We start from the raw sequence: 461,373 nt of genomic DNA, 5'->3' as shown, positions 1-461,373 counted from the left end.
AATCAGTACAAAAGCGCATCAAAATGGATATTCGTTATATATGACGACAGGTGTCTCGGAAGAAGAAGTATATGAAGGTGTCGTCTCGATGGTTCAGGGCCGTCGTGTCGATGGTGTCGTCGTGCTGTATTCCCGCACGGATGACAAAGTCGTTCAATTTCTGCAGGATTCGAAGTTTCCGTTCGTCGTCGTCGGAAAACCATTCAGTGATTCATCACATGTCACGTATGTCGATACGGATAATTATCTAGCCGGTCGCGAAGTGACGAAGTACTTGCATCAACTTGGGCATGAGTGTATCGCATTCGTCGGAGGCGCACAGGACTTAGCTGTGACGCAAGAGCGTGTCGGGGGTTACAAGACGGCTCTCATGGAAGAGGGCATCCCGATTCAAGAATCCTACATCGTCAGTGCACCATTCATGACGACAGGAGGCGCCGAGGCAGTCAAACGACTGATGTCGCTTGAACATCCGCCGACGGCTGTCGTCGTCAGTGATGATATGATGGCACTTGGTGTCATGAGTACCCTGAATGAAATGGGGATCGGTGTGCCGGATCAAATGGCCGTCGTCAGTTTCAATAACTTGTTCATCGCAGAATTCTCAAGCCCACCGTTGACTTCTGTTGAAATCAACATTTTTGGACTTGGTTTTGAAGCGACGAATTGTTTGATTGAACAAATCAATGAAGATGCGACACCTTATGGGAAGCGCGTCATCGTCCCGCATTATCTCGTCGTCCGTCAGTCTTGTGGCGGAAAATCTGAAGCATGAAACGACAGTCTATTTTTAAGCCGATTGGTTTGAAAATAGACTTTTTTTGATTCAAATCGACGTCTATTTCTAGTAAAAGGAAGCGGTTGCAGAAAAAGAAATTTATTTTCGTGCAAACGATTGCATTGGTGCTTTTTATGTGTACAATAAAGAATGTATAGTATAGATGAAACGCTTACATGATCAGGGTGACCGACATGCGTAGCATAAAAAGGAGCGACTTGACGATGAAACGACTTTTTGAGGTCAATGAGTGGAAAATTACAGAGCTTGGTTTTCATCCAGAAGATAATCGATTGGCAGAATCGATGACATCGATCGGAAACGGTCATATGGGAATGCGCGGGACGTTTGAAGAGGAATACACAGGGGACACGCATCAAGGCATGTATGTCGCAGGTGTTTACTATCCGGATAAGACACGTGTCGGCTGGTGGAAAAACGGTTATCCGGAGTATTTCGCGAAAGTACTCAATGCTGTCAACATCATGGGCTTGAAAGTATCTGTCAACGGAAAAGCTGTTGATTTGAATACGTGGGAAGTCATCGACTTCAAACGCGAACTTGATATGCAACACGGTGTGTTGACACGGACGATGCTATTGAAGAATGGGGTAGAGGAAACGAAAGTCGAATCCAAGCGTTTCTTCTCGATCGTCGATAAAGAAATCGCTGCCTTGCAATATACGGTGACACCTGTCAATTTTGAAGCAGAAATCGTCATTGAATCGTATCTCGATGCGGATGTTGAGAATGAAGACTCGAATTATGACGAGAAGTTCTGGCTTCCTGTCGAACACGGAATTGAAGAACGGTTCGGTTATGTCACATCAAAAACGAAAAAGCTCGATTGGCATGTAACGGCAGCGATGATCACGGATGTCGAAGGCGCACGGTGCGAAGTCGTCGATGGCAATACGCAGTACGTCGCGAATCGTTTCACGAAACAAGCCGCAGTCGGAGAAGGTGTCACAGTCGAAAAATTCGTCGCGCTCGTAACGAATCGCGATCATGAAATCGATGCGTTACTGGAGCAAGCGATGAAACGTGTTCATGTCGCATTCGAATCAGGCTTTGAATCATTGCTTGCGACACATGAATCAGCTTGGTTGCACCACTGGGAAGAAGCGGACGTGAAGATTGAAGGAGATGTCGAGGCACAGCAAGGGATTCGTTTCAACATCTTCCATATGTTCCAGACCTACACAGGTGAAGATTCACGCCTCAACATCGGACCAAAAGGATTCACGGGCGAGAAGTATGGTGGTGCGACGTATTGGGATACAGAAGCGTACTGCTTGAACTTCTACCTTGCGACGTCGAAACCGGAAGTGGCTTGGAATTTACTCAAGTATCGCCACAATCAATTACCGCAAGCAAAAGAAAATGCGGATAAGAATGTCGGCATGAAGGGTGCACTTTATCCGATGGTAACGATGAACGGAGAAGAGTGTCACAACGAGTGGGAAATCACACATGAAGAAATTCACCGGAATGGTGCAATCGCGCATGCGATTTATAATTACACGAATTACACGGGAGACACATCGTACCTCGGACAATACGGATTTGAAGTATTAGTCGAGATTTCCCGTTACTGGGCAAGCCGTGTCAATTACGTGGCGCATAAGGACGTCTATATGATTCTTGGCGTGACGGGACCGAACGAATATGAGAACAACGTCAACAACAACTGGTATACGAACCTGATTGCGGCTTGGTGTCTAGAATATACGCAGACTGTTCACCGTCATTTAGCACAAGAAGAGCCAGAACGTTTGCAAGAACTCATGCATCAATTAGCGTTGACGGATGAGGAACTGACAATGTGGGCAGATATCGATGCGAAGATGTATTATCCAAAAGATGAGGCAGCCCCTGGAATCTTTATGCAACAGGATGGCTTCATGGATAAGGAACAAATCTTGGTCGCTGACCTCGATCCAAAACATCTTCCGCTAAACCAGAATTGGTCATGGGACCGGATCCTTCGCTCTGTCTTCATTAAACAAGCAGATGTTTTACAAGGTCTTTACTTCTTGACGGATCGCTTCAGTGTAGAAGAGAAAAAAGCGAACTTCGATTTCTATGAACCACGCACGGTTCATGAATCGTCATTATCACCATGTATCTACTCGATCATTGCGGCGGAAGTCGGTTATGAGGAAAAGGCGGTCGAACTGTACCAACGTTCAGCACGACTTGACCTTGATAACTACAACAATGATACGGAAGACGGGTTACACATCACGTCGATGGTTGGATCATGGATGTCGATCGTCCACGGATTCGCTGGATTACGGGTGGCGAACGATACCTTATCCTTCAAGCCGATGTTGCCAAAAGGCTGGACGAGCTATACGTTCCGGATGCAATGGCGCGGTCATCATATCCATGTCCATGTACAGCCAAATGCCGTCGAAATCGCCCAAACAGAAGGCGAAGCATTCAGCTTAAACGTTCATGGAACAACTGTTGAAGTTCCGGCAGGAGGACAGATTACAGTTCCTGCTTCGATGACAGTATAAGAGAGAAAAAAGAACCGATTTTTGAGTCGGTTCTTTTTTTGTGTGTAACAAGAAGCAGGACACCTTTGTCACAAATGAAAACGCCATCATGAAAAAGAACATCAATCTTTGGAAATCTTGACTATCCGACGACATTTGAATGTGCTAAAGTGTTTCAAGATAGTTATGAATGAGAGGAGAACGGCGTGTGACAGCAGTAGTAAAGGAAAGTATGTTAAAAGTGATCGTGGCTTCGATTGGGGGATTCGTCATTGCCGTTGCCATGAACTGGTTTTTGATTCCGAGTGGTGTCTATTCGACTGGATTTACAGGACTTGCCCAAATCCTGACGCAAGTCCTTCAAAATACAGCATTTGCGTTTGGTGAAAACGTCTGGTTCTTGGCGTTGAACATCCCCTTGATCGTGCTCGCATGGATCATGTTAGGTCGGAGTTTTACAATCATTACGTTGGTTTCGGTCTTGGCAACGACGATTTTCATTGGTCTTATTCCTCAATATGCTGTCATACCAGGTGATCAAACACTGAATGCAGTGTTTGGAGGTGTTTTGCTTGCGATCGGTACCGGTATCACGATTAAGTTCGGTGCTTCGACGGGTGGGTTTGATATCGTCGCCCTCATCTTTGCTCGTTTCTCCGATCGCAGTGTCGGCTTGTATCTGTTCGTCTTGAATTTCTTGATCGCATTATTAGCAGGAGCGTTGTTCGGTTGGTCGACTGCTTTATACACGATCGTCTTCATCTACGTGACGTCTAAGGTCGTCGATGAGATTCATACGAGCAATCAGCGTCTAACGATTTTCATCGTCACGAATCATGCGGATGACATCACGACGGCTTTGCATCAGCACATCATTCGAGGCATCACGCAAATTCCTTCGATTGGTACGTATTCTCGAGCTGAAAAAGCGACGTTGATGATGGTCATCGAGCGTCATGAATTACGGGACATTGAACGGATTTGCCGGGAAGCGGACGAGACGGTCTTCATCAACGTCGTCGCAACGGACTCGGTCGTCGGATACTTCCGAAAAGGATAATGAAAAAGGCACTTGCTCTGCGATATGCAGCAAGTGCCTTTTATCTGTTTTCATGCGAGCCCGAGGACGTGTCTCAAGTAATACGCAATCCCGTCATCCTCATTTCGCTTCGTCGTGCCGTTTGCCAGATGTTTCAACGCAGGGATGGCATTCCCCATCGCGACACCGTGTCCAGCATATTCGATCATCTCTAAATCGTTCTCCTCATCACCGAAAGCAATGATTTGTTTAGAGTTAATACCAAGGTGGTCGGCGATATGGGCAAGACCGACCGCTTTGCTTGTACCTTTTCGCATTACTTCGACCATGAATTCAGGCTTCACCCATTGACGATTGAGTACCGTCTCGGCATGGATACCAGATAGTTCGGAGCGGATCTCATCGACGTGTTCTCCTTTGGCATGAATCAAAAGAGATGTTGGTTCATGCATAAGCACCTTTCGTAAATCTCCGGTCGTGACGGATAAGGCATGGTCGGTATAGAATTCGTAAATGCCGACCGGGTCATATTGAAAATAGACATGATCCGTGACTTCGCAGACGATATTTTGTGTTTTCGTCTCAGCGACAGATTCTAAAATATGTTGAACAGTTTTTAATGGAATCGGATGATGCTGAACTTCAAAGTGGATGTCTTGTGGATGATGGACGAGACCACCGTTAAAATTAACGATCGGTGTCGTCAAACCGAGCTGTTCGTAATATTTCCTGGCGTGACGAAATGGTCGTCCGGTTGCAATGACGACTTCGTGACCGTTCGCACGTGCACGCTGGAGTGCAGCGATGTTCGCAGCGCTGATTGTCTTATCATCTTTTAAAAGGGTGCCGTCGAGATCGACAGCGATTAAGTGACGGGTCATGATGAAATCCTCCGCTTTCTTTTCGTTAATTCTACTGTAGCATATGAAGCGATTGTCCTTCGTATGAAACGATTAAGTTTTTCAAGGAAAAGAAAGCGCTTGAAAAAATTAGAGAAAAGCTGTTGCTTGGATTAAAAAATGGTATACTACAAATCGTAGGATAACTCTATAGTACGTTATGGAAACGGAGGGGAAATCATGCGTTTTCTCGTTACATTCTTTTGGTCATTCTTACTCGTGAACACGGCTGTGTTCATCGTATCGGCAGTTGATGCAGTAACGTATAGCTTCGGATTCGCGACAGCTATGTCTGTCGTCACTTCACTTGTCGTCTTCGCACTCGATGCCGTCAATGAAGATTTAGGTCTTGGTCAAGGGACTAAGGCAGAATAAGGAAAAGCGAGATGTCGTCACTTGGGCGATAGGCTCGCTTTTTGTCTTAAGGAGGAATGAACGATGATCGTCATCGAACAGGTTCTGTGGCAAGAGATGCCGCAAAATGTCTACATCGCAGGGAATCAGATCATCGGAATCGGTTCCTACACCATAGATGAAGCACTGATCACGCAACGGATTGATGGTCGCAACAAACGGCTAGTCCCCGGATTCATCGACGGACACTTACATCCGATTGGTGGAGGTGGAGAAGGTGGATTTGCCACGCGAACGGCTCCGTTGACTGTTCGTGACATATTCGAAGGCGGTGTCACGACGGTCGTTGGATTACTCGGAACGGATGGTTGGACACGAACAGGAATTGACCTACTGGCACACATACGGGGATATGCTGCATCTGGTATCCGTCCCTTTCTATTAAGCGGAAGTTATATGGTTCCGCCGGTCTTCCTGACGCAATCGACAGGACATGATATCGTCCTCATCAATGAAGTGATTGGCATCGGAGAGATTGCCATCAACGATCACCGATCGACACAACCGACAGCTCATGAACTCGCGCGATTAGCGTCAGAAGCCCGAATTGCCGGCATGGTCAAAGGCGTGTCGGGAACGATGAACGTCCATATCGGAGACGGGAAACAAGGGCTCGATCTATTACATGAAGTGATCGACACGACCGATCTACCGATTCAACAATTCCTTCCGACACATATCAATCGGAGTGAACGGATTTTTGAGGCAGGACTCGCCTGGGCGAAACGAGGAGGACGGATCGATTTAACGACGTGTACGACGGAAAGCTTCATTGCGGAAGGCGAGATTCCAGCAGGACAGGCTGTCGCCCGTGCTTTAGCAGCGGGAATTCCACTCGAGCAGATCACGATGGCGAGCGACGCTGGCGCAAGTCTTCCGGCATTTGATGAGGCAGGTCGATTAGTGCGAATTGATACAGGAAAACCCTCTTCCTTGATGCAAGCCGTACGCGATGCAGTGGAGCATGGTGTTACTTTTGATCAGGCAATCGCGACGATCACGCGACATGTCGCGGATGCATATGGTATACCGGGCGGGCGAATAGCGGTTGGAGAACGAGCGGATCTGTTACTGATTGATGACGCTTTGCAAATCGATACGATTCTTGCGAATGGTCATGCTATAATGGTTCAGAAAAAATGGCTAATACCAGAATGACGGAGGGATAGACGTGTCAAAGAAGTCGAAACGTAAAAACACGAAAAAACCGCAATCCAAGGCGAATTGGATTACAGCCGGAGTCATCGCCTTGATCGTATTGGTGGGAGGATTACTTCTCGTCTTCACGGATCGAGAAGATTCTGCATCGAAGAACGGCAACCTAACGGCTACACAAGTCGCAGATAAAGTAAAATCCGGTGATGAATTCTATACGTATTTCTATCAAACAGGTTGTTCTCACTGTGAAAAAGTAAAACCATATCTCGTCCCGCTTGGTGAAAAACAGGACATCCCATTCGAACAGATTGATCTTGCTGTCGAACAGTCGGCTTGGGACACGTTTGGCATCGAGGGTACACCGACGGTTGTTCATTTTAAGGATGGTAAGGAAGTCGGACGTGTAGCAGGAGAGCAAACGGAAGACAGCTATAAAGAGTTCTTCGCTGGAAAAGACGTAAAGGACTCAAAAGAAGAATCATCCGGTGATCTCAATGATTAAAAAATGGTTTTACTCTCGCGTGTTCGAATTAAATGGACACCCGCTTGTTGCCAAACAACTGAAACGTTTTGCGATGAGCCGTATCAGTCGTCCATTCATCCGTCCGTTCGTTCAGGCATACGATCTAAATATGACAGAAGCGACTCGGAATTTAGAAGCGTATTCGAGTTTACATGACGTTTTCATTCGTCATGTCAAACCGGAAATGCGACCGATTGATCAATCAGAAGGCGCATTCGTCAGTCCGTGTGACGGTGTGCTATCCGTCGTTGACGACTTGACGGCTGATAGCCGCTTTACTGTCAAAGGACAATCGTATACGGTATCTGAGTTACTTGGTTCCCATCACGAGGCACAGCAATACGTTGGTGGACGTGTGATGATCTTTTACTTAAGTCCGCAAAACTACCATCGTGTTCATGTGCCGATGGATGGAACAGTCCGGACGAGCTATACGCTCGGTCGCGATTCAGCACCAGTGAATGAGATCGGTCTCACACATGCGCTTCGTCCATTGACGCGGAACTACCGTCGTGTGACGCGCATCGTCCAAGGGAAACATGCGCTTGAACATGTCATGGTCGGCGCACTGAACGTTAACTCGATCGTTCGGACGAACGAGTCGAAGGACCTTCGTCGCGGGGATGAGTTTGGATACTTCTCATTCGGTTCGACGGTCGTCCTGATTTGTCCGAAAGACGCATTGACGTTAGACAGTCAGGCGATTGGACCAGTTTTAATGGGGCAGCGCCTCGGACAATGGCATTCATGAAAGCGAGGCGCCCGTTTTGGGCGTCTCCTTACGTTTAGGAGGAATGAATCATGCCGGCACTGGCATTAGCAGAAATCGGAAGTACACAGGTCCAAACGTATATCGCACTCATCATTTTTTTAGTGACCTATGGCTTCATCATCAGTGAAAAAGTAAGTCGGGCGATCGTCGCCTTGCTTGGAGCGCTCGCGATGGTCATCATCGGTATCGTGGATCTCGAGACCGCATTGTTTGAATATATTGAATGGGGAACGATCGTCTTATTGATCGGCATGATGATTCTCGTCACGATTGCCAATCAATCTGGCTTGTTCGAATACATTGCGATTCGTGCGGCGAAGACGACGAAAGGTGATCCAATCAAGGTATTGATTTTACTGTCCGCATTGACGGCACTTGGATCTGCATTCCTTGATAACGTCACGACGGTTCTATTGATCGTTCCGATCACATTTTCGATTACGAAGATACTTAAAATCGCGCCGTTTCCGTTCTTGCTCGCAGAAGTCCTATTTGCGAATATCGGTGGGACGGCGACCTTGATTGGGGATCCACCGAATATCATGATTGGTGCTGCGAATCCACACTTGACGTTCAATGCCTTTTTAGTGAATCTTGCACCAATTATCCTCGTCATCACGGTCGTAACGATCGGCATCCTGTATTTCATCTTCCGGAAGCAGTTGCATGTCGAAGCGGAAGATCGACAAAAACTGATGGAAATCGATGAGAAGAGTTATATCGTCAGTCGAAAATTGGTCACGCGAAGTAGTATCGTTCTCGTCAGTACGATTGCGCTGTTCGTGTTACATCCGGTGCTTGATCGAATCGGACTTCATCTCGAAGCACCAGCGATCGCGATCCTTGGAGCGACCGTTCTGATGCTGCTGACGATTGAAAACGATCATCAGTTAGAGGGAATCTTTGCCCGTATCGAGTGGACGACAATCTTTTTCTTCGCCGGATTGTTCGTGCTCGTCGGTGGGATTCAGGAAGCGGGCATCATCCGTTACCTCGCCGAAAAGACGATTGATCTGACAGGCGGTGATATTCAGACGACAGCAACTGCTGTGCTTTGGTTGTCTGGTATCGCCAGTGCGACGATCGATAACATCCCATTCGTTGCGACGATGATTCCACTCATCAACGATGTGGCTGCTGGAATTGGATTATCACCAGCAGATGCGAAAGTGGACGTGTTATGGTGGTCCCTCGCACTCGGTGCATGTCTCGGTGGTAACGGGACATTGATCGGTGCATCGGCGAACGTCATCGTCGCGGGTCTCGCAACACGACAAGGTGAAAAATTCACCTATATGCGCTTTTTGATTTACGGAGCACCGATCACGATCGTAACGTTGATTCTATCCCAACTCTATTTGTGGATTCGGTATTATTAAGAAAACGGAAGGTCCGCCTTCCGTTTTCTTTTGTGCGTCGCTCTTACTACCTGATTGTGCTATAATCGAACGATAAGAGCATAACTGTTTCTTAAACTTAACTATAGAGCTAGACCATTATCTGGAGGTTTTATTCTTGTTCAAACGACTTTATCCGAAACATTTCGTGGCTTCGATCTACGATATCGACCTTGAAATGCTCAAACGAAACGGTGTCAAAGCGATTTTGACCGATCTTGATAATACGCTCGTCGCATGGAATATCGCAGATGCTCCAGACGAATTGGTTGCTTGGCTGGATATGGTGAATAATCAATATGGTTTCGACGTCATCATCGTATCGAACAATAACGGAGACCGCGTCAAGAAGTTCGCGGATCCACTCGGATTGCATTATATTGCGCCAGCTCGAAAACCGCTTCCTATCGGGTTTAAACGGGCATTGACGGAATTCGGTTATCACGCGAAGGAAGTTGTCTTCTTAGGAGACCAACTCTTCACGGATGTACTCGGTGCAAACTCCGTTGGAATCGAAGTCATCCACGTTCAACCTGTCGTTAAGACGGACGGTGTCGTCACGAAATTCAATCGCCTGATGGAACGTGTCATTTTCCGCCGGATGAAACGCAAAGGAATCTATAAATTGACACAACGCGTCAAGGAAGATCCTTCTGCACTGGAGCATCCGATCGAAACACTTCGTCAGGATAAGCAACAATAACCCTGTCAGATCGGTAGATGAAAGGGAAGGCAGCAGTCGCAACATGTACGGCGAGAGGTCGGAAGTTACGCTCTTGGAGTAGCGAGCAGGGCGCTACGGTGAAAAGAGAAGGGATATCGTTCCCGCATGCGGCTCAACATAATATGATCGAAGAAATCCACTGCGCTGGCTGTGGTGTCGCCATTCAAACGGAAGACACAAAAGCACCAGGATACGCACCTAAATCTGCACTTGATCGTGAAATGGTCATTTGCCAACGTTGCTTTAAATTAAAGCACTACAATCAAATTCAAGATGTATCGTTATCGGACGATGATTTCGTTAAAATCTTAGACGGAATCGGTCAAAAAGATGCACTTGTCGTTAAAATCGTTGATATCTTCGATTTTAATGGAAGCTGGTTACCGGGATTACATCGGTTCGTCGGTAAAAACGACGTCTTACTCGTCGGGAACAAAGCCGATTTATTACCGAAGTCACTCAACCCGAACCGTCTCATGAACTGGATGCGTCAAGCATCGAAAGAACTTGGATTACGTCCAGTCGACGTTCATCTGATCAGTGCGAAAAAAGGGCACGGAGTCGATGAACTCGCTGAAAAAATCGATTATTATCGAAAAGGCCGCGACGTCTATGTCGTTGGTTGTACGAACGTCGGGAAATCGACGCTGATCAACCAAGTCATCAAACGCTTCGGTGAAGAAGATGAAGCCGTCATCACGGTCAGTCACTTCCCAGGAACGACACTAGACTTGATCGACATTCCACTCGACGATAACTGTAACCTGTATGATACACCGGGGATCATCAATCATCATCAGATGGCTCACTATGTTGATGCAAAGGACTTGAAGCTGATCACACCGAAAAAAGAGATCAAGCCACAAGTCTTCCAAATCCACCCGCAACAGACACTCTTCTTCGGAGGTCTTGCACGATTGGACTATATGGAAGGGAACAAGCGTTCATTCGTCATCTACATGTCGAACGAATTGAAAGTTCACCGGACGAAGCTTGAAAAGGCAGACGATTTATACGCGAACCACAACGGTGAGCTGTTGTCTCCGCCAAACGAAAAGACGCGTGAGATGCTACCGCCGCTTGTCCGTCATGAATTCAGCCTCCGCGACAACATGAAGACGGATATCGTCTTCAGTGGACTCGGGTGGGTTGCGGTTCACGGAAAAGGTGGACGTGTCGCTGCTTACGCCCCGAAAGGTGTCGCTGTATCCTTACGTGAGGCGCTCGTCTGATGCGCTTTGCCGTCATCGGTCATCCGATTGCCCATTCACTTTCACCTGAGCTGCATACAGCTTGGCTGGAAGCGGCTGGGCTTTTCGGCTGTTATGACCTCATCGATGTAACGGAGCAGCAATTGCCGCAAATCATTACGAAATTACGCACACATCAGCTAGACGGAATCAATGTGACGATTCCGCATAAAACAGCAATCATTCCGTATCTGGATCGGCTAGAGCCGGCAGCTCAAAAAGCAGGCGCCGTGAATACGGTATATCGGCAGGATGGGCAGTTGATTGGTGCGAATACAGATGGAATCGGATTCGTCCGCGCGTTGACAGAACGTCGTCCGTCATTTCAAAAGACGCTCGTTCTTGGTGCGGGCGGTGCGGCGCGAGGCATCATTGCTGCGTTGCCCGGAGATGTGACGATCACGAATCGTACAGAAGAACGCTCTAAGGCAGTTGCCGATGAATTCGGAGCAACCGTTCTACCATGGCAAGAAACATTTGATTTAACGAGTTACGACGTCATCATCAATACGACTTCTGTCGGGATGGCGCCACATATCGAGGCACGTCCGATCGAATTGACGGAGACGCACGCCTTGATTTGTGATATTATTTATCGACCGACGCCGACCCGTCTATTGCGTGAAGCGACCGAAAAAGGTCTCGACACACTTGACGGCGTCCCGATGTTCGTCTTACAAGCGGCTGAAGCATTTGAACGCTTCACCGGACAAGCACCTGACCTTGCACTTGGCGAGCAGGTGATACGAAAGCAATTGGAGGAATTTTAATCATGTTAACAGGTAAACAAAAACGTTTTTTACGCGCGACAGCTCACGACTTAAACCCGATTTTCCAAGTCGGTAAAAATGGAGTCGGAGAAGCGATGTGCGCTGATTTGATGGATGCGCTCGAAAAACGGGAACTCTTGAAAGTACAAGTATTGCAAAATTGTGCGGACGCACCGAAGGATGTCGCACAAGAACTCGTCGCAGGAACGAATGCTGAACTCGTTCAAGTCATCGGAAAAGTCATCGTTCTCTATAAAGAATCAAAAGAGAACAAGACGCTCGAATTGCCACGATGAAAATCGGACTGATGGGCGGAACGTTCGATCCTCCGCATATCGGTCATCTCCTGATTGCCGAACAAGCGCAGGAACAACTCGAACTCGATGCGGTCTGGTTCGTACCAGCGAATGTGCCACCGCATAAACAACGTACAGTCACAGACGCAACCAAGCGTTTACGCCTTGTAGAAGAAGCAATTGCATTGAATCCTGCTTTTTCCGTCTCGGCAATCGAGTTTGAGCGCGAAGAGCCTTCCTATACGTATGATACGATTCGTGCACTCAAGCACCGGTACCCGGAGCATGAGTTTCTGTTTCTCATTGGAGCAGACTCACTCGTGAGCCTCGATACGTGGTATCAAGCCGAACGGTTATACGAGGAAGTCGTCTTTGGTGCCGTCGCTCGACCGGGCAGTCGGTATCTGATTCCGCGTGGTGCCCGTGTGAAAGCAGTCGATATGCCATTGCTAGAAATTTCTTCGACGGATATCCGGCAACGGGTCGCGCGCGGACGGAGCATTCGCTACCTTGTACCGGAAGCCGTTCGACAACGGATTGAGGAGTGGAATCTATATGCGCCTTGAAGAAGCACGTCAAATCATTGAGCGTACGTTGCCTGAGCGACGCTATGTGCATACATTAGGTGTCGTCGAGACAGCGCGACACTTGGCTCTTAAATATGGTGTTGACGAAGAAGAAGCAACACTTGCTGCTATGCTTCATGATTATGCGAAATATCGCGATACGAATGAGATGCGTTCGATTGCCGTTGAATTGAATCAACGTGTTTTACTCGATTATGATGACGAACTGCTTCATGCGCCAGTAGGTGCGGAGCTTGTCCGTCGAGAACTTGGTCTTGATTCAGATGTGATTTATCAGGCCATCGCAAATCACACGACGGGGGCACCCGGTATGCCGTTGCTCGATCAAATCATCTTCGTCGCGGATGCGATTGAACCAAATCGCAGTTATCCAGGTGTCGAAGCGCTTCGTGAAGTAGCGGAGCAGGATTTGACGGACGCTGTCATTGCAACACTCAGTCAGACGATTCATTTTTTATGTAAAAAACAAGCCATCATCTTTCCGCGTACGATTGAGACTTATAATGCCTTCGTCGCGGCCAAACGAAAGGGGACCGTCCTATGACAGTCGAACAAGAATTACAATTAATCGTAAATGCCATCGACGATAAACGCGCTGAAGATATCGTCGTCCTGAATATGTCGAGCATCTCACCAGTTGCCGACTACTTCGTCATCTGTGAAGGGAATTCAGAAAAACAAGTACAGGCAATCGCACGTGAACTCAAAGAAGTCGCGCACGAACATAACCTGCCGATCAAACGTCTCGAAGGATTCGATGCGGCACGTTGGGTGTTAGCGGATCTTGAAAACGTCGTCGTTCACGTCTTCCACCGTGACGATCGTGATTACTATAATCTCGAAAAACTCTGGGCAGATGCTCCAAAGGTTGAAGTCGAGGTCAACTAATGGCATACGAACAGTTCGCCTACATCTATGATGAATTGATGCAAGACGTCCCGTACGATCAATGGGTCGACTGGGTCAAAGCATACGTTCCGACTGGCAGTACGATTGCTGATATCGGATGTGGAACGGGTACGGCGACGCTTGCATTAGCGGCGCACTATGAGATGCTCGGAATCGATTTATCGGAAGAGATGCTCGAAGTCGCGCAGGAAAAAGCGATGGAAGAGGGATTACGCATTCAATTCTGGGCGCAAGACATGCGCGAAATCGAATTGCCGACACCTGTCGATGCCGTGACGATCCTATGCGACTCCTTGAACTATCTCCGGACGGAAGAGGATGTCAAACAGACGTTTACACATGTAGCAGCAATCCTCAAAGAGGGTGGACTTCTCTTATTTGATACACACTCTCCATACAAGATGGAAACGTTGTTCAATGGAAAGACATATGCGACACATGCGGAGCAAAGTTCGTATATCTGGTTCGCGGATCCTGGTGAAGCACCGCTTTCTGTCGTCCATGAACTGACTTTCTTCATCGAGGAAGAGGACGGTCGCTACGAGCGTGTCGATGAAACGCATCATCAGCGGACGTATCCTCCAGCACAGTACGTGACGTGGTTACGCGACGCCGGATTCCGGGTCCTCGCGGTCACAGGCGATTTTGGACCGGATGCTCCTTCTGAGACAGCCGAGCGGATTTTCTTCGTTGCTGAAAAAATGTAAAAGTGATCTCATCCGTCTTCTTTAAGCGATACACATTCGTGTTGCTTGAAGGAGACGGATTTTTTGTTCGTCAAACAGATGCTAATTCAAAGTAACGGTATGGATGATATGACCTTTATCCGACATAACACACCGTATCATGTTGTAAAAGAGTGGTTAGTGCGTATTCCTTCGTTTCCTGAAGTCCGTAGCGACCTGTTAGAGTCGTGGAAAAAGGAGGGATTCGTCTTGACCGTTCCACGTTTGCAACAAATCGCAGGTCTCGTCGTCGTCCTGCTACTCATCATTTTATTGTTCGTACCATTACCCTCTTGCTCGAATGAAGCGATGGTCGATCAACCGTCCTTAACGGATAAACAACAAGAGGCAAAAGCAGAGCCAGCAGAAAAGGAGACCTCGATTCGTGACAAACTCATCATGGTCGATGTGAAAGGGGCGGTAGAAGCACCTGGACCCTATCAATTTCACCTCGGTGATCGAGTGAAGGATGCAATCGAAAAAGCAAAGACGACTGCGAAAGCTGACATTCGACAAATGAATCTCGCGGCACGTCTCATTGATGGACAGGAAGTCATCGTGCCGGTAAAAAAGACGAAAGATCAGCCGAAACCAACGAAACGCTCAAAAGCAGAGATACCAAAAGGACTGATTGACCTCAATGCGGCAACGGCGGAACAGTTGATGGAGGTTCCGGGGATTGGTCCTGCCAAAGCGGAAGCGATCTTAGCCTATCGTGAGGAGAAGGGAGGATTTGCGACGTACGAATCACTTGGAGATGTGAAAGGGTTCGGGGAAAAGACGTTAGAATCGCTTAAATCCTACCTGATCGTCTACTGATGCCGCTTCATGCGCTGTTCGTTCTCTTACTCATTGTCGCCATTAAAGAATCGATCTGGTGGTTAGTAACGCTGATGCTATTTACTGTCATGAAGTCATGGTCTTTTTCAATCGGTCGTCTTTTCTTTTTGTTCATTCTGAGTTGTCTATTCATCGGAATGGGTCATCTGTCACCTGAACCGCACGACGTCTCGTCTGTTGACATCTTATCAGGTAAGCGTAATGGGGATCGAATTCGCTATGATGCGGAGAGCAACGATCAATCGGTGCTATTGACGGCAACGATTGCAGAAGATGAGACAGGATACGAACGAATCGGTTACTCCTGTCACGTCAATACGGAACCGCTCGATGTCCGCCAACAATCGAATGCGGGAGGTTTTGACGAACTGCAATTCATGCATACGCATCGTTACGCTGGAAAGTGGGAAGTACGTTCGTTTGATTCCTGTCATCCGACACTTGGGTATGCGGCAGAAGGAAGACGGGTACGTGAAGCATGGTTGAAACGGATAGAAGACTTGTTACCACAAAAGCAAGCATTCTACGTCGAAGCACTTGTATTTGGTGAGGATCGATTAATGGATCAAGTGACGCTCGAACGGTTTAAGAAATTCGGCTTATTACATGCGATCGTCATTTCAGGATCACATATTGCTTTTTTAGTATTTAGTCTGCTGTACGTCTTACGAAAAATCAGAATGACAAAAGAAAAACGACTTGATATCGTTCTGATCTTACTGCCGATTTACGGATGGTTGACGGAGTGGAGTCCACCGGTCACACGAGCTGTTCTTGTCGCGATCATTCTGTTGCTCGGTCGTCGTTTCCACAAACCGTTAGATCCGGTCGAGGTCATTGCGGGGGTCGCAGCTTTTCAATTAGCGATTCAACCAACTGTCATTTACGATATCGGATTTCAATTGACGGTCGGATTAACGCTTTTTCTTGTGCTGTCGAGACGACTCATGGGGTCGGTTCGTCGTCCTTGGAACTGGCTGCTTATCAGTGCTTGGGCACAGTTTGGAACACTCCTCTTTTTACAGGGTATTGAACAGACGACGGTTTCAATTTGGTCGCCATTGTTAAACCTATTGATTGGTAGCTGGATTGAGTGGGTGATTCTACCGGGATCTTTCATTCTGGTGACGCTTCCATTTTTACCACTCAGTTCGACGTTTCAGATCGCGCATCAGTACGCGATTCAATGGATGGACCAAGCGTTACGACTGGCGGAGAATCTGCCGTTAGCAATGGTTGCCGTTCCAGCATTTTCTCCGATCGTCTTGACAATCGTCGTTGTCGGAACAGTAATCGCTTGGTATATTGCTGAGCGGAGATGGTGGGGGCATGCTCTCCCATTGGTCCTTTTGCTTACGGCATGGGGTTACACGGAGTGGCGCGCATCTGACCAAATCACGTTTTTAGATGTCGGGCAAGGGGATAGTATCGTACTTGAGAAAGCAGGAGAGACGTTCGTCGTAGACACAGGTGGTGTTTATCAGCAAACGACACATCCACTGCTCCGTCCGTTTGATCCGGGTAGTCATATCGTCGCGCCCTTTTTATTCACACGAGGAGAAGCAGAAATCGACGGTCTCATCGTGACGCATGCTGATCATGATCACGTCGGTGGACTTCTAGGATTACTGCGTCAAGTTCGCGTGAAAACCATTTATTTAGGTGCGTATGACAACACGGATGAGAAGCGAAACGATTTGATTCGTTCGATCGAAGCAACTGGGACGCGTGTCGAGTTCGTTCAAAAGGGGCAAACGATTCGTCCTTGGTTACATGTACTTGCACCGACAGGACGAAAAGAAGAAGAGAATGATCGGTCTATTATATTACTTGCACAGATTGCCAAACAACGTGTTTTACTGACGGGTGACGCTGGCCTAGCAATCGAGGACGAATTAAGCGTTGGACCAATCGATATTCTAAAAGCAGGTCATCATGGTTCGAACACGTCGACCGGTGAAGAACTCTTGCAGAAGACAAATCCGAAGATTGTCATCTTATCAGTCGGACGAAAAAATCGATACGGGCATCCGCATCCGGACGTGCTTGAGCGGATCGGGACAGATCGGATCGTCTTTCGAACGGATGAGGACGGGAGTATAACTTGTTCTTCAGCGGGCTGTGAACCTATGATAAAATAAAAAAACAGCAACCCCCCAAGGTTGCTGTTTTACTGATTATAGACTTAAGAACTTAATTGCGACACCGATGATGAACAAGACTGCGAAGAAGCCGAATGATGCACCAAAACCAACGGCAGAGTCGAGCGCATCGTTGCGTTTTGATTGAATATCGTTCTCGAACGCGTTTTCACTTGGTGGGCGTACTGAATGTGCCATGCTGCATTCCCCCTTAATAGATTCCGCTTCTAGTATAGCGGAATAAAAGAGGATTATCTATGATGAAGTTAAGAACAAACTGTGAAATGTGGTGGGAATGATGAAAACTCCTTGGCTCGTCAATGGAAAATTAGCGAATTTATACTTATTATATGGAACAGAACGACACTTGTTAGAAGAATGGGAACGTGAAATCGTAAAAGCGGCTCTGCCGGACGGAGAACGCTTTGATTATATGAAAATCGATTTGAACGACCAACCGCTTGATGCGGTACTCGATGAAGCGGAGACGGTACCCTTTTTAAGCGACTACCGCGTCGTCGTTGCAAAACCTGCAATGTTCCTGACAGGAGCAAAAGATAAAAAACAACATAACCTCGAACGGTTAGCGGATTATATCTTACAACCGGCAGACTACGCGGTCGTTGTCTTGATCGTCGAAGCAGAAAAGCTCGATGAACGAAAAACCGTCGTCAAACGATTGAAGGAGCGCGCGACGGTACTAGAGGCAAAAAAACCGACGATCGAAGAGTTGTTCCGCTTCGTTCTGGATGCTGTCAACGACAAAGGATACCGGATGGAACGTCCGGCAATCGAGCGACTCATTTTCTTGACTGCTGAGATGTGGGGAACATTAGCCCATGAACTTGAGAAGTTGATGTTGTTTGCAGGGGACCGACCAACAATCGAAATCGAGGATGTCGATTTGCTTGTTCCGCGGACATTAGAGGACAACGTCTTTCAATTAACGGACTACTTGATGAAGCGTCAACTCGAACCAGCGATCCGCTTGATTCGCGACCTTGAAAAACAAGGACAGGAAGTATTGGCTCTCCTTGGACTGATGGCACGCCAATACCGGATGATGTTGCTGTCGAAACGATTAGCAGAACAAGGATACGGAGAACGACAAATCGCATCAAAAGTCGGAGCTCATCCGTATGCGATCAAATTGGCACTCCAGTCTGCCAAACGGTTTACGTTTGCGCAGCTCGAGCAAGCACTCATCGCCATCACGACGACAGATGAAGGTATGAAAACAGGACGCGGTGATAAGAAGATTCTATTCGATGCGTTGATTGTTCGCTTAGCGACGCTATAAGAGGAGGCAAACGATGATGGAAGTCCAGGTCATTACAGCAGAAGAGGTCATCCCATTACGGCATGATGTGTTACGTCCACATCAACCACGTGAAGCATGTGTTTATCCAGACGACGCCTTGCCATCGACGTTTCATCTCGGCGGGATAAAAGCACAACAAATCGTCGCAATCGGTAGTTTCTCGGAACAATCGCATGCACAAGCGCCAGGAGCGACGTATCAGCTTCGTGGTATGGCGTCGAGTGAAGACGTGCGTGGTGAAGGGTATGGTCGGGCGCTGATCGAAGAAGCCCGTCGTCTATTGAAAGAACGACAAGTGACAGCATGGTGGTGTAACGCCCGCGTCACGGCACTTCCTTTTTATGAGCGCCTCGGACTGGAACGTGTTGGAGAACCGTTCCTCATTGAAGGGATCGGTCTTCACTATGTCATGATCGATCGTCTAGACGACAAGTAAGACAAGAAATGGCGGACGAAGGAATCGTTTTACACGAGTCCTTCGTCCGCCATTTTAGATCATATAAAAAATCGCCACTGGAGAACCCTCCTAGTGGCGACCCATCACCGTATTCTTCGGAAAGAATTAAAGTGCGTTTACGAGTTTAGCGAGACGTGATTTGTCACGACCAGCTTTGTTGCTGTGGATGAGACCTTTAGCAGCAGCTTTGTCGATTTTTTTAGAAGCTGTAGCGAAAGCAAGGACCGCTTGGTCTTTGTTACCTTCAGCTGCGAAAGTTTCGACTGCTTTAATCGCTGAACGCATTGCCGATTTACGTTGTACGTTAGCGACGCGGCGTTTTTCAGCTGTTTTAACGCGTTTGATTGCTGATTTAATGTTAGCCATGGATGATTCACCTCCAATAAAACTCATTCGAGATTTATATTCGCATATCTGCAGTTATCGTTCAACAGAACAAACACAATTGTAGCAAACGTTTTTCTTAAAAGCAATACGACGTCTAGGGAATCTTCACATTTTGTTTTTCGGGTAAAACAAAACGAGATAGTACAGTGAAGCGCTTTTTGGTATAATGAACCGTATGTACGTTTGAAAATAAGGTAAGGTGACTCTAAACATGACGAATGAAGACCGTTTAAAGCGGCAGAAGAGTATTCGTAACTTCTCGATCATTGCCCATATCGATCACGGGAAGTCGACACTCGCTGACCGAATTTTAGAAAAAACTGGCGCGTTGACATCGCGCGAAATGAAAGATCAGACACTTGATGCCATGGATCTCGAACGTGAGCGTGGCATCACGATTAAACTCAACGCTGTTCAATTGAAGTATACAGCAAAAGATGGGGAAGATTACATTCTTCACCTCATTGATACACCTGGACACGTCGACTTCACATATGAAGTCTCGCGTTCACTTGCAGCTTGTGAAGGGGCTGTCCTCGTCGTCGATGCGGCGCAAGGAATCGAAGCGCAGACGCTTGCGAACGTTTACTTAGCACTCGACAACGATCTCGAAATCCTTCCGATCATTAACAAAATCGATTTACCTTCTGCGGATGTCGAACGCGTCCGTCAAGAAATCGAAGATGTCATCGGACTCGATGCATCTGAAGCCGTTCCGACTTCTGCGAAGGCAGGGATCGGTATTGAAGAAATTCTCGAACAAATCGTCGAGAAAGTACCAGCGCCGACGGGTGATCCGTCTGCACCACTCGAAGCATTGATCTTTGACTCCTATTATGACGCTTACCGTGGTGTCGTAGCATCGATTCGAATCGTCAACGGAACAGTTAAAGTCGGCGATAAGATTCGGATGATGTCGACAGGTAAGGACTTTGAGGTTCTGGAACTTGCCGTTGCGACACCAAAACCATTACGTCAGCAAGAATTGACGGTCGGTGATGTTGGGACGTTGTCTGCTTCGATCAAAACGGTCGGCGACGTACGTGTCGGGGATACGATTACGCTTGCGAAACAGCCAGCTACTGAAGCACTGCCAGGATACCGTAAGATGAATCCGATGGTATACTGTGGACTCTATCCAATCGATGCTGCGAAATACAACGATTTACGAGAAGCGCTTGAAAAACTACAACTTAGTGACGCGGCGCTTGAGTTCGAACCAGAGACATCACAAGCACTCGGATTCGGATTCCGTTGTGGATTCCTCGGGATGCTCCACATGGAAATCATCCAGGAGCGGATCGAACGTGAATTCAACATCGATATGATCACGACGGCACCATCGGTTATCTATCACGTGACGACGACAGCGGGTGAAGTCTTGCACGTCGATAACCCATCGAAGATGCCGGATCAGCAAAAAGTCGAATTCATCGAAGAGCCCTTCGTTAAGGCTGCTGTCATGACACCAAATGACTACGTCGGTGCGATCATGGAGTTGTGCCAGAAGAAGCGTGGGACATTCGTTGACATGCAATATATCGATACGACACGTGTCAAAATCACGTATGAGTTACCGTTATCTGAGATCGTCTACGACTTCTTCGATCAGTTGAAATCGAGTACGAAAGGGTATGCGTCACTTGATTATGAATTGATCGGCTACCAACAGTCGCGTCTCGTCAAGATGGACATCCTGCTCAACAACGAGAACGTCGATGCGCTCAGCTTCATCGTTCACCGTGACTTCGCGTACGAACGCGGGAAAGTCATCGTTGATAAGTTGAAAGAATTGATTCCGCGGATGCAGTTCGAAGTGCCGATCCAGGCCGCTGTCGGAACGAAGATCGTTGCTCGTTCGACGATTAAGGCATTACGGAAGAACGTTCTCGCGAAATGTTACGGGGGAGATATCTCTCGGAAACGGAAGCTGCTCGAGAAGCAAAAAGAAGGTAAGAAACGCATGAAGATGGTAGGCTCAGTAGAGGTACCGCAAGAAGCCTTCATGTCCGTTCTATCCATGGACGAAGATTAAACAGGTGGGGGCGCTTGCGTCCCCTTTTTGGTTTTTATAGAGAAAGGATGAGGCGAAATGGGAATACGCGCCGCATATGTCCACATCCCTTTTTGTGAACATATTTGTTATTACTGTGATTTCAATAAAGTCTTTTTAAAGAATCAGCCCGTTGATGAATACCTCGATGCGCTCGAACGCGAAATCGAACTGACGTTGAAACAATACCCGACGGATCATCTCGAGACGATCTTCATCGGTGGCGGAACACCAACCGCTTTAAATGAACCACAGATGCAACGGTTGATGGAAATCATCCAGAAACACTTGTTGCCCCTGACAGGCGATGATTTAGAATACACGGTCGAGTCGAATCCAGATGGTGTATCAGAAGAGAAACTCGATATCATGAAGGCGGGCGGTGTCAATCGCGTCAGTTTCGGTGTCCAATCGTTTGACGACGGTTTGCTCGAACGCATCGGTCGGACGCACCGGGAAGCAAAAGTCGCGCAGACGCTCGACGCAGCAGCGAAACGGTTTGATAACATCTCCGTTGACTTGATGTTCGGGTTACCGAATCAGACGCTCGATCAGGTCCGCTACGACGTCACGCGGGCGCTACAATTACCGATCACGCATATTTCCTCCTATTCATTGATTTTAGAACCGCACACGGTTTTTGCGATTCAAGAGCGAAAAGGAAAGTTACCGTTACCGACGCAAGATCTCGAGGCAGAAATGTATCAAGTGATGATCGATACGATCGAAGCAGGTGGATATGCGCAGTATGAGATCTCGAACTTCGCACAAACAGGAAAAGAGAGTCGTCATAATCGCGTCTACTGGGAAAACGATGAGTACTACGGATTCGGTGCAGGATCACACAGCTACATCAATCAGACGCGTCGTGCGAACATCGCACCAATTCCGCACTATATCAAGGCGGAAGGGTTACCGGTTCGAAAAGAGACGCCGTTGACGAACGTCGAGCGGATGGAAGAAGAAATGTTCCTTGGACTTCGAATGAAGGATGGCGTATCACTCGAACGTTTCCGGACGAAATATGGAGTGGCGTTTGAAGATGTGTTTGGTGATGTCATGAAACGCTTATTGCCAAACGGTCTCGTCGAACAGACGGAGGCACATATCCGTTTGACGCCTGCCGGTATTCCGTTAGCGAACGAAGTCTTTGCGGAGTTCATCGGTGAAGCGCAGGTTCAATGAATCTTGAATAAATGAAAAGAAGCGGTGTTCCCTTAAAAAAGAGGAATACCGCTTCTTTTCATTTTTTGGATTTCCTTAAAAAATAGGCAGTCGTTCCGATGACCGCGATGAACAGCCAGACAAAGACTCCTGCCATTGCCAATAATTCAATCATCCGATTCATCCTTTCCGTTCTTTGTTTCACTGTATCGCAGAATGGGAAACTGTTCAAAGGGTCACGCAATTCGGTTGACATCGGACGGACAATTCCTTATAGTAAAAGATGTAATTAGCACTCGTTAAAAGTGAGTGCTAACAAAATAAGGTGGTGAAGAAGGTGCTGACGGATCGTCAATTGTTGATTTTACGTGCAATCGTCGATGATTACATCAAGACTGCTCAACCCGTCGGCTCACGGACGCTCTCCAAGCGAGACGACGTGACGTTCAGTTCCGCGACCATTCGTAACGAGATGGCGGACCTCGAAGAGATGGGTCTGATTGAAAAGCCACACACTTCCGCAGGACGGATTCCTTCCGAACTCGGATATCGTTTTTATGTCGACCATCTGATTCGTCCGGAAAGCATCACACCAAAAGAAGCGCAGGCATTGAAATCACTCTTTGCCCATTCCGTGAATGAGAATGATCGGTTGATTCGGCACACAGCAGACCTGTTGAGCGATTTAACCCATTACACGACGCTTGTACTTGGACCAAAAGAAGAAGGACAACGCTTGCATCATCTGGAATTGATTCCTCTTGCCGAAGGTCGTGTCGTCATCGTTCTCGTCACGGAGACGGGACATGTCGAACACAAGACCTTGCAATTGAGTCAAGCGTTGTCCCAGGAAGCAGCGAGCCGACTGATGGAACGTCTGAATCAGACGTTACGCGGTACGCCGCTCTCAGCCTTGCGCAGTCGTCTGCTCGAGGAAATCCATCGCTTCCGTTCAGAGCATTCTGAACAGACGGTGTTGCTTTCGAAGGCACTTGATCTCGTCTTGACGGATCAAGAGGAGCGACCGTTCATCTATCTGGGCGGGAAAGCCAACATGTTCGATCAGCCTGAATTTCAGGACGTCGCAAAACTACGACCTGTTCTCGAGTTGATCGAACAGCAAGAAGCCGTTCTCGACTTCCTCCGACCGAATCTCGATAATCAAATCCTGATCACGATCGGGAGTGAGAACAATGTGGATGCATTAAAAGATTGTAGCGTCATCCGGGCCCATTATTCGGTCGACGGTGTCTCGATCGGGACACTCGCTTTGATCGGACCGAAACGGATGGATTACAACCGGGGAATCAACTCGATCATCCATCTACTTCAAGCATTCCAAACCGAATTGCATAAGAACAATTTGGATTGAATATAGAAAGGGGCTCGATTCAGAGTGGAAGAAAAAGAACAGAATCAAAACCTCCAACAAGAAGAAAACGTGACAGAGCCGACTGAAACCGTCGAAGTCACAGAGGAAGAAGTCATCCAAGCGGATCTCGTCGAAGACGAGAAACCAGACTTCGAAGCACAACTCGCAGAAGCAAAAGCTTCAGAATTACGCCTCCGTGCGGATTTTGAGAACTTCAAACGCCGCAACCGTGTCGAAGCAGAGAATCGCGCGAAGTATTCTTCACAAGCCATCGTCGAAAAGCTATTGCCACTCGTCGATAACTTGGACCGTGCGCTCCAAATCGAGACGGAAAACGAAGAGACGAAATCCGTCTTGACGGGTGTCGAAATGGTGAAACGTCAACTCGTCGAAACGCTTCAAAACGAAGGTGTCGTCGAGATTCCAGCTGTCGGTGAAGCGTTCGATCCGAACTTACACCAAGCGGTCGTTCAAGAAGCGAGCGAAGAACACGAATCAGGCGTCGTCATCGCTGAATTCCAAAAAGGGTACAAATTGCACGATCGTGTGATTCGTCCGAGTATGGTTAAAGTAGCTGAGTAACCAGCTTGCACTTTATTATTCCAATCATTGAAAGCGAGGAAATAGATCATGGCAAAAATCATCGGTATTGACTTAGGTACAACGAACTCATGTGTTGCAGTAATGGAAGGTGGCGAACCAGTCGTCATCGCTAACGCAGAAGGAAACCGTACGACACCATCTGTCGTCGCATTCAAAAACGGCGAGCGTCAAGTAGGGGAAGTCGCAAAACGTCAAGCGATCACGAACCCGAACACGATCATGTCAATCAAGCGTCATATGGGTACGGACTATAAAGTAGAAGTTGAAGGCAAAGACTACACACCACAAGAAGTCTCTGCGATCATCCTTCAAAAACTAAAAGCGCAAGCAGAAGACTACCTCGGTGAAAAAGTCACAGAAGCTGTCATCACAGTACCTGCTTACTTCAACGATGCAGAACGCCAAGCGACAAAAGACGCTGGTACGATTGCTGGTCTTGATGTAAAACGGATCATCAACGAGCCTACAGCGGCAGCACTCGCATACGGTCTCGAAAAAGGCGAAGATCACACGATCCTCATCTATGACCTTGGTGGCGGTACGTTCGACGTGTCGATCCTTGAACTCGGTGATGGCGTTTTTGAAGTTGTTTCAACTGCTGGTGACAGCCGTCTTGGTGGAGATGATTTCGACCAAAAAATCATCGACCATCTTGTAGCAGAATTCAAAAAAGAAAACGGCATCGATCTTGCTCAAGATAAGATGGCGCTTCAACGTTTGAAAGATGCAGCTGAAAAAGCGAAAAAAGACCTTTCAGGTGTTTCTTCAACACAAATCAGCCTTCCGTTCATCACAGCTGGCGCATCAGGTCCACTTCACTTGGAAATGACACTTTCACGCGCGAAATTCGACGATCTCACAGCAGATCTCGTTGAACGTACGATGGAACCAACACGCCGTGCTATGAACGATGCAGGTCTGACACCAGACAAAATCGACAAAATCATCCTCGTTGGTGGTTCGACTCGTATTCCTGCAGTTCAAAAAGCAATCCAAGACTTCACTGGTAAAGAATCGTTCAAAGGGGTTAACCCGGATGAAGTCGTTGCACTCGGTGCAGCGGTTCAAGGTGGCGTATTGACTGGAGACGTCAAAGACGTCGTTCTTCTCGACGTAACTCCACTCTCACTCGGTATCGAGACAATGGGTGGCGTGATGACGAAATTGATCGATCGCAACACAACGATCCCGACTTCGAAATCACAAGTCTTCTCGACTGCGGCAGACAGCCAACCAGCTGTTGACATCCACGTCCTCCAAGGGGAACGTCCAATGGCAGCAGATAACAAAACACTCGGTCGCTTCCAATTGACGGACATTCCACCAGCACCACGTGGCGTGCCACAAATCGAAGTTAAATTCGACATCGATGCGAACGGTATCGTTAACGTTTCTGCGAAAGATCTCGGAACGAACAAAGAACAGTCGATCACGATCCAATCATCAAGCGGTTTGACTGAAGCGGATATCGAGCAAATGGTCAAAGATGCAGAAGCAAACGCGGACGCAGACAACAAGCGTAAAGAAGAAGTCGAATTACGCAACGAAGCAGACCAACTCGTCTTCGCAACAGATAAAGCAATCAAAGACCTCGGTGAGCAAGTCGCTGACGCTGATAAAGAAAAAGCAGAAGCTGCAAAAGAAAAAGTAACAAAAGCTCTCGAAGGAACAGACATCGAAGCAATCCGTTCTGCAAAAGACGAATTGTCGACAGTCGTCCAAGAGTTGACACAAAAAGTCTACGAGAACATGGCACAGCAACAAGCTGGCGCTGAAGGCGCACAAGCTGGTGGCCAAGACGACAACGTCATGGACGCTGAGTTCGAAGAAGTCGACGAGAAAGACAACAAGTAATTCATCCGACCGATTTTTCGGGCGCTAGAGAGAGCCAAAGCGTATCCGCGCTTTGGCTCTTTCCATGTCGCACGAAGTTCGGTAAAATCAAACAGTATGAAATGAATCGGAATAGAGAGAGGAAGACTGCACGTGGAAAAACGCGATTATTATGAAGTACTAGGCGTCGCGCGCGATGCCTCATCAGCGGAAATCAAACGCGCGTACCGTAAGCTTGCCCGGACGTATCACCCGGACGTCAACAAGGAAGCAGATGCGGATGCGAAATTCAAGGAATTATCGGAAGCATATGAAGTGTTATCCGATGACAATAAACGAGCACGTTACGACCAATTCGGTCACCAAGATCCATCACAAGGTGGCGGTGGATTCAGTGGAGCTGAAGGATTTGGCGATATCTTCGACATGTTCTTCGGTGGCGGACGTCGTCAAGATCCAAACGCACCACGTAAAGGACAGGATTTACAATACGTCGAGGAAATCGACTTCATGGAATCGGTCACAGGCGTCGAGAAGACGATCACGATCCCAGTCGAAGAAGATTGCGGGACATGTCATGGTTCGGGTGCTAAACCAGGAACACAGCCGGAAACATGTAAACGATGCGGTGGTTCGGGTCACATCAACGTCGAACAAAACACGATGTTCGGTCGTGTTGTTAACCAAACGACATGTTCAACGTGTCACGGCCGTGGACAAATCGTCAAGGAGCCATGTGAAACATGTCGTGGAGCTGGTCGCGTTCGTAAAAACAAAGATGTCCGTGTCAAAATTCCAGCAGGAATCGATAATGGGCAACAAATCCGCTTAGCAGGTAAAGGGGAAGCCGGTGTCAACGGTGGACCAGCAGGTGACTTGTATGTCGTCGTTCGTGTCGCAGCACACGAACTGTTCGAACGTGTCGACGATCATATCGTCATGGATATGCCACTTACATTCGCGCAAGCAACACTTGGCGATGAAATCGAAGTGCCGACTGTTCACGGTAAGGTCAGTCTGAAGATTCCAGCCGGAACACAGACAGGATCACGGTTCCGTCTCCGTGGAAAAGGGATGCCGAACGTTCGGTCCGGTCACCATGGCGACCAGTACGTTAATGTCGTCGTCATTACACCGAAGAATCTGACGGAACGTCAAAAAGAACTCTTACGGGAATTCAATGAAATCAGCGATGAAAAAGGTGTCGAAGAGCAACACGAAGGTGTCTTCAGCCGGATCAAGACATTCTTTACAGGGTGATCACTACAGAGGAGCGTGACAAGAAATGAAATGGTCAGAGATCTGTGTCCATACGACACAAGAAGCCATCGAAGCAGTTTCAAACATCTTACATGAAGCGGGAGCAAGCGGAGTCGTCATCGAGGACGTCGAAGATTTCGAGATGATGTCCCACCGCGAAGATAACTTCGGTGAAATTTGGGATGAGACGAAACGAGACGAGTACCCGACTCAAGGTGTACTCGTGAAGGCGTATCTTGCAGAAAGCAGCGATTTGACGGACACGATCAAAGGCATCGAACATGACATTCAGCAGTTGACGAACTTCGGTTTGTCGATTGGCACGGGTGCTGTCACGCTGACTCAAGTAGATGAAGAAGACTGGGCACATTCGTGGAAACAATTCTACAAGCCAGTCAAAATCAGTCGCCATTTGACGGTCGTCCCAATGTGGGAAGACTATACACCACAACCGGATGAAAAAATCATCGAGCTCGATCCAGGTATGGCGTTCGGAACAGGAACACACCCGACGACGGTCCTCTGTATTCAAGCGATTGAGAACTACTTGCAAGAGCAAGACCGTGTCGTCGATGTCGGAACGGGATCCGGTGTCTTAGCGATTGCAGCAGCGAAGCTTGGGGCAAAAGATGTCTTTGCACTCGATTTAGACGAAGTCGCTGTCAAATCAGCGACGGAAAACGTCGCTTTGAACGAAGTCAGTGAGCAGATCACGGTCCGTCAAGGCGACTTGATGAAGGAATTGAGTGAGCCGGTCGAGTTGATCGTCGCAAACATCTTAGCGGAAGTCATCCTTCTCTTCGTCAAGGATGCCTATACGTTGACGTTACCAGGCGGTCATTTCATCGCTTCCGGTATCATCAGTCAGAAGAAGGATATGGTCGTCCAAGCGATGCAAGAAGCAGGATTTACGATCGTCGAGACGACGAAGCTTGAGGACTGGGTCGCGATCATCGCGAAACGGGAGGCGTAAACGCATGCAACGGTATTTCGTCGAGCCCTCGATGCGTCAGGGAGATGTGTTTCATCTCCCGAAAGACGACGCACACCATATGAAAAACGTCATGCGGATGGAAGTCGGCGGAGAGATTCTCGTACTCGACGGGACAGGTCTTTACCGGTGCCGTCTGGAAGCACTCGATAAACAAGCGGCTTCTGCCCGGATCGAAGAGACTCTACCGATCGAGACGGAATTACCGATTCGTGTGACGATCGCCCATGGATTGCCAAAAGGCGATAAGATCGAACTCGTTGCCCAAAAAGCAACGGAACTCGGGATCCATCATCTACGAATTTTCGAAGCCGACCGTTCCGTCTCGAAATGGGATCAGAAGAAGGTTCCGAAAAAGATTGAACGACTCGAAAAAATCGTCAAGGAAGCAGCGGAACAATCGTACCGTGCCCACTTGCCGACAGTCGACTTCGTGGCGTATGATGAAGTCTTACAGGATGCATCGAACTATACGGCTTGTCTGGTTGCCTATGAAGAATCAGCGAAACAAGGGGAGGCCTCCGTCCTCGCTACGACGCTTGCTGGATTGCAAGAGGGTGATTCCCTTCTTGTCGTCATCGGACCTGAAGGTGGGTTCGCTGAAGCAGAAATCGCACGTTTGACGGATGCCGGTTTTAAAAAAGCCGCTCTAGGGCGTCGCATCTTACGGACGGAAACGGCACCATTGTATGTCCTTTCCGCCGTCTCGTATCATTTTGAATTGAAAGGGTGAACGAAATGGCAACTGTTGCCTTTCAAACGCTTGGCTGTAAAGTCAACCATTACGAAACAGAAGCTGTCTGGCAACTGTTCAAGGACGCTGGCTACGCACGCGTTGATTTTGCTGATCATGCGGACGTGTATGTCGTCAATACATGTACGGTCACGAATACCGGAGATAAGAAAAGTCGCCAAGTCATCCGACGGGCGATTCGCCAAAATCCGGATAGTGTCATCTGCGTAACGGGTTGTTATGCTCAAACGTCTCCTGCTGAGATCATGGCGATTCCTGGCGTCGATGTCGTCGTCGGAACACAAGATCGGCATAAAATGATTGGATACATCGAACAATTCCGTGAAGAACGCATGCCAATCAATGCGGTCGGAAACATCATGAAAGCAAAAGTCTATGAAGAACTGGATGTACCGGCCTTTACGGACCGGACACGGGCTTCGCTGAAAATTCAAGAAGGTTGTAACAACTTCTGTACGTTCTGTATCATCCCATGGGCGCGTGGTCTCATGCGGTCTCGTCAACCGGAAGATGTCTTGAAGCAAGCACAACAGCTCGTTGATGCGGGTTACAAAGAAATCGTCTTGACGGGAATCCATACAGGTGGATACGGAGAAGACTTGAAAGACTACAACTTAGCAAAATTACTTAAAGCACTCGAATCCGTCAATGGACTTGAACGCTTGCGCATTTCGTCGATCGAAGCGAGTCAAATCACGGATGAAGTACTTGATGTCCTGAAGGATTCGCCGATCGTCGTTCGTCACTTACACGTTCCGATCCAGTCTGCATCCGATACAGTCCTTCGCCGGATGCGCCGCAAGTATACGATGGCGGAATTCGGAGAACGAATCACACGTCTGAAGGAAGTCCTGCCTGACTGTGCGATCACGTCGGATGTCATCGTTGGTTTCCCAGGTGAGACGGAAGAAGAGTTCATGGAAACGTTCAACTTCATCAATGACCATAAGTTCAGTGAATTGCATGTCTTCCCGTACTCGAAACGGACGGGAACACCGGCTGCGATGATGGACGATCAAGTCGAGGAATCAATCAAAGAAGAACGCGTCGCGCGTTTGATTGCTTTATCGGATCAACTCGCGAAGGAATATGCTTCGAAATACGAGGGAGAACTGCTTGAGATCATTCCGGAAGAATTTTCGGAAGAAGCAGGCGGTCGTCTCGTCGGTTACACGGATAACTATCTGCGTGTTGCAATCGAAGGCGATGAGTCAATGATCGGACAACTCGTTCGTGTCAAAATCACGAAAGCCGGCTATCCGATGAATGATGGTCAATTCGTTCGCATCATGCAGACATTAAAAGACGCTGCGGTCTAATCGAAAGGGCAAAGGAAACCTCTGGTTTTCTTTGCCACTTTTTTTGTTTTCATTTCAGGAATGCGCTACACTGAATACAGTTCAATTAAGGAAAGAGGATATCATTCATGCGAATCAACAAATTCATTAGCGAAACGGGCTTTTGCTCAAGACGTGCTGCCGATAAACTAATCGATGCAGGTCGTGTGACGATCAACGGTCTGACAGCAGAACTCGGCTCGCAAGCTGAAGAAACGGACGTCGTCGAAATCGACGGTCAGCCGCTCCAGACAAAACCAAAACCTGTCTATATCGTCTTAAATAAACCAGTCGGCATCACGTGTACGACAGAGCTTGATATCGAAGGAAACATCATCGATTTCGTCAATCATCCGAAGCGGATTTTCCCAATCGGTCGCCTCGATAAAGATTCAGACGGCTTGATTCTTTTGACGAATGACGGTGATGTCGTTAACCGGATCTTACGAGCAGAAAACAATCACGACAAAGAATATATCGTAACCGTCGATGCACCAATTACGGATACGTTCATTCAAGGGATGGCGAGTGGTGTTGACATTCTCGGTACGACAACGAAGGAATGCATCGTTGAACCACTTGAGACACGGACATTCCGGATCATTTTGACGCAAGGGTTAAATCGTCAGATTCGCCGTATGTGTAAAGAGTTCGGCTACCGAGTTAAGCGTCTCCAACGCGTCCGGATCATGAATATCGAGCTCGGCGATTTACCAATCGGTTCTTGGCGTGATTTGACAGAAGAGGAACTACGCGAATTGTTTACGACGCTTGACGGGCAATAAGGTTCAAAGAAAGTCGCCACTGGCGGCTTTCTTCTTACATAAGGGGGATGACCGTGGATAAACGGGGTATGAGTGCGACATTCGTCGCCTACGTGATTGGTGGACTGTTGCCGATCTACAAAGTATTTGCTGCTGGTATTCCAGCATGGACGGTCGTTTCAATTCGGATATTGAGTGCGTTCATCTTCGTGACGTTGTTACTACGCCTGACGAAGAAATTCCAATTCGTTCGTCAATTATGGCAAAACAAACGCCAGCGCTATACCGTTCTTGCGGCAGGGCTCGTATTAGGCGGGAACTGGTCGCTCTATCTGTACGCCATCGGGGAAGGGTATATCGTTGAGTCGTCACTCGGGTATTACATCAATCCGCTCGTCAGCGTCTTGTTCGGTTTGATCTTTTTTAAGGAACGATTGACGCGTCCGCAAGTGATTGCAATTTTATCAGCAATCATCGGTGTGATGATTTTAACGCTCGGTTATGGTCAATTTCCGATCATCGCCTTTTCACTTGCCGTTTCGTTCGCATTTTACGGTGTACTAAAGAAAAAGGCAGCAGCCGAACCATTATCCGGATTATTTTTAGAGACACTCGTCACGCTTCCGTTCGCTCTCTTGACGCTTGGTGTGACAGATAGTCAACCGCTTGCGATGCCGACGAGTGCATTGATTGCGATCATCATGCTCGGAATCGCAACAGCAGTCCAATTGATGTTATTCGGATACGGAATGCCGAAAATCCCGTTCGTCTACGTCGGGATTCTCCAATACATTGCCCCGACGCTGACGCTGCTCCTTGGAATTTATCTATTTAATGACGTCTTTACGACGATTCACTTCATCGCTTTCCTGTTCATTTGGATTGCTGTTGCTCTCTTTACGATCAGCGGTTTATCAGCAGGAAAGATGCGAATGAAAAAGGTATCATAATGAAAGAGGGGATTACGTGAATCTACCAGGATTCTTTGCGACACTTGTCGCGTATATCATTTGGGGACTCTTACCGCTCTACTGGAAGATGCTCGCCAATGTACCGAGTGAAGAGATACTGGCACACCGGATCATCTGGTCATTCTTATTTCTGCTCATCTTATTATCATTTCAAAAAGCGCTTGGGAAGTGGAAGACGGCGCTGCGCGATCCGTTGACGCGCCGACTCTTTTTCTTAAACGGACTGATCATCAGTCTGAACTGGTTCATCTATATCTGGGCCGTCAATCATCAATTCATTGTCGAAGCGTCGCTTGGTTATTACATCAACCCGCTCGTCAGCATCGTCTTTGGTGTCTTCTTCTTTCGGGAAAAACTTTCACGGATCGAATGGATCTCGATTGTTCTTGCGACAATCGGTGTCTTGATTTTGACGATTGGCTACGGCGAGTTTCCATGGATTTCGATCGCACTTGCCTTAAGCTTCGGCTTTTACGGCGTCGTAAAAAAGCGGCGACCACTCGAATCAACGGTCAGTCTGACGCTCGAGACGATGGCGCCGCTTCCGCTTGCTTTGATTTTCCTCGGCTATTGGCAAGTACAGGGAACGTCTTCGATGACCGAATCTGTCGGTACGACGACCGGGCTCATCTTGACTGGGATTGTCACCGCTGTTCCACTTTTGTTATTCGGATTCGGGGCACAACGAATTCCGTTCACATGGGTCGGATTCCTCCAATTCGTCGCACCAACCTTGTCGCTTGGACTCGGTGTATTGCTGTATCACGAACCATTTACTAAAACACATATGGTGGCGTTTACATGTATTTGGACAGCAGCAATCGTCTTTACGCTCAATGGTGTCTGGATTCGGAAAAAACAGCTTCGAAAAGTCGCTTAAAAAGATAGAAGTCTGACCTCTTGCGTGATAGAATAAAAACAGAGTCTAAGGGATACCCTTAAGGAGGACAACAAACATGAATTTAGCAGGAATGATCGACCATACGGCACTGAAGCCAGAAACATCACGTGCTCAGATCGAAACACTCTGTAAAGAAGCATTAGAATACAAATTTGCAAGCGTCTGTGTTAACCCAACATACGTCGCGTTAGCAGCAGAACTCTTAAAATCAGATGATGACGTCAAAGTATGTACAGTCATCGGCTTCCCACTTGGAGCAAACACGCCAGAAGTGAAAGCATTCGAAACAAAGGATGCGATCCAAAACGGTGCAACAGAAATCGATATGGTTTTAAACATCGGCGCATTAAAAGATGGTGATCTTGAGTTAGTAGAACGTGACATTCGTGCGGTTGTCGAAGCGGCAAACGGTACACTCGTTAAAGTCATCTTCGAAAACTGCCTTCTTACAAAAGAAGAAATCAAAACAGCTGCTGAACTTTCAGTTAAAGCAGGTGCTAACTTCGTGAAGACATCGACTGGTTTCTCAACTGGTGGTGCTACAGTTGAAGACATCCGTCTCATGCGTGAGACAGTTGGTCCTGACATCGGTGTTAAAGCATCTGGTGGTGTTCGCGACTTCGAAGGTGCAAAAGCAATGATCGATGCAGGTGCATCGCGAATTGGTGCATCAGCAGGGATTGCAATCGTTACAGGCGGTACGTCTGATAGCGACTACTAAGAATATCTGATATGTCCCTCTTTTTAAGAGGGGCATGTTTTTTTGTTATGAAAGTATTCTGATTTTAAATTTTGTATTAAGAAGTCAGACATCGCTTCCGATAATCAGATGTAGAATGTTGGAAGGGTGTGGAATAGATGAAACGATGGAGTGGAATCATCCTGGCATCGACACTTAGCCTCGCAGGGTGCGGTAGTGTCATCGATGATCCAGAACGGGCAGTCAAGGAAAGAAAGGAAATGGCAGTCGTCTTGTCTGATGTGGGTCTTGGCGATCAGTCGTTCAGCGATGCGGCAATGAGTGGTATGGCGTTGTTACGCGAGAAGGAAGGCTGGTCGATCGATTACCGAGAATTGAATGAAACGAAGACATATAAAGCAGCATTCGAAGCGTTAGCGAAAAAGAAGCCGACCGTTATCGTCGGACTCGGCTTTATGGGACAGACGGATCTTGAAACGGTTGCTAAAAAATATCCGAAACAACAATTCGCCTTGATTGATGCTGTTTCGACGTTACCGAACGTGCTCTCGGTTACATTCAAGGAAGATGAGGGTAGTTACTTAGCCGGTGCTGCGGCAGGGATCCAAACGAAGACGAATACGATTGGTTTCGTCGGTGGGATGAAGTCACCTCTGATCGAAAAATTCGAAAAAGGATACATAGCTGGCGCAAAAGCCGTCAATCCAAAAACAAAAGTACTCGTCGAATATGCTGAAGACTTTGCAGCGCCCGAAAAGGGACGGACGCTCGCAAACGAAATGATGCAGAAAAAGGCAGACGTATTATACGCAGCTGCTGGATTGACGGGAAGTGGTGTCCTTGAGGCAGCACAAACGAAGGGGAAAAAAGCCATCGGTGTCGATAGCGATCAGACCGCGATTGCACCTGACGCCGTCATGACGTCAATGCTAAAACAAGTTGATCTTGCGATTACGAAAATCGGACAAGATGTAGCTGCGAAAGGTCTACAGTCCGGACAAGTCGTCCTTGGCGTCAAAGAAGGAGCGATCCAGTTGGCTCCAATCCGAAACACGAACTTTACGGACGGAGAACGAAAAAAATTAGAGCAGCTGCAGCAAGATGTGCTCGAAGGTAAGGTGACGATCCAATGACGTTACGGAAACGATTTTTACTCTCAACGTTAGTGACGATTTTGAGTGTCGTCATCTTGATGGGATGGACTTTGTTCCAGCTCCGTCAAATTCAGTCCTACAACGAAGATTATGGGAAACAGCTCGTTGAGATCTCAGAACTTGAAACGAAGCTCTTATACGAACAAGCAGCCTGGAACCGACTGGCAAGCCAACCGTCTGAGAGTCAGGCGGAGCAAGTACAAGCACTTAGTAAAAAGAACGAACAAGCATTAAACGAATTACAGAAGACGTATTTGATTCCTGCATTTCAAGAAGAGTTGAACCGGGCGGATATGAAGTATAAGACGCTTGCAACGAAGCGGACAGAACTGACGGATGCGATGAATCCGATTGAGATTCGCTCGCACGCTGCACAGATTGAGGGTGTCCTCAGTGATCTCTACACGTTACATACGAAAAACGGAGAATTTTATGATGTCTTACAACGTGAAGCAAAAGACGAGACATTAAATCTGACACGGACTGTCTTGATCGCGACATTCATTCTCCTGATTGGTCTTGCGTTATACAACTGGTACTTCGCACGTAGCATCACGCGACCGATCAGCCGTGTCGTCCGGACAGCAGAACAGATTTCGGACGGAGACTTATCGCAGGAATTAGTCGTATCCGGTCGAAAAGATGAGATTGGTCGACTCGAGACAGCGGTTGCGCAGATGCAAGGAACATTGCATGAGGTCATCGGAACGATTAGTCGTTCGTCGAACACGATTCGTCAGATGAGTACGGAAGCGACGACAGAGAACGCGAACATCGTTGAAGTATCGGGAAACATGACCCATGCGATCAATGAGATGGCAAGTGGGACACAAACAGTGTCGGACGATATCCAGACGACAGTCAGTACGATGTCCGATATGCAACAGCTCTTTGAAGAGAGTGAACAACGTGCACAAACGGCTTATGCAGAAGGACAGGCGGCCGATCACGTGATGGTTCAAAGTAGTTCCGTCATGGAACAGCAAGCACGGTCACTTCGCGCGTCAACAGAACAAAATCGCGAACTCGGTCAGAAACTGGAAGGTTTCTTAGAACAGACGCAACAAATTGAACAGATGGCACAACTTGTCGCGGGAGTCTCCGCGCAGACGAACTTATTGTCACTCAATGCGGCAATCGAAGCGGCAAGGGCTGGAGAAGCTGGTCGAGGATTTGCCGTCGTGGCAAGTGAAGTTAAAAAGTTAGCAGATGAGACACACGAAGCGACGCGCTCGATCTTCTCGCTTGTCCGTTCGATTCGTCAGGACGGTGCTGTTTTACAAGAAGCACTCGTGCAAGCGGAGCGGGAGCAGACGAATCAGGTCGAGAACTTTACGCATGTTCAACAAGCTTTCGGTGAAACACGTCAAAAGGTAGCGAGTGTGACGGAAACCCTCGATTACGTGACGAAACAACTCGTTCATTCGAAGCAACAAGCCCGCCATGTCGTTGGTCAAGTCAGTACAGTCAGTGGTGTCATGGAAGAACTTGCAGCTGGAAATGAAGAGATCGCTGCTTCGATGCGTGATCAACAGGCCTCGTTTGAACAGATTCATCAATTGATGCAAGAACTCGAGTCGACGACGACGTCGCTTGACAGTCAGACACATCAATTCAAAATTTAATGAACACAGCAAAAAGTGCACTCCTTCTCGGGAAGAGAAGAAGTGCACTTTTTCTTGAATCGACTTAGAAGAAGCTTTCTGGGTCGAGCTCATTCGTCCGTCCATTCGCATCATACTGGTACCCACCATCGTGGATTTCAAAATGCAAGTGTGGACCAGTTGAGTTACCGGTGCTTCCGAGAACACCGATTTGCTGTCCTTGTTTGACTTGTTGTCCCTGTTTAACGTTCAAGGCATTCATATGGGCATAAACGGTCGTATACGTTTTCCCGTCGATATTATGAGAGATATAGACGTGGTTGCCGTAAGGACCACCTGAACTTGCTAAGATGACTGTCCCGCTTGCAGATGCAACGATTGGCGAGTTGAGTGGACCAGCGAAGTCGGTTCCATTGTGGTACGCATAACCATTGCTTCCGCTTGCTGCACCCATTCCTTGCGAAACAGAGCCTTGAGCAGGTTTGATGAATTTACCTTTTGCTTTTGAGATGACTTTCGTGCTGGCCTTGCTAACAGATGCTGGTGCTGCCGATTGTTTCGCAGCTTTTGCGGCAGCTGCCTTTGCTGCTCGTGCTGCTGCTTTTTCAGCTGCTTCCTGTGCCTTCAGTTGGGCCGATGCCTCTTTCAGGCTTAGGATATTGGATTCAATTTTTTTCTTTTGCGACGTCAGACGCTTCAAAAGTGCTGTGCGCTTTTGTTTTTCTTGTTTCAGTTCACGTTGTTTCTTTTTTAAAACATTACGATCTTCAATCAAGTCTTGGCGTGTCTGCTTTAGTTCTTCTTTCGCAGCTGCCAGTTCTTTTTTGTTTGATTCGTAATCTTTTAACAAAGAAGCATCGCTTTCCGCGATTGTATTGAAGGCATTGAAGCGGCTAATCATATCACCGACATCTTTTGCGCCGAATACGGCCTCAAGCAGCGGAGCGTTATCGGCTTTCGACTGACGGACCGCCAGACGATCACCGAGCATTTTTTCTTGTTTCTTGATTTTCTTTTGTAGCTTCTCGATTTTATCTTCTAATCGAGCAATCTGTTTCGTGTTCTCGTCGATTTTCTTTTGATTCTCGACGACTTGTAATGTCAGCCCATTAATCTGTTGATCCAGTGCGTAGACTTGTTGTTGTGCTTTAGATAACTGGTTATTCTTTTGAGACAACGCCTCACGTTGCTTCGATTGTTGTTGCTGGTTTTGTTGTTGCTTTTCTTTATATGAACTTGCCGCGTCGACGGGAGTTGTCGTCATGAGCGGACTTGCGAGTAAAGTGAGTGTCATGAGCGATAGCCCAATTGACTTTCCGAAAGGTCGTTTCATAAACTAAGCGTCATTCCTTTCCCTTGTATGAAGTGTTACCTTTCCCACTCTAACAAGAAAATCGGAAAATCAACTTTACAATTCTTTTAAAAAAATGCAAGAGAAGCTAGCGAAAAGTATGAAGAATTTATGAAAATAATGATTGATTAAGATTCGGATAAGGGCAAATCGTTGATATGAAGGGGAAGTTTATCGTGTAATCAATTGATTTCCGAATGATGTCAGAAGATATATTTTTGTAACATCATATCAAGAGAAGATTTAAGAAGAATTGAGAAAGGTATAAGTATAGTTTTTGTAAAATGAAAATAATAATAGAGTGCCTAAATCAGGCACTCTTCATGAATCATTCTTCGTAAATCATTTTTCGTGTCATCCCGCCGTCTAGGACCAGTGTTTCTCCCGTCAAGAAGTCGTTATCTGGATGCGTTAGATAAAGAGCAGCACGTGCGACATCACTTGGTTTTCCGACGCGACCGGCTGGATGCTGACTGTGGTCTTCGGGTGATAATTCTTGGTAGTCACCGGTTTCGATCCAACCCGGAGCAATCGCGTTGACGAGAATTCCGTCTTCTCCGAGTGAGACAGCAAGTGCATGGGTCAGGGCAAAAATGCCACCTTTCGTCGACGCATAAGATTCTGTATGCGGTTCCGACATGAAGGCGCGGGTCGAAGCGAGGTTGACGATCCGACCACCACTTTTACTTTGTTTCAAATAGGGTGTAGCGGCCTTAGTCGTTAGAAAGATGCTACGCAGGTTCGTATGATGAACCCGATCCCATTCCTCAAGCGACAATTCGAGTAAGGGTTTTCGGATCATGATACCGGCGTTGTTGATGACGATGTCGATGCGACCCGTATGTTCAATCGCTTTTTCGATCAACAGTTGAACGTCTTTTTCATGTTGGATATCGAGGTGATAGAAGTAAGCCGTTCCACCATCTTCTTCAATTTGTTGAACTAGTTCGTCTCCTGTCATCTGATCGATGTCAGCAAGAACGACATTTGCGCCATGCGTAGCGTAGGTGCGGGCGAGTTCGGCACCAATTCCATTCGCCGCTCCCGTAATGATGACGGTTTGATTAACATGATTCATAAAAATCATCCTTTCTGTAACGCTTCTCTCCCTTTTTTACCGTTCCATCATATCCTGAAACCTGACAGGATTATCATACGTAGGAACAGGGAAATAGAAAAGCGTTGAAGTTACTTTAGAATGGGGGAAACAGGAATGAAATTCTCAAATCAACAATTAGAAAAACAACAAAATCAATATGCCGAAGATGCAAAAGATTATATCGATCGTCCGAAAAAGACGAACTCGCTGTTACAACGAGCAACTGCTAAAGTGAACGGGAACTCTCGTTTGTCCGTCGTCTTCTCGCCGTTGACGTTGTTCGTCGATATGATTCGCGCGTACCAGTCAGGTGAATATCGCAACATTCGTCGTACGACGATTTTAAAAGTAATCGGAGCGTTGATTTACCTCGTGTCACCGATTGATCTCGTACCTGATTTCGTACTCGGATTTGGTTTCGCAGACGATATCGCCGTCATCCTTTTCGTCACGAAAACAGTCTTTGAAGAGTTGACACGTTTCAGTGACTGGCAAGATGATCAACAAAAGCGTCGTACGCAACCAGTACAAAGTGAGGATGCGTATTAATCAAATAGATGATAATGATCCGAGCGACTTCACTATGAGAAGTCGCTCTTCTTTGTCTACGGAGAGCCGTTTCCTGTACGCCTTCTTGAAAGTTCGATACACTAGAAATAGTTGGTAAAGAGAGAGGGGGGCGAAGATGGGACACCATTGGATGGAATCATACGGTTATATCGGGATCATGATGACGCTCATGTTTCCATTCATACCGAGCGAAGTACCGCTCGCGTATGCCGGATATCTCGTGCATACCGCACAGGCGAATCTTTTATTCATGTTGTTCCTCGCTGTAGTGAGCTTCGTCATTAGTCAGAACCTCTTCTTTACGATTGGTCAGTTCGGGAGTGAACGGTTATTGAATCGTTTATTCAAATGGTTTCGGATTTCGGAAACAAAAATGCTTCAGTTTCAGACACAAATGGAGACAAAGGGACGCTATATCCTTCTTCTGTCTCCGATGTGGCGCATCGGATTTGCGATTGGTGCCGGTCTGACTGGTGTTTCACGCTGGACGTTTACCGTCGTGACGACGATTTCCTTTTTCCTTTGGTCGGCGATTTTCATTTGGGGCGGGAAAGCCGTCGGACATGAATGGCGAAAATTGCACCACCTCAATCATCCAATAGTTTGGATTGGTTTAGGCGTGTTGATTACGGTTGGCTACTTGATTCAAAAAAAGAGAAAAGCAAAAAAAGAGATCTAAAAGGAGTGGGAACATGGCAATTATCTTATTCGATATTGACGGTACATTGATTGATTCAACGGAACAGATGACAGAAGCAATCCATCGAGCGATGGAGGACATGCCGCATCTTCCGAAACCTTCTCAAGCTAGTGTACAAGCAAGCTATGGTTTAGCAGGAAGTGCCTTTTGGCGTAAGGCGATTCCGGAAGCCTCAGAAGAGGATATTCGGTTGATTCGTAAAAAAAGACATGGTCATCTAGAAGCGACGATGGCAGAACAGAACGTCTTGTTCGACGGAATTCGATCTTTATTAGAAGCGCTAGTTTCCGCTGGACATACCATTTCAACAGCGAGTAATTGTGGCAACCACTATCTAAACCTTGTGCTGGATAGCCAGAGAATTCGTTCATTCTTTACGAGTCCGAAATGCTTAGAATCCGTCAACGGGAAAGAAAAAGCGGATATCTTACGAGCGCACCGTGAGGAGTTTGGGGAAGCAACATACTGGATGATTGGGGATCGGTCTTCCGATGTCGAAGCGGCCCGTAAGGAAAACATGCCGGTCGTCTTATGCCAGTACGGTTTTGGGACACAATCCGAGTGGGATTCGGCGGACCATGTCATCGAGACACCGCTTGACTTACTGACAGTGATCAAATAAATGCATCAAAAAGCCAAGTTCGATCCGTCGATTTTTTAGACGGTCGGCTTGGCTTTTTTTGTGATGAAAGAACGCTAACGATGAACTTACTCAAAATCCAGTCGGTATGGCTCTGCACTCATCCATGGACGGAATCTCCGGAAGAGTAGGTGGAACAACAGACAAAGAATGACGGGCAAGACGATGAATAATCCGAGAACGAATGTCATGTTGAACAATGTCCAGCCTCCTGACATCAGATGTAACGCATTGATCGGACCGATTAGACCAGACATCCCGAAGCCGGCACTAAACGGCGTACCTTGGACGCCGAGCATTCCTGCTAGTGCGCCAAGGATAGCAGCACTACACATGACAGGTAGGATCATCAATGGATTACGTATGAAGTTCGCCATCTGGATTTTAGGAGAACCAAGAAAATGAGCAATCGACGTTCCGCGCGAATTGGCTTGCCACCCGGCAATCGCAAGACCGAATCCAGCGGCACAGACGCCTAGATTCGCAGCTCCGGCGGCAACACCGGATAAACTGATGGCTGTCGCAATGCCGACCGTTGAAAGCGGAGAAACGATCAGTACGGAAAAAGTAATCGCAATTAGAATACCCATCAAGACAGGTTGAAGTGCCGTAAAGTCTGAAATGACATGTCCGATCGCTGTCGTGATCCGTGTCACGAACGGGTACGTTAACACACCGATCCCACCGGCACCGACAATCAAAATCGTTGGCATGACAAGTACCGTATACGTCTTGAAACGCTCACCGATCAATAAGACGATTGCTGTCGCAACAGCTGCCGTCAGACCAGCATTGATGACGTCGCCCGTGCCGACGAAAACGAAGGTCGCATCTGCACGAGTTGCAACGCCTGATCCAACGACCGTCGCAAGACCAATCGACGTGGTCGCAATCGGAGTCACTTTAAATTGCATGGCTACGGCAACACCAATCACCATCGGCAAAAGACGCATCGCGAGTGTGGTGGCATCTAAAACATGCTGGGCTCCGGATACGTATGGCAATAATGCCTTAGCGAGTTCCCCGAGTAGTGCTCCTGGAATAAGGGCAACGAGAATTCCGATACTGAGTCCGTTTAAAACATGAACGGCGAATTGACGCGGCTGACGCAAAATAGATGAATCCATACAAGTCCTCTCCTTATGTAACGCTTTTATGCATAACAGTATAAAAGTTATGAATTGTGTTTTATCTTACGGCAAGAACATAAGGACGTCAAGAAAAAGTTAGAAAATTCCAAACGAGCAAAGGATTCGTCTTTCAGAAACGGAATTGTTACAGTGAAGAAGTACATTGAATGAGGAGGTCATGAATCATGTCAGAACAACGTATCGTATTAGCAGCACGACCAAACGGAAAACCAACAGGGGAAACATTCCGCTATGAATCATTTGAGTTAGCAGAGCTGAAGGAAGGACAAGTCGCACTGGAGTCACTCTATATCTCGGTCGATCCATATATGCGGGGTCGTATGAACGATGCGCGTTCTTATTCGCAACCATTTGAGATTGATGAACCGATTCACGGAGGTGTCGTAGCGCGTGTCATCGAGTCTAAAAGTGAAGGGCTCAAGTCTGGTGATGTCGTCGTCGGGATGCTCGATTGGGCAACAAAAGCAGTCGTCGATGCGAAAACCGTTCGTAAAATCGATGAGCAGATCGCACCTATTTCAACAGCACTCGGTGTTCTCGGAATGACAGGGATGACAGCGTATTTCGGATTGCTTGATATCGGGAATCCACAACCAGGGGAAACGGTCGTCGTATCGGCAGCAGCAGGGGCTGTTGGATCAATCGTTGGTCAAATCGCTAAAATCAAAGGAGCACGTGTCGTCGGAATCGCAGGAAGTGACGAAAAGCTACAACACTTAAAAGCAGATCTTGGTTTTGACGAAGTCATCAACTATAAAACGGAAGACATCCGAGAGGCATTGGACCGGACATGTCCAGACGGGATCGATGTCTATTTTGAAAACGTCGGCGGAGAGATTGGTGATGCAGTCCTTGATCGACTCAATCCATTCGCGCGGGTACCAGTCTGCGGTGCCATTTCTGGATATAACGCACAACAGGACATTGGTCCACGTGTTCAATCGAAATTAATCATCGCGCGCGCGCGCATGCAAGGTTTCTTAGTGGGCGACTATGGAAAACGTTTTAAAGAGGCAGCTGAGCAACTTGGTCAATGGGTTAGTGAAGGGAAGTTGCAATACGAAGAGACGATCTTTGAAGGATTCGATCGTGTACCAAATGCGTTCCTTGGCTTGTTCGATGGTTCGAACACAGGGAAACTACTAGTAAAAGTTAAGTGAACATGCCAAAAGAGGTTGCGGAATCATTTCCGCAACCTCTTTTTCTATGGCGTGAGATTCACGAATTTTTTCGATCGCGCTCGAGCTCTTCTGGATCAGGATCCGGATGCTGTGTTTCCGCAGGCTTGATTCCGGGATCTGATGTCTCAGCTGGATCAGGATCCGGGTGAAGACCAACGTCTGCCTTTTCATCTGGTAAATCATGATTTTTTTCGTTTAACATGTCCAGTCATCTCCTTTTATCAGTACGTAGTAATGTTTCCCCGTTTTTTAAATCCAAAACAATGAGAGTGCATAGGATTCGTTTTTGAAAACATGTGAATGACTTCCACGGACAAGAAAGCGAAACTGGTCGATTTCCTAGGAAATACAGGTTGACTGAACTGGAATGTAAGGAAAATCCAAAAAAGCTTCACTAAGTCTTTACAAAAACCTTGCAAGTCCTTCAAGTAGCCTTTGAACTGCTTCCGTAGACTAAGAAAGAGTTGAAAAGAGGAAGGGTGTTTACGTGTGAGTGATCAAAAATGGAAACGACAAATCATGCAACAACTGAACTGGGTCCGCGAAGAGAAAAAACGGCTTACGAGCGCGACGACCGCAAGTAAAGATGCACTCGAAAAACTCCGTCAGTTAGACGTCTTGCGACTGCCGACGGTTCGAACTTCTAATAACACGACGACACGTTATCGACAAAATAGCCAAGCATCACTGCTGAATCAATTGGATGTCTCGGAGATTCCGGTCCGGACGACGACGCGTTACTATGAAAAGCGACCAATCGAGATGGCAATCGTCTGCTCGGAATTCATGTATGCCTATTATGAAGATGCCGTTCATCTCCACTACGTCAATGCGCATACATTCGAAGAAGTCTTCGAGCGTGAGATTGATCTCTTTTTAGTCGTTTCCTCATGGAAGGGGTTACGAGGAGACGATTGGAAAGGTGTCGCCACACCGAATTCAAAGAAACGCCAACGACTGCTTTCGATGATGCAGGAAGTCAAAGCCAAAGGAATTCCAGTCGTCTTTCAATCGACGGAAGATCCGAGCAATCATGAACGGTTTCAAGACGTGGCGCAAGCTGCCGATTATGTCCTGACTTCAGATGAGGCGATGATTCCTGAATACCGCGTCTTATGTGGTCATGATCGGATCATGGCGATGCCGTTTGGTGTCAATCCATTGATTCACAATCCGATCGGAGCGACACGTAGCCGAAAGAAAGGTGTTTTATTTGCCGGTAGCTGGATGGCGAAATATCCGGAGCGTGTTAAAGATACGGAGATGTTGTTTGATGGGGTGATGCAATCCTCGCACGAACTCGATATCGTGGACCGGAATTATCATCTCGACTTACCAGCCTATCAGTTTCCGGAGCGCTATCAATCACGGGTCGCACCAGCGATTCCTTACGATGCTTTACAACAAGTCAGTAAATGTTACGACTGGGTCTTGAACCTGAATAGCATCAAATACAGTAAAACGATGTGTGCTCGTCGCGTTTATGAATCGCAAGCACTCGGGAATTTGATCTTGTCGAATTACAGTATCGCCGTCAACAACGAGTTTCCGAATATCTTCACTGTGCATGACGCACAGGAGGCGACGGCAATCGTGGAACGTACGTCACAGGATGAAATCGAACGGTTACGGGCAGAAGGACTTCGTGCCGTCATGACGGAGCATACGGTCTTCGAACGGATGGATCAGATCCTAGCGTTCATTGGACGAGTACCTGAAACACGGAAACATCGCTTACTCATCGTCGTCGCTCAGGACGGGGAAGCTATTCGTGACGTGATTGATCGCCAAAGTCTCACACCAGACGAAATCGTCTCAGCGGATACGTTGACGGAGCAAACCTATGATCAAGCGGATCTCGTTGCTTGGATGGATGGAGAGGAATCTTACGGCGAATATTATTTAGAGGACCTCGTGAATGGCTTTAAATATAGCGATGCCAGCATCGTCCGAAAGGGAAGCGAGCATCCGTATCATGTACAAGAGATGAGCGGTAGCCGAAACGGTGCGATCGTTTGGCGGTCAGCTATCGGATATGACATGTTCCAGGCAGATGAACTGAACGGAAAAACACTGTTGCTCGATCAATTTGAGTGGAACGAGCAGACGGTAGTTCCGACGAATCAGACCCCGCAACTGTCGGTCGTCGTTCCGATCTATAACAATGGGAAACACCTCACGTATAAATGTTTCGCCAGTCTAACGCGGATGGATCGATTCATGGAGTCGGAGATTTTACTCGTAGATGATGGATCGACGGACATAGCGACACGTCAAGCCGTAGAGCGTCTCGCGCGACGCTATGGAAATGTCAGAACTTATTTCTTCGAGACAGGCGGAAGCGGTAGTGCTTCACGTCCGCGTAACAAAGGAGTCGAGATGGCACGAGCTGACTATGTGACGTTCCTTGATCCGGATAACGAGGTACTCAGTGATCGATATGCCTTTTTGCTTCAAGAACTAGAAAAAGATCCATCACTTGATTTTGTGGCAGGGCATATGAAAAAGCTTGCCGAGAAGACGAGCATCATCGCCTTGCCAACGATTCGTAAACAAGGACGAACGGTTTGTGAGGATCCGAAAGCTTTTCTATTGAAACATCGGTTTGCGGTACAAAGCATTCAAGCACTCGTCGTCCGTCGTACCTTCCTGCTTGAACATCAATTGGAACAAGTCGTCGGTGCGGTCGGTCAGGACTCCTTGTTCTTCCAAGAATTGATGCTTCGCGCGAACCGTGTCTTACTCGTCAATCGAGTCATCCATTATTATTACGCAGCCGTTGCAGGGTCAACCGTGAATGCATTGACGGTGAAGTTCTTTGAACGAAGTGTCGTCCGAGAGCGGGCACGAGCTGAGAAATTCGCTCGTTATGGAGTGCTAGAGGAATACAAGGAAACTCGATTCGAGCATTTCTTTGAGCATTGGTATCTTGTCAAGTTACGCTACTGCAGTGATAAGGACTTTGCACCGAGTGTCGCATTACTACGCACGATCATCGGATTCTATGAACCAATCACGTTGACGAACCCGTTGATTCGTCGATTCATGGAGCTTGCAGATCGACAGGAGACGGATCGACTTCAACACTTACTACTCGAGGAGGTGCAAAAATGACGGCATCGATGAAAACAGCACGCCCCAAGGATCAAATCCGAGCTGCCTACTACGATCAGTTAGGCGGTGGATTCGGTAAAAAAGTCCGCGCGCGTGTTCACTGGATCGTTCGACAAGCAAAAGGAGAGCACATTTTAGATATTGGTTGTTCGGGTGGAGTCGTCCCGATTTTGCTCGGACGCGAAGGGAAACATGTCATCGGGATCGATGTGTTACCAGAAGCGATCATCGAGGCCAAACAAGCGTTACTTGAAGAACCGGCATCCGTAAAAGAAAAAGTGGAATTACATGAAGCAAATGTCATGACGTACACACCTGACATTCAATTCGATACAGTCTTGATGACGGAAGTACTGGAACATATCGGGGAGCCAGAGCGCTTTATCGCCCGTGCCGTCTCGTTCATCGCACCAGAAGGACGACTCGTCATCACAGTCCCATTTGGAGTGAACGATTATGCGGATCACAAGCGGACGTATTATTTAAACCGACTGCTTGAACAGTTGACACCCTTCGGTAAGATCGAGACGATCGAGCGGATTGACAAGTGGCTTGGGATCACGATTCAAGTCTATCCGGAACCTCGATCCGGTCGATCGATTCTACCGGCGGAAGTCGAATGGCTTGAAGACGCCTTTGAAGAGGTGGAACGATTGCATCTCGCAACGATCATTGATTTAAAACGCAAGCAACAGAATCTAGAACGAAAAGTTCAGCGGTTAGGGGAACAAACGGACCAATTGGAACACGCTCAAGTCGAATTGCTACGCCATGAACAGCAACTACAGGAACAGCGTGAACAATACAAGATGCTCGAAGAACAATATGCCGCACTGCTTGATCGATTCGAAGGATCATTGGTGACAAATCTGGAATTGCTGGAGGCGAATGCATCATGGAAATCAAAATACCGCTCACTCGCGCGATCAAAGCTTGGAAAAATCGTCGTCCGCTACTGGAAGTTCCGACGTCAACTCAAGCAGCGCCGGAGTCGTCGATGAACGTCTTGATGATTTGTCAAAATTTCTATCCGGAAATCGGGAGTGCGGCAAACCGAATGAAGAATATCTTCAAGCGGATGGAACAAGCGGGAAGTGACGTCCATGTGTTGACGTCAGAACCGCTCTATCCGACGGCAGAACTTTATACGGACTCAATGTTCTGGGATGAACCGAGTCTCGATACGGCACATGTGACCCGTATCCAACCGCGTGACGTCCGGGCGACGAATAATTTATGGCGGCGTCTTCGTTTATTCGTGGAACAATTCGTGCTCGCGGTAAAAGAGGTGCGACAAGACCCGAAATCCTATGCCTACATCTATGCGACGACGCCATCCATCTTCATGGGACTCGTCGGGGTCGTCGCGAAACATGTCAAAAAGGCTCCTTTGATTCTCGATGTACGTGATTTATGGCCGGAATCGTTGATTGGCGTCGGAATCACGAAATCGCGTCTCTTATTGACTCCGCTCTACTGGCTTGAAAAGTGGATGTATCGTCAGGCAGATCAATTGGTCATCAACAGTGAGGGGTTTCGATCGTATATTGAAGGGCGGGGCATTGCACCGGAAAAAATTCATTACATCCCGAACTCCATCGAGGAAAATGAGTGGTTGATCAAACGCCGAAAAGTATCGGAACAAGTCCGCGTCGTGTATACAGGAAATATCGGTCTCGCACAAGATGTGTTCTTGTTACTTGACGTCGCACAGGAACTTCAACAAGAGCAGGATATATGTTTTCAAGTCGTCGGTTATGGTTATCACAAGCAAACGTTCGAACGACTCGTCAAGGAACGGGGATTGACGAACATCGAGTTTCTTGACGCGATGCCGCGCTGGGATGCGTTGAAACAGCTCGCAAAAAGTGATATTGCCTTTGCGACACTTGTTGAAAGTACGGCATTCGATACAGTGACACCAGGCAAAATCATCGACTACATGGCGATGGGGTGTGCCATCGTCGGTGCGGTATCCGGACACGCGGCGCATGTCATCGAAGAGGCAGGAGCGGGTTACGTGTCTGTCCAGCGGAAAAAAGAGGAGATTGTCGATCATATTCTCGAGTTATCACGAAATCCAGAGAAACGTGCAGCGATGGGACGGGCGGGTGTGGATTACGTCCAACATCATTTTGATTGGGAACAAAATCAACAGCGATTGTTTGAAGCCATCGAACAAACGCAGTCACGAAAGGCGGTCGCAGAATGAAGCGTATTGGAATGTTTGTCTGGAATCCTTTTACGAATGACGCTCGTGTCTTGCGTGAATGTACGGCACTCGTCGAAGCAGGACACCGCGTGGACCTATACTGTCTCAATGACGGCACACTTCCAGAAGTCGAATACCCGATGTCAGGGTTTCGCGTCATTCGAATCGACCGGACGCCACCTTTTGCGAGGTGGCTCTCGTTCTTTCGCAAACGGAAAAAACGGACCCTTGTCATCGGCGTGATAGGTGCGCTTCTTGCGCCATGGCTCATTCCCGTGATGCTCGTGCTCTTTTTACTCATGCGAAGTCGATTCATCCGTTACGCCCTATATAACAGTTTCGGCATTCTTCGTATGACACGTACTGCCCGGAAGCGTGATTATGACGTCATGCATGCGAACGATGTCAATACGTTACCACAAGCGATTGGGGCGGCGCGTGGTGCACAAATCGTCTATGACTCGCATGAAGTCCAGACCGATCGGACAGGATACGGAAGCATGCAAGGGAAATTAGAACGCTGGTTGCTTCGATTCGTCGACCAGACAATCGTTGAAAATGACACGCGTGCAGATTATCATCAAAAATTATATGGAACCCGACCATCCGTCTTGCACAATTATCCGTTTTACGAACCGATTATTCCGCAACCGCGACCGTTACGCGAAGAGTTAGCACTCGCACCAGACGAGCCGATTTTGTTGTATCAAGGCGGGATCCAGGAAGGACGTGGACTGGAGCGACTCATTGAAGCGATGCCGTTCATCGATCGAGGAACACTTATTTTCGTTGGAGATGGAAAGTTAAAAGGGAAACTGATGCAACTGGCCACGCAATCATCGGAAAAGTCTCGTATCCGCTTCATTGATAAGGTTCCGCTTGCTGAACTACCCAGTTACACGGCAGCGGCGACGGTCGGCTTTCAAGTCCTCCAGAACGTTTGCTTCAATCATTATTCCGCTTCTTCGAATAAACTATTCGAATACATGGCGGCGTTGATTCCTGTCATCGCGGCCGACTTACCAGAAATCCGTCGTGTCGTCGAAACAGAAGGAGTTGGATTAATCGTCGATGTCGAATCACCGCAGAGTATCGCCGAGGCGGTCAATCGTCTAGTGAAGGATGAGAACTTGCGACGGGCGATGCAGGAACGAGCAAGCGTAGCAAGGAGACAATACAACTGGGAGCAAGAAAAAGGTCGACTTCTTGCTGTCTATGACTCGATTTTCATGGAATCTGGCGCAAAATAAGAAAAATAGTCAACGACTCGAAGAGAAATCCACGTGCAATGAAGGCGGATTCCTGACGAGTCGTTTTGTTTCATTCGAATAGACACGAAGGATTCGCGAAAGCTTCATAAGATTTACAAAAACGATAGAAAACACTGGAAATGTAAGGTCTGTGAAGAATGGTTTAAGAGATGGTTAGAAGCATTGGAAAGCAAAGGAAATGTCGTTATGGTCTAGTTACAGCCAAGCCACAGATCGTTCGTTGGCTAGTATGACTAACTCGATGGAGGAATGACAAAATGAAACTTTGCACAATCGGACTAGGATATATTGGATTACCTTCTTCTGCGATGTTCGCGGATCATGGCACGGAAGTCGTAGGTGTCGACATCGATCCACAAATCGTCAATCTTCTGAACACGGGAACGATTCATATTGAAGAACCAGGACTCGAGGATGTCATCAAACGGGTCGTCGCGAACGGAAAATTCCGAGCGACACTTACGCCAGAACGAGCCGATGTCTTCTTAATCGCCGTTCCAACTCCTAACTTAAACGATACGTATAAATCATGTGATTTGAAATATGTTATTTCAGCGGTTAACAATATGCTGCCCTTCCTTGAAAAAGGAAATGTCGTTATCGTCGAATCGACGATTGCACCACGTACGATGGATGACCATGTTCGTCCATTGATTGAAGAAGCCGGCTTTACGATTGGTGAGGACATTTATGTCGTCCATTGTCCCGAGCGTGTCTTGCCAGGACAAATCTTACATGAACTTATCCATAATAACCGAATCGTTGGTGGGTTGACGCCAGCGTGTGCGGAGGCAGGTGCTGCCGTTTACGAAACATTCGTTCAAGGTGAAATCGTCCGGACAGATGCGAAGACAGCCGAAATGTCGAAGTTGATGGAGAATACGTTCCGCGATGTCAACATTGCTCTCGCAAATGAATTGACGCAAGTATGTCATCAGCTAGAGATCAACGTCTTAGATGTGATTGAGATGGCGAACATGCACCCACGGGTGAACTTGCATCATCCGGGACCGGGAGTGGGTGGTCACTGTCTCGCAGTCGATCCGTACTTCATCGTCGCAAAAGCCCCATCGCTTGCTCGCATCATTCATACGGCACGACAAACGAACGTTCAGATGCCACAATTCGTTGCCGAACAAGCAGCTCGTCTCGTCGGTTCGCGTGTCCGTCCAAAAATCGCCGTCTTTGGTGTCACGTATAAAGGAAACGTCGACGACATGCGCGAGAGTCCAGCTGTCGAAGTCATTGAACAATTACTCGACCGTGGACTTGACGTCGCTGTCTGTGATCCGCACGTCGAACGCTCGATTTCGACACGTTTCGAACTCGTCGATGAGCTGGAGGCGATTCAAGGCGCCGATCTAGCGCTTGTCTTAGTCGACCACGATGAATTCAAACAATTCGATTCACGTCGTCTCGCAAACTACATGCGGACACCGTTACTCTTTGATACGAAAGGGATCGTCAAAGCGCTCGACGCTGTCAAAGTCCTGAACTTCGGTAATTTGCATACGCACCGCGTGACGGAAGTGGATGCGAAAGCGATATGAACGCGTTACGAACGATTGGGGGAGAGTTGAAGGATCATCTGTATCTGATCTTTCGACTCTCGCTTTATGAAACAAAGAGTCAATATAGCATGCAATACCTGGGTTGGTTTTGGGAGATCATGACGCCACTTCTCCAAATCGGTGTCTACTGGGTCGTATTCGGCTTCGGGATTCGTGGTGGGCATCCAGTCGATGGAATTCCATTCGTCTTTTGGCTCGTCAGCGGATTGATTGCTTGGTTCTTCATCGGCAGTACGATTCCAAGTGGTTCCCGGTCGATTTATGGTCGGGTTGCCCTCGTCTCGAAGATGCACTTTCCACTAAGTACGATTCCAGCGTATGTCATTTTGGCACAATTCTACCGTCATCTCGCGATGATTGCTTTGACGATCATTTTAGGGTGTGCCTTCGGTTACTTCCCGGGATGGCATACGCTTGAACTCCTTTATATCGTACCGGCAGGCGTCGTATTCCTATATGCGGTCTCCTTATTGTTATCCGCACTTGCGACGATGATTCGAGATGTACAAAACATGGTGACATCTGCGATCCGCATGCTGATGTATTTAACGCCAATCATGTGGATTCCGCCAGATCACTCGTTATTCAAGATGTTGTTGATGCTAAACCCGCTCGTTTATTTGATTGAGGGATATCGGTCCGCACTCATCGGAACGGGTTATCTGCTCGATCATATGTGGTACGGCGTGTACTTCTGGTGTATGACGCTCGCAATCTTACTTGTTGGAGCATCGATTCACATTCGATTCCGACGCTATTTCATCGATTACGTATAGGAGGGAGAACGATGGGTCATGTCGTGTTTGAGAATGTATCGAAACGGTACATGCTCTATGCCCGACCGATCGACAAGCTAAAAGAAGTGTTGTTCGGTAAGGTGAATGGAAAATCGTTCTATGCTCTGAAGAACGTCTCCTTTTCTGTGGAAGAGGGAGAAATCGTCGGTGTCGTTGGCATCAACGGAAGTGGGAAATCGACACTATCGCATCTGCTTGCTAACGTGACACCACCGACGTACGGTCGGGTCACATTGGGTGGGAAGTCAGCCTTGATTGCCATCTCTAGTGGATTGAATAGTCAACTGACAGGGCGAGATAACATTGAATTAAAAGGGCTGATGATGGGCTTGACGAAACGCCAAATCGAGACGATTACTCCAGAAATTTTAGAGTTCGCTGATATTGGGGAGTTCATCGATCAGCCGGTCAAGACATATTCGAGCGGCATGCGAGCTCGAATTGGTTTTGCGATCTCGATTCATATTAATCCAGATATCTTGATCATCGACGAAGCACTCTCAGTCGGAGACCAAACGTTTACCGAAAAGTGCCTCGATAAGATGCGTGAATTCCGCGATCAAGGGAAAACGATTTTTTTCGTCAGTCATTCGCTCAGCCAGGTAAAGAGTTTCTGTACAAAAATCCTTTGGTTGGAATACGGGGAAGTACGTCTATTTGGTCCGACGAACGAAACGTTGGCTGAATACAATAAATATCTATATTGGTACAAACAGTTATCAAAAAAGCAAGCCTCCCATTACGTAGCTAAGAAACGAACGGAACGGATCGGTTCCGTGGATCAGCAGATGATGGGCGAGACGATTGAACAATCGTCATGAAATGAGATAGGGGATGAAGTAAATGAAACGTGTCATGCTTGTATTCGGAACACGACCAGAGGCGATCAAAATGGCGCCGGTCGTCAAAGCACTTGAAAATCGTCAGGACGTCGAACCAATCGTCGTCGTTACAGCACAACACCGAGAGATGCTCGATCAGGTCCTTGAACTGTTCGAAATCACTCCGGACCATGACTTGGATTTGATGCGTCCGCGTCAGACGTTAGAGGAAATGACGGCGCGTATTTTAAACGCGATGCGTCGCGTCCTCGAAAAGGAACAGCCGGATCTCGTCCTTGTCCATGGGGATACGACGACGACGTTCGCTGCTTCTTTAGCGGCGTTCTATCAACAGATTCCAGTCGGTCATGTGGAAGCAGGACTACGGACATATGAAAAGTATGCGCCGTTCCCAGAAGAGATGAATCGTCAATTGACAGGTGTGTTGGCGGATTATCATTTTGCACCGACTGAACAGGCTGCAATGAACTTACGTGCTGAGAACAAGCAGACACCGATCATCGTAACCGGTAATACGGTCATCGATGCGTTGAAGACGACTGTATCACCGACATATACGCATCCTGTCCTATCGCGCCTAGAGAAGTCGGGACGAAAACTTGTCTTGCTGACCGTTCATCGCCGTGAGAATCATTTACAACTGGCAACGATTTTTGAGGCGATTGAACGATTAGCAAATGATCATCCAGAAATCGAAATCGTCTATCCGGTTCATCCGAATCCGGTCGTACTAGAAGCGGCAGCTCGCTTGGAGCATCATCCGCGGATTCAATTGATCGAACCGCTTGATGTCTTTGACTTCCATAATCTTGCGGCTCGGGCATCCTTCATTCTGACCGACTCAGGTGGGATTCAAGAGGAAGCACCTTCGCTCGGCGTGCCTGTCCTTGTCTTACGGGAGACGACAGAGCGTCCAGAAGGGGTCGAAGCTGGAACGTTGAAGCTCGTCGGGACGAATCCAGAGATGATTTATACGATGAGTCATCAATTGTTAACGGATCAGGTGTTCTACCAATCGATGGCACAAGCGGCGAATCCTTATGGCGATGGACAAGCGGCGGAGCGAATCGTCGATGCCATCATGAGTGAGGTACCTGTATGAGTCAACGTATTCCTCCAGCGATTTATCAATTCTTTCCATTCGGAACGCAGGAAAAAATCTTGCTTGAGGATGCTACAGATGGTGTCTATTTTGATTTTCAAGAAGCGACGGCAGACGACAAATTGTACATTCAGTTGTTTGATCAAGGATTTCAACATCCTCCTTCAAAGTTATACCGGTCAGACGCCACGATTACAGGAGATCTCATCGAGGTGACCTGTCATTTCGAAGTCGATGCACCATGTGTCGTTCAGTTATTCAAGATGCAGTATGGACAGAAAAAACGGATGGGATCCGAAACGGAAACCGTCACATTGACGAATGAGACAGTCGTTCATGTACAGATGAAACGAGTACCGGGAGCGAAGTATTTCAAGGTGGCATGGAAGTTCTTGCAAGAGGGGAGCTTCCGGGTCCATCTCCGGGACATTCAGATTGTGCAACATGTCACGGCAGGGGAGGAAGCGACGTATGCTATTTAGTTCGACGATATTCTTATTTCTGTTCTTACCGACTGTGTTGATCGTCTATTACCTACTCCCACGCAGCTTCCGAAATGGCTGGTTATTAGTGACGAGTCTATTCTTTTATGCATTCGGAGAACCACGTTTTGCGTTGCTGATGCTACTGAGTGTCACGATCAACTACTTCTTCGCCTTGTTCGTCGATCTGTATCGACACCGAATCGGCGTCAAATGGATCATGTTCAGTATGATCGCAGTCAATCTGGGGTTACTCGGCTGGTTCAAGTACAGCGGATTTTTTGTTCGTTCAGTCAACGAGACATTCGGATTAGGATGGTTCGTACCAGAAGTCGTCTTGCCACTCGGAATCTCGTTCTATACGTTTCATGCGATGAGTTATGTCATCGACATCTACAAAGGGAAGGAAGCGGTGCAAAAGAATCCGCTTGACCTCGCCCTTTATATCGCGTTCTTTCCCCAACTCGTCGCGGGTCCGATCGTTCGCTATAACACGATTGCGAGCCAAATCGAGTCACGAGAAGAGACGGTTTCCGATTTTGCCCGAGGGGTTCGTCGGTTTACGATCGGCTTAGCTAAAAAACTGATTCTTGCCAATGGATGTGGTCAGGTCGCGGATGCCATCTTCAATATGAAAGATCTTTCGATGGGGCTTGCTTGGATCGGCATCATCGCCTACGCCTTACAAATCTATTTCGATTTTTCGGGATACAGTGATATGGCGATTGGACTAGCTTTGATGTTCGGATTTCATTTTCTTGAGAATTTTAACTATCCCTACATTTCAAAGTCTGTTTCTGAATTTTGGCGTCGATGGCATATTTCGCTTGGATCATGGTTTCGGGATTATGTCTACATCCCGCTTGGTGGAAATCGTGTCTCACCGTGGTTACAGTATCGCAACTTAGCAATTGTCTGGATGCTGACAGGTCTTTGGCATGGTGCTAGTTGGACGTTTGTCGCGTGGGGAGCGTATTACGGAATCTGGATCATGCTCGAGAAAGCATTTCTCGGGAAATGGTTGGAGAAAACGCCAGTCTTCTCAACCGTTTGGACACTCGTACTCGTGTTGGTCGGTTGGGTATTCTTCCGTTCAGAGACGTTCCCGGAAGCCGTTACGTACATTCAAGCGATGTTCGTACCAGATGTGATCTGGGATGAACGCGCGAGCTACCAGCTTGTCCAAAATGGTGTTCTACTGCTTGTCGCGTGCATCGCAGCGACACCGATTCCGAAAATCATCGGAGAGCGATTAGTTGTGTCACTCGGAAGAATTGGTACGACGATGCAGTATGGATATGCGATGTTGCTACTATTTTTGGCGACATCAGCACTTGTTGCAAGTACGTTTAATCCATTCATCTATTTCCGCTTCTAAAAAGGAGGTCTACTGATGGCACAGCCACTTGAAACAGAAAATAAGCAGGGACAAAAACGGACGACTTCTTTTGAACGGATCATGATGTGGGTGACGACGATCAGTTTTTTACTCATCTTGTTAACGATTGGTATTGGTACGATCGTCCGAGAAGACCGTGTGCGTTCTCAGCTAGAAAATCGTACACTCGCACAATCGGTCGATCCGACGATCGAAGGAATCGCGACTGGAAAAGACATGCTGAAGATGGAGACGTATTTCACGGACCAACTACTTTTGCGAGGGACGTTCGTTGAGATGCAGGCGCTACTATCGAAGGATGTCTTCAGACAGCCTTTTCGTAATGGAATCTATACAGCTAAAAATGGCTATATGATCGAACCGAGTGCCTCGACTCAAGTCCAGATTCCAAACGCGTTTCAGCAATTCGTGCAAGAAGTCGATCGACCCGTCTATATGGCGCTAGCTCCATCGAAGACGGTCATTGCTGAACGCGATCAGTTGATCCCATCGTATGTTGCTTCGAATGCACGGACACGTTACGCAGGAATGATTCGTGACTTCAAGGCTGCGGGGATGACGAATTTGTCACTTGATCAATTAAAACTAACGGACTACTTCAAGACGGACCATCACTGGAATATCGACGGAGCAGCGTCAGCATACCAGACGATTACGAAGGGGATGGGATTGCAACCGGTCACACCATCAAAAGCAGATCGTAAAGAGGATGAGCATACCTACTATGGTTCATTAGCGCGAAAGACGACGCTTGCGTACGCGACGTCCGGTGATCAGTTAGCTTATTATGGACCAGCATTCTTTAAAGGGATCGATGTCTGTTACGACGGGGCATGCGATCGTCCAATCATTGATGAATCCTTCGTTCAGCAGGAGGGAGATTACGTCGATCGGTATGAAGTATTCTTGCGCGGGAATCACGGCATCATGTCGATGAAAGAGCAAACGAAGAATGATCGACCAACGATTCTCGTCTTAAAGGATTCATTCGCGAATCCTGTCTTACCGTTCCTTGCTAAAAGTGCCAATCTGGAAGTCGTCGACGTTCGTTATGTGCCAAAATCATTCGACGTCTCGCAGTTCGCTAAACAAAAACAAGTCGACTCCGTGTTGTTCCTGCATAACTCGAACATTGCTGGATTGATGAAGACGTATGAAAACACACTATGAAGGAGTTCATGATATGAGATCCCGAATGGCGAAAAGAAAACCACGCCTTGTTTGGCGCGTATTGAGTGCGCTCCTACTAGGGTTCGTTCTGATTGCTAGTACATCAGCTGGTTTAGCTTTTTTAAAAGTGAAGCAAACGGCAGACGCGTTTTTAACACCGTTAGATGGAGAGCGGCCGAAGCCACTCGAATCGATGAAGCCGGTCAATGTCTTGTTACTTGGCGTGGATGAACGGAAAAATGATAAGGGACGTGCCGATGCCATCATGCTTCTTTCATTCAATCCAAAAACAAGACAAGCGACTTCCCTGTCCATTCCAAGAGATATGCAGGTAACCGTTCCGTCTGGCGAAAAGACTAAAATTAATCATACCTATGCCTATGGGGGTGTGAAAGAGACAGTCGAAACGGTGGAGCAGACGTTTGAGACCGATATTCCTTATTATGCGAAGATCAACATGGATGGATTGATTGAGTTGGTCGATGCTGTTGGGGGTGTCACGGTCGACAATCCATCTGCCTTCAGTTGGAACGACCGTCGTCTTCAAAAGGAGTATGAGAAAGGGAAAATTCATCTGACGGGTCTTGAAGCGAGTGGTTACGCTCGGATGCGAAAGCAAGATCCACTCGGCGATATGGGTCGACAAATTCGTCAGCGTCAAGTGCTAGAAGCAGTCGGAATGAAGCTTGCTGGACCACAGTTGTTGACGCAACTCGAAAAGATCACGGATGTCATGAAAAACAACTTTACAACGAATATCGGACTGGATGTCGCAGCGCAGCTAGCGCAGGAGAATCAGCGTGGGTTCGAACAATTGAAGCCGCTGAAAATCGAGGGAGAAGGATATATCGCAAGTGATGGTGTCTGGTATTTCTTTGCATCGGACGAATCAATGGAACAGACGAAGCAGACGATCGCTAAACTTCTCGCGCGATCGTAAGTCATAATTAGTATTACCATCAAATAAACAAGGTTGAGCGTCTCTAGCAAATGATTGTGGAGGCGCTTTTTCCTGTCTTTCTCTTAAGTAACGCATCATTCTTTTTGAAAAAAGTGCTTGGTTCAAAAGTCTTATTTTCGATCAAATCGATGAAATAGGCTTTGACAGGACTTGTAAACGGATGCAAAATGAAAACGATTACATACCAAAAGGAGATGACTACCGTATGAAACGCATGAGATCCGTTTGTATCGTTGCGCTAACGTTTGCACTGATATTTAGTGGACTCTCTTTATCCGGTCAAGCACTGGAAAAAGGGAAGTCGACATTGGTCATCATTCACTACAAGGAAGACCCGAATGCCACAAAAGATTGGAATCTATGGTTATGGGCAAATGGGCCGGATTATTTTCCGAATAAAGCCCACGCTTTTAACGGTGAGGATGCTTACGGAAAAATCGCAGCTTATGAATTTCCAGTTGATCAACCGGAAAAAATCGGCTTCATCGTTCGAGATGACAATTGGAACAAGGATGGGGGATCTGAGAATGATCGCTTCATTACGAAAGAAATGATTAAAAATGGTGTTGCTGAAATTTGGATCGAGTCGGGAAGCAAGGACATCTCGACAGTCAATCCAAGCAATGGAGCAGATGTCGAAAAAATTGATACGAACATCCACTATTACCGGTATGACAATGATTACGACAAGTACGGTGTCTGGTCTTGGCCGGAAGAGCAAGATGGCAAGCGTTTCGAGTTCGATCAGCAGGATGAGTTCGGTGCCATTGCCAAGGTAACGCTCGATAACCCAACGAAAGCACGTCTTGCAGGCGTCATTCCTCATCTTGAGGGTTGGTCGGAAAAAGACGGAGCTGATCGTTTCTTTTATGCAGGCGCGAAAGACATCTGGTTGATTGAAGGGGATCAGACGGTATACTACAGCAAACCGGAAATTGATCGCACACCGAAAATCACAAGCTTTTTAGCAGATGACTTCCGGACGATGACATTAAAAACGAATGCACCGCTGACGGAAGAAGACTTAAAGGCATTTACGTTTGAAGGCGTGACGAATCCAGTCGTGTCAGCAATCGATGCCAAAACGGTAAAAGTCGAAGTCACTTCAGATATCGATTTAGCAAAAGTCGTCCGAGCATCTCATCCTGTTTTTGGAGAAGCAATTCTTGAAGCAGGTAAAGTGCTCCGTTCGAAAGCATTCGACCAAAAGTATGCCTACGATGGAAAACTCGGTGTCGACTATCAAAAATCGAAGACGACGTTTAAAGTCTGGGCACCGACAGCACAAGCCGTCGAGCTCGAATTGTATCGCTTACCAAAACAAGAAGCTGCTACGACAAAAGATATCACGCGCGAAATCAAGATGGAACGAACGGATCGTGGTGTGTATCAAGTAACAGTCAAGGGCGATCTTGACGGTGTCGGATACACATACGAAGTCAAACACGCCAAAGAATCGACGCGTGCTGTTGATCCGTATGCGACAGCGGTCGCCGTCAATGGCGACCAAGGTGTCGTCGTCGACTTACGCGAGACGGATCCAAAACGCTGGACGAATGGAAAAATGCCACTTCGCCATGCGACAGACGCGATCATCTATGAATCACACGTCCGTGATTTATCGATGTTTGATGTGACGAACTCAGGTTACGATTCAGGTATCAAACAAAAAGGGAAGTATCTTGGCGTCATCGAGCCAGGTACACGTTTGACGAAGGATGGTAAGAAAACGAAGACGAAGACGGGACTTGATCATCTGAAGGAACTTGGCATCACGCACGTTCAGTTCATTCCAGTCTATGATTTCAACACAGCATCCGTCGATGAGACGAACCCGCTTAAATCGTACAACTGGGGTTATGATCCGAAGAACTATAATGCACCAGAAGGTTCGTATGCGACAAACGCCTATGATCCAAAAGTCCGAATCACAGAAATGAAGCAGATGATTCAAGGACTACATGACAATGGACTTCGTGCTGTCATGGATGTCGTTTACAACCACATGTTTGACGCAAAGGCATCGAACCTTGATAAAATCGTCCCTGGTTATTACTACCGTTATACAGAAGGCGGCGATTTAGCGAACGGAACGGGTGTCGGAAACGATACAGCATCTGAGCGTCAAATGATGCACAAATTGATCGTTGACTCTGTCTCATATTGGGCGAAAGAATACCACTGGGACGGATTCCGCTTTGACTTAATGGGCATTCACGACGTCAAGACGATGAATGCTGTTAAACAGGCGACAAAACGAATTGATCCGTCGATTCTCGTATTCGGAGAAGGGTGGAGCCTTGGAACACCGCTTCCGGATGCAGAGAAGGCCAACCAAACGAATACAAAACAAATGCCAGGAATCGGACATTTCAATGACAATCTACGCGATGCGCTCAAAGGTAGCGTCTTCATCGATTCAGATGCTGGTTTCATTAACGGAACAACCGGTCTTGAAACGCGCATCAAACGCGGAATCGTCGGAGAGATTGCTTATGACAAAGAGATTCAAGGATTTACGCAAGAACCAGATCAAGCCATCACTTACGTTGAAGCACATGATAACCATACGCTTTGGGATAAGTTAAACCTGACGAATCCACAAGACAATGACGCAACGAAGACAAAGATGCATCGTTTGGCTTCAAGTATCTTGTTGACGTCACAAGGAACGACGTTCATCCATGCAGGGCAGGACTTCATGCGGACGAAGGGCGGAGACCATAACTCGTATAAATCACCGGATTCTGTCAACCAGCTCGACTGGAAACGGAAGATGGACCGTCAACAAGACGTTGATTATATGACAGGATTGATCGAGTTACGTAAAAAGAATCCAGTACTTCATTTAGCAACAGCAAAAGACATTCGTCGTTACCTGACGTTTGAAACAGCACCGGCACAAGTCATCGCTTATCGATTAGATGATGCTGCGCCACAACAAAAGGATGATCTCTACGTCATTCATAATGCGAATCGGACAGCAGTCGATATGAAGTTACCGACAGGGAAATGGAAGTTGCTTGTAGACGGTAAACAAGCAGGAACCAAAGCAATCCGTAAAGTATCAGGTACGGTTCGTGTCGAAGGACTTAGCTCATTCGTCTTATCGAAATAAGTGAACAGATAAAAAAGGACGTTCCGCAGTTGGCGGAACGTCCTTTTCGTCAGTCGAGAAACGTGCAATCAAGCGTAACGCTCATCCGTTTCTTCGTTCTCTTCTTCTTTCAGATTATCTTCTTCCGATTTCGAGACGATGACGGCACATGCTGCGTCACCAGTGATGTTGACGGCTGTCCGCATCATATCAAGAAGACGATCGACACCGATGATTAAAGCGATCCCTTCGACCGGTAGATTGACCGATTGAAGAACCATCGTCAACATGACGAGACCGACACCCGGTACACCGGCTGTACCGACTGAGGCAAGAACAGCTGTCAGGACGACAGTCGCAAGTTGACCTGGCGTTAAATCAACAGCGTAGACTTGCGCGATGAAGACAGTCGCGACACCTTGCATGATTGCTGTTCCATCCATATTGATCGTCGCACCGAGAGGCTGGACGAAACTTGAGACGGAACGCGGAACCTTCAACTCTTTTTGAGCCGTTTGCATCGCAACAGGAAGTGTTGCGTTCGATGAAGACGTCGAGAAAGCAAACAACATGACAGGTGCGAACTTCTTAAAGAAGAAGAACGGGTTCATCTTCCCTAGAAGTGAAACGGTCGAACCATACGTCAATATGGAATGGACGAATAGTGACAAGATGACAACACCCATATAAAGTCCCATCGCCTTCAGGGAATCAAATCCTTGTGAACCGACGGCTGATGCGATCAGGGCAAATGCTCCAAGCGGAGCCATCTTCATAACGAGCGTGATGAGGTACGTCATCAATTCGTTTCCTTGTTCGACGAATGTCCGTAACGTCGAGACTTTTTTACCGAGGAACGTGATTCCAAAACCGATAAAGACACTGAAGACGATGATTTGTAACATGTTGCCTTCTGCCATCGACGTGATCGGGTTCGTCGGGAACATACCGACGATTGTGTTGATTATGCTCGTATCTGGTAGATTTCCGTTATCATATTCAAGACCTTGCGTCTCGAAGTTACCGAACGTACCCGGCTTGATCAGTAATGACAAACCGAGAGCGATGACAATCGCGACAGCCGTCGTCGTCATGAAGTAGCCGATTGCCTTTCCGCCGACACGACCAAGCTCTTTTGGATTACCAAGACCCATGACGCCGAGAGCGATCGAGAAGAAGACGATCGGTACGACGAGCATCTTAATCAGGTTCAGGAAGATTGTCCCGATGGGTTGTAAAGCATATTTATTCAATCCCTCATAAATCGACTTATCCGGTAAGGTTGCAAGAATGATTCCGAGGATCACCCCGAGAATCAATCCCCAGATGATGCGCTTTGCTTCTTTCATAAGTGATGTCACACTCCTTTATTTGATAATTGTCTATATTTTGACACATCATCACCCATTTTGACAAAACATTTTAAAAAATACATGATAACGCTTACAAAAAAGTTTCTTGATTTTGATGCAGGAATGACTAGATTTTGTTGTCAAACTGATGCAACCATGAGAGGATAGAAAAGAACAAAAAGGAACAGCGTAGGGTATAGAAAAGTCGCTAGAATCAACTGTTGACCAAATTGTATATTCCTACTATAATGTTGTATGACGTGTCTGACACGTTTCCTTTAGTCGGTAATATCGGAGGGAGGGAAAACTAGTGGAAACTCGTGTACGTAAAAATGAATCACTTGAAGACGCACTTCGTCGCTTCAAACGTGGTGTTTCAAAAGATGGTACGCTTGCAGAAGTTCGTAAACGTAAACACTACGAAAAGCCAAGTGTAAAACGTAAGCTTAAATCGGAGGCTGCGCGTAAGCGTAAGAAGTTCTAACGTTAGAGAGGGTGTATCCTCATGAGTCTTCAGGAGCGTTTGACAGCGGATATGAAAGAAGCCATGCGTCTACGTGAAAAAGATCGTCTTACGACGATTCGGATGGTGAAATCATCGCTGCAAAATGAAACGATCAAACTCGGTAAGCAAGAATTGACGGACGAGGAAGAATTAACGATTCTTTCACGTGAAATGAAGCAGCGCAACGACTCCCTCCGAGAATTCGAAAGCGCTGGTCGTCACGATCTCGTCGAGAAAATTCAAGCAGAGATTGTCGTGCTCGAAGCTTATATGCCAAAACAGCTTTCCGAGGAAGAAGTACAGGAAATCGTCGACGCAGCTATTGCGCAGACGGGTGCCTCTGCTCCTTCAGATATGGGGAAAGTAATGGGTATCGTCATGCCACAGCTTAAAGGCAAGGCAGACGGTGCATTAATTAATCGACTCGTCAAACAACGGCTCGCTTAATACATGGAAAAGGTGTCCTTCGGGGCACCTTTTTTGTCGTTCCTGTCACAATTAAAAGTTTCTTGATGAATTCAGAATAGTCATGAAACCTTTTTGTTTTGAAAGCGTATATAATTATAGTAACGAATCAAAGTGCAAAAGAAGCAGCTTCTGACACGAATGAAAAGGGGTGAACGTACGCATGACGTTTAGCTTAGGGATGATTTTGGCGGTCTTCATGATCGGGGTCCTCATGTTACTGGTCGAAATATTCGTCACAGGGTTCGGAATCTTTGGAGTCCTCGGAATCGGCGCTGTCCTTGCTAGTCTGATCATGGCAGGTGCTACAGTTGGTCAAGTAGGCATAGCGGTTGGACTTGCTGTATTTCTATCACTTGCGGCCGGATACTGGGCATATCGCAGAATTAAATCGAATCAATCCTTATTATGGAGAGGTTTGATTTTGACAGATTCCACATCGTCTGAAAAAGGCTATCTTTCTCATCAAGACAAAGTGCAACTGTTAGGACAAGAAGGAGTCAGTCTGACACCTCTCCGTCCGTCAGGAACAATTGAAATCGACGGAAATCGAATCGATGCGGTTACGGAAGGGACCTTCATTCAAGCGGGGGAAACGATCGTCGTAAAAGAAGTGACGCATGGACGCGTCATTGTTAGAGTCCAACATACGAAGGAGGAGTCCCACACATGACACCTGAATTATTGACTGTATTACTCATATCCGGAGGAATTTTAATTTTCCTCGCCATCTTCTTCACGCTCGTTCCGATTCCACTTTGGATTAGCTCGCTCGCAGCGGGAGTGCGCGTATCGATCTTTACATTAGTCGGGATGCGTCTTCGTCGAGTAACACCGTCTAAGATCGTCAATCCGTTGATCAAGGCGGTTAAAGCAGGACTGAACTTGAATACGAACCAACTGGAAAGTCACTTCCTTGCTGGTGGTAACGTTGACCGCGTCGTCAATGCCTTGATTGCAGCACACCGTGCGAATATCGAGTTGAGCTTCGAACGCGCAGCGGCGATTGATCTTGCTGGTCGTAACGTTTTGGAAGCTGTTCAAATGTCGGTTAACCCGAAAGTCATCGAAACACCATTCATTGCCGGTGTGGCGATGAACGGGATTGAAGTGAAAGCGAAAGCCCGGATCACGGTACGTGCGAACATCGATCGTCTCGTCGGTGGTGCTGGGGAAGAAACGGTCATCGCACGTGTTGGTGAGGGTGTCATCTCAACAATTGGTTCGTGTAATGACCAAAAAGAAGTACTTGAGAATCCAGAGATGATCTCACGGACGGTTCTTGCAAAAGGACTCGATTCGGGTACGGCGTTCGAGATTCTCTCGATTGATATTGCAGATATTGATATCGGTAAGAATATCGGTGCGGTTCTGCAGACGGATCAAGCAGAAGCAGATAAGAACATTGCGCAAGCGAAAGCCGAAGAACGTCGCGCAATGGCGATCGCAAGTGAACAAGAGATGAAATCACGTGTTGAAGAGATGCGTGCGAAGGTTGTCGCTGCTGAAGCGGAAGTGCCGCTTGCTATCGCTGAAGCGATGCGTGACGGTAACTTTGGTGTCATGGATTATGCGAACTACTTGAACGTGACAGCAGATACGAAAATGCGCCAAGCAATCGGTGGGCAATCATCACCAAATGACTCACAATAAAGGGTGAGACGGTATGGATATCATATGGGTCGGATTGATGATCGCATTCGGTGTCATCTCCGTCATCTCAAAAGCAGCAGATAAAAAACCGAAGCAGACGAACCGAACTCCTTCAAAGGAGTTCGGTGAATATGTGAAGCAAATGACCGAACAGGTCGATACGATGCGACAAGAGACGGTACCTCCACCTGTCGTTCGTAAAAAAGCACCCGCGAAGAAACAACCGGGGGTAACGCAAACGAAAGCGCGACCAGTTCATGAACGAACGGAATTGCAACAACGTTTGGACCAACGTCAAAAGCAACATTTGAAAAAAGGGATGTCCTCATCGACGATTGGCGAAATCAAAGATAGCGTAGCAGATGGTGCCATTGGATCGTCTAGTCGTTCAGCATCAGCAACGACGATTTCACAAGATGAAATGCGACGTGCCATCGTATGGAGTGAAGTTCTTGGTGCGCCTGTTTCCAAGCGCAAACGCTAATATTTGTCTAGTGAGTCGATCCTACGAAACGCGTAGGATCGACTCTTTTTATTTCCTAAAAGGTGGGAACGGGTTTTTCTTTCCATCTTTTCGGCGGAAGTGCTAAAGTGGAAGAGATTAGATATGAAGCGATGACAACTTGTTATCCATGACTAGGAGGCCATTCACAACGTGATATTCAACGAAAGAATCCCATTTGCATTTTCGAATTCAGAACAGATTCAAGCATTCGTCGGTCCGAATGATGCAGTCTTACGTACGATGGAAGCAGAACTTGACGTTCAGCTGACCCATCGAGGAGATGAGCTGTTGGCACAATCCGAACAGGAGCAGTCTGTGATCTTAGCAGGACAGGTCGTAGGCGTCTTGAAACAACTTGTGAATCGCGGAGCTGTTTTAACGGAACGTGACGCGACGAGCGCCATTCAACTTGCACGTCAAGATCGTGTGGATGAACTGCTAGAACTTTACGATACGGTCATCCATACGAATCATAAAGGAAAACCACTTCGTGCAAAGACACTCGGTCAAGCACGTTACGTTCGGGGAATCGACCGCTGTGATTTGACATTCGGTATTGGACCAGCGGGAACCGGAAAAACGTATCTTGCTGTCGTGATGGCAGCAAAAGCGTTAAAAGAAGGTCACGTCAAACGACTCGTCCTGACGCGTCCGGCAGTAGAAGCAGGAGAAAATCTAGGATTTCTTCCAGGGGATCTTAAAGAAAAGGTCGATCCCTATCTACGTCCTCTGTACGATGCGCTACATGACGTGCTTGGTGTCGAGCATACGGCTCGTCTGCTTGAACGTGGTGTCATCGAAATCGCACCGCTTGCTTACATGCGAGGACGGACGCTTGAACATGCTTTTGTCATTCTCGATGAAGCGCAAAATACGACACGGGAACAAATGAAGATGTTCCTGACGCGTCTCGGATTCCATTCGAAGATGATTGTTACGGGCGATTTAACACAAGTCGATCTTCCGCGTGGAAAAACATCTGGTCTACAAGAAGCGTTACATTTGCTCGGTAATGTCAAAGGGATTCATTTTGAGCACTTTGGCTCAGCTGATGTCGTACGTCACCCACTTGTCCGGAAAATCGTTGATGCTTATAGTCAGGATTTGACCTAAGCCGTTACGGAAAAAGAGGGAAAAGGGGGAGATGATATGCGCAAGGTTGGGGTCTGGGTTGGTCTTTTGACAGTAGTATTCTATCTCATCGTATCGACGATGATGTATGTCAGCGTTCGACCAGAAGCCTTGTCCGCAGAACCATTCTCAATTGCAGAAGAAGATATCCGGTCACCCTTGACGATGGAGGACCGGGTCGCAACAAATCAAATCAAGGAAAATTCGGTTGCTGCAATCGAGAGTCAGTATACGATCAAACAAGAGTATGCAGCACAGCAAATTGATAAAGTCGAACAACTTTTTGCGAGTTTGTCCGGTATTAAAAAAACAAATGAGATCGGTAAAATCAAACAGCGTCTGCGTGGAACAGAGGCAGCGACACTGTTGAAGGATGATGAGTTACGCTTGCTTGTGACGTCGACGACAGCAATGCGGAATACGACACGTGACGTCGTCATTACAGCGATTGAAGAAGCGATGCGTCAACGCATCTCGTCCGATGGTGGTGAAGTAGCGGAAGCACGTGAGAATGCACGGACGGATATCGAACGTTCGCCACTCTCCTTTTCACTAAAAGCAGTCGCTAAAGCGTTGACCGATCAACTGATCGTGACGAACTACGTCTATGATCCGGAAAAAACGGAACAGCTCCGTAAACAGACGAGTGATAAAGTCGAACCGGTTATCATTTCAGAAGGTGAAGTGATCGTCAAACGAGGCGAAGTGATTTCACAAGATGCCTATCGTCAGCTACAACTCGTCGGATTGATTTCTGATCGACAGTCGTTGAAACCGTTACTCGGTGCGATGCTGATCAGTGCGTTGATGACTGCCTTTTTATTTGGCTTCATTCACCGTTCGAAACTGCGATACGCTCAAATGGGGCGGATTCGTTTATTTGGGCTTGTCTATCTCGTCGTCAGTCTACAATTACTCGTCATGTATGGTATGGCGTTCTTAGCAGACGACATCAATCCAGCATTTTACTTACTCACGCCGACCGCTTTTGCTGCGCTCGTCCTGCGCAATTTATTGAACGAACGGATTGCCTTATCAAGCTCTCTTTTTACGGCGCTAGCGGGAACGTTCTTCTATAGTGCGAATCAAAACTTCAGCTTCAATATCGCAATCTATTTGTTGGTTGGTGGGTTAGTCGCAACATTTTTCCTACAATCTAGTTTGTCGCGTCGTCGTATTTTCATGAGCAGTATTTCGATTGCCGGAGCAAACATCGCGATTTTCTTAGCATTCGTCCTGTTACGAAGTGGTACGTTCGAACTGCGAGAAACGCTGATTTTAATCGGTTTTGCGATTGCGAGTGGTATATTGAGTGCCGTCCTAGCAATTGGACTATTGCCGTTTCTTGAAATGACGTTCGGTATTTTAGCACCGACCCGCCTACTCGAACTGTTGAACCCAACACATCCGTTACTCAAAAAACTATTAGTTGAAGCACCTGGAACGTACCATCATAGTATGATGGTCGCGAACCTAGCAGAAACAGCCTGTGAAGCAATCGGAGCAGATGGGTTGCTTGCACGAGTCGGAGCCTACTATCATGATTTAGGGAAAACACGACGGCCACTTTATTTCATTGAAAACCAGCATGGACGTAATCCCCATGATCGTTTGACACCGGAAGAGTCGGCACGTGTCATCTTGGCACATACCGAGGATGGCGTTGAATTACTCGAAGACGCAAAACTTCCTGCAGCGATCATCGATATTTGCCGTCAGCATCATGGAACCTCTCTGCTTCGCTATTTTTATGTCAAAGCAGCAGAACAAGGTGAGGTCGACGAAGAGACGTTCCGTTACACAGGTCCGAAACCACAAACTCGTGAAGCGGCGGTCATCATGATCGTTGACTCGATTGAAGCGGCTGTTCGTTCGATGAAAGCTCCTTCAGAAGAAGGAATTCGGGACTTAGTCGCGAAAATCATTCGTGAAAAGATGATGGATGACCAATTCGCGGAATGTGACATTACGACACGTGAGATTTATCGTGTCGGTGAAAGTGCGTGTCATACTTTATCCGGTTTGTTCCATGAACGAATCGAGTATCCAGAATTAAAGAAAGAGGCAACGACATGAATATTTATATGACAGACGAAAATAATCGTCTAACGGAAGAACAACGACAGCTTGTTGAATCGATTTTGATTTACACGGCAGAACAAGAAGAAGTCGATTCAAATAGTGAGTTGTCCGTGACTTTCGTCTCAAACGATGAGATTCAAGAAATCAATCGTGAATGGCGTGGAAAGGATCAGGCGACGGACGTCATTTCCTTTGCGATGGAAGAACTCGGAGAAGATGAGATCGATTTTGGATTGCTCGAAGATGAACCAATCGTCCTTGGCGATTTGATCATTTCCGTGGAACGATGCCGTGAACAAGCGGCAGAGTATGGCAATCATTTTGAGCGAGAGCTCGGTTTCCTCGCTGTCCATGGTTTTCTCCATTTACTCGGATACGATCACATTGAAAAAGCAGATGAGGAAGTCATGACGAAGCGACAGGAGGAAATCCTGCATCACTTCGAGTTATATCGGGGCACATTGTGAAAAGCTGGTGGCAACCCTTTCGGCATGCCATGAACGGATTGCGCCAATCGATTCGAGAGGAACGGCATATGAAAGTTCATGTGACAGTTGGTGCCATCGTGTTACTTGTCGCCTTTCTATTACCATTGACGTCTGTCGAGCGAGCAATTCTCTTCTTGACGGTCGGGATCGTCATCAGTGCTGAGATGTTCAATACAGCGTTTGAGCGCGTCGTTGATCTCGTGACGCAGGAATGGCATCCGCTGGCAAAAGCAGTCAAGGATATTGCAAGTGGAGCTGTTCTTGTGTTGGCGCTTACATCTATTGCAATTGCACTATGCATCTTCATCCCATATTTGGTACAATAAGAATCCGGCCTTTTTGGCCAATACCGTTCCTAAGAAGGGGATATTCACATGAAAACAGAACAATTACTCGAACAAGCTAAACGTGCACGCGAAAAAGCGTATGTTCCATATTCGAAATTCCAAGTCGGTGCTGCTTTACTAACAAAAGACGGACAAGTCTTCCATGGCTGCAATATTGAAAACGCTGCATATGGTCTTTGTAACTGTGCAGAACGGACAGCAATCTTTTCTGCGTGGGCACAGGATGCGCGTGAGTATGCAGCGATGGCTGTCGTTGCGGACACGGAAGGACCGGTCGCACCATGCGGACAATGCCGCCAAGTGTTATCAGAGATGTGTGATGCGGATATGCCAATCTATTTGACGAACCTTAAAGGGGATGTCACAGAAACAACAGTGGGTGCCCTCTTACCAGGAGCATTCACGAAAGGGGATTTACATGTTTAAAGAAGGATTCAAATCGGGCTTTGTCTCGATCATCGGACGCCCGAACGTCGGAAAATCGACATTCCTCAACCGTGTCATCGGACAAAAGATTGCCATCATGTCTGATAAGCCACAAACGACGCGAAACAAGATCCAAGGTGTCTATACGACGGAAGACGTTCAGACGATTTTCATCGATACACCAGGGATTCACAAACCAAAACATAAACTCGGCGACTTCATGATGAAGGTCGCGACGAACGCATTGCGTGAAGTTGATGCGATTTTGTTCATGGTCAACGTGACGGAACCAAAAGGAAAAGGTGACGATTTCATCATTGAAAAATTGAAGGAACTCGATACCCCCATCATCCTCGTCATGAATAAGGTCGACTTGATTCATCCGAATGATATTCCGCCAATCATCGAGTCATATAAAAATGAGCTTGAGTTTGCGGCAGTCGTTCCAATCTCTGCGTTACAAGGTAACAACGTCGGACCGTTACTTGAAGAAATCGCGAAGATCTTACCGGAAGGACCAATGTATTACCCGGCGGATCAAGTCACTGACCACCCGGAGCGTTTCATCATCTCAGAGATGATCCGTGAGAAAGTCCTGCAAAAGACACGCGATGAAGTACCACACTCGATCGCAGTCGCGATTGATCAAATCAAGACGCGTGAGAATGGAAACATGGTCGATGTCCATGCGACGATCTTGATCGAGCGCGATTCCCAAAAAGGAATCATCATCGGTAAACGCGGAGCACTTCTAAAAGAAATCGGCTCTGAAGCACGAACGGACATCGAGATGTTACTCGGAACGAAAGTTTACCTGAACTTGTGGGTTAAAGTCCAAAAAGATTGGCGCAACAAGGCCGGTCAATTGCGTGAACTTGGCTTCCGCGATGACGAGTACTAAGCGATGATCGATAAGGCGGAAGGGCTTGTACTACGAACGGTCGTATACGGTGAATCGAATAAGATCGTCACGCTACTGACACGTGAATACGGCAAGCTCGCCGTCATGGCGCGAGGAGCGAAGAAGCCGGGTAGTCGTTTTAACGCGGCAAGCCAGCCTTTCGTTCGAGCCGTCTATATCTATCCAAGGTCACGTGGTCTCGGTCAGTTGAAATCGGCAGACGTCATCACGAGTCATGCGCATATCCGGCAAGATGTCGTCTTGATGGCGTATGCGATGTATCTACTGGAGCTTGCAGATAAAGCGCTTGATGAACGTGTGCCGCAACCGGCACTCTATGATTTGTTCGTCGAAGGACTGGAGGCGATGGATGAAGGACTCGATCCCGACGTCGTCTCCTTCATCATCGAGTTGCGCCTGTTGCGTCATCTAGGGATTGCGCCACACTTGAACGGCTGTACGATTTGCGGGAGTGCTGAAGCACCGTTTGCTTTTTCGTTACACCACGGCGGTCTACTCTGTCGCCGGCATCGCCATGAGGATGAACATGCTGTCTTCATGTCAGAAGCAGTCGCGAAGATGCTCTACGTGTTTTCTGTCTACGATTTTTCGCGGATCGGGACCGTGACGGTGAAGCCGGAAACGAAGCGTCTATTGCGTCAAATCATGGATGCTTATATGGAACGCTACAGCGGGTTACGCCTGCGTTCAAAACGTGTCCTCGACCAGTTGATTGATTTCGGCAACGATTGACAGCAACAAGCGGGTTCGGTAGAATAAATGCGGTAGAAGCAACTAAATGAACACGATGACGAAAAGGAGTACCGTCTTTTTCTCAATCAAGCGATTCCAGGGTGGTGCGAGCTGGGAGTGAGAGGGGCGCGAATGGCGTTTCGGAGTGTTCTTTGTCAAAAAGAGTGGCATGCGATGCATGCAAGTAGGGTGGAACCGCGGGCTTGTCTCGTCCCTATGTGCAACGATTGTTGTACATAGGGGCGTTTTTTGCGTTCCTTAATCATTTCGGAGGTGAAAGTCGTGAAGATGACAGTACAAGACATGATCTTGACATTACAAAAATTTTGGGCAGAACAAGGCTGCTTGACGATGCAAGCATACGACGTAGAAAAAGGAGCCGGTACGATGAATCCGATGACGTTCTTACGGAGTCTCGGACCAGAACCATGGAACGTTTGTTATACAGAACCATCACGCCGTCCGGCTGACGGTCGTTACGGGGAAAATCCGAACCGTCTGTATCAACACCATCAATTCCAAGTCATCATGAAACCATCACCTGACAACATTCAGGAATTGTACTTACAAAGTCTCGAGTTGCTCGGTATCAACCCACTCGAACATGATATTCGTTTCGTAGAGGATAACTGGGAGAACCCGACATTCGGTGCTGCAGGTCTCGGCTGGGAAGTATGGCTGAACGGGATGGAAATCACGCAATTCACGTATTTCCAACAAGTCGGTGGAATCGAGTGTAATCCGATCGCAGTAGAGATCACTTACGGAATCGAGCGTCTCGCGTCGTACATTCAAGACGTCGAGAGTGTCTTTGATCTCGTTTGGACGGATGGCTTCAAATACGGTGATATCTTCTATCAACCGGAGTTCGAACATTCGAAGTATACGTTTGAAACATCAGATGTCGCCTTACTCTTCACGTTGTTCGATCAATATGAAAAAGAAGCGAATCGTGCCTTGGACGAGAATCTCGTTTTCCCAGCGTATGATTACATCTTGAAATGTTCGCATACCTTTAACCTTCTCGACGCGAAGGGTGCGATTTCTGTCACGGAACGGACAGGATTCATCCATCGTGTCCGGAACATGTCGCGCCGTTGTGCGCAAAGTTTCATCGAAGAACGGGAACGTCTTGGCTTCCCATTGATCAAGTCGAAAGCAGGTGAGTCACATGCATGAATTATTACTTGAAATCGGTTTAGAAGAGATGCCGGCTCGATTCGTCCTTCAATCCGAAACACAACTCAAGGAACGCGTGACGCGTTTCCTTGAAGAAGCTCGGATTGAGTTCGCGAGCGTCGAATCCTTCTCGACACCACGTCGTCTTGCAGTGTATGTCAAAGGTCTCGCAGCACGTCAAAGTGACCTCGAAGAGACATTAAAAGGACCAGCAAAACGTATCGCGATGGACGAAGCAGGGAACTGGACGAAAGCAGCCGAAGGGTTCGCGCGTGGTAAAGGGTTAACGACGGACGATCTCTTCCTTGGAGAAGAAAAAGGAGTCGAGTATCTCTATGCGACACGTAAGGAAGTCGGACAAGCGACAGCTGATTTACTTCCTGGACTAAAACAAGTCGTCGAAGCGATGACATTCCCGAAAAACATGCGTTGGAGCACACAATCGTTACGTTACATGCGTCCGATTCGTTGGTTGATTGCCCTGCTTGACGATCAAGTCATCCCGTTTGAAGTCGCATCCGTCGAAACAGGTCGGACATCACGTGGACATCGTTTCCTCGGGCAGGACATCACGATCCTGCGTCCGAACGCTTATGTTGAAGCGCTCGCAGGAGAAAACGTCATCGTCAGTTATGAAGCACGTCGTCAATTGATCGAAGAACAAATCGCAGCGCTTGCGGCACGCGAACAATTCGAAGTGCCGATTGATGCGTCTTTACTTGAAGAAGTCACGAACCTCGTCGAGTATCCGACAGCCTTGTTCGGTGCATTCGATGAAGCGTATCTTGAGTTACCAGAAGAAGTCTTGATCACGACGATGAAAGAACACCAACGTTACTTCCCGGTCAAACGTGACGGTGCGTTGCTCCACTATTTCGTCACGGTACGAAACGGAAACGCAACACATCTTGAAAACGTCGCACGCGGAAACGAAAAAGTCATCCGTGCCCGTTTAGCCGATGCGCAGTTCTTCTATGAAGAAGATAAAAAAGCAGATATCGATGAACAGGCGAAACGCCTTGATAAAATCGTCTTCCATGAAAAATTAGGAACGACAGGCGAAAAAGTCCGTCGCGTCCGTCAGATGGCGCTCGCACTTGCAGATCGTGTCGGTGCGGACAAAACACGTGTTGAACGTGCAGGACAAATCTATAAATTCGATCTCGTCAGTCAAATGGTCTATGAATTCACAGAATTACAAGGTCTGATGGGTGAGCGGTATGCGAACATGAAGAATGAGGATCCAGAAATCGCGGCTGCGATTCGTGAACATTACATGCCACGCTTCGCGGGGGATGCAAGTCCGGAGACACCGACAGGAACACTCTATGCGATTCTCGATAAGATGGACAGCGTCGCTGGATTCTTTGGTGTCGGTATGATTCCAAGTGGATCAGCGGATCCGTATGCATTGCGTCGTCAAGCACAAGGGATTGTTCAGATTTTATCAGATCGTAAGTTGAATCTGACATTGACTGAACTGATTGCTTTCGTCGTTTCAGAACAGGTGGCAGCAGGTCTTTACGCGAAGGATGCCGAAGAAGTTCAAGCTGCATTACAAGACTTCTTTGCACAACGCTTGAAATACCGTCTATCGGAAATGAACTTCCGTCATGATGTCGTCGAAGCCGCTCTTGATCATACGTTGACAGTCGAAGCGAATGAGCAGCGTGCTGCGATGCTTGAAAGTGCGACGAAAAAAGAATCGTTTAAGAAAACGGTCGAACAACTCAGTCGTGTCTTAAACATCTCGAAAAAAGCAGAAGACGTCACAACTGTTAATCCAGCGCTCTTTGAAAATGATGCGGAACGCGCGTTACATGAGGCGATTGAGAAGACCTTACCAGAGGTCGATCAAGCGATCGCGTCACTTGATTATGAACGAGCGCTTGAGGCACTTGAGGCAACCGTTCCGTCGATCACAGCATACTTTGACGGTACGATGATCATGACGGACGACGAAACAGTCCGCACGAACCGTCTTAGCGAAATGAAACGATTTGCGCAAGCCATCGAATCAGTCGCCCGGTTCAATGCACTTACTTTAGCGTAAAGAAAAAGGACGGATGAGCCGATGAAGTTAAATGAACGGCAAAAAAAGATACTCCAAATCGTCAAAGAGAACGGTCCGATCACGGGAGAGCAGATTGCTTCTGCACTCTCCTTGACACGGGCGACGTTACGACCCGATTTGTCGATTTTAACGATGACCGGCATGCTAGAAGCGCGTCCACGTGTCGGCTATATGTACGTTGGAAAGAAAAATGCGTCCATGCTTCATGAGAAACTCGACACCTTGACCGTCGGCGAATTCATGTCGTCGGCAAAGGTCATTCATGAAGGGATGACCGTATACGATGCGATCGTTCACTTATTCCTTGAAGATGTAGGTTCGCTGTTCGTCGTCAGTAAGGACCATGCGTTGGTCGGTGTGTTGTCACGTAAGGATTTTCTACGTGCGGCAATCGGTAATCAAGAGTTAGACTCGTTACCGGTCAATATCATCATGACACGGATGCCGAATTTGACGGTCTGTGAAAAATCGGAGACGTTGATTGGTGCCGGTATGAAACTGATCGAAAAGCAGATTGATTCAATGCCAGTCGTCGAAGAGGAGAACGGCGTCTTGAAAGTCGTGGGTCGAATGACGAAGACGAACATGACGAAAGTGTTGGTCGCTTTAGCACGTGATGAAGAAATTTAAGGAGGGTTCCTGATGCGTCAACGGATTTATGTCGTGAGTGACTCTGTCGGAGAGACGTGTGAACTCGTCGTCCGCGCAGCTGCAATCCAATTCCCGGAACAAGCCATCGAGACGGTCCGCATTCCGTTTGTCGATGATGATCAAGTCATTTATGACTTGGTTCTTCATGCGAAAGAAGAACAAGCGACGATCGCTTTTACGATCGTTCATGCGACCCATCGTCGTCTGCTTGCAGATACAGCTCGTGCCCACGGTGTAAAAGCGATTGATCTACTTGGTCCATTGCTTGACACGATGGAAGATCGCTTGCAGATGCAACCGAAGGAAGAGCCAGGTTTAATCTATCGCTTAGATGAAGAATATTTCCGAAAAATCGAAGCGGTTGAGTTTGCTGTCAAGTATGACGATGGACGTGATCCAAAAGGTATCAAACGTGCGGATATCGTCTTGATCGGGGTGTCGCGTACATCAAAGACACCACTTTCGCAGTATCTGGCTTTGAAGCGATATAAAGTAGCGAACGTACCACTCGTACCTGAATCGATCCCGCCAGCGGAGCTATTCGACATTCCAAAAGAAAAATGTTTTGGACTACTCATCTCACCGGAAAAGTTGATCGACATCCGAATGGAACGCCTGCGTTCATTAGGACTCAAACCAGAAGCAGCATATGCGCAGATGGACCGAATCAACCGGGAACTCGAATACGCACGGAATTTATACGAACGAATCGGTTGCCAAGTCATCGACGTGACGAATAAAGCAGTCGAGGAAACGGCAAACCTGATTTTGACTGGAATTTCCGGGAAAGCGCATGACTAGTCAAGCAGTCAGGAACATAGTATACTTGTTTAGCTGATAAATGAGATAATGCCCTTTTTCTAATGAAACGGAACGAGTCATCGTTCCGTTTCATTGCGGGTATGGTCATGTAAGGATAAGTTCTCAAGGAAAGGGGAGAGGACGGAATGAAGCGAATTCCTGATGAAATCGTCGATCAGGTCCGCCAAGCAACGGACATCGTCGAATTGATTTCAGAACGTGTAGAATTAAAAAAACAAGGGAATCGATATTCAGGGCTTTGCCCGTTTCATTCTGAGAAATCACCTTCCTTTTCTGTTTCTCCTGATAAAGGGATGTACTACTGTTTTGGATGTGGTGCAGGTGGAAACGCGATCACTTTCGTCATGGAAACAGAAGGAATGAGTTTCAAGGAAGCCGTCTCTAAATTAGCTGATCGCAGCGATGTCACACTTCCAGAACTGGAGCCGGATCGATTCGAACAATCGGAATCGACACCCGAACAGGAAAAGAAGTTCCGGATGCGCGAGGCACATCGGATCGTCACCGAGTTGTATCATGAAGTGTTGATTCAAACGGAAGCAGGCGACGCGGGACGAATCTATTTAGAGAATCGTGGTATCCGTGAGGGTGCAATGCGTGAGTTCCGACTCGGGTATGCACCGGATCAAGATCGTTTTACAGTGGATTCCTTGGCACGGCGTGGGTTTGATTTAGATGAGATGGTCGAAGCGGGATTGATTTCAATCGGACGCGATGGCGATTATCGAGATCGATTCAACGGTCGAGTCGTATTTCCTATCTCCGATCGTGATGGCACGATCGTCGGATTTAGTGGACGTTCGATTGATGGTCGTGATCCGAAGTATGTCAATACAGCGGAAACACCTTTGTTCAATAAAAGTGAACTGTTATTCGGATTCGCTCAAGCACGAGGGGCGATGCGCAAAATCAAACAAGTCGTCCTCGTTGAGGGGAATCTTGATGTTGTGCGTGTCGCTCAAGCGGGTATACCTTATACGGTAGCCTCTTTAGGAACAGCCTTAACACCGGTTCATGCCCAAAACCTAGCACGTATCGTCGATGAAGTCATTATTTGTTATGACGGAGACAAGGCAGGACGCGCTGCGACGTTAAAAGCCCTACAATTGCTTGAAGCCGTTGCCGTCGACTGTTCCGTCATCCGTTTACCGGATGGCGAAGACCCGGATTCCTTCATTGGGAATCAGGGCGAAGAGACGTTTTTACACTGGATCGAACAAGAACGGGTTTCAAGTCTTGAATTCAAATCTTTTTATTTTCGACAAGGAAAAAACTTGCGATTAGAAGGAGAACGCGTTCGATATATTGAAACTATGCTTGAAGAGATTGGTCGAACATCCAATCCGTTGTTACGGGACATTTATTTAGGAAAACTTTCTGAGGAATTTAAACTCTCGAAAGACTCCTTGATCGCACAAGTGCGTCCAACCGTCCAACAACCGAAGAGAGAACAAATCGTTTCCGATCGCCCAACTGCTCTACCGACAGCACCTCCTGACCGAACGTTCGCGAACTGGAAAAAGGCAGAACGCTTCTTGCTTGCCTACATGATCCGTTCAGAAGAAGTATGTCTTGAAGTGCGAGAGCAACTAGGTGTCCAATTCAATGATCCGGCACACCAATTGATTGCCGGCAAGCTATATGAATTTTACGGAACAGGTACGCAAGGAAGTCCTGATCGTTTTTTGACGATGTTGCACGACGCTTCTTTGCAACGAATCGTAGCGGATTTAGAGTTCATGCTGATGCCTGAGTATGATCCTGATTTACTCAGTCACTACATTCGTGCCGTCCAAAATGAACAGCAACGTCGGTTGTTAGAAGAAGAAAAGTCACGATTGAATCAACAAACAGATATCCGTGCTCAAGCGGAGCTGATGCAGGCGATCATAGAACGGAAGCGTCGTTTAAAAGATCGATGACCTGCTGCATGATGTGGAAGGAGTGTATGGTTCGATGGCAGAAAAAGCAAGATCAGAAGCTGAATTACTCCGTCTCGCGAAAGAGGAACTCATCGCGCTCGGACATAAAAATGGTGAATTGTCACACCAAAAGATCGAAGACAAACTAAGTTCGTTCGAATCAATGGATGCTCAGCAATTCGAGGAATTCCTTCAATTGCTTGAAACAGAAGGTATCAAGGTCAACAATGACGGCACAGGGGACGAAAAAGAAGAGGCGGATCTAAACGATTTGTCTGTTCCTCCTGGTGTCAAGATCAATGACCCTGTCCGGATGTATCTAAAAGAAATCGGCCGCGTTGATCTGTTGAATGCAGAAGACGAAGTCGAACTCGCTAAACGAATCGAGCAAAACGATGAAGAAGCAAAAAAACGATTGGCGGAAGCAAACTTACGTCTCGTCGTTTCGATTGCGAAGCGTTATGTCGGACGCGGTATGTTGTTCCTTGATTTGATTCAAGAAGGAAACATGGGTCTGATCAAAGCGGTCGAGAAATTCGACTATACGAAGGGATACAAATTCTCGACGTATGCAACATGGTGGATTCGCCAAGCAATCACACGTGCGATTGCTGACCAAGCGCGGACAATCCGAATTCCGGTTCACATGGTTGAAACGATCAATAAATTGATTCGTGTCCAGCGTCAACTCTTGCAAGATCTTGGACGTGAACCATCACCGGAAGAAATTTCGAAAGAGATGGAAATCACGCCGGAAAAAGTCCGTGAAATCCTGAAAATTGCGCAAGAACCGGTTTCTCTTGAAACACCAATCGGGGAAGAGGATGATTCACATCTCGGAGATTTCATCGAGGACCAAGATGCGACGGCACCACAAGATGCTGCAGCATACGAACTCTTGAAAGAACAACTCGAAGATGTGTTAGATACACTGACGGATCGTGAAGAAAACGTCCTTCGTCTTCGTTTTGGTCTTGACGATGGTCGGACACGGACACTTGAAGAAGTCGGAAAAGTATTTGGCGTTACACGTGAACGAATTCGTCAAATCGAAGCAAAAGCACTTCGGAAGTTACGTCACCCGAGTCGTTCAAAACGTTTAAAAGATTTCCTCGATTAATTCAAAGTGTGAAGAATATATGAAATTTTAGTGGGAAGGAAGAAAAAAGTTTCGTTTTTTTCTTCCTTCCCTGTTTTTTTTACAGTAGAATAGTAACGGGGAATACCATTCAGTCACCAACTTGGTTGGGTATAGAATATGGGGGGAATCCAAATGCGTAATCCATTAGTACCGTTCGCGGCGATCGCAGTCATCGCCATCATCGCTATGATTTCATTGTCTTACTTTGGGGTCGATCAGGTGAAGGAAGCTCGCAAAGGGCCGTCAACTGCAGAAATGAAGCCGGAAGACTTATTTGCATCTAAAGGATGTACAGGATGTCACGGTGGAAACTTAGAAGGCGGAACAGGTCCGAACTTAACAAAGATCGGCGCGAAGCTGAAAGAAGATGAAATTAAAGACATCGCAATGAACGGTAAAGGGCAAATGCCTGGCGGTCTTGCGAATGACGAAGAAGCAGCTGTTCTAGCCAAGTGGTTAGCTGCTAAGAAATAAGAACAAGGGCATCTATCTCTTTACGAGATGGATGTTTTTTTGTGGTGTATGGTATCTTTTTTAGCGTAAATCCGCTATTTTTAAAAGAGAGTTTTTCGGAAAATAGGAAGGATGAAGATGATGCAAATGAACGTCGTATTGGATCAACGACTCCAAAAAGTCGTGTCGTATATTCCACAAGGAGCGATCCTCGCAGATATTGGATCAGATCATGCATTCGTACCTTGTTTTTGTGTACAACAAAAGAAAATCGAGCGTGCGATTGCAGGAGAGGTGAATGAGGGACCGATGGAAGCGGCAAAAGGACAAGTGGCGCTTGTTGGTCTTGAATCACAGATTGATGTCCGTTTAGGAAGTGGCTTATCGGTTTTGAAACCGGGCGAAGCAACCGCGATTACGATTGCGGGAATGGGCGGAACGCTGATTGCCTCTATCCTTGAGGAAGGAAAAGATCGGTTGTCAGGTGAGGAACGCTTGATTCTTCAACCGAATGTCGATGCAGTCGATGTTCGGAAGTGGTTGCTGACGAATTCATATGCGTTATTGTCTGAAGCCATTGTCGAGGAGAACGGAAAGATCTATGAAATTCTCGTTGCAGAACGTGGAGATGAAACACTTTACTCAGAGGACGAAACAACACGTCAGTGGGAATTGTTCTTTGGACCACAGTTAATGCGGGAACGTGCACCAGAATTCATTGAAAAATGGCAGATTGAAAAACAAAAGCGAGAGTATATCTTAGCTCAGATGAAACAAGGGCAAGCAACGGAGGTTTTATCTGAAAAAATCGAAGCCATCGAACGATTGATTCAAAAGATGGAAGAGGTGACGAACTAATGGCGAATGGGAACCATATCATTGAGCAGTTTGAAGCATTTGCTCCGAAAAAATTCGCACTCGAAGGTGATCCGATTGGTCTACAAATCGGAACATTGAACAAGGACGTCAAACGTGTGCTCGTGACACTTGATGTCTTGGAGTCTGTCGTCGATGAAGCAATTGAAAAGAAGGTCGATCTCATTATCGCGCATCATCCACCGATTTTTAGTAAGTTAGCAAATGTGACGGATCGTTCTGCAACAGGACGGATCGTCACAAAATGTATCAAACACGATATTGCGGTGTATGCTGCGCATACGAACCTTGACGTGACACCAGGCGGGGTCAATGACTGGATGGCAGATGCGCTTGGTCTTGAGTCTTGTGAAGTACTAGCTCCGACATTTGAAAACACACAATATAAACTAAGTGTCTTCGTACCGACTGAGGCTGTAGAGCATGTTTCAACAGCCCTTGCACAAGCGGGAGCAGGAAAAGAAGGAGACTACAGTGATTGTCAATTCCACGTCAATGGAACGGGTCAATTCCGACCGTTGACGGAAGCTACCCCGTATATCGGTGAAGCAGGACGACTCGAACGCGTTTCAGAAGTCCGAATCGAGACGATCGTCACGGAACTGAATCAGAAACAAGTCATTCGAGCGATGAAACAGGCTCATCCATATGAGGAAGTCGCCTATGATCTCATTCGTCAAGAACGTCCGGCAACATCACTTGGTCTTGGACGGATTGGTCGGTTACCGGAAGCAATGACGTTGCGGGAATTTGCAGAGCATGTTCGCGACGCGTTTGGTGTACAAAACTTACGCTTCGTCGGAGACGAATCACGCCACATCCAAAAAGTAGCAGTACTTGGTGGTGACGGCAATAAGTACGTCTCGACTGCAGCATTTGCGGGAGCAGATGTCCTTGTGACAGGGGATCTCTATTTCCATGTGGCGCATGATGCGATGGCACTTGGACTAGCAGTCGTCGATCCGGGACATCATGTGGAGTCGGTTATGAAGGAAGGCGTCGTCAACGAATTGAAGCGTCGATTCGAACAGAAAAAAATCGATGTCGAGCTGCTGATTTCAACAGCGAATACGAATCCGTTTCAGTTTTTATGATGAATCGAATGAAATACGTCGATGATATCGTCATATTCCATAACAAAAAAACCGAGTCGCGAATGAGGATCGCGACTCGGTTTTGCTGTATCGATTGTAATGATTAAAGTACTTTAACTTTAGGCAAGATGCGTCGTAATTCAAGGAATGGTGTCTTGTCATGCGTACTGATATCAGCAGGATCATATTGTTGGAGGAAATCAATGACCTTTTTCGTGATTGGTGTTGGCGTTGATGCACCTGATGTGACACCAACTTGAGTCACACCCTCAAGCCAAGTCAAATCAAGTTCCGTTAAATCACCAATCCGATGCGCTGGAGTTCCTGCGATATCGAAGGATACCTGTGCTAGGCGATTCGAGTTGTTCGAACGCGGATCACCGACGACGATGACGAGATCGCAATCTCCTGCTTGATCAGCCACCGCTTCTTGCCGGACTTGTGTTGCGTTACAGATTTCATTGTGTACTTCTACATGCGGATATTTTTTACGAACGTGTTCCATCAAAGCTTGGACATCCCATTGGCTCATCGTCGTCTGATTCGTGACGATGATTTTTTTGTGGGCAAGCTGTGGCGGGAGTTCATCGATATCTTCGACTTTTTCGATGAGGTGCACATGCTCTGGTGCTACACCGACTGCACCTTCAGGTTCCGGGTGTCCGTGTTTGCCGACGTAGATGACTTCATAATCATCCGCGACGACTTGACGAATCAAATCGTGCGTACGCGTCACGTCAGGACATGTTGCATCGACGACATGTAAGTTCTTCTCAGCAGCACGTGCATAAACTGCAGGTGAGATGCCGTGTGCGGTAAAGATGACAGTACCCTCTTGAATCGTCTCTAACGCTTCGAGGCGATCGGGACCATCGACAGTGATGACACCCATATTTTCGAACTCACGTGTCACGTGAGCGTTGTGGACGATCATCCCTAAAATATGGATCGGACGTGGCAAGTCTTTATTCAATGCCGCTTGTTGTGCAAGTTTCATTGCATCGACGACACCGTAACAATAGCCGCGGGGGCTGATTTTTTTTACTAGCATAGTTATGGATTCTCCCTTTGTGAAAAAGAATGATTAGTTAGAGTGTACCATTGATTGAAGCTGAATGAAAATAGAGGAGTCTGTTTCATCCACAGAACATGCTATACTAATGAAGTTGTCAATTATTCAAAAGGGAGGCGAAGGGATGGAGTCTAAGAAAATGATGCGGTCGTATTTTTTTCAAATCACCGCCGTCTTATTCATCCTGATTTGTCTTGTCATTTCAGCGCTTGCCTTCACTGCGGACCGGGTCACGATTTCCCGCGTCGAGCAACAAACAGAGAAACAGAGCGAGAAGAGTGTCGAGGTCTCAGGAAATGCGATTCGCGACAATGTCGGGAATCTGCATGAAGAGATCATGAGCTTGCAGTTGAATGTCAAAAACCCCGACAAGCTGAAACAAAAAATTGAAGAATCGAATCTATTAGACATCGATACAGGATTTAAGAGTTTCTTCTACTTTGATCGACAGACGAAGCAAGTCACTTGGTTCTCAAGTGAGGATCGACGTATAGAAAACAGTACGATCCTAAAAGACGATGAATTCTTGCAAACGTTGACGAGTACGGACTTTCATATGAGTAAGCTGTATACGATGGAATCAGATGCTGTCACCTATATGTTCGTTCCGGTTCGAGACGGCAATGAACGCGTCGGTGTCTTTGGTGGTGGGTTAAGTGTCATGAACTCGATCGTTTTTCGGAATTCGCTTGAATCATTTGACGATCAGACGATCGCCTACCTATTCAATAGTAAAAAAGAATTGTTAGCCACATCTAGTAATCTAGTACCGGATGAAGAACGCTTATTATCGAAAAGTGTCATTGAACGTGCGTTTCAGTCGGTAGAACCTTCTGAGATTTTTAGTACGAACCAAGACATGTATTACTTCGCGAAAGATTTGAAGGTGACGGATTGGAAGATTCTCGTTCGAACGCCACGAAGCGTCTTTTATGAACCAGTCTACACGACACGGCAACAGTATTTGATCATCGCTGCCTTGACGCTCGTCCTCAGTCTGATCGTCGGCTATTTGATGTCAAAACAATTGACAGCACCGATGCTTGAACTTGTGAAGAAGATCGAGAAAAGCACCTCACCCAAACCGATTGTTCTCGAGCGTGCCGGATCAAACGAAGTCAAGACACTCGTTGCTGCCTATAACGAGTACGCTCAACGGATGGAAAATGCGCGCCTTGAGCAGTTGAGTCAACAACAAACGATGTTACATCAAGAAAAATTAGCATCACTCGGTCAACTAGCAGCAGGAATTGCCCACGAAATCCGCAATCCACTAACGCCAGTCAAGATGACGTTACAGTTGTTAGCAGCAGAAAAGGATCGTGATCCAGAAATGTTGATTCTCGCCTTATCGGAACTGGATCGAGCAAATGGCATGATTCAAACGATGCTTGATTTATCGAAAGGCGAAAACAACGCACTTCAAAAAACGACGATTGATATGAATGATTTAATGAAGAAGCTGACATATATCTTAGAAGCGGAAGCTCATCATTACGAAGCGGACTGCAAGATTTATACACCGTCCTTCATGCCAAAGATTTATGCATCAGAAGAGGGGATTTTGCAGATTTTAGCAAACTGTGTTCGAAATGCCCTTCAAGCTGTCGCGTTTAAAGGACCGGATGGAATCTGTCATCTGCATGTCCACGTTTATCCAGAAGAAGTCGTCTTCATTGTTCAGGATAATGGGGTAGGGATGGATGGAAATCAGATTGATCATGTCGGTCAAGCGTTCAAGACATCAAAAGTCGATGGCAATGGACTTGGACTCTTCATGTCGAAACAAATCGTTCGTGATCATAAAGGCAAGATGATCTTTGATAGTAAGCCGGGTGTCGGTACGACGATTCAAGTCCACTTACCTCGAAAGGAGCAAACGGAATGAAATTCAATAAGGCCTGGTTATTCGCCCTGATTGTTTGGATTTCATCCGTTTTGTTCATTTCCAATTTATTCGTCAATCCGGATCCGAGTCCACGCCGTCATCTCGTCGGCTTCACGATCGTCAATGATAAACATGAATTTGCGCAACGGCTCGTCGATGCGTTCAAGACACAAGCCAAACTAAATAAATACGAAGCAGTCGTCGCGACGTCTCATAATTCACGCATCAATGAACGCGAGCAAATTCAAGAGTTCATTCGAATGAAGGTAGATGCAATCTTCGTGACGACGCTTGATGATGTCTATATTGCTAGTACGTTAGAAGAGGCAGCTCGTGCTGGGATTCCGGTCTTCGCGATCGATCGATTGATTCGCTCCGATGCAGTCGTCAGTTCGATTACCTCGAATAACCAATTGATCGGGGAACAGCTTGCCTCATTCATCAAACACGAACGCATCAAGCAGACGGGACGAGCTACGGCCGACATCATTGAAGTCGCGGGTACGGCAAACGTCAATACGACGAATGAACGACACCGGGGATTTTTGACTGGTCTTGAGCGTGAGCCGGAACTTGAAATCGTCGAATCCGTGAATGGGGATTACGACCCCGTCACTTCAGAACAGGTCATGACACAGGTGATTGAGTCGGGAATTCCGTTTGATGCCATCTATTGTCACAATGACGATATTGCGCTAGGTGTCCTCGAAGCATTGAAAAAAGCAGGTATCAAAGGAAAAATAATTGTCGGCATAGACGGGAATCGTGCTATATTAGAAGCTGTTGACATGAAATCGATGGATGCGACGGTCGTCCAGAGTGCTGATGAGATGATGAAAGTCGCCTTCAGTGCATTGAAGCTTCATACGAAAAACAAAAAGATTCCAACTCGTTTTTATACGTACTCCTATCTGTATGACGGTAGTAGACCCATAACCATGTTGAACTAATCGAGAGGCAGAAGCCTCAGCAAATAAGGAAAGGACGGTGTCAATTCATGAATGGATTCAGCCATTATCAATTACACCCGTTCGTCATCGAAGCACTCGATGACGCCCGCATCACAAAACCGACCGACATTCAGTCGCGGATCATCCCAGCTGCAGTAAAGGGACGCGATATCATCGGTCAATCACAAACAGGAACAGGAAAAACGTTATCGTTCCTTCTTCCAATCGTTCAAAACGTCGATCCAAAGCTTCAAGAATTACAAGCAATCATCGTTGCTCCAACGCGCGAACTTGCTTGGCAAATTCATGAAGAACTGAAATCGTTACTCGTGAAGGAACCAGACTTCATCAAGACGAGTCTTATTACAGGTGGAATGGATCGCGAACGTCAAATCGGTCGTGTGAAAGTCTCACCTCAAATCGTTATCGGAACACCGGGACGTATTTTAGACCTATTCAAAGAACAGGCTTTAAAACCACATTTCGTGAAGCACTACGTTATCGATGAAGCGGATCAAATGCTCGACATGGGCTTCTTGCCAGAAGTTGACCGGATTGCGCAAGCTCTTCCAGAACAGCTTCAGATGATGGTCTTCTCAGCAACGATTCCTGAGAAATTGCAACCGTTCTTGAAAAAATACATGAACAACCCGCGTTATGCGCATGTGGATCCAAAACAACAGACAGCGAAGAAAATCGTTCACCATACGATTCCGGTCAAGCATCGTGAGCGCTCACAATTGACGTTGAAAGTCGCGAAAGCGCTGAATCCGTATATCTGTCTAATCTTTACGAATACAAAAGCAGAAGCAATCGAAGTCGAAGCTTTGTTCCTAGAAGCAGGACTGAACGTTGGTTCCCTTCACGGAGATCTTCCGGCACGTCGTCGTAAACAAGCCATCAAAGAAATCAACGATGCGAAGTATCAATACGTCATCGTGACGGATCTTGCAGCACGCGGAATTGATATTTCAGGTGTCTCACACGTCATCAACCATGGTATTCCAAAAGATTTAGACTTCTACGTCCACCGTGTCGGTCGGACAGGTCGCGTCGATCAAGATGGATTGGCATACACATTGTTTGAAGATCACGAGAACGGTATGATCAATCGCTTAGAGGACCGTGGCATTCAATTCACGAACGTTGATGTCAAAGGCAGTCAAATCGTCGAGGTCAAAGAACGTCGTCGTGCGAAGCCGCACATGAAAACTGCTGTCTCGAAGACAGCGCATAGTCGTCTGTCGGGTGAAGCAGCAAAAGCGAAAAAGCGCGTTAAACCAGGTTATAAGAAGAAGCATCAATATAAGTTGAAAGAAACAGCAAAACGTGAACGCATCAAAGAACAACGTGGTGTCGGTCGCGCGCAACGTAAAGAAAACGCACGCAAATCAAAATAATTCCATTGATGACACCCGTGAAATGAAAAAACATTTTTCGGGTGTCTTGTTGTTTTTAAGATTTGGTACACTGTAAAAAGAGAAAGGTGGAAAAGAATATGAAAATAGGTTCACACGTCTCCGTTTCGGGGAAAAAAATGCTGTTAGGTGCAAGTGAGGAAGCGGCATCTTACGGTGCAACGACGATGATGGTCTATACAGGAGCACCTCAAAATACACGCCGTAAGCCGATGGAAGAGTTACGGATTCAAGAAGCATTGCAACATATGAGTGCTAATGGAATAGAGGAAATCGTCGTGCATGCGCCGTATATCATCAACTTAGGGAATACGACGAAACCCGAGACATTCGAACTCGCCGTTTCGTTTTTAGCAGCAGAAATTAAACGAGCAGAAGCGCTTGAAAAGGCGCAACACATCGTATTACATCCTGGTGCGCATGTAGGTGCTGGGGAAGAAATCGGAATCAAACGGATTGTCGAAGGACTCAATGAAGTACTGACAGGTGACGAACAGGTCAAGATCGCGCTTGAGACGATGGCTGGAAAAGGATCGGAAATCGGAAAAACCTTCGAGGAACTTGCTCAAATCATCGAAGGCGTCACACATCATGATCGTCTGTCCGTCTGTCTCGATACATGTCACGTGCATGATGCAGGATACGATATCGTGCACGACTTAGATGGTGTTCTTGAACAATTCGACCGGATCGTTGGACTGGATCGTCTTGGTGTCATCCATGTGAATGACTCAAAGAATATCCGTGGTGCTCGAAAGGACCGTCATGAAAATATTGGTTTTGGTGAGATTGGATTTGATGCCTTACATCGTGTCGTGCATCATCCTGCTCTGGCACATTTACCGAAAATCTTAGAGACGCCATACATTGGTCTCGATCCAAAGAAAAAAGTGGCACCGTATAAACAAGAAATCGATATGTTACGTTCGGGTGCGTTTGATGCAGACTGGCGTCTACCGATTCTAGGAGCACCAGTCGAATAACTCATAAAGGGGTGTCTGTGATGTGTCATATACTCGTCGTTGATGAGACTAGTTTTGCGATACGACAAGCTGTTGTCCACTACTATGAAACAAAGGAACCGTTTTATTTGCCGGCAGAACTGGTAGAGGGAGAAGAGGTGTTTCTTGCGACGACTGACGGTATCATGGCGTATGCTGAAGCCTTGTTCACCGAGTATACGACACGTCCAGAAGATCCATTTTGGTTGACGAATGCTGACGACTCAGAAGGGTCATATGTGTGCCTTGATCTCATCAGTGTGGATTTACGTCATCCCTTACTTGGACGACCACTCGATCAACTTGGTCTTGAAACTGGACCGGTCGAAGGCGTGTTTCGCACGCGTCTGCTTGATTCATGGCAGTATGGGTATTTCGAAACGGATGTACTGACACTCGAACAATCTAAACAACGTCGAATCGAGCGCTTCAAGGAGCGAAATCATCTGGAACAAGTCGCGCGTCAATGTATGCATTGTGAGGAGTCTAGGCAGTCGTTACTGGAATGGCATTTGACACCAGAAGGATATCAGACGGTTTGCCCGACCTGTCACCGATGGTTACATCAACAGATGCTTCATGCGGTGGATACGGCAGCAGCAACGGAAGAGAGTGAGTAAAATCTTTTCCTATTCAAGCAGAGCTCCCACGATCGACATTTAATCATTAAAACCTTAAAAAGAATCAAAAAAAGTTCTCTTTTCTGCGCTGGCAGCAAAGAGAACTTTTTTTGATTGGATTAGAAAAAGCGTTCTACTAAAAATAGATAGATTTTCATCCCAAGGAAGACACCGAAGATTCCGACGACGGCTGGAAAAACAGGTGGGGCAGGAATCGGCAGTTTCAGTGCTGTGAACACGACGCCGCAGATGACGCCGGCGAGAAGGGATAATAAGATTTGCTGAAGCATACATTTCGTCCTTTCTGCTGTAAATCAGCATTTGAAGTAGAGTACGTGGTAAAACATGACCAACATCATGTAGCATTTTGATCAAGAATGACTTTGTCCTCTTTCTTTTCGATCGTGATCCACTTTTGTGTTAATGGAGTTGTAAAACTAGGTTTTTGTTTGAGTTTGCCGCTCGTATAGTCTTGAATCAGCAACTGGGATTCACAGCTCTGTTTTCCGTCCTTCACGTAATGATAAGATCCATCCGCTGCCTGCTCACGCGACTTCACATTATCAGCCAGGGCGAGGGCCAGGCAATCCTTTAAATACTCCTTATGTTCTTCGTCCATGATCGGGAACAAGATTTCAATCCGTTTTCGCATGTTGCGTGTCATCCAGTCCGCGCTTGATCCATACATCAAATCCTGACCGTTGTGATGGAAGTAGAAGATGCGTGAATGCTCCAAGTAACGATCGACAATCGAGATGACGCGAATGTTCTCCGAAACATCTGGAATGCCAGGACGCAGACAACAGACGCCCCGAACGATGAGTTCGACTTGGACACCGGCGCGCGATGCCTTGTAAAGCCGTAAAATGATGTCTTTTTCCGTTAGACTATTCATCTTGGCAACGATTCGACCATTTCCGTGCTTTTTATGATGATGAATCTCTTCATCAATCAATGACAGGAACTTCTCAAGCATTGCGTTCGGTGAAGTTTGAATGACGTTCCATTCTGGCTGTTCCCCGTATCCGGATAACCAATTGAAGAAGTTCGTCGCATCTTCGGCGATCTCTTCCCGAGCGGTCAATAATCCGACGTCCGTGTATAGTTTCGCCGTCGAATCATTATAATTGCCGGTACCAAGATGGACGAAACGCTGAATCTTGCCTTCGTGGAGTCGGACGACGAGCGTGATCTTTGAGTGTGTCTTTAAATCACTATATCCGTAAATGACATGGGCGCCGACCTTTTCTAGTTGCTTCGCCCACTCGATGTTCTTCGCCTCGTCGAATCGAGCCTTCAGTTCAACGAGAACGGTGACCTGTTTCCCGTTCTCCGCTGCCGTTTTTAAGGCCTTGATGATCGGAGAATCACCAGATACGCGATAAAGTGTTTGTTTGATGGCAAGGACGTTCGGGTCATTCGCCGCTTGGACGATGAACCGGACGATAGGATCAAACGTATGATACGGATGATGCAAGAGATAGTCGCGTTCGAGTAATTGATTAAACAGATTTTTTGAACTATCGAGTGCCGGTGGGTCGACCGGCATGATCGTCTGATAAATCAAATGATCATATTCAATACCGATTTGACTGTAGAAGGCAAAGGAGAACGTTAAATCAATCGGACCATCCACGGCAAAGATGTCGCGTTCCTGTAAATCGAGTACATCGCGTAACATGTTGAGCAGTTCGGTATTGATGGCAGCTTTTTGAACTTCGAGTCGAATGGCGACTCCCCAACGCCGTTTTTTTAATTCTTTTTCAATCAGCTTTAATAAATCATGCGTACCTTCCTCATGAAACGGAAGGTCGGCATTACGCGTAATTCGAAACGGCATGGCAGACAACACACGATAACCTTTGAATAGACTATCGATGAAGGCGATGATGACGTCTTCGAGTAAGATGACAGCCGTCGTCTCGTCATCTTCTACCGGTAAATCGACGAATCGTGGCAAGACAGCAGGTACTTGTACGAGCGCCAAATTTCGTTTTGTCCCGTCTTCTGCCTCAAGCACCGTCGCAATGTTGAGTGACTTTGACGAGAGCATCGGGAACGGACGATAGGCATCGACGGCAACGGGCGTGAGTACCGGAAAGACTTGTTCACGGAAAAAGGATTTTACATAGGTCGTTTGTTCCGAAGTCAGAGCGTCGTATTTCAAGAATGTAATGCCTTCATCGGATAACGTCTGATTGATTGCTTGAAATGCTTCGTATTGCCGATCGACTAACTCTTTTGTTTTCGCTGCGATTGCACGTAACTGTTGTTTGGGTGTCATCTGTTGTTTATTTTCTGGTTTATTGAACCCGGCGAGTACTTCATCCTTTAAACCACCGACTCGTACCATATAGAACTCGTCTAGATTGGAACTAAAGATACCGAGAAACTTAAAACGTTCCATTAGCGGATTGCGTGTGTCAAACGCTTCATCCAGCACACGTTTGTTGAACTGGAGCCAGCTGAGCTCACGATTATTGAAATGTTCAGGTATGTCGAGCTTCATGAAGGAAGATCTCCTTTCGTTTCGAAGGTAATCGTACAATCAATGATTCGTTCCAGGTGTTTCTTTTGTTTTTCCGCTTTTTCGACTTCGAATCCATAATCATGATCCCCTGTATCGAGGACGAATTGGAGTTGATCCTTTTCAAGGAACAGTTCCAAATGATCGACAGCTTTTCGCTCCGTCACGTCGAGCGCATGACTTAATTTGAGGAGAGATCCAAGTAGGTCGAAGCGATCCAGCGATTTTTCCGTAAACCAGTCCTTGAAAGGTTTCGCAAGCTGGTTCATCCGTTTGGCAGAAGAATAGGAACTGACGAGCGAGAGAGCAACGCGATCCTTGTGCGTCATGCCATTCAATTCGGTATTCGTCAACAGGTAGAACGTCTGGTCCGATCGTGTATCTGGATTAATGTATTGTCCACAATAAAATAAGCGACTTGCTGAATCGAGCAGTCGTAGATCAGACGCGCGTTCTGAAATCAAGTCGAGCGTGACGAGCTGCCGGTACATCGATTTGGCGAGTGTTCCAATATATGACGCACGATCTCGATTGACCTTATAGTCGCTTTCGAGCTGATAGAGACTTTGCTCACGTACGTTTTCAATCCGACGGTATGCTTCGTCCTGCACATCGAACTCGTAAACAAGACCTTCGCGAAGACCGAGATTACTCATTACGAATTCTTCCGCTTCGATGTGATGGGCTAACTCTTGAATCGCAATCAATGCCGGCAGGAAGATATCAATTCGATCTTTTGAGAGTCCTTCGATTTTCGATAGTTGTTTCGCCGACTTTCCTTCGAGATCGTCGACCATCTTCGCGAGTTCTTTCGCTTTGATTTGATATTGGTGAATACTTCGAAGGGGATAGTCCTGATTCGACTGATGGATCCGAACGAAATTTCGGGCAGAACCACCGACACCGATTAAAGGAAGCTTTTTATCACTCAGCCATGGAATCGATTCGAATTGTTCCCGTAGGAATTTCACCAATTTCTTCTTATCGCTGGCACTTAGTGTCTCGTCCGAAACGAATTGCCGTGTCAAGGTGACGGCACCAAATGGAAAGCTGTGATACGCCACCATTTCGCGATTTTCAATCAAGGTGACTTCCATGGAACCACCACCGATATCGACAGAAAAGCCATCAGTCAGGAAGGTCGAATTGATGATGGCAAAATAGCCATAGTATGCTTCTTGTTCATCTGTCAGAACCTGAATGGAAAAAGGCGTGTTTTCTGTAACGGATTCAACGATGGCATCTCGGTTCGTTGCATTACGGATGGCTGCTGTCGCGACACAGATCGTTTCTTCGACTTCATGGGTGACACCAACTTCATAAAAACGATGTAACGTTTCTTCGAGTAAGGCGATGCCTTCATCATCGAGTGCTCCATCCTCGTTGATGTGAGCAGATAACCGGGCGACGACTTTAATATTAATCTTCTCGATATAGCGACCAGAAGCGATCGGATGGAAGATAACATAACGAATCGAGTTGGAACCGATATCGATGACTGCAAGTTCTTGTTTCAAATGACTCCGACTCCTCTCTGCGATGCGTGCACTAAAAGAATTCCCTCTCTGAACAAGCCGGAAACAGCTAGCTTCTTTCTTTATTGTACCTTGAATGTTTTCTAAGGAGGATAGGAAGTTGCTAGAGTTGCACCAATAATTGGCGGGCGCTATAATAAGACAGTTGATTAAGGCGTAATTATTCCGTTTTACGAAAACGGAAGGAGTGAAAATAAATGGAAACACCAATCATCGAGATTGATCAAGTCAGCTATGATTACCCAGATCGTCGGGTGTTGAATCAAGTCTCGTTTCAGGTCGAGCAAGGACAATTTTTAGCCATTGTCGGGGAAAATGGATCCGGAAAATCGACGCTGATCAAATGTATATTAGGGTTATTGCAACCGAAAGGAACGATTCGTTTATTTGGACAATCCCAATCACAATTCAATGAATGGTGGCGGATTAGCTATGTTTCGCAAAAAGCGGCAGCGTTCAACTCCGGTTTTCCGGTGACTGTCGCAGAAGTCGTTGAGATGGGACTGTACGCCAAAAAAGGACTCTTTCGTCGCTTATCTCGCGACGATCGAGACAAAGTACGAACGGCCCTCGAAACGGTCGGAATGTGGGAGCGACGCGATTCAAAAGTCGGCGACCTATCCGGTGGTCAACAACAACGTGTTTTCATCGCACGTGCGCTCGTCAACGATCCTGATTTAATGATCTTGGATGAACCAACCGTTGGTGTCGATCAGCGATACGTGAAAGAATTTTATGAGATCTTAGAAGAACTTCGTCGAGATAAGCGCCGGACATTCGTTCTTGTCACGCATGATATTCACTTCGTCAGTAAACTTGTCACGGATGTGATTCATCTGGTCGATGGACGTTTAGGGTGTAACTGTGGCATCAAGGAATACTGGGAACTAGATGAACAGACGATCCGCTCCCTCTATCCGGTTCCGGGACGTGTCCTCGTTCATGAAGGGAAGAGTGTCCAATGATTGAAGCGTTCATGACGTTAAAGTTTTTACAGTACGCTTTAGTGGCTGCCATTCTGATCGGATTCACGGCACCATTGATCGGTTCGTTCGTCGTCGTCCGGCGGATGAGCTTGATCGCAGATGCACTATCACACGTCACCCTTGCCGGAATTGCGCTCAGTCTATTGATCTCTGGAATGGTCGCACAATTAGCGGACTTGAATCCACTGTATTTAGGAATCGTGACGTCGGTCATCGCGGCACTGACGATCGATTGGTTGCGTGCGAAGTACAAGCATTTCCAAGAACTCGCAATCCCGATCATCATGGCGACGGGGATGGGGCTTGGAGCAACATTCATCAGTCTCGCGAACGGCTTTTCAATGGATCTCGTCTCCTTCTTGTTTGGAACGGTCTCGGCTGTCGCCTTGACGGATGTGTACACGATTCTTATCGTGACGGTCGTCGTCGTCATCTTCGTCTTTGCCTTTTATAAGGAATTGTTGTTCCTCTCCTTTGACGAGGAGCAGGCGCGCGTTTCCGGGATTCGCCTTCGCTTAGTGCATATTCTCTTTATGATCGTCGTTGCGCTTGTCATTGCGATCAGTATGCGAATCGTTGGGATTTTGCTTGTCTCAAGCTTAATCACGTTACCGGTTGCGGCAGCACTTCGAATTGCGAAGAGTTTTAAGGCGACGATCTTTTTAGCTATCATATTTGGTGAGGTTGCGACAGTACTCGGACTCATCCTGGCCTATCAGTTCGATTTAGCACCAGGTGGAATGATCGTCTTGCTTGCGGTACTTGAGCTGATCATCGTGATGCTGTTGGAACGTTTTTGGATAGGAGGGAAAACACATGAAGACGAACATCGAACAAGCGCGTGAACGCATGAAGGCTTCCGGGTTTAAAATGACACCGAAGCGTCTCGATTTGCTATCGTATCTGTTTGAAGTGAATCGTTATGTCAGTGCGCGGGAAGTAGCAGAAGCTCTTCGAACGTCTCATCCTTCGTTAAGTTATGATACAATCTATCGAAACTTGAATGACTTTTCGGAAATCGACTTATTAGAAGTGACGGAATTAGACGGTGAGATGAAATACCGAGCAGCTTGTGCTTCAGGACACCATCATCATCATTTGATATGCCGAATCTGCGGCAAGACGGAAACATTGAATGTCTGTCCGATGGAATGGGTTTCTCCGGTCCAAGAGACTGGCTTTGAAGTTGAGGATCATAAGTTCGAAATTTATGGACGCTGTGCGAATTGTCAACGCATGACATCTTAAATGAAAGAGGATGCCCGGTCGGGCGTCCTCTTTTTGCGTTTTAAAAGACTAGTCCTGTTCAAAACGGGAATAGTCGAACAGAGGTGATGAGAAGATGATTTATGATACACAAGAAGCGCGACAAATCGATGAGTGGGCACGGACATCCGGACTGCCACTTGAAGTGCTGATGGAACGAGCTGGAAGTCACATCGCAACACGTATCAAAGAGCGTCATAGGAAGACGGAGCGAATCTTGATTTTATGTGGGACAGGCAATAACGGTGGGGATGGGTATGTCATTGGACGCGAATTGATACGCGACGGATTTGATGTCACACTACATGCACCATTTGGAGAGAATCGTTCGGATACATCTATCGTTCATGTCCATTATGCAGAAGCGTTTGGACTCGTGACCGAACAACCGTGTGGTCAATATGATGTCATTCTAGATGCCTTATATGGAACAGGATTTGATCCAAAGCGGGTGAATCAGGTGTTCGAAGCGCAATGTGAATTCGTATCGGAACAAAAGCGACAAGGGGCACGTATCTATGCAGTGGATGTGCCGAGCGGAGTACCGACGGATCACGCAACGGAATTTAAGGAGACAGCGGTTCGCGCAGACGTGACATTTCAACTGCATGCAATGAAACGATCTGCCTTTTTAATACGGACAGCACCGTTTTATGGCGAATCAGAAACGATTGATATCGGATTACCGACATTTGGTGAATGGCGCGTATCACCTAATGGTGTGACCGCCTTGTTCAAGCGGGAACCATACGGTCATAAAGGAACGTACGGGACGGCTCTATTGATTGGTGGAAGTGAGACGATGCCGGGTTCCATCCAACTCGCGACACGGGCAGCCTTACGAACAGGAGTCGGTAAACTACAAGTGGCAACGACGGCACTTGCGAAACATGGAATCATCGTCCAAGCGCCGGAAGCGATGGTCATTGATCAGACATTACCAGCAATTCAGGAGATGCTCCCCTCCATCTCAGCAGTTGGAATCGGTCCCGGATTATCGCAAGAGGCAGTCGAAACATGGGTGGACTATCTGCTTGAGAGTGATTTGCCGGTTGTACTAGATGCTGCAGCTTTAGTAAAAGAAAGTTATCCTGAACGAACCGCGCCAATCATCGTCACACCGCATATCGGTGAATTCGCCCGGATGACGAACCAGAGTGTCGCAAGTATTCAAGATGATCTTTTTGGTCAGGCAACCGACTATGCCATCTTGCATCAAGTAACTGTCGTTTTGAAGTCCCATGTCATCTTAATCGCGAAACCAGATGGAGGCGGATTCGTCGTCTCTGGTGCATCAAGTGGTCTCGCCAAAGGAGGAAGTGGGGATACGCTGTTTGGTATATTAACCAGCCTTCTTGCACAACATCCAACAGGAGATATCGAAAGAACACTAGCGCAAGGAGCGGAGTGGTATGCACGTGCTTCTCGACAAGTCGAACGACACATGCATCCGAGCAGCTTGCTAGCAACGGATGTCATCGAGGAGTTAGGAAGAGTCGAGCTATAAAAACATCAATTTGAAAGAAAAGTCTTCCACGATACGTATGAGGGAAGACTTTTCTTTTTAGGAAAGAATTGACACATTCCATTTGACAGGAGTATCATCAAGCGATGTCGAAACCTTTATACGGAAAATCAGACGGAAAGGAGGGGGAAAGCATGGAGGATATCGTTCGGAAACAACAATGGTGGATTGGAAATTTTGCCTTATTCATGATGTTCGTTGGTGCTTTGATCATTTATACGACGACAGAAGAGACAATTAAGAATGCGTATTTGAGTCGTTCTGTCATCATTTCATTTTTAATCGTCATGGGTCTATTTATTTTTTATATTAGTCGTCGCAAAATGGAAACCGTTTTGCAAACGCACTTATTGTCTTTGATGTTGCTCGTCGTTCCGATTACATCGATTAGCTTTTTACCTTATGCGGCAGTTACCGTTTGGGCAAGTAGCTTTTTGTTTTTGATGATCGCTTTAATCTCGTATCAACGAATCATGATGTGGTACGCCATCGCGATTGCCATCGCAACTAGTTTGTATGTCATGTGGAATGCCGATACCGTGACGGTAGAAATTGATCCGACAGACCATTATGGACGGATTGGCATGATTGTGATTGGCGTATCGATTGCGCTTGTCATCAATCACTTGCATATTCGCAATTTAAATCGGTTAAATGACCTTGCGATACAATTACACGATACGGCGCGACGTGATGAAGAAACAGGTGTCTTGAATCGCCAAGGATTAAACGAAATTGATTTTCCAAGACCCGAACAACAGCTCATTTTTGTCGGGATTCATTTAGAAAACTACTATGAGCTGGCACGTTATTTTGGAGAAGATATTCAGTTACAAGTACTACGCGCCTGTATCGAGCGACTCAAGAGACAACTACCTCCTTATCAAGCTTTTGCTCGGATTGAAGCAGGGACGTTATTGATCGTCATGGAAAAGCCGGACGAGGTGGCGTGTAAGGAAGCGATGGAAGAATTGAGCCAAGAAATCTCTGTACCATACGAAATCGAGGGGCATCATGTCTATGTCAACATATCCATCGTCATTGATAATGGCGAAGGGGCGACCAACAATCGAAAGCGTCGGGTGCAGCAATTATTGACTGCCTTACAAGAAGCAGCGCAACAAAACGAACGTGTGATGTGTATTGACCAAGAATGGCGTAAGGATCAAGAATTACGAGTCAAAGCAGCACAATCCCTAGCCCAAGCTAACATCGAAACGGATTTTCATCTGGTTTATCAATTACAATACGATGTTCAATCAGAGCAATTCATCGGTCTTGAGGCCTTAGTTCGCTGGAAGACCTCGTTACAAGGAGCAGATCGACCATCCGTATTCATTCCGATTGCTGAAAAAAGTGATTTAATCATTCGTCTAGGAGAATGGATTTTTGAGGAAAGCTGTAAGACACGCAAAGCATTGATCGATCTGGTTCCAGACGAGTTTACGTTATCTGTCAACGTATCACCACGCCAGTTGACGAGTGAATCGTTCATGCCGTTCATCGAACGAACGCTACTGAAGTATGCCTTAAAACCGCAACAGATTAAAATTGAAATCACAGAGAGTCAGTCACTTGATTTCGAGAGTCAATCGATTCATCGAGCGCTCAAACGAATCAAAACGCTCGATTTCCCGTTGTCACTCGATGATTTCGGAACTGGTCACGCATCCTATCATGTTCTCGAGCGTTTGTTACCGTTACGTCAATTAAAGATTCCGAAGCAATTCATCGAACAAATCGGTGAATCGGAGAAACGACAATCCATCCTCGAGTCGATTTTTCAACTGAGCCAGTCGATGCATGTCGAATGTATCGTCGAAGGAGTTGAGACAGGAGAAGAAGTACGCATTGCCAAGGAAATCGGTATTCATCTATTCCAAGGTTATTTCTTCGCTAAACCGGTACCACTTGAAGAAATCATCTGTCTACTGCAAAAGACGAATGAAGGAACGGTCCGTTGACCAACAAAAGCCACTTCAGTCCGAATCGCTCGGAGGAGAAGTGGCTTTTTAGTATTCATTTCGATTGATACAGGCGATACTGATTTCGTCCTTGTGCTTTTGCTTTGTACAAAGCGCTATCCGCTTGCTTAAATACTGTTTCAGCTGGTTGTTGATGAGCGTAAGCAATTCCTGCGGATACCGTAATGGATACGGCATGATCTTGCATGACGGAAGGTGTTTGCTGAACGGCTGTTACGATTGTTTCAGCTAGGACGACAGGAGGATGCAGTTCGATGTCTGGAACGATGACGATGAATTCTTCACCACCATATCGACCGACCGTAACGGGTGCCGGACAATGCTCGTTCAATAAGATTGAAAAGTGGCGCAAGACAGCGTCTCCTATCGCGTGACCATGTGTATCGTTCACATTCTTGAAGTGATCCAAATCAAACAAGATGACTCCCCAAGAATCTTTACTCTTTTCGAGCGTTGTGACTTTTTCTAAAATGACATGGCGGTTCGCGAGCCGCGTCAATTGATCGGTCGAAGCAAGATAGGATTGATAAGAATAAAGAACAAAATGCTGCTGAAGAAGTGAAGACAAACGATAAAACAAAAAGGCTCCACCAATCGTTAAAATGAAATATGGAATATAAATCGTTCCCCAGGCATCCGCTGGGGAGTTGCTCATAATCAATCGCGAGAGTACGAGTAGGGAACCGACCGTGACGATGGCAGAAAAGAAATACCCTTGCCGTTTGATGAATCGACGACAAATAAAAGAAAGTATTAGAAATCCAAGTAGTGTGATGACAGAACTAAACAGAGCGTTTAGTGAATCGCCACTATCAATCACGAATCGGTAGATCAAGAGCATCAGCCCTGTCACGGCAATACTGATATTACCACCAAACAAAGCGGACAAAGCGAGTGGTAATAACCGTAAATCAATCAATGCTCCATTTAAGTCGATTGCATTATGCATAAGTAGAATGCCAGTCATACCATTGGAAAGTCCGAAATAGAGACGAGTAGACATTTTTGAGTCAGGTTGAATTGGCAAACGATCACGAAGTAGGTAAAAGGTGAACGTAGAAACGAGAAAAATAATACAGATATTAATAAAAAAGATATTCACTGTCGCAAGCATCACGAAGCCCTTCCTATATCAAAGTTTCAATCTATCGTCATTGTACGATATCAAGTCATACAATGACATAAAAATGGAAAAAACAGCCTAATCGGCTGTTTTAACGAATCGGTGCAAATTTTTGAATCTCTTGAACGGCCTCATTCCATGAAGCGACACGAATGACATTATTCGGTACGGCTTTACGGTTATAAGGTGCGTCGAACAAGATTACAGGAATCGATGTGTCTTCTGCGATCTGCACAGCATTCTCTAATCGATCTTCCATGAATAAATCGAGTGATAAATCACGGACGACTTGTACTTTGTCGTGTGATCCCGTCATGATCAAGGAATCAAGAGGAAGTTCGTGTTGTTTGATCCACTCTTCTGTTACAGGACGAACGAGCTCCGATCGTGCTGTTACGTAATGGAGGTCATATTGCTTCCGCAAATTCCATAAGTGGTGGCGAACATGTTCTTGAGGGATGGATTCACGATAAATGCCGGTCTCGTGACCGGAGTTCACCATGTAGTCCCAAAATTCGATTTGATTCATATCAGTGTACGTATGCAATTCATACTCGGACGCCTGATTGAAGTCAATCGACGTTCCGAGATATTTATTCATGTAAGTGAAGCAAGAGGATGGATGTGTGATCGTTCCATCAATGTCAATTCCAATTTTCATTTACAGTCACCCACGTTCTAAAAATTTTTCTTCACTTAGTATAACATAGTCGAAATCGAGATACGAAAAAAGACTCCTCGCGAGGGAGGAGTCTTCAACTTATGCGTGGTTCGCTTTTTCGGCTTCTTTTTCAGCCTGTTTTTCGAGAACGATCGCATCGATCTCTTTCTTCAATTCTTCGACCATCGTTGCTTCCGGTACTTTACGGATGATTTCTCCGTGACGGAATAACAATCCTTCGTTTCGTGCACCAGCGATACCGATATCAGCTTCACGTGCTTCACCAGGACCGTTGACCGCACATCCGAGAACCGCAACTTTGATGTTCGCTTGGATGTTTTCGATATAGTCTTCGATTTCTGCAGCGATTGACATCAAGTCGATTTCGATCCGACCACATGTTGGGCATGAGATCAATGTCGCTGCGTTTGCTGCGAGACCAAATGATTTCAAGACTTCTTTTGCAACTTTTACTTCTTCGACAGGATCCGCTGAAAGAGATACACGAACTGTATTTCCGATTCCACGTGACAAGATTGCTCCAAGTCCCGCTGCTGATTTTAATGAACCAGAGCGAAGTGGACCAGATTCCGTAATTCCGACGTGAAGTGGATAGTCGAATGATTCAGAAGCGAGCTGATACGCTTCAAGCGCCAACTGTACGTCTGATGCCTTAAGCGAGACGATGATATCATGGAAGTCGAGATCTTCGAGAATCTTAATGTGGTGCAACGCACTCTCGACCATACCACGAGCAGTTGGGTAGCCATATTTTTCAAGAATATGCTTTTCAAGTGAACCGGCATTTACCCCAATCCGGATTGGGATATTTTTTGCTTTTGCTGCTGTAACGACGGCTTCGACCTTTTCGCGGCGACCGATGTTACCCGGGTTGATTCGGATTTTATCGACGCCAGCTTCGATTGCCATAAGCGCAAGTTTATAGTTGAAGTGGATGTCTACGACAAGCGGAATGTTGATTCGGCTTTTGATTTCTGCAAGTGCGAGCGCATCACGTTCTTCTGGACAAGCGACGCGGACGATTTGGCAACCAGCTTCTTCAAGGCGTAGGATTTCAGCGACTGTCGCTTCGACGTCGTGTGTTTTAGTTGTCGTCATACTTTGGATGATGACTTCATTATTTCCACCAATGACAAGGTCCCCTACACGAACGGGACGAGTCTTAGAGCGATGGACCATTTTCGGCATATCGAAAATCTCCTTTTGTGGCATACCGCCATATTGTTTATGTTTACCTTTTCTATCATATCGAACTATTCCCTAAAAATCGAGAAACAAGAACGAAAATTGAACATTTACAATTGTTTAATGAAAGAAGGGCGTCCGTCAATCCGTCGGACGCCTGATTTTAATACTCATTGAGGTTTACGTGAAGAACGCGGCTTCGAGGAACGGGCGATCCATAATGGCACTAATGTGTAGACGAAGTGTCCGATTACGAGTATCCCGATTCCGAAGCGAAGATAATCGAGTTGATATAGAAGCATACCGATTGGGAAAGACCAGAGATTCGTTGCGACCGTGTAAGGAAATGTGTGGCGATACGCCCACGGACGTGGAAGTAACAATCGGACGAACCCCTTCGTTAGATACGCCATAAACAATACGTAAAGTAATACAGCGATTGCGATAAAGATGAAATGAAGGATGAACCAAACGATGATCGGGATGTTTTTTTGTAAAAAGAAGGAATCAATGACCGTCGTCCAAAATGAAATCCAAGCTAATCCACAAAAATAAAGGGAAACATCTGCCAAACGAAGACGCAAAAACGGACGATTTGGAATTAAAGAAGTTTGTAAGTAATTAATCAGTTGACGTAAAAATGACAAGTGAATCACTCTTTCTACTGTTTTATAACAGATTTTAATTGTTTAATTTTTATTGGTGATAAAGGGTTTATGTGTGATGGTACAGATTAATAAAACCTTAACAAACGGATGTCTCAAAAACTATTTACAAGTTCAACAGACCTTTACATAATGGGGGAGTTGAGAAAATAAACTTTACAAACACATCAATCCACATGAAATAAAGGAGCTGGCAAGATGAACTATGATTTGCAGGAAATGATTTTCACCTTCATAGGTGGACTCGGGATTTTCCTATTCGGTATTAAGTATATGGGAGATGGGCTCCAAAAAACAGCAGGAGACCGATTACGTTATATCCTCGATAAATATACGACAAATCCACTGTTAGGTATCCTAGCGGGTATCGTCGTCACGATTTTGATACAGTCGTCGTCAGGGACGACCGTCATCGTTGTCGGACTCGTTAGTGCAGGTCTGATGAATTTACGACAGGCAATCGGAGTCGTCATGGGGGCTAACATCGGAACAACGATTACGGCTTTCATCATCGGCTTTAACGTCAAGGAAGCTGCGCTTCCAGCAATCGCAATTGGTGCTTTCTTGATCTTCTTCTTCAATAAAGAACGGGTTCAATACATCGGACAGATTTTCTTTGGCTTCGGTGCATTGTTCTATGGTTTGACATTGATGGGCGACGGAATGGCTCCACTCGAGTCAAGTGTCTGGTTCCGTGAGTTGACGGTATCGATGTCGGATAATCCATTGCTTGGTGTATTCGTCGGAACGATCTTTACTGTTCTTGTCCAATCGTCTTCAGCAACGATCGGTATCTTACAAGAGTTGTACGCTGGTGGCATGATCGATATCAAAGCAGCACTTCCGGTCTTGTTCGGTGATAACATCGGAACAACGATCACAGCAGTACTTGCAGCACTTGGTGCGTCGATTGCAGCTAAACGGACAGCAGCGGCACACGTCATCTTCAACATTATCGGGACGATTTTATTCTTGATTGCATTACCAATCTTCTCAAGCTTCATTACTTGGATCACAGGCGCGCTTGATTTAGGTCCAAAAATGCAAATCGCCTTTGCACATGGAACATTCAATGTCGTCAATACGTTGATTCAATGTTGGTTCATTGCGCAAATCGCATGGCTTGTACAAAAAATCGTACCGGGTACGGATACGACGATTGATTCGAAACCGCGTCATCTCGATCAGAACATCTTGAACCAATCTTCGGCACTTGCTTTGAATCAAGCAAAGCTCGAAGTATTGCGAATGGGAGAATTCTCGAAAGACGCACTTGCAAAAGCGCACCGTTACACGCAATCGCATGATAAGAAAGATGTTTCAGAATCAGAGCAGATTGAATATGCGATCAACCATTTAAATACAGAAGTCACGAGTTATCTCGTTAAAGTAGCGGCACATGATTTATCAGAGCGTGAATCAAATGAACACTCGTTACTGATGCACGCTGTCAATGATTTCGAACGAATCGGTGACCACGTCGAAAACATCGTTGAATTAGTCGATTTCCAAATCGTCAACCGAATTCAGTTCACATCAGCTGCGAAGAAAGAGCTTGATGACATGTATGCCTTGACGCAAGAAATCGTCGATTGTGCCGTACGCGCTGTCGAAGAGGATGATGTCACACGAGCTCGCAAAGTTCTAGAACTCGAAGGTAAACTCGATGCACTCGAACGGTCATTCCGGAAGCATCACGTCCTTCGTGTTAACGCTGGCGAATGTACGGGACAAGCAGGGATGATCTTCGTCGATCTCTTGTCAAACCTCGAACGAATTGGCGATCACGCCGTTAACATCACGGATCTCGTCCTTGAACAGCGGACGGCTTTAACGAACTAAGTGAAATACGATTTTCTTATGACGGCTGATTTCAAAAAAATGAAATCAGCTGTTTATTTTTTTGAAATAGCATATTGACAAGTTTCGCCACATCTCGTAATCTAGTAAGAGTAAGAAACATACATCATGGCGGTGTAGCTCAGCTGGCTAGAGCGTACGGTTCATACCCGTGAGGTCGTGGGTTCGACTCCCTCCGCCGCTACTATTACTTAAGGACCCTTAGCTCAGCTGGTTAGAGCTGACGGCTCATAACCGTCCGGTCGCAGGTTCGAGCCCTGCAGGGTCCATTCAGTAGAACGCTTCTCGTTGAAAAACGGGAAGCGTTTATTTTTGTTCCCCCGGGGAATAGTAAAGATATTGTAATAATATTCATACTATAGTAACTAAGGGAGAGCGAAGAGAGATGGAACGTAACCATACGATGATGCAGTTTTTTGAGTGGCATGTAGAGAATGATGGGAAGCACTGGCAACGCTTGAAAGAGCGGGCGCCTGAATTACGTGCTGCCGGCATCACGTCCGTGTGGATTCCACCGGCGTCAAAAGGTCAATCGGATGAAGATACAGGATATGGCATCTATGACGTCTATGATTTAGGCGAATTTGATCAAAAAGGAACGGTCCGTACGAAATACGGTACGAAAGATGAACTCGTCGAAGCGATCCAGGTTGCTCGGGAGAACGATATCGCTGTTTACGCTGATGTCGTCATGAACCATAAAGCAGCAGCCGATGAACTCGAGACGATCAATGTCGTCGAAGTCCATCCGGAAGATCGTTCGAAAGAAATTTCAGAAGAGTTTGAAATCGAAGCTTGGACGAAGTTTACGTTCCCAGGACGTAACGGAAAATATTCAGATTTCATCTGGACACATGAATTTTTCAATGGAACGGATTTTGATGCCCGTGAAGAAAAGACGGGTGTCTTTAAAATTTCCGGTAAAAATAAAGATTGGAATGATCAAGTCGATGATGAATTCGGAAACTATGACTATTTGATGTTCGCGAACATCGATTATAATCACCCGGAAGTCCGAGAAGAAATGATCCGCTGGGGACATTGGTTCCAAGAAACAATTGATTGCCAAGGTTTCCGACTCGATGCCATCAAACATATCAACTATGAATTCGTTCATGAATTCGCAAAATCAATGATTGAAAAAAGTGAAGGTGACTTCTATATGGTCGGTGAGTTCTGGAAATCAGATCTCGATGATTGTCGTCATTTCCTTGATAGCGTCGACTATACGATCGATTTGTTCGATGTTCCGCTTCATTATAAGTTCCATGAAGCTTCGAAGCTGGGACAGGAGTTTGATATGACGACATTGTTTGCAGATACCCTTGTCGAATCACACCCGACGAATGCCGTCACGTTCGTCGACAATCACGATTCTCAACCGGGGGAATCACTTGAGTCGTGGGTGGATGACTGGTTCAAACAACACGCTTACGCGGCGATTTTACTTCGTAAAGACGGTTACCCATGTGTCTTCTACGGTGACTATTATGGAGTGCAAGGACCACATCCGGTAGAAGGGAAAAAAGAAATGATCGATGCTTTACTCTATGCACGGTATCACAAAGCATATGGTGAGCAAGAAGATTATCTCGATGATCCACATTGTGTCGGTTGGGTTCGTCGTGGAGTTGAGGAAATTGAGAACTCTGGCTGTGCGGTCTTATTGTCGAATGCCGATATGTGTGAAAAACGGATGTTCGTTGGTGAAGAACGGGCAGGCCAAGAATGGTTCGACTATACGAACCATCAAGATCACCCTGTCGTGATCGACGATGAAGGATTTGGTGTCTTCCCAGTTCCAGGTGGTGGTGTCTCAGTTTTTGCTCCACGAGAAGTCAAGTAAATCCGAGGGTCTTGACTTGCGTCAACACAGGTTCTTTTGCTAGTCTTAAAGGGTATTGAAGTTTTCGAAAATAGCACAAAGGGGGACATGAACATGTCAAAATTTGAATTACCAGAACTCGGCTACGCTTATGATGCGCTTGAGCCACATATCGATGCTCGTACGATGGAGATTCACCACACGAAACACCACAACACGTATGTCACGAACGTGAATGCGGCGCTTGAGGGTACAGAACATGAAGGAAAGTCACTTGAAGAACTTCTTCAAAACTTGGATGCTCTCCCAGCAAACATTCAAACTGCAGTCCGTAACAACGGTGGCGGTCACTGGAACCACTCATTCTTCTGGAAACTGTTGAAGAAGAACGATGGCGCTGCTCCAACAGGCGAACTCGCGACAGCAATCGACGAAGCATTCGGATCATTCGATGCATTCAAAGATGCATTCGCGAAAGCAGCAACAACTCGTTTTGGTTCAGGTTGGGCTTGGTTAATCGTTGACGGTGGAAAATTGGCGGTCGTTTCGACACCAAACCAAGATACACCAGTCATGGAAGGCAAAACACCAATCCTCGGTCTTGATGTTTGGGAACACGCATACTATCTCAACTACCAAAACCGTCGTCCTGATTACATCAATGCGTTCTTCAACGTCGTTGATTGGGATCACGTAGCGAAGCTTTACGCTGACGCGAAGTAATGTGAAAACTAGCGTATCGTTCAATTGTGAACGATACGCTTTTTTTAATGCGGAAAATGATGGGATAGGTTGTTATGGAAAGTTTCCTTCTATATAATGAAACAAGATGACTTTTGAACGATAGGGGAGTACGCCATGGCTAAACGAATTACCGTACGAGGAAGACGGCGTAATCATCTGCCGCTTCGTCTGAATTTAATGTTCTTCGTCGTTTTTTTATTGTTTGCGATTTTGATTTTCCGTTTAGGAGTCGTGCAAATCGTCAATGGTGAGAAAATTTCGCGGGAAGTTCAAAAAACAGAAATGATCGCATCAAAATATGAAGTGCCACGCGGAAAGATTTATGACCGGGATGGTCGTCTTTTGGTTGATACGATTTCTAAATACTCGATCGTCTACCGTCGAGCACAAACGACGAAAGTCGATGAACGCATTGAGATTGCACAGCGTCTTGCAGCAATCATTGATCTACCTAAAAAAGATTGGAAAGTCACAGAACGTGATATTAAGGATTTCTGGATCGCGACGAACATGAAAGAGTCTGATCGTCGTTATCAAGAAGCCGTCAAACAGAAATATCCTTCAGCAGAGGCACAAAGTAAACTATCAATCGCAGAACAGGATCAAATCCGATTAGATGCGATTACGAAAGACGATATCGATTATGACGATCAAACGATGGAAGTCATTGCGATCAAACATAACATGGAAGTCGGATACGCACTTGATCCGCAACTCGTCAAACTCGGTGCTTCCGCAAAAGAGATGGCGATCATCGATGAAAATCTAGAAGATTTAAAGGGTGTATCGGTGGAACCGTTCTACGAGCGTTCTTATCCATATGAAGGAACACTTCGGAACATCTTCGGGAAGTACTCGAAGATTCCAGCAGAACAACAAGCTGAGTTCAAAGCAAAAGGTTACAGCTTGAATGACCGTGTCGGAACATCATTCCTTGAACAACAGTATGAAGATCTTCTGCGCGGGAAACCAGCGTACGATGTGTATGAGACGTTCAATGGAGAGCCGGTCGGTGATCCAAAACGCGAGGAAGGCGAGTCCGGTAAAGATCTCGTTCTGACCGTGGATGCGGAATACAACAAACAAGTCGACCAAATCATGCAACAAGCCATTAAAATGGGACGTGGCATGGGTAGTCGTTATCTAAAAGAAGGTTACGCCGTCGTCATGAATCCACAGACAGGTGAGATTCTTGCGATGTCTGGTCAAAAGTTGGATCCAGCAACCGGTAAGTTCTCAGATGTCGCAATCAATAATGTATTGACGTCGCTTCAAATCGGTTCGACGATCAAAGGCGCAACGGTTGCGATGGGACTCGAAGAGGGTGTTATTCGTCAAAACGAAGTCATCAACGATACACCGATCACGATTGGTGGTACGAAAAAAGGATCGTATGTCAACATGGGTCCAATTACGGATTTAACAGCACTTGAGCGTTCATCAAACGTTTATATGTTCAACATTGCAATGCGGATGGCGAAGTACCCAAGTAACGGTATTGCCGGAGCGAGTGTGGACGGAGCAGCTGCTATCATGCAGAATTACTACAGTCAGTTCGGGCTTGGAGTGACGACGGGTGTAGATTTACCGTACGAAGCAAAAGGTGTGCAAGGAACACCTGACCGTGTCACTTTACTCATGGACCGAGTCATCGGACAATATGATGCCTTTACACCGCTACAAGTCGCACAATATATTTCAACACTTGCCAACGGTGGCTATCGTGTTCAGCCGCACTTCTTAAAAGAAGTTCTCGCGTCGAATTCGATTGAAAAAGGGACAAAACAAGTTGATTATAGCTTTAAGACGAATTATTTGAATCGAATTGAAGTCAGTCAAGATAACATTGATCATGTTCGTGAAGGATTACATCGCGTTGTCAAAGGAGAGCGTGGTACAGCAAAAATCATCGCACAAACCGGTATTGATGCAGCTGCGAAAACAGGTACAGCGCAGGTTAGTGTCTATGGTGACGATGGAATCGCCTTACGTGATGGAAGTGGACAACCAGTTCGTTCATTGAACTCGAACCTTGTCGGCTGGGCACCGTACGATAATCCAGAGATGGCATGGGCCGTGTTCCTTCCTTATATGGAACAAGAAACCGTCAACTCAAAAATTGGTCACGATCTTGTCAAAGCGTATTTCAATGTGAAGGACGTACCATGGCAAACTAAGCCAAATTAACTAGATGGAAAACGAGAGTGAGCAATCACTCTCGTTTTTTTGTTTGCATTGACCTTTTTTTCTAATGGATTTCGAATTGTAAACACTAAAAAACACGCCTTTACAATTCTTTTACGTTGGATTCATTTCGTTTTAATAGTTCATCCGTAGTATAAGTCTTGTAAGGAAAACGGATAAAAAGTCGTAGCATCGTCAGCGACATACTTTCGAGGAGGAAAATTAATCATGTCTTGGATGAAAAAAACAGCACTCATCACAACGGTAGCATCAATCGCAGTAGTGGGGGCAGCATGTGGTAACGATAAAGGCGGTTCTGCTAGTTCATCTGATTTAAAAGGAAAAATCGCAATCGACGGTTCTTCTACTGTCTTCCCGATCATGGAAGCTGTCGGTGAAGAATATTCAATGGAACAACCTGACGTAGATGTCACAGTCGGTGTTTCTGGTACAGGTGGCGGATTCAAACGCTTCGTCGTTGGTGAAACAGATCTTTCAAACGCGTCACGTGAAATTAAAGAAGAAGAAGCGGCTGAAGCGAAAAAGAACAACATTGAATTCACGAAAATGGCACTCGCATATGATGGTTTGACTGTCGCAGTCAGCAAAGAAAATACATGGGTAAAAGAACTCTCAATGGAGCAACTCGAGAAAATCTGGCTCGACCCGAACATCAAGACTTGGAAAGATGTCGATTCTTCTTATCCGGCTGAACCATTGAAATTCTTCAGCCCAGGGAAAGATTCAGGAACATTCGACTTCTTCTCTGAGGAAGTACTTGAGAAAAAAGACATGCGTAAAGATGTTCAATTATCAGAAGACGATAACGTTCTCGTCAAAGGTGTTGAAGGAACGAAAGGCGCAATCGGATATTTCGGTTATGCATACTACGCTGAGAATAAAGATAAGTTGAAGGAAGTACCACTTTCTGCTGAAGGAAAAGACGCAGTCGATCCAACACCAGAAACGATCAAAGATCTTTCTTATCCACTATCACGTGAAATCTACACGTACATCAATAACAAATCGATGAAAGACAAAAAACAAGTCGCTGACTTCGTTCAGTTCACGAACGAAAACGCTGGTGATCTTGCTGAAGAAGTCGGATATATCAAAATGCCACAAGATCGTTACGATGAAAACGCAAAAGCAATTGAAGACGCAATGAAATAAATCATCGAGTCATGAGGATGGCCCAACCGGGGAAGTCTGTACCGGTTGGGTCCCGTTCTCATGTCAAGAAGGAGTAGGGAGTGAAGAAGGATGAGTTCAACACAAAATAAATCGGTTCGCGAGCTGATTCAACAGAACCGACAGCAAAAATATAGTATGAAAAACGTCATGGAACGCGTCATGCCGATCGTGTTATTCCTTTGTGCGTTCGTCTCGGTCGTTACGACCATCGGCATCATTCTCACGTTAGTCATTGAAACAGAACACTTCTTCGAAGTCGTTCCGTTCAAGGAATTCTTCGGCAGTACGAGCTGGTATCCACTCAACTCACAACCAGAGTATGGAATTTGGCCACTTGTCGTCGGTACGCTTGAGATTACCGTGATTGCGATGCTAGTTGCCGTGCCGATCGGTCTCACATCAGCGATTTATTTAAGTGAGTACGCGTCAGACCGCGCACGCCGTATCTTAAAACCAATTCTTGAAGTGTTAGCAGGTGTTCCAACGATCGTCTTCGGATTCTTCGCATTGACGTTCGTTACACCATTGCTTGTCAAGTTGATTCCAGGTATTCAAATTTACAATGCGCTCAGTCCAGGGATCGTCGTCGGGATCATGATCATTCCAATGATCGCTTCGATTTCTGAGGATGCGATGAGCTCCGTTCCGAAAAAAATTCGCGATGGTGCGCTTGCACTCGGTTCGACACGTCTTGAAGTTGCATTGAAAGTCGTCGTTCCAGCTGCATTATCAGGTATCATTGCATCGATCGTACTCGGTATGTCACGTGCAATCGGTGAGACGATGATCGTAACGATCGCTGGTGGTTCGAATCCGACAGCTGCTATCGATCCACTCGAGCCAGTCCAAACGATGACAGCGTATATCGTTCAGGTCGCCTTAGGTGATGCTGGATTTGGAACTGTCGAATATTACAGTATCTATGCGGTTGGTACACTCTTGTTCGTCTTCACATTAGTGATGAACTTACTTGCGAACTGGATCACACGCCGCTTCAGAGAGGAGTACTAAGATGGCCTTACCAGAAAAGCAACCTGTCTCAAAGAAATTCATTGATCCGGTCGCGGTGAAGAAATCCATTAGCCAGCGACTCGTCGTCAACAACGTCACAAAAGTCATTTTCCTTGCTGGACTGTTCTTTGGTCTCGTCGTCTTAGGTATTCTCCTGTTCGGCGTCATCCGTGACGGTGCGTCATGGTTATCACTTGAGTTTCTACAAAATGCACCATCACGTCGTTCGGAACGTGCCGGGATTTATCCGGCGTTAATGGGCTCCATCTTCTTAATGCTCTTGATCATCCCGATGATTTTCATCATTGGTGTCGGGGCAGCGATTTATCTAGAAGAATATGCGAAGAAGAGTCGGATGACTTCATTCATCGAAGTCAACATCTCAAACCTTGCTGGTGTTCCGTCAATCGTCTTCGGTTTACTTGGTTTGACGTTCTTCGTACGTAACATGGGCTTCGGTTCAACATTGATTGCAGGAGCATTGACACTAGCGTTGATGAGTCTTCCGGTCGTCATCGTCTCGTCTCAAGAGGCAATCCGTGCCGTTCCACAAGCGATGCGTCATGCATCACTTGCACTCGGTGCTTCGAAATGGCAAACGACGTTCAAAGTCGTTCTTCCGGCGTCACTTCCGGGTGTCATTACTGGGATCATCTTGGCTGTATCTCGAGCAATTGGTGAGACAGCACCACTCATCATGGTCGGAGCTGCGATTTTCATTGCTCGTGCGCCTGAAAGCATTTTCTCAGAATTCACAGCATTACCGATTCAAATCTACAACTGGACAAGTCGTCCACAAGCGGACTTCCAAGGACTTGCAGCGGCAGGAATCATCGTCTTAATGGTCATCCTCTTGACGATGAATTCACTTGCAATCTGGATTCGGAACCGATTCTCAAAACGCTACTAATCGAACGAGATAGATAGAAGGGATTTCTTTTAAGGAGGAAGACAGATGATGGATACGAAGCTGAATACGAAATCAGTCGTTACAGAAGGGACAGAGCGTATGAATCAACCAGTAGCAGCACGTGAGAGCGTCTATAACGTCAAAGACTTAAACTTATGGTACGGTGACGATCATGCGCTGAAAGATGTTAATCTCGACATTAAGAAAAATGAAGTCACGGCAATCATTGGACCGTCTGGATGCGGGAAATCGACATTCATCAAAACATTGAATCGAATGGTCGAACTCGTTCCGATCGTACGGACGAATGGTGCAATCGAGTATCACGGACGCAATATCTTTGATAAAGAATACGGTGTCGAAGAATTACGGACATCGGTCGGGATGGTCTTCCAACAACCGAATCCATTCCCAAAATCAATTTATGACAACATCGCTTATGGTCCCCGTGTCCACGGTGTCAAAAACAAAAAAATCCTCGACGAGATCGTCGAACGCAGTTTACGCCGTGCGGCGATCTGGGATGAAGTCAAAGATCGTTTGAACGAAAATGCTTATGGTCTTTCTGGTGGTCAGCAACAACGTCTTTGTATCGCGCGTTGCCTTGCAATCGAGCCAGATGTCATCTTGATGGATGAGCCGACATCGGCACTTGACCCGATTTCTACATTAAAAGTAGAAGAACTCGTCCAAGAGTTGAAATCAGACTACTCGATCATCATCGTGACACACAACATGCAACAGGCTGCACGTGTTTCGGACAAAACAGCGTTCTTCTTGAATGGTGAAGTCGTCGAGTTCGATCAAACAGACCGGATCTTTGGAAATCCGAGTGACAAACGGACGGAAGATTACATTTCAGGACGATTCGGATAAGAAGGGGAGACGAGACGAATGGCAGCGAACCGTACGATTTTTGGAGAAAATCTTGCAATACTCGATCAAAAGGTCTTTTTACTGGCTCGTAAGACGATGCAACAGATCGCAACAACGGCAGAAGCACTCGAAAAATATGATCAAGACATCGCGCGTAGTGTCATCGAAAACGATAATGAACTCGATGATCTTGAACTTGAAATCAACGATGATGCGATTTTATTAATCGCGAAGCAACAACCCGTTGCGACAGATTTACGACGAATCATCACCGCGATGAAAATTTCGTCGGATCTCGAACGGATTGCAGATTACGCGGGGAATATCTCAAAAGCGGTTCTTCGTGTCGAAACATTCCCGTATGTCATCGATATCTCTTTGTTGAAGGAAGCATTCGAGACATTACTGGATATGACGGAAACTGCGATCGTCGCCTATCGTGACGGAGATGTCGAGAAAGCAAAAGCCTTGTCTGATCTCGATAACGTCATTGATGAGACGACATATAAGGCACTTCGCCAGTACATGCGTCATATGTCGCTTCAGCCGATCGTCGTCGATGAAGTCATGCAATTCACGAACATTTGCCGCTACATCGAGCGGATGGGTGATCACTTGACGAACGTCGGGGAGCATCTGATCTATCTCGAAAAAGGAAAACATTATGATTTAAACGGATGAATCAAGTAGGCAGGAGGAATTTCCTCTGCCTACTTTTTTTGTAAAGGGATTCGAAACACGTTTGTAGAATAGGAAAGAAGTGAATAATGACAGAGAGGTGATTGGGAATGCTTGAGCAAATCATTAAAATGAAAGAACAAGGGCTGACAACAAAACAAATCGCAGCTCAATTGGATACGACTGAAGGGAAAATCAAATATGCTTGGACTAAATATCGTAAATCGTTAACAGAACAACCTTCTGTAGCAGCACCGAAAGTAAAATCAAAAACGGTCAAGCAGACGAAAAAGTCGACTGCACCGGTATTAGACGTCGTACCGTCTGTGCAAGTGGTACCTTCGCTAGAACGCGACGCGTTTGGAATGGCGACACATTACGAGGATGACATCCTCCACGCCATCGTTCAGTCACCGACAGCTTTATACGTCTACTGGGAATTATCTGAACTGTCGAAACAGTTGCTAGAAACGCACTATCACACGACGTTTGATTCGTTCCGTAAAGAATTACGCATCATTGATATCACGCTTGTTGAATACGAACAAGGACAGGCAAATCGGACGTATCAATTCGAGCTACCAGAAATGACGAATGCTTGGTTCGTTCGACCAGTCGCCCCGAATACTACATACATCATTGAATGGGGCATTCAAACAATCGACGGGGACTTTGTTCCAGTACTGCGTTCAAAACCAGTCGAAACGCCACGTGACGAACCAGTCACGGACGGACGGTTCGCGGAAGTCGTGCATCATTGGCAATACGGAGAGGTCGAACAACCGGAATGGGTCGAAGTATTACGTCCTTATTCCTATTTCGATCGCGTCCGATAATGGAATTAGAGAGAGGGAAAGGAAGAGAAGCTATGCGAAAAGGATATTTTTCACTCGTCTTACATGCACATTTACCATATATCCGTCATGAAGAGGCACATCGCTTAGAAGAACGGTGGATGTATGAAGCGATTTCAGAAACCTACATCCCATTATTGTGGGAGGTCGATCGCTTGTCACGTCCGCTCGGCTGGACGGTCAGCATTTCACCACCCGTCATCGAGATGCTTGCCGACCCATTGATTCAAGAGCGGTATATCGAGCATATCGAGGATACGTTACGTTTGATTCGCCAGGAACTAGAGCGAGAGCTTGCTCAAAAGGAACGAGATGCGCTTCTATTCTATCAAGACCGCTATCAAGATTTATTGAATACGTTCCTTCACTGGGAAAAAGATTTGAACCGGGCATTCCGTCATTACAAAGAGCAAGGTTATCTCGATTTGATTACGTGTACGGCGACACACGGATTCAGTCCGCACATGTTGTCTGAACAAGCGGCACGTTCTGAAATTCAGACGGGATTGAACTGTTTCGAACGTCATTACGGATTCCGTCCATCTGGTCTTTGGATGCCGGAGTGTGCGTATACGCCAGGACTTGACCGTATTTTGTACGAAGAGGGCATTCGTTATACATTCGTTGACGAACATTCAATCTTAAACGCGGATCCGTCACCGAAACACGGAATCGGAGCACCTGTCTATTCGCCGCACGGTGTGGCACTGTTCCCGCGTGATCAAATCATTTCCGGGAAGATTTGGAGCTCTGTCATCGGATACCCGGGTCATCCGGATTACCGCGAGTTTTATCGTGACCTTGCGTACGATCGAGAGTGGGATCAAATCGCTGAGTTCATGCACCCAGAGGGCTTACGTTATGATACAGGGTTGAAATTGCATCGCGTAACAGGAGAAACGGATCAAAAAGACTATTACGTCCGTGATTGGGCATGGCAACGGACAAGTGAGCACGCAGCAGACTTCGCACAAGCACTCGGTGAACATTTAGATGCGCATCAAGGACAAGACTTCCCACCATTCCTTGTCACAGCACCATTTGATGCCGAATTGTTCGGTCACTGGTGGTTTGAAGGTCCCGACTTCCTCGGTAAAGCGATGGAACGTTTAGAAGACCAAGGAATTGAGTCGATTTCACCGGCGATCTTCCTCGAACGTCACTTCCAAGACATCGACACGGCACACGTCGCGATGGGAACGTGGGGACGAAAAGGCTACGCGGAAGTCTGGATCAACGAACGGAATGACTGGATGATTCGTCATCTCCATCAGCTTGAGAAGAGACTAGCAGGTGTCGTAGCTCGAAATCGTCATCAAGATGCATTGACTGTCAAAGCGAAGCGTCAACTCATTCGAGAATACCTCCTTGCTGTCTCGAGCGACTGGCCATTCATCCTCGATGGACAGACGACAGCGCAATATGCTGCGAATCGTTTCCGTGAGCACATCTTACGTTTTGAAGAAACTGAGCGTCGACTGGATGCTGAGGAGCTGACGGTGGAATGGTTGGATGATCGATATCGCGAATATCCTTTTCTTCAAGATTCAGATATTGAACCGGATGTCTTTTTGACAGCACATGATTACTATGTGACAGTGAAGCGTGAGAAATCTTGGAATACAGACGCCATCTTATTGTTCGTCCGACAATATGATGCGTCAGACCGGCCAGCTTCGGAGCTCGCTCGACGGCTCGCTGCTGCTGGTGAGAATGTCTATGTCGTTACGGAACATCCGGAAGCGTATCGATTTGAAGAAGGTGTTCACGTTTACGGAGTGCAAGTGACGGGTCTACCGCTCGTTCAGACCTATAACCAATTGGCGGCACTAAACTTAGCCTTCTTACGTCAAGCGCAAGCCTTGAGTAAGATCGTTGATTTCGCAGTCATCCACAACTTCAACATGGAGACTGCATCAGCTGCCCAAGCCATCGCTAAGATCAAAGAATTGCCACTCGTCAGTAACGTCTACGATGTCGAAAGTGAGCGTTCACCTGATCGTTCAGGCGGTCTGGTCGTTGCCTTAAAACGACTTGAAGGAGATGCGTTGCGCCAATCAGCGGTCGTTTATCTAGAACGAGAAGAGTCACGTCATGGGGTGGAACAAGAGTATCACGTCGAAAAGAAGCCGCTGCGTTTTGAAGAGAACCTTGAAAAACCATATCAACACGTGACGAATCCGAAAAAGAACGGATGAACAGTTGCAATTCCTTTCCTTTCTTGGTACGATACTTGAGTATGCTTAACCTTATGTAAAGCAAAATCACTTGATACATCGAGAGCTAGATAGGAGGGAATCCCATGCGCGTTAAAATCACATTAGCTTGCACTGAAACTGGTGACCGTACTTATATCACTAAAAAGAACAAGCGTAACAACCCAGAGCGTCTTGAGTTGAAGAAATACAACCCACGTCTCCGTAAGCACACACTTCACCGTGAAGTGAAATAATTGAGATGGAAGCCGTCACTTCGTGTGATGGCTTTTTTTGTGGAAAGGAAGACAACTATGAATAAACAAGAAGTACGCCGTCTGATCAAAGAACGACTCGATGTGATGGAGAACCGTGCGGAAAAGGAACGATTGATTCACGAACATGTCTTGTTACTACCTGAATGGCAACAAGCGACCTGTGTCGCGATCACATTAGCTTTTCGAAATGAATGTGATACAAGAATGCTGATTGAACAAGCGTGGCAAGAGGGCAAGACGGTCTTGATACCAAAAGTAGTCGGAGACGAGATGGTCTTTTATGAACATGGACCAGAAGATCAACTGCAAGCAAATCAGATGGGGATTGCTGAACCGATCGCTTCAGCACGTCGCGCCTCACTTGATCAAGCAGAGCTTTGCCTCGTTCCAGGTCGCGCCTATCGTCGGGACGGCTATCGTTTAGGATGGGGAGGAGGCTATTACGATCGTGCACTCGTGCCATATACAGGATGTAAAGTATCGATTGCCTTTTCTGAACAACTTCTTCCAGATTTCGAAGTGGAAGCCTTTGATATCCCCGTTGACTTGATCGTCACTGAATTAGAGGTCATCCGATGTTGAGCGCGACCATTTTGTTTTGTCTATTGCTTGCTTGGACCGGACGATCTTTTCGTTTATTGACGACAAGTGGTGCTATCATGACCCTGCTCGTCGGTAGTGGTGTCTCATTCGGATTCGGTTGGCAAGGATTAGTAGTACTCTTACTCTTCTTTGGTAGCTCGAGTCTGTTATCGAAGGTCGGACGATCTAGAAAACAATCGGTCGACTCCATCGTTGAGAAAGACGGCGCGCGTGACGGATGGCAAGTCCTTGCGAATGGAGGGGTAGCGTTCGTTGCTGCCTTAGCGTATGCCATGACGATGGATTTTGCGTATCTCTTGTTATTTCTATTCGTCATCGCAGCATCGAATGCTGATACGTGGGCATCTGAAATCGGACCGCTCTCAAGACGTGATCCGTGGTCTCTCAAAACGTTACGACGGGTACCAGCAGGAACGAGTGGAGCGATGTCGCTGATTGGAACGATCGGTACGATCGCAGGAGCTGCGTTCATCGCTGTAGCAGCGCATTGGATATTTTCTCTTTCTTTAAGACACGTCTTACTCGTAACAAGCATCGGTGTACTCGGAAGCCTACTGGATACACTATTTGGAGCGGTAGGGCAACGCGTTTACCGATGTACGGTTTGTGGGGAATACACGGAAAAGCGAGAGCACCATGGTCAACCGACAGCTTACGTTTCAGGCATTCGATTTTTAGGGAATGATGCTGTCAATGTCTTAACGAGTGGTTTGGCAAGCGGAATCGGGTTTATCATCGTTCGATTTTGGTAACTGGAAAGTATGTGAGTATGTAATTCCTTATGTTAGGATATCAATGACACAAAATGGACAAATGTGATTAATTTCACATGATACAAAGAATGTGAAAGATGTTACAATTTACTTGTGAGATAGTTAACAAACTCTTAGGACGAATGGAAGGGTGGACATAACGATATGGAATTACATGCGAAAGTGACACGAGTAGCCCTCATTGGAGCTGGTGCAGTCGGTTCAAGCTTTGCCTATCAGATGTCAACAGCTGGACTTTGTGAAGAACTTGTCATCATTGATGTCAACAAAGCCAAAGCAGAGGGCGAGGCAATGGACTTAAACCACGGAACACCATTTAGCTCTTCACCGATGCGAATATGGGCTGGAGACTACGCGGACTGCCGAGAAGCGGAAGTCGTCGTCATCACGGCAGGCGCTCCACAAAAACCAGGTGAGACAAGACTCGATCTCGTTGCAAAGAATGCGTTGATCATGAAAGAAATGATTCGTCAAATCATGGATTCCGGTTTTGATGGTATCATCGTCGTGGCTTCTAATCCGGTTGATATCATGGCGCATCTTGCCTGGAAATATTCTGGTCTTCCGAAATCCCGCGTATTTGGATCAGGAACGGTGCTTGATACAGCGCGCCTGCGTCAAATGCTCGGAGAATACTTTCACATTGATTCCCGAAATGCCCATGCCTATATTCTTGGCGAACATGGTGATACGGAATTCGCTGCCTGGAGTAACAGCCGCATTTATGGAAAAACGATTGATGAACTACTTGCTGAAGACGATCGTTATTCTCAAGCAGATCTTGATCAAATCTACATCAACGTCCGAGATGCTGCTTATCATATTATCGAGCGCAAAGGGGCAACCTATTATGCGATTGGGCTTGGGCTCGTTCGTATCGTTCGTGCCATCCTCGGAAATGAGAACTGTCTGTTGACGGTCGGTGCGCATGTCGATGGTCAGTATGGAATTTCCGGTATCCATATTGGAGTTCCTGCCATCATCAATCGTCAAGGTGTGCGTGAAATCATTGAAGTCTCATTGACGGATGAAGAGTTGAAGAAATTCCATCATTCTGCTGATGTATTGCGTCAGACGCTTGAACCCGTCTTACAAGGATAATCGTACGAATCATGATGAAGGTGTTACGAAATAAAGTAGCAAAAAACTCAAGTGTCGGACCTGCTTCATATTGTCCACACTTGAGTTTTTTGATGTGGAGAACAAACACGTTAATAATTACATCTATTCGTCCGGTAGTAAAAAGAGAAAAATCTAGGTTTTATTTTACTAGAAAAGGGTTAAGTAAGAGATAGAAGCGTTTTTACGTCATTTTTTGTACGTCATGATACCCAAAAAGGAGAGAACCGACAGTCATGTATACTTTTCGAAAACTAACTAAAGAGGATGCAGAACAATACTGGAATCTACGCCTTGAGGGATTAAAAAATCATCCAGATGCATTCGGTCATTCGTTTGATGATGAACAGCAAACCCCGCTCCGCGAAGTACAAGAAGGACTTGAGGGAGAACCCGACTCCGATGAGGTTTGGCTTGGTATGTTCGACGGTGATACATTGTTTGGGTTTGGTCAGGTCAAACCATATGAATTGTCACGTGAATCTCATAAAGCGATGATTTCCGGAGTATACGTATCACCTGAATATCGTGGGGGTACTGGTCGCGCTCTGATGGAAGCCTTAATCGAGGAAGCGAAGAAGTTACCGGACGTCGAGCAAGTCATTCTTGCCGTTTTATCAGGGAACGAAGCCGCACAAAATCTTTATGAGTCGCTCGGTTTTGAAGTATATGCCGAAGATCCAGATTCCGTAAAATTAGAAGACGGCACATATCGTGATGATATTTGGATGAAGAAGTACGTCTAAGTTATTGAGATGGTGTGGAAAGAAGCTGTAGCAAAAAAGCGCTACAGCTTTTTCGCATGGTATCCGTAGGATATCAGTATCGGCAAAGAATGAATATTTGTTATCATGAGAACAAAGCGGATGTCACGTCGTCGTCCGATTGAAAGGGAGCGAATGAACATGAAAGAAGTCATACGTACGATTGAAGAGCTTGTCTCGATTCCGAGTCCAACAGGTTCGACAAAAGAAGCTATTACATATGTAGAAAAGCGATTGGTAGCAGAAGGGATCACGTATCGAAAGCTTGAAAAAGGAGCGATTTTAGCGACACTACCTGGTGCTTCAACGCGTACGCGGTTACTGACGGCACACGTCGACACACTAGGAGCGATGGTGAAAGAAATTTTACCAACAGGACGACTTCGTTTATCACAACTGGGGGGATATGCTTGGACAGCGATCGAAGGTGAGAACTGTCTCATTCACAAGATGGACGGTCAAACGATTTCAGGTACGATCGTGTTCCACCATTCGAGTGTTCATACGTCGCGCGAGACGAACAAAACGGAACGATCCGCTGATAATATCGAAGTACGGCTCGATATCCGTTCGACGACAGCAGAAGAGACGCGCGTCGCGGGGATTGAAGTAGGAGACATCGTAACGTTTGATCCGCGATTCCTCTATACGGAAACAGGATTCGTGAAGTCGCGCCATCTCGATGATAAAGCATCTGTTGCTTTGTTGCTTGAATTGATCAAGGAATGGAAAACAATCGAACTACCACACACGGTCCAGATCCTGATTTCAAATTATGAAGAAGTCGGATTCGGTGGAAATGCTGGATTCACGGAAGAAGTCGCAGAATACATCGCGGTCGACATGGGAGCACTAGGAGAGGGGCAACACTCCGATGAATTCACAGTCTCCATTTGTGCCAAAGATGGTTCTGGTCCGTATGACTTAGCTTTACGCCACCAGTTAACACGCTTAGCACAACGTAATAGCATTCCATATAAAGTTGATATCTATCCGTTCTATAGCTCGGATGCCTCGGCAGCAGTAAGTGCGGGCCACGACGTCCGGCACGGATTGTTCGGTCCGGGAATCGAATCGAGTCATTCGTACGAACGTACGCATGAGACGTCGTTACAAGCGACATATGATTTGCTACATGCCTATGTAAAGGAGCCGATGGTCGATGAAGACACTGTATGACGTACAGCAGTTACTCAAGACATACGGGACATTCATCTATCTTGGGGATCGAGCGTCCGATATCGCGATGATGATGCTTGAACTCGATGAATTACAAGAAGCGGGCGTTTTGGAACAACGTCAGTACGATTCAGCGAAACTAATCTTACGACATGAATTAAAGCGTTCACAATCCGATAACATTTAAGATTGTGCAACCCTTTGCGCAAATGGGTTATGTCCGGTAAAATGATGAAGCAGACATTATATGAGTATAGGGGAGACGAAGCAATGAAATGGTTACTCGGCATTGATATCGGCGGAACGACAGTCAAGATGGCAATTTTGGATTTGCAAGGGATCATCGTAGAAAAGTGGGAAATCGAGACGGTCGTTTTGAATGATGGCGTACAAATTCCTGGAGATATTGCAAAATCTTTCTTTGAGAAGTGTCAAGAGAGCAATAAACGACCAGAAGATTTCGTCGGAGCGGGCATCGGTGCGCCGGGATTCATTGATTTTAATACAGGTGTCGTTGAGAAAGCAGTCAATATCGGTTGGAATAACTTTGAACTGATCGGTGAATTCGAACGTTTGACGGGTTTACCGGCTGTGCTTGAAAATGATGCGAACGCAGCGGCAATCGGTGAGATGTGGAAAGGTGCCGGTAGTGGGGCAACAGAACTCCTTGCTGTCACACTCGGTACGGGCGTCGGTGGTGGTCTGATCACGAACGGACAAATCGTGCATGGTACAGTCGGAATGGCTGGAGAAATCGGTCATATCACGATGTTGCCTGAAGGTGGCGTTCTATGTGGATGTGGTCGCAAAGGATGTCTTGAGACGATTGCGTCAGCAACAGGGATCGCCCGTCTTGGTCTTGAGAAGCGTAAAGAGAAGGAAACGTTACTCAACGACATCAAGGCAGTGACGGCGAAAGACGTATTCGAAGCGTATGAGAAAGGAGACCGGATCGCAACGGAAGTCGTAGAAGAAGTGACGTTCCACCTCGGTCTTGCCATCTCCAACTTAGCGAACAGTATTAACCCGGAAATCATCGTCATCGGTGGTGGTGTGTCAAAAGCAGGAGAGACATTGCTTGCACCACTGCGTAAACAGTTCGAACGCTTCGCTTTACCACGTGTTTTCGGATCGACGACGTTCAAGATTGCCGAACTTGGAAACGATGCCGGAGTCATCGGCTGTGCATGGCTTGCGAAGCAGATGTTTCTCAAAAAATGATAATATTCAATTTCAGTAGAAGGTTCGCTTCGGCGAATCTTTTTTTTGTTTACAAACGTACAGTAATTATGTGATTGTTAAGTATCTTCCGGATTCCAGTTGCATTTTTGTAAAACTAAGCGTAAAATTTTCACGTGATATGGGTATATGTAAATTATGATGTAAGTTGTGTGAACTGAAAGCAGAAAGCACATGTAAATTAGGAGGCAGGTTTTTATGCAGCAAGACGCAAACATCTGGTCGCGAATGCGCCTAAAGATGGGTCAAGGCGTTCGCAGCACCTATAAAGAGCACAAGCTCTTTTGGATTGCGACCTTATTGATTTGGTTAAAAACGTATTTAGCGTATACACTTTTCTTCAACGTTCCCGTAACAAACTCTGCGCAAGCATTCATTCTACTAATTAACCCAATTAGTTCAGCGCTCTTCATGTTCGGGTTCAGCTTCTTCTTCCGGGGAAATGTTCAAAAATGGTTCATCTACGGTACATTGTTCGTCGCGACACTCATTTTATATGCGGACATCATTTTCTTCCGCTTCTTTAATGACTATCTGACGTTGCCGGTATTGTTCCAAACATCGAATGCAGAGACCGTTTCTGCATCGCTCGGGTCACTCTTGAATTGGTCCGATTTATTAATCGTCGGTGACTTGATCATCTTACCGTTCTTCTTACGGAAAATGGACATGTCAAAAAACGTTGCGTCACGTGGACGCGCGATTCTCGCATTCGTTGCAGCAGTTGTCGTTTTCCTTGGAAACTTGACACTCGCTGAGACAGAACGTCCAGAATTGCTCACACGTGCCTTTGACCGAGAACTGCTCGTTAAAAACATCGGAACATTTAACTTCCATATGTATGACGCACTCATTCAGTCGAAGACATCTGCGCAAAAAGCACTCGCGGACAGTTCTGAACTGTCGGAAGTTCAAAGCTTCATTGATTCAAAACATGCTGAACCGAACCCAGCTATGTTCGGAAAGTACAAAGGAAAGAACGTCATCGTCGTTTCCTTTGAGTCGGCACAATCCTTTGCAGTTGGATTAAAGGCACCAAACGGACAAGAGATTACACCGAACCTGAATAAGTTGATCAAGGAATCGCATTCATGGGATAACTTCTATCACAACACAGGACAAGGGAAAACGGCAGATGCTGAGTTCATTCTCGAAAACTCGATCTATCCACTTGGACGCGGTGCAGCATTCTTTACGAACGGAGAAAACGAATTCCGGGCAACTCCTGAAATGTTGAAAGAAGATGGCTATTATTCAGCTGTTTTCCATGCAAACAACAAATCGTTCTGGAACCGAGACATCGTCTACAATAGCTTTGGCGTCGATCGTTTCTTCTCAGAGACGGATTATGACTTAGGTGATCCAGCAGATTTGACGGAGTGGGGCTTGCTCGATGATAAATTCTTTGAACAGTCATTGCCGATGTTGAAAGATTTACCACGTCCGTTCTATTCGAAGTTCATCACATTGACGAACCACTATCCATTTGAGATGCCAAAACCAGAAGATGAACTTGTACCACCGCTTGAGACAAGTTCTACGACGCTGAACCACTACGTTCAGGCACTAGCGTATCAAGATATGGCACTCGGTAAATTCATCGAGGGTCTGAAAAAAGATGGTACGTGGGATGATACGATCTTCATGGTCTATGGTGACCACTATGGTATCTCGACGAACCACAATGCTGCGATGGCAGAACTCATGAACAAAGATGAGTTGACGCCGTATGATGTTGCACAATTGCAACGTGTACCATTCGTGATCCATTTACCGGGTCAAACGAAAGGTGTCAAACATGAAGACGTCGCGAGCCAAATCGACATTAAACCGACATTGCTTCATCTGTTAGGACAAGACTTCAAGAATGAAGTATTGTTCGGTACCGATCTCTTCTCGAAACAGCACAAGGATTATGCGCTGTTCCGCGATGGTTCCGTCATAACAGACAAAACGGTCTATACGCAGGAAACATGTTATGATCGTCAGACGGGTGAAGAAGTAAAAGATGGAGAGTTAGCGGAGATGTGTAAACAATCTACGAAACAATCCGAGAAGGAGTTAGGACTTTCGGATAAAGTCATCTATGGTGACTTGCTCCGTTTCCTTCAAACTTCAAAATAAGATAAAGAAAACGAATCTACTTTCGAGTGGATTCGTTTTTTTGTAGAAAGACAAATAAAAAGAGAGATGCGCGAGGCATCTCTCTTTTTAACGTATCTTGATTACGATGGAATACCGCCGTAAATCAATGTCGCAATCCCGAACCAGCCGAATAAGACGACAGTCAGACCTGCGAATACGAGTGGAAACATTTGGCGTTTCTTAAGTGAACGAACGACGGCCCAAACGCCGACGAGTGCGACGAAGAAGAAAAGCCAACCGATTGGTTGATCCAAATGCATGACGTACTCCCCCTTAAACAATCACGTTATGAATTTCACGAAGATTTCACTTAAATCTCACTTTTTAGTTTATCCGACTCGCGGGATAAAGTCGAGAGGGCGTTGCAGGAACTTTCGACAATTTCGTGTATAGTAGGAGAAGAGTCTATTGTAAAGGGGTTTTATAGAATGGAAATCGTAATGATCACTTCCGGTATGGCATCTGAGAATGGTTATTTATTATTTAAAGACAAGGAATGTCTTGTCATTGATCCAGGTACAGAAGATATGCGGTTTTTCGATGAGATTGAAAGTCGGGGAGCGACTTTAAAAGCGATTTTGTTGACGCATGCGCATTTTGACCATATCGGAGGTGTCGATATGTTACGACGCTTCACGGAAGCTCCTGTCTACGTGCATATGGAAGAAGCAGGATGGCTCGGTAATCCAGAATGGAATGGTTCGGCAAAATTCGGAATGCCGCCGATGCGGATGAAACCAGCAGACCATTTGTTGCAACCAGGACGGCTGACGGTCGGTAGCTTTTCGATGCATGTTCTTGAGACGCCAGGGCACTCACCAGGAAGTGTGACGTTCTACTTCAAAGGAGAGCGGATCGCGTTCGGTGGAGATCTCTTGTTCCAGCAAGGCGTCGGACGGACGGATCTTCATGGTGGGGATCAAGACGTATTGATGCGTTCACTGGATCGACTCATCGCGGAACTACCGGCAGATACGACGATCTATCCAGGACATGGTCCGAGTACGACGATTCGTCAAGAAATGAAATCGAATCCATTCCTTTGACTAAAAAAACTCGTCATCCAAAAGGATGACGAGTTTTTTTCATTACATCTGGAAGTTTGACCAGTACGTAAAGACGATGAAAAATACAGTTAAGTAAGCTCCAAAGATATAGACATACGTTTTTTCAGTTAAGCGCAAGTAACCAAGCGCTGCAAAAAAGACAGTTTGTGCTAAGAAGACGAAGCCCATGACTAAAAATGAATCCGTATGCTCACTTGAGCTTGCATCGCCACCCAATGCGCCGATAAATGCCATGACTGCGATGATACCAGTCCAGAAACCGAGTACGCGGTACATTCTCCCCATTCCTATAACCCCCTAAATCCGACAGATAGTCAATATACGTACTTATTTTACCAAGCAAACAATCATCCGTCCATCCTGTTCTAGTGATTGTTAAGGAATAACTGTGAACAAAAGATGAAGTTTCAAAAAAAGTTGTACAATAGTTGTACAAAAGGTGTACAAAGTTAAAATGGCGTGCTATAGTAACTGTAATGAAACCCCACACTTTGAGAGGAGGAGCAAAAATGACGAATGAGTTAGTCTTTTTCACATACCCAAGCTGTACATCATGTCGTAAAACGAAATCATGGTTAAAAGAGGAACATGTTGATGTAGAGGAACGTCATCTGTTCAGAAATGCTCCAACAGTTGATGAACTCATGGAACTGTTGAAATTATCGACGGATGGGATTGAAAGTTTGCTCGCAACACGCAGTCAAGCCTTCAAAGATCTCGGCATTGATATTGAAGACATGAAACTCAGTGAGTTATTACGCCTCATGAGTGACAATCCGAAATTATTACGCCGCCCAATCATCACTGATGGAAAACAACTTGTTATCGGATACGATAAACCAGGTCTTGAGACATTGGCGAAGCGTAAACATCGTACAATCGCACACGTATCGTAAAGAAGCCGGTTTGGTCGGCTTCTTTTTTTTGTGTATTGTCTGCTTAAGGAGGTGAAGAGAAATGAAGGAATGGACGACACAACTCATGGAACGATTCGAATCACTTGGTGCAACAGACGTTCATTTCGTACCGAATGAAGCTTGCGTCCGGATCATTTGTCGAACGGGTGACGGTCTGTGTGAACAAGAAGAGGTGGAATTGACGCGTTATCGAACGCTTGTCAGTCATGTTCGCTATGAGGCGAACTTAAAGGAACAAAATGAGCGGATTCCGCAAAGTGGTTTGTATCCGCACGGGAAAAAGGGAATGCGGGTCTCGTTGTTACCGAGTCGACAAGGAGATGCAATGTCGTGGCGATTTTATCGTTCGACGGTCTCTCAAGAAACGGCTTTACGAACGTTACACGATCAATTGGACTTCGCTTGGTTAGCTGAACAACGACACGGGTGTATCGTCATTTCTGGATCGACAGGCGCAGGAAAGACGACGATGTTATATTCCTTGATGAGTGCGATGGAAGAAAAACGAATCATCTCGATTGAAGATCCGGTGGAGTGTACGGTACCAAACGTCTTGCAACTGGAACTAAATGAAAAAGCAGGGTTCACTGCTACGCGATGTTTTGAAGAAATATTGCGAGCGGATCCGGATTGGATTGCTTTTGGTGAGGTGCGGACGAGAGAGGCAGCACGTTTGACGATGAATGCCGCACTTAGTGGTCACGTCGTGTTGTTTACGTTACACGCTGGAAGTATTGATGAGGCGCGATTGCGATTGCGCAGTTTAGGTATCGAAGAGTCAGAACTGGCTGTCTGTCAACGCATCATTCATCTCGAGCGAAAAGGAGAGGATGTCCGCTGTACCGTCAGAAACTTACAAGCCGCGATCAAAGTCGGTTCTTAAAACGATATCATCGCTTGTTATCAAAAGGCATTTCCGCGAAAGAGACGTTACTCATTTTAAAACGATTCGAGCGTCAGCCGTTCTCCGAAGTAGTCGGAGAAATGGAACGCTGTCTTGAAAAAGGAGACTCCTTTTCAGCATCGCTTGAACCGCTTGCGTTAACGAATACTTTAAAACGACTTCTTTTTGTTGGAGAAAGGACAGAACGACCGTTGCTCGTCCTTCGCCAAATCGTGAAACTGCTCGACCTCGAAACAGAAATGCGATCGAAGTTTTGGAAGATGATCCGGTATCCGCTTGTTCTAGCGACCAGTCTATTCCTCCTGTTCTTCTTTTACGCCCTCTACGTATTTCCGTCTCTCCTCGAGATGTCGGACCCGAAGACTCTCCCCTCATTTCTTCATCTCCTTCTTCACCCCTCTGCGAAATATCTGCTCGCAAGTATTCCCGTTATTTTGTTAACCTCCAGTTACCTCTTTTTTCGCTTTTTTCCGTTAAACCGTATTTTACGACTGAAACCGCTACAGCGTTTGATTCGTCTCTACTACAGCTATTTATTCACGATCGAAGTAGGATCGTTCATCGATGCTGGCTTCTCGCTTGAAGAGACCTTTCGTCATCTAGAGCAAGGACAAGCGAATAAAAAAGGACACCTCTATGCTCGTCTACATGCTAAACAACAGGCAGGGGAACCACTTGCAGAAGCGCTTGGCGAAGATGAAATCATCGAAGCCGAGACGATTGGAATCGTCCATTTGGCGCGGGAAAGTGGCAATCTTGGTCCGTTGTTGCTTGAACAAGTGACACTCTTGCATGAGTCGATGGAAGAGGAACTAGAGAAAAAGTTGTTATGGATCGAGCCGATTTTGTACGGCGGATTGACGATCATGACGGGAACGTTGTTTCTCATCTTGTATTATCCGATTCAGCTAGCGATACAGCAGCTTCCATTCTAAATAGAGGAGACGATACGATGAAACAATTCTTAAAGCGACAGGATGGATTCACCTTACTTGAGATGGCAGCCGTCTTATTGATCATTTCGTTGTTACTGCTCGTTTTGATTCCAACGATGACAAGTGGAAAGGACCAGGCGAAAGGTGTCAGTTGTGAGGCGAACATTCGAGTCATTCGGTCAGAGGTAAACCTTTACTATGCCAAAGAGAAAAAGTACCCGGAATCGCTCCAGACAATCAATCGCGGAACAGCTGATAAACCGAATGCCCTCGTCTGTGATCAGGAGACGTATACGTATGATCCGAAGACTGGCGAACTTACGAAGTGAACAAGGATTTACCTTATTTGAGATGACGGCGGTGCTGACAATCATAGCTTGTTTACTTGTTTTTTTGTTGCCGGCACTGTTTGAAAAACGACCGGACTGGATTCCGCTTGAACAAGAGGTTCGTCTGATGGAACAAGATATTCAGACACTTCGACTGATGCAGTACTCAAAGCAAGATCAAGCATTGATGCAGTTTCGATTTCGAGGGGACGGTACGGGATACCTTGTCCTTGCGGATGACCGGTTGTTATGGCAACGAACATTCCAAAATGGTCATACGTGTACCGTTCCGCCCTCGAATCGCATCATCTATTTTAAAAGCTATCACTCGATCTATGCAGCGACCTGGTCTTGCCGTTCGGCAACAGCCGAATATGAAATCAAATTCTTACTTGGGAACTATCAAATGGCAATCCGTAAAGTGAGGTGAGAAGTATGCAGAACGAACGCCAAGCGGGCTTCTCTTTGCTTGAAGTGATGCTCTCTATCGTTGCGATCGGTATCTTCATGACGTTAGCGATCGATCCTTATCTCGAGTTACGGACGAAACAAATGAAATGGGAACAAGAGACGGAACAGCTTGAGCAGATGGCGACGGATCAAGTTGAAAACCGAACAGCGTCCTATGTCCTGAAACAAGGAGCGTGGTGCAATGAAACGATGTGTCTTGCGAGCGGAATCCGGAATGACCCTTCTCGAACTGTCATTCGTCCTATGGCTGAGCCCACTTCTTCTGCTGGCAATCTTGACATTGACCCCACTCGTTCGTCCGCCGGAAGTCAACCGAATGAATGAAGAGTTGTTCTTTCATACCGTGGAACGACTGATGTGGCGCAGTACGATGTGTGAGCGCGTCGGAGACGAGATTCGTGGAATGGACGTCAATCCGGGAGAGACCGCTGAAAAGTGGCGTCTCGTCCGTGTGCAAGATCAACTACGTCTCAAGAAAGAACAGGGAGGTGAACTGATATACGCCCGCGACGTCAAACAATATACCGTGACAGGCGATGCCGAGATTCTCTCGATTCAGTTGAACGACAGCAGACGTTCCTTCCGATGCGTCAGGAAGGATTCATCTTGATTCAAACGTTACTGTTACTTCTAGGAATGGGAGTCGTGCTCTTGATTTCTTGCCAGCAGATTGACGAAGAGATGAGGCATCATCAGTTAGAGCAAGAAGCGCTCCAACTTGAATCTCTCATCCGAGCGGCGAAAACAGATTGTACGAAGGACGAGACCCTCCGCTACCCAATCGGACAAGTCAGCTGTACAGCGACCGATAAAGGCTTTAAAATGGAAGCGAGATTAGAGAATGGTCAAAGAATCGAGGCGGTCGTCACACATGAGTAAGGTTTATTTGATTGGGTTTATGGGAACTGGTAAAACAGCCGTCGGACATCGATTGGGTTCACAATACGAGGTCGACGAACTGGATGAACGGTTCGAACAGGAACATGGACAAACGATTACCGCTTTTTTCGCTGAGCATGGCGAAGCAGGGTTTCGTACACATGAAAGCGAATTGTTGAAGAGTAGCAATGCGGAAGTGGTCGTCACAGGTGGCGGGATCGTCGAACGAGAAGAGAACCGACTGTACATGCAGGAGTCCGGAACAGTCGTCTGGATCGATACACCCTTTGATTTGATTTGGGAACGTATCGCCGTTGATCCGAATCGTCCACTCGTGACAGAACGGGAACAAGTGAGACGATTGTTTGAACGTCGCTATTCCTTATATGCTGGAGTAGCTACTGTCCGACTTGAAGGAACGGCATCAATCGAAGAATTAACGCGTGCGATTGAAACTGTATTGGAGGAGAAGTCATGATTTGGATTACGTTAGGTATTATTTTATTGGCTATCATAGGACTCGTGTTGTTCGGATTCAGTCTTTACAAAAAGAAGCTGTCTCAGGATATTCGGCAGTTAAAACAACTGATGGAGCGCTTTACGATTCGTCAGCAAACCTTGCAGACGAACATTGATCATACGACGCAGCGAATCGATCAAATCAAAGGGAATATCAATCGAATCACTGAAGAAGGAAATCGTGTGAAGCAAGGAGCGAGCCAATTGGTGACGGAAGGTCGTCGACTCCAGGAGGAAATCAAACGAACTGCCGGAATCAAACAATTTTGAAATGGCTTTCATGGGAAGAATATGAAACAATAGGAGAGAAGGGACAGGGTCCTTTCTCTCTTTTTCGTATGTTCCTTTTTCCGAATAATACTAGATAATTATGATTTTAATTGGTAAGATGGATTTGAAAATGGAACATTAAAGAGAAGAGAGAGCGAAAACGTTCGTAAATAGGGGGATTTGTATGAGTCAAACGACATTGAAAAGAACACCGTTATTCGAGACGGTTTCGCAAACCGGTAAGATGGTGGATTTTGCGGGATTTGAAATGCCAGTTTTGTTTTCCTCGATTAAAGAAGAACACGTTGCAGTAAGGGAGAACGTCGGCATGTTCGATGTCTCGCACATGGGAGAACTGTTCGTCAGCGGACCGGATGCTCTGACGTTTTTACAAGCTACATTATCGAACGATATTTCGAAGATTGCGGTGGGGCAAGCGCAATATAACGTCTTATGCCAAGAAGACGGTGGGACAGTGGATGATTTACTCGTCTATCGTTTGGCAGAAACGGACTATCTTCTCGTCGTCAATGCTTCGAACATTGAAAAAGACGAACAACATTTACGTCACTATCTAACAGGGGACGTCACGCTTGAGAATCAATCGGAACAATATGGTCAAATTGCGGTCCAAGGACCACGTGCGGAAGCCATCCTTTCCGGCATGACACCACTTGTCTTATCAGAGATCGGATTTTTCAAGTTCCAACGGGGGACGGTTGCAGGAGTGGAAATGATCGTCTCACGCAGTGGGTACACAGGGGAAGATGGGTTCGAACTCTACATGGCAGCTGGTGACGCACCTGCTGTCTGGCAAGCACTGCTTGAGCAAGGTGTCGTACCATGCGGGCTCGGGGCACGTGACACATTACGTTTTGAGGCATGTCTTCCACTTTATGGACATGAATTATCAGCAACGATTTCACCAATCGAAGCGGGAATGGGCTTTGCGGTCAAACCACAAGTCAAACCGTTCGTCGGTTCGGAAGTCTTGTTGCAACAGAAAGAACAAGGAGCACCGCGACGCTTGATCGGTCTTGAATTACTCGATAAAGGGATTGCGCGTCAAGATGCACCGGTTTGGCATGACGGGGAAGTCGTTGGTGTGGTGACGACAGGTACGTTGCCGCCGACAGTCGGAAAAGCGATTGCTTGGGCACTCGTTCCTGCAGAAGTAGCGGAACAAGAGCAATTTGAAGTGGAAGTACGCGGAAAACGTTTAGCAGCGAAACGAACAGCGACACCGTTTTATCGTCGCACGAAATAAGGGGGATATTTCTATGGATTTTCGTTATTTACCAATGACAGCAGAAGATGAGCAGGCGATGTTACAGACGATCGGTGCAGCATCGATCGAAGATTTACTCGCTGATATCCCGGCATCCGTCCGTGATAACGGTACATTGGAAGAAGTCGGTGTGCCACTTCCGGAAACGGACTTGATTCGGACGCTATCGAAGCTTGCCGACCAAAACATGAATACGAAACAATATCCATCGTTCCTTGGCGCAGGCATCTATGATCACTATGCACCTGCTGTCGTCAATCATATGTTACTGCGCTCAGAGTTTTACACTGCCTATACACCGTATCAGCCAGAGATTTCGCAAGGTGAACTACAAGCGATTTTTGAATTCCAATCGATGATTTGTGAATTGACAGGGATGGATGTCGCGAATTCTTCGATGTATGACGGTATCACGGCGTTAGCGGAAGCGGCTATGCTTGCTTGTGCCCATACGAAGAAAAAGACGATCGTTCTTTCAGACGGCGTTCACCCGGAGGCACACGATGTCGTTCGGACGTATGCGAACGGTCCAGGACTAAACGTCGAGACATTATCGCTTGAGCAAGGTGTCACACGGATCGATCAACTCGATGCCATCGAAGACGTCGCCTGTGTCATCGTGCAGTATCCGAACTTCTACGGTCGTGTCGAAGAACTACAAGCATTGGCCGATGCGACACATGCACGTGGTGCGCTCTTCATCGTCTCTGCGAATCCACTGGCACTCGGTATCTTAGAAGCGCCAGGTAAACTTGGCGCTGACATTACGATCGGAGATTGCCAACCGTTCGGAATTCCACAAAGCTTTGGTGGACCGACATGTGGTTATTTCACGACGACAAAAGCGTTGATGCGTAAGATTCCGGGACGTCTCGTTGGACAGACCGTCGATGAGAATGGGAAACGCGGTTTCGTTCTGACGTTACAAGCACGTGAACAACACATTCGCCGTGACAAGGCGACATCTAACATCTGTTCGAACCAAGCGTTGAATGCACTCGCTGCTTCGATCGCGATGAGTGCACTCGGAAAACGGGGTATCCGGGAACTCGCGACACGTAACTTGCAAACGGCACATGCCTTAAAACAAAAGCTGAAACAGGCTGGCTTTACGATCGTTGACGATGGACCGAGCTTCAATGAATTTGTTGTTACGCTACCAATCGACGCGACACGTGCGAGTCAACAATTGCTCGATCACGGGATCATCGGCGGTTTGCCGTTAGGCGCTTATGACGCGGCACGTCAAAATGAAATGCTTGTTTGTGCAACGGAATTACGGACGAATGAAGAGTTGGATCAATTCGTGACAGCGTTAGGGGGACTCACACATGAATGAGCAAACATTGATCTTTGAAATTTCTAAACCGGGTCGTATCGCCTATAGCTTACCGTTACCGACTGTCGATGAGGTGGCAGTAGAAGAATTGTTACCGACCTCGATGTTACGGAAGGAAGACGTGGCGCTACCGGAAGTATCTGAACTGGATCTCGTCCGTCACTACACGGCACTCTCGAACCGTAACCATGGTGTGGATTCTGGATTCTATCCACTCGGGTCATGTACAATGAAATACAATCCGAAAATCAATGAAGATATGGCACGCCTCCCTGGGTTTGCACACATTCACCCGCTTCAACCAGTCGAAAGTGTCCAAGGGGCACTCGGTTTGATGTATGATCTGCAAGAAAAACTAGCAGTCATCACAGGAATGGATGAAGTGACGCTTCAGCCGGCGGCGGGAGCACACGGTGAATGGACAGGCTTGATGTTGATTAAGGCCTACCATCATGCACGTGGTGACTTTAAACGGACGAAAGTCCTCGTACCGGACTCGGCACATGGAACGAACCCCGCATCGGCATCTGTCGCTGGATTTGATACCGTGACGGTCTTATCGGATGAACGTGGTCTCGTTGATTTAGCGGACTTAAAGAAAAAAGTCGGTGACGATACAGCGGCACTCATGTTGACGAATCCAAACACGCTCGGTTTATTTGAGTCGGATATCGTCGATATCGCCAAAGCGGTTCATGAGGCAGGCGGAAAACTGTACTACGATGGTGCGAACTCGAATGCGATCATGGGCATCGCTCGACCAGGGGACATGGGCTTTGATGTCGTCCATTTGAACTTGCATAAGACGTTCACAGGACCGCACGGTGGCGGCGGACCAGGATCGGGTCCAGTAGGGGTCAAACAAGATTTGATTCCGTATTTACCGAAACCAATCGTCCGCAAAGAGGAAGAGCGTTATGTCCTCGACTACGATCGTCCGGAAGCAATCGGTCGTGTCAAACCATTCTACGGTAACTTCGGCATCAATGTTCGTGCCTATAGCTATATTCGGACGATGGGTGGAGCAGGTCTTGCTCGCGTCTCGAAAGAAGCGGTCTTGAATGCGAACTATATGTTGGCTCGTCTCAAAGGTGCGTATGACGCGCCATACGACGTCTATTGCAAGCACGAATTCGTCTTGTCGGGTAAACGTCAAAAAGCACTAGGTGTCCGGACGCTTGACATCGCTAAACGTCTGCTTGACTTTGGATACCATCCACCAACGATCTACTTCCCGTTGAACGTCGAGGAGTGTATCATGATCGAACCGACGGAAACAGAGTCGAAAGAAACACTCGATGCCTTCTGTGATGCGATGCTCCAGATTGCAAAAGAGGTCGAAGAGACACCGGATGTCGTCTTGAACGCACCACACACGACGGTCGTCAAACGGATGGACGAGACACTTGCTGCTCGAAAACCAGTCTTACGCTACGAACCAAAACAAGAAGTACACGCATAAGCTGTTTCATAAAAAAGAGGACCTCTCCGACGAAGGAGAGATCCTCTTTTTGCGATGAACGAAGCATTAGCTCCGTTTGATTTTTCCTGACCACTGCTTGAATCCGCCTTTTAACTGATACAGATTCGTATAGCCTGCTTTTTTCAAGACTTTTGCAGCCTGTGAAGAACGCATGCTACCTTGACAATACAAGTAAATCGGCATGTCTTTTCGTAATTCCTTCGAGCGCATCTTCATTTGGCTGACCGGGATGTTACGGGCACCGACGATGTGTCCACCTTTGAATTCCTGTGTTTCGCGAACATCGACGATTTGTGCTTTACGGTAGTTCGCGCGGAATTCTTCTTGCGACAATTTCGTAATGCCTTTGACCGGCATGAAACGCCAAGCGATGTAGGCGATCAGCGCGACCCATAATACGATCGTAATGATAGTTCCAGTTTCCATATTCGACTTCCAACCCCTTCGTTCGTTTAACCTCTGTTTCATTATAGTCAACGAAATCGATTTCGGCAATCGACTCGTGATTGCGCGACCGAGAATGGGTTTGATACACTAAGACGGAAACGTTTTGGGGGTGCTCAAGTGAACAGAGAGTGGCAAGTGTTGACGACGCCGGCGATGGAGCCGGCAATGAACATGGCAATCGATGAAGCATTGATTCAGTTCGTCGGGCGGGGGGAGATCGCACCGACGCTTCGTTTTTACTCATGGGAACCACGTGGATTAAGTGTTGGTCATTTTCAACGGGCAACCCGTGATATCGATCGAAAGCGGATTGCAGAGCTCGGGATTCCGATCGTGCGTCGGATGACAGGAGGGCGCGCTGTCTTGCATGCAGACGAGTTGACATACAGTGTCGTCATCCCGGAAGATACAGAAGGTTTACCACGCACGGTCATCGAAAGTTATCGGATGTTGACGGAAGGGATTCGCAAAGGATACCATCACCTCGGCATTCCGGTCGAATTTTCCGTTCCATTGACGGAAGAGGAAAAAGAAGAATTACGGAAGCCGAAATCAGCCGTCTGTTTTGATGCAGCATCGTATTATGAACTCGCTGTAGGAAAACGGAAAGTCGCAGGAAGTGCACAAGTCCGCCATCAAGGCGTTGTCTTACAGCACGGTTCGGTCCCACTCTCTGTCGATGAAGGTGAATTGTTTGATTGTTTCTTGTATGATGATGAGTCGACGCGCGAGCGGATGAAAGCGCGTTTTTCAGGAAAAGCTGTCGCTTTGAATGAGCTAGCAGGTCGCGCTGTCGCATTTGACGAGGTACGAGAAGCATTCACGAAAGGCTTCGAAGAGGCGCTTGATTTGTCGTTCGTTCCGTTGACATTCACGAGTGAGCAGTGGCAGGAGATTGAGCGTCTTGCCGAGAAATACCGTAGTGATGAGTGGAACTGGAAACGCTAATGAATGAAATGGGAAGGTGATGTCGTGCCAACTCCGAGTATGGAAGATTATTTGGAACAAATTTATAAACTGATTGAAGATAAGGGATATGCCCGCGTATCGGATATAGCGGAGTCGTTAGGAGTTCACCCGTCCTCGGTAACGAAGATGGTTCAAAAACTCGACCGGGAGACGTACCTTGTTTACGAAAAGTATCGGGGTCTCATGCTGACACCTAAAGGACGCAAAATCGGAAAGCGTCTCGTGGAACGACACGCCTTACTTGAAGATTTTCTTCGTCTCGTTGGTGTGGATGAAGAACTGATTTATAAGGATGTCGAAGGAATCGAGCATCATATTAGTATCGAAGCGTTGGATAAGATTAACGGAATGATTCAGTTCTTTGCGGAACGTCCTGGTTTGAAAGAGGAACTGCATCGCTATCAACAAGCCCATCCAGAGGATTGAGGCTTGTTTTTTTATAGTTCCTTGCTAAAAAAATTCTTAAACACGAACGATCCATTACATTTTTATGATAAAGTGCGCATTTTAAGTTAGATATGCTATACTGAGCCTGAAAATGGACGAAGGGGGTGGCGGGTGTTCGCACCTTGTCATGGAAATCACGATTAAAGAAAAATTAGTGTCGGAGTCACAACTGAAAGAAAAGGTTCGTGAATTAGCACAACAGATCGAAGTGGATGCGGCTGGGCGTCAAATCGTTCTCGTCGTCGTGTTGAAAGGGTCGATGGTCTTTGCTGCCGATTTGATGCGCGAAATCAAAGGAAGCGTTCAAATTGATACAGTCGCGTGCTCTTCTTACGGAACAAAGACCGTCTCTTCAGGGCGTGTTCAGTTGAAGAAAGATCTCGATCTCGATGTGCAAGGGAAATATGTCGTCGTCATCGAAGATATCATCGACACAGGGCGGACGCTCCATTTCTTATGTGATCACATGAAATTGCATCAACCCGGAGTTCTCAAAGTATGTACATTGCTTGATAAACCGGCACGTCGTGAAGTAAAACTCGACGCAGACTATGTCGGTTTCGAGATTCCGGATTACTTCGTTGTTGGGTACGGAATCGATTGTGCGGAGGAATATCGCAATCTACCGTATATCGGTTGGGTCGAAACGGATTGAACACGAAAAAAGGAGGTTCGTCGCATGACGAATCTCCTTTTTAATGTACTTCTGAAATTAAAAAGCACGTTTTTTCTTTTTGCCTTTTTTTCCTTCGATAACTGTCAGATGAGGCGCTTTTGAACGATCGCGCAACGGTCTGACTTTATTCGATGCCGGCGCTTTTGAGGACTTGACCGGTTTTTTCTTAAAGTCTGTCCGGCGAACAGAATTCGAAGAGCCATGCATTTTTTTTGATTGAGCGACGGATTTTCGGTACTGAGCATTTGCGCCCGTTCCGACGCTTCGATTACGAGTCAGGAACTTAAAGAGCAAGAAGATGATCCCGGCGGTAATCCCGAAGAACAGCAATTGTGAAAACAGACTACTTGGATTATTGACGAGTTTATATCCAAAGCCGACAAAAGCGAACAGTAACACGACGAGTGCAAATGTAGAACCAATGCGTTGTCTGATCATAATATCACCCCTGTTATCGATTAACCCAGTGCATTCTCATGTAGGTTATGTTCCTGTTTTTCCAATGCTTCAAACGCATAAATCGCAACCTCGATCTGTGCATCGTCCGGTTCCTTCGTCGTCAAGTATTGTAACCATAGGCCAGGCAAGGCGATGACGCGAAGTCCTTTGATGTGCTGCGCTTTATTCGTCAGCTGTAACACTTCAAATGAAAGACCGATGACGACCGGTAATAAGGCGATCCGGCAGACGAGACGCAACCAAAGCGGATCCGTTGGCACGATCAGATAGACGAAAAATCCGACGATGACGGTGAAGATCAAGAAACTCGAGCCGCAACGGTAATGAAGACGACTGCTGACGCGAACGTTTTCGACCGTGAGTGGGCGTCCTGATTCGACGCAGTTGATGACCTTATGCTCTGCACCGTGATATTGAAAGAGTCGTTTGACGAGCGGAGTCAATGAAATCACGTAGAGGTAACTGAACAAAAGCGTTAATTTGATTGTTGCTTCGATGACATTTTGAATGACATGTCCCGATAAAGCAGGGATCACATCGAATAATGATGCAAGGAAAGCAGGTAGTAACGTAAAGAGTAATTTACCGAAAAAGAATGATAGGATCCCGACTACAGCTACGCCGAGCCATTTCGTCAAGGGGCTGGCAGTCGTTTCTTCCGGCTCTTCTTCACCAGGTTTGACACCGTATCGGTCACTTGCGAAGTTCATATGACTGGCGCCATTCGCTGAGGACTCCATTAAAGCAAACAAGCCACGCAGAAGTGGGATTTTTTTACCTTTAGCGATTCGTGGTCGAACCGGCTTTTGTTGGGCGAACGTCTCGATCGACTCATCATTTCGACGAATCGCAGAGACCGCGTGGGTCGCATTTTGGAACATGACGCCTTCGACGATGGCTTGACCACCGACCGGCGGATTAGTCGTTTTCATAATAGAACGCATCCCGTCTTCATTAAAATTAGGTGTATCGTCAGTGTACTTGATTTACGACAAAAAAACTATGTTCGACTCGTCAAAACGAGGTAATCTTTAGGAGTCGGAAATCGGGTTATGATACAATGAAAAGGAATTCGAGGAGGTGTTTTTTTGCGTGTCTTGATATTAAACGGACCAAACTTGAATTTACTCGGATCACGCGAACCGGATACATATGGAACGGCGACATTAGCCGACTTAGAACACGACCTTCGCACTTATTTTCCGAACATTCAGTTTCGGTTTGAACAATCGAACCATGAAGGACGACTGATTGATGTTCTTCACGAGGAACGGGGAGCGGACGGCATCGTCTTCAATGCGGCTGCCTACACGCATACGAGTATCGCGTTACGTGACGCGATTGCTGCAATCGAAGCGCCCGTCATCGAGGTCCATCTATCGAATGTCCATGCACGTGAATCCTTCCGGCATCATTCGATGATCGCACCCGTCTGCCAAGGTGTCATCGCTGGACTTGGCATGACGGGATATCGTCTGGCAACGGAGGCACTCCAAGCTTTACAACAATCGGAACAAGGGGGAAATCAATCATGAAACAACGGATCGAGGCGTTACAAGCAGCTTTAAAGGAACGGGACCTTCCAGGATTACTCGTCACGAAGGCAGAGAATATTCGTTACATTTCCGGCTTCACGGGCTCAAGTGGTGCATGTCTCGTAACAGAAGAGCAAGCGTACTTCGTGACGGATTTCCGTTACACGGAGCAAGCGGCAGACCAAGTTAAAGGAATGGAGATCGTCCAAATCGAACGGTCGATTCCAGAGACGATGGGCGAATTGATGGCAGGAGCGCGTGTTCGCGCGGTTGGTGTCGAAAAGGATGCGATGACACTTGGTGCTTTTGAAGCATACGATCAAGCTTCGGCAATCGAGCTTGTTCCGACGACAGGAATCATTGAAAACCTACGCTTGATTAAGGATTCGTCAGAGATTAAGATGATTAAGGAAGCGGTGGAGCTCGCAGACGCGACCTTCCAACACATCTTGACGTACATTCAACCAGGACGAACGGAACTTGAAGTATCAAATGAACTAGAATTCTTCATGCGTAAGCATGGAGCGACGTCTTCTTCTTTCGATACGATCGTGGCATCGGGCTATCGTTCTGCCTTGCCGCACGGTGTTGCCAGCTCGAAGGTCATTGCGACAGGTGAACTCGTCACGCTTGATTTCGGAGCGCTCTTGAACGGTTATGTTTCAGATATCACACGGACTGTCGCAGTCGGTCCGATCAATGCCGAGTTGCAGAAAATCTACGATACGGTCTTACAAGCGCAACTAGCGGGTGTCGACGGCTTAAAACCAGGCATCACTGGGATCGAAGCGGACGCGTTGACACGTGATATCATCAAAGAAGCAGGTTACGGTGAGTACTTCGGTCACTCGACGGGACACGGTATTGGTCTAGAAGTACATGAAGGACCTGGCTTGTCGTTCCGCTCTGAGACAAAACTTGAACCAGGCATGATCGTTACGGTCGAACCAGGTATCTACGTGCCGCAAGTTGGCGGATGCCGGATTGAAGATGACGTCTTGATCACGGAAACAGGTCGAGAAATTCTTTCGTCTTCACCAAAAGAACTGATCACTCTCTAATTCAGAGTGACGGGACATTTTAGGAGGAACCATTCATGGTATCAGTAAACGATTTAAAAACAGGATTAACGATTAAGACTTCAGACGGTATGATTTGGCAAGTACTTGAATTCCAACATGTTAAACCAGGTAAAGGGGCAGCTTTCGTTCGGACGAAAATGCGTAACATCCGTAACGGAAACATCCAAGAGATGACATTCCGTGGTGGTGAGCGTGTCGAGCGTGCACACATCGAGCGTAACAAGATGCAATACCTTTACCCAATGGGCGAGACTTACGTCTTCATGGACACAGAATCGTATGAGCAATTGGAATTGACGACGGCGCAAGTCGAAGCAGCTCTTCCATACTTGCTTGAAAACATGGAAGTTCAAATCGCGGTTTACAACGGCGAAATCCTCGGTCTTGAATTACCGAACACAGTCGTCATGACGATCGTTGAAGCAGAGCCTGGCGTTAAGGGTGATACGGCTTCGAACGTCAAGAAAAATGCGACAGTGGAGACAGGTCATATCATTCAAGTACCACTCTTCATCGAAGCAGGCGAAAAAGTAACGGTTGATACACGTACAGGTGATTTCACAGGTCGTTACAACGGATAATATTGAAACGACAAGACGTCTCTCACCTTCTATCAGGTCGAGAGACGTCTTTTTTCATTCAGCTTGACTTGCATCCAATGGTATGACCAGTTAATATAAGTATTTGAGTAGGCATTAGCACCTGGTATAATAATTGTGAATACAGCATAGATGGGGGAAGAATGACAGATGAAAATCGATCAGTTGAAACAAGTACTCGAAATGCTCGATCAGTCGAGTGTAAATGAACTCTCACTCGAGACGGATACGTATAAATTAAAGTTGAAGAAACAAGGAGAAACAGTGACGGTCTCGCATCAAGCACCTGCTGCTCCAGTGGCGGCGCCTGCTCCTGTGAAGCAAGCGGCAGCACCAGTCGAGGAAGAGGCGACTGCGGATGATACGGTCACGATCAATGCCTTGATGGTCGGAACGTTCTATTCGCGTCCGAATCCAGATAAACCGGCATACGTCAAAGTCGGTGATCAGATTGAAGTGGGTCAGATCGTTTGTGTCCTTGAAGCAATGAAACTCTTCAATAACTTAAACTCGGAAGTATCTGGAACGGTCGTCGAGATTCTTGTCGCCGATGGAGATCTCGTTGAATTTGGTCAACCACTCTTCCGGATCCGTCCGTAAACGGGGGTGAACAGCATGGAAAAATTATTGATTGCCAACCGTGGAGAAATCGCCGTCCGCATCATTCGAGCGGCGAAGGAACTTGGAATACAAACCGTTGCTGTCTACTCGACAGCGGATAAGGAAGCCTTACACGTTCGTTTAGCCGATGAGGCGTACTGTATCGGTGAGGCGAGTTCTGCTTCATCCTACTTAAACGTTACGAATATCCTTGCGATCGCAACGAACCGTCAAGTGACGATGATCCATCCGGGTTATGGTTTCTTAGCCGAGAACGTCGATTTTGCTGAGATGTGTGAAGCATGCGGGATCAAATTTGTTGGTCCGACGTCAGATGCGATCCGTCAGATGGGAATCAAGGACGTTGCGAAGAAAACGATGATCGAGTGTGGTGTGCCTGTCGTACCTGGTTCAGATGGAACGGTCACGGACGAAGAAGCGGTCGCACTGGCGCAAGAAATTGGTTATCCGGTCATCATCAAAGCAACAGCAGGTGGTGGAGGTAAAGGGATTCGGGTCGCTCGTTCGGAAGAAGAGCTGATCAACGGGCTAAGTGAGACACGCCGTGAAGCAAAACAAGCTTTCGGAAACGGGGATGTCTATTTAGAACGTTTCATCGAAGAATTCCGCCATGTCGAGGTACAGGTCCTCGCTGACCGTCACGGGAATGTCATTCACCTCGGTGAACGGGATTGTACCGTCCAGCGTCGGATGCAGAAACTGATCGAGGAAGCGCCATCACCTGCGGTCAGTGAAGCGACACGATTAAAAATGGGCGAGGCTGCCGTAAAAGCCGCAAAAGCGATTCAATACACGGGAGCTGGAACGATCGAATTCATCTTCGTCGAAGAGACGGAAGAGTTCTTCTTCATGGAGATGAACACGCGCATTCAAGTCGAACACCCGGTAACGGAGATGATCACTGGATTCGACCTCGTTCAAGCACAATTGCAAGTCGCGCTCGATCATCCGCTTGCCGTCAAACAAAAGGATATCAAGTTCCACGGTCATTCGATCGAATGCCGAATCAATGCCGAGGATCCAGATCATGATTTCCGTCCGTCTGCTGGACGCGTCACACAATACGTGACACCAGGCGGAATGGGCGTACGTATCGATAGCGCAGTCTATCCGGGGTACATGATTCCACCGTACTATGACTCGATGGTCGCGAAGTTGATCGTCCATGCGGAAACACGGGAAGAAGCATGTGCGAAGATGGAACGTGCACTGGCTGAATTTTGGATCGAAGGTGTCAAGACGACGATCCCGTTCCACGAACGTGTTCTCAGTCACCCGGTATTCCGGCGTGGGACGTTCACGACGAAATTCGCAGAGCGTGAGCTAAAAGGTACGATCGTTAACTGAATCAGGACGGGAGTTTGTGCGACGAACTCCCGTCTTTTTTTGGCGTTCTCTATGTTTTTTAAAAGAGGAATGTGCTAAACTAACTGATTGAGAACGACAAAAAAAGGAGCACGCAAAATCATGATGAAACGACACATGGCACGCGAACTCGCAGTCCAGTCTTTGTTCCAAATGGAGCTTTCGGATCTGACTGCACAAGAGGCCATTGAATTCGCGGTAGAAGGTAAGGAATATGACACATTCGTCGAGCAATTGGTGAACGGTGTCGAAACGAACAAAGCAACGATTGACCAACACATCCGAGAAGCACTGGTCAACTGGTCATTCGAACGACTCGGAAACATCGAGCGGACGATTCTTCGCTTAGCCGTCTACGAATTATTATTCGAAACGAACATTCCAGTTCGAGTGACGATCAACGAAGCGATTGAATTGACGAAGGCGTTCGCTGACGAAGAAGCGACAAAAATCGTGAACGGTGTTCTCGGTAAGGTCGCACAAGGCGTCGTTAAAGAAAATTCATAAACTTGTAAAACCGAATAGAGACAAACAGACAGAAGAGTGAATCGAACTTTTTGGGGGAGTGGACAAATCATGGCAGTAGTAATCGATGGAAAACAGGTAGCCCATTCATATCGTATGAAGCTGAAAGAAGAAGTCGCACGTCTGAAAGAACAGCGGATTCAACCGCAATTGACTGTCATCCTGATTGGCGAAGATCCTGCTAGTCAGTCCTATGTACGTGGTAAAGAAAAGGCGGCGAAGGAAATCGGCATGGATTCGGAGTTAATCCGACTTCCGGCAGAAACAACGGAATCAGAGCTTCTTCACTTGATCGACCGTCTGAACGTTGATGCGAGTGTCCATGGGATTCTCGTCCAATTGCCGTTGCCTGACCACATTGATGAGAGTAAGGTCATTTTTGCGATTTCTCCTGAAAAGGACGTCGATGGTTTTCATCCTGTCTCTGTCGGGAAAATGATGATTGGTGAACCGACATTTTTACCGTGTACACCAAACGGCATTCTTCATCTCGTCAAAGAGATGAACATACCGATTGCTGGTCAACACGTCGTTGTCGTCGGTCGTAGCCAAATCGTCGGTAAACCCGTCGGTATGTTGTTCTTGAATGAATCGGCTACCGTTTCCTATTGTCATTCCAAGACAAAAGATCTCGGTGCGATGACGCGTCAAGCGGATATCTTAATCGTCGCAGTCGGCGTACCGAAGCTGATTACGGCGGATATGGTGAAACCGGATGCTGTCGTCATTGACGTTGGTGTCAACCGTGTCGATGGCAAACTCGTCGGTGATGTCGAGTTTGATACGGTACAAGACGTTGCATCGATGATTACACCTGTTCCGGGTGGCGTTGGTCCGATGACGATCACGATGCTACTGCATAACACGATCGAGGCTGCGCGATGAGCGAACCTCTTCACGTTTCCGATTTAGTCCACTATGTCAAACGTGAACTAGAAGGCGACGCCCTTCTGCAACAAGTCCAGGTGGTGGGAGAAGTGTCGAACTTTAAACGACACTCTTCCGGTCACCTTTATTTTACGTTGAAGGACGAGCAGTCACGGATGAAAGCCGTCATGTTTGCCCGGGATGCGAGTCGAGTCAAAGCAGACGTTCGCGATGGAATGCGTGTCGTCGTCACCGCGCGCTTATCCGTTTACGTCTCTTCTGGAGAGATGCAACTCTATGTCGAACGGATGACGGAAGATGGTGTAGGAGCGCTATATGAGGCGTTCTCACGCTTGAAGGTGGATCTTGAAGAGCGTGGCTGGTTTGATCCAGCCATCAAACAATCGTTGCCAGCGTTTCCCGAGCGAATCGGGATCATCACGTCGCCAAAAGGAGCAGCGCTTCATGATATCGCAACGACACTCCGGCGCCGTTATCCGCAAGCGGCCATCGTCTTCGCCCCGGTCCTTGTACAGGGAGTGGACGCGGCACCACAAATCAGTCGTGCCATTCAGCTGATGAATGAGCATGATGCCTGTGATGTATTGATTATTGGTCGTGGTGGTGGTTCGATTGAGGAGCTGTGGGCATTCAATGAGATGTCTGTCGTGACAGCCGTGTTTGAATCACGCATTCCGATCGTCTCTGCCGTCGGTCACGAAACGGATTTTACGATCAGTGATTTCGTCGCCGACGTTCGTGCTGCTACACCAACGGCAGCGGCAGAACTCGTCACTCCGGAAGCAGAGGCACTATCTCGACGGGTGCAGGATGTGGAGCGTCGTTTAGAACGAACGTATGCACAACTTCTCAAAAGTAAGCAGGAGCAAGTGACACGGCTTGCTGCGAGCTACGGTCTGAAATCACCACGCGTCCTACTCGGACTGAAGCAGGAACAATTGGACCGAGCAGAGATGGCACTCCAAAAGGAGATCAAGCAAGTAGTAGCGCAACACCAGCAACAGGTGGAGCGTCTTGACACACGCTTAATGCGTGTGCCGATGCGGGATCGCTTCGTGCAACAACGGGCGACGATTGAACAATCACGACGTCGACTCGAAATCGTTCGTCGATTTTTACAATCGAAGCAACAACAGGTGCGTCATGTGCTCGCGCGACTCGACTCCGTCAGTCCGACGCATGTTCTGATGCGCGGCTATACGTATGTCGAACAGGATGGACAAATTGTCCGTTCCGCGAAGGCATTGACAGCGTCTTCGTTCGATATCCGATTCCATGATGGAACGATTCGTGCTAAACGAGAGGATGGGGAGTAAGAATGGAGACGGAACAATCTTTTGAAGAAGCACTGGAACGATTAGAAGAAATCGTCACGTTACTCGAAGAGGGCGAAGCTCCTCTTGAACAAGCGATGGCTCTATATGAAGAAGGCGTCAAACTGACGGCTCTTTGCCAAGGAAAGTTATCCGTTGCTGAGAAAAAACTCGATCAAATCCTGGAGCAAGATGGTACGCTTCGGGAAAAAGGAGGAGCGCAATGATTGCTTTGAATGAGTGGAAGACACAAGTCGAAAACAAAATGGAAGAGTTCATGGAGCGACTCGACGCACCGGATCGTTTACGCGATTCGATGCGGTATTCACTCGATGCGGGTGGGAAACGAATTCGCCCAGCCTTGATTTATGCGGTACTCGATGCTTTTTCCATCGATCGTTCAAAAGGTGACGCGACTGCTGCGGCACTTGAGATGATTCATACATACTCACTGATTCACGATGACCTTCCCGCAATGGACGATGATGATTTGCGTCGAGGGCGTCCGACGAATCATATCGCTTTTGATGAAGCGACAGCGATTTTAGCAGGAGATGCCTTGCTCACGAACGCCTTCAGCTGTCTTCTTGAGACACCAGCTTCGCCAGAAGTGAAGCTTGCACTTGTCGAACGGTTAGCAGCAGCGGCTGGTGCTACGGGTATGGTCGGTGGTCAGCTCGACGATATGCTCGGTGAGCGTGGCGGCATCAATGACGTAGCGGAGCTTGAGTCGATTCACCGTCGGAAAACAGGAGCACTCCTCGTCTTTGCAGTCGAAGCGGGTGGTTTGCTTGCCTCGGTCAGCTCGACGGATCTTGAGCACTTGAAGCAATACGGTCGCCATCTCGGAATCGCATTCCAAATCCAAGATGACATCTTGGACGTGACGGGAGATGCTGAAAAAATCGGCAAACCGGTTGGTAGCGACGAAGGGAACGAAAAAGCAACGTATCCAAAATTACTGGGTCTTGAAGGAGCGAAACGCGCACTGACAGCTCAGGTGGAAGCAGCGGAACAAGCGATTGATGCATTATCAGTCGAAGCGACGACACTTAAGGAACTGCTCGACTTCGTGGTCAAGCGCGACCATTAAGCAGGACGACGCATCTGCGTCGTCTTTTTCTATGCTGATAATGGCGCTCGATAGATTGTTCTAGTACAATGTAGGGTACAAACCCTATAAGATTGTAAGGAAAAGAGGCGGTAAGGTATGAAATTGACAGAAATACAGGATCCGTCATTTTTAAAGCGTATGTCGGTCTCCGAACTCGAAGTACTCGCAGGCGATATTCGACGCTTTTTGATTGAAGAATTAGCGACGACAGGTGGACACTTGGCACCGAACCTCGGTGTCGTTGAGTTGACACTTGCGTTGCATCGTGAATTCGACAGTCCGAATGACAAGTTCGTCTGGGATGTCGGGCACCAAGCATACGTGCATAAGATTTTGACAGGACGCGCGAGCCAGTTTGATACGCTCCGTCAACACAAAGGACTCTGTGGGTTCCCGAAACGTAATGAGAGTGTGCATGACGTCTGGGAGACAGGACACAGCTCGACGTCCTTGTCAGCAGCAATGGGGATTGCTGTCTCGAATGAACTGAGCGGTAAGAGTGATCGTGCAGTCGCAATCATCGGTGATGGTGCGTTGACAGGTGGGATGGCACTCGAAGCATTGAATCATATTGGAGCAGAACAACAAAACGTCATCGTCATCTTGAACGATAACGAGATGTCGATTGCACCAAACGTTGGGGCGATGCATCAAATGCTTGGACGAATTCGTTCGTCACGTAAAGTGCGTTTTGCCCAAGACGAGCTTGAAACGTTGATCAAAAAGATTCCGGTCATTGGCGGACGTCTTGAAAAAGGAAGCGAGAAGTTGAAGGAAGCTGTTAAAGGCGCACTTGTTCCTGGCATGTTCTTCGAAGAGCTCGGCTTCAACTATTATGGTCCAGTCGATGGGCACGATCTTGATGATTTAATCGAACAGCTCAATTACGTGAAAAAAGAAGAAGGTCCTGTCCTGCTTCATGTCATCACGAAAAAAGGGAAAGGCTATCGTCCGGCAGAGTTCGATGGCGTCGGCACATGGCATGGTCTTGGACCATACAAGATGGAGTCTGGCGAAGTCATTAAAGGAAAATCAAAAGCACCTAGTTACTCCTTTACGGTAGCGGATACTTTGACGAAGATGGCACGCGATGATGAAAAGCTGACGTTGATCACGCCAGCGATGAGCGTCGGTTCAAAACTCGATTGTTTTGAAAAAGAATTCCCAGAGCGGATGTTTGACGTCGGAATTGCAGAACAACATGCTGTGACGTTCGCAGCTGGTCAAGCGACGCAAGGCATGAAACCTGTCGTATCGATCTACTCGACCTTCTTCCAACGTGCATACGATCAGCTCGTTCACGACGTGGCGCGTCAAAATCTAGATGTGACGTTTACGATTGACCGATCAGGTCTCGTTGGCGCAGATGGTGAAACACACCAAGGCGTCTTCGATATTGCCTTCATGCGTCACGTACCGAACATCCGGATCGTCATGGCGAAGGATGAGAACGAACTGCAACACTTGCTCTATTCAGCCGTCAAATATGAAGGACCAATCGCCGTTCGTTTCCCACGTGGAGAAGGTATCGGTGTACCAATGGACGAGACATTGCATGAAATTTCGCTTGATACATGGGAAGTCGAACGCGAAGGAACGGACGTCGCGATCCTTGCATTCGGACCACAAGTACAAGATGCACTCAAAATCGCGGATCTCCTAGCAGACGAACTGTCGGTTCGTGTCATCAATGCTCGGACGATCAAACCGCTTGATGAGAAGATGCTGAATGCCCTTTACGCAGAAGGCATTCCACTTGTGACGCTCGAAGAAGCCGTCTTAAAAGGTGGATTCGGATCAGCTGTCCTTGAGCATGCCAACGAGCAGGAAGCATTCCCACGCGTCAAACGCTTCGGTATTCCAGATTGGTATATCGAGCACGGCGGTGTGAACGAATTACTGGAAGAAATCGGATTATTACCTGGACAAATCGCAGAAGAAGTACGCGCTTTCGTCAATCAAGGAAAGAAACAGAGTGTGTGACGATTCATGGAAAATGTAAAAAAAATCCGCCTCGACGTTCTTCTCGTCGAGCGCGGTTTGTTTGAAACGCGTGAAAAAGCGAAACGATCAATCATGGCTGGACTGGTCTTTAGTGGTACGGAACGATTAGAGAAGGCTGGTGAGAAGGTCAAGTCGGACATCGACCTGCATGTTAAAGGTCAGTTGATGCCTTATGTCGGTCGTGGAGGCTTCAAGATGGAAAAGGCACTTCAAGTATTCGATTTCGATGTCGCTGGTAAAACAGGTCTCGATATCGGATCGTCAACGGGTGGCTTTACCGATTGCTCCTTACAAAATGGAGCAGCGCATATGTATGCGCTTGATGTCGGTTCCAATCAGCTGGACTGGAAGCTTCGTTCGGATGATCGTGTGACGGTGATGGAGAAAACGAACTTTCGGCACGCAACACCAGATATGTTCCCTGTTGCGCCACAGTTTGCGACGATTGATGTCTCATTCATCTCGTTACGGTTGATGCTTCCACCCCTGAAGACGATCCTCGTCGAAGGAGGAGATGTCATGGCGCTCGTCAAACCGCAATTCGAAGCGGGGCGTGATGACATCGGTAAAAAAGGCATCGTGCGGGATGAACGGATTCATGTCCGCGTCCTCGATGAGATGGTTGAATTCTTCATTCAACAAGGGTTCTATGTGAAACAGCTCGACTATTCGCCGATTACCGGTGGAGAGGGGAACATCGAGTTCTTATTGCATGCGCGCCTTGGTCAACCAGGACTTGATCCATCTGTCCATGCGACAGAGACAGTCAAGCAAGCACATGCTAGTCTTTAAACGAACAGATGAAAACGAGGACGGATCCGGTTCATGGGTCCGTCTTCCTTATTGTTCGGAGCGACGAAAACCGTATAATAAAATGGCAAACGTGGACTTTTAATGATTTATTGGATTACAATAGTAACATCGAAGAATACTGTGAGGTGCAGGGATGACAAAGGGGCAACGGTTGATTAAGATTCGGGAGATCATCACCCAGTCGGAAGTAGAAACCCAAGATGAATTGGTAGAGGAATTACGGAATGCAGGATATAAGGTGACACAGGCAACGGTATCACGAGATATCAAGGAACTTCACCTCGTTAAGGTCCCGTTGAATGATGGACGTTATAAATACAGCTTACCTGCCGACCAACGCTTCAACCCACTCGGGAAATTGCGGCGTCTGCTCGGGGACAGCTTCATCTCGATTGATTCTGCTCAAAATCTGATTGTCATGCATGTCCTGCCGGGAAATGCGAATGCAGTCGCTGTCTTACTGGACCATTTGAGCTGGAACGAACTGCTTGGCACGGTGTGTGGGGACGATACGATCCTATTGATCGCACGAAGTGAGGAACAAGCGAAAGAAGTGACGGAACGAATTTTAGAAATGCTGTAAGGAGTTGACAGGATGCTAGCTGAATTATCGATCAAACAATTTGCGATCATTGACGAGCTACAGATCGACTTTAAAAAAGGAATGACCGTCTTGACTGGGGAAACAGGTGCCGGTAAATCGATCGTTCTCGACGCGATCGGATTATTGATTGGTGGACGTGGATCCGCGGAATTCGTTCGATACGGGGAAGATCGAGCGGAGCTAGAAGGATTGTTTCTGATTGAAGACGACCATCTCGTCTATGATCTCGCAGAAGAGTATGGTATCGATATCGAAGATGGATTGATCATCTTACGACGTGATCTGTTCGCGACCGGGAAAAGTGTCTGTCGCGTCAACAATAAGCTGGTCACACTGACGATCTTACGGGAGTTCGGGCGTGTCCTCGTCGACATGCACGGGCAACATGAACATCAGCATTTAATGGACAGTACGTATCATCAAGCGATTCTCGATGACTTCGCGCAAGAGACGATTGCACCGCTCCTTCAAGCCTATCAATCCGGTTATCAAGCGTATGAAGAAAAACGGACGGCGCTGCAATCGCTCGCGCAAAGTGAGCAAGAACTCGCTCAACGGATTGATCTACTATCGTTCCAGACGGAAGAGATTGAAGGCGCAAAACTTCGAGCACATGAGGAAGACGAGTTGCTCGTCGAACGAAATCGTCTCGCGAATTTCGAGAAGCTATATGCGTCGTTAAAGACAGCGTACGATGCTTTGCATGATGAGATGCGCGGCATCGACTCTGTTGGAGACGCGATGCGTGAATTACAACAAGCATCAAGCATCGACGAACAGTTTTCGCAGCAGAGTGACGCGATCGCAAGCGCTTTTTATGGACTCGAAGAAGTCGGGTATGCGATTCGAGATCAACTCGAAACACTTGAGTTCGATTCCAATCGACTCGATGAGATCGAACAACGTTTATCCGTCTTTCAACAACTGAAACGAAAATACGGAGCGACGATCGAGGAAGTCATCGCGTATGGGGAGAAGATTCGAGTTGAACTCGATACGATGACGAATCGAGATGAACGGATTGAACGCTTAAAAGCCGAAGTCGAACAGCTCGAAGGCGAATTGTTTGAGATAGGTGGGCGTCTGTCGCAACAGCGTCGAAAAGCGGCCGTTCAATTAAGCGAAGCGATTCATCTGGAGTTGCGTGAGCTCTACATGGAAAAAGCACGGTTTGAAATTCGTTTTCTTCAAGACGGGAAGACACCGATGCTACGCAAGAACGGAATCGACCAAGTGGAGTTCTTCATCATGACGAATGCGGGAGAGCCATTCAAGTCGCTCGGAAAAGTTGCATCGGGCGGGGAGTTATCTCGTATCATGCTCGGACTGAAGTCAATCTTCTCGCGCTCGGTCGGAGTTGCTTCGATCATTTTCGATGAAGTCGATACAGGAGTATCGGGTCGTGTCGCACAAGCGATGGCTGAAAAAATCTATCGATTATCGGTAGACGGACAAGTGCTTTGTATTACGCACTTACCGCAAGTCGCTTCGATGGCCGATCAACATCTCTATATTCGGAAAATCGAGGAGACGGATCGTACGACGACACAGGTCAACGTCTTGTCTCAGTCAGATCGAGGAAACGAACTAGGACGGATGATTTCCGGTGCACATATGACGGATTTGACGTTACGCCATGCCGAGGAATTGATGGATCAGGCGAAGACGATGAAAGAATCGCTTAAAAATGGGGTGTAAGGATTGATTAAAGTCGGGATAGCAGATGATAATCGCGAAATGGTCGAACTGATTCGCCAGCATATCTCTGCGCAAGAAGACATGGAAGTCGTTTGCGTCGCCTACAATGGCGAGAGTTGTCTCGAACGTATGAAAGAACATGAAGTGGATGTATTGCTTCTCGACATCATCATGCCTCATTTAGATGGGCTTGGTGTTCTCGAAGAATTGATGAAGAAAAAGAAGAACCCTGCTGTCATCATGTTGAGTGCTTTCGGTAAGGATGAGGTCTCACAACAGGCGGTCACTCTCGGAGCATCGTACTTCTTACTTAAACCGTTCAGCATGGATCAGCTCGTTCAAAAAATTCGTCTCGTGACGCATCAAGGACAAGCACCGATCGTCGAAACAATTGACTTAAGAGTCGGTACGACACTGCGAGAAGTGGGGATTGCTCCGCATATTAAAGGCTTCACGTATTTAAAGGACGCTGTCTTAATGGTGCTAGAACGGGAAGATTTACTTGGATTGATCACAAAGGAACTCTATCCGACGATTGCGAAAAAACATCAAACGACGGCATCTCGCGTCGAACGAGCGATGCGTCACGCCATCAAGTCCGCTTGGAACGAAGGGATGCAACAGCACGAGCTCTTCAATGGTCGGATCGAACAAGAGAAAAGTCCGAAGAACTCGGAATTCATCTCGTATGTTTCGAGTCATATGAATCAAGAACAATCTGGTTAAAGGAAACACACCGTCTGAATGATAGACGGTGTGTTTTTAGTTCCGATCCCGTTCATAGTAAGCGATCAACACGCCGTTATCGAACGTGTGTCGTTTCGTGACGTTCCAAGTGAGGGGCGTCATTCCGTTGTCGGGAAATAGACGTTTACCAGAACCGACGATGACTGGATAGTGGATCAATCGAAGTTCATCGATCAGATCAGCTTCATAAAGCGTATGAACGAGTTGACTACTACCCCAGACGTGAAGCGGTGGTCCGTCCTGTTGTTTCAAGCGTGTTAGTTCAGAAGTCGGTTGATTCAAATATGTCGTCGGCTGCCAACGAATAGGTGGTGTATGACGCGTAGCAACATACTTCATGGCACGATCGGCAACTGGCCAGATATCTGCATGGAGTGGCCAGTAACTCGACCATTGCTCGTAAGTCGCGCGACCGAGTAACAGGGCGCAATCCTCTTGCATCCATCCACGGATGACCTGACCGATCTCGGGATGCTGAAATGGAGCAGTCCATCCACCCTGTTCGAAGTCGTTGCTCACATCCTCATTCTTTCCGCTCGGTGCTTGAACGACACCGTCTAACGATAGATGTTCGAATACGATGATTTTTCGCATGAAAGATCTCCTTTCGATTACGTTCTGCTTATAGCATACCGTAAAGCTAAAAATATATAAAAGCGCTTGCAAATAAATATTGCATAAACTGAAATGTTTGTTATAATAAAGGTACCAAATGATTTGGCAAGACGTCAGATGAACGTCGAGTCGACAAGGACTCCGGAAATCCTGTTGATGAACATCATCTCAGAACGCCAACTGTAAATGGCTCAAGAATGCCGGACGACATTCTCTTGGTAGAAGTCGTACCAAGGTATCTTGTTCATTCTAGATGGGAAATCTCGAATGAATGGGAGCTTCCATGATTTCGAAGCTAGGGAAAAGTGGAAGGTAACGGATCGTCTAAAATGAAAAGTACAGTTCGTGAAAAGGAGTGTTGTCTAGCAGTGATTGTTAGCAACCGAATGTTTGACTGCTTCAAGCGGATGACATTACGCTCCACCTAGGTCCCGAGTACAGTCAGATGATGGAACTGAAACACCATTCTATCGTTAGCCCGATAGCCAGATCTGATTTCTTTCTACCTCTTCATTAAGAGGAACACCTAAGGTTTTGGAGTACACGAATAGTTCTAACTATGAGAGGAGTTCATCCGTAAGTGAAACCAATTTTATACGAGTAAAAGGTCCCGCGCTTGAAATGAGTTCAAGAGATGGGGACCTTTTTCTGTGTTCATTTTTTTTGATAGCGGTCGGAGACTTTTCCACGTTTTCGATCGCGATAAAAGACATATCCTGCGACAAATCCAATGCCACCCATCGCAAGAACCAAACCAACGAGACCTTGCAGTACATATACGTAAGCCGCATCGCCTAAGTATTTAAACGGCACTTGCGCAATTAGAAAAACACTATCACGCATGAGCTTAATACCAATCGCGCCGATGATGCCGGGGATTAATAATGAGAGCAAACCAATGATACGCATAGGACGCCACTCCTTTCCAAGCGTATTGTATCAAAAAATCGATCGTTCTGCGAATCGGGTTTGCTTCCCTATTTTATTCCGAGTACGATAGAAATGTAAGCAGTTTCAAAGGGGGAATTCATATGCATCATCTACTCGTCGTCGGGGCTGGTCAAGGGGGAACAGAAGTCCTACATGCGTTTCAACGTTCACCATTATTAACGGTCATCGGTCTCGTCGATCCAAACATGGAGGCGCCTGGGGTGGCGCTTGCACGGCGTGCGGACATTCGGATCGAAACGAGCTGGTCAGCTTTTGAAGGAGCTGATGTCGATTTCATCATTGACGCTACAGGAGAAAATGGCGTACTTGAGCAATTGATTCATGATTTTCCGGGAGCGGCGGTCTTACCGGGGGAATTCGTCAGAGTGTTGCTCGAGCGATTGACTGAAAAAGAGAAAATGCTCGAAGCGATCATTCATTGTACGAGCGAAGCAATCTCCGTCGCCGATCAAGACGGACAGACGATGCTGATCAATCCAGCATATACGCGCATGACCGGTTTCACGGAGCGAGACGTCGTCGGAAAACCGGCAAGTGCCGATATCGGAATGCAGGAATCCGTTCATTTGAAAGTCTTGAATACGGGCGAGAACGTTCGAGATGTTCGTATGAAGATCGGGCAAGATCAACGCGATATCATCGTCAACGCGGCACCCGTCATCGTCGATGGACAAGTCCGTGGTTCCGTTGGGGTCATTCGGGATATCTCGGAAATGAAGGCACTCGCCAAAGAATTGAAGGCAGCGCGACAAAAAATCCGGACGCTCGAAGCCAAATATACATTCGATGATATCATCGCCGAGAGTGAAGCGATGCGCTTCGTCGTCGATCAAGCGAAACTTGCGGCAACGATGCCAGTCAATGTCTTGATTCGCGGTGAATCCGGAACCGGCAAGGAACTGTTCGCGCATGCAATCCATGCAGCGAGCGAACGTAAATATGAACAATTCGTCCGCGTCAATTGTGCGGCAATCGCACCGACGTTACTCGAAAGTGAACTATTCGGGTACGAGGAAGGCGCGTTCTCAGGAGCGCGACGTGGTGGTAAGCGTGGATACTTCGAAGAAGCACACGGGGGTTCGCTGTTCTTAGATGAGATCGGCGAACTGCCACTCGACGTCCAAGCCAAACTGTTACGGGTGTTACAGGAAAATGAAGTCGTTCGCGTCGGTGGTACGAAGGCCATTCCGGTCGATGTCCGGATTATCGCGGCGACGAATGCGAATCTGGAGCAGAAGATCATCATGAATGAGTTCCGAGAAGATCTCTACTACCGGATTAATCGGTTACCGATTCACATACCGGCACTACGTGAGCGTCCGGATGATATCGCGCCATTGACCTTACACTTACTCCGTAAATTGAATCAAAGTTATGGGCGATCGGTCGGACGGATCTCAGATGATGTACTCGAAGCAATGAAGAAGCAACCGTGGAAAGGAAATGTCCGCGAGCTTGAAAATGTCATCGGACGCGCGTTGATTTTTACGGATAAAACAGAAACCGTCTTACGAAAAGGTCATCTTCAGCTTGTCGTGCCACAAACAACGAAAGTCGCGACGAGACAGAAAAAGGAAATCAAGCATTTATCGGATGAGATGTCACACGTCGAAGAACGGTTGATTCGGGAAGCGCTTACTGCCTTTAATGGCAACAAAACAGAAGCCGCGAAACAACTCGGGATTTCTCTCCGGGCACTTTATTACAAAGTGGAACGATTTAACATCTATTCGTGAAACGCAAATTTTTGCGTGCAATATATTGCAAAAAATGCAAAAGCGTGCAAAATTAAAGACGTTCTTGCTTATCCTGCCGTCTCTTTTGAATTGGCACGAAAATTGCTATTACTATTTATGTATGACAGGTGAGGGGGGAATACGGTGAGATTCAATGAAATGGTCGAGCAGGCAGCTCGACTCGAAGATTCCGTCGTTGCGATTGCAGCTGCGGATGACGAAGAAGTGATGGATGCTGTCGCATTAGCAATTGAGAACGATTTAGCACGTTTTCATTTGTTCGGGGATGCGACACGGATTCAGCAGATGATTCAAAAACGGGCATTACGGGAGTCACAATTCGTGATTACTCACACCTCTTCATCACAAGAAGCGGCAGAACGTGCTGCTCATGCCGTTCGCAAAGGGGATGCGAGCGTCTTGATGAAAGGTCTTGTTCCGACAGCGACGTTCATGAAAGCTGTCTTGAACAAAGAAACGGGTCTGCGTTCAGGGAATGTCCTGTCGCATGTCGCGTTGTTCGAAGTACCAGGGCGTGAATCAGCGATCGGATTAACCGATGCAGCGATTCACATCCAGCCGTCACTTGAAGATAAAGTGAAAATCATCGAAAACGGTGTCTCCGCCTTACGTGCTCTCGGATACGGCTTACCAAAAGTCGCAGTCTTAGCAGCCGTCGAAGTCGTCAATCCAACGATGCAGGCAACGATTGATGCCGCACTTTTGACACAGATGAACCGACGTGGTCAAATCAAGGATTGCCTTGTAGACGGACCACTCGCGCTCGATAATGCTGTGAACCTCGTCGCTGCCCAGCAAAAAGGGTTAACGGGAGACGTAGCAGGTCAGGCGGATTTACTCGTTGTTCCGCAAATCGAAGTCGGAAACGTCATCTACAAATCACTCATGTATTTCGCACATGCCTCGGTTGCGGCGATTCTCGTCGGAGCACGGGCTCCGGTCGTCTTGACAAGCCGTGCCGATACAGCTGAAGCAAAAATGTACTCACTAGCCTTTGCGCTATTAAATGCTCAACAGACGAAAAAAGTAAAACAAACAATCTGAGGAGGAACTTAAAATGGTCGAAACAAACGTAGAATCACGCTTCAGCATCTTTGAAACAATGGAGATGGAAGATTACGAACAAGTCGTATTTTGCCACGATAAAGTATCAGGACTAAAAGCAATCATTGCGATTCATGACACGACACTCGGACCGGCACTCGGTGGACTTCGCATGTGGAACTATGCATCAGACGAAGAGGCATTGATTGATGCGCTTCGTTTATCAAAAGGGATGACATATAAGAACGCAGCCGCTGGATTAAACCTTGGTGGTGGTAAAGCGGTCATCATCGGCGATGCGAAGACACAAAAGTCAGAAGCACTCTTCCGGGCATTCGGACGTTACGTCCAGTCACTGAACGGTCGTTACATCACAGCAGAAGATGTCAATACGACAGTTGCAGACATGGATTACATCCACATGGAGACAGATTTCGTTACTGGTGTCAGCCCAGCATTCGGATCAAGTGGTAACCCATCACCGGTTACGGCATACGGTGTCTATCGTGGGATGAAAGCAGCGGCAAAAGAAGTGTACGGAACAGATTCACTTGGTGGAAAAACGATTGCGATCCAAGGTGTCGGTAACGTTGCCTTCAATCTGTGCCGTCATTTACATGAAGAAGGGGCGAAGCTGATCGTCACGGACATCAACCAAGAAGCACTTCAACGTGCAGAAGAAGCATTCGGTGCCTTGATCGTCGCACCAGAAGACATCTACAGTGTCGAAGCAGATATCTTCGCACCATGTGCCCTCGGTGCGACATTAAACGACGAGACGATTCCCCAATTGAAAGTCAAGATCATCGCTGGTGCGGCAAATAACCAACTCAAAGAAGACCGTCACGGTGACATGCTTGAAGAACGCGATATTTTATACGTACCAGACTTCGTCATCAATGCCGGTGGTGTCATCAACGTTGCTGATGAACTCGACGGATACAACCGTGATCGTGCTATGAAAAAAGTTGAACTTGTCTATGATGCGGTCACGAAAGTGTTCGAAATCGCAAAACGCGATCATTTACCGACATACCGTGCGGCTGAGAAAATGGCAGAAGAGCGCATTGCGACGATGCGTAGTGCCCGCAGCCAGTTCCTGCGTCGTGATAAAAACATTCTAGGGTCACGCGGCTGATCAGAGGAGGATATCCATGAGCGAACGTATTTTAACGATCAATCCCGGTTCGACGTCGACGAAGATTGGTATCTTCGAAGGGGCGAATCAGGTGTTCACGAAGACGTTACGCCATCCAGCGGAGGCGGTCGGAGGACCGCTTCCAGCGCAGCTGGAGATGCGTCGTCATGTGTTACTCGAAGTGTTAGCTGAAGAACAGATTGATTTGAAAGCGCTTACTGCAGTCGTAGGACGCGGAGGACTGCTCCGACCACTCGTCAGCGGTACGTACACCGTTAACCGGGAAATGCGAGAAGACTTACTCAGCGGTATTTTTGGCGTCCATGCCTCGAACCTCGGTGGACTCCTCGCGGATGAGATTGCTCGGACACTCGACATCCCATCGTTCATCGTTGATCCAGTCGTCGTTGACGAACTCGAGCCGATTGCGCGGATTACAGGCTTACCTGAACTTGAACGAAAGAGTATTTTCCATGCTTTGAATCAAAAAGCTGTCGCGAAGCGGTACGCGAAGGAAATCGGACGTCCCTATGAGGAACTGCGCCTGATCATCGCACACATGGGCGGCGGGATTACGGTCGGTGCGCACCAAGAGGGGCGTGTCATCGATGTCAATAACGGACTCGATGGAGAAGGACCGTTTTCGCCAGAACGAAGCGGATCGCTACCTGTTGGTCAACTAGTAGAACTATGTTATAGTACCAAGTATAAACTTGAAGAGATGAAGCGTCTGGTCGTTGGGTCAGGCGGACTTGTCGCGCACTTGGGAACGTTTGACGCGATCGAGATCGAGCGCCGGATTGAAGAAGGCGATGAAAAAGCGGCATTGTTATATGACGCGATGGCGTACCGGATCGCAAAAGAGATCGCTGGTCAAAGTGCCGTCTTGTTCGGGCAGATCGACGCGATCATCCTAACAGGCGGACTTGCCTATAGTGATCGATTGACGCGTGCGATCGAAGAACGCATCGTCCACCTCGGTCAAGTCGTACGTAGTCCTGGTGAAGATGAGTTGCAGGCGCTCGCAGAAGGAGTGTTGCGTGTCTTACGTGGGGAAGAAGAAGTTAAGGAATATGGAGGCGAACCAACATGGCTAGAGAATTCGACGTCGTTGTCCTAGGTGGCGGACCCGGTGGATATGTCGCCGCGATTCGTGCGGCACAAGCCGGGAAGTCGGTAGCAATCGTGGAACAAGGAAAATTAGGCGGGACATGCTTACATCGTGGCTGTATCCCATCTAAAGCCTTTTTGAAATCAGCAGCAGTCTATCAGACGGTCAAACACGCTGCTACATATGGCGTGGACGTACCGGAATCGTTTTTACGATTCGAACAGGTCAAACAACGTAAACAAGAGATCGTAGATGGATTAGAGGCAGGCATTCAGCATCTGATGAAAAAAGGAAAGATTGAAGTCTTTCATGGTCGGGGTTCGATTCTTGGACCAAGTATCTTTTCACCGATGCCGGGAACGATCAGCGTTGAGCCGGAAGAAGGCGAAGGCGAGTTGATCCTTCCGCGTCAATTGATCGTCGCGACAGGGTCGCGTCCACGTCCATTGAACGGACTCGCTTTTGATTCAGAGTATGTCCTCAGCTCGGATGATGCACTCGATATGGCAGATTTGCCAAAGTCGATCGTCATCATCGGTGGCGGCGTCATCGGTGTCGAATGGGCATCGATGTTGACGGATTTTGACGTCGCAGTAACGGTCGTCGAATTCAGCGACCGGATTTTACCGACGGAAGATGCGGCAGTCAGTCGTGAAGTCGCCCGTCAATTGAAAAAGCGGGGCGTCAAGATTCATACCGGCGCAGCTGCACAAAGTGAAACGTTCCGGATGTCAGAAGACGGTGTCTCGATCGCGATCGACCGTAACGGAGAACAAACGACGCTTGAAGCGGATAAGTTGCTCGTCGCGATCGGTCGAATGGCGAACGTCGAAGGCATCGGGATCGAAAACACGAATATCGTCGTCGAAAATGGCTTCATCCAAGTAGATGACCATTTCCGGACGAAGGATCAACATATCTATGCGATCGGAGATGTCATCGGTCGCTTACAACTGGCGCACGTCGCGTCAGCAGAAGGTGTCAAAGCGGTCGAGGCGATCGTCCACGGAACGACGACACCACTTGAATATGCGTTCGTACCACGTTGTATCTACAGCGTACCGGAAGCGGCATCGGTCGGTTTGACGGAAGACGAAGCGAAACGTGCCGGAATGGACGTTAAGGTCGGAAGCTTCTCGTTCAACGGATTAGGGAAAGCGCGGATCGAAGGAGAGGCGGCAGGCTTCATCAAGCTCGTCTCCGATGCGAAGACAGATGATCTTGTCGGCGTTCACATCGTCGGACCAAAAGCAACGGAACTGATCAGTGAAGGTGGATTAGCGCTCGTACTCAATGCAACGGCATGGGAAGTCGGACAGCTCGTGCATCCGCACCCGGCCTTGTCAGAAGCATTCGGTGAAGCAGCACTTGCAGTCGACGGACTCGCGGTTCACGCCTAAGGAGGAATTACGGATGGAAAAAATAGAATTCAAAGAATTAGTAGAACTCGGATTAACGGAACAGGACGCGATTCAGATGTTCGAAACGATGGTCCGTGCGCGGAAGATCGACGAACGGATGTGGAAGTTGAACCGAGCGGGTAAAATTCCCTTCCTCGTCTCATGTCAAGGACAAGAAGCGGCTCAAGTCGGTGCAGCGTTCGCCCTTGAAAAAGGAACGGACTACATTTTGCCGTATTACCGTGATTTAGGCGTCGTCTTACACTTCGGTCAAACGTCACGCGATATCATGCTGTCGGCATTCGCAAAGGCAGAAGATCCGAACTCAGGTGGTCGTCAAATGCCAGGACACTATGGTTCACGTGCCTTGAATATCGTCACGGGTTCAAGTCCGGTCACGACACAAGTCCCACATGCTGTCGGGATCGCACTTGCTGCGAAGATGCGTAAGGAACCACTCGTTGCTTACGTCTCGTTCGGAGAGGGCTCTTCAAACCAAGGAGACTTCCATGAAGGGGCGAACTTCGCCGGAATTCATAAACTCCCGGTCATCTTGTTCTGTGAAAACAATAAATACGCGATTTCGACACCTCTCTCGAAACAGCTGTCGGCGAAACACGTTGCTGATCGGGCGATCGGCTATGGTATGCCAGGCTATACGGTGGACGGCATTGACCCACTCGCTGTCTACAAAGTCGTCAAGGAAGCACGCGAGCGCGGATTACGGGGAGAAGGTCCGACCTTGATCGAAGTTGAAGTCGAACGCCTCGTGCCACACTCATCCGATGATGACGATAAATCGTACCGTTCTGCTGAAGAACTCGATGCCTTAAAAGCACGTGACGGGATCAAACTCTTCCGTGCGCGTTTGATTGAAATGGGCGTCCTGACGGAAGAATCAGCGACTGAAATCGAACAAGCGATGGAGAAAGAAGTCGACGAAGCAACGGCTTATGCGGAAGCAGCAGCTTACGATGCGCCAGAAAATGCATTACGTTACGTGTACGACGAGGAGGAAACAAAATGACGACGTTAAGTTTAATCGAAGCGATCAATAGTGCAATCAAAGAAGAGATGGAACGCGACGAGTCCGTCTTCATCCTCGGCGAAGACGTCGGTGTCCGTGGTGGTGTTTTCCGGGCGACACAAGGATTGCTCGAACAATTCGGAGAAGAACGTGTCATCGATGCACCACTCGCTGAGAGTGCGATTGCCGGTGTCGGAATTGGAGCTGCGATGTACGGCATGCGTCCGATTGCTGAAATGCAATTCGCTGACTTCATCATGCCAGCGGTCAACCAAATCGTCAGTGAAGCAGCGAAGATTCGGTACCGTTCGAACAATGACTGGACGTGTCCGATCGTCATCCGCGCACCGTTCGGCGGCGGTATTCACGGGGCACTTTATCATTCTCAGTCGGTCGAAGCGATGTTCAACTCGACGCCTGGTCTGAAAATTGTCATCCCATCGAATCCATATGACGCAAAAGGATTGCTAAAGGCAGCGATTCGTTCGAATGATCCGGTCTTGTTCTTTGAGCACAAACGAGGCTATCGTCTGTTAAAAGGGGATGTTCCTGAAGGCGACTATACGGTCGAAATCGGTAAAGCAGACGTCAAGCGTGAGGGCGAAGACGTGACGATCATCACTTATGGGCTATGTGTTCATATGGCACTTGAGGCAGCAACACGCCTTGAAAAAGACGGAATCGATGTCCACATCCTTGACTTGCGGACGGTGTATCCAATCGACCGCGAAGCAGTCGTCGAAGCAGCGAAAAAGACGGGGAAAGTCTTGCTCGTCACAGAAGACAATAAAGAAGGTAGCGTCATGAGTGAAGTGTCGGCGATCATTGCAGAAGAAGCATTGTTCGATCTCGATGCACCAATCGAACGACTCTGTGGTCCAGACGTACCAGCGATGCCATACGCTCCGACGATGGAGAAGTTCTTCAACATCTCAAGTGAGAAAATTGAAGACAAAATCCGGACGTTACACGCATACTAAGGGGGAACTGACCAATGAAGACTGAAACACTTACGATGCCACAACTCGGGGAAAGTGTTACTGAAGGAACGATTTCGATGTGGCTTGTCAAACCGGGCGATACTGTCAAAAAATATGATCCGATTGCAGAAGTCATTACCGATAAGGTAACGGCAGAAGTCCCATCTTCGTTTGATGGTGTGATTGAAAAACTGCTTGCAGAAGAAGGCGATACGTTGCAAGTCGGTGACGCGATCGTCACGATGCAAGTCAGCGGCGGATCAACGGAAGTCGCGGCGACCGAACAAGAAGTACCGGCTGTCGAAGAAACGACGTCGGCTGATACATCGATGAAAAAACGCTATTCACCAGCGGTCTTGAAATTATCAGGCGAACACGGCATTGATCTTGAACAAGTGACGGGTACAGGAGCGGGCGGCCGGATTACCCGGAAAGATCTCTTGAAATTGATTGAGTCTGGATCGATCCCGACACCACAAGCAACGGAACCAAAACCGGAAGCGCAAGCGGCTCCGGTAGCGCCTCCGGCAGAAGCACCACCCGCACCAAAACGTCCGGTCAGTGCACCACAACCGACGGAAACGGGCGACATCGAGATTCCGACTGCCGGTGTGCGTCAAGCGATCGCTTCGAACATGGTTCGCGCGAAACACGAAGCGCCACATGCTTGGTTGATGATCGAAGTCGATGTAACGAACTTGGTCGAAGCACGTAATCGTCATAAAGATGCGTTCTTCAAACAAGAAGGGGTCAAATTGACGTTCTTACCATTCTTCATGAAGGCGACAGTCGAAGGATTGAAGAAACATCCAATCATGAACTCGACATGGGCGGGAGATAAGATCATTCAAAAGAAAGCGATCAACCTATCACTTGCTGTCGCGACGCAGGACGCTCTGTTCGTACCAGTCGTCAAGAATGCGGATGAACTAAGCATCAAGGGGATCGCACGCGCGATTGATGACTTCGGGAAACGGGCACAAGCCGGCACGTTGTCGTCTGCAGAGATGCAAGGCGGGACGTTTACGGTCAACAATACGGGCTCATTCGGTTCAATCCAATCAGCACCGATCCTTAACTTCCCGCAGGCGGCGATTCTATCCGTTGAATCAATCGTCAAACGTCCAGTTTGGGTGAACGGCATGTTTGCAGCACGCGACATGGTCAACCTCTGTATGTCGATCGACCACCGGGTGCTCGACGGACTCGTTGCCGGACAGTTCCTACAAACTGTCAAACAAGCGCTCGAATCGATTGATCCGAACCAACTTTCCTTGTACTGAGTTTTTCCAGTTGACAGGGAAGAAGAAGCATCGTAATATAAGAATCAATTCAACACACGATAGCAAAGACGAAGAGAAGTAACTTGTGAAACGATTCAAGAGAGCTGATGGGTGGTGCGAATCAGTATCGGGCAACAAGCGAATGGCCTTCTGAGCTTCAGACCGAATCCCTTCAATGGGTAGTAGGCTCTGACGGGTTCCTCCCGTTATCGGGGTCGACGAATCAGGACAACGGTCCGGTTCGTTTCAAAGGGGACGGTGTCAGCATCGTCAACGAAGGTGGTACCGCGGGTCTTCCCGTCCTTCATGTTCTACATGAATGGGCGAGAAGACCCTTTTCGTATACAATCGAATCGAACAAATCGTAGAGTGAGTTAAGTAGCGAGACAACATCGGCGTTTCAGAGAGCGGAAGAATGGTGCGACTTCCGTACGGCGAGGTTTCGTGAATGGTCTCATGAGAGCGTGGCTGAACGAAGAAGTAGGTCGCGACGGATGCCCCCGTTATCGTAGGCTATGATGTCTCTTATTAGACGCATCAGACAGAGTGGGAACGGTCGAACCGTTCCAATCGAGAGGTGGCACCGCGAGATAATCGTCCTCCATGCAGCATACGCTGTGTGGGGGACTTTTTTATATTCCAGGAGGCGAACAGGGATGGTTCAGACAGACACACTTATCATCGAACAACTTGAACTAAACGGCGACGAGATGACGCCGATCATGATTTTTCAACAACTGAGCGGAACACAGAAATGTTTACTTGAAAGTTCTGCGCATACGGATCAAGGACGGTATTCGATCATCGGTGTCGATCCGGTGGAGATGATTCGGGCAGAGGGGCAAACCGTGACGCGGGAACAGTTGACGACAGGTCGATTGACGCAGGAAACGGGTGATCCAGTACGACTGATGCAACAGATGATCCTCCGGGGTGGCGTCGAAGAAGACCTTCCGTTTTTAGCGGGTGGGATCGGATATGTCGGTTACGACATGATGCGCGCCTATGAAACACTCGGAGCGGTTCCTGAGCGAACGCGCCAACTACCGGACGCGCTACTCGCTGTATACGACCAAATCATCCTGTTCGATCATCTCGAACATCGTGTTCATTTGATTCAGACGTCGCTCGGTGGCATCACCGATCGTGATGAATTACGTCAACGTTTAGCAGAACGGAAAGCGCAACTTGAGCAACCACGGGAGCGAACGGACATCGAGCGTCCACTCCGGGATGTCGTCTATGAACCGTTAATGGATCAAGAGACGTTTGAAGGACTCGTCGAACAAGCGAAGAGACACATCCGCCAAGGCGACGTCTTCCAACTGGTTCTCTCGCAACGACTTGATGCGACGTTCTCAGGTGATCCGTTCCAATTTTATCGGAAGCTTCGTAAGGATAATCCGAGTCCCTATCTCTTTTATATCGACTTAGGCGAAGCAATCGTACTCGGGGCCTCCCCGGAAAGTTTGGTCCAAGTCAAAGGGAATCGAGTGACGACGAATCCGATTGCCGGCACCCGGCGCCGGGGGAAGACGAAAGAGGAAGATGGACGGTTAGCAGAAGAGTTGCTGCACGACGAGAAGGAACGAGCCGAACATCGAATGCTTGTCGATCTTGGACGCAACGACTTAGGACGGATTTGCCAGATTGGTACCGTCGAGGTGACGCGCTTCATGCAAATCGAACGATTCAAGAACGTTATGCATCTCGTCTCGGTCGTTGAAGGTACGCTAGCAGACGGGAAGACTGGAGCAGACGCACTCGTCTCTTGTCTACCGGCAGGGACGGTCACGGGAGCTCCGAAAATCCGAGCGATGCAGTTGATCGACCAGTACGAGCAGGTGAAACGAGAAGTATATGCCGGGGCTGTCGGCTATTTCGATGTTCGAGGGAATATGGATTTTGCCCTCGCGATCCGGACGATGGTGATCAAGGATGGTGTCGCTTCTGTTCAAGCAGGAGCTGGCATCGTCTACGACTCGATTCCACGCCTCGAGTACCAGGAGACGTTACACAAAGCGAAATCACTACTGGAGGTTTGGAAATGATCGTCCTAATTGATAATTATGATTCTTTTACCTATAACCTATACCAATACGCATCCGTTTATACTGACGTTCACGTCATTCGAAACGATGCGGTCAGCATCGAAGAACTACGCGAGATGAAACCAGACGGCATCATCCTCTCACCCGGTCCCGGTCGCCCGGCTGACGCTGGCATCTGCATCGATCTCATTCGTCAATTATCGGGTCAAGTACCAATTCTCGGTGTCTGTCTCGGACATCAGGCAATCGGCGAAGCATTCGGAGGACGCGTCGTCGAAGCACCGATCATCATGCACGGAAAGACATCGATGATCCGACAACCGGGACAACTCTTCGACGACATGACGGAAACGTTAGAGGTCATGCGCTATCATTCGCTGATCGTCGCTCGCAACGACTTACCGACGGAGCTCGTCATCACAGCAGAAACGGATGACCGGACGATCATGGCACTCGAGCACCGGACGCATCCGACCTTCGGAATCCAGTTCCATCCTGAATCTGTCGGAACACCACAAGGACAGCAGATGATTAAACGATTCATTGAATTGACAAAGGAGTGACGAACGATGAAAGAGACGTTATTGAAATTAGCAGAAGCAAAACATTTACGATATGAAGAAATGCAACAGGCAGCACGCGAACTATTTGCGGAAGACGTTACCGATAGCGAAATTGCCGCTTTTCTCGTCGCATTGAAAGCAAAAGGGGAGACTGCAGAAGAATTAGCCGGTCTCGCTTCGATCATGCGCGAGGTCGCCCTCGACATTCCGGTCACCGGCGATTTCATGGATAACTGCGGCACTGGAGGCGACGGCTCACAATCGTTCAACATCAGTACGACAGCCGCCTTCGTTCTGGCAGGTGCCGGCATGAAAGTCGCGAAGCACGGGAATCGGAGTGTCTCGAGTAAAACGGGCAGCGCTGATGTGCTCGAAGCACTCGGGGTTTCGCTCGATGCGACACCGGAACGTTTAGCAGAACAGCTCGAGTCGAACGGAATCGCCTTCTTGTTTGCGCAACGGATGCACCCACGCGTCAAGCAAATCATGAAGGTCCGACGCGATCTGCGGATTCCAACGATCTTTAACTTGATCGGTCCATTGACGAACCCGGTTCCGCTCAAGACACAACTATTAGGAATTTACCGGGAGGATATGCTTGAGACGATGGCGTTGACATTGCACCGACTCGGACGGAAGCGGGCAATCGTCTTACACGGTGCGAATGGAATGGATGAAGCATCCCTTGCCGGAACGAACCAACTCGTCTTACTCGACGAAGGCGAGCTGATCCGCTTCAGTCTTCACCCGGAGGAAGTCGGACTGAAGACCGCACCGCTTGAAGCAATTCGCGGAGGTAGTGCACAAGAGAATGCGGCGATTTTACTCCGTGTTCTTGGTGGAGAGCATGGTGCTTATCGCGACACGGTTCTACTCAATGCGGGAATTGCTCTCTTTGCAGCAAATCGGGCGAAGACGATCGAAGAAGGAATCGCCTTAGCAGCAGATAGCATCGACTCAGGACGGGCGATGGAACGATTGAACCAATTACGACAAATGACACGGGAGGAAGCAATCGGATGAATATCTTAGATCGCATCATCGAAACGAAACGAGCAGAAGTCCTGCAATTAAAATTAAACGGGGTCGAACGGATCAGTCGGGAGGCATTGAAGCCGTCGATTAAGCAACGACTAGCGGGAGCGGATTTATCCGTCATCGCGGAAATCAAACGAGCGTCGCCATCAAAAGGGGCAATCGCACTCGACGTCGATGTCGTCGCTCAGGCAAAACAATATGAAGCGAGTGGGGCGACCGTCATCTCCGTCTTGACGGACGAGACGTACTTCAAAGGGTCGATGGACGATTTAGCGGCAGTCGCTGCAGCAGTCGACATCCCGGTGCTTTGTAAGGATTTCATGATTGATCGGATTCAAATCGACCGGGCAAAAGCACATGGGGCACGGTTGATTCTCTTAATCGTCGCCGCTCTCGAGCAGGAGACGCTTGCTGACTTGTATGCGTATGCTTACGCAGAAGGACTTGAGGTCTTGGTCGAAGTCCATGACGAAGAGGAGTTACGCCGAGCAGAGGCGATTGGTGCGCAAATCATTGGCATCAACAACCGGAACTTGAAAAAGTTCGAAGTTGATTTACAGACATCGGTCGGATTACTCGAACAAAAACAACCGGACGTCCGGTATATCAGTGAGAGTGGCATCAAGACGGTCGAGGAAGCACAGCGATTACACGCTGCCGGTGCAGACGGGATCCTCGTCGGCGAGACGTTGATGCGGGCAGACGATCCGCAAGTCTTCATCCGAGAAGTGAGTGGCGTTCGCGTATGACACGGATTAAGTTCTGTGGTCTCCGGGAAAGAGAACATGTCGAAGCGGCAGTTCGCTTAGCGGACTACATCGGCTTTATCTTTGCTAAAAGTAAACGACAGGTCACGCTGGAAGAGGCGGCTCGTCTCAGACGCGACATTCCAAAAACGGTCCAAGTCGTCGGTGTCTTCGTCTCCCCGACTTACCAGCAGGTGACCGACGCGGTCGAACAAGTCGCGCTAGATCTCGTCCAAATTCATGGTGTCATTCCGAACGGAGAGTTACCAGTTCCCGTCATTCAAGCGATTCCGGTGACGGACATCGGACAAGTAGAGCAACAGACGGATTATTTGCTCGTTGACGCACCGGTTGCTGGAAGTGGCGAGACATTCGACTGGTCACGAGACATTCAAGCCGATCGACCACTGTTCATTGCCGGTGGCTTGACAGCAGGAAACGTCGGAGAAGCAATCAAACGATATCACCCGTTCGCGGTCGATGTCTCAAGTGGCATCGAGACGGATGGACGGAAAGATCCCATCAAAATGCAGGCATTCGCAGATGCCGTAAAGGAGAGAGAAGCATGAGCTACGCACAACCGGATACACTAGGACAATACGGTAAATACGGAGGACGCTACATCCCGGAAACATTGATGCACGCAGTGATCGAACTCGAAGAAGCTTACGCAACCGTAAAAGAAGATCCAGCGTTTCAAGCGCGGATGGACGAATTATTGAAAGAATACGTCGGACGTGAAACACCACTTTATTTTGCCGAACATTTGACGCAAACGATCGGTGGCGCAAAGATCTACTTGAAACGAGAAGACTTGAACCATACCGGTGCCCATAAAATCAACAATACGATCGGTCAAGCGTTATTGGCTGAACGGATGGGGAAACGAAAAATCGTTGCTGAGACAGGGGCAGGACAACACGGTGTCGCGACAGCGACGGTCTGTGCCTTACTCGATCTCGAGTGTGTCATCTTCATGGGAGAAGAGGACGTGCGCCGTCAAGAATTGAACGTCTTCCGGATGGAGTTACTTGGAGCAACCGTCATCCCAGTCACACAAGGCAGTCGGACACTCAAAGATGCCGTCAATGAAGCACTCCGCTACTGGGTCAAACATGTCGAAGACACGCATTACTTGATGGGTTCTGTTCTCGGACCACACCCATTCCCGCAACTCGTCCGTGATTTCCAAGCGGTCATCGGAAAAGAGACACGACGCCAAATCATCGAAAAAGAGGGGCGTCTACCAGAGGCGATCGTCGCTTGTGTCGGCGGCGGTAGTAATGCGATCGGGATGTTCCACCCGTTCATCGATGATACAGATGTAAAATTGTATGGCATTGAAGCGGCGGGCAGCGGAATCGACACAGAGAAACACGCAGCGACGATGACAAAAGGAGAGGTCGGTGTCTTGCACGGCTCGATGATGTATCTCTTACAGGATGCGCATGGTCAAGTACAAGAAGCGCACTCGATCTCAGCTGGACTCGATTACCCGGGTGTCGGACCGGAGCATAGCTTGCTAAAAGATATCGGTCGCGTCCAATATGAAGCGGTGACCGATGAACAAGCACTCGAAGCACTCCAGTTGTTGAGCCGCAAGGAGGGAATCATCCCGGCACTTGAGTCGGCACACGCGATTGCCTACGCGACTCAACTCGCGGCGGAGATGGACAAGGAAGAGATTCTCGTCATCTGCTTATCAGGACGGGGCGATAAAGACGTCGTCACTGTCAGAAACGCACTAAAGGGGGAAGCGTGATGCGATTAGAAACAGCCATTCGTACCGTTACGAGCAAAGGGGAGAAAGCCTTCATTCCGTACGTCATGGGGGGAGATGGAGGAATCGATCAACTCCCGGAAATCCTGTCGTTTCTCGCTGAATCCGGAGCGACAGCGATTGAAGTCGGTGTTCCGTTTTCGGATCCTGTCGCTGACGGTCCGGTCATTCAAGAAGCGGGACTCCGGGCGCTAGAAGTGAACGTTGGACTGAAGGATGTCCTCGAGGCAGTTCGCGTTGCTCGTCAGACCGTCGATGTTCCTGTCGTCTTGATGACGTACTTAAATCCGATTTTCCGCTACGGATTAACGGCGTTTCTAGCGACATGTCGCAAAGTCGGGGTCGATGGACTGATCATTCCTGATTTGCCGCTTGAGCAGAGCGAACAGTTTTTCGAGCAAGAGGACAAATCGGACATCGCGCTCGTCCAGCTCGTCTCCTTGACGAGTCCGATGGAGCGGATTCAAAAGATTGCCGATAAAAGTGAAGGATTCCTCTATGCGGTCACGGTCAACGGAACGACAGGTGGACAGACGACGTTTGATACGGCGCTTGAAGACCACTTAGCGAACGTCGCAGAAAATAGTCCAGTACCAGTCCTTGCCGGGTTCGGGATCAGTACACCGGAACACGTCAAACAATTGAGCCGCCCAGTCTCGGGGGTCATCGTCGGCAGTAAAATCGTCGATTTACTGCATCAGAACGATCGAGAAACAATTCAACAGTTGATGGCAGCACGTCTTGCGGCGACGCCGTCGCATTAATAAAAAGGACCTGACTCAAAAGTCAGTCTATACAAAGATAAGGGTGGCAGAATGATGATCTGCCACCCTTATCTCGTAACAAAAAGAATGACGCGTCACACACCACTCTTACAGGATCAGGCGCATTTATGCGCTGTTAGAGACGAACAAGACCCGCTTTTCTGCTTGAATGAAGCAGGGAAGCTGGCTTGTGTCTCACCTGAGGAAAGGGTGTGAAAAGACGCGTCATTCTTTTTTGAGTCAGCTTCTTTTTCGTATAGATGTCACTGTTGAACGAGCGACTTCTGCAAGTTGGTATACAGCGGTTCGAATCCAAGTTCCTCATAAAACGTGGCGGCACGGTCGTTGACCGCCCAAACGTTTAAGCGAACAGCATCGACCTTTCGCTCGAGTGCGAGTTCTTCTGCAGCCTGCATTAACTGGCGACCAATTCCGAATGAACGATGGGATGAGGTGACACCGACGTCGGTGATGTTCAAGATCCGGACTGGTGTAAATCGATCGGATGCTGGCGCAGTCCACTTGCCGAACAAGTAACCAACGAGTGTTTCTCCGTCAAGCGCTGTCAGACAGAGTTGTTGTTCTGCTTCCACCATCTGACTTAAAGACTCCAGCGTGTACGGTGTCGTTACATCTGGATGAAAGTGAGGCGATAATCGTTGATGGTGCAAGAAGGTCTCTGCCGTCAGTGCAAGCAGTGCAGGGAGGTCTGAAGTACGGCTCGTGCGGATCATCAAGCAATCACTCCAATCATCGATTTTGTTTGAGTACTTCGGCAACAAGACCCGATACATACGGACTGCCACGATCTTCTTTTTCGACCGATTCGATCATGATGGCAACGAGAAGATCTTTTTTGTCGTTATCGTAACCGACGAAGAAGCCATTCTCTTTTCCATCGGTTTCGCCTGCCTTTTTCAATTCTGCCGTACCGGTCTTACCGGCAACATCGACTTCCTTGATTTCGGCCGGGAGCGTGTAGCCGTTATGGACAACGTCATAGAGATCATCACGAATCATCTTCGCGTCTTTCGCATCCAGCAGATCTTTTTTGAAGACTTGCTTCGTTTTTTCCTCTTGTAAAAGAGTCGGACGATAGATTGTTCCATCGGTCAAGAAAATTTCATACATCGACGTTAGATGGAGAATGTTCGTCAGCATCTGTCCTTGTCCGTAGGACGTATCCATCAGCTGTCCATCTGAAGCGATCGTCCCGTCGTTTGAAATCTGAGAAGCGCGTAACGGATACGTAAACGGTAGCTTCTCTCCGTATCCGAGTGATTCAAGTCCAGACGTGAACGCTTTCGTTCCGACCTGTTCGAGTGTTGAACGGGCGAAATAGATGTTATCTGAATAAACGAGCGCATTGTGCAGATTAACGGGTGCTGGCGTCTCGTGAATCCGCGTGACGTTAAATCCATCGATCTTATTTTTCAGTCCATTGATCGTATAGGCTTTTTCCGGGTCAAGTGTTCCACTTTTTAAGCCAACGGCGGCCGTCAGGGGTTTTTGGGTCGAACCGGGTGCGAAGGCACTCGTGAATCGGTTCAACAATGGTTGATCCGGATCTTGCGTCAGTTCATCGAGTCGCGCTTGCGAGATCCCTGACATGAATTCAGAAGGATCAAAGCCCGGGGAGCTAAGTAAGACACGCGTCTCACCAGTTCGCGGATCGATTGCCGATGCCGTTCCTGGATCCTCCTGCATCGTGTCGTACGTCTTTTTCTGGAGCGTAGCATCAATCGTCAACGGAATATCCTCACCATCCGTCGGTTTCGTTTCAGCAACGGTAACGCTTGATCCGTCTTTCTTTTGTAGAATGATCGAGGCACCGGCTTTACCGCGTAACCGATCATCAAGGACTTGTTCAAGACCCCGTTTCCCGACTTGTTCGCCAGCTTGGATTTTATTTTTCGATTCTTTAATCTCGTCTGCTGTTGCCGAACCGATATATCCAATTAAATGAGAGGTTGCTTTACCAAGTGGATACGTTCGGACTTCTGTCTCTTTGACGCTGATTCCAGGAATGTCACGCAATTTTTCAACCGTTGCTTCGTCGGTCAGTGTTTTGAGCGGAACGAATTGTCCATCCTTGACCCAACTTGCTTTTAAGGAATCTTCGACCGATGAGGTCGGGCGGTCGAGCAACTCGGCAACTTGGTCGACATCTTTAAGTTGTCCTGCAGTGGCGCCGACAGCATACCCTTTACCGGAGGTCGCGAGCGGTTTATCGTTCGCGTCGAGTAAATCACCACGTTTGCCTTCTACGGTTTCTAACTGAACCTTGTCTTCTTTCTTAAAGTCTTTTAGAACAAACGAAGAGTCCCAGTCAATGAACCAGTTTTCTGTTTCTCCTTGTTTCTCGAATGTTAACGGGACTTGTTTATCGTAAGCGACAGATCCTGCAACCGTATCGAAGGAGATTCGTACGGGAAGGGACGCTTTTTCGTCATCCGTTGCTTCCTTTGCTTTCTTCCGTTCGACGGATAACTTTTTGATATCAAGCGATTTCGACAACTGTTTTGTCCGGTCGATGAATTCTTTTTTTCCGTATTCCTTTTTAGTAGCCGTACTCGCGTACGTATACATCTTATCGTAATCTTGTTTTTCCCAAAGTTTGATGTAGGCATCAAGACGTTCTTCGGGTGTCGGCTGATCTTGACATCCGGCAAGTAACGTCACACCAAACGTCGCTGATAAAAGAAAGGGGATCGTTCGTTTCATGTGTTTCGCCTCCGTTGTGGATTAGACTCATAATCATACCGTACCACTCCTGTCAGGAGATTTCATCTGAAACACAAAACCGGACTTCTCATGGGGAGAAGTCCGGTGAATCAAGCTTAGTTGAAGTAATTGAGTGGATTGACACTGTTTGCAGCAGACGTTCCGCTGTAGACGTAAGGACCGCGATGCATTTCGAAGTGGAGGTGCGCACCGAATGCGTTACCTGTCGCACCAATCGTACCGATTTTCGATCCTTTAGCAATCGTTTGTCCGACTGAGACAGAGCGACTGTTTAAGTGTGCATACACCGTCGTATATTGAATGCCATTGACGGTATGCGTCATCATGACGTGATTTCCGTATGCGCCGTAATAACGGGATGTGATGACTTTACCAGCAGCCGATGCATAGACAGGTGTGCCTGTTGGAGCACCGATATCGATGCCGTTATGGAACGTATAACCGTAAACGCCACTTGCAGCACCATATCCTTGCGTGATTGGACCGCTTGCTGGACGCGAGAAGCCAGTCGTTGCTTTTGTTGAAGTCGTTGTGCTGTATTTTTTTACGTATGTAGAAGAAACGTAGCGTGATGCGCCACCGTATGAAATTTTTGTCCATGAACCGGAAACACCGAGATAATTGAATGTCTGTCCTGTATTGACGCTACCGACGATTTTATAAGCTGTTGATGGACCTGTACGGACACGAAGCCCGTCTGCTGTGACCTTTACCTTATATGTCGTTGCAGCTTCAACTTTCGAAGCACTCGTTGTTGCAAAACCTGAAACTACCAAAGCTGTCATTGTCATTGTTGTAAGTAAACGTTTCATTGAGTGTTTTTCCTCCTTAAAAATCTGAAGCGACAGAACGGATCATTACAAAATTGTAAGAATTTATGTATATTTATTTATTTTAAAGAATGATTTTTCGCCTGAGATGATTATAGCATCGTCAATAACACGAAAATATTTCAAATATGTTTCAAAATTACGCTTTGTTAACATATATTGTAATGGATTAATAAGTAAAAAAGAACTGACAAAGAGTCAGTTCTTTTTTCGATGAACCTATACTGTTATTCAGCAGAAGAGGGTGAAAACACGGTTAAATGTTGCGGGAGCACTTCGACAGTCACAGGAACATGACCTGCTGTATCCCCATCGGCATTAATCGGCAATTCTTCTTTCGAGCGAATTTCGACACGTGTCGTCGTGAAGTGTTCGATTTGATCGGCTTTTGATAATCCCCCCGTGATGAGTTTGGGTAATGCTTGGAGCGCATCAAAGAATCCAAGCTTCGTAATGATGAACCCATGCAACAGTCCATCATCGACTTTTGCGTCTTCTGCAAAGGATTCGAACCCTCCGACGGAATTCGTCAAGGCGATAATCAACAAGTGTGCTTCTCCATCAAATTGTTTCTCAGCAGAATCAATTTCAATCGGATAGGGGCTATGATCCTTGAAGGCTTTTAGACCTTCAATGAAATAAGCGACCGATCCGAGTGACGTTTTTTGTTCGACACTGACCTCCTCGACGGCTTCTGCAATCAGACCAACAGCGATGACGTTCATGAAGTAATGGTCATCATATTTACCGATATCGAGCGGTCGGGCAGGGGCGTCAGCTAGAATCTGAATCGCCTCTTCGGGATCCGTCGGAATGTGTAATGCGCGCGATAAGTCATTGACCGTTCCGAGTGGCACGATCCCGAGTGTTGGGCGATGCGGTTGTTCGGCAATTCCGGTGATGACTTCATTGACCGTTCCGTCACCTCCCATGGCGATGACAGCATCGTAATTAGACTGGGCAGCATGACGCGCAAATTCCGTCGCATCGTGTTCTTTTTCCGTGAACCGAACGTCGACGGTTTCAAAGCGGGTAGCAAGCGTCTCTTCAGCGAGCGTCGCGTGTTTTTTTCCGAGTTCTTTACCAGAAGACGGGTTGATGATCAACATGGCTTGAGACAAGATGAATTCCTCCTTCGGGACAATCTGTTGACTTTTTCCCTGTCCGATGAAAACATAATCCAAATTCTTTTTTACAAATAAAAACACCGAGTAGGCGCATGGCTTCCTCGGTGTTGAAGTTTGAACTCAGAGTTAAATTATTGTGATGGCGGCACTTCACCAGCAGCAGGACGAGCTTCTTCTTCAACGTCCCAACACTCCGTATTTTCAATCCCGAGTGCTTTTGCTGAGAAGACAGGATCGAGTCCCTGTTTCCGTTGTTCCTGATAATCTTTGATGACTTTGAGAGCGATGCCGCTCAAGAGGAGGATCGCTGTCATATTGATTAATGTCATGCCTGCCATGAAGAGATCGGCAAAACTCCATACCATACCGAGGCTGAGAACAGATCCGATGAAGACGAAGCCCATTGTCGCAATCCGGAAACCGAAGACGGCTGCTGGACTTTGTTTGATGAACTCGATGTTCGTCTCACCGTAGTAGTAACTACCAACGATCGAACTAAAAGCAAACAAGAAGACGCTGAGTGCGATGAATGGTGGGGCAATTGCACCAAATTCTTCGGAGAGCGCGTTTTGCAACATGCCGATTCCTTCGCCATTTCCAGCAGCATAACTATCACTGAGGAGAATAATCGTTGCTGTCGCTGTACAGACGATCAACGTATCAAGGAATACACCAAGTGTTTGTAAGAAACCTTGTTTTGCTGGGTGAGAGACTTCAGCCGCCGCCGCAGCGTTCGGAGCAGACCCCATTCCCGCTTCGTTTGAGAACAATCCGCGTTTGACACCGAGTGAGATTGCAGCACCGACCGAGCCACCGAATGCTTGCTCGATTCCGAAGGCACTTTTGAAAATCATTGCGAACACACCAGGAAGTTCCGTCAGGTTCGTAACGACGACATAAAGAGCAGCAATCAAGTAGAGACCTGCCATGATAGGAACGATGATTGCAGAGAACTTCGCGACACGGTGGACACCACCAAAGATGACGAGTCCCGTCAAGACGACGAGTGCTGCGCCGACGACAGCTGTGTTGATACCGAACGCATTGTCAAAGGCAGCGGCAATCGTGTTTGATTGAACGGAGTTGAAGATAAGGCCGAACGTCACAGCAATCAAGATTGCAAAGACGATTCCGAGAGCTCGGTTCTTCAAGCCTTTTTCGATGTAGTAGGCAGGACCACCACGGTATGCGTTCGATTTCGTATCGCGTACTTTATAGACTTGAGCCAGTGTACTTTCGATGAGAGCCGTCGCGCCCCCTAAGAGAGCGACCATCCACATCCAGAAGACGGCACCTGGTCCGCCGAGTGTGACGGCAATCGTGACACCGGCAAGGTTACCCGTACCGATCCGTGTCGCCGCACCGATGAAGAATGACTGGAGAGAAGTGATGCTTTCTCCTTTATCGTCTGTTGTTTGTTCACTTTTATCGAGCGTGACGCGGAACATCTCTTTTAAGTAAGTGAATTGGATGAAGCCAGTTCGGATCGTGAAGTAGATCCCGCCGCCGATCAATACAGCGATTAATACATACGACCATAAAATGTTGTTGGCGTAATCGACACTTCCTTGAATGACTTGCTGAATGGCGTTCATGATGGTGTATTCCTCCCAAAGAATAATAAAAGCTATACGCTAAATTATACGAATTTTCAGACAATAAGCAACAACAAAATAAAATAAAATTTTAAAACTTAATAAAGTTAGCTAAATGTTAGGAGTTAAAAACATTGTAGGTGAACGAAAAAACTGCCACTCTCGGTATCGAGAGTGACAGGCAAGTAAAGCTAAATCATCCATACTGTAGCAATTGTTCGTATAGGTCATCGAGTTGCTGTTGGATGCTTTTAGAAACGGTATCGGTCGGTTTTTCACGTTTTGCTAATTTCTGTTCAAGCCGCTCGATCTGCACTTCTAACTCATGTTGTGACAAGCGTTTTGGTTTTTGAGGGGTTACGTGGAGTGAGGAAGACGTAGCGAACTCAGTACGCTTCTGTTGAGCATACGCATACGTACCATGATAACGCGTCAGACCATTTTCGAGCCACAGGATCTGCGGAAAAAGCCGATTTAAGAAATAGCGGTCGTGTGAGACGGCAATCAATGTACCAGAAAAATTCTCGAGTGCTTCTTCGAGTGTCTCTCTTGATTCAATATCGAGATGGTTCGTCGGCTCGTCGAGAATTAATACATTGACCGACGAATGAACGAGGACGGCGAGTTGCAATCGCACACGTTCGCCTCCGCTCAGTGACAAAATGGACCGAAAGACAGTTGGTCCAAAGAACAGGAACCGGGCTAGGATATGGCGGGCTTCCGCTTCTGGAACGGCAATCCGGTCTCTAAACCAGTCGATTAACCGCGCGTCCTCCTCGAAATGGGCATGCTGGGACAGGTAACCGATCCGATTCGATGGTCCACGCGTGAGTGTGCCTGCCTCTGGTGATAATTCGTCAAGCAGCAGTGAGAGCAACGTCGATTTCCCACTCCCATTCGTTCCGACGATCGCGATCCGATCCTGTGCCATGATCTCGAACGAGACGTCATCAAAAATGTGGCGAATTCCGTAAGCAAACGAGAGTTCTTCAGCGCGAAAGACGACTTGGCTCGTGTGATCAGTGGAAGAGAAGGAGACATCAGCGGTTTTGGCTTCGAGTTGTGGTCGTTTAATCCGTTCGATCCGCTCGAGTGCTCGTTCCATTGATTTTGCTTTACGGAATAATTTCTCACTCGGTGGAGACGCTTCGTTTGCCCATTGCCGGAGTCGACGAATCGCTTCCTTCATTTTCTTTATTTTTTTCTGTTGCTCTTGGTAGGCGTGGAACTGTTCCATCAAGCGACGTTCTCGTTCGACGACGAACGCGCTGTAATTCCCTATATAGGTTGTCAGTTCACCGTCCTCGAGTTCAACGATCGAGGTGACGACGGCGTCTAAGAAGACCCGGTCGTGAGAGACGAGCAGGATGGTTCCTGTGTAGTCCCGTAAGAACTGCTCTAGCCATTCCACGGCAGCTAAATCAAGATGGTTCGTCGGTTCGTCAAGAATGAGCAGATTTGGCTCCATGAGTAACATGCGACCGAGACAAATCTTCGTCTGTTCACCACCGCTCAACTGGTGGAAAGGACGAGTGAGTAACGGACGAAGGTGTAACCCGTTCACCATGCGCTCGATTTTCGAGTCGAGTAGATAGCCATCCTTTTGTTCGAACGCATTCGTCGCTTCCGCATATCGTGCGAGTAACGCATCCAGATTCTCTGGTGCTGTCGCCATCATTTGCTCCAACTGTTGCATCCGAGAACGGATCGCGAGGATGTCTTCAAACGCTGTCCAAAGGACGTCGAGTCCGGTCATCGTCTCACTATATACAGGAAGTTGTTCCAGATAGCCGATCGTCAAACCGCTCTTTTGATAGATGACACCACCGTCCGGTTGCTCAAGGCGAGCGAGCAAGCGGAGTAATGTCGTCTTGCCACTCCCGTTTCGTCCAATTAGACCGACACGGTCGTGTTCGTTTAAGAAGAGGGAAACATCCGTTAAGATCGTTTCGCCTCCGAATTGTTTGGTTAGGTGTTGAATGTCGCAAATCATCATAATCAATTGATCCTTTCGCGCGCATCAAAAAAAGGAGAGCGCAAATAGCACTCTCCATCACGTGTGAAAGATGCGCTTTGCTGTATTTTTCAATCATGAAGTTCTAAAAAAGGGCAGACGGGTGCCTTAGAACGCCATTCCATGAAAAATCGCGCGCAACAGATACAATTGTTCCATCAACCAGTGTTTGCACGCGGCAAAGTCCATCTTTTCACACCACCTTTCGTTTCAGATATCTCTAGTTTACTATTTTTTTGTCAGTTACGGAAGTCTGAATTATTTGAACACGCCAGCGATTGAACTGAAGAAGTCACTGAGTCCATCGAATAATTTAGCGAAGAAACCTTTCGTTTCTTCTGATGTTGCGAACGCGTGGATGTCTTGCCCCGCATTTTTCAAACCACTCTCGATTTGTCCCCAGTTGATGTTCGCTTGCTCCATTTGATTGAATAGATTCGTCAACCGGTCCATTTGTGCGTCAGACAACTGGATATTGTTGTTTTGAATGACTTGGACGATCAGGTTTTCGATCTCGACTTTGGTTTCCGGTTTTTGATTGGCGATCTCAGCCTTGATCTCATTCATTAAGTCAGCGACTTTATCCGTGCCGACCGTTTTTCCGACGTCTGATGTGACCGATAATTCTTGCTGTGCTAAATCCTTGCGTTCGTCACTTAACTTAATTCCAGTCTCAGCGGAAGTTTGATCGTACGCTTTCATGATTCCTGTCAGTGCCGATGTCCCGGTCACCTTGTAGGGAGAAGTGATCGTGATATCGGCATCTTTGACACCCGCTGTGACGAGAGCGTTGAGATACATATCCTTTGTCACCCATGTGATGTTCTCCGTCGAGACGGAAAGTCCATCACCTTTTTCCGTCAGTTCGATCTTAGCCGACGAATACATGTTGCCACCTTTTTGCGACTGTGGAATGTTTTTCCCGAGATATTTTTCTTCGTCAGCAGAAGTGGCGATGATCGGTGTGATGCCTTCCGGTGCATTGAGACGGGAAAGCACCCATGCTTTATCCTTTGCGCCGAGCGACTCCCCGAGTGTGACGATCGTCTTATCGACGACTTGTTCGGCAGATGCGGCTGTCGGGAGTAATAGAGCAGAAGCGATAACGGCTGACGCCATGATTTTTGTTGGTGTATGCATAATGAAATCCTCCAATTGTAAGTAACAGAATGAATTATAGTATCAGGTACTAAAGTTAGTGTACGAGAACGAAAGAAGTTCGGAATCGGTCTGTAGATGGAGACGGCATCCGTCTTCTGACACTCCATAGTATAGCGAAAAGAGGACAACTTGACTTCCATTTTCAGCATGCTATAGTGGATGGGAATCGAATAATGACCACTAGGGGAGTCGGTAGACCGACTGAGACGAACGAAGACGTTCGGACCCTTTGAACCTGATTAAGTTCGTACTTACGGAGGGAAGTGGCGTCAAGTCTTGTTCTTCTTGCGCCATGCCCGTGTGTTTCGGGGTGGTGTTTTTTCGTTTCATACTAAACGAGGAGGATGAGATCATGACATTCACACAAGAAATCAAACAAGCGGCACAAGCGTATTGGGATAGTAGTTTTACGCACCCATTTGTACAAGGAATCGGGGAGGGGACGTTACCGCTCTCGAAATTTCGGCATTACGTCATGCAGGATGCCTATTACTTAAAACACTTTGCGAAGATTCAAGCGAAGGCAGCGTCAAAAGCAGACGACTTCGCGACGATCGCGACACTTGCCGAGCATGCTACTTCGACTTACGAGGCAGAGTTGAGCTTACATCAATCATTTTTTGAGCCGCTCGGTATTACGGAAGCAGATCTTGAAGCATTTGAACCGGCACCGACAGCATATGCGTATGTCTCCCACATGCATCATGCGAGTGAAGGAACGCTCGGTGAGACGATTGCTGCCATCTTGCCATGTTACTGGTTGTATTATGAAGTCGGACAGCAATTACTGACGTGTACTCCGGAAGAAAAAATCTATCAGCAATGGATCGACACGTACAGCTCGGAATGGTTTGAAAAGGTCGTCTTTGAACAGATTGCACGGCTTGATGCGCTGGCGGAACAAGCGAGCCCGATGGAACGCGAGCGGATGAAACGTCATTTCGTGACAAGTTGTTACTATGAGTTACTCTTCTGGCACATGGGGTGGACGGAAGAGACGTTTGCGTCAGTTTACGAAACGATTCCAGCACGAGCGGTATCTTCTTGAATCAATAAATGGTAGAATTAGGAATACCATTTAGTGAAAGTAGGGATTGGAATGGAAATCATCGTGATCGCACTTGTGATTCTCGCGGCATATGTCGTGCAACAGGTGCTCGGAAAAGTAAAAGTGAGATTTGTTGGGTACATCATTCCCATCTTGATGGCGGTGTACGGAACATATGCTACGATTCAGAATTTTCAGGTGTTGCTTCAGTTCGGTTTTACAACGGGGAGAACTATCGCGACTGTCCTGGTCGTCGTCCTCTACGCTTCGTTGACTTATTCACTTCATCGTGTCTACGAGCGTGCGAAAGCAGAAGCCGAATCTGCATATCCATCATTAAAAGACCGAGGCATCCTTTAAGGAGCTTCGGTCTTTTGTGTATCATGTCCTCATTTTTTCCAGTTTTTAAAGCCGTCACCGAATTTAAGATGCAGTTGATCGGTAAAGACACCGTTCTGAAAGACCGGCACATCAACCGGTAAAGTGCCTTGCGGTTTGAACGTTCCGAAGATCGCTCGGATACCTGCAGGCAGGTTCGGTCCCGCTGATTTTAGATTGCCTGCTTCGGAGTCTGGACCGTTCGGGTCACCTTTGAAGCCATAGACGAGGACGTGTGCCGGTGCGTCCGGTTGTACGGCGACATCGTATGGGTTACGGAGACTGAGCAGGACGGATGGTGTATCCGTTTGTTTCGCATAGCGGAAGATCGAAGCCGGAATCGCTTGTTCTGGTGCAGTAGGTAGTAGTTTAGCACTCGTGTTGACGTTGGAACCGACGATGATGTAATCTGCTGCATCGAGTTGCGCCCGTAATGTCGGGTTTTGGTCGAGCGGTAGCGTAGTAGCCGAGTAATTCGCTGTCGTCACGTGCCAGTTCCGATTCTTCGGTAGGGAAGCGATCGTTTTTTTCATGCTGTCCGTTTGATCCGCCGCAGGAGCGATCACAAGAACGTTGGCATTCTTTTTCGGTTTGAATGGTAACGTCCGCTGATCATTTTTCACGAGTGTGACCGCGGCTTCCGTCATCGCACGTTCTTTTGCTTTATGCTCGGGACTACCGACGATTTGGTTCGATTGCGCGATTTTTTCAGCTAGGGATGTCGTGTCAGTCGTACCGTTCCAAATTCCGCGTTCTGCTTTCAGTGTCAGAATCCGCTCAACCGATTGATCGATCCGTTCCTCTGAGAGGCGACCATCTTTGACTGCTGCGATCACATCCTTGAAAATCCGGTCGAGTTTTGTGACATCCTGCTCGGAACGAAGGATCGTCGGCATGAGCGCGATATCGACACCGGCGTCAAACGTCTTTAAAACGGCTTCTGATTCCGTGAAGTTGTCGGCAATCGCCTGCATGTTCAACGCGTCTGTGATGACGATGCCATCGTAGCCAAGTTTTTCGCGCAGTACGCCCGTGATGACATCATCCGATAACGTCGCAGGTAAAGGGAAGGTACCGCTTTTCGATGAGACGACTTCGGGTTCGATTTGCGGCATTCCGATATGTCCCGTCATGACCATATCGATGTCTTCAGCAATAGCTCGCTTGAACGGGGCGAGCTCGACTTGTTCCAGTTCCTGCAAGGACCGGTCGACGACCGGCAAGCCATAGTGGGAATCGGTCGCTGTATCGCCGTGACCCGGGAAGTGCTTGGCAGTCGCTGCGACGCCTTCATCCTGAATTCCCTTCATCAAAGCGGAACCGAGTGTGCCGACGAGCTCCGGATCACTCGAGAACGAGCGGACACCGATGACGGGATTTCCAGGGTTGCTGTTGACATCAAGATCCGGACCGAAGTTGACATTGATGCCGAGTGCACGCAGTTCCGAACCGATGATGTGACCGGCATCATTCGCGTATGCACTACTACGGGTCGCACCTAACGCCATATTGCCGGGTAAGTTCGTTCCTGTTCCGAGCCGAGTGACGATGCCGCCTTCTTGGTCGATCGTGACGAACAGCGGAATATCGTTGCTGTCGTCTTGTTTGACGACTTCTTGCAGATCATGAACGAGTTTCGTCGTCTGTTCGGTTTCGCTGACGTTCTCAGCAAACAAGATGACGCCACCTAAATCATAACGGTCGATGATGTTCGCGACTTCTGGGGCAAGCGACGTATGGTTGCTACCATCCCACTGCCGGAAGTCCGGCATGATCATTTGCCCGATTTTTTGTTCGAGTGTCATCGTGTCGATTTTTTGACTGATCCGATCGGCTGAAGACCCTGCCTCTGCCATGACAGGCAAACTACTTGAGACAAGTACTGCTGCGAGTCCTGCTGTTAACGTGAACTGTCCGATTTTTTTCATGATGTACGTCCTCCTTTAGTCAAACCGTGACTGGAATTCTTTTCAATACGGACAGTATAGCAAGGGGGTTATTTTAAAACAATATTTTATTTGTAAACGATTTCAAATTGAAATAAAATTCAATAAAAAAGTGATTCCCCTGAAGAGGAATCACTTTCAAGTAAATTCGATCGATTGATTAGCTATAGCGTTCCACGATGCTTGTCAGCTGACGTTCGACGAACGATTGATCTTGCAATTCACTATTGGACAGACGCAATTTGATCATTGACTCATCCGCACCAGCCATTTCACTGAACAATGATCCGAGACTGTGCGCACGACGATCGACTTGGACGATTAAATCAATCCCAGACCCGTCTTGAAGCATGATGATTTCAATCTCATCCAGTTTATGAGCGTAGTGTGTATTGCGAGCTGAATATTCAAGCTCCTGAGCAATCGGTAAATCTTTCCGGAATCGTCCAGGTAATTTTTCCGTGTCGGCTTTTTTCAATCGGAAGCCAAGTGACTCCATGGCATCTAAGACTGTTGCTTGGTAGCGGTTTGCTTCGACGATGACGGCGTCACGGTCCGATGGATCAACGGCTTGAGCGATGTCGAGTCCCGTCTCGATCCACGATTTCGATTGACTGACGGAGAGTGGTGTATTCAGCGGTACGCGTAATGTAAAGGGAATTTCCCGCTCGACACCCGCTTCAATCGTGAACTTCGCTTCATTTAAGGCAAATCGGTCGAGCGTGAAGGTCGTGAACGTCGTGCTATCATTGACTTCTTGTTTGTACTGCGTGTTGAATTCAAGATAAATTCGATCAATTTCTTGATCGACGTTTCCGCCCTTGATATGGACGACACCGTGAATTTGACCGCCTGGTTCACAGCGGTCATCCGTCAAGCGTGTATCGACCGTTGCGGCACCGATTCCGATTTGTGAGAGAATTTTTTTGAACATGATGAATTCCTCCTTTTGATTACGTACGAATGATAAAGCGTGTAAACTTGTCGAACAGGTACGAATTTGCTACAGTTTCGAAAGAACATCAGAAAAGGACGGGACGACTAGTGGAACTACATGAATTAAAAGCGAGTCTTGCCTCGCAAATCACGCAAGGAACACTGATCCATGCAACGATAAGTAATCCGCGTCAAAAATCAAATGATCTCCGACGAATCAAGGTAAAACCGATTCTATTAAGAGATACGGTGATGATGCAGGTAGAGTTTCAATTTGAACGCGTTATGAAGCATGAAAATATTTTAATTGACGATTTCGTCGGACGACTCGATGACTGGTTCACGGAATTCCGTCAATTCTTATTCCGTTTTGAAGAAGAAGAATGGCAATTCCAGCTCTCGAAAAAGATGAAAGTCGCGCTCAAGACATCCAAAAAGGAGCCGATGAAAGCTCTCTTGTCGCATGACCGGAAAAAAACCTATCTATTAGAAGACGGTGTGCCGGTTCCGTTTCTGATTCGCTTAGGCGTCATGACGGAAGCGGGTCAAGTCAAAAAACAGAAGTATGATAAGTTTAAACAAATCAATCGCTTTCTTGAATTCGTTGAGGATAGCATTGCTGCCTTGCCAAAAGAAAAAAAACTCCGGATCTTGGACTTCGGATGCGGGAAGTCGTATTTGACGTTCGCTCTCTATCATTATCTAAAAGTCGTCAAAGGATTCGACCTCGAAGTGACAGGTCTTGATTTAAAGAAAGAAGTCATCGAAGAATGTACGCAAATTGCGCGTGATCTGGATTATACCGATCTGACATTCCGCGTCGGGGACGTTCATGATTACACAGGGGAGACGGAAGTCGACCTGATGGTGACACTTCACGCTTGTGATGTCGCGACGGACGTCGCACTCGCACGAGCTGTCGACTGGAATGCATCAGTCATCCTGAGCGTACCGTGCTGTCAAAAGGAATTGAACCGTCAACTGGACTGTTCGCCACTCGATGTCATGCTCCAGCACGGACTGATCAAAGAAAAATTCGCATCACTGGCGACAGATTCGATTCGTGCCGAGTTGCTAACACTGGTCGGATATGAAGCGCAACTTCTCGAATTCATTGATCTCGAGCACACACCGAAGAACATCTTGATTCGAGCATACAAACAAAACAAGCGACCAACGGAAGAGAAAATCGATCGTTACATCGCGTTCCGTGATTTGTTGCATGCCCGACCATTTTTAGAAACTGAATTAAGCGGCAGACTTGGACAGATTTCACCGAAACTCGTACAATAAGAAGGAGAACGAATCAAAGGAGGCAATACGATGGATTTCCAAATGTATTTTGAAGATGTCGTCCAAACAGCCCGCAAAGAAGCGCAAGCTGCTGGATTTGAAGAATTAACGACGCCAGAGAGCGTGGATGAAGCAATGAAACGCGAAGGGCTAACACTTGTCCTTGTCAATTCGGTGTGTGGATGTGCTGGCGGGATCGCCCGTCCTGCTGCAGCGTACGTTAATCGGAAAGAGGGCATCAAGCCCGATCATTTCGTCACGGTATTCGCTGGACAAGATCGCGAAGCGACAGACCGTGCGCGTGAATACTTCGAAGGTTATCCACCTTCATCTCCGTCATTTGCATTAATGCAAGATGGAAACATCCTCTCGATGGTCGAGCGGTTCGACATCGAATCGTTCACGGCAGAAGAGGTCGTCGAGAAACTTGAATCATTGATTGAAATCTATGCATAAGCAAAGAAGACTCCTGATAAAGGGGTCTTTTTTTTACGCATTCATGAGATTAAGATAATAAATTTTAAAATTGAAAGCGTTTGCAAAATTGTATAAAAAGTCATTTATGCATGATTTATGAATAGAAAGTCAAAAAAATTTATATATTTATGCTTTACAGTGAATAAATATTCGTATATCCTAAAAGCAATAGAACAGGTCAGGCTTTTCGGTATTGAATTGGACATACACATAAGTCATACTATTGTTAAAGTTCTGACAATTGAGCGTTGGAAGGGGAAAACTCGAATGAAAAAATTATTAGCAACGGCAATGGCAGGCATTCTGGCAGTCACGATGGCAGCATGTGGCGCGTCGGAAGAATCAACAGGTGGTTCAAGCAAAAGCGATAAAGTATTGACGATGGGAACGTCAGCGGATTACTTCCCATTTGAATACATCGATACGAAAAAAGGAGAGGACATCGTCGGGTTCGACGTTGCGATCGCCAAAGAAGTCACGAAAAATCTCGGATATGACTTAAAAATCGAAGACATGGAATTCGGTAGCCTACTTGGTGCCCTCAGCTCAGGTCGTGTCGACTTCGTCATGGCGGGTATGACACCAACGGAAGAGCGGAAGAAAAACGCTGACTTCACGGACATCTACTTCGAATCAAAAAACTTGGTCATGACGAAGGATAAAGCCATCAGTTCGGAAGACGAACTCAAAGGCAAAAAAATCGGTGTCCAGCTTGGATCAATCCAAGAGGGACTCGCAAAAGATCGCTTCAAAGATAGCGAAGCGGTTCCTTTAAACAAAATCCCAGAAATCATTCAAGAATTGAATACAGGTCGGATCGATGCCCTCATCATCGAGGATGCAGTTGCCGTCAAATACATGGATCAAGATGCATCCCTGAAAACGTACCAGATTGAAGAAGATGGTCCAGCTGGATCAGCGATCGCCTTCAAAAAAGGTGACAAGATGCGTGACGATTTCAACAAAGAGTTGAAGAAGATGATTGACAGTGGTGAAATCGATAAATTGGCAGAAGAATGGTTCCAAAAAGAAGCAAAATAAGTCAAGTGCATGGGGGTGGGGGTAACCTCATCCCTTTTGTGCGACGTTAGGAGATTGATTATGATAGACTTTACAAAGATTCAAGATTCAATTCCATATATTCTTGAGGGGATTCCGGTCCTTTTCCAAGTCGTCATCGTGGCGGCCATTGCCGGGATGCTGATCGGAATCGTCGTCGCGGCACTGAAAATCACGAAGAGCCGTTTCATCCGTTTCATTGGTCATACGTATACGGCGATCTTCCGGGGAACCCCATTGATCTTGCAACTGGCGATCGTCCACTTCGGATTACCACAGTTGACAGGGTATGTCACGACAGGATACCAATCGGCAATCATCGCCTTCTCCTTGAACTCCGGAGCGTACATCTCGGAAATCATTCGGGCCGGGATTCAAGCCGTTGATCGTGGGCAGTGGGAAGCTGCAGATGCGCTTGGTATTTCGTATTTCAAACAACTCCGTTCGATCATTTTGCCGCAAGCCTTTAAAAATATCCTTCCAGCGATCATGAACGAATTGATCACGTTGACGAAGGAATCGGCACTCGTCTCGACGGTCGGTGTTCTCGATGTCATGCGTCGTGCACAAATCGTTGGAGGAGAAAAGGCGATTTATTTCGAACCGTTGTTGTTTGCCGGATTCGTATATTTTGTTCTCGTCATGGGATTGAGCTTGATAGGCCAACAAGTCGAAAAAGCTATGAGAAAGAGTGGGTAATCAGATGGAACCTATGATCCAAGTCACCGATTTGCATAAGCAATTCGGAAAATTAGAAGTATTAAAAGGTATCTCGACGACAGTTACACGCGGTGAAGTCGTCGCTGTCATTGGACCGTCGGGATCCGGTAAATCAACATTTCTACGTTGTATCAACTTACTTGAACAACCAACGAGTGGAACGATCATCGTCGATGGTTTTGAACTGACGAAACCAAAAGCGAACATCTCGAAAGCACGTCAGAACATCGGAATGGTGTTCCAACAATTTAACTTGTTCCCGCATAAGTCTGTCCTTGATAATCTGACGTACGCACCAATCAACGTTCTCGGTATTTCGAAAGACGAGGCAGTCAAGCGGGCAGAGACGTTACTTGAGCGTGTCGGTCTAGCTGAGAAACGCGATAATTATCCGAACCAGTTATCAGGTGGACAAAAACAACGGGTCGCAATCGCACGTGCCCTTGCGATGGAACCGAACGTCATGTTGTTTGATGAACCGACGTCAGCGCTTGACCCAGAGATGGTCAACGAAGTACTGGACGTCATGAAACAATTGGCGGAAAGCGGAATGACGATGGTCATCGTCACTCACGAGATGGGCTTCGCCAAAGAAGTCGCGGATCGCGTCTTGTTCCTCGATGAGGGGATTCTGATGGAAGAAGGTTCACCGATCGAACTCTTCGACAATCCGAAGACGGACCGGGCGAAAAAATTCCTCGAAAAAGTTTTATGAGCACAGTACGCTAACTCTGAAGAGGGTTAGCGTTTTTCGGTTTTTAGTAGAGAGGGGGATAAGAATGAAAAAATTGCTTGAAGGTCATCATACTCGTCTGACGCGTTTTCAGTCGGAAGATACCGAAGTGATGCAACGTCTGCTTGACGATGCAACGTTTGCTCGCCATTTCAGTGCGACGCCATATCGTCACTTATCGAAGGAAAAGATTGAACAGATGATGGCGACGGATGCTCCGGAGACGTTTCGGTTTGCGATTCGTAACTTCGAAGATGAACGGATGATTGGGGTGGTCGCATTAGAAGATATTTTACCGACACATGGAACGGCATGGCTGATGATCGGCATCGATCCGGATTGTGAAGGACAAGGGTATGCGACGGATGCGCTACAGACAATCCTCGAATACGCTTTCTTCGAACTGAATCTGTACCGGATTCAATTGACGGTCTTTGAGTATAATACACGTGCGGTTCAACTGTACGAACGATTCGGGTTCGTACAGGAAGGAAGATACCGTGCCTTTTTACGACGAGACGGAGAGCGGCATGATATGTTACTGTACGGGTTACTCGAACCGGAATGGAGAGATCGACAATGATTCAAGAAACGGAAATCTTCGTCCGGTCGTTTCACGCGACGGACTTTTCTGGTCATGATTATGCCCATATCGAACGGGTTCGCCATTTAGCGTTACATATTGCCAAACAAGAAGGCGGGAACGTTAAAATCATCGAACTGGCGGCCTTACTTCATGACGTAGCAGATAGTAAACTCGGGGGAACGGCAGAGACGGTCGCGACCTTCTTGCAAGGAAAAGTGACAGAAGAAGAACAGGAACAAATTCTAGACATCATCACGAGCCTGTCCTATAAAGACGGTACACGCCCACCGATGCAAACGATCGAAGGGCAAGTCGTTCAAGATGCTGATCGTCTCGATGCCATCGGTGCAATCGGGATTGCGCGCACATTTCAGTTCGCTGGTCGGTTCGGGGAGCCGATGCATGTACCTGGACTAGCACCACGAGAACCGGGTGACCGAAAGGGAGAGACGAGTGCCCTGAATCATTTTGAAGAAAAGTTATTCCGGCTAAAAGATTTAATGAATACGAAAACAGCACTTCTTTTAGCAGAGGAGCGACATCGCTACATGGAAGAGTTCGTTAATCGTTTTAAGCAGGAATGGGAGGGCGCTACGGGAGAAGTAGGTGATATGTAAATCAATTTAAACACATAAGGCGCGTTGTCCGGTTCATTTTCCAGACAACGCGCCTTATGTTGTATTTAACTAAGGATGATGGCAGTAATTAACCCAAGTGCTGCGAACAGACCAACGATCGCACCACCTTCCTCATGAGCTTCCGGCATCATCGTCGAAGCGAGCATCGCAATGATTCCACCGCTTGCGAAGCCACCGATCATGGCGAATTGCATGTCCGGGAGTTCTGCGAGAATCGTGTAGCCGGCGAGTGAGGCGAGGGCGGAGATCAACCAGACGACTCCCCACATCAGTAATACTTTATTCTTCGAAAAGCCATCTTTTCGTAAACCGGTCGTACTCGATAAACCTTCCGGGATGTTGCTGACGAAAATCGCCGCGACGAGTGCCGCGCTGACATTTCCCGATAACAGACTGGCACCGATCATGATTGATTCCGGGATCGCATCAAGAATCGTCCCGAAAAAAATCGCTGTTCCCGTGCCTTCGTTCCCACCAGACGAGCGTTTCCGTTTACTCGCGCCGCGTGACGAAACGAATAGGTCAAAGCCCGTAAAGACGAGTGCGCCGACAATGAAAGAGATTGCGACGACGAGTGTCGTTGACTTCTTTAATGCTTCATCGAGTAACTCGAACGTCGCTGCTCCAATCAAGATCCCGGTTCCAAACGACATGATGTAACCAATCAGGCGTTGCTTTAAGGGTAAGTACAATCCGAATAGGGCACCGATGACAACGGCACCACCTGCTAGCGCTCCCCAACCGAACGCTTCCCACATACGATCGCCTCCTTCTTGTCCTTTCTACCTGTTCTAGATAATTCATAAACATAGCGAAAAGAAAGAAAAAAAGTTCGCGACGCATGCAAGGGGCTGACTTAAAAACAGAATGACGCGTCATTTCACGCCTTTTCCTCAGGCGAGACACAAGATCCTGTAGGAATGACGTGACACGTGTCATTCTTATCTTTGTGGAGACTGACTTCTTGAGTCATTACATCTCAATCATTAGAACGGTTGTTTATTTAACCAATGTCCACCGTCAAGAGCGATACATTCTCCGTTCAAGTAGCGGGCTTGATCTGACACCATCCATGTTGCAAGTGTTGCGATCTCTTCCGGTGTCCCGAATCGACCGAGCGGGACGTTGCGGCGAATTCGTTCCGCGTGTTCTGGTGATAATGCGAGTTTGTCAGCACCACCTGTCCGTTCGATCGGTCCCGGACTGATCGCGTTGACACGGGCTTGATATTTATAGCCCCATTCGACGGCAAGCGTCCGCGTCAAGTTCAGGACACCGGCTTTCGCAGCGGCGCTCGGAGCGACACCAGCGCCGGCCTGCCACGCATAAGACGCAACGATGTTGACGATTTGTCCGCCAACGACTTGATCTTCCTGCCATCCTTTGACCAGAGCGTGACAGCAGTTGAATGTCCCGTTGAGGACGATATCGATGACCGTCTTCCATCCATTCGGTGATAACTCGTCGGTCGGGCAGATGAAGTTCCCGGCAGCATTGTTGATCAATGCTTCGAGACGACCGAACCGTTCCCGTGCTTGATTGACAGCAGCCAGACAAGCGTCAGCGTCACGGACATCCATCTGAATCGTCAGATGTTCACCTTGAATCTGCTCCAATGCTTCATCCATCAGTCGCAAGCGTTCCGCGTCGCGTCCTGTAACAACGACGTTCCAGCCGGCTTCCTTTAAGGCGAGCGCCATCGCTTTCCCCATTCCGTTCGTTCCACCCGTCACCATGATCGTTTGTGTCATATTGCTTCCTCCTTTATGTAATGAATGAACAGCCATTCATATTCTTTATTCAAAAAAGAAGGAGCGAACTCCTTCTTTTTCTGACTTATTGTGTTGCAAGAGCCGTATCTGTTAAGACAGGAACGACTTGTTTCTTACGTGAAACGACACCTTCGAGGTAAACAAGGTTGTTCGTCGCTTCAAGACCGTAAGCACGTTCGACGAGATTCGCTTCTTTCCCGAGGACGAGTCCAACAGAGTTGTTCGTCAAGATATCCGTGACGATGAAGACGAACAGATCAAGTCCTTTTGCAAGGATAACTTCGTTGATTGCTGTTTCGAGTTGTTCTTGGCGAAGTAAGACTTCAGCTGTATCGACCGTGTTGACTTGAGCGATTTCGACTTTGAGTGTTCCCATCGTGAATTCTTTTGCATCAAGTGAGATCAATTCAGGAACGGATTTTTTCGAGAGATCAGCTCCTGCTTTGAGCATCTCAAGACCGTAGACGTTCGCATCGACACCAGCGATTTCTGCGAGTTCACGTGCTGCGATGATATCTTGCTCCGTGCAAGTCGGCGATTTGAACAGGAGCGAGTCAGAAATGATCGCTGATAACATCAACCCAGCGATTTCTGGTTTGATGGCAACACCATGCTCTTTGTAGAGCTTGTTGAGGATCGTTGCTGTACAGCCGACCGGTTCTGCCCGGTAGTAAACAGGATCTGATGTCTCAAAGTTTGCGATCCGGTGATGGTCGATGACTTCCGTTACCGTGACAGCGTCGATATCGTTCGCACTTTGTTGACGTTCGTTGTGGTCGACTAAAATGACGTGTGACGCTTCTGTCGCGACTTCTGTCACTAAACGTGGTGCTGTCACTTTGAACGTATCGAGTGCGAATAACGTTTCATCATTCATTTCACCGAGGCGGATGGCTTCGGCATTGACACCGAGTGCTTTCTTTAATTCTGCATAAGCGATTGCCGATGTGATCGTATCGGTATCAGGATTCTTGTGACCAAATACTAAAACTTTTTCCATGACGTGTTCACTCCTCAATGATTGTTGTCTCGCCCTATAGTGTATCATATCTCGGATTTAGAAAGCGTTCATTTTCACCATGATACCAGCGATTTTTTCACTCCAGAAGGGGTCTGACGCGTAAAAGACGTTCATGCCTTTTTGTTTGTTCCCAAGGTACGCCCCACGGTAATAACGTCCGTCCCGATCGAGATAATCCTTTGCGATGAATCGACCGGTCTGCTCGATCGAGTCCGTCAAGGATTTATAGACGGTTGCATCTTCTCCCGGTGCGGAATCGGTCGCATTGACGCCGAACAAGTTATTTTTCTCGCGGGCAATCTCAGACCGTCCATAATCGGATTCGTGAATCGCATGTGCAAGCAGATAGGCTGCGTTGATACGGTATTTCTTTTCAACGGACTTAAAGACTTTTCCTTTACCGATCAAGGGACTGTCCGGTGCTTGCTCCTTGATGAACGCATCGAGTTGTTTGGCACTGAGACGCGTCGGTTTCGTCAAATCACGTGTTAATGTCTTCGATTCAACATATTTGCTCGTCCGAGGCGTCGTTTTCGTTGCTTCGCCGGCAACGATCAGTCCACCAAGTCCGCTGTCCGCGACGATGTAGTGAAGGAGACGATCACCTTTCGTCTGATAATACGATGCATTCGAGACACGTTCTGCGGGGAATGGGCGTAAGCGGTCCGTTGAGACATGACCCGTCACGCCGGCGATGCTGACACGACTTGTCCGTTCCCCGAATTCAAGCAACTGGACACGTGTGCCGGAAGCGACGTACGTGAGCCGTTTCTTTAACTCAGGATCACGATGAATCGATAGAATACCACGATCGTCGACGATCCCAGTACCTGGTCCACCGAGGTAGACGTAGCGGTCGTCCGATGAACGTTTCACCGCACCACGCTGACCCGCATATTCCTTCGCCTCGGCGAACGTCTGGAACTCTTGCTCGTTGATTTTACCTTTCTCATAGCGCTCAGCCGAATAAGGCGCTGGTGGGGTTAAGACGGTCTTCGGTTCCTCGCGGAGCCAAAAGAACAAGAGAACTCCGATGAGGAAGAAAAAAAGTAATCCTTTTATCGAACCGGTCCGGCGCACGGGGCGACCGGGGCGGATAGTGCGTGTCGTCAAAGTAAATCACGTCCTTTAAAAAGCAATGGACATTCCTGTCCAAGGTAGGTAGTCTAACAAAGAAAAACAAAAGGGGGTGAACCTGTTGCAAATCGGTTATCGCACGCTGAAGACAGCGGTTGCTGCTGCGCTCGCGATGTGGATCGCAGAACAGCTCAAGCTCGACTATTACGTCTTCGCTGCCATCATCGCCATCTTGAGCATCCAGTCGACACGAAAGAAGACGTTCCGGTCTTCTTACGAACGCATCATGGCATCATTACTTGCCATCGTGCTCGGATTCATTCTATTCGAGGTCATCGGCTATCGTCCGGTGACGTTATTGATCTATTTCATTTTATTCCTTCCATCCGTTCAACGCCTCCGACTTCAGGACGGTTTCATCACGAGTGTCGTCATTCTGACACATTTGTATACGGAACGTCAGCTCAACGCGCACATCTTATTGAACGAATCCTTATTGCTTGGCATTGGTGTTGGTGTCGGATTACTTGTCAACATGTACATGCCAAGTCTCGATTTATTGATTGACGACCGACGAGAAAAGATTGATCAACGGATCGCCGCCTTATTTTTTGAAGTCGCGGCTGCGATTGAAACAGGGCGGGTCAATCATCATGCGTTGACGCTTGACGAGACAGAACGTCTGTTACGTGAAGGGAAAGATGCCGCCTTAAAACGAATGGGAAACGCGATCGGTCGTCGGAACGATGATGAAGATTATGCCTACTTCCGGATGCGCGAACAACAATTCGAGTTACTGCGCGGTATCGTCCATCATGCCGAGGAACTCGTCCTCGTCGTCGAAGAAGGAAAAAAAGTCGCCGACTTCTTTCGGACGATTGGTGACAATGTCCGACCTGAAGCCGACGCAATGGTGTACATTTCAGAACTAGAGGCATTATTGACACGTTTTCGTGCCTCTGCCTTACCCGTCACGCGGGAGGAGTTCGAAGTCCGCTCTGCCTTACTGCATATGCTACAAGAAGCGGAGCAATATTTACGTTTAAAACAACGATACGTCAATCAAAAGAAATAAAACATCGTCGAAGCGAACGTACCGATCAGGAAGATTGCTAAAATCCCGATCGTCGTCCATTTGATGATGCGTTGTTGTTTCGATGGTTTTGCCATATCCACTACTCCTCTCTTACATCAACTGATTACTGCCATTGTACAAACAACCTTTCAGAAGTGCAAATGACGATGGGGATGGTATACTAAAAAAGCGCTAGTGGATTGAAACATAATAAGAGGAGGGTTTTGTCATGGTCAATGAACAACGTGTATTAGATACGTTTTTAGAACTTGTCCAGATCGATTCGGAATCAAAAGAGGAGGCACGGATTTGTGCTCACCTGAAAAAAACGTTCGAGGATCTCGGATGTGAGGTGTTCGAGGATGACGCTTCGTCTAAGACGGAACATAAAGGAAACAATTTAATCGTCACACTTCCGGCAACAAAAGACGGCGTCGATAAAATTTATTTCACTTCCCATATGGATACGGTATTCCCGGGGCAAGGCATTAAACCAATCATCGAAGACGGTTACGTCAAGACGGACGGCACAACGATTCTTGGGGCAGATGATAAAACAGGTCTCGCATCTCTGATCGAACTCGTGCATGTATTGAATGAAACGAAACAACCTCACGGGAAAATTCAGTTCGTCATCACAGTCGGTGAAGAATCTGGGCTCGTCGGTGCGATGGTGCTTGATCCATCAAAAATCGATGCCGATTATGGTTTTGCACTTGATTCAGATGGAAAAGTCGGAGACATCATCACGGCTGCTCCAACGCAAGCAAAAGTCAATGCGAAGATTTTCGGGAAAACAGCGCATGCTGGTGTCGCACCGGAAAAAGGTGTCTCGGCGATTACGATTGCGTCGAAAGCGATCGCGAAGATGCCGCTCGGTCGGATTGATGAAGAGACGACAGCGAACATCGGACGGTTCAGCGGTGGCGGTCCATCAACGAACATCGTTTGTGATTATGTCGAAATCTTCGCGGAAGCACGGTCACTCGTCGCTCCGAAGATGGAAGCACAGACAGAGAAGATGAAAGCGGCGTTTGAAGAAGCGGCAGCAGAGCTTGGTGGTCGTGCTGAAGTTGAAGTCAAAGTCATGTACCCAGGATTCAAGTTCGAGGATGGAGATCAAGTCGTCGAAGTCGCGAAAGCAGCGATCACACAACTCGGACGCACGCCACGCCTCTTACATTCTGGTGGTGGATCAGATGCCAACGTCATTGCTGGTTTTGGTATTCCAACGGTCAACTTGGCTGTCGGATATGAAGATATCCACACGACGAATGAGAAGATGCCGATCGAAGAACTCGTCAAAACAGCGGAACTTTGCGTGACGCTAGTTGATTACATTACGAACAAATAAGCTGATGAAACACAAAAAAGAGTGTACCGCAACATTGCGGTACACTCTTTATCATTGTACGATTAAACTACTTGAGGACGATCAACATATTCCATAGACTCTAGAACGAGTTCTTCAGTACATAATAAGGTCGAAGCGATTTCATCGATTTGAATCGACTTTCCGTATTTTTGCCGATAACTCTCGTTCAGTTTGCGGGCTTCCCGGACGATGCGGGCATAGGTCCGTTCAATCTTAGTCATGGAAAAAACCACCTTCCAAATCTGAATAGGTACAGTTTACCATGCTTCAACAGAAGAAAGGTGTATTTTGTGTATAAAAAATGCTAATTTTACGAAAAGGGGAAAAAGATGGAATTTTATTTTTTAGGGACAGGAGCCGGTATGCCGTCGAAACAACGAAACGTCACATCGATTGCCTTGTTACACCCCAAAATGACCTGGTTGTTCGATTGTGGAGAGGCGACACAACATCAAATCTTACACAGTCCGATCAAACCACGGAAAGTCAACGCGATCTTCATCACCCATTTACACGGGGATCATATCTTTGGGTTACCAGGATTCATTAGTACAAGAGCAGCGCTGGAAGGCACGACACCGCTAACGATCTATGGACCGACCGGGATCAAAGAATGGATGGACGCGACATTACGCATCACAGGAACATATCTACGTTATCCACTCCGGATCGTTGAAGTCGAAGACGGTCAAACCTATGACCAGGATGGATTCCGCGTGACGGCGCGGTCGCTTGAACATCGCTTCCCGGCGTTCGGGTACCGACTAGAAGGACCAGAAGAGCGGGGTGCCTTGCGTGTGGATGCACTGAAGGCACTAGGCGTTCCTTCCGGTCCGATCTATCGCCGAATCACACTGGAAGAAACCTTTGAATTCGAAGGCACGGTCTATTCATCGTCCGATTTTTTAGAATCACCCAAACCTGGTGTCAAACTAGCCGTTCTTGGCGATACGATGCCGTGCGCGGCCTCGGTCGAACTGGCACGAGACGTCGATGTATTAGTCCATGAAGCAACGTTTGCCGATCGAGAAGTCGAACATGCGGGACGCTTCGGTCACTCGACCGCTCGACAGGCAGCTGTCATTGCAGAAACGGCACAAGCGAAAAAGCTTCTATTGACGCACGTTTCCGCTCGTTATGTCGATCAAGAGGAAGTACTGGAACAAGAGGCGCGAGAAGTATTCGCGAACAGCCATCTCATGTTTGATCACCGGGTCGTCCCGGTCAAAGGATAGACGATGGACTTTCTAATTCTATGGGCACTCTTTTTACTGGCTGCTAGCGGATTAGGATTTTTACTCGAACGTCGGACGGAAAAAGAAAAATACTTGTACATGAAGTTCATTTTTTATGCATGTCTCGGGGCCGTGTCGTTTCCAGTCTATGATATTCAGTTACCGCTCGGCATCATCATTTTCCTGATCGTCCTGCACCCGAAAAAGAACTCGCGTTATAAACGGTACATGGCACTCTTTGGATTCCTATTCTTCCTGTTCCAACTCTTTCTCGGTCCGTTTGATGCTGGGATGTTGCGGGAAGAAACACAACAGATTGGTCGCGTGACGATCACGGATGACTCATTCGACAATTTCCTTTCTCAAATCGAACGACGTGTCGGTGAAGAGGGACTGCGGATGGAACAAAGTCAGTTGATGTTCGATCGGGGCGGAAATCTCCGGAACGCCTCGTTTGAGATGCTCGTCGAAACACCGAAACGCTTCATTCGTTACGATGTCAGTTACCAGGAGCTGACAGGAACGATTTCCTATCGACCACGTGAAGAGTTGACGACAAAATCGTTGACGTCGTATTACCAGAAACTGATTGATGCGAATCAATCGTTTGAGACGTTGCGAAAGCTTTCGATTCATGAAATCTTACATGATTCCAAAACACCCTATGTCGAGATGGATCTCGATGGGCTCTATGAAACGTTTAGTCTGCAGGATGCAACGGTCTTCTTGATTGATGACGAAGGAAAACTGATTCCGTACGTCAATACAGGGGACGATGTCTTAGCGAATGCGGTCCGTCTGACCTATTACCGTTCTGACGGTCAATCCTTACGCGATAAAACTATTCTGTTATATAATTACAGCTTTGAGACATCAAGGCGAAAAGGAGTCGTACGATGAAAAAATGGTTATTTGCTGCAAGTATCGTGTTACTTGCCGGTTGCGCGGAAGCAAGAGAGGAACAACAAACGGCGTCTTGTGAGGCGGAAGTCAAGGTATCAGTCGTGGATCACGTCAAAGATAAGACGTTGTTTGATAAAGACGTATGCTTGAACGAAAACGATACAGCACTGGATGCACTTGAAGATACGACGCTCGATGTCGTCAAAACAGGTAAAGGTGAGATGGCATATGTCACGGCAGTCGATGGGATTCGAGAGAAATCAGCTGGAGCAGGTAGTGGCTGGGTCTTCGGAGTCAACGGCAAACCAGGCGAAGTCGGTGCTGGAAGTTATGAACTGAAAAAAGGAGATCGTCTCGAATGGCGATTTGAAAAAGATGCAATGGCTTATTTTGAGTAAACCAGAACGGGAGCGACTTCACCCAGTGAACGTCGCTCTCTTTTTCATCGGGATGATTACGATCCCGTTCGTCCTCACACATGATCAATCAGTGATCGTCGTCTATCATCTGCTCTTGTTTTTATTCGTTCAAGAACGGACTGTGTTTCGCTATTTAGTCCTCCCGGCTCTTTATGCCGTCATGATGTGTGTCCCGCTTCTTTATGGTGCAAGCATCGACACAGTAGCGATTTATGAAACGACGGTCCAAGTGACGCTATTCATCACGTCGAGTCAATGGATTTTTACGTTGGTTCGACTCGATCAGATGGGACCGTTGTTTCGTTTCTTACCTCGACTGACACGATTGACGGGTATGGTGCTGGCGCTGATTCCGTCTTTCTTACGCACTTGGCCCGAAGTCAAGATGAGTCATCCGGATACGTCGCTTGCTGTTCGACTGGAGCGGATGGCCGCCTATCATATCGTACCGATTGAAGCGGTGCCGTCTCGCTTAAGACCGATCACACGACGTGATGTTCAGACAGGCTTATTGCTTGCGACAGGACTGGTTTTTTGTCTGACACCATGGGCAATCATTTCGGCGATGATTTTGCCTATAGCGCTATTATTTACAAAAGGGGGAATCCGGGATGCCTATCATGTATACCGACACCGATCGCGAAGAGCGACTACGTCAACAGGCGGGCGAACATGAACAACCGGTCTTGACACCCGAGCGGTTGCTTCATGGACGTGTCCGAGATCTTCTGGCGACGGGTTCCTTGTTTCGGGCAGGAGAACTCGCGACTTTGCTTGGGCTAGAAGCTTTTTTTGAAGCGGAGTCCAGTGAGCTCTCATCCGGAGAACAACAGCTTGTCGGTCTCGGTCATGCGTTGTCTTCGTCACCAAATACCCTGTTCTTGTCGGAACCGTTTCTCTTTCTTGATCATGTCAGGCGAAAGCGATTGATGGGATTGCTTGAAGAAATCGAACGACGGTTTGGTTGTCAGATCCATTGCTCGATGACGATACAATCCGACTTGGCGATCACGAGTCGCGCCACTGAACTGACAGGTCGTATCCTGAATCGGATCGAAAACGTCCAACACCGTTATCCGTTACAGACACGCTATGCACTCGTGACAGAAAAATTGTCGTTTCACCAAGGTGAACGCATTGCGATCGTCGGTGCGAATGGTAGTGGGAAATCGACGTTACTACGACTCGCGCTCGGTGTCGAGCGACCGCTATACGGAAAAGTCCGGCGGTCGGGGGAGACGCATTATGTACCAGCGCATCCGATGCTTGCGCCATTAGACGATCGAAGTGGTAGTTTTACGACGCAAAAAAAACGTCTCTTGGACGGTATCGATTGGAGTAAAGACAGCTATTACTTTGATGAACCGACGGCTGGACTTGATGACAGCGCACGAATGGCTTTCGTCGCATCGTGGAAGCAGAATCCGACGAATCTGATCGTCATGGCGACGCATGATCCAGTTCTCATTCGGGCAGCACAGCGGATCATTTATCTCGTGCACGGAGAGGTTGCTTTCGATGGACCGACGAAGCATTTTTTACAAGAAAGTCGGTTGTTCGTATGATCGTCGCAACGGTTCTAATCGTTTGTCTGTTTTTAGTCATGTTCGAGAGACTTCAGATGACGGATCAACGATTACGGTTCATCGCCATCATCACGGCAGCGGCAATCGTCGGACGATTGTTGTTCTCTAGTTTGCCGAACGTCCAGCCGGCAACGGCACTCGTCTTATTATTAGCCGTATTCATCCATCCGATCGTCGGAGCTATTTCTGGGATGCTTGTCGTCGTGTTAACGAGCTTATTTCTCGGAAGCGGTCCGTTCGTCCTCTTTCAGGCGCTGGCGTATGCAACGATTGCCAGTTTAGGATTCGTTCCGTTTCTTCGTTACCGGATCGTATTGACTGGATATGGATTTCTAGCTGGTTTCTTATACGGATGGGTGAGCAATCTCGGGTTCTTGGTATTGACCGGATTCTCGTGGCAAGCTTTTTTGACACTGCTTGTAGCCGGGGGAACGTTTGATATGCTTCACGGATTCAGTAACGCGATATTCATTTGGATATTGTTTCCGATTTTTTTACGAATTATGCATTCATTCGATGAAAAGAGGGGTACAGAATAGTAACATACCGAACAGGAGGGAAGGCATATGCTGGGATCGTCGATTTCGCTTGCTTATGTCGTCATGTTGCTCATCGTTTCGAGTGTCGGCTTAGTGTTTGGCAGTATTCTGTTGATGAAAGGTACGATTAGAGGACGTTACGCTGCTTGTTACTTACTTGCTGCCGCCATCTTCCCAAGCGCCATGCTCATTACCTCATCAGAAGGATTACTTTGGCAACATTTACGATTCGAGAGTTCATGGTTCCTCGCGATTGTCTCCTGGTTACTCGTCTTATCGACGGGCTACATCGTCTCGATCACGGGTGCGCTCGTCATTCGTTATCTGTATCACTATACGACGACGTTCGATCGCGTCAAACGTTATGCGACGCGGCGTTTTCGTCATCATGAGGCATAATTACAAAAACGGAAGAACCAGCTATCTGGTCCTTCCGTTTTTTTATGAATTCGCGTACAGGAGTTCTTCTTCTGTCGATGATTCTTGCTGGCGAGCAGGATCTTGAATTCGACCTGTCACTTCGGTCAGGAGACGGCGTGGCAAGAGACGAGACAAGGAAACCATGGCGCGGTTGCTTGCACCTGGAACAACGACGCGGCGTCCTTTGAGCATGCCACGGTACCCGGCGAAGGCGACGAGGTGTGACGGCATACTCTTGAATGGTAGCGTGATGTTCGCCCGGTCGAAGAAGTTCGTATCGGTCGGTCCTGGACAGAGACAAGTCACACTGACACCCGAGCCGTCGACTTCTGTCGCAAGTGCTTCTGAGAACGACAGGACATAGGCTTTCGTTGCATAGTAGACACTCATGTATGGTCCTGGCATGAAGGCAGCGACCGACGCGACATTCAAGATGCGTCCAAAGCCACGTTCGACCATTCCCGGTAAGAGACGTTTCGTCAAATCCGTCAAGGCGACGACGTTGACCTGGATCGAGTTAATGTCTTCTGTTGGATCGATTTCCGCAAAGCGTCCCGACGTGGCGAAGCCGGCATTATTGAACAATAGATCGACTGTCAATTCTTGTTCCTCTAAGTATTGCACGAGACGATCAACGCTGTCGCTTAGCGATAAATCAGCAGCGAATACATAGACTTTGATCTGATAGCGTTTTTCAAGGACCTGTTGAAGCTCCTTCAATTTCTTCTCATTGCGGGCAACGAGTACACAATCGAAGCCATCTCGCGCCGCGAGGACAGCGAGATCTAGTCCGATTCCACCCGATGCACCGGTAATCAGTGCCGTTTTTCGTAACATAGGACATTCCTCCATTCGAAATCGTGAATCTGAGTCTAGTGTATACCATTCCATACCGTTCCCGCGAATCCTGTTTCGTAAGCATTTACTTTTCTTATCACTGGTTCAACCAGTATGATAGAACAGTAGAGGGGAAGTGGAACGAATGAGGAAAAAAGTAACCGTCGCCTTGTTGCTCGCGACGTTTTTAGCCGCGATCGAGGGGACGATCGTTGCAACAGCAACACCTGTCATGGCGAGTGAATTGAACGGGGCGAAATTAGTCAGTTGGATCTTTGCTGGATTCTTGTTGTTCATGGCGGTATCAACACCGATTTACGGAAAGATGGCAGATTTATATGGTCGAAAACGGGTTCTGTTATTCGGGATCGGCGTCTTCACCGTCGCTTCGTTAGCCTGTGGACTCGCTCAATCGATGGAGATGTTGATCGTTTTCCGCGCCGTCCAAGGAATCGGGGCAGGAGCTGTATTGCCGATCGCGATGACGATCATTGGGGATTTGTATACATATGAGGAGCGGGGGAAAATCCAAGGAGTGCTCAGCGCTGTCTGGGGAATCTCAGGTGTCGCTGGACCACTTGTCGGTGGATTCCTCGTCGAATCGCTTTCGTGGCGGTATATTTTCTTACTAAACGTACCGTTTGCGTTATTGTCGTTCTTCATGATCGTCGTTTACTACAAAGAGACGGTCCGTGAAACGGAACGGAAAATCGATTACCGGGGTGCGTTATTGTTTGCGCTCGGGATGAGTGCGTTTCTTTACGGCTTATTATCGGGCAGTGAGTCGGAGACGTTCTTGCGTCCGATCATTCTAGCCAGCTTTTTCATTAGTTTCGTTTTATTGTTCACGTTCTATCGTGTCGAGAAAAAGGCGAGCGATCCACTCTTACCACCAGCAGTCATTCGCCATCCGGTCATTCTCGTGATCAACTTAGCGGTCTTCTTTTCCGCCTGGGTGCTCGTCTCGATGTCAGCGTATATTCCGATTTTTGCCCAAGGGGTACTCGGCAAGAGTCCGACCGAAGCTGGTTTCATGTTGATGCCACTGTCGCTTTTTTGGACGCTGACCGCCATTATCGGTGGACGGACGATTGGTGTCGCCTCACCCCGGTATCGGACGATGACAGGAATGGGACTGCTGATCGTCGGTACAGTGATTTTATCGTTGATCACGCGCGAATCAAGTGATGTTTTCATCTATCTTGCCGTTTCGCTGATCGGAATTGGTTTTGGTCTCTCACAACCCGTCTTCATGGTCGTCCTGCAGACTTCCGTCGATTGGTCACTTCGTGGCTCAGCGACGGCCGTCAACTCGTTCTTGAGTACGACGGGACAGACGCTCGGTGTTGCGATCTTCGGTACGATCTTCAACCTATCCATCCTTCGTTCGTTTTCAGCGTCGGACACGCTCTCAGGGTACGCGATTGATCCATTTTTCCAATCGAGTACGGCAAAAACGTTCGGACAGGATGTGCAGTATGCGGCAGAAATCGCGTTATCACATGGATTACGTTACGTCTTCATCGGTGGCGTTCTTTGTGCGATTCTTGCGTTCGCGATGACATGGCGTTTACCGAAAGTTCGACCTGACGATCCACGATCGTAATGAAGAGGCGGACTCAAAAGTCAATCTCTACAAAGAAAAGGGTGGCAGACTGATGATCTGCCACCCTTATTTCGTAATAAAAGACTCGCCACACGCTACTCCTACAGGAAAAAGCGCACTTTTGCGCTGTCAGAGACAAACAAGACCCGCTTTTCTGCTCAAATGAAGCAGAAAACTGGCTTGTGTCTCGCCTGAGGAAAGGGCGTGAAGAGACGAGTCGTTCTTTTTTTAGTCATCCTCTTCTTAATTAGGAAGATTGACTAGTGGCACTCTCACGCTGGGCGAGTTGTTCGCGAATATCGCGTTCGTTGCGTCGGAGGAACAATCCGATTCCGATCAATAGTAAAGCGGCACCGGTGATTTGAATCCATGTCAGCTTCTCATCGAACAGATAGTATCCGAAGATCATCCCCCAAACCGCTTCGCCAAGGATCGTGATGCTGACGATGCTGGCACTGACACGAGCGAGCGCCCAGTTGAATAAATTGTGACCGAGTAACGTCGGGAAGACGGCAAGAAGAATATACAGCCACCAATCTTGTTGGAACGCAGCAACGAGATTCGTTGATTGAATCAATGATAACAAAAGTAAGACGAGCGACGCGACAGCGTAGACACCGAACGAATAGAGGTTCGTCGAGACGCTTGTGCGGACGTGTTGACCGAGCAACCAGTAACCAGCGACTAAAATCGTTGCGAGCAAGGCAAGACCGTCCCCGATCAAGGCGCGCATGCCGACAGCGATATCTCCATAAGCGACGAGACCGCCACCAAATAAGGCGACAGCGACGAACAGGAGTGCTTTGCGCGACGGGTGTTGTTTGAAGAATAACGCGTTACCGGCCAGGACAAAAATCGGACTCGCGGTCACGAAGAGCGTCGAGCTCGCAACTGTCGTATAATCAAGAGAGAGGAACCACAGCCAAAAATGCCCGGCGAGCAAAATGCCACTTAATAGCATATGCCGGATCGTCGACGAACTGAGTTGCAACAGTTCCTTCAATCGAATGAGTGGGAGCAACAACAAGGTCGAAAACAACATGCGGTAAAAGGCGACAGCCTCGATCGGTGTCTCCGCCCACTTGACGAAGATTGCCGATGTTGAAATAAAGAATAAAGCCATGAATAACGTAAAATAGGGCATGGGTACCTCCACATGTCTGAAGTAAGGAAATGAGGGTGAAGCGTGTGCAATTGATCATTGCTGAAAAACCAAAACAAGCGGAAAAACTGGCAGCTCCGTATCCGTCCGTGAAGCGGGACGGCTACATTGAAATCAAACCATGTGACCGGTTTCCGCAAGGAGCAAAACTCGCCTATGCGGTCGGACACTTATGCGAACTGCAGGAGCCGGCGCATTATGACGCCAAATGGAAACGATGGAACTACGATCATCTGCCGATCATCCCGGAACGATTTGATTACCGACTGGCAAAAGGCAAGAGTAAACCATACCAGGTCATCAAGAAATTATTGAATGAGCGGACGACGACTTCCATCATTATAGCATCGGATGCCGAGCGAGAGGGAGAGGCAATCGTCCGATTGATCTTACGTCTCGCGAACAACGCGAAACCACTGCAACGACTCTGGATTTCGAGTCTGACGCCTCAAGCGGTTGATCATGGGTTTGCGAACCTGCTCGATGGCAAGGAAACGGAGAACATTTTTCATGAGGCGATGAGTCGCGCTTGCGCCGATTGGTTGATCGGGATGAATGCGTCACGTGCGTATACGACGTTACTGAAGAAGAAGGGCATCGCCGACGTCTTCTCCCTCGGACGGGTCCAGACACCGACGCTTGCACTGATCGTCGAACGGGAAAAACAGATCGAGAATTTTCGACCGGAGACGTACTACGAAGTCGAGGCGGATTTTACGCGATACAAAGGAAAATACATCAATGCGAAGAAACAGACGAAGCTGAGTGACCGGGACCAGGCACAAGCGATCGTGGATCGGACGAAAGGAACTGGAGTCGTCGCATCAATCGAGAAAAAACGTCAGACGGAACGACCACCGTTTTGGTTCAGTTTGTCACTCTTACAAACAGAAGCGAGCCGACGGTTTGGTCTCGGTGCAAAAGAGACGCTCGATATCGCGCAAAAACTCTATATCCGTGGTTGGATCAGTTATCCGCGAACGGACTCTTCCTTCGTAACGAAAGAGGAGGCGGGACAGTTCCCGGTCATTCTTGATCGGTTACTGAAGCAAGCGGAATATAGCCCAATCAAGGATGTCCTGACGAACAATCCGGCTAACGATAAACGTTACGTTAATCCGGCGAAGGTCAGCGACCACTATGCGATCATTCCAACAGAAGAAGCGGGTGCCGTCGCGAAGCTCTCCGGACGAGATGCACAAGTCTACGACTTAATCGTTCGCCGTTTTCTTGCTGCCTTTGCACCGGACGCCGTCTCGGAGAAGACGGAAATCGTGACGACGCGTGAGATGGACCGTTTTTTGACACGCGGCAGTCGGACGATTGATCCGGGTTTTAAACAAGTCTTACAAATCGAGTCAAAGGAAGTCGAATTACCAGCCGTCGAACAAGGACAAGAGATGCCGATCAAAGGCTGTCGTCTGCTTGAGAAACAAACGGAGCCGCCGAAACGCTATACGGAAGGGACGCTCATCCTCGGTATGAAAACAGCCGGTAAGTTACTCGAAGATGAGCTGCAAGCGATCATGAAGGAAGTCGAGGGACTTGGGACGGAAGCGACCCGTGCCGGGATCATCGACGGACTAAAACGGCGGGAATACATCAAACTCGTCAAAAAAGAGATTCATCCGACGCCAAAAGGTCGGATCTTGATCGATGCCGTAACGGGGAGCATTCTTGCTTCGCCAGAGATGACAGCGAAGTGGGAGAGCCGTCTCGAGCAAATCGGTAAAGGGGAAGCGTCGGCTGCCCAGTTCATTGAACAGGCGAAGAAATTGTCGGAGCATCTCGTCGTCGATGCCAAACAACGAATTGAACAACTCGCCGTTGATCCGACACAAGTCAAAAGCAAGTCCCCGCGGGGTGCAACGAATCGTCCGGTCGGTCCGTGCCCGCTGTGTCAATCAGCAGTGCTTGATCGTGGGAAGTTCTATGGCTGCAGTGGCTATCAAAAGAACAACTGTGGCTTTACGTTACCGAAAACGATCCTTGGTGCCCGACTGACGCAAACGGAAGTCAAAAAAGTACTAGCGGGTCAAAAAACAAAGCCACTCGAGATGAAAAAGAATGCGCGCCAGTTTAAGGCGATGCTCTATCTCGAACGCGATCAATTAAAATTCGAATTCACGAAAGGGGAAGACTGATGCAATACGAACTGATTCAAAATCAAACGTTTCGTCCTGTCTTTGAACGACTGTTACAAGAAGGGCGCCGCTTGACGGTCTGGTTTCCGGACCATATTGAGGTACAGTCGGCAGAAGGACTGGTCGAAGAAGCAGAAGAACTGTTTGGTGTGACTGCGGAAGTGATCGATGATCCACAATCATTCGGAAAACACATCCTACTTCCGTACTTGACGGAAGTCGAGCACCGGGAAGATGGATTCATCCGCTACGAAGCTGAGCTGACGGAAGAGTTACGCCAACTCGTACGCGAATTGACGTTACCGATGCTGACGGAAGGCGACTTCGAAGTGTTGTATTCATATCAAATCGAGACGGAGACGGAACGCTTCTTCGTTGAAGACTGGTTCCAAGCTGACTTACAAAAACTACCTAACTAGGTGAAACTTTCTTGAAGAGGATGACGTAGGATAAGTGATCGTCATCATTTTATTCATTTGGAGGGTTCACTATGTTCACAGTAGCATTCATGGAAGGCGAACTGGGAGGCGACGGCTTCTTCTCGGGCATGCCGATTTTCATGGTCGGATTTTTTGTTCTCATCATCGGGTTCATTCTGTTTGGAGTCATCTCTGCAGCCTCAAAGGGAATTTCGACGAATTCATTGACGCAACAACTGCGCGAGCATGCGGCGCGTCTCGTCAGTCCAACGGAATCGGATGCACTGAATTACGTCGCTTACTTAGAAACGTTGACAAGTTTTCCAGTCGAAAAGACGAATCTCGAACCGTTTCGGATTGCGACTGGCATCTTAAGGCTCGTCCAAGGAACAGATCAGATTTCCGAAACGACGAAAAAACAAGTCGTCGCTCAGTACTTACGGCTCGGCATTTTGGATGCGGATCATTTAGCGGACGAACAGCCGGTCCGGAGTCATAGTCATAGCCATCACCATCATCATTGAAAAAGGGTCCTCAGGGGCTCTTTTTTTGTTGAAAACGGTTGAATCGTGACATCTAATTGTCATATACAACGATTTAGATTAAAGTTGTATGAAATTGAAATCTTTTTGAGCAGAATGCTGTGTATCGATTGAAAAAAGTTTACAATGAATGGACGGGAATACCTTTATTGCTGGAGAAAGATAAAGGGAAAGGAGTTGAATTCCTTTAATGAAAACATGGCTGAATCGAACGATTGGACGGCAAATCATGTCTGCGTTTTATGTGATTTTTCTGACACTGCTGCTAACGACAGGTGGTGTCTACCTATATACGAAACAACAGGTGGATGAATCACGCCAAGAGTTAAAGATGTTAAACGAACATCGGACACGGGCGACGGATTTGTACGAATCATGGCAAAGCATGCAGTACGAGATGCGTGGCTTCGTCTTGCTTGGTGACGAAGAGATGTTAAAAGAAATCGAAGCAAAGAAAAATGGCATCAATCAACAAACGACATGGTTCGAGCGCAATGCACGCTTCAAAGAAGAACGGCAGTATGCAACGGACGCACGGGAACTCTATACAGCGTATACCCAACGCGTCATGCCGAGCCTCGTCAATTATGTCGCGGCGAAAAAAGACGGCAAAGTGACGGAACCGTTCTTGAAGATGCCGACGCTTGGAAAGGTCACGAAATCAAAACCACTCGATCCACAGCGGAAGTTCAACATCAAGACGAAGAGTGCGGCTGATATGAGTTCAAGTATCGTTGATATGGAGACGGTCTTCACAAAATATCGTAATTCCTTAAACGATCAAGAGATGGCGGCGCAAGAGCAGCTTGGTAAACAAGTCAACTCGGCGCAAATTCTCGGAGCAGTTAATATCGCAATCCTCTTATTGATTACTCTCGTTTTCGTCCGACCATTCGTCCGCCGCTTGACTCGTCAGTTGCGTCAGTTGAACCGGGAAAGTGGACGACTCGCTAAAGGTGAGGATGCGACACCAATCGTCATCACGAATCGTCAAGATGAGATTGGTGAATTGACGACGACGTTCAACCAGATGGCAGCCGCCATTTCCGGGCAAAAGCACCAGCTTGTCGCGAGTAACGACGAACTTCAAAGTCAACAAGAAGAATTAATTGCCCAGCAAGAAGAACTGCAATCGCAACAGGAAGAACTCGAAGAAGCACTCGACATCACGTTGCGCAACGAGACCCATTTGCGTTATCGCAATGAGTTGACCGAGACACTTGCGTCTCGCGAAACGTTGACGGCGTATCCAGCGATCATCGAAAAATTGATTACGATCACCGATGCGGAGCTCGGAGCAATCGTCTTCTTAGAGCAAGACCGCTATACGGATCTCGTCTCGTACGGGATGACGGCAGCTCAGGAGCACCAGTTATTACATGCTTCGACGTCATTACTCGAACGCACACGTCAAAACAAACGCGCTGTTCGCTCGACGAAACAAGTCGCGAGTCATCATCCGCTCCCGTATCCATACACGATGTACGAAATCGTCGTACCGGTGATGGATCCAGCGACGAACACGATGATTGCAAGCATTTATCTCGTCCGTTACCGGGATGCTTTCACGGAAGACCAGACAAATGAAATCTGGTCGTTCTCCCGTCAATTGGCACTCTCCTTGCTTCGGATGCGTGTCTTTGAAGAAGTCGAACGAGAACGGGAAAAGACCTCAAAACTTCTACATTCGATTCGAGAAGCGGTCATCTATATCGAAGGAGAGACGATTTTTGCCAATAAACCATTGCTCGCTTTATTCCATCATCCGGCGCACGATCAAGTGGCGGAAGAAGGATTGATGACGCTCGACGTCAAAATCGAAGAGTTGGCAGTGCAGGTTGATCAACATGAGGCGTTCTTAACCTACATGGATCATGTCTGCAGTCAGGAAATTCCGACGGAGAGCTTGGCGTTGTCCTTGAACAAGGAAGAGCGATTCGTCACGCTGTATGCAGAGGAAATTCATTACGGTGGTTGTTTCCGCGGTACGATGCTCGTCTTACGTGACGTGACGGCAGAGACAGCGATCGACCGGATGAAATCGGAATTCGTCTCGACCGTCTCGCATGAGTTGCGGACACCGCTTGCCTCGATTTACGGCTACACGGAATTGATGCTCGCGCGCGACGTCCAGGAATCAAAACGTCAACGGTATCTCGAGACGATTCATGCAGAAACCGAACGGTTGACGAATCTCGTCAACGACTTCCTCGATGTCCAGCGCATGGAATCGAGTCAGCAGCAGTATGACTTCAAACCGCTTGATTTGACGAAAGTCATTCAGGAAACGGTCGAGTTCCATACGGCTTCGGCAAAAGATCACGAGCTAGTCCTTGATTTTGAAGAAACGACGACGGGTCGGATTCATGCTGACGAACAAAAAATGCGTCAGCTGTTCACGAACCTGATCAACAATGCGATCAAGTATTCACCGGATGGTGGTCAAATCACGATCACGATGCGTCAAGTCGAAGATCGTGTCCAGCTGAAGATCGAAGATGAGGGAATCGGCATTCCCCGTCACGCGTTACCACAACTGTTTAGTAAGTTTTATCGAGTCGATAATTCGGATAGTCGAAAAATCGGCGGTACCGGTCTTGGTCTTGCGATTTGTCAGGAAATCGTTCGTTCGCACGAAGGGATGATTCATGTCGAATCAACAGAAGGTGTCGGGTCCGCGTTCATCGTCGAACTACCGATCGTCCAGTCCGTCGTACCGGTCACGGAATCGGCAGATGAATGTTAATGTCAAAAGCGTTCTTTGATTTTTTAATCAAAGGGCGTTTTTTTGTTGGTTTCATCTGCAAAAACGGGAATTAACTACTATCAAACAGAAAGGAAGTGAGGAGATGCGGCGAAGCAGATGGCCTTGTTAAGTCCGACGATCACTCATGCTTTGGATCCTGATCGAAGCCAGTAGTTCGTTCATTCCAGCTTATGTGATTGAGCGCTTTTACTGGGAAGACCGGGGAATGAGCATTGCCGACGTCGTCATCGCAGAAATCGTCTTTGCTTGGGTCATGTTGATTGGTGAGGTCCCGTTCGGTTTGTTATCCGATCGGTGGGGCAGAAAGCCGTTCATTCTGGCTGGTTTCGTATGTGAGTGGTTATCGTTTACGGTGTTGCTTGAAGCCTACTCATTATCCGCTTTTCTTTTGGCGATGGTCCTTGCCGGCATCGGTGGCGCAGCACTTAGTGGAGCGCTTGAAGCCCACGTCTATGAAACATTGCGAATGCATAGGAGAGAAGAGCGATTCGAGACGGTCTGGCGACTGATTTCAATCGGTGGTTTATTGACATCAGGACTCGCAGCACTTGTCGGGAGTTACGCTGTGCGATCGGTAGACTTGATTTGGCACTATCACGTGTCCTGGTGGGTATTGCTCGGAACAGTACTGCTGACGTTTTTCTTAAAGGAAGCATCGCGAGAACAAGACGGAGAGACGAGTTCATTAAAGACATTTCTAAACGGTTTTTCGTTTCGACGCGTCTACGTCCGAATTCTTTGTCTTGTCTTGTTATACGGGGCGACGATTGATTTCGTCGATGAGTTTTGGCAACTTTATCTACGGGATCAAACGATACCGATGGTCCATTTCGGATTCGTTTTCGTGTTATTTCAAATCATGCAGGCGACCGGTGTGTCCTTATCTCAGTTCCGATCGCCGGTCGGATGGGCGATGATCTATATCGTGTGTCTTGCCGGATTGTCGGTTGCCTCTCCGCTCGTCAGTATCGGGTTACTCGGGACGCTGTACTTGTGCTATGGCTGGGCTGAGCCTTATTTGACCACTATCATCCAAGAAGTTGCGCCGCCAAATGGACGTGCAACGTTTACGTCGCTGATCTCAGTCATTGAACGTTTGGCTGTGCTTGGAACCGGTACACTGTTCGTCTTCGTCGAACGTGTCTTCTCGCTTCAGATGACCTATGCCGCGCTCGGTCTCGTCTCACTTATGTTACTTCTATTGTATAGTGTGACGCGAACGCGTCAGAACTGAATCAAAAAAAGGGGCTGATTCAAAAGTCAGCCTCTAAAAAGATAAGGATGGCAGAATGAGAATCTGCCATCCTTATCTCGTAACAAAAAGAATGACGCGTCACACGCCACTCCTACAGGAACAAGCGCATTTATGCGCTGTCAGAGACGAACAAGACCCGCTTTCCTGCTTCAACCAAGCAGGAAAACTGGCTTGTGTCTCGCCTGAGGAAAGGGCGTGAAAAGACGCGTCATTCTTTTTTTGAGTCAGCCTCTTTTGACTGTCATTTATTACGACACGTGTCGTTGCTCCTGAGAAGAACGTGCCAATACCTGGCGAGCTGGTTGCCACATCAACAAGGAGAGGACTCCTGCGAGCGCATAGACAAGCTCGATCGCAAACACATCGGCAAGCCATCCGAACAGCAGACTACCGAGACAGAAGCAGAGTGCATACACGGTTTGTTGCACGCTATAGACATACGGTAACCGTTCGAGTGGTGTCGTCGTCTGCAACAACGTATTCAGCTCAATCGCCCGGACTTGACTTGCAAACCCTTGGATCAGACAAGCGATCACGGCAAGTGTGACGATTGGAGCGAAAGCAAACAAGAGGGTCGCAGTAATCGAAAAGCCGATACTACGATAAAGCAACGAACGCGTTCCACGACGACGTAACATCATGTAGCTGCCGGCGATCATGCTCAGCAGATAGAAGGCATTTAGAATGCCCCACCAGCGTTCCGATAGCTGGAAATGTGTATCGATGTAGACGAGGAACAGAGCAGAAATCCAAGCCGTACTGACGAACGCATCGATTCCGACGAGATACGTGTTGGCTTTCGCGAAAGAATGCGTTCGCGTGTAGCGAATACTCGACCGGAAGGAGACGTCTTCCCCTTCCATCGAAGGGTCGGGTAGAGAGCGGACGCTTCGATAGAACAGATAGCTGATGAGACTGGCACCTAAAAACAGACCAGCCGAGACGGACAAGACGGAAAGAGGGGATAACCAGCTGACCAGGATGGCGCCGAGCGGCCACATGATGAGCTGAATCACTTGATTCGAACCTTGTACGAGACTGTTAGCGTTCTGGACATCCTGACACAGTCGAGGGATGAAGGCACTTTCGATCGGACGAGCAAATCCGTCGAAGAAAGCGATACACCCAACGAGTGCGAGGATAAGTGGCAGTGGTAAATCAAATCCCCAGATGACGCCTAATAGAATCGTCTTGAGGAGTTGACTGCCGAACAACAAGGAGGCATGGGGAACACGTTGAGCGACTTGGGCGAATAAGAAGCCGCTACCTGTCATGCCTGCTGTGACGAGAACAGGAAACAGGGCAGCGAGACTCGCTTGCCCTGTCGTTTGATAGATCATCGCGATCAGGGAGACGATATAGAGCGCATCTCCCGCATTCGCAATCCATTGACTGACCAATAAAAGCTTAAACCGGTTCATTCTGAATGACCTCCATATCGTACGTATTTAGTTAGGAGTGAGAATTCAGAATGACTTACATTGGACGCCCTCATTTCATGTTTTTTTCTAGTGTAAGAGGAAAAAAATGGATTGTCAATCAGAATCGTGACGGGAGTTCCGGGCAACGAGTGTAAAGGGATCGACCATCGACGTCGCAGCGGCTTCGTCTTGAGCACGAGATGCCGATAGCTTGATTGGTTTTAGTTGCTGGCGGAAGCGGAAAGCCCGTTCGAGTCGACTCATGAATAGATTGCTGAAAAAGACGACTAATGCTAGCCCAATCAGTGGAACAAGGAACATATGATTGAGCCAAGACGTCGCTGAAAACTGGTTATAGTAATAACCGAACATCGAGGACCACTCAAAAATCGTTGGGGCAGTTCCTACATGTAAATTAACCGTTCCAGCGAAGAAAATTTTGAAAAGTGATAAGTGAACGAGTAACATCAACGTTTGGATGAACTGTTGCATAAAAACGATTGTCAACGTTGGAACAAGATGTGGCCAAATGTGGCGTCTGAACCGATGCCACGGACTGCCACCAAGCGTCTGGGCGACAATCATGAACTCTTGACTAAGTAACTGACGGGTCTCAGCAATCAGATAAAGCGATAAAGAGGGGAGACCAAGCAAAATCAAGACGATCAACTCGAACGATACACGGTCGAACAACGATGGGATAGCAGTCGAATCAAAGAACGTAAGTGATGGAAGCAAAATGAGCAACGCGACAAGAGAGAGCGGTAAAACTAAAAATCCATCAAGAATAAGTTTTAAGTATCGATTGACGCGAGCACTTCTAAAAGCTAGCGGAATCGCAATCACTAGCGAAAGAAACATTCGACCGAGCGCAACAATCATACAAATACCGGCTGTCCATTTAAATCCTTCAATCATCAATTGAAAGAGGTCATAGCCAGAGCGGTCTGTACCGAGCCATTGATCACTTGACGGTTTTAGTGGTGATGTCGCAAGGAACGTACCGTCTTCAGCATACCGGTTCGAGATTTGATCGACTTGACCATCACGAAAGATCGTATTTCCAAAACTAAGGAGCAGTAAACCAGTGAGTAAAAATAAACATAGCCAGAAGACAGGATCTCGCATCAAAGTACGACGCATCAAATCCCCCCTTTCCAGGCGTTAGGAATAAGCCATTCTGCCAACAAATCAATGATGAAAATCGGTAGATAGATTAAGAACAAGATGACCATCAAAATCGGCATTTGTCCATTATAAAAGACGAACCGGAACATACCTTGCACTTCGAACGTGTATTCAATGATCACGAGACTCGATAATACCGTAATGATGTTCGCTCGGAAAAACAGATAAAACCGATAGATCATTGTCGGAATCAAATGTTTCCAGAAAAGAGCGGCAGGACGAATGCCTTTAGCCCGTGCGAGTTCAAGGAAAGGAGCAGCTTCCTGTTCGAGTACTTGCGTCGTCAACCATTTGATGAAGAAGAATAGTGTTGTCAACGTTAGCGTAAGAATCGGTAAAAAACGAATGTACTCAGCATAGGATCCCGCAATTTCGATTTTGTCATACCCGGTCGTTTTAAACAGATAGAGGACAAGGAATTGTGAAAGAATGATCCAGAACAGATCCGGAACCATCTCAAGCGTCCGCGTCGTTTGCTTCAGCATCATACGTGTTTTGCGACCACTCCGATAAAACAGATAAGCATAAAAAATCGCACACACAGCGGAGACCAGCATAGCTGTCGTAAAGATGATTAACGTCTCTTTAATGAATGGACTGATGGTAGGAAGCAACAAGAATTCCTTTTGAGCGGTTACGTTGAAATAGGTAATCTCATCAAGTTTCGTTAATTGAGCAAATTGCTGTTTCAGACCTTCCCAGTAGCTTGCTGGGTTGAATTTCATTTGCGCGACAAGCGCCGGAAGGGCGCTGATCGCAATCAAGACAAAAAATGCCACGATAAGCTGAATTGATTTTCGGGCGATAAACACCATGAGGCGAAAAACTCCTTTCTTTGGATCCTCAGCCGATGGCGAGGATCCGGTCATTGCCAATTTGGATCAACTGACTGTTCATATGTTTCCGGCGCAGTACATAGCGTTCGAACTGTTGTGTCGCGATGAACGAATCACGCGTCGAGACCGTCGAAAGGGTCATCAAGACATGTTTTAATTGCGGTTGTCCTTCTTGTAACGAGAGATGTGTCATCCGGTTTGCTACGTCGAGTCGATTCAAGAACAGTTCAATCTTACAGCCCTCCTTGATTAATTCACTGATCAGGAATGCCGCTTGTTCGATGAACGTCTCAAATTGTTGGTGGAGTCCGTAACCGCTCGGGGCAGATAAGTTCAAGGCAATCGTAAACGTATCCTGATTGCTCGTTTCGAATACTTTCGCCTGCAGGCGACCGGTCTTCGCCGTCGCATACCAATCGATTTCTTTTGACGGTTCCGCCGTATAAGGTTTTGCACCAAGCTGAACGAGTTTGTTCTTGAGCGGTGAGTAACGGTCCGGTCGGTCGCCAATCCGTAAACGTTGTAATAGCAACGGCGTCGCTTGCGCCGTCAAGGACGGCAAGACTGTAAACGACGGATACGTATCGAACGTGAAGAGATAAACGCCCATCTTCCACGGCAGACGAATCGTCAAGATGATCTCATCGAATTCGGCTGGTCCACGACGAACCGTCTGAATCGGGATCGTCACTGCGTCTTCAGAGTCAATCACTGCATGAAACGTCGCCGGGTGAAGTGGATCCATCTCCGGAAAGATGACTCCGCCATCCGTGTGCAAACGAAGGGTCGCTTCGAGCCCAAGCTGACTCAAGGATTCGACACCGAAGACTTGTAAATGGAGTGTCGTCTGTTCCTGGTTGAACATCAATGATTCATAGTGCTTCCATTCGATGGCGACGTCCCGTCGTAACTGCTTTTCTGTTCGCCCGACGACGAAATGAATCGTCGCCAAAGCTGCGAACAGAAATCCGAGGACGGAAAGACGCGGAATGAAGAGGAAGATGAACGTCATCGTGACGTACAGTGGAAAAAGTCGGCGTTCAAGCCAAAACGGGACGGAACGTTCAATCTGCATGATTCGTCACCCCATCTCGACCGGAACCGGCACGTCGTCCAGAATATGCGTCAAAACAGCCGCTTTCGTCGTCTTGATTCCACCTTCGAGTGTCAGTGTCAGGCGATGGGATAGGACGTGTTTTGCAAGATATTTGATATCTTCCGGGATGATGAAGTCGCGTTGATTCAAGAAAGCGTAGCTTTGCGAGGCGCGAAGTAATGCAATCGCTCCACGCGGACTGACACCGACTTCAATGAGTTCATGGTTTCGTGTCGCTTGAACGATGTGTAATAGATAATCAAGCACGTCTTGCGATGCATGGACGCGGCGTGCCTCTTCCTGCCAAGAAATCAAGTCGCCACCTGACGCGATGCCGACAGCTGACCGGCGGACATTCGTCAGAATCTCAGACAATAAGCGGCGTTCGTTCTCGAAATCCGGATAACCGACTTCGATCGCGACCATGAACCGGTCGAGTTGTGCGTCTGGTAGCGGGAACGTTCCTGCTGATTCGATCGGATTTTGTGTCGCGATGACGAAGAACGGGGCTGGCATCTGATAGGTCGTTCCACCAATCGAGACTTGACGTTCCTCCATCGCTTCGAGCAAGGCCGATTGTGTCCGCGGAACGGCACGGTTGATCTCATCGATCAAGACGACGTTCGCAAACAATGGACCGCGTTTATTCTCGAACTCCTGCGTCTTTAAGTTGAAGAAGTCCGAACCGATGACGTCTGACGGGAGAAGGTCCGCCGTAAACTGAATCCGCGAGAAGGCACTTTCAAAGCTTTGAGCGAGCGCCTTGGCGAGCATCGTTTTCCCTGTTCCCGGTACGTCTTCTAGTAGAATATGTCCTTCTGCGATGAGTGCTGTCAGACAAAGGTCGATGACGTCCGGTTTACCGAGATAGATGGAATTGAGTTGGTCTTTTAATTGTTGTAGTTTCATAGGAAATCCCTCCAAGGTCAAATGGTTGAGTAGCGTGCTAATTGTTGTTCGAAACGTAGAATCTCATCGTTCGTGACGATTGTTTCCGACATATCACCGTAGCGAATATTCCGATACAACTGAAAATCGACAGAGACCTCAATCCGACGTAACCAGTCTTCAAGCGTTTCGTTCGGACGACGTTGCTGACTGCGTGGTAAATGTTGCTCAAAACGAATGACAAGATCACGGACACGTGAAGACGAATACGATGCATACAGGTAAGGCGATTTTCTTAAAGAAGTAGGATGAAAGATCGATTGAGCGAATGGAACGTCATCCGTTACGTCTCCTGTAGGAATGCGCCGTTTTTTCACGCGGCGCGACTGAACGAGTTTCCAGACCATGAAACTAAACAAGCTGATTAAAATGATGTATTGCAGATAAGAAAGGGGGGAGTCAGAGTTAGATACATCCGCTTTAAAAGATTTCCAGAGCTCTTTTGGACCAGGTCGTGGATCGATCGGTTCAAAAGGCATTTTGCCTTTTTTGTTAGAATGTAAATGACCTTCTTTAAAAGTAATTTCACCGTTTGCTTCACTTTGTGAGATCGAAGGCTTCTTAAAAGGATCCGGCATGATGTAATGTGTATAAACGTACGTCGTGACGGTTTGAAACAAGAACAGACCAATCAGAATGACACCAAGCGACATGATAAAGCGTTGCCGTAACACAAGCGATCCTCCTTCCTGTTTTTAAGGAAAAAATATCCATATGTACTTAGGAAGATTTTAGCATACACGCTTAACAAATAAAAACAATTTTCTGAAAATAAAGACAAGGTGAGACGATTCATTTTCAAGTGGTGAGGGTATGATGGAATCAGTGGTTCTTGAAAGAGAAAGGGTGTTTTGTATGAAATTGATTATTTTTGGAGCGACGGGTCAAACGGGGCAAGAACTGGTCAAGCAAGCGATTGATCACGGGCATGAGGTCACAGCATTTGTCCGCAGTCCGGAAAAACTGACACTACGTGACGAACGGTTACACGTCGTTAAAGGCGACGTGCTCGATCAAGAAGCGGTGACGACTGCTGTTGCCGGGCAAGAGGCTGTCCTGACGGCTCTTGGCACAGAGAGTCTTGCATATAGCGGCTTTTTAGAACGGAGTCTCGTCCGGATCGTGACAGCGATGAAAAAACAGGGGGTAGACCGGATCGGTTATGTTGCGTCTGCCGGTGTTGATGATGAATTACCGGGTGTACAAGGGATGCTCGCTCAGCGGATTCTGAAAAATCCACTGAAGGATCACCGCCAAGCGATCGCGCTTTTGCAACAAGCAGATTTGAACTATACGGTAGCTCGACCACTCCGTTTACTGAACGGTCCGTTGACGGGACTTTATCGTCAAGCAGATACAGGTGTACCGGAAGATGCGAAACAGATCAATCGCGCAGATGTGGCGCATTTCCTCTTACAGGCAATCGAGACAGAAGATCATATCAAATCGAGTGTCGGTTTAGCAGAATGAAGAAAAAAAGACTCTCCCACATACGGAAGAGTCTTTTTTGATTGCTTATTGTTGACGATAGACGGAGACCGAACCACCGTTAACGAAGAATTGACCGTAGCCATCTTGATTGATCGTGACCGACTTCGTGTTGTTACCAGTGATATCCGTCCAGACTTCTCCTTTGTTCTGAAGCCCGACGTACATCCACTTGCTACCGCCAGGACCATCTGACAGAATCGTCGCAAGACCTGATTTTGCACGGTCTGAGACACCTTCACGTGTCCAACCGATGATGTCTTGGTTATCGAGGTAATCGTTTTGTTTCCCGAACGCGAAGTCCTTCCGTGCTTTAAGTAACGGATCAATCTTCGAAGCGAGTGCTGGAATTTCGCGATTCGACGTACCCTTTGTACCATAGTAGTCACCATAGAAGACCGACGGATAGCCTTGTTCACGTGTCAGAATCATCGCGTAAGCAAGCGGTTTGAACCATGACTGAACCGTTGATTCAAGCGATTGTCCAGGCTGCGAATCATGGTTCTCTACGAGTGTGACGGCTTGGACTGGATTGCTCTTGACGAGAGTACCGTCAAAGATCGTCCGCATGTCATAGTACCCGCCGCCTTTACTTGCCTGTTCGAACTTATAATGAAGCGGTGCATCAAAGACGGATTGTTGATAATTCGTCCGACTTAAGTAGTTTTGCAACGTGCCGAGATCGTTCTGCCAGTACTCTGCGACTGTAAACAATGGTTTGCCCGTCGTCTGACGAACGTTCGCGAGCCAGTCCGCTAAGTAACCGTGTTTGATATGCTTGACGGCATCGAGACGGAACCCATCAAGACCAAGTTCGTTGACGTACCATTTGCCCCAGTTCTTCATTTCTTGCTGGACTTCTGGATGATCGAAGTCGAGATCCGCATACATCAAGTAATCGTAGTTGCCATTTTCACCTGAGACATCCGTATCCCACGCTTTACCGGTACCGCGGAACTTGTAGATGGCGCTTTTTGAACGCGATTGATCCCAGTCCGTGCCGTCGAAGTGGTACCATTTCCACTTGAAGTTCGAGTAGAGGTTATTTCGCGCTGCAAAATTGAAGCCCGTCCATGCCTGGATTTGATAATCGCCAGAGACTTCCTGATTACGGTTACCCGGATTGACTTCGACTGCCGTGACGGCTTCCGTGAAATCAGCGCCACCTTTATGGTTCATGACGACATCGCCATAGACATCGATTCCGGCGGTATGCAATTGTCCAATCGCCGTTTTTAATTGCGCCTTTGTGCCGTATTTCGTACGGACCGTTCCTTTTTGGTTGAACTCACCTAAATCGTACAAATCATAGGCGCCGTACCCGACATCATTTTGCGAGGTACCTTTGTAAGCAGGGGGAATCCAGACCGATGTGATCCCGAGCTGATCGAGCTTTGTTGCGTCACTCCCGAGACGGTTCCAGTGGTTACCGTCATTTGGCACATACCATTCGAAATACTGCATCATCGTTCCGTTGTCTGCTGTTGCGCCGACTGCAATCGGTTGCGCAAGTGGCGCTAAAAAAGCAGCAGATGCGACGGTTGCTAAAATCCATCTTTTTTGTTTCACGTAAAGACCTCCTTATGATTTGTGAAAGCGCTTGCATTATTTATTATAGGGAAGCTTCAGACAGGAGGAATATCGTCCCGGATTCTTATTTGTAAGTCTCTTTTGTTCGTGACTTTTGACCCTAGAATATTTCTTCTGAAGAACTATTTTGATCGGATTGACGTCATAAATGAAAAAAATCAGGACCATCTAACCGTTGCCTTTCAATGAATATTCTGAACGACGACTCATCTTCAAAAAAGCAGGTCTATCGTCCATCTTCCACCAGGAATGGATTCGGTGTGAAAATGAGCGTGTAACATCCGCTTTCATACATACCATTTAAGGGGGAACACACATGAACTGGAAGTCAAAGGTCACAGGTGCGCTCGCTGCAACACTTGCGCTCGGGTCAATCGTCTTTACACCGGTCACAGCAAAAACAGTTGATCCAAAACAAGTTTCAGCAGGTCCGCAGATGGTTACGTCACAATCGACGATCGATGCGTACTATTTACCAGCAGCGGGGAAGACAGGGGCAGCGTTGAAGGCATCGCTGCACGATATCATCGATAATCATACACAAGTGTCATACGACACGGTATGGACAGCACTGAAAGAAACGGATCAAGATCCAAACAATGCGAATAACGTCATCGAGTTATACACGGGGAAATCGATTTCAAAGAGCAGTAACGGTGGGAATGTCGGTCAATGGAATCGTGAACATGTCTGGGCAAAGTCACACGGTGACTTTGGTACGTCAAACGGTCCAGGAACAGACTTGCATCACTTGCGTCCGGAAGACGTTGTCGTCAACAGCGCACGTGGGAATTTAGATTTCGATAATGGCGGTACGAAATACAGTGGATGTGATTGCTATCGCGATAGCGATTCGTGGGAACCACCGAACCGTGTCAAAGGTGATATCGCGCGGATGATCTTCTACATGGCGGTTCGTTATGAAGGTGGCGGAGAAATCGATCTCGAAGCTTCTGAAAACGTCAATAATGGTACGAACCCGTTACATGGCAAATTGTCGACGCTGAAAGCATGGAATAAGCTTGACCCAGTTGATAGCTTCGAGAAACGTCGCAACGATGTCATCTTTGAGAAGTGGCAAAAAAACCGGAATCCGTTCATCGATCATCCGGAATACGTAACATCAATTTGGGGGAATTGATGACGAGTCAGTGAATAGGAAAGGGGCTGACTCAACAGTCAGTCTCTACAAAGATAAGGGTGGCAGAATGATGATCTGCCATCCTTATCTTGTAACAAAAAGAATGACGCGTTTCACGCAACTCCTACAGGGAAAAGCGCATCTTTGCGCTGTCAGATACAAATAAGACCCGCTTTCCTGCTTGAATAAAGCAGGAAAACTGGCTTGTGTCTCACCTGAGGAAAGGGCGTGAAAAGACGCGTCATTCTTTTTTGAGTCAGCCTTTTTTCATTGAGTCCGAACCTGTTATGCTGAAACTTTTTTGGAGAACCATTCGTATTGCCTACCGTAAGCCATTTTTTAGTAGAGAGGTCGTACGGTATGATCAAACGCACGTTTAACAAACGAAACATCAAATGGATGGTCGGTGGGGGACTAGTCGCTTGTGTCGCCTTCTGGTACAGTGTCGGTATTTTCGTCAATAAAGGGGAACGGCCACTCGCTGATGGGACGTCACCGTATGTCATCGTCCTCGGTGCGGGTGTCAAAGGAGAAAAACCGTCGCAAATCCTACATAACCGGATTCAGGCAGCTGCGGCATATGGGAAACAACATTCAGAAGTCCGCTTCATCTTGAGCGGTGGACAAGGTCCAGATGAAGATATTTCAGAAGCAGAGGCGATGCGTCGCGGGATGGTGGCATCTGGGATTGCTGAAGAACGGTTGATCCTTGAAGCCGACTCGACATCAACGACGGAAAATCTACAATTTTCAAAAGCGTTGTTGCCAAAGGACGTTCGTCGCGTCTCGATCGTCACGTCAGACTTTCATCTGTACCGTGCGCGACAAGAGGCGAAACAACTTGGTTTACAGACGGATGCGATTCCGGCTGAAACGCCACTTTCAGGAGTCCTTCGATTTGGAATGCGCGAACGCGTTGCGATCGTTGTTCAATTCCTACGCTAAAAACCCCGACATGCTGAACATGTCGGGGAGAAAGAAGAAGTGCATTGAATGATTAGATGCCTTCACCTTTATGTTTTTCCTCAGAAGATTGAGAATCATTTGCTTGTTTGTCGGAAGCATCATGCTCAGCAGGTGGTTCTTCTTTGCCGAGTGCGACATCCTTCGCTTCGACGACTTTATTGCTGATTGCATTCAAGTCACCTTTCGTCTCATTTACTGTCTCTTTCACCGTCGAGGCATCTGATTTCACCGTTTCAAGCTCTGTGTTCACTTTGTCATAGACATTTTGAACGTCAGATGCGACTTCTTGAATGATGCTTGAAGCACTCTTCACTTGATTGATGACTTGTGATGCTTTACCTGACGGATCTTCCTTAATAGAAGAAGCGAGGGTAGAGACGGAATCTTTCGCTCCCCGTAAACTCTGTTTCGTATTTTGGCGAGACGAAGAACTAAGTAGCGTCAATAGACCGCCGACAAGGGCACCGAGCAACATCCCTGTGACGAGATTGATTTGACGACCTGATGATTCTTCCTGATCGAACTGGCGATTCGGATGTTCTGCGTGTGCTGCGTGTGGATCATGTTGAAGCTTCGGTTCCATGATGAACACTCCCTTGAGATAATATTTAACCATGATATGGATATACCCTTGTGAGTGAATAAAAAACATTTAAAAATAACATGTATTTGAAATGAATATAAAAAAGACCATCGTGATATGATGGTCTAAGAGGTTCATTTGTTGGATGAATCATCATCATTTTCGTGACGAAGTTTTCGGTTGATTTCATCATAATCGATTTCGATATCATCTTTGTTGCCTTTGTAGCCATATCCTTTCGAAATGACGATGATCGAGGCGACCAAGACGAATACGATGATGAGAATGGAGACGACATATAACCACATAGTCCACTCCTCCTTTCGTTCACTTTCTAGTATGACGGAAAACGCAGCTTCCGTCTAAACGAAATTGTAGGTTGTGTGCTAAACTGATGTCAGATAAACATGTTAAACGGAACGAGGTGACGGCGTATGAGTATTTTGGTCGTAGATGATGAGTTAACGAATTTAATGCTCCTAGAGCGATTGTTAGAAAATGAAGGCTATGACGTCGTCAAGGCGATGAGTGGGGAAGAAGCAATCGAATTGATGGAGGATCCGTTATTCATCGAACAGTTGGACGTCGTTCTCCTCGACGTCGAAATGCCAGGAATCAGCGGAATCGAGGCGACACGTTTGATTCGAAAACGGTTTGGTCTTGATGAATTACCGATTCTGATCGTTTCCGGGCGATCAAACGAAGAAGATATCGTTGATGGACTGAATGCAGGAGCATCGGATTATACGACGAAACCGATCCGTAAAACGGAATTGCTCGCGCGAGTTCGTAACGCGATTGGTCTGAAGCAAGCAATCGATGCGCGAAAACGATATGAAAAAGTATTACAGGAAGACTTTGATTTGGCGCAAAAACTGCAACAGAGTGTGCTCAGTGCGAATATCGAAGACGATGAGATCCGCATCATGGCGACGTATATCCCTTCTAAGAAATTAGCAGGAGATATGTACGCCTGGTACCGCATCTCTCAAAATAAATACGGCATCATCTTGTTTGACGTCATGGGACACGGTGTCTCTTCTGCGCTGATCACGATGGGAATGAGTTCGATTTTGTTCGAACTCGTGCACCGGATTGGTGATCCAGCACAAGTACTTGAAGAATTGAATCAGCAGATGAGTCGTTTGTTCCCGGGAGACGAGACAGAAATCTATTTCACTGCCGTTTACCTCTACATCGACCTAGATGAGATGAAGCTCAGCTATGCGAACGCAGGGCACCCACCTGGTTTGTTACGCATGAATGATCAAATCATTCCGCTTGAGAATACGGGACTTCCTGTCGGTATGTTCGAAGACTCGACGTATTCGAGCAAGACGATCGACATCGTCTCACCAGGATGTGTTTACTTGTACACGGATGGTTTCATGGAACTCTACAGTAAAGGCATTGATGAAGGAATCCACGCCATCCAGAATCTGATCGAACAACAAGGACCGAACATCCATCAGTTGATTCAACCGGATCAGAGCGATGAAGCGGATGACTTATGTCTCGTGACGGTCGAAATCAATTAACCTGTAAATGAAAAGACTCAGCGAAGGAAGCACCGTCGCTGAGTCTTTTTTGAGTCATACAAGCTCTGAATCTACTTGAACTAAAAGAACCTTCTCCGCCATAAGATGAAGGCGGCAAGACCAGAGAAGAAGATCATCATACCGAAAACAATCCAGAATCCGATGACTTCTCCTTCCCATGGAACGTGGACGTTCATCCCGAACATCCCGGAAATCATCGTCGGAATCGAGATGACAATCGTAATCGAGGCAAGGAACTTCATGACGAAGTTGACGTTGTTCGAGATGACAGAACCAAACGTATCCATCGTCGAACTGATGATGTCTTTATAGATTTGAGCCATCTCCATCGCTTGTCGGTGTTCGACGAAGACGTCTTCCAGTAAATCTTCATCATCTTCATGTTTCTCAAGACTCGGAGTCTTAATGATTCGGTCGAGCACACCATCGTTCGATTTCAAGGACGTCATGAAATAGACCAATGATTTTTGAAGGTTCATCAATTGAAAGATTTCTTGATTTCGCATCGAACGTTGAAGTTCTTCCTCAAGTTCGTCCATACGACGATCGATTTGACGCAAGAAACGTAAATACGAGGAACTGACTTTATAGAGAATCTGGAATACGAAGCGCGATCGGTAATTCGTCCGGAATCCTCGCAACTTACCACTCGAGAATAACGTCAGGACATCGAGCTGTTGCGAACAAACGGTAATGAAATGACGGGATGTCACGATGATACCGAGCGGAATCGTATTATAACGGCGTCCTGATGATTCTTCTTCGATGTAGGGAACGTCGACGATCATCAGTAGACCTTCTTCATCTTTTTCAAAACGTGGTTTTTCTTCCACGTCCAAAGGGTCATAAATGAAATCCTCTGGAATATTCGTAGCAGCGATGACTTGGTCGGCTTCGTCCTTTGTCGGATTGACAAGATGGATCCAGGAACCCTTCGTGAACTCCTGTATCTCGTTGACTGCCCCGGTGACATCGCTTCGATAAATCGTCAACATATTGTCTATCCCTCCTGCTCTTCACTGTCTCATTATAGAAATAGAAACGATGGCGTGTAAATGATTCTCCGATTTTTTTTTACGAAGATTAGTGATAAGATGAAAACAGAGGAGGGGAAGACATGCCTTTTTTTAATGCTAAGAAGCTCGAAGAACTTCAATCGATCGCGGGTGGGGATCACGCGTTCCTTCAAAAAATCGGAGAAACGTATATCGCGCAGTTCGATCGAAAGTTTCCTGAACTAAAAGATGCCGTCGCCAAGCAAGATGCTGAGCAAACTGAAAAGCTCGCTCACTTGCTAAAAGGTGCTTCCTATTCCGTTGCCGCTGATGATTTAGCTGATGATTTAGCTGATGATTTCGAACTGCTTGAAAAAGAAGCAGAATCTGGTTCAATGACCGGAACACAAGAAATCGTCGATCGGATTGAGCAATGCATGGTGGAATTCCGTGTCGTCTGGCTCGATGTGTTTACTGGAAAAAATCTTGACGCGCTGCGTTGAGCAATCGAATAGATCAAAAAAGCCGACATGCTGTCGGCTTTTTTTCTTATAAGACGTATGAATCGACCGTTTCGATCAAACGACCGATTTCCGGTTTCGTGATTTGTGCATTGACACCAACCGACTCACCTTTATGGCGTAAATCGTCGGAAATCAAGGAAGAGAAGACGATGATTGGCAATTCCGCATAACGATCATCTTCACGGAGTCGTTTCGTCAAGTGTAGTCCATCCATCTTCGGCATCTCGATATCGGTGATCAGGAGGTCACAGTTGCTTCCGTTCTCAAACGCATCAAAAGCTTCCTTACCATTGATGAACCATTTCAGACCATGGTAACCGGCTTCCTCGAGTGTTTCGATGATCAACGTCCGGAGCATTTCCGAGTCTTCGGCGATCCAGATGACTTTGTCGGACCGGTCACGGGACTGGACGCGACGCCCTTCTTCGCGGGCGAAGATATCCTTGCGTGAGAGCTCAAGTGCGATTTTTTCGTAGTCGAGCAAGATGATCATTTTGTCGCCCGTTTTGACGACACCGTTCGTTAATCCCTCAATGCCACGAGCGAGTTCGTTTGGTGTATCGATCTGTTCCCATGAGATACGACGGATTTCCGTCACGGAATCGACACGCAGGACGCTTTTTTCCCCATTAAATTCACAGATGATCAATCGATCCTCGGTTGCTTCATCGTGTGGAACACCAATGACCGTCGGCAAATCGATGACTGTCATGACTTCGCCACGCAGTTCAATCAATCCTTTAACAGCGTCCGGTGTACCTGGGAGTGGTGTCATCGGGAGCGGAACGATGATTTCCCGAACCTTCATGACGTTGATTCCAAACGTGTATGGTCCGCAATGGAAGATGACGATCTCGAGTTCGTTCGTGCCGGCTTCTAATAAAATATCGTGCTGATTATACATATGGTTGTGCCCCTTTCCATTACCTTCACTTCACTTCTGACTAGTTATCGGCATGCTACGCTAAAAATTCTAGTTCTGAATTGACAAAAAAATTGTTGTAATCGCTTTCATAATATGTTAAGCAAAAAGTTTGGCATTTGTCAGACCAATTGATTACAATAAGCTATGCAGCCACACACTGAAATGAGAGAGATAAAAATAAATGGAGGTAGAGTGGAATGACTACAGCAACAACCTACACATTTTTACTAGATGGACAATGGCATGAAAGTGAATCAAAAGAGACGATTGAAATCTCTTCACCATATAAAGAGGATCTTGTCGGTCGCGTCCAAGCGATGACAAAACCGGAAGTCGATCGTGCCATCGCTTCAGCGAAAGCGGCACAAGCAGAGTGGGCAAAACAACCAGCGAACAAACGGGCTGAATTGCTTCACGCTTGGGCAACGGAACTCGAAAAACGTGCGGACGAAATCGGTGAAGTCATTATGCGCGAAGTCGGTAAAGGACGTGCAGATGGCGTCAAAGAGGTCAAACGGACAGCTGAAATCATTCGCTACACAGCGGAAGAAGGTCTCCGTTTCGACGGTCAGATGATGCAAGGGGATTCGTTCCCTGGTGGTAGCGCGAAAAAAATCGCGGTCATCAAAAAAGCACCACTCGGCGTTGTCCTTGCGATTTCACCGTTCAACTACCCAGTCAACTTGGCAGCAGCAAAACTTGCACCTGCCCTCATGACAGGAAACGCCGTCGTCTTCAAACCGGCAACACAAGGTTCGATCAGCGGTATCTTGATGGTCGAGGCACTTGTCGCAGCAGGTCTTCCGGCTGGACTCGTCAACATCGTCACAGGTCGTGGATCGGTCATCGGTGATTACTTGACGGCTCACCCGGGTATCAACATGATCACATTTACTGGTGGTACAGGCACAGGACAACATTTGTCGCGTCAATCGGCAATGATTCCACTTGTCCTTGAACTTGGTGGAAAAGACCCAGCGCTCGTTCTTGAAGATGCGAATCTGTCACTTGCGGCAGACCATATCATCAGTGGGGCGTTCTCTTACTCAGGTCAACGTTGTACAGCAATCAAACGCGTTTTCGTTCTTGATCATCAAGCGGATGCACTCATTGAAGAACTCAAGACACGAATCGCGAAATTGACAGTCGGTTCACCTGAACAAGACAGTGTCGTCGTGCCGCTCATCGACACGAAATCAGCGGACTTCGTCGAAGGCTTGATCACGGACGCAACAGACAAAGGCGCAACGCTCGTCTCAGGTGGCGGACGTACGGCGAACTTGATCGAACCAACACTTCTTGACAACGTGACACGCGACATGCGCGTTGCTTGGGAAGAGCCGTTCGGACCAGTTCTTCCAATCATCCGTGTCAACTCAGTCGACGAAATGATTGCATACTCAAACGAATCAGAATACGGTCTTCAAGCAAGTGTCTTCACAGAGAATATCGATGCTGCGTTTGCAGTAGCGGATGCGCTTGAAACAGGTTCTGTTCAAATCAATGGTCGGACGGAACGTGGTCCTGACCACTTCCCATTCATCGGTGTGAAATCATCGGGTCTCGGCGTTCAAGGCGTCGGACGTAGCTTAGCTTCGATGACACGCGACAAATTAACAGTCCTCAACTTAAAATAAGTTTCTGACCGACCTTTCAATCTGCGGAAAGGTCGGTTTTTTGTGCATCCATTTCTCGCGCTTTAACGTAAGCTAGAAAACAAATGTCACCCTTTGACGCACAAAGTTTGGCGCTATAGCTTCATTCTCTCTATAATGAAAGAAAATGGACGAGAGAAAAGAGGCGTGTAGGTATGACTGTATCAGACGAAATCATCCCGATTCCGATTCCGACACCATTTCCGGTTGGAGACGTGAACTGCTATGTACTACGAACGGAAGGGGAAAACATCCTCATTGATTGTGGACCGGATACGCTTGAAGCATGGCAAACGATGCAACGGACGCTTGCACGACATGAACTTCAGGTCGAGGATTTAGATCGTGTCATCGTGACACATCACCATGCGGATCACGCCGGAATGGCGCATCGCTTTTCAGAAAAAGGCATTCCCGTCTATGGACATGCGCGATTAAGCCCATACTTGGAACAGGACGAGATTTTCTTGAACAACGGGGACGCATTCTTGCGTCGATTGGCGACATCGTTTGGCGTTCCGGTAGCGATTCAAGAGATGTTACCAAGCTATCAATCTGCCTTGAAATGGCTTGGAAAAGGTCAACTTGATTTCACATTAAAAGAAGGCGACGCGATTACGCCGTCTGGGCGATACCGTGTCATCGAACTACCGGGGCATGCAAGTGACCAAATCGGAATTCTAAGTGACGATGGTGTATTGTTCGCGGCCGATCACCTGCTCGACCGGGTCGAGCCGAATCCATTGCTCGAACAACCGCAACCAGGTGATGATGTGCTCGTAAAACGTCCTGTTCTTGCGTATCTTGACTCCTTAGAAAAATTACAAAGTGAGCAGATTCGAATCGCCTACACTGGACATGGTGCTCCGATTCGAGATGTTGCGGTACTCGTCGAAGAACGATTGATGCAACGCAAAGCACGTGGTGATCAGCTCTTGAAGTATTTTACGGGAGAACATACGTTATTCGAATTAGCACAAGTGACGTATGGAAACCGATTAAAAAAATCATTCCCTCTTGTCATGAGTGAGATGAAAGCACGTCTCGATACACTCGTCGCCCGCGGTGCGATCACGGTCGAGAAACGATCAGGTATCCTCTACTATTCAAAAGCGGAGGAAGTCTAATGCAGCTCATCAACCGGACGATTGTCATCACGGGTGCTTCAAGTGGACTCGGGGAAGCACTGGCGCGCACTCTGCATAAAGAAGGCGCAAACTTGATTTTAATTGCACGACGCGAGGATCGATTACAAACGTTAGCATCTGAACTCCAGGCAGACTACCTGGTCTACGATTTGGAAAAGGCGCCTGAAATTCTTGCAAAAACACTCGCAAATCGTTATGGACGGATTGATATTTTGATTAATAACGCAGGTTTCGGGGAATTCAGCTTCTTAGACGATACCTCGATTGAAACGATTGAGTCGATGCACCGGATCAACGTCTTAAGTCCCGTTCGCTTAACGAAGGCATGTCTGCCATTACTCAAAGAAGGTGGCATGATCGTCAACGTGGCCAGTCAGGCGGGGAAGTTGCCGACACCGAAATCAACGATCTATTGCATGACGAAAGCAGCGATGTTGCAGTTTTCGAACGCGTTACGTCTGGAGTTACGTCCAAAAGGCATCCACGTCATGACGGTCAATCCAGGACCGATCGCGACAGAATTTTTTGTCCGTGCGGATGTCGACCGGAAGTATGAGCAAAATGTCGCTTCTATCGTCGTATCGAAAGAACGACTAGCTTCGACTGTCGTCCGAGCAATAGAGCGGCGTAAACGTGAAGTCAATGCACCATGGTGGATGGAGCTATCGGCAAAAGGGTACGGCGTGATGCCACGGTTGATCGAGTGGTTAGGAAAACCGGGCTTCGATAAAAAGTGATGACGGAGGAGAACGACAAATGAAAACAAAGGTAATCAGCTTTCTTGCCCTAGGTACGCTGCTCGCAGGCTGTGGAACACCGGATGCGACACCGGAACCGAAGAATGTCTTAGGGACTTCTTATCAGACGATCGAAAAAGAAGCGGAAAAGTCAACGGTTCGGATGTATATGTGGGGCGGCGATGACGGCATCAATGCCTACATCGATGAATACGTAGCACCGCGTCTGAAGAAGGAACACAACATCACGTTAGAACGGGTCCCGATCGAGACGGCGGATATCATTCAAAAACTGCGTGCTGAGAAACAGGCAGGTAAGGAAAAAGGTGTCATCGATGTCGTCTGGATCAATGGCGATAATTTTTTAAATGCTAAAAAAGATGATTTACTGTATGGAGAAATCACAAAAGTCCTCCCGAACATGAAGTATGTCGATGCTGCCGCACAGAGTTCAGATAGTGGTACGAAAACAGACGGACTTGAAGCCGCATGGGGGAAAGTTCAATATACGTTGCACTATGACGCAGCTGACGTGAAGTCGCCACCGACCGACTTGAAAGCACTGAAGTCATGGGTCAAGGAAAATCCAGGACGTTTCACTTATCCGGAAGTGACGGACTTTACGGGGAATGCCTTCGTCCGCCACGTCATGTATGGTGTCGAATCAAATGAAACCTTAAAAGATCCGAAAGCAGACTTCAAGAAGACATGGGCTTATTTGAACGAAATCAAACCGTATCTCTGGAAAAAAGGGAAGACCTATCCAAAGACACTTGCCCAACTCGATCAGTTATACGCGAAGGGAGACGTTGATTTCACGATGGGCTTCAACGAACGACGGGCTGAACAAGAAGTAACGTCAGGAACGTTTCCGAAACAAACACGTCCGATCGTCTTGAAGGATGGATCAATCGCGTCAACGCATTTCCTTTCTGTACCGTTCAACGCACCGAATCCGAAGGGCGCACTCGTAGCGATCAATACGTTGTTATCACCAGAAGCACAGTTGAAAAAATACGATGCGACGTATTGGGGAGACGGAACGAGTCTTGATTTATCGACACTTGATTCATCAGAACAAAAGCAATTCGCTGATGTACCGGCTGCACCGTCGACACCAAAGCCAAGCGTCTTTGAAGGAAAGGTCCGGACGGAACTCGACCCATCCATTTTCGAGATGATCCGTAAGGAATGGCCGTCTCGTGTGGCGCGGTAACGCGTATCCTGCTGCACTCTTGATGGCAGGCATGGTCTTATACGGGTTATGGGTCAGTATCTCGATGACGACATCTGCTGATTACCGCGAGCTACTGACGGATGAGGTCTTTTTAGAGAGTCTAGCCGTCAGCAGTTACGTGGCCATCGTCAGTACGGTGCTCGCGCTGATCATTGGTGTGGTGCTCGCAAGGCTCTTGAGCAGAACAAGACTAGCTGCGTTACTTGCGATTCCTTTATTCATCCCTCATCTAGGAGCAGCATACCTCGCGATTCTCTATTTGAGTGATGTGCCTGTCATCGGACCGCATGAAGGGAATTATTTTAGTGTCATCTTGACGTATCTGTATAAAGAAATTCCGTTCGTGTTTTTTTATCTCTTACCGGTGGTCCGGCGCCTTGATTCGCGTTATCAAGAACTCGGTATGATGCTCGGTTTATCACCAGTGCGCCGATTCTGGCATGCGCGGGGTGTTTTCCTGCTCGTTCCGATGCTTGAGGCAGCATTTATCTTGCTTGCCTTCATCCTGTTCGCATATGAGATTCCAGCACTGCTCGGCGTGACCTATCCAAAATTACTTGGCGTCTATGCATTCGATTTGTATACACAAGGCGATTTATCGGAGCAACCACTCGCTTTTGCAATGAGTGTCGTCTTGACGGGAGGACTCTTCCTCCTGCTATTGCTTATGACTGGTTTGACACGCCCACTGGCAACGAAGATCAGTAGGGGGCGAAGCGAATGATGAAAAAAATAAGTGTGACCGTATTCGTTGTCCTCCTGTTCATCGTTCCTTTAATCGGTTTGATTCCAGGAGAGTGGAATTGGAATCCTCGTCTTGAAGCGACGCTCGGCACGACCGTCGCTATGATTTGTGCCGTCGTATTGTTAAATCATCTCTTCGGGTACATGGCAGGAAAAGCGATTGCCTTTCAAACGGGGAAACGGATTCGTATAGCAGAGTTCTTGATTAGTTTGCCGCTGTTCGTTCCCGTGTTATTGCTATCATTCGGTCTCTATTTGACATGGATCCGTCTTGGTTTGGCAGATCGATTTTTTGGTGTCCTGCTCGTGTTGCTTCTGCCGACCTTGCCGTATACAGTTCGTTTTTACACGAACGGATTTCAGGCGCTCGGAGAACGGATGCTTGAACAGATGGTCTTGATTGAGGGGAACCGGTTCAAGCGTTGGTTCTATTTGACGGGACCGATGCTTCGGTCGACGTTACAATCCGTGACGCTACTCGTCACGGTGATCACGATCAGTCAGTATGCACTAGTTGCGTTGATTGGTGGTGGGATCGTCCGCATGATATCACTCGAAGTATTCCCGGCGTATTCTGGTAATTCGCAAGGGGCGGCGCGTCTAGCGACGCTGTGGTTGATCGGGTTGCCCATTCTCTTTTATGCTGGACAAGCCGTTATTTTTTCTAGTTGGATACGAATCGTACGGAGGAGTTTAAATGGAAGTCACGATACAACAAGTCAATAAACGATTTGGAACGAAGCATGTATTGTCTGATATCGATTTAAATATCGCATCTGGACAATGTGTGGCTTTAGTCGGACCGAGTGGTAGTGGGAAAACGACGCTTCTCCGCCTGATTGCAGGTCTCGAACGTGTGACGAGTGGAGTGATTCAGTTCGGCGACCGAGATGTGACTGTCCTTTCACCAAATCAGCGAGGTGTGACGATGATGTTTCAACGGTCGCTGTTGTTCCCACATTTGAACGTCGAACAGAACATCCGTCTCGGCGCCAAACAATTAACACCGATCGAGCTCGAATCCTGGTTACATCGCGTCGGACTCGAGGGAAGAGGAAAAAGTGCTGTTCACGAATTGTCAGGGGGCGAACAGCAGCGGGCGAGTTTAGCTCGTGCGCTGGCAAGTCAACCGGACTTCTTGTTGCTCGATGAACCGTTCTCGAGTCTAGATGTACCGAGACGACGGGAACTACGGACATTGATTCGGAAGTTGACCGAGGAACAAGGTGTCACGACACTCCTTGTCACACACGATCGGGAAGAGGCAATGGCGATGGCGGATATCGTCTATGTCTTAGAACAGGGGCGAATCGTCGATCATGGTACACCGATTACGCTGAGCCAGACCAGCCCGTTTTTTGGCGAAGGCATTCAAATTGAAGAAACATGGCATCCGTTGACGGCAGTCAACTTGGTCTCAAGACCGACGAAGGAGACGGATGAACGTGTTACGATTACGAAAGAACTCATTCAATACGGTGTTCGATTCTACGAAGTCGAACGAGCATCCGGAGAACGACTCGTGCTCTCTTCAGACGAGACGATTCATGAGAAAGAAGGCTATATCGTTAGAAAGGAGGGGTGACATGTTAGATACGCGTGCGCGTAAAATCGTTCAACCCCTATTTGATCAAGGGGCGACCTTATTTAAGAAAATTGGATTATCGGCGACACAGGTGACGATCATCTCCGGCATCATCGGTGGTGCGACGGGCTTTTTCGTCTATAACGACATGATGGGAACGGCGATTGTCTTGTTGTGGATCTCGGGCATGCTTGATGTCATCGATGGAACGATGGCACGAAAAGAAAAGACGACTCCAATCGGCACGATTCTTGACCTTGTTCTCGACCGGATCGTCGAGCTGTCAGTATTGATTGGTCTTGCGCTTCGGTTTCCGGAAACGCAGGTCGTTATTCTGTTGCTCGTCGCATCATTCGTCATTGGGATGACGATGTTCCTTGCAATCGGAGCAGTCAGTGAAAATTACGGCTACAAGTCTTTTCAATATCAACCGGGACTCGTCGAGCGGACGGAAGGGTTCTTATTCCTAACAGCGATGATCCTGTTCCCAAGCGCCATCATTTGGATCGCAATTGTTTTCTTGATTGCTGAACTCTATACGGTCGGGGAGCGATTCCATCAAGCTTCGAAGGTGTTGCGATGAGTGAACAAGAGATGATCATGACCGTGGATCGAGCGGGCAACCTGCTCGGACCTCGTCCACGATCAGAAGTCCACGCAAACGGCTTGTGGCATGAAACGTTTCATTGTTTCGTCTATGATCCAAAGCGGGACGTCGTGTTGCTCCAGCAACGGTCTGAACAAAAGAAGGACTTTCCAGGAATGCTTGATATCACGGCAGCGGGTCACTTGCTTGCGGATGAGACAGTCGAGGATGGTGTCCGGGAACTCGAGGAAGAGATTGGTTTGACATGTACCTTTGATCAATTGATACCGCTTGGCATCCAGGAAGAGGAGTTTCGGGATGCGTCGCTCTGGGACTGTGAGCGATGCCATGTCTTTCTTGCTCGAAGTGATCAAGCGATAGACGCATACGTCCTCCAGGAAACAGAAGTGAAGCGATTGATTGCTTTTTCAATCGAGCAGTTTGAAAGAATCGCGGACATGTCCATCGAGCGCATTCAGGACACGACAGGCGAATGGTTCGATCGTCGTCAATTCGTTCCGCATCCTTCTTCTTACTGGAAACATGTCCGACAAGGAATCGAGCAATTACGTAAATAGAACGAATGGAAAAGCAATAACGCATGAAGACCTACGATCGAATGTGATTTCGCTCGCAGGTCTTTTTTTTAATCGTACATTCGTTCGACGCAAGAGTAGCGAAATTAAGATATATTTGAGATAATTAAGTATATATACAAAAGAAGGAAAGAAGGTGCAGCCAGTGGCATTACGATTTGCACTACTCGGGCTGCTGACCCAAGGGGAAGCGACCGGTTACGATTTAAGCACGACTTTCAAAAAACAGATGATCCACTTCTGGACCGCACATCATACTCAAATATACCGAGAGTTGTTGAAAATGGAAGAGGCAGAGCTCGTGACGAGTGTCCATATCGTCCAAGAAGACTTGCCGGACAAGAAAGTCTATTCCATCACCGATAAAGGACGGACAGAGCTCGTTGAATGGTTACGGACACCGAATGAATTCAAACCGAAGATGAAGGATGAGAACTTGATGCGGGTGTCGCTCTTGCATCTGCTCCCACCAGAGGAAGCCGTTGCTTATTTGGAAGAGTCGAAGCGGCACCATCAATTTGCCGTCGAGATGATGCATAGTTGGCGTCACGACCACCTTGAGAACGGTGCGACACTAGGGGAGACCTTGACGAGTGAGTACGGCTTGCGTATGATGTTGAATTACTTGGATTGGTGTGACTGGGCAATCGCGGAAATCAAAAAGAACGAAGCGAACGTCTAACCAAATTGGCTCGACTGTCATGTAGATGGCGGATTCGAGCCAGTTTTATTTTTGTAATAGGATTTAGTAAGGAGAGAATCGATGTACTTTAATGACTATGAAGACTGGATTGAGGAAGAGGCGGAAGCCTTATTTCACTTACATGAAGAACCGCTGATACGAGAAGCGATCTCGTATTCACAATTTACGGCGTATTTAGAAGAGGCACTCCTTGAACCATTGTTACTGAAACTACGTTGGCTCGGAGAAGCAGAAGAAGAGGAGATTCTAGAACGGGCAGATTCAATCGTTTGGGAGAATGCCTCGGGTCATTCGGAAGCTTCGCTTCGGCGAGATGTGTTACGACGGGTCGTCGAGCGAGACTTTACTGCGCATATCCTCGCGTACCTCACACCAATTCTTGAAGCTAGACAAGCTACTTATGAGGCGGAATTGAAGCAGCTTCAATTGGCGCATGCTGAACAAATAGATGAGGTCAAACAACACGAGCAACAGATTGAACTCGGACCGCCACCTAAAAAAGTCAAAAAATGGTGGTACCTCAAAGAAAAAGAAGTAGCACGTTCCTATACGGAGGAAGAACGATCTGCATTGCAAGCCCAACAGCAACAACTCGAGGACGAGTTAAAGCGACTCGAACAAAAAACACGTGAGACAGAAGCAAATCTCGAACGATTGGATTCAATTCACCGTCTATAACGTACGACAAAAAATGGAGCACGCGACATGATGTCGCGCGCTCCATTTTTTGTGAATACTATCTATTACGCTTGTGTCGCCAGTTTCGCGAGGACTAGTTTTGCGACTGCTTCACTTGACGCTGGGTTTTGTCCTGTGACGACGTTGCCATCGATGACGGCGAATTCCTTACCGGCATCCGATGTGAGGAAAGTAGCGCCTTCGCCACGAAGTGTCGTCTCAAGCAAGAATGGTACTTTATCTTCGAGACCTGTCGATTTTTCTTCTTCGTCTGTGAAGCCGTTGATTTGACGACCTGAAACGAAAGGTTTGCCATCGATCATGACGTGTGCGAACGCTGCTGGACCGTGACAGACCGATGCGACGACGCCATCTTTTTTGATGACAGCTTCAATGGCACCAGCCACTTGTGGGTTATTCGGGAAGTCGACGACTGCACCGTGACCACCTGGGAAGTAAACGGCATCAAATGATGCTGGATCGACCTCCGAGAGTGCTTTCGTGTCGTGCAACGCACGGCGTGCATCTTGGAATTTCGGCAAGATTTCTTTAACGATCGATGCTTTATCGATCGGGACGTCGCCACCTTTGATCGAAGTGACCGTCACGTCATGTCCTGCATCCTTAAACAGGTTGTATGGTGCTGCGAACTCTTCGAACCATAATCCTGTTTTGTGACCATTCATGTCATCTGCACTTGTTGATACGATTAAAATACGAGCCATAATAAAACTCCTCCTCTGTATGAACGTTACAAAGAAGGAGTTTCCCGGAGATATGAAGAGTTAAACCTCACCGGTGTTCCGTATAGTGATGAACCGGTAGTGTAGCAAGTGCCTGATCGATTTGAGCTTGTGAGATCGACTCTTTCATCGCTTGGACGTTTGCCTGAAGCTGTGACACGCTCGACGCACCAGGAAGGACGATGTCGACCTGTTGATCGATGGCTTGCAACGCAAGCGCAGGAAGCGGGAAATCTTGAAGTTTTTGTAGACTCGCCTCAAGCGTTTCCTTATCGAATTGTTCGAACCGATCAACCGACTGCAGGCGTGAAGCACTCTCATGTGTCAAGAGTCCTTTTGCCAGTGGACCACGGGCAACGACTTGGATGTTTTTCTCTTTTAAGCGTGGCAACAACTCTTCGATGCGGCGATCTAGCAACGAATAAGGCGTCATCAAGTAAGAGAAATTACTATGCTCGAGCCAATATTCGATGACATTCGGGCGCAGTGACGACAGACCATATTCCTTGATCTTTCCCTCTGCTTTTAAATCTTCCATTGCGCGGATCGACGCATCGATGTCATCATCGATCGTGCCGCCGTGGACGTAATACAGGTCGAGATAAGGTGTTTCAAGACGATTCAAACTTTCAAGACAAGCTTGCTTCAGATAGTCATAACTCGGATCCCATGTCCAACCGGTTCCGGTCGCGTTCATCCGATTCCCACCTTTTGAGGCGAGGAACAATCGACTGCGATCCTCTTGTGAGAAGGTTTGACCGATGATGGATTCGACCGCTCCGTTCGCATAGACGTCCGCTGTATCGAAGTGCGTGATTCCAGCATCAAGTGCCGTCCGCAGGATTGCTGTTGCTTCCTCCTGGCCGCGCTTTAAGATCGTCATCGTACCTAATCCTAATGACATGTTCAATTCCCTCTTTTCTTAGATGAACTATAAGTTTGGAACTTCTGCATTCTAGTGTATCATATCTGATGAAAAAGACGATTTCGAAGTCTTGCGGCAATACGTCGGAAACGGCATACTAATCATGACAGAGAACGTAAACTAAGATAGAAGAGGGGAACACATCCGATGGAAGAAAAAACGATTGAACGTGAAGTGATCTATGAAGGAAAAGTCTTTGATGTCGAGAAACATGTCGTCACGTTACCGAACGGCAATACCTCGGTACGTGAATTGGTCTATCATAATGGTGCCGTCGCGATCATTGCTTTTGATGAACAAGGTGATTTGATCGTCGTGGAACAGTACCGGAAGGCGTTCGAGAGTCTATCGATCGAGATTCCAGCAGGAAAACTCGAGAAAGGCGAAGATCCACTTGATTGTGCCGGACGCGAATTAAAGGAAGAAACAGGATACGTCGCGAAAGAGTTACGACATGTCTTTGATTTTTACGGTGCGCCTGGTTTCTGCAGTGAGCGTGTACATATCTATGAAGCGATTGGTCTGACTGCCGGTGATCGTCAACTCGATGAGGATGAGTTCCTTGAGAATAAGACATTGAAGCTCGAAGAAGCACTCGAACTCGTTGCAAACGGAACGATCGTTGACGCGAAAACGATCATGGCGATCCAGCATTGGCAAATTCGTACTTTAAAATGATTCTCATTTAAATGATTTTCAGTTGATAATCATTTTAATTTGAAAAAAGACTGATTATCAGCTATGATAATAGCATCAGTTCGAACAAAGGGGGCGTTATGATGGAAAGTCGTGTAGAACGCATCAAAAAACAGCTAAGCGGTAAAGGATATAAGCTGACTCCCCAACGTGAAGCGACTGTGCGTGTCCTGCTCGAACATGAGTCGGATCACCTCAGTGCCGAAAATGTCTTTCTCCTTGTAAAAGAAAAGAACTCCGACATCGGACTTGCGACGGTTTACCGGACGCTCGAATTATTGACGGAGCTTGAAGTCGTCGATAAGGTCAACTTCGGAGATGGCGTATCCCGGTTTGATTTACGACAAGAAGGTGCGAGTCATTCGCATCACCATCTCGTCTGTATCGAATGCGGATCCGTCGAAGAGATTTTAGACGATATGCTTGAAGAAGTAGAGAAAGAAATCGTGTCCCGATTCCACTTTAAAATCAAGGATCACCGCCTGACATTCCATGGCGTCTGCCGTGTCTGCCAAGAGCGCCATGCTCGGGAAGCGTTGGAACAATCGCAAACACAAACAGTCTGACCGTCCGACGAAATTTCGGATGGTTTTTCTTTTTCAATTTTTATAGGTCAGACCTCTTCACAACGGTTTACACCTTTGATATGATGGGAAAGTAAGCGATTTCGTAAACGAAGAGGATGAGTTCAGTGCGTGAACAACTGGAAGCATTTATCAATTATTTAGTGATTGAACGGCAAATGTCCGCGAATACGGCAGCTGCGTATCGAAATGATTTAAATCAATACTTACAGACGCTTGAAACAGCGGAAGTTTCCTCGTTCGAACAGGTTCACCGACATCATATCGTCGACCATATTGAACGATTGCTTGAAGCACGAAAGTCACGATCGACGGTTCGCCGGGCGACGAGCTCGATCCGTTCGTTTCATCAATATTTGATCGAAGAGAGACTTGCGACACACGATCCGTCTCGTCATCTTGATTTACCGAAACCGGAGAAGAAGTTGCCCGTCGTCTGGAGTCAAACGGACGTCGAACGCTTGCTTGATTCGGTCATCGGTGTCGATCCGCTTACACGACGAGATGCAGCAATGCTTGAGCTTCTCTATGGAACAGGCATGCGCGTCAGCGAACTGCTCCAACTGAAGTTGAACGATTTGCAACTCGAACTCGGGTATCTGTCGTGTCTTGGGAAAGGGAACAAATCCCGGATCATCCCGATGAGTACGACATCGATTGAGAGCGTCAGGACATATCTTGACCTCGCGCGCAACAGTCTCGGTGGTCAACAGACGGACGACGTCTTCTTAAACAGTCGCGGTGATCGTTTATCACGGCAAGGGTTTTGGAAGATGATCAAGCGACGGGCAAAGGAAGCGGGTATTGAAAAAGAGATCACACCGCACGTCCTGCGCCATTCGTTCGCGACCCATCTACTTGAAAATGGTGCCGATTTACGCGTCGTACAAGAAATGCTAGGACACGCTGATTTGTCGACGACACAAATGTATACACACGTTAACAAAGCACGACTCCACGACGTGTATAAGAAACATCATCCACGGGCATGATGGTTCTATCTTTTAAAGGTCTGACTTCAGACAAATGATGCGTTTTGTCTAGTCCCTTTCCGGGAAAAATCGTAACGGGAATCGCACAACTACAGCTCGTATATAGGAGGAACAGCAAATGGCACAATCATTTAAACGTGTATTTTTGATCGTCATGGACTCCGTAGGAATCGGAGAAGCACCGGACGCTGAACAGTTCGGAGATCTTGGTTCGCATACGCTCGGTCACATCGCGCGTGAACGCAACGGACTCAACATGCCGAACATGGCAAAACTCGGTCTCTCGCATATCGAACCGATCGAAGGTATCTCAGCTGAAGAAGCACCGCTTGCAGCATATGGAAAAATGCAAGAAGTATCTGCAGGGAAAGATACGATGACAGGGCATTGGGAGATCATGGGACTCCGGATCGATACACCATTCCGTGTCTTCGAAAAATTCCCGGATGATTTGATTCATCGCCTAGAAGAGTTCTCAGGTCGGAAGATCATTGGGAACAAACCGGCTTCTGGTACGGAAATTCTCGACGAACTCGGACAAGAACATGTCGAGACAGGCGCCTTGATCGTCTATACGTCGGCAGACTCTGTCCTTCAGATCGCAGCACACGAAGAAGTCGTGCCATTAGAGGAACTGTACCGGATTTGTGAATACGCACGTGATATCACACGGGATGACCCGTACATGCTCGGTCGTATCATCGCACGTCCATTCCTTGGTGAAGCAGGAGCGTGGGTCCGGACAGCGAACCGTCACGACTATGCACTTAAACCATTCGACCGGACGGTCATGAACGAACTCGAGACGGCAGGACTCGATGTCATCTCGCTCGGTAAGATTGCTGATATCTACGATGGAGAAGGCGTCACGGATGCAATCCGGACGAAGTCAAACATGGACGGGATGGATCAGCTCGTGAAACAACTCGATCGTGATTTCAACGGACTTTGCTTCTTAAACCTTGTCGATTTCGATGCGTTGTTCGGACACCGTCGTGATCCGCAAGGCTACGGACAAGCACTCGAAGAGTTCGATGCGCGTCTTCCGGAAGTGTTTGCTCGCTTAAACGAAGACGATCTCTTGATCATCACGGCTGACCACGGAAACGATCCGGTTCATGCTGGGACTGACCATACACGGGAATACGTACCATTGCTTGCCTACCATAAAAATGGTGTTGCAAAACCGCTCGGTATCCGTGAAACGTTCGCTGATCTTGGAGCGACGGTCGCAGAAAACTTCGCCGTCAAGATGCCGGCACATGGAACAAGCTTTTTAACAGAACTATAATTCGAGGGAGCGATTCAGATGACAGTCAACTGGAATGAAACACGTTCGTTTTTAGAAAGCAAGATGCAGGCAAAACCGGAGATCGGATTGATTCTCGGTTCAGGACTGGGTGTCCTCGCGGATGAGATCGAAAACCCGATCGCGATTCCATATCATGAAATCCCGAACTTCCCAGTATCAACGGTCGAAGGACACGCGGGACAACTCGTCTTCGGTACTCTTGAAGGGAAACAAGTCGTTGCGATGCAAGGGCGATTCCACTTCTACGAAGGATATTCGATGGACATGGTCACGTTCCCAGTCCGTGTCATGAAAGCGATCGGTGTCGAGACATTGATCGTCACGAACGCAGCGGGTGCTTGTAACGAAGCGTTCGAACCAGGTGATTTGATGTTGATCACGGATCACATCAACTTCTTCGGTACGAACCCATTGATCGGGAAGAACGTCGATGAGATGGGACCACGTTTCCCGGATATGTCGAAGCCGTATGATGCGGAATTACTTCGTCTCGCACAAGAAACAGCAGATGAACTCGGAATTCGTGTCCGTCAAGGTGTCTACTTCGGAAACACTGGTCCAACGTATGAGACGCCAGCAGAAGTCAAGATGGCACGGATGCTCGGTGGCGACGTCGTCGGTATGTCGACGGTCCCTGAAGTCATCGTTGCCCGTCATTCCGATATGCGAGTCCTTGGGATCTCATGTGTCTCGAACATGGCAGCAGGTATTCTCGACCAACCGTTACATCATGATGAAGTCATCGAAACGACAGAACGTGTCCGGGCACACTTCCTATCACTCGTTCGCGGTTCGATCAAAAAAATGTAACGACTGTTTATAAAACTCACAAACCACTCCTGAGGAGGAACTAGATTATGCGTATGGTAGATTTGATTGCAACAAAACGAGACGGTGGCGAACTCGCAACAGCTGATATTCAAGCAATGGTAGAAGGATTCACGAATGGTGAGATTCCAGATTACCAAATGTCAGCGATGTCGATGGCGATTTTCTATCAAGGAATGTCAGATCGTGAAATCGCTGATTTGACGATGGCGATGGTCAACTCGGGCGACGTGATCGACCTTTCACGTATCCACGGGAAAAAAGTCGATAAACACTCGACAGGCGGTGTTGGTGACAAGATCAGTCTGATCGTCGCACCACTCGTTGCGTCAATCGGTATTCCGGTTGCGAAGATGAGCGGTCGTGGACTCGGTCATACAGGTGGAACCATCGACAAACTCGAAGCGTTCCCTGGTTTTGACGTCGAGCTTTCAGAAGAAGCGTTCGTCTCACAAGTCAACGACATTAAGATGGCAATCATCGGTCAAACGGGTAACCTAACGCCTGCAGACAAAAAACTCTACGCCCTTCGTGACGTCACGGCGACGGTCAACTCGATCCCATTGATCGCAAGTTCGATCATGTCGAAGAAGATTGCAGCAGGAGCAGACAGCATCGTACTCGACGTCAAGACGGGTTCTGGTGCCTTCATGAAATCGTTCGAAGATGCAAAAGCACTTGCGACAGAGATGGTTTCGATCGGTAAGAGTGTCAACCGTAAGACGGTTGCTGTCATTACGGACATGGATCAGCCGCTCGGCTTTGAAATCGGAAACGCAAACGAAGTCAAGGAAGCGATTGAAGTCCTTCAAGGGAAAGATGTCCGTGATTTGAAAGTCATCGCCTTAACGATTGCATCACACATGGCAGTCCTCGGTGATTTCTACCCGACGTTTGACGAAGCATATGCGGATCTCGAAACACGTCTCGGTAACGGAGCAGCACTTGACGTCTTTAAAAAGTTCATCGCAGCTCAAGGTGGCGACGCGTCTCTCGTTGACGACATGACAAAAGCACTTGAAACGAAATACGAAAAAACATTCGTCGCTTCAAAAGCAGGTTATGTCTCTGAAATCATCGCTGACGAAGTCGGTGTTGCAGCAATGATCCTCGGTGCAGGACGCGCGACGAAAGCAGATGAGATCGATCACGCAGCAAGCGTTACGTTGCACAAGAAAGTCGGCGACCGTGTCGAAGTCGGCGATGTCATCGCAACACTTCGTTCAAACAAAGAAACACTCGATCAAGCAATCGAAAAAATGGATCACGCGTACCATATCAGTGAAACGAAACCGGCAGAACGCCCGCTCGTTCACGCTGTTATCCAGTAAGCAATCCAATCAGCAATACTTGAGTAGTGGACGTCGTCCGCTACTCTTTTTTTATGATAAAATTGTAAGTGTAAAAATATGGGAGGGGAGCATATGAAACGTTGGATAATCGGGATTGCCAGTCTAATTGGAGTCATCGGAGGTAGTGCCTTATTGATGACTTTCGCTTTTACACAGGATATGAACTCGGATGGAACGAAAGAGACTGAAGTACAGCGGAAAGCAAAAACTTACTTAGAACAGCATCTTCCGGAAGCGAAGGTGACCGGTAGTCTTTACGACAACATGGGCAATTTTCCATTTGAATATGCCGCACGCGCGATAGACGAAAAAACGAATACTGAGTTTTTCGTCTATCAACAAGAGGAGTCGGGGAGGTTCGTTGACTCGTATCATGCGTCACTTTGGGAAGATCGGTTAGAGCGACGGATCCCGTCGCCGACTCTCGAACAACTGAACAATCAATTGAGCGTGACCGTACTTTATGACAACGATAAAATACAGCAGCTAGGTGACGCGCGTTTTGATTCAAAGGCTTATTTACGGAAGGAAGTCGCTCCGACGCTCTTAGTGGACGTTCCACGCAAGCGACACGAACAGGATAAAGCGCAGGTCACAGCGTGGGCAAAGTCGTTGCGCGAACAAAAGATTCTTCAACATATGACAGTCAAGGTCGATTATGTTTCGGAAAAAGGAGAATTGCTTGAGAACGGAGATTCGCTCTTCGTGAAGCTGTAAGATGGATGGAAAAAATGAGAGTACGCGGTTCCTCTTCGATTTGTTATACTGGAAATACTTGTAATGAAAAAGGGGGAACTCTCATGAAACCACCACGCTTACAAAAAGGGGATAAGATTGCCATCGTCTCGCCGGCGTCTGCTGTCGCAGCATACGTACCGCGTCGTCTCGCCCGCGGTATCGCAACACTTGAAAAAATGGGCTTCGAGGTCGTCTTAATGCCGAACGCAACGGCTGTTCATAGTCATACGGCAGGAACGATCGGGGAACGGCTGCAAGATTTACATATGGCGTTCGCAGATCCGTCAATCAAGGCAATCATCTCGACCATCGGTGGGTTTAATTCACACCAGCTACTCGACGAACTCGATTATGAATTGATCCGGAACAATCCGAAGATCTTCGTAGGTTACAGCGATATCACGGCACTGTTTGCTGGGATCTATCAGCAGACAGGATTGACGACGTTCGTCGGACCCGCACTGCTGACGCAGTTCGGTCAATTCGATGGTCTTGATCCGTATACAGAAGAATCGTTCAAACGTACGTTCATGCAGACGGAGCCGATCGGTCGGATCGAAGCGTCTGAGGAGTGGACAGATGAGGTTTTACGCTGGGATGTCGCGGACGACCGAAGACGAGAACATCAAGTGAACGCAGGGTACACAATCGTTAAGACCGGTGTCGCAGAAGGTCCGATTCTGACGGGGAACACGGGAACACTTTTACTGCTTGCTGGAACTCCATACTTGCCATCGTTTGACGGTGTCGTTTTGATGCTTGAGGATGACGAAAGTGAGACACCAGAAACGATTGACCGGTATTTCACGCAATTGCGACACATGGGTGCGTATGACAAGATTGCGGCACTCGTCGTCGGACGTTTCCCGCGCAAAGTCGATTTTGACCCGGACTTCCCGCTCAAGGACATCATTCTGCGCGCGACGCGGGGCTATGATTTCCCGATCATTCTCGATGCGGACTTCGGGCATACTGATCCCGTCACAACACTCGCGAATGGGGTGCGGATTCGTGTCGAAGCCACGGATTCGGTGACACTCGATGTGTTAGAGGCAGCCGTCGAGTAAAAAGGTCTGCACGACGCCTTGAAATTTGGTACACTGTACCATGGAATCACGATCTTGAATCGTGACGAATCTCCTGCTGAAAAGCACGAAAGGTTGGTCAAACATGCAAAAAACTGGTCATATCTTATTAGAAGATGGAAATAAAATCGAATTCGAATTGTTCAACAATGAAGCACCGATCACGACTGAAAACTTCGAAAACCTTGCGAACTCGAACTTCTACGATGGATTGAACTTCCACCGTGTCATCCCAGGCTTCGTCTCACAAGGCGGATGCCCAATCGGAAACGGTACAGGCGGTTCAGGAAAAACGATTCCTTGTGAAACGTCAACATCATACCCACACAAACACAAGGCGGGTTCACTCTCGATGGCACACGCTGGTCGTAACACAGGATCAAGCCAATTCTTCATCGTACACGAGCCACAACCGCACCTCGACGGCGTACACACGGTCTTCGGACAAGTGACTTCAGGTCTCGAACATGCACAAAAAATGAAGCAAGGCGCTGGCATCAAAGAAATCCGCGTCGAAGCGTAAGTTCTTGCTCCTCTTCGAACGTTCGAAGAGGAGTTTTTCTTTTTTCAGAACCGGGTACAATCAGTAAGGGAACTCAACTCGAAAAAGGAGTGTTTGTCATGCGTTTAGAAGGAAAACGAATCATCCAAGTCGTCAGCAATGACTTCGAGGATTTAGAATTATGGTATCCAGTCCATCGCTTACGTGAAGAAGGCGCAATCGTCGACATCGTCGGTGAGAAAGCGGATGAAACATATATCGGGAAGTACGGTGTCCCAATCAAATCGAATAAGACGTTCGATGAGATCAATCCAGCAGAATACGATGCGATTCTTGTTCCAGGTGGTTGGTCGCCCGATCTATTACGCCGCTTTGACTCTGTTCTGAACATGGTGCGTCATTTTGACCAGAACAAACAACCGATCGGTCAAATCTGCCACGCTGGTTGGGTGCTGATCTCTGCCGGCATCTTAAAAGGTGTCAACGTCACGAGTACGCCAGGAATCAAGGATGACATGACGAATGCGGGTGCAATTTGGCATGATGAAGCAGTCGTCGTCGACGGACATATCGTCTCGAGTCGTCGTCCGCCCGATCTACCGGACTACATGCGTGCCTTCATCCAAGTGATGGAAGAACAAGCGTGATTCAGATGCAGGGGACGTCACGAGACGGACTCCTGCATTTTCATGGATTATGAAAAAAATGCAGTAATTCTGTGTGAGAAGGTGTAGAATGAATGAGTCTCAGTCGTTCATACTCCTGAGAGTTGTTGAAATTAGGAAGGTGTAGAATCACATGCTAGTAAAATATAAGAAGTTGAATGAACGGACCGCGATGGGGCTGATCGCCTTTTCGTGCGAAGTGAAGGATCCGAAGTATTTGCTTGAAACGGTTCAAGCCTATGAACAGGAAGAAGACCAACGCTTGTATTTGTACAAACAAGATGAGGATTTCGTCGGTGTCATCGGGTTTCAATTAATGGATGGCCATGCTGAATTGAAACATATCGCATTATCACCATCGTTCCGTGGAGAACGGATGTCGTATCTCCTACTCGATGAAGCAGCCAAACTTCTTCGAACGGATATTACGGGTGCGACCGAAGAGACGCAACGCCTCGTCGACAAATGGAAAAATCAATAAAAAGACCGGTCCATGGCTTAGATGGACCGGTCTCTTCGGTTTTGTAGCGCTTCTTGTCGTGCCGTGACGACATCCGTACGATCGCGCAAACGGTGTTTATGCGTCACATAGTCGAGATCAGGTGCTGTCGCTTCAAGTGCGACGGTTCGGATGACGTCCGGGAAGACAGGTAACGGGATGTGCCGATAGACTTTATCCGTAAAATGGTCGCGATGATCGAGCAAATATGAGACGTCGATCCCGGACGCAATCAGTGTTGCCCGGTGGCGTTCGATTTTATCGAATGCTTTCGCATATGTCCGCTGTGCCCCAGTCGTATTGCCGCGGCGGTGATGATAGCGGGCGACGGCCAGCTGGATCAGACCGACAAGCGCCTCGTCCTGGCGTTGTCCTTCTTGCCAGACTTCCTCTAAGATTTCATGGCACTCGAAGTAATCGTGCCGGATGTTGAATTCAAATACAAATCGTTCAATCGGATTCATGGAATCACCTCTTCCTTGGAATATAACATAGTCGAACCCACCAGTTGTATGGTATACTAAGGCGCAAAAAACGTTGATGGGCAGGGAGAATCATGGAATCATACAGTGTAAAGATGGATGCGTTTGAAGGCCCGCTGGACTTGCTGTTACACTTGGTTGGTAAATTAGAAATCGATATTTATGATATATCCGTTTCCATGGTGACGGATCAATATGTGTCCTATATCCGTGCGATGCAGCATCTTGAACTAGATGTTGCTAGTGAATATCTTGTCATGGCAGCGACGCTGTTGCAACTGAAAAGCAAACAACTCTTGCCGATCGAACAGACGGAATACGATGAGATTCCCGATTTCGAGGAAGAACCGACGCGAGAAGGTCTGATTCAACAGTTGATCGAGTATAAAGCGTACAAGGAAGCAGCACTCGTCCTGAAAGAAAAGGAAGAGGCACGCCTTGAGCTGTTCTCGAAACAACCAGAGGATTTGATGCGTTATCTCGACACGGATGCACAAGAGTATAACGGTACGTTATCACTGAGTGATTTATTACGTGCTTACGAAAAAATGCGCCAACGGGAAGCCTGGAAGGTACGCCGTTCGAAGACGGTCAAACGGGAAGAACGTTCACTCGAGCAACAGATGGAGTCTGTTGCCCGGTACGTCGCGACCCGTGAGCGTACGACATTCTTCGGTTTTTTTGCGGAGCAACCGACGGTCGAAGAACTAGTCGTCAGCTTCCTCGCTGTTCTTGAGCTCGTGAAGCAACGGGTCATTGATTGTGAACAGATGACCGATGATATCCTATTGCGGAGCATGGTGAAGGAGGAGAGTCAGATTGGCGTATGAACAAATCATTGAGAGCCTGTTATTCGTCGTCGGAGACGATGGGATCGATCCGCGTGGTCTCAGTCAAGCGCTAGAGATCAGTGAAGCGGCAGCACGCGAACAGTTGCTGGCTCTTCAAACGACATTCGAAGCAGAGCAGCGTGTGTTGCAAATCGTGGAGTCGGGTGGTGTCTTTAAGATGGTGACACGAAAAGAGATGTCGCCATATATTCAGGCATATGCCGGTTCGCTCGCAGAAGATTCCTTGTCTCGAGCAGCGATGGAGACACTCGTCATCATCGCATACAAGCAACCCGTCACACGTGCTGACATCGAAGTCGTTCGTGGTGTGAAGACGGAGCGTGTCATCCATACGTTAAGTGCAAAAGGTTTGATTGAAGAGGCGGGACGCGCCAAAGGTGTCGGTCGCGCAAAATTGTATAAAACGACGGATCATTTCCTGGACCATTTTGGTCTGAACAGTATTGAAGAGTTACCGCCACTCGAGTTCGAAGAAACGTTCGAATCGGATGGAGATCTCTTCTTCCGGAATGATCCTTCATTAGAGGAGAGAGTGAATTAATGGAACGGTTACAAAAAATCATCGCACAAGCAGGTGTCGCTTCGCGGCGTAAAGCAGAGGAATTGATCACAGCAGGTCGTGTCAAGGTCAACGGAAAAGTCATTACGGAGCTTGGAACGAAAGTCGGAGCACGTGCGGAAGTCGAAGTAGACGGTGTGAAGCTCGAACGTGAAGAACACGTCTACTACATGCTCTATAAACCAACAGGTGTCGTTTCGACGGTTGAAGACGACAAAGGACGTAAGACGGTCGTCGATCTCGTACCACCCGGACACCGTGTCTTCCCAGTCGGTCGACTCGACTACAATACGAGCGGTCTTCTTTTAATGACGAATGACGGTGAATTCTCGAACCTCTTGCTTCACCCGAAATATAAGGTACCGAAGCGTTACATCGTCAAAATCAAAGGTGTACCAGAATACTTCCACGTCAAAGGTCTTGAAAAAGGTGTCGTCTTACCGGATGGTTTCAAGACAGGTAAAGCACGTGTCGAGATGCGCGATATCGATAAGAAGAAAAATACAGCGATTCTTGAAATGGTCATCTACGAGGGACATAACCGTCAAGTCCGTCAAATGGTCGAGACACTCGGTTCGGAAGTCTTGAAGTTGAAACGTGAACAGTTCGGTTTCTTGACACTGGCAGGTCTTACTTCTGGCGAGTGGCGTGAACTTTCAAAAAAAGAAGTCAATCAATTGCGTGAGCTAGCGGATCCAGCCGCTCCACCTACGAAAAGACGTAAGAACACAAAAAAACGTTAATTTGTAAAGCGAGAAGCTCATCCTCCGGGTTGAGTTTTCTTTTTTTGTGACAAAACGATTAACGAATTTCACATTTTGTCAACGGTAAAGCGATTTCAAGTACAATATGGGTGGAGGCGGTAAAATATGAAAAAAACGAAACAAAATCCGGAAGAACGCTTAGCAGCGGCCCAGCAAAAAAAGAAGAAACGCTCCTTCTGGCGTCTGATGATCATGACGATTGTCTTGTTCGCCGGAGCAGTCGTCATCATGCAATTCGTCGATCAAGCGACACGTGATAAAAACGGTCGTGTCATGGCAGGCGATGATGCCCCTGGTTTCGCACTCGTCGATCTATATGGTGAGAAACAGCACTCGATGGACGAGTACAAAGGAAAAGGACTTTTACTCAATTTCTGGGGAACATTCTGTGAACCATGTAAGAAAGAGATGCCATTGATCAATGACAACTATCAGATGATGCAAGACCAAGGCGTCAATTTCGTAGCGGTCAATGTCGGTGAAACACCAGTTCGTGTCTCAAGCTTCATCAAGGATATTGGCGGAACGGACTATCCGATTCTTATGGATACGAACAGTTCGGTCGAGAAGGCTTACGGGATCTACAACTTACCTGTGACGTTCATCATCAATAAAAAAGGTGAAGTCGTCGAGAAATACGAAGGTGAGATTGATCAAGCGAAGCTTGAAGAGATGGTGAAGAAGGCGAACGAGTAACGGCATCGAAGGGGGATTTAAGGATGCAGGAGCAAGAAGATTTCAAACAACTGGACATGCGTTACGAGGAAGCAGAGCTTCGGTCGAAACGTAAGAATCCATCTTGGATCGACCGGGCATGGACGTTCTTCTCGTCCGTCAAGGTCGGGTTATGGTTGATTGCCTTGATCATCATCGCGAGTGGGGTCGGAACGATCTTCCCGCAAGAGATGTATATTCCACAGGCAACACCACCGGAAGAGTTTTATCAGAAGGAATACGGCACGGCAGGTGACATCTACTATACGTTAGGATTCCATAATCTGTTTGAATCATGGTGGTATATCGGATTGATCACGCTTTTATTACTCTCGATCATCATCGTGTCGATCGACCGATTCTTCCCGCTCTACCGAGCACTGAAGAAACAACCGGTCATCCAGTCGGACCGTTTCATGAACGGTCAGCGATTTGGCGCGGAAGCGACTGGCGATGTTAAAAAAATCGATGCGATCGCACCGTTGCTTGAGAAAAAAGGCTATAAAGTCCGTCGACAAGACGGGGCACTCTTAGCTGAAAAGCAACGTTTCGGACGATGGGGTCCATACATCAATCATATCGGACTCGTCTTATTCTTCGGTGGTGCGATGCTTCGAGTCGTACCAGGGATGCACGAAGATGAATTGCTTTGGCTCCGCGAAGGGGAGACGTTGCCGATCGAGGCGACGGACAATCAGTACTACTTGAAAAATGAAGCGTTCAACATCGAGTTCTATGATCCTGAGAAGGTCGATGAGAAGTTCAAGAAATCACTTGAAGCAGCAGGCGGAAACGTACCGAAGAACTATGATACGAAGATGACGCTGTACAAGAAAGTCGGCGAAACGTCCGATTTCAAACCGGATCTTGAAGAAATCAAGTCAGGTGAGACGGCAGTCAACCGCCCATTCGAATTCGATGATTATCAAGTCTTCCAGGAACAGTACGCGGCAGATCCGGAATTCAAGACGATGTCGTTTAATATCGTCAACCAGAAGACGGACAAAGTCGTCGATACGATCAAAGTCGACTTGCGTGATCCGAAAGAAACATATGCTTTAAAAGATGGGTATGAAGTCGAACTGAAGGACTTCCTTCCGGACTTCGTCGTCAAAGATGGTCAGCCAACGACGAACTCGGGACGTCCGGTCAATCCAGCCTTCGTCTTTAGTATCAAGTCACCGGAACATCCGAAAGGTGAACGGAGTTTGATTGGGATCAAACTGAACGTCGGTGGAGATGAGAACCAGTACAAAATGGCATTCGCGGGTACAGAACTCTCGAACATCTCGGGTGTCCGGATTAAAAAAGATCTGACGCTACCGTTCCTGTTTGCAGGTGGTATCATCTTCATGGCAGGTCTATTGATCGGAATGTACTGGCCACACCGTCGTCTCTGGCTCAAAGAGAAGAACGGTCGGATCCAGATTGCTGGATTTACGAACAAAAATGCATTGGGGCTTCAAAAAGAAGCTAATCTCGCGTTGACGGAAGTCGGTCTACCAGAACTTGAGGATCGACAAAAGTTGCGGGAAGAGGGGGAAGCTAAATGAATTTGCTTCAGTTGAGCAGTAACCTGCTCCTTACATCGTTCATCGTCTACCTCGTCAGTACAGGATTCTTCGCTGTAGCGACGAGTGGTAAAAAAGGACCGACGCGTTCTGGTAAAATCGCCTTTACGCTCGCGATCATCGGTTTCCTCGCGCAGCTCGGGTATTTCTTCACGCGCTGGGCTGGAGCTGGGCACGTTCCAGTTTCGAACTTATATGAATACACGACATTCTTCGGCATGATGATGGTACTTGGTTTCTTGATCGTTTATGCCATCTACAAAAACAATGTCCTCGGTTTGGTTGCGATGCCAGTTGCATTGCTCGTCATCGCCTATGCGTCGATGTTCCCGGATGAAGTCCAACCGTTGATCCCAGCACTACAAAGTGTTTGGCTCAAAATCCACGTCACGACGGCAGCGCTCGGCGAAGGGATTCTTGCCGTCAGCTTCGCGACGGGATTACTGTATCTGATTCACGCGACGGATTTCAGTAAGGAATCGAAAACACGGACGTGGCTCGAAGTCGTCATGTTCTCACTCGCATGTGTCGTCGGTTACATCTTAGTTGGGCTGTTGTTCAAAGCAACAGGTTCTGCGTCGACGATCGAATACGTTGCGAAAAACGGTGCAACGATGACGCATGACTATGCCATGCCAGTCTTGACAGGTCCTGAAGGCGGAAAAGTCTTATCGGGTTCAGGTGCCGTCATCGAATTACCGAACTTCTTGAACGCGAACAAAGTCAATACGGTCTTATGGTCGATCATTGGTGGCGTCGTCTTATACGTCTTGCTTCGCTTCGTCATTCTTCGCAAGCGTCTTGCTGAGAGCTTGAAGCCGATTGCGCGTAAGATTGATCTTGAGACAGCAGATGAGATCAGCTATCGTTCTGTTGCGATTGGTCTTCCAATCTTCATCCTGGGCGGTCTGATCTTCGCGATGATCTGGGCGCAAATGGCATGGAGCCGATACTGGGGCTGGGATCCAAAAGAGGTGTGGGCACTCATTACGATGCTCTTTTACGTCTTTTATCTCCATATGCGCATCCAGCGTGGTTGGATTGGTAAAAAATCAGCTTGGTTATGTGTCGGCGGATTTGCCGTCATCATGTTCAACCTTGTCTTCGTTAACCTTGTCGTAGCAGGATTACACTCGTACGCATAAGAAAAAAGCAAGCAGCGGACCTGGAAACGGTCCGCTGCTTTTTCGTGTGCGTCTGACCGAAGTGTGCCTTTTCGGAGAAATCAGCCAGAGCAAGCCATTCTTTTCGTTTCATAGTATACTAAAAGAGTAGTAGGATAGAGGAGTAGAGTTTAGTTCATAGGAGGAGACAGCATGTCAGAAGAAGCACGTATTTTAGTCGTCGACGATGAAGAACGGATTCGTCGCCTGTTGAAGATGTATCTGGAGCGGGAAAATTTCACGATCGAGGAAGCAGACAATGGAGAGACGGCGCTTGAAATGGCGCTTGAGACAGAATACGATGTCATTCTCCTCGACTTGATGATGCCGAAGATGGACGGGATGCAAGTCTGTGAAGAACTGCGGAAAACGAAAGCGACGCCGATCGTCATGTTGACGGCAAAAGGCGAAGAGACGAACCGCGTCCATGGGTTTGAGATGGGGGCAGATGATTATATCGTCAAACCATTCAGTCCACGCGAAGTCGTCTTGCGTGTCAAAGCGATCCTTCGCCGGGCAAGTGCGACGAAATTCCTCCACACGGATGCGAAAACAAAAGATGTCATCGTCTTCCCACACTTGACGATCGACAATGATGCGCACCGCGTGACGGTCGAATCGCAAGAAGTCAATTTAACACCAAAAGAATACGAACTCCTGTATTTCTTAGCAAAACAAACGGACAAGGTATTCTCGCGGGAACAATTACTCAAGGAAGTCTGGAACTATGAATTTTTCGGAGATCTACGGACGGTCGATACACACGTCAAACGTCTTCGTGAAAAGCTGAATCGTTTGTCTCCAAACGCCGCTCAAATGATCACGACGGTCTGGGGTGTCGGATACAAGTTCGAGAATAGTCCGACCTGACGATGAAATGGTTGCAAAGCGTTGTCATCAAACTATGGGGAACGATTCTGTTACTCGTTTCGGTCGTCTTGATCGCCTTGACGATCTTGTTACTTGAATTTTTCAACTCGTTCCATATCGAACAGGAACGGGGGCACCTAGCAAAGCTCGGTCAACAAGTCGAGACGGTCTTTCAGGCGCACTCCGGCATCGAGGAAGGGTCGAGTACTGCTGTTGAAATCACGGATATCTATGGCGCGACACTGATTGCAAAGACGCAGGATGATTCCGTCGAAGCGAATATCTCACAAGCGAAGGCGAACCGGATCATCAAGGAACTCGAACGTCAGAACTGGAAAGCAATTGACGGTGAAGAAGGCGAGACGGCGATCGGCAACTATGAGACCTTCGATGGAAAAGCAGCACTCGCGTATCGGGCACCGCTCATTACGGATAGTGGCAACGGAACGATCTACTTGATCGAGCAATTGACGAACATCGAACAGGCGAATGAGGGTGCACGTCAAATCATTCAACTCTGTGTCCTGCTAGCGATCATCGGAACGACCGTCTTTGCCTTCTTCCTCTCGACACGAATCACGGCACCACTGCGAACGATTCGTCAAGCTGTCGTTGAGGCCGGTGAAGGAAAGTTCGATCAGAGCCTGACGCAACGTTCACGGGATGAAATCGGTGACTTAGCGCTTGCGTTCAATGAAATGAGTAGTCAGCTCAATCAATACGTCACGGATCTCGATAAGGAGCGGCATTTACTCTCCTCGATTCTGCGCTGTATGGCAGACGGCGTGTTGACGTTCTCGAAATCAGGTGAGCTCCTTGCAACGAATCCACCGGCTGAAGCCTTTTTGGCGGGTTCTCCCGTACCGGATGAACTGATTGAGTTATTCCAGACGGTCATGCGTGAAGAGACGGAGATGACGGTCTCCTTTGAACGAGAGGGACGCTTCTACATCATCATCGTCAGTCCGTTACTCGAACAAGAAGAACAGATCGGAGCGGTCGCCGTCCTGCGTGATATGACGGAAGCGCAGCAACTCGAGAAGATGCGCGCTGATTTCGTCGCGAACGTCAGTCATGAACTGCGGACACCACTCGTCATGTTGCAAGGGTACTCAGAAGCGATTGTCGATGGCATGACCGAAAGTGACGAGGCGACGAAGGAATTCGCATCGATCATCTACGACGAGTCCCAAAGACTGTCGAGACTTGTTAACGATCTTCTTGATCTTGCGCGAATGGAAGCGGGATATCAGGAGTTACGGATTGAATCCGTCGAAGCAATACCTTTTGCGAAGCGGGTGATCAAGAAGTTCAAACAGATGGGACGTGATAAACAGGTTACCTTCTCGGTTTCTGGTCCGAACATCGCGTTTGAAGCAGACCCTGATCAAATGGAGCAAGTCTTGACGAACCTCCTCGGTAACGCCCTGCGTTATACGGAGAACGGTGAAATCAAGATTAAGATTGACGAAGATAGGGAAAACATTACATTATCCGTCATTGATTCGGGTGACGGAATTCCAGAAGAAGATCTACCGTTCGTCTTTGACCGTTTTTATAAAGCGGATAAAGCACGGACACGTGGCAAGACGGGTACAGGAATCGGTCTTGCGATCGTGGCGAATGTTGTCCGAGCTCATGGTGGTGAAGTCGAAGTCGACAGCCGCTTGGGAGAGGGAGCGACCTTCCGGATCCGATTACCGAAAAAACAAGGGAAGCGAACATTATGAGTCGCTTCCTTTCGCTATAGGAGTGAATGAAAAATGAAAATTTACACGAAGTCTGGTGACGAAGGAGAAACATCTCTCGTTGGTGGGAGAGTCAAAAAAAATGATCGTTTGATCAGCTTGATGGGAGAACTCGACGAATTGAACAGTTTCGTCGGACTTGCCCGGACGAAAGCATCATCAATCGAGGTGCGGGAACAACTGACAGTGATTCAGCACGCCTTGTTCGATTGTGGTAGTGACTTGATGTATGTCGAACCGCGCCCGTCACGTTTGAGTCAAGAAGCGACGGTTGATTTAGAAAGTTGGATCGACACGTTAACGGAGTTATCGCCGCCGCTCGATAAGTTCATCTTGCCCGGTGGAACGGAAGCAGCTGCAACGTTACACGTGGCACGGACGGTCTGTCGTCGCGTTGAACGTTCGATGATCGATGTTCCTCAAGCGGCTCATTTGTTACCGTTCATCAACCGACTCAGTGACTTCTTCTTTACAGCAGCCCGTTACGAGAATGCCGTCAAACAAAAAGCAGATATTGAATATGTCCGCAGTGCGCATGTATTCAAACGAAAGGATGGAGAGCAATGAGTCAGTCATTTAGCACATGGAAAAAGGAAGGAACGAGCTACCATCTCGTTCCGACCGACAAATTCAAGACGACGACGATTCTCGTCACATTTTCAGCACCGTTAGAAGCGAAGACGCTGACAAGCCGTGCAATCCTACCGTACATTATGGAAAAATCGACAGCCGCTTATCCGTCGATGAAAGCGTTACGTGAGCCGCTTGAAACACTATATGATGCGGGACTTTATGCGGACGCGTCGAAGTTCGGAGAAGAGCATGTCATCTCGTTCCAACTCGATGTCGTCCGGGGAGAACTCGTCCATCATCCGTCGTTGTTAAAAGAAGCACTCGAATTGCTCGAGCAAATGGTGCTGTATCCAGATTTGACGGAAGGTGGCTTCCGTGAACAGTTCGTCAAACAAGAAAAACGATTGCATGCCTTACGGATCAGTTCACTATATGACGATAAAATGCGCTACGCACAGCAACGTCTTCTCGAATTGATGGCACCAGGTGAAGCCGTCGCATTGCCATCCCTTGGAACACTCGAAGAACTCGAACAGATCACCCCGTCATCCTTGCGTGATACATACCGTTCGATGATCGAAGACGACCGGATTGATGTCTTCGTCGTCGGACATGTAACGAAGGAGGAGATGGAAGACGCTCTATCATTCTTGCCATCGCATTCTGAAAAAATCAGTCATTACATTCCGGCACAAAAAGCAGTCAATGGCGTGAAACGGTCGAGTGAAACGCAACCGATCAAACAAGGTAAATTGCACCTTGGTTACCGGGTAGCGGTCGATCCGACATCTGCTGACTCGATTCGGATGCAAATCGTCAATGGTCTGTTCGGTGGCTTCCCGCATTCAAAACTGTTCATGAATGTCCGTGAAAAAGAGAGTCTCGCGTATTATGCGGCTTCACGATACGCGGCATTGAACAGTGCACTCTATGTTTATGCAGGGGTCGACACGAAAGAAGCGGAACGTGCTGAGAAAATCATCTTGGAACAACTCGTTGATTTAAAAGCAGGACAGTTCACGGATGAAGAATTGACACAGACGAAGGCGATGTTGATCAATGCGCGCCGTCAAATCCTTGATCAGCCAGGTCAATTGATTGGTTGGTTGAATGGTTCGAAGATGCGTGGACTGACACTGGAGGATGAGATTCATATCATTGAAACGGCGACACGTGAAGACGTCGTTCGATTAGCAGCGGCAATCGATCTTGATGCCGTATATCTATTGCGAGGTGAAGCATGATGGAACAACTGACTTATCACGATACAGACGAAACGGTATACCACGAGCAGCTCGATAACGGCTTATCCGTCTATTTGTTGCAAAAAAAAGGATACGAAAAGACGTATGCGACGTTTACGACACGTTATGGTTCGATTGATCAACGATTCAAAAAAGGGGAGGAATGGATCACGGTACCGGACGGCATCGCCCATTTCCTCGAGCATAAGATGTTCGAATCCGAAAAAGGGGACGTCTTCCAAGAGTTTGGTCGTCTCGGTGCCTCTGCGAATGCCTTTACCTCGTTCTCGCGGACAGCGTACTTGTTCTCAGCGACGTCGCTGATCGAACAAAACCTTGAGACATTGATCGATTTCGTACAAGATCCCTACTTCACGCCGGAGAGTGTTGAAAAAGAGAAGGGGATCATCACGCAAGAAATCCAGATGTACCAAGATAATCCGGGATGGCGTCTGTTCTTCGGTCTGATCGAATCGATGTATGCATCGCATCCAGTCCGGATCGATATCGCGGGAACACCGGAATCGATCAATCAAATCACAGCCGATGATTTGTACACGTGCTACCGTACGTTCTATCATCCATCGAACATGGTGTTGTTCGTCGTCGGAAACATCGACCCGGAAGAGACACTGGCATTGATCAAGGCGAATCAGGCGAAGAAGGACTATACGGATCGCCCGGCAATCGAACGAGATTACGGTCAAGAGCCGCATGGCGTACATCGTCCACGCTTTGAACTCGAGCTCGACGTTAAGACACCTAAGGTATTGATCGGTTACAAGGACGAATCGCTTCGCGGTGAGGCACAAGTCCGCCGTGAGTTAACGAGTGAACTGCTGTTACATCTCTTGTTCGATCAGACATCATCGACGTATTTGGAACTGTATGAAGACGGTCTGATTGACGATACGTTCAGCTTTGATTACTCGAGTGAGGAAGAGTTCGCCTTTGCGACGTTTGGAATGGAGACAGAAGATCCAGACAAGTTCATCCAAGCGTATGAGACGCTCCTGCAAACACGTCCTGACTTTACGGAAGATGAAGTGACGCGCAAGCGGAACATGATGCAAGGGAAGTTCCTCCGTGCCTTGAATTCACCGGAATTCATCGCGAATCAGTTCTCGCGTCACGCACTTGCCGGTACGAATCTGTTCACGCTTCCAACGTTGATTGCTTCGATTACGAAAGAAGAGATTGAAGCCCGTTTCGACGAGTTGTTCGCCATTGAAAACCGGGCGATCTCAATCGTCAAACCGTACGCGTGATGCGAATCCTCATCACCGGTGCGAGTGGCGCCATTGGTCTTGCGGCAGCAAAACAACTCGCTGCCGCCGGACATGAATTGGTGCTTCAGACGTATCGACAGCAAGCGGTTTTAGAACGGATGATAGAGGAGTGGCAAGGCGAGCACCACATCCTGACTGCGAACTTAGCAGACGAGGAGGACTTGCAGGCATTTTGTGCGGCATTACCTGTCGTTGATGCCTTCGTCCATTGTGCCGGAACGAGTTATAGCGGTCTGTTGCTCGATCAATCGGCAACATCAATGCACGAACTTTGGAAAATCCATGTCGAGGCGTTGATGCGTATCAGCCAAACCGTGACACGGACGAAACCGTTCACGTCGAAGCTTGCGATCGTCGTCATCAGTAGTGTATTAGGGGAACAAGGTGTCGCGGGTGAGGTCGTCTATTCGACGTGCAAGGCGGCACAGCTCGGATTCGTCAAGGCATACAGCAAGGAACTTGGACCGATGCACGGACGCATCAACGCGATCACGCCGGGGTGGATCGATACGCCGATGAACGCGATTTTCTCGGAAGATGAAAAGGAACAAGCGATCGCTGAAATCCCAGCCGGTCGATTCGGGAAAGTAGAAGAAGTGGCTTCTGCCATCCGTTACTTAGTGCAACCTGAATCAAGTTATGTGTCCGGAGCCATCCTTAAAATAGATGGCGCGTGGATGTAGGTGATGGAATTTCAGTTCAGGAATGCTTTTCATTTTTCAAAAAATCATTTAACATGAGGAATGGATAATCGTATTGATAGAGGAGGATGGGCGCGTGAGTGAGTTCGAGCAATGGTATCTCGAATATGAATTAAAGGTCAACCGTCCCGGTATACTCGGGGACATTGCTTCGTTGATGGGAATGTTACATATTTCGATCGTGACGATCAATGGTGTCGATCATCAACGACGCGGTATGTTGCTCCAAACGAAACAACCGGATCAAATTCCACGACTCGCCGCTATTCTCAAGACGATGTCAACCATAGAGGTCATCAAACTACGAAAACCAAAACTACGTGACCGAATCGCGATTCGTCACGGGCGCTATATCGATCAAAGCAGTGATGAACGAAAGACGTTCCGCTTCGTCCGGGAAGACTTAGGGATTCTCGTCGATTTCATGGCAGAGCTATGTAAACAGGATGGCCACTTGTTGATTGGTGTCCGCGGCATGCCACGCGTCGGCAAGACGGAGTCAATCGTCGCAGCGAGCGTCAGTGCGAATAAGAAATGGCTGTTCTTATCGTCGACGTTGATTAAACAGACGGTTCGAACATCGTTGTTCGACGATGAGCGGACGGGTGATTATGTCTACATCATCGATGCGTTAGTATCACAACGAAATTTCGATGAACGACACTGGCAAATCCTGCGTGAAGTCATGCGTCTACCGGCGACAAAAATCGTCGAACATCCGGATGCGTTCGTCAAATCCAGCGAGTATACGTGGGATGATTTTGATTACATCATTGAATTACGCAACACGACTGAAGAAATCATTGTGACTGAACTGCCTCGTTCCCATGGTGGAAATGATTGGTTCAACTTTGAATAAGTATGAAAAATGGAAGGTGTGTTACCGATGACCGAGCTCGGAACCTACTTAAAAGAACAACGGGAGGCACTTGGTGTCTCTCTCGAACAAATTCAAACGACGACGAAGATTCAAAAGCGTTACATCGTCGCGATCGAAGAAGGTAATTATGATCAATTGCCGGGTGCTTTTTACGCTCGGGCCTTCATCAAGACATATGCGGAAGCACTCGGTCTTGACGTCGATGAAGTCTTTACGACCTATAAACGTGATCTTCCGGAACCGGAAGCACAACCGGTCGTCGAATTGTCACGACGCGCGACGTATTCGAAATCAAGTGCTCCGAAGAAGAGCGTTGCGAAGCGTTGGATTCCGAACATCATCATCATCGTTCTAATCTTTGCGATCGGCGCTGCCTTGTATTATGGTCTGCAGACGTTCCTCGACGGTAACGAAGAGGCGAAGACGTCCGCACCGAAGCAAAATGATGTCACGATCGATCAAGGGGACGCGCCAAGTAAAGAGACGGATGCGCCTGCGAAGACGGAAGAAGAGCCGAAAGAAGAACCGGCAAAACAGGAAGAAACAAAAGAAGAACCTAAAAAAGAGGCACTTGCTGCGAAGTCGACATCTGGTCAAGATGTCACGTATGAAGTCGCAACGAAAGATACGATGAGTGTCTCGATTCAAATCAAGAAAGATGCCTCTCCGTCGCCATTCGTTGGTGTACGTGATACATCACTTGAAGGAGAAGCACTCGCGCCAGACCACATCAACGCATCGGATCCGAATCCGATCGTCGTGAAGGACGCGAAGACGGACTTGATCCGCATCCGGATCGGTTCGATTAAAGGGATTGATAAAATCGTCGTCAATGACCAAGAACTGAAACTGAACCGTTCGCTTCTCGTCCAAAACATCTATCTAAAGAAAGTAGCCACGCCGTAATTCGGCGTGCCTTCTTTTAGATGGCATGTCATTTACATACGAAATGAAGGAGGAGGGCGTTACATGAACTTACCGAATCAATTGACAGTATTACGCGTTTTATTAATTCCTGTGTTCGTCATCGTACTTGCGATTGATCCGAACTGGGGACAGTGGGATGTACTGGGAGCCGAGCTTCCCGTCTCACACTTCGTTGCAGCTATCATCTTCCTTGTTGCTTCACTGACGGACTGGCTCGATGGTTATATCGCTCGCAAACAAAAATTAGTGACGAACTTTGGAAAATTCATGGATCCACTTGCCGACAAGATGTTAGTTGCAGCTGCTCTCGTCTACTTGGTGGAACTTGGATTCGTCGCAGCGTGGATCGTCGTCATCATTCTCTGTCGAGAGTTCGCAGTCACGGGTCTTCGTCTCGTCGCATCTGACGAAGGGATCGTCCTTGCTGCCGGAAACTCTGGGAAAGCCAAGACATGGGTCCAGTTGACATCAATTACGGCATACTTGTTGCACGATATCATCTTTGCGATGTGGAACATTCCGTTCGCAGATATTACGATGTGGCTTGCTTTGATCTTGACGATCTACTCAGGCGTTGAATATTTCTCGAAAAACATTAAGTTAATTACGAAATCCATGTAAGATGGATCAATTTAGACTGTTCGTCATACCGAACAGTCTTTTCTTATACTTCAAGAAGGTGAGGAATCAACATGAAAGCAGAAATCATCGCAGTCGGAAGCGAACTCCTCCTTGGGGAAATCGCGAACACGAATGCACAGTACCTTTCCGAATGGTTAGCGAGTGCCGGAATTGACGTTCATTATCATACAGTCGTCGGTGACAATCGCGAACGGATGCAAGAAACATTCCGTCAGGCACAACAGCGGGCAGATCTCCTCGTCATCACAGGAGGTCTTGGACCGACGGAAGACGATTTGACGAAAGAGGTGCTCGCTGATCTTCTCGGGCGTGATCTCGTCCTCGATCAAGCGGCGTACGAGCGAATCGAAGGATTTTTAAAGACACGTCAACGGGAGATGACGATCAACGAACGAAAACAAGCTCTCATCATCGATGGTGCAACGGTTTTACGCAACGATGCAGGGCTTGCTCCCGGTATGTCGGTCCAGACCGAGCATCACCAATATATCGTCTTACCCGGTGTGCCACGCGAGATGAAGCAAATCCTCAAAGATCACTTCAGTCATCTATTCGGTCAAGAAACGATTCGTTCTCGGACGTTACGATTCTTCGGAATCGGGGAATCGGCTTTAAACGACCGTCTAGAAACGTTGATCAAGGAAGCGACCAATCCATCGGTCGCACCGTATGCGGAGCTCGCTGAAGTCCGGTTGCGTCTGACGGCTAAAGCACTCGATCAACAGGAAGCCGATCGTATGCTCGATGAACTCGAACAACACGTCCTTGCTGAAGTCGGCATGTACTTTTATGGATATGGGGAGACGAGTCTGCCGGAAGTCGTTCTAAAACGGTATCAAGAAGCAGGATTGACACTTTCACTTGCCGAATCACTGACGGGAGGAGCCGTCGCGAGTGGTCTCGTTGATGTCAGCGGTGCGAGTCAAGTGTTGCGCGGGAGCGCCGTCGTCTATGATGATGCAGCGAAACAAGCCGTGTTATCGGTACCAGAGAATTTATTACGAGAGCATACTGCTGTCAGTAAAGAGGTCGCGATCGCGATGGCTGAAGGGGCACGGGAACTGTATCAATCCGATATCGCCGTCGCCTTGACGGGGGAAGCAGGTCCGACGAGCAACAGCGGAAAAGCGGTCGGAACGGTCTATTGTGCTGTTGCGGACGCACATGGAACACGGATCGTCGAATGGCAATATCCATCGTTCGACAGAGGAATGATTCGACTGCGCGCCGTCAAGGATACCTATTTCCTTCTACTGAAACATCTCGAAAAAGCATCAGAGTGAGAAAAATGATCAAAGTGCAAGTATGCGAATAAATGTTCGCAAAATGCTTGTCATTCGGTCTCAAAAGAAGTACAATAATCTCAGTAAGATAATTAAAAGGAGGCCTGCTACGTGAGTGATCGTAAAGCAGCACTTGAGATGGCGCTACGCCAGATAGAGAAACAGTTCGGTAAAGGTTCTATCATGAAACTCGGAGAAAATGCGGATCAGAAGGTATCAGTAATCTCTTCTGGATCGATTACATTAGATATTGCCCTAGGTGCAGGTGGATACCCACGTGGACGGGTCATCGAAGTATACGGACCTGAATCGTCAGGTAAAACGACGGTTGCGCTTCATGCAATCGCAGAAGTTCAGAAACAAGGCGGACAAGCAGCGTTCATCGATGCGGAGCACGCGCTTGATCCAGCATATGCAAACAAACTCGGTGTCAATATCGATGAGCTCCTCTTGTCACAACCGGACACTGGGGAACAAGCACTTGAAATCGCGGAAGCACTCGTTCGTTCTGGTGCGGTCGATATTCTTGTCGTCGACTCCGTTGCGGCACTCGTACCAAAAGCAGAGATCGAAGGCGAGATGGGTGACTCACACGTCGGTCTTCAAGCACGTTTGATGAGCCAAGCGCTTCGTAAGTTGTCTGGTGCAACGAATAAATCGAAGACGATCGTCATCTTCATCAACCAAATCCGTGAAAAAATCGGTGTCATGTTCGGTAACCCGGAAACAACTCCAGGTGGTCGCGCACTCAAATTCTACTCGTCTGTTCGTTTAGAAGTGCGTCGTGCGGAAGCGTTGAAAAACGGTACGGACGTCGTCGGTAACAAAACGAAGATTAAGGTCGTCAAAAACAAGATCGCGCCTCCGTTCAAACAAGCGGAAGTCGACATCATGTATGGTCTCGGGATTTCGAAAGTCGGTGAGTTGATCGACATCGGAACAGACCTCGATATCGTTCAAAAAAGTGGTGCATGGTACTCGTACAACTCAGAGCGTCTCGGTCAAGGACGTGAGAACGCGAAGCAATACATGGTCGAGCATCCGGAAGTCGCAGCAGAGGTCGAACGTTTGATTCGTGAACACCACGGTCTCGTCGATCGCGAAGAGCCAGTTGATTTTGAAGCAGAACAACCAGAAGATCTATTTGCTGAATAAATCGTTTTAGAGAGGATTCGCATGCGAATCCTCTCTTTTTTTAGTGTAAAAGAGGAAAACAGTGGAATTCTTTCCTGTCCGTTCGTTGACAATGAACGAGTGCTATCCTTACAATATAGATGTACGTTTTTTAGACAGCTTCGATGAAATACCGAAATGAACTAAGAAACACCTTGCAAAGGGGAGGTGAACCCATGAGTACACTGACTTGGATTGTCATACTTCTCCTCACTTTGCTGATCGCATTCATCGTAGGCTACTTCTTGCGGAAATCGATTGCAGAAGCGAAAATTCAAGGCGCAGAAACGGAAGCGAACAAAATCGTCGAACGTGCGCGTGAATCGGCTGAGGCAACGAAAAAAGAAGCAGTACTCGAAGCGAAAGATGAAGCATTCAAACTTCGTAACGAAGTGGAAAAAGAATTGCGTGAACGTCGCCAAGAGCTAGCGAAACAAGAAGCCCGGTTGCTCCAGAAAGAAGAGACACTCGATCGCCGTGTTGACGCTATCGACCGTAAGGAAGATCAAATCAATACACGTGATGCAGAGATCGCGAAACGGAAGCATCAAGCTGAAGAACTAGAGCGCAAAGTAGAGGACCTGTATGAACAGGGACGTCAAGAGCTTGTCCGCGTCGCGAATTTATCGCAAGACGAGGCAAGAACGATCATCATGGATGAGACGAAACAGGCTGCTTTACATGACGCAGCCATTCTTCAAAAAGAAATCGAACAAAAAGCAAAAGAAGAAGCCGACAAGAAAGCACGTAACATCTTGTCACTTGCGATTCAACGGTTCGCCGCTGAACATATCGCAGAGACGACTGTATCGGTCGTCAACTTACCGAACGATGAGATGAAAGGTCGGATCATCGGACGGGAAGGCCGCAACATCCGTACGCTCGAGACCTTGACTGGGATCGACTTGATCATCGATGATACGCCGGAAGCCGTCATTTTGTCTGGTTTTGACCCAATTCGTCGCGAAGTCGCTAAAATGGCGCTCGAGAAATTGGTTCAGGATGGTCGGATTCACCCGGCCCGTATTGAAGAGATGGTCGACAAATCCCGTCGTGAAGTCGACGAGCGGATTCGAGAAATCGGGGAAGAAGCGACGTATGATGTCGGGATCCACGGCATTCATCCGGACCTTGTCAAAATTCTCGGTCGCTTGAAGTACCGTACGAGTTACGGACAGAACGTCCTGTATCACTCACTTGAGGTTGCTCACCTTGCAGGTATGATGGCAGCTGAACTTGGAGAAGATGTCACGCTTGCGAAGCGTGCGGGTCTTCTGCATGATATCGGGAAAGCGATCGACCACGAAGTCGAAGGCAGTCACGTTGAGATTGGTGTCGAGCTCGGTACGAAGTACAAAGAGCATCCAACTGTCATCAACGCGATCGCATCCCACCACGGAGATACGGAAGCGACATCTGTCATTTCCGTCTTGGTCGCAGCTGCGGATGCATTATCTGCTGCTCGCCCAGGTGCACGTCAAGAGACACTCGAAAGTTATATCCGCCGTCTCGAACGCCTCGAGGAAATCTCGGAATCGTTCGACGGTGTCGAAAAATCATTTGCGATCCAAGCGGGTCGTGAAGTCCGTATCATCGTTCGACCTGACGTCGTCGATGACGTACTGGCTCACAAGATGGCGAGTGACATCCGGAAAAAAATCGAAGAAGAACTCGATTATCCGGGACACATCAAGGTCACGGTCATTCGGGAAACACGAGCAGTCGAATACGCGAAATAAGTGGAGTGGCGGGCGACCGCCACTTTTTTTAATGAACGGAGGAACAGCAATGAAGATTTTATTCATCGGAGACGTCGTCGGTGCACCCGGTCGACATATCCTACAACAATTCACAGCACGCTTGAAAGCGAAGTACAACCCGAACGTCATGCTCGTCAACGGCGAAAACGCAGCACACGGACGCGGCATCACGAAGTCGATCTATCATCAATTCCTTGAACTCGGATTCCACGGGATCACGATGGGGAACCATACGTTTGATAACCGCGACATCTTTGACTGGATCGACGACGCGGATCGAATCGTCCGTCCGGCAAACTATCCGGAAGGGACGCCAGGTCGTGGGATGATGATTGTCAAAGCAGGTAATAAAAAGATTGCCGTCATCAACGTCCAGGGAACGGTCTTCTTACCACCACTCGGTGACCCGTTCCGTACCGTCGATGCACTGATTGCGGAAGTCGAAGGAAAAGTCGATGCCATCTTCGTTGATGTTCATGCGGAAGCAACGAGTGAGAAAATTGCGATGGGCTATCACCTCGACGGTCGAGTACAAGCTGTCGTCGGCACACATACGCACGTCCAGACAGCAGATGAGCGTGTCCTTGACGGAGGAACGGCTTACATCACGGATGTCGGGATGACAGGACCGCTGAACGGCGTACTCGGAATGCGCCAGGAAGATGTCCTACGAAAATTCAAGACACAGCTCCCAACACGGTTTGAAGTTGCCGAAGGACGGGAACAACTTAATGGAGTCTTGATTCATATCGATGACACAACCAAAAAAGCAACGAAGATTGAACGGATTCATCTGACGGATCAGTCAGTATTCTTCGACTGATTGCCATTTCTGGATGGGGAGGTACACGCATGGACGTCCTGAAAGTATCAGCTAAGTCGAATCCAAACGCGGTAGCAGGTGCACTCGCGGGTGTCATTCGAGAGAGAGGTTCCGTCGAGATTCAGGCCATTGGTGCGGGAGCGCTCAATCAGTCTGTCAAAGCCGTCGCCATCGCACGCGGATTCGTGGCGCCTTCTGGCATCGACTTGATTTGTATCCCAGCCTTCACAGACATTTTGATTGATGGGGAAGAGAGAACCGCCATCAAACTCATCATCGAACCACGATGACGAATTGGACATAGGTCCTATTTGCAAGTAGACCATTTACTCGACTGGAGTAGATGGTCTTTTTGCTACGTCCGCGAAATTTTCTCACCTTTCCACCGAGGGAGCATTGTACTACTTCCGGTAAATCGGTATCATGAGGGAGGATAGAGAGAACTATCATTTCAGGGGACAGAGAAGGAGCGAACGTCGATGTATAATCAGTTATCATGGAAAGTTGGCGGTCAGCAGGGAGAAGGGATCGAATCAACAGGCGAAATCTTTGCGATTGCCTTGAATCGACTCGGCTATTACCTGTATGGTTACCGTCACTTTTCGTCACGTATCAAGGGAGGACATACGAACAATAAGATTCGTGTCGCGACACAGGAAGTCCGGACGATTTCCGATGATCTCGATATTTTAGTCGCATTCGATCAAGAGACGATCGATGTTAACTTCCATGAATTGCGTCAAGGTGCCATCATCATCGCGGATGCGAAATTCAATCCGACGAATCCAGACGAAGCACGCGCTTCCTTGTATGCGATTCCATTTACGGAAATCGCAGCTGATCTCGGTACGGCATTGATGAAGAATATGGTCGCGATCGGTGCATCGAGTGCGATTCTCGGCATTGCACCAGAGCGTTTCCAAGCCGTCGTCGAACAGATTTTCGGTCGAAAAGGTCCAGACATGGTCGAGAAAAACTTAGCGGCGATTCGTGAGGGTGCAGCAGCGTTCGAAGCACTTGCAGGAGAGGGCGAGCGGTTCGTCTTGGAACCGGCTGACGGAAAACAACGGATGTTCATGATCGGAAACGATGCGATCGCGCTTGGTGCAATCGCCGGTGGAGCGCGTCTGATGGCAGCTTACCCGATCACACCATCATCTGAGATCATGGAATACTTAATCAAGAAACTACCGCAGTTCGGCGGAACGGTCGTCCAGACGGAAGACGAATTGGCGGCAGTCACGATGGCGATCGGGGCGAACTACGCAGGTGTCCGTGCTTTGACAGCATCTGCTGGTCCAGGATTGTCATTGATGGCGGAAGCGATCGGGTTATCCGGGATGACGGAAACACCGCTCGTCATCGTCGATACACAACGAGGTGGTCCGTCAACCGGTCTACCGACGAAACAGGAACAGTCTGACTTGATGGCGATGATCTACAGCACGCATGGTGAAATTCCGAAGGTCGTTTTGGCACCGTCAACGGTCGAGGAAGCGTTCTACGATGCAGCAGAGGCATTCAATATCGCAGAGGAATACCAATGTCCTGTCATTCTATTGACGGATTTGATGCTGTCGCTCGGAAAACAATCGGTTGAGCCACCGGATATGTCACGCGTTGAGATCCGTCGCGGGAAGTTGATTCAGGAAGACTTACCGGAACTTGAAGGAAAAGCGTACTTCAAACGCTACGAAGTGACGGAAGATGGGATCAGCCCACGTGTCATTCCAGGCGTCAAGCACGGGATTCATCATGTAACTGGTGTTGAACACAATGAGGAAGGGCGTCCGTCGGAAGCGACGAAGAACCGAGTCGATCAGATGACGAAGCGACTTCGGAAGCTGAACACGTTCCGCTTACAGGATGCCGTTCTCGTAACGGAGCATCATGCAGAACCGGATATCTTATTCGTTGGTTTCAACTCGACACGTGGAACGATCGAAGAGATCATGCCACGACTCGAAGCACAAGGAATCAAGGTTGATCACTTGCATATCCGTCAAGTCCATCCGTTCCCAAGTGAGCTCGTCACGCCGCACTTAGAGCGGGCAAAACGAGTCATCGTCGTCGAGTACAACGCAACGGGACAACTAGCGAAGCTGATCCAGATGAACTGTGGACATGCATCGAAGATCGAGCATATCCTGAAATTCAATGGCGACCCGTTCTACCCAGCAGAGGTCGTCGAGCAGGTCGTAGGAGGGGTATATCATGGCAACCTTTAAGGATTTTAGAAATGATGTCAAACCAAACTGGTGTCCAGGGTGTGGAGACTTCTCGATTCAAGCAGCGATTCAGCGTGCTGTCGCGAACGTCGGTCTCGAACCAGAAGAGTTGGCATTGATTTCCGGGATCGGCTGTTCTGGTCGGATTTCCGGTTATATCAATACGTATGGCTTCCACGGTGTTCATGGACGGTCCCTTCCGATCGCCCAAGGTGTCAAGATGGCGAACCGCGAATTGACGGTCATCGCGTCTGGTGGCGACGGTGATGGATTTGCAATCGGCATGGGACATACGATTCATGCATTCAAGCGCAATGTCGACATGACGTATATCGTCATGGACAATCAGATTTACGGCTTGACGAAAGGACAGACGTCACCTACTTCTGCACCTGGATTCAAGACGAAATCGACGCCAAAAGGGTCGATCGAAAAGAGTGTTTCACCGGTTGAACTCGCCTTGACGGCTGGGGCGACGTTCGTTGCCCAAAGCTTCTCGAATGATTTGAAGGGCTTGACGCAACTAATCGAGCAAGCGACGGCACATAAAGGATTTGCCTTCATCAACGTCTTCAGTCCATGTGTCACGTTCAACAAGGTCAATACGTACGATTGGTTCAAACAGAACTTGACGAAGCTGTCCGACATCGAAGGATATGATCCGTCGAACTTGGATCTTGCGAAACAGACCGTTCATGCTCACGACGGACTCGTCATGGGATTGATCTATCAGGATGAAACACGTCCTGATTACCAATCACAAATCGATGGGTATCAAGAGTCAGGTCTCGCGTATGCGGATCTTGAGCTGAACGAAGAAACATTCGGTAAACTGGCAGCAGAATTCATGTAAGATAGAGGAAAGATGTGTTTGGTTTTTTGGGGATGCTAAACATTTGGAAGTTCGCCACATATAAAAAAACGTGAGCTTCCGCGAAGGAGTCGGGGAAAGATGACGAAATTAGTAACGACGGTAGAAGAGACGACAACGACGAAAACGATGCGTGCACTCGTCAAAGAAGAGCGCGGGTTCGGTGCGGCACTGAAAGAAGTACCAGTACCCGTACCGAGTCGTGGAGAAGTCTTGATTCGAGTCGAGGCAACATCGATCTGTGGGACGGACGTTCATATCTATGAGTGGGACGCGTGGGCAGCCTCGCGTGTCAATCCGCCGTATGTCTTCGGTCACGAGTTCTCGGGCGAAGTCGTCGAGCTCGGAGAAGGCACGAAACGCTTGAAGCTCGGTGATCGTGTCTCGGCGGAGACGCATATCGTCTGTCATCAATGTAAACAATGTCTTCGTGGACAATATCACATCTGTAAGAACACGAAGATCATCGGTGTCGATACACAAGGATGTTTTGCAGAATACGTCGTCATGCCGGAAGAAAACCTTTGGGTCAACCCGGAAGATATGCCAGCAGGGATCGCCTCGATCCAAGAGCCGATGGGCAATGCCGTCCATACGGTTCTCGCGAGCGATGTCAGTGCGAAAACGGTCGCAATCGTCGGTTGTGGTCCGATTGGTCTGATGGCGGTCTCCGTCGCTAAAGCAGCTGGTGCGGCGGAAGTCGTTGCGATCGACGTCAATCCGTATCGTCTTGAACTCGCGCGGACGATGGGGGCGGATGTCGTCATCGATTCACGTCATGACGATGTGTTAGAGCGGATCGAGCGCATGACGGACGGAGATGGAATTGATGTCGTCTGTGAGATGAGTGGTCATCCGGTTGCGATTCGTCAAGCCTTCGAGATGGTGACAGCAGGTGGAGACGTCAACATCCTCAGTCTGCCGGTCAAACCGGTTGAAATCGATTTGACGAACCACGTCGTCTTCAAAGGTGTCCGGGTCCAAGGGATCACCGGTCGGAAGATGTATGAGACATGGAGCCAGGTTTCTGCTTTCTTATCGAGCGGAAAAGTCGATGTCCGACCATTAATCACACACACGTTGCCGCTCGAGCGGTTCGAAGAAGGATTTGAATTGATGCGTCAAGGGAAATGCGGGAAAGTCGTATTACAACCAAGGGGGACGAATTAATGGGATTTGAACACTTACGGACAGAACTAGAAGAGATGAAACAGGCGGGCACGTTCCGCAACCTCGTAGCACTTGAGAGCGCGCAACATAACCGCGTGACGATTGACGGGAAGGAACTGATTCAACTGTCGTCGAACAACTACCTTGGACTCGCCGCACATCCGCGCCTCGCTGAACAAGCAGCGGAAGCAGCGCGCACGTTCGGTGCTGGAACAGGATCCGTTCGGACGATTGCCGGAACACTCGAGATGCACCAAGCATTCGAACGGGAACTCGCGACATTCAAGCACACGGAAGCAGCACTTGTCTTCCAGTCGGGATTCGCAACGAATCTCGGTGTCTTATCGGCACTGCTCGGTCCGGAAGACGTCGTCATCTCGGATGAGTTGAACCACGCTTCGATCATCGATGGGATTCGTCTGACGAAAGCGAAACGCCGCATCTATAAACATGTCGACTTGGCGGATCTTGAAGCGGCCTTACAAGAAACACAAGACGCGCGGACGCGCCTCATCGTCACGGATGGTGTCTTCTCGATGGACGGAAACATTGCACCTCTTCCAGAGATCGTTGAATTAGCCGAGCGTTATGACGCACTCGTCATGGTCGATGATGCCCATGCGTCAGGTGTGCTTGGGAAAGCGGGACGCGGTACGGTCAATCACTTCGGTCTTGACGGACGTGTTGCCCTGCAGGTCGGTACGCTCTCAAAAGCCATCGGTGTCCTCGGTGGATACGTCGCATGTGAACAGCACGTCAAGGATTATCTGATCCATAAAGGACGTCCGTTCTTGTTCTCGACATCACATCCACCAGCAGTCGTCGAAGCGAACCGGGAAGCGCTCCGTGTCATGGAGGAAGAGACGGAACTCTTCGATCGTCTATGGGAAAACACGGAATTCTTTAAACAAGGACTCCGGGATCTTGGATTCGACATCGGAACATCGACGACGCCGATCACACCGGTCATCGTCGGGGATGAAGCACGTTGCCACGAGTTGTCGGACCGCTTACGTCAAGAAGGTGTCTTTGCTCAAGGCATCGCCTTCCCGACGGTCGCAAAAGGAAAAGCACGTGTCCGGACGATCGTGACGGCGGAACATACGCGTGAAGATTTAACGACGGCGCTTGCAGCTTTCGAAAAAGTCGGTCGTGAATTAAACTTGATCGGTTGATGCTGGTCACGGACGAACCAGGTCCGCATACTTTCAGGCAGTGGGTCGATGACCCACTGCCTGAAGTGCGTCATGACGAAAGAATCAACGTCGACCGTTTTTACTTTTGCAAGATAGGGAATAACAGATGAGGAAAGGATGTGACCTGATGAGTACGAAGAAGAAAGGGATATTGCTCTCATTTTTGATGCTGACGCTGCTCCTTGGGGGTTGTATTCGCATCCAGTACGATGCGACGATCCATACCGATCAGAGTGTTACCTTAAAGACGACATATGCCGCGAAGGAACATCCGGTTGCGCGTTTATTGAATCTGAATCCGAATTGGAATAGTTATGTCAAACAGGCAGAAAAGAACGGCTATGCAGCGAAGGCGTTCAAGACGAAAGATGACTACGAAGGGATTCGGATGCAGAAGACATTCGCGAACTTCAAGGACATGACATCGATCAAGGACGAATGGAAGACGGGGATTGGCGGAATTCTCATTCCACCTGATACGAAGTTCGACATGAAAAAATCGGACGGTTTTTGGTTTGATACGTATCGACTTGATACGAACATCGATCTCAGTATCGATCGTTTGAATATCAAAGGCTATCAACCGACAGGACAAGTCAAGAAACTCGCCGATCGGTATATCCGTCAAGCCGATATCGAGATCAAGCTCCATGGCCCAAAAGTGATTGGTCTCCAAAACGGTGAAAAAATCGACTGGTCGAATTACCATGATGTGTCATGGAAATTATACGGAACGAAAGCCAACCAGCTACAGTTGATTGCGTATGTACCGAATCCGACAGGTTGGATCATTACCGGTATCGTGTTATTAATCGGTGTCGGATTATTCCTCTACTGGGTCTTTCACCGTGTCCGTCGTTTGCGCCGTCAACAGTTGAAGACGATCAGCATCTCGCTCCTCGTCTGTTTAATTGTCGGGGGAGGCGCGTGGTGGGTGTTCGCGGAAGATACGTCAAGTGCGCCGCCACCAACGCGTCAGATCGTCACGCAAGGAAAGAGTGAAATCGTGCCGACGTTCCTCGTCCACGGGTTATTCGGAACGGAGAGGACGTTCGTGCCGATGATTCAAAACTTCACGAATAAAAAAGTCGCCGATGATGGCGGTCGATGTGACGTGACTCGTTCCGGGAAAGCAACCTGTAGCGTCAAACCCTCGCTGACGGGCTACCCACTTGTCCGAATCGTCTTCGCAGATGATGAGGCAAGTCTTGCCAATCAGCAAAAGTGGTTGAATGCGGCGATTGCAGCTTATGATGCGAAACAAAAAGCGACCTTTGCCGATATTCAGCTCGTTGGGCACAGCATGGGTGGTGTCGATGTCGTCGCCTACACGGTCCAAGAGGAGATGCCGTATCACGTCCGGAAAGTCGTGACGCTCGACTCACCGATCGCCGGCTCCGATTACGCGAAACTCGGCTTGACGCTCGCACCGCTAGGCACGAATACAAATAGTCCTGCGATACGCGATCTCGCGAAGGGTTCTCCAGCGATGAACAATCTGACCCAGCGGCTCGAGACGTGGCCACGCGACGTGCTCGTCTATTCGTTTGGTGCCAAAGGAGGCGACTTCAATCTGATTTCGTTAAATAGTTCGTTTGCACTTGAGAACTACACGGATAACATCCAGACGAAGTCCTATAAGTATGATCACTTTACGATTCATCGCCGGGAGCCGGTCTTCCGCGAAATCCGCAATTTCCTGTTTAAAGAAAATCGAGTCACGGAGGAGGAACCATCATGAAACAGGTCGTCATCGTCGGCGGAGGAATTGCCGGTCTAACGGCTGCGGCATTGATCGCACAAGAAGGACATGCCGTCACGGTACTTGAAGGAAGCCGTGAATGGGGAGGGTCAGCCGGGAAGTTCACACGCCGGGACTTGACGTATCCAGTTGGAGCGACCCTTGGGATGGGATTTGAACCGGGTGGCATTCATGCCCGTGTGCTCGATCATCTCGGAGTGACGCACCAAGTCGAGCCACTCGACGTCGTCATGACGATTCGCATCGAAGGACGATTGATTCATTATTATCAAAATCGCGATGTCTTTCTAACCGAATTGACCTCACATTTTCCGGAGCAAGCATCGTCGATTCGGGCATTCTTTGCTGAAATCGAGCAGATACACGAGGCGATTCGACCACTGATGGCAGAACTGCCGGCATTGCCACTTCAAGATTTAGCCGACGTCCGGCGGTTAGTCCGTCACACGAGAAGTGTCGTCCTCTTACCATATTTTCCGCTGACGATTGGTCATCTGTTACGCAAACATCGACTAGCGGATACGCTGTTCGCACAAGTGATCGACGGGATCTTACTCGACAGCATGCAGACAGGACAGGAGGCGTCAGCTTTACTAGGAGCCGTCGCCTTATCGATTTACCATGAAGGTGCTTATTATGTCCCGGGTGGATTATACCGACTGGCCGAGCAATTGAAAGAGATAGCCGAGGCGAGCGGGGCAACCTGTCTCCTTGGGCGAAAAGTCACGTCGATTCGAAAGACACCGGATGGTTTCTTGATCGAGGATCGTCGCGGACGCTTGATGCTTGCTGATGCTGTCATCTGCGCAGTTCCGCTTGAAGGCATCAGGGAAGTCGTCAGTTCGGATATGCGACGAACGTTACGACGGACGTATCAGCGACAAGAAAAGCTACAGCAATGGGCGACGTTTACGTATTATGCGGCGATTCCGGAGTCGATCATTTTGTCTGACGAAGCATTCCGGCAAGTTCATGATCCGTCCTTACCTTCAGGTCATGCCTTCATCTCCCTCTCCCGTCCGGACGACCGGTTACGTGCACCAGCCGGTCAGCGGACGCTGACGATGTCATGTCATGTTCCGATTGGTACGTTTGATAAGACGGACCGGAAACGCTACGACGAACAGGTCGAGGTGATGTCGGCGATCTTCGAAGCTATTCTTGAACAACAGTTTCCTGGCTTCGTGCAACAGGCGATCGAACGCCATCCGGGTGGACCCGGTGCGTGGGTACGCTATACGTTCCGTCCGGATGGTGGAGTCGGGGGATATCCGCAACGTCCGAGTACAAGTCTCTTGTTCGCAGCGCCGTTCCGTACGGGCATCGATCACTTCTTTGCAATCGGGGACACGATCTTTCCGGGTGCCGGGACGATTGGGGCGACGACGTCTGCGATTCATGTTGCCCGACAGTTTGACGTCAGATTATGAGAAATCGTCGTAAAATGATGAAAGAAGCGACGCATCTGTCGCTTTTTTCACATTTGAGGATTATGATGAGGAAGAGTCGGGAACATGATATCCATGAACAGAAAGAGAGAAGGAGTGAAGAACCATGGAGACATTCGAACAAAAATGTCAGTCGTTCATTCAGGAACGACGACCTGAAGTCGGTCCGATTCAATTCGAGTCGGCGCGTACGTTTCTCAATGCACGCGGTTTAAGTGTCTACGAACGGATTTATCAAGGGAAAGAAGAAGTCCGATTAGCGTTCGTCGAGCAGACGAATGGTCAACAACTCGTTTCATTAATGGAAAATACATTCGGCAACGGACTGGTCTATTTTGTCTCAACGGCAACCGCGACATGGGATGGCGACCGTTTTGGTGAATACACGTTTTAAGTACATAGGGAGTCCCAGTCGATGACTGGGGCTCTTTCGTGTCGAAACCTAATCCTTGTCCCGTTCGTAAGGTAGATAAGTGACTCAGTTGAAGGAGGAAACGATGTGTCATCACTTGAACAACCTAAAACATCGACACGGCGGCTTGCGACCGTCTCGTTGATTTTCATGGCGGTCGGATTCGTCGTCTCATTGCCATTTAAAGAAAATGCGTGGGTCTTTTGGCTCCAGAGTGGTTTTGAAGCCGGACTCGTCGGTGGGATTGCCGACTGGTTCGCGATCACGGCATTGTTTCGCCATCCGCTCGGCTTAAAGATTCCCCATACGAACCTGTTGCCGAAAAATCGGGAACGGGTCATCGAATCAATCGTTCATATGCTCGAGACGGACTTGCTCAATAAAGAGAGTATCGTCGCGAAACTCCAGCATATGACGCTCGCAGATCGTGTCATCAAAATCTTACGTTCGATTCTCGTTCTACCTGCTTTTCGAGCGACCGTCACCGAGCTGTTGATTGGTTTAATTCGGAAACTACCGAAAGAGGCGATTCTTGAGTTTGCGAATACACGGGTGACGGAGACGATCAAAGCGTATCCGTCAAAACGGCTAGCTGTCCGAGCGATGCAATTGAACGAGGAACGTCGTCTCGACGAGTGGCTGATGGACCAGTTACTCGATTATGGGCAACGTCTGCTCGAAGACCCCGTCATCCGCGATCAGATTGGGCGCCTTGCCTATACGGCGATGATCGATCAAGAAAAGAATACGTTCTTGCGGGTGACGGCGCGAACCGTCCAAAAAGTCTATTCAGAAGAAAAACTCAGTCTAGTCATTCAAGGTGTCTTGCTGACGGTCATTCAAGATATGCGACACGTCCATCACCCGAATCGTTTAGCGATTCTTGATCATCTGCGTCGAAATCTGGCACAGTTATCGATTGATGAAGAGCGTCTAGCGAAAATCGATGCTTGGAAGGCAAGCGAGGTCGACCGGTTTGACTTCGTTCCGGTCATTGAACGCGCGTATGATGCTGGTTTGATCGAACTCGAACGCTACTTGACGTCAGATGCCTTCTGGACGGAACGGGCGATGCCAATGCTTTCGCGCGCTTTAGACGACTGGGAACAGCATCCGACATTCAAGGATAGCAGTGATCAATGGATGAAGGAGCAACTCGTTCGTTTCGTTGAACAAAATCACCAAAAAATCGGTGGACTCGTCCGCGAGAACTTAAACCGGTTCGATACGGAGACACTAATTCATATGATCGAGGATAAGGTCGGCAGTGACTTGCAATGGATTCGGGTCAACGGGGCATTGTGTGGATTCATCATCGGTTTGATCCTCGGTGCGATCAAGGTGTTCGTCGGATGAGCCGGTGGTCGTATGATTTGACGTTGTCGGAAGCATTTGATTTTAAAGGAATCGTGTCTCGTTTGACGGAAGACCCGTTACAAATCAAACAGGATGGTCGACTCGTCGTTCCGGTCTTCATCAACGATCAGGCATACATCACGACGATGGAAGCCATCGATGGTTACACGTTACGGATTGACGGTTCAGGACCGCAAACAGCGGTGCTGACGCAACTCAATCGACGCTTTCGACTCAATGAGCCAAATCCTGCGCAGCGTCTCAAGGCGACGTCGTTACACGCGATCGTCGAACGGTTCGGCGATGAACGACTCGTGCTTGATCATTCACCGTTCACGGCTTTGATTCGCTCGATCATTCATCAACAGATCAATCTCTCATTTGCCCATACGTTGACGGAACGTGTCTTTCGAACATTCGGAACGGTCAAGGACGGAATCATTCTTCCGCCGACACCGCGTCAATTAGCAACGGCGCGTCGCGAGGACTTGCTTGCTCTGCAACTATCAGGACGTAAAGTCGATTATCTGCTTGGTGTAGCGACAGCAGCGATTGATTATGATGCATTGACGTCAGCCGACGATGCAGAAATCGCCGAGACGTTGATTGCACTGAAAGGCGTCGGACCATGGACGGTCCAAAACGTCCTGATGTTCGGGTACGGTCGTCCGGACCTTTTTCCGGCATCAGACATCGGGATATTACGGGCTTTCGAACAGTTACTCGGTTACCGACCGACTGTTGAAGAGGCGACGCGACTGGCAGAGGAATTTGCCCCTGTCCGCAGTCACGCCGCCTATCTATTATGGCGTTCGATTGAATAAGGAACTATTCTTGTCACTCTATCGTGAGAACGGTATAATGAATGCGACAGAACGAGGAATCGTTCAGAATGCTAAGGGAAGCGACGTGTTCGCTAACGATAGAGGGGACGAATGTGGATGTATACAGATGAACAAATCATCGAAAAAGCCAATGAAATCGCCAAAATGATTTCAGAGACACCGGAAGTAGAACGATTTAAAGCGGCAGAAGCCAACATCAATGGGAATGAAAAAGTCCAAAAGATGATGAAACAAATCAAGTTCCTTCAAAAAGAGGCAGTCAACTGCCAGCATTACGGCAAAACAGAAGCACTCGCACGTGTCGAAGCGAAGCTCGATAAATTGTTCGCTGAGCTCGATGAGATGCCTGTCGTCCAACAGTTCCAAGAAACACAAGAAGAAGTCAACGGACTTCTCCAATACATCACGGTGACGATCTCGAACGGGATTACGGATCAAATCATCGAAGCGACGGACGGAGATGTTCTCGCTGGTAAGACAGGTAGCGGCATGGAAGCAGAAAACAAAAGCGGCGGTTGCGGCTACTAATCACGAAATGAACGAAAAGCCGACGGACATCCGTCGGCTTTTTCTACGAATGAGGTGGAAGAATGGAAGCAGTACACAACACTCCGATGATGAAACAATACTTCTCAATCAAGGCGGATTATCCGGATGCCTTTTTGTTTTATCGACTCGGTGATTTTTACGAATTATTCTTTGAGGATGCCAAAAAGGTCGCCCATGAACTGGAGTTGACGCTGACGGCGAAAAACGGCAAGAACGCGGAACATCCGATTCCGATGTGCGGCGTGCCCCATCACGCAGCGAACGGCTACATCGAACAGTTGATCGAGCGTGGTTATAAAGTGGCGCTTTGTGATCAAGTCGAGGATCCGAAGTTGACGAAAGGACTCGTTAAACGCGAAGTCATCCAAGTCATCACACCGGGAACGTTGATGTCTGCGTTGACGGAAAAAGAGAATCGATACCTAGTAGCGGTCGTCGAACAGGACGGTCGCTTTGGAATCGCTCGCGGAGATGTCTCGACCGGTGAGAGTGCCTTGACTAGCGTTGCGACACTCGACGGTGTAGTCAAAGAACTGAGCATCATTTTGCCACGGGAAATCATCGTCACGACAGAAGAACATGAGACAGCACTCGCACACTTACGGATTCCGCTGACGCGTAGTTCACAGCGCGAGACGCATCCACACGGTGATCGTGCGATTGATACAGCCCAAGCGGAAGCCTTTGCGGTTCTCTATGCCTACATGCACGATACACAAAAACGAGCGTTGACACATCTACAACCCGCTGTCGTTTATGAGGCGAGCGATTTCATGCAACTCGAACCGAATACGGTCAAGAATCTTGAGCTCGTCCGCTCGGCACGGACAGGAGACAAGAAAGGTTCGTTGCTTGGTTTACTTGACGTGACGGGTACAGCGATGGGCGGACGGATGCTGAAACGCTGGCTTGAAAAACCGTTGTTATCGGAACGCGTGATCACCGAGCGGCTCGACGCTGTCGAGGAATTGTTGCAACACTACTTCGAACGTCAGCAATTAAAAGATACGTTACGAGAGGTCTATGATCTCGAGCGACTCGTCGCAAAAGTCGGTTACGGTACGGCGTCTGCGCGCGACCTCGTTCAATTGAAGTCGACGTTACGGCTGATTCCCCGCATTCAATCAGCGCTCGAGGAGATGATGAGCGAACGTCTTGGTCAGCTCAGTCTCGGACTCGATCCGCACGACGAATTGAGCGATTTGCTCGATCGTGCTTTCGTTGAAGCACCACCAATCTCAACGAAAGAGGGCGGAATGATTAAGGCTGGTTATTCAGCAGATCTCGACGAGTTACTCGTCGCCTCAAAAGACGGAAAGACATGGCTTGCGACACTTGAAGCCAGTGAACGGGCAGCAACCGGCATCAAGACGTTGAAGATCGGCTACAATCGCGTCTTCGGTTATTATATCGAGGTATCACGAGCCAATGCCAAGCTGTTGCCAGAAGGACGGTATGAACGGAAGCAGACACTCGCCAATGCCGAACGGTATATCACACCGGAATTAAAAGAAAAAGAAGCGCTGATCCTAGGGGCGGAAGAGAAGAGTGTCACACTCGAGTACGATCTCTTCTGTGGAGTGCGCGATGAAGTCAAAGGACATATCGAAAGCTTACAACGGGTCAGTCGCCGGATCGCGGAACTCGACGTCCTCGTCGCACTGGCTGAGATTGCCGAGACGCACGACTATGTCCGACCAATCACGACGACGGGACGAACGGTTGATATTCAGCAAGGACGTCACCCGGTCATCGAAACAGTCTTACCGCGCGGTGAATACGTCGCGAATGGGATCACCTTAAACGAAGGACGCGAGATGCTGTTGATCACTGGACCGAACATGTCCGGTAAATCGACCTATATGCGACAGTTCGCCTTGATCGCCTTATTGCATCAAATCGGCTCGTTCGTACCAGCTGCTCAAGCGGAACTGCCGATCTTCGATCAAATCTTCACCCGGATCGGGGCAGCAGACGACCTCGTCAGTGGACAGTCGACATTCATGGTCGAGATGGTCGAGACACAAGAAGCCTTGACGCGTGCAACGGACCGGTCTTTGATCCTGCTAGATGAAATTGGTCGCGGGACCTCGACGTACGACGGGATGGCACTCGCACAAGCAATCGTTGAACACATCGCCCGGCACGTTGGAGCGAAGACGCTATTTTCGACCCATTATCATGAACTGACGGTGCTCGAAGAATCGATTGATCGATTAGCGAACGTTCACGTCCGTGCCGTTGAACAAGATGGGCGTGTCGTCTTCTTGCATGAAGTACGCGACGGAAAAGCCGACCAATCGTACGGAATCCATGTCGCGCGGTTAGCTGATTTACCGGACAGCTTGATTGAGCGGGCGCAAGTCCTCTTGTCCGAGTTCGAGCAGGCAGAGCCTATTCCGGTCGCAGCACCTGTCAAAGCTCCTGTTCAGGAGGAGCCGGTTGATCAACTCAGTCTGTTCTCAGAAGCGGATCCGCTGCGTGAGACGATGGCGAGTCTTGATTTAATCAACATGACGCCACTCGAAGCATTGAATACGCTGTACCGCCTACAAGCCGAAGCGAGAAAGTGAGGAGAATGCAGTGGGAATCATTCGTGAATTATCCGATAGTTTAGCGAACCGGATCGCGGCGGGAGAAGTCGTCGAACGACCAGCATCGGTCGTCAAGGAACTGGTCGAGAACGCACTTGATGCCGGTGCGACACAAATCGATGTCGAACTCGAAGAAGCTGGAATGAAACGGATGACGATCCGCGACAACGGACACGGGTTTTACCCGGATGACGCTGAACTGGCTTTCGTCCGTCACGCGACGAGTAAGATTAAGGATGAGCATGACTTATTCCGAATCAAGACACTTGGTTTTCGTGGAGAGGCACTTGCCTCGATCGCGTCCGTCAGTAAAGTGACGTTGAAGACGAAACGTGAGGACGCGGAAGGGATTCAAGTGACGCTTGAGTACGGGACGGTCGTCGAACGGACACCAGCAGCAATGAACCGGGGAACGGAATTGACGGTCGAGCATCTCTTCTTCAACACACCAGCACGGCTGAAGTATTTGAAGACGACGCATACGGAACTAGCTGCGATCACGGACGTGCTGAACCGGATGGCGTTTGCTCATCCAGACGTCAAACTTCGGGCTACCCATGAAGGAAAGACGTTGATCCAGACGAACGGATCAGGAGACGTCCGGCAAGCGCTGGCGAGTGTCTACGGTCATCAAACGATTCAAGGAACGTTGGTCGCCAAGGGCGCGAATGCCGATTATCAATTGACGTGTCATCTCGTCAAACCGGAAGTGACCCGTGCCTCGAAGAATTACATTACGTTGATTCTCAATGGACGTTCGGTCAAAAACTTCGCCCTGACGCAAGCGGTCTTGAACGGTTACCATACACTCTTGCCGATCGGGCGGTATCCGATTGCAGTCATCGAGGTGACGATGGATCCACTCCTGATCGATGTCAACGTTCACCCGGCGAAACGAGAAGTCCGTCTTTCAAAAGAGATGGAGCTCTGCCAGTTGATTCAGGAGACGATCAAGATGACGCTCAGCCGGGAGACACTGATTCCGAAAGTGACGCCACCGAAACCAAAAAAAGATCCGAGTAGCCAAGAAAAACTCGATTTTTCTTACGTCGCGGAACCAGTCGAAGAGACGTCATCGCGAGCGGTCTGGAATTATCCGATTCCGAAAAAGCCGCAAGAGGACGATCGACCATCTGAAGTGCAATCATTACCGTTTAGCAACGAGGATGATCTGTTCGAGCCCATCGCACCAGTCAAGCAGGAGTTTACTGAACCGATTGAGGAGCCACCCGCGCGTCCGCGCTTTCCGCATCTCGACGTCATCGGTCAACTCCATTCATCCTATATCGTCTGTGCCGGGGAAGACGGGATGTATATGATTGATCAACATGCAGCACAGGAACGGATCAAATACGAGACGTATAAGGTCATGTTCGGTCGACCACCGGAACAACGACAGCAATTGCTCTTACCGTATACGTTTGAAATCTCGTCGGATGACATGAAACGGATGGAGGAAGTCCTTCCGTTGCTAAAAGACGTTGGCATCGAGTTCGAAGCATTCGGTCCACAAAGCTTCATCGTCCGAGAAGTTCCGACGTGGTTCCCGTCACATCGGCAGGAAGAGACGATTCAGGAATTACTCGATGAAGCATTGATGAAGCGAAAAATCGATCTCGAGACGTATCGGGAAGATGCCGCCATCATGATGGCGTGTAAGAAATCGATCAAGGCGAATCATCCGTTGAACGATGAGATGATGCGCCGGTTGATTGACGATCTAGCGAAAACGGAAATGCCGTTCACGTGTCCGCACGGACGTCCGGTCATCATCGAATGGACGACGTATGAACTTGAGAAGTTATTCAAACGGGTCATGTGATCAAGATGAGGAGACGATTCCATTCAGGTGTCGTCTCAGATTAAAAAAGGGAGCTGACTCAAAAGTCAGTCTCTACAAATAAGAATGATGTGTCTTTTCACGCACTTTCCTCAGGCGAGACACAAGCCAGTTTTCCTGCTTCATTTAGACAGGAAAACTGGCTTGTTTGTCTCTAAAGCGCATAAATGTGCTTGTTCTTGTAGGAGTTGCGTGTGACACGTCATTTTTTTTAATCAGTCTCCTTTTCGTTCGTCTCGAATCATTTATTGTACTGATACACGACTGACTGGTTTATGTTTGTGCTAATACAAAAAAGGTATGGATTTTCATGAGAACGGTTACTTCAGTTGATTAACTAGATTTCATTGATTGTTGAAGGAAAGAGGCGGATAATAAGACCCGAAACTGTTAACAAGGGGACCTTTATCATGTTGTCACGCGTTATGCGTATCATTCAAATCATTGCTCAAATCGCACTTATTTTTTGTTTTTCACTCAGTGGGGACTGGGTGAGCGAAACTTTCCAGTTACCATTACCCGGTAACATCATCGGCTTGATTCTGCTGTACGTGACGTTAAAAAGTCGATTGCTTCCTCTCGTCGCTGTTGAACGGGGCGGAACCTTTCTGCTGTTCGTCATGCCGTTATTCTTTGTCCCAGCACTGTCCGGAATCATGGATTATACGGCATTCCTTCGAACATCTGGTCTTCAAGTCGTATTGATTGTTGTCGTCAGCAGCCTGCTGACGTTAGTCGGCTCAGCGTACATCGTCGATCGCTTGGCACACCGGAAAGAGGCGGTGACCCCACATGAGTGAGACACTGTTCTGGATCATCCTAACCATTCTTTTATTCAGTGGCGCGATGTTTCTTTACCAACGTCATCCCCGTGTCTGGACGTTGCCGATCCTGACGGTGACGGCTGTCTTGATCGTGATTCTCGTCTATAGCGGCGTCTCACATGCAGAATACATGCAAGGGGGACAATACTTGTCGAAGATGCTCGGTCCAGCGATCACGGCATTTGCGATTCCGCTCTACCGGGTCCGGCATCACGTCCGCCGTTTTTTACCGGAAATCGGACTTGGTGTGTTGCTTGGAACCTGTATTGCGATGAGTTCAGATTTGTTACTCGGTCTGCTGCTTCATCTCGAGCGGACGACGAACCTTGCCTTGTTACCGAAATCGGTCACGTTACCCGTTGCCTTAGCGATCTCACAAAAAGCAGGCGGGACGACGACGTTGACGGCTGCCTTCGTTTTATTGACCGGATTGACGGGATCAATCGTCGGACCAAAATTAATGACGGGCTTGAAAATTCGGCACTTCGTCAGCCGTGGAGTAGGCTTGGCATCGATTGCCCACGTCATGGGCGCGACGAAATCGATGAGTCTTGACCAACGGGAAGGGGCGGTCGGTCTGTTGACGATGGTCTTGACGGCTGTCTGTGCCAGCATTCTCGCACCGTTTTTAATCACATGGTTATATGGCTAAACACTCTGTTTTTTCAACGGAGTGTTTTTTTGTAACCGATTGAAACTTGTCGACCACTTTTGCAGTATAGTACAACAGAAAACAGGGTGGAGGAGAAGAGGATGATCATTTGGATTAACGGTACGTTTGGCGTCGGGAAGACGACAGCAGCAAAAGGATTACAAAAGCGTTGGAGCAGATCATACATTTTTGACCCGGAAGAGACAGGCTATTTTTTACGAGCGCAACTGCCGGAAAACAAGGATGATTTTCAGGATGAGCCGTTGTGGCGCACGTTTAATCGACAGCTCATCGAACAGCTCGATACGGAAGATGCGCGGATCATCGTACCGATGACCTTGACGAATCCAGCGTACTTTCAGGAAATCATCGGAACGTTACGCGAGACTGGGCATGATGTCCGTCATATCGCCCTGATGGCGAAGGAGGCGACTGTCAAACGCCGCCTGATCAGCCGCTTTGAGCGTCCAAACTCGTGGGGCGGTCAACAAGCGGAACAACGACTACGGCAATTATCCGATCCGCTGTTCAGTCAACAGATCGAGACGGATGATCTGACGAAAGGGCAAGTCATTGATGCGATTGCTCTCGTGACCGGGATCGGACTCTCGCCTGCCCGATCGTAAAGGATTCAAGAGGGATGTTTCCGGGAATCATTAGATGATAATAGATGAGGAGGAAACAATCTTGAACGAAGGGCAACTTATTGCTAGGAGGATTTATGAATATGAAACACTGGATGACTGAGAAATTGGGCAGACAGTTGATGGCGATTTTTTATAGTGTCTTTGCACTAAGTGTCATCACATCGGTTGCCAGTTATTTATACGTGGATAATGCAGACGGTCGGACGAAGGAGCAAGTACTTGACCAGTTACAAAAGACACAATGGTTCTGGTTCTTGAACTTGATGATTTTTTTATTTTGTCTATTGTTCATCGTCCGTCCCTTAATTCATCGTGTGACGTCACAACTCCGCGAATTGAACGTCAAGAGTCGTCGCCTTGCAGAAGGCAAGTCGATTTCGCTCGAACATGATGTCGACAGCCATAATGAAGTCGGTCAATTGACTGCATCGTTTTACCAGATGGCACGGTCGATCTCATCACAACATGCGGAATTGTCAACAAAGAATCAAGAAATGGAACACAATCAGGAAGTATTGAAGCAAAAACAGAATGAGCTTGAGCGTGCTCTTGAAGTGACGCGGACGAATGAACTCCATTTGCAGGATCGGAATGAACTGATCGAAACGCTTGCTTCAAAGGAGAGTTTATTCGATTACTCGTCTGTCATCAGTACGATTGTCCGGTTGACGAAGACAGAGTTCGGGGCATTGTTATTGATCAAGAATAATGAAATCGCGCAAGTCGTTCCAAAAGAAATGACAGAAGAACAACAAGAGAGTTTAAAGACGGAGTCGTTACTACTAAAGCGAGTCATGATTTCAAAGGAAACCGCACATTCTTCAAAAAAGGTCGCGAACGACGACCTGATCAAGTATCCGTATCACGTCTATGAAGGTGTCATTCCGATCATGGATCCGGCAAAAGAAGAATTGATTGCTTGTCTTTATCTAGCACGGTTTGACGCACCATTCAACCAACAGGATTTAGCGGAACTGGAATCGTTCTCAAAACAGATTGCGATCTCATTGATGCGAATGTCACTCTACGAACAGATGGAATACGAACGAAAAGAGACGGCACAACTGCTGAATTCCGTTCGGGAAGCGATTCTCTACATCAAACACGAAGAGAAGACGATCTTAGGAAATCAGGCGTTATTCGATATCTTCCAGTTGTTACAAGTCGAAGAAGACAACGATTCGATGACCTTCCTCGAAGTCCGACCGGAAACGATGTTCGAGCAGATGGACCAAAAGGAAGCGTTTGAAGCATACTTTGAAGAAGTCTTATCGGGTGAGATTCCGGAGGGCATGTTCTCCTTGTCGATCGACCAAGGGGAATACTTCATTCAAGTCTATGCCGAAGCCATTGCGCACGGGGGACATTCAAAAGGAACGATTCTCGTCTTCCGTGACGTCACGGCTGAGACAGAAGTCGACCGCGTGAAGTCGGAACTCGTCTCAACGGTCTCGCATGAACTTCGAACACCGCTCTCTTCAATTTATGGCTTTACGGAGCTCATGTTGAAACGGGATTTGGATCCTGAGCGGAACAAGCGATACTTGCAGACGATTCACGATGAATCAAAACGTCTGACCGATCTCGTCAGTGACTTCTTGAACGTCCAGCGGATGGAGTCAGGAAAGCAAGAGTATGACAAACAAATCTTTGATCTGAAAGAAATCGTCAAGGAACAAATTCAGTTTTATCAAGCAGCGACGGAGCAACACAGTCTGAAACTTGATTTGAATGATGAACAGGACTTCATGGTCGAGGCAGATGCGAACAGCATGAAACAGTTACTCGGTAATCTCTTGAATAACGCGGTGAAGTACTCACCGGACGGCGGGGATGTCGTCGTGACGATGACCCACCAGCACAATCAAATCGAACTCAGCGTTCGCGATTTCGGGATCGGGATTCCAAGCCACTCGATGCCGCATCTATTCAGTAAGTTTTACCGGGTCGACAACTCAGACAGCCGAAAGATTGGCGGGACGGGACTTGGATTATCGATCTGTAAGGAAATCGTTCGCGCACATGATGGCAATATCGAAGTCGAATCGATCCTTGGAGAAGGAACGGTCTTCCGGGTCAAATTGCCGAGTGCGACAGACGCGTTACTCGAAGCAGAATGAAGAGACGAAGAAGAGGCGATATCATGCGCCTCTTCTTTTTTGTCGTTTCACGTGTGAGATTCGTCCAAATTCATGCGTTTGGCTAAAACGAGTAAGATGCAGACATTTGAACGATAAATCGAACAGATTGATGACAGAACGGCTGAAACAGTTGAAAAAATCGTAAATTGTGCAGGGATTGCGAACGTTTCTGTACTCTCGCTATAGTGATTACAAAAAAGCGTGAGAGGAAGAAGAATCATGGAGAGCTTAGAAGCGTTACTCACACCACCGCAAGATATCGAACAAGAGAATGCAAACATTGATGGCAAAACACCGCTTGCGAAATTACAGCGGATTGCTGGAGAAGCAGCGCGACAGATGATGCGACAACATCTCGAAGCAGATGTCTTGCAGGCGCTTGACGACAACATCTTGTATATCCACGACGCCGATTACTACGTGACGGGTACGACGACTTGTGCCCAGATTCCGCTCGGTCAGCTACTCTCAAACGGATTTCAGACGACACACGGTTCAATCCGACCAGCGCAAGACATCCGTTCCGCCCTTGCCCTTGCAGCAATCATCGTCCAGGCGAATCAAAACATGCAGCATGGCGGACAAGCCTTCGCAACCTTTGACGATGATGTAGCACCATTCGTCGAAAAGACCTACCAACGCGAATGGACCAAACTAAATGACCTCGTGCCGCATTGGAAGCGACGCAAGCGGGAGCGGCGCGCATGGCAGGAGACGTATGAAAAGACGTTTCAGGCGTGCGAAGCGTTCATCCATAATACGAATTCGATGCATTCACGCGGTGGGGGACAGGTACCGTTTTTATCCGTCAATTATGGAACGAATACGACGCAGGCAGGGCGGCTCTTCCAGCGCGCCTTGCTGACAGCGACGGAACGCGGGTTAGGAAGAGGGGAGACGCCGATCTTTCCGATTCAAATCTTTAAAGTCAAACAAGGCATCAACCTGTCACCGACAGACCCGAACTACGATTTGTTTCAACTTGCCACCCGCGTGACAGGAAAACGACTGTTTCCGAACTTTGCGTTTCTTGATGCACCATTCAACCGTCAGGAGCAACCGGGGGGAGCCGAAGTCGCGTACATGGGATGCCGGACCCGTGTGTTTGAAGATCGTGGAGATATCCCGTCCGTCACAGGACGAGGGAACTTATCGTTTACGAGCATCAATCTCGTCCGTTTGGCACTCCAAAGTAAAACCGTCGATCAAATGTTCGAAGCCGTCCGAGAGACGACAAGACTTGCATGCCGGCAACTCATCGCGCGTTATGAGTTCCAGGCAAGTCGAACGGCTGACGCGTTTCCATTTTTATATCAACATGTCTGGAAAGACGGTGAGACGCTAAAAAGTACAGATCAGGTGGGTCCGGTCCTCAAGCACGGGACGTTAGCGGTCGGGTTCATCGGTCTCGCGGAATGTTTGACCGTCCTGACGGGGAGTCATCATGGGTATTCCGAATTGGCGCACCAGATTGGTCTTACGCTGATTCAAGCGATGCGAACGGTCGTCGACAACTATGGCGAGATGACGGGATTGAACTTCAGTTTACTGGCAACTCCAGCTGAAGGGTTATCCGGTAAGTTCACACGTCGTGATGCTAGTGACTTCGGTGAAATCAAAGGAGTGACCGATCAGCCGTATTACACGAATTCCTTTCATATCCCTGTTGACGCCCCCGTGACGATCCGTGAGAAGATTCAACTCGAAGCTCCGTTTCATGCATTATGTAATGGTGGACATATCACCTATGTCGAGACAGATGGTGCCCTTGCTGGAAATCCGCAAGCGATTGAAGACATCGTTCGTTTAATGGCGGAAGCTGGAATCGGCTATGGATCAATCAATCACCCGGTCGATCGTTGTCTTGATTGCCGAACGGAGCAGACGATTGAGGATCAGTGTCCGGTTTGCGGAAGTAAATCCATCGAACGGATTCGACGGATCACAGGATATCTCGTTGGTACGCTGGACCGCTGGAATGAAGCCAAACGGGCTGAAGAGCAGAATCGGGTGAAGCACGATGCTACGCGTTCTTTCCCTTCTTCCTGACTCTGTCGTTGACGGTCCCGGTTTGCGAACGGTCCTGTTTCTTGCCGGTTGTCCACACCACTGTATCGGCTGTCATAATCCATCCTCCTGGGACCCGACAGGTGGAGTGGAGTGGACGATTGAAGAAACAGTAGAACGGATTCAGGCGATCGGAAATCGTCGTTTGACATTGTCCGGTGGGGAGCCGATGCTTCAAGCGGTAGCACTTGTGCAACTTCTCGAACGACTTGGACCAGATTATGACGTCATTTTATATACTGGCTATGTACTAGAGGAAATCTTACAGCGTCGACGGTGGCATCCACTAATACTGCGACTAGACGGACTCATCGATGGTCCGTTCATCCTGTCGAAACTCGACCGAACGACACGTTTTCGGGGCAGTACGAATCAACGAATTTATGATCGACAGCAACTGCAAAAAAGAGTGTTACACAAAAACAAAAACTCCCCCGTCTCATCAGACAGGGGAGAATCAGATCATGCATATTTTTGTTCTTGATCGACGGATTCGACGACTGCGAGTGTCGTCGTCCGTCGTTTTTTGATGAAGAACGATAAAATCAATGCCGCGAGTGCAAGTAACGTCGCGATGAAGAACGTATCGTTGATTCCTTCGATCATCGCCTGCATTTGCAACCATTCCGGATTAGCGGCTTCAGGTTGTGAAGCGAGTTCCGGAACGTGATGTTTCGTCCGCGACGTCATGATCGTCACGAGAAGACCTGAACCGATCGCACCCGATACTTGTGACAACGTATTGTTCAATGCCGTACCGTGTGGCGTCAAGTGTTGCGGAATATGGTTCAACCCGTTCGTCATGACGGGCATCATGACCATCGAGATTCCAAGGAAACGTAGCGTATACATGATGACGAGGAACGCGTATGACGTATCCGCCGCTAATTGACTAAACGAGAACGTCGTTAAGACCGTCAGTGATAAGCCGATGATCGCAAGGATCCGAGCACCGAATCGGTCGAACAGACGACCTGTGATTGGTGACATAATCGCCATGACGATCGCACCCGGTAACATCAAGAGACCAGAGTGAAACGGTGAGATACCGCGAATCGTCTGGATATAGATCGGCATCAAGATCATTGCGGAGAACATCGACATGTTCAAGACCATCGAAATTCCTTGCGATAAAGCGAACATCGGATAACGGAAAATCCCGAACTCAAGCATCGGTTCTTCGAGCATGAATTGACGTATAATGAAGGAAGTCAGACTGATTACACCGATGATCAACGATCCGATGACCGTCCAAGACCCCCATCCGGCAGAACCAGCGGAACTAAATCCATACAGCAATCCACCGAAACCAAAGCTTGAGAGAACGAGTGAAAATAAATCGAGTTTCAATGTGCTACGAACCGTCTCTTTCTTCAACAAGAAGGCACCCGTGAAGAGCACGAGTAATGCGATCGGAGTGACGAGATGGAACAGCATCCGCCACTCATAATGTTCAAGAATCCAGCCGGACAATGTGGGTCCGATGGCTGGGGCAAACGTGATGACAAGTCCGAAGATTCCCATTGCTTGTCCGCGTTTTTCGATCGGGAAACCGGTCAAAAGAACGTTCATTAGCAGTGGCATCATGATCGCAGAACCAGATGCCTGCATCATCCGCGCACCGAGTAGAAGCGGGAAGACGTGTGCTTGTCCAGCGATGATCGTACCGAGTGAGAACAGCGTCATCGCCGTCAAGAACAGTTGACGTGTCGAAAACTTCTGGACAAGGAATGCTGACGTCGGAATCATGATTCCGTTGACGAGCATATAGCCCGTCGTCAACCACTGGGCGGTGCTTGCCTGAATACCGAATGATCCCATGATCGACGGTAAGGCGATATTAAGTAACGTTGAGTTCAGGACCGCAACGAACGCACCTGCCATAAGGACAGTTAAAATTAAATAAAGTCGTGATGATTGCTTGCTTGATTGCATTTCGTTATGCTCCTTTTGTACTATGAGTCTAAAATGTTAGACTTGAATTCTATAACTAACTTGGCTATCTTACCAGTCCAAGTCGAATGAATTCAAATTATTTGCTTCATACACTAAAATAAGTGATTGGTAAACCATTGCAATCATTTGAACAGAAAAGGACAAGACCATGAATCCAAAAAAGAAACAACTACTAGATGCTGCCTATCAGCTATTCGTCGAAAAAGGTTATCAATCGACGTCCATCCAGGACATTCTTGAGCACAGTAACGTTTCCAAGGGAACGTTCTATAACTACTTCTCCTCTAAAAATGAATTATTCATTGATGTATTTAATACCGTCTTTGAAAAGATGCGGACGGCACGCAAAGAAATTCTCGTCGGACGAGATGTTTCGGATTATGAGACGTTCATCCAACAAGGTAACTGTTACTTGGAACTGATGCAAAAATATAAATTGTATACGTTGTTCGAAGAGGCGATTGCTTCGAATGAAAAAGAACTGAAGACGTTCATGGAGAATAACCGTCTTCTCGAGATCGAATGGACGTTCGAACGATTACGTGATTTATTCGGTCAGACGAAGGAACCGTATCTTCTAGATTTAGCGGTCATTTATACAGGGATGTTGCAATATGCGATGTACTTCTTCCGTCAATCCGAACCGAACACACAACCGGAACGGGTCGTCCGTTACGTATTCAATCGATTGACGCATCTCGTCGAAGACGTCAGTCGGACAGAAGAACAGTTGATTCCCCCGCGTTTCCTATCCGTTTGGCTCGATCGTCCACAAGATGAAGTCGTCATTCGGAAGGATTTGTTCGAGAAGACGAGTGCGCATATGAAGCGCTTGATTACCTTGTCATCGATTTCCGATGAATCGAAGGAAGCCCATGAAGAGGTTCTTGATTTCATCTATGAAGAACTACTCGAACGGAAGAAACCGAAAATTCATCTTCTACGCCGTGCACTCGAGACGATGGACGAAGATCCGGTCTTTGCGGGTCAGGAAATCATGGCGACCTATAAGGCGATGGTCGATGAGATTGCCCGTGTGCGGACCAAAACTTCCTAAAAAGGTTGCTTTTTGAAACTAATCGGATTACACTGAGACCATTCATGTTAGAAAAGGGGTCTCAATCATCATATGTTTACTCAATGGAAAAAAGAGTGGTTCCTGCAACCAAAAGCGGATTTGCTATCCGGAATCGTCGTTGCCTTGGCACTCGTTCCGGAAGCAATCGCGTTTTCGCTGATCGCTGGCGTTAATCCGATGGTCGGTTTATACGCTTCCGTCATCATTGCGATCGTCATCTCGATTGCCGGCGGTCGTCCCGGAATGATTTCAGCTGCGACCGGTGCGATGGCACTCGTCGTCGTCCAGCTCGTCAAGGACCATGGTGTCGATTATTTACTAGCTGCCGGTATCCTTGCCGGAATTCTACAAATCGCGTTCGGATTTTTAGGAATTGCTAAGTTATTACGGTTCATTCCTCGATCCGTCATGGTCGGATTCGTCAATGCTTTAGCGATTTTGATTTTCTCGGCACAACTGCCGCAATTCGAAGGACAGAACTGGATCATGTACGCAATGGTCGCCGCATCACTCGCCATCATCTTGTTATTCCCACGCGTGACGAAAGCGATCCCGGCACCACTCGTTGCGATCACGATCATGACAGTGTTGACGGTCGTCTTCTCACTCGATACACGAGTCATCGGGGACATGGGGCAAATCGAAGCGGCGTTACCAAGCTTCTTCTTGCCGGATGTTCCGTTCTCGCTTGAGACGCTCCAAATCATCTTCCCGTATGCATTGTCACTTGCATTCGTCGGGTTGATCGAATCGTTGCTGACAGCACGAATCGTCGATGAGATGACGGATACGACGTCAAACAAAGCAATAGAATCACGCGGACAAGGAATTGCGAACATCATCGCTGGTATGTTCGGTGGCATGCCGGGCTGTGCGATGATCGGTCAATCGGTCATCAATGTCACGTCCGGTGGGCGTGGTCGATTGTCGACGTTGACAGCGGGTGTGTTCCTGATGCTGTTGATGTTTACGATGAACGATCTATTGATGACGATTCCAATGGGAGCACTCGTCGGCGTCATGTTCTTCGTCTCGTATGCGACGTTTGACTGGGGATCATTCAAGATGCTCAAGACGTCACCGAAGAGTGATTCTGCTGTCATGCTCGCAACCGTTCTCGTCACCGTATTGACGAACGATTTATCAATGGGCGTTCTTGTCGGAATCTTGCTTGCTGCGTTATTATTTGCGTCAAAAATTTCTCGTATTCAAGTCGAGCGCAAGGAGCAAACAGATCGAGTCCGTTATACGATTCGTGGACCGTTGTTCTTCGCATCGACGACAGCATTTGCAGAACAGTTCCAGCTCGAAACTGATCCATCGTCTGTCATCACGCTCGATTTCTCAGCGTGTCACTTGTTTGATGATTCCGCTATCGAAGCAATCGAAAACGTCGTCTTGAAATACGAACGACTTGGCAAAAAAGTTGAACTCGTTGGATTGAACGAAGAGTCGCAAGCGCTCGTCGATCGATTAGCGCAGCGAATCGCATGAGGAAAAAGGAAGAGGATAGGAAGAAGCGGTCGACACGATGTCGACCGCTTTTTTTGTTTCCTTCAGATTGACGATGAGAAGTGCGTCCGTTGATTGGTTTCGCTATACTAAAAACAAAAGGGGGCAGTTAAGATGAAATGGTTTCGATTTGAGCAAGAAGGAAAAGTAGGGATCGGGGTTGAACGGGATGGCTCTACATATGATGTGACGGCACAAGTCTATACGGATTCATTGTTTGAAGTGATTTCACGTGAGTTCGATGTTGATCTTGATTTAGATATCGCGCAACAACTTAAAGGGGATGTTCGAAAACTGGCACCGTATATTCCGGCACGAAACGTCATCTGTGTCGGCAAGAACTACGCCGATCATATCAAGGAGATGGATACGGCGGGAGCGGGGAAATTCGTCTTGTTCACGAAAGCACCGACATCGATCGTTGGTCCGTTCGAATCGATTGAGCGGCATGCGGATTTGACACAGCAACTGGATTATGAAGGTGAACTCGCCATCATCATCGGCACGACGGGGCGTGATCTGACACCTGAGAATGCACTTGATCACGTGTTTGGCTACAGTATCGTCAATGATGTGACAGCGCGGGACTTACAAAAAGAACACGTCCAGTTCTTCCGTGGCAAATCACTCGATGGGTTCTGTCCGTTCGGACCGGTCATCGTCTCAGCGGACAGCTTTGATCCGCGTGACGCCCTCGTCGAGACGCGTGTGAACGGGGAACTCCGTCAATCGGGATCAACGGCCTTGATGTTGCGTGATGTCGTAACGATTTTAGTTGAAGTGTCACGCGGGATGACACTTGAAGCAGGGGACATCATTGCGACAGGCACTCCGGCTGGTGTGGGTCACGGCATGAAACCACCGGTCTACCTTCAGACAGGGGATGTCGTCGAAGTATCGATTGAAGGAATCGGTCGCTTGCAAAATGAAGTCCAGTGAACGAAGATGACTGAAATGACCGATTTTCATTCACCACTTTCCAAGTTGCTTTGGAAAGTGGTTTTTTATTTTGTGAAAATCATCAAAAATTTAAAAAATGATTGATTCTAACCAATAAAACAGTCATAAAATGACCGTTTTTGATGTATAATGAAACTATAAGAACGGTTTCATGTCGAAAAAAGTCGTATTTTGAACGTTTTATAAAGAATTTATATAAATTTTGAACGTTTTTGATTGATTTTTAGATGTAAACGCTTTATATTAAAGATGCGGAGGGAAACCTTATGTTAACCAAAAAACGCCATCAACTCATCCTTGAGCTTTTAGCCCGAGAAGAAGTCGTCAAGATGCAAAAGATCGTCGAACAAACCGGTGCGAGTGAATCCACGATTCGTCGGGATTTATCACAACTCGAGACAGCAGGTCATCTGCGTCGGGTGCACGGGGGCGCGACAGCGAACCATTTGCAAATTGAAGAACCGAGTTATTTCGAGAAGAGTGACCAACACGTCGAAGAGAAGGAACGGATCGCGCGAGCGGCTGCCGATCTGATCGAAGACGGGATGTATGTCTATCTCGATGCCGGAACGACGACGCTTGCCATCGTTCCGTATCTCGAAGAGAAGGCGATTACGGTCGTAACGAACAGTCTTCCTCTAGCGAACACGTTACTCTATCACCGTATCCCGACGTTCGTCGTCGGAGGGCAACTCAAGCATTCAACGCAAGCACTCGTCGGTTACAACGCACGTGAAGGAATGTTGATTTACCATTTTGATGTCGCGTTCCTTGGGATGAACGGTGTTCATCCGGCACAAGGCTTCACGACACCAGATCCGGAAGAGGCACTCGTAAAGAAGACAGCGATCGAATTAGCAAAACAATCGTATGTACTCGTCGATGAGACGAAGCTGGATGCGATCAGTTTCAGTCGTGTGGCGTCCTTGCAAGCAGCGACGATCATCACGACGACATCCAGTGAGCAAGAAGCGAAATACAGTCAATACACAGAGGTGGTGAACGCGAAATGATTTATACACTGACACTCAACCCATCAATCGACTATTATGTCACGTTACCGGTATTTGAGGCAGGACAAGTCAATCGTGTCGAACAGGCGGAAAAAGTGGCCGGAGGGAAAGGGATCAACGTCTCTCTCGTCCTAAAAAACTATGAGGTGGAAACACAAGCACTCGGATTCCTTGGAGGAAGTACCGGACAATTCATCCGGACGGAACTCGAGAAACGAGGCGTGTTGACGGACTTCACACCGATTCAAGATGAGACGCGGATCAACGTAAAGATTCGCGCCGATCAAGAATCTGAGTTGAATGCAGCGGGACCGAAGATTCAACCGGAAGAGCTGGAGCATTTATTATCCCGATTCAAGACGATGGAAGCCGGTGACATCGTCGTCTTCGCAGGTAGTATCCCAAGCAGTCTGCCGCATGATCTCTATCGTCATATCGCGACGATCCTGAATGAACGGAACGTCCGCTTCGCTGTCGATACGACGAAGGAAGCGATGCTTGAAGTCTTACCGCTCGGTCCATTTTTAATCAAGCCGAATCACCATGAACTCGGTGAAATCTTCGACGTCGAGATTACGTCGAAGGAGATGGCCGTTCCATACGCCCAGCAGCTCGTCGAGCGTGGTGCCGAGAACGTCGTCATCTCATTTGCAGGAGACGGAGCACTACTTGTCAATCGTCAAGGTGCCTATACGGCAAACACACCGGCAGGGAAGCTCGTCAATTCCGTCGGTGCCGGAGATTCACTCGTCGCTGGATTCGTCGCCAGCCACGCGCTCGGTAAATCACCAGAAGAAGCGTTCCGTTATGCGGTGACGACTGGTAGCGCGTCTGCTTATTCCTTTGGTCTTTGTACAAAGGAAGATATCGATCGTCTCCTCGTAGACGTCAACGTCGTTGAACTCATTCAATCCTAAAAGGAGTGTGACTACTCATGAAAATTACTGATCTCTTGACACGTGATACGATTCAGCTCGATTTACAAGCGTCATCTAAAGCCGCTGTCATCGACGAACTCGTCAACGTCCTCGATCGGGCAGGAAAACTGAACGATCGCTCGGCATATAAAGAAGCGATTCTCGCACGGGAAGCGCAAAGTACGACAGGTTTAGGGGAAGGCATTGCCATTCCACACGCAAAAACAGCAGCAGTCAAAACACCAGCGATCGCTTTCGGTCGTTCGGCAGGTGTTGACTACGAAGCACTCGATGGTCAACCAAGTCGGTTGTTCTTCATGATCGCAGCGGGTGAGAACGCAGATAATGCGCACCTTGAAACACTTTCGAAGCTATCGGTTTATCTGATGGATATGAACTTCCGCGATACGATCCTTGCGGCTAAAACGAAAGACGAAGTCATCGCAGCAATCGAAGCGAAGGAACGTGAAGAAGAAGGTCCAGTTGACGTCTCAAGCGACAATGTTGACCAAGACGCACCGTATATCCTTGCTGTCACAGCTTGTCCGACAGGGATTGCACACACGTATATGGCGGCTGATGCCCTTCGCCAAAAAGCAGAAGAGATGGGTGTCCGCATCAAAGTCGAGACGAACGGATCGACAGGCGTCAAGAACGGTTTGACACAACAAGACATCAACGATGCGACAGCGATCATCGTCGCTGCGGATAAAGCGGTTGAGATGGATCGCTTCAACGGGAAACACGTCGTTGAAGTACCGGTCGCACAAGGAATTCGTAAACCACAAGAATTAATCAACCGTGCCGTCAAACAGGACGCACCTGTTTATAAAGCGAGCGGTTCAAGCGAAAGTTCAAAACCAGCTCGTGGTGGATTCTACAAACACTTAATGAGTGGGGTATCCGCAATGTTGCCACTCGTCGTCGCTGGTGGTCTCTTGATCGCGATCAGCTTCTTCTGGGGAATCAACTCTGCGAACCCGGATGATCCGTCATACAACGAGTTCGCTGCTCAGTTAATGACGATCGGACAAGCCGCGTTCGGTCTCTTGATTCCGATTCTCGCTGGATTCATTGCGATGTCGATCGCTGATAAACCAGGTCTTGCTCCTGGTCTGATCGCTGGTTTCCTTGCAAGCAACGGTAATGCTGGTTTCCTCGGTGGATTGATTGCCGGTTTCCTTGCTGGTTACGTTGTGCTCTTACTCGTTAAAGTCTTCAAAGGTCTCCCGGCAGCTCTTGAAGGAATCAAACCAGTCTTGCTCTATCCACTGTTTGGTTCATTCATCACAGGGATGATCATGTTACTCGTCATCAATGAGCCGATCGCGAAGTTCATGACATGGCTCACGGATTCACTGAACGGACTCAGTGGTGGGAACGCAATCCTCCTCGGTATGCTCGTCGCAGGTATGATGGCAATCGACATGGGTGGTCCAATCAACAAAACAGCGTATGTATTCGGTACAGCTGCTCTTACAGCAGGTAACACGGAAGTCATGGCAGCCGTCATGGCAGGTGGGATGGTTCCACCACTCATCGTGGCCTTCTCATCAACATTGTTCGCACGTAAGAAATTCACGCCGCAAGAACGTGAAGCAGGTATCGCTGCTTACGCAATGGGTGCATCGTTCGTCACAGAAGGTGCGATTCCATTCGCAGCAGCCGATCCACTCCGTGTCATTCCGTCAAGTGTCATTGGTTCAGCGATCGCTGGTGCGTTGACGATCGTCTTCGGCGTCTTGCTCCCGGCACCACACGGCGGTATCTTCGTCTTCCCGTTACTTGATGGTCCATCAGGTACGGTCATGGCGATCGTCGGTTACGCGGGTGCGATCCTCATCGGTTCACTCGTCGGTGCGGCAATCCTATCCTTCCTTAAAAAACCGCTTGTTGACCAATCGGTCGCGAAAGCGGAAATGACAGAAGGAACAGGTACGAAAGCATCATAATTCATCTAAATCCTCTCCGTTTTCAAGCGGAGGGGATTTTTTGTTGAATTTTGACGGCTAACGGTGAAGAATAGAGGGCATACTGAATAAGAAGGAGGGATGGACATGGGTGGACAATCCTTACAAATCGGACCACGGACCATCAAGACAGGTCTTGCGGTCATCTTGGCGCTGTTGATCAGTAATCTGTTCAACCTCAGCCCGATCCTGCCTGCAATCTCGGCAGCGACGACACTCCTGCCTTCGGTCTATCAGACATGGAAACAATTTCTCGAGGAAGCAGAAGCCAACTTGATTGGTGCCTTTTTGACTTTACTCGCACTTTGGATTTTAGGGGATAATCCAGCGAATCCGCTCGCGATCGGAATCGTCATCATGGCAGCGATCTCGATCTTGCTAGCCTTTGGTTTCGGGCGGACGATTCCACACGTCGTCTTGATGATCATCGTCATTCTCGAAAGTGTGGCGACAGCGACCGAGCCACTTTGGCAAGTCGTCTTGATCCGTTACTTGCTCGTCATGCTCGGGATCGGCTGTGCGCTTGGCATCAATGCGCTGATCTTCCCGCCGCGCTATGGCAATGTCTACTATCAAAAAGCGACGAAACTCTTCGAAAAGCTGCTCGTCGTCACGCGAGCGATTGCCTTCGAAGGAAAAGTTGCTCCATACCGGGCAGCGATTGATAAAATGTCAAATTCGCTCCTTGAGACACAAAACTTGTTCAACCTACACAAGGAAGAGATTCGAGGAACGCGTCAGAAGCACGCCTCGCTCTTACGGAACCTCTTGATTCTCAAACATATGCAATCGTGCCTCGAACGTGGTGTCGCGACGGCAGAGCGCTTCAGAGAGCGAGAGAAGGCCCTTGACTCGATTGCGGACGATCTTCGGAGTGAATTGTTTTATCACTTGATGCATATCGCACAGCGACAAGAGAAGGTCTTGCTGACATATGATCTCTTGTTGACGGAAGAACCACTCGCGATGGAGGATCTCGTCAAAGAGAACATCGCCTTCGTCAAGCACTCTTTCCTTGACCGCGATGAACTCGAGGAAGAAGTCATCATGGAAATCTTACCGATCGTCGTCTCGATGAATGAGTGGATCCAAGAGCTTGAAGCATTCGAAAAACGGCTCAACGGTGCGCTTCGTCGTCATATCACATCACTGACGATCGAACAAAAATCAGTCCGCGATAAAACATTTAATCGATTTAAACGTAAAAAAGCCATTGACGAAAGTAAAAAGTAAGCGTATAGTCCTCCTTAACGATACTTTACTTGCTAAAAGCATAACAGTATAACAGCATAACAGAACGAAAGATTAAGCGATGATGAAACCGAAGTAAAGACCATCTCCCTGTTTCAGAGAGCACGTGGCGCTGCGAACGTGTACACAGATGGTGTTGAATTACAGTTTCTGAGCTTCTTGCGTAAGCGAGCGGAGCAAACCGTTATCCCGATCATGAGTGACTCAGTCGATGACTGGGTAATCAGGGTGGTACCGCGGCTTTCGTCGCCCCTGTCGAACAATATGTTCGGCAGGGGCTTTTTTGTTATCTATCATTCATTCAAGGGGGAACTCATATGTCTACACCAATCATTCCAAGTCATTTACGTCCACACGTCGCACCACAGCACTACGAAGACTACACACCAACGGATCATGCCGTTTGGAGATACGTCATGCGACTGAATTTAAATACATTACAAGATACAGCACATCCGGCATACCTCGAAGGGCTTGCTGCATCGGGCATCAGCCCGGAACGGATTCCAGACGTGCGTGAGATGACAGCGAACCTAAGCCGTGGTGGCTGGGGAACAGTCGCTGTTGATGGTCTCATTCCTGGTGTCGCCTTCTTCGATTTTCAAGGGCACGGTCTCTTGCCGATTGCGACCGACATTCGGAAGGTCGATAACATCCTTTACACACCAGCGCCAGATATCTTGCATGAAGCAGCAGGGCATGCGCCAATCTTGATGAATCCGGTCTACGCGGAATTCGTTCGACGCTTCGGTGAGATCGGAGCACATGCCTTTAACCATAAAGCCGAGCATGACGTGTTCAAGGCACTAAAGAAATTGACGATCGTCAAAGAGAGCCCGTTCTCGACGCCAGCCGATATCGAGCAAGCTGAAGTCGAACTCGCGGAGACACGGACACACGTCAAAGGGATTTCGGAAGCGAACGAAATCTCACGTCTGTTCTGGTGGACGGTTGAATTCGGTCTGATTGGTGATATCGACAACCCACAAATCTACGGGGCAGGTCTTTTATCATCCGTCGGTGAAAGTCGCCACTGTTTGACGGACGCGGTCGTTAAACATCCATTCTCGCTTGAGAAAGCACTTGCGACGAAACATGACGTGACGAGCATGCAAAAAGAACTCTTCGTCTGTGAATCGTTCGAACAGCTCCGCGATGCACTCGAAGAATTCGCACAGTCGATGTCTTACATCCGCGGTGGTATCCACGGACTGACGAAAGCGGTCGAATCAGGTAACCTATCGACGCTCGTCTTCGACAGTGGTCTCTCGCTTGTCGGTGTTCCTGAAACGCAAGAGATTCACGATTCGCTGCATCTCGTCAAACTAACTGGACCGACAGCGCTTGCTGCGAACGGTGAAGTGTTGACAGGTCAAGGACTTGCAGATCATCCGGAAGGCTTTACACTCCTTCACGGCAAGGAATTGAACGAAGTATTGATGCAAGTCAAAGTCGGTGAACGTCTCGACTGGGCGGAAGGAAATGTTCATGTCACAGGAGACATCACAGCGATTCAAAACGTCAATGGAAATCGGGCGCTCGTCGTCTTAGAAGCAGCGACGCTTGCAAACGACGGGAAAACGATGACGATGGACCGGATGGAATTGATCGTCGGTGACATCACGTCAGCATTCCCGGGAACGGAAGTTGAAGCACTGAAGCCGATTCCGGAAACGGTCGAGTTCGAACGAATCGAACGTCCGTTGACAGCGGCTGATCCGATCTTCGAAGTCGTCCGCGAGATTCGCGAAGGTCGTGCCGGACGAGAACGGTTACCGCAACTGATCGATCAGACACTCGTCCAGTTACCGGACGCTTGGTTACTCCGTCTTGAATTACTTGAGTTAGCGGATGAAGTCGATCAACCACGTCTGATTGCAGATCTCGAGCGCTTAAAAGCGACATCTGAGCAGCGAGATGAATTGATCACGCGTGGGATGGCCTTACTCGACGTCGTTCATCAATGAGTCGAACTCCGGTTCTGAACCTGTTAGAATGGAGACATTCGGTAAAAGGGGATGATCGGTTATGACAAATTATTATCAAGACGTAAAGGAATTCCACCGTGTGTTTTCACACCCTGGCGCAACGACGCCAACACCTATGACGGTCGATCGTGGAATCAAACGCTCGACCTGGACGGCAGAAGAAGCGGTCGTTGAGTTCCTACATCAATCGGCGACGAGTGAAGCAGAATTTCTCGAAGCGATCGAACGTTTCAAGTCAGGACTTGATACAGCGGTCGAAAAATCGCTTCAGATGAAACAACCCGAAACAGATGTCGAACGGCTCGTCGGACAAGGGGATGCCTTGACGGACGCCCTCTACTTCATCATGGGAAGCTTCGTTGAGATCGGGCTTGATCCGGCTCCATTGTTCGAGATCGTCCAGCGTGCGAACATGGCGAAGCTTGGACCGGACGGAAAACCAATCTTCCGGGAATCGGACCAAAAGGTCATGAAACCGGAAGGCTGGCAACCACCGGAACCACAATTAGAAGCAGAAGTACGTCGGCAAATCGCTGTAGCTTCGAGTACGTCGAAAGCGTGATTCATGACGATAAAAAGAGAGGGATGACTGGTCTGCGAACCGGTCATCCCTCTCTTGTTGTATCTATTCACTTTTGACTTGATAACGCGATAAATCGAGTTGACGGGCGGTCAGGAACTCGACCCCCTCTGCTTCAAGTGCCAGTCGCTGTTCATCGCCTTCAAGCGATAGTTTTCCGCCAGCAGCAAGCACGCGGTGCCACGGTAGACGTTCCGTCTTACTCATACTGTGAAGAATCCGCGCTACTTGTCGGGCGCTACGCGGATGACCGGCGAGTCGAGCGACTTGCCCGTACGTCATGACCCGACCAGCAGGGATCGAACGAATGATAATCAGGACATCTTGCGTGAATGGTGTCATGTTTCGTCCGTAGCAACGACATACTGTTGAATCTTATCGTCTTCATCAAATCCAATCGTCACATCGATGATACCTTGTTGCAGGCGAATCTGGAGTTCGAGACGGTCCTTGATGTCGTCCGCTTGTGCGATTGTCAACGTCGGGTCGACTTCAATCTCGACTTCGACGTGGAAATGATCGCCTTCCTTAATGACTTCGAGTTTACTGATGTCCTTGACGTCAGGGTCCTTCATGATTAGTCCACCGAGACGTGCTGCCATCGTCTCATCGGCTTCACCTAGTGCACCAGCTGCGTTTTGCAGGAAGACATTCCCGACGACGTAAAACATCATCAGTCCGATGAGGATCGAAGCAATTCCTTCTGCCTGATGAAACGGTGTTACATGCGAGATGATGACGGCAATCATTGCGACGATGCCACCGGCCGTTGCGACCAAATCTTCCAGAAACACAAGGCGTGTGGCGGGTTTTGCTTGTTTGAGTGAGCGGAAGCTGTCAAGAATCAAGCGTGGTCCTTTCGAGTCTAACTTCGCATCGTGTGCGATCTCTTGCATCGCTTTCACGAAAACGCCACTCTCTAAGACGACACCGACGAACAAGACAGACAACGTGATCCAAAAGCCAGTTGATTCCGTCGGTTCGATGATGTGGGCGATCCCTTCATGAATTGTCTCGTACGCCATGATACCGACGAAGAGGATGGCACCGAGCAAGACGAGATTGACGAGACGACCGAAGCCGTTCGGGAATCGTTTCGTCGGTGCCTTTTTACTGAGGGCAGAACCGATGAAGACAAAAAATTGGTTGGCAGCGTCCCCGAGCGTATGCATCATCTCCGCGAACATCGCGACATTTCCCGTCAGGACGTAGGCAATTGCCTTGATGATAGCGATGACGGAGTTAACGATGCCTGCCGTCAGCGCCGACCGGTTTCCCCGGCGTAATAATGTAAAAAATTCTCCCATGATTGTACTCCTTTTAGTTAAGTTACGTATTAGTTCACTTTATTATGTTACATCATTTTGAGAAAAACGACTATCTTCACACGAAAAAACCCACGCAAGCTGCGCGGGTTTAACTCGTCAAGACAAGTCGACTGTTTTATTGATTTCGTTCTCATCGTCTTTGCCGACGACTTTCTTCAAGACTTGTTTGACGGACTTCGTCGTGTTTCCCGTTTCCCAGTATTCAGCAGCTTCCGTGTTGACCTTGATCAAGACGACTTTCGGATCTTCGTATGTCGTTCCAAGGTATGCTTCGTAGCGTGGGCTCCAGAGCTCTTTTTTTCGTTCGATGTCTTCGACGAGTTCTGCTGTCCCACGGATCGAGACGTATGATTTGTCGACGTATGCGACGTTAACACTCGGATTCTTAAGTAGTTCTTGATACTTGTCTGTTTCTTTTGAAGTGAGGAACCAGAGGTCGCCATCAAATTCGATATCCTGCGTTTGCATCGGACGCGATACGAGCCCTTCTGTTGAAATCGTCGTCAGCATCGCTGTTTCGATTTTATCAATCAGTTTCTTGACCGTTTCGACTGCTTCTTGATTTGTAGTATGGGTTGACATGTAACTCCACCTCATTCGTTAGATTTTTATGCTCACTTAGGCATTGTTCCCTGAATTTCAAAATGAAAACGTCCCCATGACAGAAAGAAGCAGTTTCGTTGCACCGTACAACGAGGAGGCGTACAGTGTAGGTACGCATTCGAAAGAAAAAGGAGAGACATACATGAAACTTAGTATTTTAGACCAATCCCCGGTCTCTAAAGGACAATCCCCATCTGATGCCTTACACGAAACGGTCGAGCTCGCGAAAATCGCGGACGAACTCGGCTATCATCGCTTGTGGGTATCTGAGCACCACTTCGCTAAAACACTGGCTGGTTCAAGCCCGGAAGTCTTGATCGCCTACATGGCGGCAGTGACGAAACAGATTCGCCTCGGTTCAGGGGGTGTCATGTTGCCGCATTATAGTGCCTATAAAGTCGCAGAGAACTTCCGTGTCCTTGAAGGGCTTGCACCAAACCGGATCGACCTTGGCCTCGGTCGGGCACCGGGCGGTATGCCGCTTGCTACACGTGCGTTGCAAGAAGGATCGTCGCCACGTTTTGGTGGAGCCGATTACGGCGAACAACTCGATGATCTCGTCGATTACTTGAAAGACGGAGCGCCTGCCGGACACCGGTTCGCGGGACTCGTCGCAACACCAGAAGTCGATACGACACCAGAAGGCTGGTTGCTTGGATCAAGTGGTGGTAGTGCCTTGAACGCCGCACAACGCGGATTCGGATTTGCCTTTGCTCACTTCATCAATGGACAAGGTGGACAAGAAGTGATGGACTACTACCGTCATAACTTCATGGCGACGTCGTTCAATGAGACACCACAAACGCTCGTCTCGATCTTCGTGACGTGTGCTGAAACGACGGAAGAAGCAGAACGGTTAGCTTCAAGCCTGGATCTGTCACTCCTCCTACTTGAAAAAGGGGTCTCGTCGACAGGAACGCCAACTCCAGAAGAGGCAGCGGCGTATCCGTATACGTTCCAAGACCAATTCCGGATCGCTGAAAACCGGAAGCGGATGATCGTTGGTAACCCGGAATCCGTTGCAAAACAATTGCAAGAGCTCGCTGATTCCTATGGCACAGACGAAGTAATGATCGCTTCGATGATCGCTGACAAGGAAGCAAAACAACAATCATTGAAATTAATCATGGATGCCGTCAAAGCGACGGTCTGACCGATACGCACGTCCTTTCTCACGAAGTGAGGGAGGACGTGTTTTTTGCTTCTGCTACAGGAATGCTCTCGGATAAGATGTCTTTACGAAGTCGGAGGAATCCGAATGATGCTGCACCGAATAAGCCGACTGTACCGACTCCAAGTAGCACGATGATAGATACATGATCACTGAGTAAACCAAACAATAGGGTACCGATCGGCATCATCGCCATTGCAATCGATTCCAGCACACCGATGACACGTCCGAGGTAAGCCGGATCGGTCTGTTTTTGAACGATGAGCTGTAGTGGAATGTTCATCCGTAAGACGAGCATGCCGTCGATGAATAATAGAATCATGAAAAAAGGTAGTAGTAGAGCAGATGGAACATAGCCGAGTAGAGCAAGTGCAGGAAGCGCATAACAAGAGGCGATTAAAAAGAGCGACTCGAATATCGTGCGTAACGAACGTTTCACCGTAAAGCGAGGTAAAGCAAGAAGCAACGAAGCGACAAGAAGACCGGCACCTAGTGCGGACTCGACCATTCCAAACCGAAATGGTGTGAATTGCAGTCGATCGAGCAAGATGATCGGTAACAAGATTTCGAAAGCGACAAAAAAGAAGTTCAGGACGATCGCCATCAGGACGAGTGTCGTCAATACTGGTTGACGGAACAGATAGCGGTAGCCCTCTTTAAACTCCGAGACGAAAGACGGAGTATCGGTAGTAGCTAGAGGAGAGGTATCCACTGCAAGAAAGCGGAGGCGGCTATTCCACCAGGCAGCAGAGGCAAACAAGAGAAACGGTAAGATCAAGAATTGCGTGATGGAGACAGTGGCGATGAGCAATCCCGCAACGAGTGGAGCAGTGATCGTTGAGGTCGATTGAATCGTCGAGAAGAGTGCGTTCCCGCGTTGTAACTCCTCTTCTTCTACGAGTCGCGGTAACGAGCTTGATAAGGTAACGGACAGGAACGTCGACAGGCTCGTCAAGAGGACACTAGCAACGATGTAATGAACGGTATGTAGAGGGGCTAGTAGCGAATAGAACAAAAGTCCAAACAAGACGAGTGCACTTAAGCTTTCGGTCATGACGATGATTCGTTTCCGGTTCCAACGATCAGCGAGGACACCAGCAACCGGTGAGAGCAAAATCCGTGGCACTGATCCTGCAAGCAGGACGAGCGCAAACTGAAAACCAGACGATGTTTCCCGTAAGACGGTTAATCCGGCGACGAACGTAAAGAGACTAGCTGCGAATAATGAACAAAACTTTCCGAATAAGACACGCTTTAAATTAAATGACATCCTGTTCACTCCTTCAGAGTTAAATTTTATTGAACTTTAGTGTAGAATAAAGGAGTGGAAGAAAAATGTAAAGATAAAGTTCAATATAATTTAACTTTTATGATAAAAGGAGTGACTAGTGTGTTAGGGGAACGTATCAAACAGATCCGAAAACAGAAAAAAATGACGCAAACGGATGTTGCGACCGGCATCATCACGAAGTCAATGCTCAGTATGGTCGAGAATGGGAAAGCGACACCGTCTGTACCCGCACTACAGGCGATTGCTAGGCGATTACAGGTGACGGTCGAAGAATTGATGCTTGATCCGCGGGATGTTCAGATGCGGGAACTCATCGAAACAATCCGTTCGCGGCATACCCCATATTTTTCAGACGAAAAAATTCAGGAACTGCTAAAACCTTACTTGGTTCCGGAAACGACTTCTTATTGGCAAGGGCAGGTCTACCATAAATACGGCGATGCCCTCCGAACGAAGAATCCGGAGCTTGGTTTGACGTATTACGACCAAGCGGAGCAGATTTTTCGACAGCTCGGTCGTCAAGATGAGCAGTTGCTCGTTCAGATCTCGAAAGTTTATTTTTTATTCAATCTCAAACGGACAAAGGAAGCATACGAGCTGATCGAAGCAATGGATGTACCACGCGAGATTCCACTTGCACCGAAAACCTATTTAAATTTCCAAATCTTGCGTGCACTTCGAGCAAGTTTGTTCGATGATCACTACACAGAAGCGATCGCCTTATTGCGTGAAGGGGTTCAGTATATGCGGGAGCAAGATGTCTATTATCATGTCATTTCGTTTCAACGTTTTCTCGGACTGTTTTTATATCTAGAAGGGGAAATCGAACAATCACAGCAAGAGTTTGATCGATTGGAGCAGTTTTTTGCATTTAGTGAAACGACTGCCGTTGGACGGATTGAAGTCGATTTGACGAAAGGACTCATCGCGATTTTTGAAAACGATACGACCGGCATGCAGATGGCGTGGGAAAAACTCGTTACTGTGGCGATCGACGACGCGAAACATTACATCGGACAACTCGAAGTCCATCTCCTTGTGAACGGCATCGAATTACCGAATCAGACGCTTCAGCAGAGCGTCGATAAGATATGGGAGATGCAAGATGACTGGCTTGCGGCGAGTGGGTTCGACCAAGCGATGATGTTGCGGACGCTCGTACTGGCGATGCAACAAGGTGTCGGTCAGGAACGGCTGAATGATGTCTTACGATTGAAGGATGATCTTCAAAGTGAACGCCTCAAAGGCGATCTTGAGCGAGAGATACAAACATTGGTTAATATTCAATGACGAAAAAACAGGCATGAAGCGAGTGCGCTTCATGCCTGTTCGTGTGAGGATGTCGTTCTTCTGAAGATCAATAAGACGCATGCGACGACGGAAACAATCAAGTGACCGACATAGACGTCTCCCGTCTGGATATAATGCAAGATCATCGAGCCACCAAAAATCAATAAGGCAAGAAAGAGGAGCCGAACATAAAGTGTTTTATAAGACATGCAGACACATCCTTTCCATATCCAGTATATCCCAAAGTAAAGTGAGAAGACAAAAAACATCCATCCTAAGGGATGGATGAGGAAATGTTTAAAGTGATTTAAACCCTAACAGTTTTTGTGTCCAGTAACGTTCCGATACACGGCTGATGCCGAGTGCCGGTGTATTGGCATGAATGAACTGATCGTTGTTCAGCATGATTCCGATATGCGTCGGACCAGCAGCATATGTGTTTTCGAAGAAGATGATATCGCCGCGCTTCGGTTGACGTAATTTTGATAACTTCGCTCCGAGGTACCGATCATCGTTCCAGTAGCCGTTGACGTTCGTTCGTCCGACTGCATAGCCAGCGGCATTCAACGTATAGTTAATGAATCCAGAGCAGTCGAATCCACCATTAACGGGGTTGCTTGATCCCCAGACGTATGGTGTACCGAGATATTGTTGACCAATCGAGATGGCACGTTCCATCAATGTCGAACCAGGAACGGTCGTCACAGGAGGTGTCGTCGGAGTGACCGGAGGCGTCGTCGTGACGGATCCCGTCGTGATGTAACTCTTCGCGACATAGTAGAGACCCGTTCCGATCTTGATCTGGTACCAGCCGCTATCTTTACCTGTCGTTTCACCTGTGACATTGACTGTCGAACCGTGTCCGACTTGTGTGAAGACTTTAGACGACGTCGAAGGCAATGTGCGGACGTTCAGCCCGGTTGGTGCATTGACGCGATACGTCTTCGAGGCATCAACTGGCGTCAAAGAGACTCCGGGAGTCGTCGGTGTTGTTGGTGGTGATGCTTTTGTTGAAGCTTTGACATAGGTCGAAGCGACATATGCTTCTTTTCCGTCAAGCTTGACTTGGTACCACGAATCAACGGCACCTGTGACATCGAGCACCGTCTGATGCGGTAATGTCTTGTAGATTTTTGCGTTCGTCGCTGCAGCAGTCCGTGCGTTCAAGCCTTCCTTCGCATTGACCGTGTAGACTTTCGATCGATCAACCGCTTTAACGACTTTTTTGACGGGAGTCGTCGCTGGTGGCTTGGAGTCTGTCGTGACGTTCGACGTCTTTTTGCTGACTAACGTCGCATGGACGTAAGCCGTTTGCTTTTTATACGTGATTTGGTACCAATCTCCTGTTTTTTTCTTAACAGATAAGATTGTGTTCTTTGCCAGTTTTCCGAGTGATTTCGAACTCGTCGTTGCTTTTTGGCGAATGTTGACGGCATCGGTGTTCGTTATGTAGGTCGTAGTTGTTGGAGCCTTTTCCGTCGTCGTTTTGACATATGCTGAAGTGATGAAGGCTGGTTTGGACTGATAGCGGATTTCATACCAGCTGTTGACTTTCTTGACAGCTGTCAGCTTCGTACCTTTTTTTAGCGTCGTGATGACCTTCGCGGAAGTCGAGGCAGCCGTGCGAATGTTGACGTTATCCGTCAAAGTCAGTGTCGTTGACGCGGCTGAAACCGGAACCGTGGTACCGATCAAAGCGAGCGTCGTGAGTGCGAGAACAGTCTTTTTCACGTGACATAGCTCCTTCCAATAGATAGGTGAAAATCGTTGTTACCATTTTGTCATAAAAAGTGCTGATTCCCCTGATTTAAAAATATAATTTTTGTCTGGAAAACTGTAATACCGTTTTTCAAAAAACGAATAGGTAGAATGAGTATTTTCAAAAAAGTTCAAGTACACTAGGAGTATTAGGAAGGAGGCTACACATGTTACGCCGTTTTTATCAGTATTATATCCCGCACAAACGATTATTCTGGCTCGATTTCATATCTGCCTTATTCGTCGGGGTTTTAGAACTTGCTTTTCCACTCGCTGTCCAATGGTTCATCGACTCATTGTTGCCAAACGGTGAGATGAACTGGATCATCCTCGTCAGCGTCGGACTATTAGCGCTCTACATCATCAGTACGTTGATGCAGTTCGTCGTCAACTATTTTGGGCATAAGCTCGGGATCAATATCGAGACCGATATGCGTCGTCAACTGTTCAGCCATGTGCAGAAACAGTCGTTCCGTTTCTTCGACAATACGAAGACGGGGCATATCATGAGTCGGATCACGAATGATTTGTTTGATATCGGGGAACTTGCCCATCACGGTCCGGAAGATGCCTTCATTGCCGTCATGACATTGCTTGGTGCATTCTCGATCATGTTGACGATCAACGTACCACTCGCGCTCGTGACAATCATCGCTGTACCATTCCTGATCTGGCTGATCAGCTATGCGAACGTCCGGATGAATAAATCGTGGGACCGGATGTATGGTAACATCGCGGAAGTCAATTCACGCGTCGAGGACAGTGTCTCTGGTGTCCGTGTCGTTCAGTCATTCACAAACGAAGCTTACGAAATCAAGCGTTTTGAAAAAGACAACGCGACGTTCCGGCAGTCGAAAATCAATGCGTACAAGGTCATGAGTAAGAGTCTATCCGGCATTTACTTGACGACCCGTTTGATGACGCTCGCCGTCTTAGTCGTCGGTGCGTACTTGACGTATCGCGAAGCTTTAACGGCCGGAGAGCTCGTTGGATTCATTCTTTATATGAACATCCTGCTGAAGCCGATCGACAAAATCACCGCATTACTTGAGATGTATCCAAAAGGGATGGCTGGCTTCAAACGCTTCCTCTCGATGATTGATGAGGATGCATCAATTCCGGATGCGCCAGACGCACTCGTCGTTGATCGGTTGAACGGTGGCATCACATTCAAGGATGTCGCGTTCGGTTATGAAGCCGATCGTCTCATTCTAGAGAATATCAATCTGACGGTCGAACCGGGTCAGACCGTTGCGTTCGTCGGAACATCAGGGGCAGGGAAGACGACGATCTGTTCATTGATTCCACGTTTTTACGATGTTCTAGATGGCGCAATCACGATTGACGGAATCGATATTCGGCAGATGACGAAGGAGTCTCTGCGACAACAAATCGGGATCGTCCAGCAGGATGTCTTTTTATTCTCAGGAACGATTGCTGAAAACATCGCCTACGGTGATCTGAATGCGACGCAAGAAGACATCGTGCAAGCGGCAGAACGTGCCCATCTCGGTCCGATGATCGCGGATCTACCTGATGGCTACGCGACACAAATCGGCGAACGGGGACTCAAATTGTCGGGTGGGCAAAAGCAACGACTCGCGATTGCGCGGATGTTCCTCAAGAACCCGCCGATTCTGATTCTTGATGAAGCGACGTCTGCGCTTGATACAGAAACGGAAGCACTGATTCAAGAGTCGCTTGCCGAGCTGTCTGAGAACCGGACGACGCTCGTTATCGCCCACCGTTTAGCAACGATTCGAAATGCCGATAAGATTTTTGTCGTCACGAAGGACGGCATCGTCGAAGAAGGCTCACATGATGAACTAATGGATCAAGGTGGTTACTTCTCCCGTCTGTTAGAGAGACAACGAGTTTGAATCGAATTGAAAGAATGAGAGGCGACGGACATGTTCTGTCGCCTTTTTTTGTTCGTCTAAAAATAAGGTTGTACAAGCCAATTTTAGGGAAAACGATTTATATAAAAGAAGGCGAGGTGGAAGGATGTACGGTCAATTCTGTGAGAACTATGATGAGAGTTATCCCGTCTTGCGGGAGGAATCGTCACATGATTTCCATCGTTTTTTTGCACTGTCCTACACGATTCATGATACCGTTTTTGAACAAACTGTCTACGAACGGCTGATGCGGACGATCAAACATAAGACGTCGCGTTTTTCAGCACTTCGGAGCCGCTATACACCGTTGCTCGTTGCCCATGTTCAATTAAATAGCACAGATCCCGATGTTCTCATCGAAGAAATCATCGTTGCGGAAAAGAAGATTAAACATCGCTTGATTCGTGATAAAGGAGTTCGCCCATTTTTTGCACTCAACGAAGTGCTGAACCGTCGACAAGGAATTGATGCGTTCCCTTATATGGAACGATTACATGCGACACGACCTCATTTGAATGCCGCGAAACAGTACGTCGTGACATCGACCTTGCTTGAACAGCAGCCATTACCAGAGGAATTTTTAGAGCGTGTCGATACATCGGAAGAATGGCTCGCGCAATATATGGAACGGACGAGTGAACGTGTCATTACGGCGCAAATCTTAGCGGCGCATCCAGATCCTTCAGCGCAACAGGAACGAATCATTGCGTGGCGGGAACTGTTAGAGCGAAGAGAAATCATCATCTGGGATCGTTTAATGCCGATTCTTGCGTTACTGCCTACAATGGAACGTGTCGACTGGATTTACGTGACCCGGATCGTCGACCGGGAGCGGGCACGGAATCGATTTTCAGACGAGGTCAACTGGTTGATTGCCTTTCATTTGTTGCTCGCTAAAACAGGTGTGACACGAGTTCAAGCCACGTTGCTATTGCTGGCTGCACTAGAGTTGACGAAAAAACCGTAAAACGAAAAACGAACGAGGAGTGGCGCGCGCCATTCCTCGTTCGTTTGGTTTAGTGACTCAATCGAACGTCGTAAACGTCGCATGTCGTTCGACCGGATACAGTTCCGTACCGGCGACAGCGTTCAAGATCAACTGGTTCCGCGAGACGGACATCCCGAGATTATCCGCAGCCGGACCGTGTGACAGCTCTAAATTAGCAGTTGCGTAAAGATGATGGGCTGTCTCGACCGAACGCACGATTTGGTAGTCGGCATCGACTTTCCAGGCATTCGGTGCTTCGAATACAATATCAAGTCGGTCGATGAAGCTCGGAAGGGATGGCGAAAAACCAGTTGCTGCAATGACGGCATCTGTTACAGACGAGCGCTCGTCCTCAAGTTCTTGATGTTGCATCGCAATCGTGAACCGCTCATCATAGGTGATTTCTTTTACTTCGAGATTCGCGCGGATCGCGACCTGTCGTTGTTCCTCTTCCGTCAAATCATAGAGATGGGCATAGATTGATTGAAGTGTCTCCGGACTGATACCGTTCTGAGAGCGGGCAAACTTCTTGACCGACTCTTGTCGTACTTCGAGTGGAAGTTGGTTGAAATACGTGACGTAGCTCGGTGAAAAAATTTCTTCTCCGAGTTTGCCGGTCTCAAGTGTCTCAAACAGTGTCGAACGCGCGATCCACTCGAGTTCAGGACGCTCTGGAGCAGGCGTCGTCAAGAGATCAAGGAAAATCTCGGCGGCACTTTGACCGGAGCCGACGATGCTGATTTTGTTGCGCTGAAGTAAATCTGCCTTGTTCATGACATATTGCGTATTGTGGATGACGCGTTCGTCAAACGTATCTGGGATGGCGGGTTTTGAACCAGTGCCGATGACGACGTTTCGTGCTTCGAACGTTTCGCGTTTACCGGTCGAGACATCTTCGACGAGGACTTCAAAACTATCACCGGTGTCTTGCACGTCGATGACACGTGTCGAAAAGCGGAGATCTTCAAGTTGTGTTGCGACCCAACGTAAGTAATCGTTGTAACCTTGTCTTGAAATCAGAAGTTTTTCATAGAAGTAAAACGTGTGGAGACGGTGAATCGATCGTAAGTAATTGAGATAGGAAAACGAACTTGTCGGATCGGCGAGTGTGACGAGATCGGAGATGAAGCTCGTCTGCATCATCGAGTCCTGGATCATCATGCCGGGATGCCAGGAAAATTGTTCGCTTTCGTCAAAAAATAACGTCTTTAAATCTGTCGGATGCGCAAGTGCGCTCAATCCTAAATTCATCGGACCAATGCCAATGCCGATTAAGTCATACATAGAAAAAGCCTCCCAATTCGATATTGTTCTAAAACAATACCCGAAAAGGAAGGCGGACGAAACGTCAGGCTGAAGCTTTACAGCTGGTCGGTCGTCGTTGTTTTGGTTTCGACCGTCATCGTTTTCCCATCACGGATGATCGTCAAGGAGAGCGGTCCATCTGATTTGATCAGTGCCGTTTTGATGTCAACGAATGCTTTGATTTCGGAGTCATTGATTTTCGTGATGACATCACCTGTTTTCAGTTTAGCCGCAGCAGCTGGACTGTTCGGTTCGACTGACATGACGACGACACCTGTTTTTTGACTGTCTGGTAGTTTGACTTGATCTTTAAGATAACCGGCAGGGAACGCCGCGACGTCTTGTAAGGACACACCGAGCGTCGGATGCTCGACTTTACCGTTTGTTTCAAGCTGTTTGAGGATTGGTAATGCATCATCGATCGGGATACTGAAGCCGACACCTTCGACACCAGACTCAGCGATTTTCATCGAGTTGATTCCGACGAGTTGTCCTTGTTCATTGATCAAGGCACCACCCGAGTTCCCTGGGTTGATGGCAGCGTCCGTTTGAATGACTGTCGTATTGAAATCGTCTTGTCCATCACTGTTCGTATCGACCGGTACGGTCCGGTCTTTCGAACTGACGATTCCGCGTGTGACGGAGTTTTGGAACTCACCGAGCGGGTTACCGATTGCAAGGACCGTTTGTCCGGCTTTTAAGTCCGCTGATTTCCCAAGTGTGATGACGCCCGGAACATCGCTTGCGTCAACTTCAAGCACTGCTAAGTCATAGGTTTCGTCGCTACCAAGCAGTTTAGCCGAGAGCGTCTTGCCGTCATTCAACGTTACATCGAGTTTTGATGCCCCGTCGACGACGTGATGGTTCGTAATGATGTATGCTTTGCCGTCCTCTTTCTTATAGATGACACCGGACCCTGAACCAGCCGCTGCTTCTTGTTGCGACATTGAGTTGCCCGTTTGATAGTTCGTTACGGTCACGACTGATTTTTGAGCCGTGGCGACTGCGTTCGTCACCGGATCATTCGTCGTCGTTGAGACTTGTTTTGGCATACCATTTGAAAGTGGTGTATCAGCGACCTGTTGTTCTTGATCGAGTAGGATCGGAAAGGCAACCGTAGCCGTCAAGACCGCGCCGATGATGCCTCCAGTCAATCCAGGTAAAAGTGCTTTCGTTTTTCCAGCCATAAGTCATCATTCCTCTCTGTATGATTTCTGACTTCATCATAGCAAATGAAGCAACCTCTTCTCTGATTACGGGAGACATTCCGAAATGACTCATCATTCCCCATAATTCGACGACAATTTCTAAAAGTTGAGATAATCAGGTCATTTCGATACACTGAAGCTGTCTCGAACATATATTTCATTAACAGAAAGAGAGTGTGGAACATAATGCTATTGCGTCTAGTCTATGGAGCAGGATTACTGTTTGCGGGAGTTGGTCATTTCCGCAATGAAAAAGGGTTCGTCAGCATCATGCCGTCGTTCATTCCGTTCAAGCGCTTCTTCGTCCAAGTGACAGGGGTCATCGAAATCGCTTACGGTGTCATGTTGTTGACAGGAAAAGGGGTGCACCTCGTTCGTAAGACTCTTCCTGCCTTCTTATATGCTGTCTTACCCGCAAACGTCAACATGGCAGTCAATCCAAAGCCGATTAATGGGAAACGTCTTCCGTCTTGGTTGCTTTGGACACGGTTGCCGCTCCAATGGGGGCTCGTCTCTCTTGCGAAACGTCTGAAATGAATCGGAACAAAAAGCCGCCTAAATGGCGGCTTTTATTGTTAGAAACGTTTGTTGACAGCAAGTAAGGAAGCTTTTGCAATCTCTTCGTAGGTAGAATCGTTCGGGTGGAATTGGTCACTCGACAAATCGCGTTTGACGTCACGCACGAGATTGAATGTGTCGATGATCTCGACGTCGTACTCGATACCGAGCGTCCGTGATTTTGCGTTCCAATCTTGTACGATGGCATCGAATGCTTCACCGTTTTCCGTCGCGCGGAAAGGATTATAGAGCCCGACGTAGAAAATGACAGCATCCGGATTTTGTTCTCGTAGGATACTGAACGTCTTTTTCAAGTTCGCTTGTGCCGTCGTGACGGTTTCGGCTGTCTTCTTCGCATTGAAGTTCGCGACGCCTTCACCACGGTTGAATAAGTCATTTCCGCCAATCGTCACCGAGATGACTTTTGCTTGTTTGATTGAACGTAAGACTTCTTTTTGTTCTAGTTGTTTCAGTAAATCTTCCGTCCGGGCACCACTGACGGCAAGATTCTGGAAGCGCTCGACAGTGTTATCTTTGACAAGATCGCGTCCGACGATCGCGGCGTAACTATTGCCGTTTGATGCTCCGACACCACGTGTCAAGGAATCACCAAGCGCGACGTACGTCCCGCCTTTTTTGACAGGCTCTTCCTTCGTAGGTGTCAGGACGGCACGTTTTGGTGGGTTGACGACGTCACTATAGGCACTGACGAAGCCGTATCCAAAGATTGCCGTCAAAACGAGTGAGACGGTTAAAAACAGGGGCCAGCGTAATCGCTTCATGAACGTTCCTCCTTCTAGGTTCTAACCTGATTGTAGCAAAAGTTGAAAGAATGTGCGGAAATGAAGTGTTCTGACAAGTCAAATGATTCATTATTCCGCTAGAATAGACAATAAGAGGTGAGAGACGTGAAACCAACAGTGAAATTAGAAGGTGTAACAAAGGTGATCGGAAAAAAGACGATCATTGATAATATCTCGTTTGAGATCCAACCAGGTGAAGTCTTTGGCTTCCTTGGACCGAACGGGGCAGGAAAAACGACGACGATCCGGATGCTTGTCGGCTTGATCAAACCGACGTCCGGTAAAATCACGGTCTGTGACTTCGACGTCCGCAAACAGTTCGTCCAAGCGATGGAGCGGATTGGCTCGATCGTTGAAAATCCAGAGTTGTATAAGTATTTGACGGGTCGCGAAAATCTACAAGTCTTTGCCCGGATGTTACCGAATGTCGATGATGCCCGGATTCAGGAAGTCATCGATCTCGTCGATTTGACGGCGCGTGTTGATGATCAAGTCCGGACATACTCGCTCGGGATGCGGCAGCGTCTCGGCATCGCACAAGCATTACTCGGACGACCAAGCGTCTTGATTCTCGACGAACCGACGAATGGTCTCGATCCGATGGGGATTCGGGATTTACGTCAATTCATCCGCCGGCTCGTCGAGGAAACGGGACTGTCGGTCCTCGTCTCGAGTCATATCTTGGCTGAGATCGAAATGCTTGCCGATCGAGTTGCGATCATGAGTTATGGCAAAATCGTTCAAGTCGGAACGGTCAAGGAACTGGTCGAGTCGCTCGCACCAGGCGTTGACTGGCGTGTCGATGATGCCTTTAAAGCAAATGAGATTTTATCAGCATCGGATCAAGTCCAAGTGTCCGAAGTCGTCGATGCCAATACGGTTCATACTTTGATGGATGCAAGCAAGACACCAGCGCTCAATAAGCAGCTGCTCGAAGCAGGTGTCGAAGTCTGGACGATTGAACGGAAAGTCCAAACGCTCGAAGATCTGTTTATCACGTTAACGGGAGGCGATCACATTGCGTAATCCGAACATGATCGGTCTCGTACGAAATGAAGTGACGAAAATTGCTTCAAAACGTCGTTTTGCTGTCGTTGCGATCATTCTCGTCGTCCTCGTCTCGATGTTTACGTACGCACAGTACCGAGACATCCAGGAACAAATCAAAAAGCAGGGAACGCTCGATTGGCGGGTTGAGTTACAACAAGACATCGTCGACACGCAGAACCGTCTTGCTTCTAGCAGTATTCAAGATGAGTTCCGTCAGTTCCTTGAGTTTGACCTAAAACAGAATCAATACTATCTTGATAATGACATCAACCCGAACTATCCGGGAGCCCCGACGTTCATCCGAATCTTCTTCTCGCAAGGATTGACGCTGATCTTACCGCTGTTCATCATTGTCATCATGGCGGATATCGTCAGTGGGGAGCAAAATGACGGAACGATCAAGACATTACTGTCGCGACCAGTCCGGCGCTGGAAGATCCTGATGGCGAAATGGTTGACGGTGTTACTCTATACGTCGATGCTGATGGCATTGACCGTCGCCGTCTGTTATGCGATATCCGGGATCGTCCTCGGCTATGACGGATGGACCGCACCGATCTTGACCGGGTTCCAAGCCTCACCGAGCGGTACGTTCTCGACCGAGTTCGTGCATACGTTACCGATGTGGGAGTACCTCTTGATGGCAGTCGGTCTAGCGTGGATCGTCACAGCTGTCGTCGGAACGATCGCCTTGATGGTCTCTGTTCTCGTTAAAAACACAGCGACAGGGATCGGGATCATGATGGCAGTCTTGATTTCCGGTACGTTACTGACGACGCTCGGTTCAAGTTGGACGAGCTCGAAATATCTCGTCAACGTCAACTTCGGACTGATCAATTACCTCGATGGACAAGCGCCACCAATCGAGGGGATGACGCTTCCGTTCTCACTCGCTGTCCTTGGCTGTTGGACAGTCGCAGCGCTAATCGTTGCGTTCTGGAACTTCACACAAAAAGATATGTATTAAGACTCTAAGACTCACGAAAGTGGGTCTTTTTTTATGAAAATTGACATGAGGAGAGGCAGTCAAAAGAGATGTGCCTATTTTGAACTACCGGAAGTAAATGATCTTCAACGGATCTTTGTCAAACCAAAAGACCGAATTGACGTGGTCCGTGATGTAGAACAAACGACGTCGAGCGGTTCATCGAGCTAAAAATTACGGAACTTATTTCGGCAGAGTTAAACCGGGTATTGTTCTCTATGAAGTAGAGGGGGATCGATGCAAGACGACAACCACTATATATGTCGGTATTCAAGTTCCAGAAAAGTAAGGCTTGACCTGCCTCTCAGGTACGACTGTACAGTGAAAGGAGGAGGTGGGGAAAAGATGATTCCAATTGGAAGAGTCGCACATGTAACCGGTTTGTCGGTAAAAGCGATCAAATTTTATGAAGAACGTGGGTTGGTCCACCCCATACGGTCCGGTAATCAATATCGGATGTACGGGATGGAAGATATCCGACGTTTGAGCGAAATCAAACGCTTGCGTCAGATTGGACTCAGTTTAGAACAAATTCAGTCCGGTCTACCGGTCGAAATGTTACTTGAAACAAGATTAGATGAAGTTCAATCAGAAATTGAACAGCTTCATCGAATCGAGAAACAGATTAGACTAATGCAATCAGGAGAGAACGACATGAAAGTTCGATATGAAACATTGAATGAAGCAATTCCAGTCTACGGATATGCAGGAACTTTAGAAGAAATTCCACATTTGTGGACGAAGCTTCAACCAAATCTGACGACGGATGAGTCCTATGGCGTCTGTCTCACACAGGAAAACGGTTATGTCGCTGGGATGACGGATTTGTTAGCGGAGGAAGATACGTGCCGTGTCGAACTAACGAAAGGGAATTATATCGTTGCCATAGTCGATGGAGGGATCTCGATGATTTCATCTACGTATGAACAGTTGGTACGTGTTCCAGGTGTAACGCTACGGGATGCGGTCGACTTTGAACGCTATATCCATGGGCAGGGCGGAGCGGATGATCTTATCGAAATATGGATGCCCATCGAATAGACAAAAGTTCTCATTCATACACAAGTGATTGAACTTCGGGTAATCTTTTGTTCCTCGCCTCCGATCTCATGGACTGGGAGATTTTTTTAATGTAAGTAATGCTTACGTGTACTGCCTTAAATTTAAAAAATGGATACCTCAGTATCGAGAAACAATTAGCTCGCTTGAACAGATGAGGCTGTTTTTTTCTAAAGCGACAATCGATCGTATGTCTCGATTATTTTTTGATACTGAAATTGTGTCGGCAACGAAGCATCTACTATGAGAATCGGGGAAATCGATTGATCCATCTGATACTGGTGTTCCGCAAATGTACCGATCATCGTGGGATCCGTCGCCGTGTGATACGTCCGGCACCAGTCAAGGAATTCATTGGAGCCTGTAAAATCTGGGTATCGTGCTGCTTCGCGTGCGATGAGACGTTCCATCCGAACCGATTCGTCGAGCGACAGGAAGACAAGCAAGTCCCGATTGATGAAACCGTCCGGATGCCAGGCGAAGACAGAACCGGAGACGATGTAATCGTTGTAAGACATAAGATCTGCTTCATACATGGAAAATCGCTCGGAGACGTCTCGCTTTTCAGTGAACGTCGTATCTTTCCAAAGATAATGGTCTGTATCAATCCAGGGAATCTGTTCAGCTTGCCCGATGAAGGCGCCCAGTGTACTTTTTCCGGTGCCTGATCCACCAATGATTTGAATACGCACGACAATCGGCTCCTTTCGAAATAATATACTGGTACGCAGAACAGGCCCGGGCATGATGCCGGACCTGTCGCTTGGAAGAACGAATTCTCCCTATGTCGTCTCGTGCAAGCACAAGACATGGAATCGAGAGGCAGTGCCTCTAATAGGAAGCCGATGCAGGTCAGCCTCCGCGCTACGTACCAATCGTACTTTTATCATACTGATTCCAAGAATTGGTGTCAAACCTGCTCGAAAGGGTTTACAAACCGTTCAAACCGTCAAAAGAGAGAATAACGATGACTAGAGGAGGAACGACCATGGCAGATTGGGGCATCATGCTGACAGGCGTCGTCATTTGTGGGTGGTGCATCTTTAGTGCCATCTATGACGATTTCATCCGTCGCGTATAAGACGAGCAAACATGAACCGTCCAAGGAGGGCGGTTTTTTTGTTGATTTTTTTAATCCGAGTAAGTGGCTGTGGTACACTCGAATCAGAATGAAAAGATAGAGAATGGGTGAAGAAAAATGAAGAAACAACCAGTCATCGTCATCGTCGGACCGACGGCAGTCGGAAAAACGAAGACGGGCATTGAACTAGCCAAACGACTAAACGGAGAGGTGTTATCCGGAGATTCGGTCCAAGTCTATCAAGGGATGGATATCGGATCGGCAAAAGTGACGACCGAAGAGATGGAAGGAGTGCCGCATCATCTGCTTGATCTCGTTACACCGGATGATGAGATGAGTGTAGCGCGTTTCCAGACGGTTGCCCGAGCGACGATCGATGAGATCGCAAGTCGGGGGAAGTTACCGATCATCGTCGGTGGAACAGGGCTTTATATCCGTTCGATTTTATATGATTATCAGTTCACCGAGCAGGCAGAAGATCCAGCCTTACGAGCTGAACTCGAAGCGTATGCAGCGACACATGGAGCGAACGCGCTACATGATCAGTTGAAGGAACTTGATCCGGTGCGTGCCGAAGCGATTCATCCGAATAACATTCAGCGGGTCGTGCGGGCAATCGAGGTCGCGCGGACGGGTCAGACACAAACGACCGGTAGTAAGCCTGCACTTTACGAGAGTCTACTGTTCGTCCTACACATGGAAGACCGGGATCGCTTGTATGATCGGATCGATCAGCGAGTAGATATGATGGTCGAAAGTGGGCTTCTTGAGGAAGTGGCGCGTCTTGATGCTGCCGGGTACCGTCAGACGAAGGCGTTGCAAGCGATTGGTTATAAAGAGATGTTACCGGTCCTTGACGGGGCACCACTCGATCCTGCCGTCGATATGCTGAAACGGAACACGCGACGCTTCGCTAAACGTCAATTGACGTGGTTCCGTCACCAATTTGATGGCGTTTGGGTGGATATGGGAAAGTTTTCATTTGAAGAAACGTTCAAAATTATCTATGATAGAACTGTAGAGTTTCTGAAAGCGGTTAAATAAGAGTTGCCCGAAGACAGAAACAGATAAAAAGAGGGGGCACGGGGAATCATGAAAGCGACATACAACATTCAGGACGTCTTTTTAAATCAATTACGGAAAGATGCAGTCCCGACAACGGTTTTCTTAATCAGCGGGTATCAATTACGGGGGCTGATCAAGTCATTCGATAACTTCACGGTCATCTTGGAGTCCGAAGGCAAACAGCAGTTGATCTACAAGCACGCGATCTCGACGTTCGCACCAGCGCGCAACGTGACGTTATATGAGCAAGAAGAGACACAAGAAGTCTCTCGCTAAGTAAAAAAGACGACCGGGGGGTCGTCTTTTTTTGTTCACTTCATTATTTATACGCTGGCTGAGCAAGCGTACGAAGAACGTCGACAAGATATCGTTCTAAGTCAAGGATATCAAGTCCGATGAATCCGGTATGATCGGTTTCAGCAAAGTAGAACGTAACTCCTTGGAGGTGACACGAACTTTTCGGAATCGTGTTTTGCAATCGGAGCGAGAAACGATCTGTATGTTCTGCGTATAAGAATGCTTGTGAATGGACGGCGCGGATCACATTCGCTTCTTCATTGAAAAATTCGATTCCGACGATGCGTCCCTCTTGATCAACGTCTACGTTGAGGAATTCATTTTCTTCTAGCTCGTCAGTTTCTTCAATCGCGGGAGTAAATGTTTCTGGGAAGAGATATAGATATCCCATTTCTGCTTCTTGATCATAAGTCATTCGAATCGTCATCTATGTCACATCCAAGCCTAATGATTTTTTTACAACAACGGTGTCAGTTCCTCGACCGCCTCTTCATAACGTCGGAGCGAGACATCCTTATAGAGGCATGTCTTCTGCAGACGTTCTTCCTTCGTCATCTCGTCCTGATACGTTTTTAAGATGAAACTGTTGCGTAACATCGACGGCGTCAAGATCCGCTTGTTATCGGACCGTTCATTCAGCTGACGCATCATCTTCGTGATCATGACGATCGATAGTTGCTTCGGTGCATTTTTGCTGTAGACCCAGCGGAATGTCATCCGAGCGAAGTCGAAGGCGACGAAAAAGGGGTCGGTACTGTTATAACGGGGGCGGACCGGCTCCGGAATCGTCTTCAAGTAACGCAACATGATGTCTTGATCTTCCCGCTCGAGGTGAAGCAGGTAACGGTTGCCGAGTCGGTCATGAACGGTCATCTCTTGCTGAGCGAAATTGAGATCGTGCATCTTCAAACCAATGATGTGATGGACACGTAGACCGTAACGATAAAACAGACGGAGAATCAATTCGTTTCGATCGATCAAATACGGACGTGCCTTCAATTGATGTTCCGTCAAGCCGCGATCGGATTGATTCGTCCGGACCAATTGTTCATATTCCTTGAAGGAAGCGACGTGTTTTGCCGTCAATTCGTGCGTCGGTTGTGCGTATTCAATCAGCTTCGCCTTCGTTTGTCGAATCTGATAATTGACTTGATTGATGACGGTGACGATCCGGGCAACCGTTGCTTGCTGGTAGAGTTTCTCTTCGATCAAGTATTCATTGATGAACGTCTTCCACGTCTCGATCGAAATCGCCTTGAAATCGTCGATCGTCTCGAGTGGTTGGTCGACATCGGTCATGTAGCGATGGACTTCGATTAAATCATAGCGATAGCGGCGGACGGTCGAAAGTTGCCGTCCACTTGTCGTTAGATAAAACAAATAGCGTTCAATGAACTCTGGAAGCGTATACGACTGTTCGCGTGCCATGGTTTTCCTCCCCTTATCGTAATCTTTCTTCCATCATAAACCGAACGGATGTTTCCTGTCCAAAAAAGTTCAGACGAACCGGTGCCTGTGGTATGATAAAGGGCGCAGTACGTCTTTACTCGTGAAAGGAATGATATTATGTCAGAACGCGTCATCGTCGTTGGTTGCCAGCTCCCCGGTGTCCCGGACCATGTCTATGAAGAATCGGTCGCGGAGCTCGAAGCACTCGTAACGACTGCGCATGGTGTCGTCGTCGGTCGTCTGGATCAAAAACGACAAGCGATTGATCGCCGTACGTTCATCGGAAAAGGAAAGGTTGAAGAACTCGTTGCTTTAGCAGACGAACTTGAACCTGATTTAATCATATTCAATGCCGAGGTCACGCCCGGTCAGATGAAGAATATCCGGATCGCCTTGTCGGACCCGGAAGCCATCAAATTGATTGACCGGACGCAGTTGATCCTCGATATCTTCGCTGGTCGAGCCCAGTCACGCGAAGGGAAATTGCAGGTCGAACTGGCACAGATGAGTTATCTCTTACCACGTCTTGCCGGGCAGGGAACACAACTGTCACGTCTTGGTGGCGGAATCGGGACGCGTGGACCAGGTGAATCGAAACTCGAGACGGACCGCCGTCATATCCGGCGTCGGGTCGATGAGATCTCGAAACAACTCGAGACATCCGTCGCGCACCGTGCCCGTTACCGGGAACGTCGCAAAGAGAACCAGACATTCCAAATCGCGCTCGTCGGTTATACGAATGCCGGCAAATCAACGATCTTCAACCGGTTGACACAAGCCGACACATACGAGAAGGATGAGTTGTTCGCGACGCTTGATCCGTTGACACGTCAAGTCGATTTGCCGGAAGGTGGTCAAATCCTCCTGACGGATACGGTCGGTTTCATTCAAGATCTCCCGACGAAGTTGATCGCGGCGTTTCGTTCGACACTCGAGGAAGTGCTGGAAGCCGACTTGATCCTCCATGTCGTTGATGCGTCGAGTGAGCATTACTTGAATCAGATGCAGACGACGAACGATGTCCTCGATGAACTCGGTGCCGGTGACATTCCGCAACTGGAAGTCTACAACAAGAAGGATCAATTGAACCGCTTGTTCACAGGTGGAAAACTGCTGATTTCTGCGCTTGACCCGCAGGATATCGAGCGCTTGATCGAAGAGATCGAACGTTCGATCAGCGAAATCCTCGAGTATCTCGAGATTCGCATTCCAGTTGACGGATTTGCCCATTACAATCCGGCGAAAGAAGTCATGATGAATTTGAAGGAATCGTTCGAAGAAGATGGTTCCGTCATTCTAAAAGGTTACTTGCGTAAAGATACGCGTCTATACGCGACATTGAAACAATACGAGGTGTAAACATGTTTTCAGAATTAACCCATTACGAAACGCTCCGTCCGCTCATTGACCGGGCGGAGGAACAAATCGCCCCGTACGTCAAGAAAGCGCAAGAGGTCGCGGAATACAATCAATTCCGTGTCCTCGATGCGTTCCGACGTCACAAGGTCAGTGATTTTCACTTCATGCCGTCAACAGGTTACGGCTACAACGATGAAGGACGCGATACGCTCGAACGGATCTATGCCGATGTCTTCGGTGCGGAAGCCGGTCTTTGTCGTCCGCAAATCATTAGCGGAACCCATGCGATCGGTATCGCGTTGTTCGGTTTGTTATTGCCAGGAGACGAATTGCTCTATATCACAGGAAAACCATACGATACGCTTGAAGAGATCGTCGGAATTCGTGGTGACGGACGCGGTTCATTAAAGGAACTGGGCGTCCAGTATGATGTCGTCGAGATGAAAAACGCCGAGACGATCGACGTACCGGCCGTTCTCGAACGGATCACACCGCAGACGAAGGTCGTCGGGATTCAGCGTTCAAAAGGCTATGCGACGCGACGTAGTCTGCCGGTCAACGAGATCGGAGAAGCGATCGCCACCATCAAAGCTGTCCATCCGCACGTACTGATCTTCGTCGATAACTGCTACGGTGAATTCGTCGAGACAATCGAACCGACGCACGTCGGGGCAGACTTGATGGCAGGGTCGTTGATTAAGAATCCGGGTGGTGGTCTTGCGAAGACTGGCGGTTATCTCGTCGGTCGAACGGACTTGATCGAACGGGCATCGTTCCGGATGACGACGCCAGGGATTGGCGCCGAAGCCGGTCCATCGTTATCGGCACTTCCGGATATGTATCAAGGTTTCTATATGGCACCACATACGGTGAGCCAAGCGTTGATGGGCGCGATGTTCACGTCGAGCATGCTCGGTCAGTTCGGCTTTGATACGGCACCGCATCATACGGCAGAACGGACGGATTTGATTCAATCGGTTTCGTTCCATGCGCCGGAGCCGATGATTGCCTTCTGTCAAGCGATTCAAGCTGCTTCACCCGTCAATGCACATGCGTTACCGATTCCGGATTATATGCCGGGATATGCGGACGATGTCATCATGGCAGCAGGAACATTCGTACAAGGATCATCGATTGAGTTGTCAGCGGATGGTCCGATCCGTGCGCCCTATACCGCGTACGTCCAAGGTGGTTTGACGTATAGCCACGTTAAGATTGCCATCATCTCAGCCGTCAATCACTTGATGGAAAAACAATTAATTCCAGAAAAAAACGTTTAATACTAGAATATCTCGTGAAAAGACCTCTGAACGACTTCATGTAAAGTGATTAAAAAAGTTGTGTTAACTTTTCTTACATCGCTTGACAAGTTGCCTGACAGAGGTTTATTCTCATGGAGTAAGGAAAAAGGAGGAACCACATGGCAGACTCATCACGCCAGTCCAAGCCACTATTTCCCATCGGAGTCGTTCAAGAGTTGACCGCGTTATCTGCCCGCCAGATCCGATACTACGAAGAACAAGGACTGATCAAACCGGAGCGGACAGAGACGAAGCGTCGCCTCTATTCGTTCAACGATGTCGATCGCTTGTTGTCGATCAAGGAATACCTGGATCAGGGACTGAATATCGCAGGGATCAAATTGATTTTTGAAAACGATCTCGTCAAACGCGAACGCGTTGCGGAGAGCGTCGTCGAGACGCGCCCGGAACTATCTGACGGCGAATTGTATAAACTCCTGAAAAATGAATTGAAGGAAGCAGGACGACATGGAAAGACGTCGCTCATCCAAGGTGAGCTCGGGCGTTTCTTCAAGTAAGGACCTGTAACCATATAAAAACGAATCGGAGAGGGGATTTGTCACATGACACGTCGCAACATTACACGAGAAGACATTTTGAAAATCGCTAAAGCTGAGGATGTACGCTTTATTCGCTTACAGTTCACAGATATCCTCGGAACGATCAAGAACGTTGAGATTCCAGTAAGCCAATTGGAAAAAGCACTTGATAACAAAATGATGTTCGATGGTTCATCGATCGAAGGATTCGTCCGGATCGAAGAATCAGATATGTATCTCTTCCCAGACTTGAACACATGGGTCGTCTTCCCATGGACAGAAGATGGAACAGGGAAAGTTGCACGTTTAATCTGTGACATCCACAATCCGGATGGCACGCCGTTCGCAGGAGACCCACGTGGTCAGCTCAAACGGGTACTTAAAGAGATGGAAGAGCTCGGTTTCTCATCATTCAACGTTGGACCAGAGCCAGAATTCTTCCTCTTCAAGAAAGATGAAAAAGGTCGTCCGACACTTGAATTGAACGACCAAGGTGGATACTTCGACCTCGCACCAGTCGACCTCGGCGAAAACTGCCGTAAAGAGATCGTCATCGAGCTCGAGAACATGGGCTTTGAAATCGAAGCATCACACCATGAAGTTGCTCCAGGTCAACACGAAATCGACTTCAAATATGCGGATGCGATCACGACAGCGGATAACATCCAAACGTTCAAACTCGTCGTCAAGACGATCGCTGCGAAGCACAACTTGCACGCGACATTCATGCCAAAACCACTCTTCGGTGTCAATGGATCAGGAATGCACGCGAACATGTCGCTCTTCAAAGGCAACGAGAATGTCTTCTTCGATGAAGGCAACGAAGACATGCAATTGTCGGATGATGCACGTGCCTTCACGGCAGGTATCCTCAAACACGCTCGTGCGTTCACGGCGGTTTGTAACCCGACAGTCAACTCATACAAACGTCTTGTTCCTGGCTACGAAGCACCTTGCTACGTCGCATGGTCAGCACGTAACCGTTCACCACTCGTCCGTGTTCCTGCAGCACGTGGACTCTCGACTCGGATCGAAGTTCGTTCAGTCGACCCAGCAGCGAACCCGTACCTTGCGCTTGCGACATTGCTCGCTTCAGGTCTTGACGGAATCAAGAACAACTTGAAAGCACCGGCTCCAATCGACCGTAACATCTACGTCATGGACAAACCGGAACGTGTTGCAAACGGAATTGATGATCTTCCATCAACACTCAGCCACGCACTCGAAGTCTTGAAAGCGGATGACGTCGTCATGCACGCTCTCGGCGATCACATCGCAGAACACTTCGTTGAATTGAAAGAAATCGAATGGGATATGTTCCGGACGCAAGTCACGGAATGGGAACGCGATCAGTACATGGTCTTGTTCTAATCCAACTCAAGCACTTCTGGACTTCTGTCCGGAAGTGCTTTTTTCATAGCGTCGACAGGGATTGAGTCAAGGATGTGGAAAGATACAAGAGTACAAAGAAAGGGAGACGATACATCATGAAAAAAGGATATGAAGGCAAAGAGATTACGGTCTATTTTGATTCGGAAGTCTGCATTCACTCTGGTCATTGTGTACAAAGTCTACCAACTGTCTTTGATGTCAAGCGGCGTCCGTGGATTGAAGCGGACGGGGCGCCGGTCGAAGACGTCATGCGGGTCGTCGACGGTTGTCCGAGCGGCGCCTTATCTTACGAACGGAGGGAAGCAAATGGAGCTGAAACGAGCGGAACGTAAAATCGAAGTCCATCAGGAAGGTGAAGTGATTGGGGAAATCACTTATAGCGACACGAACAACGGCATGTGGATCATTGATCACACATACGTCGATCCCGCGCACCGCAATCAACAGATTGGGGAACAACTCGTTGCCGAGATCGTCAACTGGGCACGAGAAGCAAACGTCAAGCTGTTACCGTTATGTCCGTTTGCGAAAAAAGAGTTTGAACATCAATCGGATTATCAGGACGTACAAGCAAATACGTGAACACAAAAATCTCCTCTAGTCTCTTAAGACCAGAGGAGATTTTTTCGAGTCATTGTTTATGATCCCTGACCTTCATTTTGCGAGAAACAATCATCGTACCGAAATAGGCGACGACGTACAGCACGACCAGTCCTTGTTTTAGCATATAAGGTAGATCCATTTGACTCGCGATTAGAAAAATGGCGCACAGCAATATCAAATAGGGTATGAACTGCTTATTTGGCATATCAGGACCTCCTTCACTATCCATTTATTTCTATTATAAGGATAACACAAGAGATGCATCGAAATAGGCTAAAGATGAATGACTTGCTTATAGATACAATCGTAGAAACGCCATCGTGATAACACCAGTCACGACCGTCCAGGATAAACTTTTACTGAAAATCGCGACCGCCATGGTCGGGAGGGCAGCGAAGACATGAAGCGTCGAAACCGTCGGAAACGCCTCATCTTGAGCGATGAGGAGATTCTGAAAAAAGAGGGCTCCAAGCAGGCAGACCGGAATGAACGAGAGCCATTCTGTTACGAGGCGCGGTAACGTCAGTCCATGAAGGACGAGAAACGGTAAGACGCGTGGAATCCATGTGACGAGTCCACAAGCTAAAAAAAGAGCAATTAATTCTGGGCGGATTTCCATCGTGTGATCACGACTCCTATACTTGCGCCACCGAGCGTCGCGCAAAGAACGGCGACTTCTGGAGAAAAGTAGCGCATGGTTATGTAAAGCAATAGTAAGACAATCAGTAAAAGGCAACTATTCACGGCAATACGGGAACGTTCCCCTTCAAACTGTAAGTACAATAAGCCGATGAACATCGCTGTCAGGGCAAAATCGAGACCGAAGCGCTCAGGATCAGGAAACCAGCTGCCGACAAGGGCGCCGAGAACGGTTGCGACGATCCAGCTGAAGTAAGCAGTCAGATTCAAGCCATGCATGAAGGACGGGGAGAGCTTCCCTTTTTGCGCAGTGTTCATCGCGACAGCGAACGACTCATCCGTTAGTAGCGTTCCGGTACCGAGGCGGTCGCGGAGATGACGTGTCTCAACATGTGGCGCAAGCGTCAGACTCATTAACAAGTGCCTGAGATTGACGATGAACGTCGTCAGAATGATGGCAGAAGCAGGACTATTTAATAGTAAGAGACTCGTGATGATAAACTGAGCGGCGCCGGCATAGATGAAGACGGACATGAATCCGACTTCAAGAGGGGATAAGCCGGAGGCACGACCGACGATCCCAGCTGAGAAGCCGATGCCGATATATCCGAGGACAGTGGGTAGACAGGCACGGACACCTGCTTGAAAGGCTGATGACATTCGATTCCTCCTCTTTTTTAAGAGCATAGCACTCATGCGGAATAACGTCACCAACTGGTCAATATTTTCATCATTTTTTTCGACATATTCGACTTGATTTGGTGGTAAAGACTAAGTGGTACGGCAAAATCAGTTAGGTAAAGGAGCGTTTTTCATGCACAAATTAATGAAAGATTCAAACCGGTTCGTTTCAGACATGGTCGACGGACTCGTACTAGCTCACCCTGATTTGTATAAAAAGGTCGAAGGTGTTAATGTCGTCGCACGGAAAGTGCCGCTTGATGGAAAAGTCGGACTCGTTTCTGGTGGGGGAAGTGGGCATGAACCCGCACATGCTGGATTCGTTGGGGATGGTATGCTTGCTGCGGCTGTTTGTGGGGAAGTCTTCACGTCACCGACACCGGACATGGTGCTCGAAGGCATCAAGGCAGCTCATGGTGGAAAAGGTGTCTTACTCGTCGTCAAGAACTACTCGGGTGATGTCATGAACTTCGATATGGCAAAGGAACTCGCTGAACTCGAGGACATCGAAGTCGACACGGTCGTCGTCAATGATGACATCGCGATCAAAAAGGAAGAGGATCGTCGTGGGGTTGCGGGAACGGTCTTCGTCCATAAGATTGCCGGAGCTGCGGCTGCAGAAGGGAAATCACTGAGTGAAGTCAAAGCAGTTGCGGAAAAAGTCATCCAGGGCGTTCGTTCGATCGGAATGGCACTCTCACCATGTTACATGCCAGAGAGTGGCAAACCAGGCTTTGAGTTGCATGACGACGAGATGGAAATCGGAATCGGCATCCATGGTGAAAAAGGACTTGAACGAAAAGCGGTCGCTTCCGTTGATGCGATCGTCAAAGAGTTGCTCGATCGTCTGACGAAAGAGGTACCAGACAAAAAAGTCGCCGTCATGGTGAATGGGATGGGTGGAACGCCAGAATCCGAACTGTATATCACGTATAAATACGTCGCGGAAGAACTTCAGGCACACGGTTACGAGATTGCCCGTTCGTTCGTTGGAAACTATATGACGTCGCTCGAGATGCACGGATTCTCAATCACGCTCTTACCAGTGGATGATGAACTGCTTGGGTATCTCGATGCAGAAACGAAAGCGATTGGATTCTAATTTAGATAAACGGGGTGTACAAAGATGAAGTTGACGACGGAACAGTTACGAAGCGCGCTCATCAAAGCAGCGGAACAGATTGAACAGCACAAGGATGAATTGACGGACCTTGACCGGGAAATCGGGGACGGGGACCACGGGATCAATATGTCACGTGGCTTCCAAGCAGTCCAAAAGACGTTAGAAGAACACGGCGAGTATGAGGACTTAGGAGCTTTATCGAAAGAGGTCGGGATGACGCTGATCAAGACGGTCGGTGGGGCATCCGGTCCTTTGTACGGCACGGCATTCGTTAAGTTCGCTGGTGCGTTCAAAGGGAAAACAGAAGTTGAAGGTGCAGAACTCGCGGATGCTTTCCATGAAGCGACGGAAGGCATCAAATCGCGTGGGAAATCGGAATTCGGTCAAAAGACGATGGTCGATATTTGGACACCGTTTCAAGAGGCGCTCTCGCAAGAAGGGGATTTGAAAGCGGCAATCGATCAAGCGCTTGCTGATACGAAAGCGCGCATCGCAACGAAAGGGCGTGCGTCTTACTTCGGTGAAGCGACGGAAGGCGTCCAGGACCCAGGTAGTCTATCGAGTGCGTTGTTACTCGGCGAAATCGCGGAGGTGCTTCATGGTTAATCTTGTACTCGTTTCCCATAGTGAAAAGCTTGCGACTGGACTAAAGGAACTGTTAGCAGAGATGGCACCGGATACGCCAGTCTTAATAGCAGCAGGTCTTGAGGACGGTAGCATTGGAACGGACGCGACGCGAATCGAAGAAACACTGAATACACTGGACGATGATGGAGTCGTTTTAACGGATATCGGTTCTGCGACGATGAACACGGAACTGGCCCTTGAACTATACAGTGGCGAACGGACGGTTCGGTTTATCGACGCACCACTCGTCGAAGGCGCGTTTTTAGCAGCTGTTCTTAGCGGACAGTCGAAATCCGTTGATGAGATTGAAGACGGATTGAAAAAAGAGTTTAGCAAATAAGGATCAAATCCCCTTTGCTTCAATGCAATGGGGATTCTTTCATATCTGAATGAAATGGTGCTATGAAAATTGTTATCATAATGCATGTACATAAATAGGACAGTAAAAGAATGTAAAGAATGAGGTGAGTTCTTGAGTTATACGTTAAGGAAAGCAGACACTGAAACCAAAAAGCAGACATTCATCCCCTTATTATTACTGGCTGATGAATCTATCGATAAGATTTATGAATATTTACCTAACGGTGACCTGTATTATCTCGAAGATTCATCTGGGCATGTAATGGGTGTTATTGCTATGACCAAAATTAATCAAGATACAATGGAAATAAAAAACGTCGCCATCAAAAAAGAACAACAGGGTCAAGGGTTAGGAAAGAGGATCATCTCATTAACGCTCGAACAATATATGGAACAAGAGTATCATCATTTCATCGTAGGAACGGCTAATTCGAGTATTGATAATTTAGCTTTCTACCAAAAGCTTGGTTTCCGGCTATATGATATAAAAAAAGATTTTTTTCGGTCGTATCCAGAGGAAATCTGGGAGAACGGAATACAGGCGATCGACATGATCATGCTAGAGAAAAATGAGTGATCCACATTATATATGGAAAGGAATACATGTGAACTCCTCTATGCGAAAGAGTAGCACAAAGAATTATGATGTATGTGCTGAGGCGACACTTTTGAGTTTGGTGTTAGAAAAATGACTTTTAAAATGACTTTATTGTAGTTTTTATAAGACAGTGAAAACCCGGTCCCTCTGCAAAAGGGACCGGGTTAATTGTTTTATTTCGATGGTTTGAAGACCATAGTCGCTTCCACCGCTTTTTGCCATCCAGCATAGCGTTGTTCACGATCGTCTTCTTTCATCTCTGGTTTGAACTGGTGATCCAGTTTCCATTGTTTTTTGATCTCCGCTTTATCTTTCCAGTAACCAACAGCTAATCCAGCCAGGTAGGCTGCACCGAGTGCTGTCGTTTCGTTAATTTCTGGACGATCGACAGGAACGCCGAGGATGTCCGATTGGAACTGCATCAAGAAGTTATTCGCTACTGCACCACCGTCGACACGAAGTGTCTTCAGTTCGATACCAGAATCTTGTTCCATCGCTGTCAATACATCGCGTGTTTGATAAGCGAGTGATTCAAGCGTTGCCCGAACGAAATGCTCTTTATCTGTTCCTCGTGTTAACCCGAAGATTGCGCCACGAACATCTGAATCCCAGTATGGCGCACCGAGACCAACGAAGGCAGGAACGACATAAACACCGTCTGTTGAGTCGACTTTCGTTGCGTAACCTTCTGAATCTTTCGCATTTTTCAGCATCCGGAGTCCATCACGGAGCCACTGGATCGCAGAACCAGCGACGAAGATTGAACCTTCCAGCGCATATTCCACTTTTCCATCGACGCCCCAAGCGATCGTTGTCAAAAGACCGTGATCAGAAGAAACAGCTTTCTCACCCGTATTCATGAGCATGAAGCAACCTGTTCCGTATGTGTTTTTCCCTTCACCTGCTTCAAAGCACGTTTGACCGAAGAGTGCGGCTTGTTGGTCACCCGCAATACCAGCGATGGGCACTTCGTAACCGAAGAAATGATACGGTACCGTTTTGTCGTAGACTTCACTCGACTGACGAACTTCTGGCAACATGGAAGCAGGAACACTGAGGATATCGAGTAACTCTTCATCCCATTTTTGTTCGTAGATATTGTACATCAACGTCCGTGAAGCGTTCGTGTAGTCCGTGATGTGCGTTTTTCCACCAGACAGTTTCCAAACGAGCCACGTATCGATCGTACCGAAGAGCAATTCACCGTTTTCCGCCTGTTCACGCGCACCTTCGACATTATCGAGGATCCATTTGACTTTCGTCCCAGAGAAGTAGGCATCAATCAAAAGTCCTGTCTTATCGCGGAATTTCTGGTTCAATCCTTGTTCTTTTAAGTCATCACAGATACCAGACGTTTGACGCGATTGCCAAACGAGTGCGTGATAGACGGGTCTGCCTGTTTCTTTGTTCCAGACGACTGTCGTTTCACGTTGGTTCGTGATGCCGATTCCAGCGATTTGCTCAGGTTTGATATCTGCTGTACCGAGTGCTTCAGCCATGACAGCAAGAATCGAACCCCAGATTTCGTTTGCATCATGTTCGACCCAGCCTGGTTGCGGGAAGTACTGTTTGAATTCCCGTTGTGCCGAGTTGACGATTTTCCCATCGTGATCGAAGATGATCGCACGTGAGCTTGTCGTACCTTGGTCGAGTGCTAGGATATACTTGTTTTCCATTTCGAAATCCCCCTTGAGCGGTATGTGTTAGTGAGACGTGATCTTAGTAGATTAATTGATAGATGAACACGGCAATCGCTCCACCGATGATTGGACCAACGACAGGAATCCATGAATAGCCCCAGTCAGATGAACCTTTATTCGGAATTGGTAGGATAGCGTGCGCAATACGCGGTCCAAGGTCACGAGCCGGGTTGATGGCATACCCTGTTGTACCACCGAGCGATAGACCGATGACGACGACGAGTAAACCGACGATGAGTGGTTTTAAGCCGTCTCCGAACGTCGTTAAACCGAGTGCCAAGATACCGAAGACGAGAACGAATGTCCCGATGATCTCAGAAATCAAGTTCGACGGCGTATGACGAATCGCTGGACCTGTTGCGAACACACCGAGTTTTGCAGCTTGATCATCAGTCGCTTCAAAATGTTTCATGTAATGAAGCCAAACGAGAATGGCGCCGATGAAAGCTCCGACAAGTTGTCCGGCAATGTAGATCGGAACGTCTGCCCACGGTAGGTCAGAGTTCAAAGCAAGTGCGATCGTCAATGCGGGGTTCAAGTGTGCTCCACTTTCAGCAGCTACGAATGCTCCTGTCATGACGGCAAGACCCCAAGCGAACGTGATGACGATCCATCCGCTGTTTTCCGATTTCGTCTTTTTCAAGACGACACCGGCGACGACTCCATCCCCGAGCAGGATGAGGATCATCGTACCGATCATTTCCAATACAAAGTTATTCATGCAAAAACCCTCCCTTTGGATTAAAGCAGATAATGGCCTTTCTACTTTAAATTACTCCGATTTGAGAACGTTTTCAATACATATAATTGAAATATAGGAATGGAAATTTTTTATTTTGATGTTTAAAGATACGTAAAAGTGGATAAGAAAACACCTCTTACTGCCTGCAAGCAAGCAAAAGAGGTGTTACCGACGACGTTTTTTTCTTTTTTTAGGTCGAAACCAACTGCTGGAATAATCTAGTAGGATATGAATCGTGCTGGCTACGATGATGCCAATAACAAAAGCTGGCAGGGAAGCGAACCACGAATCAATCGTAGCAGAATCAAGAACCTGAAAATATAGACTTAAAAATAGTAGCGGAATCAGAATCGCAGCACTATAAAGAAGCCGAATGATGTCTCCGATGATCAGTCCATGCGACCAGATCGATCGGTGAGGCATGATCTTGACATACGGCATCCACAAGACTCGAAATGGTCCAAAGCGATAATAAGGTTCTGACTTTAAATCGAGGTCGGGTGACAACCAAAGGGTACCGACAGCGATACCGATGGCGGTTGGTAACCAATCGGTTTGTTGCGTTGCGACCGAATACGCAACGTAACCCGTCAGTGCGACGGTATTGACGGTATCATGTACATTTCCTGAAGGCATGAAAAAAGACCAGTCGTAACTGGTCCCTCCGTCAATGAATCGTCCGATACACGCCGATTACCTTACCAAGAATGGAGACATTATCGAAATACATCGGATCCATCGAGTCATTTTCTGGTTGTAAACGTACCTGTTGATCTTCTAAGAAGAACCGTTTCACCGTCGCTTCGCTATCTTCGGTCATAGCTACGACGATTTCTCCGTTTTCTGCTGTGTTTTGTTGGCGCACGATGACACGATCGCCGTCAAGAATACCTGCATTAATCATCGATTCACCATCGATCGTCAACATGAAGACCGTTTCGTTTCCTACATAATGTGCAGGGAGCGGGAACTGTTCTTCGATATTTTCAATCGCTGTAATCGGAAGACCCGCTGTGACTTTCCCGATGACGGGAACATGGACGATGGCTTCCGTGATTTCTTCAGGCTTATCAAGCAATATCTCAATCGCACGTGGTTTCGTCGGGTCACGGCGAATCATTCCCCGTTTCTCGAGTCGATCCAAATGACCGTGTACCGTCGAGCTAGACGCGAGTCCGACTGCTTCTCCGATTTCACGAACTGATGGTGGATACCCCTTCAGTTTCACTTCAGAGACGATGTAGTCGAGAATCTCTTGTTGGCGCTTAGACATTTTCCGCATACGAATTGCCACCTCTTTCTGGATTGAAGTTTGAAATGTAAGAATATATGTTTCTAGATTCACTATAACATAGAACAAATGAGCGTACAAACAATTGTTCGACATTTTGTGTTGACCGAACACGGGTTCTGTGTTTATTATGAGTTATGCGAACAATTGTTCCGCGAACATTTATTCTAACTCATTCATTTCATATTTGGAGGGATTCATGATGATTCATACGATTCGTACTCATGCTTTTTCAATTCTCTTCTATGCCTTAAGTATTGCCTTCGTGATCTTTTTACTCACACCGCGCCCGGATGAAAAAGTGGCGCAACTAATGACTGCTTCCGTTACTGTCGATGAGAACGCCACAGTCGAACAAATTGCTGAAGTCTACAATGACGGTTCGATGTCAGATGAAGAATACGTCAACTGGTTGATTAAAAATAATGATGTCGAGACAAAACACGTCATCTCAAAAAGCAAAATCGTTGTACCAATCGCACAACAATGACAAAATGGAAAAGTTGTGAAAGAACGAACAGGGATGTGAGGTACGATGAAGGTCGTGATTTATTGTCGGGTGTCGACCGAAAAAGAAGCACAAGATAGTTCGATCGAACGCCAACGGATGGAGCTTTCGAAGGTCGCGTCTCAAAAGGGTTTTGATGTCGTGGATGTCGTCTCTGAAAAAGAGAGTGGATATGACGTCGATCGGGAAGGGATGCTGACGGTTCTTGACCATGTGACACGTGATGCGGTAGATGCGGTACTCGTGACGGATGACACACGGATTGGTCGAGGGAATGCGAAAATCGCTATTTTGCACACGTTTAAGAAGCACGGTGTTCGGTTGATGACACTTGATTCTGATGGAGAATACCAGCTTGCTGATGCAGAAGCGATGGTCCTTGAGATCGTCTCACTGGTGGAAGAATATCAACGGAAACTGCATAATGCAAAAATCGCGCGCGGCATGCGGCGAGCTGTCGAACAAGGCTTTCGTCCGGAACGAAATCTGAATCGCCAAGGAGAGAACGCTGGGCGTAGTCGAAAGGACGTACCGATCGAAGAAATCGTACGCCTCCGTGAACTCGGACTGACGTTTTCAGATATCGCCATTACGCTTCGCGGGATGGGACATGATATTTCAAAGGCAACGGTCAATCGTCGATATCTTGAATACCGCGAACTGACACCTAGCCCGGAATGAAAAGCAAGTTACCCGTCGACTGACGCGGTTAACTTGCTTTTTTTTATAGCCTATTTTAAAGTAAGGATACAATTGAATAACTCAAGTTTGAGTCGTACAGAAAGAGGGATTCCATGTTATCACAAGAGCAATTAGATCGAATCAATGCATTAGCGAATAAATCAAAAGTCGAGCCGTTATCAGAAGCCGAAACCGCAGAGCAAAAAGAGTTACGTGCAGCGTATCTCGCAGCATTCCGTGGATCGTTCAAAAACCAACTCATGGGCATGAAAATCGTCGATGAAGAAGGAACGGACGTAACACCAGAGAAATTGAAACAAGCACAAGAAGAAGAACGGAATAAACAATAATCGTTTATTTCTTCTATAGTAAGGAAGAGGTCCCCAATCGGTGGATCTCTTTTTTTGTTAGATTGGTTAGATAGGAAACATTGTACGATAGCAATACATCTTAATAACGATCTTTCATCAATTCATGCATCCTGTATGAGTCGATAGAACGGCTATAGATAGCGCATTCATTTTAATGTGACATACTATTTAGAAAAGTTGTATCACATTTAAGAGTGTGCTAAAATGAGTAGGAATTTGTGAAAAAGAGAGAGGATGATTGTTTTGACGAACATGACGACAGTAGAACAATTAGCAATTAATACGATTCGTACCTTATCGATTGATGCCGTACAAAAGGCGAACTCGGGTCACCCAGGTATGCCAATGGGAGCAGCGCCGATGGCATTCTCGCTTTGGGCGGATCATATGAACCACAACCCTAAAAATCCAGAATGGTTCAACCGCGACCGTTTTGTACTTTCAGCCGGACACGGTTCGATGCTTCTCTACTCACTCCTCCACCTATCGGGATATGATCTATCAATGGATGATCTTAAATCATTCCGTCAATGGGGATCAAAAACACCAGGTCACCCGGAATACCGTCACACGGCTGGTGTAGATGCGACAACAGGTCCACTTGGTCAAGGGATCGCAATGGCAGTTGGTATGGCGATGGCAGAACGTCATCTTGAAGCAAAATACAACCGTGACGATCTCAACGTCGTCGATCACTTCACATACGGAATTTGTGGAGATGGAGACTTAATGGAAGGTGTCTCAGCTGAGGCGGCTTCACTCGCAGGTCACCTTGGTCTTGGTAAATTGGTCGTATTGTACGATTCAAACGATATCTCACTTGACGGCGATCTTGATAAATCATTCTCTGAAAACGTCCAGAAGCGCTTCGAAGCGTACAACTGGCAAGTCATTCGCGTAGAAGACGGAACGGATATCGATTCGATTTCGAAAGCAATCGCGGCGGCACAAGCAGAGACGACAAAACCGACATTGATCGAAGTCAAGACAGTCATCGGTTTCGGTTCACCGAACAAATCAGGGAAGTCGGCTTCTCACGGTGCACCACTCGGTGAAGCAGAAATCAAGTTGACGAAAGCTAGCTACATTTGGGATCACGAAGAGTTCTACGTTCCTGAAGAAGTCAAATCATTGTTTGACGAGCGGATCGTCCAACGCGGTGCTTCTGCAGAAGACGCTTGGAACGAGACGATGAAACAATACGAAGCAGCGCACCCAGAATTGCATGCTGAACTCGTTCGCGCAATCGCAAACGAATTGCCAAGCAACTGGGAAGCAGATCTTCCGACGTACGACTTGTCATCGAAAAAAGCGACACGTCAAACGAGTGGTGAAGTCTTGAACGGTCTTGCGAAGAACGTTCCGACATTGTTCGGTGGTTCAGCTGACCTTGCAGGATCGAACAACACGATGCTCAAAGGCGAAGCAGACTTCGATATCGACCCAAGCGGTCGTAACATCTGGTTCGGTGTACGTGAATTCGCAATGGCAGCAGCTGTCAACGGTATGGCACTTCACGGCGGCGTCATTCCTTACGGTGCGACATTCTTCGTCTTCTCGGATTACCTCCGTCCAGCTGTTCGTTTAGCAGCATTAATGGGACTTCCATCAATCTTCGTTCTGACACACGACTCGATTGCTGTCGGTGAAGATGGTCCAACACACGAGCCAGTCGAACACTTGATGAGCTTCCGTGCAATGCCGAACGTCACGATCTACCGCCCAGCAGACGGAAAAGAGACAATCGCAGCATGGAAAACAGCGGTACAAGCAAAAGACAAACCAACACTTCTCGTCTTGACACGTCAAGGTCTTCCTGAACTTGAAGGCACGACGACGGAAGGCGCTGAAAAAGGTGGTTATGTCATCGCTGGTGACGTCACGAAAGCTGATACACTCTTGCTCGGTACGGGTTCAGAAGTGCACCTTCTTGTTGAAGCACAAAAAGAACTTGGTGAATCAGTAGCTGTCGTTTCGCTTCCATCATGGGAAGTATTCGAAGCACAGTCAGCAGAGTACAAAGAATCAGTTCTTCCGAAACACATCACGAAACGTGTAGCAATCGAAGCAGGGGCTTCACTCGGTTGGTACAAATATGTAGGAACAGAAGGACAAGTCATCGGAATCGATCGTTTCGGCGCATCTGCTCCTGGAGACTTCCTCTTGAAAGAATACGGCATGTCTGTTGAGAACGTTTTAGCGACAGTCAAGCAACTCGGATAATCATTTCCGGAAAAACGGGTCCGATCTTACGTCGGGCTCGTTTTTCATCTATTATCATCTATGCAAACAATTGGAATTATAGTATAGTAAAAAGCGACGTTTTAAGTTAGAGGAGGAAGCAACTTGGCTACATGGATTTGGATTTTAATTGCCCTTCTTTGCTTGGTAGCAGGTGTCGCCCTTGGTTTCTATATCGCTCGTCGATACATGATGAACTACTTGGAGCAAAACCCACCAATCAACGAAGATATGATTAAGACATTGATGATGCAAATGGGTCAAAAGCCATCACAAAAGAAAGTCAACCAAGTGATGCGTTCAATGAGTGGTTCAATGAAATCACCTAAAAAATAAGCTGTACGAAAGGGGACCAAATGGTCTCCTTTTTATTTGCTATTTTTTAGAAAGAGAACTAATCTAAAATGTGAGACTATTTCAAATAATCATAGGATTTAAAAAAGGGGGGAGACTTGAATGGGAGTCTTCAGGAAACTCAGTTGGTTTTTCCGACGAGAATGGAAAGCATATAGTCTTGGGGTCGTCTGCTTGATTTTTGTAGCAGCATTAGAACTCATTCCACCGAAGATCATCGGGACGACAGTCAATGGTCTAAGTGAGGGGAGCTTGACGAAGAATGATTTGATTCGTCTCGCAGGTACATTGTTGCTCATCGGGGTCGCGACGTATTTCATTCGATATTTTTGGCGTTTTCATATCTTTGGGGCATCGATTCGTCTCGGTCGATTGTTACGCAGTCAACTGTATGGTCATTTTTCAGATTTGGATCAATCGTTCTATAAGAAATATCGGAGCGGAGATTTGATGGCGCATGCGACAAACGACGTACAAGCGGTATCGATGACAGCGGGTGCCGGTATTCTAACGCTCGTCGACTCGGTGACGATGGGGAGCTTCGTCATCATCACGATGGTCACGACGATCAGTTGGAAATTGACGCTTGTATCACTTCTACCGATGCCGCTGATGGTCTACTTGACGTCACGCTACGGGAAAATGTTACATTCGCGTTTTCATGACGCGCAGGAAGCCTTCTCCGATTTGAATGATAAGGTCGCGGAAAGCATTAGTGGTGTCCGCGTCTTAAAAGCAACAGGGGAAGTTGAATCTGATGTGCAGACGTTCACGGATCTATCGGATGACGTCGTCCAAAAAAACCGTCGTGTCGCAAAAATCGACGCGCTGTTTGACCCGACGATTTTTGGATTAGTTGGTCTATCGTACATCATCGCTGTCGGATACGGTGCGTACCTGTTACAACAAGGTGAGATCCGAATCGGTGACATCGTCTCATTCACTACATATCTTGGTTTATTGACGTGGCCGATGCTCGCATTCGGTTGGTTGTTCAACATCGTCGAACGTGGTCGTGCTTCTTACGATCGGATCGAGCGGATGCTTGCGATCGAACCGGAAATTAAAGACGCGAAGGAAGCAGCGACGCGTGTTTCATCACCAGAACTCCACGTTGGGATTGAGCGTTTTATTTATGATACGCAACCGGTCTTACAAGACATCGATGTGACATTGAAGCCCGGTAAATCGCTCGGAATCGTCGGAAAGACTGGTGCCGGGAAATCGACGTTCGTTCGCTTATTGTCTCGCGAATACGACGTCAAACAAGGCGCCATCACGATTGGTGGACGAGACATCAAACAATTGACGCGTGACACCGTCCGTCGTCAAGTAGCGATCGTTCCACAGGATCATTTCTTATTCTCGGCGTCGATTGCTGATAATATTGCCTTTGCAAAACCGGATGCATCAATGGAAGACATCATGGAAGCGGCACGTATTGCAGCAGTCCATGAGGACATTCTCGGCTTTAAGGAAGGGTACGCGACGATGGTCGGGGAGCGTGGGGTGACGTTATCCGGCGGTCAAAAACAACGGATTTCGATTGCACGGGCGTTACTAGCGGACTGTCCGATTTTAGTGCTCGATGATGCCTTGTCTGCGGTCGATGCCAAGACCGAGGAAGCGATCATCCACCACTTCCGGACGGCGGATCACGATCAAGCGCAAATCATCGTCGCCCACCGGTTATCGGCTGTGTCGCATACCGATGAGATCATCGTCCTTGAAGACGGTCGGATCATCGAACGAGGCACACATGAGCAATTACTCGCTCATGACGGTTGGTATAAAGAGACGTACGATCGCCAGCAACTAGAATCACTTGTCGAACAAGGAGGGCGTTCCGAATGAATCATGATATCAATGAAAAAGCCGTCCTGAAGCGATTGCTTGATTTCGTCAAACCGTTCAAAAAGCAGGTCAGCATTGCCTTCATCCTGCTGTTCATTACGACAGCAGCAAAACTCGGGGGACCGTATCTCGTCAAGATTTTCATTGATGAATACGTCGCACCGGGTACGTATCCAGTACAGGAAGTCGCACTCTTATTTACAGCGTACTTGTTACTGCATACGACAGGGATCATCGTCGATTACTTACAGGCGTTCGAATTCCAAAAGATTGCCTTGCAAGTCATTCAACGCTTACGCATTGATGTGTTCCGTCATGTCATGCACCTACGGCTTGCCTATTTTGACCGGACGCCTGCCGGAGTGCTCGTGTCCCGGATCACGAACGATACGGAAGCAATCAAGGAGCTCTACATCGGTGTCTTGTCGACATTCGTACAAAGTGGTGTCCAGTTGATTGGAACATATATCTTCCTCTATCTACTAGAGCCGCGACTCGCGACGATTGCATTACTGTTGTTACCATTGTTTTATTTCATCATTTGGATTTACCGAAAGTATTCGACGAAGTATTACGCGGAAGTCCGCGATTTACTATCGAAAATCAATGCCCAACTGAACGAATCCATTAACGGGATGGCGATCATTCAACAATTCCGCCAAGAAAAACGCTTGATGGCAGAATTCGAGGAGACGAACGTTGCCCACCAGAATGGACGTTATAAGAACTTGAAGCTTGATAGTTGGTTACTGCGACCAATCATTGAATTGTTACTCGCCATTTCAATTGCGACACTCGTAACGTATTTCGGTGTCCTATCGTTCTCACAAACGGTCCAAGTTGGTGTCGTATATGCCTTCATCAGCTACATGGAGCGGATTTTCCAACCGGTTCAGCAAATCATGCAACGGTTGTCCGAGTTCCAACAAGCTGTCGTCTCAGCAGACCGTGTATTCAAGGTCCTCGATACGGATGAGCCAGAACCAACGAAACAACTCGAAGGGGATGCACGAGTATCGGAAGGACATATCGTCTTTGAAGACGTGCGCTTTAGTTATGACGGAGAGAAAGATGTCTTGAAAGGGATTTCGTTCGAGGCGAAAAAAGGACAGACGATTGCCCTCGTTGGTCATACGGGAAGTGGAAAAAGTTCGATCATCAATATCTTGATGCGCTTTTACGCGTACCAATCGGGTCGGATCTTGATTGATGGTCAACCGCTTGAGCAGTTATCGGAAGAAGAACTACGGCAACACGTCGGACTCGTGTTGCAGGATTCATTCTTGTTCACGGGAACGGTCGCTGATAACATTCGATTATTCGATAGTTCGATTTCCTTTGATCGAGTCGAAGCGGCTGCCAAATTCGTACAAGCAGACGGATTCATCAATCAACTGGACCAGCAATATGACAGTCCCGTTGCGGAACGGGGGGCGACGTTCTCAGCTGGGGAACGTCAGTTGATTTCCTTCGCACGCACGATGGCGCGGGATCCGAAAATCCTGATCCTCGATGAAGCGACAAGTTCGATTGATACGGAGACAGAGGAGAAAGTTCAAGTCGCACTTGAACGGATGCGTCAAGGGCGGACGACGATTGCCATTGCCCACCGTCTATCGACGATTCAAGATGCAGATTTGATTCTTGTGTTGCATCAAGGGGAAGTAATCGAGCAAGGAAATCACCAAGAATTAATCGCACAAGATGGTCTGTATAAGAAGATGTATCAGTTGCAATCCGGTCATGTCACGGTCTCTTAAAAAAAGATATAAAAAAAGCCTGCCAGGCGGCCTCGCCCGGCAGGTTGTTTGTTCTGATTAGTAGACTGTGACTGTGACGTTTTGGCGTCCCCAGTTAAGTGCTTCTTGTTGTGAACCAACGAGAAGGTCAAGTTTGTTACCTTGGATTGCGCCACCACGGTCGAGTACGATTGCTTCACCAATGCCTTCGATGTGCATACGTGTACCGATTGGGTATTGTGAAGAAGCTGCTACGATACGCATACCATTGTACGTGATCGTATTTGTAACGTCATAACCGCTTGCTGTCAACGCACGACCGTTGTAGAGTTGGCTACCGTTGTTAGACGGGTCGTTCGTGTAAGCAGTGACGTTCATTGTCACTTTCGTACCTGATTTTGCAGGTGTCGATTGTTTTGTTGCAGTTGCTGGTTTAGCAGCTGCTTTTGGTGCTGGCTTCGCAGCTGGTTTAGCAGCTGGTTGTGCTTGTGCTGCTGGTGCTTTCGATACGCCAGCGAGTGAAGTATAGTCGCTGTGTACGTAGCGTGTTTTACCATCGATTGTTGTTTTGATCCATGCACCGACTTTACCTTCTACGTTGACTTTTTCGCCTTTGTAGAGGTTACCGACATCTTTCGAGCTTGTCGTTGGTTGTGTGCGGACGTTTAGTACTGCCGTAGTAACTGTCGCTTTTTTAAAGTCGAATGAGCCTGCTGCAGACGTATACGCGCCATGGACATAACGTTTTTGACCGTTAATGTGTGTTTGGATCCATGCGCCAGAACGTCCTTCGACATTTAATGTTTGACCTTTATATACATTGCCTACGTCTGCTGATGCAGTTGTAGGTGCTGTGCGTACGTTGAGTACTGGTGTATTTACTGTTACCGTTTCTGAGGCAGCCTCTGTCTCTTGGGCAAATCCTACTGATAGAGCTGTTGCTGCAAGACCGGCAGCGAAAACTGCTTTTTTCATTATTGATGTCCTCCTGACATATGCTGTGTTTACTGTTCCTACTTTACACGGCAAAACTGACCTGTGCGTTTACAGGTCAATGTCATTCGAGTTACAAACCGGGCTATTGTGACAACGAGATTGCAAAAGGTCGGTTTTTGTCATCGATAGGACATACTGATTATGAAAAACGGATGTTTGTAGGTCTTTTGGATTACTTTTGCTGAAAGATTCGCACAATTCAACAGAAAAAAGTCTTAAAAATAGAAACTATGTCATCCTTCTATCGTCTAGTGATGAAAAAGTGAAATGGAGGATACGCAGATCAATACTTGACGATCGTCGTCACGCCGAACGCTGTCAGGTAAGAACGATGGAACAATTCCTGCATCCAATCGTTAGCGGAAAGCTGAAACGTGCCGTGAATCGTTTGGTACGTTCGCTGTCGAATATTGATTTCAATCGGCTCTAGTAAGGGGGCGGATGGTAGATGGTCATGCATGCTGTCATTTTGATTTTCAATATAAAGCAACTCGAGGACATCTCCTTCTTCCATATAACGCTGTAAGTAAATCATGAACTCCCACTGATCAGCACCTTCGATCGTGTACAGGTAAGGCATCGTGAACCTTCCTCGCTTCAATGATACGTATTCAATCGCTTCGACTTCATGTACGTATAATTGGGGGAGATCGTCAGGTATATAGAGAGGACGAGAACTAGCAATGAATGTAAGAGCGGACATAAAGCACCTCCATCAGAAATAAGAAACCATAAAAAAGTCAGCATTCGCACTCGAATGCTGACCAGATCGTGCATTAAGATAAAAGCGGTTCATTCGAACCGTGAATGGTATAGTTTTGGACGATGCGTGAATATTCTAAAAGCAGGACATCGAGTTCATGACTAAGTTGTAGAACACGCGGGGAGGTGAAGCTGGACTGGTCAGCTTGATGATATAGTTCGCTACGTTTGGCTTCGATGGCTAACGTCAATAGTTGTTGTGTCGTCATAGCAGTCTCCCTTACATTGGTGTCGTATCCATATTCTAGCAAGTCCATTTACGAGGCGCAACGAGATTTCAGTAAAATCGACGAAATGTAATTTTTTTGTAATTTTGGCGGACACGAATCTTTTGCAACTTTCTGTGAGATAATAGGTGCTAAATGCAGATGAGTTTGGCAAAATAGAGGAGGAACTTCTTCTATAGTAGTAAAGGAAAGGGGATGCTCATGATGGAGCTCTCGTTATGGTTAGCGTTTGGAGCAGGATTATTATCTTTCGTCTCTCCGTGTACGCTACCACTGTATCCTGTGTTTCTCTCATACATCACAGGCGTGTCGGTAACGGATTTAAAAGAACGGGGCGTACGAGAAAAGCGATCCTTGTTTCATACGTTAGCGTTCCTCGTTGGTTTTGCGATGGTATTCGTTGTGCTCGGGTTATCGACATCGTTATTCGCAGATGTCTTTATCACATATCGGGATACGTTACGGATGGTTGGGGCACTCGTCATCTTCGTATTTGGGATTGTTCTCGTCGGATTATGGCAACCAACATTCTTGATGCGTGAAAAGAAACTGAATCTCGGGGAACGAAAAGGGGGGTACGTCGGGACGGTACTCGTCGGAATCGGGTTTGCAGCCGGTTGGACACCGTGTACAGGTCCGATTCTCGCAGGCGTCATCGGATTAGCTGCGACCAATCCGAGTCAAGGCATGTTCTACATGCTCGCGTATGTCCTTGGCTTCTCGATTCCGTTCTTATTGATGGCGTTCTTCGTCGGTCGTTCGCGCTTGTTCGTGCAGTATAGTCTGAAATTAACGAAATTCGGGGGAGCCTTGATGATGGTGTTCGGAGTCATGCTGTATTTTGATGGCTTAAGTAAATTCGCAGCATGGATGAGTGACATCGTCGGATTCACTGGATTTTAATCAAGGAAGTGATCGGATGATTTGGATATCAACTGGGGTAGCGCTCGTCATGGGATTGCTGATCAGCTTCATTCGTGTGAAGGCATCAGCAAAACCGACGAATGCTAAAAAAATCTTGATCCCGCCCTTTGCGATGTCGACGGGGATGCTACAGTTTTTATACCCAGCATCCCGTCTGACATGGACGGAAGTGGCAGAAGCATTGCTCATTGGAGCCATCTTCAGCATCTTTTTGATCAAGACATCCAATTTTTATGAAGCAGAAGGGCAGATTTATTTGCAACGTTCGAAAGCTTTTTTCATCGTCTTATTCGGTATCTTATTCATTCGGACGGTTGTGAAGTTCTTCATCGGCGGGCAGATCGATATCTTCGAAACGGGTGGGATTTTTTATCTCGTTGCCTTCGGAATGATTGCACCGTGGCGCTTCGCGATGTATATGAAATACAAACGAGTCAAGTCGGGCACCGTGCCGGTTGCGCACTTACCTCACTAAAAAAACCGCTGAAGGCGACTTCGGCGGTTTTTCGTGCATCCTTCAATTTTGGAAGTATAATGCGTAGTCTCGCCAGTCGATGGCGTGCTCCGTCAGTGCTTTTTTCAAGAATTTATGATCGCGTTTTGGCGTAGCGGAAATATATCCTTTGACGACCAGTTCAGATGTCATCTCTGTCGCTTGTTCCTCCAGTGCGAACTGTCCGATCCGCCCGGCAATCTTGCGGCGTGCGACATCACGAAATGCCGATGGAACCGGCATGACGAGAGCGTTCAATAATTCCATCGTCTCATCCGTCCAAAGATGTCGTGTTTGGTCGATGTACTCATCTTCCCAGTCCATCATCGATTTACCGTCTTCTTTCGGTAACTTCTTGAGGAACTTCCGGAACATGAAAAACCCGCCAATTGCCATGAGTGTGATCATGATAAAGCCCCAGAGCAGAATCCCGTTCATGAACCATTCCATGCGCGACTCATCCCCCTTTCACATCAAATATAGATTAGCATAAATCAGGTGGACGTGCTATGATGAATGACGGAGAAAGTGAGGCGAAAGAATGCTGCAACCATACGTACAATTGGACGAGACCGGACAGCCCCGTAAAGGTGTTTTACCTGAAACAGCGGACGGTCGGATCGTTGAATTCTATTATGATACGAAGGGCGAAGAGATCACGGTTATCTTCGTCACCGTTCCGGCAGAAGATGCGAGCCGGAAGCGTGCGTTTACGGTCGGGAAAACGTTCAAAACGGTCTCGACACTCGAAGACTTCACGTTACTTCACTATGAATGGGCAAATGACCAGATTTTCGCAACACTTGAGATGTTCGCGGATGGGTCGAAACGTCAAATCGACGCTTCGAGATTGCTCGACTATTAAAAAAGAAGGAGATGCGGATTGCCGCGTCTCCTTCTTTTGATATTCAAGAAATATATAGTCGGATGACCTCGTCATGTAATTCAACCTGTCCACCGATCGGGAACGTGAACAAAGGACTCGTATGTCCAAAATCGACATTCGCAAGAACTGGTACGTGCTCTAAGACTGGATAGAGCGAAATCAGATACCGCAGATGCTCTTCCGTCATCTTCGTTGCGAGTTGGAAGCGTCCGAAGACGATCCCGCGAATCGTTTCGGCACCCGGTTGCGCCATCAAAGAGGCGAAATCACGGGCGAACGTCGCTGGATGGACTTCGTAATCGTCTTCAAGGAATAAAATCGTATCCCGTAAATCAGGGAAGTGCGGTGTGCCTTGCAGGAGATTCAACGTACAAAGATTCCCACCGAGCAGACGACCACTTGCTTGCCCAGAGGATAAAAGAATCGGTCCTTTGTTCGGTAACGTAATGACATGTCCGCGATCGGTATCACGCCAATGGACCGAAGGCTTGATCGTAACGGGATCCGTTTCAAACAACACTTGCTTGAAGTAATCGATCGTATAGGCGTCGCGATCACGGAAAGCCCGTAACATTGGTCCCGAGTACGTCACTAAGCCGGTATTCGTTAGAATGGCGTGACTGAGTGCTGTGATATCGGAGAAGCCACAAAGGATTTTCGGATGTGTCCGAATCAATTCGTAGTCGAGTAAGTCGACGAGTTCATTCGTACTGAATCCACCGCGAACACACAGAATCGCATCAACGTTCGGATCAGCGAACGCGGCATGGAGGTCTGCAACCCGTAACTCAGGATCACTGGAACCAAACGGATTGACAGCACGCGCATGTTGACTGATCGAGACACGTAATCCGAGTGATTCGAGGGTTTGGATCGCACCATCGATGATCTTCATCTCGACCGTTGAGAGACTTGAAGCGGGTGCGACTAAACGGACATGAGAACCATCTACCAACTTCTTTGGCGTTAACGTCGGCAGGTGGGCAGCGATGATCTCTAAACGGTTACCGAAGGGATCGGCTGTGAAGAAACGACGACGTGGCGCAAGGCGTGTGTCATGCTCAACCGGATAACCGGCAGCTTGAAGAACATCGCTCAAAGCTTCGAACGCAGCGACGGTTAATCCAGGATGCGCTTTTTTAGCAGGGGAGAATGGCTCCTCGATGCCGAGATGAAGTGCTGCACCATGATCTTCGAACCAGACACCACCACTGGCTTGAACACCAGCCGGTTTTTCGACTTCCTTCATATGTAAAAGCCCGGCATAAAATGCACGGGCGCGATCTTCTTCGTTTTTTGGCATAGCGAGCTGGACATGATCTAACATGAAGACACTTCCTTTACGAATTAAATTCAGGCAACGAACTGGGTGATCCGTTTCAGTTCACGTTCGACGAGGTTCAAGTAGAAGACACCTTCAATCCGGCGATCGAGAGATTGTGCGATCTCGTATAGATTCGTCCGAAGCGCTGCGAGATACGACGCTTCCTCACCAAGAGATTGACGATGGGCGAACGCATAGTGAGCGAGTAGGAACTGGAGATATCCACGGTCGGTCAAGAATGGAATCAATTGTTTTTTCTCTTCCATCGACCAGGTATAGTTCGTATCGTAATACATCTTCGCATATAGGTGGTACGGCTCGTCGCCACCTGTGAACAAGGTTTCGCCACGCTTAACTTCTTCGATTAAGCGTTCACTCCAGTCAAAGCGTTCTTTTTTGCGACTAAGGAACAACGGTAGGATATATGGATGTGCCTGATCCGGCATCCGTGAACAACCGCGTTCATGCCGAAGTGCTGCATAAAGTAGCAAGGCACGATCTTCGAAGCCACGTTCAATCGCATACGTCATCCGGCTAAATGCTTCACAGGATGGGCAATCACTAAGTTCGTCACTTGGCGCGTCAACCCATTCCGAGAGATAATGATCGGCTTGTTCCTCGTCACCGAGTTTGCTATAGACCATGAAGCTGATATAGTCGCGCGTCCGAATAAAGCCATGCGCGTCACAGAAATCGATGAAGCGATCAAGATCTTCTTCGAGAAGCGAGACCGTCACGTCTTCTTGTTCTGCCATATAGATCAAGTAGGACTTGTAGTTCCAGTACAAATCAAGTTCTTGTTTTGGAGTTAGTGTCATCTCATCTTTTCGGATCCATTCCATCAAGAGCGTGAAGGACACAAGAAACGATCGGAAGTGTCCTAAATCAAATTGATTTTGTGAAAATGTCCATAAGGAGAGGAAGCGGAGTGAATCATCAGCTGTTTCCTCAAAGATGGCCCATAAGGCCTCACCGCGTGCAACGGAGGGTTCTTCTTCCTTTAAGCGAAGATATAAGAGATGGAGTTCTTCTTGAGGGTTCATCTGTACCCCTCCTTTCTTATATAAGTATACCACGAGCGTTTTGAGAAATCGCAATTGAGCGAGGACGGAATAAAAAAAGATTCCGAACCCGCTCAATCGCGGTTCGGAATCATTTCAAGTATTTGTGGATGAGTTTCAGCTGTCGGATGTAGCAAATCATGTACTGTGTAACCATTGAGTACTTGATGGAACGCCGCAATGGCATCATCGAAAGCATCACGTGCTGGATTGAGCGAAGGAATCTCGTGAATGCCTTCTTGCGGATCGAGAAAATGAACGGTTGGTTCAAAAAGTTGTACGACGTCACCGATATGAATTGCATCCGGAGGGCTCGCTAATCGAAAACCACCTCCACGACCACGGACAGATTCAATCAGACCACTCTGTCCTAAACGATAGACTACTTTCATCAAATGATTCTTAGAAATGTCGTAACAATCCGCTACTTCCTGGATTCGGACTAAACGATCGGGATGAGCTGCTGCGAACAGCAGAGACCGAATCGCGTAATCCGTATAACGTGTCATGCGCATTTTCATCACCTACTTACCACACATACTAGGGGGGGACGCAAGCATTTACAACTTTCAATGTGCAAAAAATAAGATGCATTTTAGAGATTGTTTTTGAGAGTGGATTCACGCATAATGGACGGTGAAAGGTAGGTTAAATTATGCATTTCGATCAGGCATTACACCTTTTGCAACAGCTCGGTCCATCGATGGAGCAAAAGGGATTGCGGATCGCGACGCGCTTCTATGACTCGCTCGAGGCGACGTACGAAGAAGAATTGCGCGCGCTTCGAGAAGCGGGAGCTCAGGACGGAACTCGCGCATTACGGATTTTACGCCTGAGTCAATTATTGAATCAGATTACAAACCAGCATGATTCGAGTGAACTGTTTAAATTGATTTTACTGAATGAAATCGATCAGACGAAATCGTTTCTGTTGACGTACCCTGACATCATCAGTCGTGAAATTCTTCAAGCTATTCAAATCGAATATGACCTTAAAGAAGATGCACCTTTACTTCAAGCATGGGCAATTGTTCACCATCAACTCGTCGATACGTGTCGGCATTTTTGTAAATACCGCCGTGCTGAAAACTGGCGCCAACAAGATATCTTGTTGATTGCAGAAGAGCATCATCTTGGAGCCGTCATCGACGAAGCTCGGCATGCACTCCTGACCGGTCGAAAAACGACATTGTTACATGTCTCAGCTGAGGAACTGGCAGAACGAATGTTAGCGAATGTCGTATCCTTGACGACGAAAGGGATGGTCGTTCATCACATTCGTCAAGAAGGATGGGAACAACAGATGCACGAATTCTTGACGATGATCACGGTAAATGATCCGATCGTCTTCGTCAGTGGATCGACGAATTTCATTGAAGAAATCCAGCAACGACTTGATCCGTTACCGGTCCTGTTCGGTCCGTTCGTAGCGGCAAATCAATTACCTTCTTAACGAGAAAAGCGATGTGTAACGCTCTGACAAAAGTCGGAGCATGACACATCGCTTTTTTTTTAGGCGGATTTCGTTAAGCGTTTCGCGCGTTGGATCGACCGGTCTAGTGCGAGATAGACCCCACCTGATACACAGCAGAGCAGTCCGACGAATCCGAGCGCAAAGTCACCTTTTCCAGTATCAAGGAATAACGATCCGAGAAGCGGTGCGGTGACGCCGCCAATCAACCACTGGAGACTCGCAGCACCGTTGTACGTTCCGCGGAGATGTTCTGGTGCGATCAAGGCGATGAACGTCATCTGGACAGGTGACATGATCATCTCACCGAGCGTATAGAACGCATAAATCGCAAGCAATACCGTCACGAGCACGACATAACTCGTTCCGAGTGAGAACAGGTAAGACGGAACGAATGCGAGGAAAATCATGCCGATTCCGAAAATCGAGGCCCCGAGCAACATGACTTTTCCGAATGCTTTCCCTGATAAGCGAGCAGCGATTGGGAACTGGAATAAGACGACCATGATCCCGTTCAGTGCCATCAAGTAAGGAAACGGATTTTGTTTCGTTGGTAATCCCGGTAGTGCCTCCTTCAAAAAGACCGGTAACATACTCTCGACGAGGGCAAATCCCATCGAGATGAAGACACCCGCCCCGATGAATATTAAAAAGACATGATCCTTCCGCAATACAGTGAGCGGTGATACTTTGACTTCGTCCGTCTTTTCGATATACTCCGGTTTCGTTTCTTCGATGAAGAAGTAGAGAACGAGTCCGTACAGGAAAAAGACGAAAGCGGCAGAGTAGAAGATGAGTGAACGGTCGACGAACAGGACGGCACTTCCGAGAAGTGGACCGAATGCGGCCCCGACGTTATGTCCCATCCGGAGCAGACCGAACGATTCGTTTAGGCGTTCTGGTGGTGTGACGTCAGCGACCATCGCGCTTGCCGCGGGATGGAACAGTGAACTGGATAAACCGAGCAGCGCGTTCAACGCGAGAAGCGGTCCGAATGAATCAGCGAACGAGAAACCGATTAAAGCAATGACGTCACCGATGATCGAGAGGACCATCAGTGGTTTTCGACCGAATTTATCAGCGAAGTGACCACCAAGGACGGCGCCGACGAGCGACATAATCGGTCCGGTCGCCATGATGACACCGACCAAGAAGTAGGAATCGAGTCGATCCGCATAATAAAGAACTAAAAATGGTGCAATCATGAACATCATGATCCCCGTGATCGTTTCCCCGACGAACCGGATCCAGATGTTGCGATCAAGCTGTTTAAGTGCGTTAAGCATAGTGAAAAACCCCTTATATTCCGTTTTTAGACAATAGAAAAGACGGATACGCACAAATATGGGCATACCCGTCCTAATATAAGAGGGCAGCATGTACGTATACGCATACGCACACCCTGCTTAATTAAAAATTAAACGATTGGGTGACGTACAGTTGTAGCCGATACAAAGACAGTGTGGACAGATGTCCAGTCTTGATGGAATACCATTGTACGTCTCCTCCTTCTGTAATAGTGAACTTCCTAGTCATCGTAAAGAAGATCGTGATGAATTGTCAACTTTAAATCTGAAAATTGAGTCAATGAAGTGAAATGGACGAGACCTTGAAAATTCGGTATGATAGACTAGTTGCGAAAAAGATTGATCGGACTTTTGAATATATCGGTGAAAGGAACTACCATACATGACAAACATTCTACAAACGGAAGTCGAAAAGCGTCGGATTTTCGGCATCATTTCCCACCCGGATGCGGGTAAGACGACATTAACTGAAAAATTCCTCCTGCACGGAGGGGCAATCCGTGAGGCAGGTTCTGTCAAGGCACGGAAAAACTCGAAATTTGCGAAATCGGACTGGATGGAAATCGAAAAACAACGCGGAATCTCTGTTACGTCTTCGGTCATGCAATTCGAATACAACAAAAAGATCGTCTCGATCATGGATACACCAGGTCACTCGGACTTCGGTGAGGATACGTACCGAATCCTGACAGCGGTTGACTCAGCGATCATGGTCATCGATGCGGCGAAAGGGATCGAGTCACAAACGAAGAAGCTGTTCCAAGTCTGTCGGATGCGCGGGATTCCAATCTTTACGTTCATCAATAAGATGGACCGTCAAGCGCGTGACCCACTCGAATTGATGGAAGAACTCGAAGAAGTCCTCGGTATTCCGTCTGTTGCTGTGACGTGGCCAGCTGGTTCAGGTCAACAGTTCGAAGGGGTTTACGACCGTGTCAAAGGACAATTCCATTGTTTCAAGAACGATCGTAAGTCGATCGAACTCGGTGAGGAAGGTCTCGCGAACGAAGAACTCGCGACGACAATCAACTCGGAAATGTACGAGACGTTAATGGACGAAGTCGACTTACTCGACGGTGCAGGTAACGAGTACAATGAAGAATTGATTGCTAAAGGGGAATTGACTCCGGTCTTCTTCGGATCAGCACTCGTTGATTTCGGTGTCACACCGCTCCTCGAGCATTACTTGAACCTGTCTCCTTCACCGACACCACGTGAGTCGAACAAAGGGAAGGTCGAACCTGCTCAAGAATTCTTCAGTGGTTTCGTCTTCAAGATTCAAGCGAACATGAACCCGAACCACCGCGACCGGATTGCTTTCGTCCGTATTTGTACGGGTAAGTTTGATCGTGGGATGGACGTCGTCTTGACACGGACAGGCAAGAAAATGAAGCTATCGCAATCGACCCAATTCATGGCGGATGAGCGTGAAACGGTCAACGAAGCGTTCGCGGGAGATGTCATCGGATTATACGATTCAGGTAACTATCAAATCGGTGATACGATCACGAACGGTGATCCATCATTGCAATATGAAGCACTGCCAACGTTCGCACCAGAACTTTTCTTGAAGGTCTATACGAAAAACGCCTTGAAGTCGAAACAGTTCCAAAAAGGTGTCGAACAGCTCGCGCAAGAAGGAGCGATCCAGGTCTACAAGACGGAATACAACGAAATCATCCTCGGAGCCATCGGACAACTCCAATTCGAAGTCTTCGAGCACCGGCTCAAAGGCGAGTATGGCGTTGACATCTTAAAGGACGCAGCGAACTTCCAAGTCGCGAAATGGATCAAGCCGGCTGAAGTCGCTGCCGTCAAACAATTGACGGATTCACGGACGGTTCTCGTTTATGACCGTTGGGAGAATGCTGTTCTGTTATTTGCGAATGATTTCGTCTACGAGCGATTCGTTCAGAAAAACGAAGGAACGATCACGTTGGTCGATTCACCGCAACAACTCTAAGTTTTTGACGGACTACTTTTCGAAGTGGTCCGTTTTTTCGTTCCTGAAATCTCGTTTGATGCTAAGCGAACAAGGGTAAAAATAGAGCGTGTTTGAATTCATATGAAAAAGGAAGGTGTCATGTGATGGCGAAACGGTTTGTTGGGATCTATCAGGATCAATCGAGTCTGGAACGAAAAATCGAGGAATTGAAACAACAGGGGCATCACGATTCAGATTTTTCCGTCGTCGGTCGAGATGACGCGGCAGACGAAGCATCGGGTGCAAGTTGGATTGATCAAGTCAAATCGAAGTTCTCTAAGGAACCACCGCTCCGCGAGACGTTAAAACGTGTTGGACATTCGGATGATGAGGCAGAACGGCATTACGCGGAAGTCGAGCGAGGCGGTCTTGCATTGTTCGTCAAGGATCGAGATCTCAATCATGACCACGACCATGAGCACCATCATCACCATGACCACGATCATGATCATGACCATCGGCACGATGATAACAAGGTCGAAAATCCAGGGAATAACGCTTATGAATCCAATCACCGCGGGGACGGTGAGAAGAGCGACCGGACGAAGTGGAAAGCGGACGATCTCGACTAATACCTAGAAGTGAAGGCGCCGATATCGGTGATCTTCACTTTTTTTCTCGCGTCCGGAGTCGCAAAGCGAGATGTGTGGGGAATCGAGGTGCTATACTGAGAGCATCGAAGAGGTGATATGACATGAAAAAAATAGTGACAGCTTTAGCAGGAATCGGTCTTACGAGTGCTTGGTTCATCAACCGATACCCGGTGTTCGGGAAACGACCAAGCCGTGCGGAGCGACGAAGTTTCGAGCGATCAGATCGTTTTGTCGACGGGAAGTTCAAAAATGAGATGGATTTCCAGTTGAAGATGGAATGGGACTCGATGAAAAGCATCTTAAAGGATTACGGACGAAACATTCCAAATCTGCGTCCTGTCAAAGCGTTACCGACGCTTCCGTATCAGCGACGTCAAGACGATAGTGAAACACCACGTGTCACATGGTTCGGACATTCGGCATTTTTACTCGAACTCGATGGGCAAACGATTTTCTTTGACCCGATGCTCGGGCGCGCACCATCACCGTTCCCGAAACTGGGGGGAGGACGTTTTCAAACGACGCAGACGGTTGATCTCGAACGTTTACCGTTGATTGATGTCGTCGTCTATTCGCATGATCATTATGATCATCTGGATTATCCATCCGTCCTCGCCTTGAAAAATCGAGTCGGTCGCTTCATCGTGCCGCTCGGTGTCGGGAGTCGTCTCCGTGGATGGGGCGTCTCAGCTGAGCGAATCACGGAACTCGACTGGCATGAATCGACACAAGTCGGTGGCATCAAACTGACAGCGGCTCCGTCGCGCCATTATTCAGGGCGAAATGGTCTTGATCAATTTTCAACGCTATGGGCGTCATGGGTCATCGAAGGCTCGCAAAAGGTCTTCTTTAGTGGCGATAGTGGATATGGTCCACACTTTAAAGCAATCGGCGAACAATATGGTCCGTTTGACCTGACGATGATGGAATGTGGGCAGTACGATGTCCGGTGGTCCAATTCGCATATGTTACCGGAACAAACAGTTCAAGCTCATCGAGATGTAAAAGGTCGTGTCCTGATGCCTATTCACTGGTCTGCCTTCATCCTCGCGTTTCATGCCTGGTTCGAACCGGTCGAACGGTTGCTCAAGGAAGCGAAACGCGATGAGATTCCGGTTCTGACACCGATGATCGGGGAAAGTGTGACACCCGAGAGCACGACACGAAAATGGTGGCGGGAAGTGCGTTGAGTAAAATAGCTTTTTGATTTTAATTGAATGAAATGTGAAAAAAGTAGCCTTTTCGAATCACATCGAAAAGGCTACTTTTTTAGGTGAATAAACAGACGAGATGTTCATCCTTGACCCTTACAGGAAAGCGAGGATGATGACATCGTCCGGTCGTACAATACCATTTAGCTCGCCAATCGATCCGCTTGTTTCGCGCGACGTGAGCGAACTTTTTCGATGATTTCGAAACCGAGCACAAGCATCGTTCCGACGAGTAATCCGTTACTGAGGAACGGACGAAGCGTCAAAGGCAGGACTTCCGCGATGACGGTCGATTGCAACAAGATACTGATGCCGATGACAGCACTGATCGCAAACGCATGGCGGCGACGGCTATTCTCCATGTTACTTTCCGCAGACTGCCAAGCAATCAGGAACATGTGCGGCAATGTCGCAAGCAACGCGGCACTCGCGACGCTACGCGGTAAGGTCGCGATGATCCCAATCAAGCTTGGGAAGAACCCGATTAGTGCAATGACGAGTGAGGCAATCAAGAACGGGCGACGTTTCCGGCTTCCCGTTTGCGCGATGAACCCGCTCGTAATGGGTAAAGGAACTGGCACAAGCGTCGAGAACGTAGCAGCGAGTAAATGAATGACACCTTCAATTGATAACCCTTGGTGCAGACGTCCTTGTTTTTGAAGCGTCGCTTCGACGGCGCTTAAAGCGGCAATTAAATTGACGACGAGCAAGATTGCGAATGGAATCGCGACAAGAAATGCACTGCCGTCAAACTGCGGCCATCCGAACGGTAACGCTTGTGGTGGTGCGAACAAACTAGACGACGTAGGAAGCGACGGACGGCTGACGAGCCAACCGATGATGATTCCGATCATCAAGGCAAACGGGCGTAAGCGACTCGGTCCAAATTGGCTGAGTCCGAGCACGAGAAAGAACGTGATGATACCGGCGAGACGTGTTGCTTCGACGGCGAGGACGGCACCGAGCATGACGCCCGTCAATTGAATACATAATAAGAGCAAAAATGTTCCGCTAACGAGCGGTGTGAAGACGGGTAATAAGTATTTCGTCCATCCTGTCAAACCAAGGATGATGAGAACGACGCCGGCAATGACGACGGCTGCCATCGCGATCGTAAAGGCCGTTTTTGAGTCAACCGGTAGTGCGGCGATGACGACGAAGATGCTGACCCATGATCCGGCAGGTCCCGATACGATCGGAAGCCGGTGGCCGAAGGCTCCGTGTAGGAAACAGGCAATCCCGCCTACAAAGAACGACCGTTGGACAAGGGCAGCAGTCTCAACTGATGAGAGGTCGAACAGACTGGCGACGACGATTGGTAAAGCAATCGTGTTCGCGAGTAAAAAGACGATCCACTGGAAGGTAGAAGTCGTTTGTTTCATGAAAAAGCTCCTTTCTTAAACTTCAGATATTCCTGCATCATAGCATATGATTGATGTTATGATTCATATATCTTTATACATGAAAACATATGAAAGAGATGATGAATATGGATTTACGCCAGTACCGCTATTTTTGTGCGGTCGTCGAGGAACAATCCGTCACGCGGGCAGCGGAGCGCTTACGGATGGCACAACCTGCCTTGACGCAGCAAATCCGGCGGATGGAAGAAGAGCTAGGCGTTCGTCTGATTGAGCGGGCAGGACGCGGGATCCGGATTACACCGAGCGGCAACCGCTTATATGAACGAGCGGTTTCTTTGCTGCAGTTCGAGCAGGAGACACGGATGGAAGTGAGCGACATCGAAGCCGGGCGAACAGGGATTTTGCGGATTGGTGTCAACACGTTATCAGCTAGTCGGCTTGTCGACTGGATCGAGCAGATGAAACGACGACATCCCGGCATCATCTTGCAAGTCCACCAAGGAGAATCGAGTGCGCTCATCGAACGGTTGAAAGAGCGGTCGCTTGATGCGGCGTTCGTTCGTCTGCCGATTGATGCGCAAGGGATTTCGATCGAATGGATGGAAGAAGAACCGTTTCATCAAGTCTGGCATCCGGATCACCCGACTGCGGATCTCATCATTCCGAGTCAAGAAGGACTCGGTGTCTTTCAGACGTTAAGTCAACGGCTCGGTGTCGTATCGCAAGAGACGTGTTCCGATGTCTTGACGCTGATTGGACTCGTACGCAGTGGACAGGCGGTGACCGTTTTGCCGGAGAGTACGTTGCGGGAACTGGATATGACAGGGCTGCACCAGACATACCTATCCGGTGCCGCGAGTACGACAGCCTTCGTCTGGTTGACAGAGACGGGACCGACGACACTGACAAAACAATTCATTGAAATCATGAAAGAAACAGCAGAATAATTAAATGGATAGGAAAGAAAGGAACGATCGTATGAAAACGATTCAAGGCACGTATGGGGAAGCAAAGATTTTCACGGATAACGTCGACGACCTGACGATTAAGCAAGTCACAGCTATGTTAGAGGAACAATTTGCGACAGACAGTCGCGTCCGGATCATGCCGGATTGTCATGCTGGAAAAGGATCTGTCATCGGAACGACGATGCATGTGACGGACGAGGTCGTACCGAACCTCGTCGGTGTTGATATCGGTTGCGGCATGTTATGTACACGACTTGCTGAACAAGAACCAATCGATTATGCGGAACTTGACGCGACGATTCAGCGTCTCGTTCCAAGTGGCATGTCGGTACGTCAGCAAGCTCATCCATTGTCCGAACAGGTACCGTTTGATCAAGTGCTTGCACCGTTTAACGAAACACGGGCACGATTATCGATTGGTACGCTTGGTGGAGGGAATCATTTCATCGAACTGAACCAGGATGCAGAAGGACAGCGCTATCTCGTCATTCATTCTGGTAGTCGCAATCTTGGAAAGACGATTGCCGAACATTATCAAGCAGAAGCGGAAACGGCACGCTTCCGATTTGACGCGGACCGAGTCATCGCCGAATTAAAACAACAAGGGCGCGAGTCGGATATACAGACGACCTTACAGCAATTGAAGGAAAAACGGTCTACGTTTAACAAAGATTTAGCATCTGTTTCCGGCGAAGCGATGGAGCGTTACCTCCATGATCTTAAGATTGCCCAACGATACGCAGCATTGAACCGTCAGGCGATGACCGAGGTCATTTTCGAGGCGATGGGATGGACGGTAGCGGATCAATTCGATACGATCCACAACTATATCGATCTTGACGCAATGATTCTAAGAAAAGGTGCCATCTCTGCAAAAGCCGGCGAGCGGGCAATCATTCCGATGAACATGCGTGATGGTTCCTTGATCGTCGTCGGAAAAGGAAATCCCGATTGGAACTATTCCGCGCCACACGGAGCAGGACGCATCATGTCGCGGTCAAAAGCATTCAAAACAGTTGAACTAAATGCGTTCGAAAAGACGATGACCGATGTCTGGTCAAGTTCAGTCGTCGCATCGACGCGTGATGAGTCGCCGTTCGTCTACAAACCGATGGACGAAATCATCCGTAACACGAAAGAAACGGTCGATGTCGTCGAGATCATTAAACCGCTATACAACTTTAAGGCGAAATGATGGAAGGGTATCATCAATTGGGGAGGATATTCTATGAACTATAAGGGGACTATGTTGATTCTGTTTTCAAGTTTGTTTTTGATCGCTGGATGCACGGATGAGGCGGTCACGACGGAACAGAAAAAAGTAGAAGTCAAAACCACTACGCATACGAATCAGAAGACGAATCAGACGAAACACCACAACTTAAATCCAGTTCAGTATGAAAGGCTGTTCAAGCATATGAATGAACACTTGAAGATGGACCAGTTTCAGTTGAAGGAAAGTACGATCGGTGCAGACTTCACGGCTGTCGACCAATCATTGAGTTTTGGTAAGAGACGTTGGTTAACGGTTGACGGAACGATTGACACACCGTCGACACAGGAGACACTTTATTTTGAAAACCAGAAACAAGATACGCAGTTAGCGATTCATTTTGCGTATACGGATCGATACATAGGAAATGATCTGGTTCAGTATCAATCAAACGGTGGTTACGGCGAGCTCATTATCATTAGCTACAAAAACATCCTCATATCCGTACAACAAAATTCATTAAACAAAGTAGATTCTGACACGACACAGGAAGCAGCAAAACAGGTGATCCAGGAATTAAAAAACGTTCCCGTCTAAAACGAGAACGTAAAGAAGACAACTCTGATTTGATTAGACTGCACCATCCGGTAATGTCTCACCTGTCCGGCGAATCGTCGCTCCGAGTTCAGCGGCGATCGCATTGACGGCTTCTGAATCTTCGTTGACTTCACTGATCAAGATGACACCGTAATGGTCAGGATTGATCTGATTCAGCGTCCGATTGAATAAATCAAACGATTCCCGCTCGTTCTTCTCATCCCGGTTCGCACCGATCAAGTAACCAGCAACGGAGCCGACGAGCATACCGAACGGACCACCGACGACACCGATTGCCATGCCGATCAATGAGCCTTTGAAGGATTGGTCCTGTTGCGTGAAGTCGATGGCATCGATGAAAGAGAAGCCCTCTGCTTCGTCACGTTTTGCGAGAACCATCTGATCCATCTCGATTTCCTTGATTGCTTCGAGATCCTTAATCATCGCAAAGCCTGTTTTTGCTTTTTCTAAATCACTGAAAATGATTGTCGTAATGACGTGCGTTGCATCGCTTTTATATTTCGCCATAATAAACGCCTCCACAAGAATCGGATATCGTACTACACTTTTTAAGTACCCTGAACATTCTAAATGGAAACGCATGACTGGAAATATGAGAAAAACAGGACAACAGAATAATTTTCTAATATCGGCAATAAGTAAAACTTATCGAAAGTCTTTTGTTCTTTCAAATTGTAACGGAATCCATATTATACTATGATAGAACTGTACAAGTAAGCGGTATCAGGGGCTTGATGTCGTGAACACTTAAAGGGGGAATCACCATGAAGCAAACAGATGTGTCGCAAGATGTCTTTGGCGCACGCCGTTCTTTTGAAGCAAACGGTAAGAATTATCAGTACTATAGTCTTGAAAAATTGGAAGAACTCGGATTGACGGAAGTCAAACGTCTTCCATACTCGATTCGTGTCCTACTCGAGTCAGTACTTCGTCAACAAGATGGTCGTTCGATCACACGTGAACACGTCGAGAACTTGGCGAAATGGGGAACAGCTCAAGTTTCGAACGATGTCGATGTTCCGTTCAAACCGTCACGCGTTATCCTTCAGGATTTCACAGGTGTTCCAACGGTCGTTGACCTCGCGTCACTTCGTAAAGCCATGCAAGATCTCGGTGGAGACCCATCGGTCATCAACCCAGAAGTACCAGTCGACCTCGTCGTTGACCACTCGGTTCAAGTCGATGCTTACGGTTTTGCTGGAGCACTTGCAGAAAACATGGATCTCGAATTCGAACGTAACGAAGAGCGTTACAAATTACTACGCTGGGCGACATCGGCATTCGATAACTACCGTGCCGTACCACCAGCAACAGGGATCGTCCACCAAGTTAACCTCGAGTACTTGGCATCTGTCGTCCTCGAAAAGGAAACAGCAGACGGTACAGTTGATGTGTACCCGGATACACTCGTCGGAACAGACTCACACACGACGATGATCAACGGTCTCGGCGTCCTCGGTTGGGGAGTCGGTGGGATCGAAGCGGAAGCGGGCATGCTCGGACAGCCGTCGTTCTTCCCAGTACCTGAAGTCATCGGTGTACGCATCACAGGTGAGATGCACCCAGGAACGACAGCAACAGACGTTGCCCTTCGTGTAACGGAAATGCTCCGTCAAGAGAACGTCGTCGGTAAGTTCGTCGAGTTCTTCGGTCCATCACTCCACTTGATGTCACTTTCTGACCGGGCAACAATCGCGAACATGGCGCCAGAATACGGTGCAACATGTGGATTCTTCCCAGTCGACACAGAAACATTGACGTACCTTCGTCTGACAGGTCGCGATGAAGAATTGATCGAAAAAGTCGAGAACTACTCGAAAGCAAACGGTTTGTTCTACACGCCACAAAACGAAGATCCAACATTCACGAAAACAGTCGAACTTGATCTTTCAACGATCGTTCCTGCCCTTGCTGGACCAAAACGTCCACAAGACCGAATCGATTTGACGGATGTTCATACATCATTTAAAAAAGCGTTGACGGCTCCACAAGGAAACGCTGGATTCGGCTTAGCGGAAGAAGAAGCGAACAAAGTCGCTGTCGTTCAGTTCGAAGACGAAGCAGTTGAAATGCGTACAGGTGACGTTGCAATCGCTGCGATCACGAGCTGTACGAACACATCAAACCCATACGTCATGATCGGTGCGGGACTCGTCGCGAAAAAAGCGATCGAACTCGGTCTTTCGGTTCCGAAATACGTCAAGACATCACTTGCGCCAGGATCGAAGGTCGTTACGGATTACCTCGAGAAATCAGGACTCCAAACGTACCTTGACGAACTCGGCTTCAACACGGTCGGTTACGGCTGTACGACATGTATCGGGAACTCTGGTCCACTCGACCGCGCAGTCGAAGACGCGATCCTCGGTTCAGACTTACTCGTTTCGTCTGTCCTCTCCGGTAACCGTAACTTCGAAGGTCGTGTCCACCCGCTCGTCAAAGCGAACTACTTGGCTTCACCGCCACTCGTCGTCGCGTATGCACTTGCAGGAACGGTCGACGTCGATATCATGAACGCGTCACTCGGAACAGGCAAAGATGGACAAGAAGTCTTCTTCGCTGACATCTGGCCTTCACGTGATGAGATCCAAACGATCATCAACACGGTCGTCACACCAGAAAGCTTCCGTGCAGAATACGATTCAGTCTTCACAGGAAACGAACGTTGGAACAACCTTGACGTGCCAACAGGGGATCAGTACGACTTCGACGGTGAGTCGACGTACATCCAAAACCCACCGTTCTTCGAGAACTTGGCGAAGGAAGCTGGTCAAGTCGAAGCGCTCAACGGACTCCGTGTCTTCGGTAAGTTCGCTGATTCGGTCACGACGGACCACATCTCACCAGCTGGTTCATTCTCGAAAACGACACCAGCCGGTCAATACCTCGTCAACAAAGGGGTTGCACCAAAAGACTTCAACTCATACGGTTCACGTCGTGGTAACCACGAAATCATGATGCGCGGAACGTTCGCGAACATCCGCATCCGTAACCAAGTCGCACCAGGTACAGAAGGTGGCTTCACGACGTACTGGCCAACAGGCGAAACGATGGCGATGTACGATGCTGCGATGAAGTACAAAGAAGATGGCACAGGTCTCGTCATCCTCGCTGGTAAAGATTACGGTATGGGTTCTTCACGTGACTGGGCAGCAAAAGGAACGAACTTGCTTGGCGTCAAAGCCGTCATCGCGGAGAGCTTCGAGCGGATTCACCGTTCAAACCTCGTCATGATGGGTGTTCTTCCACTACAATACGTGGCAGGCACGACAGCTGAAACACTTGGTTTAACAGGTGAAGAAGCGATCAGCATCGCAATCGATGAGTCTGTTCGTCCACGTGACATCGTTAAAGTCACAGCGACAGCGGCAGATGGAAAAGTCACTGAATTCGAAGCGATTGCTCGTTTCGATTCAGAAGTCGACATCGATTACTACCGTCACGGCGGGATCCTTCCAATGGTCCTTCGTGAGCGTCTCCAACAAGCATAAGTTGTCTAATCAAAGGTGGGGGAAACCCCACCTTTTTTTGACGAGAGGAGGAAAAAGGTGAACCGATTCAAGAAGTGGTTTCAACCGAAGGAAGACCAGCCGTTGCCGATGCGTGACGTGACGCTTGATGAAGTCAAACAAGCGACGCATGCCTTTGAATCCGAACTACCGAAAGGAACGAATCGGACAGTGCTTCTAGATAATGAGCAACGCATCGACTTAAAGCAGCTGGAGCCGTATTTGAAAGCACGTTCGACACAAGTGTTTTACATGTCGCGTGAGACATTCACCATCATGGAGGCAAAAGACCGGGAACTTGTCTATGAGATGGATCATGTCCAGGTTGCCGTCGATCGCTATTTTGACCGGGTGAAGAAACTCCCGTTGAAACCGTATAGCAAAACGTTCCAAGTCGACTGCGCGATGTTGTTTCAAGATGGCTATTTGCGTGAAATGCCGCATCATAGCTATTACTTGGTCGATGAGTCGATGATCGTCTCGCTGACGCCGAAGGAAGCATAAACGTAATCAAGGGTGGACCGAATTCATTCGGTTCGCCTTTTTTTGTCGTCCTGACCGTTTTCAGATTTGTTCAAAAGTCTGACGAATTTAGTCAGAAATCGTGAAATCTCGGACAAACCCTTTGTATTCTCCTTATAAAACCGATACGATGATAAGGAATAGAGACTTGAGCTAGGAAGGTGTACATGGCATGACGAAACGAACGAGCACGTGGATTGCAGTAGCAATCGTGGCAATGGCGATCCTCCTTGCCTACAATTTTTATCTCTTGAACAAGACGCAGACCGCAAGCGATGAAAAAGCCGCGACGGTCAAACCGTTTTATACGATGACACGCATCCAATATGTTGAGAAGAAGCTCGCGACGAAAAAAGATGAACTTGAATCACGCACGTATGAAGTCGTCTTTAATGACAAAGGTCATTTCCGGACAGAAGTCGTAGACGGTCCGTCAAAAGGATCGCTTGCGATCTGGAACGGGACGATGTTCCGTGAGTATGATGCGACAGGGAAGTTAGTCAATGAGACGAAAGCCGGCAAAAGTGTCAGTGCGCCGCGCCCATTCCTCTCACGTGGCTTCAACGAACAGATCCTCGCTTTCATCAACAAAGGTGACTTTGGACAAGTCGAGGGAGAAGCGGACATCGCCGGAATGGCAGCGGACGTGTACGTGAAAAAAGAACCGTCCAGCACGGTACCAGAAGAATGGATCAAACAATATCCATCGATCTTCGATAAAGAAAACAACCAAGAACAAGCAACGTATTATGTCGCTTCCGACCGTTCGAAAGTACTCGGTGCGGAGTCACGCAATAACGGTAAATTGTTCTACTCTGTCAAGATGAAGAGTTTTGAAACGATCGATTCGTTCGATCCGGATTGGTTAAAAGCAAAATAAACAAGAAACGGCCGGCGATGACGCTACGAAACGGTAGCGGACAAAGTCGGTTTTTTCGAGACGCAGGAGGTTCAACATGGAAGCATTCTCGAAAGAGGAGATGTTCAATCAAATCAAAGTGTGGGAAGAGGGCGCGAAGGTCGAGGAGGTGCTTGCGCTACGTTATGCTCAAAGTAGCCGCTTGCTTGGAGAGACGGAAGCACTCGTCCGCATCTTGGCGTTACTCGTCGAACATCGCTATATCATGACGGGACGACTGGACGCCTTAGCTGAGAGCTGGATGCAAGAAATCCGTCAGCATGGTCGTTTGCCAGCCCGTCTTGAGCAGTTGTTGACGGAACAACAATTACAAAGTACGTATCAGCGCCTTGTTGCGCATACGTTTCCGACGATTCGCGAGACGGACAATGCGAACGCCAAACGATCAGCGACGAAGGAACTGATTCTCCAGGCAAGCCAAATCGTCGAGGAGACGGAACAAATCGTCGAACTGACGGAACGACTGCGTCGGTTGGATGCCGGACGCTGGACAGAACTGTTCGAGGCTGGAACGGCATTACTACGTTCGAGTGCCACGCTTGAACAGACAGCGCAGACATTCGTCGACAGCCTACAAGAGCGTTTCTATTCCCGGGAAGCGTTTCGCGAGATGACGGAACTGAAAGCGACGACGATCCAGGATCTCAAACGTGTCGTCGCTTTGCTCCCTGTCGAAAGCAAACAAGTCGAACGCTCAGCACTCGAGGAACTTGACGCGATGATTGGTCTCGAAGACATCAAACAACGGGTCCATCATATGTATCGCTTCTTGAAGTATCAACAGAAGCGATCGGAAGATGGCTACCGTTCAAGCGATCAACCATCGCTACACATGATCTTCATGGGTAATCCCGGAACCGGGAAAACAACCCTTGCCCGTCTGATGGCAAAGATCTATCACGAGCTCGGACTTCTCGAACGACCGGAAGTCGTCGAGACGGATCGTTCGTCACTCGTCGGTGCGTTCGTCGGTCAGACGGAAGAACAGGTCATGAGTAAAGTCCGCGAAGCCGTCGGAGGGGTGCTCTTCATCGATGAAGCCTATGCCTTAAAACGTGCCGGACAAAGTGGGAACGATTATGGTCAGGCCGCGATTGATACGCTCGTCGCAGCGATGACGAGTGGGGAATATGCAGGGCGATTTGCGGTCGTGCTTGCTGGATACCCAGAAGAGATGCGTGATTTCCTGAAGGCGAATCCTGGACTCCGGAGCCGTTTCCCGGAATCAAATCATTATCTACTCGCCGACTATACGGATCAGGAGCTGCTCGCCATCGGACGGTCGATCGCGACTGCGAACGATTACGTCTTGACGGAACAAGCAGAGCGGGCGTTGCTCGGTCGTCTGGAACGAGAACGGGTTGACGCCAGTTTCGGAAATGGACGCGCCGTCCGTAATATCGTGCTTGATGCGATCTTCAAGAAGGGATCAAGCCTTGGAGAGAGTGCCAGTCACGAAGACTTTGCCTTACTTGAACAAGAAGACTTCGAGATGGTGCAAGAACCGGATGCAACCGTTGAGGAGCGGATCGCTTCGCTCGTCGGATTGTCTGATCTTAAAGATGAACTCAAACAGATTGAAGCTCTGTTGTCGATGCAAAAACGTCGCCGGGAAGCTGGTTATAAAGTCTTACCGGTCGAACTACATGCGGTCTTTAGCGGCAATAGCGGAACCGGAAAGACGACCGTCGCGCAGCTCTATGCCGATGTCTTACGACAATGCGGTTATTTAAAACGGGGACACTTGAAAGTCGTCAGCCGGGCGGATCTTGTCTCTGGTTACGTCGGACAAACGGCGCAAAAGACGCGAGACGCAATTCGCGATGCGCTGGGTGGTGTCTTATTCATCGATGAAGCGTATGCGTTAAACGGTGGAGCGAACGACTTCGGGAAGGAAGCGATTGATACGCTCGTGGATGAGATGACGAAACATCAAGATAATCTCGTCGTCGTCCTTGCGGGTTACGAGCAACAGATGAACGCTTTGCTTGCGAGTAACCCAGGATTGAAATCACGCTTCAAACGGTCATTCCACTTCCCGAATTACTCGCCAGACGAGTTGATTCAAATCATTGAAGGATACGCAGCGCGGTTCGGATACGAGCTGACGGAGGACGCACGATTGACGCTTACCGAGAAGATTGATGTCGTTCCAAACGGAAACGCACGGGCGGCGATCACGATCGTCGAACAGGCGATCGCGAAGCAGTCGATGCGATTAATTGACAAAGTTAGCTTATCCGGTTCAGAATGGTCCTATCTTGAAAAAGAGGATTTTTAAGGGGGAAGCTACATGCACACGATTGAAATACCTGTCCGCTACGCCGAGACGGACATGATGGGCATCGTCTATCATTCGAATTATCTCGTCTATTTGGAACTCGCACGGACGGAATTGATCCAGTCCTTAGGTCTTGACTATAAGGAAATGGAAGATGCGGGGTATGTCTCCCCGGTCACGAATGTCAATCTCGATTACAAACGCTCGTTGACGTACGGTGATACAGCGGTCGTCACAGTCTGGATTGATCATTACGATGGACTACGGACGATTTATGGCTATACGGTCAAACATCCGGACGGGAAGCTTGCGGTATCTGCGAAGACGACACATGTCGTCGTCAAGAAGGAAAACTTCCGACCGATTCGCTTGCCGAAGGTGTTCCCGAACTGGCACGAAATTTATGAGAAGATGAGCGAGACGGACGCAGCACTCTTAACGGAAGCGTGAAGAGATACATCAAAAGCGGGATCGATTTTTGAATCGATTCCGCTTTTTTTCTTTTTTCAGTCTGAACAGTAAAAATTAGCACTTGGTACTAACGACCGATGACAAAGTCAGGATCATTTGCGAAAATAAAGAAGCTGAAGTAAGGTAGGGACTTACTCCATCTGTCGGAAGTAGACTCGACGGATGGAACGATTAGCGGTAACATAGAGAAGCATAAAAAGAAGAGGGGTCTTACTCATGAAAAAAATCGTAACCGTCAGTACGTTAGCGCTTCTCCTTGCAGGATGTAATCCTGGGGATCAACAAGCGGATGATACAACGAAAACGGAACAGAAATCAGATGAGACAAAACAATCAAACGACGAAACGAAAAAAGAAGACACAGCAAAAGACACGAACAAAGAAGAAACAAACAAAACAGACGAAACAGCAAAAGACGATACGTCAGAAGAAGCAAAACAAGAAGACAATTCGTCTGATGCGGCAACGCAAGAAGATCAAGAATCTTCAGATGAGACGAAAAAAGAAGAAGAACAAAAAGACGATACACCAGCTTCAGAGAACAAAACAGAGGACAAAAAAGACGAATCGACGGATAAACCGGATAGTTCATCTCAGGATCCAGAACAAGAGAAACCGTCGAAACCAGAAGATGAGACACCAGACGTCGATAAATCAGCAGATGCCAAAGCAGATCTATCACTTGGTAATCTCGTCGTCGTCAATAAGAAATACAGCTTGCCAATCGACTACAAACCATCGGATCTCGTCGTCCCAGACGTCAGCTTCTCATACTCAGGTGTACTTGAGCAGAGCTACATGCGGGCGCCAGCTGCGAAACAGATGGAGAAGATGTTTGCCGCTGCTAAAAAAGAAGGCGTGACATTGAACGCAGTTAGTGGATTCCGTTCAGGCGAACGTCAAAAAGTATTGTATAATAATTATGTCGCACGTGATGGCAAGGCAGCTGCTGATCAATATTCAGCGCGCCCTGGTAACAGTGAACACCAAACAGGTCTTGCTTTTGATATTTCGGCACCAAGCGTTGGTAACGGGTTGACGGCTGCCCTTGGTGATACGAAAGAAGGAAAATGGATTGCGAATAACGCAGCTAAATATGGTTTCATCGTGCGCTACGATCGTGGCTTCCAATCACGGACAGGCTATACGTATGAGCCATGGCACATTCGTTATGTCGGTGTCGATGCCGCGACACAAATTAAAAATAACGGACAGACTCTTGAGGAATATATGAAAGTCGGTCACTAAGAGGTTGGAGGTTGACTATGATTGAAATCATAGGGATTTTAGTTCTTGGCTATCTGCTTGGTTCGATACCGTTCGCACTTCTCGTCGGGAAGTGGGGACACGGGATGGATATTCGCCAACATGGTAGCGGGAATCTCGGAACGACGAATACGTTCCGTGTCTTGGGAAAAAAGGCGGGAATCATCGTCTTGATCGGTGATTTCGGAAAAGGAGCCGTCGCAAGCCTCGTTCCCATTTTGATGGGAGCAGACATACATCCGTTGTTTGCTGGACTAGCAGCTGTCATCGGTCATATCTATCCGATCTTCGCGAAGTTCAAAGGCGGAAAGGCAGTTGCGACGTCCGGAGGGATGTTGCTCGTGACGAGCCCTGTTCTATTCATCTTCCTGCTCGTCTCCTTTTTGACGACACTTCGTCTGAGCCGGATGGTGTCGCTCAGTTCAATCGTGGCGGCAAGTGTTGGAATCGTTGTCTCCATCACGATTGGAGTCTTGACGAACGACTGGATCGTTCCGACGTTCTTTACGGTTCTTGCCTTGTTCGTCATCTTCAAGCACCGTGAGAACATCCAACGGATTCGCCAAGGAACAGAGTCTAAGATTCCACTCTTTGCAAAGAAATCGTCTGAATGAGTCATTAAGACGCATCTACATCTCGTTCATTGAGATGCGGATGCGTCTTTTGTTTGTGGAAAAAGTCGGATAACGGACGAATTCAACGACATTTCATAGGAACTACACGTTTATTTACATCGGATTTACAAGACCTTTACAGACGTTCGATACACTAGAACTAGAACTTGTCTGTGAAGGGGGAAGCGCACGTGTCGTTGTTAGGAGAAGAGCGGAAATCACGCATCATGGAATGGCTGGAAGAGGAAGGGAAAGTCATGACGAAGGATTTGATCGAACGTCTCGATGTCTCGGGAGAAACGGTACGACGCTACTTAGAGGAGCTCGAGCGGGAACGGCAGTTGAAGCGCGTCTATGGCGGCGCCATCTATCAAGGAGGAAAACGAGAGACACCGATCTCACGTCGGACGGATCAGTTATCTCGCCGTTTAGCGCGTTATGCGAAAGGATGGCTTAGCGATTATTCCTGTATCTTTCTTGGTCGAGGTGAGCCGGTCGAGCATCTGTTGCCGTATTTAACGGGGAACGCAACGATCGTTACGAACTCACTGATGGTCGCTAGTCACTTGGAGCAGTGCCGTAAGACGGGACCGTTCAAAGGTGAAATTCGATTACTCGGTGGGACAGTCGATGCCTACGGGCAGACGGTAGGAGTTGAAGTCTTGCAGGCGCTCGATGCTTACGCTTTTGATGCCTGTTTTCTATCGTTTGACGGTGCTGAAATCGAGCGTGGCTTCGTCAGCGATGATATTGAATCCTCGCTGATTCAAAAAGCCGTCATCAGCTGTACGAAGGACGTCTATGCCTTTTTGGCGAATGATGAATTCCAGGGCAATCGTAAATATAAGGTGGCGGAGTTCCGCCGTGCGAAGATCGTTCTCAGTCCAGCCTCCTATCCACCATCGTGGGAGATGAAACTGTTCAACGAACGCGTGAACTGGATGGTCGTCTCATGATACACTGATGCGGGAGGGATGCATCATGTTAGAAATCATCGCATCGACCGTAGAAGAAGCGGTCGCAGCAGAACAAGCCGGAGCGGACCGGATCGAGCTCGTTTCCGCATTATCCGAAGGGGGATTGACGCCGAGCTATGGACTGATTCGTCAAGTCGTCTCGACGGTCGAGATTCCAGTTCACGTCCTCGTGCGACCACATAGTAAGTCGTTCGTCTATTCGAAATCAGACGAAGAGGCGATCATCACGGATATCGACTTGATCCGTGAACTCGGTGCTGCCGGGATCGTCGTCGGCTCATTGACCGCAGATGGTCGTGTCGACGAAGGCTTCCTTGGTCGAATCATCAAACATAAAGGGGAACTGTCACTGACGTTCCACCGGGCGATCGACAGTAGTCGTGATATTTTCGAAGCGGCAGAAGTACTCGCTGATTTTCCGGAAGTCGACCGAATCTTGACGTCAGGTGGTCAAGCGACGGCGGTAGAAGGAAAAGAGACAATCGCGCGCTTGATCGAGGAACATCCAGACTTGATCATCTTACCAGGGTCCGGAATCACGCTTGAGAATGCGGAAACGCTTCTCAAAGCGACGAAGGCATCGGAACTGCATGTGGGATCCGCGGTCTTACAAGACGGTATCATTCAAAAAGAACGTGTTGAAGCATTGACGCGACTTCTTGGCTAATCTTATACCGCACGAATCCATTTTTCGAATCTGATGAGATGAGAGAAATGGATTTTTTTGTATGTCTTCGTGACGGATTTTCGACGATTCCGTGACGCGCTTGAAAAGCAGAGTGGGATAACTAGGTTTTTCAACGGGACTACGCTAGAATCAAAGATGGAAATAGTGGAAATGAAGGAGTACGACATGATAACAAAACAATTAAAACAAGACGCCCTTGGTACACTAAAAGGACGCTGGCTGGTCGGGCTAAGCATCTCGATCATCTACTTCCTTATCTTTGCGCTTGCAGCAAGCCGGATGTCCTTTGACCAAGATGACATCGACAGCATGGTCCGTTTCATCGGACTGAACATGGTCGTAACGATCGTCCTTGCTCCGGTGACGGTTGGACGAACGATTGCTTACTTACGCTTCACACGCGGGGAGTCTGCCAGTATCGGAACGTTATTCGAAGGGTTTTCTTCGTTTCGACGTGCTTTCCGGACGATTGCTGCGTATGCAATCGTGACGGTATTGGTCTATGTCGGATCATTTTTGATTTTACCGGCATTGTACTTTTATCTAGCGTATCGCCTCGTCCCGTACATTTTGGTCGACCGGCCTGAATTGTCATTTTGGCAAGTACTCGGTGAGAGCCGTCGGATGATGAAAGGGCATAAGCGTGAATTGATCATGCTTTACTTGAGTTTCATCGGCTGGGGTATCCTCGCACTACTTAGTACTGTGGGTGTCATCTTCTTGACGCCATACTTCGATACGACGATGGCACACTTCTATGAACGCTTGAGACCAACACGTCAATCATCCGTCGAGGGATGAACGAAAAACGCCTGTACATTACGTCAGTGGACGTAGCGTACAGGCGTTTTGCTCATTCTACCGAAGCGCGTGAACGTTCGGCGAGCAACAGATAAAGCGCTTGTGTACCGGAATCGGCGTGACCCAGCTCAGCAAGTTGTTCATATAAATCCTTCGTCAGTGCGAGACCAGGTGTCGCGATGCCCATCTCAGCTCCTCGCTCAAGGGCAAGGCGCATATCCTTGATGAAGTGTTTGACGAAGAAACCAGGTGAGTAGTTTTCAGCGATGACGCGCGGAATCAAGTTCTCAAGACTCCAGCTACCGGCAGAACCAGATTTGATCGTCTCGATGAATTGCGTCGGGTCAATCCCGGACCGCGTGACAAACAACAGCATCTCCGCTGTTCCGATCATCGAGCCGGCAATCGCGATTTGGTTCGCGAGTTTCGCCGATTGTCCTTTACCAGGACCACCGAAGAGTGAAATCGATTTTCCCATCGCTTCGAATAAGGGCTTCGTTTGTGCGAAAGCCGCTTCTTCCCCACCGACGAGAATGGCGAGTGTTCCGTTCTTCGCGCCGAGGTCACCACCTGTGACAGGTGCGTCAAGTGCCTGAAGACCGCGTGCTGCCGCTTCCTGCGCGATTCGTTCTGCAAGAGCCGGACTGGATGTCGTCATGTCAATCAGAATCGTTCCTGGTGCCGCATGATCGAGGATTCCGTCTTTGAAGTAGATCTGCTCGACGTCTTGCGGATAACCGACGATCGAGATGACGACGTCGACATCGGTGACGACGTCTTGAATCGTATCGACGATCTCGACACCATCTGCTTCAAGGACGAGTCCTTTTTCTTTCGTGCGATTATATCCTTTGACTGTAAAACCTGCCTTGCGCAGATTGCGGACCATGCCTTGTCCCATGACACCTAATCCGATGAAACCGACTGTCTTCATACGTGATTCCCCCTTGCACGTTCCGTGCCGATGAATTGTTGCGTTACGAGCTTATTATACAATGGATTGTCGACGACAAGACGATCATGTGTCCCGATGCCGGAAATCCGACCATCTTCAAGGACGATGATTTGATCGGCATGACGAACTGTCGCGAGACGATGGGCGATGACGAACGTCGTCCGTCCGACCATCAATCGCTCGAGTGCTTCCTGAACGACCCGCTCTGACTCGGAATCGAGGCTTGACGTGGCTTCATCCAGCAATAGAATTTCCGGATCACGGAGGAGTGCACGTGCGATTGCAATCCGTTGGCGTTGACCACCGGACAACTTGACACCCCGTTCTCCGATTTCAGTTGCATACCCCTCCGGAAAACGTTCAATGAACGTATCGGCATTCGCCATTCGTGCAGCCTCACGGATTTTGTCTTCACTGACGTCTTCCGCAAGACCGTAGATGAGATTGTCGCGTATCGTTCCCGATAAAACAGGTGAGTCTTGGGCGACATAACCAATCGCTTGGCGCCAAGACGATAACGTCAAATCAGTGATGGATTGATCTCCGAGTCGGATCTGACCGGACGTCGGTTGATAGAACCGCTCAAGTATCGCGAATAATGTCGTCTTCCCAGATCCACTCGGACCAACGATCGCTGTCGTCTTGCCGCGTGGTAACGTAAAGCTGACATCCTGGAGGATGGGCGTCTCATTGTATCCGAATGACAGGTGATCGACCGTGACGTCCGTAAACGGACGCGGCGCAACAAGCGCTCCAGGTGCTTCCGGTGTCTCGTCGAGCAGTTCGATGATTCGCTCTGTCGCCCCACGTGCTTTCTGCAACTTCGTGATGAATTCAGTCATCGTCACGAGCGGCGTCATGATTTGGAACAAATAGAGTGAGAAGGCGACGAGTTCACCCGCCGTGATCTGGTTCGTCGCGACGCGGTAGGCACCAAAGCCGATGATCAAGATCAACATCGTCGTTAAGGTGACGTTGAATATTGGCAACAAGAGGGCTTGAATTCGTCCTTCCTTGACACCATAGCCATAAAGATTCTCAATGCGAGTTTTCCCACGGTCCAACTCATAGGGTTCTGTCGCTTGCGATTTGACGAGTCGGACTTCGCCGAGCATCTCGGCAAAAAAACCGGATAATCCTGCGAGTTCCTTCTGAGTCTCACGGGATATCTTATGAAGCTTCCGCACGAGTGGAATGATGATCAATAGCGTCACGGGTACAGCGATGACCATGACGAGTGTCATCTGCCAGTCGAGGAAGAACAGGATCGTGATCGCTCCGATGATCGAGACGAGTGATGTCAGCAGGCGGACGAGTTGCTCCGACAGCAATTGCTGGAGTGTCGTAGCGTCACTATTGAGCCGAGAGACGAGCTCACCTGATTTCGTTTCATCATAGAACGGAATCGATAAGGTCAACAGGTGTTTCCATAAGAGCGTCCGCAAATTGGCGACGATCCGTTGACCGACGATCTGTAACCAATAGATGGACAAGGCGTTCGCGACGACTTGGACGACGAAGACGATCACGAACAAGCTGATCAGCTGCGGAGTCAGTCGATCGACTGTAAAACCGTCAATCAACGTCTTTAAGAACCAAGGAATGGCGAGTGCTGCCAGCGCTTGGATGACGGAGACGGAAACGGCAGCGGATAATAATCCGACCGGGGGTTTCGTTTTTTTCAATAACAGGTAAAAAGATTGGAACGTCGCAGCGTTCATTTCAACACATCCTCTCTTTTCCATTGTCCGAAAGAACGAAGAAACGGTCAAATGGGAAACGCGACTTGACAAGAAATCTTTTGGTTTGTGACACTGATAGTGGAACCAACAAGGGAGGATGCAGATGTCTATTTTCGTAGATGCGGACGGATGTCCCGTTGTCGATCTCGTCATTCGACACCGACAGGGACGTGACGTCTTTTTAGTTTGTGATACAGCACACCAGATGATGCGGGAGGGGGCGACGACGATCACGGTCGTACAAGGACCAGATGCCGTTGATTACGCGATCGTCAATCGGATGAAACGTGGTGATCTCGTCGTGACCCAAGACTACGGTCTAGCAGCACTTGTCTTAGCACGAGGAGGACTCGCGATCGACCAAAATGGTCGTCAGTTCACGAACGAAAATATTGATTTATTGCTTCATACACGCCATGTCGGACAACAAATCCGGCGAGCAGGTGGACGGACGAAAGGTCCGAAAAAACGGACGCGCGATGCGGACCGAGCCTTTGAAGAGGCATTTCGTGCATTAGTGCAAACCAGCATATAAGGAAGACAGTACTCGAACTGTCGATCAAATAGGGACCATGCTATAATTTGTAACAGGAATGCATTCAGAAAGGAGGATACACGTTGAAACGAATCTTACGCGACCACTCGAAGGACCGTCCTTACCGATTGCGCCAAGGAACGGTTCCGGCATCAGCTGAGGCACGACTCACATCACTCGATCAACGTGAAATCAATCGATTACAACAGAATTTACGAGAAGTCGAACTGAAATTGAAGCAACGCAATGAAATCATGGAAGCGTTAGCGACGCAAAATGTCGAAGCGGCCTGTGAGACTGTCCTGACGATCTTGTTGCAACTGCTCGATGTAAAAGAAGGTGCCATCCTCTTGTACCGTCGCGAACAGTTGAATCATTTCGTCGCGCAAGGCATCGACGAGATGGAGTTGATTGAAAAAGATCTCGATCAATATTCAGTCTTACGTCGGGCGTTCGTCATGCGTAAATCGGTTCAATTACCGATTGGCGATCAGTTTGAATCGGCGATCCCCGTCCAATCTCCAAGTAATGGACAAGTCGTCGGGTTACTTTATATTCGTCATGCTTTTCCTCAGTTCAATCTAGAGCAAGTCGGGGACTTACTTGATCTATCACGAAAACTCGGAATGACGCTTGAGCGCCATCTCCTGTTTCATCAGATGGAGCATGAAAAAATCAAGACGTATCAGCTCCTCGACTCGATTCGGGAAGCTGTCCTATACATCGAGAGTAGTGGGGAACAAATCTATGCGAACCAAGCCTTGTTGAACATGTTTCCACCGAAGCTCGTCAATCAGGCGCAAGGATTCCGCCACGCCTACGAACGGGCGACGTCGCTGTTTGAACATGTCGATCAGCCAGACGCACTCCATGACTACATCGGACAACTGATGAATGGAGATATTCCGGGAGAAACGATCGAACTATCAGCGTTTCGAGGAAACTTACTACTCAGTGCTTACGCCGAGCGGATTGCGATCGCAAACGTCGAGTGGGGTATGATGCTCGTCTTACGTGACGTGACGAAAGATAAGGAACTTGATCTCAAGCAGGCAGAATTCGTCTCGATCGTGTCGCACGAGTTGCGGACACCGCTCTCTTCCATCATGGGCTTCACGGAATTATTGATGAAACGAGAAGTCGATCCGAAGCGCCAAAAGCGATATTTGCAGACGATTCATTCCGAAACCGTTCGTTTGGCGGAATTGATCAATGACATCCTGGAAATTCAAAAAGGAGAAGATTCGACGCATGGGACGCAAAAAGAACCGCTTGATGTGAAACAATTGATGTTCGAGATGAAACCGATGTTTGATCTCGCGAGTCGCGCGCATCGCATCAGCGTCCAGTTCGATCCAGGCTCCTATACGATTTCAGCAAGCAGTGAAAAGATGAAACAACTGTTCACGAACTTGATCATGAACGCGATTAAATATTCGCCTGAAGGTGGGGCAATCCGGATCAAAGGGTCAAACCAGTCGGATCAACTACGGATTGAGATATCAGACGAAGGGCTAGGGATTCCAGAAAAAGCGCTCCCTTACATCTTTGATAAATTTTACCGAGCAGATAACTCGGATACACGTAAAATCGGTGGAACCGGCTTAGGACTCGCGATTTGTCGGATGATCGTGCTTGACCATGGAGGAGCGATTTCCGTCCAATCGACGGAAGGAGAGGGCAGTACCTTCATCATTCAACTCCCGCTCGACGTATGACCGACAATCGACTGAGAAAGGAGGAAGACACGGTGAATAATTCACACATTCGTTATGAAGCATTGCATCCGCTCGTCGAAGAGATTCTTGAAAAACTGAGTGAACGAATCGGCGTCAACACGTTATTTTTTGCATTGAACGACTCCTACAGCAACTTTGTCGTCAAGGCGATCAATCAAGAGCGACGGTTGATCGAAGAAGGCTCGACCCATGTCTTCCAACACGTTCTCTGTAAGCTGGTCGTCGATGAAACGGATGGAAAGGTTTCAATCAGTGAATTGCTCAACGATCCATTGACGGTTAATCATCCGGTCACGAAAGCACTGGGGAACGGAAGTTTCATGGGAGTGGCAATCAAGAATGCTGAGAATGAGAAGATCGGGACGTTGTGCGCCTTCGACGATCAACCATTCGACTTCAAGGAGCAGGATATTGCACTTGTGGAACATTACGCTGACATCATTAGTAAATCAATCAACGTTGAAACGTATGTCATCAAAGACGCTTTGACAGATGTCTATAACGAACGCTATATGAATCGTTTAATTTCGAGTGTGACGATTCATCCAGCTTTCTTGATGGTCTTGAACCTCGACCGTTTTCATGCGATCAATGCTACGCACGGTTACCGGATAGGGAATGAAGTGTTGCGTGAAATTGCAAGTCGTTTAAAATATGTACCGTTACCGAATCATGTCGTCGGACGGATGGATGGTAATGAGTTCGTCGTATTGGCAGAACTTGAGCAAGAGCAAGAATTCGAACAGCATGCAATAGACTATGCCCGCATCGTCACGGAAGCGATCGAGCAACCAATCGTTGGTGTCGCGGACGAACCGATTCACGTGACGGCATCGTCTGGTGTCAGTCTCTTGACGGGTGACATGGCGAGTCGTCAGACGCAGATTTATGCAGCGGAAGCTTTGATGCAACAAGTCAAACACGACGGAAAACGACGGACCTCGTTCGTCAATCCAAACCGGCATGCGGAACAGCACCCGTTTGCATCGGTCCTTGAATCAGAGCTGTCGCATGCACTGGAACGGGGGCAGTTCGAACTTTATTACCAATGGATCGTCGATGCGAAACAAGAACATTATGTCGCGGTTGAAGCACTTTTGCGCTGGAACCACCCAGTGCTTGGCTTCGTCAGTCCGACGGATTTCATTCCGATTGCTGAGAAGATGGAGATTTTTCCGGACATTGGTCGATTTACGATCTGTCAGGCAATCTTGGATCAACGCCGGTTAGAAGAAACGTTTGGTCGTAAGATTTCCGTCGCCGTCAATCTATCGGCAAATCAGTTCGAGTCGGATCAACTATTTTCCGAGTTAATTCGACTAACAGAAGAGTCTTACTTCCCGAATGAGCGTCTCATACTTGAAATTCGTGAGGAAGTACTGCAAACACGTCGTCGTTTTGCCATCAAACGCTTGGAACAGTTACGCCAAGCAGGCTATCGTCTGACCGTCGATCATTTCGGCAGTCATTATGCGTCGCTCAATTCGTTGTTACGCTTACCTGTTCAAGCGGTCAAACTCGATCCGATTTTTACACGTCGACTCGTTCAAAATCAGTTGGAGCGCTCGATGATTCGCTCTGTCCATTCCTTGACGTCGACGTTGAACATCGCGCTCGTGATTCAGGAAGTCGAAACACCGTCACAGCTGCAACACATTCAAACGTTAGATGAGTTATTGTATGTGCAAGGATACGAGGTCCATCATCCTCAGCCCATCGATCAACTGCTCGTCGAAGACATCATGCGAGGACGTGCTGAGGTTTAACCGTTCTTCAGTCGGGAATACCTTAAAAGGTGGAACAAGTACATTTTAAGGGGGATGCCAAATGGCTGATCAACACGATAAAGAAACGGATCCGATTACTTCAGGTAATCGAATGACGAAGGATGAGATTGCGGGGCGTGATCCGCAGGACCATGCGGAGGTTCCGGAAAAATCGAAGGATGAAAAAGAATCGAAGCATCCAGATCAAGAAGCAGACACATCAAGTGAAGAAGCTTCAAGTGAAGAGGCTCCCGATTTGTCCCATGCTTCAGATGAAGATGGCGATGTCCAGCCTTCTGATGAAGACCAGCAAGATAAAGAATAACTAAAATGAAAGGCAATCGATGTCCGGCAGAAATGCTGGATATCGATTGCCTTTTTTTGATGGAGTAAAAGATTACTCGCCACCGCCACCGCCGTCACCACCACCATCAAATCCTCCGTCGATCCCGCCGTCTGTCGCATGGGACGTGTCGGTCAAATCAACAGGGAAGAGTAAGAACGGAATCGCGTCGGCGCCGTCCGGTGGGAGAATCGAAGATGGGAAGAGCTGTTGCAGGATCGTTTGTTGACTCAAGTATAATCGGATTGCCGTCAAATAGATTAAGTCCTTCCGGTATTTAAAATGTAAATCAGAGCGTAACGCCTCTGCCATTTGTTCGAGTGACGAAGCGTGAACGTTTGGGTCACCGAGTAACGCAAGCATGCCGTGGAATGACAGCGGAACATGGTGTTTACGATGTATTTTACGGGATGCCTCCACTTGTGCGATATAGCGATCCCAATCGTCTTCAGGCAATAAAGCGAATATCAAGGCGACGACATACGTCTGTTGAGCGCGACCGAATCGCCGTTTGAGTCGTTGATAGACCGTTTCGATACGCGAGGCGAGTTCGTCTAACTCACCGCGTGTCGTAGCGTGAAAATAGACGAAAGAGATCAATAGCGGTGACACGATGAACCGATGTTGTTTTTTGAGGCGTGTGTATAATTGTACCGTTCGTTCAAGTACCGCGTCCTGTGGAGTAAGACGACTGATGAACAGGGCAGTAGAGTAGGCATTCAAGGGATGCGACAAGCGATGCGATTTGAAATAGCCATGAATCGACATCATCTCAGCAATCCGACTCGGTGTGTGGGCGTCAAAGGCATGAATCTTCGAAGCAAGTAATAATGCCTGGGTGGTTTGTGTATGCAAGCGTATTTTTAAGTCATCTGCTGTCTCAAGCAACACACTTGCGGAAACCTGCTCCGTTCCGATCGTTCGGTCGAATGCTAGTTCGATGAGAATACCATCCTGATAGGTTCTGAATTCTGGTCCGATGTGATCCAGCTGTCGCAAGAAAGTCGTCGCGATCTCCATGACTGTTCCTCCTCTGCCTTTTCTTCTAGTGTATCACGCAGTGAAAGCGTTCTCTTATTTTTTCAGTTGGGTGTCAATCAATTGTTCTGCTGCGCGCCGGTATAAGTTACTCATATGAGCCATCGCTAAGATCTGTTCCAGTGGGTCGGTCGTCGAGGAGGTTAGAGCGTCTTGTTCCGTTACGAAGCGGGCTGTATTTCGTTCCGTCAGTTCGAGGTAATTGCGATAAAACCCTTCAAGATCGAGTTGATCCTGTTCGATCCCTTCGTTCAAGGGCGCGAGAATCGTCTTGATATCATTGATCGAAAACGAACTTTTCAATTGATAAATCAAGCTGATCAGAATCAAGTGCTCCTTCGTATATTTTTTATTCGTGACCGGAAAGAATAATTTCTTTTTGGCATAATTGTTGATCATTGTCTTCGTCAAAATCGTCTCATCTGTACTTCGCGTCGTTTCCTCGAATGTCCGCTCGAACAGTTGGATGACTTGATCCATATAGAGATCGATATTCGGAATATCTTCGAGCCGTAATTGACGATCGTGTCTCGTGTCATCAGAATGTGTCATAAAAAAACCTCCAAAATCGCTAAAATAGGACTTTCTACTTCTCCATCATATGATAGAATACGTATATAACGCCATGTAGTATTCGAAACTACATATCAGGGGAGGAACGAAAGTGAAAGCTTATATGAGAGAACCGATTAATGGATTAACGCATCTTGGAGGGGCTGTCTTTGCTTTTGTCGGGTTACTGGCACTTGTCATTAAGGCATCGTTAGAACGGGGGGCATCACTTGCGATCGTTGCAGCGATTATTTTTGGTGTCAGTATGATGGCGCTCTATGCTGTTTCGGCGACCTACCATATGGTGCTTGCGAGCGACCGGGCGATCGCGATCTGGCGTCGGTTGGATCATTCGATGATTTATCTGTTGATTGCCGGGTCTTACGCACCGTTTTGCCTCGTCAGTCTGAACGGCCCGACTGGTTGGGTCTTGTTCAGCATCGTCATGTTGATTGCAGTCTCTGGAATCACCTTTAAATTGGTTTGGTTCAACAGTCCACGTTGGTTATCAACGACGCTCTACATCGGAATGGGCTGGATCATGGTATTTGCGATCACACCACTCGCGCAAGTCTTATCACCGCTCGGCATCGGATTATTGTTCCTTGGTGGTATCTTCTACACGATTGGTGGCATCATTTATGGGCTGAAGCCACGTATCTTATCGTTCAAACATCTTGGATTCCATGAAATCTTCCATATCTTCGTACTACTGGGTAGCCTAGCGCACTTCCTATGTGTCTACTTCTTCGTCTTATGAGGATGTCCTCCTTCAGTCAATGGCTGAAGGAGTTTTTTTGTGTCTGATGGAAAATACAGGAGAAGTCGAGTGTCCTCACGAATGAAAGAACGAATAGATCACGCATAGGGGGAAAGGTATGAAACACACACGATGGCAGTTAGAAAAACTCTACACGATAGATGACGTCAAAGCAGGAATTGCTACGATACAAGCCACGTTGACGAAACATCCGGCTAATGTGGCAAAACAGGTCGAGCGTTATCAGCAAGTCGCGCGCGACGTCGAGGAATGGAGCGACTTCATTTACTGTCTGTACGCTGAAGATGTCACGCGCTCAGAAGTCCATCCATTGCTCGAAGAGATCGAAATCGTGCAAGCGATGGTGCGCAGTGAGGCAGCAGCACTCGATACGAAGATCGCCGCACTGTCACAAGAAGAGTGGGAGGAGCTCGTCACGGGTTCACCATACGCCTTTTTCTTGAACGAACGCCGTGACATCCAGTCCCGTCGTGCACCACTGGTTCAGGAACAATTATTGCAGGATCTCGGTGTGGAAGGGTTCCAAGGCTGGGGGCAGCTCTACAAACAGCGTTTCATGGCATTGCGCGTCGACTTGGATAATAAGCAGGTCACGATCGGTCAAGGACTACACGAAGCGATGTTCGCACCTGACCGTTCGGCTCGTTTAGCGGCAGCGACAGCGGTTGACACCGCGTGTGCACAGGAAGCTGACCTGTTTGCGACGATTCTGAACCGGATTACTGGCTTCAGATTGCAATCCTACAAGATGCGGAACTGGGAGCAACCATTGACTGAGTTGCTTGAGCAGAACCGGATCTCTGAAGCGAGCCTAACAGCGATGATGGAAGCACTCGATCAACACCGCGACCTCTTTCACGCCTATTACGCTCGCAAGATTGCCCAGGCGGAGCGGGTGACGGGAGAATGGCATGATTTTGAGACGAACACCTATCGTTCCGCGCGTCACGTTCCGTTTGAGATGGCAGAGACCATCGTCACGACACAATTCAAACGATTGAATCCGCAGCTCGGCGCCTTCGCGGAAAACGTGTTTAGTGAGGGATGGGTCGATGCAGAGAATCGTCCCGGAAAAGCGGAGGGGGGATTCTGCGCTGCCTTTCCGATTGCCAAAGAGAGCCGGATCTTTATGACGTACCGCGACAGTTATCCGGACGTCGCGACGCTCGCTCATGAATTCGGTCATGCCTATCATAATTATTTACTGCAAGATGAACCGTATTTAAATCAAGTCAAAGGAACGAGCATCGCGGAGACGGCTTCGACGTTCATGGAGAATCTCGTGCTCGATGCTGCCATCAAAGAGACGACGGAACGGGAGGAAGTGCTCGCTCTCCTAGAGGTCAAGATCCGAGAAGGGTTAAAATATGCCAGCATCGTTCCCGGCATGTTCCGGTTCGAGCAACGGTTTTATGCGGAACGTCAGCAAGGGACGGTCAGTGCCGAACGGTTAAGTGAACTCCTGCAAGAGGAAGAACGGTTAGCCTATGGTCCGGTATTGCCTGAACCGGCGCGCTATAAATGGATGTACATCAGTCACTTATTCAATCCGAATCTTGCATTCTACAACATTCCCTACACGATCGGTTATCTGCTCAGCAATAGTCTGTATCAGACGGTTCAAGCGGATCCGAGTCAATTTTCGACAGTCTTTGAAGCCGTCATGCATGATTCCGGTCAAGCGACAATCGATGAGATCGTTAACCGTCATCTCGACGCTGATCCGACATCTGTCGCGTTTTGGATGGAAGCCCAGCAATCGCTCGTCCAGGCAATTGAGCAGTACCTGAAGTTAACGGAATCCTCTCTCTCCGTCGATTGAAGACGAATCGAAACGGGAACAGAAATGTAGGGAGGGATGCGGATGTATGAACAGGAGAAACAATTAGTCGCTGAGGCAGCACTAACTTACGTGAAAGATGGGATGATAGTGGGTCTTGGGACGGGTTCGACGACGGAACGGTTCATCGAGGCGCTTGGTCCACTTGTGCAGGCGGGACTACAAATTCAAGGCGTGGCAACGTCACTTGCGACGGTCCGACTCGCGGAACAGTTACACATTCCGTTGATCGACTTGGAAGAGGGAATGGAAATCGATGTGACGATCGATGGGATCGATCAGATTGACGGACACTTCCAAACAATCAAAGGTGGTGGCGGTGCACTATTTCGCGAGAAAATCGTCGCACTGATGAGTCGGGAATTGCTCTATCTGACCGATTCCTCGAAGTTCGTCCATCATTTAAGCGGACCGTTACCTGTCGAACTGGATCCGTTTGCGTTACCGTATGTGCAACAACGGTTACGTGATAAGCATATCTCAGCAACACTACGCGTGAAAGACGATCGTCCCTTCGTTACAGATGGAGGTCACGTGATTCTTGACGTTGATGTATCAGCCATCTCGGACATCCGAGTATTTGCAAAAGAAGTGAAGAGTTGGTCGGGTGTGCTTGAGACGGGTTACTTCGAGCGACAGCCCGATCATGTCCTGACGGTCGAAGAAGGAAAGGTCAAACGCATCGCGCATCCACGACTGCGTGACGGCGGTGGATTGGTTTAAGGGAAGAAAGAAGGAATCCATATGGGCTTGAAAAAACGGTATTTATTCGGAGCAGGTGTCATTGCCGGTGCGAGTCTACTGTTGTTCAGGAAGCGGGAACAGGGCACACAGACCGATGCGTTACGAGACTATTTAGCGCATCTCGATCAGGATCCGAGTCCCGATGCTGCGAAAGACCCGGATGAGGTCGGATTGACGAAACTTGATTCGATCTATCGGTCGGAGTGGCAAGCGAATGGTTTCCCACGTTCGCGGACGGAGCTAGAGGAGCTTGAAAAATAAATGATAACTTAACCGGCCCTGAATCTTAATGATCCAGGGCTATTTAAATCATAGGCAATCAAAAAGAGAATAAGCTTATTACGCCAAATGGAATGTTTGGAAAAGCGTCTTCACTTCTTTATTTAATCGACACTTATTGTTAGCAACAAATCATGGATATCTATTTCGATTTCGTTTTATTAATTTTATATCCTAACATCAGGATAGATCCTTTCGGGTGGCGGCGAGTAATTGTTGGACGTCGAGCCATTCCTCATAGTATCTTCTTTGGATACGGAGCAACTTTTATGGATAAAATACGATAATGCCTTCAAGTGTTTTATACAAAAGTTGTCCATGGTGTGCAAAAATGCAAAAAGATAAACTCTGAAAAAATACGTTGAAACGTTTAAATGAGTAAAAACTTTTTAAGTTGTTACGTGCCTCTTACCTATTCGATAAGAAGGTAACCATAAAACACATTGCCTGCAGAAAAAGGGGATTAGAAAGCCGAAGCATATTATGAAATGAAGAATGTTGCAGAAACAGTTAAAGATATTACATAATATATTCACACTAGTTTGGAAAGGAAAAAACTATGACTAATAAACAATTAGTTTATGACTTTACTAGATATATAGAAACAAAAACGTCTCTCGAAAAGTATTTAGATATAAATGAGAGCGATATATTAAGTTATATAATTGGAAATAAGGATTCTTGGGATACAGATGAGTTTTTAGAGACATTTAATATAAGTGATGAAAAATTGTTAGCAACTGATCTAGTGTTAGTTTCTCTACATGTTACAACCACAAATGATAAGTTTGATTCGTTAAAAAGATATGGATTGCTTAATTTACAAGATGTCTTAGAAAAAGATACACCACTTAAAAAGTTTTTGGATAATCTAAAAATTTATATTGATGTGGCAAATAAAAAAATATCATACAACAATAAGGTGTATGATATAAGCAAAAAATACGAAGATGTTTCAAATCCAGTTGATGCATTTATTCGTAAACTCTACATGGATTATCAGATAAATTCATTCTTTAATTATGATAATGTGCTAAATTATGGTGTACAAAAAAGACCTGAATTTTTTATAGAATTATCAAAATTGTTAAAAGTTGATTTAAGTAATGCTTGGATACAGCAAAAGAAAGAATGTTTCGTTATTAAATTTCATACACCATTATCAAATATTGAAAGTTATACTTTTGATATTAGTAAAAAAGATCAACAATACTTAGACCACTATCAACTAGAACTATTAAAAAGGAAATGGGTCATAAAAAACTCATTATCAAAAATTGAAGATGACTTTTTTTATTCAAGTTCAAGAGAGTGTTACTGCTATTTGAAATCAAATGTAAGTGTACCTTATTCAGACATAATTAAAATATATACTCCTGATGAATATCTTAAAGAGTATAGAACAGAAGATTAACGAAGCTTATACAATATATCAGTTTTTTCAATTTATAAAATCAAAAAGTATGTCTACTTATGAAGTCAGTGTTCTTTATGGTTTATTAGAACAACAAGAAGACAATACAAAAAGAAGATATGAAGGAATCGTGATACCAACAGGATGAAACAGAGCCAAGTAATGCTTTATAGCGTGACCTCAATCGTTTATTTCAAAGTACACTTCAGAAGGATATAAGCGATTTTAGTTAGGTATCTTATATTAACCATTCGAATTACACATCATATTTGGAACACTGGTTACCTTCTTTTTAAGCCACTCGTCTTACTAATATAAAGTTTCTCTTCTCTATATCTATTCTCTCACAGTGTCAGAAAAATCGTAATCATTTAGGGATTATGTCAAGAAGAGAGAACAGAATGCAGTATCAATATGTGGATATGTGCATTGTGTATCGTAAAGAAGGTATCGAAAAATAAATGAATATGTCTTCACTATATTTTAGTAAAGAGTACATATAATAACCCACTGAATTACGAAATAGAGTTTTAATCTAAACAGCCCTAGATCCTAATGATCCAGGGCTGTTTTCGTGTGTCTTAATATGTAAGCGATCCTGCAATGATCAAACCGATCGAAATCGATAAGAAAAGGAGCAGCAAGCCGACTGCTTCGTTATTCGCATCAATCTCTTTCGTCATGCTTAAGCGTGGGATTAGTAAATCCGCGAGATAGAACAAAACGATTTGTAAGACGATCGCGAGTGCACCCCATAACACCATATCGAGAATGCTGACGGAGTTCGAGATACTCGAATAGAGGACGATGGCAAGACCAAGAATACGTCCACCGAAGGCGTAGACGGCCGCTTTCTTCCCGTTACGGATTAATTCGAGCTCCTTTGATTTCGTCGTCACCTCGAACAGGACGACACCGATTGCAAGGAGTACGGTCGCGACACCGATATACGAGAGCGTTGAAAGGAATAGATCACTGAATGTCATGCTGGTACCTCCATCATGATTTTTTATTTTTTTTGCGTTGTTCGTATGCAACATACAATTCAAGCAGTGCTCCGACGAGAATACCTGCTGATACATACAAATAGAAGTTGTCACCAATGAATCCGAACAAGAGACCTAAAATGAGGCCGATCAGGATATAGGGACCTTTTGCTAACTTCATGCCAATCACCTACCTCTTCTTTAAAGGTAGCGGATTTCAGAGGTGGCGTCCATCGTTATTCTTGAAAGCTGACGGCAGATTCTGCATTAGGAGAAAACAGGACGACTTGATTCCGTCCTTGTTGCTTTGCTTGATAGAGAGCAGCATCCGCATCCAGTAGAAGATCGTCGATTTGCAGTGTCGTCTCATCGTATGCGGCTAAACCAAACGATGCTGTGAGCGATAGCTCTGTCGTCGCTAGTCGGAACGGACTAGAAGCGATCCGTTCGCGTAATTGCTCTGCTAAAGGCAAGACTTCAGCAAGCGGAACACTCTCAAACAGGACTGAAAACTCCTCACCGCCGTTACGGGATAAATACCCGCTTTCTGCCACTCCATCGCGCAGTCGATTGGCGAACTGCCGTAGCACCTCATCGCCCGCCTCATGTCCATACGTATCGTTGACCTGTTTAAAATGATCAATATCGATCGTCAACAACACGACCGACTGTTTGGTTAGAATCAATCGCTGTTTGACATCCGTATAGTATTCGTTGAAGGCGCGTGAATTATTTAATCCTGTCAAAAAGTCGAGTTGCGCTTTTTGCCGAAGCATCCGTAATGATTGTTTGGTCAACCGAATATCACGGATGATCACTAGGGCGAGCCAACTACTGACGAAAGAAGCAGGAATGACGACTGCCATCACTTCAAGTAGAAGAATCTGTTTCGGTAAGACAATCCATAAGACAAGAGCGTGTAAAGCCGTCGCGTAGAGCGTCACGAGTGTGAATGTTCGTTTTGCATAGGGTGGCATTTCGCGAACGATTAAGCTTGTTCCTAAGGCGACGGCGACGATGAAACCGAATGCGGTGAAGGCTGCTAGGTTCGTTCCTAAACTGAAACGATAGATGATGATCGCGATCGTCACGATCGTTGTCGGGATGACGCCACCAAAGTAGGCAGCGACGACGACCGGAATATGACGCAAATCAACCATGACGCCAGGTGCTGCTTCAATCGTCATCTGCATGAGTAGTAACGAGATGACACTTAGAGCAAGACCGTACAATACGCGTGTCAGCCGTGGGGAGTCACGGGTGATCGGGAGCGGTGATAATTTTCCGAGCAGATAGAAACCAGCCATTAATAGCGTCACGTTATGCAAGACGTCAAAAAGGATGCTTTTCATGAAATGTCCATCCTTTCAATTAAAAGTACGTTACTTAAAAGACATACGCCATAAAAGGACTAACTCCTGTTCCATGAAAAAATAATCTATCTGATGCAATTGTGTCTATAATGTGAACTTATGATTTCTATAAGCTGTACTTATAGTTTGGCGGAATTTAATTGACCTCTTCGACACTGCGTTGTTAAATGATGAAGAAGCGATATGAAAGCGCTTACTAAAATCGAAGGAGATCTACTTATGGAACTTGTCATCATTCTTCTTGCCTTATCCTTATTGATGTTCGTTGCCTATCGTGGTTTTTCGGTCATCCTATTTGCGCCAATCTGTGCCTTGTTCGCCGTCCTACTGACGAACCCGGATTGGGTGTTACCTTTCTTCTCGAATATCTTCATGGAAAAGATGGTCGGCTTCATCAAGGCGTACTTCCCGGTCTTCCTCCTCGGGGCGATTTTCGGAAAAGTCGTTGAGATGTCCGGTATCGCGGAGTCGATCGCAAAGACGATCATCCGTATGATCGGTGCGAAGCGTGCCATTCTTGCTATCGTCTTACTTGGCGCCATTCTTACATATAGCGGCGTCAGCTTATTCGTTGTCGTCTTCGCTGTGTATCCGTTCGCAGCGAACTTATTCCGCGAAGCGAACATCCCGAAACGCCTCATCCCGGGAACGATCGCCCTTGGTGCATTCACGTTCACGATGGATGCCTTACCAGGAACACCTCAGATTCAAAACGTCATCCCAACGACGTTCTTCAAAACGGATATCTACGCTGCGCCAATCATGGGAACGGTCGGTGGATTGTTCATCCTAGTCGTCGGTATGTGGTATCTCGAGTCACGCAAGAAAAAAGCCCATCAAGCAGGGGAAGGCTACGCTGGATTTGAAGCAACGGCGGCAAGTGCCGCACCGCAGATGGAGTTGAAGAATGAACCAGAAATGACGCTCGAGACGGATCGTCAACCGGTCTATCGGCAAGTCCTTGCCTTCGTCCCACTCGTCCTCGTTGCCGTCATGAACAAAGTCTTCACACTCTCGATTCCGAAATGGTATCCGGAAGGATTTGATTTTTCAGCAATCGGTTTAGAGGCATTCGGAAAGATTGAGACGCCGGCCGTTCTTGCGATCTGGTCCGTCCAAATGGCATTATTGATCGGAATTCTCGCAGCGATGCTCTATGACTTCCCGAAGATCAAGACGAACTTCCAAGCTGGTTTGAACGTCAGTATCGGTGGCGCGCTTCTAGCGGTCATGAATACAGGTGCTGAGTATGGTTTCGGAGGCGTTATCGCAGCGTTACCAGGATTCAAGTCCGTCTCAAGCGGGATCTCAGAGACATTTACGAATCCGCTCGTCAATGGAGCCGTCACGACGACGACGCTTGCCGGCGTTACTGGTTCCGCATCAGGCGGGATGGGAATCGCGTTAAGTGCGATGTCGGATAAATATACGCAAGCCATCACATCAGGCGGCGTGCCACCGGAAGTCATGCATCGCGTCATCTCGATGGCGTCCGGCGGAATGGATACGTTACCGCATAACGGTGCCGTCATCACGTTACTTGCCGTTACGGGGCTGACGCATCGTCAGTCGTATAAGGACATCTTCATGATTACGATCCTCAAGACAGTGACGGTCTTCTTGATGATTGGATTGTATAGTTTGACTGGTTTGTACTAAGGATTTTTAAAGGGGGCATCATCAGATGAAACAGGGGAAAGTATACGCATCATTCGCGGAAGCGACAGCAGACATCTTTGACGGGGCGACGCTAGTCGTAGGGGGCTTCGGACTCTGCGGAATCCCGGAAAAATCAATTACCGCGTTGCAAGAGAAGGGCGTCAAGGATTTGACGGTCGTCAGTAATAACTGTGGCGTCGATGACTTCGGACTCGGTCTCCTCTTGCAGACGCGACAAATCAAGAAGATGATTTCATCGTATGTCGGGGAAAACAAGACGTTCGAGCAACAATACCTCAGTGGCGAGATTGAAGTCGATCTCGTCCCACAAGGTACACTTGCGGAACGTATCCGTGCCGGTGGAGCTGGCATTCCCGGTTTCTATACACCAACTGGCGTCGGGACACCGATTGCTGAAGGGAAGGAACAAAAAGAGTTCGATGGAAAAACGTATCTGCTGGAAGAAGGAATCGTCGGTGATTTTGCGATCGTCAAGGCATGGAAAGCAGATCGACTCGGGAATCTTGTCTTCCGGAAGACGTCACGCAACTTTAACCCGATCGTCGCGACAGCCGGAAAAGTAACGATCGTTGAAGTCGAAGAACTGGTCGAAGTCGGTGAACTCGACCCGAATGAGATTCATACACCTGCTGTCTACGTCCAGCGCATCGTCGTCGGAACGGATTATGAAAAACGCATCGAACGCCGGACTGTCCGGGAAGCTTGAGGAGGAGACGGATATGAAAACGACACGAGAGATCATCATTGAACGCGCACTTCAGGAAATCGAAGACGGGATGTACGTCAACCTCGGGATCGGAATTCCGACATTGATCGCCAATGCGATTCCGGACGATATGCATGTCATGCTGCAATCCGAAAATGGACTGCTTGGCATCGGACCGTATCCGCTTGATCATGAAGTCGATGCCGATGAAATCAATGCCGGCAAAGAAACGGTCACGGCACAATCCGGAGCATCTTACTTCGACAGTGCCGAATCGTTCGCGATGATTCGCGGTGGGCACATCGACCTCGCGATCCTCGGCGGGATGGAAGTCGATCAGAACGGTGACCTCGCGAACTGGATGATTCCGGGCAAGATGGTCAAAGGCATGGGCGGAGCGATGGACCTCGTCAACGGAGCGAAACGCGTCGTCATCATCATGGAGCATGTCAACAAACACAGCGAATCGAAAGTCAAACAGGCGTGTACTTTGCCGTTGACAGGACGCGCTGTCGTCAACCGTTTGATTACGGACCGGGCCGTCTTTGATTTCACACCGGACGGAATGGCCTTGATCGAGACGCTGAATGGTCATACGGTCGAAGACGTCAAACAAGTCACGGAAGCACGATTCACGGTCAGTCCGGAACTCGAGCGCGTGACGGTAGGGGAGTGAAGCAGATGGTTCAAGGAGATATCGTACTCGTCACAGGTGCAGGAAGCGGAATTGGTCTAGAAATCTCAAAGGCGTTTGCTGCGGCAGGAGCGAAGGTCGTCGTAACGGACGTTCGCGCGGAAGCAGCAGAAGTGGCGGCGGCAGCGATTCGCGCAGCTGGTCATGAAGCGGTTGGCATGACGCTCAACGTCACCGATGAAGCACAGGTCGAAGCCGTCTTGAAGCAGACGGTCGAACAGTTTGGTCGACTCGACGTCTTGATCAATAACGCGGGTCTTCAACACGTCTCACCAATTGAAGAGTTTCCGACGGAGAAGTTCGAATTGATGATCAAGATCATGTTGACGGCGCCGTTCATCGCTATCAAACATGCCTTTCCGATCATGAAGGAACAAGGCTACGGACGGATTCTTAACATGGCATCGATCAATGGTTTGATCGGCTTTGCCGGGAAAGCGGCGTATAACTCGGCGAAGCATGGGTTGCTCGGCTTAACGAAAGTCGCAGCCCTTGAAGGAGCGGAACACGGAATCACCGTCAACGCGATTTGCCCGGGGTACGTCGATACACCACTTGTCCGGAATCAGATGGAAGACTTGGCGAAGACACGTCACGTCGAACTCGAAAAAGTACTTGAAGAAGTCATCTATCCGCTCGTTCCGCAAAAGCGTCTGCTTGCCGTCGAGGAGATCGCGGATTATGCGTTGTTCCTCGCGAGCCGCAAAGCAAGGGGCATCACGGGACAAGCGAATGTACTCGATGGAGGATATACGATTCAATAAGGAGATGGAGTAGATGAGTGAAGCAGTCGTCATCGTCAGTGCGACGCGCACGGCAATCGGGAATTTCAATGGGAGTTTGAAAGACGTCAAAGCAACGGAACTCGGAGCGACGGTCATCCGCGCAGCACTCGAAAAAGCAGGTGTCGCAGGGAATCACGTCGACGAAGTCTTTTTCGGTAACGTCCTCTCAGCAGGACTTGGTCAAAATCCAGCACGGCAGGCGGCACTCGCTGCCGGATTACCGGAGACATGTCCAGCGATGACCGTTAACAAGGTCTGCGGATCCGGTCTCTCAGCCGTCCATCTCGCGTATCAGGCGATCAAGTCGGGCGAAGCCGATGTCATCGTTGCCGGTGGGATGGAGAACATGAGCCAAGCGCCGTATGTCTTATCGGGCGCACGGTCTGGACTGAAGATGGGTGACCAACCGCTCGTCGATACGATCATCCAGGATGGACTTGAGTGTGCGTTTAATGACTATCACATGGGAATCACGGCAGAGAATTTAGCCGACGCCTATGAACTCTCCCGCGAAGCCCAGGATCAGTTCGCTGCGACGAGTCAGCAAAAAGCGCAGACGGCATTAGCGGAAGAACGGTTCGTCTCGGAAATCACGCCAGTGTTAATTCCACAACGAAAAGGCGACCCGATCCGTTTTGATCAAGATGAGTTTCCACGTGCCGGAACATCTGTCGAAACACTCAGTCGTTTGCGCCCGGCATTCAAAAAGGACGGAACGGTTACGGCAGGCAATGCATCTGGCATCAATGACGGGGCTGCCGCACTTGTCATCATGTCCGCGACAAAGGCAAAAGAACTCGGTGTGACACCACTCGTTGAGATCGTCTCAAATGGAACGTCCGGTGTCGATCCGAGCATCATGGGAATCGGTCCCGTCCAAGCGGTCCAAAAGGCACTCGATAAAGCGGGACTGACGCTTGAGGAGATCGATGTCATCGAAGCGAACGAAGCATTCGCGGCACAATCTCTCGCGGTCGATGCGGAGCTACAGTTCCCGCACGAGAAGCTCAACCGCAACGGTGGCGCAATCGCGCTCGGTCATCCGATTGGTGCGAGTGGTGCGCGGATTCTCGTTACGCTGATCCATGAACTCGAGCGGACGGGTGAGATGCATGGTCTTGCGACGTTATGCGTCGGTGGCGGTCAAGGGGTTGCGACAATTGTAAAATCTGTAAGAGGATAATTAAAATAGGATCAATTCAGAGAAATGAAAACACTCCTTTTGTTTTTCATGACTTAAGAGAGTATATAAGATTTGAGCTGTCTTCGTTTACTGAGAAGACAGCTTTTTCGTTTACCAACAATTATAGTGTTAGATATAGTGTTAGACTTAATTTTCGCTATTTTTTTTTGAAACTGCCACCCATACTTCACTGTATACCTGCTCTGGGTCATTACCATGAATCGTAAAGGATATGGCAGGCAAGTCAACCAATTCATAACCAGAGGAAGGTAACCATTCGGAGTATGAACGAGCCATTGTTTCTTGTAAAGTCGCCGGGAAAGGTCCACGATTCGGGAAAATGACCCATGTCGAAGCATCAACATACAGTTGTTCGAGTCCGATATCAGAATCCCTCAATTTTTGTGATGTAGCATATCCTAACATATGGGTTAGTGAACCGGTTTCTTCCTGAAAATGTTCCTCATGATCATAAGATACATTCAATATATGGTGAGGATAAAAATCAGCCATTGCTTTCATTTTTTCTCGTTGATCCGTTGTGATGGATTGGGCAAGCTCTAGAATGGATTCATTAACTCCTTCAAATTGTATTGGTACACGTTTAGAAACACCTGTTATAAAAAATGAACTTTTTTCCTCGATTTTAAATTCCATTGAAGTTCCTCCTTTAATCTCTAAATAGAATGTGAAAGGAGGAAAGGTTTTTTGAATTTTATTTTTTATGGCAAATGATGGTAAATAGCCTGACCAGTTACGAAAAGCTCTTGAAAACCCTTCTACAGAACGAAAACCATACTGGAAGGCGACCGTAGTTACAGAAGTGCCTTGAATCAAGTCGCGATTCGCTTCTGATAAACGTCGTTGTTTAATATAATCTGTTAATGTGATCCCAGACATATAAGAAAACATTCTTCGAAAATGATAATCGGATAGCCCTGTCAATCGAGTCACATCTTCAGGTGATAGTTCTTCTGTCAAATGTTCATCGATATAGTGCATCAATTGATTTAATTGTTCAAGCAATATTTATCTCCTCCTTTCTCTATTCAATATAAGTGTTGCTGACAAAGAAGACTTGATATTTTACATACTAATTAAGTCGATTGATAAAAATCATTATTGTAAAGATTTTAGATTATAATATCTTTTTTGGGACAAGAAGTGAAGTTCTACTACGTCATATGAACTTATGAATTCGGTTTCATGCTTCGATGCACAAACGTAACAAATTCTATGGACCGTAGCTCCACCAAACTTTCTGCGCAATTTTCAGAATATTCTCCAGATAAACTCCTAGCACGAGCTCTTAAACGTATGTTATCCTTTCGAACGAAGTACTTCATCTGCTTAGGGAGCGAGATGAAGTCGATCATCATCAGTGGGGGTTTATTATGTCTAAAACTGTTCCAACATCATTTATCATCGTCATCGGCATGATGCTCTTCGCCTTATTTTTCGGGGCAGGAAATCTCATCTTTCCGCCGATGCTCGGACAGCTCGCAGGGGAGCATGTCTGGGTCGCCAATGCCGGATTCCTCGTCACCGGTGTCGGTCTACCATTGCTTGCGATTCTTGCATTCGCGTTTTCAGGGGAACGCGATTTACAAGCGATGGCGTCACGCGTTCATCCTGCGTTCGGAATCGGGTTCTCGGTCATTTTGTATCTTGCGATCGGTCCCTTCTTCGCGATTCCTCGTGCCGGAACGGTCTCGTATGAGATCGGAATCAAGCCTTTCTTCAGTGAATCGACGAGCCACTGGCCGTTGCTCATCTTCACGGTCTTGTTCTACACGGTTGCGTGTCTCTTATCATTGAATCCGACGAAAATCGTCGATGTCGTCGGGAAAGTACTGACACCGATTAAGATCACGTTCATCGGTCTGTTGATCGTCGTCGCTGTCCTCCATCCGATCGGAAGTTTTCAGAATCCTTTGAAGACATATCAGTCGAATGCTTTCTTTAACGGTTTCCAGGAAGGATATATGACGCTCGATGCACTTGGTGCTTTCGTCTTCGGAATCATCATCATCGCAGCGATCAAGGAAAAAGGTGTCACATCGAAGCGACAGTTACTCTTGATTTGTACGAAAGCGTCATTGATCGCAGCAGCCTTGCTTGCAATCACATACTCGGCGCTTGCCTTCATGGGTGCTTCGAGTGTCTCGGAAATCGGACAACTAGCGAACGGAGCAGAGATCTTGTCGGCTGTGTCGGATCATTACTTTGGTGAATACGGTGCGATCTTACTCGGTCTGATGATCACAGTCGCCTGTATGACGACAAGTGTTGGGTTGATTACGGCCTGTGCCGCGTTCTTCTCGGCACTCGTGCCAAAAATCTCGTACGTCAAATGGACGATTGGTCTATCGGTCTTCAGCGCACTCGTCGCGAACATCGGTCTGAATCAATTACTTGCTGTCTCAAAACCAGTCTTGATGACGCTTTATCCACTGGCGATCTGTCTCATCTTCCTGACATTCTTGCATCCACTCTTTAAAGGCAAACCTGCCGTTTATCAAGGGGCGCTGTGGATGACATTCGTTGTCAGCTTATTTGATGGATTAAAGACAGCGAAGATCAACGTTTCAGCTGTCACAAACGTGTTCGACGTGGTATTACCGTTTGCTTCCGTCAGTCTCGGATGGGTCGTTCCAGCCATTATTGGCGGAGTGATCGGAGCAGTCGTTGGTAAGAAAACAGCACAGACACACTCGTCGTCGCGTGTGGCTTAAATTAAATCCTTTCACTCAGATTACACTGGGTGAAGGGATTTTTTGTTGTAACGATGAAAAATAGTCTAACAACAGTTGTTGACAAAAAGCGGTAGCATGATGCTATAGTGTTAACGAAAATGATATTCATTATCAATTAGAAGGGGTGATAGGTGATGTTCATCCAGTTGAAAACATTCAAAGCTGATATACGGAAAAAGCATCTGATAGCAAATGTTTTTTAGGAGTGAGTTGAAAATGACAGAAGCACTACATACATTTCGCGTGAGAAAACATGCGTTACAAACAGGAGGACAATTGGCGTTACGTCCGAGTTTGATCGTCGTCATACAAGGGGCTGGTATTACCTACACGGAAAGAAAACGTCTAGAGGCGGGAGAAGCCTGTTTCGTCAAGAAATCAGGTGAACGTTTCATCGTTCAGGAGGGACATTGTCTCTTGTATCAGTTAGAGGTTGACCTGACGGCATTTCCAATCTTCCGACAACCAACGAATGAACTAGTGGAGTGTTTAGAACGAATGCAAGGGTGTCCAGAAACAATGACCGGTTCTCTTAGACAGCATCGCTATCTGTATCAACTGCTGGAGCAATTAAGTGAACGTCGTCATGAGCAGACGTTTGAGGAAGTGACGTCCCAGTGGTTAGAAGAACTCGGGAGATCAAGAACAGTCAGTGACTTGGCAAGTGAGTTGAACATGTCACTGCCGACGTTTTCCCGCCAATTCAAAAAGTACTACGATCAATCACCAAAGGAACTGCTTCATCAATTGCGGATGCAACGGGCGAAGGAGTGGATGATTGCACATCCAGATTGGACGATTGCCGAGATCGCAGAACGTGTATCAATCAATGATGAATTTTATTTCAGCCGTCTCTTTAAAAAACGTGAGGGACTATCACCAAGTCAGTACCGAAAACGGTTGATTCCACGGGTCGGAATCTGGAGTCAAGCGTTGTTACAAGATCACTTATTGGCACTTGGCATTCAACCGGTCATCGCACCGTCTTTTCCGACACAATATCGTTCGAACGGGGTGCCAGACTATTTAAGTGAAATCGAAGGTACGCGACTATACGACGCGTCAGCAACGATTTTACCGGAATGGTTTGAGACATCAAATCTTGATCTCGTTTTACGGACACCGATACGAGGTGAACTACCACCTATGTTGACCTCTTGTCCGATCATCGATATTTCGAAACAAACTTGCTGGAAGGATTACTTGTATGATGTTGCTAAGGCAACCGATATGCTTGAGCGAGCGACTGATATCATCAACGAAGTCGAGACACTTGAATCAGTTGTGAAGCAACAATTCGAATTCAATCGGAATGTGACATGGGCCGTCATTTGGATCAGAGACTCAGAAATCAGACTGTACGGACGAACAGGGCATACGATGTTGGATTTTCTGTTCAATGAAATCGGTCTACGAGCAGTGGAAGGACTTCCGCATACCGTCTACATGACGATCAGCCTAGAAACATTACAGCAGTTAGATCCGGATGGTCTGTTCATACTGTGGAGTCAACCTGCAGATGTGGAACGAATTCGAGGAACGAAGGAGTGGAAAACGCTTCGTGCCGTTAGGACGGGGCGTATATTTCACCCAGACAGTGTAGATTGGGATCCGTGGGGACCACTTGGGAGGATGCATATGTTACATCAATTGCATACATATATCAGCGATAGTAACTGTTTTGTTTGTCCATGAAGAATGAAAAGAAAATCCATGTCATTCGTCATTGATAATGATTATCATTACAGATGGAGTTCACAATGAGGCAGAGAAGGCTGATAAATGAACCTAAAAAGTCGTCACCTTGTCGTACGAATGTTAGGGAGGATCGTTTGTTTGATTTGTGTTAAATCTCACGACGATATGTGACTTCTGGCATTTAATCGATTGTGAAAACGGATTGAAGAAACTTGAAAACGTTTTACTTAAAATAAGTGCGTATACGCACCATCAAAAACGGGGAAACCCGTTTTTCTATTGATATGGAATGAGAATGATTTTCAATAAGGGGAGGAACAGAGCGTGCGAACATGCGAAGAACAAATCGAGCGATTAGCGACCGAGGTGACGCTTCAATCGTTCATGAACAGCTACATCAGAGAAGTGAACCCGGGCGAATGGGTCAACGAGAGACCGTTTGATGCATCCGAGACATCCTCTTTTTATTGGATGAAGCCATATCTCATTGAAATCAAACGTCGTTCCATCATCGGACGCCACGAGATTGGAATGATCCGTGAAGAGACAAAGAACGGATGGCGGGAAGTTTCAGCCATGTCTTGTATCATCACCTGTTGCATCAAGCTTCAAGATCAACATCCGGATCAAACGGACTTACTCTTTCGCGTTCTTGACAGTCACCGGACTGTGCAATTGATTTTGGAGGAACAACTGAACGCACAAGAGCAACAGACGTTCATCGATTATGAACAACGCTTGTGGTGTGGCCATTGGTTTCATCCGACCCCGAAAAGTAGAGTCGGTATGACCGACTGGCAACAAAAGGCGTATGCCCCTGAATTCCGTCAGCCGTTTCAACTTCACTATTTCACAGTACATGAGACATTGCTCGAGGAACGTTCAGGTAGCAACGAGACGATTAGTCAGCTGATGAAAAATCAACTGGGTAACTCAATCCAAGCGACGGCGCAAGAGCGAGTCATTCCAATTCATCCGCTTCAAGCCGAGTATTTGTTACGTCAGCCGACAATCAAGCAATGGATCGAGCAAAGTATTCTCCGTTATCATGGCGCAACTGGACCACTATATAACGCGACTTCGTCGATACGGACCGTCGAAGCACTCGACCGAAGTCATATGTTGAAGTTATCCATACCTGTCCAAGTGACGAACTCAAGACGCGTCAACAAGCGGCACGAATTAGAGGCCGGTTATTTGATGCATCGATTGTTTTGTCATCTGTCTCTTCCTGATACGTTTGACCTCATTCACGATCCTGCGTATTTAGCGATCCGGACTAAAGAAGAGACCGGATTCGAAGTCATCCTGCGAGACCCTGCACCCCACGCGGTAAATGTTGCAGCACTCGTCCAACCGGCATTACCGAATTCGGAATCTCTCCTGCTGCGGCTCATTCGGCAGTCAGGATTAATCGAACCGGAACACGTCACTCGGTGGTGGAAACAGTACTTAGAGTTGACGTTAGGAGCGATCGTTACACTGTATGAGGAACAAGGAATCGGTCTCGAGGCACATCAGCAAAATAGTCTCATCACATTCGAAGACGGATGGCCGGTTCAATATCACGTCCGGGATAATCAAGGCTATTACTTAGCAGACACGAATCGAGATTCCTTCATCCTGCTGGAACCGGAATTGAAGCATACGACGTTGTTCTACCCAGAAGAAGTCATTGCTGAGCGTTTGACGTACTACATGATTTGGAACCATCTGGCGAGTGTCATCGACCGATTTGCAGCAGACACATTATTGAACGAAGAAGTTGCTATCGCGTTACTGCACGAATGGTGTCAGGTACGAGTTGAAAGTCTAGAAGGGCGAGGCAGAGCTTGGCTTTTGATGTTGTTAGAATCGCCGACACTTCCATATAAGGCGAATTTACTAACACGCCTACAAGGACTCGATGAACTCGAAGTCGAGGGAGAACGAGTTTGTTTCGTCGAGTTGGATAATCCGTTACGGGAGGACAACTATGCTTTACGACAGCAAAACACGTATCTGCAAACAACTTCTTGAGAGTTTGTTATTCGAACGGATTCTTCCTTTTACTGAAATGATTGTCGGAATGAAGCATCGTTTTACATTCCACATAAAAGATAGTGAAGTGACAGTCGAGGGCAAACGCGGTCCGTTCGACCGGATTCGGCTCGACATCTCGACGTTACGCTCATCGAAGTCATCTGGCGTCAACGACTGGTTTGAGCATCTTTTGACGCAGTTGCCGATCTCGGACGACTTTCAGGAAGAGTTGCGACGTACACATGATTTTGATGACTTGTCGCAGCAACATCGTCTACCAATCCACCGAGCAGGCTTGGATTATGAAGAGTTGGAGCAGACCATCATCGAAGGGCATCCCTATCATCCTTGTTATAAATCAAGGATTGGTTTTTCGCGAGCTGATCACGAGGCATATGGACCTGAAGCGGGCAATCGCTTCCAGTTACATTGGATTGCCTTACCTTCTACGCTCGTTCAAGGGAATGGAATCTTACCTATTCCACTGATTCTTGGAGAATCGCTTCTACATATGTTTTTAGTCAAACTGGAAGAGCTCAATCAAACCGATTATCAGATTCTTCCGGTCCATCCGTGGCAGTGGTCACGTATCAAGCAGGAAGTGGCACAAGTCGGAGGTGTCGACTTAGGAGAAGGTGGTGTCTTCGTACAAGCGACGCAGTCGATTCGAACCGTTTTTTGTCCAGGTCACCCCGAACTACCGCATATCAAATTGCCGCTAGACTTGAAGCAAACGTCAGCCGTTCGGACTTTTTCCGTTCCGAATGTCGTGGCAGCTCCTGCGGTATCGGATTGGTTGAAAAAACAGGCGAGTGAATTGCCGGTGACGCTGTTATCTGAATTTGCTTCATCTGTCGTTTCGAGCGGTCCACTTGCGGGTCGGGTCGGCTGTGTCTTTCGAGAAAATGTCTTGACGTATGCTCAACCGGGCGAGCAAGTCATGCCTTTGACGGCACTTGCTCAAATCGAGGTCGACGGAAGACATTTTCTAGGTCCGTGGTTGGAACGATATGGTCATGAACGGTGGCTCCGTCGATTCTTCGGCGTCTATCTCGAACCAGTCATCCGACTTGTGACCGAGAAAGGAATCGGTGTGGAAGCTCACGCACAAAATACGTTACTTGTCTTACGGGATGGATGGCCGGAACGGATCATTCTCCGCGATTTTCATGATAGCGTCGAGTTCGTCACCGAGTTGCTCGATGATCCATCGGATGTACCCGATTTTAAGAGGCTACATCCTGATTTTGATGCACCGCTCAATACCTATTATGAAATGTCACACCCGCTTGCCTTACGCGAGCTGCTGTACGATACATTATTCGTCTATCATTTGACGGAACTAGCGTATCAACTTGAACTGACGGAGAACTTGAATGAAGCGACGTTCTTTGATTGGATGCATCAGACGATCGAGGGGTTGCCGATTGATCGAGACCGACTAGAACGAATCGGATGGTACGAACAAAGAGTAACGGCAGAAGCCTTACTGGCACCACGGTTTGGTTTGACGAATCAAATCGATGTAAAAAATTCACTAGTTCAACGAGGAGAGGAAAACGATCATGCTATGGATTGAGAAAGAATGGGTGACAGAAGAAGAATTGACGACACACGAACTGGTGAAGCAATCGTTCATAACGGAAGGGAAGACCGTAGCCATCTGTACGTTAGATACAAAAGCATGGTTAGCCCTCTGTCTTGCGATGCGACGTATGAATGGAACAATCCTTCCCATTCATCCGGAGACGCCTGTTTCTGGTGCTGAGCGTCTAGCGATACAAGCCGAATGTGGCTATTTGATTTATCAAGAGACCATCATTCCGCTTCCGGAAGCGGAAAAACGTGCGGGTGGATTGATTCAATTCAGTTCCGGTACGACGGGGCAACCCAAAATCATTCACCGGACATGGGAGTCGATCGAGACGGAACTGACTGCTTATACGAACAGTTTTCCGCTGACGACCAAAGCGACGATCATTGCTTGTCCGACGACGCACTCATTCGGATTACTGTGTGGAGTGTTTGCGACTTTAAGACGCGGAGCAACACCAGTCATCCTACAAGACTTCTCACCACGTCATGTGCTAGCAATTCATCGTTTGCATCCGGACGCTATCATCTATATGGCACCGGGACTGGCGTATGCGATGAGTTTGTTCCCGGAAACAGTTCACGCAGTGATGATTTCCGGGATGACATTACCAGAAAAATGGTTCCGTTCGATTGAACGGAAAACACATCATTTGCTTCAACAATATGGCTGTTCAGAAATCGGTTGTATCGCACTTCATCCGAATCCGCCGAGTCCGCAAGCGATCGGATTTCCGTTAGAACACCTTGAAATTGAAACTGGAACGAAGGGGAAACCAGCAGAATTAGTCGTTTCGCAACAAGGCGTACGGATTGGTACGAAGGATTTAATGTACGTTGAAGACGGGCTGCACTTTCTTAGCCGACTCGATGAGATGATCAATGTGTCTGGCTTATCCGTCTATCCCGGGGAAGTCGAAGATGTCTTGTATCAGCTTCCAACCGTCGAGGCTGTCGTCGTCTTTAAACGAATGGATGCGTTCCAAGGAGAGCGCGTCTGCGCTCAACTCGTGACGACGGCATCGGAGGAAGAACTGAAACAACATTGTATGAAGCATCTCGCACCTCATCAACGACCGACGGAGTGGCAAATCGTTGAGCAAATCGAGCTGTCTGCGAATGGGAAAGTGAGTAGAAAACGATTGGGGGAACAAACATGTCCCGTTTAACGATTGCGCAATTCGAAGATATACTGACCGAACAGCTCGAATGGTCATCATCTGTCGCTGTCTCGACAACAGACTCTCTACGAGATGATCTAGGACTGGATTCGATGCGTTTGATTCATCTGTTGCTTCACCTTGAATTGGAACACGGATTAGTGATTCCCGATGAGCACATGTCAGTCCTTCCCAAAATGCGAGTAGAAGAGTTGATGTCTGTTTTACAGGAGGCCATACATGATTAAAGTGCACTGTCTCGTCAGTTGCGTCTGCGAGACGATTAAACGATCGGCCGCGGACCATCGTCCCTATTACTTTGGCGTGTGGGACTCTTCGTTTTCCTTGTCAGCCGATTATGTCCTCTCGCATCATGATGAAAAAATCAACCATCAGGAGATGCTTGTTTGGTATGAACGTCTTTACGGAATCCCAGTCGAAGAATGGTACGATCACAAACAGTCAAAAGAAGAAAATATCGCTCAGCTGATTCAACGGATCGAACAGAAAAATAAGGACGAGTCAGTGATCGTCATGTTGGATTTAGCTAGTCTACCTGAGCGCGAAAATAAATTTCACCATGATGTGTTTCCCCACTACGTCATGTTAGAGGCGACAGAAGATCCGGAAATATGGCACATGCTTGATCCTGATTTCCGGTATGAAGGTAAAATAGAAAGAGAACGTATTCTTGCAGCAGTACGCCATCGTGCTGTCGCTGGTGGGTTTGCGTTTCGAAGTACGGATGTTCGAATACCGAATGCGACGACGGTAAGTGCGTATTTCATGAGTTGTCTAAACGTACATCATCCATTGACTGAGTCGGTCAAACGTGTTGTGCATCACTATCGTGAACAACCTGAGGGATTACCGAATGCCTTAAAGCAGTTACCTGTGATTGCCATTCGAAAATATGCCTATGAGCATGCATTTGCTTATTTATATGAAGCGATTGGACGCGACTTGCAGACATCTGATTTTGAAGAATGGACGGATGAGGTTGAAACATTAGTCAATCAATACTCTGTCATCCAGCATCGGGCTGTCAAATACGCTGTAACGCGTCAACCGGAAGTGTACTTAGAAATCGAACGATTGATCGAAGAACAATGGGCACGGGAGAGTGCAATCAAACGGCAACTCGTCGACACGTTCCATGCGTATCAACGACAGGAGGGAATTGAACATGAAACTCGCACTCTGTACGATCAGCTATCGGCATCATCTGCGTTCATTTAATGATTTGATCGATTTTGCTTCAGAAGAACACTTTGACGCCATTGATATTTGGGGAGTTCATGCTGAACATTTAAGAACAGAAGAAGTCGATCGGCTGAAGTCGTCCCATCTGAACGTCAGTATGTTGAGTCATTATTTAAATTTAAACGCACCGATGTCAGAACTACTTGCGGAGACAAAACGACTCTCGCAATTAGCGACACGAATCGGAACTGAGCGTATCCGCATCTTTGCTGGTAATGAGGCGAGCCATACCTTATCCGATGCCAAATGGGATCAACTCGTTTATCGATTGAACGGGATTTGCCGTGTCCTTGATCCTGCAGGACAGCGATTATTACTTGAATTTCATCCGAACACTGCAACAGATACGGTAGAGGCAACGGTTCGTTTGCTACAAGCGATCAACCATCCGGCATGTCGGATCAACTTTGACGTCTTGCATGTCATCGAATCAAAGGCAGATCCCGTCGAAGCATACTTCAGACTTGCATCGTGTGTGGATCACCTTCATTTAAAAACAGTGGCGAATGTTGAACAATTTTCAGTCTTTGAACCAGCAAATGTCTATGCGGCAAGCGGATCACGGGAAGGGATGGTTCCATTATTCGAAGGTATCGTCGATTATCACCGGTTCTTTGAAGACGTATCGGCTCATCTCGATCACTTGACGGCAAGCCTCGAATGGTTCGGTCCTGATCCGGACGAGCGATTAAGAGAAGATCGGAGTCTCATCACACAAGCTCTTGAAAGAGTACCCGTTTTGTCAAGATGATTCGACTTGATGGGGTTTAAACGTCAGCAGAAAAGGCAATTCCTCTATTGTATGTCATTGACCATCGTGTCCCTTACAGAAAGGATGTTGAAACATGTCAGAACGTGTCTTCATTAGTCCCTCAAAGTATGTCCAAGGAAAGGATGTCATTGACCGGCTCGGTACATATGTGAGCCCGTTCGGTGAAAAAGCGCTCGTCATCGCGGATGATGTCGTTTGGAAAATCGTCAAGGAACGTGTTGAGCATTCGTTGTCCGGCGAAAATGTCGGCATCGAGAAAGCGGACTTTAGTGGTGAAGCCTCACGGCATGAAGTGAAACGAATCGCTGAGCAAGCAAAAGCAGCAGATGTCCGGTTCGTCATGGGTGTGGGAGGCGGAAAGACGCTTGATACGGCAAAAGCCGTCTCGGATGAGCTGAACGTCTCCGTCGTCATCGTTCCGACGCTTGCTTCGACCGACGCACCGACGAGTGCCCTGTCCGTCATCTATTCCGACGAAGGGATTTTCGAAAGTTATCGCTTCTATAAGAAGAATCCCGATCTCGTTCTCGTCGATACAAAATTGATCGCCCAAGCACCAGCGCGCTTCTTCGCGTCCGGAATCGCCGATGCGCTTGCGACGTGGGTTGAGGTACGGAGTGTCGTCGCTTTTGGTGGACAAACGATGGCAGGGGGACGACCGACGATTGCGGCACAAGCGATCGCCAAACGGTGTGAGGAAGTCTTGTTCGAGCATGGTCGCTTGGCGTATGAATCCGTTCAAGCGCAAGTCGTCACACCGGCACTTGAAGCCGTCGTCGAGGCGAATACGCTCTTAAGTGGACTCGGTTTCGAGAGTGGTGGGCTAGCTGCAGCGCATGCGATCCATAACGGGTTCACAGCGCTTGACGGTGAGATTCACCACTTAACGCACGGTGAGAAAGTTGCCTTTGGTACACTCGTTCAACTGGCGCTCGAAGAACATCCACAAGAAGAAATCGAGCGGTACATCGCGCTCTACACGGATCTTGGCTTACCGGTGACGCTCGAAGACGTCAAGCTAAAAGATGCGTCGCGTGAAGACATCGTCAAGGTCGGCGAGGCAGCGACTGCTGAAGGCGAGACGATCCACAGCGGTTTCAACGTCACGGCGGACGAAGTCGCGGATGCGATCATCGCAGCTGACCGCTATTCGAAAGCGTATCTAGCGAAACATGCTTCTTCCTGATTGATGCGTTTAAATCCGCTTCCTCTACCGAGAGGAAGCGGATTTTTTATGGGCTTTCGTCGAATGACGCTTGAATTCTTCTTAAAAACACGCTATCGTTATAAAACGTAATGATTACGATTTAATTCAGATAAAGGAGTTTTTGTGATGACGGATCGATATGAATGGGTGATTGTTGGCGGAGGAATTCATGGAATGACGGTATTCAATGCCTTACGTGAAAAAGGAATCGATCGGGAGATGATACGGATCATCGACCGTCATCGGCAACCATTGATGAACTGGCGTAAACAAACCGAACGGATCGGCATGCCTTACCTACGTTCAACTCGGGTGCACCACACTTCGACGAATCCGACGAGTCTCAGGCATCATGCGGAAGAACAGGATTATACACATCAAGCCTTCAAGGATACATACGGGCGACCATCCTTGGAATTATTCAACGACCATGCCCTTCAATTGGCGCAACGAAATGAAGTGGAGGCGAGCTGGGTCCAAGGGGAAGTCACAGGACTAAGACGAGAGAGCGGAACGTGGATCGTCTCGACAGACGAAGGTGAGTTACGAGCAAACCGTGTCGTTCTCGCCCTCGGACAATCGGAGCATCACGTCATGCCAGAGTGGGCGAAATCGGCGCGTCACGTTTTCTTATCGAAGCACGATACACCACCGGTCGTCATCATTGGAGGTGGAATCAGTGCCTTGCATCATACGATTCAATGTGCCGAGCGCTATCCCGGGCAGGTGACTCTCCTTTCACGACGTCCGCTCGAAAAAAGTGCGTTCGATGCCGATCGGAAGTTCATGGGACCAAAAGGATTGACACCATTCAAGTCCTTGTCGGCTAGTGAAAAACGAGCATTGATCGTACAGGAGCGTCGCCCCGGAACGGCAACACAGGACTTGATTCAACGTGTTCGTCATCTGATTCGGGAAGGAATCATCACTCATGAGATCGGTGAAGTCGAGCAGGAAATCGGAAGCGGAGTGAAGCTGACAGATGGTCGCATCATCACCGCTGAATCGATTATTTGCGCAACGGGTATCCGTCCGATGGTCGTCGAAGGATCTTGGCTTGAAGCGGTACAGCAAGAGTTGAATCTGCCATTGTCTCCTTGCCGGACACCGTTATTAGATGAAGAAACCTTTGAATGGGGAGAGAACTTATTCGCGACAGGCAGCCTCGCTGACTTGACGGTCGGACCGTTCGCTCGGTCGATTTACGGGGGACAAGCCGCAGCACGTGCGATCGTCTCGACGATTGAAGAGGAGCAGACTTCACTTGCTTCCGTCTAAAAGGATAAAAAAAGGCCCGACCATATGACGTCATTGATGAGTCATGGGATCGGGCCTTTTTTTAGAGGTAATCGAGTGGATTGACGCTGCTACCAGCTGATGTTGCGCTGTAGACGTACGATCCCTTATGGAGTTCAAAATGTAAGTGTGTTCCGAAAGCGTTACCTGTCTCGCCGACTGTACCGACTTTTTGACCTTGGGCGACGGTTTGACCGACCGAGACGGAGCGGCTATTCATATGTGCATACAGACTGATGAACGGCGATCCGTTGACAGTGTGTGAGACCATGACGTAGTTGCCGTATGCGCCTTTGAACTGAGACGTAATGACCTTACCGCTTGCTGTCGCATAGACTGGAGTACCTTTTGCTGCGCCATAATCGATACCGTTATGGAACGTATAGCCGTAAGCACCGCTTGCCTTACCATATCCTTGCGTGATCGGACCACTCGTTGGTGTCGCGAAGCTTTTTGACGTCGACGTCGAGGCTTTTGATGCACCACTGCTGTTTGTCAGTGTCAAGACAGCATATTTCGAGACGTAGTCAGCGTGAACGAATCGTTTGTCGCCACCGTATAGGAACTTGATCCAGTCACCTGTACGACCGAGGTAGCGGAATGTTTCGCCTTTATCGACACTTCCGACGACTGCACTGCTCGTCGAGTTGCTGCTACGAACGCGAAGATTGTCGACGTTGATTTTAATCTTATAGATACGTGTTACAGAATATTTCTTAACATATGTAGAAGAGACGTAGACTTTTTTTGAACCATAGAGGATTTTCGTCCAGTTCCCTGTCCGTCCGAGATACTTGTATGTGTCACCTTTTTCAAAGCTCGTGACCGTACCGTAAGATGTCGAAGGACCCGTCCGAGCGCGTAAGCCGTCCTCCATGACCTTCACCTTATAGAACGTCGTTGCAGCATCCGCACGCGGGATGGCAAACGATGCAAAACTTGCAACAGCGATTGCTGTCGCCGAGACACCTTTCCAAAAACCATGCATGATTCATTCCTCCTGAATATGTAATCTGTATGACTAAACCGTTATGTAAATTTCATAGATGAGTATAACATTTACGAATTTGTTTAAATGTTACATTCACATTTCGATATTATTTCAATAAATTATATTAAACGGACTTAATTTTATTCTTTTTCCAATAATCCATAAAATTCTTTGACAAGATTGGATGGAATTGGATAAGATGAAATGCCCACTGAAAATCAAAAAAGGTACCTCAGATGAGGTACCTGGAAATGCTTATAAGAAAGCGAGTGGGTTGACACTGCTTGCTGCTGAAGAACCGCTGTAGACATAGTTTCCACGGTGGATTTCGAAGTGTAAGTGTGATCCCGAAGAGTTACCAGTGCTCCCGACAGCTCCAATGTTCGCGCCTTTCGGGATCGATTGACCGACGAAGACAGAACGTTTGCTTAAGTGAGCATACACCGTTGTGTACGAAATACCGTTCACTTTATGTTCGACCATGACATGGTTACCATAAGCTCCCTGATATGACGACTTGATGACTTTTCCGGCAGCGGCTGCTTTAACTGGTGTTCCAGTAGGTGCTCCGAAATCGATTCCGTTATGGAACGTGTAGCCGTATTTCCCGCTAGCATTTCCGTATCCTTGTGTGATTGATCCGCTTGTTGGACGCATGAATCCAGTAGACGAAGAGAATGATGCTTTTTTCGCTGATTTACTAGAAGCGCTATACTTCTTGACGTAACCAGAATAAACGAAGCGTTTTTCGCCTTTATGCATGATCTTCGTCCAGTTTCCTGTCCGACCAAGGTATTTGAATGTTTGACCCGCATTGACGCCGTCGACGATGCGGTGTTTTAACGATGGACCAGTCCGGACGCGGAGTCCGTCTGCTTTGATTTTAACTTTATACGATGAGCCAGAAGCGGCTTCAACCTTACCTGTACCCGTAGCTGCAAAACCTGAAACAACGAGGGCGCTCATTGCTAACGTCGTGATTGTTCGTTTCATGAATGTTCCTCCTAAGTTGAATATCTAGTGTTGTCGTCGGAATGACATCTATAGAAGTGGATGCGTTTAGTGTGTGTTGAAGTGAGTGATGCGGTCATTTGACTAACGAGAGTATAGCATTCAAACATCAGACGGTTGTGTTTCAATTTGATTGCTTAAATATATTCTAATAACAATTGTTGTAATATTGAATACATATTCAATCTCAAAATCCCTTAAAATCAAGATGAATCCGTGTTACAACGAGATGAATTTGATGACAAAACGCAATCGTGGGAAATGATGAGAAAGTATGGGAGTCTAATAAGATGAGAGTAGGTAATGGAATGGATTTGACGTTTACAGTAAATCAAAAAAAGCTTAATATTCGCGCAGTAGCGCTGTTGATTCAAGATGGACATCTGTTGATTCATCGCCAAGGAGAAGATGATTTTTGGTCATTACCGGGAGGACGCGTCCAGTTCGGTGAAAGTGGTGCCAAAGCGATTGAACGTGAAATATTAGAAGAACTAGGTCAGTTGATTGAGCCACCGGTCTTCCGTTTCCTGCATGAAAATTTCTTTAAGTACGCTGATCACGAGTTTCATGAACTAGGAATGTTTTATGAAGTCGTTTGCAAAAAACCGCTGCCTTTATTAACAGAGGATTTTTACGGTCCAGAAGGTGAAGGGTTGACGTATCGCTTCGTTCCGTTCAACAAACTGGATCAGTATACATTGTATCCAAGCGAACTATCAAACATGCTCCAAACGAATGTATTCCCAACACTGTTGACGAATGACATCTGACTTTTCCAGAAAAACGTTTATAGATGTATCGCAAGGGAATGGTTAATCATGTAGTTCATTCCAACAGTGATAAGGGAGCTGATCGTTCATGAGAGAAGAACAGTTCGAAGCGATGCATCAAGAAGCACGAGGGCAGACGCAGGAACAACAACCCGGTGTCGAGTACGCCATGAAACCAGAACCGATTTACGATGATCCGGACTATGTCGGTTCAGGAAAACTGACGGGGAAGGTCGCGCTGATCACGGGCGGGGATAGTGGAATCGGTCGTGCCGTTGCTGTCGCTTATGCGAAAGAAGGGGCAAACGTCGCGATCGTTTACTTAAATGAGGGGAAAGACGCGGAAAAGACGAAATCGTTGATTGAAGGCTACGGGGTCAAAGCCTTAAAAATCGCAAAAGATGTCAGTCAACCGGAAAATGCACAAGAGATCATCGATACGGTCATTGCAGAATTCGGTCAATTGAACATTGTCGTCAATAATGCCGGGAAACAATTCCCGCAGGATGATTTTCTTTCGATTACACCAGATCAATTGAAGGAAACGTTCGAGACGAATGTCTTTTCGATGTTCTATTTGATTCAAGCGGCGCTTCCGCATCTGCATAAAGAAGATGCAATCATCAATACCTCATCGGTGACGGCTTATCGTGGGGCACCGACGTTGATCGATTACTCAGCGACAAAAGGGGCAATTACGACATTAACACGTTCACTCGCCTCGAGCTTGATTGAGAAGGGAATCCGCGTTAATGCCGTCGCACCCGGTCCGATTTGGACGCCACTCATTCCGGCGACGTTCTCGAAGGAGAAAGTCGAGTCGCATGGGGAAGATACATTAATGAAACGCCGGGGACAACCGTCGGAAAATGCACCGGCTTATGTCTATCTGGCTTCTCGCGATTCAAGTTACATCACGGGTCAGACGATTCATATCAATGGCGGCGATTACATCACGTCTTAAGGGGGAGATCAAGATGAAGAAAAATCCGAATGAAGTGCCAGAACGCGAACCGGATCATCAACCGGACGAGATACCGCATACACCACCGAGTGAGGTGCCAGATACGCCACAGGAAGACCCGGTCCGTCAGCCGGAACCGGATACGTTTCCAGAACCGACCGAGATTCCGGATACACCGCAGGAGGATCCGAATCCCTATTAATGAGTGAAGTGACCACTATCCAAAATTGGATGGTGGTTTTTTCGTGATAAAGAAGACAAACTATCTTGACAGTCAAACTGTATGGTGAGTATGATACAGAAGAGAAGTGTATTATTGTTTTAATACATTAAACAGGAAAGGGAGGTCTACCGATGCAGTTCGACCAAAGAAGCCCGGTGTATCTGCAGGTCGTCCGTTGGTTCAAACAACGAATCGCGACCGAGGAATTGCAAAGCGGGCAAGAGATCCCGTCCCGCCGCGAAATCGCCGCACAGCTCGGAATCAATCCGAATACCGCACAAAAAGCATACAAAGAGATGGAGGAGCAGCAATTGATTACGACAGAACGGAATGTCCCGAGTAAGATTACACGCGATCCACAAGTCGTCCAAAAAGTACGTGCTGAGATGCTAGAAGAAGCCGTCTCTGAATTCATCGATGCCGTCAAGGCAATTCAAATTCCACTCGATGAGGTCGTCTCGAAGATCGAGACGGTGTATCAGGAAACAGAACGGAGGAAGATCGATGCTTGAAGTCCATGGCTTACAAAAGAAATACGGGAAAAAACCAGTTCTTCAAGGCGTCTCGTTTTCTGTTCCGATGGATCAATTGACGTGTCTGATCGGTTTGAACGGTGAGGGGAAATCAACGATCCTGAAGGCAATCGCAGGTCTCGTCCCAGTCAACGCGGGAACAGTTCTCGTCGATGGCGAGATCAACCGAAACAAGATTGCCTTCGTTCCAGATATCCAGACGATGCCCGGTTACATGACGGTTGGTGATGCGCTGACGTACATGGCGGATTATTATTCCGACTGGAACCAAGCGACAGCGGATGAGCTGATGCGGATCTTCCAGCTACTCTCGACAGATAAGATCACGGACTTATCAAAAGGGAATCAGGCGAAGGTTAGCTTGATCCTCGGATTTGCGCTCGATCGTCCGTACTTACTACTCGATGAACCATTCGCTGGGATCGATCTGTTTACGAAGGAACAGATTGCAGGACTATTCTCGAGTCACTTCATGGAAGGACGCGGCATCCTGATGACGACACACGAAATTCAGGAAATCGAGCATTTGATCGATCGAGTCGTCTTCTTACAGGACGGTCGGATCATCGATGAACATGAGACAGAAGAGATGCGAGAACTGTACGGGAAATCGGTTCAGGACCGGATGCGGGAGGTCTATCAGCGATGAAACAATACATACAATTGACGAACGAAGAAATTAAGCGGAGTTTTAAGCTTTATGTTATCGTCGTGCTTGTGATGGCAGCAATTGAGTTAGTGTCGGTCGTTGCGCAAGTCATGTATCATGAACGGAAAGTCGAGAATTTCATGGAACTTAACCGAGTTTCCGTCGCAGAAGCACTTAAACAAATTGATACACTTGGATACTCTGAGGCGTCCTCTTTCTTTAGTTATATGACTCTGATCGGAATGGCGATTGTTGTCATCTATGCGATTCAAATTTGGTATCGGGATTGGTTAGGAGAAACAAAGTATATTTATCGTTTACTAATGCTTCCAGGAAGTCGCGCAAGCATTTTCTTCTCGAAATTGACGACAGTCTTTTTAATCATCGTGAGTTTTATTGGTATCCAATGGTGTGTAATGCAACTAGGATTTTATCTATTTGATTGGTTGATTCAACCGGAATACCAAAACCAAATTGATTTAAGTCCAGTTCAAAATGTGATGAGCGAATTCTATACAACAAATCTGATTGATATGGGTATCATTCTTGCGATATCACTATTCATCGTCAGTTTTATTTTCTTACTTATTCTAATTGAAAGATCATTCCGTAAAGGAAAAGCCGTGGTAAAAATTGGACTAGAAATCTTTATCGCAATACTTATCGCTTATATTACAGTCTTATTTTTAGACGAAACTCGTATTTTACTGGAAACAGAAGAGTTAATTCTAACTATCGGGATAAACTTGCTGTACTTCATGTATATCATTTGGAAAAGTCTTCGACTATTGCAACAAAAAGTCACGGTGTGAGGAGTATACTATGCGAACCTATAAATATATTTTGAGTTTAGGAGTCATTTGTATTTTGACACTTGGAGTGTATGTTGTGTACTCCTCTTCAATGGAAGAACCTGAATTTACGGTACAAACGATACAAGGAAATCCAGATGATCAAACTGTAAAGCAGCTTCAATTTAAATTTAATGATCCCGAAGCATATAGAACGAATTACAAAGTTAACTTGATGGGGAAAGTAAAGAAGAAACAATCGAATTACTTATCCGCTTTTACAATGGACTACTCAGGAGTGAGTAAGGCACCACATGAATTCCGACAATTTATGAATCAAGAGGAAATATCAAAATATGAGCAAGAAAAAAATGTATTTGGATTACATGTCAATGAAGATGGATCGTGGGATCTACAATCATGGAAACGTGGAACAGAAAAGATGCAGACTTATTCTTTGCCGAAACCGGCAAAGACTAAAGGCATTTACTATCGACCGTTTCAACTAACGAAGCAAAAGTTGTACGTCAGCCGAATTGGCGATATTGTACAAAAACCAGGTACAAATCATATCTATGTGATTGATTTAAAGAAAAAAACAGTCCAATTAATGGACTTACCATTTCAATTAACAGAAGAGGATGAGGTACTTGCCATCTATCAGAATCGTGTCTTATACCGAAAGATGACTAATGATGCTAAGACAAGAGTTTATCTCAGAGACAACACAACATCGACACGATTAAAGTTTCTTGAGCGTGAAGAAATGTGGGATATACGTCTGATAGATGAAGGTGCGGTCGTAGGAATGACAGAGAACATGACTGATACGAAAGTAAAATGGTCAACGTATGACTTACGAACGAAGCAATTCAAGCAACATCACTATGACTTACCAAAGCTAGTGGCCAATGAAGTCCAACGCTACGCATCGACAAATATTAAAAATGATCTAGTCTATGCTCTCATTGAAACGAAGAAAAACGGAACGTCTATTTTTGTGTTGGATGCACAGAACGAAGAAGTTCAATACGAAGGCACGGTCAAATACGACATGCCTAAGAGTGATCTTCAGTTTAACGACATGACAATCAACTGAACCGTTAGGAAATAAAAAACAGTTATTTTTTTGAAACCTCCCGTTTTCTTCCAACGTATAAAGACTATACGAAGGGGGAACTCACATGCAATTCTTGATTTTTGTCGTCTTCGCAGTTGCCATGTACTGGTTCTACTACAATTTCTTACTCGGGTACCGTAAGAAAAACATCACAATGACGTTCGACGATCGGTTTTATTCACTCGACGAACATGTCTCAGCAATCGAACAAAAGCTTGCAACGGATGGGCACTCGGCACGTTATCTCGGTGACCGTCGCTTTGAAGTCGATGGCAAACCTTATCTGTTCCTCGAGCGAACAGTCTCAGTCGGCGGGGTTCCGACACAGCAGACGATTCTCGAGCAACAAAAAAAATAACTCTCCCGCGTACGGGAGAGTTTTTTCGTTAGACTGGAATCCGGTCCAGGGGATGCGGTTGTTGCGATGAGCGATACCAGCGGATGATCCAGTGATCGATGCCGATGTGATACGCAAAGCGTCCTGCAGCCAGTAAGGCGATTGACGCTGCTAAGAATACGGGGTTCAACGCAATCGTCCCAGCGAGTAAGTAATTGAGATTCATGATGCTTCCGAAGACCAGTGCAGGAACCGTCAACAGACTAAGAATCAACAGGATCCCGACGACGAGTTCCGCGAACGGAATCAAGGCGTTGATCAGCCCGACGTTCGGTAAGGCGAGTTGCTCAATCCACGTCGCATACCAGGAACTGACGAGTGCGTCTTCGCCAGTTGACTTCGCGAGTGCTCCTTCGAGAAACGGTTTCGCATCGAAGCCATTAATGTACTTACCGATTCCGGCGATGAACCACTGGATTCCGAGCCAGAGTCGGATGATCGTCAATAGACCGAGACCGATGATGTGTAATGCTTTCACTTTCAGACACTCCTCTACTACAACATAGTCCCCATCATACTGAAAAATCATCAGCGAGATGGGGACTATCATCATAACGTCATCGAACCGTCATCGACCTGTTACAAAAAAGGATAAGGTAACGGTTTCATGACCGTTGATCAAGGCGATGACTGATTGCAGTCAATAAAGCAGCAACGAGCGCGACCAGTCCACCGACGAGTGCCGTGTTCATCATCGGACCGTTCGCATAGACGATGCCACCGAGTGCCGAACCAAAAGCAATCCCGACGTTACTCGCAACCGGCATCAATGAAGCAGCGAGTCCTTTTGCTTCCGGATTGAACTTTTCAGCGAGGTCGATCAAATAGATTTGTGTCGAAGTCGTCAGTAGAATCGATATCAACGACATCAAGGCGATGTTGAACAGACCAAGCGGAAGGGATGCTGTCGTGAAGTATAACGCAGCAAGGACGATTGCTTGTACAACGAAGACGAACCGTAAGCGTCCCATCGGATTCTTGCTAGCAATCTTGCCGGCAAGGATGTTACTAAAGATCGAGACGACGCCGTAAGCGAGCAAGATCGGACTGATCCACGTTTTCGCAATCCCAAGTTCTGTTTGTAAAATCGGTACGAGGTATGTGTAGACGACATAAGTTGCCCCGAATCCAAACGACGGAATAAAGAAGGCGATCAGGATCCGTGGGTTGGCGAGCAATCCAAGCTGTTCCTTAATTGAACCGGAACCCGGCGATTGCTGGACCGGAACGATCTTCCATACTGCGAGGAACGCGATCAATCCCATGACTGTCGTTAGCCAGAACGTAGCTTCGAAGCCAACGTGTTGCCCGATGAACGTTCCGATCGGGACACCGAGGACGTTGGCGAGTGTAAAACCACCGAAAATGAACGAGACGGCAACACCGCGCTTCGCGACAGGTACACCGTCACTTGCGACGACCATTGCGAGCGAGATCAAGACACCAGTCAGGATGGCTGTCAGAATGCGGGTTGCGAGCAATACTTCGTAACTTGGAGCAAAACTACTGGCAAGATTCAATAAGACCCATGCGAGTAAGAGACGTAGGATCAGACGACGCCGTTCCAGGTGACCGGTCAGCGACATGACGATCGGTGTACCGATTGCAAAGGAGATGGCAAAGGCTGAAACGAGCGTACCTGCTGTTGCGATCGTGATATCAAGGGCTGAGGAGATTTCAGCGAGGATCCCGACGATGACGAATTCGCTTGTTCCGAGAACGAACGTCAGGAGCGACAACGTGGCGATCAAGAGCCAATCGCGTCGACTTAAACGAGTAGTAGGTGACATGGATGATTCCTCAATTCTAGCGCTTGCGCGCGAAACTATGAGTAACAGGATAGCATGAAACGATTTCGTCGGGTATCGCAAAGCGAGATTTCGGGAAAAGAACCATTATTCGAAATAGCGTGTGAATTTCCAGGCTTGCTGTTTTTTGCGTATACTACAGAAGAAGACTACTTATAAAGGAGTGGAAACGATGCAAGCGACAGTGACATGGAACAAACAGATGGGGTTTAGTGGACAGACGGAATCAGGGCATCATCTTGCGATGGACGCAGCACCCGAAAACGGTGGTGAAAACCAAGCACCACGACCGACCGAACTCTTGCTACATGCCGTTGCCGGCTGTACTGGAATTGATATCGTCTCGATTTTAGAGAAGATGCGCTTGACGATCACCCATTTCGAAATGGATATCGAAGGAGAACGGGCAGAGGATCATCCGCGGCGCTTTACGTCGATCTCGATTCATTACCGGCTTGAAGGTGATCTCCCGGAAGATAAGGTCCGTCGTGCCATCTCGTTATCAAAGGATAAATATTGTTCGGTCTCGCAATCCCTGAACGCTGAGATTTCCGTCTATTATTCGATTAATGGTGTGCGAAGCGAGGATCCTTTGTGAAGAAAACCGTACTGATCGGTTGTCTGTTGCTTGCAGGGTGTGCGCAGGAGACGACGGAACCAACGAAATCATCACAACCGGAAGCGAAGCAACCAACAGAAGAAAAGAAACCGAAACCTGAACCAACGAAAGAGGAACGACAACAAGCACGATTAAAGCAGCAACTTAAAGCGATGTCGACGTCAGAAAAGATCGATCAACTGCTCTACATCGGAGTCGCCGGCACGGAACTTTCAGCAGCTGACCGGAAATTGTTACAGACGCATGCGATTGGCGGGGTCTTATTGCTCGGCGGAAACATTACGTCGGAAGAGCAACTCTTGACGTTCACGCGTGCGATTCAAGAGACGAACCAAAAACCGTATGCGTTCGTCGGGATTGATGAAGAAGGCGGACGCGTCAGCCGGGTACCGGATCAACGATTACGTCTACCGACGAGTCAACGGATGGCGCAAGGAGCAGATGAAGTGAAAATGGAAGACGTCGGACGTACGCTCGGACATTTGTCACGTTTTTATGGCTTCAACATGGACTTCGCGCCGGTCCTTGACGTCAACAGTAATCCGAACAATCCGATCATCGGCGACCGTGCGTTAAGTGCTGATCCGAATACCGTCGCGACGCTTGGTACGGCCCTGATGCACGGGATGCAGGAGACAGGAACGATTCCGGTCGTCAAACATTTTCCCGGTCACGGCAATACGAATGTCGATTCCCATGTTGGGCTACCGAAAGTGACGGCATCAAAGGAAGAATTGAAGCGGACGGAGCTGTTACCGTTCCAAGAAGCGATTCAAGAGGGCGCCGAGATGGTGATGGTCGCCCATATTCTCTATCCCGCGTATGACGATATGAATCCGTCCTCGCTCTCAAAGCCGATCTTGACTGACCTCTTGCGTCAACAACTCGGATTCAACGGTGTCATCATCACGGATGATCTCGTCATGGGGGCGATCACGAAACAATATGGTCTCGCAGAAGCGGCACGTCAGTCGCTCGTCAATGGAGCTGATATGGCGATGTTTTCAGAGGCAGGTGCTTACACAAAGGTCCATGCTGAAGTGATGCAAGCCGTCAAAGACAAAACGCTGACGCCGGAGATGCTCGATGCCAAAGTAATGCGCATCCTGAAGCTGAAGCAGACGTATGCCGACAGCCAAGAGCAACAGCGACCAACGAAATCGGAACTGATTCAGCAAGTGGAAGCGCTCAACTAGGACTAGCGAAGCAAAGCGACTCATGCTAGACTAATGGGGCAAGCCAATTAAACACGAAAAGACACTAGGGGAGTCTCCCAGCAGACTGAGACGGAAGTATCCGGACCCTTTGAACCTGATCTAGTTCGTACTAGCGGAGGGAAGTGGCTCGAAATCCTAGATATCCTTAGCGCTTCAGCGCATTTTCGGACCACTCCCTTCAACATCGGGAGTGGTCCTTTTTCGTATGGAAAGGAAGAACATGATGCGTTTACATCTGATTTCGACGGGATCCATTAATCCGCTTGACGAAATAAAGACCTTTCAATCGCTTCAACCTTATACGGATCAGCTGCATCTACGAGAACCGAACTTATCGGCGGCAGAATTACTTGATCTAATTGAAGCGCTCCTTGCGCATGGTTATTCGCCTGAGCAGTTAACGGTTCATGACCGGGTCGATGTCGCCCATGTCGCAGGCATCGGTGTGCAGCTGACGCGCCGTTCCTTGCGTGTCCGTGATGTGCGACGTCATTTTCCGAATCTCGTCATCGGGAAATCGGTCCATTCACTAGCAGAGGCACTAGCAGCAGAAGCGGAAGGAGCCGACCGACTGCTGTACGGTCATATTTATTCGACAGCGTCGAAGCCGAACATGCCACCACGAGGGATTGACGCCTTGAAGCAAGTCGTCACCTTCACGACGAAACCAGTCATTGCAATCGGCGGGATCACACCAGAACGCATGCCTGAAATCGCAGCGACCGGGGCAACCGGAATCGCTGTCTTATCGGGTATTCTCGGTCAATCGGATCCACTCGCCGCCGTCAAGCGTTACCAGGGGGTTCGCGTATGACGGATCACATCATCATCGGCGGCGGAGTCATCGGGTTGACGCTTGCTTACGGTCTCGCCTGTCAGAATGAATCCGTCGTCGTCTTAGAACGTGGAACATGCGGACAAGGGACAAGCCGAGCGGCTGCCGGGATGCTTGCGACGGACATCGAGCTGAGAGCAGAATTGCATGCACTTGCCGCGCGAAGTCGTCGTCTGTATCCACTGCTTGCACGTCGTCTCGAGCGAGAGACAGGCATCGATTGTGGGTACCGGGAACAACCGTTTTTGTTAAAACGTAAAGGACGCGAGCATCTGTTTCCAGCTGTCGGTCAAATCGATCCACGACGACTGACGACTGCATTGATGTATGCCTTACACGCACGTGGCATATCGATTGAAGAACAGGTAGATGTCACACGCATCGAAGAGAGCGATGACTTCATCAAGGTCGAGTCGAACGCGGGAACGTGGACCGGACGAACAGTGACGGTCGCTGCCGGACGCGGGTCGCAAGCCTTGCTCGATACAGCCGGCATTTCGATCGCGACATATGGGGTCAAAGGGGAATGTCTCGCCGTCCGTCTCGCGGGTCAGCCGTTACGCTCGATCCTGTTTGATGACGCCGTCTACCTCGTTCCGAAAGCAGACGGTCGGATTTTGATCGGTGCGACCGAACTGCCGCACGACGAGACGGTCGGTGTCAGTGTCGCAGGGGTCACGTCATTGCTTCAAGCAGCAGAACGACTGTATCCACCGATTCGTGACGCGGTCATCGAAGAAGTCTGGTCCGGTGTACGACCACAAACGGCGTCCGGCTTGCCATATATCGGAGTCGCCGATTCATCCCGTCGGATCTTCCTAGCGACGGGGCATCATCGGCATGGCATATTACTCGCACCGGCGACAGCGGAAGTCTTGGTAAATACATTACGGTTGATTCAGAAGGAGGAAGTCCGATGAACATTACGATTAACGGCAATGACCACACGATCGAACAGATTAAAACAATTGAGGACATGCTCACGCAACTTGGCTTAGGGGAAAAGCTCGTCATCGTCGAACAGAATCGACAAATCATCGATCGCGTGGCATATGGTCAGACGGTCGTTCGGGACAATGACACATTTGAAATCGTTCATTTCGTAGGAGGAGGATAAATATGCTGAAAATTGGAGAAAAGACATTTGAATCACGCTTGTTACTCGGAACAGGGAAATATACGGATGCTACGGTACAGCAAGAAGCAATCGATGCGTCTGCTTCACAAATCTTGACGTTCGCCGTCCGTCGGCTCGATATCTTCGACAAACAACAAGCGAATTTCTTGGAGTCGCTTGATTTAGCGAAGTACGATTTACTGCCGAACACGGCCGGTGCGAAGACAGCGGAAGAAGCTGTTCGGCTTGCGAAGCTTGCGCGGGCATCCGGTATGTGTGACATGGTTAAGGTCGAAGTGATCGGTTGCGATAAGACGTTACTACCTGATCCGATCGAGACGTTACGGGCTTCTGAAGAATTACTCAAAGAAGGTTTCATCGTCTTACCGTATACGTCGGACGATGTCGTCCTTGCACGGCGACTCGAGGAACTCGGTTGTCACGCCATCATGCCGGCAGCGTCACCGATCGGTTCCGGGCAAGGCATTCTCAACCCACTTCATCTACGATTCATCATCGAGCAGACGACGGTTCCGGTCATCGTCGACGCCGGGATCGGCTCACCGACCGACGTCGCCTATGCGATGGAACTAGGAGCGGATGGTGTCTTATTGAACTCCGCTGTCGCCCATGCTCAAGATCCGGTCAAGATGGCGCACGCCATGCGACTAGCTGTCGAAGCAGGGCGCTTCGGATACGAAGCGGGACGTATCGAGAAGAAACAGTATGCGGTCGCGAGTAGTCCAACGAGTGGATTGATTCGATGAACCGTTACTCACGGCAAACTCGATTTCAACCGATCGGGGAAGCGGGACAAGCACGCTTGGCAGCAGCAAAGGTACTGATCATCGGTATGGGAGCGCTCGGAACGGCATCGGCAGAACAACTCGTTCGCGCCGGTGTTGGTGTCGTCCGAATCGTCGACCGCGACTATGTCGAGTGGAGTAATCTACAACGACAACAGCTGTATACCGAGGACGATGCGCGTCACATCGTACCAAAAGCGATTGCCGCAAAAGCACGGCTTGAAGCGATTAATTCGACGGTGACGATCGAAGCGCATGTAGTAGACGTCGACCGAGCAGCGCTGACGTGGCTTCTCGATGATATCGATCTGATCATCGACGCGACGGACAATTTCGATATTCGTTTGCTGATGAACGACATGGCGTTGATGCGTTCGATTCCGTGGATTTACGGTGGATGCGTCGGCAGTTATGGGATCACGTTTACCGTCCGTCCCGGGGAGACGCCGTGTCTGCATTGTCTGCTCGATCAATTACCGCGGGATCAGGAGACGTGTGATACAGCGGGAATCATCGGACCAGCTGTACAGATGGTCGCTTCCTTACAGGTGACGGAAGCGTTGAAGTGGTTGAGCGGAAAGACGGACGCCATGCGGACGCGCTTGCTTGCGTTTGATGTCTGGTCGAATACGTTTCAACAAATTAACGTCCAGTCACTGAAGCAAACGGAGTGCCCGTCGTGCGGAATCGATCCGTCCTACCCTTACTTATCGGATCAAACGGTTCGTTTCACGGCACTCTGCGGTCGGGATGCCATTCAAATCCGCGGAGACGGACAGCGGGATCTGGAACAGTTGAAACAACGTCTCCAGCCGGTCGCTGCGATTTCCGCCCATAATCCATATTTGCTGGCGTTTACGACGGACGAACATCGGATGGTCGCTTTCCGAGATGGACGCGTTCTGATTCATGGCGAGGCGGATCTCGTCAAAGCGAAACGCCTCTATCATGCCTATTTCGGGTAACGTTCACAAAACAGTAAAACTAATTTTAAATATATATGTTTTAAATGTTTGAAAAACAGGTAAATAAGACTTCAGACATAAATCGGTCTACAGGTTTTGAACGTGAAGAGGAGTGATTCAGATGAAACAAGAATTCGATCCAATCAAGGATCAGGCACAGACGGAAGACGCCCAAGCAGTTGTTCAGCAACCCAACTGGAATCCGGATCGGTACCGGACGAACTTGAACCCATTCTATCTGTCACCTTGTAGTGTCGAACGTAGAGAAGACGTGCATCAGGATGCATCGAAAATTCTCGAAGTCGAGACGTCGTCGCCCCTCCAACAACTTTTTGAACACAATCAAGCAACGCATAAATCAGAACAATCGGGCAAAAAATTCAAGACAGGCATCGTCGTCGGTGTCGGTGCGATCATCGGCGGATCGGTTTCTGTGATTCGTTCCGTTCAACGCTTTAGAAAACAACGGACGAAATAACACATTCGTCGCAAGAGTGAAAAAAGCAGGAGGCATTCGCCTTCTGCTTTTTGTGTTGCAAACAGATGTTCGTCGCAGAACGAACGCTTGCATGCTACACTTAAGCTACTATATTCAAAAAGTGAGTGTGATGAAGATGAAATGGATACATACTGCCGATTGGCATCTCGGCAAAATCGTTCATGGCGAATCGATGCTCGAGAACCAGCGGGCGGTCTTAGCGGATTTTTTGACACTCGTCGACCGCGAACAACCGGATGCGATCGTCATTGCGGGTGACTTATACGACCGCGCCGTACCACCAACGGAAGCCGTCGAACTGCTTGACGAGACACTGGCTGCCTTGATCCTTGACCGGGATATCCCGGTCGTTGCGATCAGCGGAAATCACGATTCGGCCGAACGGTTAAGTTTCGGAACGACGTTACTCCAACGGGCCGGTCTGCATCTCGTCGGAAAACTAACGCCGGTCATTACTCCGGTTACGATCAAAGGAGTATCGTTTTATCCGGTGCCATTTGCGGATCCTGCGACCGTTCGGTACGTGCACAAGGACGAAACGATCAAGACACATGATGATGCGATGCGGACGATTCTTGCTGGATGTATTCCGGGTGGACCGAGTGTCCTCGTCGGTCATGCCTTTGTGATCGGTGGACTCGAGACGGATTCGGAGCGGCAATTGTCCGTCGGAACGGCAGGGCAAGTTAGCGCAAGCCAGTTTGCACCGTTTACGTATACGGCACTCGGTCATTTGCATAATCCACTTGCGATTCAATCCGAGACGGTTCGCTACAGCGGATCGCTCTTGAAATATTCATTCTCGGAAGCCCATCATGTCAAAGGGGTCGATGTGTTGACGTTGAACGATAAGGGTACGTTCGATCGCCGGTTCGAACCACTTGCACCAAAACGTGACTTGCGGGAACTGACTGGAAGTCTCAGTGAACTGACAGACCCGGCGTTCGTCGCGACACAAGACACGGACGATTACTTAAAGATCAATCTAACGGACGGCGAAGCTTTGATGGATCCGATGGGAAAGCTGAAAAAAATCTATCCGAACATCCTGCACCTTGAGCGAATTGGATTCGTCCGCGAGAGTACGCGGGCGGTCAAGGCGTCGCGGGAGCAAGTCAAGGATGCATCCGTTGCGGATCTATTCAGTGAGTTTTATGAAGCAGTCCGTGAGAAGAAACCGACGGAAGCGATGCAAGCCGTCCTGAAGGAGGAAGCGACATGCGCCCAGAACGACTGACATTACGCGCCTTTGGACCATTTGCTGGGGAAGAGACAATTGATTTCACGGCACTTGCCGGACGGACGATGTTCGTCATCTCCGGAAATACCGGGGCAGGAAAAACGACGATCTTTGACGCATTGACGTTCGCCCTGTATGGCGAAACGTCAGGCGGCGAACGGGAAATGAGCGAACTGCGAAGTCATTTTGCCGTGCCCGAGCAAAAGACGGAAGTTGAACTGGAGTTTACGCTGAAAGAGGAACGGTACCGGATCATCCGCCAACCGAGTCAACCGCATCCGGTCAATAAAACCGGTTACTCGCATGAAGCCGAGCTCGCTCGGTTCGACGGGACGACGTGGAAACCGCTCGCGGTCAAGATTCCAGAAATCAAGCAACGCGTTCAAGAGCTGATTCAGCTCGACCATAAACAGTTTTCGCAAATTCTTCTGTTGCCGCAAAATAAGTTCCGCGAACTGTTGATGGCAGAGTCAAAAGACAAACTGCAGATTCTCAAGCAGCTGTTTAAGACGGAACACTATGGTGAGTTCCAGCAACGTTTGCACCGACAAGCGCTCGATCTTGCGGCACGCATTAAGGAAACAAAGACAAAACAATGGGCCAAGCTTGAGGAACTACCTCTGCAAGCGAACTGGAGTGAGTTGACGGAAGGCGACATCCGGTTACGGATGGAGGCGTTGACGACGGAACGAGACGAATGGTTAACGGCTGCGCGTCAAGCTGAAGTAGAGACTCGTGCGATCGTTGAGAAGAAAACGACGCAATTGCAACAAGGCGAGCAACTTGAAGCGGTTTTCCAAGAGCAGGAGCGACTTCAACAAACGGAACAGTTGTTACTAGACCGCTTACCGGAAATCAAACAGATGCAAGAAGAAGCAATGGCGGCTGAACGCGCTCAAATCGTCGCACCGATCTATGACCAGTGGCAACAGGATCAAGAACAATTGACGCAACTCACGCATCGAAAACAGGAAACTGAACAGCACATCGCTCGCTTGAAAGAGCAACAAGAGGTCGTGCAAGCAAAAGTGGATCGATTGCTAGCGGAGGAACCACAGATCGAGCAACTCAGTCGTCGTCTCGAAAAGATTCAAGAAGAGCGCGAACGCTTGGAAGCAGAAACGGCTTTACGACAACAACAGCAACAACTAGTAGAACGTTTGAAGCTTCTGGACCCAGAGTCATTACGGAAGCAACTCGAACAAGCACGGACAGAACGTAAGACTATTCAAGAACAACTGCATCCATTGCAAAACGTTGGAGCAGAACGCTTACAGGTGCAAGAACGGCGCTTCATCCTGCAACAGCTAGCGACAAAGATAGCGGAACATGACAAATTGGAAGCAGAACGGCAACAGCTGATCGTCCGCGGTACGAGCGTTCGGGATCAAAAAGAGGCTGCAGCGCGCCAGTATGAAGAAGCGCGTAGACACGAACGGGAACAACTGGCTGCTGAACTTGCCAAAGGATTGACGGACGGGACGGCTTGCCCGGTTTGCGGGAGTACATCGCATCCGCAGCATGCTGTCGCCGTCGCAAAGGAACGATCTGTCGATGTAGCACAACAGCGGTTCCTTGAAGCCCAACAAGCGCATCAAGAATTACAAGCCTCGTACCGGACGGTTGCGGAGCGTCTGCAGCAACTGACGACCGAGATGCAAAAGACGAGTGAAAACGAGTCATCTCATGCGGATGTTTCAGTACAGCTTCGAGAAGTCGAACAGACGGAAGCCCGATTAGCGGCAGCGCAGACGGAAAAAGCGCGTCTTGAGACTCGTCTGCAACAACTCGAGCAATCCATGGACCAGCTACAACTAAAGATCGATGCAATGATCAAAGACCGGACCGGCATCGAATCGGAACTGGCACACTTGTCTGGTCGCCTAAGTCAATCAGGAGAGTCCGCGAAATCACTACCAGCACTCCGTGAGGAACAACAACAGGCAGAAACACGTATCGAGCAATTCAAACAAGTCAAACAGCAACAATTACACGAGAAGGAACAGCTCGATCGTGACTTCGCGGAACACCAAGGTCGATTCCGTCAATTGACTGAGGCGTCTGCTGAACAAAACGATCGATTAACGAACCGCGAAAACGCATTACACGCAGTCCTGGCAGAAGAAACGTTTCCAACGATCGAAGCCTTCCGTGAAGCGAGACGTTCTCGTGACGCGCTTCGTCACCTCCAAGAACATTTGGAACAAGACCGTCTAGCGCGGCAGGAATTAAAGTTGAAACAGGAACAAGTTCGCTTGAAGACGGAAGGTCAAGTGCATCCGGATCTTGAACAGTTGCGGATGGATGTGAAGACGGTGTCGCTCGAACTGACGGAGCAGACCGACCGACGTGTCGGGCTCGAGAAGGAACGCGCACATATCGATCAATTGATCGCGGCATGGGAAAGCTTGCAACACCAGATTGAGGACGAGGATGCGAGATACGGCATCATCGGCGAACTCGCTCGCGTTGGTGTCGGGGAGAATGCGCAACGGATGACGTTCGAGACGTACGTCCAGACGGCATACTTCGATGAAATATTGTTCGCCGCAAACCGGCATCTGCACGAGATGACCTCCGGGCGTTTCCAGCTTGAACGGAAAACGGAGGCGGGAAAAGGGCTTAAGAAATACGGGCTTGATTTAAATGTCTTTGACGCGTACACGTCGCAAACACGTCACGTCAAGACGTTATCCGGTGGTGAAAGCTTCAAAGCATCCCTTGCGCTTGCGCTCGGATTGTCGGAAGTCGTGCAAGAAGCAAGCGGTGGCGTGTCACTTGAAACGATGTTTATCGATGAAGGATTTGGAACACTTGATCCGGAATCACTCGAACAAGCGATCGAAACGTTGCTCTCGATTCAAGCGAGCGGTCGCATGGTCGGAATCATCAGTCACGTCCAGGAACTGAAGTCACGAGTTGACGCAAAAATCGAAGTCAAACAAGGAAAAACGGGGTCGACGATTGCACTAGTCGTCGAGTAAGGAGATAAGATCGATGGAAACACGAAACATGGTCACGAAATCACAAATCAAAGAGGCGTTACGCGAATTAGGTGTGGCTCCCGGCATGAAGCTGTTCGTCCATTCGTCTCTCAAACAAATCGGCTGGATTCCCGGCGGTGTACAAGCATTGATTGAGGCCTTACAGGAAGTCGTCACGACGGAAGGGTTAATCATGATGCCGGCGCAAAGTACCGATAATTCGGATCCGAAGAACTGGAGCCAACCGGCTGTGCCTGAAGAATGGTGGGAAACGATCCGCCGGGAAATGCCGGCATATGAACCGGCAAAAACGGTTACACGCGGCATCGGTCGCGTCCCGGAAGTCTTCCGGACGTATCCGGGTGTCGTTCGAAGCAACCATCCGATGTGGTCCGTGACCGCCTGGGGGAAAGATGCGGCGACATTCGTTGCCGATCATACATTAGAAAATGGCTTCGGTCCCGGTTCACCGATTGAACGCTTCATCGAGGCGGACGGTCAAATTCTGCATATCGGTTCTCCTTGGGATACGACGACCGTCTGGCATTACGCGGAATACGGGTTGAATCGTCCGGACGTCGAGGATGGTTGTAAAGTCAAAGAAGGAACGACGGAACGATTCATTCATTACCGACATCGTCAAATCGATAGTGACGCGTTTGGTCCGATTGGCGAAGCGTTAGAAAGTGCCGATTTCGTCACGTCCGGTCTGATCGGACAAGCGAAATCTTACCGCATCGATGCCAAAGCCTCGATCCCAGTCGTCATGTTGCAATTAAAAGCGCTCGATCAATGGTTATTTTGAAACTTTTTCGGGAAACCTTCGTAGTAGAAAACAGAATCATAAAAAGGAGTGAAAGCAATGGCTTCACGTTTTAAAGTAAACCCGGCATTGCGTCGCGGATTCGATACGGCACGTGTCGGAGAGCGACCAATGACAAAAAGCGGGACGATGAGCAAGATTTTCTTGATGCTCGCTCTCGTCACGGCAGCAGCAGGGGGAAGTTGGTTCTTCCTCGCAGAAAACCAAGCGTTCCTATTCCCAGCCTTAATCGGTGGATTCGTCATTGGTCTGATCCTTGCCTTGATCATCACATTCAAACCAGCAACAGCTCCAGTCCTTTCTCCGGTTTATGCAATCGTTGAAGGTGTGGCAGTCGGAGCGTTATCGTTGATGTTCGAAAGTATGTACCCAGGAATCGTCGGAAAAGCAGTGGTTGCGACTTTCGTCGTCGCGTTTGCGATGTGGTTCGTCTACTCGACGGGGATGATTAAAGTGACGCAACGTTTCCGTTCTGCGGTCACAGCAGCGATTCTCTCGATCTTCGTCTTGTATGCAGTCAACTTGATTCTCTCGTTATTTGGTGTCGACCTCCCATTCATGACAGGTAGCTCACCGCTTGCGATTGGTATTCAGTTCGTCATCGTCATCGTGGCATCCCTGTCACTCGTGATGGACTTCGATTTTATCTCGCAACAAGTTCGTGCGGGTGCTCCGAAATCGATGGAGTGGGTTGCAGCATTCGGATTGATCGTGACGATCATCTGGCTCTATATCGAATTACTCGATCTCCTGTACCGTCTTGCGGCACGGGATTAACAGCAACAGACGACGGGTTATCCGTCGTCTGTTTTTTTATCGTTAATTTGTTTCTGAGGATGACATTACTTTTTCAAAACGAAAGAATTCGTATTCTTCATCGGACGTGGGCACTTCGCCCTCTACATTCGGGCCAGGGTTCCCTTTATGATTGAATTCGACGATGTGGAAACCGCACTTATTCACGTAAAAATGAATATTACGTTTTTCAAAGTATGGGGTATGCAACTCCCATACGTTTGTTTGTGGAAAGGCGGCTTCAATTGCTTTCCATGCTTTCGTGCCAATCCCTTTTCCATCTGCACTTATATATATAAAATCGACTTCATTATGCTGTGTTTTTTCATCAATCCGTAGCACCACACCTCCGACTTTTTCGCCATCTAGGACGATATGAAGAATAGTAGCGCCCTTCGCACACAATGAATGCTGTATGTCTTCCTCTGAAGGAATAGGTCCCATTTCTGTTAAGTCTTCATGTTGACAGCTATCTTGCCAACCTTTCATAAAGGCATCTTGTAATGCCTTTTTAAATTTTGGTAAGTCTTCTGTTGTTACGGGTAATAGCTCAATTTTTGAATCCATGTTGTTTTCACCTCATCCTAAAAAATTAAAAAAAGCGTCCAATGGTTAAAAATATTAAACTCCATATGCCAATACTAATACTGGTATAGAACGAATACGTTTTTATCGACATATGCGACATCCCGCAGAAGTAACCAGCGAAATGACGCATTCCCGGTACGAAATAACTCACGACAAGCGCTACTGCTCCATACTTCCCAATCCACGTTTCAGCTTTACTACTCCATTTTCGAGGAGCGCTCATCCAACGTCCCAGCCAATCAAGTAAAGGACGACCTGCTCGTTGTCCAATGAAATAACTAAATACCATTCCGACGAATGACCCAATACATACGACGACAAACGTTAAATCATAACGAAGAAAACCAATTTTTGTGAAATAACCAACGAGTAAAATCATCAATTCATCTGGAATCGGAAGGCTGAATAGACCTAAGGCTAGTACGAGAAAAATAGCGACATATCCATAGTCTGTAATCATAGCTTCAAATAAAGCCATCATATTGTTTGTTCTTTTTCTGTGCTGATTTTTTTAGCATGTGGAATCTTCACATGACTGATCATTAAATAAGAAAGCAGGCACATGATTCCGGCGACGAACATAGGTGATAGGAAAATCGTAGATATGAGTAGACTGACAGCAGCAGCTGGTACGGGTAACCCAATAAAAATCGGTAACTCACTTTGCGTCGTATTAAATCGTGCTAAGCGAAGTAATGCACAGACATTGTATGACACAGCGAGGAAAAGACCGATTTGTCCAAAATCACTTAGTAAAACATGATAAGTAAAAAGCGCTGGAGCAATTCCGAACGTTACTAAATCTGAAAAAGAATCGAGTTCTTTTCCGAATTCGGATACAGTTCCTAGTTTTCTAGCGATCCTACCGTCAAACAGATCAAACAATAACCCGAATAAAATAAATCCAATTGCTGCACTAAAGTTCTCCTCGAGTACGGCAAAGATAGACAACGTTCCACAGACGAAGTTACTAATCGTTAAGATTACGGGGATAGCAGATTTCGGCATAATATGAGGTCTTCCTTTCCTGATATAAATGAGCGGATGTGAATCCCTAAGCGACTCATTCAAAATAATTTTTAGTCAGAGTACACGATGGTCGTTTGTGCAGGTATATGTTACTCTCACAAAAAGAGCATAAACTATGGAGTCACTCCAGGGTAAAGGGGGCAAAAAAGGAAAGATGAAAAATTATTTGCAAAAAAAATTTACAACCGGTGAATTTGCAAAACTTCTTGATATCAACAAAGACACACTTTTGTATTACGATAAAATCAATTTATTTAAACCGGCTGGTACTCATCCGAACGGGTATCGCTACTATACGTTTGAGCAATTCGATCAATTTATGGCGATCCATTCATTACGACAAGTAGAAGTACCGATTAAAGAATTAAAAACATATTTTGAAACACCGACGATACGTTCGTTACGACAACTGGCATCAAAACAAAGTGAACAAGTCGCGCTTGAATTAAAAAAATTGCAGGATATCCAGCTTTTTTTACATCGCGTCGTAGAACTGACAGATGAAATGCAAGCGATTTCGTTCGGAGAAGTGCGTTTTAGAGAGCTAGCTGAAGAATCGATTGTACTGAGTGAGGAAAAATTAGATTGGTCATTGTCAATTGAAGAGTTGTATCAGCACTCTAGTGTATTTTTAAAAAAACTTGGTGTGAAAAGTACAGCTGCACATGGAATCGTGTATGAAAAAGAGAAATTCTTGCAGGAGGAAGGTAATCTACATCATTTGTTTTGTCACGTAGAAACAAGTCATTCGAAGAAAAAACCGGCCGGATTATACGCTGTCCTCTATTTCAAAGGGACTTTTGACAATATCGATACGGCTTATACACAGCTTATGGATTCATTAGTGAAGCAAAATTTTGAAATAGACGGAGATGTGTATGAGGAGTATCTACTTCATTCCATTGCGTCTCTAGAGGAAGAGGAGTTCATCACGAAGATTAGTGTGAAAGTAAAAGAAATCGTTTCGACATCTTGATTATGTATTTTCTAAGAATCGTTTTTAAGAGATTTTGATATGTCTCACTTCTTCCCTTGAGGAACTAAGGATTCAATCATTTGAAAAAGATTGCGTAAAAAGTAAGTAATAAAAAGACCATTCAGCATATATCGCCGATGGTCTTTTTGATCATATTCCGTGCTCGCTTTTTAGTTGATCGACGTATTGTTTTGCTTCGAGCAAGGACGATCCGAGCGTCTCTCGAACGCGTTTGACAGCTTCAACCGTCTTTCCTTCATGAAGCAACTGAACCAGTTCGACTTGTAACGCTGCTTCTTCTAGTGACACCTCATTCAGACCGAGGTGCTCTTCGATCCGTTGTAGCTTCTTCAGAATCGTTTGTTGGCGGCGTTTTGCTTCGTCTGCTTTTTGGGATAAGGACATCCAGATGAAGAATAAGACGATTAGTGGTGCGAACGTGACGACAGAATCCATGGAGAACACCTTCCTTTGTTTCACCGTACCATAGGATAGTCACCATAACAAATAGTGGAAAATGATGCAGAAATTGATTATGCTGATATAGTGGAAAATAAAGGGTTAATATGGAAAGGAGATAAATCTAGTGGATAATGTGCTAGTGACATTTTTACCGCTCTTGATTCAAATCGGACTGATCATGGTACTGTTCTTCTTCGGAACGTTTGGTCTGTTTTTCTTCGTAAAACGCAGTTCGTATCACAGTAGTCGTTATTATCGTTTAACGCGCGAACCGTTTTTACGGATCGTTCGTGATAAAGGGAAATGGGGCGAATACTTGACGACACGTCAACTCGATCAAGTTTCCGGATACGGCACTTATGTCTTTAATACATACTTACCACGTGCGCGTGGAGAAGGAACGACGGAGATCGATGTGACGTTCATTCATGAAAGTGGCATCTATGTACTCGAATCGAAAAACTACAGCGGGTGGATTTTCGGACGCGAGCAGGACCGTCAGTGGACGCAGCAGTTCCAGAATCGCTTCAAGCAACGGTTCTATAATCCGATCAAACAAAATGAAGGGCATCTCAAAAGCATGCAACGCTTCTTAGAAGGAACGGATCCCGCGCTCTTTCACTCCTTGATCGTTTTCAGCGAACGCTGTGAACTGAAAAAGATCACCGTCGATTCAGCGCATGTCCGTGTCTTGAAACGAAATGTCCTTCGCAAGACGATCGAGCAACTCGCGACAGGAAAACCATTGACACCGAGTCAAGTTGATACGATTGCAGGGAAACTCGGAGTTCATTCACAAGTCGATCGTGCCACGCAACAAGCGCATATCGAAGGGATTCGCCAACGCCAGGCAAAATGAGACCGTTGACGGACTTGTTCTTCTTCAGGTATAGTGGATAAATAATAAGTAGTGCAACTATATGGAGATGATGGGATGAAAGAATCGGAATGGTCGCTGGGCATGCAATTATCCCGTAGTTATTATGCGTTCAAACGTGCTGCTGCTAAACGGATGGAAGCGTTCGGACTGACACCAGAGCAGTTTTCTGTCCTGAGCGAACTCGCTAAACAAGATGGTGTTTCGCAAAAGCAGCTGGCACTCGTGACAGAACGTGATCAAACGACGATCGGTAAGATTCTCGATAAGCTCGGTAAAAAAGAACTAATCGTTCGGACGCCGGACCCCCGGGACCGACGAGCGGTTCTGCTCTTGATGACACGAGAAGGACGCGATATCGTCGATCGCCTCGGACCAGAGCTCGATCAGCTACAACTCGAAGCGTTCCGTGGACTATCGCGAGAGCAAATCGAGCAATTAAAGGAAACACTTGAGACCATTCACCGGAATGTGACGTGAATGGTTTTCCTTCGGATATATAGTTGCACATGATATTATAAGTAATGCATATAAAAGGAGATTGTAATATGAAAGCATGGAAAGATGTCTGGTCAATGACACAAACGAAAGTGGGGCTCGTCTTCGCGATTGTCGTCCCGCTCTTGTTCCTCGTCGTCTGGATGACTGGTTACGAAGGAACGACGGAACGACTCGATCAATTGAACGTCGGTGTCGTTGGCGAAGTGAACGACCCGTTCGTCACATCACTAAAGGAAGCACCGTTCACGGTCCAAGCAGTTCCGACCGAAGCGAAAGGGTTGGAAGCACTCGATGCCAATGAAGTCGATCTCGTTCTACAAAAGGATGATGCCTCGCGTCAACTAACGGCACACGTCAGCCAGACGAATGCCGAATTTGCGAATGCGATTCTCGAGCGGGCAACGGAAACGATCGGCAAACAGTTGAATGGTGAGCCGACGTTCACGACGTCGGTCGTCACGGAGCATGCTGTCTCGGATTTTGCCTTGTCGATGCTGCCACTCGTCCTCGGGTTCGTCATCTATATTGCGACGATGACGATGGGGATTCAATTCAACCTTGTCAGCACAATCTTAAGTAAGCGTCATTCGATCTGGTCCCTATTTTGGAGTCGCCAACTGTTGCACGGGATCGTCCTTCTGGTCGTTCCATTACTGCTCGTTTCCATGGCACATGTATTAACGGACATCACGACACCGTTCATCAAACTGTGGGCGTTCGAACTCCTCGTTGTTGCGACCTGTATCGCTGTCACGCAGATGAACTTTGCGATATTTGGACCGATTGCGCCGCTCGTCAACGTCGCATTGATTCCGTTCCAGTTGATGACTGCCGGAAACATCGTGCCGGCGAAGATGCTGGCACCGTTTTATCAATCGCTTGGAACGTTCCTGCCCGTTCCGAATGCAGTCTCTGGTTTCAGCCGTCTGCTGTTCATGGATGGTTCAGTAGGACCACAGGTGCTTCATCTATCACTGCTTTGTGTAAGTAGCTTCATGTTGACGTTCCTTTTTCTCTATTGGAAAGAGGTACGGGTAAAAAGTAATCGGTTAGTTGAAAACAGTTAATTTCTAAAAGAGAAAAGTAATGTGACTAAAAGATCGTCCACCAATGTAGCGGACGATCTTTTTTTATTCCACAGCAAAAAGTGAGGGAGAACGTCTTATTATCTGTGAGCTTGATAAAAAGTTTCTAAAAAGGGGTTGCATAACCGAAGTGTTATATAATATTGTGGTTATATGAAAAAGGGGGCATCCTAATATGTCAAAGCCGATAATTTATTTTTTATGTACAGGGAATTCATGTCGTAGTCAGATCGCTGAAGGTTGGGCTAAACAATACCTGAAGGATTGGGATGTCTATTCAGCAGGTATTGAACAACATGGATTAAATCCAAAGGCAGTTCGTGTCATGCAAGAACAGGGCGTTGATATTTCCAAACAAACTTCCGACCTGATCGATCGAGAATTACTAAAGCGGGCGACGATTGTTGTCACATTGTGTGGTGATGCCCGTGATAATTGTCCTGTCCTCTCACCGAATGTCCGTCATGAGCACTGGGGGTTTGATGATCCAGCACGTGCGACAGGATCAGAAGAGGAGAAATGGAGCGTCTTCCAACGTGTCTGTGAACAAATCAAGAAACGGATCGAACGATTTGCAAAAGAGGAAACGACTGTCTGATACGAAAGGAGGGTATTTTCGTGATTGAAACCACAAATCGTGTTGAAGAGATGAGTCAATTCTTAAAGCTACTTAGCGACGGAACACGTCTTGAAATTTTACGAAGGCTGTACGTCCGTGAACATTGTGTCTGTGATTTCGTCGAGATGTTTGATATCTCACAACCCGCAATCAGTCGCCATTTGAAGTTATTACGTCAATCACAACTCATTTTAGAGCGACGTGAACGACAATGGATACATTTTCGAATCAACCCGAACCATCCTCAATATGATTTACTATTGACTATTTTGAATGCGATGGAGTTGCCGTCGATTCCAGCAAAAAATTGCTGAATTAGCCGCGTTAAAAAAAGGGAAACCTCCCTTGTGGATTATATAACGAAAACGTTATATATTTTATAACCATTTAGTTATATAGAGGAGTAGATTATGATGAAAATGAAAAAGATTGAAATCTATGATCCGGCGATGTGTTGTCCGACCGGTTTATGTGGACCGTCGATTGATCCTGAATTAACACGGATATCGATGGTGGTCCACGCTTTAAAACAAGAAGGTTATCCGATAGAACGATTCAACTTAGCAAATGAGCCAACGGCGTTCGTTACGAATAATCTCATCAAAGAGGCCATTGCGGAGGGTGTTGATATCTTACCGATCACTCTCGTGGATGGTGCCATCGTTCGTCGCCGTGGTTACCTATCTAATGCGGAATTCGCAAAATTAACGGGATTAGATGAAAAAAGATTCGCTGTCGAAGATGAACGGAAACCAAAAATTCGCCTGACATTAAAGTAAGGACGTGACGAGAATGGAACCGCTAACGTTAGAAGGACTGCATTTGACGCGATATTTGTTTTTGACTGGCAAAGGTGGAGTTGGAAAGACGTCGACTGCCTCGCTTCTCGCGGTCGAACTTGCAGATACCGGAAAAGAAGTGTTGCTTGTCTCGACAGATCCGGCGAGTAATCTACAGGATGTCTTCAAAATGAAGCTAACAGAAGAACCGACCGCTGTTCCTGGTGTCGATCACTTACACGTTGCGAATTTTGATCCGGAACAAGCAGCTGAAGCATACAAAGAAACGGTCGTTGGTCCTTATCGGGGAATTTTACCGGATAACGCAATACGTTCCATGGAAGAACAATTATCTGGTGCCTGCACTGTCGAAATTGCGGCTTTTGATCAATTTACAGGATTACTGGCGGCGCCTGAAGCTGAAAAAACATATGACCATATCATCTTTGATACGGCACCGACGGGACATACATTACGTTTACTCAGTTTGCCGAATGCATGGAATGTTTATTTGGATGAAAATACGACGGGTACATCGTGTCTTGGTCCACTTGCGGGTTTAAATGAAAAAAAATCGCAGTATGAACAAGCAATGACACTATTGGAAAATCCGGCGGAGACAACGTTAATATTAGTCGCTCGGGCGGAACCCGTGACGCTGATGGAAGCGGCTCACGCATATAAGGAACTAAAAGCCATCGGCATTCAAAACGCACGTTTAGTCGTCAATGGTATATTGCCAATGACAGTCAGTCCAGATATGTATTATCAAGCTTTCTTACGTCGACAAAAAGAGGCGCTTGATACATTGCCAGCAATCTTTTTACATGATGTTCCAGTGTTTAGCTTACCTTATGCCACTTCGAGTTTGATTGGAGTCGATCAGCTTCGTAACTGGTTGAAAGAAACAAATTATCCAGATCTAACAGTAGAACGTAAGCAACTCGATCTACCCTCTTTATCTCATCTGGTCGAACAACTAGAAGTTGCCGGTCCCGGCGTCGTTATGACGATGGGGAAAGGCGGGGTAGGGAAAACGACAATGGCATCCATGCTTGCAATTTCCTTGTCAGAACGTGGACACGATGTTCTTTTGACGACAACAGATCCTGCTGCCCATCTTGAATTAACAATTGAAACAAACCAAAATCCACGTCTTGAGATCAGTAAAATTGATCCAAAGATCGAAATCAATCGTTATAGGGAACAAGTGTATGCAGCGGCAGGTAACCTAACAGAGGAAGCGCATGCTTTATTAGAGGAAGATTTGAAGTCTCCTTGTACGGAAGAAATTGCGGTCTTTCGTGCCTTTGCCGATACCGTTGCGCAAGCAAAGGATCGTTACGTCATCATTGATACGGCACCGACGGGTCATACGTTGCTATTACTTGATGCAACAGAAAGTTACCATCAAGAAATGGAACGGGCGACAGGTGAAGTACCAGAATCAATCAAAACATTGCTACCGCAACTACGAGACGAAAAGAAAGCACATGTCATCATTACGACACTTGCAGAGGCAACACCCGTTTTTGAGGCCAATCGGTTACAAGAGGACTTACGACGCGCCGGAATTGAACCAATGGCATGGATTATCAATCAATCGTTCGCTGCAACGGCTACACGTGATCCGATTTTAAGTCATAAAGCAGAATCAGAACGTGTTTGGTTGGAAGAAGTCGTTCGTCTAAGTCGACAGTTGGCTGTCGTCGCATGGCAACCCCGACCGGTCTCAGGATACGAACAATTACTCACACTTTCGAAAGGATGAACACTATGCACATTACACCCGAAGCAGTTACGTACTTAAAAGAACAAGTCGAGCATGAACAAGCACCTGGCATCCGTTTATATCAAGCCGGACAAGGATGTTGTGGACCGAGTTTCGGACTTGGATTCGGTATAGGTGAAGACGGTGATCAAGTGAAAGACTTTGATGGCTTATTATTTGCGATTGATCGTGATTTGGAGAGCGTCAGTGAAAATATTACGCTTGCGTTGGAAGAAACACCTGAAGGACAGCAAATCGTTCTTCTTGGAGCATCAAATTGTTAATCGGTAAAAACGAAATTTAATACAGAAATGAAGTGAACGCATTGACCGGTACACATTTACTAGCGATCGGAATTTTTCTGATCACCTTATTCTTAATCATCAAACAACCGAAAGGACTCGGCATCGGTTACTCAGCGATGGGGATGGCGCTCGTTGCGCTATTGACGGGAGTCGTCAATCTCGATGATGTTTCAACTGTCTGGGGCATCATCTGGAATGCCACCTTTACGTTCATCGCTCTGATCATTATCTCATTGATTCTTGATGAGATTGGATTCTTCGAATGGGCGGCACTCCACATGGCACGCATCGCACGAGGTGGTGGTGTCAAACTATTCGTATATATGACATTGCTCGGTGCTGTCGTTGCGGCTTTATTTGCGAACGATGGGGCAGCCTTGATTCTGACACCGATCGTCCTCGCGATGGTTCGTCACTTGAAACTTCCGGATTATGTCGTGTTAGCCTACGTATTCGCTTCCGGATTCATTGCCGATACAGCAAGTTTACCGTTCGTCGTCTCGAACCTCGTCAATATCGTCTCAGCAGACTTCTTTAACATCGGATTTACGGAGTATGCGTCACGGATGGTATTCGTCAATCTCTTTTCTGTCGTAGGCAGTCTGATCGTCTTGTATCTCTATTTCCGAAAGAGTATCCCAAAGAATTACGATGTCGGGCAACTCGTCGCACCCGCGACAGCGATCAAGGACCAACGGATGTTCAAGTTATCTTGGTTCGTCCTCATCTTGCTGGTCGTCGGATACTTCACGAGTGACGTCATCGGCATTCCAGTCAGTCTTGTCGCTGGTATCATCGCTTTGTTCTTCTTATTGATGGCACGTCGTTCACCGAGCGTACCGACGAAAAAGGTCATCGGTGGTGCACCGTGGGCGATCGTCTTCTTCTCACTTGGCATGTACATCGTCGTCTACGGACTTCAAAATGCAGGATTGACACAAGTTCTCGCTGACATCATTGATGGCTTTGCGACGAATTTAGCAGCCGCAACTTTTGGCATGGGCTTCTTGGCTGCCATCTTGTCGTCGATCATGAATAATATGCCGACCGTTATGATTGATGCGCTCGCGATTGATTTAAGTCAGGCAACCGGAACGATTCGAGAGGCGCTCATCTATGCGAATGTCATCGGATCTGATCTTGGACCGAAGATCACACCGATCGGAAGTCTAGCGACATTGCTTTGGTTGCACGTGCTTCGGACGAAAGGCGTGAAGATTGGTTGGGGTCAATACTTTAAAATCGGAACGATTCTGACGATCCCGACACTTGCGATCACATTACTTGGCTTGTATATCAGCTTGATACTTTATTGATTTCTAGGAGGAAACAGTTATGAAATTATTGATTATTGGCTCAGTGGCCGCGGGAACATCAGTAGGAGCAAAAGCACGTCGAAATAGTGAAGAGTTGCAAATCACGATTTATGATCGGGATCAGGACATCTCTTACTCAGGTTGTGGGATTCCCTACTTCGTTGGTGGCGAAATCGCTGACATTGATGAATTGACACCGCGAGATGCCGCTTTCTTTAAAAAACGGTATAACATCGATATTCATACACAACACGAAGTTGAATCGATTGATCATGCGACAAAAACAGCTACCATCGTCAATCTTAAGACAGGGGATCGATTCACGGACACATATGATACGTTAGTACTGGCAACCGGTGCTTCAAGTATCGTTCCACCACTTCCGGGAATCGAGCATGAGAATGCCTTTACGGTTCGAAATGTCCGCAATGCCGACGCGATCCGGTCCTACATTGATGCCCATGATCCGAAAACGGCAACGATCGTCGGCGGAGGATTCATCGGACTCGAGATGGCAGAGCAATTGACGTATCGCGGTATTCAAGTCACGCTCGTCGAACGCTTACCGCAAGTCATGCCGCCACTTGATCGCGATATGGCAGAACGTGTAGCGGATCATTTGAAAGATAAAGGGGTATCCCTTTTGCTTGGCGAATCCGTGACAGCGTTCAACGGAGAAGAACGTATTTCTGAGGTCGCGCTTGAGAGTGGAAAAACGATCGAGACGGATCTTGTCATTTTATCTGTTGGCGTCAAGCCGAACACCGATCTTGCGAAACAGATTGGTGTGGAGCTCGGTAAAACAGGAGCGATCGCAGTCAACCGTAAGATGCAGACGAATGTAGCCGATGTCTATGCAGTCGGCGATGTCGCAGAGAGTTTCTCCGTCATCACGGGTGAAGCACTTTATCGTCCGCTTGGTTCAACAGCGAACAAGATGGGACGGATTGCCGGTATGGTCATTACCGGAGAAGAAGCGGAGCACCGTGGTATTTTAGGGACAGGAATCTTTAAGGCGTTCGATTTGACTGTCGCTCAAACGGGGTTGACGGAAAAAGAAGCGCGTGAGTCAGGCTATGACATCGAAGTCTTGCATAACATCAAACCAGATCGTCCGGAATACATGGGCGGGAAAGAGATGACGATCAAAGCGATTGCCGATCGGGCAACAGGGCGAGTTCTCGGAGCCCAGATCGTAGGTCCGCAAGGTGTCGATAAACGGATTGATGTCCTAGCGACAGCGATTACCTTTAAGGCGAAAGCGGAAGACTTATTCCATCTCGACTTAGCTTACGCGCCACCGTTCGCGACGACGAAGGATCCCGTTCTCTATACGGGAATGGCACTCGATAATGCCATCAAAAAAACAGCGCGTTTGATGACACCGAACGAATTAATTGACCAAGTCGCGAATGGGAAGTCGTTCCAAATCATCGATACACGCTCGAAAGCACAATTTGAAAAAAATCATGTTGATGGAGCGATCCATATTCCGCTTGGTGAACTGCGGACACGCGCGAAGGAATTGGATCCGACGTTACCGACGATTGTCTACTGTAATAAAGGGGTAACCGGGAATGCTGCGCAAAATGTCTTGAAAAATCTTGGATTTACGGATGTATGCAACTTATCAGGTGGGAACAAGAACTATCAACATATCAAAAAGTGTCTATCATAATCACACATGATATAGCGTGAGAACTGCTGAATTTCAGCGTTCTCACGCTTTTTTTTATAAAGAAATATAAAAATTCAAACTAAAAACGTTCCTTTTTGGGAACGGTGGTGCTAGACTGTCGATAGACACAGACGATCTTTCATCCAAAGATGGATGGTTAAATCAATATAAAAAATACAGATAGGAAAGGTGGAAAATGAGAGTGAAAGATAGTTTAAGAGAACAGTGGTTCTCAAATATTAGAGGTGACATGTTAGCGGGAATCGTTGTGGCGCTTGCTCTGATTCCTGAAGCAATCGCATTTTCAATCATTGCCGGGGTTGATCCAATGGTGGGATTGTATGCATCGTTTTGTATAGCCGTCATTATCGCATTCGTAGGTGGACGACCGGGGATGATTTCAGCTGCGACAGGAGCGATGGCGCTTCTGATGGTGCCACTTGTCAAAGAACATGGCGTCGAGTATTTATTAGCAGCGACAATATTGACCGGTGTCATTCAAATGATTTTTGGCGTATTGAAAGTAGCAAAAGTCATGCGTTTCATTCCAAGAGCAGTGATGATCGGATTCGTCAATGCATTAGCAATTTTGATTTTTATGGCTCAAGTCCCACATTTCATCGGAATCTCGACGATGACCTATGTATTCGTTGCCATTACATTATTGATCGTCTATGTCGTGCCGCGTTTCTTCAAGGCGATTCCGGCTCCATTGATTGCCATCGTCGTCTTAACAGTAGTAGCTATCAACATTAATGCTGATTTGCGAACAGTCGGAGATTTAGGAGCAATTCAACGTTCTTTACCGTCCTTTTTCTTACCAAATGTTCCTTTAAATTTTGAGACCTTACGAATCATCTTCCCGTATTCATTGGCACTCGCGATCGTTGGATTATTGGAGTCACTATTGACAGCAACGATCGTCGACGACATGACAGGTACTGAAAGTGAGAAAAATCGTGAAGCACGTGGGCAAGGGATCGCGAACGTCATCACTGGATTCTTCGGTGGTATGGCGGGATGCGCGATGATCGGACAATCGGTCATCAATATAAAGTCAGGAGGACGTGGTCGATTATCAACGCTCGTCGCCGGTATCTTTTTAATGTTCTTGATTATTGTCCTCGGTGATCTAGTCGTTCAAATTCCGATGCCTGTCCTTGTCGGTATCATGATCATGGTATCAATCGGAACATTTGATTGGTCATCCTTTACGTATATCAAGAAAGCGCCAAAAGCAGATGCGTTTGTCATGCTTGCGACCGTCTTCATCGTTGTTGCTACGCATGATTTGTCCGTCGGTGTTATCGCAGGCGTCATTCTAAGCGCGTTGTTCTTTGTTGCGAAAGTATCAAAAATTAAGGTCACGCAACAAACGAAGCCGGCAAGAATCGTCTACAGCGTGAAAGGTCCATTATTTTTCGCATCGGTTGACCATTTCATTGCCTCCTTTGATTACGAAATTCAAAACGAAAAGATTTTGATTGATTTTGGGTCGACTCAAATTTGGGATGATTCTGGAGTAGGGGCGATCGACAAAGTGATGATTCGTCTGATGGCGAATCAAAATCATGTTGAAATTAGTGGATTGAATCCTGAAAGTAAAAAGCTAATCGATCGCCTTGCGATTCATAACGATCCGACCGCGAAGATGCCTATTCATTAAATACAAGGGAGTGAACGATATGTACGAACATATTCTATTAGCGGTTGATGGTTCAGAACATTCGGTCCGTGCGACCGAAGAAGCGATCAAAGTTGCTCGACTGAGTGAGAGAAGCAAAATTGAAGTCGTCTTCGTCGCTGATTATTCGAAGGTGAAAGATGATGTACTGCATACAGAAGGAAAAGAAGCGCTCGAAGTTGCCCGACGAAAAAAACTATCAGCGGTTGAAGAAAAACTGGAGGAAGCGAATGTTTCCTACTATGTGACGATTCTAAAAGGAGATCCGGGTCCGGCAATCGTTGACCATGCGAACAAACAGAAAGTTGATGTGACGATTATCGGCAGCAGGGGTTTAAATAGTTTGCAAGAGATGGTGCTTGGAAGTGTGAGTCATAAAATTGCAAAACGCGTGAAAAGCCCTGTCATGATTGTAAAATAAAGTACTACATCAAAAATATCTAGAGATTCTCTAGGTATTTTTTTTTCTTGTCATTTTACATGGAATAGGATATTTTTAGTGTATCGGGAGACGATATAACGGAAGACGTAGTAAGGAAGTGGGAAAATGGCACGAACAGTCCAGGAGACAGCATTAACAGAAGCCGTGTATTATATTTTACTTTCACTTCAACAACCCCGTCATGGCTATGGCATCATGCAATTCGTCCAGGAGTTGAGCAATGATCGAGTCAAGTTAGCTGCTGGTACATTGTACGGCGCACTCAGCAGTCTGGTCGATAAAGGGTGGATTGAAGCGATCGAGCAAGAAACAGGGCGAAAGAAAGAGTACATCATGACGAATCAGGGGCGGGAGAGATTACAGGTAGAGCTAGATCGATTAAAAGAACTCGTGCGACATGGACAAGAAACGATGGGAGTGGATCAAGGTGAGTAGTAAAACGGTCTATCGCTTTTACGCTGATTATGCAAAAGAAGAAGTGTGGTTAAATGAGATGGCAAACAACGGCTGGTACTTACAGCAGTTTCGACTCGGACGTTATGTATTCATAAAAGGTGAACCTGGTATGTACACGTATCGAATTGAGTTATTAGAAAACATGCCAAAGCATCCGAAGTCGCAGGATTACTTTGCGTTTTTGGAAGAGATGGATATCGAAGTCGTGGATACATCGTTCCGCTGGGTCTTCTTAAGAAAACGGACCTCGGATGAACCATTTCATTTGTACTCGGACTTTGATTCACAGATCCATCACGAACACCGGATTTTGCAACTCTACAAAGTCGTTTTTTTGGTTAATATCATTGCAGTACTCATTAATTTGTTTAATCCGATTACCGACACGATGATCTGGTTCAATCTCGCAATCGTGACGGGTCTCTCATTCGTGATGCAACGCCACGAACGTAAAATTCAAACGTTACGTGGATTGCGTGCCATTGCGGAGCAAGATTAAAATAATATAACCTGATTTCAAAAATCCTCACGTCTCTAAATGAAACGTGAGGATTTTTTTAGTGGTTAGAGTTCAGGAGGATGTTGTAAAGTTGGTCAATTCGTCTAACAGTGTTGTAAGAAAGACGTAATACATCGATCAAACAGTGTATAACTAGGTAGAAATAACTGTTTAAATAAACAAGTCAAGGAGTCATGAATCGAATGGATAAGTCTATCCGTAAAAAGCGGATCTTTTTTAGTCTAGTGTTTTTTGTCAGTGGAAGTATCCTTTTAGCGACCTGGATGAAAGTGCAACAGGATCGCGCAAACGCAACTGTCATACCACGTTCTTCGATTACAGCCATCGATTTTAGTCCTCAACAAGACACCGTGATGTTGGTCTATCCAGGACAGGGACAAGGGAAAACGAATGATCCTGAACTTGCTTATAGTTCGATTGTCACGATCAACATGAAAGGACAGGTATTAAACGAACGTCAGGTCCATGATCCTGCAATCACGAACATGACGCTTGTGCAAAAACTGAGTACGCCGAATGTGTTGTATGCCTCTTCCGCAGGATATCTGAATCACTTCCATACATTCGATTTTACGAAACGACGGTTTGTTCAACATAATGTGACGTATTTCAAGCACGATCCCATGATGGAATCGATCAAACACTTTGGTACGAATACATGGTTCAAGACGTTGAATTCATATAAAACCGGGACGCAGCGCTCGTCTCAAGGAACAGGATTCTCGCACACCTTTTCTAATTTTGATACGAAAGAAAACTATGAGACGCCTGCGAGATTCGAACCAGGAAACTCGATGATGATTGAATTAAAGCATCATTTAGCGTATGCCAGTATTGGTAGCGATCATGAACAAGAAAAAAAAGCAGCGATGATTTTTTTGGATAAGCGGACTGAAAAACCAGTCGTATATCGGAAAAGAGATGAACCATATGCATACTCAGCACTTTATGGAAAGGATGATACGGCATACTTCGCTAGTACGGATGGCTGGATGATTCGGATCAATGAGGCAGGTGAACAAACCGAGCAATATTATCCGTTTCTTCAGAATACGAATTTTGATAGTACCGATCCGATTCGAATGATTGATGCAACACAAGGGGTTCAAGTCGTTCAGCAATTTTCTCGTGATAATCAAAATCGGGATCGCCACATTTTAGTCAAATGGACGTTCGGTCAATCATTCTCGGTTCAGGAAATCAAACCGAATTTTTGGAAAGCAGACAAATGGTACAAGTACTTATATATTCATCCCAAGACGAAAAAATCATACTTCATCGAATTTGACCCTGAACACCCGGATAAAGGGAAACTGCTCATTACGAATCAAAGGTATGAGTTGCTTCACGAGATGCCGGTTGAAGGACCGATTGGAATCGACTTTGTGATTGAGTGAGGCAGGGGGGAAGATGTTTTGAACCGTATCGAGCGATTTGAATTTGAGTTTGAAGAAAAAGCGGGAGACCGACTTCCGTTGTTCACGTATCTAGAGCAACAGCAATCAGGTTGGTCTTCTTTACAAGATGATGAAGCGCGTGAGGGAAACTTTCACGTAAGTATGTGGATCAGTGGAGAGAAGATTTCCTGGTCATATGACGTGCGTGAACGGGATGAAGCGACACAAGCATATCGGTTTAGCATTTTCATGCAACGCTGGAAAAACATCTGGGAATGGGATCAGCAACGTCACTTGCTTAGTGGAAACGGATTTGGAATTCATCAAACACTAGCCGACTCCGTCAGGACATCTGCCAAGTCTGAAGCACATTTGGAATGGGCGTTGAACGAGCTTGCTGGCTACGATGCGGAAGGACTACTCTTTTATTTTGGTCCCGGACCGTGGGACGACTTTCAGAACGCGGATGATGAGCTGGATATGTTTCTCGAGTTCGATGAGATCAACTCAAAAGAAAAGATGCGTACGGAAGGGCTGTATTTTGATCACGATAGCCGGCGCTGGATCGACATTCCGGCGTCGTTACCCGTCATTGGTGAGACGATGCTCGTGATGTATCGCCAATTATACGAATGATTCATTTGATCAAAAAAGCTCACGTCTCGGAAATGGAGACGTGAGCTTTTGTATTAGAATAATTCGTTGATCGGTGTGTCACCTTCGAGTAGTGTGACGACTTGCTTCGACGCCTTGTCATGACCGATTGCTGCCAGAATGACGCGTGCGACGTCCTCGCGCGGAATCTTTTTAGTTGCTTGTTCGGACGGATCCGTCGTGACGTTTCCTGTGCCGGCTTCATCGGATAGTCCGCCTGGGCGAAGAATCGTGTAATTAAGTGACGATTCCTTCAGGACACGATCCGCGTAGCGTTTTGCAATGTAATACGGCTTCATGCTGTCAGACCATGTTTCCGGCGAATCGGCATTCAAGGCACTGACCATGATGAACTGTTTTGCACGTATTGCTTCCGCTGCTTCAATCGATTTGACGGCACCATCGAAGTCGATCAGCATCGTCTTGTCCGCTCCTGTGTGACCGCCGGATCCTGCCGTAAAGATGACGACATCTGATCCTTGTAATGCATCAGTGATTGTCGCGACGTCCGCTTCAAGATCGAGATGGACCGGGGTATGACCTAATTTCTCAAAATCACTGAACTGGTCCTTGGAACGTAATCCTACTTTGACATCGTGCTCCGAATCCTGCAGTAAGCGAGCAGCGTGACGACCTACTTTACCATTTGCACCAATGATGAAAATCTGACTCATGTTCCATTCCTCCATTTCACGATTTGATGATTCTGTTTCAGTATGGAAAAGACGAGGGGTTTCTGTAAAGAGAGACGACTTGTAGAACTGTAACCGTCATCAAAACATCTTTTTAATGCTTTTATGCATAAAATCGTCAAATTATCTTGAAATCACGTGTAAGTGTGGTAGGATAATGACTATTACCCACACCGAAAATCATTTAGGTTAAATTGTAGCAATATTCGGTGAATGGGCAACGACGAAACAGAAAGGAGAGATACGATGAGAAAAAAACCATGGCTACTGGCAGGACTTGTTTTGACAGGCGTTGCCGCTTGGATGATCTGGAATCAACAGACGGATGCCGAAGCACATGACATCTTCGAAGACCACAAGCTGGTCGTCGGAACGACGGGGGATTATAAGCCCTTTACATACTGGAACGAGGACCGGAATCGTTATCAAGGCTTTGATATCGATGTCATCCAAGCGTTCGCCAAAGCAGCAAATCTTGATGTGACGTTCGTCAAGACGACATGGCCGACATTATCGGAGGATACGAAATTATCCAAGTTTGATATCGCTGTCGGTGGCATCACGAAGAAAGTCGAGCGCGAGGTCGTCGGAGACTTTACATCGTCGTATTTCTCCTTTCAAAAAGCACCGCTCGTAAAGAAGAAAGATGTCGAACGCTTGAATTCGCTCGCTGCAATCAATGATCCAGCAGTCAAAATCGGTGTCAATCCGGGCGGAACGAACGAAGCGTTCGTGAAGAAGCATTTTCCGAAGGCAGATGTGACCGTCTTTGAAAACAACTTGGACATTCCAAAAGCCGTCCAAAGCGGACAAGTCGATGTCATGGTGACGGACGACATCGAGGCGTTGCATTACGCGACAGAACTCGATCTTGCGGTGCCGAAACTGACAGAGGCATGGGAACCAGCCGAGATGGCGTATTTGATGAAACCGGACCAAAAACAGCTTGGAGACGTTTTCCGGGTCTGGATTGAAAGTGCAGAGGGGCAAGAACAAGTTCAAAAATTGAAGAAAAAATGGAACATCGTCTCGACACGTGAGACGGTCGGAGCGAAAGGAGCGGGAGCACATGAGTAAATGGGGATGGATCGTCGTCGGAGGTGGAGTCTTGTTTGCAAGCTTACTGACGCTATGGCAAACGGAGCAACCACGACGTGTACAAGCGAAGAACGTCTTTGCGACGAAAAAAATCGTCGTCGGAACGACCGGGGACTATAAACCATTCACCTACTTGAACCGGAAGACGAACGAGTACGAAGGGTTCGATATCGAAGTGATCCGTTCTTTCGCGAAGACGACCGGCATCGATGTCGAGTTCGTTCCGACGACATGGCCGACGCTGTCTGCTGATCTTGCTAGCGGGAAATTCGATATGGTCGTCGGGGGTGTGACGAAAAACATCGAGCGCGAGATCATCGGCGACTTCACGTCGAGTTATCTGTCGTTCCAAAAGACACCGCTCGTCCGTAAAGAAGATGCTAAGCGTCTTGCTTCGATCGAACAAATCAATCGTCCAGACGTGACGATTGGTCTAAATCCAGGCGGAACGAATGAACAATTCGTCCGTAAGACGTTCACGAAGGCAAACATCGTCATGTATGAACAAAACCTCGACATCCCGCACGCGGTTGCCTCAGGTGAAGTCGATGTTATGATCACCGATACGGTCGAGGCGATTCATTATGAAGCGCTCGACAAGCGACTCGCAGCACCAAGAATTCAAGAAAAATGGATTCCGGCGGAGAAGAGTTACCTCGTTCGAGAGTCGGAAGGGGACGTTGTTGATGTCTTCAATCTGTGGATGCAATCGCACGAAGGTCAAGAAGAGATGGAGCAATTAAAAGAAAAATGGCAAGTGGCGTCTTAAGTGGATCGTGTCTCCTGACAGCAGGAGGCACGATTTTTTCGTAACAGGAATCTAGTGGGAAAGGGCGAACAAGTAGGTAGAAGCAAATTAGGAGGAAACCATATGTTGAAAAACGTGTCAGCGAGACGATGGTTTATCTTGACCGTTCTTTTTGCCTGTATCACTTATGGATGGATCGTCATCGGAGATGCATGGATCAATCCTACATTGTTATTCGCAGGGGCGATTGTACTTGCGAGTGGTACAGTGCTTTCGTTTAGTTTCGCGTTAGCCCGAGCCGTTCGATTAAAAGGAATCGGATTAACAATGATGCTGGTGTCAATCGGTACGACGCTTGTAGCGTCTGTTGGTGTCGTATATGGCATTTATATTTGGTCATAAAGAATCTAAACAAAGTAAGAACTCTTTTCTGAAAAGGAAGAGTTCTTACTTTTATACATTTTATCGAAACGTTTCGAAAGAAAGGTTGAAGATTTTTATGAAAGCGCTTATAATTTTGATTAACAAGTGAAACGTTTCGATAAATTTAAGGGATAAGAGGTGCTGATAGATGAACGTTGAAGCTTTACTACAGCAAATGACGCTACAGGAAAAAATCGGACAGCTCGTTCAAATTCTTCCTTCTGTCTATGATCCACAGACATCTGATACTGTGACTGGACCAGTGGCTCAACTAATGGAGGAAAGTGGTCTGACAGAGGATAACCGTTATGAATTAGGATCTGTCATCGGAATTCATCAAGCAGAACAGGCATTTCGCATTCAGCAAAATTATTTAAAACATAATCGATTAGGAATTCCACTATTGTTCATGGCGGATATCGTTCATGGTCATCGAACGATTTATCCAGTTCCGTTGGCGCTTGCTTCTATGTGGGATAGTGACGAAGTGGAAATGATGGCACGTCAATCTGCTATCGAAGCAACAGCTTCGGGACTGCATGTTACTTTTTCGCCAATGGTGGATCTTGTACGTGATGCGCGCTGGGGGCGTGTCATGGAATCGACAGGTGAGGATGTTTGGCTCAATGGAGAATATGCGGCAGCCTTCGTACGTGGTTATCAATCAAAGGATTTAAAACAAGCTGATTCTTTAGCAGCTTGCGTCAAGCATTTTGCGGCTTACGGTGCCGCTGAAGGTGGTCGTGATTACAATACGGTTGATATGTCGGATCGTGAATTACGAGAGTTTTATTTACCGGCTTATCTACGGGCAATCGAAGCGGGTGCCCGACTCATCATGACAAGCTTCAACGTCGTTGATGGTGTTCCCGCAACAGCTAGTACGTATCTGTTACGCCAAATTCTTCGAAAAGAGTGGGAGTTTGACGGGGTCACGATTTCGGATTGGTCTTCTATTAAGGAATTAATCCAGCATGGTGTCGCGGGTTCTCTTGCTGAAGCTGGAGAAAAAGGAATCAAAGCGGGCGTCGATATCGATATGATGTCAGGTGCTTACTTAAATCATTTGGAACAACAGATCGATGATCAAGTCGTTTCGATGGACTTATTAGACGAAGCAGTACGCAGAATACTTATGTTAAAGCAAGATCTTGGGTTGTTTGAAGATCCTTATCGTGGCATTGATCCCGAACTTGAGAAAAGAGTCCACTTATCTGAAGGTCATCGGAATACGGCACGGCGTTTAGCTGAAAAAAGTTGTGTCTTACTGAAAAATGATCAAGTGCTGCCATTAGCAGACGATCAGCGGATCGCGTTGATTGGACCGTTTGCTGCTTCAACGGACGTACTTGGTCCATGGGCAGGCAACGGAAAACGTGAAGAAGCGGTTTCCATTCGAGAGGCGTTTGATGAAGCGAACATTGATTATGTTTTTGCAGAAGGATCAACGATTGATACGGAAATTGACTGGGATTGGGCGATGGAAGTAGCGGCGCAAGCAGATGTGATTCTTATAGCTTTAGGTGAAGCGTCTTGGATGAGTGGAGAAGCTGGAAGTCGAACGGATATCCGTTTGCCGAAAACACAACGCGATGGATTGGCAAGACTTGCGACACTTGGAAAACCGATCGTGACCGTGCTATTCAACGGGCGACCACTCGATCTTAGAGATGTCGTTAATCATTCCGATGCAGTGCTTGAAGCATGGTATCCGGGAACAGAGTCAGGACGAGCGATTCACCGTTTACTGTATGGTCATGTGATTCCTTCTGGAAAACTAACGATTTCATTTCCGTATCATGTCGGTCAGTTGCCATCACGTTACGATGCCTTACCGACGGGTCGACCAATGACGATCGAAGGCGCTGATCCACGCTATACAAGCAAATACCTGGACGCTCCAAATGAAGCGTTATTTCCATTTGGTTTTGGATTAAGTTATAGCCATTTTAACTATACGCAGTTAAGGCTATATGAGCAGCCGGAGGGAACTGCATGGGAAGCATCCGTTATTGTTACGAACGAAGGCACATTAGAAGCGGAAGAAATCGTTCAATGGTATGTGCAAGACCCGGTTGCTGATGTGTCACGTCCCTTACGTCAATTAAAAGGATATGAACGCGTTCTTGTGAAAGCCGGTTCCAGTCGAGAAGTGACATTCCGTATCGATGCTTCGATGTTGATGTATCAACATCCGGACGGTTCGGTTAAAGCGGATTCTGGTGAATTCATTCTCTATGTTGGTACGGATAGTACATGTGCATTACATGAAAAATTTTGGTTGAAACAGACTGTTGAAAAGGGGCAATTTGATGAACACATTAACGACCATTCCACATCTACGACACGATGAATTTAGTGTGACACTGACTGAAGGCGGCGACATTCGTCAAATCCGTTACCAAGGTATCATGATCAATCAATTGATTCATCATCCATTTGATGAATCCTTGATGAATGTATATGTTCGTCATGGTTCCAGTGTGGCCTTACCGTTACTTGGTATCCATTCGCCTAGTAAACTAGCAATATCTGAGCGTACGATCAGCTGGAAAGGTGACTACGAAACATTCGGATACGAGGTCGTCGCAAGTCTTCACACGACTGGAATGCATTTTAAAGTCTCACTCATTGGGGAAGGAGAATTTGACGTAACCTATACACAGGATTTAGGACTGGCTGACGAAGCCGGTGTACGTACGAATGAGGCATATATGGCACAGTACATTGACTACGTCGCGATCGAACATGGGATATTGGCTCGACAAAACCAGCGACAGTCGACAGGCTTTCCGAGCGTTGCGATTCTTTCGCATGATCGAATCGAAGAGTTTGCGACGGATGGATTCGATGTGTATGGTGCGTCATTTCGGCAAACGAATGTAGCAGAGGGATTAAATGCACACTTACCCTCTCGAATAAATCAGTATGAGTTCGCATTACCGACGATTCGAACAGCTGTCAAAGAATCAGCTGGAGAGCTATCTTTCCAATTTGAGCTACGGTTCATTCCTTCGATGGAAGAAGCACTTGATGAACAATCGATTGATCAATTTATACCTTTATATGAGCGTGAGGAGGAACGGAAGGGACATCACCGTACGGCTTTTTTACAAACACCAAAGACGATTGTCGGGAATACAGCGACGAAACAACAACTTGACGGTTTGTATCCGGAAAGGTTGCTTGAAGAATGGGAAGGAACACAGTTGTTGTCCTTCTTTACACCTAATGGTCATCATGTTGTTCTAAAAGAAAAGGAACTTCTTGTTGAGCGTAGTCATGCAAGCATCTTATTAAATGCGGGAAGTTTAGCGCCAACAGAAAAGAAATTGGCGACAACAGTCCATATGAATGGTGTCTTCAATTCGCACATCGTATATGGGAATACGAATTACAACAAGTGGATGTCGAACGTCAGAAATCCTTTGAACATCCCTAAAACATCTGGGCAACGCATATACATTGAGCAAAAGGAAGCCTATCAATTATTAGCGTTACCTTCGATTTTTGAAATGGGATGGAACGAAGTAATCTGGTACTACTTCTTAGATGACGAGACGATTGAAGTCCGTACGTCAATTGGTGCTGAGCGACCTGTGCTTGAGACGACGGTTAAGACGCGATATCCGCGTGCGATGAAAATCAGTCAGCAAGTGACGATGCACACACAAGAATATGATGTGCCGTTTCAAATGGAACGGGTAGGAGCACGCCTTCATTTTACGGCAACAAAAGAATCATTGAGTAAACGTATTCTACCTGATTTGACATACACGCTTGAAATAGATCAGCCTTTTTCAACGGGCTCCACATCTGAATGGTTAACTCAGCCAATCGTAGACGATTTGGTATGGTTATCTGTCGGAGCGACCGATCATCTTGTTATGAGAATGGGTGCAGGAATGCAGTGTGAATTCAATGCTGACGAAGAACGGAAGTCCTTCGATCAATGGAAGGCTGCTTATCGAAAAAACCTCAAATTTGAAGACGTCTGGCAGGACGCGAATGCTCTACAGTTTCAAGTAGACTGGTACATCCAAAACATGCGGATTCATTACCAATCACCGCACGGCTTAGAGCAATACGGTGGTGCTGCATGGGGAACACGCGACGTATCGCAAGGTCCGATGGAATTTTTACTGGCGTTCGGTCATTTTGAAGAAGCTCGCGCATTACTGCTTCAGATTTTTTCACATCAATTCGAGGCAGGACATTGGCCACAATGGTTCATGTTTGATGAATATGCTGGTATCCAGCAGGAGGATAGCCATGGTGATGTGATTGTCTGGCCACTGAAGGCTTGCGCAGATTATCTTCAGCGAACACACGATTGGGCATGTCTCGATGAACTGCTTCCATATCGAACCGAGACCGGTCAGGAAACACTAAAACAATCGCTCTTGCATCATGTGGAACGAGCGTGTGCACGGATTGAAAAGGATTTCGTACCGAACAGTGTCTTTTCCGCATACGGCGGAGGAGATTGGGACGATACGTTACAACCAGCAGATGATGCGTTAAAGAAAAAATTAATCAGTACTTGGACGGTAGCGTTGACATTTCAAACATTCCGTACGTTAGCAAACGAGTTACCACAATCGTCATTAAGCATGCGATTAGCGGAACTAGCTACTACCATCGAACAATCCTTCCAGTCAGACATGATTCTGGACGGGGTCATCCCTGGATTTTTACGAGTCGAAGAAGATGGATATCATCCGATGATTCATCCCACAGATGATGGACTACCAATGAAATATCGTTTGTTACCGCTGACCCGTAGTATCATCGGAGAACTCGTTACACCAGAACAAGCTATGCAAAACTTAAAGATCATTGAAGAACATTTAAAGTTCCCGGATGGTGTGCGTTTGATGGACCGACCAGCACAATATCGTGGTGGTGTGAGTCGTCATTTCATGCGGGCAGAACAAGCTGCTAATGTCGGTCGTGAAATTGGGCTGCAGTACGTGCATGCCCATATTCGTTACATTGAAGCACTGGCGAAAATCGGAGCTGATGAAAAGAGCATAACGGAAGCATTTGACGTCATTAATCCTGTGGATCTAAAAGTGCCGAAAGCAGTCCACCGTCAGAGAAATGCGTATTTCAGTAGCTCGGATGCTGCGTTTACGACGCGTTACGAAGCGCAAGAACGTTGGAACGAATTGAAAGAAGGTAAGATTCCGGTTAAAGGGGGATGGCGAATTTACTCGAGTGGACCAGGTATTTGGCTGAATCAATTAATGACGAACGTCTTAGGGATTCGAGAGCGTTCAGATGGACTAGTTCTTGATCCAGTCATAACCGGAACTATCCAGATGGACCTATTCGATATCCCTTGTCGTATTCGAATCACACGGGGTGAACAAAGACGCATTTTATGGAATGGAGAACTGCTCAATCTTTCAAATCAATCCAATCGTTATCGTCAAGGTGGTTATCTATTGCAACGTGAGGCGTTAAACACGATACTTCCAAGTGGAAACGAACTGCAAATCGAGCTTCCGCTCTAAAGTAGGACAGGATGACTTCGCGGAAGTCGTCCTGTCCTTTAGCATATGAGAAATGGAGTGAATGACATGATAAAAAGTCATCGGCATCAAGTAGTCTATCATCTATATCCGAAAAGTTTTCAAGATACGAATGGAGACGGAGTCGGAGATCTGAACGGTATTCGGAAACGATTGGATTATCTGCAGAGGTTAGGGGTGGACATGATTTGGTTATGCCCAGTGTACACGTCGCCTGGTTATGATCACGGGTATGACGTAGCGGATTATACTTCAATTGATCCCCTCTACGGGTCTATGGACGAGATGGAAGCCCTGATTGACGAAGCGAGTCGGCATGATATCACGATCATGATGGATATAGTCGCGAATCATACCTCATCCTGCCATAAATGGTTCATCGCATCTGAACATGATCCAGACGGTCCATACGGAGACATGTATATTTGGCGTGACGAACCGACAGAAGTGGAATCTTTTTTTGGGGGTTCTGCTTGGACGTACTCGAGTATACGTCAGCAATACTATTTCCACTCTTTTGCGAAGGAACAACCGGATCTTAATTGGAATCAGCCGATAGTGGCAAAAGAATTTGCACGTATTCTATCGTTTTGGATTGAAAAAGGAGTTCGTGGATTCCGTTTTGATGTCATCGATTTAATCGGAAAACAAATTCATCCGCACCGCTGGCTAAATTTCGAACGTGTACAGGAGGGATTACGAGAGATGTTGGCACCCGTTGATCGTTCAAATCTTCTTTTAGTCGGCGAAGCAGGAGGTCTATCTCCATCCGAAATTCGTCAACTTCAAGAAGAGAGATTACTTGATGTGGTGTTTAACTTTGAGACGTGCGCTCTTGACGAGGTGGCGGGTAAAAGTAAATGGCACCTCCAATCGTTTGATCCAGCAGAACTAAAAATGACGATTAAAAAATGGCAAGATGAGATGAAAGAAGACGGCTGGAATAGCTTATTTTGGAACAATCATGATCAGCCTCGCGTTCTCTCTAGATGGTACGACGATGATATAAGAGCAGCAAAAATGCTGGCATTGCTCCAGTTGACATTACGAGGAACCCCTTTCATTTATCAAGGAGACGAGATCGGGATGACGAACGGAATCATTCAGCAATCTGATTACCAGGATATCGAAACCCTCCATTATTTACAGCAAGGTGGAGCTATACAGTCCGTTCAGCTGAAGGGTCGTGATCATGCTCGTCTTCCGATGATGTGGACGAAAGAGGGGGGATTCTCGACAGGATCAGCTTGGTTACAGGCAATGACCGATGCTGATCGTAACGTCCACGATCAACAACTGGATGATGATAGTCTCCTTCAGGTGTATCGACGTTTACTTTCGATACGCAAGACAGAGCCTGCCTTATTGGATGGAGAAATGAGGTGGCAGGAGACGCCATCGACGATGATCGCATTTGATCGAATTCATGGCGAACAGTCCCTTCGTATTTTAGTTAATTTGTCGAATCACTCAATTCGACATCGAATAAAGATGGGTAAGACATTAATAGGTGTAGGGGACTACTGTGAAGAGGAACTCGGTCCTTACGCGGCGGTCCTATGCTATACTTTTTGAAGAAGGAAGTGAAGTGAAATGACAGGAATTAAGGATATTGCAAAGGCAGCAGGCGTCTCGATTTCGACCGTTTCCTATGCGTTGAATGGGAGTACGAAAGTGACGGAAAAAACACGTCAACGTATAATGAAAATCGCGGAAGAGTTGAATTACATTCCAAATGCTGCTGCTAGAACGCTGAAGACTCGCAAGACGCATATCATCGGTGCCTTTCTAGGAGATTATTCAGGATCGTTTTACGGCGAATTATTAAAAGGAATTAATCATGAGTTGTCAGAAACGGGATATGAGCTGATCGTCTGTAATGGACCGGAATCCCATCGCCTCATGACAGAACGGATCGTCGATGGCGGGATAATTTTAGGTCATCGTTTCACCCAAGAACAAATTCTTGGATTTGCTGATCGGGGACATCCGCTGACGATTCTTGATCGAAACATGGATCATCCGAATATTAGTTGTGTGCTACTTGATAATGAGATGGGTATGCAACAAGCGATGCGAACGATAATCGCTACAAAACCACACTGTATTCATCTCGTCGATGGACCGGAAGAAAACCATGATGCTTTCGAACGTCGTGCTGTTGTCCTAGAACAGGCAGACTTAGCAGGTGTTGCGGTTCGTATATGGGAAGGTGGATTTACGAAACGTTCTGGTATCCGTGCTGCAAGTGAAATCCTTGAAGAGTTGAAAGATGGGGATGCCATCGTTTGTTTAAACGATGATATGGCTCTTGGCGTATACGATGTCTTACAAAATACATCATTTCGGATTGGTCTCGATATATCACTGACGGGATTTGATAAGCTTGAGGTTACGAATTATACACAACCGAAAATCGCAAGCGTCAGTTATTCGAAGTTAGATTGGGGAAAGTCCGCTGCTCGCGCCTTACTTCAATTGATTGATAAACAAGAGCGAACGAATGCGAAGATTGATTCAAAGTTCATCGTCGCAGGATCGGTCCTCCAAAAGAAATAAAAAAAATAGGTTGTAAGCGCATACATGTATGCTTATAATGTTTATAGAAACGTTTAACCTGTTGCTTTAAGGAAAAACCTTTGTATAAACATTATTTTTTTAGAAAACAATCGAAACGTTTCGATTAATACGAGATGGAGGAATGGAACCATGAAAAAACTCGGACTAGCACTTGCGGTCGGCGCATTGTCGGTATCAACATTAGCAGCTTGTTCATCAGGATCTGGAGAAGATGACAAGACATTAACGGTATGGGCAATGGGTGAAGAAGGAAAGGCATTACCGAAGCTCGTAAAAGAATATGAAAAAGCAAACAAAGGTGTCAAAGTGAAGGTTCAGGCGATACCA

The 461,373-nt window shown here is 47.6% G+C and carries 462 protein-coding genes, 2 tRNA genes, 1 pseudogene, 2 riboswitches and 3 other annotated features (2 of these 470 only partly in view); of the genes and pseudogenes, 366 read left to right on the top strand and 99 right to left on the bottom strand.

Going from position 1 to position 461,373, the window contains the following annotated elements; genetic code table 11:
- The 3 genes from KNQ06_RS10950 to KNQ06_RS10940 form a co-directional block, all read left to right on the top strand.
- On the top strand, window positions 1-775 hold the 3' portion of the coding sequence (locus KNQ06_RS10950) for a LacI family DNA-binding transcriptional regulator (RefSeq protein WP_035398727.1). It extends 257 nt beyond the left edge of the window; 775 of the gene's 1,032 nt are visible here — the last part of the coding sequence; its start codon lies beyond the left edge, outside the window; it ends in the stop codon at window positions 773-775.
- A gap of 227 nt (window positions 776-1,002) precedes the next feature.
- Window positions 1,003-3,303: a glycoside hydrolase family 65 protein gene (locus KNQ06_RS10945; RefSeq protein WP_215148190.1), complete on the top strand. Its 2,301-nt coding sequence runs from the start codon at window positions 1,003-1,005 to the stop codon at window positions 3,301-3,303.
- A gap of 187 nt (window positions 3,304-3,490) precedes the next feature.
- Window positions 3,491-4,342, top strand: coding sequence for a YitT family protein (locus KNQ06_RS10940; RefSeq protein ID WP_023467413.1), 852 nt, complete (start codon window positions 3,491-3,493; stop codon window positions 4,340-4,342).
- A gap of 50 nt (window positions 4,343-4,392) precedes the next feature.
- Here KNQ06_RS10940 and KNQ06_RS10935 read toward each other — a convergent pair whose 3' ends face one another.
- The gene (locus KNQ06_RS10935; protein WP_214768965.1) at window positions 4,393-5,202 is read right to left on the bottom strand and encodes a Cof-type HAD-IIB family hydrolase; all 810 of its coding nucleotides are present in this window, start codon (window positions 5,200-5,202) and stop codon (window positions 4,393-4,395) included.
- A 198-nt stretch (window positions 5,203-5,400) separates the two neighbouring features.
- On the opposite strand from KNQ06_RS10935, the gene KNQ06_RS10930 reads away from it, so the two are divergent.
- The 15 genes from KNQ06_RS10930 (at window position 5,401) to KNQ06_RS10860 (ending at window position 17,726) form a co-directional block, all read left to right on the top strand.
- Window positions 5,401-5,595: a YjzD family protein gene (locus KNQ06_RS10930; RefSeq protein WP_023467415.1), complete on the top strand. Its 195-nt coding sequence runs from the start codon at window positions 5,401-5,403 to the stop codon at window positions 5,593-5,595.
- Between the two features lie 63 nt (window positions 5,596-5,658).
- Window positions 5,659-6,792: a beta-aspartyl-peptidase gene (gene iadA, locus KNQ06_RS10925; protein ID WP_215148188.1), complete on the top strand. Its 1,134-nt coding sequence runs from the start codon at window positions 5,659-5,661 to the stop codon at window positions 6,790-6,792.
- Window positions 6,793-6,805: 13 nt separating this feature from the next.
- A complete protein-coding gene (locus tag KNQ06_RS10920; RefSeq protein ID WP_050677692.1) occupies window positions 6,806-7,294 on the top strand; it encodes a thioredoxin family protein in 489 nt (162 codons plus the stop codon).
- Window positions 7,287-8,066 carry a phosphatidylserine decarboxylase gene (locus KNQ06_RS10915; RefSeq protein WP_214724403.1) on the top strand — a complete coding sequence of 260 codons (780 nt, stop codon included), beginning with the start codon at window positions 7,287-7,289 and terminating at the stop codon, window positions 8,064-8,066. Before KNQ06_RS10920 ends, KNQ06_RS10915 begins: the two co-directional genes overlap by 8 nt.
- Before the next feature lie 50 nt (window positions 8,067-8,116).
- Window positions 8,117-9,466: an ArsB/NhaD family transporter gene (locus KNQ06_RS10910; protein ID WP_195865607.1), complete on the top strand. Its 1,350-nt coding sequence runs from the start codon at window positions 8,117-8,119 to the stop codon at window positions 9,464-9,466.
- 136 nt (window positions 9,467-9,602) lie between these two features.
- Window positions 9,603-10,187 carry a YqeG family HAD IIIA-type phosphatase gene (locus tag KNQ06_RS10905; RefSeq protein ID WP_023467420.1) on the top strand — a complete coding sequence of 195 codons (585 nt, stop codon included), beginning with the start codon at window positions 9,603-9,605 and terminating at the stop codon, window positions 10,185-10,187.
- Between the two features lie 143 nt (window positions 10,188-10,330).
- Window positions 10,331-11,440, top strand: coding sequence for a ribosome biogenesis GTPase YqeH (gene yqeH, locus KNQ06_RS10900; RefSeq protein ID WP_023467421.1), 1,110 nt, complete (start codon window positions 10,331-10,333; stop codon window positions 11,438-11,440).
- Window positions 11,440-12,228: a shikimate dehydrogenase gene (gene aroE, locus KNQ06_RS10895; RefSeq protein ID WP_058265063.1), complete on the top strand. Its 789-nt coding sequence runs from the start codon at window positions 11,440-11,442 to the stop codon at window positions 12,226-12,228. The genes yqeH and aroE overlap by 1 nt, the downstream gene beginning before the upstream one ends.
- A 2-nt stretch (window positions 12,229-12,230) precedes the next feature.
- Entirely contained in the window at window positions 12,231-12,524 is a 294-nt protein-coding gene (gene yhbY / locus KNQ06_RS10890; protein ID WP_023467424.1) for a ribosome assembly RNA-binding protein YhbY, read from the top strand.
- Window positions 12,521-13,090, top strand: coding sequence for a nicotinate-nucleotide adenylyltransferase (nadD, locus tag KNQ06_RS10885; protein WP_214724405.1), 570 nt, complete (start codon window positions 12,521-12,523; stop codon window positions 13,088-13,090). The genes yhbY and nadD overlap by 4 nt, the downstream gene beginning before the upstream one ends.
- Window positions 13,080-13,655 carry a bis(5'-nucleosyl)-tetraphosphatase (symmetrical) YqeK gene (yqeK, locus tag KNQ06_RS10880; protein WP_023467426.1) on the top strand — a complete coding sequence of 192 codons (576 nt, stop codon included), beginning with the start codon at window positions 13,080-13,082 and terminating at the stop codon, window positions 13,653-13,655. Before nadD ends, yqeK begins: the two co-directional genes overlap by 11 nt.
- Window positions 13,652-13,999 carry a ribosome silencing factor gene (gene rsfS / locus KNQ06_RS10875; protein ID WP_023467427.1) on the top strand — a complete coding sequence of 116 codons (348 nt, stop codon included), beginning with the start codon at window positions 13,652-13,654 and terminating at the stop codon, window positions 13,997-13,999. The genes yqeK and rsfS overlap by 4 nt, the downstream gene beginning before the upstream one ends.
- The gene (locus KNQ06_RS10870; protein ID WP_215148186.1) at window positions 13,999-14,727 is read left to right on the top strand and encodes a class I SAM-dependent DNA methyltransferase; all 729 of its coding nucleotides are present in this window, start codon (window positions 13,999-14,001) and stop codon (window positions 14,725-14,727) included. Before rsfS ends, KNQ06_RS10870 begins: the two co-directional genes overlap by 1 nt.
- Before the next feature lie 228 nt (window positions 14,728-14,955).
- Window positions 14,956-15,564, top strand: coding sequence for a helix-hairpin-helix domain-containing protein (locus KNQ06_RS10865; protein ID WP_215148167.1), 609 nt, complete (start codon window positions 14,956-14,958; stop codon window positions 15,562-15,564).
- Entirely contained in the window at window positions 15,564-17,726 is a 2,163-nt protein-coding gene (locus KNQ06_RS10860; protein ID WP_215148165.1) for a DNA internalization-related competence protein ComEC/Rec2, read from the top strand. The genes KNQ06_RS10865 and KNQ06_RS10860 overlap by 1 nt, the downstream gene beginning before the upstream one ends.
- A 36-nt stretch (window positions 17,727-17,762) precedes the next feature.
- Here the strand turns inward: KNQ06_RS10860 and KNQ06_RS10855 are convergent, their stop codons facing one another.
- Complete coding sequence (locus tag KNQ06_RS10855; protein WP_023467431.1) at window positions 17,763-17,924, bottom strand: YqzM family protein; 162 nt, start codon at window positions 17,922-17,924, stop codon at window positions 17,763-17,765.
- 100 nt (window positions 17,925-18,024) lie between these two features.
- Here KNQ06_RS10855 and holA point away from each other — a divergent pair, with 100 nt between their 5' ends.
- Both holA and KNQ06_RS10845 read left to right on the top strand, forming a co-directional pair.
- Complete coding sequence (gene holA, locus KNQ06_RS10850) at window positions 18,025-19,026, top strand: DNA polymerase III subunit delta (protein WP_215148163.1); 1,002 nt, start codon at window positions 18,025-18,027, stop codon at window positions 19,024-19,026.
- A 13-nt stretch (window positions 19,027-19,039) separates the two neighbouring features.
- The gene (locus KNQ06_RS10845; RefSeq protein ID WP_251133514.1) at window positions 19,040-19,483 is read left to right on the top strand and encodes a GNAT family N-acetyltransferase; all 444 of its coding nucleotides are present in this window, start codon (window positions 19,040-19,042) and stop codon (window positions 19,481-19,483) included.
- A 126-nt stretch (window positions 19,484-19,609) separates the two neighbouring features.
- On the opposite strand, the gene rpsT is transcribed toward KNQ06_RS10845, so the two are convergent.
- Complete coding sequence (gene rpsT, locus KNQ06_RS10840; protein WP_023467434.1) at window positions 19,610-19,870, bottom strand: 30S ribosomal protein S20; 261 nt, start codon at window positions 19,868-19,870, stop codon at window positions 19,610-19,612.
- Between the two features lie 232 nt (window positions 19,871-20,102).
- On the opposite strand from rpsT, the gene lepA reads away from it, so the two are divergent.
- From lepA to KNQ06_RS10765, 15 genes are all read left to right on the top strand, one after another.
- Complete coding sequence (lepA, locus tag KNQ06_RS10835; protein ID WP_023467435.1) at window positions 20,103-21,926, top strand: translation elongation factor 4; 1,824 nt, start codon at window positions 20,103-20,105, stop codon at window positions 21,924-21,926.
- A 57-nt stretch (window positions 21,927-21,983) separates the two neighbouring features.
- Entirely contained in the window at window positions 21,984-23,129 is a 1,146-nt protein-coding gene (hemW, locus tag KNQ06_RS10830; protein ID WP_215148161.1) for a radical SAM family heme chaperone HemW, read from the top strand.
- A gap of 316 nt (window positions 23,130-23,445) precedes the next feature.
- A complete protein-coding gene (hrcA, locus tag KNQ06_RS10825) occupies window positions 23,446-24,480 on the top strand; it encodes a heat-inducible transcriptional repressor HrcA (RefSeq protein ID WP_214724412.1) in 1,035 nt (344 codons plus the stop codon).
- Window positions 24,481-24,504: 24 nt separating this feature from the next.
- Window positions 24,505-25,062 carry a nucleotide exchange factor GrpE gene (gene grpE / locus KNQ06_RS10820; protein ID WP_023467440.1) on the top strand — a complete coding sequence of 186 codons (558 nt, stop codon included), beginning with the start codon at window positions 24,505-24,507 and terminating at the stop codon, window positions 25,060-25,062.
- Between the two features lie 48 nt (window positions 25,063-25,110).
- Window positions 25,111-26,937, top strand: a complete 1,827-nt coding sequence (gene dnaK / locus KNQ06_RS10815; RefSeq protein WP_035398411.1) for a molecular chaperone DnaK — start codon at window positions 25,111-25,113, stop codon at window positions 26,935-26,937.
- Between the two features lie 132 nt (window positions 26,938-27,069).
- Window positions 27,070-28,176 carry a molecular chaperone DnaJ gene (gene dnaJ, locus KNQ06_RS10810; RefSeq protein ID WP_215148159.1) on the top strand — a complete coding sequence of 369 codons (1,107 nt, stop codon included), beginning with the start codon at window positions 27,070-27,072 and terminating at the stop codon, window positions 28,174-28,176.
- Window positions 28,177-28,201: 25 nt separating this feature from the next.
- Complete coding sequence (prmA, locus tag KNQ06_RS10805) at window positions 28,202-29,149, top strand: 50S ribosomal protein L11 methyltransferase (protein WP_029341002.1); 948 nt, start codon at window positions 28,202-28,204, stop codon at window positions 29,147-29,149.
- A gap of 4 nt (window positions 29,150-29,153) precedes the next feature.
- Complete coding sequence (locus KNQ06_RS10800) at window positions 29,154-29,900, top strand: 16S rRNA (uracil(1498)-N(3))-methyltransferase (RefSeq protein ID WP_058704804.1); 747 nt, start codon at window positions 29,154-29,156, stop codon at window positions 29,898-29,900.
- A gap of 5 nt (window positions 29,901-29,905) precedes the next feature.
- The gene (mtaB, locus tag KNQ06_RS10795; RefSeq protein WP_023467445.1) at window positions 29,906-31,240 is read left to right on the top strand and encodes a tRNA (N(6)-L-threonylcarbamoyladenosine(37)-C(2))-methylthiotransferase MtaB; all 1,335 of its coding nucleotides are present in this window, start codon (window positions 29,906-29,908) and stop codon (window positions 31,238-31,240) included.
- Between the two features lie 107 nt (window positions 31,241-31,347).
- Window positions 31,348-32,043 carry a 23S rRNA pseudouridine(2604) synthase RluF gene (rluF, locus tag KNQ06_RS10790; protein WP_023467446.1) on the top strand — a complete coding sequence of 232 codons (696 nt, stop codon included), beginning with the start codon at window positions 31,348-31,350 and terminating at the stop codon, window positions 32,041-32,043.
- A 53-nt stretch (window positions 32,044-32,096) separates the two neighbouring features.
- Window positions 32,097-32,972: an EamA family transporter RarD gene (gene rarD, locus KNQ06_RS10785; protein ID WP_050676933.1), complete on the top strand. Its 876-nt coding sequence runs from the start codon at window positions 32,097-32,099 to the stop codon at window positions 32,970-32,972.
- 16 nt (window positions 32,973-32,988) lie between these two features.
- Window positions 32,989-33,873, top strand: coding sequence for an EamA family transporter RarD (rarD, locus tag KNQ06_RS10780; protein WP_215148157.1), 885 nt, complete (start codon window positions 32,989-32,991; stop codon window positions 33,871-33,873).
- Window positions 33,874-33,949: 76 nt separating this feature from the next.
- The gene (gene deoC, locus KNQ06_RS10775; RefSeq protein WP_023467449.1) at window positions 33,950-34,615 is read left to right on the top strand and encodes a deoxyribose-phosphate aldolase; all 666 of its coding nucleotides are present in this window, start codon (window positions 33,950-33,952) and stop codon (window positions 34,613-34,615) included.
- A gap of 137 nt (window positions 34,616-34,752) precedes the next feature.
- Window positions 34,753-35,727 carry a BMP family lipoprotein gene (locus KNQ06_RS10770; RefSeq protein WP_058704806.1) on the top strand — a complete coding sequence of 325 codons (975 nt, stop codon included), beginning with the start codon at window positions 34,753-34,755 and terminating at the stop codon, window positions 35,725-35,727.
- The gene (locus KNQ06_RS10765; RefSeq protein ID WP_050676930.1) at window positions 35,724-37,373 is read left to right on the top strand and encodes a methyl-accepting chemotaxis protein; all 1,650 of its coding nucleotides are present in this window, start codon (window positions 35,724-35,726) and stop codon (window positions 37,371-37,373) included. Before KNQ06_RS10770 ends, KNQ06_RS10765 begins: the two co-directional genes overlap by 4 nt.
- 64 nt (window positions 37,374-37,437) lie before the next feature.
- Here KNQ06_RS10765 and KNQ06_RS10760 read toward each other — a convergent pair whose 3' ends face one another.
- The gene (locus KNQ06_RS10760) at window positions 37,438-38,685 is read right to left on the bottom strand and encodes a murein hydrolase activator EnvC family protein (RefSeq protein ID WP_133207947.1); all 1,248 of its coding nucleotides are present in this window, start codon (window positions 38,683-38,685) and stop codon (window positions 37,438-37,440) included.
- A gap of 346 nt (window positions 38,686-39,031) precedes the next feature.
- Window positions 39,032-39,781 carry an SDR family NAD(P)-dependent oxidoreductase gene (locus KNQ06_RS10755; protein ID WP_050676928.1) on the bottom strand — a complete coding sequence of 250 codons (750 nt, stop codon included), beginning with the start codon at window positions 39,779-39,781 and terminating at the stop codon, window positions 39,032-39,034.
- 135 nt (window positions 39,782-39,916) lie between these two features.
- On the opposite strand from KNQ06_RS10755, the gene KNQ06_RS10750 reads away from it, so the two are divergent.
- The 3 genes from KNQ06_RS10750 (at window position 39,917) to KNQ06_RS10740 (ending at window position 41,694) form a co-directional block, all read left to right on the top strand.
- Entirely contained in the window at window positions 39,917-40,351 is a 435-nt protein-coding gene (locus tag KNQ06_RS10750) for a YkvA family protein (protein ID WP_214724420.1), read from the top strand.
- Between the two features lie 136 nt (window positions 40,352-40,487).
- Window positions 40,488-41,051, top strand: a complete 564-nt coding sequence (locus tag KNQ06_RS10745; protein ID WP_035398399.1) for a DedA family protein — start codon at window positions 40,488-40,490, stop codon at window positions 41,049-41,051.
- Between the two features lie 13 nt (window positions 41,052-41,064).
- Window positions 41,065-41,694 carry an HAD family hydrolase gene (locus KNQ06_RS10740; protein WP_214724422.1) on the top strand — a complete coding sequence of 210 codons (630 nt, stop codon included), beginning with the start codon at window positions 41,065-41,067 and terminating at the stop codon, window positions 41,692-41,694.
- Between the two features lie 86 nt (window positions 41,695-41,780).
- Here the strand turns inward: KNQ06_RS10740 and KNQ06_RS10735 are convergent, their stop codons facing one another.
- Complete coding sequence (locus tag KNQ06_RS10735; protein ID WP_050678355.1) at window positions 41,781-42,839, bottom strand: PTS sugar transporter subunit IIC; 1,059 nt, start codon at window positions 42,837-42,839, stop codon at window positions 41,781-41,783.
- Between the two features lie 188 nt (window positions 42,840-43,027).
- Between KNQ06_RS10735 and KNQ06_RS10730 the strand changes: the two genes are divergently transcribed.
- A complete protein-coding gene (locus KNQ06_RS10730) occupies window positions 43,028-44,023 on the top strand; it encodes an NADP-dependent oxidoreductase (RefSeq protein WP_215148155.1) in 996 nt (331 codons plus the stop codon).
- A 58-nt stretch (window positions 44,024-44,081) separates the two neighbouring features.
- Here KNQ06_RS10730 and KNQ06_RS10725 read toward each other — a convergent pair whose 3' ends face one another.
- Window positions 44,082-44,246, bottom strand: coding sequence for a hypothetical protein (locus tag KNQ06_RS10725; protein WP_167507528.1), 165 nt, complete (start codon window positions 44,244-44,246; stop codon window positions 44,082-44,084).
- Between the two features lie 287 nt (window positions 44,247-44,533).
- On the opposite strand from KNQ06_RS10725, the gene KNQ06_RS10720 reads away from it, so the two are divergent.
- The 13 genes and pseudogenes from KNQ06_RS10720 (at window position 44,534) to pulA (ending at window position 62,083) form a co-directional block, all read left to right on the top strand.
- Window positions 44,534-47,158, top strand: coding sequence for a glycosyltransferase (locus tag KNQ06_RS10720; RefSeq protein ID WP_214724424.1), 2,625 nt, complete (start codon window positions 44,534-44,536; stop codon window positions 47,156-47,158).
- Complete coding sequence (locus KNQ06_RS10715) at window positions 47,155-48,159, top strand: class I SAM-dependent methyltransferase (protein ID WP_244290100.1); 1,005 nt, start codon at window positions 47,155-47,157, stop codon at window positions 48,157-48,159. The genes KNQ06_RS10720 and KNQ06_RS10715 overlap by 4 nt, the downstream gene beginning before the upstream one ends.
- Complete coding sequence (locus tag KNQ06_RS10710) at window positions 48,054-49,370, top strand: glycosyltransferase family 4 protein (protein ID WP_244290101.1); 1,317 nt, start codon at window positions 48,054-48,056, stop codon at window positions 49,368-49,370. Before KNQ06_RS10715 ends, KNQ06_RS10710 begins: the two co-directional genes overlap by 106 nt.
- Window positions 49,367-50,620 carry a glycosyltransferase family 4 protein gene (locus KNQ06_RS10705; RefSeq protein ID WP_214724426.1) on the top strand — a complete coding sequence of 418 codons (1,254 nt, stop codon included), beginning with the start codon at window positions 49,367-49,369 and terminating at the stop codon, window positions 50,618-50,620. The genes KNQ06_RS10710 and KNQ06_RS10705 overlap by 4 nt, the downstream gene beginning before the upstream one ends.
- 278 nt (window positions 50,621-50,898) lie before the next feature.
- Complete coding sequence (locus tag KNQ06_RS10700; RefSeq protein WP_214724428.1) at window positions 50,899-52,191, top strand: nucleotide sugar dehydrogenase; 1,293 nt, start codon at window positions 50,899-50,901, stop codon at window positions 52,189-52,191.
- Entirely contained in the window at window positions 52,188-52,988 is an 801-nt protein-coding gene (locus tag KNQ06_RS10695; protein WP_029341022.1) for an ABC transporter permease, read from the top strand. Before KNQ06_RS10700 ends, KNQ06_RS10695 begins: the two co-directional genes overlap by 4 nt.
- A gap of 11 nt (window positions 52,989-52,999) precedes the next feature.
- Window positions 53,000-53,740 (top strand): annotated as a pseudogene (tagH, locus tag KNQ06_RS10690) (teichoic acids export ABC transporter ATP-binding subunit TagH); the annotation flags it as partial.
- Between the two features lie 112 nt (window positions 53,741-53,852).
- Entirely contained in the window at window positions 53,853-54,953 is a 1,101-nt protein-coding gene (gene wecB, locus KNQ06_RS10685; RefSeq protein WP_023467472.1) for a non-hydrolyzing UDP-N-acetylglucosamine 2-epimerase, read from the top strand.
- A complete protein-coding gene (locus KNQ06_RS10680; protein WP_149426935.1) occupies window positions 54,950-55,435 on the top strand; it encodes a hypothetical protein in 486 nt (161 codons plus the stop codon). The genes wecB and KNQ06_RS10680 overlap by 4 nt, the downstream gene beginning before the upstream one ends.
- A complete protein-coding gene (locus tag KNQ06_RS10675; RefSeq protein WP_064300326.1) occupies window positions 55,425-56,813 on the top strand; it encodes an MBOAT family O-acyltransferase in 1,389 nt (462 codons plus the stop codon). The genes KNQ06_RS10680 and KNQ06_RS10675 overlap by 11 nt, the downstream gene beginning before the upstream one ends.
- A 15-nt stretch (window positions 56,814-56,828) precedes the next feature.
- Window positions 56,829-58,004, top strand: coding sequence for a DHHW family protein (locus tag KNQ06_RS10670; RefSeq protein ID WP_149426936.1), 1,176 nt, complete (start codon window positions 56,829-56,831; stop codon window positions 58,002-58,004).
- A gap of 25 nt (window positions 58,005-58,029) precedes the next feature.
- Entirely contained in the window at window positions 58,030-58,944 is a 915-nt protein-coding gene (locus KNQ06_RS10665; RefSeq protein ID WP_235147623.1) for an LCP family protein, read from the top strand.
- A 226-nt stretch (window positions 58,945-59,170) separates the two neighbouring features.
- Entirely contained in the window at window positions 59,171-62,083 is a 2,913-nt protein-coding gene (gene pulA, locus KNQ06_RS10660) for a type I pullulanase (RefSeq protein WP_214724430.1), read from the top strand.
- A gap of 68 nt (window positions 62,084-62,151) precedes the next feature.
- Here the strand turns inward: pulA and KNQ06_RS10655 are convergent, their stop codons facing one another.
- Window positions 62,152-63,411: a dicarboxylate/amino acid:cation symporter gene (locus KNQ06_RS10655; protein WP_214724432.1), complete on the bottom strand. Its 1,260-nt coding sequence runs from the start codon at window positions 63,409-63,411 to the stop codon at window positions 62,152-62,154.
- 313 nt (window positions 63,412-63,724) lie between these two features.
- Between KNQ06_RS10655 and rpsU the strand changes: the two genes are divergently transcribed.
- The 21 genes from rpsU to KNQ06_RS10550 all read left to right on the top strand — a co-directional run bounded on the left by rpsU (window position 63,725) and on the right by KNQ06_RS10550 (window position 82,882).
- The gene (gene rpsU, locus KNQ06_RS10650) at window positions 63,725-63,898 is read left to right on the top strand and encodes a 30S ribosomal protein S21 (protein WP_012369719.1); all 174 of its coding nucleotides are present in this window, start codon (window positions 63,725-63,727) and stop codon (window positions 63,896-63,898) included.
- Window positions 63,899-63,919: 21 nt separating this feature from the next.
- Entirely contained in the window at window positions 63,920-64,366 is a 447-nt protein-coding gene (locus KNQ06_RS10645) for a GatB/YqeY domain-containing protein (protein ID WP_023467485.1), read from the top strand.
- A gap of 181 nt (window positions 64,367-64,547) precedes the next feature.
- Window positions 64,548-65,057 (top strand): NfeD family protein, encoded by a 510-nt coding sequence (locus KNQ06_RS10640; RefSeq protein ID WP_047396392.1) that lies wholly within the window; start codon window positions 64,548-64,550, stop codon window positions 65,055-65,057.
- The gene (gene floA / locus KNQ06_RS10635; protein ID WP_023467489.1) at window positions 65,054-66,037 is read left to right on the top strand and encodes a flotillin-like protein FloA; all 984 of its coding nucleotides are present in this window, start codon (window positions 65,054-65,056) and stop codon (window positions 66,035-66,037) included. The genes KNQ06_RS10640 and floA overlap by 4 nt, the downstream gene beginning before the upstream one ends.
- 13 nt (window positions 66,038-66,050) lie before the next feature.
- Window positions 66,051-66,521, top strand: coding sequence for an MSCRAMM family adhesin SdrC (locus tag KNQ06_RS10630; protein WP_214724434.1), 471 nt, complete (start codon window positions 66,051-66,053; stop codon window positions 66,519-66,521).
- A 171-nt stretch (window positions 66,522-66,692) separates the two neighbouring features.
- Window positions 66,693-67,655 carry a PhoH family protein gene (locus KNQ06_RS10625; RefSeq protein WP_023467492.1) on the top strand — a complete coding sequence of 321 codons (963 nt, stop codon included), beginning with the start codon at window positions 66,693-66,695 and terminating at the stop codon, window positions 67,653-67,655.
- Window positions 67,656-67,691: 36 nt separating this feature from the next.
- Entirely contained in the window at window positions 67,692-69,749 is a 2,058-nt protein-coding gene (locus KNQ06_RS10620; protein WP_215148153.1) for an HD family phosphohydrolase, read from the top strand.
- Window positions 69,746-70,222: an rRNA maturation RNase YbeY gene (gene ybeY, locus KNQ06_RS10615; protein WP_029341033.1), complete on the top strand. Its 477-nt coding sequence runs from the start codon at window positions 69,746-69,748 to the stop codon at window positions 70,220-70,222. Before KNQ06_RS10620 ends, ybeY begins: the two co-directional genes overlap by 4 nt.
- Window positions 70,219-70,569: a diacylglycerol kinase gene (locus tag KNQ06_RS10610; RefSeq protein ID WP_058265082.1), complete on the top strand. Its 351-nt coding sequence runs from the start codon at window positions 70,219-70,221 to the stop codon at window positions 70,567-70,569. The genes ybeY and KNQ06_RS10610 overlap by 4 nt, the downstream gene beginning before the upstream one ends.
- A gap of 48 nt (window positions 70,570-70,617) precedes the next feature.
- Window positions 70,618-71,016 carry a cytidine deaminase gene (locus KNQ06_RS10605; RefSeq protein ID WP_023467498.1) on the top strand — a complete coding sequence of 133 codons (399 nt, stop codon included), beginning with the start codon at window positions 70,618-70,620 and terminating at the stop codon, window positions 71,014-71,016.
- Window positions 71,009-71,917 (top strand): GTPase Era, encoded by a 909-nt coding sequence (gene era / locus KNQ06_RS10600; protein ID WP_023467500.1) that lies wholly within the window; start codon window positions 71,009-71,011, stop codon window positions 71,915-71,917. The genes KNQ06_RS10605 and era overlap by 8 nt, the downstream gene beginning before the upstream one ends.
- A 3-nt stretch (window positions 71,918-71,920) precedes the next feature.
- On the top strand, window positions 71,921-72,670 hold the full coding sequence (gene recO, locus KNQ06_RS10595; RefSeq protein ID WP_023467502.1) for a DNA repair protein RecO: 750 nt from the start codon (window positions 71,921-71,923) through the stop codon (window positions 72,668-72,670).
- Between the two features lie 288 nt (window positions 72,671-72,958).
- A complete protein-coding gene (glyQ, locus tag KNQ06_RS10590; protein ID WP_029341034.1) occupies window positions 72,959-73,849 on the top strand; it encodes a glycine--tRNA ligase subunit alpha in 891 nt (296 codons plus the stop codon).
- Window positions 73,842-75,902 carry a glycine--tRNA ligase subunit beta gene (glyS, locus tag KNQ06_RS10585; RefSeq protein ID WP_215148151.1) on the top strand — a complete coding sequence of 687 codons (2,061 nt, stop codon included), beginning with the start codon at window positions 73,842-73,844 and terminating at the stop codon, window positions 75,900-75,902. Before glyQ ends, glyS begins: the two co-directional genes overlap by 8 nt.
- Window positions 75,903-75,923: 21 nt before the next feature.
- The gene (ccpN, locus tag KNQ06_RS10580; RefSeq protein WP_035398363.1) at window positions 75,924-76,553 is read left to right on the top strand and encodes a transcriptional regulator CcpN; all 630 of its coding nucleotides are present in this window, start codon (window positions 75,924-75,926) and stop codon (window positions 76,551-76,553) included.
- A 12-nt stretch (window positions 76,554-76,565) separates the two neighbouring features.
- On the top strand, window positions 76,566-77,375 hold the full coding sequence (locus tag KNQ06_RS10575) for a pyruvate, water dikinase regulatory protein (RefSeq protein ID WP_047396410.1): 810 nt from the start codon (window positions 76,566-76,568) through the stop codon (window positions 77,373-77,375).
- 146 nt (window positions 77,376-77,521) lie between these two features.
- Window positions 77,522-79,318 carry a DNA primase gene (dnaG, locus tag KNQ06_RS10570; RefSeq protein WP_214769022.1) on the top strand — a complete coding sequence of 599 codons (1,797 nt, stop codon included), beginning with the start codon at window positions 77,522-77,524 and terminating at the stop codon, window positions 79,316-79,318.
- Window positions 79,319-79,352: 34 nt separating this feature from the next.
- Entirely contained in the window at window positions 79,353-80,438 is a 1,086-nt protein-coding gene (gene rpoD, locus KNQ06_RS10565; protein ID WP_023467512.1) for an RNA polymerase sigma factor RpoD, read from the top strand.
- A 153-nt stretch (window positions 80,439-80,591) separates the two neighbouring features.
- A complete protein-coding gene (gene cccA / locus KNQ06_RS10560) occupies window positions 80,592-80,933 on the top strand; it encodes a cytochrome c550 (RefSeq protein WP_029341040.1) in 342 nt (113 codons plus the stop codon).
- 117 nt (window positions 80,934-81,050) lie between these two features.
- Entirely contained in the window at window positions 81,051-81,770 is a 720-nt protein-coding gene (locus KNQ06_RS10555; RefSeq protein WP_350464432.1) for a tRNA (adenine(22)-N(1))-methyltransferase, read from the top strand.
- On the top strand, window positions 81,770-82,882 hold the full coding sequence (locus tag KNQ06_RS10550) for a Nif3-like dinuclear metal center hexameric protein (protein ID WP_214769032.1): 1,113 nt from the start codon (window positions 81,770-81,772) through the stop codon (window positions 82,880-82,882). Before KNQ06_RS10555 ends, KNQ06_RS10550 begins: the two co-directional genes overlap by 1 nt.
- A 103-nt stretch (window positions 82,883-82,985) precedes the next feature.
- Here the strand turns inward: KNQ06_RS10550 and KNQ06_RS10545 are convergent, their stop codons facing one another.
- The gene (locus tag KNQ06_RS10545; protein ID WP_029341043.1) at window positions 82,986-83,933 is read right to left on the bottom strand and encodes a 4-hydroxy-3-methylbut-2-enyl diphosphate reductase; all 948 of its coding nucleotides are present in this window, start codon (window positions 83,931-83,933) and stop codon (window positions 82,986-82,988) included.
- Between the two features lie 145 nt (window positions 83,934-84,078).
- On the opposite strand from KNQ06_RS10545, the gene KNQ06_RS10540 reads away from it, so the two are divergent.
- From KNQ06_RS10540 to KNQ06_RS10520, 5 genes are all read left to right on the top strand, one after another.
- Window positions 84,079-85,842, top strand: coding sequence for a two-component system sensor histidine kinase NtrB (locus tag KNQ06_RS10540; RefSeq protein ID WP_149426947.1), 1,764 nt, complete (start codon window positions 84,079-84,081; stop codon window positions 85,840-85,842).
- A complete protein-coding gene (locus KNQ06_RS10535; protein ID WP_215148149.1) occupies window positions 85,839-86,792 on the top strand; it encodes a sugar ABC transporter substrate-binding protein in 954 nt (317 codons plus the stop codon). The genes KNQ06_RS10540 and KNQ06_RS10535 overlap by 4 nt, the downstream gene beginning before the upstream one ends.
- 47 nt (window positions 86,793-86,839) lie before the next feature.
- Window positions 86,840-88,192 carry a DEAD/DEAH box helicase gene (locus KNQ06_RS10530; RefSeq protein WP_064300313.1) on the top strand — a complete coding sequence of 451 codons (1,353 nt, stop codon included), beginning with the start codon at window positions 86,840-86,842 and terminating at the stop codon, window positions 88,190-88,192.
- 98 nt (window positions 88,193-88,290) lie between these two features.
- Window positions 88,291-89,193 (top strand): deoxyribonuclease IV, encoded by a 903-nt coding sequence (locus tag KNQ06_RS10525; protein WP_058712880.1) that lies wholly within the window; start codon window positions 88,291-88,293, stop codon window positions 89,191-89,193.
- Window positions 89,194-89,213: 20 nt separating this feature from the next.
- Window positions 89,214-89,831 carry a hypothetical protein gene (locus tag KNQ06_RS10520; protein ID WP_215148147.1) on the top strand — a complete coding sequence of 206 codons (618 nt, stop codon included), beginning with the start codon at window positions 89,214-89,216 and terminating at the stop codon, window positions 89,829-89,831.
- A 119-nt stretch (window positions 89,832-89,950) separates the two neighbouring features.
- On the opposite strand, the gene KNQ06_RS10515 is transcribed toward KNQ06_RS10520, so the two are convergent.
- From KNQ06_RS10515 to KNQ06_RS10505, 3 genes are all read right to left on the bottom strand, one after another.
- Window positions 89,951-90,121 (bottom strand): XapX domain-containing protein, encoded by a 171-nt coding sequence (locus tag KNQ06_RS10515; protein WP_023467523.1) that lies wholly within the window; start codon window positions 90,119-90,121, stop codon window positions 89,951-89,953.
- A 65-nt stretch (window positions 90,122-90,186) separates the two neighbouring features.
- Window positions 90,187-92,340: an RNA degradosome polyphosphate kinase gene (locus tag KNQ06_RS10510; RefSeq protein WP_214724441.1), complete on the bottom strand. Its 2,154-nt coding sequence runs from the start codon at window positions 92,338-92,340 to the stop codon at window positions 90,187-90,189.
- Entirely contained in the window at window positions 92,337-93,875 is a 1,539-nt protein-coding gene (locus KNQ06_RS10505; protein WP_214769035.1) for a Ppx/GppA phosphatase family protein, read from the bottom strand. Before KNQ06_RS10505 ends, KNQ06_RS10510 begins: the two co-directional genes overlap by 4 nt.
- Window positions 93,876-94,090: 215 nt before the next feature.
- Here KNQ06_RS10505 and KNQ06_RS10500 point away from each other — a divergent pair, with 215 nt between their 5' ends.
- The 5 genes from KNQ06_RS10500 (at window position 94,091) to KNQ06_RS10480 (ending at window position 99,634) form a co-directional block, all read left to right on the top strand.
- On the top strand, window positions 94,091-94,858 hold the full coding sequence (locus KNQ06_RS10500) for a metal ABC transporter ATP-binding protein (RefSeq protein ID WP_023467526.1): 768 nt from the start codon (window positions 94,091-94,093) through the stop codon (window positions 94,856-94,858).
- Entirely contained in the window at window positions 94,855-95,724 is an 870-nt protein-coding gene (locus tag KNQ06_RS10495) for a metal ABC transporter permease (RefSeq protein ID WP_064300309.1), read from the top strand. Before KNQ06_RS10500 ends, KNQ06_RS10495 begins: the two co-directional genes overlap by 4 nt.
- The gene (locus tag KNQ06_RS10490) at window positions 95,696-96,127 is read left to right on the top strand and encodes a Fur family transcriptional regulator (protein ID WP_023467528.1); all 432 of its coding nucleotides are present in this window, start codon (window positions 95,696-95,698) and stop codon (window positions 96,125-96,127) included. The genes KNQ06_RS10495 and KNQ06_RS10490 overlap by 29 nt, the downstream gene beginning before the upstream one ends.
- A 94-nt stretch (window positions 96,128-96,221) precedes the next feature.
- Window positions 96,222-97,652, top strand: a complete 1,431-nt coding sequence (locus KNQ06_RS10485; RefSeq protein ID WP_214724443.1) for an NAD(P)H-hydrate dehydratase — start codon at window positions 96,222-96,224, stop codon at window positions 97,650-97,652.
- Window positions 97,653-97,804: 152 nt separating this feature from the next.
- On the top strand, window positions 97,805-99,634 hold the full coding sequence (locus KNQ06_RS10480; protein ID WP_214769038.1) for a GGDEF domain-containing phosphodiesterase: 1,830 nt from the start codon (window positions 97,805-97,807) through the stop codon (window positions 99,632-99,634).
- 55 nt (window positions 99,635-99,689) lie between these two features.
- On the opposite strand, the gene KNQ06_RS10475 is transcribed toward KNQ06_RS10480, so the two are convergent.
- The 4 genes from KNQ06_RS10475 to KNQ06_RS10460 form a co-directional block, all read right to left on the bottom strand.
- Window positions 99,690-100,658 (bottom strand): GGDEF domain-containing protein, encoded by a 969-nt coding sequence (locus KNQ06_RS10475; protein WP_353049196.1) that lies wholly within the window; start codon window positions 100,656-100,658, stop codon window positions 99,690-99,692.
- 211 nt (window positions 100,659-100,869) lie between these two features.
- A complete protein-coding gene (locus tag KNQ06_RS10470) occupies window positions 100,870-101,439 on the bottom strand; it encodes a 5' nucleotidase, NT5C type (RefSeq protein ID WP_231884699.1) in 570 nt (189 codons plus the stop codon).
- A 99-nt stretch (window positions 101,440-101,538) separates the two neighbouring features.
- A complete protein-coding gene (ispG, locus tag KNQ06_RS10465) occupies window positions 101,539-102,648 on the bottom strand; it encodes a flavodoxin-dependent (E)-4-hydroxy-3-methylbut-2-enyl-diphosphate synthase (protein WP_023467533.1) in 1,110 nt (369 codons plus the stop codon).
- Between the two features lie 167 nt (window positions 102,649-102,815).
- Window positions 102,816-103,301, bottom strand: coding sequence for a hypothetical protein (locus KNQ06_RS10460; protein ID WP_215148143.1), 486 nt, complete (start codon window positions 103,299-103,301; stop codon window positions 102,816-102,818).
- Between the two features lie 207 nt (window positions 103,302-103,508).
- Here KNQ06_RS10460 and KNQ06_RS10455 point away from each other — a divergent pair, with 207 nt between their 5' ends.
- From KNQ06_RS10455 to KNQ06_RS10350, 22 genes are all read left to right on the top strand, one after another.
- Entirely contained in the window at window positions 103,509-105,152 is a 1,644-nt protein-coding gene (locus KNQ06_RS10455) for a Na/Pi cotransporter family protein (RefSeq protein ID WP_149426956.1), read from the top strand.
- Window positions 105,153-105,280: 128 nt separating this feature from the next.
- Window positions 105,281-105,354 (top strand) — tRNA-Met (locus tag KNQ06_RS10450).
- 11 nt (window positions 105,355-105,365) lie between these two features.
- Window positions 105,366-105,439: transfer RNA gene (locus tag KNQ06_RS10445), tRNA-Ile, on the top strand.
- A 116-nt stretch (window positions 105,440-105,555) separates the two neighbouring features.
- Complete coding sequence (locus tag KNQ06_RS10440) at window positions 105,556-107,016, top strand: alpha-amylase (RefSeq protein WP_149426957.1); 1,461 nt, start codon at window positions 105,556-105,558, stop codon at window positions 107,014-107,016.
- A 93-nt stretch (window positions 107,017-107,109) separates the two neighbouring features.
- Window positions 107,110-107,718 carry a superoxide dismutase gene (locus tag KNQ06_RS10435; protein ID WP_064300301.1) on the top strand — a complete coding sequence of 203 codons (609 nt, stop codon included), beginning with the start codon at window positions 107,110-107,112 and terminating at the stop codon, window positions 107,716-107,718.
- Window positions 107,719-107,853: 135 nt separating this feature from the next.
- Window positions 107,854-109,926: a peptidoglycan D,D-transpeptidase FtsI family protein gene (locus KNQ06_RS10430; RefSeq protein ID WP_215148141.1), complete on the top strand. Its 2,073-nt coding sequence runs from the start codon at window positions 107,854-107,856 to the stop codon at window positions 109,924-109,926.
- 225 nt (window positions 109,927-110,151) lie between these two features.
- Window positions 110,152-111,096 (top strand): PstS family phosphate ABC transporter substrate-binding protein, encoded by a 945-nt coding sequence (locus KNQ06_RS10425; protein ID WP_047396434.1) that lies wholly within the window; start codon window positions 110,152-110,154, stop codon window positions 111,094-111,096.
- Between the two features lie 90 nt (window positions 111,097-111,186).
- Window positions 111,187-112,128 (top strand): phosphate ABC transporter permease subunit PstC, encoded by a 942-nt coding sequence (pstC, locus tag KNQ06_RS10420; protein ID WP_047396437.1) that lies wholly within the window; start codon window positions 111,187-111,189, stop codon window positions 112,126-112,128.
- A 1-nt stretch (window position 112,129) separates the two neighbouring features.
- Window positions 112,130-113,038, top strand: coding sequence for a phosphate ABC transporter permease PstA (gene pstA / locus KNQ06_RS10415; RefSeq protein WP_029341063.1), 909 nt, complete (start codon window positions 112,130-112,132; stop codon window positions 113,036-113,038).
- A gap of 99 nt (window positions 113,039-113,137) precedes the next feature.
- Window positions 113,138-113,914, top strand: coding sequence for a phosphate ABC transporter ATP-binding protein PstB (gene pstB / locus KNQ06_RS10410; RefSeq protein WP_053454494.1), 777 nt, complete (start codon window positions 113,138-113,140; stop codon window positions 113,912-113,914).
- An 18-nt stretch (window positions 113,915-113,932) separates the two neighbouring features.
- Window positions 113,933-114,595 (top strand): phosphate signaling complex protein PhoU, encoded by a 663-nt coding sequence (gene phoU / locus KNQ06_RS10405; protein ID WP_023467542.1) that lies wholly within the window; start codon window positions 113,933-113,935, stop codon window positions 114,593-114,595.
- 107 nt (window positions 114,596-114,702) lie between these two features.
- The gene (locus tag KNQ06_RS10400; RefSeq protein ID WP_050678393.1) at window positions 114,703-115,428 is read left to right on the top strand and encodes a DUF4912 domain-containing protein; all 726 of its coding nucleotides are present in this window, start codon (window positions 114,703-114,705) and stop codon (window positions 115,426-115,428) included.
- A 32-nt stretch (window positions 115,429-115,460) separates the two neighbouring features.
- Complete coding sequence (locus KNQ06_RS10395; RefSeq protein ID WP_215148138.1) at window positions 115,461-117,644, top strand: 1,4-alpha-glucan branching protein domain-containing protein; 2,184 nt, start codon at window positions 115,461-115,463, stop codon at window positions 117,642-117,644.
- Window positions 117,645-117,748: 104 nt separating this feature from the next.
- Window positions 117,749-117,898 (top strand): 50S ribosomal protein L33, encoded by a 150-nt coding sequence (rpmG, locus tag KNQ06_RS10390; RefSeq protein WP_012369771.1) that lies wholly within the window; start codon window positions 117,749-117,751, stop codon window positions 117,896-117,898.
- A 57-nt stretch (window positions 117,899-117,955) separates the two neighbouring features.
- Complete coding sequence (locus KNQ06_RS10385) at window positions 117,956-118,501, top strand: 5-formyltetrahydrofolate cyclo-ligase (protein WP_029341067.1); 546 nt, start codon at window positions 117,956-117,958, stop codon at window positions 118,499-118,501.
- Window positions 118,495-119,274: a DUF92 domain-containing protein gene (locus KNQ06_RS10380; protein WP_029341068.1), complete on the top strand. Its 780-nt coding sequence runs from the start codon at window positions 118,495-118,497 to the stop codon at window positions 119,272-119,274. The genes KNQ06_RS10385 and KNQ06_RS10380 overlap by 7 nt, the downstream gene beginning before the upstream one ends.
- A 165-nt stretch (window positions 119,275-119,439) precedes the next feature.
- A complete protein-coding gene (locus tag KNQ06_RS10375; protein ID WP_029341069.1) occupies window positions 119,440-120,396 on the top strand; it encodes an L-lactate dehydrogenase in 957 nt (318 codons plus the stop codon).
- A 254-nt stretch (window positions 120,397-120,650) separates the two neighbouring features.
- The gene (locus tag KNQ06_RS10370; protein ID WP_023467548.1) at window positions 120,651-121,160 is read left to right on the top strand and encodes a GNAT family N-acetyltransferase; all 510 of its coding nucleotides are present in this window, start codon (window positions 120,651-120,653) and stop codon (window positions 121,158-121,160) included.
- A 159-nt stretch (window positions 121,161-121,319) separates the two neighbouring features.
- Window positions 121,320-122,357 (top strand): M42 family metallopeptidase, encoded by a 1,038-nt coding sequence (locus KNQ06_RS10365; RefSeq protein ID WP_029341070.1) that lies wholly within the window; start codon window positions 121,320-121,322, stop codon window positions 122,355-122,357.
- Window positions 122,341-122,544: a YqgQ family protein gene (locus KNQ06_RS10360; RefSeq protein WP_023467550.1), complete on the top strand. Its 204-nt coding sequence runs from the start codon at window positions 122,341-122,343 to the stop codon at window positions 122,542-122,544. The genes KNQ06_RS10365 and KNQ06_RS10360 overlap by 17 nt, the downstream gene beginning before the upstream one ends.
- An 83-nt stretch (window positions 122,545-122,627) precedes the next feature.
- On the top strand, window positions 122,628-123,578 hold the full coding sequence (locus KNQ06_RS10355; RefSeq protein ID WP_035398324.1) for an ROK family glucokinase: 951 nt from the start codon (window positions 122,628-122,630) through the stop codon (window positions 123,576-123,578).
- 216 nt (window positions 123,579-123,794) lie between these two features.
- Window positions 123,795-125,720 (top strand): LTA synthase family protein, encoded by a 1,926-nt coding sequence (locus tag KNQ06_RS10350; RefSeq protein WP_023467552.1) that lies wholly within the window; start codon window positions 123,795-123,797, stop codon window positions 125,718-125,720.
- A gap of 101 nt (window positions 125,721-125,821) precedes the next feature.
- Here the strand turns inward: KNQ06_RS10350 and KNQ06_RS10345 are convergent, their stop codons facing one another.
- On the bottom strand, window positions 125,822-126,001 hold the full coding sequence (locus KNQ06_RS10345; protein WP_023467553.1) for a DUF2759 domain-containing protein: 180 nt from the start codon (window positions 125,999-126,001) through the stop codon (window positions 125,822-125,824).
- 168 nt (window positions 126,002-126,169) lie between these two features.
- Between KNQ06_RS10345 and KNQ06_RS10340 the strand changes: the two genes are divergently transcribed.
- A complete protein-coding gene (locus KNQ06_RS10340; RefSeq protein ID WP_215148136.1) occupies window positions 126,170-126,787 on the top strand; it encodes an MBL fold metallo-hydrolase in 618 nt (205 codons plus the stop codon).
- 42 nt (window positions 126,788-126,829) lie between these two features.
- Here KNQ06_RS10340 and KNQ06_RS10335 read toward each other — a convergent pair whose 3' ends face one another.
- Window positions 126,830-127,093 (bottom strand): DUF2626 family protein, encoded by a 264-nt coding sequence (locus KNQ06_RS10335; protein ID WP_023467555.1) that lies wholly within the window; start codon window positions 127,091-127,093, stop codon window positions 126,830-126,832.
- A gap of 224 nt (window positions 127,094-127,317) precedes the next feature.
- Between KNQ06_RS10335 and KNQ06_RS10330 the strand changes: the two genes are divergently transcribed.
- The 13 genes from KNQ06_RS10330 (at window position 127,318) to gcvPB (ending at window position 136,121) form a co-directional block, all read left to right on the top strand.
- Entirely contained in the window at window positions 127,318-127,704 is a 387-nt protein-coding gene (locus KNQ06_RS10330; RefSeq protein ID WP_023467556.1) for a Spx/MgsR family RNA polymerase-binding regulatory protein, read from the top strand.
- 61 nt (window positions 127,705-127,765) lie between these two features.
- Window positions 127,766-128,608 carry an ATPase, T2SS/T4P/T4SS family gene (locus KNQ06_RS10325; protein ID WP_035398321.1) on the top strand — a complete coding sequence of 281 codons (843 nt, stop codon included), beginning with the start codon at window positions 127,766-127,768 and terminating at the stop codon, window positions 128,606-128,608.
- Between the two features lie 14 nt (window positions 128,609-128,622).
- The gene (locus tag KNQ06_RS10320; RefSeq protein WP_251133511.1) at window positions 128,623-129,564 is read left to right on the top strand and encodes a type II secretion system F family protein; all 942 of its coding nucleotides are present in this window, start codon (window positions 128,623-128,625) and stop codon (window positions 129,562-129,564) included.
- 17 nt (window positions 129,565-129,581) lie between these two features.
- Window positions 129,582-129,893 carry a competence type IV pilus major pilin ComGC gene (locus tag KNQ06_RS10315; protein ID WP_023467559.1) on the top strand — a complete coding sequence of 104 codons (312 nt, stop codon included), beginning with the start codon at window positions 129,582-129,584 and terminating at the stop codon, window positions 129,891-129,893.
- Window positions 129,862-130,323 (top strand): prepilin-type N-terminal cleavage/methylation domain-containing protein, encoded by a 462-nt coding sequence (locus tag KNQ06_RS10310; RefSeq protein WP_035398319.1) that lies wholly within the window; start codon window positions 129,862-129,864, stop codon window positions 130,321-130,323. Before KNQ06_RS10315 ends, KNQ06_RS10310 begins: the two co-directional genes overlap by 32 nt.
- Window positions 130,324-130,328: 5 nt before the next feature.
- On the top strand, window positions 130,329-130,688 hold the full coding sequence (locus tag KNQ06_RS10305) for a type II secretion system protein (RefSeq protein WP_050678401.1): 360 nt from the start codon (window positions 130,329-130,331) through the stop codon (window positions 130,686-130,688).
- The gene (locus tag KNQ06_RS10300) at window positions 130,681-130,974 is read left to right on the top strand and encodes a hypothetical protein (RefSeq protein ID WP_215148134.1); all 294 of its coding nucleotides are present in this window, start codon (window positions 130,681-130,683) and stop codon (window positions 130,972-130,974) included. The genes KNQ06_RS10305 and KNQ06_RS10300 overlap by 8 nt, the downstream gene beginning before the upstream one ends.
- Entirely contained in the window at window positions 130,971-131,243 is a 273-nt protein-coding gene (locus tag KNQ06_RS10295; RefSeq protein ID WP_251133510.1) for a hypothetical protein, read from the top strand. Before KNQ06_RS10300 ends, KNQ06_RS10295 begins: the two co-directional genes overlap by 4 nt.
- Complete coding sequence (locus tag KNQ06_RS10290) at window positions 131,236-131,721, top strand: shikimate kinase (RefSeq protein ID WP_215148130.1); 486 nt, start codon at window positions 131,236-131,238, stop codon at window positions 131,719-131,721. The genes KNQ06_RS10295 and KNQ06_RS10290 overlap by 8 nt, the downstream gene beginning before the upstream one ends.
- Window positions 131,718-132,032, top strand: a complete 315-nt coding sequence (locus KNQ06_RS10285) for a hypothetical protein (RefSeq protein ID WP_023467565.1) — start codon at window positions 131,718-131,720, stop codon at window positions 132,030-132,032. Before KNQ06_RS10290 ends, KNQ06_RS10285 begins: the two co-directional genes overlap by 4 nt.
- Window positions 132,033-132,216: 184 nt before the next feature.
- Entirely contained in the window at window positions 132,217-133,299 is a 1,083-nt protein-coding gene (gene gcvT, locus KNQ06_RS10280; protein ID WP_035409121.1) for a glycine cleavage system aminomethyltransferase GcvT, read from the top strand.
- Between the two features lie 13 nt (window positions 133,300-133,312).
- Window positions 133,313-134,659 carry an aminomethyl-transferring glycine dehydrogenase subunit GcvPA gene (gene gcvPA, locus KNQ06_RS10275; RefSeq protein WP_035409120.1) on the top strand — a complete coding sequence of 449 codons (1,347 nt, stop codon included), beginning with the start codon at window positions 133,313-133,315 and terminating at the stop codon, window positions 134,657-134,659.
- Window positions 134,652-136,121 (top strand): aminomethyl-transferring glycine dehydrogenase subunit GcvPB, encoded by a 1,470-nt coding sequence (gcvPB, locus tag KNQ06_RS10270; protein WP_215148128.1) that lies wholly within the window; start codon window positions 134,652-134,654, stop codon window positions 136,119-136,121. The genes gcvPA and gcvPB overlap by 8 nt, the downstream gene beginning before the upstream one ends.
- A gap of 66 nt (window positions 136,122-136,187) precedes the next feature.
- Here gcvPB and KNQ06_RS10265 read toward each other — a convergent pair whose 3' ends face one another.
- Window positions 136,188-136,568, bottom strand: a complete 381-nt coding sequence (locus tag KNQ06_RS10265; RefSeq protein WP_023467569.1) for a rhodanese-like domain-containing protein — start codon at window positions 136,566-136,568, stop codon at window positions 136,188-136,190.
- Between the two features lie 138 nt (window positions 136,569-136,706).
- Here KNQ06_RS10265 and KNQ06_RS10260 point away from each other — a divergent pair, with 138 nt between their 5' ends.
- The 3 genes from KNQ06_RS10260 to hpt all read left to right on the top strand — a co-directional run bounded on the left by KNQ06_RS10260 (window position 136,707) and on the right by hpt (window position 138,660).
- Window positions 136,707-137,537 carry a lipoate--protein ligase family protein gene (locus tag KNQ06_RS10260; protein WP_074668436.1) on the top strand — a complete coding sequence of 277 codons (831 nt, stop codon included), beginning with the start codon at window positions 136,707-136,709 and terminating at the stop codon, window positions 137,535-137,537.
- 24 nt (window positions 137,538-137,561) lie between these two features.
- Window positions 137,562-137,984, top strand: coding sequence for a transcriptional regulator MntR (gene mntR, locus KNQ06_RS10255; RefSeq protein ID WP_035398709.1), 423 nt, complete (start codon window positions 137,562-137,564; stop codon window positions 137,982-137,984).
- 148 nt (window positions 137,985-138,132) lie between these two features.
- Window positions 138,133-138,660: a hypoxanthine phosphoribosyltransferase gene (hpt, locus tag KNQ06_RS10250; RefSeq protein ID WP_064300287.1), complete on the top strand. Its 528-nt coding sequence runs from the start codon at window positions 138,133-138,135 to the stop codon at window positions 138,658-138,660.
- A 57-nt stretch (window positions 138,661-138,717) separates the two neighbouring features.
- On the opposite strand, the gene KNQ06_RS10245 is transcribed toward hpt, so the two are convergent.
- Both KNQ06_RS10245 and KNQ06_RS10240 read right to left on the bottom strand, forming a co-directional pair.
- Window positions 138,718-139,119, bottom strand: a complete 402-nt coding sequence (locus tag KNQ06_RS10245) for an SA1362 family protein (RefSeq protein ID WP_023467573.1) — start codon at window positions 139,117-139,119, stop codon at window positions 138,718-138,720.
- A gap of 20 nt (window positions 139,120-139,139) precedes the next feature.
- Window positions 139,140-140,072 carry a DUF1385 domain-containing protein gene (locus KNQ06_RS10240; RefSeq protein ID WP_133207977.1) on the bottom strand — a complete coding sequence of 311 codons (933 nt, stop codon included), beginning with the start codon at window positions 140,070-140,072 and terminating at the stop codon, window positions 139,140-139,142.
- A 156-nt stretch (window positions 140,073-140,228) separates the two neighbouring features.
- Here KNQ06_RS10240 and aroQ point away from each other — a divergent pair, with 156 nt between their 5' ends.
- The 15 genes from aroQ (at window position 140,229) to spo0A (ending at window position 154,027) form a co-directional block, all read left to right on the top strand.
- Complete coding sequence (gene aroQ, locus KNQ06_RS10235) at window positions 140,229-140,675, top strand: type II 3-dehydroquinate dehydratase (protein WP_214804413.1); 447 nt, start codon at window positions 140,229-140,231, stop codon at window positions 140,673-140,675.
- On the top strand, window positions 140,672-141,736 hold the full coding sequence (locus KNQ06_RS10230) for a M24 family metallopeptidase (protein ID WP_023467576.1): 1,065 nt from the start codon (window positions 140,672-140,674) through the stop codon (window positions 141,734-141,736). Before aroQ ends, KNQ06_RS10230 begins: the two co-directional genes overlap by 4 nt.
- A gap of 35 nt (window positions 141,737-141,771) precedes the next feature.
- Window positions 141,772-142,338 (top strand): elongation factor P, encoded by a 567-nt coding sequence (gene efp / locus KNQ06_RS10225; protein WP_023467577.1) that lies wholly within the window; start codon window positions 141,772-141,774, stop codon window positions 142,336-142,338.
- 168 nt (window positions 142,339-142,506) lie between these two features.
- On the top strand, window positions 142,507-142,956 hold the full coding sequence (gene accB, locus KNQ06_RS10220) for an acetyl-CoA carboxylase biotin carboxyl carrier protein (RefSeq protein WP_029341092.1): 450 nt from the start codon (window positions 142,507-142,509) through the stop codon (window positions 142,954-142,956).
- A gap of 15 nt (window positions 142,957-142,971) precedes the next feature.
- The gene (gene accC / locus KNQ06_RS10215; RefSeq protein ID WP_035409099.1) at window positions 142,972-144,324 is read left to right on the top strand and encodes an acetyl-CoA carboxylase biotin carboxylase subunit; all 1,353 of its coding nucleotides are present in this window, start codon (window positions 142,972-142,974) and stop codon (window positions 144,322-144,324) included.
- 120 nt (window positions 144,325-144,444) lie between these two features.
- A complete protein-coding gene (gene nusB, locus KNQ06_RS10210) occupies window positions 144,445-144,849 on the top strand; it encodes a transcription antitermination factor NusB (RefSeq protein WP_023467580.1) in 405 nt (134 codons plus the stop codon).
- A 69-nt stretch (window positions 144,850-144,918) separates the two neighbouring features.
- Complete coding sequence (gene folD, locus KNQ06_RS10205; protein ID WP_214804414.1) at window positions 144,919-145,752, top strand: bifunctional methylenetetrahydrofolate dehydrogenase/methenyltetrahydrofolate cyclohydrolase FolD; 834 nt, start codon at window positions 144,919-144,921, stop codon at window positions 145,750-145,752.
- The gene (gene xseA, locus KNQ06_RS10200) at window positions 145,749-147,071 is read left to right on the top strand and encodes an exodeoxyribonuclease VII large subunit (protein ID WP_214804416.1); all 1,323 of its coding nucleotides are present in this window, start codon (window positions 145,749-145,751) and stop codon (window positions 147,069-147,071) included. The genes folD and xseA overlap by 4 nt, the downstream gene beginning before the upstream one ends.
- Window positions 147,072-147,073: 2 nt before the next feature.
- A complete protein-coding gene (gene xseB, locus KNQ06_RS10195; RefSeq protein ID WP_023467583.1) occupies window positions 147,074-147,295 on the top strand; it encodes an exodeoxyribonuclease VII small subunit in 222 nt (73 codons plus the stop codon).
- Window positions 147,292-148,161 carry a polyprenyl synthetase family protein gene (locus KNQ06_RS10190; protein WP_149426974.1) on the top strand — a complete coding sequence of 290 codons (870 nt, stop codon included), beginning with the start codon at window positions 147,292-147,294 and terminating at the stop codon, window positions 148,159-148,161. Before xseB ends, KNQ06_RS10190 begins: the two co-directional genes overlap by 4 nt.
- A 117-nt stretch (window positions 148,162-148,278) precedes the next feature.
- A complete protein-coding gene (gene dxs / locus KNQ06_RS10185; RefSeq protein WP_023467585.1) occupies window positions 148,279-150,165 on the top strand; it encodes a 1-deoxy-D-xylulose-5-phosphate synthase in 1,887 nt (628 codons plus the stop codon).
- Between the two features lie 6 nt (window positions 150,166-150,171).
- Window positions 150,172-150,978, top strand: a complete 807-nt coding sequence (locus KNQ06_RS10180) for a TlyA family RNA methyltransferase (RefSeq protein WP_029341099.1) — start codon at window positions 150,172-150,174, stop codon at window positions 150,976-150,978.
- A gap of 154 nt (window positions 150,979-151,132) precedes the next feature.
- A complete protein-coding gene (ahrC, locus tag KNQ06_RS10175; RefSeq protein WP_023467586.1) occupies window positions 151,133-151,582 on the top strand; it encodes a transcriptional regulator AhrC/ArgR in 450 nt (149 codons plus the stop codon).
- Window positions 151,583-151,594: 12 nt separating this feature from the next.
- The gene (recN, locus tag KNQ06_RS10170; RefSeq protein WP_023467587.1) at window positions 151,595-153,301 is read left to right on the top strand and encodes a DNA repair protein RecN; all 1,707 of its coding nucleotides are present in this window, start codon (window positions 151,595-151,597) and stop codon (window positions 153,299-153,301) included.
- 3 nt (window positions 153,302-153,304) lie between these two features.
- Complete coding sequence (spo0A, locus tag KNQ06_RS10165; protein WP_074668437.1) at window positions 153,305-154,027, top strand: sporulation transcription factor Spo0A; 723 nt, start codon at window positions 153,305-153,307, stop codon at window positions 154,025-154,027.
- Between the two features lie 36 nt (window positions 154,028-154,063).
- Here spo0A and KNQ06_RS10160 read toward each other — a convergent pair whose 3' ends face one another.
- On the bottom strand, window positions 154,064-154,642 hold the full coding sequence (locus KNQ06_RS10160; protein ID WP_149426976.1) for a dihydrofolate reductase family protein: 579 nt from the start codon (window positions 154,640-154,642) through the stop codon (window positions 154,064-154,066).
- A gap of 675 nt (window positions 154,643-155,317) precedes the next feature.
- Window positions 155,318-155,572, bottom strand: a complete 255-nt coding sequence (locus KNQ06_RS10155; protein WP_058265115.1) for a DUF2627 family protein — start codon at window positions 155,570-155,572, stop codon at window positions 155,318-155,320.
- Window positions 155,573-155,694: 122 nt separating this feature from the next.
- Here KNQ06_RS10155 and KNQ06_RS10150 point away from each other — a divergent pair, with 122 nt between their 5' ends.
- The 15 genes from KNQ06_RS10150 (at window position 155,695) to trpA (ending at window position 172,296) form a co-directional block, all read left to right on the top strand.
- On the top strand, window positions 155,695-157,350 hold the full coding sequence (locus tag KNQ06_RS10150) for a sigma 54-interacting transcriptional regulator (RefSeq protein ID WP_215148126.1): 1,656 nt from the start codon (window positions 155,695-155,697) through the stop codon (window positions 157,348-157,350).
- Window positions 157,351-157,494: 144 nt separating this feature from the next.
- The gene (gene yqiS / locus KNQ06_RS10145) at window positions 157,495-158,415 is read left to right on the top strand and encodes a phosphate butyryltransferase (RefSeq protein WP_035398290.1); all 921 of its coding nucleotides are present in this window, start codon (window positions 157,495-157,497) and stop codon (window positions 158,413-158,415) included.
- A 13-nt stretch (window positions 158,416-158,428) separates the two neighbouring features.
- Entirely contained in the window at window positions 158,429-159,553 is a 1,125-nt protein-coding gene (locus KNQ06_RS10140) for a Leu/Phe/Val dehydrogenase (protein WP_023467593.1), read from the top strand.
- A gap of 16 nt (window positions 159,554-159,569) precedes the next feature.
- Entirely contained in the window at window positions 159,570-160,673 is a 1,104-nt protein-coding gene (buk, locus tag KNQ06_RS10135) for a butyrate kinase (RefSeq protein ID WP_214769096.1), read from the top strand.
- Window positions 160,643-162,064 (top strand): dihydrolipoyl dehydrogenase, encoded by a 1,422-nt coding sequence (lpdA, locus tag KNQ06_RS10130; RefSeq protein ID WP_214724480.1) that lies wholly within the window; start codon window positions 160,643-160,645, stop codon window positions 162,062-162,064. Before buk ends, lpdA begins: the two co-directional genes overlap by 31 nt.
- 13 nt (window positions 162,065-162,077) lie before the next feature.
- Window positions 162,078-163,091: a thiamine pyrophosphate-dependent dehydrogenase E1 component subunit alpha gene (locus KNQ06_RS10125; RefSeq protein WP_023467595.1), complete on the top strand. Its 1,014-nt coding sequence runs from the start codon at window positions 162,078-162,080 to the stop codon at window positions 163,089-163,091.
- Window positions 163,088-164,071 (top strand): alpha-ketoacid dehydrogenase subunit beta, encoded by a 984-nt coding sequence (locus KNQ06_RS10120; RefSeq protein WP_023467596.1) that lies wholly within the window; start codon window positions 163,088-163,090, stop codon window positions 164,069-164,071. The genes KNQ06_RS10125 and KNQ06_RS10120 overlap by 4 nt, the downstream gene beginning before the upstream one ends.
- Window positions 164,072-164,085: 14 nt before the next feature.
- Window positions 164,086-165,354, top strand: coding sequence for a dihydrolipoamide acetyltransferase family protein (locus KNQ06_RS10115; RefSeq protein ID WP_075642029.1), 1,269 nt, complete (start codon window positions 164,086-164,088; stop codon window positions 165,352-165,354).
- Between the two features lie 56 nt (window positions 165,355-165,410).
- Window positions 165,411-165,662, top strand: a binding site (T-box leader).
- 48 nt (window positions 165,663-165,710) lie between these two features.
- Window positions 165,711-165,959: a binding site (T-box leader), on the top strand.
- 51 nt (window positions 165,960-166,010) lie between these two features.
- The gene (gene trpE / locus KNQ06_RS10110; RefSeq protein ID WP_215148124.1) at window positions 166,011-167,405 is read left to right on the top strand and encodes an anthranilate synthase component I; all 1,395 of its coding nucleotides are present in this window, start codon (window positions 166,011-166,013) and stop codon (window positions 167,403-167,405) included.
- Window positions 167,402-167,968 carry an anthranilate synthase component II gene (locus KNQ06_RS17020; protein ID WP_251133509.1) on the top strand — a complete coding sequence of 189 codons (567 nt, stop codon included), beginning with the start codon at window positions 167,402-167,404 and terminating at the stop codon, window positions 167,966-167,968. The genes trpE and KNQ06_RS17020 overlap by 4 nt, the downstream gene beginning before the upstream one ends.
- Window positions 167,969-167,974: 6 nt before the next feature.
- Window positions 167,975-168,991 carry an anthranilate phosphoribosyltransferase gene (gene trpD / locus KNQ06_RS17015; protein ID WP_035398277.1) on the top strand — a complete coding sequence of 339 codons (1,017 nt, stop codon included), beginning with the start codon at window positions 167,975-167,977 and terminating at the stop codon, window positions 168,989-168,991.
- Window positions 168,988-169,755: an indole-3-glycerol phosphate synthase TrpC gene (gene trpC / locus KNQ06_RS10100; protein ID WP_058713633.1), complete on the top strand. Its 768-nt coding sequence runs from the start codon at window positions 168,988-168,990 to the stop codon at window positions 169,753-169,755. The genes trpD and trpC overlap by 4 nt, the downstream gene beginning before the upstream one ends.
- A complete protein-coding gene (locus tag KNQ06_RS10095; protein ID WP_215148122.1) occupies window positions 169,752-170,321 on the top strand; it encodes a phosphoribosylanthranilate isomerase in 570 nt (189 codons plus the stop codon). The genes trpC and KNQ06_RS10095 overlap by 4 nt, the downstream gene beginning before the upstream one ends.
- Window positions 170,318-171,514 carry a tryptophan synthase subunit beta gene (trpB, locus tag KNQ06_RS10090; RefSeq protein ID WP_023467602.1) on the top strand — a complete coding sequence of 399 codons (1,197 nt, stop codon included), beginning with the start codon at window positions 170,318-170,320 and terminating at the stop codon, window positions 171,512-171,514. The genes KNQ06_RS10095 and trpB overlap by 4 nt, the downstream gene beginning before the upstream one ends.
- Window positions 171,514-172,296, top strand: coding sequence for a tryptophan synthase subunit alpha (gene trpA / locus KNQ06_RS10085; RefSeq protein WP_215148120.1), 783 nt, complete (start codon window positions 171,514-171,516; stop codon window positions 172,294-172,296). The genes trpB and trpA overlap by 1 nt, the downstream gene beginning before the upstream one ends.
- 263 nt (window positions 172,297-172,559) lie before the next feature.
- Here trpA and KNQ06_RS10080 read toward each other — a convergent pair whose 3' ends face one another.
- From KNQ06_RS10080 to KNQ06_RS10050, 7 genes are all read right to left on the bottom strand, one after another.
- A complete protein-coding gene (locus tag KNQ06_RS10080; RefSeq protein WP_215148118.1) occupies window positions 172,560-173,030 on the bottom strand; it encodes a GNAT family N-acetyltransferase in 471 nt (156 codons plus the stop codon).
- 16 nt (window positions 173,031-173,046) lie between these two features.
- A complete protein-coding gene (locus KNQ06_RS10075; RefSeq protein ID WP_215148116.1) occupies window positions 173,047-175,020 on the bottom strand; it encodes a penicillin-binding transpeptidase domain-containing protein in 1,974 nt (657 codons plus the stop codon).
- A 116-nt stretch (window positions 175,021-175,136) separates the two neighbouring features.
- Complete coding sequence (locus KNQ06_RS10070) at window positions 175,137-175,853, bottom strand: M23 family metallopeptidase (RefSeq protein ID WP_149426982.1); 717 nt, start codon at window positions 175,851-175,853, stop codon at window positions 175,137-175,139.
- 245 nt (window positions 175,854-176,098) lie between these two features.
- On the bottom strand, window positions 176,099-176,992 hold the full coding sequence (locus tag KNQ06_RS10065) for a diacylglycerol/lipid kinase family protein (RefSeq protein ID WP_023467607.1): 894 nt from the start codon (window positions 176,990-176,992) through the stop codon (window positions 176,099-176,101).
- Window positions 176,993-177,129: 137 nt separating this feature from the next.
- A complete protein-coding gene (locus tag KNQ06_RS10060; RefSeq protein ID WP_064300273.1) occupies window positions 177,130-178,593 on the bottom strand; it encodes an alanine/glycine:cation symporter family protein in 1,464 nt (487 codons plus the stop codon).
- Window positions 178,594-178,789: 196 nt separating this feature from the next.
- Window positions 178,790-180,589 carry a ribosomal protection-like ABC-F family protein gene (abc-f, locus tag KNQ06_RS10055; protein ID WP_214769111.1) on the bottom strand — a complete coding sequence of 600 codons (1,800 nt, stop codon included), beginning with the start codon at window positions 180,587-180,589 and terminating at the stop codon, window positions 178,790-178,792.
- A 276-nt stretch (window positions 180,590-180,865) separates the two neighbouring features.
- Complete coding sequence (locus KNQ06_RS10050; protein WP_023467610.1) at window positions 180,866-181,747, bottom strand: DUF1002 domain-containing protein; 882 nt, start codon at window positions 181,745-181,747, stop codon at window positions 180,866-180,868.
- A 193-nt stretch (window positions 181,748-181,940) separates the two neighbouring features.
- Window positions 181,941-182,047, top strand: a riboswitch (TPP riboswitch).
- A gap of 73 nt (window positions 182,048-182,120) precedes the next feature.
- Between KNQ06_RS10050 and tenA the strand changes: the two genes are divergently transcribed.
- Both tenA and KNQ06_RS10040 read left to right on the top strand, forming a co-directional pair.
- Window positions 182,121-182,816, top strand: a complete 696-nt coding sequence (gene tenA, locus KNQ06_RS10045; protein ID WP_215148114.1) for a thiaminase II — start codon at window positions 182,121-182,123, stop codon at window positions 182,814-182,816.
- A gap of 51 nt (window positions 182,817-182,867) precedes the next feature.
- A complete protein-coding gene (locus KNQ06_RS10040; RefSeq protein ID WP_215148112.1) occupies window positions 182,868-183,176 on the top strand; it encodes a hypothetical protein in 309 nt (102 codons plus the stop codon).
- A gap of 29 nt (window positions 183,177-183,205) precedes the next feature.
- On the opposite strand, the gene KNQ06_RS10035 is transcribed toward KNQ06_RS10040, so the two are convergent.
- Window positions 183,206-185,122 carry a glycoside hydrolase family 3 protein gene (locus KNQ06_RS10035; protein WP_215148110.1) on the bottom strand — a complete coding sequence of 639 codons (1,917 nt, stop codon included), beginning with the start codon at window positions 185,120-185,122 and terminating at the stop codon, window positions 183,206-183,208.
- A gap of 178 nt (window positions 185,123-185,300) precedes the next feature.
- Complete coding sequence (locus tag KNQ06_RS10030) at window positions 185,301-186,074, bottom strand: sporulation protein (protein ID WP_058705388.1); 774 nt, start codon at window positions 186,072-186,074, stop codon at window positions 185,301-185,303.
- A gap of 110 nt (window positions 186,075-186,184) precedes the next feature.
- Here KNQ06_RS10030 and KNQ06_RS10025 point away from each other — a divergent pair, with 110 nt between their 5' ends.
- The 7 genes from KNQ06_RS10025 to KNQ06_RS09995 all read left to right on the top strand — a co-directional run bounded on the left by KNQ06_RS10025 (window position 186,185) and on the right by KNQ06_RS09995 (window position 191,561).
- Window positions 186,185-187,369, top strand: a complete 1,185-nt coding sequence (locus KNQ06_RS10025; RefSeq protein WP_215148108.1) for a class I SAM-dependent methyltransferase — start codon at window positions 186,185-186,187, stop codon at window positions 187,367-187,369.
- A 30-nt stretch (window positions 187,370-187,399) separates the two neighbouring features.
- Complete coding sequence (locus tag KNQ06_RS10020; RefSeq protein ID WP_023467616.1) at window positions 187,400-187,825, top strand: BrxA/BrxB family bacilliredoxin; 426 nt, start codon at window positions 187,400-187,402, stop codon at window positions 187,823-187,825.
- Between the two features lie 288 nt (window positions 187,826-188,113).
- Entirely contained in the window at window positions 188,114-188,887 is a 774-nt protein-coding gene (locus tag KNQ06_RS10015; RefSeq protein WP_029341130.1) for a transporter substrate-binding domain-containing protein, read from the top strand.
- Between the two features lie 57 nt (window positions 188,888-188,944).
- Entirely contained in the window at window positions 188,945-189,604 is a 660-nt protein-coding gene (locus tag KNQ06_RS10010; protein ID WP_035398698.1) for an amino acid ABC transporter permease, read from the top strand.
- A 13-nt stretch (window positions 189,605-189,617) separates the two neighbouring features.
- On the top strand, window positions 189,618-190,340 hold the full coding sequence (locus tag KNQ06_RS10005) for an amino acid ABC transporter ATP-binding protein (RefSeq protein WP_029341132.1): 723 nt from the start codon (window positions 189,618-189,620) through the stop codon (window positions 190,338-190,340).
- 64 nt (window positions 190,341-190,404) lie between these two features.
- Window positions 190,405-190,941, top strand: coding sequence for a GNAT family N-acetyltransferase (locus KNQ06_RS10000; RefSeq protein WP_215148106.1), 537 nt, complete (start codon window positions 190,405-190,407; stop codon window positions 190,939-190,941).
- Window positions 190,923-191,561 (top strand): HD domain-containing protein, encoded by a 639-nt coding sequence (locus KNQ06_RS09995; protein ID WP_215148104.1) that lies wholly within the window; start codon window positions 190,923-190,925, stop codon window positions 191,559-191,561. Before KNQ06_RS10000 ends, KNQ06_RS09995 begins: the two co-directional genes overlap by 19 nt.
- Before the next feature lie 65 nt (window positions 191,562-191,626).
- Here the strand turns inward: KNQ06_RS09995 and KNQ06_RS09990 are convergent, their stop codons facing one another.
- From KNQ06_RS09990 to KNQ06_RS09975, 4 genes are all read right to left on the bottom strand, one after another.
- Window positions 191,627-192,340, bottom strand: a complete 714-nt coding sequence (locus KNQ06_RS09990; RefSeq protein ID WP_047390876.1) for a ZIP family metal transporter — start codon at window positions 192,338-192,340, stop codon at window positions 191,627-191,629.
- Window positions 192,341-192,568: 228 nt separating this feature from the next.
- The gene (gene fadH / locus KNQ06_RS09985; RefSeq protein ID WP_058712928.1) at window positions 192,569-193,333 is read right to left on the bottom strand and encodes a 2,4-dienoyl-CoA reductase; all 765 of its coding nucleotides are present in this window, start codon (window positions 193,331-193,333) and stop codon (window positions 192,569-192,571) included.
- A gap of 85 nt (window positions 193,334-193,418) precedes the next feature.
- The gene (locus tag KNQ06_RS09980; RefSeq protein WP_064300264.1) at window positions 193,419-194,354 is read right to left on the bottom strand and encodes a manganese-dependent inorganic pyrophosphatase; all 936 of its coding nucleotides are present in this window, start codon (window positions 194,352-194,354) and stop codon (window positions 193,419-193,421) included.
- A 57-nt stretch (window positions 194,355-194,411) separates the two neighbouring features.
- Window positions 194,412-195,488 (bottom strand): N-acetylglucosaminidase, encoded by a 1,077-nt coding sequence (locus KNQ06_RS09975; protein ID WP_215148102.1) that lies wholly within the window; start codon window positions 195,486-195,488, stop codon window positions 194,412-194,414.
- A gap of 85 nt (window positions 195,489-195,573) precedes the next feature.
- Here KNQ06_RS09975 and KNQ06_RS09970 point away from each other — a divergent pair, with 85 nt between their 5' ends.
- Both KNQ06_RS09970 and KNQ06_RS09965 read left to right on the top strand, forming a co-directional pair.
- Complete coding sequence (locus KNQ06_RS09970; RefSeq protein WP_023467626.1) at window positions 195,574-196,527, top strand: aromatic acid exporter family protein; 954 nt, start codon at window positions 195,574-195,576, stop codon at window positions 196,525-196,527.
- A gap of 229 nt (window positions 196,528-196,756) precedes the next feature.
- Window positions 196,757-197,881, top strand: coding sequence for a M20/M25/M40 family metallo-hydrolase (locus KNQ06_RS09965; RefSeq protein WP_064300262.1), 1,125 nt, complete (start codon window positions 196,757-196,759; stop codon window positions 197,879-197,881).
- Between the two features lie 62 nt (window positions 197,882-197,943).
- Here the strand turns inward: KNQ06_RS09965 and KNQ06_RS09960 are convergent, their stop codons facing one another.
- A complete protein-coding gene (locus tag KNQ06_RS09960) occupies window positions 197,944-198,123 on the bottom strand; it encodes a hypothetical protein (protein ID WP_023467629.1) in 180 nt (59 codons plus the stop codon).
- A gap of 108 nt (window positions 198,124-198,231) precedes the next feature.
- On the opposite strand from KNQ06_RS09960, the gene rnz reads away from it, so the two are divergent.
- From rnz to KNQ06_RS09925, 7 genes are read left to right on the top strand one after another with little or no spacing between them, the layout of a single operon-like run.
- A complete protein-coding gene (rnz, locus tag KNQ06_RS09955; RefSeq protein WP_149426989.1) occupies window positions 198,232-199,137 on the top strand; it encodes a ribonuclease Z in 906 nt (301 codons plus the stop codon).
- A gap of 3 nt (window positions 199,138-199,140) precedes the next feature.
- Window positions 199,141-200,037: a hypothetical protein gene (locus KNQ06_RS09950; protein ID WP_058265134.1), complete on the top strand. Its 897-nt coding sequence runs from the start codon at window positions 199,141-199,143 to the stop codon at window positions 200,035-200,037.
- A complete protein-coding gene (locus KNQ06_RS09945) occupies window positions 200,034-200,438 on the top strand; it encodes a DUF4430 domain-containing protein (protein WP_215148100.1) in 405 nt (134 codons plus the stop codon). The genes KNQ06_RS09950 and KNQ06_RS09945 overlap by 4 nt, the downstream gene beginning before the upstream one ends.
- A complete protein-coding gene (locus KNQ06_RS09940) occupies window positions 200,416-201,135 on the top strand; it encodes a hypothetical protein (protein WP_215148098.1) in 720 nt (239 codons plus the stop codon). The genes KNQ06_RS09945 and KNQ06_RS09940 overlap by 23 nt, the downstream gene beginning before the upstream one ends.
- A complete protein-coding gene (locus KNQ06_RS09935) occupies window positions 201,071-202,024 on the top strand; it encodes an ATP-binding cassette domain-containing protein (RefSeq protein WP_251133508.1) in 954 nt (317 codons plus the stop codon). Before KNQ06_RS09940 ends, KNQ06_RS09935 begins: the two co-directional genes overlap by 65 nt.
- A gap of 56 nt (window positions 202,025-202,080) precedes the next feature.
- Window positions 202,081-202,584, top strand: a complete 504-nt coding sequence (locus tag KNQ06_RS09930) for an ECF transporter S component (protein WP_251133507.1) — start codon at window positions 202,081-202,083, stop codon at window positions 202,582-202,584.
- A 27-nt stretch (window positions 202,585-202,611) separates the two neighbouring features.
- Window positions 202,612-202,983: a hypothetical protein gene (locus KNQ06_RS09925; protein ID WP_149426991.1), complete on the top strand. Its 372-nt coding sequence runs from the start codon at window positions 202,612-202,614 to the stop codon at window positions 202,981-202,983.
- Window positions 202,984-203,025: 42 nt separating this feature from the next.
- Here KNQ06_RS09925 and KNQ06_RS09920 read toward each other — a convergent pair whose 3' ends face one another.
- Complete coding sequence (locus KNQ06_RS09920; protein WP_023467637.1) at window positions 203,026-203,841, bottom strand: SDR family NAD(P)-dependent oxidoreductase; 816 nt, start codon at window positions 203,839-203,841, stop codon at window positions 203,026-203,028.
- A 145-nt stretch (window positions 203,842-203,986) separates the two neighbouring features.
- On the opposite strand from KNQ06_RS09920, the gene KNQ06_RS09915 reads away from it, so the two are divergent.
- On the top strand, window positions 203,987-205,447 hold the full coding sequence (locus KNQ06_RS09915; RefSeq protein ID WP_058712922.1) for an MDR family MFS transporter: 1,461 nt from the start codon (window positions 203,987-203,989) through the stop codon (window positions 205,445-205,447).
- 247 nt (window positions 205,448-205,694) lie between these two features.
- On the opposite strand, the gene KNQ06_RS09910 is transcribed toward KNQ06_RS09915, so the two are convergent.
- Window positions 205,695-206,591: a DMT family transporter gene (locus tag KNQ06_RS09910; protein WP_023467639.1), complete on the bottom strand. Its 897-nt coding sequence runs from the start codon at window positions 206,589-206,591 to the stop codon at window positions 205,695-205,697.
- Window positions 206,592-206,635: 44 nt separating this feature from the next.
- Here KNQ06_RS09910 and KNQ06_RS09905 point away from each other — a divergent pair, with 44 nt between their 5' ends.
- From KNQ06_RS09905 to KNQ06_RS09885, 5 genes are all read left to right on the top strand, one after another.
- On the top strand, window positions 206,636-208,753 hold the full coding sequence (locus tag KNQ06_RS09905) for a DNA topoisomerase III (protein WP_149426993.1): 2,118 nt from the start codon (window positions 206,636-206,638) through the stop codon (window positions 208,751-208,753).
- Window positions 208,753-209,172, top strand: a complete 420-nt coding sequence (locus KNQ06_RS09900) for a hypothetical protein (protein WP_023467641.1) — start codon at window positions 208,753-208,755, stop codon at window positions 209,170-209,172. Before KNQ06_RS09905 ends, KNQ06_RS09900 begins: the two co-directional genes overlap by 1 nt.
- A 71-nt stretch (window positions 209,173-209,243) precedes the next feature.
- Window positions 209,244-209,696 carry a hypothetical protein gene (locus tag KNQ06_RS09895; RefSeq protein WP_214724510.1) on the top strand — a complete coding sequence of 151 codons (453 nt, stop codon included), beginning with the start codon at window positions 209,244-209,246 and terminating at the stop codon, window positions 209,694-209,696.
- Between the two features lie 208 nt (window positions 209,697-209,904).
- Window positions 209,905-212,460, top strand: coding sequence for a sensor histidine kinase (locus KNQ06_RS09890; RefSeq protein WP_214724512.1), 2,556 nt, complete (start codon window positions 209,905-209,907; stop codon window positions 212,458-212,460).
- A gap of 145 nt (window positions 212,461-212,605) precedes the next feature.
- Window positions 212,606-213,715 (top strand): MFS transporter, encoded by a 1,110-nt coding sequence (locus tag KNQ06_RS09885; RefSeq protein ID WP_214769136.1) that lies wholly within the window; start codon window positions 212,606-212,608, stop codon window positions 213,713-213,715.
- A gap of 269 nt (window positions 213,716-213,984) precedes the next feature.
- On the opposite strand, the gene KNQ06_RS09880 is transcribed toward KNQ06_RS09885, so the two are convergent.
- The 6 genes from KNQ06_RS09880 to KNQ06_RS09855 all read right to left on the bottom strand — a co-directional run bounded on the left by KNQ06_RS09880 (window position 213,985) and on the right by KNQ06_RS09855 (window position 219,899).
- Window positions 213,985-215,157, bottom strand: coding sequence for an MFS transporter (locus KNQ06_RS09880; protein WP_214769139.1), 1,173 nt, complete (start codon window positions 215,155-215,157; stop codon window positions 213,985-213,987).
- A 114-nt stretch (window positions 215,158-215,271) separates the two neighbouring features.
- The gene (locus KNQ06_RS09875) at window positions 215,272-216,300 is read right to left on the bottom strand and encodes an ABC transporter permease subunit (RefSeq protein WP_214769142.1); all 1,029 of its coding nucleotides are present in this window, start codon (window positions 216,298-216,300) and stop codon (window positions 215,272-215,274) included.
- A complete protein-coding gene (locus tag KNQ06_RS09870) occupies window positions 216,300-217,160 on the bottom strand; it encodes an ABC transporter permease subunit (protein ID WP_023467647.1) in 861 nt (286 codons plus the stop codon). Before KNQ06_RS09870 ends, KNQ06_RS09875 begins: the two co-directional genes overlap by 1 nt.
- 28 nt (window positions 217,161-217,188) lie before the next feature.
- On the bottom strand, window positions 217,189-218,256 hold the full coding sequence (locus tag KNQ06_RS09865; protein ID WP_214769145.1) for a DUF58 domain-containing protein: 1,068 nt from the start codon (window positions 218,254-218,256) through the stop codon (window positions 217,189-217,191).
- 6 nt (window positions 218,257-218,262) lie between these two features.
- Window positions 218,263-219,186 (bottom strand): AAA family ATPase, encoded by a 924-nt coding sequence (locus tag KNQ06_RS09860; RefSeq protein WP_029341157.1) that lies wholly within the window; start codon window positions 219,184-219,186, stop codon window positions 218,263-218,265.
- 17 nt (window positions 219,187-219,203) lie between these two features.
- Window positions 219,204-219,899: a hypothetical protein gene (locus KNQ06_RS09855; protein WP_214769148.1), complete on the bottom strand. Its 696-nt coding sequence runs from the start codon at window positions 219,897-219,899 to the stop codon at window positions 219,204-219,206.
- A 181-nt stretch (window positions 219,900-220,080) separates the two neighbouring features.
- Between KNQ06_RS09855 and KNQ06_RS09850 the strand changes: the two genes are divergently transcribed.
- The gene (locus KNQ06_RS09850; RefSeq protein WP_149427003.1) at window positions 220,081-220,695 is read left to right on the top strand and encodes an NAD(P)-dependent oxidoreductase; all 615 of its coding nucleotides are present in this window, start codon (window positions 220,081-220,083) and stop codon (window positions 220,693-220,695) included.
- A gap of 45 nt (window positions 220,696-220,740) precedes the next feature.
- On the opposite strand, the gene amyS is transcribed toward KNQ06_RS09850, so the two are convergent.
- Window positions 220,741-222,282, bottom strand: coding sequence for an alpha-amylase (gene amyS / locus KNQ06_RS09845; RefSeq protein ID WP_214769151.1), 1,542 nt, complete (start codon window positions 222,280-222,282; stop codon window positions 220,741-220,743).
- Between the two features lie 337 nt (window positions 222,283-222,619).
- Between amyS and KNQ06_RS09840 the strand changes: the two genes are divergently transcribed.
- Together KNQ06_RS09840 and KNQ06_RS09835 are read left to right on the top strand one after the other, a co-directional pair.
- Window positions 222,620-223,444, top strand: a complete 825-nt coding sequence (locus tag KNQ06_RS09840) for an endonuclease I family protein (RefSeq protein ID WP_149427005.1) — start codon at window positions 222,620-222,622, stop codon at window positions 223,442-223,444.
- A 360-nt stretch (window positions 223,445-223,804) separates the two neighbouring features.
- Window positions 223,805-224,389 carry a YdcF family protein gene (locus tag KNQ06_RS09835; RefSeq protein WP_023467654.1) on the top strand — a complete coding sequence of 195 codons (585 nt, stop codon included), beginning with the start codon at window positions 223,805-223,807 and terminating at the stop codon, window positions 224,387-224,389.
- Window positions 224,390-224,441: 52 nt separating this feature from the next.
- Here KNQ06_RS09835 and KNQ06_RS09830 read toward each other — a convergent pair whose 3' ends face one another.
- Window positions 224,442-224,993 carry a hypothetical protein gene (locus tag KNQ06_RS09830; RefSeq protein ID WP_023467655.1) on the bottom strand — a complete coding sequence of 184 codons (552 nt, stop codon included), beginning with the start codon at window positions 224,991-224,993 and terminating at the stop codon, window positions 224,442-224,444.
- A gap of 134 nt (window positions 224,994-225,127) precedes the next feature.
- Window positions 225,128-225,301 carry a YtzI protein gene (gene ytzI / locus KNQ06_RS09825; RefSeq protein ID WP_023467656.1) on the bottom strand — a complete coding sequence of 58 codons (174 nt, stop codon included), beginning with the start codon at window positions 225,299-225,301 and terminating at the stop codon, window positions 225,128-225,130.
- A 126-nt stretch (window positions 225,302-225,427) separates the two neighbouring features.
- Here ytzI and KNQ06_RS09820 point away from each other — a divergent pair, with 126 nt between their 5' ends.
- Entirely contained in the window at window positions 225,428-226,531 is a 1,104-nt protein-coding gene (locus KNQ06_RS09820) for a PP2C family protein-serine/threonine phosphatase (RefSeq protein ID WP_035408959.1), read from the top strand.
- 80 nt (window positions 226,532-226,611) lie between these two features.
- Here KNQ06_RS09820 and KNQ06_RS09815 read toward each other — a convergent pair whose 3' ends face one another.
- Window positions 226,612-227,547, bottom strand: a complete 936-nt coding sequence (locus tag KNQ06_RS09815) for a magnesium transporter CorA family protein (protein WP_023467658.1) — start codon at window positions 227,545-227,547, stop codon at window positions 226,612-226,614.
- Between the two features lie 122 nt (window positions 227,548-227,669).
- On the opposite strand from KNQ06_RS09815, the gene KNQ06_RS09810 reads away from it, so the two are divergent.
- Window positions 227,670-228,050: an Hpt domain-containing protein gene (locus tag KNQ06_RS09810; protein WP_215148096.1), complete on the top strand. Its 381-nt coding sequence runs from the start codon at window positions 227,670-227,672 to the stop codon at window positions 228,048-228,050.
- Between the two features lie 46 nt (window positions 228,051-228,096).
- Here the strand turns inward: KNQ06_RS09810 and KNQ06_RS09805 are convergent, their stop codons facing one another.
- Window positions 228,097-228,975: a chemotaxis protein CheV gene (locus KNQ06_RS09805; RefSeq protein ID WP_023467660.1), complete on the bottom strand. Its 879-nt coding sequence runs from the start codon at window positions 228,973-228,975 to the stop codon at window positions 228,097-228,099.
- 218 nt (window positions 228,976-229,193) lie between these two features.
- Here KNQ06_RS09805 and KNQ06_RS09800 point away from each other — a divergent pair, with 218 nt between their 5' ends.
- The 11 genes from KNQ06_RS09800 (at window position 229,194) to KNQ06_RS09750 (ending at window position 238,665) form a co-directional block, all read left to right on the top strand.
- On the top strand, window positions 229,194-230,633 hold the full coding sequence (locus KNQ06_RS09800; RefSeq protein WP_050678501.1) for an NADP-dependent glyceraldehyde-3-phosphate dehydrogenase: 1,440 nt from the start codon (window positions 229,194-229,196) through the stop codon (window positions 230,631-230,633).
- 173 nt (window positions 230,634-230,806) lie between these two features.
- Window positions 230,807-231,778 (top strand): MBL fold metallo-hydrolase, encoded by a 972-nt coding sequence (locus KNQ06_RS09795; RefSeq protein WP_214769154.1) that lies wholly within the window; start codon window positions 230,807-230,809, stop codon window positions 231,776-231,778.
- Window positions 231,778-232,536 (top strand): SDR family NAD(P)-dependent oxidoreductase, encoded by a 759-nt coding sequence (locus tag KNQ06_RS09790; protein WP_214769157.1) that lies wholly within the window; start codon window positions 231,778-231,780, stop codon window positions 232,534-232,536. Before KNQ06_RS09795 ends, KNQ06_RS09790 begins: the two co-directional genes overlap by 1 nt.
- Before the next feature lie 19 nt (window positions 232,537-232,555).
- Entirely contained in the window at window positions 232,556-233,752 is a 1,197-nt protein-coding gene (locus KNQ06_RS09785) for an ABC transporter substrate-binding protein (protein WP_214769159.1), read from the top strand.
- Window positions 233,739-234,497, top strand: a complete 759-nt coding sequence (locus tag KNQ06_RS09780; RefSeq protein ID WP_064300243.1) for an ABC transporter permease family protein — start codon at window positions 233,739-233,741, stop codon at window positions 234,495-234,497. Before KNQ06_RS09785 ends, KNQ06_RS09780 begins: the two co-directional genes overlap by 14 nt.
- Window positions 234,494-235,243: an ABC transporter permease subunit gene (locus KNQ06_RS09775; protein WP_251133506.1), complete on the top strand. Its 750-nt coding sequence runs from the start codon at window positions 234,494-234,496 to the stop codon at window positions 235,241-235,243. The genes KNQ06_RS09780 and KNQ06_RS09775 overlap by 4 nt, the downstream gene beginning before the upstream one ends.
- A complete protein-coding gene (locus tag KNQ06_RS09770; protein ID WP_064300242.1) occupies window positions 235,215-236,102 on the top strand; it encodes an ABC transporter ATP-binding protein in 888 nt (295 codons plus the stop codon). The genes KNQ06_RS09775 and KNQ06_RS09770 overlap by 29 nt, the downstream gene beginning before the upstream one ends.
- 1 nt (window position 236,103) lies before the next feature.
- Window positions 236,104-236,685 (top strand): CDP-alcohol phosphatidyltransferase family protein, encoded by a 582-nt coding sequence (locus KNQ06_RS09765; RefSeq protein WP_023467668.1) that lies wholly within the window; start codon window positions 236,104-236,106, stop codon window positions 236,683-236,685.
- A complete protein-coding gene (locus KNQ06_RS09760) occupies window positions 236,682-237,266 on the top strand; it encodes an NUDIX hydrolase (protein ID WP_215084646.1) in 585 nt (194 codons plus the stop codon). The genes KNQ06_RS09765 and KNQ06_RS09760 overlap by 4 nt, the downstream gene beginning before the upstream one ends.
- Before the next feature lie 163 nt (window positions 237,267-237,429).
- Window positions 237,430-237,966, top strand: a complete 537-nt coding sequence (locus KNQ06_RS09755) for a PadR family transcriptional regulator (protein ID WP_215148093.1) — start codon at window positions 237,430-237,432, stop codon at window positions 237,964-237,966.
- 81 nt (window positions 237,967-238,047) lie between these two features.
- Window positions 238,048-238,665, top strand: a complete 618-nt coding sequence (locus KNQ06_RS09750) for a hypothetical protein (RefSeq protein WP_215148091.1) — start codon at window positions 238,048-238,050, stop codon at window positions 238,663-238,665.
- A gap of 65 nt (window positions 238,666-238,730) precedes the next feature.
- On the opposite strand, the gene KNQ06_RS09745 is transcribed toward KNQ06_RS09750, so the two are convergent.
- Window positions 238,731-239,390 (bottom strand): type 1 glutamine amidotransferase domain-containing protein, encoded by a 660-nt coding sequence (locus KNQ06_RS09745; protein WP_023467672.1) that lies wholly within the window; start codon window positions 239,388-239,390, stop codon window positions 238,731-238,733.
- Between the two features lie 67 nt (window positions 239,391-239,457).
- The gene (locus tag KNQ06_RS09740) at window positions 239,458-240,312 is read right to left on the bottom strand and encodes an aldo/keto reductase (RefSeq protein ID WP_023467673.1); all 855 of its coding nucleotides are present in this window, start codon (window positions 240,310-240,312) and stop codon (window positions 239,458-239,460) included.
- Between the two features lie 168 nt (window positions 240,313-240,480).
- On the opposite strand from KNQ06_RS09740, the gene KNQ06_RS09735 reads away from it, so the two are divergent.
- The 11 genes from KNQ06_RS09735 to KNQ06_RS09685 all read left to right on the top strand — a co-directional run bounded on the left by KNQ06_RS09735 (window position 240,481) and on the right by KNQ06_RS09685 (window position 249,568).
- Window positions 240,481-241,011 (top strand): NUDIX domain-containing protein, encoded by a 531-nt coding sequence (locus KNQ06_RS09735; RefSeq protein ID WP_023467674.1) that lies wholly within the window; start codon window positions 240,481-240,483, stop codon window positions 241,009-241,011.
- A 101-nt stretch (window positions 241,012-241,112) separates the two neighbouring features.
- Window positions 241,113-241,595: a ferric iron uptake transcriptional regulator gene (gene fur / locus KNQ06_RS09730; protein WP_023467675.1), complete on the top strand. Its 483-nt coding sequence runs from the start codon at window positions 241,113-241,115 to the stop codon at window positions 241,593-241,595.
- A gap of 125 nt (window positions 241,596-241,720) precedes the next feature.
- Window positions 241,721-242,605 carry a site-specific tyrosine recombinase XerD gene (xerD, locus tag KNQ06_RS09725; protein ID WP_214724747.1) on the top strand — a complete coding sequence of 295 codons (885 nt, stop codon included), beginning with the start codon at window positions 241,721-241,723 and terminating at the stop codon, window positions 242,603-242,605.
- Between the two features lie 118 nt (window positions 242,606-242,723).
- The gene (gene deoB / locus KNQ06_RS09720; RefSeq protein WP_055967084.1) at window positions 242,724-243,896 is read left to right on the top strand and encodes a phosphopentomutase; all 1,173 of its coding nucleotides are present in this window, start codon (window positions 242,724-242,726) and stop codon (window positions 243,894-243,896) included.
- Between the two features lie 18 nt (window positions 243,897-243,914).
- Entirely contained in the window at window positions 243,915-244,727 is an 813-nt protein-coding gene (locus KNQ06_RS09715) for a purine-nucleoside phosphorylase (protein WP_029341181.1), read from the top strand.
- 47 nt (window positions 244,728-244,774) lie between these two features.
- Complete coding sequence (locus KNQ06_RS09710; RefSeq protein WP_055967087.1) at window positions 244,775-246,076, top strand: pyrimidine-nucleoside phosphorylase; 1,302 nt, start codon at window positions 244,775-244,777, stop codon at window positions 246,074-246,076.
- Window positions 246,077-246,169: 93 nt separating this feature from the next.
- Window positions 246,170-246,814, top strand: coding sequence for a hypothetical protein (locus KNQ06_RS09705; protein WP_064300236.1), 645 nt, complete (start codon window positions 246,170-246,172; stop codon window positions 246,812-246,814).
- An 83-nt stretch (window positions 246,815-246,897) separates the two neighbouring features.
- Window positions 246,898-247,902: a S66 family peptidase gene (locus KNQ06_RS09700; protein ID WP_149427013.1), complete on the top strand. Its 1,005-nt coding sequence runs from the start codon at window positions 246,898-246,900 to the stop codon at window positions 247,900-247,902.
- A 103-nt stretch (window positions 247,903-248,005) separates the two neighbouring features.
- Window positions 248,006-248,443, top strand: coding sequence for a peptidylprolyl isomerase (locus KNQ06_RS09695; RefSeq protein ID WP_149427014.1), 438 nt, complete (start codon window positions 248,006-248,008; stop codon window positions 248,441-248,443).
- A gap of 98 nt (window positions 248,444-248,541) precedes the next feature.
- Window positions 248,542-249,069, top strand: coding sequence for a type 1 glutamine amidotransferase domain-containing protein (locus KNQ06_RS09690; RefSeq protein ID WP_035398198.1), 528 nt, complete (start codon window positions 248,542-248,544; stop codon window positions 249,067-249,069).
- Window positions 249,070-249,220: 151 nt separating this feature from the next.
- Entirely contained in the window at window positions 249,221-249,568 is a 348-nt protein-coding gene (locus tag KNQ06_RS09685; RefSeq protein ID WP_023467684.1) for a GNAT family N-acetyltransferase, read from the top strand.
- A 17-nt stretch (window positions 249,569-249,585) separates the two neighbouring features.
- On the opposite strand, the gene KNQ06_RS09680 is transcribed toward KNQ06_RS09685, so the two are convergent.
- A complete protein-coding gene (locus KNQ06_RS09680) occupies window positions 249,586-250,050 on the bottom strand; it encodes a DUF309 domain-containing protein (protein ID WP_133208018.1) in 465 nt (154 codons plus the stop codon).
- Window positions 250,051-250,142: 92 nt separating this feature from the next.
- On the opposite strand from KNQ06_RS09680, the gene KNQ06_RS09675 reads away from it, so the two are divergent.
- The 38 genes from KNQ06_RS09675 to KNQ06_RS09490 all read left to right on the top strand — a co-directional run bounded on the left by KNQ06_RS09675 (window position 250,143) and on the right by KNQ06_RS09490 (window position 292,689).
- Window positions 250,143-250,898 carry a segregation/condensation protein A gene (locus KNQ06_RS09675; protein ID WP_023467686.1) on the top strand — a complete coding sequence of 252 codons (756 nt, stop codon included), beginning with the start codon at window positions 250,143-250,145 and terminating at the stop codon, window positions 250,896-250,898.
- A complete protein-coding gene (gene scpB, locus KNQ06_RS09670) occupies window positions 250,888-251,460 on the top strand; it encodes an SMC-Scp complex subunit ScpB (RefSeq protein ID WP_023467687.1) in 573 nt (190 codons plus the stop codon). Before KNQ06_RS09675 ends, scpB begins: the two co-directional genes overlap by 11 nt.
- Window positions 251,460-252,221 (top strand): pseudouridine synthase, encoded by a 762-nt coding sequence (locus KNQ06_RS09665; protein ID WP_023467688.1) that lies wholly within the window; start codon window positions 251,460-251,462, stop codon window positions 252,219-252,221. Before scpB ends, KNQ06_RS09665 begins: the two co-directional genes overlap by 1 nt.
- Window positions 252,222-252,347: 126 nt before the next feature.
- The gene (gene resA / locus KNQ06_RS09660; protein WP_023467689.1) at window positions 252,348-252,938 is read left to right on the top strand and encodes a thiol-disulfide oxidoreductase ResA; all 591 of its coding nucleotides are present in this window, start codon (window positions 252,348-252,350) and stop codon (window positions 252,936-252,938) included.
- A gap of 23 nt (window positions 252,939-252,961) precedes the next feature.
- Entirely contained in the window at window positions 252,962-254,509 is a 1,548-nt protein-coding gene (resB, locus tag KNQ06_RS09655; RefSeq protein WP_149427015.1) for a cytochrome c biogenesis protein ResB, read from the top strand.
- Entirely contained in the window at window positions 254,506-255,672 is a 1,167-nt protein-coding gene (gene ccsB, locus KNQ06_RS09650) for a c-type cytochrome biogenesis protein CcsB (protein WP_029341189.1), read from the top strand. Before resB ends, ccsB begins: the two co-directional genes overlap by 4 nt.
- Before the next feature lie 171 nt (window positions 255,673-255,843).
- A complete protein-coding gene (locus KNQ06_RS09645) occupies window positions 255,844-256,560 on the top strand; it encodes a response regulator transcription factor (RefSeq protein WP_023467692.1) in 717 nt (238 codons plus the stop codon).
- 2 nt (window positions 256,561-256,562) lie between these two features.
- Entirely contained in the window at window positions 256,563-258,290 is a 1,728-nt protein-coding gene (locus KNQ06_RS09640) for an ATP-binding protein (RefSeq protein WP_023467693.1), read from the top strand.
- A gap of 33 nt (window positions 258,291-258,323) precedes the next feature.
- Window positions 258,324-258,875 carry a cob(I)yrinic acid a,c-diamide adenosyltransferase gene (locus tag KNQ06_RS09635; RefSeq protein WP_029341191.1) on the top strand — a complete coding sequence of 184 codons (552 nt, stop codon included), beginning with the start codon at window positions 258,324-258,326 and terminating at the stop codon, window positions 258,873-258,875.
- Entirely contained in the window at window positions 258,872-260,125 is a 1,254-nt protein-coding gene (gene yfmF / locus KNQ06_RS09630; protein WP_023467695.1) for an EF-P 5-aminopentanol modification-associated protein YfmF, read from the top strand. Before KNQ06_RS09635 ends, yfmF begins: the two co-directional genes overlap by 4 nt.
- Window positions 260,122-261,393 carry an EF-P 5-aminopentanol modification-associated protein YfmH gene (gene yfmH, locus KNQ06_RS09625; protein WP_235147631.1) on the top strand — a complete coding sequence of 424 codons (1,272 nt, stop codon included), beginning with the start codon at window positions 260,122-260,124 and terminating at the stop codon, window positions 261,391-261,393. Before yfmF ends, yfmH begins: the two co-directional genes overlap by 4 nt.
- On the top strand, window positions 261,393-262,097 hold the full coding sequence (ymfI, locus tag KNQ06_RS09620; RefSeq protein WP_215084644.1) for an elongation factor P 5-aminopentanone reductase: 705 nt from the start codon (window positions 261,393-261,395) through the stop codon (window positions 262,095-262,097). Before yfmH ends, ymfI begins: the two co-directional genes overlap by 1 nt.
- 94 nt (window positions 262,098-262,191) lie before the next feature.
- Window positions 262,192-262,974 (top strand): DUF3388 domain-containing protein, encoded by a 783-nt coding sequence (locus KNQ06_RS09615; RefSeq protein WP_023467698.1) that lies wholly within the window; start codon window positions 262,192-262,194, stop codon window positions 262,972-262,974.
- Window positions 262,975-263,001: 27 nt separating this feature from the next.
- Window positions 263,002-263,901: a helix-turn-helix domain-containing protein gene (locus tag KNQ06_RS09610; protein WP_050678534.1), complete on the top strand. Its 900-nt coding sequence runs from the start codon at window positions 263,002-263,004 to the stop codon at window positions 263,899-263,901.
- Between the two features lie 63 nt (window positions 263,902-263,964).
- The gene (gene pgsA, locus KNQ06_RS09605) at window positions 263,965-264,543 is read left to right on the top strand and encodes a CDP-diacylglycerol--glycerol-3-phosphate 3-phosphatidyltransferase (RefSeq protein WP_023467700.1); all 579 of its coding nucleotides are present in this window, start codon (window positions 263,965-263,967) and stop codon (window positions 264,541-264,543) included.
- Window positions 264,544-264,614: 71 nt separating this feature from the next.
- Window positions 264,615-265,847, top strand: coding sequence for a competence/damage-inducible protein A (locus KNQ06_RS09600; RefSeq protein ID WP_215148089.1), 1,233 nt, complete (start codon window positions 264,615-264,617; stop codon window positions 265,845-265,847).
- 111 nt (window positions 265,848-265,958) lie between these two features.
- Complete coding sequence (recA, locus tag KNQ06_RS09595; protein WP_023467702.1) at window positions 265,959-267,002, top strand: recombinase RecA; 1,044 nt, start codon at window positions 265,959-265,961, stop codon at window positions 267,000-267,002.
- Window positions 267,003-267,196: 194 nt separating this feature from the next.
- Window positions 267,197-268,759, top strand: coding sequence for a ribonuclease Y (gene rny / locus KNQ06_RS09590; RefSeq protein WP_023467703.1), 1,563 nt, complete (start codon window positions 267,197-267,199; stop codon window positions 268,757-268,759).
- A gap of 49 nt (window positions 268,760-268,808) precedes the next feature.
- The gene (locus tag KNQ06_RS09585; protein WP_023467704.1) at window positions 268,809-269,603 is read left to right on the top strand and encodes a TIGR00282 family metallophosphoesterase; all 795 of its coding nucleotides are present in this window, start codon (window positions 268,809-268,811) and stop codon (window positions 269,601-269,603) included.
- Window positions 269,604-269,632: 29 nt separating this feature from the next.
- On the top strand, window positions 269,633-269,893 hold the full coding sequence (locus KNQ06_RS09580) for a stage V sporulation protein S (protein ID WP_023467705.1): 261 nt from the start codon (window positions 269,633-269,635) through the stop codon (window positions 269,891-269,893).
- A 189-nt stretch (window positions 269,894-270,082) separates the two neighbouring features.
- Window positions 270,083-271,831 (top strand): 2-oxoacid:acceptor oxidoreductase subunit alpha, encoded by a 1,749-nt coding sequence (locus KNQ06_RS09575; protein ID WP_035398188.1) that lies wholly within the window; start codon window positions 270,083-270,085, stop codon window positions 271,829-271,831.
- Window positions 271,818-272,684: a 2-oxoacid:ferredoxin oxidoreductase subunit beta gene (locus tag KNQ06_RS09570; RefSeq protein ID WP_023467707.1), complete on the top strand. Its 867-nt coding sequence runs from the start codon at window positions 271,818-271,820 to the stop codon at window positions 272,682-272,684. Before KNQ06_RS09575 ends, KNQ06_RS09570 begins: the two co-directional genes overlap by 14 nt.
- A gap of 99 nt (window positions 272,685-272,783) precedes the next feature.
- On the top strand, window positions 272,784-273,872 hold the full coding sequence (tdh, locus tag KNQ06_RS09565; RefSeq protein WP_023467708.1) for an L-threonine 3-dehydrogenase: 1,089 nt from the start codon (window positions 272,784-272,786) through the stop codon (window positions 273,870-273,872).
- Window positions 273,872-275,047 carry a glycine C-acetyltransferase gene (locus KNQ06_RS09560; RefSeq protein WP_023467709.1) on the top strand — a complete coding sequence of 392 codons (1,176 nt, stop codon included), beginning with the start codon at window positions 273,872-273,874 and terminating at the stop codon, window positions 275,045-275,047. Before tdh ends, KNQ06_RS09560 begins: the two co-directional genes overlap by 1 nt.
- Window positions 275,048-275,192: 145 nt before the next feature.
- The gene (locus tag KNQ06_RS09555) at window positions 275,193-276,809 is read left to right on the top strand and encodes an alpha/beta hydrolase (protein WP_215148301.1); all 1,617 of its coding nucleotides are present in this window, start codon (window positions 275,193-275,195) and stop codon (window positions 276,807-276,809) included.
- Window positions 276,806-278,260 (top strand): phytoene desaturase family protein, encoded by a 1,455-nt coding sequence (locus tag KNQ06_RS09550; protein ID WP_215148087.1) that lies wholly within the window; start codon window positions 276,806-276,808, stop codon window positions 278,258-278,260. The genes KNQ06_RS09555 and KNQ06_RS09550 overlap by 4 nt, the downstream gene beginning before the upstream one ends.
- A gap of 124 nt (window positions 278,261-278,384) precedes the next feature.
- Window positions 278,385-278,672, top strand: a complete 288-nt coding sequence (locus tag KNQ06_RS09545; RefSeq protein ID WP_029341204.1) for a hypothetical protein — start codon at window positions 278,385-278,387, stop codon at window positions 278,670-278,672.
- Between the two features lie 105 nt (window positions 278,673-278,777).
- On the top strand, window positions 278,778-280,046 hold the full coding sequence (locus KNQ06_RS09540) for a DUF445 domain-containing protein (RefSeq protein ID WP_294747432.1): 1,269 nt from the start codon (window positions 278,778-278,780) through the stop codon (window positions 280,044-280,046).
- Entirely contained in the window at window positions 280,043-280,870 is an 828-nt protein-coding gene (locus tag KNQ06_RS09535) for a DNA-3-methyladenine glycosylase family protein (protein ID WP_215148086.1), read from the top strand. The genes KNQ06_RS09540 and KNQ06_RS09535 overlap by 4 nt, the downstream gene beginning before the upstream one ends.
- A gap of 111 nt (window positions 280,871-280,981) precedes the next feature.
- The gene (locus tag KNQ06_RS09530; RefSeq protein WP_023467714.1) at window positions 280,982-281,419 is read left to right on the top strand and encodes a YlbF/YmcA family competence regulator; all 438 of its coding nucleotides are present in this window, start codon (window positions 280,982-280,984) and stop codon (window positions 281,417-281,419) included.
- Between the two features lie 62 nt (window positions 281,420-281,481).
- Window positions 281,482-284,013, top strand: coding sequence for a DNA mismatch repair protein MutS (gene mutS, locus KNQ06_RS09525; RefSeq protein WP_215148084.1), 2,532 nt, complete (start codon window positions 281,482-281,484; stop codon window positions 284,011-284,013).
- 10 nt (window positions 284,014-284,023) lie between these two features.
- Window positions 284,024-285,856, top strand: a complete 1,833-nt coding sequence (gene mutL, locus KNQ06_RS09520; protein ID WP_214769184.1) for a DNA mismatch repair endonuclease MutL — start codon at window positions 284,024-284,026, stop codon at window positions 285,854-285,856.
- Between the two features lie 428 nt (window positions 285,857-286,284).
- Complete coding sequence (locus tag KNQ06_RS09515) at window positions 286,285-286,674, top strand: CidA/LrgA family protein (protein WP_050677344.1); 390 nt, start codon at window positions 286,285-286,287, stop codon at window positions 286,672-286,674.
- A complete protein-coding gene (locus KNQ06_RS09510; protein ID WP_055967125.1) occupies window positions 286,667-287,350 on the top strand; it encodes an LrgB family protein in 684 nt (227 codons plus the stop codon). The genes KNQ06_RS09515 and KNQ06_RS09510 overlap by 8 nt, the downstream gene beginning before the upstream one ends.
- Before the next feature lie 101 nt (window positions 287,351-287,451).
- Window positions 287,452-287,976: an AAA family ATPase gene (locus KNQ06_RS09505; RefSeq protein WP_215148082.1), complete on the top strand. Its 525-nt coding sequence runs from the start codon at window positions 287,452-287,454 to the stop codon at window positions 287,974-287,976.
- Between the two features lie 101 nt (window positions 287,977-288,077).
- Entirely contained in the window at window positions 288,078-290,117 is a 2,040-nt protein-coding gene (locus KNQ06_RS09500; protein ID WP_215148080.1) for an ATP-binding protein, read from the top strand.
- Between the two features lie 240 nt (window positions 290,118-290,357).
- The gene (locus tag KNQ06_RS09495) at window positions 290,358-292,187 is read left to right on the top strand and encodes an anaerobic ribonucleoside triphosphate reductase (RefSeq protein WP_215148078.1); all 1,830 of its coding nucleotides are present in this window, start codon (window positions 290,358-290,360) and stop codon (window positions 292,185-292,187) included.
- Window positions 292,159-292,689: a 4Fe-4S single cluster domain-containing protein gene (locus KNQ06_RS09490; RefSeq protein WP_215148076.1), complete on the top strand. Its 531-nt coding sequence runs from the start codon at window positions 292,159-292,161 to the stop codon at window positions 292,687-292,689. Before KNQ06_RS09495 ends, KNQ06_RS09490 begins: the two co-directional genes overlap by 29 nt.
- Here the strand turns inward: KNQ06_RS09490 and KNQ06_RS09485 are convergent.
- Complete coding sequence (locus KNQ06_RS09485) at window positions 292,668-294,140, bottom strand: DHA2 family efflux MFS transporter permease subunit (protein ID WP_029341214.1); 1,473 nt, start codon at window positions 294,138-294,140, stop codon at window positions 292,668-292,670. The genes KNQ06_RS09490 and KNQ06_RS09485 overlap by 22 nt on opposite strands.
- Window positions 294,141-294,309: 169 nt before the next feature.
- Here KNQ06_RS09485 and KNQ06_RS09480 point away from each other — a divergent pair, with 169 nt between their 5' ends.
- The 9 genes from KNQ06_RS09480 to KNQ06_RS09440 all read left to right on the top strand — a co-directional run bounded on the left by KNQ06_RS09480 (window position 294,310) and on the right by KNQ06_RS09440 (window position 305,412).
- On the top strand, window positions 294,310-295,218 hold the full coding sequence (locus KNQ06_RS09480) for a TetR/AcrR family transcriptional regulator (protein ID WP_035398167.1): 909 nt from the start codon (window positions 294,310-294,312) through the stop codon (window positions 295,216-295,218).
- A gap of 72 nt (window positions 295,219-295,290) precedes the next feature.
- A complete protein-coding gene (locus KNQ06_RS09475; RefSeq protein ID WP_214769192.1) occupies window positions 295,291-296,733 on the top strand; it encodes a SulP family inorganic anion transporter in 1,443 nt (480 codons plus the stop codon).
- A gap of 132 nt (window positions 296,734-296,865) precedes the next feature.
- Window positions 296,866-297,690 carry a fumarylacetoacetate hydrolase family protein gene (locus tag KNQ06_RS09470; RefSeq protein ID WP_215084623.1) on the top strand — a complete coding sequence of 275 codons (825 nt, stop codon included), beginning with the start codon at window positions 296,866-296,868 and terminating at the stop codon, window positions 297,688-297,690.
- Between the two features lie 287 nt (window positions 297,691-297,977).
- Entirely contained in the window at window positions 297,978-298,724 is a 747-nt protein-coding gene (locus KNQ06_RS09465) for a DeoR/GlpR family DNA-binding transcription regulator (RefSeq protein ID WP_023467728.1), read from the top strand.
- Window positions 298,721-299,641: a 1-phosphofructokinase gene (gene pfkB / locus KNQ06_RS09460; RefSeq protein WP_215148074.1), complete on the top strand. Its 921-nt coding sequence runs from the start codon at window positions 298,721-298,723 to the stop codon at window positions 299,639-299,641. Before KNQ06_RS09465 ends, pfkB begins: the two co-directional genes overlap by 4 nt.
- Before the next feature lie 17 nt (window positions 299,642-299,658).
- Entirely contained in the window at window positions 299,659-301,593 is a 1,935-nt protein-coding gene (locus KNQ06_RS09455; protein WP_149427032.1) for a PTS fructose transporter subunit IIABC, read from the top strand.
- Window positions 301,594-301,698: 105 nt separating this feature from the next.
- Complete coding sequence (locus KNQ06_RS09450; RefSeq protein ID WP_023467731.1) at window positions 301,699-302,844, top strand: FUSC family protein; 1,146 nt, start codon at window positions 301,699-301,701, stop codon at window positions 302,842-302,844.
- 70 nt (window positions 302,845-302,914) lie between these two features.
- Window positions 302,915-303,119 (top strand) — a binding site (T-box leader).
- Between the two features lie 60 nt (window positions 303,120-303,179).
- Entirely contained in the window at window positions 303,180-304,829 is a 1,650-nt protein-coding gene (locus KNQ06_RS09445; RefSeq protein WP_214724546.1) for an aromatic amino acid hydroxylase, read from the top strand.
- Window positions 304,830-304,890: 61 nt separating this feature from the next.
- Window positions 304,891-305,412, top strand: a complete 522-nt coding sequence (locus KNQ06_RS09440; protein ID WP_064300216.1) for a pyrophosphohydrolase domain-containing protein — start codon at window positions 304,891-304,893, stop codon at window positions 305,410-305,412.
- A gap of 63 nt (window positions 305,413-305,475) precedes the next feature.
- On the opposite strand, the gene KNQ06_RS09435 is transcribed toward KNQ06_RS09440, so the two are convergent.
- The 3 genes from KNQ06_RS09435 to KNQ06_RS09425 all read right to left on the bottom strand — a co-directional run bounded on the left by KNQ06_RS09435 (window position 305,476) and on the right by KNQ06_RS09425 (window position 307,340).
- Window positions 305,476-305,772 carry an MGMT family protein gene (locus KNQ06_RS09435; RefSeq protein ID WP_149427034.1) on the bottom strand — a complete coding sequence of 99 codons (297 nt, stop codon included), beginning with the start codon at window positions 305,770-305,772 and terminating at the stop codon, window positions 305,476-305,478.
- The gene (locus tag KNQ06_RS09430) at window positions 305,769-306,737 is read right to left on the bottom strand and encodes a cation diffusion facilitator family transporter (RefSeq protein ID WP_149427035.1); all 969 of its coding nucleotides are present in this window, start codon (window positions 306,735-306,737) and stop codon (window positions 305,769-305,771) included. The genes KNQ06_RS09435 and KNQ06_RS09430 overlap by 4 nt, the downstream gene beginning before the upstream one ends.
- A gap of 117 nt (window positions 306,738-306,854) precedes the next feature.
- Window positions 306,855-307,340 (bottom strand): pyridoxamine 5'-phosphate oxidase family protein, encoded by a 486-nt coding sequence (locus KNQ06_RS09425; RefSeq protein ID WP_058265183.1) that lies wholly within the window; start codon window positions 307,338-307,340, stop codon window positions 306,855-306,857.
- Window positions 307,341-307,503: 163 nt separating this feature from the next.
- Here KNQ06_RS09425 and KNQ06_RS09420 point away from each other — a divergent pair, with 163 nt between their 5' ends.
- Window positions 307,504-308,514 (top strand): LLM class flavin-dependent oxidoreductase, encoded by a 1,011-nt coding sequence (locus KNQ06_RS09420; protein WP_023467737.1) that lies wholly within the window; start codon window positions 307,504-307,506, stop codon window positions 308,512-308,514.
- 19 nt (window positions 308,515-308,533) lie between these two features.
- On the opposite strand, the gene KNQ06_RS09415 is transcribed toward KNQ06_RS09420, so the two are convergent.
- Window positions 308,534-309,802, bottom strand: coding sequence for an MFS transporter (locus tag KNQ06_RS09415; RefSeq protein WP_214724548.1), 1,269 nt, complete (start codon window positions 309,800-309,802; stop codon window positions 308,534-308,536).
- Between the two features lie 120 nt (window positions 309,803-309,922).
- Between KNQ06_RS09415 and KNQ06_RS09410 the strand changes: the two genes are divergently transcribed.
- Window positions 309,923-311,113, top strand: a complete 1,191-nt coding sequence (locus KNQ06_RS09410) for a helix-turn-helix domain-containing protein (RefSeq protein WP_167507531.1) — start codon at window positions 309,923-309,925, stop codon at window positions 311,111-311,113.
- A gap of 29 nt (window positions 311,114-311,142) precedes the next feature.
- On the opposite strand, the gene KNQ06_RS09405 is transcribed toward KNQ06_RS09410, so the two are convergent.
- Together KNQ06_RS09405 and KNQ06_RS09400 are read right to left on the bottom strand one after the other, a co-directional pair.
- Window positions 311,143-311,322, bottom strand: a complete 180-nt coding sequence (locus KNQ06_RS09405; protein ID WP_029341228.1) for a hypothetical protein — start codon at window positions 311,320-311,322, stop codon at window positions 311,143-311,145.
- 88 nt (window positions 311,323-311,410) lie between these two features.
- Window positions 311,411-312,844 (bottom strand): SH3 domain-containing protein, encoded by a 1,434-nt coding sequence (locus KNQ06_RS09400; protein ID WP_214724550.1) that lies wholly within the window; start codon window positions 312,842-312,844, stop codon window positions 311,411-311,413.
- A 194-nt stretch (window positions 312,845-313,038) separates the two neighbouring features.
- Here KNQ06_RS09400 and KNQ06_RS09395 point away from each other — a divergent pair, with 194 nt between their 5' ends.
- Both KNQ06_RS09395 and KNQ06_RS09390 read left to right on the top strand, forming a co-directional pair.
- Window positions 313,039-314,751 (top strand): ABC transporter ATP-binding protein, encoded by a 1,713-nt coding sequence (locus tag KNQ06_RS09395; protein WP_215148072.1) that lies wholly within the window; start codon window positions 313,039-313,041, stop codon window positions 314,749-314,751.
- Between the two features lie 124 nt (window positions 314,752-314,875).
- Window positions 314,876-315,736, top strand: a complete 861-nt coding sequence (locus KNQ06_RS09390) for a DUF4003 family protein (protein WP_064300209.1) — start codon at window positions 314,876-314,878, stop codon at window positions 315,734-315,736.
- 57 nt (window positions 315,737-315,793) lie between these two features.
- Here the strand turns inward: KNQ06_RS09390 and KNQ06_RS09385 are convergent, their stop codons facing one another.
- Both KNQ06_RS09385 and KNQ06_RS09380 read right to left on the bottom strand, forming a co-directional pair.
- Window positions 315,794-317,041, bottom strand: a complete 1,248-nt coding sequence (locus KNQ06_RS09385) for a lysine N(6)-hydroxylase/L-ornithine N(5)-oxygenase family protein (RefSeq protein WP_047391148.1) — start codon at window positions 317,039-317,041, stop codon at window positions 315,794-315,796.
- A 77-nt stretch (window positions 317,042-317,118) separates the two neighbouring features.
- Window positions 317,119-318,249: a S1C family serine protease gene (locus tag KNQ06_RS09380; RefSeq protein WP_214724554.1), complete on the bottom strand. Its 1,131-nt coding sequence runs from the start codon at window positions 318,247-318,249 to the stop codon at window positions 317,119-317,121.
- A gap of 207 nt (window positions 318,250-318,456) precedes the next feature.
- Between KNQ06_RS09380 and KNQ06_RS09375 the strand changes: the two genes are divergently transcribed.
- Window positions 318,457-318,807, top strand: coding sequence for a DoxX family protein (locus tag KNQ06_RS09375; RefSeq protein WP_029341233.1), 351 nt, complete (start codon window positions 318,457-318,459; stop codon window positions 318,805-318,807).
- Window positions 318,808-318,845: 38 nt separating this feature from the next.
- Here the strand turns inward: KNQ06_RS09375 and KNQ06_RS09370 are convergent, their stop codons facing one another.
- Complete coding sequence (locus KNQ06_RS09370) at window positions 318,846-319,610, bottom strand: SGNH/GDSL hydrolase family protein (protein ID WP_023467747.1); 765 nt, start codon at window positions 319,608-319,610, stop codon at window positions 318,846-318,848.
- Window positions 319,611-319,736: 126 nt separating this feature from the next.
- On the opposite strand from KNQ06_RS09370, the gene KNQ06_RS09365 reads away from it, so the two are divergent.
- From KNQ06_RS09365 to KNQ06_RS09355, 3 genes are all read left to right on the top strand, one after another.
- Window positions 319,737-320,657: an ABC transporter ATP-binding protein gene (locus KNQ06_RS09365; protein WP_029341234.1), complete on the top strand. Its 921-nt coding sequence runs from the start codon at window positions 319,737-319,739 to the stop codon at window positions 320,655-320,657.
- On the top strand, window positions 320,650-321,648 hold the full coding sequence (locus tag KNQ06_RS09360; protein ID WP_023467749.1) for an ABC transporter permease: 999 nt from the start codon (window positions 320,650-320,652) through the stop codon (window positions 321,646-321,648). The genes KNQ06_RS09365 and KNQ06_RS09360 overlap by 8 nt, the downstream gene beginning before the upstream one ends.
- Window positions 321,649-322,011: 363 nt before the next feature.
- Complete coding sequence (locus tag KNQ06_RS09355) at window positions 322,012-322,707, top strand: MerR family transcriptional regulator (RefSeq protein WP_215148070.1); 696 nt, start codon at window positions 322,012-322,014, stop codon at window positions 322,705-322,707.
- Between the two features lie 188 nt (window positions 322,708-322,895).
- Here the strand turns inward: KNQ06_RS09355 and KNQ06_RS09350 are convergent, their stop codons facing one another.
- The gene (locus KNQ06_RS09350) at window positions 322,896-323,417 is read right to left on the bottom strand and encodes a P-loop NTPase family protein (RefSeq protein ID WP_149427040.1); all 522 of its coding nucleotides are present in this window, start codon (window positions 323,415-323,417) and stop codon (window positions 322,896-322,898) included.
- Between the two features lie 506 nt (window positions 323,418-323,923).
- On the opposite strand from KNQ06_RS09350, the gene miaA reads away from it, so the two are divergent.
- Both miaA and hfq read left to right on the top strand, forming a co-directional pair.
- A complete protein-coding gene (miaA, locus tag KNQ06_RS09345) occupies window positions 323,924-324,850 on the top strand; it encodes a tRNA (adenosine(37)-N6)-dimethylallyltransferase MiaA (RefSeq protein ID WP_029341237.1) in 927 nt (308 codons plus the stop codon).
- Window positions 324,851-324,898: 48 nt separating this feature from the next.
- Entirely contained in the window at window positions 324,899-325,147 is a 249-nt protein-coding gene (gene hfq, locus KNQ06_RS09340) for an RNA chaperone Hfq (RefSeq protein WP_023467753.1), read from the top strand.
- Window positions 325,148-325,190: 43 nt separating this feature from the next.
- On the opposite strand, the gene KNQ06_RS09335 is transcribed toward hfq, so the two are convergent.
- Complete coding sequence (locus tag KNQ06_RS09335) at window positions 325,191-325,595, bottom strand: DUF2283 domain-containing protein (protein ID WP_149427041.1); 405 nt, start codon at window positions 325,593-325,595, stop codon at window positions 325,191-325,193.
- Between the two features lie 29 nt (window positions 325,596-325,624).
- Window positions 325,625-326,596, bottom strand: a complete 972-nt coding sequence (locus tag KNQ06_RS09330; RefSeq protein WP_047391156.1) for a site-specific integrase — start codon at window positions 326,594-326,596, stop codon at window positions 325,625-325,627.
- A gap of 138 nt (window positions 326,597-326,734) precedes the next feature.
- On the opposite strand from KNQ06_RS09330, the gene hflX reads away from it, so the two are divergent.
- The 6 genes from hflX (at window position 326,735) to KNQ06_RS09300 (ending at window position 331,790) form a co-directional block, all read left to right on the top strand.
- Window positions 326,735-327,976: a GTPase HflX gene (gene hflX / locus KNQ06_RS09325; RefSeq protein WP_034785946.1), complete on the top strand. Its 1,242-nt coding sequence runs from the start codon at window positions 326,735-326,737 to the stop codon at window positions 327,974-327,976.
- A gap of 2 nt (window positions 327,977-327,978) precedes the next feature.
- The gene (locus KNQ06_RS09320; RefSeq protein WP_029341241.1) at window positions 327,979-329,256 is read left to right on the top strand and encodes a methionine gamma-lyase family protein; all 1,278 of its coding nucleotides are present in this window, start codon (window positions 327,979-327,981) and stop codon (window positions 329,254-329,256) included.
- 140 nt (window positions 329,257-329,396) lie between these two features.
- Window positions 329,397-329,795, top strand: coding sequence for a MerR family transcriptional regulator (locus tag KNQ06_RS09315; RefSeq protein WP_023467758.1), 399 nt, complete (start codon window positions 329,397-329,399; stop codon window positions 329,793-329,795).
- A 45-nt stretch (window positions 329,796-329,840) separates the two neighbouring features.
- The gene (gene glnA / locus KNQ06_RS09310; RefSeq protein ID WP_023467759.1) at window positions 329,841-331,187 is read left to right on the top strand and encodes a type I glutamate--ammonia ligase; all 1,347 of its coding nucleotides are present in this window, start codon (window positions 329,841-329,843) and stop codon (window positions 331,185-331,187) included.
- Between the two features lie 116 nt (window positions 331,188-331,303).
- Complete coding sequence (locus KNQ06_RS09305; protein WP_058713286.1) at window positions 331,304-331,540, top strand: (4Fe-4S)-binding protein; 237 nt, start codon at window positions 331,304-331,306, stop codon at window positions 331,538-331,540.
- Complete coding sequence (locus tag KNQ06_RS09300) at window positions 331,515-331,790, top strand: GNAT family N-acetyltransferase (RefSeq protein WP_149427043.1); 276 nt, start codon at window positions 331,515-331,517, stop codon at window positions 331,788-331,790. The genes KNQ06_RS09305 and KNQ06_RS09300 overlap by 26 nt, the downstream gene beginning before the upstream one ends.
- A gap of 313 nt (window positions 331,791-332,103) precedes the next feature.
- Here the strand turns inward: KNQ06_RS09300 and KNQ06_RS09295 are convergent, their stop codons facing one another.
- A complete protein-coding gene (locus KNQ06_RS09295) occupies window positions 332,104-332,430 on the bottom strand; it encodes an AzlD domain-containing protein (RefSeq protein WP_064300204.1) in 327 nt (108 codons plus the stop codon).
- Window positions 332,409-333,110, bottom strand: coding sequence for an AzlC family ABC transporter permease (locus tag KNQ06_RS09290; protein ID WP_214804478.1), 702 nt, complete (start codon window positions 333,108-333,110; stop codon window positions 332,409-332,411). The genes KNQ06_RS09295 and KNQ06_RS09290 overlap by 22 nt, the downstream gene beginning before the upstream one ends.
- A gap of 154 nt (window positions 333,111-333,264) precedes the next feature.
- Between KNQ06_RS09290 and dhaK the strand changes: the two genes are divergently transcribed.
- The 4 genes from dhaK (at window position 333,265) to KNQ06_RS09270 (ending at window position 335,818) form a co-directional block, all read left to right on the top strand.
- Window positions 333,265-334,233: a dihydroxyacetone kinase subunit DhaK gene (gene dhaK / locus KNQ06_RS09285; protein ID WP_023467763.1), complete on the top strand. Its 969-nt coding sequence runs from the start codon at window positions 333,265-333,267 to the stop codon at window positions 334,231-334,233.
- Between the two features lie 24 nt (window positions 334,234-334,257).
- Window positions 334,258-334,860, top strand: a complete 603-nt coding sequence (dhaL, locus tag KNQ06_RS09280; RefSeq protein ID WP_029341247.1) for a dihydroxyacetone kinase subunit DhaL — start codon at window positions 334,258-334,260, stop codon at window positions 334,858-334,860.
- Window positions 334,853-335,221: a dihydroxyacetone kinase phosphoryl donor subunit DhaM gene (dhaM, locus tag KNQ06_RS09275; protein ID WP_023467765.1), complete on the top strand. Its 369-nt coding sequence runs from the start codon at window positions 334,853-334,855 to the stop codon at window positions 335,219-335,221. The genes dhaL and dhaM overlap by 8 nt, the downstream gene beginning before the upstream one ends.
- Window positions 335,222-335,353: 132 nt before the next feature.
- Complete coding sequence (locus tag KNQ06_RS09270) at window positions 335,354-335,818, top strand: GNAT family N-acetyltransferase (RefSeq protein ID WP_215148068.1); 465 nt, start codon at window positions 335,354-335,356, stop codon at window positions 335,816-335,818.
- Window positions 335,819-336,012: 194 nt separating this feature from the next.
- Here KNQ06_RS09270 and glpK read toward each other — a convergent pair whose 3' ends face one another.
- The 4 genes from glpK to lexA all read right to left on the bottom strand — a co-directional run bounded on the left by glpK (window position 336,013) and on the right by lexA (window position 339,563).
- Window positions 336,013-337,515, bottom strand: coding sequence for a glycerol kinase GlpK (gene glpK / locus KNQ06_RS09265; protein WP_215084609.1), 1,503 nt, complete (start codon window positions 337,513-337,515; stop codon window positions 336,013-336,015).
- A gap of 43 nt (window positions 337,516-337,558) precedes the next feature.
- Complete coding sequence (locus tag KNQ06_RS09260) at window positions 337,559-338,260, bottom strand: MIP/aquaporin family protein (protein WP_149427048.1); 702 nt, start codon at window positions 338,258-338,260, stop codon at window positions 337,559-337,561.
- A gap of 186 nt (window positions 338,261-338,446) precedes the next feature.
- Window positions 338,447-338,917: a metal-binding protein gene (locus tag KNQ06_RS09255; protein WP_058704278.1), complete on the bottom strand. Its 471-nt coding sequence runs from the start codon at window positions 338,915-338,917 to the stop codon at window positions 338,447-338,449.
- 31 nt (window positions 338,918-338,948) lie between these two features.
- On the bottom strand, window positions 338,949-339,563 hold the full coding sequence (gene lexA / locus KNQ06_RS09250) for a transcriptional repressor LexA (RefSeq protein ID WP_023467770.1): 615 nt from the start codon (window positions 339,561-339,563) through the stop codon (window positions 338,949-338,951).
- Between the two features lie 211 nt (window positions 339,564-339,774).
- On the opposite strand from lexA, the gene yneA reads away from it, so the two are divergent.
- The 7 genes from yneA (at window position 339,775) to KNQ06_RS09215 (ending at window position 347,341) form a co-directional block, all read left to right on the top strand.
- The gene (yneA, locus tag KNQ06_RS09245) at window positions 339,775-340,062 is read left to right on the top strand and encodes a cell division suppressor protein YneA (RefSeq protein WP_023467771.1); all 288 of its coding nucleotides are present in this window, start codon (window positions 339,775-339,777) and stop codon (window positions 340,060-340,062) included.
- Window positions 340,063-340,107: 45 nt separating this feature from the next.
- Entirely contained in the window at window positions 340,108-340,761 is a 654-nt protein-coding gene (locus KNQ06_RS09240; RefSeq protein ID WP_029341251.1) for a YneB family resolvase-like protein, read from the top strand.
- Window positions 340,762-340,874: 113 nt separating this feature from the next.
- Window positions 340,875-341,111 carry a DUF896 domain-containing protein gene (locus KNQ06_RS09235; RefSeq protein WP_035398122.1) on the top strand — a complete coding sequence of 79 codons (237 nt, stop codon included), beginning with the start codon at window positions 340,875-340,877 and terminating at the stop codon, window positions 341,109-341,111.
- Window positions 341,112-341,366: 255 nt separating this feature from the next.
- A complete protein-coding gene (tkt, locus tag KNQ06_RS09230; RefSeq protein ID WP_058704276.1) occupies window positions 341,367-343,355 on the top strand; it encodes a transketolase in 1,989 nt (662 codons plus the stop codon).
- 123 nt (window positions 343,356-343,478) lie between these two features.
- On the top strand, window positions 343,479-343,709 hold the full coding sequence (locus tag KNQ06_RS09225) for a YneF family protein (RefSeq protein ID WP_012370001.1): 231 nt from the start codon (window positions 343,479-343,481) through the stop codon (window positions 343,707-343,709).
- A 120-nt stretch (window positions 343,710-343,829) separates the two neighbouring features.
- The gene (locus KNQ06_RS09220) at window positions 343,830-345,581 is read left to right on the top strand and encodes an ABC transporter transmembrane domain-containing protein (RefSeq protein ID WP_050678336.1); all 1,752 of its coding nucleotides are present in this window, start codon (window positions 343,830-343,832) and stop codon (window positions 345,579-345,581) included.
- Window positions 345,578-347,341 carry an ABC transporter ATP-binding protein gene (locus KNQ06_RS09215; protein WP_058705250.1) on the top strand — a complete coding sequence of 588 codons (1,764 nt, stop codon included), beginning with the start codon at window positions 345,578-345,580 and terminating at the stop codon, window positions 347,339-347,341. Before KNQ06_RS09220 ends, KNQ06_RS09215 begins: the two co-directional genes overlap by 4 nt.
- A gap of 57 nt (window positions 347,342-347,398) precedes the next feature.
- On the opposite strand, the gene KNQ06_RS09210 is transcribed toward KNQ06_RS09215, so the two are convergent.
- From KNQ06_RS09210 to KNQ06_RS09200, 3 genes are all read right to left on the bottom strand, one after another.
- A complete protein-coding gene (locus KNQ06_RS09210) occupies window positions 347,399-348,295 on the bottom strand; it encodes an SH3 domain-containing protein (protein WP_029341255.1) in 897 nt (298 codons plus the stop codon).
- A gap of 304 nt (window positions 348,296-348,599) precedes the next feature.
- The gene (locus KNQ06_RS09205) at window positions 348,600-348,896 is read right to left on the bottom strand and encodes a hypothetical protein (RefSeq protein ID WP_133208041.1); all 297 of its coding nucleotides are present in this window, start codon (window positions 348,894-348,896) and stop codon (window positions 348,600-348,602) included.
- 196 nt (window positions 348,897-349,092) lie between these two features.
- Complete coding sequence (locus tag KNQ06_RS09200) at window positions 349,093-349,287, bottom strand: aspartyl-phosphate phosphatase Spo0E family protein (RefSeq protein ID WP_029341257.1); 195 nt, start codon at window positions 349,285-349,287, stop codon at window positions 349,093-349,095.
- Window positions 349,288-349,509: 222 nt separating this feature from the next.
- Between KNQ06_RS09200 and KNQ06_RS09195 the strand changes: the two genes are divergently transcribed.
- Together KNQ06_RS09195 and KNQ06_RS09190 are read left to right on the top strand one after the other, a co-directional pair.
- Window positions 349,510-350,208 carry a cytochrome c biogenesis CcdA family protein gene (locus KNQ06_RS09195; RefSeq protein ID WP_023467780.1) on the top strand — a complete coding sequence of 233 codons (699 nt, stop codon included), beginning with the start codon at window positions 349,510-349,512 and terminating at the stop codon, window positions 350,206-350,208.
- 16 nt (window positions 350,209-350,224) lie between these two features.
- On the top strand, window positions 350,225-350,704 hold the full coding sequence (locus tag KNQ06_RS09190) for a CcdC family protein (RefSeq protein ID WP_215148066.1): 480 nt from the start codon (window positions 350,225-350,227) through the stop codon (window positions 350,702-350,704).
- A 42-nt stretch (window positions 350,705-350,746) separates the two neighbouring features.
- Here the strand turns inward: KNQ06_RS09190 and KNQ06_RS09185 are convergent, their stop codons facing one another.
- Window positions 350,747-351,172 carry a DUF2621 family protein gene (locus KNQ06_RS09185; protein ID WP_029341260.1) on the bottom strand — a complete coding sequence of 142 codons (426 nt, stop codon included), beginning with the start codon at window positions 351,170-351,172 and terminating at the stop codon, window positions 350,747-350,749.
- 91 nt (window positions 351,173-351,263) lie between these two features.
- On the opposite strand from KNQ06_RS09185, the gene KNQ06_RS09180 reads away from it, so the two are divergent.
- Complete coding sequence (locus tag KNQ06_RS09180) at window positions 351,264-351,587, top strand: hypothetical protein (protein WP_023467783.1); 324 nt, start codon at window positions 351,264-351,266, stop codon at window positions 351,585-351,587.
- A gap of 43 nt (window positions 351,588-351,630) precedes the next feature.
- Here KNQ06_RS09180 and KNQ06_RS09175 read toward each other — a convergent pair whose 3' ends face one another.
- The 3 genes from KNQ06_RS09175 to KNQ06_RS09165 all read right to left on the bottom strand — a co-directional run bounded on the left by KNQ06_RS09175 (window position 351,631) and on the right by KNQ06_RS09165 (window position 354,508).
- Window positions 351,631-352,935 (bottom strand): VOC family protein, encoded by a 1,305-nt coding sequence (locus KNQ06_RS09175; protein WP_215148064.1) that lies wholly within the window; start codon window positions 352,933-352,935, stop codon window positions 351,631-351,633.
- A 26-nt stretch (window positions 352,936-352,961) separates the two neighbouring features.
- A complete protein-coding gene (locus tag KNQ06_RS09170) occupies window positions 352,962-353,975 on the bottom strand; it encodes a hypothetical protein (RefSeq protein ID WP_023467785.1) in 1,014 nt (337 codons plus the stop codon).
- A 92-nt stretch (window positions 353,976-354,067) separates the two neighbouring features.
- A complete protein-coding gene (locus KNQ06_RS09165; protein ID WP_023467786.1) occupies window positions 354,068-354,508 on the bottom strand; it encodes an RrF2 family transcriptional regulator in 441 nt (146 codons plus the stop codon).
- Between the two features lie 140 nt (window positions 354,509-354,648).
- On the opposite strand from KNQ06_RS09165, the gene KNQ06_RS09160 reads away from it, so the two are divergent.
- A complete protein-coding gene (locus KNQ06_RS09160) occupies window positions 354,649-355,446 on the top strand; it encodes a hypothetical protein (RefSeq protein ID WP_215148062.1) in 798 nt (265 codons plus the stop codon).
- A gap of 59 nt (window positions 355,447-355,505) precedes the next feature.
- Here the strand turns inward: KNQ06_RS09160 and KNQ06_RS09155 are convergent, their stop codons facing one another.
- On the bottom strand, window positions 355,506-356,750 hold the full coding sequence (locus KNQ06_RS09155) for an MDR family MFS transporter (RefSeq protein ID WP_064300193.1): 1,245 nt from the start codon (window positions 356,748-356,750) through the stop codon (window positions 355,506-355,508).
- 403 nt (window positions 356,751-357,153) lie between these two features.
- On the opposite strand from KNQ06_RS09155, the gene KNQ06_RS09150 reads away from it, so the two are divergent.
- The 3 genes from KNQ06_RS09150 (at window position 357,154) to KNQ06_RS09140 (ending at window position 360,538) form a co-directional block, all read left to right on the top strand.
- The gene (locus tag KNQ06_RS09150; protein WP_214808142.1) at window positions 357,154-358,734 is read left to right on the top strand and encodes a peptide chain release factor 3; all 1,581 of its coding nucleotides are present in this window, start codon (window positions 357,154-357,156) and stop codon (window positions 358,732-358,734) included.
- Between the two features lie 125 nt (window positions 358,735-358,859).
- The gene (locus KNQ06_RS09145; protein ID WP_215148061.1) at window positions 358,860-359,327 is read left to right on the top strand and encodes a YflT domain-containing protein; all 468 of its coding nucleotides are present in this window, start codon (window positions 358,860-358,862) and stop codon (window positions 359,325-359,327) included.
- Between the two features lie 122 nt (window positions 359,328-359,449).
- Entirely contained in the window at window positions 359,450-360,538 is a 1,089-nt protein-coding gene (locus KNQ06_RS09140) for an MBL fold metallo-hydrolase (protein WP_064300191.1), read from the top strand.
- A gap of 164 nt (window positions 360,539-360,702) precedes the next feature.
- Here the strand turns inward: KNQ06_RS09140 and KNQ06_RS09135 are convergent, their stop codons facing one another.
- Window positions 360,703-361,941, bottom strand: a complete 1,239-nt coding sequence (locus KNQ06_RS09135; RefSeq protein WP_215148060.1) for a purine/pyrimidine permease — start codon at window positions 361,939-361,941, stop codon at window positions 360,703-360,705.
- A gap of 107 nt (window positions 361,942-362,048) precedes the next feature.
- Between KNQ06_RS09135 and KNQ06_RS09130 the strand changes: the two genes are divergently transcribed.
- The 3 genes from KNQ06_RS09130 to KNQ06_RS09120 are packed head-to-tail and all read left to right on the top strand — an operon-like array spanning window position 362,049 to window position 364,701.
- Window positions 362,049-362,870, top strand: coding sequence for a LysR family transcriptional regulator (locus KNQ06_RS09130; protein WP_214724591.1), 822 nt, complete (start codon window positions 362,049-362,051; stop codon window positions 362,868-362,870).
- A gap of 31 nt (window positions 362,871-362,901) precedes the next feature.
- On the top strand, window positions 362,902-364,086 hold the full coding sequence (locus KNQ06_RS09125; RefSeq protein ID WP_215148059.1) for an RtcB family protein: 1,185 nt from the start codon (window positions 362,902-362,904) through the stop codon (window positions 364,084-364,086).
- Window positions 364,087-364,119: 33 nt separating this feature from the next.
- Window positions 364,120-364,701, top strand: a complete 582-nt coding sequence (locus KNQ06_RS09120) for a hypothetical protein (protein WP_214724594.1) — start codon at window positions 364,120-364,122, stop codon at window positions 364,699-364,701.
- A gap of 33 nt (window positions 364,702-364,734) precedes the next feature.
- Here KNQ06_RS09120 and KNQ06_RS09115 read toward each other — a convergent pair whose 3' ends face one another.
- Window positions 364,735-365,229, bottom strand: coding sequence for a hypothetical protein (locus KNQ06_RS09115; RefSeq protein WP_050678322.1), 495 nt, complete (start codon window positions 365,227-365,229; stop codon window positions 364,735-364,737).
- Between the two features lie 257 nt (window positions 365,230-365,486).
- Between KNQ06_RS09115 and acnA the strand changes: the two genes are divergently transcribed.
- The 10 genes from acnA (at window position 365,487) to KNQ06_RS09065 (ending at window position 376,770) form a co-directional block, all read left to right on the top strand.
- Window positions 365,487-368,213 carry an aconitate hydratase AcnA gene (gene acnA, locus KNQ06_RS09110; RefSeq protein WP_023467797.1) on the top strand — a complete coding sequence of 909 codons (2,727 nt, stop codon included), beginning with the start codon at window positions 365,487-365,489 and terminating at the stop codon, window positions 368,211-368,213.
- A 57-nt stretch (window positions 368,214-368,270) separates the two neighbouring features.
- Window positions 368,271-368,735 (top strand): DUF3939 domain-containing protein, encoded by a 465-nt coding sequence (locus KNQ06_RS09105; RefSeq protein WP_023467798.1) that lies wholly within the window; start codon window positions 368,271-368,273, stop codon window positions 368,733-368,735.
- Between the two features lie 190 nt (window positions 368,736-368,925).
- Window positions 368,926-369,633, top strand: a complete 708-nt coding sequence (locus tag KNQ06_RS09100; protein WP_214724596.1) for a hypothetical protein — start codon at window positions 368,926-368,928, stop codon at window positions 369,631-369,633.
- A gap of 76 nt (window positions 369,634-369,709) precedes the next feature.
- Window positions 369,710-371,953 carry an AAA family ATPase gene (locus KNQ06_RS09095; RefSeq protein ID WP_215148058.1) on the top strand — a complete coding sequence of 748 codons (2,244 nt, stop codon included), beginning with the start codon at window positions 369,710-369,712 and terminating at the stop codon, window positions 371,951-371,953.
- Window positions 371,954-371,965: 12 nt separating this feature from the next.
- Window positions 371,966-372,403 (top strand): acyl-CoA thioesterase, encoded by a 438-nt coding sequence (locus KNQ06_RS09090; RefSeq protein WP_023467801.1) that lies wholly within the window; start codon window positions 371,966-371,968, stop codon window positions 372,401-372,403.
- A 237-nt stretch (window positions 372,404-372,640) separates the two neighbouring features.
- Entirely contained in the window at window positions 372,641-373,672 is a 1,032-nt protein-coding gene (locus KNQ06_RS09085; RefSeq protein WP_149427060.1) for a M15 family metallopeptidase, read from the top strand.
- A gap of 17 nt (window positions 373,673-373,689) precedes the next feature.
- Window positions 373,690-374,304, top strand: coding sequence for a glycerol-3-phosphate 1-O-acyltransferase PlsY (plsY, locus tag KNQ06_RS09080; protein ID WP_149427061.1), 615 nt, complete (start codon window positions 373,690-373,692; stop codon window positions 374,302-374,304).
- Window positions 374,305-374,495: 191 nt separating this feature from the next.
- On the top strand, window positions 374,496-375,260 hold the full coding sequence (locus tag KNQ06_RS09075; RefSeq protein ID WP_023467804.1) for a DeoR/GlpR family DNA-binding transcription regulator: 765 nt from the start codon (window positions 374,496-374,498) through the stop codon (window positions 375,258-375,260).
- Between the two features lie 25 nt (window positions 375,261-375,285).
- Window positions 375,286-375,948, top strand: a complete 663-nt coding sequence (locus tag KNQ06_RS09070; RefSeq protein WP_215148057.1) for a copper homeostasis protein CutC — start codon at window positions 375,286-375,288, stop codon at window positions 375,946-375,948.
- A gap of 186 nt (window positions 375,949-376,134) precedes the next feature.
- Entirely contained in the window at window positions 376,135-376,770 is a 636-nt protein-coding gene (locus KNQ06_RS09065; protein WP_149427063.1) for a DUF975 family protein, read from the top strand.
- 52 nt (window positions 376,771-376,822) lie between these two features.
- Here KNQ06_RS09065 and KNQ06_RS09060 read toward each other — a convergent pair whose 3' ends face one another.
- Window positions 376,823-377,704 (bottom strand): NAD(P)-dependent oxidoreductase, encoded by an 882-nt coding sequence (locus KNQ06_RS09060; RefSeq protein ID WP_215148055.1) that lies wholly within the window; start codon window positions 377,702-377,704, stop codon window positions 376,823-376,825.
- Complete coding sequence (locus tag KNQ06_RS09055; RefSeq protein WP_215148053.1) at window positions 377,701-379,446, bottom strand: ABC transporter ATP-binding protein; 1,746 nt, start codon at window positions 379,444-379,446, stop codon at window positions 377,701-377,703. The genes KNQ06_RS09060 and KNQ06_RS09055 overlap by 4 nt, the downstream gene beginning before the upstream one ends.
- 124 nt (window positions 379,447-379,570) lie before the next feature.
- Between KNQ06_RS09055 and KNQ06_RS09050 the strand changes: the two genes are divergently transcribed.
- From KNQ06_RS09050 to KNQ06_RS09035, 4 genes are all read left to right on the top strand, one after another.
- Complete coding sequence (locus KNQ06_RS09050) at window positions 379,571-380,002, top strand: YaiI/YqxD family protein (protein WP_215148051.1); 432 nt, start codon at window positions 379,571-379,573, stop codon at window positions 380,000-380,002.
- 83 nt (window positions 380,003-380,085) lie between these two features.
- A complete protein-coding gene (locus tag KNQ06_RS09045) occupies window positions 380,086-381,720 on the top strand; it encodes an ATP-binding protein (protein ID WP_251133504.1) in 1,635 nt (544 codons plus the stop codon).
- A 32-nt stretch (window positions 381,721-381,752) separates the two neighbouring features.
- Entirely contained in the window at window positions 381,753-383,507 is a 1,755-nt protein-coding gene (locus KNQ06_RS09040; RefSeq protein ID WP_231681778.1) for an EAL domain-containing protein, read from the top strand.
- Window positions 383,508-383,568: 61 nt separating this feature from the next.
- Window positions 383,569-383,832, top strand: coding sequence for a hypothetical protein (locus tag KNQ06_RS09035; RefSeq protein ID WP_215148049.1), 264 nt, complete (start codon window positions 383,569-383,571; stop codon window positions 383,830-383,832).
- A 72-nt stretch (window positions 383,833-383,904) separates the two neighbouring features.
- Here the strand turns inward: KNQ06_RS09035 and KNQ06_RS09030 are convergent, their stop codons facing one another.
- On the bottom strand, window positions 383,905-384,870 hold the full coding sequence (locus KNQ06_RS09030; RefSeq protein WP_215148047.1) for a DUF4003 family protein: 966 nt from the start codon (window positions 384,868-384,870) through the stop codon (window positions 383,905-383,907).
- Between the two features lie 54 nt (window positions 384,871-384,924).
- Complete coding sequence (locus KNQ06_RS09025; RefSeq protein ID WP_215148045.1) at window positions 384,925-385,440, bottom strand: DUF1836 domain-containing protein; 516 nt, start codon at window positions 385,438-385,440, stop codon at window positions 384,925-384,927.
- 112 nt (window positions 385,441-385,552) lie between these two features.
- Here KNQ06_RS09025 and trhA point away from each other — a divergent pair, with 112 nt between their 5' ends.
- The 5 genes from trhA to KNQ06_RS09000 all read left to right on the top strand — a co-directional run bounded on the left by trhA (window position 385,553) and on the right by KNQ06_RS09000 (window position 390,498).
- Window positions 385,553-386,200, top strand: a complete 648-nt coding sequence (trhA, locus tag KNQ06_RS09020; protein WP_023467814.1) for a PAQR family membrane homeostasis protein TrhA — start codon at window positions 385,553-385,555, stop codon at window positions 386,198-386,200.
- Window positions 386,201-386,318: 118 nt separating this feature from the next.
- The gene (locus tag KNQ06_RS09015) at window positions 386,319-388,043 is read left to right on the top strand and encodes a M3 family oligoendopeptidase (RefSeq protein ID WP_215148043.1); all 1,725 of its coding nucleotides are present in this window, start codon (window positions 386,319-386,321) and stop codon (window positions 388,041-388,043) included.
- A 42-nt stretch (window positions 388,044-388,085) separates the two neighbouring features.
- Window positions 388,086-388,784, top strand: coding sequence for a ribose-5-phosphate isomerase RpiA (rpiA, locus tag KNQ06_RS09010; RefSeq protein WP_215148041.1), 699 nt, complete (start codon window positions 388,086-388,088; stop codon window positions 388,782-388,784).
- 21 nt (window positions 388,785-388,805) lie between these two features.
- On the top strand, window positions 388,806-389,066 hold the full coding sequence (locus KNQ06_RS09005) for a hypothetical protein (protein ID WP_064300174.1): 261 nt from the start codon (window positions 388,806-388,808) through the stop codon (window positions 389,064-389,066).
- Between the two features lie 577 nt (window positions 389,067-389,643).
- Entirely contained in the window at window positions 389,644-390,498 is an 855-nt protein-coding gene (locus KNQ06_RS09000) for a hypothetical protein (protein WP_215148039.1), read from the top strand.
- Between the two features lie 581 nt (window positions 390,499-391,079).
- On the opposite strand, the gene KNQ06_RS08995 is transcribed toward KNQ06_RS09000, so the two are convergent.
- The 3 genes from KNQ06_RS08995 to KNQ06_RS08985 are packed head-to-tail and all read right to left on the bottom strand — an operon-like array spanning window position 391,080 to window position 392,836.
- Window positions 391,080-391,484, bottom strand: coding sequence for a DUF350 domain-containing protein (locus KNQ06_RS08995; RefSeq protein ID WP_023467822.1), 405 nt, complete (start codon window positions 391,482-391,484; stop codon window positions 391,080-391,082).
- A 13-nt stretch (window positions 391,485-391,497) separates the two neighbouring features.
- A complete protein-coding gene (locus KNQ06_RS08990) occupies window positions 391,498-391,665 on the bottom strand; it encodes a hypothetical protein (RefSeq protein ID WP_023467823.1) in 168 nt (55 codons plus the stop codon).
- A 55-nt stretch (window positions 391,666-391,720) separates the two neighbouring features.
- The gene (locus KNQ06_RS08985; protein ID WP_215148037.1) at window positions 391,721-392,836 is read right to left on the bottom strand and encodes a GGDEF domain-containing protein; all 1,116 of its coding nucleotides are present in this window, start codon (window positions 392,834-392,836) and stop codon (window positions 391,721-391,723) included.
- Window positions 392,837-393,076: 240 nt separating this feature from the next.
- On the opposite strand from KNQ06_RS08985, the gene KNQ06_RS08980 reads away from it, so the two are divergent.
- The 5 genes from KNQ06_RS08980 to KNQ06_RS08960 are packed head-to-tail and all read left to right on the top strand — an operon-like array spanning window position 393,077 to window position 397,905.
- Window positions 393,077-394,516, top strand: a complete 1,440-nt coding sequence (locus KNQ06_RS08980; protein WP_035398062.1) for a GntP family permease — start codon at window positions 393,077-393,079, stop codon at window positions 394,514-394,516.
- A gap of 25 nt (window positions 394,517-394,541) precedes the next feature.
- Window positions 394,542-395,243 carry a CoA transferase subunit A gene (locus tag KNQ06_RS08975; RefSeq protein ID WP_029341303.1) on the top strand — a complete coding sequence of 234 codons (702 nt, stop codon included), beginning with the start codon at window positions 394,542-394,544 and terminating at the stop codon, window positions 395,241-395,243.
- A 13-nt stretch (window positions 395,244-395,256) separates the two neighbouring features.
- A complete protein-coding gene (locus KNQ06_RS08970) occupies window positions 395,257-395,919 on the top strand; it encodes a 3-oxoacid CoA-transferase subunit B (RefSeq protein ID WP_215148035.1) in 663 nt (220 codons plus the stop codon).
- 5 nt (window positions 395,920-395,924) lie between these two features.
- Window positions 395,925-396,701: a 3-hydroxybutyrate dehydrogenase gene (locus KNQ06_RS08965; RefSeq protein ID WP_215148033.1), complete on the top strand. Its 777-nt coding sequence runs from the start codon at window positions 395,925-395,927 to the stop codon at window positions 396,699-396,701.
- Between the two features lie 13 nt (window positions 396,702-396,714).
- Window positions 396,715-397,905: an acetyl-CoA C-acetyltransferase gene (locus tag KNQ06_RS08960; RefSeq protein WP_214769277.1), complete on the top strand. Its 1,191-nt coding sequence runs from the start codon at window positions 396,715-396,717 to the stop codon at window positions 397,903-397,905.
- 147 nt (window positions 397,906-398,052) lie between these two features.
- On the opposite strand, the gene KNQ06_RS08955 is transcribed toward KNQ06_RS08960, so the two are convergent.
- Window positions 398,053-398,931, bottom strand: coding sequence for an AraC family transcriptional regulator (locus KNQ06_RS08955; protein ID WP_149427073.1), 879 nt, complete (start codon window positions 398,929-398,931; stop codon window positions 398,053-398,055).
- Window positions 398,932-399,299: 368 nt separating this feature from the next.
- Here KNQ06_RS08955 and brnQ point away from each other — a divergent pair, with 368 nt between their 5' ends.
- The 10 genes from brnQ (at window position 399,300) to KNQ06_RS08905 (ending at window position 411,654) form a co-directional block, all read left to right on the top strand.
- On the top strand, window positions 399,300-400,640 hold the full coding sequence (gene brnQ / locus KNQ06_RS08950) for a branched-chain amino acid transport system II carrier protein (RefSeq protein ID WP_058705093.1): 1,341 nt from the start codon (window positions 399,300-399,302) through the stop codon (window positions 400,638-400,640).
- A gap of 237 nt (window positions 400,641-400,877) precedes the next feature.
- A complete protein-coding gene (locus KNQ06_RS08945; RefSeq protein ID WP_214769288.1) occupies window positions 400,878-402,356 on the top strand; it encodes an AraC family transcriptional regulator in 1,479 nt (492 codons plus the stop codon).
- 327 nt (window positions 402,357-402,683) lie between these two features.
- Window positions 402,684-404,378: an IucA/IucC family protein gene (locus KNQ06_RS08940; RefSeq protein WP_215148032.1), complete on the top strand. Its 1,695-nt coding sequence runs from the start codon at window positions 402,684-402,686 to the stop codon at window positions 404,376-404,378.
- Window positions 404,335-405,960, top strand: a complete 1,626-nt coding sequence (locus tag KNQ06_RS08935; protein WP_215148031.1) for an IucA/IucC family protein — start codon at window positions 404,335-404,337, stop codon at window positions 405,958-405,960. The genes KNQ06_RS08940 and KNQ06_RS08935 overlap by 44 nt, the downstream gene beginning before the upstream one ends.
- Entirely contained in the window at window positions 405,947-407,143 is a 1,197-nt protein-coding gene (locus KNQ06_RS08930) for an AMP-binding protein (RefSeq protein ID WP_215148030.1), read from the top strand. The genes KNQ06_RS08935 and KNQ06_RS08930 overlap by 14 nt, the downstream gene beginning before the upstream one ends.
- Window positions 407,131-407,382, top strand: a complete 252-nt coding sequence (locus tag KNQ06_RS08925) for a phosphopantetheine-binding protein (protein WP_215148029.1) — start codon at window positions 407,131-407,133, stop codon at window positions 407,380-407,382. The genes KNQ06_RS08930 and KNQ06_RS08925 overlap by 13 nt, the downstream gene beginning before the upstream one ends.
- On the top strand, window positions 407,375-408,373 hold the full coding sequence (locus KNQ06_RS08920; protein WP_215148028.1) for a DUF6005 family protein: 999 nt from the start codon (window positions 407,375-407,377) through the stop codon (window positions 408,371-408,373). The genes KNQ06_RS08925 and KNQ06_RS08920 overlap by 8 nt, the downstream gene beginning before the upstream one ends.
- Window positions 408,321-409,148 carry a sugar phosphate isomerase/epimerase family protein gene (locus KNQ06_RS08915; protein ID WP_214724626.1) on the top strand — a complete coding sequence of 276 codons (828 nt, stop codon included), beginning with the start codon at window positions 408,321-408,323 and terminating at the stop codon, window positions 409,146-409,148. Before KNQ06_RS08920 ends, KNQ06_RS08915 begins: the two co-directional genes overlap by 53 nt.
- 94 nt (window positions 409,149-409,242) lie before the next feature.
- The gene (locus KNQ06_RS08910) at window positions 409,243-410,355 is read left to right on the top strand and encodes a glycerol dehydrogenase (RefSeq protein WP_149427081.1); all 1,113 of its coding nucleotides are present in this window, start codon (window positions 409,243-409,245) and stop codon (window positions 410,353-410,355) included.
- A gap of 147 nt (window positions 410,356-410,502) precedes the next feature.
- Complete coding sequence (locus KNQ06_RS08905) at window positions 410,503-411,654, top strand: FAD/NAD(P)-binding protein (RefSeq protein WP_214724630.1); 1,152 nt, start codon at window positions 410,503-410,505, stop codon at window positions 411,652-411,654.
- A 61-nt stretch (window positions 411,655-411,715) separates the two neighbouring features.
- On the opposite strand, the gene KNQ06_RS08900 is transcribed toward KNQ06_RS08905, so the two are convergent.
- Window positions 411,716-412,660: a peptidoglycan DD-metalloendopeptidase family protein gene (locus KNQ06_RS08900; protein ID WP_029341320.1), complete on the bottom strand. Its 945-nt coding sequence runs from the start codon at window positions 412,658-412,660 to the stop codon at window positions 411,716-411,718.
- A 258-nt stretch (window positions 412,661-412,918) separates the two neighbouring features.
- On the bottom strand, window positions 412,919-413,656 hold the full coding sequence (locus KNQ06_RS08895; protein ID WP_149427083.1) for a peptidoglycan DD-metalloendopeptidase family protein: 738 nt from the start codon (window positions 413,654-413,656) through the stop codon (window positions 412,919-412,921).
- A gap of 308 nt (window positions 413,657-413,964) precedes the next feature.
- On the opposite strand from KNQ06_RS08895, the gene KNQ06_RS08890 reads away from it, so the two are divergent.
- From KNQ06_RS08890 to KNQ06_RS08855, 8 genes are all read left to right on the top strand, one after another.
- Window positions 413,965-414,444 (top strand): NUDIX hydrolase, encoded by a 480-nt coding sequence (locus tag KNQ06_RS08890; protein WP_251133332.1) that lies wholly within the window; start codon window positions 413,965-413,967, stop codon window positions 414,442-414,444.
- Window positions 414,445-414,532: 88 nt separating this feature from the next.
- Complete coding sequence (locus KNQ06_RS08885) at window positions 414,533-415,408, top strand: SDR family oxidoreductase (protein WP_029341323.1); 876 nt, start codon at window positions 414,533-414,535, stop codon at window positions 415,406-415,408.
- Window positions 415,409-415,421: 13 nt separating this feature from the next.
- The gene (locus KNQ06_RS08880; RefSeq protein WP_215148027.1) at window positions 415,422-415,610 is read left to right on the top strand and encodes a hypothetical protein; all 189 of its coding nucleotides are present in this window, start codon (window positions 415,422-415,424) and stop codon (window positions 415,608-415,610) included.
- 152 nt (window positions 415,611-415,762) lie between these two features.
- Window positions 415,763-416,143: a GntR family transcriptional regulator gene (locus tag KNQ06_RS08875; protein WP_029341325.1), complete on the top strand. Its 381-nt coding sequence runs from the start codon at window positions 415,763-415,765 to the stop codon at window positions 416,141-416,143.
- Window positions 416,136-416,813 (top strand): ATP-binding cassette domain-containing protein, encoded by a 678-nt coding sequence (locus KNQ06_RS08870; RefSeq protein ID WP_053453025.1) that lies wholly within the window; start codon window positions 416,136-416,138, stop codon window positions 416,811-416,813. The genes KNQ06_RS08875 and KNQ06_RS08870 overlap by 8 nt, the downstream gene beginning before the upstream one ends.
- Window positions 416,810-417,625, top strand: a complete 816-nt coding sequence (locus tag KNQ06_RS08865; protein WP_215148025.1) for a hypothetical protein — start codon at window positions 416,810-416,812, stop codon at window positions 417,623-417,625. Before KNQ06_RS08870 ends, KNQ06_RS08865 begins: the two co-directional genes overlap by 4 nt.
- Before the next feature lie 10 nt (window positions 417,626-417,635).
- Window positions 417,636-418,703, top strand: a complete 1,068-nt coding sequence (locus tag KNQ06_RS08860; RefSeq protein ID WP_214804536.1) for a hypothetical protein — start codon at window positions 417,636-417,638, stop codon at window positions 418,701-418,703.
- A gap of 85 nt (window positions 418,704-418,788) precedes the next feature.
- Entirely contained in the window at window positions 418,789-419,082 is a 294-nt protein-coding gene (locus KNQ06_RS08855; RefSeq protein WP_214804538.1) for a hypothetical protein, read from the top strand.
- 28 nt (window positions 419,083-419,110) lie between these two features.
- Here KNQ06_RS08855 and KNQ06_RS08850 read toward each other — a convergent pair whose 3' ends face one another.
- Window positions 419,111-419,599 (bottom strand): DoxX family membrane protein, encoded by a 489-nt coding sequence (locus KNQ06_RS08850; protein ID WP_167507537.1) that lies wholly within the window; start codon window positions 419,597-419,599, stop codon window positions 419,111-419,113.
- Between the two features lie 127 nt (window positions 419,600-419,726).
- Complete coding sequence (locus KNQ06_RS08845; protein WP_215148023.1) at window positions 419,727-420,911, bottom strand: MFS transporter; 1,185 nt, start codon at window positions 420,909-420,911, stop codon at window positions 419,727-419,729.
- Between the two features lie 190 nt (window positions 420,912-421,101).
- Between KNQ06_RS08845 and KNQ06_RS08840 the strand changes: the two genes are divergently transcribed.
- From KNQ06_RS08840 to KNQ06_RS08785, 12 genes are all read left to right on the top strand, one after another.
- A complete protein-coding gene (locus KNQ06_RS08840) occupies window positions 421,102-421,527 on the top strand; it encodes an OsmC family protein (protein ID WP_023467853.1) in 426 nt (141 codons plus the stop codon).
- Window positions 421,524-422,744, top strand: a complete 1,221-nt coding sequence (nagZ, locus tag KNQ06_RS08835; protein WP_215148021.1) for a beta-N-acetylhexosaminidase — start codon at window positions 421,524-421,526, stop codon at window positions 422,742-422,744. The genes KNQ06_RS08840 and nagZ overlap by 4 nt, the downstream gene beginning before the upstream one ends.
- Window positions 422,745-422,800: 56 nt before the next feature.
- Window positions 422,801-422,903: riboswitch (TPP riboswitch) on the top strand.
- Window positions 422,904-422,985: 82 nt separating this feature from the next.
- Window positions 422,986-423,579 (top strand): thiamine phosphate synthase, encoded by a 594-nt coding sequence (locus tag KNQ06_RS08830; protein ID WP_215148019.1) that lies wholly within the window; start codon window positions 422,986-422,988, stop codon window positions 423,577-423,579.
- Window positions 423,576-424,520, top strand: coding sequence for an FAD-dependent oxidoreductase (locus tag KNQ06_RS08825; RefSeq protein ID WP_215148017.1), 945 nt, complete (start codon window positions 423,576-423,578; stop codon window positions 424,518-424,520). Before KNQ06_RS08830 ends, KNQ06_RS08825 begins: the two co-directional genes overlap by 4 nt.
- Window positions 424,517-424,717, top strand: a complete 201-nt coding sequence (gene thiS / locus KNQ06_RS08820) for a sulfur carrier protein ThiS (RefSeq protein ID WP_064300146.1) — start codon at window positions 424,517-424,519, stop codon at window positions 424,715-424,717. The genes KNQ06_RS08825 and thiS overlap by 4 nt, the downstream gene beginning before the upstream one ends.
- A 2-nt stretch (window positions 424,718-424,719) precedes the next feature.
- The gene (locus KNQ06_RS08815) at window positions 424,720-425,484 is read left to right on the top strand and encodes a thiazole synthase (RefSeq protein WP_133208085.1); all 765 of its coding nucleotides are present in this window, start codon (window positions 424,720-424,722) and stop codon (window positions 425,482-425,484) included.
- Window positions 425,481-426,488, top strand: coding sequence for a ThiF family adenylyltransferase (locus KNQ06_RS08810; RefSeq protein WP_215148015.1), 1,008 nt, complete (start codon window positions 425,481-425,483; stop codon window positions 426,486-426,488). Before KNQ06_RS08815 ends, KNQ06_RS08810 begins: the two co-directional genes overlap by 4 nt.
- Before the next feature lie 121 nt (window positions 426,489-426,609).
- Entirely contained in the window at window positions 426,610-426,966 is a 357-nt protein-coding gene (locus KNQ06_RS08805; protein ID WP_050677014.1) for a hypothetical protein, read from the top strand.
- 136 nt (window positions 426,967-427,102) lie between these two features.
- Complete coding sequence (locus tag KNQ06_RS08800; protein ID WP_215148013.1) at window positions 427,103-428,224, top strand: exonuclease SbcCD subunit D; 1,122 nt, start codon at window positions 427,103-427,105, stop codon at window positions 428,222-428,224.
- Window positions 428,206-431,211: an AAA family ATPase gene (locus tag KNQ06_RS08795; RefSeq protein ID WP_215148011.1), complete on the top strand. Its 3,006-nt coding sequence runs from the start codon at window positions 428,206-428,208 to the stop codon at window positions 431,209-431,211. Before KNQ06_RS08800 ends, KNQ06_RS08795 begins: the two co-directional genes overlap by 19 nt.
- Before the next feature lie 13 nt (window positions 431,212-431,224).
- A complete protein-coding gene (locus KNQ06_RS08790; RefSeq protein WP_214804555.1) occupies window positions 431,225-432,016 on the top strand; it encodes an AAC(3) family N-acetyltransferase in 792 nt (263 codons plus the stop codon).
- A 57-nt stretch (window positions 432,017-432,073) separates the two neighbouring features.
- Window positions 432,074-432,811 (top strand): Bax inhibitor-1/YccA family protein, encoded by a 738-nt coding sequence (locus tag KNQ06_RS08785; RefSeq protein ID WP_215148009.1) that lies wholly within the window; start codon window positions 432,074-432,076, stop codon window positions 432,809-432,811.
- A 42-nt stretch (window positions 432,812-432,853) separates the two neighbouring features.
- Here KNQ06_RS08785 and KNQ06_RS08780 read toward each other — a convergent pair whose 3' ends face one another.
- Genes KNQ06_RS08780 through pssA form a run of 3 tightly spaced genes read right to left on the bottom strand, consistent with a single transcriptional unit; the run spans window position 432,854 to window position 434,425 of the window.
- On the bottom strand, window positions 432,854-433,396 hold the full coding sequence (locus KNQ06_RS08780; protein WP_215148007.1) for a GNAT family N-acetyltransferase: 543 nt from the start codon (window positions 433,394-433,396) through the stop codon (window positions 432,854-432,856).
- Between the two features lie 25 nt (window positions 433,397-433,421).
- On the bottom strand, window positions 433,422-433,898 hold the full coding sequence (locus KNQ06_RS08775; protein WP_251133503.1) for a DedA family protein: 477 nt from the start codon (window positions 433,896-433,898) through the stop codon (window positions 433,422-433,424).
- A complete protein-coding gene (gene pssA, locus KNQ06_RS08770; protein WP_214724667.1) occupies window positions 433,895-434,425 on the bottom strand; it encodes a CDP-diacylglycerol--serine O-phosphatidyltransferase in 531 nt (176 codons plus the stop codon). Before pssA ends, KNQ06_RS08775 begins: the two co-directional genes overlap by 4 nt.
- A 136-nt stretch (window positions 434,426-434,561) precedes the next feature.
- On the opposite strand from pssA, the gene KNQ06_RS08765 reads away from it, so the two are divergent.
- A complete protein-coding gene (locus KNQ06_RS08765; protein ID WP_251133502.1) occupies window positions 434,562-435,422 on the top strand; it encodes a MerR family transcriptional regulator in 861 nt (286 codons plus the stop codon).
- A 150-nt stretch (window positions 435,423-435,572) separates the two neighbouring features.
- Here the strand turns inward: KNQ06_RS08765 and KNQ06_RS08760 are convergent, their stop codons facing one another.
- Entirely contained in the window at window positions 435,573-435,878 is a 306-nt protein-coding gene (locus KNQ06_RS08760) for a hypothetical protein (RefSeq protein WP_029341343.1), read from the bottom strand.
- A gap of 130 nt (window positions 435,879-436,008) precedes the next feature.
- On the opposite strand from KNQ06_RS08760, the gene KNQ06_RS08755 reads away from it, so the two are divergent.
- From KNQ06_RS08755 to KNQ06_RS08680, 16 genes are all read left to right on the top strand, one after another.
- On the top strand, window positions 436,009-436,743 hold the full coding sequence (locus tag KNQ06_RS08755; RefSeq protein WP_214857267.1) for a nuclease-related domain-containing protein: 735 nt from the start codon (window positions 436,009-436,011) through the stop codon (window positions 436,741-436,743).
- 75 nt (window positions 436,744-436,818) lie between these two features.
- Window positions 436,819-437,241, top strand: a complete 423-nt coding sequence (locus KNQ06_RS08750) for a MarR family winged helix-turn-helix transcriptional regulator (protein WP_023467873.1) — start codon at window positions 436,819-436,821, stop codon at window positions 437,239-437,241.
- Between the two features lie 68 nt (window positions 437,242-437,309).
- The gene (locus tag KNQ06_RS08745; protein WP_215148005.1) at window positions 437,310-438,329 is read left to right on the top strand and encodes an ABC-2 transporter permease; all 1,020 of its coding nucleotides are present in this window, start codon (window positions 437,310-437,312) and stop codon (window positions 438,327-438,329) included.
- A gap of 193 nt (window positions 438,330-438,522) precedes the next feature.
- Window positions 438,523-438,945 carry an arsenate reductase (thioredoxin) gene (gene arsC / locus KNQ06_RS08740; protein ID WP_214724671.1) on the top strand — a complete coding sequence of 141 codons (423 nt, stop codon included), beginning with the start codon at window positions 438,523-438,525 and terminating at the stop codon, window positions 438,943-438,945.
- 20 nt (window positions 438,946-438,965) lie between these two features.
- Window positions 438,966-439,280 carry an ArsR/SmtB family transcription factor gene (locus tag KNQ06_RS08735; protein WP_214724673.1) on the top strand — a complete coding sequence of 105 codons (315 nt, stop codon included), beginning with the start codon at window positions 438,966-438,968 and terminating at the stop codon, window positions 439,278-439,280.
- Between the two features lie 105 nt (window positions 439,281-439,385).
- Complete coding sequence (gene arsD, locus KNQ06_RS08730; protein WP_058705163.1) at window positions 439,386-439,745, top strand: arsenite efflux transporter metallochaperone ArsD; 360 nt, start codon at window positions 439,386-439,388, stop codon at window positions 439,743-439,745.
- 13 nt (window positions 439,746-439,758) lie between these two features.
- Window positions 439,759-441,516 (top strand): arsenical pump-driving ATPase, encoded by a 1,758-nt coding sequence (gene arsA / locus KNQ06_RS08725; RefSeq protein ID WP_215148003.1) that lies wholly within the window; start codon window positions 439,759-439,761, stop codon window positions 441,514-441,516.
- A 5-nt stretch (window positions 441,517-441,521) separates the two neighbouring features.
- On the top strand, window positions 441,522-441,800 hold the full coding sequence (locus tag KNQ06_RS08720; protein WP_215148001.1) for an adhesin: 279 nt from the start codon (window positions 441,522-441,524) through the stop codon (window positions 441,798-441,800).
- A 32-nt stretch (window positions 441,801-441,832) separates the two neighbouring features.
- Window positions 441,833-443,137, top strand: a complete 1,305-nt coding sequence (locus KNQ06_RS08715; RefSeq protein WP_215084545.1) for an arsenic transporter — start codon at window positions 441,833-441,835, stop codon at window positions 443,135-443,137.
- A 19-nt stretch (window positions 443,138-443,156) separates the two neighbouring features.
- Window positions 443,157-444,815, top strand: a complete 1,659-nt coding sequence (locus KNQ06_RS08710; protein ID WP_215084543.1) for an FAD-dependent oxidoreductase — start codon at window positions 443,157-443,159, stop codon at window positions 444,813-444,815.
- A 196-nt stretch (window positions 444,816-445,011) separates the two neighbouring features.
- Window positions 445,012-446,481 (top strand): SulP family inorganic anion transporter, encoded by a 1,470-nt coding sequence (locus tag KNQ06_RS08705; RefSeq protein WP_251133501.1) that lies wholly within the window; start codon window positions 445,012-445,014, stop codon window positions 446,479-446,481.
- A gap of 19 nt (window positions 446,482-446,500) precedes the next feature.
- Window positions 446,501-446,920, top strand: a complete 420-nt coding sequence (locus KNQ06_RS08700; protein WP_214769394.1) for a universal stress protein — start codon at window positions 446,501-446,503, stop codon at window positions 446,918-446,920.
- A gap of 126 nt (window positions 446,921-447,046) precedes the next feature.
- The gene (locus tag KNQ06_RS08695) at window positions 447,047-447,376 is read left to right on the top strand and encodes a PadR family transcriptional regulator (RefSeq protein WP_214769396.1); all 330 of its coding nucleotides are present in this window, start codon (window positions 447,047-447,049) and stop codon (window positions 447,374-447,376) included.
- Window positions 447,369-447,896, top strand: a complete 528-nt coding sequence (locus KNQ06_RS08690; protein WP_214769398.1) for a DUF2812 domain-containing protein — start codon at window positions 447,369-447,371, stop codon at window positions 447,894-447,896. The genes KNQ06_RS08695 and KNQ06_RS08690 overlap by 8 nt, the downstream gene beginning before the upstream one ends.
- Window positions 447,897-448,099: 203 nt before the next feature.
- Window positions 448,100-449,314: a hypothetical protein gene (locus KNQ06_RS08685; protein WP_215147999.1), complete on the top strand. Its 1,215-nt coding sequence runs from the start codon at window positions 448,100-448,102 to the stop codon at window positions 449,312-449,314.
- Window positions 449,315-449,332: 18 nt separating this feature from the next.
- Window positions 449,333-449,950, top strand: coding sequence for a hypothetical protein (locus KNQ06_RS08680; RefSeq protein WP_215147997.1), 618 nt, complete (start codon window positions 449,333-449,335; stop codon window positions 449,948-449,950).
- Between the two features lie 53 nt (window positions 449,951-450,003).
- Here KNQ06_RS08680 and KNQ06_RS08675 read toward each other — a convergent pair whose 3' ends face one another.
- Complete coding sequence (locus KNQ06_RS08675) at window positions 450,004-450,642, bottom strand: SDR family oxidoreductase (protein WP_214724681.1); 639 nt, start codon at window positions 450,640-450,642, stop codon at window positions 450,004-450,006.
- Between the two features lie 264 nt (window positions 450,643-450,906).
- On the opposite strand from KNQ06_RS08675, the gene KNQ06_RS08670 reads away from it, so the two are divergent.
- The 8 genes from KNQ06_RS08670 to KNQ06_RS08635 form a co-directional block, all read left to right on the top strand.
- Window positions 450,907-451,737 carry a transporter substrate-binding domain-containing protein gene (locus KNQ06_RS08670; RefSeq protein WP_215147995.1) on the top strand — a complete coding sequence of 277 codons (831 nt, stop codon included), beginning with the start codon at window positions 450,907-450,909 and terminating at the stop codon, window positions 451,735-451,737.
- Entirely contained in the window at window positions 451,730-452,527 is a 798-nt protein-coding gene (locus KNQ06_RS08665; protein ID WP_029341356.1) for a transporter substrate-binding domain-containing protein, read from the top strand. The genes KNQ06_RS08670 and KNQ06_RS08665 overlap by 8 nt, the downstream gene beginning before the upstream one ends.
- A gap of 102 nt (window positions 452,528-452,629) precedes the next feature.
- The gene (locus KNQ06_RS08660; protein ID WP_215147993.1) at window positions 452,630-452,908 is read left to right on the top strand and encodes a hypothetical protein; all 279 of its coding nucleotides are present in this window, start codon (window positions 452,630-452,632) and stop codon (window positions 452,906-452,908) included.
- A 169-nt stretch (window positions 452,909-453,077) separates the two neighbouring features.
- The gene (locus tag KNQ06_RS08655) at window positions 453,078-455,282 is read left to right on the top strand and encodes a glycoside hydrolase family 3 N-terminal domain-containing protein (RefSeq protein WP_215147992.1); all 2,205 of its coding nucleotides are present in this window, start codon (window positions 453,078-453,080) and stop codon (window positions 455,280-455,282) included.
- Complete coding sequence (locus KNQ06_RS08650) at window positions 455,242-458,448, top strand: GH36-type glycosyl hydrolase domain-containing protein (protein ID WP_215147991.1); 3,207 nt, start codon at window positions 455,242-455,244, stop codon at window positions 458,446-458,448. Before KNQ06_RS08655 ends, KNQ06_RS08650 begins: the two co-directional genes overlap by 41 nt.
- Window positions 458,449-458,514: 66 nt before the next feature.
- Window positions 458,515-460,041, top strand: coding sequence for a glycoside hydrolase family 13 protein (locus KNQ06_RS08645; protein WP_215084522.1), 1,527 nt, complete (start codon window positions 458,515-458,517; stop codon window positions 460,039-460,041).
- A gap of 18 nt (window positions 460,042-460,059) precedes the next feature.
- On the top strand, window positions 460,060-461,025 hold the full coding sequence (locus tag KNQ06_RS08640) for a LacI family DNA-binding transcriptional regulator (protein ID WP_214769419.1): 966 nt from the start codon (window positions 460,060-460,062) through the stop codon (window positions 461,023-461,025).
- Window positions 461,026-461,175: 150 nt separating this feature from the next.
- Window positions 461,176-461,373, top strand: the start of a protein-coding gene (locus KNQ06_RS08635) for a sugar ABC transporter substrate-binding protein (RefSeq protein WP_214769421.1). Its footprint extends 1,035 nt past the window's final position; 198 of the gene's 1,233 nt are visible here — the first part of the coding sequence; it begins with the start codon at window positions 461,176-461,178; its stop codon lies off the right edge, out of view.

The sequence above is a fragment of the Exiguobacterium sp. s91 genome, assembly GCF_018618915.1.
GTDB classification, from domain to species: domain Bacteria; phylum Bacillota; class Bacilli; order Exiguobacteriales; family Exiguobacteriaceae; genus Exiguobacterium_A; species Exiguobacterium_A abrahamii.
This window is presented reverse-complemented; position numbering and strand designations above follow the sequence as displayed.

Bases quoted from the DNA above. Each gene is read 5' to 3' on its own strand.
- folD (WP_214804414.1), top strand. From the start codon at position 144,919: ATGGCAGTAGTAATCGATGGAAAACAGGTAGCCCATTCATATCGTATG.
- KNQ06_RS09415 (WP_214724548.1), bottom strand. From the start codon at position 309,802: ATGTCATTTAATTTAAAGCGTGTCTTATTCGGAAAGTTTTGTTCATTA.
- KNQ06_RS09770 (WP_064300242.1), top strand. From the start codon at position 235,215: ATGGAAGTCACGATACAACAAGTCAATAAACGATTTGGAACGAAGCAT.
- KNQ06_RS08790 (WP_214804555.1), top strand. From the start codon at position 431,225: ATGGAAACACGAAACATGGTCACGAAATCACAAATCAAAGAGGCGTTA.
- KNQ06_RS09395 (WP_215148072.1), top strand. From the start codon at position 313,039: ATGTTACGCCGTTTTTATCAGTATTATATCCCGCACAAACGATTATTC.
- KNQ06_RS10545 (WP_029341043.1), bottom strand. From the start codon at position 83,933: ATGCTAGTAAAAAAAATCAGCCCCCGCGGCTATTGTTACGGTGTCGTC.
- KNQ06_RS09260 (WP_149427048.1), bottom strand. From the start codon at position 338,260: ATGAATAACTTTGTATTGGAAATGATCGGTACGATGATCCTCATCCTG.
- KNQ06_RS08930 (WP_215148030.1), top strand. From the start codon at position 405,947: ATGCTATGGATTGAGAAAGAATGGGTGACAGAAGAAGAATTGACGACA.
- era (WP_023467500.1), top strand. From the start codon at position 71,009: ATGTTTAAAGAAGGATTCAAATCGGGCTTTGTCTCGATCATCGGACGC.
- arsA (WP_215148003.1), top strand. From the start codon at position 439,759: ATGGAACCGCTAACGTTAGAAGGACTGCATTTGACGCGATATTTGTTT.
- KNQ06_RS08895 (WP_149427083.1), bottom strand. From the start codon at position 413,656: ATGAAACGAACAATCACGACGTTAGCAATGAGCGCCCTCGTTGTTTCA.
- lexA (WP_023467770.1), bottom strand. From the start codon at position 339,563: ATGCGGAAAATGTCTAAGCGCCAACAAGAGATTCTCGACTACATCGTC.
- KNQ06_RS09170 (WP_023467785.1), bottom strand. From the start codon at position 353,975: ATGAACCCTCAAGAAGAACTCCATCTCTTATATCTTCGCTTAAAGGAA.
- resB (WP_149427015.1), top strand. From the start codon at position 252,962: ATGCAGGAGCAAGAAGATTTCAAACAACTGGACATGCGTTACGAGGAA.
- KNQ06_RS09210 (WP_029341255.1), bottom strand. From the start codon at position 348,295: ATGAAAAAAGCAGTTTTCGCTGCCGGTCTTGCAGCAACAGCTCTATCA.
- KNQ06_RS09240 (WP_029341251.1), top strand. From the start codon at position 340,108: ATGAAGGTCGTGATTTATTGTCGGGTGTCGACCGAAAAAGAAGCACAA.
- KNQ06_RS08815 (WP_133208085.1), top strand. From the start codon at position 424,720: ATGCTGAAAATTGGAGAAAAGACATTTGAATCACGCTTGTTACTCGGA.
- KNQ06_RS10000 (WP_215148106.1), top strand. From the start codon at position 190,405: ATGAAAAAATTGCTTGAAGGTCATCATACTCGTCTGACGCGTTTTCAG.
- KNQ06_RS10310 (WP_035398319.1), top strand. From the start codon at position 129,862: ATGATCCGAAGACTGGCGAACTTACGAAGTGAACAAGGATTTACCTTA.
- efp (WP_023467577.1), top strand. From the start codon at position 141,772: ATGGTATCAGTAAACGATTTAAAAACAGGATTAACGATTAAGACTTCA.
- miaA (WP_029341237.1), top strand. From the start codon at position 323,924: ATGAAGAAACAACCAGTCATCGTCATCGTCGGACCGACGGCAGTCGGA.
- KNQ06_RS09785 (WP_214769159.1), top strand. From the start codon at position 232,556: ATGAAAACAAAGGTAATCAGCTTTCTTGCCCTAGGTACGCTGCTCGCA.
- KNQ06_RS09810 (WP_215148096.1), top strand. From the start codon at position 227,670: ATGCCTTTTTTTAATGCTAAGAAGCTCGAAGAACTTCAATCGATCGCG.
- prmA (WP_029341002.1), top strand. From the start codon at position 28,202: ATGAAATGGTCAGAGATCTGTGTCCATACGACACAAGAAGCCATCGAA.
- wecB (WP_023467472.1), top strand. From the start codon at position 53,853: ATGAAACGTGTCATGCTTGTATTCGGAACACGACCAGAGGCGATCAAA.
- KNQ06_RS09060 (WP_215148055.1), bottom strand. From the start codon at position 377,704: ATGAAGACAGTCGGTTTCATCGGATTAGGTGTCATGGGACAAGGCATG.
- KNQ06_RS08800 (WP_215148013.1), top strand. From the start codon at position 427,103: ATGAAATGGATACATACTGCCGATTGGCATCTCGGCAAAATCGTTCAT.
- KNQ06_RS10430 (WP_215148141.1), top strand. From the start codon at position 107,854: ATGGCTAAACGAATTACCGTACGAGGAAGACGGCGTAATCATCTGCCG.
- KNQ06_RS10180 (WP_029341099.1), top strand. From the start codon at position 150,172: ATGGAAAATGTAAAAAAAATCCGCCTCGACGTTCTTCTCGTCGAGCGC.
- KNQ06_RS09840 (WP_149427005.1), top strand. From the start codon at position 222,620: ATGAACTGGAAGTCAAAGGTCACAGGTGCGCTCGCTGCAACACTTGCG.
- KNQ06_RS09330 (WP_047391156.1), bottom strand. From the start codon at position 326,596: ATGGCACGCGAACAGTCGTATACGCTTCCAGAGTTCATTGAACGCTAT.
- KNQ06_RS09600 (WP_215148089.1), top strand. From the start codon at position 264,615: ATGAAAGCAGAAATCATCGCAGTCGGAAGCGAACTCCTCCTTGGGGAA.
- KNQ06_RS08935 (WP_215148031.1), top strand. From the start codon at position 404,335: ATGCTTTACGACAGCAAAACACGTATCTGCAAACAACTTCTTGAGAGT.
- KNQ06_RS08705 (WP_251133501.1), top strand. From the start codon at position 445,012: ATGAGAGTGAAAGATAGTTTAAGAGAACAGTGGTTCTCAAATATTAGA.
- KNQ06_RS09965 (WP_064300262.1), top strand. From the start codon at position 196,757: ATGGTCAATGAACAACGTGTATTAGATACGTTTTTAGAACTTGTCCAG.
- gcvPA (WP_035409120.1), top strand. From the start codon at position 133,313: ATGGATTTTCGTTATTTACCAATGACAGCAGAAGATGAGCAGGCGATG.
- KNQ06_RS08660 (WP_215147993.1), top strand. From the start codon at position 452,630: ATGTTGAAAAACGTGTCAGCGAGACGATGGTTTATCTTGACCGTTCTT.
- arsD (WP_058705163.1), top strand. From the start codon at position 439,386: ATGAAAAAGATTGAAATCTATGATCCGGCGATGTGTTGTCCGACCGGT.
- KNQ06_RS10930 (WP_023467415.1), top strand. From the start codon at position 5,401: ATGCGTTTTCTCGTTACATTCTTTTGGTCATTCTTACTCGTGAACACG.
- rluF (WP_023467446.1), top strand. From the start codon at position 31,348: ATGCGAATCAACAAATTCATTAGCGAAACGGGCTTTTGCTCAAGACGT.
- KNQ06_RS09830 (WP_023467655.1), bottom strand. From the start codon at position 224,993: ATGGAACCGAAGCTTCAACATGATCCACACGCAGCACACGCAGAACAT.
- trpA (WP_215148120.1), top strand. From the start codon at position 171,514: ATGCGATTAGAAACAGCCATTCGTACCGTTACGAGCAAAGGGGAGAAA.
- brnQ (WP_058705093.1), top strand. From the start codon at position 399,300: ATGTCTAAAACTGTTCCAACATCATTTATCATCGTCATCGGCATGATG.
- KNQ06_RS09165 (WP_023467786.1), bottom strand. From the start codon at position 354,508: ATGCGCATGACACGTTATACGGATTACGCGATTCGGTCTCTGCTGTTC.
- KNQ06_RS08860 (WP_214804536.1), top strand. From the start codon at position 417,636: ATGCGAACCTATAAATATATTTTGAGTTTAGGAGTCATTTGTATTTTG.
- KNQ06_RS09740 (WP_023467673.1), bottom strand. From the start codon at position 240,312: ATGTCATTAGGATTAGGTACGATGACGATCTTAAAGCGCGGCCAGGAG.
- KNQ06_RS09700 (WP_149427013.1), top strand. From the start codon at position 246,898: ATGAAACCACCACGCTTACAAAAAGGGGATAAGATTGCCATCGTCTCG.
- glyS (WP_215148151.1), top strand. From the start codon at position 73,842: ATGCATGAATTATTACTTGAAATCGGTTTAGAAGAGATGCCGGCTCGA.
- rpsT (WP_023467434.1), bottom strand. From the start codon at position 19,870: ATGGCTAACATTAAATCAGCAATCAAACGCGTTAAAACAGCTGAAAAA.
- KNQ06_RS09425 (WP_058265183.1), bottom strand. From the start codon at position 307,340: ATGTCAACCCATACTACAAATCAAGAAGCAGTCGAAACGGTCAAGAAA.
- yfmF (WP_023467695.1), top strand. From the start codon at position 258,872: ATGAGTCAGTCATTTAGCACATGGAAAAAGGAAGGAACGAGCTACCAT.
- accB (WP_029341092.1), top strand. From the start codon at position 142,507: ATGAAAATCGATCAGTTGAAACAAGTACTCGAAATGCTCGATCAGTCG.
- KNQ06_RS10470 (WP_231884699.1), bottom strand. From the start codon at position 101,439: ATGAAAATTGGAATTGACATTGATGGAACGATCACACATCCATCCTCT.
- KNQ06_RS09860 (WP_029341157.1), bottom strand. From the start codon at position 219,186: ATGAAACTACAACAATTAAAAGACCAACTCAATTCCATCTATCTCGGT.
- KNQ06_RS09895 (WP_214724510.1), top strand. From the start codon at position 209,244: ATGTTCACAGTAGCATTCATGGAAGGCGAACTGGGAGGCGACGGCTTC.
- dnaG (WP_214769022.1), top strand. From the start codon at position 77,522: ATGAAGCGAATTCCTGATGAAATCGTCGATCAGGTCCGCCAAGCAACG.
- lepA (WP_023467435.1), top strand. From the start codon at position 20,103: ATGACGAATGAAGACCGTTTAAAGCGGCAGAAGAGTATTCGTAACTTC.
- KNQ06_RS09065 (WP_149427063.1), top strand. From the start codon at position 376,135: ATGATAACAAAACAATTAAAACAAGACGCCCTTGGTACACTAAAAGGA.
- KNQ06_RS09405 (WP_029341228.1), bottom strand. From the start codon at position 311,322: ATGTCTTATAAAACACTTTATGTTCGGCTCCTCTTTCTTGCCTTATTG.
- KNQ06_RS08840 (WP_023467853.1), top strand. From the start codon at position 421,102: ATGCAAGCGACAGTGACATGGAACAAACAGATGGGGTTTAGTGGACAG.
- KNQ06_RS10750 (WP_214724420.1), top strand. From the start codon at position 39,917: ATGAAATTCTCAAATCAACAATTAGAAAAACAACAAAATCAATATGCC.
- KNQ06_RS09685 (WP_023467684.1), top strand. From the start codon at position 249,221: ATGCTAGTAAAATATAAGAAGTTGAATGAACGGACCGCGATGGGGCTG.
- KNQ06_RS10480 (WP_214769038.1), top strand. From the start codon at position 97,805: ATGGAGGATATCGTTCGGAAACAACAATGGTGGATTGGAAATTTTGCC.
- pssA (WP_214724667.1), bottom strand. From the start codon at position 434,425: ATGCCGAAATCTGCTATCCCCGTAATCTTAACGATTAGTAACTTCGTC.
- KNQ06_RS09880 (WP_214769139.1), bottom strand. From the start codon at position 215,157: ATGAACCGGTTTAAGCTTTTATTGGTCAGTCAATGGATTGCGAATGCG.
- KNQ06_RS10005 (WP_029341132.1), top strand. From the start codon at position 189,618: ATGATCCAAGTCACCGATTTGCATAAGCAATTCGGAAAATTAGAAGTA.
- KNQ06_RS09295 (WP_064300204.1), bottom strand. From the start codon at position 332,430: ATGGAAATCCGCCCAGAATTAATTGCTCTTTTTTTAGCTTGTGGACTC.
- KNQ06_RS09535 (WP_215148086.1), top strand. From the start codon at position 280,043: ATGAGCCGGTGGTCGTATGATTTGACGTTGTCGGAAGCATTTGATTTT.
- KNQ06_RS10340 (WP_215148136.1), top strand. From the start codon at position 126,170: ATGGAAATCGTAATGATCACTTCCGGTATGGCATCTGAGAATGGTTAT.
- KNQ06_RS09570 (WP_023467707.1), top strand. From the start codon at position 271,818: ATGGCAACCTTTAAGGATTTTAGAAATGATGTCAAACCAAACTGGTGT.
- KNQ06_RS09185 (WP_029341260.1), bottom strand. From the start codon at position 351,172: ATGGAATGGTTCATGAACGGGATTCTGCTCTGGGGCTTTATCATGATC.
- KNQ06_RS09450 (WP_023467731.1), top strand. From the start codon at position 301,699: ATGGGTGGACAATCCTTACAAATCGGACCACGGACCATCAAGACAGGT.
- KNQ06_RS10535 (WP_215148149.1), top strand. From the start codon at position 85,839: ATGAAATTCAATAAGGCCTGGTTATTCGCCCTGATTGTTTGGATTTCA.
- KNQ06_RS09440 (WP_064300216.1), top strand. From the start codon at position 304,891: ATGACAAATTATTATCAAGACGTAAAGGAATTCCACCGTGTGTTTTCA.
- KNQ06_RS09420 (WP_023467737.1), top strand. From the start codon at position 307,504: ATGAAACTTAGTATTTTAGACCAATCCCCGGTCTCTAAAGGACAATCC.
- KNQ06_RS08675 (WP_214724681.1), bottom strand. From the start codon at position 450,642: ATGAGTCAGATTTTCATCATTGGTGCAAATGGTAAAGTAGGTCGTCAC.
- KNQ06_RS09220 (WP_050678336.1), top strand. From the start codon at position 343,830: ATGGGAGTCTTCAGGAAACTCAGTTGGTTTTTCCGACGAGAATGGAAA.
- KNQ06_RS09435 (WP_149427034.1), bottom strand. From the start codon at position 305,772: ATGACACCATTCACGCAAGATGTCCTGATTATCATTCGTTCGATCCCT.
- KNQ06_RS10695 (WP_029341022.1), top strand. From the start codon at position 52,188: ATGAACGCGTTACGAACGATTGGGGGAGAGTTGAAGGATCATCTGTAT.
- KNQ06_RS10330 (WP_023467556.1), top strand. From the start codon at position 127,318: ATGACGAATGAGTTAGTCTTTTTCACATACCCAAGCTGTACATCATGT.
- KNQ06_RS08905 (WP_214724630.1), top strand. From the start codon at position 410,503: ATGACGGATCGATATGAATGGGTGATTGTTGGCGGAGGAATTCATGGA.
- KNQ06_RS10755 (WP_050676928.1), bottom strand. From the start codon at position 39,781: ATGAATCATGTTAATCAAACCGTCATCATTACGGGAGCGGCGAATGGA.
- fadH (WP_058712928.1), bottom strand. From the start codon at position 193,333: ATGACACAAACGATCATGGTGACGGGTGGAACGAACGGAATGGGGAAA.
- KNQ06_RS09550 (WP_215148087.1), top strand. From the start codon at position 276,806: ATGAAACAGGTCGTCATCGTCGGCGGAGGAATTGCCGGTCTAACGGCT.
- KNQ06_RS10485 (WP_214724443.1), top strand. From the start codon at position 96,222: ATGATTTATGATACACAAGAAGCGCGACAAATCGATGAGTGGGCACGG.
- KNQ06_RS10855 (WP_023467431.1), bottom strand. From the start codon at position 17,924: ATGGCACATTCAGTACGCCCACCAAGTGAAAACGCGTTCGAGAACGAT.
- KNQ06_RS09705 (WP_064300236.1), top strand. From the start codon at position 246,170: ATGAAACGTTGGATAATCGGGATTGCCAGTCTAATTGGAGTCATCGGA.
- KNQ06_RS08650 (WP_215147991.1), top strand. From the start codon at position 455,242: ATGAACACATTAACGACCATTCCACATCTACGACACGATGAATTTAGT.
- KNQ06_RS09120 (WP_214724594.1), top strand. From the start codon at position 364,120: ATGAACTATAAGGGGACTATGTTGATTCTGTTTTCAAGTTTGTTTTTG.
- KNQ06_RS08910 (WP_149427081.1), top strand. From the start codon at position 409,243: ATGTCAGAACGTGTCTTCATTAGTCCCTCAAAGTATGTCCAAGGAAAG.
- KNQ06_RS10020 (WP_023467616.1), top strand. From the start codon at position 187,400: ATGGATTTCCAAATGTATTTTGAAGATGTCGTCCAAACAGCCCGCAAA.
- KNQ06_RS09815 (WP_023467658.1), bottom strand. From the start codon at position 227,547: ATGTTGACGATTTATCGAAGCGATGTCACCGGGGCAGTCAACGAGATA.
- KNQ06_RS09335 (WP_149427041.1), bottom strand. From the start codon at position 325,595: ATGACGATTCGAATGACTTATGATCAAGAAGCAGAAATGGGATATCTA.
- KNQ06_RS10700 (WP_214724428.1), top strand. From the start codon at position 50,899: ATGAAACTTTGCACAATCGGACTAGGATATATTGGATTACCTTCTTCT.
- KNQ06_RS10370 (WP_023467548.1), top strand. From the start codon at position 120,651: ATGTATACTTTTCGAAAACTAACTAAAGAGGATGCAGAACAATACTGG.
- KNQ06_RS09195 (WP_023467780.1), top strand. From the start codon at position 349,510: ATGGAGCTCTCGTTATGGTTAGCGTTTGGAGCAGGATTATTATCTTTC.
- KNQ06_RS10770 (WP_058704806.1), top strand. From the start codon at position 34,753: ATGAAACGATGGAGTGGAATCATCCTGGCATCGACACTTAGCCTCGCA.
- KNQ06_RS09900 (WP_023467641.1), top strand. From the start codon at position 208,753: ATGCAATACGAACTGATTCAAAATCAAACGTTTCGTCCTGTCTTTGAA.
- KNQ06_RS10040 (WP_215148112.1), top strand. From the start codon at position 182,868: ATGGAAATCATCGTGATCGCACTTGTGATTCTCGCGGCATATGTCGTG.
- KNQ06_RS09735 (WP_023467674.1), top strand. From the start codon at position 240,481: ATGGAAGAAAAAACGATTGAACGTGAAGTGATCTATGAAGGAAAAGTC.
- floA (WP_023467489.1), top strand. From the start codon at position 65,054: ATGACACCTGAATTATTGACTGTATTACTCATATCCGGAGGAATTTTA.
- ybeY (WP_029341033.1), top strand. From the start codon at position 69,746: ATGAATATTTATATGACAGACGAAAATAATCGTCTAACGGAAGAACAA.
- KNQ06_RS09005 (WP_064300174.1), top strand. From the start codon at position 388,806: ATGGGCTTGAAAAAACGGTATTTATTCGGAGCAGGTGTCATTGCCGGT.
- KNQ06_RS10190 (WP_149426974.1), top strand. From the start codon at position 147,292: ATGATTGCTTTGAATGAGTGGAAGACACAAGTCGAAAACAAAATGGAA.
- KNQ06_RS08900 (WP_029341320.1), bottom strand. From the start codon at position 412,660: ATGCATGGTTTTTGGAAAGGTGTCTCGGCGACAGCAATCGCTGTTGCA.
- KNQ06_RS09765 (WP_023467668.1), top strand. From the start codon at position 236,104: ATGTTAGATACGCGTGCGCGTAAAATCGTTCAACCCCTATTTGATCAA.
- acnA (WP_023467797.1), top strand. From the start codon at position 365,487: ATGAAGCAAACAGATGTGTCGCAAGATGTCTTTGGCGCACGCCGTTCT.
- KNQ06_RS10305 (WP_050678401.1), top strand. From the start codon at position 130,329: ATGCAGAACGAACGCCAAGCGGGCTTCTCTTTGCTTGAAGTGATGCTC.
- KNQ06_RS09995 (WP_215148104.1), top strand. From the start codon at position 190,923: ATGGAGAGATCGACAATGATTCAAGAAACGGAAATCTTCGTCCGGTCG.
- KNQ06_RS10735 (WP_050678355.1), bottom strand. From the start codon at position 42,839: ATGGATTCATCTATTTTGCGTCAGCCGCGTCAATTCGCCGTTCATGTT.
- rnz (WP_149426989.1), top strand. From the start codon at position 198,232: ATGGAATTTTATTTTTTAGGGACAGGAGCCGGTATGCCGTCGAAACAA.
- KNQ06_RS10495 (WP_064300309.1), top strand. From the start codon at position 94,855: ATGATTGAAGCGTTCATGACGTTAAAGTTTTTACAGTACGCTTTAGTG.
- KNQ06_RS09055 (WP_215148053.1), bottom strand. From the start codon at position 379,446: ATGAACGCTGCGACGTTCCAATCTTTTTACCTGTTATTGAAAAAAACG.
- KNQ06_RS10355 (WP_035398324.1), top strand. From the start codon at position 122,628: ATGAAATGGTTACTCGGCATTGATATCGGCGGAACGACAGTCAAGATG.
- KNQ06_RS10245 (WP_023467573.1), bottom strand. From the start codon at position 139,119: ATGATCAGACAACGCATTGGTTCTACATTTGCACTCGTCGTGTTACTG.
- yfmH (WP_235147631.1), top strand. From the start codon at position 260,122: ATGATGGAACAACTGACTTATCACGATACAGACGAAACGGTATACCAC.
- KNQ06_RS10730 (WP_215148155.1), top strand. From the start codon at position 43,028: ATGTCAGAACAACGTATCGTATTAGCAGCACGACCAAACGGAAAACCA.
- ytzI (WP_023467656.1), bottom strand. From the start codon at position 225,301: ATGTGGTTATATGTCGTCTCCATTCTCATCATCGTATTCGTCTTGGTC.
- KNQ06_RS10435 (WP_064300301.1), top strand. From the start codon at position 107,110: ATGTCAAAATTTGAATTACCAGAACTCGGCTACGCTTATGATGCGCTT.
- KNQ06_RS09160 (WP_215148062.1), top strand. From the start codon at position 354,649: ATGCATTTCGATCAGGCATTACACCTTTTGCAACAGCTCGGTCCATCG.
- KNQ06_RS09690 (WP_035398198.1), top strand. From the start codon at position 248,542: ATGCGTTTAGAAGGAAAACGAATCATCCAAGTCGTCAGCAATGACTTC.
- KNQ06_RS09675 (WP_023467686.1), top strand. From the start codon at position 250,143: ATGGAATCATACAGTGTAAAGATGGATGCGTTTGAAGGCCCGCTGGAC.
- KNQ06_RS09100 (WP_214724596.1), top strand. From the start codon at position 368,926: ATGACGAAACGAACGAGCACGTGGATTGCAGTAGCAATCGTGGCAATG.
- KNQ06_RS09680 (WP_133208018.1), bottom strand. From the start codon at position 250,050: ATGAATCCGATTGAACGATTTGTATTTGAATTCAACATCCGGCACGAT.
- KNQ06_RS10515 (WP_023467523.1), bottom strand. From the start codon at position 90,121: ATGCTTCAGCAAATCTTATTATCCCTTCTCGCCGGCGTCATCTGCGGC.
- KNQ06_RS09315 (WP_023467758.1), top strand. From the start codon at position 329,397: ATGGCAGACTCATCACGCCAGTCCAAGCCACTATTTCCCATCGGAGTC.
- ahrC (WP_023467586.1), top strand. From the start codon at position 151,133: ATGACAAAGGGGCAACGGTTGATTAAGATTCGGGAGATCATCACCCAG.
- KNQ06_RS09095 (WP_215148058.1), top strand. From the start codon at position 369,710: ATGGAAGCATTCTCGAAAGAGGAGATGTTCAATCAAATCAAAGTGTGG.
- KNQ06_RS10525 (WP_058712880.1), top strand. From the start codon at position 88,291: ATGAAAATAGGTTCACACGTCTCCGTTTCGGGGAAAAAAATGCTGTTA.
- KNQ06_RS08880 (WP_215148027.1), top strand. From the start codon at position 415,422: ATGAAGAAAAATCCGAATGAAGTGCCAGAACGCGAACCGGATCATCAA.
- KNQ06_RS08745 (WP_215148005.1), top strand. From the start codon at position 437,310: ATGAAAGCATGGAAAGATGTCTGGTCAATGACACAAACGAAAGTGGGG.
- KNQ06_RS09125 (WP_215148059.1), top strand. From the start codon at position 362,902: ATGAAAACGATTCAAGGCACGTATGGGGAAGCAAAGATTTTCACGGAT.
- KNQ06_RS10015 (WP_029341130.1), top strand. From the start codon at position 188,114: ATGAAAAAATTATTAGCAACGGCAATGGCAGGCATTCTGGCAGTCACG.
- KNQ06_RS09205 (WP_133208041.1), bottom strand. From the start codon at position 348,896: ATGCCTTACCTGTACACGATCGAAGGTGCTGATCAGTGGGAGTTCATG.
- KNQ06_RS08780 (WP_215148007.1), bottom strand. From the start codon at position 433,396: ATGGATTCAAAAATTGAGCTATTACCCGTAACAACAGAAGACTTACCA.
- rpiA (WP_215148041.1), top strand. From the start codon at position 388,086: ATGTATGAACAGGAGAAACAATTAGTCGCTGAGGCAGCACTAACTTAC.
- KNQ06_RS08775 (WP_251133503.1), bottom strand. From the start codon at position 433,898: ATGATGGCTTTATTTGAAGCTATGATTACAGACTATGGATATGTCGCT.
- pfkB (WP_215148074.1), top strand. From the start codon at position 298,721: ATGATTTATACACTGACACTCAACCCATCAATCGACTATTATGTCACG.
- KNQ06_RS09635 (WP_029341191.1), top strand. From the start codon at position 258,324: ATGAAAATTTACACGAAGTCTGGTGACGAAGGAGAAACATCTCTCGTT.
- KNQ06_RS08655 (WP_215147992.1), top strand. From the start codon at position 453,078: ATGAACGTTGAAGCTTTACTACAGCAAATGACGCTACAGGAAAAAATC.
- KNQ06_RS08890 (WP_251133332.1), top strand. From the start codon at position 413,965: ATGAGAGTAGGTAATGGAATGGATTTGACGTTTACAGTAAATCAAAAA.
- KNQ06_RS10050 (WP_023467610.1), bottom strand. From the start codon at position 181,747: ATGCATACACCAACAAAAATCATGGCGTCAGCCGTTATCGCTTCTGCT.
- KNQ06_RS10285 (WP_023467565.1), top strand. From the start codon at position 131,718: ATGATTTGGATTACGTTAGGTATTATTTTATTGGCTATCATAGGACTC.
- rpoD (WP_023467512.1), top strand. From the start codon at position 79,353: ATGGCAGAAAAAGCAAGATCAGAAGCTGAATTACTCCGTCTCGCGAAA.
- KNQ06_RS08830 (WP_215148019.1), top strand. From the start codon at position 422,986: ATGATGCGTTTACATCTGATTTCGACGGGATCCATTAATCCGCTTGAC.
- KNQ06_RS09790 (WP_214769157.1), top strand. From the start codon at position 231,778: ATGCAGCTCATCAACCGGACGATTGTCATCACGGGTGCTTCAAGTGGA.
- pulA (WP_214724430.1), top strand. From the start codon at position 59,171: ATGAAACGCATGAGATCCGTTTGTATCGTTGCGCTAACGTTTGCACTG.
- yqeH (WP_023467421.1), top strand. From the start codon at position 10,331: ATGATCGAAGAAATCCACTGCGCTGGCTGTGGTGTCGCCATTCAAACG.
- KNQ06_RS08875 (WP_029341325.1), top strand. From the start codon at position 415,763: ATGCAGTTCGACCAAAGAAGCCCGGTGTATCTGCAGGTCGTCCGTTGG.
- KNQ06_RS09515 (WP_050677344.1), top strand. From the start codon at position 286,285: ATGTTGTCACGCGTTATGCGTATCATTCAAATCATTGCTCAAATCGCA.
- rny (WP_023467703.1), top strand. From the start codon at position 267,197: ATGAGTACACTGACTTGGATTGTCATACTTCTCCTCACTTTGCTGATC.
- KNQ06_RS10860 (WP_215148165.1), top strand. From the start codon at position 15,564: ATGCCGCTTCATGCGCTGTTCGTTCTCTTACTCATTGTCGCCATTAAA.
- KNQ06_RS09545 (WP_029341204.1), top strand. From the start codon at position 278,385: ATGGAGACATTCGAACAAAAATGTCAGTCGTTCATTCAGGAACGACGA.
- KNQ06_RS09430 (WP_149427035.1), bottom strand. From the start codon at position 306,737: ATGGGAGAATTTTTTACATTATTACGCCGGGGAAACCGGTCGGCGCTG.
- KNQ06_RS10665 (WP_235147623.1), top strand. From the start codon at position 58,030: ATGGCGAAAAGAAAACCACGCCTTGTTTGGCGCGTATTGAGTGCGCTC.
- holA (WP_215148163.1), top strand. From the start codon at position 18,025: ATGAAAACTCCTTGGCTCGTCAATGGAAAATTAGCGAATTTATACTTA.
- dnaK (WP_035398411.1), top strand. From the start codon at position 25,111: ATGGCAAAAATCATCGGTATTGACTTAGGTACAACGAACTCATGTGTT.
- accC (WP_035409099.1), top strand. From the start codon at position 142,972: ATGGAAAAATTATTGATTGCCAACCGTGGAGAAATCGCCGTCCGCATC.
- fur (WP_023467675.1), top strand. From the start codon at position 241,113: ATGGAAAGTCGTGTAGAACGCATCAAAAAACAGCTAAGCGGTAAAGGA.
- KNQ06_RS08825 (WP_215148017.1), top strand. From the start codon at position 423,576: ATGACGGATCACATCATCATCGGCGGCGGAGTCATCGGGTTGACGCTT.
- KNQ06_RS09025 (WP_215148045.1), bottom strand. From the start codon at position 385,440: ATGACACATTCTGATGACACGAGACACGATCGTCAATTACGGCTCGAA.
- KNQ06_RS09030 (WP_215148047.1), bottom strand. From the start codon at position 384,870: ATGGAGATCGCGACGACTTTCTTGCGACAGCTGGATCACATCGGACCA.
- KNQ06_RS10520 (WP_215148147.1), top strand. From the start codon at position 89,214: ATGTGTCATATACTCGTCGTTGATGAGACTAGTTTTGCGATACGACAA.
- ccsB (WP_029341189.1), top strand. From the start codon at position 254,506: ATGAATTTGCTTCAGTTGAGCAGTAACCTGCTCCTTACATCGTTCATC.
- hflX (WP_034785946.1), top strand. From the start codon at position 326,735: ATGTCAGAACGCGTCATCGTCGTTGGTTGCCAGCTCCCCGGTGTCCCG.
- KNQ06_RS09805 (WP_023467660.1), bottom strand. From the start codon at position 228,975: ATGTATAATCAGCACGATATTTTATTAGAAGCCGGCACGAACGAACTC.
- KNQ06_RS09070 (WP_215148057.1), top strand. From the start codon at position 375,286: ATGTTAGAAATCATCGCATCGACCGTAGAAGAAGCGGTCGCAGCAGAA.
- KNQ06_RS09865 (WP_214769145.1), bottom strand. From the start codon at position 218,256: ATGCAGATTGAACGTTCCGTCCCGTTTTGGCTTGAACGCCGACTTTTT.
- rsfS (WP_023467427.1), top strand. From the start codon at position 13,652: ATGACAGTCGAACAAGAATTACAATTAATCGTAAATGCCATCGACGAT.
- KNQ06_RS10365 (WP_029341070.1), top strand. From the start codon at position 121,320: ATGAAAGAAGTCATACGTACGATTGAAGAGCTTGTCTCGATTCCGAGT.
- KNQ06_RS10670 (WP_149426936.1), top strand. From the start codon at position 56,829: ATGGCACAGCCACTTGAAACAGAAAATAAGCAGGGACAAAAACGGACG.
- KNQ06_RS10540 (WP_149426947.1), top strand. From the start codon at position 84,079: ATGGAGTCTAAGAAAATGATGCGGTCGTATTTTTTTCAAATCACCGCC.
- xseB (WP_023467583.1), top strand. From the start codon at position 147,074: ATGGAGACGGAACAATCTTTTGAAGAAGCACTGGAACGATTAGAAGAA.
- recO (WP_023467502.1), top strand. From the start codon at position 71,921: ATGATCGATAAGGCGGAAGGGCTTGTACTACGAACGGTCGTATACGGT.
- KNQ06_RS08670 (WP_215147995.1), top strand. From the start codon at position 450,907: ATGAGAAAAAAACCATGGCTACTGGCAGGACTTGTTTTGACAGGCGTT.
- KNQ06_RS08995 (WP_023467822.1), bottom strand. From the start codon at position 391,484: ATGACATTCAGTGATCTATTCCTTTCAACGCTCTCGTATATCGGTGTC.
- cccA (WP_029341040.1), top strand. From the start codon at position 80,592: ATGCGTAATCCATTAGTACCGTTCGCGGCGATCGCAGTCATCGCCATC.
- hfq (WP_023467753.1), top strand. From the start codon at position 324,899: ATGAAAGCGACATACAACATTCAGGACGTCTTTTTAAATCAATTACGG.
- yneA (WP_023467771.1), top strand. From the start codon at position 339,775: ATGATTCATACGATTCGTACTCATGCTTTTTCAATTCTCTTCTATGCC.
- KNQ06_RS08805 (WP_050677014.1), top strand. From the start codon at position 426,610: ATGAAACAAGAATTCGATCCAATCAAGGATCAGGCACAGACGGAAGAC.
- KNQ06_RS09505 (WP_215148082.1), top strand. From the start codon at position 287,452: ATGATCATTTGGATTAACGGTACGTTTGGCGTCGGGAAGACGACAGCA.
- KNQ06_RS09050 (WP_215148051.1), top strand. From the start codon at position 379,571: ATGTCTATTTTCGTAGATGCGGACGGATGTCCCGTTGTCGATCTCGTC.
- nadD (WP_214724405.1), top strand. From the start codon at position 12,521: ATGAAAATCGGACTGATGGGCGGAACGTTCGATCCTCCGCATATCGGT.
- KNQ06_RS10030 (WP_058705388.1), bottom strand. From the start codon at position 186,074: ATGTTCAAAAAAATTCTCTCACAAATCGGAATCGGTGCCGCAACGGTC.
- KNQ06_RS09795 (WP_214769154.1), top strand. From the start codon at position 230,807: ATGACTGTATCAGACGAAATCATCCCGATTCCGATTCCGACACCATTT.
- KNQ06_RS09255 (WP_058704278.1), bottom strand. From the start codon at position 338,917: ATGCCTTCAGGAAATGTACATGATACCGTCAATACCGTCGCACTGACG.
- dhaK (WP_023467763.1), top strand. From the start codon at position 333,265: ATGCACAAATTAATGAAAGATTCAAACCGGTTCGTTTCAGACATGGTC.
- KNQ06_RS10290 (WP_215148130.1), top strand. From the start codon at position 131,236: ATGAGTAAGGTTTATTTGATTGGGTTTATGGGAACTGGTAAAACAGCC.
- buk (WP_214769096.1), top strand. From the start codon at position 159,570: ATGAGCGAACGTATTTTAACGATCAATCCCGGTTCGACGTCGACGAAG.
- KNQ06_RS09585 (WP_023467704.1), top strand. From the start codon at position 268,809: ATGAAGATTTTATTCATCGGAGACGTCGTCGGTGCACCCGGTCGACAT.
- KNQ06_RS10380 (WP_029341068.1), top strand. From the start codon at position 118,495: ATGTTGAGCGCGACCATTTTGTTTTGTCTATTGCTTGCTTGGACCGGA.
- KNQ06_RS09580 (WP_023467705.1), top strand. From the start codon at position 269,633: ATGGACGTCCTGAAAGTATCAGCTAAGTCGAATCCAAACGCGGTAGCA.
- KNQ06_RS10440 (WP_149426957.1), top strand. From the start codon at position 105,556: ATGGAACGTAACCATACGATGATGCAGTTTTTTGAGTGGCATGTAGAG.
- KNQ06_RS09510 (WP_055967125.1), top strand. From the start codon at position 286,667: ATGAGTGAGACACTGTTCTGGATCATCCTAACCATTCTTTTATTCAGT.
- rpmG (WP_012369771.1), top strand. From the start codon at position 117,749: ATGCGCGTTAAAATCACATTAGCTTGCACTGAAACTGGTGACCGTACT.
- KNQ06_RS09500 (WP_215148080.1), top strand. From the start codon at position 288,078: ATGAAACACTGGATGACTGAGAAATTGGGCAGACAGTTGATGGCGATT.
- KNQ06_RS10385 (WP_029341067.1), top strand. From the start codon at position 117,956: ATGAATAAACAAGAAGTACGCCGTCTGATCAAAGAACGACTCGATGTG.
- deoC (WP_023467449.1), top strand. From the start codon at position 33,950: ATGAATTTAGCAGGAATGATCGACCATACGGCACTGAAGCCAGAAACA.
- KNQ06_RS08915 (WP_214724626.1), top strand. From the start codon at position 408,321: ATGAAACTCGCACTCTGTACGATCAGCTATCGGCATCATCTGCGTTCA.
- KNQ06_RS10530 (WP_064300313.1), top strand. From the start codon at position 86,840: ATGAATGGATTCAGCCATTATCAATTACACCCGTTCGTCATCGAAGCA.
- KNQ06_RS10315 (WP_023467559.1), top strand. From the start codon at position 129,582: ATGAAACAATTCTTAAAGCGACAGGATGGATTCACCTTACTTGAGATG.
- KNQ06_RS09370 (WP_023467747.1), bottom strand. From the start codon at position 319,610: ATGAAGCGATTACGCTGGCCCCTGTTTTTAACCGTCTCACTCGTTTTG.
- KNQ06_RS10945 (WP_215148190.1), top strand. From the start codon at position 1,003: ATGAAACGACTTTTTGAGGTCAATGAGTGGAAAATTACAGAGCTTGGT.
- KNQ06_RS10845 (WP_251133514.1), top strand. From the start codon at position 19,040: ATGATGGAAGTCCAGGTCATTACAGCAGAAGAGGTCATCCCATTACGG.
- gcvPB (WP_215148128.1), top strand. From the start codon at position 134,652: ATGAATGAGCAAACATTGATCTTTGAAATTTCTAAACCGGGTCGTATC.
- KNQ06_RS09455 (WP_149427032.1), top strand. From the start codon at position 299,659: ATGAAAATTACTGATCTCTTGACACGTGATACGATTCAGCTCGATTTA.
- KNQ06_RS09180 (WP_023467783.1), top strand. From the start codon at position 351,264: ATGCTGCAACCATACGTACAATTGGACGAGACCGGACAGCCCCGTAAA.
- KNQ06_RS08975 (WP_029341303.1), top strand. From the start codon at position 394,542: ATGAAACAGGGGAAAGTATACGCATCATTCGCGGAAGCGACAGCAGAC.
- KNQ06_RS10240 (WP_133207977.1), bottom strand. From the start codon at position 140,072: ATGAAAACGACTAATCCGCCGGTCGGTGGTCAAGCCATCGTCGAAGGC.
- KNQ06_RS09215 (WP_058705250.1), top strand. From the start codon at position 345,578: ATGAATCATGATATCAATGAAAAAGCCGTCCTGAAGCGATTGCTTGAT.
- KNQ06_RS08640 (WP_214769419.1), top strand. From the start codon at position 460,060: ATGACAGGAATTAAGGATATTGCAAAGGCAGCAGGCGTCTCGATTTCG.
- KNQ06_RS10705 (WP_214724426.1), top strand. From the start codon at position 49,367: ATGAAGCGTATTGGAATGTTTGTCTGGAATCCTTTTACGAATGACGCT.
- KNQ06_RS08965 (WP_215148033.1), top strand. From the start codon at position 395,925: ATGGTTCAAGGAGATATCGTACTCGTCACAGGTGCAGGAAGCGGAATT.
- ispG (WP_023467533.1), bottom strand. From the start codon at position 102,648: ATGCCGAAAATGGTCCATCGCTCTAAGACTCGTCCCGTTCGTGTAGGG.
- KNQ06_RS09385 (WP_047391148.1), bottom strand. From the start codon at position 317,041: ATGTATGACTTAATCGGCATTGGCATTGGTCCGATGAATTTAGGATTG.
- KNQ06_RS09645 (WP_023467692.1), top strand. From the start codon at position 255,844: ATGTCAGAAGAAGCACGTATTTTAGTCGTCGACGATGAAGAACGGATT.
- KNQ06_RS10070 (WP_149426982.1), bottom strand. From the start codon at position 175,853: ATGAAACGTTTACTTACAACAATGACAATGACAGCTTTGGTAGTTTCA.
- KNQ06_RS09375 (WP_029341233.1), top strand. From the start codon at position 318,457: ATGCTATTGCGTCTAGTCTATGGAGCAGGATTACTGTTTGCGGGAGTT.
- KNQ06_RS10655 (WP_214724432.1), bottom strand. From the start codon at position 63,411: ATGAAAGAAGCAAAGCGCATCATCTGGGGATTGATTCTCGGGGTGATC.
- KNQ06_RS09945 (WP_215148100.1), top strand. From the start codon at position 200,034: ATGAAAAAATGGTTATTTGCTGCAAGTATCGTGTTACTTGCCGGTTGC.
- KNQ06_RS08885 (WP_029341323.1), top strand. From the start codon at position 414,533: ATGAGAGAAGAACAGTTCGAAGCGATGCATCAAGAAGCACGAGGGCAG.
- KNQ06_RS09610 (WP_050678534.1), top strand. From the start codon at position 263,002: ATGACCGAGCTCGGAACCTACTTAAAAGAACAACGGGAGGCACTTGGT.
- mutS (WP_215148084.1), top strand. From the start codon at position 281,482: ATGGAAGCAGTACACAACACTCCGATGATGAAACAATACTTCTCAATC.
- KNQ06_RS09495 (WP_215148078.1), top strand. From the start codon at position 290,358: ATGGAGAGCTTAGAAGCGTTACTCACACCACCGCAAGATATCGAACAA.
- mtaB (WP_023467445.1), top strand. From the start codon at position 29,906: ATGGCAACTGTTGCCTTTCAAACGCTTGGCTGTAAAGTCAACCATTAC.
- KNQ06_RS09925 (WP_149426991.1), top strand. From the start codon at position 202,612: ATGCTGGGATCGTCGATTTCGCTTGCTTATGTCGTCATGTTGCTCATC.
- KNQ06_RS09320 (WP_029341241.1), top strand. From the start codon at position 327,979: ATGTTTTCAGAATTAACCCATTACGAAACGCTCCGTCCGCTCATTGAC.
- pstA (WP_029341063.1), top strand. From the start codon at position 112,130: ATGGCCTTACCAGAAAAGCAACCTGTCTCAAAGAAATTCATTGATCCG.
- KNQ06_RS10910 (WP_195865607.1), top strand. From the start codon at position 8,117: ATGCCGGCACTGGCATTAGCAGAAATCGGAAGTACACAGGTCCAAACG.
- thiS (WP_064300146.1), top strand. From the start codon at position 424,517: ATGAACATTACGATTAACGGCAATGACCACACGATCGAACAGATTAAA.
- KNQ06_RS10800 (WP_058704804.1), top strand. From the start codon at position 29,154: ATGCAACGGTATTTCGTCGAGCCCTCGATGCGTCAGGGAGATGTGTTT.
- KNQ06_RS08990 (WP_023467823.1), bottom strand. From the start codon at position 391,665: ATGAAGTTAGCAAAAGGTCCCTATATCCTGATCGGCCTCATTTTAGGT.
- KNQ06_RS09200 (WP_029341257.1), bottom strand. From the start codon at position 349,287: ATGACGACACAACAACTATTGACGTTAGCCATCGAAGCCAAACGTAGC.
- KNQ06_RS09530 (WP_023467714.1), top strand. From the start codon at position 280,982: ATGTGGATGTATACAGATGAACAAATCATCGAAAAAGCCAATGAAATC.
- glyQ (WP_029341034.1), top strand. From the start codon at position 72,959: ATGACAGTACAAGACATGATCTTGACATTACAAAAATTTTGGGCAGAA.
- KNQ06_RS09710 (WP_055967087.1), top strand. From the start codon at position 244,775: ATGCGTATGGTAGATTTGATTGCAACAAAACGAGACGGTGGCGAACTC.
- recN (WP_023467587.1), top strand. From the start codon at position 151,595: ATGCTAGCTGAATTATCGATCAAACAATTTGCGATCATTGACGAGCTA.
- dxs (WP_023467585.1), top strand. From the start codon at position 148,279: ATGAAATTGACAGAAATACAGGATCCGTCATTTTTAAAGCGTATGTCG.
- gcvT (WP_035409121.1), top strand. From the start codon at position 132,217: ATGAGTCAAACGACATTGAAAAGAACACCGTTATTCGAGACGGTTTCG.
- KNQ06_RS09235 (WP_035398122.1), top strand. From the start codon at position 340,875: ATGTTATCACAAGAGCAATTAGATCGAATCAATGCATTAGCGAATAAA.
- trpD (WP_035398277.1), top strand. From the start codon at position 167,975: ATGAAAGAGACGTTATTGAAATTAGCAGAAGCAAAACATTTACGATAT.
- yqeK (WP_023467426.1), top strand. From the start codon at position 13,080: ATGCGCCTTGAAGAAGCACGTCAAATCATTGAGCGTACGTTGCCTGAG.
- KNQ06_RS10500 (WP_023467526.1), top strand. From the start codon at position 94,091: ATGGAAACACCAATCATCGAGATTGATCAAGTCAGCTATGATTACCCA.
- lpdA (WP_214724480.1), top strand. From the start codon at position 160,643: ATGGCTAGAGAATTCGACGTCGTTGTCCTAGGTGGCGGACCCGGTGGA.
- xseA (WP_214804416.1), top strand. From the start codon at position 145,749: ATGAGCGAACCTCTTCACGTTTCCGATTTAGTCCACTATGTCAAACGT.
- KNQ06_RS09910 (WP_023467639.1), bottom strand. From the start codon at position 206,591: ATGCCCTATTTTACGTTATTCATGGCTTTATTCTTTATTTCAACATCG.
- KNQ06_RS09190 (WP_215148066.1), top strand. From the start codon at position 350,225: ATGATTTGGATATCAACTGGGGTAGCGCTCGTCATGGGATTGCTGATC.
- KNQ06_RS09355 (WP_215148070.1), top strand. From the start codon at position 322,012: ATGATTCCAATTGGAAGAGTCGCACATGTAACCGGTTTGTCGGTAAAA.
- KNQ06_RS10060 (WP_064300273.1), bottom strand. From the start codon at position 178,593: ATGAACGCCATTCAGCAAGTCATTCAAGGAAGTGTCGATTACGCCAAC.
- KNQ06_RS09850 (WP_149427003.1), top strand. From the start codon at position 220,081: ATGAAATTGATTATTTTTGGAGCGACGGGTCAAACGGGGCAAGAACTG.
- KNQ06_RS08970 (WP_215148035.1), top strand. From the start codon at position 395,257: ATGAAAACGACACGAGAGATCATCATTGAACGCGCACTTCAGGAAATC.
- KNQ06_RS09745 (WP_023467672.1), bottom strand. From the start codon at position 239,390: ATGGCTCGTATTTTAATCGTATCAACAAGTGCAGATGACATGAATGGT.
- plsY (WP_149427061.1), top strand. From the start codon at position 373,690: ATGATTGAAATCATAGGGATTTTAGTTCTTGGCTATCTGCTTGGTTCG.
- KNQ06_RS10150 (WP_215148126.1), top strand. From the start codon at position 155,695: ATGCATCATCTACTCGTCGTCGGGGCTGGTCAAGGGGGAACAGAAGTC.
- KNQ06_RS09715 (WP_029341181.1), top strand. From the start codon at position 243,915: ATGACAGTCAACTGGAATGAAACACGTTCGTTTTTAGAAAGCAAGATG.
- tdh (WP_023467708.1), top strand. From the start codon at position 272,784: ATGACGAAATTAGTAACGACGGTAGAAGAGACGACAACGACGAAAACG.
- KNQ06_RS08750 (WP_023467873.1), top strand. From the start codon at position 436,819: ATGAAAGAATCGGAATGGTCGCTGGGCATGCAATTATCCCGTAGTTAT.
- KNQ06_RS10160 (WP_149426976.1), bottom strand. From the start codon at position 154,642: ATGCGAAAAATCATCGTATTCGAACATCTATCGTTAGACGGTGTCGTT.
- KNQ06_RS09980 (WP_064300264.1), bottom strand. From the start codon at position 194,354: ATGGAAAAAGTTTTAGTATTTGGTCACAAGAATCCTGATACCGATACG.
- KNQ06_RS08845 (WP_215148023.1), bottom strand. From the start codon at position 420,911: ATGTCACCTACTACTCGTTTAAGTCGACGCGATTGGCTCTTGATCGCC.
- pstB (WP_053454494.1), top strand. From the start codon at position 113,138: ATGAATCAACCAGTAGCAGCACGTGAGAGCGTCTATAACGTCAAAGAC.
- KNQ06_RS10080 (WP_215148118.1), bottom strand. From the start codon at position 173,030: ATGATCCGCACGAGCCGTACTTCAGACCTCCCTGCACTGCTTGCACTG.
- KNQ06_RS10120 (WP_023467596.1), top strand. From the start codon at position 163,088: ATGACGACGTTAAGTTTAATCGAAGCGATCAATAGTGCAATCAAAGAA.
- KNQ06_RS08945 (WP_214769288.1), top strand. From the start codon at position 400,878: ATGACAGAAGCACTACATACATTTCGCGTGAGAAAACATGCGTTACAA.
- KNQ06_RS08920 (WP_215148028.1), top strand. From the start codon at position 407,375: ATGATTAAAGTGCACTGTCTCGTCAGTTGCGTCTGCGAGACGATTAAA.
- trpC (WP_058713633.1), top strand. From the start codon at position 168,988: ATGAATATCTTAGATCGCATCATCGAAACGAAACGAGCAGAAGTCCTG.
- KNQ06_RS08710 (WP_215084543.1), top strand. From the start codon at position 443,157: ATGAAATTATTGATTATTGGCTCAGTGGCCGCGGGAACATCAGTAGGA.
- KNQ06_RS09665 (WP_023467688.1), top strand. From the start codon at position 251,460: ATGGAACGGTTACAAAAAATCATCGCACAAGCAGGTGTCGCTTCGCGG.
- KNQ06_RS09820 (WP_035408959.1), top strand. From the start codon at position 225,428: ATGAGTATTTTGGTCGTAGATGATGAGTTAACGAATTTAATGCTCCTA.
- KNQ06_RS08695 (WP_214769396.1), top strand. From the start codon at position 447,047: ATGGCACGAACAGTCCAGGAGACAGCATTAACAGAAGCCGTGTATTAT.
- KNQ06_RS09800 (WP_050678501.1), top strand. From the start codon at position 229,194: ATGACTACAGCAACAACCTACACATTTTTACTAGATGGACAATGGCAT.
- KNQ06_RS10935 (WP_214768965.1), bottom strand. From the start codon at position 5,202: ATGACCCGTCACTTAATCGCTGTCGATCTCGACGGCACCCTTTTAAAA.
- KNQ06_RS10360 (WP_023467550.1), top strand. From the start codon at position 122,341: ATGAAGACACTGTATGACGTACAGCAGTTACTCAAGACATACGGGACA.
- glnA (WP_023467759.1), top strand. From the start codon at position 329,841: ATGACACGTCGCAACATTACACGAGAAGACATTTTGAAAATCGCTAAA.
- KNQ06_RS09485 (WP_029341214.1), bottom strand. From the start codon at position 294,140: ATGCAATCAAGCAAGCAATCATCACGACTTTATTTAATTTTAACTGTC.
- KNQ06_RS10300 (WP_215148134.1), top strand. From the start codon at position 130,681: ATGAATGAAGAGTTGTTCTTTCATACCGTGGAACGACTGATGTGGCGC.
- KNQ06_RS17020 (WP_251133509.1), top strand. From the start codon at position 167,402: ATGATCGTCCTAATTGATAATTATGATTCTTTTACCTATAACCTATAC.
- KNQ06_RS09130 (WP_214724591.1), top strand. From the start codon at position 362,049: ATGGATTTACGCCAGTACCGCTATTTTTGTGCGGTCGTCGAGGAACAA.
- KNQ06_RS08865 (WP_215148025.1), top strand. From the start codon at position 416,810: ATGAAACAATACATACAATTGACGAACGAAGAAATTAAGCGGAGTTTT.
- KNQ06_RS09035 (WP_215148049.1), top strand. From the start codon at position 383,569: ATGGCTGATCAACACGATAAAGAAACGGATCCGATTACTTCAGGTAAT.
- KNQ06_RS09835 (WP_023467654.1), top strand. From the start codon at position 223,805: ATGATCAAACGCACGTTTAACAAACGAAACATCAAATGGATGGTCGGT.
- KNQ06_RS10715 (WP_244290100.1), top strand. From the start codon at position 47,155: ATGACGGCATCGATGAAAACAGCACGCCCCAAGGATCAAATCCGAGCT.
- KNQ06_RS10510 (WP_214724441.1), bottom strand. From the start codon at position 92,340: ATGAAGCTCGACATACCTGAACATTTCAATAATCGTGAGCTCAGCTGG.
- KNQ06_RS10745 (WP_035398399.1), top strand. From the start codon at position 40,488: ATGGGACACCATTGGATGGAATCATACGGTTATATCGGGATCATGATG.
- KNQ06_RS09135 (WP_215148060.1), bottom strand. From the start codon at position 361,941: ATGAAACAAACGACTTCTACCTTCCAGTGGATCGTCTTTTTACTCGCG.
- KNQ06_RS09470 (WP_215084623.1), top strand. From the start codon at position 296,866: ATGAAATGGTTTCGATTTGAGCAAGAAGGAAAAGTAGGGATCGGGGTT.
- KNQ06_RS09760 (WP_215084646.1), top strand. From the start codon at position 236,682: ATGAGTGAACAAGAGATGATCATGACCGTGGATCGAGCGGGCAACCTG.
- KNQ06_RS10115 (WP_075642029.1), top strand. From the start codon at position 164,086: ATGAAGACTGAAACACTTACGATGCCACAACTCGGGGAAAGTGTTACT.
- KNQ06_RS09935 (WP_251133508.1), top strand. From the start codon at position 201,071: ATGCCTATCATGTATACCGACACCGATCGCGAAGAGCGACTACGTCAA.
- KNQ06_RS10395 (WP_215148138.1), top strand. From the start codon at position 115,461: ATGCGAAAAGGATATTTTTCACTCGTCTTACATGCACATTTACCATAT.
- KNQ06_RS09390 (WP_064300209.1), top strand. From the start codon at position 314,876: ATGTACGGTCAATTCTGTGAGAACTATGATGAGAGTTATCCCGTCTTG.
- KNQ06_RS10630 (WP_214724434.1), top strand. From the start codon at position 66,051: ATGGATATCATATGGGTCGGATTGATGATCGCATTCGGTGTCATCTCC.
- trpE (WP_215148124.1), top strand. From the start codon at position 166,011: ATGGTTCAGACAGACACACTTATCATCGAACAACTTGAACTAAACGGC.
- KNQ06_RS10915 (WP_214724403.1), top strand. From the start codon at position 7,287: ATGATTAAAAAATGGTTTTACTCTCGCGTGTTCGAATTAAATGGACAC.
- KNQ06_RS09560 (WP_023467709.1), top strand. From the start codon at position 273,872: ATGGGATTTGAACACTTACGGACAGAACTAGAAGAGATGAAACAGGCG.
- KNQ06_RS09575 (WP_035398188.1), top strand. From the start codon at position 270,083: ATGTATAATCAGTTATCATGGAAAGTTGGCGGTCAGCAGGGAGAAGGG.
- KNQ06_RS09990 (WP_047390876.1), bottom strand. From the start codon at position 192,340: ATGTGGGAAGCGTTCGGTTGGGGAGCGCTAGCAGGTGGTGCCGTTGTC.
- KNQ06_RS08855 (WP_214804538.1), top strand. From the start codon at position 418,789: ATGCAATTCTTGATTTTTGTCGTCTTCGCAGTTGCCATGTACTGGTTC.
- KNQ06_RS09490 (WP_215148076.1), top strand. From the start codon at position 292,159: ATGCTACGCGTTCTTTCCCTTCTTCCTGACTCTGTCGTTGACGGTCCC.
- KNQ06_RS09640 (WP_023467693.1), top strand. From the start codon at position 256,563: ATGAAATGGTTGCAAAGCGTTGTCATCAAACTATGGGGAACGATTCTG.
- yhbY (WP_023467424.1), top strand. From the start codon at position 12,231: ATGTTAACAGGTAAACAAAAACGTTTTTTACGCGCGACAGCTCACGAC.
- KNQ06_RS09960 (WP_023467629.1), bottom strand. From the start codon at position 198,123: ATGACTAAGATTGAACGGACCTATGCCCGCATCGTCCGGGAAGCCCGC.
- trpB (WP_023467602.1), top strand. From the start codon at position 170,318: ATGAGCTACGCACAACCGGATACACTAGGACAATACGGTAAATACGGA.
- KNQ06_RS09445 (WP_214724546.1), top strand. From the start codon at position 303,180: ATGTCTACACCAATCATTCCAAGTCATTTACGTCCACACGTCGCACCA.
- KNQ06_RS08985 (WP_215148037.1), bottom strand. From the start codon at position 392,836: ATGAAAAGCATCCTTTTTGACGTCTTGCATAACGTGACGCTATTAATG.
- KNQ06_RS08760 (WP_029341343.1), bottom strand. From the start codon at position 435,878: ATGGATTCTGTCGTCACGTTCGCACCACTAATCGTCTTATTCTTCATC.
- KNQ06_RS10710 (WP_244290101.1), top strand. From the start codon at position 48,054: ATGGAAATCAAAATACCGCTCACTCGCGCGATCAAAGCTTGGAAAAAT.
- KNQ06_RS10605 (WP_023467498.1), top strand. From the start codon at position 70,618: ATGAAAACAGAACAATTACTCGAACAAGCTAAACGTGCACGCGAAAAA.
- KNQ06_RS09465 (WP_023467728.1), top strand. From the start codon at position 297,978: ATGTTAACCAAAAAACGCCATCAACTCATCCTTGAGCTTTTAGCCCGA.
- KNQ06_RS09085 (WP_149427060.1), top strand. From the start codon at position 372,641: ATGAAAAAAATCGTAACCGTCAGTACGTTAGCGCTTCTCCTTGCAGGA.
- KNQ06_RS09920 (WP_023467637.1), bottom strand. From the start codon at position 203,841: ATGTTACGAAAAACGGCACTGATTACCGGTGCATCGGGTGGAATCGGA.
- KNQ06_RS10400 (WP_050678393.1), top strand. From the start codon at position 114,703: ATGCTTGAGCAAATCATTAAAATGAAAGAACAAGGGCTGACAACAAAA.
- KNQ06_RS08960 (WP_214769277.1), top strand. From the start codon at position 396,715: ATGAGTGAAGCAGTCGTCATCGTCAGTGCGACGCGCACGGCAATCGGG.
- KNQ06_RS10870 (WP_215148186.1), top strand. From the start codon at position 13,999: ATGGCATACGAACAGTTCGCCTACATCTATGATGAATTGATGCAAGAC.
- KNQ06_RS10095 (WP_215148122.1), top strand. From the start codon at position 169,752: ATGACACGGATTAAGTTCTGTGGTCTCCGGGAAAGAGAACATGTCGAA.
- nusB (WP_023467580.1), top strand. From the start codon at position 144,445: ATGATGAAACGACACATGGCACGCGAACTCGCAGTCCAGTCTTTGTTC.
- KNQ06_RS09475 (WP_214769192.1), top strand. From the start codon at position 295,291: ATGTTTACTCAATGGAAAAAAGAGTGGTTCCTGCAACCAAAAGCGGAT.
- KNQ06_RS09915 (WP_058712922.1), top strand. From the start codon at position 203,987: ATGAGGAAAAAAGTAACCGTCGCCTTGTTGCTCGCGACGTTTTTAGCC.
- tenA (WP_215148114.1), top strand. From the start codon at position 182,121: ATGACATTCACACAAGAAATCAAACAAGCGGCACAAGCGTATTGGGAT.
- KNQ06_RS10475 (WP_353049196.1), bottom strand. From the start codon at position 100,658: ATGTCTACTCGTCTCTATTTCGGACTTTCCAATGGTATGACTGGCATT.
- dhaL (WP_029341247.1), top strand. From the start codon at position 334,258: ATGAAGTTGACGACGGAACAGTTACGAAGCGCGCTCATCAAAGCAGCG.
- KNQ06_RS10640 (WP_047396392.1), top strand. From the start codon at position 64,548: ATGACGTTTAGCTTAGGGATGATTTTGGCGGTCTTCATGATCGGGGTC.
- KNQ06_RS10125 (WP_023467595.1), top strand. From the start codon at position 162,078: ATGGAAAAAATAGAATTCAAAGAATTAGTAGAACTCGGATTAACGGAA.
- KNQ06_RS10645 (WP_023467485.1), top strand. From the start codon at position 63,920: ATGAGTCTTCAGGAGCGTTTGACAGCGGATATGAAAGAAGCCATGCGT.
- KNQ06_RS09380 (WP_214724554.1), bottom strand. From the start codon at position 318,249: ATGGCTGGAAAAACGAAAGCACTTTTACCTGGATTGACTGGAGGCATC.
- KNQ06_RS08980 (WP_035398062.1), top strand. From the start codon at position 393,077: ATGGAACTTGTCATCATTCTTCTTGCCTTATCCTTATTGATGTTCGTT.
- resA (WP_023467689.1), top strand. From the start codon at position 252,348: ATGAAAAAAACGAAACAAAATCCGGAAGAACGCTTAGCAGCGGCCCAG.
- KNQ06_RS10325 (WP_035398321.1), top strand. From the start codon at position 127,766: ATGAAGGAATGGACGACACAACTCATGGAACGATTCGAATCACTTGGT.
- arsC (WP_214724671.1), top strand. From the start codon at position 438,523: ATGTCAAAGCCGATAATTTATTTTTTATGTACAGGGAATTCATGTCGT.
- KNQ06_RS09305 (WP_058713286.1), top strand. From the start codon at position 331,304: ATGAAAAAAGGATATGAAGGCAAAGAGATTACGGTCTATTTTGATTCG.
- KNQ06_RS10490 (WP_023467528.1), top strand. From the start codon at position 95,696: ATGAAGACGAACATCGAACAAGCGCGTGAACGCATGAAGGCTTCCGGG.
- glpK (WP_215084609.1), bottom strand. From the start codon at position 337,515: ATGGAAAACAAGTATATCCTAGCACTCGACCAAGGTACGACAAGCTCA.
- hemW (WP_215148161.1), top strand. From the start codon at position 21,984: ATGGGAATACGCGCCGCATATGTCCACATCCCTTTTTGTGAACATATT.
- KNQ06_RS10725 (WP_167507528.1), bottom strand. From the start codon at position 44,246: ATGTTAAACGAAAAAAATCATGATTTACCAGATGAAAAGGCAGACGTT.
- ccpN (WP_035398363.1), top strand. From the start codon at position 75,924: ATGAAGTTAAATGAACGGCAAAAAAAGATACTCCAAATCGTCAAAGAG.
- KNQ06_RS10035 (WP_215148110.1), bottom strand. From the start codon at position 185,122: ATGAAAAAAATCGGACAGTTCACGTTAACAGCAGGACTCGCAGCAGTA.
- KNQ06_RS09300 (WP_149427043.1), top strand. From the start codon at position 331,515: ATGGAGCTGAAACGAGCGGAACGTAAAATCGAAGTCCATCAGGAAGGT.
- KNQ06_RS10350 (WP_023467552.1), top strand. From the start codon at position 123,795: ATGCAGCAAGACGCAAACATCTGGTCGCGAATGCGCCTAAAGATGGGT.
- KNQ06_RS09090 (WP_023467801.1), top strand. From the start codon at position 371,966: ATGCACACGATTGAAATACCTGTCCGCTACGCCGAGACGGACATGATG.
- pgsA (WP_023467700.1), top strand. From the start codon at position 263,965: ATGAACTTACCGAATCAATTGACAGTATTACGCGTTTTATTAATTCCT.
- KNQ06_RS10425 (WP_047396434.1), top strand. From the start codon at position 110,152: ATGTCTTGGATGAAAAAAACAGCACTCATCACAACGGTAGCATCAATC.
- KNQ06_RS08700 (WP_214769394.1), top strand. From the start codon at position 446,501: ATGTACGAACATATTCTATTAGCGGTTGATGGTTCAGAACATTCGGTC.
- KNQ06_RS10075 (WP_215148116.1), bottom strand. From the start codon at position 175,020: ATGAAACGAACGATCCCCTTTCTTTTATCAGCGACGTTTGGTGTGACG.
- KNQ06_RS10265 (WP_023467569.1), bottom strand. From the start codon at position 136,568: ATGGAAACTGGAACTATCATTACGATCGTATTATGGGTCGCGCTGATC.
- KNQ06_RS09175 (WP_215148064.1), bottom strand. From the start codon at position 352,935: ATGTTAGATCATGTCCAGCTCGCTATGCCAAAAAACGAAGAAGATCGC.
- KNQ06_RS10335 (WP_023467555.1), bottom strand. From the start codon at position 127,093: ATGGGGAGAATGTACCGCGTACTCGGTTTCTGGACTGGTATCATCGCA.
- KNQ06_RS10620 (WP_215148153.1), top strand. From the start codon at position 67,692: ATGCGCAAGGTTGGGGTCTGGGTTGGTCTTTTGACAGTAGTATTCTAT.
- KNQ06_RS10455 (WP_149426956.1), top strand. From the start codon at position 103,509: ATGAACTATGATTTGCAGGAAATGATTTTCACCTTCATAGGTGGACTC.
- KNQ06_RS09870 (WP_023467647.1), bottom strand. From the start codon at position 217,160: ATGGTGTTTATCGCCCGAAAATCAATTCAGCTTATCGTGGCATTTTTT.
- KNQ06_RS09115 (WP_050678322.1), bottom strand. From the start codon at position 365,229: ATGGCGAAATATAAAAGCGATGCAACGCACGTCATTACGACAATCATT.
- KNQ06_RS09145 (WP_215148061.1), top strand. From the start codon at position 358,860: ATGGCGAAACGGTTTGTTGGGATCTATCAGGATCAATCGAGTCTGGAA.
- KNQ06_RS10140 (WP_023467593.1), top strand. From the start codon at position 158,429: ATGGTCGAAACAAACGTAGAATCACGCTTCAGCATCTTTGAAACAATG.
- KNQ06_RS08810 (WP_215148015.1), top strand. From the start codon at position 425,481: ATGAACCGTTACTCACGGCAAACTCGATTTCAACCGATCGGGGAAGCG.
- KNQ06_RS10345 (WP_023467553.1), bottom strand. From the start codon at position 126,001: ATGCATTTGGATCAACCAATCGGTTGGCTTTTCTTCTTCGTCGCACTC.
- KNQ06_RS08765 (WP_251133502.1), top strand. From the start codon at position 434,562: ATGGAGTCACTCCAGGGTAAAGGGGGCAAAAAAGGAAAGATGAAAAAT.
- KNQ06_RS09290 (WP_214804478.1), bottom strand. From the start codon at position 333,110: ATGTCATCAGCCTTTCAAGCAGGTGTCCGTGCCTGTCTACCCACTGTC.
- KNQ06_RS09695 (WP_149427014.1), top strand. From the start codon at position 248,006: ATGCAAAAAACTGGTCATATCTTATTAGAAGATGGAAATAAAATCGAA.
- KNQ06_RS09940 (WP_215148098.1), top strand. From the start codon at position 200,416: ATGCAATGGCTTATTTTGAGTAAACCAGAACGGGAGCGACTTCACCCA.
- KNQ06_RS10375 (WP_029341069.1), top strand. From the start codon at position 119,440: ATGGAATTACATGCGAAAGTGACACGAGTAGCCCTCATTGGAGCTGGT.
- KNQ06_RS09885 (WP_214769136.1), top strand. From the start codon at position 212,606: ATGCTTTGGATCCTGATCGAAGCCAGTAGTTCGTTCATTCCAGCTTAT.
- KNQ06_RS10760 (WP_133207947.1), bottom strand. From the start codon at position 38,685: ATGAAACGACCTTTCGGAAAGTCAATTGGGCTATCGCTCATGACACTC.
- KNQ06_RS10740 (WP_214724422.1), top strand. From the start codon at position 41,065: ATGGCAATTATCTTATTCGATATTGACGGTACATTGATTGATTCAACG.
- phoU (WP_023467542.1), top strand. From the start codon at position 113,933: ATGGCAGCGAACCGTACGATTTTTGGAGAAAATCTTGCAATACTCGAT.
- KNQ06_RS10765 (WP_050676930.1), top strand. From the start codon at position 35,724: ATGACGTTACGGAAACGATTTTTACTCTCAACGTTAGTGACGATTTTG.
- iadA (WP_215148188.1), top strand. From the start codon at position 5,659: ATGATCGTCATCGAACAGGTTCTGTGGCAAGAGATGCCGCAAAATGTC.
- KNQ06_RS08795 (WP_215148011.1), top strand. From the start codon at position 428,206: ATGCGCCCAGAACGACTGACATTACGCGCCTTTGGACCATTTGCTGGG.
- KNQ06_RS08645 (WP_215084522.1), top strand. From the start codon at position 458,515: ATGATAAAAAGTCATCGGCATCAAGTAGTCTATCATCTATATCCGAAA.
- KNQ06_RS10675 (WP_064300326.1), top strand. From the start codon at position 55,425: ATGCTATTTAGTTCGACGATATTCTTATTTCTGTTCTTACCGACTGTG.
- pstC (WP_047396437.1), top strand. From the start codon at position 111,187: ATGAGTTCAACACAAAATAAATCGGTTCGCGAGCTGATTCAACAGAAC.
- KNQ06_RS09930 (WP_251133507.1), top strand. From the start codon at position 202,081: ATGACGGATCAACGATTACGGTTCATCGCCATCATCACGGCAGCGGCA.
- KNQ06_RS10575 (WP_047396410.1), top strand. From the start codon at position 76,566: ATGCGTCAACGGATTTATGTCGTGAGTGACTCTGTCGGAGAGACGTGT.
- KNQ06_RS09890 (WP_214724512.1), top strand. From the start codon at position 209,905: ATGAAAACATGGCTGAATCGAACGATTGGACGGCAAATCATGTCTGCG.
- dhaM (WP_023467765.1), top strand. From the start codon at position 334,853: ATGGTTAATCTTGTACTCGTTTCCCATAGTGAAAAGCTTGCGACTGGA.
- KNQ06_RS08870 (WP_053453025.1), top strand. From the start codon at position 416,136: ATGCTTGAAGTCCATGGCTTACAAAAGAAATACGGGAAAAAACCAGTT.
- KNQ06_RS09950 (WP_058265134.1), top strand. From the start codon at position 199,141: ATGGACTTTCTAATTCTATGGGCACTCTTTTTACTGGCTGCTAGCGGA.
- KNQ06_RS08925 (WP_215148029.1), top strand. From the start codon at position 407,131: ATGTCCCGTTTAACGATTGCGCAATTCGAAGATATACTGACCGAACAG.
- KNQ06_RS09750 (WP_215148091.1), top strand. From the start codon at position 238,048: ATGTACTTTAATGACTATGAAGACTGGATTGAGGAAGAGGCGGAAGCC.
- KNQ06_RS09480 (WP_035398167.1), top strand. From the start codon at position 294,310: ATGAATCCAAAAAAGAAACAACTACTAGATGCTGCCTATCAGCTATTC.
- KNQ06_RS09000 (WP_215148039.1), top strand. From the start codon at position 389,644: ATGACTAATAAACAATTAGTTTATGACTTTACTAGATATATAGAAACA.
- KNQ06_RS10680 (WP_149426935.1), top strand. From the start codon at position 54,950: ATGAGTCAACGTATTCCTCCAGCGATTTATCAATTCTTTCCATTCGGA.
- ymfI (WP_215084644.1), top strand. From the start codon at position 261,393: ATGCGAATCCTCATCACCGGTGCGAGTGGCGCCATTGGTCTTGCGGCA.
- KNQ06_RS10155 (WP_058265115.1), bottom strand. From the start codon at position 155,572: ATGCGTATCATTGGTTTGCTCTCATTATTAATCCCCGGCATCATCGGC.
- KNQ06_RS09875 (WP_214769142.1), bottom strand. From the start codon at position 216,300: ATGCGTCGTACTTTGATGCGAGATCCTGTCTTCTGGCTATGTTTATTT.
- KNQ06_RS10555 (WP_350464432.1), top strand. From the start codon at position 81,051: ATGATGCAAATGAACGTCGTATTGGATCAACGACTCCAAAAAGTCGTG.
- deoB (WP_055967084.1), top strand. From the start codon at position 242,724: ATGGCACAATCATTTAAACGTGTATTTTTGATCGTCATGGACTCCGTA.
- abc-f (WP_214769111.1), bottom strand. From the start codon at position 180,589: ATGATGATTTGCGACATTCAACACCTAACCAAACAATTCGGAGGCGAA.
- KNQ06_RS09775 (WP_251133506.1), top strand. From the start codon at position 234,494: ATGATGAAAAAAATAAGTGTGACCGTATTCGTTGTCCTCCTGTTCATC.
- tkt (WP_058704276.1), top strand. From the start codon at position 341,367: ATGATTGTTTTGACGAACATGACGACAGTAGAACAATTAGCAATTAAT.
- hpt (WP_064300287.1), top strand. From the start codon at position 138,133: ATGGAAATCACGATTAAAGAAAAATTAGTGTCGGAGTCACAACTGAAA.
- KNQ06_RS08685 (WP_215147999.1), top strand. From the start codon at position 448,100: ATGGATAAGTCTATCCGTAAAAAGCGGATCTTTTTTAGTCTAGTGTTT.
- KNQ06_RS10230 (WP_023467576.1), top strand. From the start codon at position 140,672: ATGAAACAACGGATCGAGGCGTTACAAGCAGCTTTAAAGGAACGGGAC.
- KNQ06_RS08785 (WP_215148009.1), top strand. From the start codon at position 432,074: ATGGCTTCACGTTTTAAAGTAAACCCGGCATTGCGTCGCGGATTCGAT.
- KNQ06_RS09140 (WP_064300191.1), top strand. From the start codon at position 359,450: ATGAAAAAAATAGTGACAGCTTTAGCAGGAATCGGTCTTACGAGTGCT.
- aroE (WP_058265063.1), top strand. From the start codon at position 11,440: ATGCGCTTTGCCGTCATCGGTCATCCGATTGCCCATTCACTTTCACCT.
- KNQ06_RS09015 (WP_215148043.1), top strand. From the start codon at position 386,319: ATGAAACACACACGATGGCAGTTAGAAAAACTCTACACGATAGATGAC.
- KNQ06_RS08665 (WP_029341356.1), top strand. From the start codon at position 451,730: ATGAGTAAATGGGGATGGATCGTCGTCGGAGGTGGAGTCTTGTTTGCA.
- KNQ06_RS09150 (WP_214808142.1), top strand. From the start codon at position 357,154: ATGACAAACATTCTACAAACGGAAGTCGAAAAGCGTCGGATTTTCGGC.
- KNQ06_RS09155 (WP_064300193.1), bottom strand. From the start codon at position 356,750: ATGCTTAACGCACTTAAACAGCTTGATCGCAACATCTGGATCCGGTTC.
- KNQ06_RS08720 (WP_215148001.1), top strand. From the start codon at position 441,522: ATGCACATTACACCCGAAGCAGTTACGTACTTAAAAGAACAAGTCGAG.
- KNQ06_RS10550 (WP_214769032.1), top strand. From the start codon at position 81,770: ATGGCGAATGGGAACCATATCATTGAGCAGTTTGAAGCATTTGCTCCG.